This is a genomic window from Lysinibacillus sp. JNUCC-52 (genome assembly GCF_015999545.1).
Classification (GTDB): Bacteria; Bacillota; Bacilli; order Bacillales_A; family Planococcaceae; genus Lysinibacillus.
Genome location: NZ_CP065546.1, coordinates 2990687 through 3452059 on the forward strand (window position 1 = coordinate 2990687; position 461373 = coordinate 3452059).

General features: G+C 37.6%; 425 protein-coding genes, 15 tRNA genes, 9 rRNA genes, 9 riboswitches and 2 other annotated features (1 of these 460 running past the window's edge). Of the genes, 352 read left to right on the forward strand and 97 right to left on the reverse strand.

The features are described 5' to 3' along the window. The first annotated feature begins 136 nt into the window (after positions 1 to 136). The 9 genes from JNUCC52_RS14770 to JNUCC52_RS14810 all read left to right on the forward strand — a co-directional run bounded on the left by JNUCC52_RS14770 (position 137) and on the right by JNUCC52_RS14810 (position 7491). Positions 137 to 982, forward strand: a complete 846-nt coding sequence (locus JNUCC52_RS14770) for an energy-coupling factor ABC transporter ATP-binding protein (RefSeq protein ID WP_139859716.1) — start codon at positions 137 to 139, stop codon at positions 980 to 982. Then, complete coding sequence (locus JNUCC52_RS14775) at positions 958 to 1830, forward strand: energy-coupling factor ABC transporter ATP-binding protein (RefSeq protein ID WP_139859718.1); 873 nt, start codon at positions 958 to 960, stop codon at positions 1828 to 1830. The genes JNUCC52_RS14770 and JNUCC52_RS14775 overlap by 25 nt, the downstream gene beginning before the upstream one ends. Next, complete coding sequence (locus JNUCC52_RS14780; protein ID WP_139859720.1) at positions 1827 to 2624, forward strand: energy-coupling factor transporter transmembrane component T family protein; 798 nt, start codon at positions 1827 to 1829, stop codon at positions 2622 to 2624. The genes JNUCC52_RS14775 and JNUCC52_RS14780 overlap by 4 nt, the downstream gene beginning before the upstream one ends. A gap of 12 nt (positions 2625 to 2636) precedes the next feature. Then, entirely contained in the window at positions 2637 to 3377 is a 741-nt protein-coding gene (gene truA, locus JNUCC52_RS14785) for a tRNA pseudouridine(38-40) synthase TruA (protein ID WP_139859722.1), read from the forward strand. 270 nt (positions 3378 to 3647) lie between these two features. Then, positions 3648 to 4085, forward strand: a complete 438-nt coding sequence (rplM, locus tag JNUCC52_RS14790; protein ID WP_173479261.1) for a 50S ribosomal protein L13 — start codon at positions 3648 to 3650, stop codon at positions 4083 to 4085. A gap of 25 nt (positions 4086 to 4110) precedes the next feature. After that, a complete protein-coding gene (gene rpsI / locus JNUCC52_RS14795; protein ID WP_004233744.1) occupies positions 4111 to 4503 on the forward strand; it encodes a 30S ribosomal protein S9 in 393 nt (130 codons plus the stop codon). 703 nt (positions 4504 to 5206) lie between these two features. Further along, positions 5207 to 5500, forward strand: coding sequence for a YxiG family protein (locus JNUCC52_RS14800; RefSeq protein ID WP_337980218.1), 294 nt, complete (start codon positions 5207 to 5209; stop codon positions 5498 to 5500). A gap of 149 nt (positions 5501 to 5649) precedes the next feature. Next, positions 5650 to 6363: an N-acetylmuramoyl-L-alanine amidase gene (locus JNUCC52_RS14805; protein WP_139860807.1), complete on the forward strand. Its 714-nt coding sequence runs from the start codon at positions 5650 to 5652 to the stop codon at positions 6361 to 6363. Positions 6364 to 6435: 72 nt separating this feature from the next. Then, entirely contained in the window at positions 6436 to 7491 is a 1056-nt protein-coding gene (locus JNUCC52_RS14810; RefSeq protein WP_173479262.1) for a P-loop NTPase, read from the forward strand. Between the two features lie 55 nt (positions 7492 to 7546). On the opposite strand, the gene gerD is transcribed toward JNUCC52_RS14810, so the two are convergent. After that, complete coding sequence (gene gerD, locus JNUCC52_RS14815; protein ID WP_173479263.1) at positions 7547 to 8155, reverse strand: spore germination lipoprotein GerD; 609 nt, start codon at positions 8153 to 8155, stop codon at positions 7547 to 7549. Positions 8156 to 8306: 151 nt separating this feature from the next. Here gerD and JNUCC52_RS14820 point away from each other — a divergent pair, with 151 nt between their 5' ends. Next, positions 8307 to 8981, forward strand: coding sequence for a KinB-signaling pathway activation protein (locus JNUCC52_RS14820; RefSeq protein ID WP_173479264.1), 675 nt, complete (start codon positions 8307 to 8309; stop codon positions 8979 to 8981). Between the two features lie 46 nt (positions 8982 to 9027). On the opposite strand, the gene JNUCC52_RS14825 is transcribed toward JNUCC52_RS14820, so the two are convergent. After that, positions 9028 to 9684, reverse strand: a complete 657-nt coding sequence (locus tag JNUCC52_RS14825) for a hypothetical protein (protein WP_228134200.1) — start codon at positions 9682 to 9684, stop codon at positions 9028 to 9030. Positions 9685 to 9953: 269 nt separating this feature from the next. Between JNUCC52_RS14825 and JNUCC52_RS14830 the strand changes: the two genes are divergently transcribed. The 3 genes from JNUCC52_RS14830 to rrf (JNUCC52_RS14840) all read left to right on the forward strand — a co-directional run bounded on the left by JNUCC52_RS14830 (position 9954) and on the right by rrf (JNUCC52_RS14840) (position 14956). Then, positions 9954 to 11505: ribosomal RNA gene (locus JNUCC52_RS14830) — 16S ribosomal RNA — on the forward strand. Between the two features lie 303 nt (positions 11506 to 11808). Next, a 23S ribosomal RNA gene (locus tag JNUCC52_RS14835) occupies positions 11809 to 14736 on the forward strand. 104 nt (positions 14737 to 14840) lie between these two features. After that, a 5S ribosomal RNA gene (gene rrf / locus JNUCC52_RS14840) occupies positions 14841 to 14956 on the forward strand. The 16S, 23S and 5S rRNA genes sit together here, the layout of an rRNA operon. Before the next feature lie 119 nt (positions 14957 to 15075). Here rrf (JNUCC52_RS14840) and mbcS read toward each other — a convergent pair. Beyond that, positions 15076 to 16653, reverse strand: a complete 1578-nt coding sequence (gene mbcS / locus JNUCC52_RS14845; RefSeq protein WP_173479279.1) for an acyl-CoA synthetase MbcS — start codon at positions 16651 to 16653, stop codon at positions 15076 to 15078. A gap of 271 nt (positions 16654 to 16924) precedes the next feature. Between mbcS and JNUCC52_RS14850 the strand changes: the two genes are divergently transcribed. From JNUCC52_RS14850 to glmS, 14 genes are all read left to right on the forward strand, one after another. Further along, positions 16925 to 17001, forward strand: a tRNA-Asn gene (locus JNUCC52_RS14850). 118 nt (positions 17002 to 17119) lie between these two features. Beyond that, a tRNA-Glu gene (locus JNUCC52_RS14855) sits at positions 17120 to 17194 on the forward strand. 74 nt (positions 17195 to 17268) lie between these two features. Continuing rightward, positions 17269 to 17344, forward strand: a tRNA-Val gene (locus JNUCC52_RS14860). Between the two features lie 14 nt (positions 17345 to 17358). Continuing rightward, a tRNA-Tyr gene (locus tag JNUCC52_RS14865) sits at positions 17359 to 17442 on the forward strand. Between the two features lie 20 nt (positions 17443 to 17462). After that, a tRNA-Gln gene (locus tag JNUCC52_RS14870) sits at positions 17463 to 17537 on the forward strand. A gap of 12 nt (positions 17538 to 17549) precedes the next feature. Continuing rightward, a tRNA-Lys gene (locus tag JNUCC52_RS14875) sits at positions 17550 to 17622 on the forward strand. A 180-nt stretch (positions 17623 to 17802) separates the two neighbouring features. Continuing rightward, positions 17803 to 18708: an arginase gene (gene rocF / locus JNUCC52_RS14880; RefSeq protein ID WP_337980219.1), complete on the forward strand. Its 906-nt coding sequence runs from the start codon at positions 17803 to 17805 to the stop codon at positions 18706 to 18708. Between the two features lie 134 nt (positions 18709 to 18842). Further along, the gene (gene sigW, locus JNUCC52_RS14885; protein ID WP_004225410.1) at positions 18843 to 19406 is read left to right on the forward strand and encodes an RNA polymerase sigma factor SigW; all 564 of its coding nucleotides are present in this window, start codon (positions 18843 to 18845) and stop codon (positions 19404 to 19406) included. Between the two features lie 13 nt (positions 19407 to 19419). Continuing rightward, the gene (locus JNUCC52_RS14890; protein WP_173479281.1) at positions 19420 to 20043 is read left to right on the forward strand and encodes a zf-HC2 domain-containing protein; all 624 of its coding nucleotides are present in this window, start codon (positions 19420 to 19422) and stop codon (positions 20041 to 20043) included. Between the two features lie 149 nt (positions 20044 to 20192). Then, positions 20193 to 21029: a diadenylate cyclase CdaA gene (gene cdaA, locus JNUCC52_RS14895; protein ID WP_173479282.1), complete on the forward strand. Its 837-nt coding sequence runs from the start codon at positions 20193 to 20195 to the stop codon at positions 21027 to 21029. Continuing rightward, the gene (locus JNUCC52_RS14900) at positions 21022 to 22098 is read left to right on the forward strand and encodes a CdaR family protein (protein ID WP_337980220.1); all 1077 of its coding nucleotides are present in this window, start codon (positions 21022 to 21024) and stop codon (positions 22096 to 22098) included. The genes cdaA and JNUCC52_RS14900 overlap by 8 nt, the downstream gene beginning before the upstream one ends. Positions 22099 to 22422: 324 nt before the next feature. Continuing rightward, entirely contained in the window at positions 22423 to 23775 is a 1353-nt protein-coding gene (glmM, locus tag JNUCC52_RS14905) for a phosphoglucosamine mutase (RefSeq protein WP_173479284.1), read from the forward strand. A 118-nt stretch (positions 23776 to 23893) separates the two neighbouring features. Beyond that, positions 23894 to 24415: a type 1 glutamine amidotransferase domain-containing protein gene (locus JNUCC52_RS14910; RefSeq protein WP_337982224.1), complete on the forward strand. Its 522-nt coding sequence runs from the start codon at positions 23894 to 23896 to the stop codon at positions 24413 to 24415. 668 nt (positions 24416 to 25083) lie between these two features. Further along, entirely contained in the window at positions 25084 to 26886 is a 1803-nt protein-coding gene (gene glmS / locus JNUCC52_RS14915) for a glutamine--fructose-6-phosphate transaminase (isomerizing) (RefSeq protein WP_337982225.1), read from the forward strand. Between the two features lie 175 nt (positions 26887 to 27061). Here glmS and JNUCC52_RS14920 read toward each other — a convergent pair whose 3' ends face one another. Then, a complete protein-coding gene (locus JNUCC52_RS14920) occupies positions 27062 to 27508 on the reverse strand; it encodes a helix-turn-helix domain-containing protein (RefSeq protein WP_337980221.1) in 447 nt (148 codons plus the stop codon). Positions 27509 to 28069: 561 nt separating this feature from the next. Between JNUCC52_RS14920 and JNUCC52_RS14925 the strand changes: the two genes are divergently transcribed. After that, positions 28070 to 28957, forward strand: a complete 888-nt coding sequence (locus JNUCC52_RS14925; protein ID WP_337980222.1) for an AraC family transcriptional regulator — start codon at positions 28070 to 28072, stop codon at positions 28955 to 28957. A 346-nt stretch (positions 28958 to 29303) separates the two neighbouring features. Here JNUCC52_RS14925 and JNUCC52_RS14930 read toward each other — a convergent pair whose 3' ends face one another. Continuing rightward, on the reverse strand, positions 29304 to 29774 hold the full coding sequence (locus JNUCC52_RS14930) for a DUF2975 domain-containing protein (RefSeq protein ID WP_337980223.1): 471 nt from the start codon (positions 29772 to 29774) through the stop codon (positions 29304 to 29306). Between the two features lie 424 nt (positions 29775 to 30198). Here JNUCC52_RS14930 and JNUCC52_RS14935 point away from each other — a divergent pair, with 424 nt between their 5' ends. The 3 genes from JNUCC52_RS14935 to JNUCC52_RS14945 all read left to right on the forward strand — a co-directional run bounded on the left by JNUCC52_RS14935 (position 30199) and on the right by JNUCC52_RS14945 (position 31683). Next, a complete protein-coding gene (locus JNUCC52_RS14935; protein ID WP_337980224.1) occupies positions 30199 to 30708 on the forward strand; it encodes a GNAT family N-acetyltransferase in 510 nt (169 codons plus the stop codon). Positions 30709 to 30968: 260 nt separating this feature from the next. Then, positions 30969 to 31454 carry a DUF2975 domain-containing protein gene (locus tag JNUCC52_RS14940; protein WP_337980225.1) on the forward strand — a complete coding sequence of 162 codons (486 nt, stop codon included), beginning with the start codon at positions 30969 to 30971 and terminating at the stop codon, positions 31452 to 31454. A gap of 10 nt (positions 31455 to 31464) precedes the next feature. After that, positions 31465 to 31683 carry a helix-turn-helix domain-containing protein gene (locus tag JNUCC52_RS14945; protein ID WP_173479287.1) on the forward strand — a complete coding sequence of 73 codons (219 nt, stop codon included), beginning with the start codon at positions 31465 to 31467 and terminating at the stop codon, positions 31681 to 31683. 115 nt (positions 31684 to 31798) lie between these two features. Here JNUCC52_RS14945 and JNUCC52_RS14950 read toward each other — a convergent pair whose 3' ends face one another. Beyond that, positions 31799 to 33244 (reverse strand): MDR family MFS transporter, encoded by a 1446-nt coding sequence (locus tag JNUCC52_RS14950; RefSeq protein ID WP_337980226.1) that lies wholly within the window; start codon positions 33242 to 33244, stop codon positions 31799 to 31801. 188 nt (positions 33245 to 33432) lie between these two features. Next, the gene (locus tag JNUCC52_RS14955; protein WP_173479289.1) at positions 33433 to 34140 is read right to left on the reverse strand and encodes a DUF421 domain-containing protein; all 708 of its coding nucleotides are present in this window, start codon (positions 34138 to 34140) and stop codon (positions 33433 to 33435) included. A 354-nt stretch (positions 34141 to 34494) separates the two neighbouring features. On the opposite strand from JNUCC52_RS14955, the gene JNUCC52_RS14960 reads away from it, so the two are divergent. The 11 genes from JNUCC52_RS14960 to JNUCC52_RS15010 all read left to right on the forward strand — a co-directional run bounded on the left by JNUCC52_RS14960 (position 34495) and on the right by JNUCC52_RS15010 (position 45173). Continuing rightward, positions 34495 to 35016: a GNAT family N-acetyltransferase gene (locus tag JNUCC52_RS14960; RefSeq protein ID WP_337980227.1), complete on the forward strand. Its 522-nt coding sequence runs from the start codon at positions 34495 to 34497 to the stop codon at positions 35014 to 35016. Between the two features lie 369 nt (positions 35017 to 35385). Continuing rightward, a complete protein-coding gene (locus tag JNUCC52_RS14965) occupies positions 35386 to 36666 on the forward strand; it encodes a histidine--tRNA ligase (RefSeq protein WP_337982226.1) in 1281 nt (426 codons plus the stop codon). A gap of 31 nt (positions 36667 to 36697) precedes the next feature. After that, a complete protein-coding gene (locus JNUCC52_RS14970; protein WP_337980228.1) occupies positions 36698 to 37204 on the forward strand; it encodes a GNAT family N-acetyltransferase in 507 nt (168 codons plus the stop codon). A 623-nt stretch (positions 37205 to 37827) separates the two neighbouring features. Further along, positions 37828 to 38820 (forward strand): ABC transporter substrate-binding protein, encoded by a 993-nt coding sequence (locus JNUCC52_RS14975; protein ID WP_337982227.1) that lies wholly within the window; start codon positions 37828 to 37830, stop codon positions 38818 to 38820. Between the two features lie 161 nt (positions 38821 to 38981). Then, entirely contained in the window at positions 38982 to 39998 is a 1017-nt protein-coding gene (locus JNUCC52_RS14980) for a FecCD family ABC transporter permease (RefSeq protein ID WP_337980229.1), read from the forward strand. Next, positions 39991 to 41031 (forward strand): FecCD family ABC transporter permease, encoded by a 1041-nt coding sequence (locus JNUCC52_RS14985; RefSeq protein ID WP_337980230.1) that lies wholly within the window; start codon positions 39991 to 39993, stop codon positions 41029 to 41031. Before JNUCC52_RS14980 ends, JNUCC52_RS14985 begins: the two co-directional genes overlap by 8 nt. Positions 41032 to 41114: 83 nt before the next feature. Then, on the forward strand, positions 41115 to 41918 hold the full coding sequence (locus JNUCC52_RS14990) for an ABC transporter ATP-binding protein (protein ID WP_337980231.1): 804 nt from the start codon (positions 41115 to 41117) through the stop codon (positions 41916 to 41918). A gap of 15 nt (positions 41919 to 41933) precedes the next feature. Further along, positions 41934 to 42713, forward strand: coding sequence for an IucA/IucC family C-terminal-domain containing protein (locus JNUCC52_RS14995; RefSeq protein ID WP_337980232.1), 780 nt, complete (start codon positions 41934 to 41936; stop codon positions 42711 to 42713). A 94-nt stretch (positions 42714 to 42807) separates the two neighbouring features. Continuing rightward, positions 42808 to 43350, forward strand: coding sequence for a cupin domain-containing protein (locus JNUCC52_RS15000; RefSeq protein ID WP_337980233.1), 543 nt, complete (start codon positions 42808 to 42810; stop codon positions 43348 to 43350). Between the two features lie 254 nt (positions 43351 to 43604). Further along, positions 43605 to 44543, forward strand: a complete 939-nt coding sequence (locus JNUCC52_RS15005) for a ring-cleaving dioxygenase (RefSeq protein WP_337980234.1) — start codon at positions 43605 to 43607, stop codon at positions 44541 to 44543. Between the two features lie 21 nt (positions 44544 to 44564). Next, positions 44565 to 45173 carry a flavin reductase family protein gene (locus JNUCC52_RS15010; protein ID WP_337982228.1) on the forward strand — a complete coding sequence of 203 codons (609 nt, stop codon included), beginning with the start codon at positions 44565 to 44567 and terminating at the stop codon, positions 45171 to 45173. Between the two features lie 123 nt (positions 45174 to 45296). Here JNUCC52_RS15010 and JNUCC52_RS15015 read toward each other — a convergent pair whose 3' ends face one another. Then, a complete protein-coding gene (locus tag JNUCC52_RS15015) occupies positions 45297 to 45689 on the reverse strand; it encodes a RidA family protein (protein ID WP_173479291.1) in 393 nt (130 codons plus the stop codon). Between the two features lie 466 nt (positions 45690 to 46155). On the opposite strand from JNUCC52_RS15015, the gene JNUCC52_RS15020 reads away from it, so the two are divergent. Next, a complete protein-coding gene (locus JNUCC52_RS15020) occupies positions 46156 to 47199 on the forward strand; it encodes an AI-2E family transporter (RefSeq protein WP_173479292.1) in 1044 nt (347 codons plus the stop codon). A 313-nt stretch (positions 47200 to 47512) separates the two neighbouring features. Here JNUCC52_RS15020 and JNUCC52_RS15025 read toward each other — a convergent pair whose 3' ends face one another. Next, the gene (locus tag JNUCC52_RS15025; protein WP_337980235.1) at positions 47513 to 48847 is read right to left on the reverse strand and encodes an MATE family efflux transporter; all 1335 of its coding nucleotides are present in this window, start codon (positions 48845 to 48847) and stop codon (positions 47513 to 47515) included. Next, complete coding sequence (locus tag JNUCC52_RS15030) at positions 48834 to 49301, reverse strand: GNAT family N-acetyltransferase (protein WP_173479294.1); 468 nt, start codon at positions 49299 to 49301, stop codon at positions 48834 to 48836. Before JNUCC52_RS15030 ends, JNUCC52_RS15025 begins: the two co-directional genes overlap by 14 nt. Before the next feature lie 84 nt (positions 49302 to 49385). Between JNUCC52_RS15030 and JNUCC52_RS15035 the strand changes: the two genes are divergently transcribed. Beyond that, positions 49386 to 50219 carry a MerR family transcriptional regulator gene (locus JNUCC52_RS15035; RefSeq protein WP_173479295.1) on the forward strand — a complete coding sequence of 278 codons (834 nt, stop codon included), beginning with the start codon at positions 49386 to 49388 and terminating at the stop codon, positions 50217 to 50219. 58 nt (positions 50220 to 50277) lie between these two features. Here JNUCC52_RS15035 and JNUCC52_RS15040 read toward each other — a convergent pair whose 3' ends face one another. Further along, a complete protein-coding gene (locus tag JNUCC52_RS15040) occupies positions 50278 to 50631 on the reverse strand; it encodes a hypothetical protein (protein WP_173479296.1) in 354 nt (117 codons plus the stop codon). A gap of 21 nt (positions 50632 to 50652) precedes the next feature. Beyond that, positions 50653 to 51348: a DUF2225 domain-containing protein gene (locus JNUCC52_RS15045; RefSeq protein ID WP_337980236.1), complete on the reverse strand. Its 696-nt coding sequence runs from the start codon at positions 51346 to 51348 to the stop codon at positions 50653 to 50655. Between the two features lie 465 nt (positions 51349 to 51813). Between JNUCC52_RS15045 and JNUCC52_RS15050 the strand changes: the two genes are divergently transcribed. Together JNUCC52_RS15050 and JNUCC52_RS15055 are read left to right on the forward strand one after the other, a co-directional pair. Next, entirely contained in the window at positions 51814 to 52587 is a 774-nt protein-coding gene (locus tag JNUCC52_RS15050) for a Cof-type HAD-IIB family hydrolase (RefSeq protein WP_337980237.1), read from the forward strand. Positions 52588 to 53053: 466 nt separating this feature from the next. Next, the gene (locus JNUCC52_RS15055; RefSeq protein WP_173479297.1) at positions 53054 to 53650 is read left to right on the forward strand and encodes a DedA family protein; all 597 of its coding nucleotides are present in this window, start codon (positions 53054 to 53056) and stop codon (positions 53648 to 53650) included. Positions 53651 to 53715: 65 nt separating this feature from the next. On the opposite strand, the gene JNUCC52_RS15060 is transcribed toward JNUCC52_RS15055, so the two are convergent. Both JNUCC52_RS15060 and JNUCC52_RS15065 read right to left on the reverse strand, forming a co-directional pair. Continuing rightward, complete coding sequence (locus tag JNUCC52_RS15060; protein ID WP_173479298.1) at positions 53716 to 54453, reverse strand: cyclase family protein; 738 nt, start codon at positions 54451 to 54453, stop codon at positions 53716 to 53718. A 250-nt stretch (positions 54454 to 54703) separates the two neighbouring features. Further along, a riboswitch (SAM riboswitch) is annotated at positions 54704 to 54805 on the reverse strand. 109 nt (positions 54806 to 54914) lie between these two features. Beyond that, positions 54915 to 55220: a YuzC family spore coat inner layer protein gene (locus JNUCC52_RS15065; protein ID WP_228134199.1), complete on the reverse strand. Its 306-nt coding sequence runs from the start codon at positions 55218 to 55220 to the stop codon at positions 54915 to 54917. 455 nt (positions 55221 to 55675) lie between these two features. Here JNUCC52_RS15065 and JNUCC52_RS15070 point away from each other — a divergent pair, with 455 nt between their 5' ends. The 3 genes from JNUCC52_RS15070 to JNUCC52_RS15080 all read left to right on the forward strand — a co-directional run bounded on the left by JNUCC52_RS15070 (position 55676) and on the right by JNUCC52_RS15080 (position 57067). Further along, positions 55676 to 56119 carry a VOC family protein gene (locus tag JNUCC52_RS15070; protein ID WP_173479299.1) on the forward strand — a complete coding sequence of 148 codons (444 nt, stop codon included), beginning with the start codon at positions 55676 to 55678 and terminating at the stop codon, positions 56117 to 56119. A gap of 69 nt (positions 56120 to 56188) precedes the next feature. After that, positions 56189 to 56800 carry a methyltransferase domain-containing protein gene (locus JNUCC52_RS15075; protein ID WP_337980238.1) on the forward strand — a complete coding sequence of 204 codons (612 nt, stop codon included), beginning with the start codon at positions 56189 to 56191 and terminating at the stop codon, positions 56798 to 56800. A gap of 108 nt (positions 56801 to 56908) precedes the next feature. Then, positions 56909 to 57067, forward strand: a complete 159-nt coding sequence (locus JNUCC52_RS15080) for a DUF1540 domain-containing protein (protein WP_173479301.1) — start codon at positions 56909 to 56911, stop codon at positions 57065 to 57067. A 38-nt stretch (positions 57068 to 57105) separates the two neighbouring features. On the opposite strand, the gene JNUCC52_RS15085 is transcribed toward JNUCC52_RS15080, so the two are convergent. Then, positions 57106 to 57357 carry a group-specific protein gene (locus tag JNUCC52_RS15085; RefSeq protein ID WP_370635696.1) on the reverse strand — a complete coding sequence of 84 codons (252 nt, stop codon included), beginning with the start codon at positions 57355 to 57357 and terminating at the stop codon, positions 57106 to 57108. Between the two features lie 139 nt (positions 57358 to 57496). Between JNUCC52_RS15085 and JNUCC52_RS15090 the strand changes: the two genes are divergently transcribed. Continuing rightward, on the forward strand, positions 57497 to 58042 hold the full coding sequence (locus JNUCC52_RS15090; protein ID WP_337980239.1) for a histidine phosphatase family protein: 546 nt from the start codon (positions 57497 to 57499) through the stop codon (positions 58040 to 58042). A 55-nt stretch (positions 58043 to 58097) separates the two neighbouring features. Here the strand turns inward: JNUCC52_RS15090 and JNUCC52_RS15095 are convergent, their stop codons facing one another. From JNUCC52_RS15095 to JNUCC52_RS15105, 3 genes are all read right to left on the reverse strand, one after another. Further along, complete coding sequence (locus JNUCC52_RS15095; RefSeq protein ID WP_337980240.1) at positions 58098 to 58748, reverse strand: SIMPL domain-containing protein; 651 nt, start codon at positions 58746 to 58748, stop codon at positions 58098 to 58100. A 35-nt stretch (positions 58749 to 58783) separates the two neighbouring features. Further along, positions 58784 to 59086, reverse strand: coding sequence for a YunC family protein (locus tag JNUCC52_RS15100; protein ID WP_173479305.1), 303 nt, complete (start codon positions 59084 to 59086; stop codon positions 58784 to 58786). 102 nt (positions 59087 to 59188) lie between these two features. Continuing rightward, positions 59189 to 59311, reverse strand: a complete 123-nt coding sequence (locus JNUCC52_RS15105; protein WP_255639596.1) for a hypothetical protein — start codon at positions 59309 to 59311, stop codon at positions 59189 to 59191. Between the two features lie 434 nt (positions 59312 to 59745). Here JNUCC52_RS15105 and JNUCC52_RS15110 point away from each other — a divergent pair, with 434 nt between their 5' ends. Further along, entirely contained in the window at positions 59746 to 60417 is a 672-nt protein-coding gene (locus JNUCC52_RS15110; protein ID WP_228134531.1) for a polysaccharide deacetylase family protein, read from the forward strand. Positions 60418 to 60491: 74 nt separating this feature from the next. Here the strand turns inward: JNUCC52_RS15110 and JNUCC52_RS15115 are convergent, their stop codons facing one another. Then, complete coding sequence (locus JNUCC52_RS15115; protein WP_173479307.1) at positions 60492 to 60749, reverse strand: hypothetical protein; 258 nt, start codon at positions 60747 to 60749, stop codon at positions 60492 to 60494. Positions 60750 to 60857: 108 nt separating this feature from the next. On the opposite strand from JNUCC52_RS15115, the gene JNUCC52_RS15120 reads away from it, so the two are divergent. Further along, positions 60858 to 61646 (forward strand): DUF2268 domain-containing putative Zn-dependent protease, encoded by a 789-nt coding sequence (locus JNUCC52_RS15120; protein WP_337980241.1) that lies wholly within the window; start codon positions 60858 to 60860, stop codon positions 61644 to 61646. Between the two features lie 49 nt (positions 61647 to 61695). Here the strand turns inward: JNUCC52_RS15120 and JNUCC52_RS15125 are convergent, their stop codons facing one another. The 3 genes from JNUCC52_RS15125 to JNUCC52_RS15135 all read right to left on the reverse strand — a co-directional run bounded on the left by JNUCC52_RS15125 (position 61696) and on the right by JNUCC52_RS15135 (position 65333). After that, entirely contained in the window at positions 61696 to 63018 is a 1323-nt protein-coding gene (locus tag JNUCC52_RS15125) for a CitMHS family transporter (protein WP_337980242.1), read from the reverse strand. 99 nt (positions 63019 to 63117) lie between these two features. Beyond that, positions 63118 to 63825 (reverse strand): response regulator, encoded by a 708-nt coding sequence (locus tag JNUCC52_RS15130; protein ID WP_337980243.1) that lies wholly within the window; start codon positions 63823 to 63825, stop codon positions 63118 to 63120. Beyond that, complete coding sequence (locus tag JNUCC52_RS15135; RefSeq protein ID WP_337980244.1) at positions 63822 to 65333, reverse strand: ATP-binding protein; 1512 nt, start codon at positions 65331 to 65333, stop codon at positions 63822 to 63824. The genes JNUCC52_RS15130 and JNUCC52_RS15135 overlap by 4 nt, the downstream gene beginning before the upstream one ends. Positions 65334 to 65601: 268 nt before the next feature. On the opposite strand from JNUCC52_RS15135, the gene JNUCC52_RS15140 reads away from it, so the two are divergent. From JNUCC52_RS15140 to JNUCC52_RS15155, 4 genes are all read left to right on the forward strand, one after another. Continuing rightward, entirely contained in the window at positions 65602 to 66114 is a 513-nt protein-coding gene (locus JNUCC52_RS15140) for a DNA-deoxyinosine glycosylase (protein ID WP_337980245.1), read from the forward strand. Positions 66115 to 66523: 409 nt separating this feature from the next. Then, the gene (locus tag JNUCC52_RS15145; RefSeq protein ID WP_337980246.1) at positions 66524 to 66766 is read left to right on the forward strand and encodes a hypothetical protein; all 243 of its coding nucleotides are present in this window, start codon (positions 66524 to 66526) and stop codon (positions 66764 to 66766) included. A 421-nt stretch (positions 66767 to 67187) separates the two neighbouring features. After that, positions 67188 to 68819 (forward strand): ribosomal protection-like ABC-F family protein, encoded by a 1632-nt coding sequence (gene abc-f / locus JNUCC52_RS15150; RefSeq protein WP_337980247.1) that lies wholly within the window; start codon positions 67188 to 67190, stop codon positions 68817 to 68819. A 165-nt stretch (positions 68820 to 68984) separates the two neighbouring features. Next, on the forward strand, positions 68985 to 69794 hold the full coding sequence (locus JNUCC52_RS15155; protein ID WP_337980248.1) for a hypothetical protein: 810 nt from the start codon (positions 68985 to 68987) through the stop codon (positions 69792 to 69794). A 48-nt stretch (positions 69795 to 69842) separates the two neighbouring features. On the opposite strand, the gene JNUCC52_RS15160 is transcribed toward JNUCC52_RS15155, so the two are convergent. Together JNUCC52_RS15160 and pdxR are read right to left on the reverse strand one after the other, a co-directional pair. Next, positions 69843 to 70331 carry an SRPBCC family protein gene (locus JNUCC52_RS15160; RefSeq protein WP_337980249.1) on the reverse strand — a complete coding sequence of 163 codons (489 nt, stop codon included), beginning with the start codon at positions 70329 to 70331 and terminating at the stop codon, positions 69843 to 69845. 35 nt (positions 70332 to 70366) lie between these two features. Next, positions 70367 to 71758, reverse strand: a complete 1392-nt coding sequence (pdxR, locus tag JNUCC52_RS15165) for a MocR-like pyridoxine biosynthesis transcription factor PdxR (RefSeq protein WP_337980250.1) — start codon at positions 71756 to 71758, stop codon at positions 70367 to 70369. Positions 71759 to 71872: 114 nt separating this feature from the next. Between pdxR and JNUCC52_RS15170 the strand changes: the two genes are divergently transcribed. Genes JNUCC52_RS15170 through JNUCC52_RS15180 form a run of 3 tightly spaced genes read left to right on the forward strand, consistent with a single transcriptional unit; the run spans position 71873 to position 74124 of the window. Further along, complete coding sequence (locus tag JNUCC52_RS15170; RefSeq protein WP_337980251.1) at positions 71873 to 72832, forward strand: proline dehydrogenase family protein; 960 nt, start codon at positions 71873 to 71875, stop codon at positions 72830 to 72832. Next, positions 72829 to 73722 (forward strand): DMT family transporter, encoded by an 894-nt coding sequence (locus tag JNUCC52_RS15175; RefSeq protein ID WP_337980252.1) that lies wholly within the window; start codon positions 72829 to 72831, stop codon positions 73720 to 73722. The genes JNUCC52_RS15170 and JNUCC52_RS15175 overlap by 4 nt, the downstream gene beginning before the upstream one ends. Positions 73723 to 73764: 42 nt before the next feature. Next, positions 73765 to 74124 carry a YybH family protein gene (locus JNUCC52_RS15180; RefSeq protein WP_337980253.1) on the forward strand — a complete coding sequence of 120 codons (360 nt, stop codon included), beginning with the start codon at positions 73765 to 73767 and terminating at the stop codon, positions 74122 to 74124. A 38-nt stretch (positions 74125 to 74162) separates the two neighbouring features. On the opposite strand, the gene JNUCC52_RS15185 is transcribed toward JNUCC52_RS15180, so the two are convergent. Then, the gene (locus JNUCC52_RS15185; protein WP_337980254.1) at positions 74163 to 74618 is read right to left on the reverse strand and encodes a GNAT family N-acetyltransferase; all 456 of its coding nucleotides are present in this window, start codon (positions 74616 to 74618) and stop codon (positions 74163 to 74165) included. Between the two features lie 96 nt (positions 74619 to 74714). Between JNUCC52_RS15185 and JNUCC52_RS15190 the strand changes: the two genes are divergently transcribed. From JNUCC52_RS15190 to JNUCC52_RS15245, 12 genes are all read left to right on the forward strand, one after another. Then, positions 74715 to 75146 (forward strand): GNAT family N-acetyltransferase, encoded by a 432-nt coding sequence (locus JNUCC52_RS15190; RefSeq protein WP_139860273.1) that lies wholly within the window; start codon positions 74715 to 74717, stop codon positions 75144 to 75146. A 24-nt stretch (positions 75147 to 75170) separates the two neighbouring features. Then, entirely contained in the window at positions 75171 to 75743 is a 573-nt protein-coding gene (locus JNUCC52_RS15195; protein ID WP_337980255.1) for a nucleotidyltransferase family protein, read from the forward strand. A gap of 18 nt (positions 75744 to 75761) precedes the next feature. Further along, a complete protein-coding gene (locus JNUCC52_RS15200; protein ID WP_337980256.1) occupies positions 75762 to 76238 on the forward strand; it encodes a DinB family protein in 477 nt (158 codons plus the stop codon). Further along, positions 76229 to 77065, forward strand: coding sequence for a helix-turn-helix domain-containing protein (locus JNUCC52_RS15205; protein WP_337980257.1), 837 nt, complete (start codon positions 76229 to 76231; stop codon positions 77063 to 77065). Before JNUCC52_RS15200 ends, JNUCC52_RS15205 begins: the two co-directional genes overlap by 10 nt. 315 nt (positions 77066 to 77380) lie before the next feature. Continuing rightward, positions 77381 to 78361 (forward strand): ABC transporter substrate-binding protein, encoded by a 981-nt coding sequence (locus JNUCC52_RS15210; protein ID WP_305068703.1) that lies wholly within the window; start codon positions 77381 to 77383, stop codon positions 78359 to 78361. A 91-nt stretch (positions 78362 to 78452) separates the two neighbouring features. After that, positions 78453 to 79460 (forward strand): FecCD family ABC transporter permease, encoded by a 1008-nt coding sequence (locus JNUCC52_RS15215; protein ID WP_173479313.1) that lies wholly within the window; start codon positions 78453 to 78455, stop codon positions 79458 to 79460. Continuing rightward, entirely contained in the window at positions 79453 to 80484 is a 1032-nt protein-coding gene (locus tag JNUCC52_RS15220) for a FecCD family ABC transporter permease (protein ID WP_337980258.1), read from the forward strand. The genes JNUCC52_RS15215 and JNUCC52_RS15220 overlap by 8 nt, the downstream gene beginning before the upstream one ends. 29 nt (positions 80485 to 80513) lie before the next feature. After that, positions 80514 to 81296, forward strand: coding sequence for an ABC transporter ATP-binding protein (locus JNUCC52_RS15225; protein WP_173479415.1), 783 nt, complete (start codon positions 80514 to 80516; stop codon positions 81294 to 81296). Beyond that, complete coding sequence (locus tag JNUCC52_RS15230) at positions 81293 to 82072, forward strand: alpha/beta hydrolase (RefSeq protein ID WP_228134198.1); 780 nt, start codon at positions 81293 to 81295, stop codon at positions 82070 to 82072. The genes JNUCC52_RS15225 and JNUCC52_RS15230 overlap by 4 nt, the downstream gene beginning before the upstream one ends. A gap of 92 nt (positions 82073 to 82164) precedes the next feature. Then, complete coding sequence (locus JNUCC52_RS15235; protein WP_173479315.1) at positions 82165 to 82632, forward strand: GNAT family N-acetyltransferase; 468 nt, start codon at positions 82165 to 82167, stop codon at positions 82630 to 82632. A gap of 5 nt (positions 82633 to 82637) precedes the next feature. Then, a complete protein-coding gene (locus JNUCC52_RS15240) occupies positions 82638 to 83279 on the forward strand; it encodes a hypothetical protein (protein WP_337980259.1) in 642 nt (213 codons plus the stop codon). Between the two features lie 155 nt (positions 83280 to 83434). Further along, positions 83435 to 83947 carry a YfiT family bacillithiol transferase gene (locus JNUCC52_RS15245; RefSeq protein ID WP_337980260.1) on the forward strand — a complete coding sequence of 171 codons (513 nt, stop codon included), beginning with the start codon at positions 83435 to 83437 and terminating at the stop codon, positions 83945 to 83947. A 112-nt stretch (positions 83948 to 84059) separates the two neighbouring features. Here JNUCC52_RS15245 and JNUCC52_RS15250 read toward each other — a convergent pair whose 3' ends face one another. Together JNUCC52_RS15250 and JNUCC52_RS15255 are read right to left on the reverse strand one after the other, a co-directional pair. Next, positions 84060 to 84686, reverse strand: a complete 627-nt coding sequence (locus JNUCC52_RS15250) for an exosporium glycoprotein BclB-related protein (RefSeq protein ID WP_139860197.1) — start codon at positions 84684 to 84686, stop codon at positions 84060 to 84062. Positions 84687 to 85018: 332 nt separating this feature from the next. Next, positions 85019 to 86329, reverse strand: coding sequence for a hypothetical protein (locus JNUCC52_RS15255; RefSeq protein WP_337980261.1), 1311 nt, complete (start codon positions 86327 to 86329; stop codon positions 85019 to 85021). 219 nt (positions 86330 to 86548) lie between these two features. On the opposite strand from JNUCC52_RS15255, the gene JNUCC52_RS15260 reads away from it, so the two are divergent. From JNUCC52_RS15260 to JNUCC52_RS15275, 4 genes are all read left to right on the forward strand, one after another. After that, positions 86549 to 87184 carry a BMQ_0737 family morphogenetic spore coat protein gene (locus JNUCC52_RS15260; protein ID WP_173479318.1) on the forward strand — a complete coding sequence of 212 codons (636 nt, stop codon included), beginning with the start codon at positions 86549 to 86551 and terminating at the stop codon, positions 87182 to 87184. Positions 87185 to 87286: 102 nt separating this feature from the next. Continuing rightward, positions 87287 to 87862 (forward strand): hypothetical protein, encoded by a 576-nt coding sequence (locus tag JNUCC52_RS15265; protein ID WP_337980262.1) that lies wholly within the window; start codon positions 87287 to 87289, stop codon positions 87860 to 87862. Continuing rightward, entirely contained in the window at positions 87855 to 88154 is a 300-nt protein-coding gene (locus JNUCC52_RS15270; protein WP_337980263.1) for a hypothetical protein, read from the forward strand. Before JNUCC52_RS15265 ends, JNUCC52_RS15270 begins: the two co-directional genes overlap by 8 nt. A 14-nt stretch (positions 88155 to 88168) precedes the next feature. Beyond that, positions 88169 to 88975 carry a hypothetical protein gene (locus JNUCC52_RS15275; protein ID WP_337980264.1) on the forward strand — a complete coding sequence of 269 codons (807 nt, stop codon included), beginning with the start codon at positions 88169 to 88171 and terminating at the stop codon, positions 88973 to 88975. 220 nt (positions 88976 to 89195) lie between these two features. On the opposite strand, the gene rpmG is transcribed toward JNUCC52_RS15275, so the two are convergent. Then, the gene (rpmG, locus tag JNUCC52_RS15280) at positions 89196 to 89345 is read right to left on the reverse strand and encodes a 50S ribosomal protein L33 (RefSeq protein WP_173479322.1); all 150 of its coding nucleotides are present in this window, start codon (positions 89343 to 89345) and stop codon (positions 89196 to 89198) included. A 168-nt stretch (positions 89346 to 89513) separates the two neighbouring features. Between rpmG and JNUCC52_RS15285 the strand changes: the two genes are divergently transcribed. After that, positions 89514 to 90707, forward strand: a complete 1194-nt coding sequence (locus JNUCC52_RS15285) for a GTP-binding protein (RefSeq protein ID WP_173479323.1) — start codon at positions 89514 to 89516, stop codon at positions 90705 to 90707. Positions 90708 to 90884: 177 nt separating this feature from the next. On the opposite strand, the gene JNUCC52_RS15290 is transcribed toward JNUCC52_RS15285, so the two are convergent. Both JNUCC52_RS15290 and JNUCC52_RS15295 read right to left on the reverse strand, forming a co-directional pair. Then, positions 90885 to 91427, reverse strand: coding sequence for an isoprenylcysteine carboxyl methyltransferase family protein (locus tag JNUCC52_RS15290; protein ID WP_173479324.1), 543 nt, complete (start codon positions 91425 to 91427; stop codon positions 90885 to 90887). A 1-nt stretch (position 91428) separates the two neighbouring features. Then, positions 91429 to 92511 carry a type III polyketide synthase gene (locus JNUCC52_RS15295; protein ID WP_139859676.1) on the reverse strand — a complete coding sequence of 361 codons (1083 nt, stop codon included), beginning with the start codon at positions 92509 to 92511 and terminating at the stop codon, positions 91429 to 91431. Between the two features lie 380 nt (positions 92512 to 92891). On the opposite strand from JNUCC52_RS15295, the gene rsgA reads away from it, so the two are divergent. From rsgA to metG, 4 genes are all read left to right on the forward strand, one after another. Continuing rightward, on the forward strand, positions 92892 to 93962 hold the full coding sequence (rsgA, locus tag JNUCC52_RS15300; protein WP_337980265.1) for a ribosome small subunit-dependent GTPase A: 1071 nt from the start codon (positions 92892 to 92894) through the stop codon (positions 93960 to 93962). A gap of 84 nt (positions 93963 to 94046) precedes the next feature. After that, entirely contained in the window at positions 94047 to 94472 is a 426-nt protein-coding gene (fosM, locus tag JNUCC52_RS15305) for a FosM family fosfomycin resistance protein (protein WP_139859671.1), read from the forward strand. 17 nt (positions 94473 to 94489) lie between these two features. After that, a complete protein-coding gene (locus tag JNUCC52_RS15310; RefSeq protein WP_337980266.1) occupies positions 94490 to 95146 on the forward strand; it encodes an HAD family hydrolase in 657 nt (218 codons plus the stop codon). A 67-nt stretch (positions 95147 to 95213) separates the two neighbouring features. Further along, positions 95214 to 95475, forward strand: a binding site (T-box leader). A 159-nt stretch (positions 95476 to 95634) separates the two neighbouring features. After that, positions 95635 to 97272, forward strand: a complete 1638-nt coding sequence (metG, locus tag JNUCC52_RS15315) for a methionine--tRNA ligase (RefSeq protein WP_337980267.1) — start codon at positions 95635 to 95637, stop codon at positions 97270 to 97272. A gap of 100 nt (positions 97273 to 97372) precedes the next feature. Here metG and JNUCC52_RS15320 read toward each other — a convergent pair whose 3' ends face one another. Next, positions 97373 to 98944 carry a 2-isopropylmalate synthase gene (locus tag JNUCC52_RS15320; protein WP_337980268.1) on the reverse strand — a complete coding sequence of 524 codons (1572 nt, stop codon included), beginning with the start codon at positions 98942 to 98944 and terminating at the stop codon, positions 97373 to 97375. Positions 98945 to 99000: 56 nt separating this feature from the next. Then, positions 99001 to 99294 (reverse strand) — a binding site (T-box leader). Positions 99295 to 99767: 473 nt separating this feature from the next. Continuing rightward, positions 99768 to 101462: a methyl-accepting chemotaxis protein gene (locus JNUCC52_RS15325; RefSeq protein WP_337980269.1), complete on the reverse strand. Its 1695-nt coding sequence runs from the start codon at positions 101460 to 101462 to the stop codon at positions 99768 to 99770. A gap of 305 nt (positions 101463 to 101767) precedes the next feature. On the opposite strand from JNUCC52_RS15325, the gene JNUCC52_RS15330 reads away from it, so the two are divergent. From JNUCC52_RS15330 to JNUCC52_RS15360, 7 genes are all read left to right on the forward strand, one after another. Then, the gene (locus JNUCC52_RS15330) at positions 101768 to 102262 is read left to right on the forward strand and encodes an SdpI family protein (protein WP_337980270.1); all 495 of its coding nucleotides are present in this window, start codon (positions 101768 to 101770) and stop codon (positions 102260 to 102262) included. Positions 102263 to 102391: 129 nt separating this feature from the next. Next, the gene (locus tag JNUCC52_RS15335) at positions 102392 to 102799 is read left to right on the forward strand and encodes a GNAT family N-acetyltransferase (protein WP_173479329.1); all 408 of its coding nucleotides are present in this window, start codon (positions 102392 to 102394) and stop codon (positions 102797 to 102799) included. 128 nt (positions 102800 to 102927) lie between these two features. Then, complete coding sequence (locus JNUCC52_RS15340) at positions 102928 to 103584, forward strand: YdeI/OmpD-associated family protein (protein ID WP_337980271.1); 657 nt, start codon at positions 102928 to 102930, stop codon at positions 103582 to 103584. 154 nt (positions 103585 to 103738) lie between these two features. Continuing rightward, a complete protein-coding gene (locus JNUCC52_RS15345; RefSeq protein ID WP_337980272.1) occupies positions 103739 to 104176 on the forward strand; it encodes a DUF1801 domain-containing protein in 438 nt (145 codons plus the stop codon). After that, positions 104173 to 104550, forward strand: a complete 378-nt coding sequence (locus tag JNUCC52_RS15350; RefSeq protein ID WP_173479332.1) for a VOC family protein — start codon at positions 104173 to 104175, stop codon at positions 104548 to 104550. Before JNUCC52_RS15345 ends, JNUCC52_RS15350 begins: the two co-directional genes overlap by 4 nt. Positions 104551 to 104568: 18 nt before the next feature. Beyond that, positions 104569 to 105021, forward strand: a complete 453-nt coding sequence (locus JNUCC52_RS15355) for a nucleoside deaminase (protein WP_337980273.1) — start codon at positions 104569 to 104571, stop codon at positions 105019 to 105021. Between the two features lie 23 nt (positions 105022 to 105044). After that, positions 105045 to 106025 (forward strand): GNAT family N-acetyltransferase, encoded by a 981-nt coding sequence (locus tag JNUCC52_RS15360; protein ID WP_337980274.1) that lies wholly within the window; start codon positions 105045 to 105047, stop codon positions 106023 to 106025. A gap of 52 nt (positions 106026 to 106077) precedes the next feature. Here JNUCC52_RS15360 and JNUCC52_RS15365 read toward each other — a convergent pair whose 3' ends face one another. Next, positions 106078 to 106515, reverse strand: a complete 438-nt coding sequence (locus JNUCC52_RS15365; protein WP_139860024.1) for an Rrf2 family transcriptional regulator — start codon at positions 106513 to 106515, stop codon at positions 106078 to 106080. Positions 106516 to 106710: 195 nt separating this feature from the next. Between JNUCC52_RS15365 and hmpA the strand changes: the two genes are divergently transcribed. From hmpA to JNUCC52_RS15430, 13 genes are all read left to right on the forward strand, one after another. Next, the gene (gene hmpA, locus JNUCC52_RS15370) at positions 106711 to 107877 is read left to right on the forward strand and encodes an NO-inducible flavohemoprotein (protein WP_337980275.1); all 1167 of its coding nucleotides are present in this window, start codon (positions 106711 to 106713) and stop codon (positions 107875 to 107877) included. A gap of 177 nt (positions 107878 to 108054) precedes the next feature. Then, the gene (locus JNUCC52_RS15375) at positions 108055 to 108315 is read left to right on the forward strand and encodes a metal-sensitive transcriptional regulator (RefSeq protein ID WP_173479334.1); all 261 of its coding nucleotides are present in this window, start codon (positions 108055 to 108057) and stop codon (positions 108313 to 108315) included. 44 nt (positions 108316 to 108359) lie between these two features. Continuing rightward, the gene (locus tag JNUCC52_RS15380; protein ID WP_173479335.1) at positions 108360 to 108701 is read left to right on the forward strand and encodes a rhodanese-like domain-containing protein; all 342 of its coding nucleotides are present in this window, start codon (positions 108360 to 108362) and stop codon (positions 108699 to 108701) included. 12 nt (positions 108702 to 108713) lie between these two features. Beyond that, a complete protein-coding gene (locus JNUCC52_RS15385) occupies positions 108714 to 109010 on the forward strand; it encodes a rhodanese-like domain-containing protein (RefSeq protein ID WP_173479336.1) in 297 nt (98 codons plus the stop codon). 83 nt (positions 109011 to 109093) lie between these two features. Beyond that, entirely contained in the window at positions 109094 to 109648 is a 555-nt protein-coding gene (locus JNUCC52_RS15390; RefSeq protein ID WP_337980276.1) for a sulfurtransferase TusA family protein, read from the forward strand. A gap of 16 nt (positions 109649 to 109664) precedes the next feature. After that, positions 109665 to 110060: a DsrE/DsrF/DrsH-like family protein gene (locus JNUCC52_RS15395; protein WP_173479338.1), complete on the forward strand. Its 396-nt coding sequence runs from the start codon at positions 109665 to 109667 to the stop codon at positions 110058 to 110060. 195 nt (positions 110061 to 110255) lie between these two features. Further along, entirely contained in the window at positions 110256 to 111383 is a 1128-nt protein-coding gene (locus JNUCC52_RS15400) for an MBL fold metallo-hydrolase (RefSeq protein ID WP_139859397.1), read from the forward strand. Between the two features lie 60 nt (positions 111384 to 111443). Then, on the forward strand, positions 111444 to 111671 hold the full coding sequence (locus JNUCC52_RS15405; protein ID WP_139859396.1) for a sulfurtransferase TusA family protein: 228 nt from the start codon (positions 111444 to 111446) through the stop codon (positions 111669 to 111671). A 132-nt stretch (positions 111672 to 111803) separates the two neighbouring features. Further along, entirely contained in the window at positions 111804 to 112580 is a 777-nt protein-coding gene (locus JNUCC52_RS15410; RefSeq protein WP_139859394.1) for a sulfite exporter TauE/SafE family protein, read from the forward strand. A gap of 18 nt (positions 112581 to 112598) precedes the next feature. Beyond that, positions 112599 to 113258: a DsbA family oxidoreductase gene (locus tag JNUCC52_RS15415; protein ID WP_337980277.1), complete on the forward strand. Its 660-nt coding sequence runs from the start codon at positions 112599 to 112601 to the stop codon at positions 113256 to 113258. A gap of 318 nt (positions 113259 to 113576) precedes the next feature. Then, positions 113577 to 114527 (forward strand): c-type cytochrome, encoded by a 951-nt coding sequence (locus JNUCC52_RS15420; protein WP_139859391.1) that lies wholly within the window; start codon positions 113577 to 113579, stop codon positions 114525 to 114527. Between the two features lie 261 nt (positions 114528 to 114788). Continuing rightward, positions 114789 to 116774 (forward strand): ABC1 kinase family protein, encoded by a 1986-nt coding sequence (locus JNUCC52_RS15425; protein WP_337980278.1) that lies wholly within the window; start codon positions 114789 to 114791, stop codon positions 116772 to 116774. A gap of 526 nt (positions 116775 to 117300) precedes the next feature. Further along, a complete protein-coding gene (locus JNUCC52_RS15430) occupies positions 117301 to 118464 on the forward strand; it encodes a C40 family peptidase (protein ID WP_139859387.1) in 1164 nt (387 codons plus the stop codon). A 296-nt stretch (positions 118465 to 118760) separates the two neighbouring features. Here JNUCC52_RS15430 and ytvI read toward each other — a convergent pair whose 3' ends face one another. Continuing rightward, entirely contained in the window at positions 118761 to 119819 is a 1059-nt protein-coding gene (gene ytvI, locus JNUCC52_RS15435) for a sporulation integral membrane protein YtvI (protein ID WP_337980279.1), read from the reverse strand. Positions 119820 to 119913: 94 nt separating this feature from the next. Here ytvI and JNUCC52_RS15440 point away from each other — a divergent pair, with 94 nt between their 5' ends. The 20 genes from JNUCC52_RS15440 (at position 119914) to JNUCC52_RS15535 (ending at position 140782) form a co-directional block, all read left to right on the forward strand. Continuing rightward, on the forward strand, positions 119914 to 120462 hold the full coding sequence (locus JNUCC52_RS15440; RefSeq protein WP_337980280.1) for a hypothetical protein: 549 nt from the start codon (positions 119914 to 119916) through the stop codon (positions 120460 to 120462). 232 nt (positions 120463 to 120694) lie between these two features. Beyond that, entirely contained in the window at positions 120695 to 121240 is a 546-nt protein-coding gene (locus JNUCC52_RS15445; protein ID WP_173479341.1) for a glutathione peroxidase, read from the forward strand. A gap of 154 nt (positions 121241 to 121394) precedes the next feature. Next, positions 121395 to 121605, forward strand: a riboswitch (cobalamin riboswitch). Between the two features lie 153 nt (positions 121606 to 121758). Further along, entirely contained in the window at positions 121759 to 122301 is a 543-nt protein-coding gene (locus JNUCC52_RS15450; protein WP_173479342.1) for a hypothetical protein, read from the forward strand. Between the two features lies 1 nt (position 122302). After that, entirely contained in the window at positions 122303 to 123265 is a 963-nt protein-coding gene (locus JNUCC52_RS15455) for an ABC transporter substrate-binding protein (protein ID WP_337980281.1), read from the forward strand. 374 nt (positions 123266 to 123639) lie between these two features. Then, positions 123640 to 124407 (forward strand): tyrosine-protein phosphatase, encoded by a 768-nt coding sequence (locus JNUCC52_RS15460; protein ID WP_173479345.1) that lies wholly within the window; start codon positions 123640 to 123642, stop codon positions 124405 to 124407. Positions 124408 to 124552: 145 nt separating this feature from the next. After that, on the forward strand, positions 124553 to 125932 hold the full coding sequence (locus tag JNUCC52_RS15465) for an MATE family efflux transporter (protein ID WP_228134197.1): 1380 nt from the start codon (positions 124553 to 124555) through the stop codon (positions 125930 to 125932). After that, complete coding sequence (locus JNUCC52_RS15470; protein ID WP_139860257.1) at positions 125933 to 126763, forward strand: putative RNA methyltransferase; 831 nt, start codon at positions 125933 to 125935, stop codon at positions 126761 to 126763. A gap of 88 nt (positions 126764 to 126851) precedes the next feature. Then, a complete protein-coding gene (locus tag JNUCC52_RS15475; protein ID WP_173479346.1) occupies positions 126852 to 127460 on the forward strand; it encodes a lysophospholipid acyltransferase family protein in 609 nt (202 codons plus the stop codon). 59 nt (positions 127461 to 127519) lie between these two features. Continuing rightward, the gene (locus JNUCC52_RS15480; RefSeq protein ID WP_173479347.1) at positions 127520 to 127984 is read left to right on the forward strand and encodes a low molecular weight protein-tyrosine-phosphatase; all 465 of its coding nucleotides are present in this window, start codon (positions 127520 to 127522) and stop codon (positions 127982 to 127984) included. 200 nt (positions 127985 to 128184) lie between these two features. Then, positions 128185 to 128904 carry a YebC/PmpR family DNA-binding transcriptional regulator gene (locus tag JNUCC52_RS15485; protein ID WP_173479348.1) on the forward strand — a complete coding sequence of 240 codons (720 nt, stop codon included), beginning with the start codon at positions 128185 to 128187 and terminating at the stop codon, positions 128902 to 128904. Positions 128905 to 129473: 569 nt separating this feature from the next. Then, positions 129474 to 130769, forward strand: coding sequence for an arsenic transporter (locus JNUCC52_RS15490; RefSeq protein WP_337980282.1), 1296 nt, complete (start codon positions 129474 to 129476; stop codon positions 130767 to 130769). 89 nt (positions 130770 to 130858) lie between these two features. Next, the gene (locus JNUCC52_RS15495; protein ID WP_337980283.1) at positions 130859 to 132607 is read left to right on the forward strand and encodes a methyl-accepting chemotaxis protein; all 1749 of its coding nucleotides are present in this window, start codon (positions 130859 to 130861) and stop codon (positions 132605 to 132607) included. A gap of 209 nt (positions 132608 to 132816) precedes the next feature. Further along, on the forward strand, positions 132817 to 134559 hold the full coding sequence (locus JNUCC52_RS15500) for a methyl-accepting chemotaxis protein (RefSeq protein WP_337980284.1): 1743 nt from the start codon (positions 132817 to 132819) through the stop codon (positions 134557 to 134559). Positions 134560 to 134639: 80 nt separating this feature from the next. After that, positions 134640 to 135224, forward strand: a complete 585-nt coding sequence (locus JNUCC52_RS15505; RefSeq protein ID WP_490356147.1) for a YdcF family protein — start codon at positions 134640 to 134642, stop codon at positions 135222 to 135224. An 81-nt stretch (positions 135225 to 135305) separates the two neighbouring features. Next, positions 135306 to 137003, forward strand: coding sequence for a M3 family oligoendopeptidase (locus tag JNUCC52_RS15510; RefSeq protein ID WP_337980286.1), 1698 nt, complete (start codon positions 135306 to 135308; stop codon positions 137001 to 137003). A 441-nt stretch (positions 137004 to 137444) separates the two neighbouring features. Continuing rightward, on the forward strand, positions 137445 to 138533 hold the full coding sequence (locus JNUCC52_RS15515; RefSeq protein ID WP_173479353.1) for an AI-2E family transporter: 1089 nt from the start codon (positions 137445 to 137447) through the stop codon (positions 138531 to 138533). Positions 138534 to 138545: 12 nt separating this feature from the next. Next, positions 138546 to 139163, forward strand: a complete 618-nt coding sequence (locus JNUCC52_RS15520) for an NUDIX hydrolase (RefSeq protein ID WP_337980287.1) — start codon at positions 138546 to 138548, stop codon at positions 139161 to 139163. A gap of 319 nt (positions 139164 to 139482) precedes the next feature. Next, positions 139483 to 139947 (forward strand): hypothetical protein, encoded by a 465-nt coding sequence (locus JNUCC52_RS15525; protein ID WP_173479362.1) that lies wholly within the window; start codon positions 139483 to 139485, stop codon positions 139945 to 139947. A gap of 19 nt (positions 139948 to 139966) precedes the next feature. Further along, positions 139967 to 140158: a hypothetical protein gene (locus JNUCC52_RS15530; protein WP_173479363.1), complete on the forward strand. Its 192-nt coding sequence runs from the start codon at positions 139967 to 139969 to the stop codon at positions 140156 to 140158. A gap of 18 nt (positions 140159 to 140176) precedes the next feature. Beyond that, positions 140177 to 140782, forward strand: a complete 606-nt coding sequence (locus JNUCC52_RS15535; RefSeq protein ID WP_337980288.1) for an alpha/beta hydrolase — start codon at positions 140177 to 140179, stop codon at positions 140780 to 140782. A 52-nt stretch (positions 140783 to 140834) separates the two neighbouring features. Here JNUCC52_RS15535 and JNUCC52_RS15540 read toward each other — a convergent pair whose 3' ends face one another. From JNUCC52_RS15540 to JNUCC52_RS15550, 3 genes are all read right to left on the reverse strand, one after another. Continuing rightward, complete coding sequence (locus JNUCC52_RS15540) at positions 140835 to 142943, reverse strand: MMPL family transporter (protein WP_337980289.1); 2109 nt, start codon at positions 142941 to 142943, stop codon at positions 140835 to 140837. Between the two features lie 328 nt (positions 142944 to 143271). Continuing rightward, complete coding sequence (locus JNUCC52_RS15545; RefSeq protein ID WP_173479366.1) at positions 143272 to 144288, reverse strand: inorganic phosphate transporter; 1017 nt, start codon at positions 144286 to 144288, stop codon at positions 143272 to 143274. 20 nt (positions 144289 to 144308) lie between these two features. Next, positions 144309 to 144929, reverse strand: coding sequence for a DUF47 domain-containing protein (locus JNUCC52_RS15550; protein WP_173479367.1), 621 nt, complete (start codon positions 144927 to 144929; stop codon positions 144309 to 144311). Between the two features lie 422 nt (positions 144930 to 145351). On the opposite strand from JNUCC52_RS15550, the gene JNUCC52_RS15555 reads away from it, so the two are divergent. Further along, positions 145352 to 146038 carry an ABC transporter ATP-binding protein gene (locus JNUCC52_RS15555; protein WP_173479368.1) on the forward strand — a complete coding sequence of 229 codons (687 nt, stop codon included), beginning with the start codon at positions 145352 to 145354 and terminating at the stop codon, positions 146036 to 146038. A gap of 1 nt (position 146039) precedes the next feature. Then, the gene (locus JNUCC52_RS15560) at positions 146040 to 147359 is read left to right on the forward strand and encodes an ABC transporter permease (RefSeq protein ID WP_337980290.1); all 1320 of its coding nucleotides are present in this window, start codon (positions 146040 to 146042) and stop codon (positions 147357 to 147359) included. A gap of 41 nt (positions 147360 to 147400) precedes the next feature. On the opposite strand, the gene JNUCC52_RS15565 is transcribed toward JNUCC52_RS15560, so the two are convergent. Further along, positions 147401 to 148561: a class I SAM-dependent methyltransferase gene (locus tag JNUCC52_RS15565; RefSeq protein WP_173479370.1), complete on the reverse strand. Its 1161-nt coding sequence runs from the start codon at positions 148559 to 148561 to the stop codon at positions 147401 to 147403. A gap of 193 nt (positions 148562 to 148754) precedes the next feature. Between JNUCC52_RS15565 and putP the strand changes: the two genes are divergently transcribed. The 12 genes from putP (at position 148755) to JNUCC52_RS15625 (ending at position 162868) form a co-directional block, all read left to right on the forward strand. Further along, on the forward strand, positions 148755 to 150245 hold the full coding sequence (putP, locus tag JNUCC52_RS15570) for a sodium/proline symporter PutP (protein WP_337980291.1): 1491 nt from the start codon (positions 148755 to 148757) through the stop codon (positions 150243 to 150245). 318 nt (positions 150246 to 150563) lie between these two features. After that, a complete protein-coding gene (gene hflX, locus JNUCC52_RS15575) occupies positions 150564 to 151850 on the forward strand; it encodes a GTPase HflX (RefSeq protein WP_337980292.1) in 1287 nt (428 codons plus the stop codon). A 384-nt stretch (positions 151851 to 152234) separates the two neighbouring features. Further along, the gene (locus tag JNUCC52_RS15580) at positions 152235 to 153722 is read left to right on the forward strand and encodes a peptide MFS transporter (protein ID WP_173479373.1); all 1488 of its coding nucleotides are present in this window, start codon (positions 152235 to 152237) and stop codon (positions 153720 to 153722) included. 607 nt (positions 153723 to 154329) lie between these two features. After that, entirely contained in the window at positions 154330 to 155457 is a 1128-nt protein-coding gene (locus JNUCC52_RS15585; RefSeq protein ID WP_173479374.1) for a M20 peptidase aminoacylase family protein, read from the forward strand. A gap of 15 nt (positions 155458 to 155472) precedes the next feature. Beyond that, positions 155473 to 156297 carry a GNAT family N-acetyltransferase gene (locus tag JNUCC52_RS15590; RefSeq protein WP_337980293.1) on the forward strand — a complete coding sequence of 275 codons (825 nt, stop codon included), beginning with the start codon at positions 155473 to 155475 and terminating at the stop codon, positions 156295 to 156297. Between the two features lie 21 nt (positions 156298 to 156318). Further along, positions 156319 to 157428, forward strand: coding sequence for an o-succinylbenzoate synthase (menC, locus tag JNUCC52_RS15595; RefSeq protein ID WP_337980294.1), 1110 nt, complete (start codon positions 156319 to 156321; stop codon positions 157426 to 157428). 66 nt (positions 157429 to 157494) lie between these two features. Continuing rightward, entirely contained in the window at positions 157495 to 158550 is a 1056-nt protein-coding gene (locus JNUCC52_RS15600) for a YkvI family membrane protein (RefSeq protein ID WP_337980295.1), read from the forward strand. 283 nt (positions 158551 to 158833) lie between these two features. Continuing rightward, positions 158834 to 159784, forward strand: coding sequence for an ABC transporter permease (locus JNUCC52_RS15605; protein ID WP_173479378.1), 951 nt, complete (start codon positions 158834 to 158836; stop codon positions 159782 to 159784). Beyond that, positions 159777 to 160730, forward strand: a complete 954-nt coding sequence (locus JNUCC52_RS15610; protein WP_173479379.1) for an iron chelate uptake ABC transporter family permease subunit — start codon at positions 159777 to 159779, stop codon at positions 160728 to 160730. Before JNUCC52_RS15605 ends, JNUCC52_RS15610 begins: the two co-directional genes overlap by 8 nt. Further along, entirely contained in the window at positions 160727 to 161488 is a 762-nt protein-coding gene (locus tag JNUCC52_RS15615; protein WP_173479380.1) for an iron ABC transporter ATP-binding protein, read from the forward strand. The genes JNUCC52_RS15610 and JNUCC52_RS15615 overlap by 4 nt, the downstream gene beginning before the upstream one ends. Before the next feature lie 56 nt (positions 161489 to 161544). Then, the gene (locus JNUCC52_RS15620; RefSeq protein ID WP_139860004.1) at positions 161545 to 162552 is read left to right on the forward strand and encodes a siderophore ABC transporter substrate-binding protein; all 1008 of its coding nucleotides are present in this window, start codon (positions 161545 to 161547) and stop codon (positions 162550 to 162552) included. 1 nt (position 162553) lies between these two features. Beyond that, positions 162554 to 162868: an antibiotic biosynthesis monooxygenase family protein gene (locus tag JNUCC52_RS15625; RefSeq protein ID WP_139860006.1), complete on the forward strand. Its 315-nt coding sequence runs from the start codon at positions 162554 to 162556 to the stop codon at positions 162866 to 162868. Positions 162869 to 163156: 288 nt separating this feature from the next. Here JNUCC52_RS15625 and JNUCC52_RS15630 read toward each other — a convergent pair whose 3' ends face one another. After that, positions 163157 to 163795 carry a hypothetical protein gene (locus JNUCC52_RS15630; protein WP_337980296.1) on the reverse strand — a complete coding sequence of 213 codons (639 nt, stop codon included), beginning with the start codon at positions 163793 to 163795 and terminating at the stop codon, positions 163157 to 163159. A gap of 372 nt (positions 163796 to 164167) precedes the next feature. Here JNUCC52_RS15630 and JNUCC52_RS15635 point away from each other — a divergent pair, with 372 nt between their 5' ends. The 8 genes from JNUCC52_RS15635 (at position 164168) to zupT (ending at position 171316) form a co-directional block, all read left to right on the forward strand. Continuing rightward, positions 164168 to 165070, forward strand: a complete 903-nt coding sequence (locus tag JNUCC52_RS15635; protein WP_337980297.1) for a polyprenyl synthetase family protein — start codon at positions 164168 to 164170, stop codon at positions 165068 to 165070. Between the two features lie 12 nt (positions 165071 to 165082). Continuing rightward, positions 165083 to 165241 (forward strand): competence pheromone ComX, encoded by a 159-nt coding sequence (gene comX, locus JNUCC52_RS15640; RefSeq protein WP_139860011.1) that lies wholly within the window; start codon positions 165083 to 165085, stop codon positions 165239 to 165241. A 23-nt stretch (positions 165242 to 165264) separates the two neighbouring features. Further along, the gene (locus JNUCC52_RS15645) at positions 165265 to 167532 is read left to right on the forward strand and encodes a sensor histidine kinase (RefSeq protein WP_337982229.1); all 2268 of its coding nucleotides are present in this window, start codon (positions 165265 to 165267) and stop codon (positions 167530 to 167532) included. Then, positions 167516 to 168130, forward strand: a complete 615-nt coding sequence (locus tag JNUCC52_RS15650) for a response regulator (RefSeq protein ID WP_228134530.1) — start codon at positions 167516 to 167518, stop codon at positions 168128 to 168130. Before JNUCC52_RS15645 ends, JNUCC52_RS15650 begins: the two co-directional genes overlap by 17 nt. A gap of 416 nt (positions 168131 to 168546) precedes the next feature. Continuing rightward, positions 168547 to 169446, forward strand: a complete 900-nt coding sequence (locus JNUCC52_RS15655) for a hypothetical protein (protein ID WP_173479382.1) — start codon at positions 168547 to 168549, stop codon at positions 169444 to 169446. A gap of 37 nt (positions 169447 to 169483) precedes the next feature. Next, entirely contained in the window at positions 169484 to 169618 is a 135-nt protein-coding gene (locus tag JNUCC52_RS15660) for a hypothetical protein (RefSeq protein WP_255639593.1), read from the forward strand. Positions 169619 to 169707: 89 nt separating this feature from the next. After that, entirely contained in the window at positions 169708 to 170319 is a 612-nt protein-coding gene (locus JNUCC52_RS15665; protein WP_337982230.1) for a phosphatase PAP2 family protein, read from the forward strand. Positions 170320 to 170506: 187 nt separating this feature from the next. Beyond that, on the forward strand, positions 170507 to 171316 hold the full coding sequence (gene zupT / locus JNUCC52_RS15670; RefSeq protein WP_173479383.1) for a zinc transporter ZupT: 810 nt from the start codon (positions 170507 to 170509) through the stop codon (positions 171314 to 171316). A 54-nt stretch (positions 171317 to 171370) separates the two neighbouring features. On the opposite strand, the gene JNUCC52_RS15675 is transcribed toward zupT, so the two are convergent. Genes JNUCC52_RS15675 through thrC form a run of 3 tightly spaced genes read right to left on the reverse strand, consistent with a single transcriptional unit; the run spans position 171371 to position 174030 of the window. Beyond that, positions 171371 to 172036, reverse strand: a complete 666-nt coding sequence (locus tag JNUCC52_RS15675; protein WP_173479384.1) for a 2-hydroxy-3-keto-5-methylthiopentenyl-1-phosphate phosphatase — start codon at positions 172034 to 172036, stop codon at positions 171371 to 171373. A 51-nt stretch (positions 172037 to 172087) separates the two neighbouring features. Then, positions 172088 to 172981 carry a homoserine kinase gene (gene thrB, locus JNUCC52_RS15680; protein WP_173479385.1) on the reverse strand — a complete coding sequence of 298 codons (894 nt, stop codon included), beginning with the start codon at positions 172979 to 172981 and terminating at the stop codon, positions 172088 to 172090. Then, entirely contained in the window at positions 172978 to 174030 is a 1053-nt protein-coding gene (gene thrC / locus JNUCC52_RS15685; protein ID WP_173479386.1) for a threonine synthase, read from the reverse strand. Before thrC ends, thrB begins: the two co-directional genes overlap by 4 nt. A 204-nt stretch (positions 174031 to 174234) precedes the next feature. Between thrC and JNUCC52_RS15690 the strand changes: the two genes are divergently transcribed. Both JNUCC52_RS15690 and JNUCC52_RS15695 read left to right on the forward strand, forming a co-directional pair. Continuing rightward, positions 174235 to 175449 (forward strand): MFS transporter, encoded by a 1215-nt coding sequence (locus tag JNUCC52_RS15690; RefSeq protein WP_217270344.1) that lies wholly within the window; start codon positions 174235 to 174237, stop codon positions 175447 to 175449. 737 nt (positions 175450 to 176186) lie between these two features. Further along, complete coding sequence (locus JNUCC52_RS15695) at positions 176187 to 177053, forward strand: MurR/RpiR family transcriptional regulator (protein WP_173479387.1); 867 nt, start codon at positions 176187 to 176189, stop codon at positions 177051 to 177053. 116 nt (positions 177054 to 177169) lie between these two features. Here JNUCC52_RS15695 and JNUCC52_RS15700 read toward each other — a convergent pair whose 3' ends face one another. Continuing rightward, positions 177170 to 177976 (reverse strand): GNAT family N-acetyltransferase, encoded by an 807-nt coding sequence (locus JNUCC52_RS15700; RefSeq protein WP_337980298.1) that lies wholly within the window; start codon positions 177974 to 177976, stop codon positions 177170 to 177172. Between the two features lie 332 nt (positions 177977 to 178308). On the opposite strand from JNUCC52_RS15700, the gene JNUCC52_RS15705 reads away from it, so the two are divergent. Continuing rightward, positions 178309 to 179235, forward strand: a complete 927-nt coding sequence (locus JNUCC52_RS15705; RefSeq protein WP_139859929.1) for a manganese-dependent inorganic pyrophosphatase — start codon at positions 178309 to 178311, stop codon at positions 179233 to 179235. A 266-nt stretch (positions 179236 to 179501) separates the two neighbouring features. Here the strand turns inward: JNUCC52_RS15705 and JNUCC52_RS15710 are convergent, their stop codons facing one another. Continuing rightward, positions 179502 to 180881, reverse strand: a complete 1380-nt coding sequence (locus JNUCC52_RS15710; protein WP_337980299.1) for an FAD-dependent oxidoreductase — start codon at positions 180879 to 180881, stop codon at positions 179502 to 179504. Between the two features lie 126 nt (positions 180882 to 181007). Here JNUCC52_RS15710 and JNUCC52_RS15715 point away from each other — a divergent pair, with 126 nt between their 5' ends. From JNUCC52_RS15715 to JNUCC52_RS15725, 3 genes are all read left to right on the forward strand, one after another. After that, positions 181008 to 181715 carry a DsbA family oxidoreductase gene (locus JNUCC52_RS15715; RefSeq protein ID WP_337980300.1) on the forward strand — a complete coding sequence of 236 codons (708 nt, stop codon included), beginning with the start codon at positions 181008 to 181010 and terminating at the stop codon, positions 181713 to 181715. Positions 181716 to 182003: 288 nt separating this feature from the next. Beyond that, complete coding sequence (locus JNUCC52_RS15720; protein ID WP_173479390.1) at positions 182004 to 182630, forward strand: FMN-dependent NADH-azoreductase; 627 nt, start codon at positions 182004 to 182006, stop codon at positions 182628 to 182630. Positions 182631 to 182936: 306 nt separating this feature from the next. Next, positions 182937 to 185297, forward strand: coding sequence for a bifunctional 2',3'-cyclic-nucleotide 2'-phosphodiesterase/3'-nucleotidase (locus JNUCC52_RS15725; protein ID WP_337980301.1), 2361 nt, complete (start codon positions 182937 to 182939; stop codon positions 185295 to 185297). 28 nt (positions 185298 to 185325) lie between these two features. Here JNUCC52_RS15725 and JNUCC52_RS15730 read toward each other — a convergent pair whose 3' ends face one another. After that, entirely contained in the window at positions 185326 to 185562 is a 237-nt protein-coding gene (locus tag JNUCC52_RS15730) for a DUF2500 domain-containing protein (protein ID WP_337982231.1), read from the reverse strand. Between the two features lie 594 nt (positions 185563 to 186156). On the opposite strand from JNUCC52_RS15730, the gene JNUCC52_RS15735 reads away from it, so the two are divergent. Further along, a complete protein-coding gene (locus JNUCC52_RS15735) occupies positions 186157 to 186849 on the forward strand; it encodes a hypothetical protein (RefSeq protein ID WP_337980302.1) in 693 nt (230 codons plus the stop codon). A gap of 9 nt (positions 186850 to 186858) precedes the next feature. Continuing rightward, entirely contained in the window at positions 186859 to 187035 is a 177-nt protein-coding gene (locus JNUCC52_RS15740; protein ID WP_337980303.1) for a hypothetical protein, read from the forward strand. Between the two features lie 162 nt (positions 187036 to 187197). Here the strand turns inward: JNUCC52_RS15740 and JNUCC52_RS15745 are convergent, their stop codons facing one another. Both JNUCC52_RS15745 and JNUCC52_RS15750 read right to left on the reverse strand, forming a co-directional pair. Next, positions 187198 to 187296 (reverse strand): DUF5839 family protein, encoded by a 99-nt coding sequence (locus JNUCC52_RS15745; protein ID WP_337980304.1) that lies wholly within the window; start codon positions 187294 to 187296, stop codon positions 187198 to 187200. 252 nt (positions 187297 to 187548) lie between these two features. Beyond that, the gene (locus tag JNUCC52_RS15750; protein ID WP_337980305.1) at positions 187549 to 188412 is read right to left on the reverse strand and encodes a VOC family protein; all 864 of its coding nucleotides are present in this window, start codon (positions 188410 to 188412) and stop codon (positions 187549 to 187551) included. A 143-nt stretch (positions 188413 to 188555) separates the two neighbouring features. Here JNUCC52_RS15750 and JNUCC52_RS15755 point away from each other — a divergent pair, with 143 nt between their 5' ends. From JNUCC52_RS15755 to JNUCC52_RS15815, 13 genes are all read left to right on the forward strand, one after another. Further along, positions 188556 to 188861 (forward strand): winged helix-turn-helix transcriptional regulator, encoded by a 306-nt coding sequence (locus JNUCC52_RS15755; protein WP_173479393.1) that lies wholly within the window; start codon positions 188556 to 188558, stop codon positions 188859 to 188861. Positions 188862 to 189142: 281 nt separating this feature from the next. Beyond that, on the forward strand, positions 189143 to 190057 hold the full coding sequence (murB, locus tag JNUCC52_RS15760) for a UDP-N-acetylmuramate dehydrogenase (RefSeq protein WP_337980306.1): 915 nt from the start codon (positions 189143 to 189145) through the stop codon (positions 190055 to 190057). Positions 190058 to 190112: 55 nt separating this feature from the next. Then, positions 190113 to 190868 (forward strand): exodeoxyribonuclease III, encoded by a 756-nt coding sequence (locus JNUCC52_RS15765; RefSeq protein WP_337980307.1) that lies wholly within the window; start codon positions 190113 to 190115, stop codon positions 190866 to 190868. Between the two features lie 226 nt (positions 190869 to 191094). Further along, positions 191095 to 193458, forward strand: a complete 2364-nt coding sequence (locus JNUCC52_RS15770; protein ID WP_337980308.1) for a penicillin acylase family protein — start codon at positions 191095 to 191097, stop codon at positions 193456 to 193458. Between the two features lie 364 nt (positions 193459 to 193822). Continuing rightward, the gene (locus JNUCC52_RS15775) at positions 193823 to 194194 is read left to right on the forward strand and encodes an ArsR/SmtB family transcription factor (protein WP_337980309.1); all 372 of its coding nucleotides are present in this window, start codon (positions 193823 to 193825) and stop codon (positions 194192 to 194194) included. Beyond that, positions 194175 to 196298, forward strand: a complete 2124-nt coding sequence (locus JNUCC52_RS15780) for a heavy metal translocating P-type ATPase (RefSeq protein ID WP_173479395.1) — start codon at positions 194175 to 194177, stop codon at positions 196296 to 196298. Before JNUCC52_RS15775 ends, JNUCC52_RS15780 begins: the two co-directional genes overlap by 20 nt. Before the next feature lie 170 nt (positions 196299 to 196468). Then, positions 196469 to 196747: a late competence development ComFB family protein gene (locus tag JNUCC52_RS15785; protein WP_173479396.1), complete on the forward strand. Its 279-nt coding sequence runs from the start codon at positions 196469 to 196471 to the stop codon at positions 196745 to 196747. A 140-nt stretch (positions 196748 to 196887) separates the two neighbouring features. Then, positions 196888 to 197307 (forward strand): transcriptional regulator MntR, encoded by a 420-nt coding sequence (mntR, locus tag JNUCC52_RS15790; RefSeq protein WP_173479397.1) that lies wholly within the window; start codon positions 196888 to 196890, stop codon positions 197305 to 197307. Positions 197308 to 197473: 166 nt separating this feature from the next. Beyond that, a complete protein-coding gene (locus JNUCC52_RS15795; RefSeq protein WP_337980310.1) occupies positions 197474 to 198331 on the forward strand; it encodes a CvfB family protein in 858 nt (285 codons plus the stop codon). A 128-nt stretch (positions 198332 to 198459) separates the two neighbouring features. Continuing rightward, the gene (locus JNUCC52_RS15800) at positions 198460 to 199374 is read left to right on the forward strand and encodes a DUF1002 domain-containing protein (protein WP_173479399.1); all 915 of its coding nucleotides are present in this window, start codon (positions 198460 to 198462) and stop codon (positions 199372 to 199374) included. Between the two features lie 180 nt (positions 199375 to 199554). After that, positions 199555 to 199836 (forward strand): GNAT family N-acetyltransferase, encoded by a 282-nt coding sequence (locus JNUCC52_RS15805; protein WP_337980311.1) that lies wholly within the window; start codon positions 199555 to 199557, stop codon positions 199834 to 199836. A 325-nt stretch (positions 199837 to 200161) separates the two neighbouring features. Further along, positions 200162 to 200611 carry a GNAT family N-acetyltransferase gene (locus tag JNUCC52_RS15810; RefSeq protein WP_337980312.1) on the forward strand — a complete coding sequence of 150 codons (450 nt, stop codon included), beginning with the start codon at positions 200162 to 200164 and terminating at the stop codon, positions 200609 to 200611. Between the two features lie 72 nt (positions 200612 to 200683). Further along, complete coding sequence (locus JNUCC52_RS15815) at positions 200684 to 200995, forward strand: YbyB family protein (protein ID WP_173479402.1); 312 nt, start codon at positions 200684 to 200686, stop codon at positions 200993 to 200995. Positions 200996 to 201119: 124 nt separating this feature from the next. Here JNUCC52_RS15815 and JNUCC52_RS15820 read toward each other — a convergent pair whose 3' ends face one another. The 3 genes from JNUCC52_RS15820 to JNUCC52_RS15830 all read right to left on the reverse strand — a co-directional run bounded on the left by JNUCC52_RS15820 (position 201120) and on the right by JNUCC52_RS15830 (position 204839). Then, complete coding sequence (locus tag JNUCC52_RS15820; RefSeq protein WP_173479403.1) at positions 201120 to 202271, reverse strand: MFS transporter; 1152 nt, start codon at positions 202269 to 202271, stop codon at positions 201120 to 201122. Positions 202272 to 202377: 106 nt separating this feature from the next. Beyond that, on the reverse strand, positions 202378 to 203898 hold the full coding sequence (gene scpC, locus JNUCC52_RS15825; RefSeq protein WP_173479404.1) for a succinyl-CoA:acetate CoA-transferase ScpC: 1521 nt from the start codon (positions 203896 to 203898) through the stop codon (positions 202378 to 202380). A gap of 290 nt (positions 203899 to 204188) precedes the next feature. After that, positions 204189 to 204839, reverse strand: a complete 651-nt coding sequence (locus JNUCC52_RS15830) for a LytTR family DNA-binding domain-containing protein (RefSeq protein WP_173479405.1) — start codon at positions 204837 to 204839, stop codon at positions 204189 to 204191. Between the two features lie 505 nt (positions 204840 to 205344). Between JNUCC52_RS15830 and JNUCC52_RS15835 the strand changes: the two genes are divergently transcribed. The 4 genes from JNUCC52_RS15835 (at position 205345) to JNUCC52_RS15850 (ending at position 208435) form a co-directional block, all read left to right on the forward strand. Then, the gene (locus JNUCC52_RS15835) at positions 205345 to 206139 is read left to right on the forward strand and encodes a helix-turn-helix transcriptional regulator (protein ID WP_173479406.1); all 795 of its coding nucleotides are present in this window, start codon (positions 205345 to 205347) and stop codon (positions 206137 to 206139) included. A 225-nt stretch (positions 206140 to 206364) separates the two neighbouring features. Next, the gene (yidC, locus tag JNUCC52_RS15840; protein WP_173479407.1) at positions 206365 to 207126 is read left to right on the forward strand and encodes a membrane protein insertase YidC; all 762 of its coding nucleotides are present in this window, start codon (positions 206365 to 206367) and stop codon (positions 207124 to 207126) included. 56 nt (positions 207127 to 207182) lie between these two features. Beyond that, a complete protein-coding gene (locus JNUCC52_RS15845) occupies positions 207183 to 207431 on the forward strand; it encodes a hypothetical protein (protein ID WP_173479408.1) in 249 nt (82 codons plus the stop codon). A 233-nt stretch (positions 207432 to 207664) separates the two neighbouring features. After that, positions 207665 to 208435 (forward strand): M15 family metallopeptidase, encoded by a 771-nt coding sequence (locus JNUCC52_RS15850; RefSeq protein ID WP_337980313.1) that lies wholly within the window; start codon positions 207665 to 207667, stop codon positions 208433 to 208435. Positions 208436 to 208707: 272 nt separating this feature from the next. Here JNUCC52_RS15850 and cls read toward each other — a convergent pair whose 3' ends face one another. From cls to JNUCC52_RS15865, 3 genes are all read right to left on the reverse strand, one after another. Then, positions 208708 to 210165, reverse strand: coding sequence for a cardiolipin synthase (gene cls / locus JNUCC52_RS15855; protein WP_228134195.1), 1458 nt, complete (start codon positions 210163 to 210165; stop codon positions 208708 to 208710). A 283-nt stretch (positions 210166 to 210448) separates the two neighbouring features. Beyond that, positions 210449 to 211246, reverse strand: coding sequence for a YwqG family protein (locus tag JNUCC52_RS15860; RefSeq protein ID WP_337980314.1), 798 nt, complete (start codon positions 211244 to 211246; stop codon positions 210449 to 210451). 97 nt (positions 211247 to 211343) lie between these two features. Beyond that, complete coding sequence (locus JNUCC52_RS15865; protein WP_337980315.1) at positions 211344 to 212504, reverse strand: MFS transporter; 1161 nt, start codon at positions 212502 to 212504, stop codon at positions 211344 to 211346. A 475-nt stretch (positions 212505 to 212979) separates the two neighbouring features. Here JNUCC52_RS15865 and JNUCC52_RS15870 point away from each other — a divergent pair, with 475 nt between their 5' ends. Next, positions 212980 to 213117 carry an Lmo0850 family protein gene (locus JNUCC52_RS15870; RefSeq protein ID WP_004232019.1) on the forward strand — a complete coding sequence of 46 codons (138 nt, stop codon included), beginning with the start codon at positions 212980 to 212982 and terminating at the stop codon, positions 213115 to 213117. Between the two features lie 69 nt (positions 213118 to 213186). On the opposite strand, the gene JNUCC52_RS15875 is transcribed toward JNUCC52_RS15870, so the two are convergent. Beyond that, positions 213187 to 214374, reverse strand: coding sequence for an FtsW/RodA/SpoVE family cell cycle protein (locus tag JNUCC52_RS15875; protein ID WP_228134192.1), 1188 nt, complete (start codon positions 214372 to 214374; stop codon positions 213187 to 213189). Between the two features lie 172 nt (positions 214375 to 214546). On the opposite strand from JNUCC52_RS15875, the gene JNUCC52_RS15880 reads away from it, so the two are divergent. From JNUCC52_RS15880 to JNUCC52_RS15915, 8 genes are all read left to right on the forward strand, one after another. Further along, positions 214547 to 215299, forward strand: coding sequence for a hypothetical protein (locus JNUCC52_RS15880; RefSeq protein WP_228134191.1), 753 nt, complete (start codon positions 214547 to 214549; stop codon positions 215297 to 215299). A 201-nt stretch (positions 215300 to 215500) separates the two neighbouring features. After that, on the forward strand, positions 215501 to 216580 hold the full coding sequence (locus JNUCC52_RS15885) for a D-alanine--D-alanine ligase (protein WP_228134190.1): 1080 nt from the start codon (positions 215501 to 215503) through the stop codon (positions 216578 to 216580). A gap of 11 nt (positions 216581 to 216591) precedes the next feature. Continuing rightward, positions 216592 to 217959 carry a UDP-N-acetylmuramoyl-tripeptide--D-alanyl-D-alanine ligase gene (locus JNUCC52_RS15890; protein WP_337980316.1) on the forward strand — a complete coding sequence of 456 codons (1368 nt, stop codon included), beginning with the start codon at positions 216592 to 216594 and terminating at the stop codon, positions 217957 to 217959. Between the two features lie 145 nt (positions 217960 to 218104). Then, on the forward strand, positions 218105 to 218797 hold the full coding sequence (locus tag JNUCC52_RS15895) for an alpha/beta hydrolase (RefSeq protein ID WP_337980317.1): 693 nt from the start codon (positions 218105 to 218107) through the stop codon (positions 218795 to 218797). Positions 218798 to 219145: 348 nt separating this feature from the next. Then, complete coding sequence (cshA, locus tag JNUCC52_RS15900) at positions 219146 to 220690, forward strand: degradosome RNA helicase CshA (RefSeq protein WP_228134187.1); 1545 nt, start codon at positions 219146 to 219148, stop codon at positions 220688 to 220690. Positions 220691 to 220801: 111 nt separating this feature from the next. Further along, positions 220802 to 221281 (forward strand): PH domain-containing protein, encoded by a 480-nt coding sequence (locus tag JNUCC52_RS15905; protein WP_228134186.1) that lies wholly within the window; start codon positions 220802 to 220804, stop codon positions 221279 to 221281. Further along, complete coding sequence (locus JNUCC52_RS15910) at positions 221274 to 222749, forward strand: PH domain-containing protein (RefSeq protein WP_337982232.1); 1476 nt, start codon at positions 221274 to 221276, stop codon at positions 222747 to 222749. The genes JNUCC52_RS15905 and JNUCC52_RS15910 overlap by 8 nt, the downstream gene beginning before the upstream one ends. 112 nt (positions 222750 to 222861) lie before the next feature. After that, a complete protein-coding gene (locus tag JNUCC52_RS15915; protein WP_337980318.1) occupies positions 222862 to 223437 on the forward strand; it encodes a GNAT family N-acetyltransferase in 576 nt (191 codons plus the stop codon). A gap of 105 nt (positions 223438 to 223542) precedes the next feature. Here the strand turns inward: JNUCC52_RS15915 and JNUCC52_RS15920 are convergent, their stop codons facing one another. Then, positions 223543 to 224163, reverse strand: a complete 621-nt coding sequence (locus tag JNUCC52_RS15920; RefSeq protein WP_228134184.1) for a rhomboid family intramembrane serine protease — start codon at positions 224161 to 224163, stop codon at positions 223543 to 223545. 64 nt (positions 224164 to 224227) lie between these two features. Between JNUCC52_RS15920 and acpS the strand changes: the two genes are divergently transcribed. The 27 genes from acpS (at position 224228) to tsaD (ending at position 242629) form a co-directional block, all read left to right on the forward strand. Beyond that, positions 224228 to 224581: a holo-ACP synthase gene (acpS, locus tag JNUCC52_RS15925; protein ID WP_228134183.1), complete on the forward strand. Its 354-nt coding sequence runs from the start codon at positions 224228 to 224230 to the stop codon at positions 224579 to 224581. 91 nt (positions 224582 to 224672) lie between these two features. Continuing rightward, the gene (locus tag JNUCC52_RS15930; protein WP_228134182.1) at positions 224673 to 225764 is read left to right on the forward strand and encodes a LolA family protein; all 1092 of its coding nucleotides are present in this window, start codon (positions 224673 to 224675) and stop codon (positions 225762 to 225764) included. A gap of 472 nt (positions 225765 to 226236) precedes the next feature. Beyond that, a complete protein-coding gene (gene alr, locus JNUCC52_RS15935; RefSeq protein WP_337980319.1) occupies positions 226237 to 227358 on the forward strand; it encodes an alanine racemase in 1122 nt (373 codons plus the stop codon). Between the two features lie 472 nt (positions 227359 to 227830). Beyond that, complete coding sequence (locus JNUCC52_RS15940; RefSeq protein WP_139859927.1) at positions 227831 to 228094, forward strand: hypothetical protein; 264 nt, start codon at positions 227831 to 227833, stop codon at positions 228092 to 228094. Positions 228095 to 228098: 4 nt separating this feature from the next. Next, complete coding sequence (locus JNUCC52_RS15945; RefSeq protein WP_008177055.1) at positions 228099 to 228449, forward strand: type II toxin-antitoxin system PemK/MazF family toxin; 351 nt, start codon at positions 228099 to 228101, stop codon at positions 228447 to 228449. Between the two features lie 290 nt (positions 228450 to 228739). Next, positions 228740 to 229084 (forward strand): STAS domain-containing protein, encoded by a 345-nt coding sequence (locus JNUCC52_RS15950; protein WP_139859925.1) that lies wholly within the window; start codon positions 228740 to 228742, stop codon positions 229082 to 229084. Next, positions 229071 to 229541, forward strand: a complete 471-nt coding sequence (gene rsbW / locus JNUCC52_RS15955) for an anti-sigma B factor RsbW (protein ID WP_139859923.1) — start codon at positions 229071 to 229073, stop codon at positions 229539 to 229541. Before JNUCC52_RS15950 ends, rsbW begins: the two co-directional genes overlap by 14 nt. Next, positions 229519 to 230304, forward strand: coding sequence for an RNA polymerase sigma factor SigB (gene sigB / locus JNUCC52_RS15960; protein WP_139859921.1), 786 nt, complete (start codon positions 229519 to 229521; stop codon positions 230302 to 230304). Before rsbW ends, sigB begins: the two co-directional genes overlap by 23 nt. A gap of 152 nt (positions 230305 to 230456) precedes the next feature. After that, positions 230457 to 232631, forward strand: coding sequence for a Tex family protein (locus JNUCC52_RS15965; RefSeq protein WP_337980320.1), 2175 nt, complete (start codon positions 230457 to 230459; stop codon positions 232629 to 232631). Between the two features lie 66 nt (positions 232632 to 232697). Next, positions 232698 to 233171 (forward strand): SprT family protein, encoded by a 474-nt coding sequence (locus JNUCC52_RS15970; RefSeq protein WP_228134180.1) that lies wholly within the window; start codon positions 232698 to 232700, stop codon positions 233169 to 233171. 79 nt (positions 233172 to 233250) lie between these two features. Then, positions 233251 to 233327, forward strand: a tRNA-Asn gene (locus tag JNUCC52_RS15975). A gap of 1 nt (position 233328) precedes the next feature. Beyond that, a tRNA-Glu gene (locus JNUCC52_RS15980) sits at positions 233329 to 233400 on the forward strand. Positions 233401 to 233429: 29 nt separating this feature from the next. After that, positions 233430 to 233505, forward strand: a tRNA-Asp gene (locus JNUCC52_RS15985). 5 nt (positions 233506 to 233510) lie between these two features. After that, positions 233511 to 233585: transfer RNA gene (locus tag JNUCC52_RS15990), tRNA-Gln, on the forward strand. Between the two features lie 16 nt (positions 233586 to 233601). Beyond that, positions 233602 to 233674 (forward strand) — tRNA-Lys (locus JNUCC52_RS15995). Between the two features lie 68 nt (positions 233675 to 233742). Next, positions 233743 to 233828, forward strand: a tRNA-Leu gene (locus tag JNUCC52_RS16000). A 29-nt stretch (positions 233829 to 233857) separates the two neighbouring features. After that, positions 233858 to 233934: transfer RNA gene (locus JNUCC52_RS16005), tRNA-Arg, on the forward strand. Between the two features lie 19 nt (positions 233935 to 233953). After that, positions 233954 to 234027: transfer RNA gene (locus JNUCC52_RS16010), tRNA-Gly, on the forward strand. A 211-nt stretch (positions 234028 to 234238) separates the two neighbouring features. Further along, a 16S ribosomal RNA gene (locus tag JNUCC52_RS16015) occupies positions 234239 to 235790 on the forward strand. A 243-nt stretch (positions 235791 to 236033) separates the two neighbouring features. Further along, a 23S ribosomal RNA gene (locus JNUCC52_RS16020) occupies positions 236034 to 238961 on the forward strand. Between the two features lie 103 nt (positions 238962 to 239064). After that, a 5S ribosomal RNA gene (gene rrf / locus JNUCC52_RS16025) occupies positions 239065 to 239180 on the forward strand. Positions 239181 to 239326: 146 nt separating this feature from the next. Then, a tRNA-Asp gene (locus JNUCC52_RS16030) sits at positions 239327 to 239402 on the forward strand. A 165-nt stretch (positions 239403 to 239567) separates the two neighbouring features. Beyond that, a complete protein-coding gene (locus tag JNUCC52_RS16035; protein ID WP_228134179.1) occupies positions 239568 to 239897 on the forward strand; it encodes a hypothetical protein in 330 nt (109 codons plus the stop codon). A gap of 111 nt (positions 239898 to 240008) precedes the next feature. After that, entirely contained in the window at positions 240009 to 240461 is a 453-nt protein-coding gene (gene tsaE, locus JNUCC52_RS16040) for a tRNA (adenosine(37)-N6)-threonylcarbamoyltransferase complex ATPase subunit type 1 TsaE (RefSeq protein ID WP_228134178.1), read from the forward strand. Then, complete coding sequence (tsaB, locus tag JNUCC52_RS16045; protein ID WP_228134177.1) at positions 240458 to 241165, forward strand: tRNA (adenosine(37)-N6)-threonylcarbamoyltransferase complex dimerization subunit type 1 TsaB; 708 nt, start codon at positions 240458 to 240460, stop codon at positions 241163 to 241165. Before tsaE ends, tsaB begins: the two co-directional genes overlap by 4 nt. Further along, entirely contained in the window at positions 241158 to 241610 is a 453-nt protein-coding gene (gene rimI / locus JNUCC52_RS16050) for a ribosomal protein S18-alanine N-acetyltransferase (protein WP_228134176.1), read from the forward strand. Before tsaB ends, rimI begins: the two co-directional genes overlap by 8 nt. Next, on the forward strand, positions 241610 to 242629 hold the full coding sequence (tsaD, locus tag JNUCC52_RS16055) for a tRNA (adenosine(37)-N6)-threonylcarbamoyltransferase complex transferase subunit TsaD (RefSeq protein WP_228134175.1): 1020 nt from the start codon (positions 241610 to 241612) through the stop codon (positions 242627 to 242629). The genes rimI and tsaD overlap by 1 nt, the downstream gene beginning before the upstream one ends. A 464-nt stretch (positions 242630 to 243093) precedes the next feature. Here tsaD and JNUCC52_RS16060 read toward each other — a convergent pair whose 3' ends face one another. Further along, positions 243094 to 245037 carry an ABC transporter ATP-binding protein gene (locus tag JNUCC52_RS16060; RefSeq protein ID WP_337980321.1) on the reverse strand — a complete coding sequence of 648 codons (1944 nt, stop codon included), beginning with the start codon at positions 245035 to 245037 and terminating at the stop codon, positions 243094 to 243096. A gap of 436 nt (positions 245038 to 245473) precedes the next feature. Here JNUCC52_RS16060 and JNUCC52_RS16065 point away from each other — a divergent pair, with 436 nt between their 5' ends. From JNUCC52_RS16065 to tatC, 3 genes are all read left to right on the forward strand, one after another. Then, on the forward strand, positions 245474 to 246109 hold the full coding sequence (locus JNUCC52_RS16065) for a redox-sensing transcriptional repressor Rex (RefSeq protein ID WP_228134173.1): 636 nt from the start codon (positions 245474 to 245476) through the stop codon (positions 246107 to 246109). A gap of 117 nt (positions 246110 to 246226) precedes the next feature. After that, the gene (locus tag JNUCC52_RS16070) at positions 246227 to 246442 is read left to right on the forward strand and encodes a twin-arginine translocase TatA/TatE family subunit (protein WP_228134172.1); all 216 of its coding nucleotides are present in this window, start codon (positions 246227 to 246229) and stop codon (positions 246440 to 246442) included. A gap of 20 nt (positions 246443 to 246462) precedes the next feature. Then, on the forward strand, positions 246463 to 247284 hold the full coding sequence (gene tatC / locus JNUCC52_RS16075) for a twin-arginine translocase subunit TatC (protein ID WP_228134171.1): 822 nt from the start codon (positions 246463 to 246465) through the stop codon (positions 247282 to 247284). Positions 247285 to 247321: 37 nt separating this feature from the next. Here the strand turns inward: tatC and JNUCC52_RS16080 are convergent, their stop codons facing one another. Then, positions 247322 to 248086, reverse strand: a complete 765-nt coding sequence (locus JNUCC52_RS16080) for a CPBP family intramembrane glutamic endopeptidase (protein ID WP_337980322.1) — start codon at positions 248084 to 248086, stop codon at positions 247322 to 247324. A gap of 172 nt (positions 248087 to 248258) precedes the next feature. On the opposite strand from JNUCC52_RS16080, the gene groES reads away from it, so the two are divergent. The 7 genes from groES (at position 248259) to JNUCC52_RS16115 (ending at position 258138) form a co-directional block, all read left to right on the forward strand. Beyond that, positions 248259 to 248543 (forward strand): co-chaperone GroES, encoded by a 285-nt coding sequence (gene groES, locus JNUCC52_RS16085; RefSeq protein WP_173478892.1) that lies wholly within the window; start codon positions 248259 to 248261, stop codon positions 248541 to 248543. 56 nt (positions 248544 to 248599) lie between these two features. Continuing rightward, complete coding sequence (gene groL, locus JNUCC52_RS16090; protein WP_173478891.1) at positions 248600 to 250234, forward strand: chaperonin GroEL; 1635 nt, start codon at positions 248600 to 248602, stop codon at positions 250232 to 250234. Positions 250235 to 250641: 407 nt separating this feature from the next. Next, positions 250642 to 251502 carry an alpha/beta fold hydrolase gene (locus JNUCC52_RS16095; RefSeq protein ID WP_337980323.1) on the forward strand — a complete coding sequence of 287 codons (861 nt, stop codon included), beginning with the start codon at positions 250642 to 250644 and terminating at the stop codon, positions 251500 to 251502. Positions 251503 to 251868: 366 nt separating this feature from the next. Further along, positions 251869 to 252789 (forward strand): iron-hydroxamate ABC transporter substrate-binding protein, encoded by a 921-nt coding sequence (locus tag JNUCC52_RS16100; RefSeq protein ID WP_337980324.1) that lies wholly within the window; start codon positions 251869 to 251871, stop codon positions 252787 to 252789. Between the two features lie 400 nt (positions 252790 to 253189). Then, positions 253190 to 253876, forward strand: coding sequence for a response regulator transcription factor (locus JNUCC52_RS16105; RefSeq protein WP_173478888.1), 687 nt, complete (start codon positions 253190 to 253192; stop codon positions 253874 to 253876). Continuing rightward, positions 253863 to 255908, forward strand: coding sequence for a HAMP domain-containing sensor histidine kinase (locus tag JNUCC52_RS16110; RefSeq protein ID WP_337980325.1), 2046 nt, complete (start codon positions 253863 to 253865; stop codon positions 255906 to 255908). The genes JNUCC52_RS16105 and JNUCC52_RS16110 overlap by 14 nt, the downstream gene beginning before the upstream one ends. A 769-nt stretch (positions 255909 to 256677) precedes the next feature. Beyond that, complete coding sequence (locus JNUCC52_RS16115; RefSeq protein ID WP_370635743.1) at positions 256678 to 258138, forward strand: MDR family MFS transporter; 1461 nt, start codon at positions 256678 to 256680, stop codon at positions 258136 to 258138. 196 nt (positions 258139 to 258334) lie between these two features. Here the strand turns inward: JNUCC52_RS16115 and JNUCC52_RS16120 are convergent, their stop codons facing one another. Then, positions 258335 to 259090 carry a GNAT family N-acetyltransferase gene (locus tag JNUCC52_RS16120; protein ID WP_337980326.1) on the reverse strand — a complete coding sequence of 252 codons (756 nt, stop codon included), beginning with the start codon at positions 259088 to 259090 and terminating at the stop codon, positions 258335 to 258337. Positions 259091 to 259336: 246 nt separating this feature from the next. Here JNUCC52_RS16120 and JNUCC52_RS16125 point away from each other — a divergent pair, with 246 nt between their 5' ends. The 3 genes from JNUCC52_RS16125 to JNUCC52_RS16135 are packed head-to-tail and all read left to right on the forward strand — an operon-like array spanning position 259337 to position 262173. Further along, the gene (locus tag JNUCC52_RS16125; protein ID WP_443136925.1) at positions 259337 to 260386 is read left to right on the forward strand and encodes a FecCD family ABC transporter permease; all 1050 of its coding nucleotides are present in this window, start codon (positions 259337 to 259339) and stop codon (positions 260384 to 260386) included. A 4-nt stretch (positions 260387 to 260390) separates the two neighbouring features. Then, complete coding sequence (locus JNUCC52_RS16130; RefSeq protein WP_337980328.1) at positions 260391 to 261152, forward strand: ABC transporter ATP-binding protein; 762 nt, start codon at positions 260391 to 260393, stop codon at positions 261150 to 261152. Between the two features lie 10 nt (positions 261153 to 261162). Continuing rightward, complete coding sequence (locus tag JNUCC52_RS16135; RefSeq protein ID WP_173478883.1) at positions 261163 to 262173, forward strand: ABC transporter substrate-binding protein; 1011 nt, start codon at positions 261163 to 261165, stop codon at positions 262171 to 262173. 292 nt (positions 262174 to 262465) lie between these two features. On the opposite strand, the gene JNUCC52_RS16140 is transcribed toward JNUCC52_RS16135, so the two are convergent. From JNUCC52_RS16140 to JNUCC52_RS16155, 4 genes are all read right to left on the reverse strand, one after another. Further along, positions 262466 to 263125 carry a 4'-phosphopantetheinyl transferase family protein gene (locus JNUCC52_RS16140; protein WP_337980329.1) on the reverse strand — a complete coding sequence of 220 codons (660 nt, stop codon included), beginning with the start codon at positions 263123 to 263125 and terminating at the stop codon, positions 262466 to 262468. Beyond that, a complete protein-coding gene (locus JNUCC52_RS16145) occupies positions 263125 to 266292 on the reverse strand; it encodes a non-ribosomal peptide synthetase family protein (RefSeq protein WP_337980330.1) in 3168 nt (1055 codons plus the stop codon). The genes JNUCC52_RS16140 and JNUCC52_RS16145 overlap by 1 nt, the downstream gene beginning before the upstream one ends. 148 nt (positions 266293 to 266440) lie before the next feature. Next, entirely contained in the window at positions 266441 to 268189 is a 1749-nt protein-coding gene (locus tag JNUCC52_RS16150) for a methyl-accepting chemotaxis protein (RefSeq protein WP_173478880.1), read from the reverse strand. A 505-nt stretch (positions 268190 to 268694) separates the two neighbouring features. Further along, the gene (locus JNUCC52_RS16155) at positions 268695 to 269192 is read right to left on the reverse strand and encodes a hypothetical protein (RefSeq protein ID WP_337980331.1); all 498 of its coding nucleotides are present in this window, start codon (positions 269190 to 269192) and stop codon (positions 268695 to 268697) included. 171 nt (positions 269193 to 269363) lie between these two features. Here JNUCC52_RS16155 and JNUCC52_RS16160 point away from each other — a divergent pair, with 171 nt between their 5' ends. The 11 genes from JNUCC52_RS16160 (at position 269364) to JNUCC52_RS16210 (ending at position 281973) form a co-directional block, all read left to right on the forward strand. Further along, positions 269364 to 270701, forward strand: a complete 1338-nt coding sequence (locus tag JNUCC52_RS16160; RefSeq protein WP_337980332.1) for an AAA family ATPase — start codon at positions 269364 to 269366, stop codon at positions 270699 to 270701. Continuing rightward, entirely contained in the window at positions 270694 to 271428 is a 735-nt protein-coding gene (locus JNUCC52_RS16165) for a hypothetical protein (protein WP_173478877.1), read from the forward strand. Before JNUCC52_RS16160 ends, JNUCC52_RS16165 begins: the two co-directional genes overlap by 8 nt. Before the next feature lie 487 nt (positions 271429 to 271915). Continuing rightward, positions 271916 to 273238 carry a glycoside hydrolase family 18 protein gene (locus JNUCC52_RS16170; protein WP_173479110.1) on the forward strand — a complete coding sequence of 441 codons (1323 nt, stop codon included), beginning with the start codon at positions 271916 to 271918 and terminating at the stop codon, positions 273236 to 273238. A 123-nt stretch (positions 273239 to 273361) separates the two neighbouring features. Further along, on the forward strand, positions 273362 to 275584 hold the full coding sequence (locus JNUCC52_RS16175; protein WP_337980333.1) for a YcdB/YcdC domain-containing protein: 2223 nt from the start codon (positions 273362 to 273364) through the stop codon (positions 275582 to 275584). Between the two features lie 128 nt (positions 275585 to 275712). Beyond that, positions 275713 to 276183, forward strand: a complete 471-nt coding sequence (locus tag JNUCC52_RS16180) for a YusW family protein (RefSeq protein WP_228134170.1) — start codon at positions 275713 to 275715, stop codon at positions 276181 to 276183. A 163-nt stretch (positions 276184 to 276346) separates the two neighbouring features. After that, positions 276347 to 276781 (forward strand): MarR family winged helix-turn-helix transcriptional regulator, encoded by a 435-nt coding sequence (locus JNUCC52_RS16185; protein WP_173478874.1) that lies wholly within the window; start codon positions 276347 to 276349, stop codon positions 276779 to 276781. Between the two features lie 50 nt (positions 276782 to 276831). After that, positions 276832 to 277815, forward strand: coding sequence for a ring-cleaving dioxygenase (locus tag JNUCC52_RS16190; RefSeq protein WP_337980334.1), 984 nt, complete (start codon positions 276832 to 276834; stop codon positions 277813 to 277815). 65 nt (positions 277816 to 277880) lie between these two features. Beyond that, positions 277881 to 278498, forward strand: a complete 618-nt coding sequence (locus tag JNUCC52_RS16195; protein WP_337980335.1) for a nitroreductase family protein — start codon at positions 277881 to 277883, stop codon at positions 278496 to 278498. 63 nt (positions 278499 to 278561) lie between these two features. Next, a complete protein-coding gene (locus tag JNUCC52_RS16200) occupies positions 278562 to 279104 on the forward strand; it encodes an NADPH-dependent FMN reductase (protein WP_173478871.1) in 543 nt (180 codons plus the stop codon). Positions 279105 to 279915: 811 nt separating this feature from the next. Then, positions 279916 to 281280 (forward strand): HAMP domain-containing sensor histidine kinase, encoded by a 1365-nt coding sequence (locus JNUCC52_RS16205; protein WP_337980336.1) that lies wholly within the window; start codon positions 279916 to 279918, stop codon positions 281278 to 281280. A 6-nt stretch (positions 281281 to 281286) separates the two neighbouring features. Further along, a complete protein-coding gene (locus tag JNUCC52_RS16210; protein ID WP_337980337.1) occupies positions 281287 to 281973 on the forward strand; it encodes a response regulator transcription factor in 687 nt (228 codons plus the stop codon). Positions 281974 to 282024: 51 nt separating this feature from the next. Here JNUCC52_RS16210 and JNUCC52_RS16215 read toward each other — a convergent pair whose 3' ends face one another. Then, the gene (locus JNUCC52_RS16215; protein WP_337980338.1) at positions 282025 to 282588 is read right to left on the reverse strand and encodes a YdhK family protein; all 564 of its coding nucleotides are present in this window, start codon (positions 282586 to 282588) and stop codon (positions 282025 to 282027) included. Positions 282589 to 282765: 177 nt separating this feature from the next. Further along, positions 282766 to 282961, forward strand: a riboswitch (cobalamin riboswitch). A gap of 147 nt (positions 282962 to 283108) precedes the next feature. Here JNUCC52_RS16215 and JNUCC52_RS16220 point away from each other — a divergent pair. The 5 genes from JNUCC52_RS16220 (at position 283109) to JNUCC52_RS16240 (ending at position 288198) form a co-directional block, all read left to right on the forward strand. Further along, the gene (locus JNUCC52_RS16220; RefSeq protein WP_337980339.1) at positions 283109 to 284155 is read left to right on the forward strand and encodes a FecCD family ABC transporter permease; all 1047 of its coding nucleotides are present in this window, start codon (positions 283109 to 283111) and stop codon (positions 284153 to 284155) included. Between the two features lie 5 nt (positions 284156 to 284160). Next, the gene (locus JNUCC52_RS16225) at positions 284161 to 284943 is read left to right on the forward strand and encodes a heme ABC transporter ATP-binding protein (protein ID WP_337980340.1); all 783 of its coding nucleotides are present in this window, start codon (positions 284161 to 284163) and stop codon (positions 284941 to 284943) included. A gap of 101 nt (positions 284944 to 285044) precedes the next feature. Continuing rightward, positions 285045 to 285215 carry a hypothetical protein gene (locus tag JNUCC52_RS16230; RefSeq protein WP_173478868.1) on the forward strand — a complete coding sequence of 57 codons (171 nt, stop codon included), beginning with the start codon at positions 285045 to 285047 and terminating at the stop codon, positions 285213 to 285215. 71 nt (positions 285216 to 285286) lie between these two features. Then, positions 285287 to 286456, forward strand: coding sequence for an endonuclease Q family protein (locus JNUCC52_RS16235; RefSeq protein ID WP_337980341.1), 1170 nt, complete (start codon positions 285287 to 285289; stop codon positions 286454 to 286456). Between the two features lie 113 nt (positions 286457 to 286569). After that, complete coding sequence (locus tag JNUCC52_RS16240) at positions 286570 to 288198, forward strand: S-layer homology domain-containing protein (protein WP_173478866.1); 1629 nt, start codon at positions 286570 to 286572, stop codon at positions 288196 to 288198. Between the two features lie 145 nt (positions 288199 to 288343). Here the strand turns inward: JNUCC52_RS16240 and JNUCC52_RS16245 are convergent, their stop codons facing one another. Together JNUCC52_RS16245 and JNUCC52_RS16250 are read right to left on the reverse strand one after the other, a co-directional pair. Continuing rightward, a complete protein-coding gene (locus JNUCC52_RS16245) occupies positions 288344 to 288631 on the reverse strand; it encodes a DUF2653 family protein (RefSeq protein ID WP_337980342.1) in 288 nt (95 codons plus the stop codon). After that, positions 288619 to 289092 carry a hypothetical protein gene (locus tag JNUCC52_RS16250; protein ID WP_173478864.1) on the reverse strand — a complete coding sequence of 158 codons (474 nt, stop codon included), beginning with the start codon at positions 289090 to 289092 and terminating at the stop codon, positions 288619 to 288621. Before JNUCC52_RS16250 ends, JNUCC52_RS16245 begins: the two co-directional genes overlap by 13 nt. Positions 289093 to 289278: 186 nt before the next feature. On the opposite strand from JNUCC52_RS16250, the gene JNUCC52_RS16255 reads away from it, so the two are divergent. The 11 genes from JNUCC52_RS16255 to JNUCC52_RS16305 all read left to right on the forward strand — a co-directional run bounded on the left by JNUCC52_RS16255 (position 289279) and on the right by JNUCC52_RS16305 (position 305619). After that, a complete protein-coding gene (locus JNUCC52_RS16255) occupies positions 289279 to 290292 on the forward strand; it encodes a YdcF family protein (protein WP_173478863.1) in 1014 nt (337 codons plus the stop codon). Between the two features lie 73 nt (positions 290293 to 290365). After that, a complete protein-coding gene (locus JNUCC52_RS16260) occupies positions 290366 to 291652 on the forward strand; it encodes an SEL1-like repeat protein (protein ID WP_337980343.1) in 1287 nt (428 codons plus the stop codon). A 663-nt stretch (positions 291653 to 292315) separates the two neighbouring features. Next, positions 292316 to 293605, forward strand: coding sequence for a globin-coupled sensor protein (locus tag JNUCC52_RS16265; protein WP_173478861.1), 1290 nt, complete (start codon positions 292316 to 292318; stop codon positions 293603 to 293605). A 451-nt stretch (positions 293606 to 294056) separates the two neighbouring features. Continuing rightward, positions 294057 to 295445, forward strand: a complete 1389-nt coding sequence (locus JNUCC52_RS16270) for a protoporphyrinogen oxidase (protein ID WP_139859589.1) — start codon at positions 294057 to 294059, stop codon at positions 295443 to 295445. A gap of 124 nt (positions 295446 to 295569) precedes the next feature. Continuing rightward, a riboswitch (SAM riboswitch) is annotated at positions 295570 to 295669 on the forward strand. An 89-nt stretch (positions 295670 to 295758) separates the two neighbouring features. After that, a complete protein-coding gene (locus tag JNUCC52_RS16275; RefSeq protein ID WP_337980344.1) occupies positions 295759 to 297606 on the forward strand; it encodes a bifunctional homocysteine S-methyltransferase/methylenetetrahydrofolate reductase in 1848 nt (615 codons plus the stop codon). Then, a complete protein-coding gene (gene metH, locus JNUCC52_RS16280) occupies positions 297599 to 301030 on the forward strand; it encodes a methionine synthase (RefSeq protein WP_173478860.1) in 3432 nt (1143 codons plus the stop codon). Before JNUCC52_RS16275 ends, metH begins: the two co-directional genes overlap by 8 nt. Before the next feature lie 166 nt (positions 301031 to 301196). Further along, positions 301197 to 301697 (forward strand): GNAT family N-acetyltransferase, encoded by a 501-nt coding sequence (locus JNUCC52_RS16285; RefSeq protein WP_173478859.1) that lies wholly within the window; start codon positions 301197 to 301199, stop codon positions 301695 to 301697. 176 nt (positions 301698 to 301873) lie between these two features. Continuing rightward, positions 301874 to 302905: a Delta(5) desaturase DesA gene (gene desA / locus JNUCC52_RS16290; protein ID WP_173478858.1), complete on the forward strand. Its 1032-nt coding sequence runs from the start codon at positions 301874 to 301876 to the stop codon at positions 302903 to 302905. Positions 302906 to 303049: 144 nt separating this feature from the next. After that, positions 303050 to 304195, forward strand: coding sequence for a sensor histidine kinase (locus JNUCC52_RS16295; protein ID WP_443136926.1), 1146 nt, complete (start codon positions 303050 to 303052; stop codon positions 304193 to 304195). Between the two features lie 15 nt (positions 304196 to 304210). Continuing rightward, positions 304211 to 304816 (forward strand): response regulator transcription factor, encoded by a 606-nt coding sequence (locus JNUCC52_RS16300; protein WP_139860798.1) that lies wholly within the window; start codon positions 304211 to 304213, stop codon positions 304814 to 304816. A gap of 86 nt (positions 304817 to 304902) precedes the next feature. Then, positions 304903 to 305619 (forward strand): 3-ketoacyl-ACP reductase, encoded by a 717-nt coding sequence (locus JNUCC52_RS16305; protein ID WP_139860800.1) that lies wholly within the window; start codon positions 304903 to 304905, stop codon positions 305617 to 305619. Between the two features lie 508 nt (positions 305620 to 306127). On the opposite strand, the gene JNUCC52_RS16310 is transcribed toward JNUCC52_RS16305, so the two are convergent. The 3 genes from JNUCC52_RS16310 to JNUCC52_RS16320 all read right to left on the reverse strand — a co-directional run bounded on the left by JNUCC52_RS16310 (position 306128) and on the right by JNUCC52_RS16320 (position 308660). Continuing rightward, complete coding sequence (locus tag JNUCC52_RS16310) at positions 306128 to 307102, reverse strand: proline dehydrogenase family protein (RefSeq protein ID WP_173478857.1); 975 nt, start codon at positions 307100 to 307102, stop codon at positions 306128 to 306130. 77 nt (positions 307103 to 307179) lie between these two features. After that, on the reverse strand, positions 307180 to 307932 hold the full coding sequence (locus JNUCC52_RS16315; RefSeq protein ID WP_173478856.1) for an ABC transporter permease: 753 nt from the start codon (positions 307930 to 307932) through the stop codon (positions 307180 to 307182). Then, a complete protein-coding gene (locus tag JNUCC52_RS16320; protein WP_337980345.1) occupies positions 307929 to 308660 on the reverse strand; it encodes an ABC transporter ATP-binding protein in 732 nt (243 codons plus the stop codon). The genes JNUCC52_RS16315 and JNUCC52_RS16320 overlap by 4 nt, the downstream gene beginning before the upstream one ends. Positions 308661 to 308778: 118 nt before the next feature. Here JNUCC52_RS16320 and JNUCC52_RS16325 point away from each other — a divergent pair, with 118 nt between their 5' ends. After that, positions 308779 to 309282, forward strand: coding sequence for a methylated-DNA--[protein]-cysteine S-methyltransferase (locus JNUCC52_RS16325; protein ID WP_337980346.1), 504 nt, complete (start codon positions 308779 to 308781; stop codon positions 309280 to 309282). 106 nt (positions 309283 to 309388) lie between these two features. On the opposite strand, the gene JNUCC52_RS16330 is transcribed toward JNUCC52_RS16325, so the two are convergent. Both JNUCC52_RS16330 and JNUCC52_RS16335 read right to left on the reverse strand, forming a co-directional pair. Continuing rightward, entirely contained in the window at positions 309389 to 310684 is a 1296-nt protein-coding gene (locus JNUCC52_RS16330) for an ammonium transporter (RefSeq protein WP_173478853.1), read from the reverse strand. A 13-nt stretch (positions 310685 to 310697) separates the two neighbouring features. Next, complete coding sequence (locus JNUCC52_RS16335) at positions 310698 to 311039, reverse strand: P-II family nitrogen regulator (RefSeq protein WP_173478852.1); 342 nt, start codon at positions 311037 to 311039, stop codon at positions 310698 to 310700. A 312-nt stretch (positions 311040 to 311351) separates the two neighbouring features. On the opposite strand from JNUCC52_RS16335, the gene JNUCC52_RS16340 reads away from it, so the two are divergent. The 25 genes from JNUCC52_RS16340 to purD all read left to right on the forward strand — a co-directional run bounded on the left by JNUCC52_RS16340 (position 311352) and on the right by purD (position 342936). After that, on the forward strand, positions 311352 to 312821 hold the full coding sequence (locus JNUCC52_RS16340; protein ID WP_337980347.1) for a nicotinate phosphoribosyltransferase: 1470 nt from the start codon (positions 311352 to 311354) through the stop codon (positions 312819 to 312821). A gap of 15 nt (positions 312822 to 312836) precedes the next feature. Next, positions 312837 to 313661, forward strand: coding sequence for an NAD(+) synthase (gene nadE, locus JNUCC52_RS16345; protein WP_337980348.1), 825 nt, complete (start codon positions 312837 to 312839; stop codon positions 313659 to 313661). Positions 313662 to 313813: 152 nt separating this feature from the next. Further along, the gene (locus JNUCC52_RS16350) at positions 313814 to 314134 is read left to right on the forward strand and encodes an NAD synthetase (protein ID WP_139860304.1); all 321 of its coding nucleotides are present in this window, start codon (positions 313814 to 313816) and stop codon (positions 314132 to 314134) included. A gap of 368 nt (positions 314135 to 314502) precedes the next feature. Then, complete coding sequence (locus JNUCC52_RS16355; protein ID WP_139860302.1) at positions 314503 to 315447, forward strand: AAA family ATPase; 945 nt, start codon at positions 314503 to 314505, stop codon at positions 315445 to 315447. Then, a complete protein-coding gene (locus tag JNUCC52_RS16360) occupies positions 315444 to 316625 on the forward strand; it encodes a DUF58 domain-containing protein (RefSeq protein WP_337980349.1) in 1182 nt (393 codons plus the stop codon). The genes JNUCC52_RS16355 and JNUCC52_RS16360 overlap by 4 nt, the downstream gene beginning before the upstream one ends. Next, the gene (locus tag JNUCC52_RS16365) at positions 316622 to 318829 is read left to right on the forward strand and encodes a transglutaminase TgpA family protein (RefSeq protein WP_337980350.1); all 2208 of its coding nucleotides are present in this window, start codon (positions 316622 to 316624) and stop codon (positions 318827 to 318829) included. The genes JNUCC52_RS16360 and JNUCC52_RS16365 overlap by 4 nt, the downstream gene beginning before the upstream one ends. A gap of 36 nt (positions 318830 to 318865) precedes the next feature. Beyond that, positions 318866 to 318967: riboswitch (purine riboswitch) on the forward strand. A 154-nt stretch (positions 318968 to 319121) separates the two neighbouring features. Continuing rightward, a complete protein-coding gene (gene guaA, locus JNUCC52_RS16370; protein ID WP_173478848.1) occupies positions 319122 to 320675 on the forward strand; it encodes a glutamine-hydrolyzing GMP synthase in 1554 nt (517 codons plus the stop codon). A gap of 230 nt (positions 320676 to 320905) precedes the next feature. Further along, positions 320906 to 321574, forward strand: coding sequence for an MOSC domain-containing protein (locus JNUCC52_RS16375; RefSeq protein ID WP_337980351.1), 669 nt, complete (start codon positions 320906 to 320908; stop codon positions 321572 to 321574). Positions 321575 to 321942: 368 nt separating this feature from the next. Then, positions 321943 to 322044, forward strand: a riboswitch (purine riboswitch). Between the two features lie 130 nt (positions 322045 to 322174). Then, positions 322175 to 323479 carry an NCS2 family permease gene (locus JNUCC52_RS16380; protein ID WP_173478846.1) on the forward strand — a complete coding sequence of 435 codons (1305 nt, stop codon included), beginning with the start codon at positions 322175 to 322177 and terminating at the stop codon, positions 323477 to 323479. Positions 323480 to 323945: 466 nt separating this feature from the next. Next, positions 323946 to 325497, forward strand: a 16S ribosomal RNA gene (locus tag JNUCC52_RS16385). A 181-nt stretch (positions 325498 to 325678) separates the two neighbouring features. Continuing rightward, positions 325679 to 328606, forward strand: a 23S ribosomal RNA gene (locus JNUCC52_RS16390). A gap of 103 nt (positions 328607 to 328709) precedes the next feature. After that, a 5S ribosomal RNA gene (gene rrf / locus JNUCC52_RS16395) occupies positions 328710 to 328825 on the forward strand. A gap of 199 nt (positions 328826 to 329024) precedes the next feature. Then, positions 329025 to 329219: an NETI motif-containing protein gene (locus JNUCC52_RS16400; protein WP_173479661.1), complete on the forward strand. Its 195-nt coding sequence runs from the start codon at positions 329025 to 329027 to the stop codon at positions 329217 to 329219. Positions 329220 to 329310: 91 nt separating this feature from the next. Further along, positions 329311 to 329409: riboswitch (purine riboswitch) on the forward strand. Between the two features lie 212 nt (positions 329410 to 329621). After that, entirely contained in the window at positions 329622 to 330110 is a 489-nt protein-coding gene (purE, locus tag JNUCC52_RS16405; protein ID WP_173479660.1) for a 5-(carboxyamino)imidazole ribonucleotide mutase, read from the forward strand. After that, positions 330107 to 331231 (forward strand): 5-(carboxyamino)imidazole ribonucleotide synthase, encoded by a 1125-nt coding sequence (gene purK / locus JNUCC52_RS16410; protein ID WP_173479659.1) that lies wholly within the window; start codon positions 330107 to 330109, stop codon positions 331229 to 331231. The genes purE and purK overlap by 4 nt, the downstream gene beginning before the upstream one ends. A 13-nt stretch (positions 331232 to 331244) precedes the next feature. Further along, positions 331245 to 332540, forward strand: a complete 1296-nt coding sequence (gene purB / locus JNUCC52_RS16415; protein WP_337980352.1) for an adenylosuccinate lyase — start codon at positions 331245 to 331247, stop codon at positions 332538 to 332540. A gap of 127 nt (positions 332541 to 332667) precedes the next feature. Then, positions 332668 to 333378, forward strand: coding sequence for a phosphoribosylaminoimidazolesuccinocarboxamide synthase (purC, locus tag JNUCC52_RS16420; RefSeq protein WP_337980353.1), 711 nt, complete (start codon positions 332668 to 332670; stop codon positions 333376 to 333378). A 2-nt stretch (positions 333379 to 333380) separates the two neighbouring features. Next, on the forward strand, positions 333381 to 333629 hold the full coding sequence (purS, locus tag JNUCC52_RS16425; RefSeq protein ID WP_024364458.1) for a phosphoribosylformylglycinamidine synthase subunit PurS: 249 nt from the start codon (positions 333381 to 333383) through the stop codon (positions 333627 to 333629). Positions 333630 to 333631: 2 nt separating this feature from the next. Beyond that, positions 333632 to 334315 (forward strand): phosphoribosylformylglycinamidine synthase subunit PurQ, encoded by a 684-nt coding sequence (purQ, locus tag JNUCC52_RS16430; protein ID WP_337980354.1) that lies wholly within the window; start codon positions 333632 to 333634, stop codon positions 334313 to 334315. Further along, positions 334302 to 336536, forward strand: coding sequence for a phosphoribosylformylglycinamidine synthase subunit PurL (purL, locus tag JNUCC52_RS16435; RefSeq protein ID WP_337980355.1), 2235 nt, complete (start codon positions 334302 to 334304; stop codon positions 336534 to 336536). Before purQ ends, purL begins: the two co-directional genes overlap by 14 nt. Further along, on the forward strand, positions 336512 to 337936 hold the full coding sequence (gene purF / locus JNUCC52_RS16440; protein ID WP_173479654.1) for an amidophosphoribosyltransferase: 1425 nt from the start codon (positions 336512 to 336514) through the stop codon (positions 337934 to 337936). Before purL ends, purF begins: the two co-directional genes overlap by 25 nt. Positions 337937 to 338115: 179 nt before the next feature. Further along, positions 338116 to 339171 carry a phosphoribosylformylglycinamidine cyclo-ligase gene (gene purM, locus JNUCC52_RS16445; protein WP_173479653.1) on the forward strand — a complete coding sequence of 352 codons (1056 nt, stop codon included), beginning with the start codon at positions 338116 to 338118 and terminating at the stop codon, positions 339169 to 339171. Further along, positions 339171 to 339740, forward strand: coding sequence for a phosphoribosylglycinamide formyltransferase (gene purN / locus JNUCC52_RS16450; protein WP_337980356.1), 570 nt, complete (start codon positions 339171 to 339173; stop codon positions 339738 to 339740). The genes purM and purN overlap by 1 nt, the downstream gene beginning before the upstream one ends. Before the next feature lie 183 nt (positions 339741 to 339923). Beyond that, a complete protein-coding gene (gene purH, locus JNUCC52_RS16455; protein WP_173479651.1) occupies positions 339924 to 341450 on the forward strand; it encodes a bifunctional phosphoribosylaminoimidazolecarboxamide formyltransferase/IMP cyclohydrolase in 1527 nt (508 codons plus the stop codon). A gap of 229 nt (positions 341451 to 341679) precedes the next feature. Beyond that, the gene (purD, locus tag JNUCC52_RS16460) at positions 341680 to 342936 is read left to right on the forward strand and encodes a phosphoribosylamine--glycine ligase (protein WP_173479650.1); all 1257 of its coding nucleotides are present in this window, start codon (positions 341680 to 341682) and stop codon (positions 342934 to 342936) included. Between the two features lie 92 nt (positions 342937 to 343028). On the opposite strand, the gene JNUCC52_RS16465 is transcribed toward purD, so the two are convergent. Continuing rightward, positions 343029 to 343490 carry a YgaP-like transmembrane domain gene (locus JNUCC52_RS16465; protein WP_173479649.1) on the reverse strand — a complete coding sequence of 154 codons (462 nt, stop codon included), beginning with the start codon at positions 343488 to 343490 and terminating at the stop codon, positions 343029 to 343031. Between the two features lie 311 nt (positions 343491 to 343801). Between JNUCC52_RS16465 and JNUCC52_RS16470 the strand changes: the two genes are divergently transcribed. The 21 genes from JNUCC52_RS16470 (at position 343802) to JNUCC52_RS16570 (ending at position 369174) form a co-directional block, all read left to right on the forward strand. Then, on the forward strand, positions 343802 to 345523 hold the full coding sequence (locus JNUCC52_RS16470; protein WP_173479648.1) for an adenine deaminase C-terminal domain-containing protein: 1722 nt from the start codon (positions 343802 to 343804) through the stop codon (positions 345521 to 345523). Between the two features lie 86 nt (positions 345524 to 345609). Next, positions 345610 to 346662 (forward strand): DUF3048 domain-containing protein, encoded by a 1053-nt coding sequence (locus tag JNUCC52_RS16475; RefSeq protein ID WP_337980357.1) that lies wholly within the window; start codon positions 345610 to 345612, stop codon positions 346660 to 346662. A 16-nt stretch (positions 346663 to 346678) separates the two neighbouring features. Beyond that, positions 346679 to 346999, forward strand: coding sequence for a YerC/YecD family TrpR-related protein (locus JNUCC52_RS16480; protein ID WP_004225717.1), 321 nt, complete (start codon positions 346679 to 346681; stop codon positions 346997 to 346999). A 109-nt stretch (positions 347000 to 347108) separates the two neighbouring features. Further along, positions 347109 to 347798: a heptaprenylglyceryl phosphate synthase gene (gene pcrB, locus JNUCC52_RS16485; RefSeq protein ID WP_337980358.1), complete on the forward strand. Its 690-nt coding sequence runs from the start codon at positions 347109 to 347111 to the stop codon at positions 347796 to 347798. Between the two features lie 31 nt (positions 347799 to 347829). Continuing rightward, complete coding sequence (pcrA, locus tag JNUCC52_RS16490; RefSeq protein WP_337980359.1) at positions 347830 to 350082, forward strand: DNA helicase PcrA; 2253 nt, start codon at positions 347830 to 347832, stop codon at positions 350080 to 350082. A 14-nt stretch (positions 350083 to 350096) separates the two neighbouring features. Further along, positions 350097 to 352094: an NAD-dependent DNA ligase LigA gene (gene ligA, locus JNUCC52_RS16495; protein WP_337980360.1), complete on the forward strand. Its 1998-nt coding sequence runs from the start codon at positions 350097 to 350099 to the stop codon at positions 352092 to 352094. Positions 352095 to 352200: 106 nt separating this feature from the next. Next, positions 352201 to 353337, forward strand: coding sequence for a CamS family sex pheromone protein (locus JNUCC52_RS16500; protein ID WP_173479643.1), 1137 nt, complete (start codon positions 352201 to 352203; stop codon positions 353335 to 353337). A gap of 106 nt (positions 353338 to 353443) precedes the next feature. After that, positions 353444 to 353632, forward strand: coding sequence for a hypothetical protein (locus tag JNUCC52_RS16505; protein WP_337980361.1), 189 nt, complete (start codon positions 353444 to 353446; stop codon positions 353630 to 353632). A gap of 27 nt (positions 353633 to 353659) precedes the next feature. Next, on the forward strand, positions 353660 to 353947 hold the full coding sequence (gatC, locus tag JNUCC52_RS16510) for an Asp-tRNA(Asn)/Glu-tRNA(Gln) amidotransferase subunit GatC (protein ID WP_024364473.1): 288 nt from the start codon (positions 353660 to 353662) through the stop codon (positions 353945 to 353947). A 24-nt stretch (positions 353948 to 353971) separates the two neighbouring features. Continuing rightward, on the forward strand, positions 353972 to 355435 hold the full coding sequence (gene gatA, locus JNUCC52_RS16515; protein WP_173479641.1) for an Asp-tRNA(Asn)/Glu-tRNA(Gln) amidotransferase subunit GatA: 1464 nt from the start codon (positions 353972 to 353974) through the stop codon (positions 355433 to 355435). A gap of 1 nt (position 355436) precedes the next feature. Beyond that, positions 355437 to 356864 carry an Asp-tRNA(Asn)/Glu-tRNA(Gln) amidotransferase subunit GatB gene (gene gatB, locus JNUCC52_RS16520; RefSeq protein WP_173479640.1) on the forward strand — a complete coding sequence of 476 codons (1428 nt, stop codon included), beginning with the start codon at positions 355437 to 355439 and terminating at the stop codon, positions 356862 to 356864. Between the two features lie 169 nt (positions 356865 to 357033). Then, positions 357034 to 357594 carry a thioredoxin family protein gene (locus tag JNUCC52_RS16525; protein ID WP_173479639.1) on the forward strand — a complete coding sequence of 187 codons (561 nt, stop codon included), beginning with the start codon at positions 357034 to 357036 and terminating at the stop codon, positions 357592 to 357594. A gap of 176 nt (positions 357595 to 357770) precedes the next feature. After that, entirely contained in the window at positions 357771 to 358685 is a 915-nt protein-coding gene (locus JNUCC52_RS16530; protein ID WP_173479638.1) for a diacylglycerol kinase, read from the forward strand. A gap of 358 nt (positions 358686 to 359043) precedes the next feature. Further along, positions 359044 to 360390 carry a cytochrome ubiquinol oxidase subunit I gene (locus tag JNUCC52_RS16535; RefSeq protein WP_173479637.1) on the forward strand — a complete coding sequence of 449 codons (1347 nt, stop codon included), beginning with the start codon at positions 359044 to 359046 and terminating at the stop codon, positions 360388 to 360390. After that, complete coding sequence (locus JNUCC52_RS16540) at positions 360387 to 361412, forward strand: cytochrome d ubiquinol oxidase subunit II (RefSeq protein WP_173479636.1); 1026 nt, start codon at positions 360387 to 360389, stop codon at positions 361410 to 361412. Before JNUCC52_RS16535 ends, JNUCC52_RS16540 begins: the two co-directional genes overlap by 4 nt. A gap of 12 nt (positions 361413 to 361424) precedes the next feature. Further along, positions 361425 to 361547: a cytochrome bd oxidase small subunit CydS family protein gene (gene cydS / locus JNUCC52_RS16545; protein WP_337980362.1), complete on the forward strand. Its 123-nt coding sequence runs from the start codon at positions 361425 to 361427 to the stop codon at positions 361545 to 361547. Between the two features lie 187 nt (positions 361548 to 361734). After that, positions 361735 to 363099 (forward strand): 23S rRNA (uracil(1939)-C(5))-methyltransferase RlmD, encoded by a 1365-nt coding sequence (gene rlmD, locus JNUCC52_RS16550; RefSeq protein WP_337980363.1) that lies wholly within the window; start codon positions 361735 to 361737, stop codon positions 363097 to 363099. 539 nt (positions 363100 to 363638) lie between these two features. Further along, positions 363639 to 364493 (forward strand): malate synthase, encoded by an 855-nt coding sequence (locus tag JNUCC52_RS16555; protein ID WP_337980364.1) that lies wholly within the window; start codon positions 363639 to 363641, stop codon positions 364491 to 364493. Between the two features lie 765 nt (positions 364494 to 365258). Next, a complete protein-coding gene (locus JNUCC52_RS16560; RefSeq protein WP_337980365.1) occupies positions 365259 to 366467 on the forward strand; it encodes an MFS transporter in 1209 nt (402 codons plus the stop codon). A 295-nt stretch (positions 366468 to 366762) separates the two neighbouring features. Further along, a riboswitch (Lysine riboswitch) is annotated at positions 366763 to 366947 on the forward strand. Between the two features lie 153 nt (positions 366948 to 367100). Then, on the forward strand, positions 367101 to 367817 hold the full coding sequence (locus JNUCC52_RS16565; protein ID WP_173479634.1) for a cysteine hydrolase family protein: 717 nt from the start codon (positions 367101 to 367103) through the stop codon (positions 367815 to 367817). A 13-nt stretch (positions 367818 to 367830) separates the two neighbouring features. Next, complete coding sequence (locus JNUCC52_RS16570) at positions 367831 to 369174, forward strand: APC family permease (protein ID WP_337980366.1); 1344 nt, start codon at positions 367831 to 367833, stop codon at positions 369172 to 369174. 87 nt (positions 369175 to 369261) lie between these two features. Here JNUCC52_RS16570 and JNUCC52_RS16575 read toward each other — a convergent pair whose 3' ends face one another. Further along, on the reverse strand, positions 369262 to 370155 hold the full coding sequence (locus JNUCC52_RS16575; protein ID WP_337980367.1) for a 3-hydroxyacyl-CoA dehydrogenase: 894 nt from the start codon (positions 370153 to 370155) through the stop codon (positions 369262 to 369264). Between the two features lie 163 nt (positions 370156 to 370318). On the opposite strand from JNUCC52_RS16575, the gene JNUCC52_RS16580 reads away from it, so the two are divergent. Next, entirely contained in the window at positions 370319 to 371401 is a 1083-nt protein-coding gene (locus JNUCC52_RS16580) for a LuxR C-terminal-related transcriptional regulator (RefSeq protein ID WP_337980368.1), read from the forward strand. Between the two features lie 787 nt (positions 371402 to 372188). On the opposite strand, the gene JNUCC52_RS16585 is transcribed toward JNUCC52_RS16580, so the two are convergent. Beyond that, positions 372189 to 372899: a FadR/GntR family transcriptional regulator gene (locus JNUCC52_RS16585; RefSeq protein ID WP_173479632.1), complete on the reverse strand. Its 711-nt coding sequence runs from the start codon at positions 372897 to 372899 to the stop codon at positions 372189 to 372191. A gap of 224 nt (positions 372900 to 373123) precedes the next feature. Here JNUCC52_RS16585 and JNUCC52_RS16590 point away from each other — a divergent pair, with 224 nt between their 5' ends. Continuing rightward, entirely contained in the window at positions 373124 to 374509 is a 1386-nt protein-coding gene (locus JNUCC52_RS16590; RefSeq protein ID WP_173479631.1) for an FAD-binding oxidoreductase, read from the forward strand. Between the two features lie 11 nt (positions 374510 to 374520). Continuing rightward, positions 374521 to 375504, forward strand: coding sequence for a bile acid:sodium symporter family protein (locus JNUCC52_RS16595; protein WP_173479630.1), 984 nt, complete (start codon positions 374521 to 374523; stop codon positions 375502 to 375504). 95 nt (positions 375505 to 375599) lie between these two features. On the opposite strand, the gene JNUCC52_RS16600 is transcribed toward JNUCC52_RS16595, so the two are convergent. After that, entirely contained in the window at positions 375600 to 376193 is a 594-nt protein-coding gene (locus JNUCC52_RS16600; protein WP_173479629.1) for a TetR/AcrR family transcriptional regulator, read from the reverse strand. Between the two features lie 140 nt (positions 376194 to 376333). On the opposite strand from JNUCC52_RS16600, the gene JNUCC52_RS16605 reads away from it, so the two are divergent. The 12 genes from JNUCC52_RS16605 to JNUCC52_RS16660 all read left to right on the forward strand — a co-directional run bounded on the left by JNUCC52_RS16605 (position 376334) and on the right by JNUCC52_RS16660 (position 391021). After that, complete coding sequence (locus tag JNUCC52_RS16605) at positions 376334 to 377104, forward strand: SDR family NAD(P)-dependent oxidoreductase (RefSeq protein WP_173479628.1); 771 nt, start codon at positions 376334 to 376336, stop codon at positions 377102 to 377104. A gap of 17 nt (positions 377105 to 377121) precedes the next feature. Next, positions 377122 to 377904 carry a glucose 1-dehydrogenase gene (locus tag JNUCC52_RS16610; RefSeq protein WP_173479627.1) on the forward strand — a complete coding sequence of 261 codons (783 nt, stop codon included), beginning with the start codon at positions 377122 to 377124 and terminating at the stop codon, positions 377902 to 377904. A 459-nt stretch (positions 377905 to 378363) separates the two neighbouring features. After that, positions 378364 to 379818 carry a benzaldehyde dehydrogenase gene (yfmT, locus tag JNUCC52_RS16615; protein ID WP_173479626.1) on the forward strand — a complete coding sequence of 485 codons (1455 nt, stop codon included), beginning with the start codon at positions 378364 to 378366 and terminating at the stop codon, positions 379816 to 379818. Positions 379819 to 379838: 20 nt separating this feature from the next. Beyond that, the gene (locus tag JNUCC52_RS16620) at positions 379839 to 380684 is read left to right on the forward strand and encodes a methyl-accepting chemotaxis protein (protein WP_173479625.1); all 846 of its coding nucleotides are present in this window, start codon (positions 379839 to 379841) and stop codon (positions 380682 to 380684) included. 483 nt (positions 380685 to 381167) lie between these two features. Then, positions 381168 to 383114, forward strand: a complete 1947-nt coding sequence (gene ltaS / locus JNUCC52_RS16625; protein ID WP_337980369.1) for a lipoteichoic acid synthase — start codon at positions 381168 to 381170, stop codon at positions 383112 to 383114. A gap of 402 nt (positions 383115 to 383516) precedes the next feature. Continuing rightward, the gene (locus tag JNUCC52_RS16630; RefSeq protein ID WP_139860058.1) at positions 383517 to 384470 is read left to right on the forward strand and encodes a tRNA dihydrouridine synthase; all 954 of its coding nucleotides are present in this window, start codon (positions 383517 to 383519) and stop codon (positions 384468 to 384470) included. A 129-nt stretch (positions 384471 to 384599) separates the two neighbouring features. Further along, positions 384600 to 386231: a nickel ABC transporter substrate-binding protein gene (nikA, locus tag JNUCC52_RS16635; RefSeq protein ID WP_337980370.1), complete on the forward strand. Its 1632-nt coding sequence runs from the start codon at positions 384600 to 384602 to the stop codon at positions 386229 to 386231. 17 nt (positions 386232 to 386248) lie between these two features. Further along, the gene (nikB, locus tag JNUCC52_RS16640; protein ID WP_337980371.1) at positions 386249 to 387193 is read left to right on the forward strand and encodes a nickel ABC transporter permease subunit NikB; all 945 of its coding nucleotides are present in this window, start codon (positions 386249 to 386251) and stop codon (positions 387191 to 387193) included. Continuing rightward, entirely contained in the window at positions 387190 to 388023 is an 834-nt protein-coding gene (nikC, locus tag JNUCC52_RS16645) for a nickel ABC transporter permease subunit NikC (RefSeq protein ID WP_337980372.1), read from the forward strand. The genes nikB and nikC overlap by 4 nt, the downstream gene beginning before the upstream one ends. 16 nt (positions 388024 to 388039) lie before the next feature. Further along, positions 388040 to 388849, forward strand: coding sequence for a nickel import ATP-binding protein NikD (gene nikD, locus JNUCC52_RS16650; RefSeq protein ID WP_337980373.1), 810 nt, complete (start codon positions 388040 to 388042; stop codon positions 388847 to 388849). Positions 388850 to 388896: 47 nt separating this feature from the next. Beyond that, the gene (nikE, locus tag JNUCC52_RS16655; RefSeq protein ID WP_337980374.1) at positions 388897 to 389718 is read left to right on the forward strand and encodes a nickel import ATP-binding protein NikE; all 822 of its coding nucleotides are present in this window, start codon (positions 388897 to 388899) and stop codon (positions 389716 to 389718) included. Between the two features lie 61 nt (positions 389719 to 389779). After that, positions 389780 to 391021: an MFS transporter gene (locus JNUCC52_RS16660; RefSeq protein ID WP_337980375.1), complete on the forward strand. Its 1242-nt coding sequence runs from the start codon at positions 389780 to 389782 to the stop codon at positions 391019 to 391021. A gap of 434 nt (positions 391022 to 391455) precedes the next feature. Here the strand turns inward: JNUCC52_RS16660 and JNUCC52_RS16665 are convergent, their stop codons facing one another. Continuing rightward, positions 391456 to 391656: an alpha/beta-type small acid-soluble spore protein gene (locus JNUCC52_RS16665; RefSeq protein ID WP_173479617.1), complete on the reverse strand. Its 201-nt coding sequence runs from the start codon at positions 391654 to 391656 to the stop codon at positions 391456 to 391458. 191 nt (positions 391657 to 391847) lie between these two features. On the opposite strand from JNUCC52_RS16665, the gene JNUCC52_RS16670 reads away from it, so the two are divergent. From JNUCC52_RS16670 to JNUCC52_RS16680, 3 genes are all read left to right on the forward strand, one after another. Continuing rightward, the gene (locus JNUCC52_RS16670; RefSeq protein ID WP_337980376.1) at positions 391848 to 392348 is read left to right on the forward strand and encodes a YehS family protein; all 501 of its coding nucleotides are present in this window, start codon (positions 391848 to 391850) and stop codon (positions 392346 to 392348) included. Between the two features lie 152 nt (positions 392349 to 392500). After that, a complete protein-coding gene (locus JNUCC52_RS16675) occupies positions 392501 to 392695 on the forward strand; it encodes a hypothetical protein (RefSeq protein ID WP_173479615.1) in 195 nt (64 codons plus the stop codon). A gap of 190 nt (positions 392696 to 392885) precedes the next feature. Beyond that, positions 392886 to 393581 carry a hypothetical protein gene (locus JNUCC52_RS16680; protein ID WP_337980377.1) on the forward strand — a complete coding sequence of 232 codons (696 nt, stop codon included), beginning with the start codon at positions 392886 to 392888 and terminating at the stop codon, positions 393579 to 393581. Positions 393582 to 393620: 39 nt separating this feature from the next. On the opposite strand, the gene JNUCC52_RS16685 is transcribed toward JNUCC52_RS16680, so the two are convergent. Then, on the reverse strand, positions 393621 to 395315 hold the full coding sequence (locus JNUCC52_RS16685; RefSeq protein WP_337980378.1) for a methyl-accepting chemotaxis protein: 1695 nt from the start codon (positions 395313 to 395315) through the stop codon (positions 393621 to 393623). 333 nt (positions 395316 to 395648) lie between these two features. Beyond that, positions 395649 to 396644, reverse strand: coding sequence for a M23 family metallopeptidase (locus JNUCC52_RS16690; protein ID WP_173479612.1), 996 nt, complete (start codon positions 396642 to 396644; stop codon positions 395649 to 395651). Positions 396645 to 396844: 200 nt separating this feature from the next. On the opposite strand from JNUCC52_RS16690, the gene JNUCC52_RS16695 reads away from it, so the two are divergent. The 3 genes from JNUCC52_RS16695 to JNUCC52_RS16705 all read left to right on the forward strand — a co-directional run bounded on the left by JNUCC52_RS16695 (position 396845) and on the right by JNUCC52_RS16705 (position 401519). After that, positions 396845 to 398740, forward strand: coding sequence for a PrkA family serine protein kinase (locus JNUCC52_RS16695; RefSeq protein WP_173479665.1), 1896 nt, complete (start codon positions 396845 to 396847; stop codon positions 398738 to 398740). A gap of 165 nt (positions 398741 to 398905) precedes the next feature. Continuing rightward, positions 398906 to 400072 carry a sporulation protein YhbH gene (yhbH, locus tag JNUCC52_RS16700; protein WP_173479611.1) on the forward strand — a complete coding sequence of 389 codons (1167 nt, stop codon included), beginning with the start codon at positions 398906 to 398908 and terminating at the stop codon, positions 400070 to 400072. 49 nt (positions 400073 to 400121) lie between these two features. After that, positions 400122 to 401519, forward strand: a complete 1398-nt coding sequence (locus JNUCC52_RS16705; RefSeq protein ID WP_173479610.1) for a SpoVR family protein — start codon at positions 400122 to 400124, stop codon at positions 401517 to 401519. A 72-nt stretch (positions 401520 to 401591) separates the two neighbouring features. Here JNUCC52_RS16705 and JNUCC52_RS16710 read toward each other — a convergent pair whose 3' ends face one another. Further along, complete coding sequence (locus JNUCC52_RS16710; RefSeq protein ID WP_337980379.1) at positions 401592 to 402026, reverse strand: hypothetical protein; 435 nt, start codon at positions 402024 to 402026, stop codon at positions 401592 to 401594. A gap of 211 nt (positions 402027 to 402237) precedes the next feature. Between JNUCC52_RS16710 and JNUCC52_RS16715 the strand changes: the two genes are divergently transcribed. Then, a complete protein-coding gene (locus tag JNUCC52_RS16715; protein ID WP_173479608.1) occupies positions 402238 to 403122 on the forward strand; it encodes a radical SAM/SPASM domain-containing protein in 885 nt (294 codons plus the stop codon). 525 nt (positions 403123 to 403647) lie between these two features. Here the strand turns inward: JNUCC52_RS16715 and JNUCC52_RS16720 are convergent. Next, positions 403648 to 404037, reverse strand: coding sequence for a helix-turn-helix domain-containing protein (locus JNUCC52_RS16720; protein ID WP_173479607.1), 390 nt, complete (start codon positions 404035 to 404037; stop codon positions 403648 to 403650). A gap of 215 nt (positions 404038 to 404252) precedes the next feature. Here JNUCC52_RS16720 and JNUCC52_RS16725 point away from each other — a divergent pair, with 215 nt between their 5' ends. Further along, the gene (locus tag JNUCC52_RS16725) at positions 404253 to 404921 is read left to right on the forward strand and encodes a restriction endonuclease subunit S (protein WP_337980380.1); all 669 of its coding nucleotides are present in this window, start codon (positions 404253 to 404255) and stop codon (positions 404919 to 404921) included. Positions 404922 to 404994: 73 nt separating this feature from the next. Here the strand turns inward: JNUCC52_RS16725 and JNUCC52_RS16730 are convergent, their stop codons facing one another. Then, on the reverse strand, positions 404995 to 406668 hold the full coding sequence (locus JNUCC52_RS16730) for a ribonuclease J (protein WP_337980381.1): 1674 nt from the start codon (positions 406666 to 406668) through the stop codon (positions 404995 to 404997). A gap of 158 nt (positions 406669 to 406826) precedes the next feature. Between JNUCC52_RS16730 and JNUCC52_RS16735 the strand changes: the two genes are divergently transcribed. From JNUCC52_RS16735 to JNUCC52_RS16750, 4 genes are all read left to right on the forward strand, one after another. Beyond that, complete coding sequence (locus JNUCC52_RS16735; protein WP_139860655.1) at positions 406827 to 407051, forward strand: hypothetical protein; 225 nt, start codon at positions 406827 to 406829, stop codon at positions 407049 to 407051. Positions 407052 to 407094: 43 nt separating this feature from the next. Further along, a complete protein-coding gene (locus tag JNUCC52_RS16740) occupies positions 407095 to 407304 on the forward strand; it encodes a YczO family protein (RefSeq protein ID WP_139860652.1) in 210 nt (69 codons plus the stop codon). Positions 407305 to 407869: 565 nt separating this feature from the next. After that, a complete protein-coding gene (locus tag JNUCC52_RS16745; RefSeq protein ID WP_337980382.1) occupies positions 407870 to 408058 on the forward strand; it encodes a hypothetical protein in 189 nt (62 codons plus the stop codon). A 157-nt stretch (positions 408059 to 408215) separates the two neighbouring features. Further along, complete coding sequence (locus tag JNUCC52_RS16750; protein ID WP_337980383.1) at positions 408216 to 408530, forward strand: hypothetical protein; 315 nt, start codon at positions 408216 to 408218, stop codon at positions 408528 to 408530. Between the two features lie 98 nt (positions 408531 to 408628). Here the strand turns inward: JNUCC52_RS16750 and JNUCC52_RS16755 are convergent, their stop codons facing one another. Further along, the gene (locus JNUCC52_RS16755; RefSeq protein ID WP_337980384.1) at positions 408629 to 408913 is read right to left on the reverse strand and encodes a hypothetical protein; all 285 of its coding nucleotides are present in this window, start codon (positions 408911 to 408913) and stop codon (positions 408629 to 408631) included. A 197-nt stretch (positions 408914 to 409110) separates the two neighbouring features. Here JNUCC52_RS16755 and JNUCC52_RS16760 point away from each other — a divergent pair, with 197 nt between their 5' ends. The 5 genes from JNUCC52_RS16760 to JNUCC52_RS16780 all read left to right on the forward strand — a co-directional run bounded on the left by JNUCC52_RS16760 (position 409111) and on the right by JNUCC52_RS16780 (position 412206). Next, on the forward strand, positions 409111 to 410583 hold the full coding sequence (locus JNUCC52_RS16760) for a helix-turn-helix domain-containing protein (protein WP_173479602.1): 1473 nt from the start codon (positions 409111 to 409113) through the stop codon (positions 410581 to 410583). A 292-nt stretch (positions 410584 to 410875) separates the two neighbouring features. After that, on the forward strand, positions 410876 to 411046 hold the full coding sequence (locus tag JNUCC52_RS16765; RefSeq protein WP_490356148.1) for a hypothetical protein: 171 nt from the start codon (positions 410876 to 410878) through the stop codon (positions 411044 to 411046). A 16-nt stretch (positions 411047 to 411062) separates the two neighbouring features. Beyond that, positions 411063 to 411266, forward strand: coding sequence for a gamma-type small acid-soluble spore protein (locus tag JNUCC52_RS16770; RefSeq protein WP_173479600.1), 204 nt, complete (start codon positions 411063 to 411065; stop codon positions 411264 to 411266). Between the two features lie 84 nt (positions 411267 to 411350). Further along, entirely contained in the window at positions 411351 to 411533 is a 183-nt protein-coding gene (locus tag JNUCC52_RS16775) for a cysteine-rich CWC family protein (RefSeq protein ID WP_173479599.1), read from the forward strand. A 94-nt stretch (positions 411534 to 411627) separates the two neighbouring features. Continuing rightward, positions 411628 to 412206: a DUF305 domain-containing protein gene (locus JNUCC52_RS16780; protein ID WP_173479598.1), complete on the forward strand. Its 579-nt coding sequence runs from the start codon at positions 411628 to 411630 to the stop codon at positions 412204 to 412206. A 530-nt stretch (positions 412207 to 412736) separates the two neighbouring features. On the opposite strand, the gene JNUCC52_RS16785 is transcribed toward JNUCC52_RS16780, so the two are convergent. Continuing rightward, positions 412737 to 413348 carry a metallophosphoesterase family protein gene (locus JNUCC52_RS16785; RefSeq protein WP_173479664.1) on the reverse strand — a complete coding sequence of 204 codons (612 nt, stop codon included), beginning with the start codon at positions 413346 to 413348 and terminating at the stop codon, positions 412737 to 412739. Between the two features lie 293 nt (positions 413349 to 413641). On the opposite strand from JNUCC52_RS16785, the gene JNUCC52_RS16790 reads away from it, so the two are divergent. From JNUCC52_RS16790 to JNUCC52_RS16830, 9 genes are all read left to right on the forward strand, one after another. Beyond that, positions 413642 to 415138 (forward strand): class I adenylate-forming enzyme family protein, encoded by a 1497-nt coding sequence (locus tag JNUCC52_RS16790; RefSeq protein ID WP_173479596.1) that lies wholly within the window; start codon positions 413642 to 413644, stop codon positions 415136 to 415138. A gap of 147 nt (positions 415139 to 415285) precedes the next feature. Further along, a complete protein-coding gene (locus JNUCC52_RS16795) occupies positions 415286 to 416269 on the forward strand; it encodes a C39 family peptidase (protein WP_337980385.1) in 984 nt (327 codons plus the stop codon). 103 nt (positions 416270 to 416372) lie between these two features. Then, positions 416373 to 417605: a carboxylate--amine ligase gene (locus JNUCC52_RS16800; protein ID WP_173479595.1), complete on the forward strand. Its 1233-nt coding sequence runs from the start codon at positions 416373 to 416375 to the stop codon at positions 417603 to 417605. Then, the gene (gene cuyB, locus JNUCC52_RS16805) at positions 417602 to 418303 is read left to right on the forward strand and encodes a cysteate racemase (protein WP_139860129.1); all 702 of its coding nucleotides are present in this window, start codon (positions 417602 to 417604) and stop codon (positions 418301 to 418303) included. The genes JNUCC52_RS16800 and cuyB overlap by 4 nt, the downstream gene beginning before the upstream one ends. Before the next feature lie 146 nt (positions 418304 to 418449). Beyond that, positions 418450 to 419598, forward strand: coding sequence for a DEAD/DEAH box helicase (locus JNUCC52_RS16810; RefSeq protein WP_337980386.1), 1149 nt, complete (start codon positions 418450 to 418452; stop codon positions 419596 to 419598). A gap of 1 nt (position 419599) precedes the next feature. Then, on the forward strand, positions 419600 to 420829 hold the full coding sequence (locus JNUCC52_RS16815) for an aminopeptidase (RefSeq protein ID WP_173479594.1): 1230 nt from the start codon (positions 419600 to 419602) through the stop codon (positions 420827 to 420829). A gap of 33 nt (positions 420830 to 420862) precedes the next feature. Continuing rightward, the gene (locus JNUCC52_RS16820) at positions 420863 to 421795 is read left to right on the forward strand and encodes an SGNH/GDSL hydrolase family protein (protein ID WP_337980387.1); all 933 of its coding nucleotides are present in this window, start codon (positions 420863 to 420865) and stop codon (positions 421793 to 421795) included. 505 nt (positions 421796 to 422300) lie between these two features. After that, the gene (locus JNUCC52_RS16825; protein WP_337980388.1) at positions 422301 to 423458 is read left to right on the forward strand and encodes an exonuclease SbcCD subunit D; all 1158 of its coding nucleotides are present in this window, start codon (positions 422301 to 422303) and stop codon (positions 423456 to 423458) included. Further along, positions 423455 to 426535, forward strand: coding sequence for an AAA family ATPase (locus tag JNUCC52_RS16830; protein WP_337980389.1), 3081 nt, complete (start codon positions 423455 to 423457; stop codon positions 426533 to 426535). Before JNUCC52_RS16825 ends, JNUCC52_RS16830 begins: the two co-directional genes overlap by 4 nt. Positions 426536 to 426666: 131 nt before the next feature. Here the strand turns inward: JNUCC52_RS16830 and JNUCC52_RS16835 are convergent, their stop codons facing one another. Together JNUCC52_RS16835 and JNUCC52_RS16840 are read right to left on the reverse strand one after the other, a co-directional pair. Next, positions 426667 to 426789 carry a hypothetical protein gene (locus tag JNUCC52_RS16835; protein ID WP_255639590.1) on the reverse strand — a complete coding sequence of 41 codons (123 nt, stop codon included), beginning with the start codon at positions 426787 to 426789 and terminating at the stop codon, positions 426667 to 426669. Between the two features lie 31 nt (positions 426790 to 426820). Then, the gene (locus JNUCC52_RS16840) at positions 426821 to 427153 is read right to left on the reverse strand and encodes a magnetosome magnetite crystal formation protein family (protein WP_139860517.1); all 333 of its coding nucleotides are present in this window, start codon (positions 427151 to 427153) and stop codon (positions 426821 to 426823) included. Positions 427154 to 427281: 128 nt separating this feature from the next. After that, positions 427282 to 427389, forward strand: a riboswitch (TPP riboswitch). A 120-nt stretch (positions 427390 to 427509) separates the two neighbouring features. Between JNUCC52_RS16840 and thiT the strand changes: the two genes are divergently transcribed. Continuing rightward, positions 427510 to 428070, forward strand: a complete 561-nt coding sequence (gene thiT, locus JNUCC52_RS16845) for an energy-coupled thiamine transporter ThiT (RefSeq protein ID WP_139860519.1) — start codon at positions 427510 to 427512, stop codon at positions 428068 to 428070. 245 nt (positions 428071 to 428315) lie between these two features. Next, positions 428316 to 429071, forward strand: a complete 756-nt coding sequence (gene map, locus JNUCC52_RS16850) for a type I methionyl aminopeptidase (RefSeq protein WP_139860520.1) — start codon at positions 428316 to 428318, stop codon at positions 429069 to 429071. A gap of 33 nt (positions 429072 to 429104) precedes the next feature. Here map and JNUCC52_RS16855 read toward each other — a convergent pair whose 3' ends face one another. Next, entirely contained in the window at positions 429105 to 429818 is a 714-nt protein-coding gene (locus tag JNUCC52_RS16855; RefSeq protein WP_173479590.1) for a TspO-related membrane protein, read from the reverse strand. 206 nt (positions 429819 to 430024) lie between these two features. On the opposite strand from JNUCC52_RS16855, the gene JNUCC52_RS16860 reads away from it, so the two are divergent. Further along, on the forward strand, positions 430025 to 430849 hold the full coding sequence (locus tag JNUCC52_RS16860) for a polyphosphate kinase 2 family protein (RefSeq protein WP_337980390.1): 825 nt from the start codon (positions 430025 to 430027) through the stop codon (positions 430847 to 430849). 113 nt (positions 430850 to 430962) lie between these two features. Next, positions 430963 to 431553, forward strand: a complete 591-nt coding sequence (locus tag JNUCC52_RS16865; RefSeq protein ID WP_173479588.1) for a GNAT family N-acetyltransferase — start codon at positions 430963 to 430965, stop codon at positions 431551 to 431553. A gap of 761 nt (positions 431554 to 432314) precedes the next feature. Here the strand turns inward: JNUCC52_RS16865 and JNUCC52_RS16870 are convergent. Next, positions 432315 to 433064: a class I SAM-dependent methyltransferase gene (locus tag JNUCC52_RS16870; RefSeq protein WP_337980391.1), complete on the reverse strand. Its 750-nt coding sequence runs from the start codon at positions 433062 to 433064 to the stop codon at positions 432315 to 432317. Positions 433065 to 433205: 141 nt separating this feature from the next. Here JNUCC52_RS16870 and JNUCC52_RS16875 point away from each other — a divergent pair, with 141 nt between their 5' ends. Next, positions 433206 to 434282, forward strand: coding sequence for a helix-turn-helix transcriptional regulator (locus JNUCC52_RS16875; protein WP_173479586.1), 1077 nt, complete (start codon positions 433206 to 433208; stop codon positions 434280 to 434282). A gap of 121 nt (positions 434283 to 434403) precedes the next feature. Here JNUCC52_RS16875 and JNUCC52_RS16880 read toward each other — a convergent pair whose 3' ends face one another. The 3 genes from JNUCC52_RS16880 to JNUCC52_RS16890 all read right to left on the reverse strand — a co-directional run bounded on the left by JNUCC52_RS16880 (position 434404) and on the right by JNUCC52_RS16890 (position 436659). Further along, on the reverse strand, positions 434404 to 434964 hold the full coding sequence (locus JNUCC52_RS16880; RefSeq protein WP_173479585.1) for a beta-class carbonic anhydrase: 561 nt from the start codon (positions 434962 to 434964) through the stop codon (positions 434404 to 434406). A gap of 182 nt (positions 434965 to 435146) precedes the next feature. Then, positions 435147 to 435281, reverse strand: coding sequence for a hypothetical protein (locus JNUCC52_RS16885; RefSeq protein WP_255639589.1), 135 nt, complete (start codon positions 435279 to 435281; stop codon positions 435147 to 435149). A 142-nt stretch (positions 435282 to 435423) separates the two neighbouring features. After that, a complete protein-coding gene (locus JNUCC52_RS16890; protein WP_173479584.1) occupies positions 435424 to 436659 on the reverse strand; it encodes an aminopeptidase in 1236 nt (411 codons plus the stop codon). Between the two features lie 198 nt (positions 436660 to 436857). Here JNUCC52_RS16890 and motA point away from each other — a divergent pair, with 198 nt between their 5' ends. Both motA and motB read left to right on the forward strand, forming a co-directional pair. Continuing rightward, positions 436858 to 437661, forward strand: a complete 804-nt coding sequence (gene motA / locus JNUCC52_RS16895; RefSeq protein ID WP_173479583.1) for a flagellar motor stator protein MotA — start codon at positions 436858 to 436860, stop codon at positions 437659 to 437661. Then, on the forward strand, positions 437645 to 438421 hold the full coding sequence (gene motB, locus JNUCC52_RS16900; protein WP_173479582.1) for a flagellar motor protein MotB: 777 nt from the start codon (positions 437645 to 437647) through the stop codon (positions 438419 to 438421). The genes motA and motB overlap by 17 nt, the downstream gene beginning before the upstream one ends. A gap of 64 nt (positions 438422 to 438485) precedes the next feature. On the opposite strand, the gene JNUCC52_RS16905 is transcribed toward motB, so the two are convergent. Continuing rightward, the gene (locus JNUCC52_RS16905; RefSeq protein WP_173479581.1) at positions 438486 to 438707 is read right to left on the reverse strand and encodes a DUF1128 domain-containing protein; all 222 of its coding nucleotides are present in this window, start codon (positions 438705 to 438707) and stop codon (positions 438486 to 438488) included. A 180-nt stretch (positions 438708 to 438887) separates the two neighbouring features. On the opposite strand from JNUCC52_RS16905, the gene JNUCC52_RS16910 reads away from it, so the two are divergent. Further along, the gene (locus tag JNUCC52_RS16910; RefSeq protein ID WP_173479580.1) at positions 438888 to 439214 is read left to right on the forward strand and encodes a YtxH domain-containing protein; all 327 of its coding nucleotides are present in this window, start codon (positions 438888 to 438890) and stop codon (positions 439212 to 439214) included. 24 nt (positions 439215 to 439238) lie between these two features. Beyond that, positions 439239 to 440162: a YihY/virulence factor BrkB family protein gene (locus JNUCC52_RS16915; RefSeq protein WP_173479579.1), complete on the forward strand. Its 924-nt coding sequence runs from the start codon at positions 439239 to 439241 to the stop codon at positions 440160 to 440162. 244 nt (positions 440163 to 440406) lie between these two features. Here the strand turns inward: JNUCC52_RS16915 and JNUCC52_RS16920 are convergent, their stop codons facing one another. Both JNUCC52_RS16920 and JNUCC52_RS16925 read right to left on the reverse strand, forming a co-directional pair. Next, positions 440407 to 442311, reverse strand: a complete 1905-nt coding sequence (locus JNUCC52_RS16920) for a heavy metal translocating P-type ATPase (RefSeq protein WP_337980392.1) — start codon at positions 442309 to 442311, stop codon at positions 440407 to 440409. 343 nt (positions 442312 to 442654) lie between these two features. Next, positions 442655 to 444196 carry a fumarate hydratase gene (locus tag JNUCC52_RS16925; protein ID WP_173479577.1) on the reverse strand — a complete coding sequence of 514 codons (1542 nt, stop codon included), beginning with the start codon at positions 444194 to 444196 and terminating at the stop codon, positions 442655 to 442657. A 226-nt stretch (positions 444197 to 444422) separates the two neighbouring features. On the opposite strand from JNUCC52_RS16925, the gene JNUCC52_RS16930 reads away from it, so the two are divergent. Continuing rightward, complete coding sequence (locus tag JNUCC52_RS16930) at positions 444423 to 445223, forward strand: YwqG family protein (protein WP_173479576.1); 801 nt, start codon at positions 444423 to 444425, stop codon at positions 445221 to 445223. A 42-nt stretch (positions 445224 to 445265) separates the two neighbouring features. On the opposite strand, the gene JNUCC52_RS16935 is transcribed toward JNUCC52_RS16930, so the two are convergent. Next, positions 445266 to 445451, reverse strand: a complete 186-nt coding sequence (locus JNUCC52_RS16935) for an SE1561 family protein (RefSeq protein ID WP_173479575.1) — start codon at positions 445449 to 445451, stop codon at positions 445266 to 445268. Positions 445452 to 445818: 367 nt separating this feature from the next. On the opposite strand from JNUCC52_RS16935, the gene JNUCC52_RS16940 reads away from it, so the two are divergent. Further along, the gene (locus tag JNUCC52_RS16940; protein WP_173479574.1) at positions 445819 to 447000 is read left to right on the forward strand and encodes an MFS transporter; all 1182 of its coding nucleotides are present in this window, start codon (positions 445819 to 445821) and stop codon (positions 446998 to 447000) included. Between the two features lie 519 nt (positions 447001 to 447519). Here the strand turns inward: JNUCC52_RS16940 and rlmD (JNUCC52_RS16945) are convergent. From rlmD (JNUCC52_RS16945) to JNUCC52_RS16955, 3 genes are all read right to left on the reverse strand, one after another. After that, positions 447520 to 448899: a 23S rRNA (uracil(1939)-C(5))-methyltransferase RlmD gene (gene rlmD / locus JNUCC52_RS16945; protein WP_337980393.1), complete on the reverse strand. Its 1380-nt coding sequence runs from the start codon at positions 448897 to 448899 to the stop codon at positions 447520 to 447522. 72 nt (positions 448900 to 448971) lie between these two features. Continuing rightward, on the reverse strand, positions 448972 to 449790 hold the full coding sequence (locus JNUCC52_RS16950) for a polysaccharide deacetylase family protein (RefSeq protein ID WP_173479570.1): 819 nt from the start codon (positions 449788 to 449790) through the stop codon (positions 448972 to 448974). An 83-nt stretch (positions 449791 to 449873) separates the two neighbouring features. Continuing rightward, positions 449874 to 450773 (reverse strand): TIGR01777 family oxidoreductase, encoded by a 900-nt coding sequence (locus JNUCC52_RS16955; RefSeq protein ID WP_337980394.1) that lies wholly within the window; start codon positions 450771 to 450773, stop codon positions 449874 to 449876. A gap of 100 nt (positions 450774 to 450873) precedes the next feature. Here JNUCC52_RS16955 and recX point away from each other — a divergent pair, with 100 nt between their 5' ends. From recX to JNUCC52_RS16970, 3 genes are read left to right on the forward strand one after another with little or no spacing between them, the layout of a single operon-like run. Continuing rightward, on the forward strand, positions 450874 to 451677 hold the full coding sequence (recX, locus tag JNUCC52_RS16960) for a recombination regulator RecX (RefSeq protein ID WP_337982233.1): 804 nt from the start codon (positions 450874 to 450876) through the stop codon (positions 451675 to 451677). After that, positions 451674 to 452003 carry a YfhH family protein gene (locus tag JNUCC52_RS16965; protein WP_173479568.1) on the forward strand — a complete coding sequence of 110 codons (330 nt, stop codon included), beginning with the start codon at positions 451674 to 451676 and terminating at the stop codon, positions 452001 to 452003. The genes recX and JNUCC52_RS16965 overlap by 4 nt, the downstream gene beginning before the upstream one ends. Further along, the gene (locus tag JNUCC52_RS16970; RefSeq protein ID WP_173479567.1) at positions 452004 to 452273 is read left to right on the forward strand and encodes a YfhJ family protein; all 270 of its coding nucleotides are present in this window, start codon (positions 452004 to 452006) and stop codon (positions 452271 to 452273) included. It begins immediately after the preceding gene. 60 nt (positions 452274 to 452333) lie between these two features. Here the strand turns inward: JNUCC52_RS16970 and JNUCC52_RS16975 are convergent, their stop codons facing one another. Beyond that, complete coding sequence (locus JNUCC52_RS16975) at positions 452334 to 453320, reverse strand: metal-dependent hydrolase (RefSeq protein ID WP_337980395.1); 987 nt, start codon at positions 453318 to 453320, stop codon at positions 452334 to 452336. Between the two features lie 285 nt (positions 453321 to 453605). Here JNUCC52_RS16975 and mutY point away from each other — a divergent pair, with 285 nt between their 5' ends. The 7 genes from mutY to JNUCC52_RS17010 form a co-directional block, all read left to right on the forward strand. Beyond that, positions 453606 to 454637, forward strand: a complete 1032-nt coding sequence (gene mutY, locus JNUCC52_RS16980) for an A/G-specific adenine glycosylase (RefSeq protein ID WP_337980396.1) — start codon at positions 453606 to 453608, stop codon at positions 454635 to 454637. 95 nt (positions 454638 to 454732) lie between these two features. Further along, the gene (locus JNUCC52_RS16985) at positions 454733 to 454915 is read left to right on the forward strand and encodes a gamma-type small acid-soluble spore protein (protein WP_173479564.1); all 183 of its coding nucleotides are present in this window, start codon (positions 454733 to 454735) and stop codon (positions 454913 to 454915) included. Positions 454916 to 455212: 297 nt separating this feature from the next. Next, positions 455213 to 455764, forward strand: coding sequence for a nucleoside tri-diphosphate phosphatase (gene ntdP, locus JNUCC52_RS16990; RefSeq protein WP_173479563.1), 552 nt, complete (start codon positions 455213 to 455215; stop codon positions 455762 to 455764). A gap of 227 nt (positions 455765 to 455991) precedes the next feature. Beyond that, positions 455992 to 457737, forward strand: a complete 1746-nt coding sequence (locus tag JNUCC52_RS16995; RefSeq protein WP_173479562.1) for an ABC transporter ATP-binding protein — start codon at positions 455992 to 455994, stop codon at positions 457735 to 457737. Between the two features lie 335 nt (positions 457738 to 458072). Continuing rightward, the gene (locus JNUCC52_RS17000) at positions 458073 to 459086 is read left to right on the forward strand and encodes an ABC transporter ATP-binding protein (RefSeq protein ID WP_173479561.1); all 1014 of its coding nucleotides are present in this window, start codon (positions 458073 to 458075) and stop codon (positions 459084 to 459086) included. Next, the gene (locus tag JNUCC52_RS17005; protein WP_337980397.1) at positions 459061 to 460041 is read left to right on the forward strand and encodes an ABC transporter ATP-binding protein; all 981 of its coding nucleotides are present in this window, start codon (positions 459061 to 459063) and stop codon (positions 460039 to 460041) included. The genes JNUCC52_RS17000 and JNUCC52_RS17005 overlap by 26 nt, the downstream gene beginning before the upstream one ends. A gap of 31 nt (positions 460042 to 460072) precedes the next feature. Beyond that, positions 460073 to 461373: the 5' portion of an ABC transporter substrate-binding protein gene (locus JNUCC52_RS17010; RefSeq protein ID WP_173479559.1), read on the forward strand. The gene runs 316 nt beyond the window's last position; 1301 of the gene's 1617 nt are visible here — the first part of the coding sequence; the start codon lies at positions 460073 to 460075; its stop codon lies beyond the right edge, outside the window.

The window sequence follows — 461373 nt, forward strand, 5'->3', positions numbered from 1 at the left end:
ATGGTGCTTTTTTTAATATATAGGAATAAGCGCTTAGGCACTTTTCTTATACCGACATATTGATTGTGGTAGAATTCATACATAAAAAAGTGTAAGTTAGTTAGTATAGCTGAGCATGTAGAGAGGAGTTCTAGAAATGCCCGAAATTTTATCGTTAAATAATGTGACGTTTTCATATACGCCTGAAAATCCAGAGATGCGAAATGCAGTCGAAAATGTAAGTTTTACCGTACAGGAAGGTGAATGGATTGCCATAGTTGGTCATAATGGTTCTGGTAAATCAACGATAGCTAAACTGATGAATGGTTTACTATTCCCGCAACAGGGAGATGTTCGTATATTACGAGAAGTATTAAATGAAGACAACCTATGGGAATGTCGCTCGCAAATGGGAATGGTTTTTCAAAATCCAGATAACCAATTTGTAGGTGCTACTGTACAAGATGATGTTGCCTTTGCTCTTGAAAATAACGGTATACCGTTTGAAGAAATGGTAAAGCGTGTGCATGCATCACTAGAACAAGTAAAGATGAGTAATTTTTTGGATCATGAGCCACATCATTTATCAGGTGGACAGAAACAACGTGTCGCTATTGCAGGGGCATTAGCTTTAAAGCCAAAGTTGCTCATTTTAGATGAAGCAACGTCTATGTTAGATCCACAAGGCCGTATAGAAGTTTTACAAACTGTACAAACGTTACGTGCGGAAACAGGGCTAACGGTTTTATCGATTACACACGATTTAGAAGAAGCCATGTTGGCAGATCGTATACTTTTCATGAATGATGGCAAGAAGTTTGCAGAAGGTCCTCCTGCTGAAATTTTTTCGCTAGGGGACAAGTTAACGGAGTTAGGGCTTGATCTACCATTTGCCATGAAGTTATCAAAGTTATTGCAAAAGGAAGGTGTTCCGTTAATGGGGCAACATATGACAGAAGAAGAGTTGGTGAATGATTTATGGACATCAAACTTCAACAAGTAAGCTATGCATATTCTCAAGGAACACCTTTTGAAAAACGAGCATTATTCGATGTGGACTTTGAGATTCCATCTCACACATACCAAGCAATTATTGGCCATACGGGCTCTGGGAAGTCGACCATTCTTCAGCATTTTAATGCACTGTTAAAGCCTACATCTGGCAAGGTGCAAATAGGTGAGCGTACAGTGGAGGCTGGTAAAAAGGCAAAGGATTTAAAAGCGGTTCGCCAACGTGTAGGTATTGTTTTTCAATTTCCAGAGCATCAACTGTTTGAAGAAACAGTATTAAAGGATATTATGTTCGGTCCTATGAACTTTGGTGTCTCAGAGAAAGAGGCTGAAGCACGCGCTAGAGAGCTTGTCCGTTTAGTTGGTTTGCCTGAAAATGTGCTCGAAAAATCACCATTTGATTTATCTGGTGGACAAATGCGTCGTGTCGCTATTGCAGGCGTATTGGCAATGGAGCCAGAGGTGATTGTATTAGATGAACCAACGGCTGGGCTAGACCCTCGGGGACAAAAAGAAATTATGGATATGTTTTATGCATTACATCAGGAGCGTAGTTTAACGACGATACTCGTTACGCACAGTATGGAGGATGCAGCCCGTTATGCTGACAATATTGTCATAATGCATGAAGGGAAAAATGTGTTGAGTGGGACACCGCGTGATATTTTTAAGGATGTTGAGACATTAAAGCAATTTCGTTTAGAACCACCCCGTATTGTACGGTTCCAGCAAAAGGTTGAAAAGATGATCAATACTCCACTAGCAAAGGTATGTTTAACGGAAGAGGAGCTTGCAATTGAAATGGCTCGATTATTGAGAGAGGAGCGTGCAGAGTCATGATGGAGAAGATGATTTTCGGGCGCTTCCTGCCAGGAGATTCTCCTGTCCATAGGCTTGACCCACGATCTAAACTCGTATTCGTTTTTGCATTTATCATTATTGTATTTTTAGCTAATAATACAATAACCTATGCAATGCTATTAGCATTTACGTTACTCATTGTTTTAGTGTCACGTATCCGCTTGTACTTTTTAATAAATGGCTTGAAGCCTGTTCTCTTTTTAATGGCGTTTACTTTCTTGCTACATATTTTTATGACAAAGGAAGGCGACCTATTATTTCATTGGAAGTTTATCTCCATCTATGAGGGAGGCGTTCGTCAAGGGATTTATATTTCGACTCGTTTCCTTGTTTTAGTGTTTATGACGTCCATTTTAACACTGACAACATCCCCGATTTCCATTACAGATGGAATTGAGGTGTTGCTAAATCCATTGAAAAAAATAAAAGTACCTGTCCATGAGCTAGCGCTAATGATGTCCATTTCACTGCGCTTTATTCCAACGTTGATGGATGAGACGGATAAGATTATGAAGGCACAAATGGCACGTGGCTCTGATTTATCTTCAGGACCGATAAAAGACCGCATTAAAGCGGTTGTGCCATTACTAGTACCGCTCTTTGTAAGTGCCTTTAAACGTGCAGAGGACTTAGCCACTGCGATGGAAGTGCGAGGCTATCGTGGCGGTGAAGGGCGTACGCGCTATCGTAAGCTAAAGTGGGATATTGGCGATTCGTTTGCTATTGCCTTACTAGTAGCCATGGCTGTTTTATTATTTTTCTATAGAAGTTAAAGGAGTAGCTTTATGCGACGATTAAAAGCAATTATTAGTTATGATGGAACGCAGTTTTCTGGTTATCAAGTACAGCCAGGAGAGCGAACTGTACAAGCAGAGGTTGAGCGTGTACTTGCTATTATGCACAAAGGTCACAATGTAAAAGTTACGGCAAGTGGTCGCACAGATGCAAGAGTGCATGCAACTGGACAAACACTGCATTTTGATACGCCGCTAGCAATACCAGTAGAAAAGTATATGAAGGCATTGAATGTTCAGCTTCCAAGAGATATCCGTGTATTATCGATTGAGGAAGTGGCAGATGATTTTCATGCACGTTATAGTGTAACAGGAAAACGCTATCGCTATATATGGTCGTGTGAGTCTGTACAAAGCCCATTTCGTAGACATTACACTGTAGAGACGAATGGTGTGAAGCCAGACGTGAAAGCGATGCAGGATGCTGCCAAAGCTATAATAGGGACACATGATTTCTCATGCTTCTGTGCGGCGAATACGAGTGTGCAAAATAAAGTGCGAACAGTAAATGCACTTGAATTTGAATGGCATGGTGAAGAGCTGCATATGGTCATTGAAGGTAGTGGCTTCTTATACAATATGGTGCGTATCATTGCCGGTACTTTGTGGGAAGTCGGCATAGGACGCCGAGAAGTAAAAAATGTGGAGACTGTTGTTGCGTCGATGGATCGCGACAAGGCTGGCAAAACAGCGCCACCACAAGGTTTATATCTTGAAAAGGTGTTCTATTAGGGAGATTTGTTTTAGCGAATATTGAATGTTATAGAGGGGCGGATATTCGCTTTAAATGGAACAAAATACGAGGGGCAAAATGGCAATGTAAATGCCAAACGTTACCCTGTACAACTTCACCAGGTGTTTAATGAAATTACTTGACTTTAAAAGCCATTCATTATATGATAACAGATGGTATTTTCATTACCACCACAAAATAAGCCCCGAAACTTATAGTGTAGACTAATGAAAAATAACGGTAATCGAATCGATTAGGAGGATATATACATGCGTACAACATTCATGGCTAAAGGTCACGAAGTAGACCGTAAATGGTTAGTAGTTGATGCAGAAGGCCAAACTCTTGGACGTTTAGCTTCTGAAGTAGCTGCAATCTTACGTGGTAAACATAAACCAACATTCACACCAAACGTTGACACAGGTGATCACGTAATCATCATCAACGCTGACAAAATCCATTTAACTGGTAACAAATTAGAGGGTAAACTTTACCGTCACCATACTCAATTTGCGGGTGGTTTAAAAACTCGTACTGCTGGTGAAATGTTAGAAAAGTACCCAACACGTATGATCGAATTAGCTATTAAAGGGATGCTTCCTAAAAACTCTTTAGGTCGTAAAATGTTCGGTAAACTTAACGTTTACACTGGAACTGAGCACCCACATGCTGCACAAAAACCAGAAGCTTATGAGCTTCGCGGATAATATAAATTAAGAGGAGGATATTACTTTGGCACAAGTTCAATACATCGGCACTGGTCGCCGTAAAAGCTCTGTAGCTCGCGTACGTTTAGTACCAGGTACAGGTAAAATTGTTATCAACAAACGTGAAATCGAAGAATACGTACCATTCGCTGCATTACGTGAAGTAATTAAACAACCATTAGTAGCTACTGAAACTACAGGAAGCTATGACATCCACGTAAACGTTAACGGTGGTGGATATACTGGTCAAGCTGGAGCTGTACGTCATGGTATCGCTCGTGCTCTACTTCAAGTAGACCCAGATTTCCGTGCTGCACTTAAATCAGCTGGATTACTTACTCGTGATTCACGCATGAAAGAACGTAAAAAACCAGGTCTACGCGGCGCTCGTCGTGCACCTCAGTTCTCAAAACGTTAATCAACCGATTATATGCGTTTTCAAAACCCTTTCCCACTTTTGTGGGGAGGGTTTTTTTGTGTTTTTAATGAAGTTCACTTATTAAAAATATTGAAAATTCTTTGCAGTTTTTAGTAAAATTTTAAAAAAAGAATATTAGATGCGAAGGGTATTTAGAGATTTAAAATTACATAACAAAGGATGTGTAAGTTTCTTATGGATATGGAAAGGAAGCAAGACCTTGCTTTCAAGTTTATTCTTGCCTACTTTATTGTTTTCATTATCTTAAAAGAAATATTTACTTTTTCAGTTTTGGTTAATTATTCTGTACCCATCATTGGATTCCTCATCGCAGCATTTTTACGTTATAAATTGATTGTAAAAAATCGGAATAACTCTTAAGTATTAAAGTCTACGTGTCGTGCCCTTCAGTGTTTATGATTTACTTAATACCCCCAGACATAAAAATTTTAGAATATCCAAAAAAAGAGCGTGGACTTCAATTAAATAGACATAGGATGTGGAAATAATCTTATGAAGAAGAAGCGAGACATTACTGTAATATTTATTGTCACTTATTTTGGCGGGATTTCTATTTTAGCTAAACTATTCTCATTTTCGGTTTTGACTAATTATGTGCTTTGTTTCATTGGTGCAGTGATTAGCTCAATACTTATCTATTTAAAAAAGGAAAAAACTTAAATCAATCTATTGTATTGTCGTCATGTGTCAGCTCGAAGATATAGAGGGCTTTCGTTTAAATGACTACGATTACGGAGATGAGCAATTGCTAACAGGGATTAGCTATCATCCAAATGGCTTGGACAAAATTACAATCGAAAGTTTAGATCCAGAATTAAAAGGTATTGAAGAAATTTCGTCTTCTACAAATTTTAGCTTCCACATTAACAATAAAGATTGTTTCTTTATAGAAGCGAATCGTTTCGTTTTTGAGGGCAAGGTGTTTAAAGATTTAATCGCCCCAGAACATGAGCTGAAATGGGAAGACGAAAGTTGATTGACTAGAAAAGGGACTTGCTACGCACCACATAACATAATTTATACATCCTAAACTCTTAAGCAAATGCTTGGGAGTTTTTTTGTTTACTTTCTAGCATAGTTCCATCACTAACTTCGTACACTACATATAAAGGGTGGTGGATATGGGTGAAGCGCTGGCTTGCACTAGGAGTAATTATGCTGATGAGTATAGTGGTCGTGGCATATGAAACGAATGCTTCGGACCGCAACTTCTTCTTACCTGACCCACTTGGTGGCATTAAAATTGTCATTGATGCGGGACACGGTGGTCAGGATGGAGGTGCTTCAAAGGGCGAAGTAATTGAAAAGGAAATTACGCTTGCAATTGCTCAGCATGTGGAGAAGCAATTAAAGAAGAAAGGCGCAACGGTCGTGATGACACGTACAACTGATGGAGATGTTATTGATGAACACGCGTCATCAGAAAAATTTGGCACACTAAGAGAACGGAAAAAGCAAGATATCTTCTTACGGAAAGATATTGTTGCTAAAGAACAACCAGATATTTTCGTTACAATTCATGCCAATGCAATTCCTGAAACAAAATGGCGTGGAGCGCAGGTGTTTTATCATAAAGACGGACATGCTGATGGAGAATTGCTTGCGAAGAGCATTCAGCAATCTATCCGTACGAACTTACAAAATACTGATCGGGAAGCTTTATCGATTAAACAAATCTACTTACTAAAGAAGGCTGAAGTGCCTGCTGCATTAGTGGAGACTGGATTTATCAGTAATGATGAGGAACGTGCACTATTAGTCGATAAAAAATATCAAGAGAAAATGGCAACTGCTATCGTTGAAGGTATTGAAGACTACTTACTGGGGAAAATTGAATAGAGCAACAGCCACTATGTAAATCAGAGCATTATGATATACTAACATTGACAGAAAATAAGGGGAGTGTTCGTCGTGATAACTGAACAACAAGTACGAGAAAAACTGGGACAACTACAAGATCCGTTTTTACATAAAACCTTAGCAGAAACTGACGGTATTACGAACGTATCAATCAAAGAAGAAAAAAACCATGTGAGTGTAAAAATTGCTATTGCTAAAACAAATACACCTGAACAAATGCAACTTCAAATGAAAATTGTAGATGTATTAAAAGAAGCGGGCGCTAACACTGTTGGTATTCGTTTTGAAGAGTTATCTGCAGAAAAACTACAAAGCTTCCGCGGAACAGCAACAGAAGCAGAAGCTCAAGATATTTTATCTCCATTAAGTACAGTGCAAGTAATTTCAATTGCATCTGGTAAAGGTGGCGTAGGGAAATCTACCGTATCAGTTAACTTAGCGGTAGCTTTAGCGCGACTTGGCAAAAAAGTAGGCTTAATTGATGCCGATATTTATGGATTCAGTGTGCCTGATATGATGGGTGTTACAGATATGCCGAAGGTAGTAGATAATCGTATTTACCCTGTTGATCGTTTTGGTGTAAAAATGATTTCAATGGGATTCTTCGTTGAGAATAACGCACCAATCGTCTGGCGTGGGCCAATGCTTGGAAAGGTGTTAGATCAATTTTTCCGTGATGTAGAATGGGGCGAATTAGATTACCTTCTATTAGATTTACCACCAGGAACAGGTGATGTCGCTTTAGATATACATCAAATGTTGCCTTCTTCAAAAGAAATTGTTGTGACAACGCCTCACCCAACAGCAGCATTCGTTGCAGCTCGTGCAGGGGCAATGGCATTACAAACAGAACATGAGATTTTAGGCGTTATTGAAAATATGGCGTGGTTTGAGTCAAAATCAGGGGAACGCGAATATGTATTTGGCCAAGGTGGCGGTGCAAAATTGACGGAAGAACTTCGTACAGAGCTACTTGGACAAATTCCACTAGGTCAGCCAGATTGGTCTGATGAGGATTTCGCGCCTTCTGTATATGCCGAGAACCATTCAACAGGACAAACATATTTAGATATTGCTTCGAAAGTCATTAATAAATTAAATAAATAAATAAACAAAAAGGATTTCCTCAACTAGTTGAGGAAATCTTTTTTGTTTTGAAAAGCTATTTACTTTTGTCATCCTTATTTGCGCTGCCGTCACTTTCACCACTAGCCTCTTTTTTGCTGTCGCTTTCCGAGGAAGTACTTTCACCGCTTTTTTTGATAAGCTCTAGCCATTTCGCCTGCATTAGTGGACTTTCAATCGTTTCTTTTACGACTTCCTCCATCTGCTTGCGAAGATTGGATGATTTTAAAATCGTCTCCATTTGCTTTTGCATATCAGGTTGACCAAAGAATGACTCCATATCCTTTTGGAATGTAGGGTCTTTCATTAGTTCCTTCATAATATCTTGTTGTTGCTTTTGCATACTTTTGGCTACAGTTTCTTTAAACTTTGGATCCTCGAATGTCTTTTTCCAAAAATCCTCAGCTTCCTTTGAAAGCAAAGTCTCTTCTGTCGCCTTTTTCACTTCGTCATGTTCTAATATCAATAATTCACGAAAACTCGGCTCCTCTAAAAGCTGTCGTAACGCCTTTTTACCATCCTCAGTTTGTAGAGAGTCGATCATAATTTTTTTTATCTCATCATAAGACATGTTAGAGGTTTTATCTTGTTGTGAGCAGGCAGCAAGAAAAAGCGTCAAAATCAGTAATAAAGTCCATTTTCGCATTCAACATCAGTCCTTTCTATAGATAGACTCTTTCAATTATTGTTCACATTTATGATGACTTTATGTATAGCTTGCGAAGAGAAATAGCTTTTTTAACAATGCATTGTTAAAATGATTACAGATATATGAAGAAATTGGGGGACTTTGAGTTGTGACGATACGAAATTGGGCAAAGTTTTTCTTCTTTGCAATGCTCGTTGGTGGCGTAGTCAACGGAATTTTTAGTTTATTTATTCGCTGGAGCTTCTTTCAACCATATGTAGAAAATGGTCAATGGGGTGAATTTTTCGCCGGGCTTTTATGGATGGTATTTTTAGGTTTTACAATGAGTGTTATTGCACAAGCTGGATTTTTCGCCTATTTAACACTTCATCAAGTAGGTGTTAACATCTTTAGAACACTAACTTTATGGAATTGGGTACAGCTATTATTAATTGTTATTACCGTATTTGATATTGTGTTCTTCCGTTTTGTACCAGGTGTAAAGGATGGACAAAGCTGGGTATTCTATTTAGGGCTGTTAATTGTGTTAATATTCGCTTCTATTGCAACAGCTGTACAAAAAGTTAAAATGACAGGAAAAAAACATGTTCTAGTGTCTGCATTATTTTTTATGATTGTTATTACAACATTAGAGTGGACAATCGCTTTAATGGGACGCGATGAAAATATTAACGAATATGTTGCACTATTGTTATTTCCATTACTAGCTGTAAATGCATATCAATTATTAGTATTACCAAAATACAATGCAAAATCCGATGAAGATCGCAAAAAATTAGAAGAACGTCGTAAAGCGCGCCTTAATCAGGCGAAAAATGCATAGTTATTATGAAAAATGAGTAGCCTCAAATATGTTGAGGCTACTTTTATTATGGAGTTTTTTTAGATTGTACTGAGTAACCGAATATATTTTCTTCAATCGACATAAATTTATTTTGTTGCAATAATGTATTTAACTCTTTAAAAGTAACCTTAGTGTCTTGATGTAAAGGGAGAAATAAAAAATCGCCTTTTTGTAATTCGGGTGTTTTTTCTCCTTGCCAAATGAGTGAAGGAGAAAGTATATTTATTTGCTTCTGAAATAAGCTTTTTTGTAAATCCTGAGAATACTGATGATTTCGTGTAGCAAACCAAAGCGGTGTGGTCTTTAAATATTTTTCATAAGTACTCACATCTTTTTGTAGTAATGCAATATCAATTGGTTCTTCTACTGAATCTTCGGGACCTAATAATCCTGTAGGTAGTTTTCGTTCTTGAATTACTTTTATATGCTCAGGTGATCGCTCAATCCATGCCGCATCTAAAAGAAGGAGCGGATAAGGTCCTTTTACATTTTTAAGCCAATCTAAAAGTTTATCATCAGAAAAAGAAATTTCGACAATAAGTGAAGTGCCATAATGCCCTTTTGTTACAACCGTTGGTGCGTTAGCAATATTAAATACAGAAATCATCGTAGAATTAATTGGTTTAATAAAGATAAACAATATTCCTATGACAACCAGTGATACCAACGTTTTACGAAGCATATTTAAAACCCCATTTCTATAATTTTAAACATAAAAATAAACTCCTTAAAAAAACTTATGATTTTGTGTTGACTTTCATGATTAATCGATGTTATTATGTATAAGTCGCCAAGAGATGACGCGACAAACGAAACAAAATGAACCTTGAAAACTGAACAAGCAAAACGTAATCAATATAGTTTTTAGTAGCTAACTTCGTTAGCGGACGAAACAAAATTTTGGACATCAAAATTGATGCCAGCAAAACAATTTGAGCTAATCAAATTTCTTTTATGGAGAGTTTGATCCTGGCTCAGGACGAACGCTGGCGGCGTGCCTAATACATGCAAGTCGAGCGGACAGATAAGGAGCTTGCTCCTTTGACGTTAGCGGCGGACGGGTGAGTAACACGTGGGCAACCTACCCTATAGTTTGGGATAACTCCGGGAAACCGGGGCTAATACCGAATAATCTTTTGTCTCTCATGAGACAATTCTGAAAGACGGTTTCGGCTGTCGCTATAGGATGGGCCCGCGGCGCATTAGCTAGTTGGTGAGATAACGGCTCACCAAGGCAACGATGCGTAGCCGACCTGAGAGGGTGATCGGCCACACTGGGACTGAGACACGGCCCAGACTCCTACGGGAGGCAGCAGTAGGGAATCTTCCACAATGGGCGAAAGCCTGATGGAGCAACGCCGCGTGAGTGAAGAAGGATTTCGGTTCGTAAAACTCTGTTGTAAGGGAAGAACAAGTACAGTAGTAACTGGCTGTACCTTGACGGTACCTTATTAGAAAGCCACGGCTAACTACGTGCCAGCAGCCGCGGTAATACGTAGGTGGCAAGCGTTGTCCGGAATTATTGGGCGTAAAGCGCGCGCAGGTGGTTTCTTAAGTCTGATGTGAAAGCCCACGGCTCAACCGTGGAGGGTCATTGGAAACTGGGAGACTTGAGTGCAGAAGAGGATAGTGGAATTCCAAGTGTAGCGGTGAAATGCGTAGAGATTTGGAGGAACACCAGTGGCGAAGGCGACTATCTGGTCTGTAACTGACACTGAGGCGCGAAAGCGTGGGGAGCAAACAGGATTAGATACCCTGGTAGTCCACGCCGTAAACGATGAGTGCTAAGTGTTAGGGGGTTTCCGCCCCTTAGTGCTGCAGCTAACGCATTAAGCACTCCGCCTGGGGAGTACGGTCGCAAGACTGAAACTCAAAGGAATTGACGGGGGCCCGCACAAGCGGTGGAGCATGTGGTTTAATTCGAAGCAACGCGAAGAACCTTACCAGGTCTTGACATCCCGTTGACCACTGTAGAGATATGGTTTTCCCTTCGGGGACAACGGTGACAGGTGGTGCATGGTTGTCGTCAGCTCGTGTCGTGAGATGTTGGGTTAAGTCCCGCAACGAGCGCAACCCTTGATCTTAGTTGCCATCATTTAGTTGGGCACTCTAAGGTGACTGCCGGTGACAAACCGGAGGAAGGTGGGGATGACGTCAAATCATCATGCCCCTTATGACCTGGGCTACACACGTGCTACAATGGACGATACAAACGGTTGCCAACTCGCGAGAGGGAGCTAATCCGATAAAGTCGTTCTCAGTTCGGATTGTAGGCTGCAACTCGCCTACATGAAGCCGGAATCGCTAGTAATCGCGGATCAGCATGCCGCGGTGAATACGTTCCCGGGCCTTGTACACACCGCCCGTCACACCACGAGAGTTTGTAACACCCGAAGTCGGTGAGGTAACCTTTTGGAGCCAGCCGCCGAAGGTGGGATAGATGATTGGGGTGAAGTCGTAACAAGGTAGCCGTATCGGAAGGTGCGGCTGGATCACCTCCTTTCTAAGGATATTTTCGGAATACAAACCTTGGGTTTGTAAGATTACGTTTTGCGTTCAGTTTTGAAGGTTCATCATTAGATGAAACACTTCAAAACTTGTTCTTTGAAAACTGGATAAAACGACATTGAAATTGTAACAAACACATTTATTTTTTAAGTTTTTTTATAGGCTTAATAACATTAAAAGGTTTCGAGATACGAGTAAGACAAGGAAGCGATTGAGTGAGTGAAGGAGCGTACTTTCGTACGTGACTGATTGAACGAATGAAGCTGACGCTGTATTACGATGTATATCGGAAGCTGTAGGTTAAGTTATTAAGGGCGCACGGCGAATGCCTTGGCACTAGGAGCCGAAGAAGGACGGCACTAACACCGATATGCTTCGGGGAGCTGTAAGTGAGCTTTGATCCGGAGATTTCCGAATGGGGGAACCCACTACGTTTAATCGCGTAGTATCTTGACGTGAATACATAGCGTCTTGAAGGCAGACCCAGGGAACTGAAACATCTAAGTACCTGGAGGAAGAGAAAGAAAAATCGATTCCCTGAGTAGCGGCGAGCGAAACGGGAAGAGCCCAAACCAAGAGGCTTGCCTCTTGGGGTTGTAGGACACTCTATACGGAGTTACAAAGGAATGAGTTAGATGAAGCGACTTGGAAAGGTCCGCCAGAGCAGGTAAAAGCCCTGTAGTCGAAAGTTCGTTCCCTCCAGAGTGGATCCTGAGTACGGCGGAACACGTGAAATTCCGTCGGAATCCGGGAGGACCATCTCCCAAGGCTAAATACTACCTAGTGACCGATAGTGAACCAGTACCGTGAGGGAAAGGTGAAAAGCACCCCGGAAGGGGAGTGAAAGAGATCCTGAAACCGTGTGCCTACAAGTAGTTAGAGCCCGTTAATGGGTGATAGCGTGCCTTTTGTAGAATGAACCGGCGAGTTACGATTACGTGCGAGGTTAAGCTTTAGAAGGCGGAGCCGCAGCGAAAGCGAGTCTGAATAGGGCGAATTAGTACGTGGTCGTAGACCCGAAACCAGGTGATCTACCCATGTCCAGGGTGAAGGTGAGGTAACACTTACTGGAGGCCCGAACCCACGCACGTTGAAAAGTGCGGGGATGAGGTGTGGGTAGCGGAGAAATTCCAATCGAACTTGGAGATAGCTGGTTCTCTCCGAAATAGCTTTAGGGCTAGCCTCGTGATGAGAATACTGGAGGTAGAGCACTGTTTGGACTAGGGGGCCATCCCGGTTTACCGAATTCAGACAAACTCCGAATGCCAGATATTTATACACGGGAGTCAGACTGCGAGTGATAAGATCCGTAGTCAAAAGGGAAACAGCCCAGACCACCAGCTAAGGTCCCAAAGTAATCGTTAAGTGGAAAAGGATGTGGCGTTGCACAGACAACCAGGATGTTGGCTTAGAAGCAGCCATCATTTAAAGAGTGCGTAATAGCTCACTGGTCGAGTGACGCTGCGCCGAAAATGTATCGGGGCTAAACGATTCACCGAAGCTGTGGATTGACATCTACGATGTCAGTGGTAGGAGAGCGTTCTAAGTGCGTTGAAGTCAGACCGGAAGGACTGGTGGAGCGCTTAGAAGTGAGAATGCCGGTATGAGTAGCGAAAGACGGGTGAGAATCCCGTCCACCGTATGACTAAGGTTTCCTGAGGAAGGCTCGTCCGCTCAGGGTTAGTCGGGACCTAAGCCGAGGCCGATAGGCGTAGGCGATGGACAACAGGTTGATATTCCTGTACCACCTCCTCACCGTTTGAGAAATGGGGGGACGCAGTAGGATAGGGTAAGCGCGCCGTTGGTTGTGCGCGTCCAAGCAGTAAGGCGTGTGTGTAGGCAAATCCGCACACTGTAACGTTGAGCTGTGATGGCGAGTCCGTATGGACGAAGTTCCTGATTTCACACTGCCAAGAAAAGCCTCTATCGAGGTGAGAGGTGCCCGTACCGCAAACCGACACAGGTAGTCGAGGAGAGAATCCTAAGGTGTGCGAGAGAACTCTCGTTAAGGAACTCGGCAAAATGACCCCGTAACTTCGGGAGAAGGGGTGCTCTTGAGCGTGCAAGCGCACGAGAGCCGCAGTGAATAGGCCCAGGCGACTGTTTAGCAAAAACACAGGTCTCTGCAAAACCGTAAGGTGACGTATAGGGGCTGACGCCTGCCCGGTGCTGGAAGGTTAAGAGGAGTGGTTAGCGCAAGCGAAGCTGCGAATTGAAGCCCCAGTAAACGGCGGCCGTAACTATAACGGTCCTAAGGTAGCGAAATTCCTTGTCGGGTAAGTTCCGACCCGCACGAAAGGCGTAACGATCTGGGCACTGTCTCAACGAGAGACTCGGTGAAATTATAGTACCTGTGAAGATGCAGGTTACCCGCGACAGGACGGAAAGACCCCGTGGAGCTTTACTGTAGCCTGATATTGAATTTTGGTACAACTTGTACAGGATAGGTAGGAGCCAGAGATCTCGGAGCGCCAGCTTCGAAGGAGGCGTCGGTGGGATACTACCCTGGTTGTATTGAAATTCTAACCCATGCCCCTTAGCGGGGCAGGAGACAGTGTCAGGCGGACAGTTTGACTGGGGCGGTCGCCTCCTAAAAGGTAACGGAGGCGCCCAAAGGTTCCCTCAGAATGGTTGGAAATCATTCGTAGAGTGTAAAGGCACAAGGGAGCTTGACTGCGAGACCTACAAGTCGAGCAGGGTCGAAAGACGGGCTTAGTGATCCGGTGGTTCCGCATGGAAGGGCCATCGCTCAACGGATAAAAGCTACCCCGGGGATAACAGGCTTATCTCCCCCAAGAGTCCACATCGACGGGGAGGTTTGGCACCTCGATGTCGGCTCATCGCATCCTGGGGCTGTAGTCGGTCCCAAGGGTTGGGCTGTTCGCCCATTAAAGCGGTACGCGAGCTGGGTTCAGAACGTCGTGAGACAGTTCGGTCCCTATCCGTCGTGGGCGTAGGAAATTTGAGAGGAGCTGTCCTTAGTACGAGAGGACCGGGATGGACACACCGCTGGTGTACCAGTTGTCTTGCCAAAGGCATCGCTGGGTAGCTATGTGTGGACGGGATAAGTGCTGAAAGCATCTAAGCATGAAGCCCCCCTCAAGATGAGATTTCCCATTACGCAAGTAAGTAAGATCCCTCAAAGACGATGAGGTAGATAGGTTCGAGGTGGAAGTGTGGTGACACATGGAGCTGACGAATACTAATCGATCGAGGACTTAACCAAAAAAGTTTGAAACATTCAATGAACCGTTTATCCAGTTTTGAAAGAACAACATCTTTCAATTAAGAGGGTTTCAAGATACGATGTATATTGAAAGCCGAACATAGTCTAGTGATGATGGCAAAGAGGTCACACCCGTTCCCATACCGAACACGGAAGTTAAGCTCTTTAGCGCCGATGGTAGTTGGGGGCTTCCCCCTGTGAGAGTAGGACGTCGCTAGGCGCAAAAAGTCGCTGCTGATACACTCAGTAGTGGCTTTTTTTATTTCTATAAAATTAATTTAACTGAGATAAAATAGAAAAAAGACATTTCACCTGATAGGTGAAATGTCTTTTAATTAATTAAACAGTTATAGCACGTAGCTCCACACGTCGAATCTTTCCTGATGTTGTTTTTGGCAGCTCATCGATAAAGACAATACTGCGAGGATATTTGTAAGGCGCTGTTAATGCTTTAACGTGCTCCTGAAGCTCTTTCGTTAGTTGTTCCTCATCATGGTCTCGGAAGCTCTCACGTAAGATTACAAATGCTTTTACAATATGCCCTCTAATTTCATCTGGTGCAGCGACAACAGCACATTCTTGTACAGCTTCATGCTTATTTAAAGCATCCTCTACTTCAAACGGACCAATTGTATAGCCTGAAGAAATAATAATATCATCACCACGTCCTTCAAACCAGAAGTAACCATCTTCATCGCATTTTGCTTGGTCACCTGTAATATACCAATCACCTCTAAAAGCAGCTTGTGTGCGTTCAGGTTCACGATAATACTCTTTGAATAGAGCTGGTGAAGATTTATGGACAGCGATATCTCCAACTTCTCCTACAGGTGCCTCATTGCCCTCATGGTCAATAATACGTACAATATTTCCTGGCGTAGGAACACCCATAGAGCCAGGGCGTAATTCGGTGTTTTCAAGTGTACCAATTAATAAAGTATTTTCTGTTTGTCCATAGCCATCACGTACTTTAAGGCCAAAATTTTTCATAAATGTTTCAATTACTGGACGATTTAACGGCTCACCAGCAGAAACGGCACTTCTTAATGAGACTAAATTGTAATCTTTTAGATTATCAATCTTTGCCATAATACGATATTCAGTAGGTGTACAGCAAAGAACATTCACTTTTTCGTCCTGAAGAAGCTGGAGATACGTATGAGGATCAAAACTTCCATGATAGACGAAAGCAGTTGCCCCTAACATGATTGTTGATAAAAATGGACTCCAGATCCATTTTTGCCAACCTGGTGCTGCAGTCGCCCATACGAGATCACCTTCGCGTACACAAAGCCATTTGGAAGCTGCTGTTCGAATATGTGCATAACCCCAGCCATGAGAGTGAACTACTCCTTTTGGTTTACCCGTTGTTCCTGAAGTATAAGAAAGAAATGCCATATCATCGCGTTTTGTAGCTACAGCCGTAAAGCTTGTAGGTTGCTTATCAGCTAATGCATCTAAAGACACCCAATTGCTTGTAGCATTGCCAATGACTAATTTATTGTTTAAAGCGGCAACAGAAGAAGTAATTTGATCAACCTCGCTAGTAAAAGCCTCGTAGGCAATCACTGCGTTTGCAGAAGAGTGTTCCATACGATATTCTAAATCACTTGCACGTAACATCTCTGAACAAGAGATAGGAACGATTCCCGCCTTTAAACAACCGAGGAAAACAAAATATGCTTCTGGTAGACGTGGGATAATCACTAGTACACGATCACCTTTTTGAAGTCCTCTCTCTGTAAAGGCATTCGCGTATTGGTTCATTTTTTGAATAAGGTCAGCATATGAAATTGTGCGGCGATTTTGTTTCGTATCTAGCCATCTTATAGCTTGACGATCACTATCTTGGGAAAACTTCTCTAATTCCTCTGTGATGTTATAAAGTTCAGGTGCAATTAAATCATTTGTTACCATATATGAACATTCCTCCCCAAAACTAATTTAATAGAAAATTCTTAAAACTATTTTTATTTTAGCAATTACAATAATATACAGCAAGAATATTTGATGCGCAAAATAGAAATATTAGATTTAATAGAGAACTATTATGCTTTATTACCTACAAGTTAAAAATTATGCAATAAATTAAATAATTTTTTTTAAAAAAGTATTGCATAATTTAGAATGCTTGCTATAATAATAAATGTACTTAAGAGGTTGTTAAAACCAAATTGAATAGTATTGTTCCGAAGTAGCTCAGTTGGTAGTAGCACCTGACTGTTAATCAGGTTGTCGCAGGTTCGAGTCCTGCCTTCGGAGCCATTTTTTTGCCCTTTTTTAACTACATATTATATTTAAAAAGAAATTATTTTAAAAAAGGCTTGCATCATATTGAAAATGATGTTAATATAAATCTTGTCTTGTTTGAGACATAATAAATGGCCCCTTGGTCAAGCGGTTAAGACACCGCCCTTTCACGGCGGTAACACGGGTTCGAATCCCGTAGGGGTCACCATTTTCTAAGCATCGTAGTAATGCAAAGGCTTAAAAAGATAAATAAACTGTGAAGAAAAAAACACCTGTTTCTATGGAGGATTAGCTCAGCTGGGAGAGCATCTGCCTTACAAGCAGAGGGTCGGCGGTTCGAGCCCGTCATCCTCCACCATATAGTGTTTTTTCGGAGGGGTAGCGAAGTGGCTAAACGCGGCGGACTGTAAATCCGCTCCTTAGGGTTCGGCGGTTCGAATCCGTCCCCCTCCACCAGTTTTATTTATATGAATGAATGGGGTATAGCCAAGCGGTAAGGCAACGGATTTTGATTCCGTCATGCCCTGGTTCGAATCCAGGTACCCCAGCCATTTTTCTTTTATGAGCCATTAGCTCAGTTGGTAGAGCATCTGACTTTTAATCAGAGGGTCGAAGGTTCGAGTCCTTCATGGCTCACTTTTCTATAATTCAAATTCAAAAGTGTAACATTAACTACAGATACTAATCTCTTGCTGAAAACAGCAGGAGATTTTTTTTGTTATTTTAAAATGTATAAATATACGTATTTCTGTTAGGTTGAGCCAAGTACATTGTAGGCTTTACAATAGTCTTATTAAGAATAGGGGGTATAAAATAATGAATAAACATCAAGTATCAATTATTGGAGTTCCAACAGATTACGGTCAAACACGAAGAGGGGTTGATATGGGGCCAAGTGCAATCCGTTATGCGGGTGTTGTTGAGCGATTAGAGGCAATTGGTCACAAGGTAGAGGATCAGGGAGATATTCTTGTTAGTCAAGTACAAGAGAGTAAGGAAATTGATAAACAGCTATTAAATTTAGAAGAAGTTGTAGATGTTAGTACGTCATTAGCAAATCAAGTACATGAAGCATTAGAACAGAAAAAATTCCCGCTTGTTTTTGGTGGGGATCATAGTATTGCAATCGGTACACTTGCAGGACTTGGTGAGCATTTTAAAAACTTAGGTGTTATTTGGTTTGATGCACATGCAGATCTTAATACACCAGATACTACTCCATCTGGTAATATCCATGGTATGCCACTTGCTGTTAGCATTGGCTTAGGTCATGAGCGCCTTGTGCAAATTCGTAATTTTGCACCAAAAGTTAAACCTGAAAATGTAATTATAATTGGAGCGCGTTCAGTAGATCCTGGTGAACGTGAGCTAATTCGCCAGCAAGGAATTAAAGTATATACAATGCATGAAGTAGATCGCCTTGGAATGACGCGTGTAATGGAAGATGCTATTGCTTATTTAAAAGAACGTAACGTAGATGGCTTACATTTATCGTTAGACTTAGATGGTCTAGATCCACTTTATACACCAGGAGTAGGTACGCCAGTGCCTGGTGGCATAACATACCGAGAAAGCCATTTAGCGATGGAAATGCTACAAGAATCAGGCATGCTAACATCTGCTGAATTTGTTGAGGTAAATCCAATACTAGATGAAAAAAATAAAACTGCAGATGTCGCTGTCGCATTAATCGGTTCTTTATTCGGTGAGACACTAGTTTAATTCCAAATTGTGAAAATATTGTTTATCACCACATTGGATAAAAATCTTTTGTTATAATTGAATATAAATTGAAACTTTTCTTATAGTCGGGCCGTATAGTATAAGACAGTTGTAAAGGTGGAGAAGTAAACACAATGGATGCGTTAGTAAATAAGAGAATAAAACAAGTGCTTAAAGGCGATCAAAACGCATTTGCCGATATTGTGAGTCTCTATCAGCACAAACTGTACCAAGTATGCTACCGAATGTTAGGAAACAAGCAAGAATCTGAGGATATTGCACAAGAAGCGTTTGTTCGTGCATATATGAATTTGCATACTTTTGATCAAAAAAGAAAATTTTCGACGTGGCTTTATCGCATCGCGACGAACCTCTGTATAGACCGTATTAGAAAGAAAAAGCCGGATTATTATTTAGATGCGGAGGTAGCTGGTACAGAAGGGCTGGATATGTATTCACAAATTGCAGCAGACGACCAGCTACCAGAAGAGCAGTTAGAGCAGATGGAGCTACAAGATCGCATTCAATATGAGATTGGACGTTTGCCGGATAAATATCGTTCAGTTATAGTATTGAAATATATTGAAGAATTATCGTTACAAGAAATTAGTGAAATTTTGGATATGCCTCTTGGGACAGTGAAAACGAGGATTCACCGCGGACGTGAAGCATTACGAAAGCAATTAAACAATCTGTAGGAGGGGGAGCATCATGAATATTTGTCCAGAGCATATTATAGATTATATGCATGATTACTTAGACGGTGACATTAGTCGTGAGCATGAACAAGAGTTGAAACAACATTTGCATTCATGCGGTGATTGCAAGCAATTAATGCAAGAATTGAGTGAGACGATCGCCTTTGTGAAGAGTGCTTCCCATATTACAGCACCTCCAGATTTTGAAGCTGCGGTGATGGCTCGTTTACCGAAACCAAAAAGTCGTGTAGGTATGCAAAAATGGATTCGCCGTCACCCGTTATTTGTTGCGGCAGCAGTCTTCTGTTTATTTATGAGTGCTACTTTATTGGGGAACTTTATGGATGATCAGCATTTCTCTGTTACCAAACAACCAAACCTAGTTGTAGAGGGACAAACGGTTATAGTGCCAAAAGGTGAAGTTGTTAAAGGCGATATTGTCGTTAAAAATGGCGACTTAATTGTTGAGGGTGAAGTAGATGGCGATGTAACGATTATTAATGGCCAGTATATGGCATCTTCCGCAGTCGTTTCAGGTAAGATAGAGGAAATAGACGAAGCGTTTGAATGGTTATGGTATACTATCAAAAATTCCGTTAAGGCTGCAATGACATTTGAGGAAAAAGAAACTAAATAGAACTCTATACGTCCTACATGGTAGTGCACGGGAGAGGATGAAAAGTCTACTCATATGGGTAGACTTTTCTTTTGAAAAAAGTTACATTTGAAAAGAATGTGCTATACTTAAATGTATATGGATTCGCAATGAAAAGTGGGGGATGCCACGTGCAAATTATCGAACAATTCACGGATTTAACACCAGTGAATATTGTTATTAACTTCATAGATGTACTGCTCGTTTGGTACGTTGTTTATAAAATTTTAACCCTCATTAAAGGGACGAAAGCTGTCCAATTATTAAAAGGCATTTTCGTCATTATTATTGCACGCATTGCAACAGACTTTTTGGGGTTAGAAACATTAGGATGGATGCTTAAGCAAGTAATCGAGTTTGGTTTCTTGGCGATTATTATCATCTTCCAGCCTGAAATCAGACGTGGTCTTGAGCAAATTGGTCGAGGCAAGTTGTTCCAACGTTCAACAAGCCAAGAAGAAGAAGAGCAAACTAGACTGATTGAGGCAATGAAGAAATCTGTTAGTTATATGGCTAAACGTCGTATTGGTGCGTTAATTTCTATTGAAAAAGACACAGGCCTGAATGAATATATTGAAACGGGTATTGCTTTAAATGCAGAAGTTTCATCTGAATTACTTATTAATATTTTCATACCGAATACACCACTTCATGATGGGGCTGTCATTATGCAGAAAGATAAGGTAACAGCAGCGGCTTGTTACTTACCACTTTCTGAAAGTCCGTTTATTTCGAAAGAACTAGGAACACGACATCGTGCCGCTCTTGGGCTTAGTGAGGTAACAGACGCGATTACGATTGTTGTATCCGAGGAAACGGGAGCGATTAGTATTACGTTAAACGGTAATCTACATCGCAATCTTTCTCTAGAGGAATTCGAAACACTGTTACGTAAAATGTGGTTCGGATCAGCGCAAGAATCGAATGCAGCCTCTAAGTTGACTTGGAGGGGGAAAAAGAATGGATAAAATGATGGATAGCCCTTGGGTATTGCGAATCATTGCGCTTTTTCTAGCGTGCTTATTATTTTTCTCTGTTAGGACTGAATTATCTTCTACTAATAAATCGGCAACGAATGAACAGATGGAAGTGATTCGAGACGTACCCGTAGAGGTTTATTATGATGACGATAATCTTATTGTAACGGGGATTCCGAAAACAGTTAATGTTACGATTAAAGGACCAAAACAAATTGCTTTAAATACAAAGTTAGTGAAGGATTTCTCAATATTTGTTGACTTAAATGACTTATTAATTGGTCAACATAATGTGCAACTTCAATATGAGAATATATCTGATAAGTTGCAAGTGACACTTGACCCAGCAACAGTGAATGTAAATATTGAGGAAAAAGTCACACAAGAGTTCCGTGTCGATCCTGAAATGAATAACCGTTTAATTGATGAAGGATATTATCTAAAAGGGATGTCTGCCAACCCAGCGACAGTATTTGTAACAGGTGCAAAAAGTGTAATTGAGAGCATTAGTTATGTGAAAGCAACTGTAACGGGTGAACAAGGTTTGAAACAGTCCTTCTCTCAAGAAGCGGCAGTTAAAGTGTTAGATCGGGATTTGAATAAATTAGATGTGACGATAGAACCAGAAAAAGTAAAAGTACGGGTAGATATTGCAGAATATAGCAAAGAACTACCAGTCTCGATAAAGGAAACAGGTAAAGCAGCAGAAGGTATTACTATAAACCAATTAACCCTTGGTACGCCTGCACTGAAGCTATATGGGAAAAAATCAATTATTGATGTTTTAACCGCAATACCTGTTGAGATTGATTTATCAAAAATTACCGAATCAAAAACGTATGAATTTGAGGTAAAATTACCAGATGGTGCGACTAAAGTATCTGAACAAAAAATTAAAATTAAAGCAGATGTTACAAAGGTAGGTAAAGCAGCCGACAAGGAAGACAAGGTGGATAAGGTAGATAAAGAAACACCTACAAATGCTGAAACAAAACCTGAAGAGACAAAACCTGAAGAACCAAATCCTGATTCTGGTACAGAAGAAGATATTGATTCTTAAACAATAACTGACTATAATTTTAACTTGATTCATTAGAGATTTCCTGTCTCAACAAATCGTGCTTTCTAGCATATTTAAAAATGCTAACAAACAAGTGTGGCCCAGGCTAGCATGAGCGCAAGAGCAATTTTATTAGCTTAAACGAACAATGCCTGAGTACGAAAAGCTTGGAGCCATAGAGCCTCTGAAAGATAGTTAGAGAGGCCTAACTACTACTACATGAATGAAAAAGACTTTTCCAAAAGTAAGCAGACGAGCCGTCCGATTGTCCGCAGGAAACAAGCATGATGCGGTCGTCTTGCATTGAAGGAGAGAACAATTAAAATGGGTAAATATTTTGGAACAGATGGCGTCCGTGGCGTCGCGAATAGTGAATTAACACCGGAATTTGCATTTAAACTAGGCCGCGTAGGTGGCTATGTTTTAACGAAGGATGCAACAGGGCGTCCAAAGGTATTAATTGGTCGTGACACACGTATTTCAGGCGAAATGCTTGAAGGTGCACTAGTAGCTGGACTATTGTCAATCGGCGTAGAGGTAATGCGTCTTGGTGTCATTTCAACACCAGGTGTAGCTTATCTTTCCCGAATTATGAGTGCAGATGCAGGCGTCATGATTTCAGCTTCACATAACCCAGTTGCCGATAATGGCATTAAATTTTTCGGTCCAGATGGTTTCAAACTAACTGATGCACAAGAAGCAGAAATCGAAGCAATTCTTGATGCACCAGAAGATACATTACCACGTCCAATTGGTGCAGATTTAGGTATTGTAAGTGACTATTTCGAAGGTGGACAAAAGTATATCCAATACTTAAAGCAAACGGTAGATGAAGAATTTGATGGCATTCATGTAGCACTAGATTGCGCACATGGTGCAACATCATCACTTGCGACTCATTTATTTGCTGACTTAGAAGCAGACATTTCTACAATGGGTGCTTCACCAACTGGTCTTAACATTAATGACGGTGTTGGCTCAACACATCCAGAGGGTCTTGCAGCTTTTGTGACTGAAAAGGGTGCGGATGTTGGTTTAGCATTTGATGGTGATGGAGACCGCCTAATCGCAGTAGATGAAAAAGGTAAAATCGTTGATGGCGACCAAATTATGTTTATCATTGGTAAGCACTTAAATGCAGTCGGTCGTTTGAAAAAACAAACGATTGTCTCTACGGTGATGAGTAATATGGGCTTCTACAAGGCTGTTGAAGAAAACGAGATGCACAGTGTACAAACTGCTGTAGGTGATCGTTACGTTGTAGAAGAAATGCGTGCCAATGAATACAACCTAGGTGGCGAGCAATCAGGCCATATTGTTTTCTTAGATTTCAATACAACAGGTGATGGCCTGTTAACAGGTATTCAACTTGTCAATATTATGAAAGCTACTGGGAAAAAACTATCGGAGCTTGCAGCAGAAATGACGATTTTCCCACAACGTTTAGTCAATGTACGTGTAACAGACAAGCATGCAGTGACAGAAAATGCAAAAGTTGCAGCCGTAATTGCGGAAGTGGAAACAGAAATGGCTGGTAACGGTCGCATTTTAGTTCGCCCTTCTGGTACAGAGCCACTAGTTCGTGTAATGGTGGAAGCAGCTACTGAAGCGGACTGTGAACGTTATGTAGAACGTATTGCAAATGTAGTACGTACGGAAATGGGTTTAACTGAATAATAGTTAGTTCACTCGATCTCTCAAATAATGAGAGATTGAGTTTTTTTATGTTTGAAATAGATAGGGGAGGGAACAATACTATTGAGTCACAATAACAACAAGGGGTGTTTTATTGAATATGGCTAAAATAGCAACAGTAATAACAGATATGTTTGAAGATGTAGAGTACACAAGTCCTAAGGAAGCGTTAGAAGCAGCAGGTCATGAGCTAGTCACAATTGATACTGAGGCAGGAAAAGCAGTAAAAGGTAAACATGGAGAACAAGTAAAAATCGATAAAGGTATTGATGAAGTCAAAGCTTCAGAATTCGATGCATTGTTCATTCCAGGTGGCTTTTCACCAGATATCTTACGTGCAGATGATCGTATTGTAGCCTTTGTCAAAACGTTTATGGACGACATGAAGCCAACCTTTGCAATTTGTCACGGACCACAGCTTCTAATTACAGCGAAGACGCTAAACGGGCGTGATGCGACAGGTTATAAGTCTATTCAGGTGGACTTAGAAAATGCAGGTGCTAATTTCCATGACGAAGAAGTATTTGTTTGTCAAAAGCAATTAGTCACAAGTCGTACACCGAAAGACTTACCAGCATTTAATCGAGAAATTGTGAAATTACTTGCAAGTAAAGAGAGTTAATTATAAGGCCCTCTAAGCACTTTTAACGTAAGATGCAACAGGTAATCCATGTTGTGTCTTACGTTTTATGCTGCTTTATAAAATTACGCGTTTAATCTATATACGCATAATGCTTATTTTTTACGTCTTTGCGCTAAAATTCGTCTTAAAAAAAGAGGAAATGAAGAAGTTTTTATAACGAAAATTTGACGAATAGCATATGATTGAGTATTATGGAGAAGCTGACGGCTTGGTTAAACCATGTCCGCTTAGTAAGTGCAAAAGGAGGAAAGATTGCACATAAATCGGAAAACAATTATAGCGCCTGAGCTGAGGAAATTGGACGAAGACATCTTCAGCAGACGAGGTGGAGGTTTATCGAAAATTCGGCGGATGCCTCCCGATCGACATACCCGATTGTCATTTTTCATTTTGAAAGCATTTAAGTGATTGAATGTACAGAAAATGGAGAAGGTATAAGTAAAGCAATAGATAAATAGGAAAACTTCACATATCGAAGCGAAGCACTATTTTAGATGGCTAAAATAGTACGAGGATGTGCGCGCATAAGTATGCTTATTTTTGAGATGAAAATAAGTGGTACGGTTTACGCCCACTGAAAAAATGTCGATAGGCTGAGGTCTAGTTTGTCATTGCGTCAATATGACAATATCGGAGGAAAAGTAATTATGTGTGGAATTGTAGGATATATTGGTGAATCAGATGCAAAGGAAATTTTATTAAAAGGGTTAGAGAAGCTGGAATACCGTGGCTATGACTCAGCAGGTATTGCTGTACGCAATGAAGAGGGCGTAACAATCTTCAAAGAAAAAGGTCGTATTGCTGACTTACGTGAGGCAGTAGACGAGGACGTTGCGGCAAAAGTTGGGATTGGTCATACACGTTGGGCAACTCATGGTGTCCCAAACCGTTTAAACGCTCACCCTCACCAAAGTACATCAGGTCGTTTTACGATTGTGCATAATGGTGTTATCGAAAACTATCATTTATTACAAAAAACATATTTAAAAGGCATTCCTATGAAGTCTGACACAGATACAGAAGTTATCGTGCAGTTAGTGGAGCTATTTGTGAAAGACGGACTGCAAACAGCAGAAGCATTCCGCAAAACATTATCACTATTACATGGTTCTTATGCACTTGCATTGTTAGATGCTGAAGCGGCAGACACAATTTTCGTAGCGAAAAACAAATCACCACTTCTTGTAGGTGTAGGTGAAGGCTTTAACGTAGTTGCGTCAGATGCAATGGCAATGTTACAAGTGACAGACCAATTTGTGGAATTACACGATAAGGAAGTTGTAATCGTACACAAAGGCAGTGTTGAAATTACAAAATTAGACGGCACAGTAGTAGAGCGTGCACCATATACAGCAGAGCTTGATATGAGCGATATTGAAAAAGGTACGTACCCTCACTATATGTTAAAGGAAATGGATGAACAGCCAACAGTTATCCGTAAAATCATCCAAGCATACGAAGGCGAAAATGGCGATTTAACAATTGATGCAGACATTTTACAAGCATTGCAAGCTGCAGATCGTTTATACATTATCGCTGCTGGCACAAGCTATCATGCAGGTTTAATCGGTAAACAATACTTTGAGAAAATGGCAGGCATTCCTGTTGAAGTTCATATTTCAAGTGAATTCGGCTACAATATGCCATTACTATCAGAAAAACCGCTATTCATTTTCATTACACAATCAGGTGAAACAGCGGATAGCCGCCAAGTGCTTGTGAAAATTAAAGAGCTAGGCTACCCAACATTAACAATTACGAACGTACCTGGTTCTACGCTATCACGCGAAGCAGACCATACGCTATTATTACACGCAGGTCCAGAAATCGCGGTAGCTTCTACAAAAGCATATGTAGCTCAAGTAGCAGTACTTGCAGTAACAGCATATGTGACAGCAAAAGCAAGTGGTAAAGGGTTAGAATTTGATTTGAAACAGGAACTTGCAATTGCAGCAAACGGTATTCAAACAATTATCGATTCAAAAGATGTGTTAGAAGATATAGCAGAAGACTATTTGAAAATTGCACGCAATGCGTTCTTCATCGGTCGTAACATTGATTTCTGCGTAAGTCTTGAAGGTGCTTTAAAACTTAAAGAAATCTCATATATTCAAGCAGAGGGCTTTGCAGGTGGCGAACTAAAACACGGTACAATTGCCTTAATTGAAGAAGGTACACCAGTATTCGCCCTTGTCACACAGGAAGCGGTAGCATTAAATATTCGCGGCAATGTGAAAGAGGTAGCTGCACGTGGCGCTTACCCATGTATTATCGCAATGGCTGGCGTAGATGAAGACGGCGACCGTCTAATCATCCCGCATGTCAATGAATACTTAACACCACTCGTTTCAGTAGTGCCATTACAGTTGATTAGCTACTATGCGGCATTACACCGTCGCTGCGACGTTGATAAACCTCGTAACTTGGCGAAATCAGTAACTGTGGAGTAAGGCTAGAGCGTTATTATGGTTGTTGATTAAAGATCCTGCTATGTATGCAGGATCTTTTTTTTATTCCACATTAGGGCCATTTAATTGAATGAAGAAATATAATGAAAAAGCCCCTTCAGACTAGTTTGAAGGGACTTTCCTATATAATTAGTGCATAATGCTAAAACCAAAATGATTATTTGTATTTTTTGGCTAGAGATTCACTGCCAATTGCCCCAATGATCGTCATGAAAAACGGTATAATTTGAAATAACAAAGAACTTTGTAAGAACACGATGTTTAAATCAAATAATTTATTACCTATTACAATGACTATTTTAGTTAGTATGAATAAAAATCCAATTATTAGAAGAATATCAAAAAACACTTTCCACCGTGGATAGACTAATTTTTGACTGTCTTTTATGAGTTTCTCTCTCAAAGAATTATCCCCCTTCACTAATTCATCAAGAGTAATATCAAATATGTAACTTAACTTAATTAACAATTCAATACTAGGGTAACTTTCTCCACGTTCCCATTTGGAAACAGATTGTCTACTAATATTAAGTTTTTCTCCAAGCTGTTGTTGTGACATATTATGCTTTTGACGTTCTTCTTTTATTTTTGAAGAAAAATACATATGATCAACTCCTATCCACAGTATATTTAATTGCACTAAAAAACAAAAGAACCGCATCGTTGCAAGGGTGTAAACTATTAGTTTCCCCTAGGGAACGGCATTTATTATTGTTTATAGTCCTGCATTTACCTGTTGATTATTGATAAAGAGGGATTTAACAGACTTTAAGTAAAGTACTAAAGTGGCAGTTTAGTCTGTGACTTTTATGGGGTTTTCTTAATTATAAAAGTTCTATTGTTATCCCGCTATGAGCGAAATTTTGTAATAACTGATAGGAAATCTAGATTTTGAGAAGTAATGCATTTAAGCAAAGTCGGAAATAAATAAAGTAAAGTGAATATTAGGCACCATGATTTTAACTTTGATGCCTTTTTTAAATTGAGTTTATGTTTTAGTTATGCCATTATAGGCTGCGATTCTTTGTATCTTCCTTCATTAATATGTCATTTAATGAAATAAAAAAAATTATGACGTATAGGTACCCTACATAATTGTGCACGAATTATCGGACGGGTACATTCAATCCCTGCTATTCTTTTGATAAAGGAGGTCATCACATAAATGGATTTGCTTAAAAACATGAATGGAGCATTAAAATATATTGAAGAAAATATTACGAATGAAATGGACTTCAAAGAAGTAGCTAGGATAGCTTTCTGCTCCGAATACCATTTCAAAAGGATGTTTTCCTTTCTTGCAGGTATTTCACTATCGGAATACATTCGTCGCAGAAGGCTTTCTCTTGCAGCATTTGAGCTTATAGATAGTAGCGTAAAGGTTATTGATATTGCAATAAAATACGGGTATAACTCACCTGATTCTTTTACACGAGCTTTTCAGAATTTGCATGGGATAACACCGTCAGAAGCTAGAAATAATGGCCATTCACTTAAAGCTTACCCACCAATGACCTTCCAATTGTCAATCAAAGGAGGAAATGAAATGAACTATCGTATTGAAGAAAAGGAAGCATTTCGCATTGTGGGTATTAAAAAAAGAGTGCCTATTATTTTCAGCGGGGTTAATCAAGAAATTGCTACAATGTGGGAAAGTTTAGATGATGAAACGATAAATAAACTAAAAAGCCTTTCTAATGTTACACCTTTAGGACTAATTAGTGCCTCCACGAACTTTTCTGAAGGCAGAATGGAGGAAAAAGGAGAGCTTGATCACTATATTGGAGTAGCTACAACAAAAGGATGTCAAAATAACCTTGTGCAACTTGAAGTTCCTGCCTCAACTTGGGCTATTTTCGAAGCAATCGGACCATTTCCAGATACGCTACAAGATGTGTGGGGGCGCATTTATTCAGAATGGTTTCCATCCTCAAACTATGAACAAATAGAAGGTCCAGAAATTCTATGGAATGAACATAAAAATGTAACCTCACGAACTTTCAAGAGTGAAATATGGATACCAGTTTTAAAAAGTAATAAGAATTCTAATTAAAATTTTAAATCATTAAGTGAATTTTTCGTTTAACTTTTAGATAAGAGGAAGCTACATTTTGTTTACTTTTTTATATTAGTTGAGAGAAAGATTCTTATTCATCAATCGGCGCGATTCTGTAATAAGCATGAACTTGAACGGTATATTGAAAATACAAACGTATAAAAAAGAAATTAAAAAGATTGAGCTCGGTACAATACCGAGACCGAGTTCAATCCTTCATAACTGCTTAACTTAATAATGTCTAAATTTTGGGTGTCCTTTCAAAAAAGAATGGGCACCCATTTTTCATTTAAGGGTCATCATTCAGTAGGGAAAATAGGTATTAAACATGAAAAATAAACAGCTACATGTTTTCTAGTATATTTTTTATAGGCTTTTGAAGTACGTCTATAATGGCAGCGATGATAGCTGTTACTAAAATTCCTATTAGACCAAGGGCTATCGGACCTGCTGCGTCTTCACCCGTGAACATAGCGAAAATCCTTAAGTAAACTATTAATAACAAAATGAAGATAATAATTGTAAACGCACACTTTTTTATAATCTTCAAGGATTTAATGGAAAACTCAGAAATAGCATTGTTTATACTGATATAACTTAATAGTTTATATATTTGATACAACGCAACAAAAAACGTAATGCATACTCCATAGGCACATATTAACAATGGATATATCGAGTAATCTCCTGGACGTACTTTCGCATCTCGTATAGCTGCTTGAGGTAACCAGTATAGACAAACAGCAAGTACCGCCACTCCAATTAGAAAAGCAATGGTCTTTAAGAAAAAAATTGAACTTAGTTTAACATTCATTTGAAGCACCTCACTGATTTAATAATAAAATAATTAAATACGATATTAGTCTATTTTTTATCGTTTATCAATATATTTATTTTGTTTTTCGTTAAATTATTATTGTTATTCAAAAGTTTGTTTAATAATCATATAGGAATCGTACTTCAGTCAGGGGGTGCTGCAAAATCAGATGTGATTGGCGCAAGAGATTTAATTTTATTTCAAGCCATATTGTGGCGTATATTAAAAGCCCGATAATTTATAAAAAAGTTTAATCTAATTACTTTTATAAGATGGTCTATGAATAGGCAATTTTCGCAGAACACAAAAAGAGTTAGTAGTGGTGAATATTTTGTGGTTACCTATTTGAGGTATATTTGCAATTGTATTTGGTATGTTTTAGGATATGTATAATAGTAGATATTCTTGGGAGGGCTGTAAAATGCTTGAATTACGGAAAATAAGCGGGGATAACATAGATGAAGTAATGGCACTGAGAGTGGGAGAAAATCAGAAAGACTTTATAGAAACGACTAACCTTAAAAGCTTTGGAGACGCTCATATGTTGAATGATGACGGGATACCAGCGACTCCCATTGCCATTTATGCAGATGGCGTTGCGGTTGGATTTTTGATGTACATTTACGATACGATGGATCATGAATCATTTGAAAATGAGGTTTTTTACGGAAAGAAGAGCTATTTTATTTGGCATATGATGATTGATGAAAGTTATCAGGGGAAAGGATATGGCAAACTAGCCTTTGAAAAAATGTTGATGGAAATTGAAACTTTGCCAGATGGTGAAGCAGAATATGTAGCTCTCTTTTATCGAACAAATAATATCATAGCTAAAACATTATACGTTTCATTTGGTTTCGCAGATACGGGAATCATTCAGGATAATTCGATGTTGGCGATTAAAAATCTAGAGGTCGAGTGTGATGCTTAAAATATTTAACATTACTTATAAAAACAACAACGGAATGATGTGAAATATCGCTTCTTTCCTGTTGCCCAGTTTTCTTTCAAATTGTAAATTTAATATTTTAAAGTAGAGGCATTTCTTTGTAATAGGAAATGCTTTTTAAATTTTATCTCAAGTTTGTGTAAGAACTATTTATTATATAATGATAAACAATCTATATTTATTGTAAAACAATAAATTTTATGTTAAATTTATTTTGTCATTACATAACTGAGGTGCTTAATATGAATGTTAAACGAGGCTCAACTACTTTTTTAAAGGTATTTCTTTTTCTGGCTGGAATTGCAGTTCTTGCTTTATGTATATTTTTAGTGCCCCGAATAGCGAATTTCGCATCAACTTTGTATCCAAATATTGCACTGATGAAATATCTCATTTTCATTGTAATGTATGGAGCAGCAGTCCCTTTTTACTTTGCGCTCTATCAGACATTTCATCTTTTACGGTACATTGAGGAGAACACGGCGTTCTCAGATTTATCGGTAAAGGCGTTAAAAAACATTAAGTACTGCGCAGTGACAATTAGTGGTTTTTATATAGTAGGTATGCCGCTTTTTTCGTTTATAGCGAAGAAAGTTGACCCTCCTGTTGGATTTATAGGACTTATTATTATATTTGCTTCGTTCGTTATCGCTGTTTTTGCTGCTATCCTCCAACGACTGCTACAAGAAGCGATTAACATAAAATCAGAAAATGATTTAACGGTCTGAGGTGAATGATATGGCGATTATTATTAATATTGATGTAATGTTAGCAAAGCGGAAAATGAGCGTCACGGAGCTTTCAGAGAAGGTTGGGATCACTATGGCGAATCTTTCTATACTGAAAAATGGGAAGGCAAAAGCAGTTCGATTTTCTACACTAGAAGCGATATGTAAGACTTTAGATTGTCAGCCTGGAGATATTTTGGAGTACAAAAGCGATGAAGATATACAATAAAAACAGGCAATAAATTTTCATGAACAGTTGTTGATAGAAATGCTAAAGGATAGCTACATTGTATTATTTAAAAAATAAGCTATAAAGAGTAATCTCTTTATAGCTTATTTATTCGTTATTTATGCTCGTTCAATAGTTGAGTGGCTGGCTTTAAAAAGAACCAAACAATTAACAAAGTTATTAGTGCTAATATAAAAGTCCCCATATAAATGAAATGTACACTAGAAGCTAATGCCTCTTGGGAATCAGTTATTACATTTGTTGTCGTTCCTCCATGTCCGCCAGAGGAAACAAGATCAAGGTGTTGAATACCATGTGCATGGATCATCGTGTTGAACAGCGCTCCGAAAACTGCAGCTCCTAATGTTTGGCTAAACGTATTGATAAATGTATTTAAGCCAATTGCTGTACCGCGCGTTTGATTGGAAACAGCCGTTTGAATCGTTACCATGTAAATAGGTGATACAAGCCCCATACCTAATCCGAATAATCCGACGCCAACATAAATAAGGAAGGCTTGTGAATCTGCGGACAATGTAAATAATGTAAAGGCAGCTACAGATAGAACGCTAACCCCAATGAGAATGATTTGTTTCGTATTTAAGCGTCCAACTAATTTACCTGAAAAAATAGTCCCAACTGTCCACATAACAGGCAGTGGCATTAAAATGAGCCCTGCATCTGTTGCATTTTTCCCTAATACACCTTGGCTCCAAATTGGCAGATACATTGTAATACTAATAAGCATTGCACCTGAAATTAGTGTGAGTATATTAATAGTAGATAATGTACGGTTAGAGAACAGTGCTAGCGGAATTAATGGCTCTGGAGATTTTTTCTCAATAAATAAGAAAATAATAAATGACACAACGGCAAAGATTAATAGACCGATAATGGTCATGTCTCCCCAGTTGTTCTTACTGCTACCAGTTAATAACGCATATAGAAGAGCAATTGCACTTAAAGAGAAGACAGTCGCACCAAGATAGTCGATATGATGCTTAGCAGGCTTAATAGATTCTTTGTAATAAATGACTATCATTATACAAGCGATAATGCCAAAAGGAACATTTAAAAAGAATATATAACGCCAAGAAAGAGAATCAACTAAAAATCCGCCTACTAATGGTCCGATAACACCAGAAATACCCCAAACGGCACTAATCCACCCCTGTGCTTTTGCACGGTCCTTCACTTCGCTATATAAGTCACCGATAATGGTCATTGTAATTGGCATAATAGCGCCTGCTCCTAGACCTTGAAGGGCACGGAAGATAATAAGCTGTTCCATTGAAGTCACGACACCGCAAAGAGCAGAGCCGACTAAAAATATTGTAGCCCCAATAAGTAAAACTTTTTTTCGACCGAATAAATCCGCTAGTTTCCCGTATATAGGCGTCGAAACGGCTGTAGCAAGCATATAAATGGCATATACCCAGCTAACAAGTTCAACACCTGATAAATCACTTGTTATACGGGGGATTGCTGTACTAATAATTGTTCCTTCTACAGCAGAAAGGAATGTCATTAACATTAATGACACTATAACTTTTTTTCTCATAAATTACCTCTATACTTCCATCTAGTTAAATTTCTTCCATATATAACTTACATTTAAATCTGCCAAATAACAAATCTAGTTTCCTAGTATGTCATACTGGAGGCTGCTAAAATTGTAGATAAAATGCAAAGAAAATCTAAGTCTAAAGGAAAACACGCGTATTTTCAATATTAGAATGAACGATTATTTTAATTCTCTTTGCTTAAATCGTCTTTTTGATCTGAATAGGTTTTAATAAAAAACCCATCGGTCTCTGACCATTCTGCATACAAAATATCTTGAATAATGGGATAGCCTTCCTTTTGCAATTCAGTATAAAGCCATTCTTTTGATTTGCCTGTATATCTTAAAATTTCCTCGTTAATTGCTCCATCATCTACAAATAGAAAATTAATTGAATCATCTTTTGGCTCTAAATTGAGCATTGCTGGTGTGACCGCATCGAATTTAGCATATTTTTTTAAGCTGACTGTACCACCTGGTTCCAAGTACAAATCACATACTTCTCGCAAAGAGAAGACTCCGTGTTGCCGTAGCATAATTCGTAATTGCTCCATCTCTAAGTGATTGGCTTCCAGTTCTTTTAAGTTGAATTCACCATCTCTAATGAGGATAGAAGATTCACCTTTCAGAAGAGCTCTTATTTTATCATAGCGTTGTGATACATTTTCGATGATAAACAGCATGACGCCCCATACAAAAACCGCAAACCAGACATGAAGCGGTGAAATTTTGTTATCATAGATGCTTTCTTCTAATATGCCACCAAGAACAATGGAATAAATAAAATCAAATGGGGTGAGCTGTGATATTTCTTTTTTGCCCAACAAGCGCGTTACAAGTAATAAAGCAATAAACCCAAAAAATAACTTCAATCCAATATTCATATATGTCATAAAATCAACTCCTCTGTACTAAATTTTTTTAAGCAAAATAAGGATACGAATACCGTACCCCATCTAGTCATAGTCCAGTTCATTGCATAAGCGCCTGTAGTGCGCATACAAATGGTTCTGGTTGTTCGTATTAACTTCTAGCAAACACCGAAGTATTGATTAACGCTTTGCCCATCTTCCTCTCATATAGGTAGTGTTCTATACCCAATCTGCGGAAATATTCAACCTCTGAAGCGGAGCATTAAAGCCATCATTTTAAATTCAATATTAGCAATCGTTTACCAAATATTAATAAGGTATAATATCCATATAATTTAGGTTTTTTAAAATAACTAAATAGCAAAGGAAGAAATTATGAGGATTGAAAAGGGAACGGAACACAATCTTGAAGAAATTGAATCTTTATATAATGATTTAAATGATTACCTTGAGGCCCATATAAATTACCCAGGATGGAAAAAAGGGGTCTATCCAATAAAAGAAACTGCACAAAATGGCATACAGGAAGGCAATTTATATGTGTTGCAAGATGGGGATCATATTGTGGGCACTGTCATCTTAAGACATGAACAAGAAGCAGCTTATTCTACAGCGGATTGGCATAATAATTTCGATGATGAAGACATATTGGTAGTAAATACTTTTGCTGTACATCCTACATATCTTAATAAAGGGCTTGGAACAAGACTTATGGATTTTATTATTCAACATAGTAAAGAAATGGACATAAAAGCTATTCGTTTGGATGTATATGAAAAAAATAAACCAGCGATTAAACTTTATAGAAAATATGGATTTGACTATATTGATACGATTGATTTGGGATACAGCGAATATGGTTTAGATAAATTTGAACTTTATCAAAAACTACTCTAAATCCAAGTTTTAACGAGCAGTTAGCTATACGGAGTAACTGCTTTTTTCTTTTTAAAGTAATTTAACAATGCAATCTGCGTGCACCTATTATTTTTGACTAAAGTCAGTATTAATAGAAAATAATGAATTGACAAAAAACATCAATTGATTTAAAGTAACGAATAATCGAATGGAGGAGATTATATGTCGATTTTAAATCGTCTACTGTCCACAACTACACATCATCATATCCATTAGTTTTGCTATCTTTATTAATTTTTTAATAATGAATAGGAAGACTATTTCCCATGAAATCGTATAACTAAGCCGAAGTTGGAGCTTATGTTGGTACGGTTTTTTTATTTTTTTAAAAACGAAGGAGTGAAGATGATGAAGAAAATGGATTATCAAAATGTTAGAGGAACACAAGATTATTTACCTGAGCAAGAGTGTATTCGTCGTAAAATTCGCCGTACATTAGAAGATACGTTTATTGCATACGGATGTAAACCACTCGAAACACCTATTTTAAACTATACAAGTTTAATGGCATCTAAATATGCGGGGGGTACTGAAATTTTACAAGAGATGTATGTGCTATCAGATCGTGGAGAGCGTGAACTGGCACTACGCTATGATTTAACGATTCCATTTGCAAAAGTAATAGCGATGAATCCTACATTACCGATGCCATTTAAACGTTATGAAATAGGCAAAGTGTTTCGAGACGGCCCAATTAAGGCGGGAAGATTTCGTGAGTTTACACAATGTGACGTAGATATTGTAGGGGTTGATTCACAAGCAGCAGAGGCAGAATTGATGATAATGGCTTTAGATACTTTTGAAAAGTTGGAACAAAATGTTGTGATTCAATATAACAACCGCAAGTTATTAGTAGGCTTACTTAGTATTTTCGGTGTAAATGCCGATGCCCAAAGTCGAGTGATTTTAATACTAGATAAAATTGAAAAAGTCGGGAATGCTGCTGTTCTAACGGAGTTAAAGGAATTAGGCTTAGACGCATTGGTACTAAAAAATATCGAAGATTTTTTATTGGATAATAGCAAAACTACACTTGCTTATTTTGCTCAATATAAGGAACCCTCCATTCAAGAAGGTTTAGCAGAAATGCTAGAACTAGAACGATACTTAAATATGCTGGGCATTTCGCAAAGTTGTTTATTTAATCCCTTACTAGCGCGCGGGCTAGAAATTTATACAGGTACGATTTATGAAATTTTCGTAAGCGATGGCCTTATGACATCGAGTATTGGAAGTGGAGGACGCTATGACAATGCAATTGGTGGCTTGTTGGGAGGAACAGAAAGGTTTGCCACTGTAGGAATTTCATTTGGGTTGGACGTTATATTTACTGCCATGATGTTGGGCGAACGAAAGAAACAGGAAACATTCGTTGATATTTATATTATTCCAATAAATACAGTAGCGGAGTCTCTTGTATTAGCAAGGGAATTGCGGAAAGCGTATCGTGTGGAAGTAGAGCTTAATGGAAAAAAAGTAAGAAAAGCAATGGATAAAGCGAATCGAGATAACACTCCATTCGTCATTGTGTTAGGAGAGGAAGAAGTGAAGCAAAATCAATATGTTATAAAGAACATGGATACTGGAGAGACCTCTATTGAAAAATTTGTTTTCAATTCATACATTTAATATTTCTTCAATATCAGACGTAAGGGGAGACATGATGGAAATTCGTATTTTAAATAAATCAGATGCTCAGTTGTATCAAGAGGTGCGATTAAGTGCATTACAAATTAATCCAGAGGCATTTGGTTCAACCTATGAGCGTGAAGTAAACTTTTCATTGGATACCGTCGCAGAGCGATTAGAAACAACGAACGATAAATTTGTTCTTGGTGCTTTTAATGAAAACAATTTGTTAGTTGGAATCGTTACTTTTATGCGCGAAAGCAATATGAAAACAAGTCATAAAGGAAATGTTTTCGGCATGTATGTAGCACCAGAAGGTAGAGGGCAGGGAGTAGGGAAATTACTTATGCGTAAGCTTATAGAGAGGGCAAAAAGTTGTGAAGGGTTGGAGCAAATTAAGTTAACGGTTGTCTCTGACAATATATCAGCTAAAAAATTATATATGTCTTTAGGCTTTAAAGTGTACGGAGTAGAACGGAATGCCCTTAAATTTAATGGACTGTATTGTGACGAGGATTTGATGGTTTTACATATGTAGGTGCTCCAAAAATGAGCTGAATGATTCCTCGAAGTACTTAGCTCTAAAGTATAGAGCAGCAGGAAAATGAAATACTAGATTCTTTTTTTAGTTTTGTAGTCATTTACTATAATAGAGCTATTTTTATACAACAAAGGGGGAGGATGAGTTGCATCTCTTTTTAGAGAACATAAAAGATCTATCTTTTTTAATCATATTACTTTCTAGTTTTATTTATCATAGGCAGCTTAAACTAACGAAATGGAAAAGGAAGCTGTCGAAGGGTGAAATGGTAATGTATGTACTCACATCCATAGCAATTCCGATCTATGGGATTATTTATTTGGCACAGCTTTTTGGGACGTGAAAGAGGACAGAAAATTAAAGTAGTTGAAGAAAAGCATCTTTTTTCTTCAACTGCTTTTTTTATGTACGCATAAGTTGTTACATCCCGAAGATAGAAGAAATAAAGGGTTTGACAGCAGGAAAAATTAAACATACCAAATATTCTAAAAGTACATATTGAAATTATTTTTATGCGATTTTATAATGAAAATGATTATCATTATCATTATCATTATATTGTAAATTATTTGATAGGAGGAATAACATTGAATTCTGTTAAATTAATTGGCTTAAGAAAGATGGTAATGTTTTTAGTTTTGTCATTGGCTTTATTGTTAGCTGGATGTGGAAATAAGGACTCTGAGGAAGCATCTAATGCAGATGACAATAAAACAACTCAAGAAGAAAGTAATACTGACAACAGTAGTACTAAAAATAGCAGTCGAGAAGTCTCTCATTCACTAGGAGCGACAACAATAGAAGGTACACCAACGAAAATTGTAACCCTTTATCAAGGGGCAACAGATGTAGCAGTGGCATTGGGGATAAAGCCGGTAGGTGTTGTAGAATCTTGGGCAGATACGCCAATATATGAATATTTACAAAAGGACTTAGAAGGGGTACCGCTTTTAGGAGAGGAAACACAGCCTAACTTAGAAGAGATTGCTAAGCTTAAGCCTGATTTAATCGTAGCTTCTAAAAATAGACATGAGGAAATATATGAACAATTATCACAAATCGCACCGACCGTTGTGCACCAAGATGTATTTGATTTTAAAGGTACAGTAAATTTAATCGGGGAAGCGACTGGTAATGAAGATAAAGCAAAAGAATTGCTTGGGAAATGGGAAAATCGAGTAACTGATTTCCAAACGAAAATTAAAGCTAAGTTAGGTGACAAATGGCCAATTAGTGCTTCAGTTGTAAATTTTAGGGCTGATCATGCACGTGTATACCCAGCAGGTTATGCTGGTGAAATTTTGACTGAGCTTGGCTTTAAAGGGCCGAAAAATATTACAGAAAGTCCATTGCCTATCGTCCTAAGGTTTACGGATAAAGAAAGTATTCCGCAAATGGATGCGGATGTTATCTATATGTTCTATATCGAAGATGAAGCTACGAAAAAGACAATGGAAGAATGGACAAGCCATCCATTATGGAAGGAGCTTGATGCTGTTAAAAACGATCAAGTATTTCGAGTTGAAGAAGTGTACTGGAATTTTGCGGGTGGTATTTTAAGTGCACATATTATGTTGGATGATATTTATGACAGATTTGAGCTAGAAAAATAAGCCACTGTTCATAAATTGGCAGGGAATGGCGGATAGCATTTCCATTACATCAAATAGGGGCTCAGCATATGAGTCCCTTCATTTCTAACAGCTACTTCCCCAAGGGTTAGTGGCAGTGTTTCAAAAGAAACTAGAAATATGGATAAGAAAGTAGGAGTGCAATGCAAAATTTGCTTACCAGTACCTCAATGAAAAGAAGTGTTTTAATTATTTGTTGTGTGTTGCTGATTGTAGCATTTATGTTAAGTGTAGCTCTTGGTCAAACGTCTATTCCATTTCAGTTAGTGTACGATGCCTTTTTCAATTATGATGCATCGAATGCAGAGCATGTTATTATTCGAACATCGCGTTTCACAAGAGCTGTTGTTGCTACTGTAGTTGGAGCTAGTCTTGCTATAGCGGGGGCTCTAATGCGGGCTTTGACGAGAAATCCTTTAGCCGCTCCAGATATTTTAGGCGTTAACGCAGGTGCATTATTTTTTATAGTATGTGCCATTACCTTTTTTTCTATGGATTCGCTTATTCATTATATGTGGGTTGCCTTTTTAGGAGCTGGTATTGCTGGGGTTCTTGTGTTTTTTCTAGGTTCATTAGGAAGAGATGGCTTAACTCCAATAAAGATAGTACTAGCAGGCGCTGCCATTTCGGCATTGTTTGTATCTTTTACACAAGGGTTATTAGTCATCGATGAGCAAGGCATACAAAGCGTGCTTTTCTGGCTAGCAGGTTCTGTCTCAGGAAGAGATATCAATATGTTGTTGCCTGTACTACCGTTCATTGTACTAGGTGGTAGCTTTGCATTCTTTATGGGTAGGTCCATCAATATTTTGCAATCAGGGGATGATATTGCAAAAGGCTTAGGGCAACGCACCATTTTAACGAAAGTCGTTATGGGTATTATTGTTATCTTACTTGCTGGCGGCTCTGTCGCAGTTGCTGGGTCAATCGGGTTTATTGGCTTAATTGTCCCGCATATGGCAATGGGTTTAGTGGGCACAGACTACAGATGGATTATACCGTTTAGCGCAGTAATTGGTTCAACATTACTATTGTTAGCAGATATTGCGGCTCGCTTTGTGATTATGCCGTTAGAAATGCCAATTGGTGTTATGACAGCCTTTATTGGTGCACCCTTCTTCATTTATATAGCACGAAGGGGGTTAGCGCGAAATGCATAAATATATAACGGTTCGTACAAAATCGGATAAAGTATCGTTTCAACTATCTAAGAAAGTCGCGATGATGATCATTCTCCTTTGTATTGTGCTATGTGCCATGATGATGCTTGCTCTTTCAGTAGGTAGCGATTTTATATCTCCAGTGACTGTATTAAAAGAATTGTTGGGCTATGGTACGGGTGAATATTTTTTTACAATACAAACATTACGTCTGCCTAGAGTTTTACTTGCATCGTTAGTCGGCATGGCGCTTGCTGTATCAGGATTAATATTACAGGGCATTATTAGAAATCCTTTAGCTGCGCCGGATATTATTGGTGTAACAAGCGGTGCATCAGTAGGTGCGCTAATATTTCTTGCATATGCAACGGTAAGTATTCATTATTTACCATTAGCAGCCATTATAGGGGCAGGAGCAGTATCGTCGATTATTTATCTTTTGTCTTGGAGAAAAGGTGTGACACCCATTCGCATAGTGTTAATTGGTATCGGTATCTCTGCACTTATGAAAGGGATAGTGACAATGCTCATCGTGATGGGAGAGGAAGTTCGTACATCAAGAGCTTATATATGGCTTACAGGTAGCTTGTACGGCGCGAATATGCAGGATGTTTATTTATTGCTCCCGTGGGTCATCATTTTGATTTTAATAACGTTTGTAATGGCAAGAGTTATTAATGTAAAAGAATTAGGTGATGATATTGCATTAGGTGTAGGTGTGAGAGTACAAGTATACCGTTTAATGTTCCTGTTAATTAGTGTTATGCTAGCCGGCTCAGCAGTAGCTTTTGTAGGTGGTATTGCCTTTGTGGGATTAGTAGCACCCCATATTAGTAGAATGCTGGTGGGACGTTCATTTGCAGCACTCATCCCGATTTCGGCAATTGTCGGAAGTATTATAGTTATTTTTGCAGACATTATTGGTCGGACGGCGTTTCTACCAAAAGATTTACCAGCAGGTGTGTTTACCGCAGCAATTGGGGCTCCGTTTTTTATTTATTTACTGTTCCGTACAAGAAATCACAGTGTATAGAAATGAACATGGTGTGATACATAGGGAGCATTATATTAATAGTCTTATATAACGGTACAATATAGAAAGAAGGTGTATCTATTTTGAATCATATATTAGAGGCAAATGCTTTAACAGTTACCTATGGTAGTGCCAATATACTTGAGGATTTACATTTACAAGTACCTGAAGGGAAAATTACGGTTTTAGTAGGGGCTAACGGTAGTGGTAAATCAACATTATTACGTACGTTTGCCCGCTTAATAAAGCCAAAGAATGGTCATGTTTTATTAGATGGGAAAAAAATTCGAGATTTATCTACAAAATCAGTTGCGAAACAATTAGCGATACTGCCACAAGGACCAATAGCACCAGAAGGATTAACAGTTTTACAGCTAATTAAACAAGGTAGGTACCCTCATCAAAGCTGGATTAAGCAATGGTCCACAGAAGATGAACAGATTGTGAATCAAGCATTGGAGGCAACGCAGATGACGCCATTTGCTAATAGCCCTGTTAATGCATTATCTGGAGGGCAGCGACAGCGGGCGTGGATAGCGATGACATTGGCGCAAAAAACAGATTTAATTTTATTGGATGAGCCAACTACTTATTTAGACATGGCGCACCAAGTAGAAATTTTAGATTTATTATTTGATTTAAATAGCAGAGAAAATTGTACAGTTGTTATGGTTTTGCATGATTTAAATTTGGCCTGCCGTTATGCGCATCATATTGTAGCGGTGCGCGATAAAAAAGTTTATGCACAAGGAATGCCTGCAGATATTATTACGAATAATTTAGTGAAGGATGTATTTGGAATGGATTGTACAATTATGAATGATCCTCTTTTTGGAACACCTTTATGTGTGCCGCACGGAAAAGGCATGTGCTGTCTTAGAGACTGAGCGGGAGGGACTTTTATGTTAAATGTACAAAATAATAAACTATTAACGCCCTCAGAGGTTGCTATTTTAACAGAGAACTATCGTTACACGGAGACAAAATTGCCTGCATCACCTTATTCAATTACATCTAAGGCTTTGCTGTGCAGTGAGAATTGCCGTTTATATTTACAAACCATTTCACCGATTTTTAACTCCACTTCTTTAATGGTTACCGCTTCATTATTCGGGAAGCGTTATAGCGTTTTAACGATGGGTGCCTCTCTATATACGATGTCGATGCTACAGAAGGGGCTGAATATATCAATCGACAATGTAAGCGTGGAGTCAAGCTATCAAGAGGAATTATGGCTTCCACGTATAGGGCTAATAGATGCTCAAGTAACTTTGCCGATAAGTAACAGAGAAAGATGGCGAGATCAAATTTTACAATCAATTTTTGCTGAAAACATCGCAAAAGTATGGTCTATTTTGTCAGCTACTACTAAAGTTTCAAAGGCTGTTTTATGGGAACATGCGGCTATGTATATACATTGGTTTTATGAAACTCAATTTAGACAAGGTGCAAGTGAAGTTGAAATAGCCTACTTAGAAAAAGATTATCAGTACATTATGTCAGATGCTCCAGGCTATATATTTGGCGAGCGTAAAAATCCATTTACTAGATACAATACACCTAAGGTAATGGCAAGAGGTGTTGATAAGCCAATTAGACTACGTAAAACTTGCTGTTTTTATTATTTAACCTCTGAAGAAGAACATGATTATTGTATATCATGCCCCAAAATGACAACGTGAAAATAGTTTGTAGTTTTACTCCATACCTTTATTGGGTACATTTCAACAAACAGAAGCATAGGATACTTTTATAATCTGTGAGAGGATTGAGAAAATGTACTATGTACCTTATTATGTAAATGTCCCAATGTATAGCTACGGTAATCAGCCTATGCACTTGCCTGTTCCTTATGAGGCAGTCCTTCCTAATCAAGCAGGCTATGGTAATCATAATCAATTGACTACCGATTTTGGAAAAAAACCTTTTGTGGTTGATATGGAAGAGGCAACTAAGCTTAATAATACGTACCGTACTGCTATTTGGTCAGGAAATCATTTGCAAATAACGGTTATGAGTCTCCGTGTTGGGGAGGATATTGGTTTAGAAATGCATCCAGATGTTGATCAGTTTTTATATATAGAACAAGGGCAAGGGGTTACTCAAATGGGGAGTAGTAAAGATAATTTAACCTTTGCTAGAAATGTCTATGATGATTATGCCATCGTCATACCTGCTGGAACATGGCACAATGTAACCAATATAGGAAATGAGCCATTAAAGCTATTTTCGATTTATGCTCCTCCTAACCATCCATTTGGAACAGTTCATACTACAAAAGCAGATGCAATGGCTGCGGAAGCGGGTTATGGTCATTAGCAAATGATAGATATTTAATGATAGGCAAAGTTGTTGAAGCAACTTTGCTTTTTTATATGCTATGAAAAATCAATTTTAGCAGAGTGATTGACGAAACAAAAAATACCGTGTTATAATTATCTCGAATTCAAGATAAATTAATTCGAGATATTAACGTAGGTTTACAAATTGTTTCTTGTTGGAAGTTTGAAGTAACACATTTTTAGAAATTATTACAAGAGAAAGCAAATTATTTGCAGAGGAGAATTGTCATTATGAGCAAACATACAGAAGGTATTCACCATATTACAGCTATTGTTGGGCATCCACAGGAAAATGTTGATTTTTATGCAGGAATTTTAGGTTTACGATTAGTCAAACAAACGGTCAATTTTGACGACCCAGAAACATATCATCTTTACTTTGGTAACAGTGCTGGGAAACCAGGTACCATTATTACATTTTTCCCTTGGGCAAATGCTTATAAAGGACGAATCGGTGATGGACAAGTTGGCGTTACAACATATGTGGTACCAGAAGGGGCATTGCCTTTTTGGATTAATCGTCTTGCGAAATTTTCTATTCCATTCAAAAAAGCTGAACGCTTTGGCGAACAAGTCGTGCAATTTGATGATCCGCATGGACTTCATCTTGAATTAGTTGCACGTGCAGAAGGCGAATTGAATAATTGGACAATTGGCGAGGTTACGCAAGAGGTTGCAATAAAAGGGTTTGGTGGAGCAACACTTTATTCAAGTCGTCCTCAAGAAACAGAAAAGGTATTAACAGAGGTAATGGGGCTTGAAAAAATCGCAGCAGAAGGGGAATATGCCCGCTTTAAATCAAGTGCCGCTATTGGAAATATGATTGATTTAAAAACGGTACCTGGCATACGTGGTCAAATGGGTGTTGGAACAGTTCACCATATTGCTTGGCGCGCAAAGGATAATACAGATCACTTAGAATGGCAAGAGTATGTAATGAATCATGGGCAACATGTAACAGAAGTAAAAGATCGTAATTATTTTAATGCGATTTATTTCCGTGAAGCAGGGGAAATTTTATTTGAAATTGCGACAGATCCTCCAGGATTCGCACATGACGAAACAGCTGAAACAATGGGTAGTCAATTAATGTTACCATTGCAGTATGAGCCACATCGTGAACAGTTGGAAAGAACATTAATACCAATCAAAGTTCGTTCGGTTGATTGATAAAAAGGGGGGATGGAACTTTTGATTTCGATTGATCCTAAGAAAAATACAGAGCGTGAAAACTATAAATTATTAACTGGTAGTATTATTCCGAGACCGATTGCTTTTGTGACGACAAAGTCAGAGCAAGGTGTTATAAATGGCGCACCGTTTAGTTATTTTAATATCGTATCATCTAACCCGCCGATGATTTCTTTAGCCATTCAAAGATCAAAAGGGTACTTAAAAGATACTGCTCGTCATATTCAGTATCAAGGGCAATTTGTTGTGCATATTGTAGATGAAGATAATGTTAGCCAGGTTAATGAAACAGCGGCTGCTCTGCCTGTAACTGAGAGTGAAATTGAAAAGGCCAACTTGAGTCTTATAGACAGTCATTGTATTAATGTACCTGGTGTTAAAGAGGCGAAAGTTCGGATGGAGTGTCGCTTAGTACAGACAATCCCTTTACTGAATGGGGAGGAGCGGACAGGCGATTTATTTATCGGCGAAGTCGTACATTTTCATTTAGACGACACGATTTATTATGATGGCAAGATTAATCCAAGAGCACTAAAGGCTGTTAGCAGGCTTGCAGGATCGAGTTATGCAAAAATAGGAGAGCTTTTTGAAATAGAACGTCCTAATTAATCAGAATGAAAATTTGGACAAAAAAATATGCTTGTGAATGGAGTGTACGAGAAATCGACGGGTCTCCATTCATGAGCTATTCTTCTCCTTGAACGGATATGTTCAAGGTCCATTTAACCTCGGTTATTGCATTTCCTGGCATGCCCAAGCATCAATCTCCACCTTGAATACTGGCGCAGCAAGTGCTACTACATACAACATCGTCATACATGGGACGTGATCGCCAAAAAAGTCAGTCATCACTTTTTTTCTTTCTGTTAAGTCGAAATCCCCAACTAAGTAAAAAACTACTTTTGTTAGATCATCAACAGTCATGCTAGCACTTTCGAGATTTTTTTTAATATTGTTAAGTGCTAACTTCAATTGAGCTATTGGATTTTCAGGCACAGTGCCGTCAACTTCCATTCCTATTTGTCCTGATAATGTTAGCCATTTATTGGGCCCTGTAATTTCTATTTGGTGTACATATGGTGCAACAGGTTGATGAACTTCCTTGGGATTTCTTGAGATTTTCATTTAATCAATCCTTATCTGGTCGTATTTAGTGAAATTTCTAAAATATCGTACGAAAATTAACATAAAACCATTAATTTGATGCTGTTTACAAAAGAAGTTACTTTGGATATCGCAGTTTATAGGGTTATAATAGAAGTAATAAAAATAAGGCTTTAACGCTGGTATAGCTTTCAATACACTATGATTAATTGTATTGTCTTTCATTTTAATTTGAAAAGTGTAAAAAATCTATAATATATAGATTTACTTCTTGAATTAGGAATTGTTATGAGTAAGAAAACATCCTATTGTTATATTTTATAGAGTAATAGAAATACTCTTCTAGACAGAGATTTTTTCCAGTAGCTCAAATAATGACATGAAAATTATATATATTGATAACTACTATTTTGTCTGCTTGCTTTATAATATCCTATTTTGTAAGTAGGCAGTTGAGGCGGAGCCGTTTTGTGGAAGGAGCGAATGCATGAGTAATTTTTTTCGAAGTAATGGATTTAAACGTTTTATTATTCTAGCGGGAATCGCTGTTGCATTATATTTAATGCGCAGTATGATTAACCTTATTCTTCTCACATTCATTATGACCTACTTAATGAATGAGCTCTCTACTAAGGCGACTAAAGAGTTTAGACGTATTGCGCCAATCAATGAAAAAGCGATGATAGTTACGCTGTATTTATTACTTGTTGCTGGGATCATTGCTGTTATTTATAAGTATTTGCCTGTTGTGACCCAACAGATAACACAGCTGTTTGATTTAATTGCAGCCTTTAATCTCAATCCGAATGATAATGAGATTGCGAGATATTTAGCCCCAACATTTGAGAAGATTGAACTCGGTAAATATTTGGAGCAAGGTGTAGACATTACACTTAAAAATTTAACGAACATTGGTAAGGTCATTTTGCACGTTTTCATCGCACTTATTTTGAGTTTGTTCATTCTTCTGGAGAAGAAGCGAATTATTGAATTCACTGCAAAATTTAAAGATAGTAAAATTGGTCCGCTTTACGATGAGTTAACGTATTTCTCTAAAATATTTATTCGTTCTTTTGGTAAAGTGATTGAAGCACAATTTATCATTGCTGCGGTCAATTGTGTTTTATCTGTTATAGCGCTCTCGATCATGGGCTTCCCACATTTAATTGCACTCGGAATAATGCTTTTCATTTTAGGTTTAATTCCTGTAGCAGGGGTTATTATTTCATTAGTTCCGTTGAGCATTATCGCTTATAGTATTGGTGGCCCGATGTACATTGTCTACATTCTTATTATTGTAGTGGTGCTACATGCTATCGAGGCATATTTCCTAAATCCAAAGCTCATGTCTGCTAAAACGAATCTCCCTATTTTTTATACATTTATTGTGATCCTTTTCTCAGAGCAATTTCTTGGGGTATGGGGACTCATTATCGGGATTCCGTTATTTATGTTCTTGCTCGATGTTCTAGGTGTAACGTCCACCGAGGGAGAACCTAAACAATCTGTAGCTATAAAAGTAAATAAGTAAATTAAAAAAGGAAGCATCGCTCTAGGCGCATGCTTCCTTTTTAGGGTGCCAGGCACTCAAACAATTTCTATATGTCTTGCCAAGGAAAATCCACGTAGACTCCTGCGGGAACGCACGTAATGTAAGACGCAACAAACCGCGCGATAGCGAGGGTTGCGGCTTACGTCGTGCTCGCGGAAAGCGAAGTGTTAGGAGCAATATTATGCTAGGAATGGGTGCCAGGCACTCAAACAATTCTCAAACAATTATTGGCGTTGATTGAAGCGGAAAGCGCCGCTTGTAACGCAAATCAACGATAGCAGTATATTACCCGTTAGTTGGAAAAAACCGCCCGCGGCTTTCTTCGGATATATAAGAAAATCAGCAATGCAGTAATACCTTCTGCGACGGGGAAAGTCCACCAAATTGCTTGTGCGCCTAGTAATTTAGGTAGCAATAAGAGCGCTGGAATAAATAAAATAATACTGCGTAGTAACATAATAGTTGTTGCAAGACGAATCTTTTCAATAGATTGGAAAAACTCTGCAAGTACCATATTTAAGCCTAAGAAAACATAGCCAATTGCAAATTGAACAAAACCTTGGGTTGCTATATGGCGAATTTCAAACGTACTATCGCCGAATAGGGCTATTAATTGGGAAGGGAATAGCATAGCAATAATGGCAATGCTTAATCCGAGTATAAGAGCGGTTGCTAAACCAATTTTCAAAAGTGCAGTTAATCGCTTTGTTAATCTGGCACCATGGTGGTAGCTGACAAGAGGTTGTAGAGCCATACCGATACCTAGGAATACGGTTAATAATACTGTATGAATATAGTTAACCATTGCATATGCTGTTACACCGTTTGCACCAAGGTAGTGCAAAAACGATACATTATATAAAATCACGATAATCGCCATAGAAGCCTCTACGATAAAGCTTGGTAAACCGATGGCAAATATTTTCTTCAAATCGGATAAGTTGAAAAACGTAGATACAAATTTTAATTCAGATTGCTTTCGGAAGAAATGGAGACATAGCACCGACATGCCGATGATTGTAGAGATTGCTGTCGCTAAGGCGCAACCTTTTACACCGTAATGGAGCACGAAAATAAATACGTAGTTTAATATTATATTTAAAATGGATGTAGTAATTAAACCCATCATTGCGAGCTTTGGATTTCCATCATTGCGAATAAAAATACTTAGTAAGTTTTCGATTGTGTAAAAGACACCAAATATTAAAATTACATGTAAGTATTCTTGTACATAAGGATAAGTAACATCACTTGCCCCAAAAATATAGGCAATTTCTTTTAAGTTAAATAAAAGTACTAGCACTAAAGTTAAAACTACTGCAAGCATTGATGTAAACGCTAGTGTAAAAAGCTGATGTGCTCGTTTTTTATTGCCCTCCCCAAGTGAAATGGAGTACAAAGTGGCACCACCCATACCAATCCATAGGGAAATTGATAATAAAATGGAGAAAATCGGCACGGCAATATTGACGCCTGCAAGAGCGGTCGGGCCAACTCCGTGACTGACAAATATACCATCAACTAAAATGTTTACAGACATGAGTAGCATCCCAATCATCGCTGGGAATAAGTAGGATAAAAACAATGGCTTTAACGGTCTTGTTTCAATTGGATTAATTGTCGTCATGAGCAAGTACCTCTCTTACCATCACCTTTTCGCCCTTTTCATCTAATTCGCCGTTAAAGACAAATCCAAACTTTTTATAGAGCTGAATGGCTACTTTATTGTTGTCATAGACGCTTAAAAATATTTTTTGGCAATTGTATTTTGCTTGTAAGAAATTGATAAGCTGTTGTAAAAAGTACTTTCCAAGTCCTTTATGCTGATAACGCTCATCAATTAGATAGCGGTCTAGCCAAACGCGTTGTGTATCATCCTCATGTGGAAATACACCATACATTGCGAAGCCTACCGCGATATCCTCCTTATACAAACCAACTGGAACAAATCGACGATCGTCATGTGCCTCGTCTAAGCACTCCTGTGTACTTTCAATAAAGTTCTGCTGATTGTCAGCGATGTGTAAAGCTAATACTTCTTCTTTGTTTAAAGCTGTGATGTCACGTATTTCCGTGAACATAATGTCAAAACCTTTCTAAATTTATTGTGAATAGCTACAATCTAAAGTATATAGTAACTATATAGTCAAGGAAGGAAACTTAAAATGCTTAATAAAAACGTAAAATATTTTACAACAGGTGAATTTGCTAAGCTTTGTAAGGTTAATAAACAAACGCTCATTTACTATGATCAAATCGGTCTTTTATCACCAATTATGAAAGATAGTAAGGACTATCGTTATTATTCCATCGCACAATATGATTTTTTTAGCGTTATTGAATTATTAAAGACGCTTGGTATGTCTTTAAAAGAAATTCAAAAGTATATGGCAGATAAATCACCAGAAAATTTTCTAGATTTAATGCGTCAGCAAAAGGAGCTTGTGGCAAAAAAAAGGCGAGAGCTTGAAATGATTGAAAGTATTATTGAGGTGAAAATAGAGACAACAGAGGAAGCGATGCATATAGATTTTGACAGTATGACGATTGGGCATTTCCCTGAGGAGACATTATATTTAAGCAAAAATATTGAAGATTCCACAGAGGAACAGTTTGTAAAGGCGGTCTCAGATTTTATCGATGAATTGGATCGCTCGCAACTTGATACAGGTTATCCAATTGGAGGCATCACAAAAAGAGAGCAAGTTTTAGCTGGTAACTATGATAATTATTGTTACTTATATATGGAACAGCCCCAACCACAAGAAGGGCATCCTTATTTTAAGGCGATTGAAGGCGATTTTATTATTGGTTACCATATCGGGTTATCAACGACGCTTGGGCAAACGTATGAAAGATTATTTAAGGTTATGGAAGAAAACGGCTACGAGCTTGGGCAGTACGTGTATGAGGAATATATTTATGATGCGGTTATTAAAAATCGAGAGGAAGACTATGTAACGAAAATTATGATGGAAATAGTCAAAAAGGCAAAGTAGCTTTGCAAAAAAGGAAACTACCTATACGCGATATAGGTAGTTTCTTGTGTTCAAAGATTTATTTGTAATGGTAAGTGCTAGCTCTTGAATTATTGCGTTGTATTTTATTAAACCACGCTTGATCTTTTTCTTCTTGCTGTAAGGTGTTAACGATGGATGAGGAACAATTAACGCAAATTTTGGCTTGTGTAATTTTACCGCATCGTTCACATGGTGCACCAAGATTAGGAAAAATAGAGGTTTTTAACTTGCCTGTCTTCACCCATTTATAAAGTAAGTCTGATGAAATACCTGTTAACGCAACAATTTCATCATTCGTTAAGTGCCGATTATTTTTTCGTAATAAAAAATGGTGTAAATCTGAAAAAACATCTTCTTCGCGAGCGTCTATTTTCTTTCCGAACAGCAGCATTCAATTCCTCTCCCTTCTCAATTATTTAATGATTTCTTGTTTATTTTCTGGAACATTATCGGGTTGTTCGTCATATTTATAGTTTTCCCAACGAGTACGAGCTAATTTACGATATTTATTGGAGACATTTCGATCCGCGATTAACCGAGAAAATCCTTTTTTTGCTTTTACAATATCACCGAGTCGAAGACTTAATTCGGCATGTAAGTATTGAATTCGTTCACTGCCTTCTTGATTGGACGCAAAAGATTTACTGTAAAAATCTCTTGCTGCATATAAGTAGTGATTTTCAGATTCACTTTCATTTTTTAAACGATACAGCCATGCTATTTTTAGTGCGATATTAGCCATTAAAAGTGCCTCTTCCATTGAAGCCTTCGCTACGAGATAGGCTAGTTTATAGCTAACAATCGCATCGTCCATAGTGCGTTCACGACAAATATTCATTGGCTTATGTAGTTCTTTAATATACAATTCATCAATTAGTAGCAAGAACGGTCCATAAGTTCTCGTCATAGATTTATGGTAAGCATATCCACAATGTGGACATACAGCAACTTCATATAGAAGTGGATTCAAGCCTTCGTAAACGGGCATAAAATCCGTTTGTTCTTCGATTATTTTAAAACGATTTGGTCGTACCTTATATGTTGTATATTGTTTTTTGCAAAATTTACATTCCACATTACTTTCGTAGTAGTAAATATTAAAACCCATATGAACCAACTCCTCTGTGTCGAGTTTTTAACATTTCTTTAGTTCTATTTAAATAGGGGGAATACTCGTTCAATATATGTAATGGATTTTCTACTATTTTAGCAATTCTATGTTTTTTGGTATACTCCTTCAGCATGATTAAAGTAGTACCAAGAAGAAAATATATTTTTTTATGTAAAGGGAATGTTTGCTTTAAATATACTAGCAATAGTATTTATCGGTGGTACATAGGGAAAAGTTAACTGTTTTAAATCTACTTTATTAAATTAAGTCTGACATACCTAAAACGCTCTTTTTTATAAAAAAATTTAAGTAGTTTTATTATAATACACATAGGATAAATTTACTATTCAATAATATGGTTTTAGATAAGGAGTTTAAGGAAGTGGAAAGCTACTGTTTTCTTTATTTTCGAGTACAATAATTTCTATATTTTCTTATTTAATTGAAAGGGGCTAGATTGAAATGGACTGTAAAATTATTTTCTTTGATGTGGATGGTACGCTCATCAATTATGGCGATGGTTGTATTGAATCGAGTACAAAGAACGCTCTACAAATAGTAAGAAACAAAGGAATTCGATTAGTTGCTGCAACAGGAAGACCACTATCTATGTGCCATCGTTTACTAGAACTAGGTATCGATACGTTTATTACTGCGAATGGGGCTTATACTCAGCATGGTAATCAAATAATCCATAGTATGCCCATCGCACAAGATGTCGTACAAAGTGTAAAAGCGTTTGCTGATAATAATCAGGATAGTCTGACATTTTTTACTGACCACCTATTCATGAATAATGTTCGTCATCAAGCAACATTAAAGGCAATGAAGGAGACATTATCTTTAGATGACTATCCTCCCACGAATCATAATATTTTAAATGAGCAAGTTTACTTAATGTGTTTATATGCCAATGAGCAAGTGGAGAAAAAGTACATAACACAATTTCCTAATTTAAAGTTTGAAAGATGGCATCCGACAATTATGAATGTGTTACAAGATGATGTATCAAAATCCATCGCTGTTGAAGCAGTGCTAAAATATTTCAACATCCCTCGAGAAGAAGCAATTGCTTTTGGAGATGGAGAGAATGATATTGATATGTTAAAGCAAGTTGGATATGGTATTGCGATGGGAAATGGCAGTGTCGCATTAAAAAATATTGCTGATTATGTCACGTTAGATTCGGATGAAGGTGGCATTGATTATGCATTGCGTAAGCTCCAACTTATCTAGAGTAATAAATATTATTAGAAATAAAATTTTTCTGCTATCGTAATGGCCCCTAAGAGACCCTTTTTAGCTTTTAACATCTACTTCCATAGTATGTGCTCAACGCTACTTATATTTTGGATAGACAGGAATGTTATTAGATTGTATGAATAAATTGGAGTAGATGATCTCGTTGCCATTGTCACATGTATGTAGTTTTCAGTCAGCATATCCGTCACTGGTGGCGGTAAGGGAAATAAAGTGATGTGAAATAGAAATTTAGACTGAAAGAGATAGGGTGATACGGTAAAGAGAGTAATTGTTAAAAACTGAATTTATCAAAAATAAAGTTATGATGATTGTACAATATTAATATACATGTAATAATAATTAAACCTATACAAAAGTAATTGATAGAAATAATTGACTTTAAGAGGCTTATGGTAAGCTAAGATATTGGGAAAATTAAGGCTTTAGGTGGGGTAAATTTATGGTGCATCACGTGCAATCTCTTATTGAACATTACGGGTATTTCGGAATTATTCTTATACTAGTTGGAGGGATTGTCGGGCTGCCACTTCCTGACGAAATTTTTTTAACCTATGTAGGATATAATGTTTATCGTGAAAATTTAGAACATATTCCTGCATTAATAAGTGCTGCAGTGGGAGCTGCAGGAGGCATCACCCTCAGCTACTTTGTCGGTCGTCGATTTGGGTTACCGCTATTACAAAAATATGGGCCGAAAGTTCATATTACTGCACAAAAAATTGAGTTTACGAAAAAACTGTTTGAAAAGATAGGGCCTGTCCTATTATTAATTGGCTATTTTATACCTGGTGTTCGTCATCTAACAGCATATATTGCAGCTATTAATAATTATCCCTATAAAAAGTTTGCTGTTTATGCGTATGCAGGTGCAATAATATGGACTTTCACCTTTATTACTTTAGGGAAAGTACTCGGAAATAAATGGCGTTTTGTTGGCATGTATTTGTCTCAATACAGCCTATATGCCATATTGGTGTTTATCGTATTAATGCTGATTGTGTACTTTGTATTTAAAAAAAGAAATACTATTAAATAAATAGTAAAAAAAGGTCTGCTTCAAATGTTTATTTGGCATTTGAGGCAGACCATTTTTATTTAAATTTAAGGCAAAATAGCAAATGAACGAACAGGGAATCCAGAAGCTTTTTCAGGCTTTGGCACAATATTGAAAATGACTGCCCCTTTGGCTGGTAGCTTATCTAAATTTGTCATCAGTTCAATTTGATATGTATCCTGATCTAGTACAAAATATTCGCCATCTAACGTTCCATTTTTACGGAAATCCGCCGCTGAATCTGTATCGAATGTTTCATGACCGATGGCATTGATTTTCCGTTCTGTAAATAAAAACTGCAACGCTTCTAATCCCCAACCTGGAATATGGTTATGACCGTCTTTATCTTTATTATTGAATAAGTCCTTATCTGGCCAACGTTTACTCCAATCAGTTCGCAGTGCAACAAATGTACCTGCTTCAATTTCTCCATATTCTGCTTCAAAATCTAAAATATCTTGTACGCTTAACGTCAAGTCATTGTTCAATTCTGCTTCCTTGGACTTATCTATAACAATAAGCGGAAGGACAAGTTCTTTTAATTCTAATTCGTCTAAGTAGCGCGTATTTGCAACAAAATGAATAGGTGGATCAATATGCGTTCCATATTGCCCAGGAAACGTAAATTGTTGTGCAAAAAAGCCGTCATTATGAGAAAATAGCGTTTCAAATTTTGCATCTTCAAACATAAAGAAATGAGGAGAGTCTGGCCCGAATGTATGTGTTAAGTCGACCCATTGCTTAGTTTTTAATAGCTGTAATGCTTGTAAAAGTTCATTTGTCATTTTTATTCCCTGCTTTCTTAATTATGAGTGGTGAATCAATTGCGTCATTAAATACGAACATCGAAGTGAAAAAAGAATGATTATTCCCATCGTTACGCTTCAGGCGAACGCTTTCGCGGACAAGCTCAAGCCTACTACATTCAAAAGTTCATAATTTTTCTTAGAAAAACTAATAGGAAATTAACCATTAATTAAAATAAAAAAAGAGCCCTACTTGTAGAAGAGGACTCTCGTGTAACTGAAGTCAGTCTTCTCATCTTTTGGCGAATTTCACCATTTGGAATTAGCACCATGCCTAAGACTGGTTGCTGAGACTTCATAGGGCCAATCCCTCCATCTCTCTTGATAAGAAAAATATATGAATTTTCAGAAATAGTAATAACAAATACTTTAGCATAATTATAAATAGTTTACAAGTTCTATAGGAGTGCATGGTTATAAAAAATAAGTTGCCTTCTTTCTTACCAATATAAAATGATTGCGATACTACAGCACCCACCTTCTGATAAAACAATTCGAATATTGTCTGGCGTATATTTCGCTTCGAATTTCGCTGTAACACCTGCAGAAGAAATGAGTTTTTGGACTTCATCTTGCTTGGAAAGCTGTGCGGCATTTTTAAGATCATGGGCAAACTGATCGGACCCTTCAATTTTCTCTGTTAATAATTGGGCCTGCTGCATAATCGGCTGAATTTGTTTGGCAGATGTCTTCAACTTCAATGTATTAATAGGCGGGTACTGATTTGGGTTTGGAGATGTGGGCATCGCAAGCTGTCCAGGCAAATGGTGAGGGAAAGACGAATTAGCAACGCCCCAATTTGGATATTGATGTACATAAACATAATACGGATAAGGATTGTAATACAGCAGAATTCCTCCAATCTATAGCTAATATCTTAGTGTATCTTATGTAGTGGCATTCTATTTTGTGTTGAAATAGCCCGTTCTTAGCTAACAAAGCTTAGCGTAGTCCTCTTTTTATATATGTTGCAATGAATGTAAAAAAAGTTCGGTACGGAGATAATATTATTTTTATCAGAAAAAATGGCAATCGAAATGGCTGAAATAAAGATGTTTGAATCGAGACAATAATGCAATGGGTGCAGCCATGTAGCAATTTGATAATGCGTATACATTAATGGCAATAGCATAGAGCAAAAAGGATTTGCCACAAGAAAGGGAGAATATGTAATAGAGTCTGTAGAAAAGGGGACGATGGGATGAATCGTTTAAATTTAATTACATTAGGTGTGAAAAATATGGTTGAATCGTTGGCATTTTATCGTGATGGGCTTGGGTTCGAAGTAGTTGTCTATGGGGATGAAGCAAATCCAGATGTTATTTTCTTTAATAATGGAGGAACTAAAATATCCCTTTTCCAAATTGATCGCTTAGTAAAGGATATAAATGAAGCGAATCCACCAACTGTAGGTAATGGCTTTAATGGTATTACGCTTGCCTACAATGGAAAGTCTAAAGAAGAAGTCGATGAAGTATTTTTGTTAGCAAAAAAAGCTGGAGCAAACATTGTAAAGGAGCCTGAAACAGTGTTTTGGGGAGGCTATAGTGGCTATTTTCAAGATCCAAACGGCTTTTATTGGGAAGTGGCATACGGTGATATGTGGGAATTTGATGAAAACGATATGTTAATTATTAAACAATAGATTGGCGGTGCTTTGATGGAATTTTGTCAAAGCACATTTAGATAAACCTGATATAGAGGAGACGGTAGCGTGAAACCATTTTGGGAGAAAGATTACTTAGCTGATACCCATTATGCTTTTGGTAATCCTAGTGAGGAAGTGGTTGTATGGGCTAAAACATTGCAAGCTGGGGCGAGCATTTTAGATATAGGATGTGGTGATGGTAGGCATGCGGTCTATTTAGCGCAGCTTGGGTTTGAGGTGGAAGCTATTGATATTTCGGAGGCAGGTATTGCTAAAATCAATCGATACAAAGAGTTACACCAATTACATACCTTACAAGCAATTGTCCAAGATGCTACGACATATGAGTTTAAACGTTCCTTTGAGTTAATTATTTCGCATGGCTTGTTCCATTTTTTAGAGCGAGATGCGTGGCATCACATTATACAATCAATGCAAATACATACGAAGCAACAAGGAATAAATATTATTACCGTTTTCACTGATGAAGTAGAGATTCCAGAAGATTTAGCACCATTTATTAAAGGGATATGTAAAGAGGGCGAAATAAAAGAACTATATCATCGTTGGTCAATTCCATATTATCGTTCCTACCAATTTGAAGATGAGCATGATAACAATATTCAACATTGTCACGCAGCAAATAAATTAGTTGCTGTTAAAACTGACGAAAGATAAAGCAAGACAGTGCCTTTGTAACTTAAGGGTATTTTTGGGTTTTATTTAAGTTAAGTATTGAAAACTCCGAATTTGTTAAAGATATAACAAAAGAGGAGGTGTGATACGATGGCACAACAAATTCTATGTGAAGTCAATAACTGCACGTATTGGGGCTCTGGTAATAAATGCACTGCAGAAGCGATTTACGTTGTAAGTCAAAAAGGTCAGCATGCATCGAATAGTGAAGAAACAGATTGCAAAACATTTACACCTGAAGAGCATTAATAGCGTTTGGGTAACCCTTAATGGGCTACCCTGTTTTTTCATAACTGATACATATCTACTTTGTCTTTTTTGAACAATAAAGTATGTGCAATTTTGACTTTTTCTTCTACATAATCTATCGAATAATTTCCATAAGCGTCTGTTAAATCACCGATTGCACGAGATAAATTATCAATGACAGGTATTAATCTTTCGAGCTCATTCAGTTCTTTCCCTGCGTTCATCTCATCCATAATTTCATGAGCAAGATGTTGAATTTTCCGAAGGCGTTTGTTTTCAGCCTGCATCATATCCTCCTCTAAGCATCATCTTTTACACTGACTAAATATATGATGATTATGGGCAGTTCATGAGTAAATACATTTCCTTATAGTTGTTACAAATAGTAAAATGATCGGAATAATTTATTGGAATGCGGAGGGGAGTCAAATGAAGCGGATTTACGTAATTAGACATTGCGAAGCACAAGGCCAATCTTCTAATGCGCCTTTAACAGAAAGAGGACAAGAGCAGGCTAAACGTTTAGCTGACTTTTTTTATACTTATAACATCGACCGAATTATTTCGAGTCCTTATTTACGTGCTATCCAATCCATCGAACTATTAAGTAAAAGAACAAACAAAAAAATTGAATTAGATGACCGACTTTCAGAGCGTACATTAAGCACGGATAATTTACCAGATTGGTATGAAAAACTAAAAATAACTTTTACTGATTTGGATTTGAAATATGAGGGCGGGGAGTCCAGTCAGGAGGCAATGACTCGCATCAAGAACGTTGTAAACGAAGTGGTTGTGAGAGGTACTGAACAGACGGTTATTGTCAGTCATGGCAATTTAATATCCTTGCTCGTAAAGAGTTATCAAAGTGACGTAGATTTTCAGTTTTGGCAAAGGCTCAGTAATCCAGATGTCTATCAAATAAGCTATATTCAAAACGAAGCGGTGATTGAACGTATTTGGAACGATCACTAATAGAAAAGAAGCCAGACTTCATTATGATAAATGGAGTCTGGCTTTGTTGTACTGCTTAGTATTGAAATGTAACGCGAACAGCGGCACTGATGGTGAGCTGTCCTTGTTCAATGGGCGTTACCATTGATGAATCTGCCATTGCCATCGATTTATATAGCACAGGGCCATTTTCGTTTTCTTCAACAATTTCTATCGGTTGAGGATGCACAGATAATTGCATCGTCTGTGCTATTGTATTAGCTTTCATTTGTGCATTATGAAGTGCTAAGCTAAGTGCCTGCTGATAGTATACATCCCCATTATCAATTTTAAATTGGATAGAGGATATACGATTTGCGCCATTTTCCACAGCCGTATCAATAACAACCCCTACAAGATTAGTGTCAGGCACTTTTACTGTTATGGCGTTTGTCACCTTATAGCCTTTAAACACCTGTTTACCATCTACATAATCATAAAGAGGCGCAATCGAATAGGTGGCAGTTTGAATATTTTCTCTTGGAATAGATAGTGCCAAGATGGATTGAATTACACGATTCATAATGCTAGCATTTTCTTGCTGCGCTTGCTGCACATTTTCCCCTTGCGTAGATACTTCAATTTGAAGTTGCACATAACTGGCATTAGCCACTACTTTTCCGTTGCCTGTTACAGTCATTATGCGCGATGCAGGGAGCGATTGTGCATTTGTCTGTGTGAAATACATTTAATACCACCTTCCGACTGGGCTCTAGTCGTGTTTTAAATCATTTTTAATAATGCTTCTACTCCAGTCATTCCTGCAAAAATGCCTAGTTGTTCAGCCTCAAATGTAACGGATTCGAGAGGGGCTGTTAATAGCTCATCGATTGTTTTTACTCCAACCGCTCGACCTGCAATAATTTTTCGATCTAATAAGCGGCTATTTAAAAGACCGACATCTAATGCACCACACATGATGTAGCCCGTATCATTCGAAATAGTTAGTAGTGTCGTTTTTGGTAAATGTACAATTACAGCAGTGAAAAAATGACCTTTAATCATAATAGGTTCAATCGTCACCATGAACATCACACTCCTTTTCTCTCTATACATATGGCAATAGATAAAAAGGTGTTCGGTATTTCCACTAAAAAATTGTGTGTGAATTGTTTTGGTGCCTGGCACTTATCTTGTGTATGAAAGCAATGCAGTTTGTTGTATATTTTTTAACGCTAATGTAGCCTCAGCTTGCGTAGTGTACTCGAACATACGGTATGTATCTTGTTCAAAAACAGTAATAACCCACATGTTTAATATCCCCTTCCACACAAATTTGTAATATAACAGTTGTTGAATTGTCTTTAATTGTTATATATCAGATATGCCCCTTATTTTACACCGATTTTTTAAAAAATAAAGTGTTAAATGAAAGGTTTCACATTTCGTTCAAAAATTGACGCGGTTTTCATGAAAATTATTTAGAAATAAGAATGTGAAAAATGTTTAGATAAAAAAAGTTAGTAAAGTATGCGAAAAACGTTTATTGAACGATTTTTTAACATAATGTTTTATCGCGTATCAGTAAAATCAGGCAGTCTTTTTGAAGAATAAATTTGATGTGTTTCGTAAATAGTAAGATGAGCTGTAATATGCAATTAATTGTGGGAGGTGATACTGTGATACGTAAAAATGTATTGTTTTTGACGGCTTGCTTTTTATTCATTTCTATATGTTTTACGGAAATGAGTACCTCTGCAGAAAAAGGGCGTAGTGAATATGAGGAGACTGGTGAGGTTGTATGGGATATTAACACAAAGGATAAAATTGTAGCCTTAACCTTTGATGATGGACCTGATCCGAAATATACCTCTCAGGTGCTAGATATTTTAGCTAAGTATGAAGCAAAGGGGACCTTTTTTATTATTGGTCAAAATGCAGAAAAGTATCCAGATGTTGTGTCAAGAACTTATAAAGAGGGACATGAACTAGCCAACCATACTTATACGCACCCCTTCAAAGTTTCTGTTTCTAAATTACAGGATGAATTACAGCGGACAAACGAAATGATTAGTAATATTACTGGTTTTTCGCCTGTTTTATTTCGCCCTGTAGGTGGTAACTATAACGATAAAATAATTAATACAGCTGTAAAAAATGGTTACCAGGTCGTTATGTGGTCTTGGCATCAAGATACACAAGATTGGAAAGAACCAGGAGTAAATAAAATAGTCCAAAAAGTGCTTGGTGGAACTAAGCCAGGGGATGTTATTTTATTTCATGATGGAGGCGGCAACCGCACACAAACAATTAAAGCCCTAGAAGAAATAATCCCAACATTAAAAAAACAGGGCTATACATTTGTAACAGTATCGGAATTAATTGAAAGAAAACAGCAACAAGAGAAAGTCCAATAAAAAATAAGCCATTTCAAAAATATTGAAATGGCTTATTTTTCGGTTATATTAAACATGTATTTGAGGTATTTAAACTAGAAAAATAATAAAGGTGCTAATGCAATTCCGGCAATTGCACCAAGTGCGATTCCAACGCCAAACCCTGGTCCTCCGAAACCCCAACCCCAAAATCCTAAACCAAATCCTCTATTTTGTCTATCAGGTAGAATCCATACCTGTCTTCTATCCACTTTAGTTATTTCTCCGACATGAACATTCCCAGATGTATCAGTAATTCTTACACGTTTACCGTGATATTTACAGCAAAGATTATAGCATTCAGCTGGATTCACAGAATCTCCTCCTTTCTTAGTCCTTACAAGATAATATATGCCGTCGGTTACAACCATCACTAGCCGAATGTCTATTGGAAACATAAGCTACTGCAAGGGGGTGAACGTATGTCAGTCATATCAACTGATGATTGGCTTTACGAGTTAAAGACTAGTCAAAAGTTAAAAGACAGTAGAGATTTTGAAGAGTTGCAACGTACTATTCTTTGTAGCCGATTACTAGAACATTTCAATGGTGGAACACCGCTCGAAATACAGTTTGAGTTACAGCAACAAGGCCTTTTTCGTGCGCATGAAAAAATTAATATTAAGAAGTTACAGGATCAAAAAACTTGGGATATTGTTCAAGAAGAATATTATTATTTAAAGAAACAGTGGAACGGTCCAAATATTCCAATCTATATTTTTCCGATTACACAAGAGCAGACCATTACAAATAAAAATGGTGTTGCTTATCCAGATGCATTATTTTTATTTATAGGAGAGCTAGAAAGGGAAGAACTTAAAGCATTATTTGCACATGAGTACAATCATGTTTGCCGACTGCACTACTTAAACAAATCGCTACAAGAAGTAACGCTATTAGATTCAATAATTTTAGAAGGCTTAGCTGAATGTGCAGTAGAGGAAATTTACGGGCCTAAATGGTTAGCGCCTTGGCTGGGAGATTATACGTTGCAAAAGATGCTAGCAATTTGGAAGGATGATTTTGTGCCCAATATCCATGTCCAAGGCTTACACAATCATGTTGAATTTTTATATGGTGGGAAGCTTCCACCGTTGATAGGATATTGCATTGGTTATGAAATTGTAAGGACATATATACAAAAACATCCGTCTAATAAGCTTCTTAAAAAAAGCTCTAAAAGCATACTTGCAGGTTCAGCATTTCAATAATAGCTATAAACCAGTTGTCGATGTATGAATTGACAACTGGTTTTGATCTTTAGATAGTGATTATCCCTATTGCTATAGCAATGCCTAGTAAAACAATACTTAACCCCCACATCCAAAAGAAAGAGTATTTTAAGTGTCTCCCCATTTCTAATCCTGATAAGCCTAATGCTAACCAGACAGCTGGCGCAAGTGGCGATACAAATGTACCTACAATATTTCCAATAATCATTGCATAAGCAGTTGAAAGTGAATCAATATTGAAAGTTAAGCCAATCTGTTCAACGACTGGAAATAAGGCGAAATAGTAGGCATCCGTACTTAACAACAAATCAAATGGTACGCCTAATACACCAATAATAATATGTAAATAAGATGATAGGGCAGACGGTAAAATCGTTACAGCATTGTTGGCGATAGCCGTTAACATTCCAGAGCCATTGAGGATGCCTAAAAATAATCCAGCTGCAATAATAATGGACGCCATCGTTAAAGCATTTGGGGCATGTGTTCGTACCCGCTCAATTTGTTCTTTAGGTGTACGATAGTTAATTGGTAGGGCGATGGCCACGCCGATTAAAAAGGCTAAACCCGCTGGTACAATGCCTGCTACTAAAATTCCTATTACTAAAATAGTAATTACCGCATTAACCCATAATAATTTTGGTCGACGTAAGGCTGTATCTACTTCTAATGATACGACTCCTAGATTTAAAGTAGAATCATCGTGCGAAACACCGAGTGTGCCATACTGTTTCAGAATGCGGTTCTTTTCTCTAAAGCCTAGGTATAGTGCTAAAACTAACATTAGTCCAACACCAATAATTTGAATTGTAATTAATGGATACCATAGCTCGGTAACATCCACCTCTAATACTGAAGCAACACGACCTAAAGGACCTCCCCAAGGTACCATATTTACAACAGCTGCAGCTCCTGCAATTAATAAAAGTAATAAATATGGGTTCATACGTAATCGTAAATATAGAGGTAATAATGCGGGAATTGTAATTAAAAACGTAGAAGCACCGGAACCATCTAACTGGGCTACTACAGCAATAAGTACTGTAATAACAGCGACGATAACGATATTCCCTTTTGAAAGCGCAATCATTTTGTTAATCAATGGTTCGAATAGTCCAACATCTTGCATAATACCAAAGAAAATAATTGCAAAGATAAACATAACAGCGACACTCATCACAGAGCTTAGTCCGGCATTAAAGAATTCGCCTAATTCATCGAAACTAAAACCAGCGATTAATGCAGCTATTATCGGTGGAATAACCATTGCTACAAGTGGCGATACACGACCACTTATGAGTAGAGCAATAATAACCATAATAGTAAAAAAGCCAATTACACTTAAGCTCAAAAAAACCCCTCCCATTTAATTGATTATTCTGATTATTTAAAATTAGCATGGTGTTGGCTGGAAGGGAATAATATGGCCATATGTTAAATAAGAAACAAACTATTCATTTTGTTCATAAATTGCATGATGAATATATTTTCTTTCAGGTCTGCCAATTGTGCCGTAAATGGGCTTTATGTGCAAAAATTGTTCGCCAACTAAGTATTCTAAATAACGACGTGCTGTTGATCGGCTAGAACCGATAAGCTCACTTAATTGTGAGGCAGTAAGCTCTTGTGTTTGAGCTTTTTCAAATATACTTTTAACGGTTTGTAACGTATGTAAATCGATTCCTTTTGCTAGCGTCTCTTCTGGTGTAGTTGATTCACGATAAAGTAAGGAATCAAGGTCATGTTGCGTGATGTTCATGCTATTTTGAAATAAATGTTGCTCATTCAAATATTTTTTAAATGCTTGTTGAAGTCGGTGTTGTTCAAACGGTTTAATTAAGTAATCTAAAATTCCCAAATCTAAGACGTCTTTTATTAATCCTCTTTCTGTAGCGGCTGAAATAACAATTATTTTAATAGAAGGATAGTGATGACGTATATGGCGTACTAATGAACAGCCTTCAACATCAGGGATATACAAATCTGTTAAAATAATGGCCGGTAAGCTAGAGGATAGGTTTAGTTTTTTTATTGCTTCTTGACCTGTACGAAAACTTTCCGTAACCCTAAAACCTCCTATTGCATGTACATAATCTGCGTGAATGTTTGCTACTCTAAAGTCATCTTCGATAATCCACACACTTCTGCATGCAGTCATACGAGAACACCTCCTTTAGGAACTATAATTAAAAAACATGCTCCTGATAAATCACCAGAATCTAATATAATATCTCCATTGATTTTTTCGAGGATTTTTTTACTAATCGTCAAGCCATGCCCACGATCTAAGCCTTCCTTTGTGGAAACACCCTTTGTAAAAATTTTATCGTACAAATTATTATCAATACCAGGTCCATTATCTTGGATCTCCATTAAGTAATGATTTTTATAATCGTTGATGGAAAGTTGAATTACTTTATTGGAGGATGACCAGTTTTTTAAAGATTCAATGGCATTTTGAAGGACATTACCAAGTGCTGTTACAATAGCATCTTCCTGAGGTTTAGTTAATTGAATAGATGGGGAAATTTCCTTTAGCTCCAGTTTAATGCCCAGTTCAGCTGCTTCTGCCATTTTGCCCTGAATTAATGCTAGAAGTATGGGGGCTGTTATATTACTGTTTAAAAATGTCTGATTTTTAAGTTGTATGTTTCGCTCTTCTTTAATAAAATCGATAGCTTGATGGTAGTGTTTATGAACAAGCAAACCTAAAATAATATGAAGCTTATTTGCAAACTCGTGTGTATAGGCCCGTTGCATATTGGCATATTGCTTGACCTGTTTTAGTTCATCGATAACTTTTTGAATGTCTATTTTTTTTCTAAATGTATACAATGAACCAATTTTTCTTTTCTTTTCAACTAAAGGCGCTTTATTTAGGATGATAATATTTTCATCTAATGATAGTTCTAAGTTATGAATGTATTCTTGTGCAACAATTTCAGGAGTGAAAATATGCTCAACTTTTGTTCCCATCCATTCGCAAATGGATTGATTATGAGTAGAATCTAGCATCTCGTACGCACTTTTATTAATAGTAGTAATTTGATTTAAATGATTGACCGCCAGTATTCCTTCTTCTGTTGTCTCTAAAATTACTTTGTTTTGCTGATATAATTTAGCGATGTGAATGGGCTCCATATTGAACAATAACTTTTTTATATATATGGATATAGCGATTGCTCCAAGAATGCCTATGAAGAGAATCATGATTGTATATTGTAGCCACTTGTAAATATGTTCCTTAATGGTTGTATCGATATGCGCTGTTAAAAAACCGACAGAAACAACACCGATAATGTTATCGTCTAAAACAATTGGAGCTTTACCTCGAATAGATTCGCCTAATGACCCTATCGTTTTAGAAATATAAGCTTGTTTATTTTGTAATGCTGCATCATTGTCTCCACCAACCATCTTATGTCCTATTTTATCTTCTGATGGGTGTGAGTAACGAACACCTTCAACATTACCAACGACAATAAACGCGGCATCAACCTCCTGTCTTAACGGTTCAACAATTAGCTGAATCGATTCACTTGGATGTTCTTGATCGAAGGCTGTAATAATTTCCTCCATTGAAGCAATGGTTTTAGCAATATTTAATGCTTCTACGCCTATTTGTTTTTCTGTTGTTTCTCGTATATGTTCTTGTAAAAGATACATAAACAGTCCACATATTACAAGAATTAGAATAGTCATTAAAAAAATCATTTTAACTGTTAGAGATTGGAACAAATTCTTCATATTTCACCTCTATATAGTTAGTATTATTTTTTCGATTGTTTCTAAATTCAAGTGATATAAACCTCGTGAAAGAGCGTATTTGAAATAGTCTATCATAAATCTTCAACAAAATGAGAGTAGATAACAGCTCATCATTATGGGGAACATTCAAAACTTTACGCTACAATAAAAAAAAGGAGTGATGGCTATGTCAGATGAAGTAAAAAATGTATTGCCCCCTGTAATTGATGTCACAACAAAAGTGCTTATTGTCGGTTCAATGCCAGGAAAGCAATCATTAGAGAAGCAACAATATTATGGCAATCCACGCAATCACTTTTGGTCTATTATTGGGGAAATATTAAAGCAAGAAATACCTGTAGATTATAGTGAGCGAATAGCGTTGTTAAAGGAAAATCATATTGGTTTGTGGGATACAATCGAATCATGTGAGCGGAAGGGCAGTTTAGATGCAGCCATTAAAAATGAAAAACCGAATGATTTTAAAACACTTTTTATACGTTATCCAAATATCAAACTTGTGCTTTTTAATGGTGGTAAAGCATTTGAAGTGTTTAAAAAACATATTGGCTTTGAAGTTTTAGACGGGCGAGCATATCAAAAGATGCCATCGACAAGCCCAATCCCAGGCAAAAATATTAAGTCATTTGATGAAAAACTCGAGGATTGGCAAGTGATGCAATCGTACTTAGCACAATAAAGGCTTAAACGTATGAACATAGCTTTGATGGCGAAAAAGTAAATGGTTAAGTAAAGACTAAATTGATGAATAGGCTAATGGCTCAATCAGCAATGGCCCTTACACATATATTGAAATATGTAAAAGGGGGAGTTTGCATTGAATATATTTCCTAATGATGATTTAGGGGAAAGACGTTTACCACCTAACTTTGGCCCACCAAATTTCGGTCCACCGAATATGGGACCACCTAACTTTGGCCCGCCTAATTTCGGTCCACCGAATATGGGGCCGCCTAACTTTGGCCCACCAAATTTTGGTCCACCGAATATAGGACCACCTAATTACGGCCCGCCATCTACTGGACAAATGCCAACGAGTGCTCCACCAAGTTTTTCGCCAGCTATGCCTGCATGGCATGGAGGATCTAGTGGTATTCAAAGATGTTTATTTAGGAATACTTTTATATGGACGAGAAACGGAAGAAATTTCTGGTTTTTCCCAACGGTTATTGGCAGGGAAGTTATCGCAGGATTCCGCTGGAGCAGTAGATCTGGCTGGCGCTTCAGTACAATTTTGCGGGATAACATCCTCGCATTCGAGTGTTTTAGATAAGGGACTTTTATTGCGAGGGATTCGTCGATTTAACGAGATGAATCCCTTTTTATTGTAGTGAACATAGTGCCTTTTTCGAAAATATAGAGAGAAATTTATGATAATTATTCTGTTTTTGAGAAAATGATGTTACAATTATTGTAACTAAAGATGAAGGGACGATGGGTGGCTGATGATTAACTAATCTTATTTTTTGCACATGAAATGTATATTTCAATGAACCAAAAATAGGATTAGTCTGCCCATTTTCCATAAGAGTAACGATACAGGCATAACCGCTGACGATCGTTAATCGTATACTTAAAACGCATATTTCCTCGTTAAAATTTCTTTAATGGGGTGTAGCTTTTTTAGTATTGGATCATCTCATAAACGAGGCTCTACGTTTGAGCTTTTTTATGTATGATATTTCGCGACTAATCCTTCCAAAATAATTGGAGGGATTTTTTTGTCCCTCTATACGGAGAGGAACGGATGAAATGAAAGAATTTTTAAAATTACAGAATGTACAGTATGAAGTGAATGATACATTAATTTTTGAAAATGTGAACGCTACGGTAAAACAAGGTGAAGTCATTGGCATAATCGGTAAAAATGGTGCTGGAAAATCGACATTATTACAGCTCATTCAAGGCATACTAACTCCTACAACAGGGCAGCTATTGTGGTTACAGCAAATCAAAATAGCTTATGTAGAGCAAGAGCAAGCAGCTATTGAAAATGGGGAAGTAAGTGCAGAGGAAGCCAATTTACTAGCGAAATGGCATGTGCCAAACACAGAGTTTACCGCTTTAAGTGGTGGCGAAAAGCTGAAAAGGCGACTAGCACGAGGCTTTTCACAGCATGCGCAATTACTATTATTGGATGAACCGACAAATCACTTAGATGAAGCAAGTACAGCACTGCTAATCGCTCAAGTAAAAAAATATGGCGGTACAATTATTGTCGTGTCACATGACCGTTATTTTTTGGATGAAGTTGCCACGAAAATATGGTCATTGGAAGACGGTAAATTGCATGAGCATAGTGGGCATTATACAAGTTATATGGCGGCTAGAGAGCAGCAACGATTAGCACAGCAACGTGCCTATGAAAAACAGCAAAAGAACATTGAACGTATTGAAGCGCAGATGAATGAGCTTTCGTCGTGGTCGCATAAGGCACATGCGCAATCGACGAAGCAAGAGGGTGTGAAGGAGTTTTATCGAGTTAAAGCTAAACGTATGGATGCGCAAGTAAAATCAAAGAAAAAACGATTGGAAAAGGAATTAGCAAAAAATAAAGTTGAACAACTTAAGCAAGAAGAGGAAGTACGATTTTCAGTAGAAACAAGCCAACGGGTAGGAAAACGATTTTTAGAGTGTAAGCATGTAACAAAATCTTTTCACCATCGTCTTATATTGAAAGATGTAAATATGACAATTAAATTTGGTGAAAAGATTGCGATTACTGGTCCAAATGGTAGCGGGAAAACGACTTTATTGAAAGTGCTGACAGGGCAAGAAAAGGCAGATGGCGATATATGGATTTCTCCTGCTGCCAATATTGGCTATTTAACGCAGGACGTATTTGATTTGCCGCTTGAACTGACGCCAGAGCAATATTTTTACAAGGAGACGTTTGAGGAAAGAGGTAAAGTCCGCAATGTCATGAAACATTTAGGGTTTACAGCGAGTCATTGGACAGCGCCTATTGGCAATATGAGTATGGGTGAGCGTGTGAAGTGTAAGCTTATGGCCTATATATTAGAGGAAAAAAACGTTCTCATTTTAGATGAGCCAACGAACCATTTAGATTTGCCTTCACGAGAGCAATTGGAGAAAACATTGGAGCTGTATACAGGTACATTGCTCGTTGTTTCACACGATCGTTATTTTCTAGAAAAAACGACGAACATTGTTTGGGAGCTTAAAAATAATGGCATTGAAAGAAAATGGAAAGAGAGTGCACCTTCACAAGTAAATGATACGAGCGCACTACGATTAACGCTTGAAAACGAAAGACAAGAAATACTCGGCAAATTGAGCTTTCTAACGGCAAAGGATAAAGAATATGCAATGCTTGATCGAAAGTTTAATGACTTAACGAAGCAAATTAACGAACTTCGTTAGTTTAACGTTTAAGAGAGAAAAGAGTGGGGAAAATAAACTTGATTCAGCAGAAATTCTCGCATTTATCATTTATTAATGTGGGGAAAACGGGCTTATATCATAGTTTTTCAAACAAATAAAAAACGCCAAAGCGTAATTGATATAAAGCCAAAGAGGGGTGTCTAGATGAAAAAATTACTTTTTACAAGCTTACTCACGATTAGTATGCTAAGCGCATGTACTACAAATGAGGATGAGAAAGTGAACGAGCAAGACCAAACACAGCAAAACGATACACAAGAAGAGCAGCAATCGAATGAAAATGAGCATGCAACAACTGAATCAAATGGTGAGGACACTGTTTCTTCTGTAACACAGGCAGAAGCATTAAAAACGATAAAAGAGCAGCTTGGCACAGAACTGGCAGTAGTAATGCCAAATAATCTTCCGCTTACAAAGGGGAATTTTTTAACGGCAACAACGAATGGCACTGATACACAGGCTGAAATACTATTTCTAGAAAGCAAAGAATATATTCCTGTTAATGATGTGAAGCTAAAAAATGCTTCAGCTGCTACACCGATTGCCAAGCTTACTGTAAAGCTATTTGACAGTGTAGATGAAGCAAACAAACAAATTGCTTATGAAGACTATAGTAAAAATGGTGGGCAACAAGTAGCGCTCGGCTACAATATTAATGGCTACCAAGATGCAGGCGCTGGCTCGTTGTGGACTGGCTGGAATGAGGGGAGATGGGCCATTGCTACTCATACCCGAACAGATAATCCAGACGCTGGAGTAGATTTAGCGAAACAAGCAGTAGAATATTTAGAATCCCATACGCTTCCGATTCCACATGAGAACGGCATGGTACATTTAGACGTCTATGAATCAGGAAACTTAATCGTATGGCAAGATGGAAAACTAGTCTATACCCTTGATTCGATAAAGGATCCAATGAAGGCATTAGCAATTGCATCAGCCTTTAATCAATAAATAAAATTCCTTGAGCGGCAATTGCGCTCAAGGAATTTTTTTGTTTATTTACTTTTCAGCCTCATCTACTAGTAGCGTATACTCTGCTACTCTATTTTGCCATGCTTCCATTGGAAACTCCTTATGCACAATACCATTTAATAGGTCCGACAATTGCTCCAAGCAAATATGCCAACCCGCTAAATCTTTAGGTGTATGGTCAGATAGCTGACCGATTGTTTCACGCAATATTAATATAGAGCCATCACTAGTTGGCGATAGCATAAAGCGTACACTATCCTTGCCCCATTCAAATTCTAGTACCTCCTGCTCAATATAATCCGTGATCGCCATCTCTATAAAGGCATCTGTTCCATCATTCATATTAAAACGCATGTTACCATTTTTCTTAAGGTCAACCATTTCTAAATTGCTCATCCATTTTTGAAGTTTTCCATTGTCTGTTAGTACCGCCCAAACTTCACTAATTGCATGTGACAATGGGCAAGTAAATTGAGCGATGTAGACGGATTGGTGTTTTTGAATGGTAGCTAGCATAAATATCCTCCTTGAATTTAAGGCTATTTGACCTTTTATTTATGAAAGACTGCTTGGAATAATCGGGTCACGCCTTCTTGTATTTCATCTTTCTTTAAATGGCCAAATCCTAAAATAATTCGATTGTTATGGTTTCCTTTACTAATGGAATGATCTTCAACTGGATATACTTTCACCCCAAAGTGTTCAATTTTTTCAAGTAGTGCTCTTGAGAAGTTGATGTTTTGTATTTCCACAACAAGGTGCAAACCTGTAGAATAGCCTAAAATTTTTATTCGATTTGAAAAGGTTGTATGTAAACAATCGATAAGAAAATCTCTATTGTTTTTATAATACTTCTTCATTTTTGCAATATGTCGCTCTAAGTATCCCTCTTTAATAAAGTGAGCTAGAATTAGCTGTTCCACCGAAGGCGTATGTAAATCAGAGAACCATTTAAGTTGACGGCATTTCTCAACAAGGTCTATTGGAAGAACCAAATAGCCAATTCTTAATGCTGGCGAGAGAATTTTACTAAACGATCCAACGTAAAGAACACGATTGGGGTCTAATCCTTGTAAGGAGCTTACGGGAGGACCTTCATATCTAAATTCGCTATCATAGTCATCTTCCACTAAATAACACTGTTTTTGTCTTGCATAGTTTATTAACTGAATCCTGCGTTGGATTGGTAAAGTACCCCCTAATGGAAACTGATGAGAAGGGGTAATAAAGACGAATTTTGGCTGTTGATTATGTGGTAATAAGGATGTTCTCATACCAGATTGATCAACTGGAATTGCATAAATAGAAGCGCCAGAAGATGTAAATATTGTTTGAATATCATTTGTAATCGGGTCTTCCATAATAGCGATATCATTTGCTGATAATAATAATCTTGCAATGATGGTTAATGCCTGAGTAGCACCAGAAGTTATGACTATTTGTTCTGGATGGCATTCGACACCTCTTGTCCGCAATAAATAGTTGGCTAATACATCCCTCAATTCGTATCGACCTTCAGGTAGGTCGTAACCAAAAAGTGTTGGATTCGTATCATTCCATATACGATGAGATAATTTTGCCCATGTTTTACGCGGAAATAAACTTAACGCAGGAATGCCTGAACGAAAATCAATTTTCATTTCTTCCTTTTTTTCTTCCGTTCTGTTCTTTAATACAACTTTGTTAGATTGAGTTAATAAGGCACCATCTGTAACAAATGTACCAGAACCTCTATAGGAGACGATAAATCCTTCTGCTATTAGTTGATCATAAGCTTCTAATATTACATTTCTAGACACACTTAACTCGGAACAGAGTTTACGTGTTGATGCCAACCTCTCGCCACCTTGTAAAGTGCCATTTAAAATTTTTTCACGAATTTGTTGATAGACCTGTTTATTTAAAGGTATATCTAATGCTCTATTTATTGGTATCCACAGCATGAATATTCGTCTCCTTCTTCAAATTGGTACCGTTAAAAAGTATAGTAAGTGGTTCTATTTTTACCAATATTACCATGATACAGTAACTTTAAATAATGAATAGGAGCTGAAAAAATGAAAAGGCCAGAAGAATTAGTTACTCAAGCATTGAAATCGGCTGCAAGAAATAATGAAATGAAAAATGATTTGCAACAATCGAAAGAACTTTATCCACTATTATCGAAGGCTGCAAGACGCTATGTAGCAGGGGAAGAAAGAGCGGAAGCCATTTCTATAGCAAAAAATTTTCTTGCTAAAGATTATCAAATTTCACTTGAGTTTATTGGAGAAAATACTGACAATCTGGAGGAATGTCAAAAGGCTACAAACGAATTTATGAAGTTGATTGAAGAGCTTGGTACTTTAGCTATGGGGCAAACTGTATCATTTGATTTATCGCATATTGGATTGTCTATAAACAAAGAGATTGCTTATAAACACCTACTTCAACTTGTTCAGCAGGCAAAAAAATACGGCATTATTTTAATGATTAGTATGGAGGAATCCTTAAAGACGGACGATATTCTTAACATATATAAAAAGATAGCGATCGAATACAACAATATCGGCATCACGTTACAAGCTCATTTATACCGAACTGCGTTGGATATACAGGAGCTTGTTCAATATTCTGGGAAGATAAGAATCGTGAAAGGTGCTTTTCAAGAGCCAAATACAATTGCATTGAAGCGATCAGAAGAGTTGAATCGTCGCTATCTTCAATATGTAGATCAATTAGTTAAATTAAATCATCCTATTTCAATAGCTACGCATGATGAATCCATTATACAAGTGATGGAACAACGACAATATTTCCAGCAAACGAATGTAGAAATTGAGACGCTTTATGGAATTCGACCAGAGTTAATTCGGGGTTTAAAAGAAAAAGGATATAACGGTAAGGTATATTTGCCGTATGGTCAGGATTGGTATTTATATTTATGTCATCGTCTTGCCGAAAACCCAGAGAACCTATATTTAGCAGTAACGGACATGTTAAGTACAGCGTTAGTAGACAGTAGTGAAGATTATTGAAGAATCAAATCATTTCTATTATCAATATAAGCCTTGCTATGAGTATAGTAGGAAGCTCTGTTGTTGCGGGTAAACTTATTGTTCAAAGTTTCCCTGTATTTCTTGCTTCTGAACTGAGGTTTTTAGTGGCAACAATCATTTTAGTGCCGATATTATTAATAGCTGAAGGTATGCCTTCAATACGAAAAAAAGACTATCTCTTGTTATTTTTACAAGCATTATCAGGTGTGTTTTTATTTAATATTTTTATGCTTTTTGGACTGACGCAAACGACAGCAACTGAAGCAGGTTTAATTACAAGTACTGTCCCTGCCTGTACGGGGTTGCTGTCATTTTTTCTATTGAAAGAGAAATTAACAAAGAATATTGTATTGGGCATATGCATTGCAATGATGGGAATTACGACGATTCATGCTCCTGGGATGTTTGGTATTTCTAACACTCCTCATATATCAGTAGTTGGTAATCTACTTGTATTTGGTGCAATTATGTGCGAGTCATTGTTTATTATCGTTGGGAAATTTATTTCCCGACGTGTTAGCGCGTTAGCTATTTCTACAATTGTTAGCTGTTTTGGGACAATATTATTTCTACCATTTGCGCTATATGAAAGTAGGCAGTTTGCATATGAAAAAGTGTCGTTTGCTGAATGGGGCATAATTCTTTATTTTGGAATCGTTGTAACGGTCATCGCATTTATTTTGATGCATCTGGGGATAGCAAAAGTGTCAGCGAGTATGGCGGGCATTTTAACGGGCTTTTTGCCAATCAGTAGTATTGCGTTATCTTCTTTGTTGTTAGGTGAAGCGATTACTTCTGTTCAATTAATTGGATGTGTACTAGTTTTAGTTGCCATATTTTATCTATCAAGACAACCAGCAACTAAATAAGTGTTTTGAAGAGCAGGAAAGAAGAAAACAGGAGGAATGGGAATGGATTATCAACAAGCTTTAACACGGTACATTGACGCAACAAATACGCATGACTTTAATAATGTCAAAGCGCTATTACACCCACAAGCAGTTTATTGGTTTACTGATAAAACATGCACAACGCTAGAGGAGATAGAAGCTTATTTTAATCATGCATGGCATGTCATAAAAGATGAAGTTTATCGAGCGGCAAATGTTCAGTGGCTAACCGTTGATGAAACTACCGCTACCTGTATTTATACATACCATTACGAAGGATATCATAATGGCACATTTGTATCAGGGAGCGGGAGAGCAACAAACGTATTTACTGTAGTAAATAATGAATGGAAGCTTATTCATGAGCATTTAAGTAGCTAGTGCAGTTGGCATTGGGCACCCTTTTGCAATCAACCCTCTTAATCTAGCTTTGCCGCATAAATGCGTGAGCTTTCGCCCCAAGGATGATAGCCAGTACCGATATGTGAAAAGCCATAGCGCTCATATAAGCCAATATGGTCTGTGCTAAGATACAGATGCGAAAAACCGTGTTGCTGAGCATCCTTTTTAGCTTGCTCTAATAGCAATGCTCCATAGGCATGCCCGCGATGGTTTTCTTCAATATATACCGCACATACCCAAGGATATAAATCCATACGACTAATAAAATCATTCGTTATTAAACCTGCACAGCCAATAATTTCATCATTGTCCATTAATAAATACCACTGCGGAAGTGGTGCCTGTGCTTCGATGCAATGTGAAATACAATCCTCATAGAGCATCATAGTCTCCTCACTTGCCCATTTGCTTTGTATATAGCTGGTCGCCAATTGAGCATAACGAGGCTCCTCACGTACAGAAATAATTTTCATACTCACACCCCTTTGAAAAATAATAGCATACAGTTATTATTGTAATAAATGGAAACGTTTATAAGCAATACTAAACCTCTGGGAGGGGCAATAAAGGTGCAAATTAGATCCGCGGGTATACATGATATTAAAGCTTTAACTTTGTTAATGGAGCAGCTTGGCTACCCAACGACAGAGGACAAAATGATGCAAAGATTTCAAGCTTTAGCAGCCAATCCAAGCTACCATACATTAGTTGCTGAAGTGGATGGATACGTAGTTGGGATGGCAGGGTTATGCCATAGCTTGTTTTATGAGCATGATGGTTGTTATGTACGCATTGTCGCCTTTGTCGTAGATTCTAACTATCGCAGAAAGGGCATTGGACAGAAGCTACTTGAAGCGATAGAATACTGGGCAGTGGAACAGGATGCATCTGCACTTGTGTTGAATAGCGGTAATCGTGAAGAACGTATTGCTGCGCACCACTTTTACAGACAGCAGGGCTTTGAAGGGAAAAGTACAGGCTTTAGTAAGCCATTAAAATAGCGAAATATCAAGGAGTTTGATGGAATGGAGCGGTTATTAACTGAAAGTGATTTAATAGCGTTAATTGAGTCAGATACATGGATGATGACTATTTTACGCTGTGTCGAGCAACTACAATTACCTGACTGCTGGGTATGTGCTGGATTTATTCGTTCAAAGGTATGGGACCATTTGCATGAATATAAAGATAGAACCCCTTTGGGGGATATTGATGTCATTTATTTTGATAAACAATGTATCTCAGAACAACTAGAGAAGCAATATGAGCAGCGATTGTTACAATCCTTACCAAAAGAACCGTGGTCTGTGAAAAATCAAGCTAGAATGCATGTTATTAACGATAGTGAACCCTATCAATCTGCCGTTGATGGCATTGCGCATTTTCCTGAATTACCAACAGCGATTGGCGTAAGGCTTACACAAGGTGCACTGGAAATTGTAGCGCCCTATGGCACACACCAATTGCTGTCGGGCATTGTTGCGCCTACACCTTATTTTGATGAAAATACACATTTACATGATATTTATCAAAAGAGGATACATAACAAACAATGGCAAAAGGTGTGGCCGAAACTAGCATTCGTATCCTCGATATAGCGAAAGGTGCTGACAAAATTGCAGTCAGAAAAGAAGCAAATTATTATGCATTATGAAAAATCGATACTGTGGCTAGAGCGACTTTCGGATGTTACGGAAAAGCAGTGGCGTATGCCAATCCAACAAGGAAAATGGACTGTGGCCGAAGTTATTGGACATCTAAGCCCGTGGGATGAATTTGTATTGCATGAACGAATTCCCTTTCTCTCGACACAAGAGCAGATGCCTAAGGGGCCCAATGTGGAACAGATGAATGATGAAGCAGCCAGCATTAGTCGTTTGCAAAGTATGGAGCAAACATTGCAAGCGCTACTTAAGAATCGGCGTTTACTGTTAGAGGCGATTGTTCATTTAACGGATGAATTGTGGCAGCAACGCTTACAAATAGGGCGTTCGGAGCTTACATTGTACAGTTATTTTTCAGGGTTAGTCGAACATGATCGGCATCATTTTTCACAAGTTCAAAATGTTATAGGTGAGATGGAATGGAAATAAATATAAATCAAATTATTGATTATTATGCACAGGCAACTGTGAATTTCGTTGATATTTTTACAAATAAAATGGAACCAAATCTAAAAGATATAGGGCGTACAACAGCGCCAGGGAAATGTGGATTAGTGTTCCCACTGGCAGGCAGAGCGTCTTTTAGTTTTAATGGTACCCCCTATCTAATGGAGCCAGGAATGGTTGTCCATGCAGGGCCGCAAATGCCAATAGAAATTCAGACGATTGGTGATAAGGCGTGGGAGTATGCGGTAGTCCATTATCATCTACCAGCAGAAGAGGTGGCTCTTTATCCATTAGCAACACAGCATTTCTCAATCAAAACAGGTGAGCACTCAAAAATTATAAATCTCGTGCAACAACTAATAGAAAGCTACGCAATGCCAGGGAGTATGGCAACATTTAAATCAAAGTCGTTATTTATGAATTTAGTAGAAGCGATATTAATTTCGGCAAAAATGAAGGTGCTTGATACAGCAAATGAAATGATGGAGCAGGTAATACAATACATACACGAGCATTATTCGAAACCATTGTCGGTGTCGAAAATTGCACAGGAATTCGGTGTAGAGCGTCGGCGATTTGCCTATCTTTTTGAACAGCATACAGGTATGAATCCTAGTAGCTATTTAACAGAATACCGCATGCGGAGGGCAAAGGAATTGCTACAATTTTGTGACTCTACTGTAGCTGAAATTGCTGAATGTGTAGGCTATGTTGATAGCTTTTATTTTAGCCGTGTCTTTAAAAAAAGTACTGGTATGTCTCCAACAGCATATCGCAAAGTAATGCTAGAAGAAGCTAAGTATGTTTAAAGAAGTCAATAGAAAACATCGTTAAAAACCCGTAAACCCGTGGAACGCATCATTAATAGCTGGATAAAAAGTGTTAGATTGATTGCAGTCAATCTAACACTTTTTCTTTTATGATTAGTCTCTTTTTTTTAAAATACATTCGGCAAAAATCCATATAGAAAATAAAATTGTCCATTCACAACTATTTTTCTCTTTGGTAGGATAGAATTCGTAAATGATAATGACTATCAATTAAATAATCAATTGCTATTGACATATAAATGAAAATGATTATCATTATCGTTAGTAGATGAAAATAATGAGGAGAGATTCATTGTGAATAAATATATTAAAATGTGTGCACCTGCACTTTTAGCACTATCCCTTGCTGCGTGTGGTACTGATAAAGAGGAGTCCACACCTGTCAAAAATGACACAGCCGAAACAAGTACGACTGCAACGCAAACGGAACAAGCGTCAACACAAAACATTACATATTTAGGTGAGACATATGAACTGCCAGCAAAGGTTGAAAACATTGTAGCGGCAAGTTTAGAGTCTATGGAAGACGCGGCAATGCTTGGTATCAAGCCAATTGGTGTACTTGACATTGGTGGGAAAATTCCATCATATCTTTCAAAAGAATTAGAAGGTGCAACACTAGTCGGCAATAAAATGGAGCCGAATGCTGAAGCAATTTTAGCCCTTGATCCTGATGTTATTATAGGTACTTCAAAATTCCCTGAGGAAACGGCTGAAAAACTTAATAAAATTCAAACAATGATTCCTTACTCACATATTTCAACAAACTGGAAAGAAAATTTAACACTCCTTGCACAGCTTACTGGAAAAGAAGACGATGCTAAAAAGATTATTGCAGACTATGAAGCGAAAGTAGCGGATGCTCAAGCTAAATCAAAAGAGCAACTAGCGGACAAGGAAGTATTAATTATTCGCTTACGTGGCGGTGTTATGTACATCTATCCTGCAGGCGTTTACTTAAATCCAGTACTTTATGAGGATTTAGGTGCACCAGTACCTGAAATTTTAAATAATACAAAAGCGCAAGCGGAACTTTCACTTGAAACGTTAGCAGAGATTGACCCAGATGCGATTTTCTTACAATTTGAGGAATCTGAAAATACAGATGCTCCGAAAGCATTAGAAGATTTGCAAAAAAATCCGATTTTTGCAAGCTTAAAAGCAACAAAAAGTGAACAGGTTTTCGTCAATGCCATTGATCCTCTAGCTCAAGGTGGTACTGCTTGGTCTAAGGTTAAATTCCTAGATGTCGCAGCGGAAAAATTACTTAAATAGAAGCAAGTAGGCTGGTAGTAGAATTGGTGCAAGCACCTGGCTATTACCAGCCTTTTATAAGATACAGATTAAATAGAAAAAGGTGTGGCAGGTGAAAAAATCAAACATAGTATCATTTTCTATATTAGTAGCTTCACCTTTCTTAATTGCGATTGTGGCTTTAATTTCTGTCATGTACGGCACAAAGGATATTAGCACCTTAACCGTATGGCAATCACTTACGGCATTTGATGCTGGGAATATTGATCATCAAATTGTTCGAACTAGTCGTATTCCTAGAATTTGCGCTGTCTTACTAGTAGGTGCGTTTTTGGCAGTAGCTGGTGCGGTTATGCAAGGTATTACACGAAATTATTTAGCATCTCCGTCATTAATGGGCGTTAATGATGGCTCTGCATTTGTTATTACAATAGCAATTGTATTTTTTCCAGGACTTCCAAATTACCAGATGATTTTGCTATCTATGCTCGGCTCTGCACTAGGCGCTGGCATCGTTTTCGGTTTTGGCTCTCTAATCCGAAATGGACTTTCTCCAGTTCGGTTAGCGATTATTGGAACAGTAATAGGTACATTTTTGAGTAGTATAGCGACTGCAATTGCAATGTATTTCCAAGTGTCGCAGACGGTTAGTGCTTGGTATAACACCAAGGTACATATGGTAGACAATGATATGCTCATGCTATCAATACCTTTTGGATTAATTGGCCTTATTCTTGCATTAATATCGGCAAGGGCAATTACAATTACCGCATTAGGTGACGATATTGCCGTAGGACTCGGACAAAAAACAAAAGCAGTAAAAATTGTGAGTATGCTTGCAGTTGTATGTTTAACAGGAACTGCCGTTGCACTTGTCGGAAAAATAGCCTTTGTTGGGCTCGTTATTCCGCACATTACACGTTTCCTCGTAGGTGTTGATTACCGTTTTATCATTCCATGTGCAGCAGTAATAGGAGCGTTCTTTTTAGCACTTTGCGATGTGCTTAGTCGCTATGTGAATTATCCATACGAAACGCCAATTGGTGTATTAACAGCGCTAGTCGGCGTCCCATTTTTCTTATACTTAGTTCGTAAGCGCGGAGGTGAAAAGCATGCATAAAAAAACTTCCCGTGCAGTTATGATGACGGTTGCTATACTTCTATTATTTATTTTAGGGGCAAGCTACCTCCATATTACAAATGGCGTTTTTGATATGTCGGTAATAGATGTATTAAAAACACTCCTCCGCATTGAACCAAACCCGAAATTTGATCTTGTCATTTTTGAATTTCGTTTACCACGAATTGTTATAGCAGCACTTGTTGGTGTCGGTCTTGGGATGGCAGGTGTCGTATTGCAAGGCATTACACGCAATGGCTTGGCAGACCCAGGTATTCTAGGTATTAACGCTGGTGCGGGTGCTGCAGTAGTTATTTTTATGTTTTTCTTTCAATTCCGTGTAGTGACAGCGGATATTCATAGCTGGTTATCTATTTTAATCATGCCGATTTTTGGTTTTGTCGGTGGTACGATGGCCGCAGCTTTAATTTTTTCATTTGCTATGAAAAATGGTCATTTAGATATGCAGCGGTTAATTTTAACGGGTATCGCTATTAATAGCGGATTTGGTGCGTTATCGCTGTTTCTATCTTTGAAAATGAACGCACAAGATTATGAATCCGCAGCAGTATGGATGGCTGGTTCTATTTATAATGCTAATTGGATTTTTGTTGTATCCATGCTACCATGGCTTCTTTTGCTAGGTTTTTATGTTTATCGGAAATCGTATTTACTCGACTATTTTCAATTAGAAGAAGACAGTATTACTAGCTTAGGCATAGCGCTTGAAAAGGAGAAAATTAAATTATTATTAGCGAGTGTTGGCTTAGTGAGCGCCTGTGTCTCCGTATCTGGAAGTATTGGCTTTATTGGCTTAATGGCGCCTCATATTGCGAAACAGCTTGTTGGCATTCAACATCGTTATGTTATGCCAGTAAGTGCTTTAATAGGTGCGTGCCTGCTTGTGTTCGCTGACTTTATTGGTAAAACGGTCTTTGCACCTTCAGAGCTAGCAGTTGGGATTGTTGTTTCGATTATTGGTATTCCGTACTTCTTATATTTACTAGTGAAGTCAAAAGCATAGGAGGAAATAGTGTGCAAACTGCATTTAGAATGGAAAATTTGTCCTCAGGTTATGAGCATGTTCGTGTATTTGAAGGATTGAATTTAACGATAGAAGAAGGAAAAGTGACAACGATTATAGGCCCTAATGGCTGTGGAAAATCAACCTTATTAAAAACAATAGGGCGCATTTTAAAGAAACAACAGGGAACGGTTTATTTACAGGAACAAAATATGCAAAATTTGTCGACGAAAGAAATTGCAAAAAAGTTAGCCATCTTATCACAAACACCTATTGCACCAGGACAGTTAAAGGTAGAGGAGCTTATCGCTTACGGTCGGTACCCACATCGTAATAATGTCAATCGCTTAACAAAGAAGGATGAAGAAATGATAGAGTGGGCCTTAACGGTCACGAATACATTGGAGTATCGCAACCGAGAGCTTGCACAGCTTTCTGGAGGTCAACGTCAGCGTGTTTGGCTAGCAATGGCATTAGCACAAGAAACGAGTATTTTGCTGTTAGACGAGCCAACGACTTATTTAGATATGGCGCATCAGTTAGAAGTTTTAGATATCGTCAAAAATTTAAATGAACAACATAACTGTACGATTGTCATGGTTTTGCATGATATTAACCATGCAGCAAGATATTCAGACCATCTAATAGCAATGCGTCAAGGAGTTATAATGGAGACGGGAACACCACAGGAAATTTTATGTGAGGACGTTATGCGAAAAGTGTTCAATATTTCGGCAAGAATTATGGAAGACCCAGCAACAAACACCCCCGTATGCTATGGCTATGATGTGTTAAAGGAGGAAGATAAATGACAGTAGAACAAGCAATGAACATAAATGACTTTAAATCTATTGAAATGACTTCGAAGTTTACAGATTATACGTATACGATAAACATCTATGTACCTCAAGGGGAAATACCTCAAGGTGGCTTTCCTGTTTTATATGTATTAGATGGATCTTCATACTTCCATTTAGTGAAGGAAGCAGTTCGTCTACAAAGTCGAAATGCGCCTAAAACAGGCATCGTACCTGCTATTGTCGTCGGTGTAGGACATGGGGCTGATATGCATGAACGACGTTTTTATGATTTTACAGCACCAGCCGAAACGTATAGCTATCCTGCAAGATTTAAAGGAAATGGCTATGATAAGCATGGTGGTGCGGTGGGCTTTAGTCGCTTTTTACAGGAGGAACTAAAGCCACAAATTCAACAGCAATTCCTTATAAATGAACAGCAACAAACTTTATTTGGTCACTCTTTAGCAGGTTATTTTGTGTTGTGGCAATTATTTAATGAAAAGTCTAGTTTCCAACGCTATATCGCCATTAGCCCTTCCATTTGGTGGAATGAACACGAATTATTCCATAAAGCAAATGTATTTATGAAAGAGCACAAGCAAGTGAACGAACATTTATTTATCGGTGTTGGAGAGCTAGAAACTTTTATGGTAGATGATGGACGGCAAATGACAAATGAGTTAGAGAAAATAATGGGCATTGAATTTTATGAAGCATTAGAAGAGAATCATGCGTCTGTCGTACCGACTGTAATGAGTAGAGCAATACGTTTTATGAATAAAAATTAATTTTGTAACCGCATTATCTTTAATAATGCGGTTTACTTATGGATAAAAATTCAATATTATGTATTTATAATCAAAGAAGGGGTGTGACATAGATGAGGGTACTTTTAGCAGATTGTCGGGATGCACCAGTAGTGCATAATTTAATGCTTCAGGCTTTTAAAGAATACGAACATGCAACGCCACCCTCCAGTGCATTAAGTGAAACAGTGGAATCCATTGAACAGGCGCTAAATAAAGGTGAGCAAGCTTTTATTAGTTATATGGAAGATCAACCAGTAGCAATGGTTCGATTTACGTTAAATGATGAAGGTATTTATTTCTTTCGATTATCTGTCATTCCACAAATGCAAGGTCAAGGGCTGGCTAAAGCATTAATAGCGAAGCTTGAAGATTATGCACGTGCACAAGGGAAAAGGATTAGTGAATGTAAAGTGCGTATGAATGTTCCGCGAAATATTGAGTTATACCGTTCGTTAGGATATGTTATCACTAAAGAAATGCTAGGAGAAAATCGTAATGGCTTTTCTCTTCCGATAGTAACAATGGAAAAGAAACTTTAGGGGGAGTGCATTTGAAGAAAAAAATAGGCTGTTTGCACGCACATTATTCGAATATAGACTATATAGAGCAGGCATTTCAAAGCTTTCAGGACATAGAGCTTAAGCACTTTGTTGATCCTGGACTTATTCACCATGTAGCAAAGGGTACTTGCGGTTTGTCATTAAAGGTGAAGGAGCAAGTAGAGTGGATAGCCAGCTGTGATGTCGATGCCATTTTAATTACGTGTACGAATTATATTGCGTTGTTGCAGGAAAATCAACTGTCATTATCCATACCTATGATTAAAATTGATGAACCCTTTTTTAAAACGATTTGCGAAGTGACGCAACCACAAATAATACTTTTTACAAACCCTGCCACTGTAGATGGAACGATGGAGAGGCTTTACCAATATGCTAATCTACATAATAAATCGATAAATGTTCAGGCGCAGGTCATAGCCAATACATTCGAACTTATTATGCAAGGGGAAAAGCAGGCATACAACAATGCCATTTTGCAATATTTCCGGGAAATAATGAACGATAACCTGTTCATTTCTGTTGCGCAGCTTTCGATGGTCGAAGCGGCTCAACAATTTGAAAATGAGTTCGACATGACGATTATACATCCTTTGAAATCATTAGTAGAATTTGTGAAGAAATAGGATAATCGCCGATAAAAGTGCTGTAATCGCCGATAAACCTCAAGCAATCGCCGATAAACCTGAAAGTATCGCCGATAGAATTTTAAATTCAAATGAAATGAAACTTCTAAATTGGTAGTATAATGAAATGAGAAAGAGAAATGGGGGAGAGCTAAATGAATGATTTACGATATCCGATTGGACAATTTCAATTTCCAGAAGTAGTGACCGCACAGCAAGTAAAAAAATGGATTGATGATATCCGTCTGTTGCCGAGACAATTAGCGGAGGCATTAAGTGGAGCAAGTGAACAATCATTAGCAAAATCCTACCGGGAGAATGGCTGGACTGTAACGCAGCTAGTCCATCATCTAGCGGATAGCCACATGAATAGTTTTATGCGCTTTAAGTTAGCTTTAACCGAAGATACACCGAAGATTAAACCCTACAATGAAGTGGACTGGGCAATGCTTCCAGATTCGGATATGCCAGTTGCGACTTCCTATAGGTTGCTTGAAAGTTTACATGAACGTTGGGTTTATTTGCTGACAACTTTAACAAGTGAGCAATTACAACGAGCTTTTCAACATCCAGACAGCGGGCTAATGACGCTTGAAAAAGCACTCGCTCTCTATGCATGGCATGGAAAGCATCATCTTGCCCATATACAGAATGCTCTTGCGAAATAGAAAAAAGGCGACTTATCCTCACTGCTGAGGAAAGTCGCCTTTTTGAATTTTGACTATTCAAATGTGTGTGTGGATTCTTTAGTCGAATAAACTGCGAAGTTAAAAAGTTAAATTATAGAATTGTAATACCTGCACTTGCAGTACCTGTAAGTACTTGAGCAATAGCAACACCAGCTGTAGTAATGGAGTACACCATTACTAGTTTGTCACCAGCAGCGACTGGAACTGGTGCAAAACTGCCTGAACCAAATGCAGTAGCACCTAGCGCAATTAAGCCTGTAAATGGAGGAGCTAAGTTAACAGTAGCAGTTGTAGCTGTATAAACCGAGCTTCCAGCAGGTGCACGATAGATTGTAGCCGTAACTGTAGTAGTGCCCACTAACGTAACGGCAGCCGTAGCCGAGAATGATGCAGAAAGGCCTGTAATACTACCAGCACGTGGCACTGTAAATGCTTCTGTTATTATGCCAGTTAAATCAAGTGTTTCTCCAACAAGCGTAACGCCAGGAACGGCAGTACCGAATCCGATAAGGGACGGTGTAGCAATTAAACCAGTCACTAAAGAAGTTAACACAACAGGTGTAACCCCAGAAGAGAATGGAATAATAGAACCTTCTGTAGTTGGCTGTATTGGTGGAATGCATGCAACATCAACTGCTAAAAATGGACCGAAGTTTGGGCAATCCATATTACCAGATCTTGATGAGCAACCACATCCATTAGGATCATTTAAGAACATATTTACACCTCCTTTCTTCATTATTCTATTCGTAGAGGTATAAAGTAAAAGGGCTATTAACTACATACATAAAGCTATTTTTACAATACAAGTAAAAGAGAATAATCACCTGTAAATGCTGCGAATTAGTCTATTGTCTATATAAAAATTCATACACTAATATTATATGTTCAACATTTGGATAAGTTATTAAAGTGCACATGGAAGCAATTTAGAGTATTTGGACGAAAAAAAGTCCAATATGTATTTGGTGATACCTATTGGACAGTACATATAGGAATAGAGATAGCTAATTTCATATCGTTTAATGAATATTCCTCCGCGTTTTCAAACTAATTGCGTCTGCGGAATAGATTGAAAAACAAAGAATTTTTTTCTTTCTTCGGTTCTTCCTCCGCTTCTTCATTAATGTCTAAGTTTTCTGGTTCGTTATTGAAGTCCAATTGTGCAATACTTTCTTCGATTACATCACTCACTTCGCCTATAGGAGGAGGCTCCACCTCAATTATTGAAGTTGCAGGAACTATAGAAGAAGCTTCGATAGTTGCCACGTTATTTGTAGTAGGCGTAAAGGTTTCTGTTATCTCCAAATCATTTGCAGCAGGAGTAGAGGGTTCTATTATGTCCAAGTCATTAGCAGTAGGAATAGAGGCTTCTATAATCTCCGTATCATTAACGGTAGGAGCAGCGGTTTCTATAATGTCCAAGTCATTAGCAGCAGGAACAGAAGCTTCTATAATCTCCGTATCATTAACGGTAGGAGCAGAGGCCTCTATGATGCCCAAGTCATTAGCAGTAGGAGTAGAGGCTTCGGTATTCTCCAGTTCATTAGCGGTAGGAGCAGTAGCTTCAGTATTCTCCAAATCATTAGTAAGAGGAGCGGAGAACACTGTATTGTCCAATTCATTTGCTAAAGGAGCTGTAATATTATTTGCATCTACAACGCTGACTGGAATTCCTTGTGTGTCAGTTGCATTTTTAAAATGAAATGTGGATTCTGCTGTATTATTTCTATATAAACCATTATAAATTTGGCTTGGATGTGTATTAATTGATTGAAAATAATGCTGATTAAAATGGCGTTCTTCCTGTTTTTTTACGGCATTTTCATTAGCAGTATAAGGGATCCCATTGCTCATATTAGAGGCTTTACCTGCCAAGCTTTGAAGGAATTTATAACTTGGTTCATTGGTAGGTAATGATGGTTGTACAGTCGTTTGTGCTATTTGTTCTAGAAGTTTTCTTGAAGGAAGGGCTATTTTTTTTGCGGAATTTTCTTCAACAGTCGTTGGGGTATTTTTTGATGGTTCATTTTCTTCTACTATTATTAATTTATTCAGTACGGCTAAAATTTCATGATTCATCTCTTCAATTACTTGATTCAGTGATTCTATTTGGATGGATAAATGCTTGACTTGCCCTTCATATTCTTTAATTTGCATACTTTGATTACCTTCCATTGTTTCTGTCAGTTCCTCTAGTTGCGCGACTTGTGGCTTAAGCTCCTCAAATTCATTTTTCATAAATAAGTAATCTTCAATTGAAGTACCCGTTTTTAATGTTGTTAACGTTTCTTTATAACTATCGATTTTTTCCCTTAGTTTTTCAATGTCTTGAGTGGAGTACAACTTAGAATCTTCCATTGCATTTCACCCCTTTCAGTCCATTATATTTTATTAAAAAACTTTACTTTCTGTTACAAATCATTTGCACATAAGAGTGAAGAATTGCATTCATTATAAGTAGTAGCAACATTACCACTTGAATAATAATCATGGAAATTATTTGTTAGCCCATGCACGTAACGCTAAAAATCATATGCTACAAACGAAAGATAAAAAACTTATGGAGGTGTCAAAAGGATGCAAGATAATATGCCATCCCAGGCAAGCGAACTAATTTGTATAAATGTGGATAAGGTTTATGACTGGATTGTAAAAGAAATGTCATTTGATATTTCTCCAACGGGTGCAATTACATTCCCAGGCATTACACCGACTACAGCTTTAACAGGTGCAATTGTTACATGTAGAGTAACTCCTGCTACGACAAACCCAATCGTAATTTTAAGTCGTGAGAATCGTCAATTCTCTATTGATGGATCAACAGTTTGTCTGCAACACTTAAATATTCAAAAGAATTTTGTTCTGACGATTGTTGTTACTTTACCAAATGGAACTATGTACACAAGTAGTGAAATTCCAGTATCACGTTGTGAGCAAGTTACATTATGCGCGCCTAAAGGAACAGATGTGGAAATCCTTTATACAGACTTAGATTGCTTCGTGTGTACAACAGGTACGCTTACTGCTGGTACGGGAACAATCACGTTTTCTGCGTTAACAATTACAGTAGCTGTATGTCAAAGCATTCAGTCTACATTCCCTGTAACTGTTGAATTCTTAGCAAATTACTGCGACCCAAGAGCAGATTTACCATTCTCATGTCCGTCAACGGTTCGTCCTAAGCAATGTTCCGTTATTTTCCCAACGGTTTGATAATGGTGCTAACAGATAAATAAAAGTCATACCTTAAAGAGAGGATTATCCTCTCTTTTTTTTAGTTTTGTTACATATTATATAGGCAAGGGGGCACTAATTATGAATACTCAAAAAGATTCTATAGAAGGAAAAATAAAGGATCTTAAAGCGCAAACGTCTTTTTATATCCATGAAATAAAAAAGCTAGTGGAAGAACAGGGCTTTTATAAAAATGTAAGTGTCATTAGTTATTTCACAACTTCACTTAATATTTCTTATGATGCAGAACAGGAAAGTTTATGTCTTGGTTCATATCATATTCGCAATATAGGTAATCAACCATTAACAAATCCTTATTTGTGCATCAAACTACCTGAAGATTCTCCGTTTTCCTTCTCGGGAAGGTATGTATATGAGCATTTTAATCAAAATTTAAAAACAACGGGTAGTTGGGAACGAATAAATGATACTTCTAATAATGCAGAATTTTGGCTTAAACCAATAGGTAAAACAACAATCGAGCCAAATGAGACGATTTCTTTTACTAATTTCCAAATAAAATGGTCCCATAATTTATCCTATGCGGGTACAATAACAGGCTTTACATATTGTGATGAGCTGCAAGACGGTGTCTTAGTGCTAAATCCTATTAATCTTAATGGAATTAATGTTGGACAGGAGGGAAGTGATGAGTGAGTTAGAAGGACAAAACGTAGAAGCAAGTTTCGACCAAATTGTACGTCATTTTATGAGTGATCAGCTTAATAATGTCTCGGACTTACGAAAGGAGGGGGATAATAGTTTTGCATTTCTTGAAAAAAGCACGTTGCAATTACTGCTTTCCCATTTATTATCAGGAGATAGAGCACCTGTAGAAAATTTAACGGGGCAGTTCGAATTGCGTGTTATAAACGAACTCGATGATTTGATAGCTAATAATAAAGTGCAATTTGAGGAAATAATGGATTATTTGAAAAAGCTATCGTGATAGGAGGTACTAACGTGGATAATCAAAGCGTTAAAAATAACGATCCTATACAGCTCCAGCAAATGATTATTTTTTTAAGAGCGGAACTTGCGAAATATAAAAATGAAATAAATAGACTTAGAGATAGCGATTATTATTCACTCGTACTTAGACTAGAGCGGGAAAATGTTCATTTAACGAAACGTAATAAAGAGCTTTCAATGGATCGAATGAAATTAAAAAGAACGAATGAGAAGGAAGCCAAGGCTTATTATGAGGATATACAGAGAAGGGAAACTCAACGGAAAAAGCACATTTCCTCCATAGATACATTATTAAGAGAGATAGAACATTTGCGTTCTGAAAATAAAGAATTACGGCAAATAACAAAGACTACCGAGGATGAGTTGCTTTCTATTAAAGGTGAATATGTATTAGAAGAAAAGAAGGCAATGGAAAGTTTCGAAATACAGTTAAGTACATTTACAAAAGCAGCGCATGAAAAAATGAATACTATAATCGAAGCTATACAGAGACAGGACGAAAATAATGTAAATGATTATTTAGTTAAAGCATTAGCAGAAAAAGACAATGAAATTACTAGATTAACCATGGAATTAGTGGATATTAAAAACAAAAATAAAAGTGCTGAAGCATTAGATGGTGACAATACGAAAGTGAACGCTAAGTTGCTTCATAATCTAAATGCTAAAATTGAAAAAATAATAGCTCAATCAAATGATTTTGAGGCACAACTAGACAAGAAAGTTCGAATGCTTAATGACATAGAGCAACAATTGACCGAGCTTGCAATAGAAATTAATGTGAATGAAACTACGTAAAAAGCAGGTTGTAAAAAATAAATAAAGTCAAGCTGGAGTTTGTAGCGGTAGAAAACACTCCTGCTCAGAACGCACACAACGTAAGACGCAGCAGATCGCACGCAAGCGAGGATTGCGGCTTACGTTGTGCTGAGCGGAAAGCGACCGCAATAGTGGACAATAACGGTCGCAGCAAGTGTTTTGTCTTAGTCCCAGCCGCAAGCTATTTTTATTAACTTTTTTATTTTGTTTCTCGGTGTAATGTAACACGCTTCAAACGTGGGGAATATTTTTTTAGCTCCAGTCTTTCGGGGCTATTTCGTTTGTTTTTTGTTGTGATGTAGTTTTTATCGCCTGTTTCTGTACAAGCTAATGTAATTTGCACACGCATAGTTTCAACTCCTTTTTAAATAGTAATCATTACGATTTATACAATATTATTTTTTTATACTATTGTCAATGTGCAGTTCACAAAAAGTTAAACATTGCATTTTCAGCTTCTCTATGGTTAAAATACAAAATGTAAATAGTAATGATTACGATTTAAGGAGATTGGAAAATGACAAAGAAAATTCCAGTGACAGTTTTAAGTGGTTATTTAGGTTCAGGTAAAACAACGATGATGAATCATGTTCTTCAAAATGAGAAAAATATGCGTGTGGCAGTTATTGTCAATGATATGAGTGAAATTAATATTGATGCAGAACTGATTGCAAGTGGTAGTGGTATTTCTCGAACAGAGGAAAAGTTTGTAGAGCTCTCCAATGGCTGTATATGTTGCACGCTACGTGAGGATTTATTGCAAGAGGTTGAACGCCTAGCGATGCTTGGAAATATTGATTATATATTAATTGAGTCGACGGGAATTAGTGAACCGATACCAGTTGCACAAACGTTTAGTTATTTGGATGAGGAGCTTGGAATAGATTTAACACAGTTTTGTCAGCTCGATACGATGGTGACTGTAGTGGATGCACACCGTTTTTGGCATGATTTTCAATCAGGTGAAAGCTTGCTAGAACGCAAGGAAGCAGTTGGTCATTTAGATGAGCGAGATGTGGCAGACCTTCTGATTGACCAGATTGAATTTTGTGATGTGCTAGTATTGAACAAGTGTGACCTCGTAACGGAAGAAGAACTTGAACGGTTAGAGCGTATTTTGCGTGCATTACAACCTGAGGCAAAGCTAATTCGTACAATAAATGGTGTAATTGAGCCAAGTGCAATTTTAAGTACAGGGAGTTTTGATTTTGAGCGAGTATCGGAATCTGCTGGCTGGTTAAAAGAATTAGAACTCGGTCATGAAAATCATACGCCCGAGACAGAGGAATATGGCATTACTTCATTCACTTATAAGCGCAAAATACCTTTCCATCCAATGCGTTTTGTGGAGTGGTGTGATAATATGCCAGAATCCATTGTTCGTGCGAAGGGTATTATTTGGAGCGCAAAACATCAGGAAGTGGCATTACTACTGTCACAGGCAGGTTCATCTGCGAAAATTGAGCCCGTTTCATATTGGGTAGCGGCATTACCAGCAACACAGCAACAGGATGTATTTTTACAAGACCCCGAGGTTTTGGAGGATTGGGATGAGGAATTTGGTGACCGTATGACACAACTAGTCATTATAGGTATCGATCTGGACAAAAGTGCAATTATTAAGGAGTTAGATGCATGTCTGTTGACAGCGAATGAGTTTGCGGAGCCATGGGAGCATCTAGAGGATCCTTTTAATTGGGAGTGGAGTTAAAGAAATAGGGGTGGCCGAATTCAGAAGTAGCATGAGTATTAAATTACGCTTACGGAATGCCAGCAACCCGAATTGAAAATCAACTTGCATATAACCATTAAAGAGAAGACTCAACACTTGCCTTGGACTCACGAATGGAAAGTAGAATACTTTAGGAGACAAGCTGAATCTACCACATTATTTTTGTGGTAGATTCTTTTTAAATACATGATTATAATTTGTCGCATCACGTAACGCTTTTTCCTCAACAGGAATTCGTACCGACAGCATCGTAATGTTCAACAGCGTAAAGCAAAATGCTGTGAAATATGCTTGAAACATAAGTGGTAAAAGAAGGATTTCCAAGCTAACAACGGCATAATTTGGGTGGCGCATAAATGTGTAGGGCCCTTTGCATACAACTTCTGCGCCAGGCAAAATCAGTATTTTCGTATTCCAATATGGTCCTAGTGAACGGATACACCAAATACGCAAAGCTTGCACCAGAAGAAATAATAAGAAAAATAACGGGAATAAGGACGATGGACCGTTTTTATTTGAAACTACCTCAACAATAAAAAATAGAAAAAAGCTAACATGCATAGCAACCATGTATGAATAATGGGAGGCACCAACCTCATAGGCTCCTTTGGCAAGCATCCATTTTTCATGACGTTTTGCTATTAAAACTTCAGCTAATCTTTGTAGAATAACAAGAATTAAAATAATGTAAAAAAGCATACTACTCCCTCCATTTAAGTAATACAGCTTCTGCACAGAAGCCTGGACCGAGGGCGATAAGCAACCCAATATCATCGGTTTGGCCTTTGTTTAACATAAATTGCTCTAAAACATACAACACAGTAGGAGAAGACATATTACCATGTTGACGTAATATTTCCCGAGAAATGTCGGTTTTTTGTTCAGAAAGAAATAGTGTGTCCTCATAAGCTTTTAATACTTTTTTTCCGCCAGGATGTGCAATAAAGTGGTCGAGCTGTTCACTGTATAGATGTTGTTCAAGTAAAAACTGTTCAATGAAAGGACCGAGCCAAGTCGTAATAATGGCTGGAATACTTTTTTGGAAAACGACATGAAGGCCGTTGTTTTTTATATTCCAGCCCATTACATTTTCTGAATCAGGCATCCACTTGGAGCCTGTTGTAACTATCGAAGGAATGGCTTTTTTCGTTGGTATTGCTACTTCGTCTCCACATACGAGTATGCAGGCTGCACCATCAGCGAAAAGGGAAGCGCCGATTAAATTACTTTTTGAAAAATCGTTTTGCTGAAAGGTTAGGCTACAAAGTTCGACACAGACAACAAGTACTTTTGCTTGAGGATGCGCTTTGCAATAATCATTAGCACGACTGACACCAGCAGCTCCGCCCGCACAGCCTAACCCCCATAAAGGTATGCGCTGTAACCTATCTGAGAATGGTAGCTGATTCATAACACGTGCATCTATACTTGGTGTAGATATACCTGTGCTACTTACAAAAATAATGGCATCAATATCTTCAGGAGAAATAGGTGACTTTAAAAAAGATTCATTTTGTAAGCAGGCTTGAATGACTTCAACGCTATATTGCGTTGCTAACTCTATATAAAGATTGTTACGCTCTTCGAAAGTATGCTCGCTGCGATGCCACTCAGCGGGTACACAAAAATGACGAGTCTCGATGCCACCATTATCAAATACTTTTAAATAACGCTCTAGCTTCGGGATCTTTTCGTAAAATAGCTCCTTCGTTAAGGCCTCTGCGTTTGCCTGTTGCAATGTGTAAGGTGGTTGATATGTACTGATAGAAATAATTTTTGACAAGTCAACAGCTCCTCCGTAAATAGTGGTCTTGTACATTGTATGCTGATAGGGAGGGCATACATGCTTCGATAAATATAATTGACAATTTTGAAAAATTTAGATATATTGGTAACATCTAAATCGGAAGTAGGTGATGTGACATGATGAATAGAGCCGTTTTTAACGAACTGCAATTCGGTTTGTTCAATTTCACACGCCTAAACTATGCAATTTGACCTTGTCTGTAGCGTTAACTACTATTTGACAAAGGGTTATTTGTGTATTCCCTTAAACGTGCCTGTGAAACCTTGGAACTGCCGAATTGCAGTTGCAAGGTTTTTTTATGCTTATTGCGCAAAAAAAGCGTAATTGATGATAGACACATTTAGGAGGAATAACAATTGAATTTAACAACATTAGGGTTTTCAACATATTTTGAAGAGCAACTAACTGCGTTTAAAAAGGAATCAAAGTTAGCAAATTGTGTACCTGCGCGAGTTACATTGGAGCATAAGCATTCATACCGTGTGCTTGCTGAAGAAGGAGAGTGGCTAGCTACAGTCGCTGGACATTTTGCGTATACATCGCAAGCAAGAGAAGACTATCCAGCAGTTGGAGATTGGGTATTAGTCGAGAAGATGGCTGGAGAAGAAAAAGCCATTATTCATAAATTATTTAACCGAAAGTCTGTTTTTTCTCGTAAAGTTGCAGGGCAGGAAATAAAGGAACAAATTGTAGCATCGAATGTCGATATTGTGCTACTTGTAATGAGCTTAAATGCAGATTTTAATATTCGTCGTTTAGAGCGCTATTTAGTAGCAGCATGGGATTCTGGCGCAAAGCCAGTCATTGTACTGACAAAGGCTGATTTATGTGAAGATATTACGAGCATGGTACGGGAGGTTGAGCTTGTCGCTTTTGGTGTGGATATTTTTGTAACTAGTGCACGATCAGGTGAAGGCATAGAAGCTATTCAGACCCTCTTTATAGAAGGAGTGACAGGTGCACTGCTCGGTTCGTCTGGTGCGGGGAAATCCACTTTAATGAATGCATTAAGTGGAGAAGAGCTGATGAAAGTTTCTGGGATTCGTGAGGATGATGCGAAAGGGCGCCATACAACAACACATCGAGAATTAATTGTGTTGCCAAGTGGGGGTTGCTTAATTGATACTCCAGGAATGCGTGAGTTGCAATTATGGGATCAAAGTGAAAGTCTATCCTCAAGTTTTCGCGATATTGAAGAATTCGCAGCCGCATGTCGCTATAGAGATTGTACACATCATATGGAGCCGCACTGTGCTGTGCAACAAGCTATTAGTGATGGAGCACTCGAACAATCACGTTTGCAAAGCTATTTTAAGTTGCAAAAAGAGCTTGCTTTTATTGAACGAAAAACGAATATACAAGCAAAGCTAAATGAGCAACGTAAATGGAAGCAAATTGCGAAAGGCATGAAGAAGGGGAAAAAATAGTTAAAAAGCTTTTAGAGGCAACTTCGCTATTGTGTTGCGAAGTTGCTATCTAATAAGTGAGTTAATCATTTAAGGAGTTGTCCTATGGCGATACAAAATATTAACCATTTTTTATTTTCTGTTTCGAATTTAGAGCAATCAATTGCATTTTATCAAAATATTTTTGATGCAAAGCTACTAGTGAAAGGGAGAAGCACTGCTTATTTTGATTTAAATGGGCTGTGGCTAGCTTTAAATGAGGAAGCTGATATTCCACGCAACGACATACAGCACTCCTATACACATATTGCTTTTTCTATCGATGCTGATGATTTTGAAAAAATCTATGACAAGCTTGTGTATTACAATGTCAATATTTTAGCGGGCAGACAAAGAGATGTGCGGGATAAACAGTCCATCTATTTTACAGATCCAGATGGCCATAAGTTCGAGTTCCATACAGGTACGTTACAGGATCGCCTAGAGTATTATAAAAAGGAAAAAACACATATGGAATTTTTCAATGATTAAAAATTGGGAGTGATAGTATGAAAAAAGCAATTATTTTCGATATGGATGGTACTTTATTTCAAACGAATCTTATATTAGAGCCTGCACTGACAGCAACTTTCGATGTGCTACGCACAAAGGGGTTATGGCAAGTGGACACACCGATTGAACAATATCGTGAAATTATGGGTGTTTCATTGCCTGTTGTATGGGAAACATTATGTCCGATGCATACATTAGAGGTGCGTGAAGCAAGTAATGCGCTATTTCATGACAAGCTTATTGAGCTGATAATAGATGGAAAAGGTGCATTATATCCAAATGCAGAGCAAGCACTTGCGGTGTTAGCGAACGACTATCATTTATACATAGCGAGCAATGGACAGAAGGAGTATTTGCAAGCAATTGTGGATACCTATAAGCTGAATCGTTATATAGAAGGGACATATAGTATTCAATCTATCCCAAGTGGTCATAAATCTGATTTGGTGAAAAGTGTAATAGAGCAAAATGCCATTCAAGCTGGCGCTGTTGTTGGAGATCGTGCGTCGGATATCCAAGCAGCATTGGATAATCAGCTGTTTTCAATAGGTGTTCGCTTTGATTTTGCTCAAGATGCTGAATTACAAAAGGCACATGTTGTAATAGATAACCTACTGGATATTACAAAGCATCTAACTACTTTTTCTCACTAATGCGAGGTCGATTTAAAGGTTTACATTGCATTTCATAAGGGGAAAGAGTAAAATAGTGCCAAACTATATTAAAGCGTTGAAAAGGAAAAGTAAATTGGACAAGCATTTAATAGAGAGCCTCTGCTGGTGGAAATGAGGTAAATGAACCCTTTTGAAAATGACCTTTGAGCTTCGTACCGAAAGCATGTGTGTGAGTAGATTACGACGAGATGGGCACTCGTTACAACAGCGGCAGTATCTCTTATATGAATGCAAGACGTACTGATTGAGGCAAATAGTGTGAGCTATTTGTAAATATAGGTGGTAACACGGGTATACTCGTCCTAATCAGTCATGATTAGGGCGTTTTTTTTATCTTCAAAAACAGTGGACAAGGAGAGAAATTCTTTTTGTCTCTAAATGAAGGTAAAGCCACTGACAGCTGTCTCATTGATTTTCATGCCAGCTTAAAAGAATGAAATTTAATAAGTCGAGGGGAGCAACTTAGGATGACAATTGTAATAGGAGGAGCGTGGCCTTATGCCAATGGCTCATTGCATTTAGGGCATATTGCCGCATTATTACCAGGTGATATTTTGGCTAGATATTACCGACAAAAAGGTGACAACGTATTGTATGTTTCAGGTAGTGATTGTAATGGAACCCCAATATCGATTCGAGCTGCACAGGAAAACACGACAACAAGTGCGATTGCAGATCGGTATCATCAGGAATTCACGCAATGTTTTCATGATTTAGGATTTACTTATGATTTATATACGAGAACGGATGCTCAGCATCACCATGAAGCTGTTCAGGCAATATTTCTACAATTGATGGCAAATAACTATTTATACAAAAAGAAAATTGAGCAGGCTTATTGTGAAACAGACAAACAGTTTTTACCTGACCGCTTTGTGGAAGGTACTTGTCCGAATTGCGGGGCAAAGGCACGTGGAGATCAGTGCGATAATTGTTCGAAAATTTTAGATCCACTAGAATTAATCGATAAGCGTTGTAAAATTTGTGGCAATGAGCCTGTTATTCGAGAAACAGAGCATTTTTATTTCACGTTTAGTCAATTCCAAGGAAGGCTAGAAACTTATGTAGCTGAGGCAAAGGCGGATAAGCGCTGGCGAGACAATGCAATAGGTTTAACCGAACGCTACTTAGCGGAAGGCGTTCCAGACCGTGCAGTTACGCGAGATTTGCCAAACGGCATTGATGTGCCTGTACCTGGCTTTGAAGGGAAGAAAATTTATGTGTGGATTGAAGCCGTAGCAGGGTATTTAACAGCAAGCATGGAATGGGCAAAACAACATAATATAGCGCTTGAGGAATTATGGAATGAAGAAACAGTCTCCTATTATGTGCATGGCAAAGATAATATTCCGTTCCATACAGTTATTTGGCCAGCGATATTGATGGGGATGGGTGCGAAAGCATTGCCAACACATATTGTCTCCAATGAATATTTAACATTGGAAAAAAGAAAATTATCAACAAGTCAAAATTGGGCTGTTTGGGTGCCATATATTTTAAGGCGCTATGACGCAGATTCTATTCGTTATTTTTTAACTATAAATGCGCCTGAAAATCGTGATACAGATTTTTCTTGGCGAGAATTTATATATAGTCATAATGGAGAATTGCTAGGAGCTTACGGCAATTTTGTTAATCGGACGTTGAAGTTTTTAGAAAAGTCATTTGCTAGTCAAGTACCACAGGTTGATGTAGATGGAACTATAAGAAAACAGACGATACAGTTGTTTAGTGATGTCGGTGTAGCGATTGAAGGGGGACATTTTAAACAAGGATTAGAGGAAATCTTTGCTTATATTCGTGCAGCCAATCGCTATTTTGATGAGCAGCAACCATGGTTACAGGTGAAGGAGAATATAGCAGCCTGTCATCAAACGCTTGCAACGTGTGTCTACATCATTGCAAATTTAGGACAAGTGCTACAACCATTTTTACCGTTCTCTACAGAGAAAATTCGAGACATGTTAGGCATCACAGAATTAATGTGGTATGAGCAAGTGGAGCTACCGAAAAGCATTGGCGAGGTGACACCGCTATTTGAACGACTTGATGTAGCGCTAATTGAAGAAGAATATGAGAAGCTAGTTAATGACAGTCATTCATAATTACACTGTTGATTTTTAGGGGACACCGCGAAATTGTGTGTGTGCCTGACACTAAATAAAAGGCCTTAAGAATAATCTTAAGGCCTTTTATCTTTGTAGATTAGCTCATAACAGGAGTTAAGTTCGCCACAACAATGCTGTTAATTGCATTGATATATGCAAGCGCACTTGCTTTTAAAATATCTGTATCTGCAGCTTTTGCAATATACTTTTCGCCGTCATGCTCAATCGTTATTTTAACTTTTCCTAGCGCTTCTTTACCACGCGATACACTGTTAATATTATACTCTACTAGCTTTACATCAATCTTTACAATTTCAGCGATGGCAGAATACAATGCATCAATTGGGCCAGAACCAACAGCACTTGCTTTCAATACTTCGTCACCTTTGCGAATTTTTACACTAGCAGAAGGGAAGCTTGTGTTGCTGACGACTTGTAAATCTTCAATATCAAAAAATTGCTCGCTATAATGAGTAGCATTGGCATGATTTGCGTCATGCTTTTCATAATAACTTTCCACGATAACATATAAGTCATGGTCATAAACTTCTTTTTTCGCATCAGCTAATTTTAGGAAACCATCGAAAATGCCTTCGAATTCCTCAGTAGAAAGATTAGAAAAGCCTAATTTTTCAAGTGCATTTTTTACAGCATGGCGTCCTGAACGAGCTGTTAGGACAAGTTCCATATCATCTAGACCTACATCTTCTGGATGCACGATTTCATAGGCATCACGAGATTTAAGTAGACCATCTTGGTGAATGCCAGATGAGTGTGCAAATGCATTATCTCCAGTAATAGCTTTGTTTACTTGGACATCCAAGCCCATAAAGCTTGAAACAAGGCGTGAAGTGTTCATAATTTCTCTTGTGTTAATGCGTGTCTCTGCATTGTAAACAGAACTACGTGTTTTGAGTGCCATTACTACTTCTTCAAGTGCTGCATTTCCTGCGCGTTCCCCAATGCCGTTAATTGTACATTCCACTTTATCAGCACCGTTTTTAATAGCTGCAAGTGTGTTAGCTGTTGCCATACCAAGGTCATTATGACAATGTACACTTAATAAAACACTATCGTTTACATTTTTCATGCGGTCATTCAGCTTATAAATCATAGCCCCAAATTCCTCTGGTTCAGCGAAACCAACAGTGTCAGGCACATTAATCATGGTTGCGCCAGCCTTCATAACAGCCTCTATCGTTTTCCATAGATACTCAAAATCTGAACGTGAAGCATCTTCTGTTGAGTATTGTACTTGTGGTAGCAGCGTTTTGGCATATTTCACAGCATCTACGCCAATTTGTAGTATTTGATCTTTAGATTTACTGAATTTCTTTTCAACATGTATATCAGAAGTGCCAAGCACCATATGAATCATTGGATTTTCTGCATATTTTACTGCGTTATAGACGGAATCAATATCAGCTTTTACAGCGCGTGCTAAAGCTGTAATCATAATGTCATTTGTGTTGCCAACCTTTTGTGCAACAGCTTTTACCGCATCAAAGTCTCCTTGTGAAGAAGCAGGGAAACCAGCTTCGATAATATCGACGCCTAATTTTTTGAGTTGCTGTGCAATCTCTACTTTTTCGTATAAGTTCAGTTTTGCTCCTGGCACTTGCTCTCCATCACGTAAAGTTGTATCAAACACCCAAATTTTTCTTCCCATTTTCAAACACTCCTTTTGTTGTAATAAAATAAAAAAAACCCGCCTCTATATAAAAATATAGAGACGAGTTATTTGCTCGCGGTACCACTCTAATTGACCTTCCCTTTAAAGAAAAAGCCCCCTTATCGACAGCTATCACTGTCTATCCCAATAACGGTGGAAACCGACTTCCCTTACTTTTTGGACGTCATCCAACTTACTGCTTTACATGCAGGCATGTTGTGCCGACTCATTTTGGTTCAGGGAGTAGCTCATGGATGAGTTCAAAATGTGTGCCTACCAGTTTACACCAACCACTGGCTCTCTAAAAGTACACGGGCATTTTTACTATTTCCAATCTTTGCTTAACAATGTGTTGTTGAAAGCTATAATACGTTGATATTGTCAGTATGTCAACAATATTCTAAAAATTATTTGTTTTCAGTTTTAATAATGGTGATTTTAAAGGTCACTAGTAAGGTGGCATGCTAAAAAGTAAATTTCACAAATAAAGGCATTTTTTTTATGAAATAATGAGAGGGGATTTTATACATAGAAAGTAGGATGAAAGGTGAAATTTGTATTTGATTTAGATGGTACGATTTGTTTTAAAGGTCAGCCTTTAAGTACAGGAACAGCAGTGATCGAAATAATAAAGTGTCAGGCACTCAAACAATTTTGAAAATTTCCTCGCAGACTCTGCGCGAGCGCCCAAGAAGTAGGACGCAACAAGCAGCGTGTTTGCGACTGCTCGTTGCGTCCTACGATGTGCCCGCGGAAAGCGAAGTGGGCTAAAGTGCCAGGCACTCATACAATTCTGAATTTTGTAAGGTCAGTTACTTAGCTATTGCACCTTAAAGCGAGAAACTTGTGTTTGCAATTCCTCAGCCATTGTCGATAAAGTTGCCGCAGAAGCTGCCACTTCTTCGATTGTCGCAAGCTGCTCTTCAGATGCAGAAGCTACATTTTGAAGGTTAGAAGATGACGTTTGTGCAATTGTCGCAATTTCATCGAAGGACGCATAAATTTGTTCTGCACTAGAAGACATTTCTTCTGAAACAGTTGTTGCTTCTTGTATTTGTTTCGATACTTGCTCAATAAGGTCAACAATTTTTGAAAAACCTTCCTCAGCTACTTTAACAACTTTCATCCCGACTTGAACTTCTTGTGTACCTGTATCCATCACTGTAACAGCGCGGTTTGTCTCCTGTTGAATTTCAGAAATTAACCCTGCTATTTGTTCAGCTGATTTTTTAGATTGCTCAGCTAATTTTTTCACTTCGTCAGCAACGACGGCAAAGCCTCGACCATGATCACCTGCTCGAGCTGCTTCAATAGCAGCGTTCAAAGCCAGTAAATTGGTTTGCTCAGCGATGTCGGTAATAATACTAATAATGTTACCAATCTCAACAGAATGATTGCCTAAGTTTTTGACAACGTTGGCAGATTCCAAAACAGCCGTATTAATCGTATCCATTTGCGTAATGACGCGATGTAGCGACTCATTGCCCTTGTTTGCTTCCGTATTTGTTTCAATGGCAAGTTCAGAAACAGCAGCAGTTGTTGATGCTAATTGTTGAATGCCGTTGGTCATATTTTTCATAGCTTGTGAGCTTTCTGTAGCATTTTTTCCTTGTGCCTCAGAGCCACTAGCCACTTCCTGCATAGCAGATGTAATTTGTTCAGTAGCTTGGATAGTTTGATCTGCACTTGCAGTTAACTCAGCTGCTGAAGCACTTACTTGAGCTGTATTTTGACTAACATTCGTAATTAAGCCTTTTAAATTTTGCGCCATTTGATTAAAGGCAAGGGCTAAATCACCAACTTCATCGCGATTTTTAATGCGAATTTGTTCAGCTGTTAAATCACCTTCAGCAATTTTTTGCGCAGCTTTTGCCATCCCTTTGATAGGTCGAGAAATGATAGTTCCCATAATCATGGCAATTATCAGACTAATGATGACGGCAAACACGCCAAGAGAAATCATGTTCAATTTAATAGCATCAATATCTTTTGAGGTTGCAGCTATTTTTGCTTCTACAGCTTCGCTTTGATAGTTAGCTAGATTTTCAACACGTTCATCGAATTGTTTAAGAATAAGTCGCCCTTGAGTGCTGTCCAATTTCTCGTATTGTTCTGTTTCGCCAGCATCCTTTAAAGAAAACATACGATCAGCAAATTGCTGAACATTTTGTTCACTTTTATTGACAGCCTCTAATAATTCAATTGATTTTTTTGAATCTAATGTTGCCATTAAACTTTCGGATTTTACTTTAAATTCTTCACGAGCGGATTCATTACCATCACGATTTTGTTTATCTCCAAGTAAAAGATATCCACGCATACTTACAATTTCCTGTTTTGCAATTACTCTAAGCTCTTGAATGCTAATAGATTTTTGGGTTTGTTCTTCGAGTAACTCTTGATAAGTGCCATTTACTGAATTAAGCTGCTTAAAGTTTAACGCTATCGTGCCAATTAAAACTAAAATAACAATAAAAAAACCGAGAATTAATTTTTTGTAAATCGTAAATCGCATGTATTGTAAGTCCCTTCCTAGTAATTTAGTAGAAATGTTACAAAAAAGTGAAATATGTATATATACTTATTTATAGCAGATTATATGTATTTTAAAAAGCATTATGAGTTTATTCATAGTGAAAAATATGAAATAAGAGGGAATTTAGTTACAGGATGGGTTTGTAAAGGTGGAATTTTTTGCACTATCTATTATGTCTTTAACTATGAAGAAGCAACTAAATGACATGATAAAAAAGGCAATTTTGAAACCTAATTGCTGGAAGTTACGTAAATACAATTAACGATAAACGAGGATGTGGAGCAATGTATAGACCCGTTATAAAATTACCGAAAACAAGGTATGAAAAAATTTTGAACGTCATTGGTGGCGGATTATTTATTGTCTCCATCATATTTATTATTTCTCAGTGGAGCGCCCTACCTGAAGAAATTCCAGCACATTTTAATGGTGCGGGAGAAGTGGATCGATGGGGATCGAAAATAGAATTGTTCATTTTACCAGGTATCGGCATTTTTTTATGGATATTTCTAGGACTTATTGAGAAGGCACCACATATGCACAATTATCCAGCGCGCTTAAATAAGGATAACGTTCAGGCATTTTATTTAAATAGTCGTAAATTATGTAATGAAATGAAAAACTTTTGCTTAATGTTATTTGCAGTCATTTCTTGTGAAATGGTACTTGTTGCATTAGGGAAGACAGATGGAGTAGGATGGTGGTTCTTGCCCCTTGTACTCATAGGCACAGGTATTCCAATCGCTAAAGGCTTAATTGCTGCATCGAAAATTAAGTAATCGGCAGGGAATTGAAAACGAAAGAAGAATAACTTAGATAATTACAAATACAGGAGGTCGTATTTTGCTACTATTCTTTTGATTTCTAGCAACTATCTAATAACTAAATAAATTAGGAGTTGGTAGAGAATGATTTATAAAAATTCACTAGAAGGTATTTCTTCAAATATGTTAAAAGGTTTTTTTGTAGGTTGGCCGAGTCCACCTAATCCACAAACACATTTACGCTTGCTGGAGAACAGCAGTAAATTCATTTTGGCGATTGATGAAAATACAAATGAAGTAATAGGGTTTATTACTGCGATAAGTGATGGCGTTCTGTCTGCTTACATTCCATTACTCGAGATATTACCACAATATAAAAACAAAGGTATTGGCAAGGAGTTAGTAAGACGAATGTTGAAAGAACTCGATCATCTTTATATGATCGACTTATGCTGTGATGATGACCTCGTACCTTACTATGAAAAATTCGGCATGACTAAAACAAATGGAATGGTTTATAGAAACTATAAAATGCAATCTGGAAATGATTAAAAGGTGAGAACGCTTGAGAAATTGTTCAAGCGTTTTTTTGTCTATTATGTTGTGGGCATGGAATTAGCGTTAAAGTAAATATTTTGTGATAAATTTAGTGTAAATAAATACAGAAGGGTGCTGAAATAATGCAGAAGAAATTTAAATTAAAGGATGGACTCTCTATTACAGTTCATCATTTGCCAGACAATATGGTATTAGAGGGGATTTCGGATGTAGGACACGCACCTTACGACCGTATTATATCTTTTGTGTTTACAATTAATGAACTGTTAACGTATTTAAAAAGCACGCTTAAACAGAACTTGTTGGCAGAGCAAGGCTATTTATTTTTTGTTTATCCGAAAAAAAATAATAAAAAATATAAAGAGTATATTCATCGAGACGATATTTTCCCAGCCATTCAGGTGGACGAGGCGAAATATATTGCTGGGAGTGACTATAAATTTTCAAGTTTGATGTCATTGGATGATACGTTTTCTATTGTAAGTATTAAACGAGATGCAAAGGGAAGAGGGAAGAAAAAGACAGCAAGTAGTCAATGTGTAGGTGACTACGAAAGTATGGTTCCATTATTGCGAGGTGAACTTGCAGAAAATCCAATTGATGTAGCCTTTTATGATGCATTAACACCAGGCTATCAAAAGGATTGGGCTCGCTACATTTATAGTGCGAAAAAGCAAGAAACACAGCTAGCACGTTTAATGGAGATGCGTGAACTTACAAGGGCTGGCTTTAAAACGAAGGAGCACTATCGAAAAGCGAAAGCAGAGGGCCAAGTATAGGGAAATTTCCAGAAGTAGGCGTTAGTTCTTAAAACTTTTGTCGATTGTTGTAATAAAGGTGCTTGCACTATTGCTAATAAATAAGCTTCATACTACTATTAAGGAATATTTTTTAATCGTTTAATAACACATTTTTAATAAGAGTGGGGTGGAAATGATGGAGGCATATATTGAACAGGTAGATGAAAAGTGGCGTGATAGCTTCGCCAAGCTTGCAGATGTAATAGCAACGAATATCCCTGCTGGCTTTGAACAAACAATGAATTACGACATGATAAGTTATGTAGTACCGTTATCTTTATATCCAAAGGGGTATCATGTAACATCTAATACACCGCTACCATTTATTAGCTTGGCAGCGCAGAAGCGACATATAGCCGTTTATCATATGGGTATTTATGCAGATGCTAATTTATTGGCTTGGTTTCAGGAAGAGTATGCAAAACGAGTGCCAACAAAATTAAATATGGGGAAAAGTTGTATTCGTTTCTCTAGTACGAAAAATATTCCCTATGATTTGCTAGGAGAGCTCGTTTCAAAAATGACTCCAGGGGAATGGATTAATAGATATGAAGGAGAATTGACTAAATGAAAAGTGCGACGACATTTTTAATGTTTCAGGGACAAGCTCATAATGCCTTGGAGCAATATAAGCAATGGTTTCCAGAATTATCTGTTGAAAGCTTAACATATGTAGAGAATACACAACAGATTGCGATGGCTGAAATCGTGTTAAAAGGAATGAAGATTAAGTTGAATGACAGTCCAATCAAACATAATTTTTCATTCACTCCAGCGATATCAATCTTTTTAGAGTGTGAGACGCAGGAAGAAATTAAAAGTCTTACTGAGCAAATATTAGACGGTGGTCAAGCATTAATGCCATTGGATAATTACGGCTTCTCTAAGCAGTTTTCTTGGATTCAGGATCGTTTCGGTGTATCGTGGCAACTTACGTATAATTAAATTTTAGGGGGAGTATAAATGAACCAATGGATGGCGCGAGCAGTGGAGCTAGCTCTTCAAAATATAGCACAAGGCGGTCAACCATTTGGCGCTGTTCTAGTAAAGGGTAATGAAATCATTGGTGAAGGTGTCAATGAACTGCACCTACGACCAGATAGTACGGGTCATGCCGAGCTACTTGCTTTAAGACGCGCACAAGAAAAGTTAGGCTCTATCGATTTACGCGGAACGGTGATGTATGCAAGTGGGGCGCCTTGCCCAATGTGCTTTGGTGCGATGGCGATGGCTGGCGTGGATAAAGCTTATTTTGCTAATTCATTAGCTGATGCCATTGCAGTAGGTTTAGGACGCTCAAGCGAAGTCTATGCAGATTTACAGAAAATTGATGAAGAACGCGAGTTTCGAATGATTCATATGCCAGTAGAGGATGAAGATAAAAATCCTATGCATGTTTGGTATAGTAAAGCTTAATTGCATAAAAAGGAGAAAAGAGTATGGCAGTAACTTTAGTGAAGCATGATATTAAATATGCTGAAGCAATGCATGCATTGTCTTCAATGCCTCAGGTTCGGGATGCTCTTGGGTTACCTGCTGGGAAAGTAGAAGATACAATTAACTTTATAAAACGTGAATGTGTTGACGAGGAAGAGGGCAAAAGTGTCCCTCGAGTTGTGCTAAATGAGGAAGGACGACTAATAGGCGTAACAGCATTAATGTTTATAGACCGTGAAAATAAAAACTGTCATATTGGTTCTTGGTTAGGTCACGAGTTTTGGGGTCAAGGCTATAATGAGGAAGCGAAGAAGGCAATTTTAGAAATCGCTTTTTTTGACTTAGGGCTAGAACGAGTTTTCGCTGGTGCTAGAAAGGTCAATATTCGCTCACAAAAGGCACAAGAAAAGTTACCTTTTATCCGTATTAATGTAGAAAAGGAATATCCTCAGGAACATTCATGGTTAGAAATGAAGGAAAAGCAACCTTGTGTATTAAATGTTTTTGAACGCGAGGATTTTGTTCGATATTACACATCTATTGAAAAGGTGCAGGGTGACCGAGAAAGCTATATGCCCTATCTACTACTAGCAGATGAAAGTGAAGTTGCCGTTCGTCAATATATGAATGACGGTGACTTATACGCCATTACATGTGGTGAGAAATTAGCGGGTGTCGCATTGCTTATTGCACAGTCTAATACGACAGTAGAATTAAAAAATATAGCTGTTGTGCCAGCATTTCAAGGTAAAGGTATCGGTAAGGAAGTGTTGAATAAAATTTATGCGGTCTGTGCAGCACAAGATTTTAAAAATATTTTAGTAGGCACAGCAAATTCGAGTATTGATAACATTGCTTTTTATCAAAAATCGGGTTTTCGTATGGAGACTATACAGAAAGATTTTTTCAGTAATTATCCGCAACCAATTTATGAAAATGGTATACGCGCATTGGACATGATTATCTTTTCAAAAGCTTTATAAAAGATATTGTCTATAAAGAAATACCCGATCAACAGTTGTTGAGCGGGTATTTTTATTTGCCGAATAATAAAGCCATTAATTTCTCCTTTGAATGTAAAAAATCATCAAGGGTGTATCGATCAAGGACAGCCATATATGCTTGTAAAGCTTCATATAGAACACCTTTTAATTGACATTCAGGTGCAATTTTACATAAGTTATTTTCTTTGTCGAAGCATTCAACAAGGTGAAAATCTTCTTCTGTATGGCGCACGATTTCACCAATAGTAATTGATTTAGGGTCAATTGCTAAACGAATACCGCCGCCTCTTCCCCGAATTGTTTCGATGTAACCAAGTAGCCCTAATTGGTGTGTCACCTTCATTAAATGGTTTTTTGATATATTATAGGCATCTGAAATTTCTTGAATGGTAGAGAGCTGGCCCTCTTCTTTCGCTCCTAGATATATGAGTGTCCGAAGGGAGTAATCTGTGTATAAAGTTAATCGCATTGGAACACCCTACTTTCTATATAGTTCACTATAATAATTATATCATTTCTACAATAATTTATAGTATTTCATTACTTTTTTAAAAGATGTATTTAAAATACATCAAATATGTCTATTTTGTTAAAGATGTATTTAGAATATTGCTTTAAGGAAATGAAAGCGTTATATTGTAATCACGAAAGGATGGTATGCGATATGTTAAAACAAGAAACAGTACAAATTATTAAAGCAACAGTACCCGTATTAGAAGTTCATGGGGTAGAAATTACGAAGACGTTCTATAAAAATTTGTTTCAAGCTCATCCAGAATTACTAAATATTTTTAACCACACAAACCAAGAAAAAGGTCGTCAACAAACTGCGCTAGCGAATACAGTTTATGCAGCGGCAGTTCATATTGAAAACTTAGAAGCAATTTTACCAGCAGTAATGTTAATAGCTCATAAACACCGTGGTTTAGGCATCTTACCTGAGCATTACCCAATCGTGGGTGAGTTCTTATTAAAAGCAATTAAAGAAGTTTTAGGTGATGCAGCTACAGATGAAATAATTAATGCATGGGCTGAAGCGTATGGCGTCATTGCAGATGTTTTCATTCAAGTAGAAGAGGAGCTATATCAAAAAGCTGAAAATGATGGTGGATGGCGTTTATTTAAACCTTTAAAAGTAGCGAAAAAAGAAGTTGAGAGTGACCTTGTTACTTCAATTTACTTTGTAAACGAAGATGGCTCACCACTTCCAGCGTACGAACCTGGCCAATATATTAGCATCCGTGTGAAAGTACCTGGGGAAGAATATTTATTAAACCGCCAATATACTCTTTCACAAGCTAGTGCAGAGGACGGCTATCGTATTTCAGTAAAACGTGAAAGTGAGCATACTCCGAACGGTAAAGTATCTAACTTTATTCATAATGCATTACAAGTTGGAGATTTAGTAGATGTAAGTGTACCTGCAGGATTATTTGTGCTGCATGAGAGCGCGGCGCCAATTACATTTGTTAGTGGTGGTATTGGCGTAACACCATTAAACAGTATGCTACAATCATTAAAAGATAATGCAGCTAACGAAGTGAATTTTATTCAATGTGCTCGCAATGAAAATGTAGTAGCTTTCAGTGATGACATTAAAGCTAAAGTAAATGCGCTTCCGAATGCATCGTATACTGCCCTTTATTCGGATGAGAACAAGTTACTGACAAAAGATTTATTAGCTGAGCAAGTAACGAACAATACAGATGTTTATATTTGTGGTCCGAGTGGCTTTATGGAGGCAGTCATTAAAAATCTCCATGAACTCGGCGTTAAAGATGAAAAAATTCACTATGAATTCTTTGGTCCAGCAATGCAAATAGCAAACTAATAATTTTATTAACTCTGTTATAAGTCGCATTTTGTGCACTTATCACAGAGTTTTTTTATGGAATGAAGTTAGAAAATAATTATTTAAATCTTTCATGTTGACATTATACCTACAGGGGTATATTATAAAGCACGTAAGCAAGATGAATTACTAAAGTTGAAAGGAGACGTTCACATAATGGCGTACGATGCTAAAACAGCCAATCGTATAAAACGAATGGAAGGCCAATTGCGTGGAATTTTACGCATGATGGAAGAAGGACAAAACTGTAAAGATGTGATTACACAGCTATCTGCCGTGCGTTCTGCAGTTGATCGGACGATAGGGGTTATCGTCAGTGAGAACCTGTTAGATTGTGTAACGACTGCTGATGGAGATTCAGAGAAGATGAATACGGCCATCCAAGAAGCGATGGATTTAGTTGTGAAAAGCAGATGATTTCAATATACCCTTTATAGTATATAGACAGGAGGTCGTATTACGTGGAAACATGGATTTTTATTGCTATTGTTATTGGGTTTTTAGTTTGGCGTATGAAGCCAGCGAAAGGGGTGCAGTCAATATCAACAGCACAATTAAAAAATATGCTAAATGATAAGGACAAAGTATTTATTGATGTGCGAACAGCAGCTGAGTACAAAGGTCGAAACATTCCACAATTTAAAAATATTCCCTTAGGCTCTGGATTCGATAAATTACCGAAGGACAAAGAAGTAGTTGTTATTTGTCAAAGTGGTATGCGTAGTAGTCAGGCGTGCAAGCAACTGAAAAAACTAGGATATGAGCGTGTAACTAATGTCCGTGGTGGCATGAGCGCTTATTAGGAGGAAATAATGGTGAAAGAAATAACAGCAATCGAAGTTCAAGAAGCTTTAGCACAAGGTAAAACATTAAATTTAATCGACGTACGTGAAGTAGACGAAGTGCAAGCGGGACATATCCCAAGTATTATTCACATCCCACTAGGCTTACTTGAGTTTCGTATGCACGAGTTAAATAAAAACGAATCATATATTATGGTGTGCCGCTCAGGTGCCCGCAGTGGTCGTGCTACGCAATTTTTAGCAAGCCAAGGCTTCGATGTGACGAATATGGTTGGTGGCATGCTTGCATGGGAAGGTGAAGTTCAGTAAAGGGTTATAGTAAGGGTTATGTAGTGCCCTACGCTATATTTTTTTATCAAAAATAATACCCTTGTAGGTATAAGGAGGAAGTTATGGCTATTAAAGCAGATTTTCAGCTAGATGCGAAAGGGCTATCTTGTCCAATGCCAATCGTAAAAACGAAAAAGGCGATGATGGAATTAGCAGATGGTCAAATTTTAGAAGTGTCCGCAACGGATAAAGGTTCGAAAGCAGATATAGCTGCTTGGGCTGATTCTGTTGGGCATCAGTATATTGGAACGATAGATGAGGATGCGGTGCTAAAACATTATATACGTAAATGTGCACAAGATGCAGTTAGTGAAAAAACGTTTGCATCGACAATTGAGCTACAGCAAATTCAAGGAAGAGATGGGCTAATTCTTGATGTGCGCGAGGAAGCGGAGTTTGCTTTCGGTCATATTGAAGGTGCTAAATCAATTCCGATGGGTGAGCTTGAAGCGCGCCTTTCTGAACTAAATAAAGAACGAGAAATTTATGTGATTTGTCGTACAGGAGCGCGTAGCGATTTAGCGGCGCAAAAACTTGTGGCAAATGGTTTTACAAAAGTATTTAACGTCCTACCTGGTATGACTTCTTGGACGGGCGAATTATTCAAAACTATTTAAATTGGAGGAATTTATTATGTCAAACAAAGTAGCAATTATTGCAAGTAACGGTGGTCTTTTTGATGCGTATAAGGTGTTTAATATCGCAACAGCAGCGGCGGCTTCTGACAAAGAAGTAGCGATCTTCTTCACATTTGAAGGGTTAAATTTAATTCATAAGCAAGGGATGCAAGCTTTGCCAATGCCTGCTGGAACAGAGCATTTTGCTGAAGGATTTGCTAAAGCGAATGTACCTGCAATTCCGCAATTAGTAGAAATGGCGCAAGAATTAGGTGTGAAATTTATAGCATGTCAAATGACGATGGATGTTATGGGCTTAACGATTGAGGATTTCGTAGATGGTATTGAAGTTGGAGGAGCAGTAACATTTTTAGAATTTGCTAAAGATGCAGCACCATCATTAACGTTTTAAGTTGTTTAAGATGAGCGCGGATTATGCACAAAACTCATCATAGCTGACGCAAGTTAAAGTCCGAAGATTGATTGGAAAAGTAGTTATTCAAGCGGGCTCAGAAAAAATATGATTTGACAAAATGAAGCGAAAAGCGGAGAGGTATATCCTTTCCGCTAAAAAAATAATAACAATAATACCATAGGGGGTAAAAAAGTGTCAGTATTCAAATGGAGCGCTGCTGATGTAGCGAAAAAAGTAATCGACAATGATGATTTATTTATTTTGGATGTGCGTAATGCAGATGCTTTTGCAGATTGGAAAATTGAAGGGCATAAATTTGAGTACCTTAATATTCCGTATTTTGAGCTATTAGATGGAGTGGAAGAAATTTTATCTAAAATTCCTACAAGCAAAGATATATTAGTTGTTTGTGCAAAGGAAGGTTCATCGATGATGGTAGCAGAGATGCTTTCAGATGCTGGACGTTCAGTTGCGTTTTTAGAGGGTGGTATGAAGACGTGGAGCGAATATTTAGAACCAATTAAAGTGGGTGACTTAACAGGTGGGGGCGAGTTATACCAGTTCGTCCGTTTAGGTAAAGGCTGCCTATCGTATATGGTTATTTCAGAAGGTGAAGCAGCGATTATTGATGCTGTACGTTTCACGGATGTATTTACGAACTTTGCAAAAGAGAAAAATGTACACATTAAACATGTCTTTGATACGCACTTGCACGCTGATCATATTTCAGGTGGTCGTCATATTGCAGCCGCTACAGGCGCTGCTTATTACTTACCGCCGAAGGATGCGGAAGAGGTCGTCTTTGATTATACGCCTTTAGTAGATGGCACTACAGTGCAAATTGGTGCATCAAAAATTGATGTAGGAGCACTTTATTCACCAGGTCATACTATTGGCTCAACGTCGTTTGTGGTGGATAGCAAATATTTATTGACTGGTGACATTTTATTTATCGATTCAATTGGTCGCCCTGATTTGGCGGGACTTGCAGAAGATTGGGTTGGTGATTTACGAGAAACGCTGTATAAGCGATACCGCGAATTATCGGATGATTTAGTTGTGCTACCTGCCCATTTTATGATTATTGATGAATTAAATGAAGATGGTACAGTAGCGAAGCGTCTAGGTGAATTATTTGCGCAAAATCACGGACTAAATATTGAAGATGATGAGACATTCCGCAGCATTGTAACTAATAATTTACCACCACAACCAAATGCATATCAGGAAATTCGCCAAGTAAATATGGGGAAAATAACTCCAGCATTAGAGGAACAAACAGAAATGGAAATCGGTCCGAACCGCTGCGCAGTTAGATAGAGTGCAAGATAGAGTGCCAGTCACCCATACAATTTTCACACAATTTAAAAGGAGATTAACATGAACGCAAACTTACAATTAGATGCAAAGGGCTTATCTTGCCCGATGCCTATCGTGAAAACGAAAAAAGCTATTGATACACTTAATTCAGGTGAGGTTTTAGAAGTACAAGTAACGGATAAAGGAGCTTTAGCGGATATTCCTGCATGGGCTAAAGCAGGAGGTCACACGATTTTAAATAAATCGGAAGACGCTGGCGTCATTACATTCTTTATTCAAAAAGCGTAGGGCGAGCAAGGGTGAGTGTTCAAATGAGGACACTCACCTTTCCTCTCATACTACAATTTATGTGGATCTTTGCCTTATGCCTCGTTCTTTATAGAGGACACAGGTGTAAAAGACTTGAAAGAAGGAAAATGAATGACTATCTCGTGGGTAATAACTATATTTATAATTGGCTTTGTAGGTTCTTTTGTATCGGGTATGCTAGGTATCGGCGGAGCCATTATTAAATATCCTATGCTTTTGTATATTCCCTCTTTACTCGGATTTACTGCATTCACTGCCCATGAGGTATCGGGTATTAGTGCGGTAGAAGTATTGTTTGCCTCGATTGCGGGCGTATGGGCATATCGTAAAGGCGGCTATTTAAATAAATCACTCATTATTTATATGGGCGGGGCCATATTAGCTGGCAGCTTTGTTGGTAGCTTTGGTTCGCAATATTTGTCGGAGTCAGGAGTCAACATTGTTTATGGCATATTGGCACTCATTGCGGCGATTATGATGTTTATTCCTAAAAAGCAAATAGATGAGAAGCCATTAAATGAAGTTACATTTAATAAGACGTTAGCAGCTATTCTAGCGTTTATAGTTGGTATTGGTTCTGGCATTGTGGGCGCAGCTGGTGGATTTCTGCTTGTACCAATCATGCTTGTTGTATTAAAAATTCCAACACGTATGACGATTGCTACAAGTTTAGCCATTACGTTCATCTCCTCTGTTGGGGGCACAACAGGAAAGCTAATAACAGGCCAAGTCGATTATTATCCAGCAGCCATAATGATTGTAGCTAGTTTAATAGCTGCACCACTAGGGGCAAAGGCTGGTAAAAGCTTGAATATAAAAGTATTACAAAGTATATTAGCTGTCCTCATTTTAGCTACTGCATTGAAAATTTGGATGGATATTTTATAGGAGGGGGGAAAGGGTACAATGAAAATAGAAGTGTTTTCAGATTTCTCATGTCCATTTTGTTATATCGCAAAAAGGGAATTAGAGCGTGCGATAAAAGAGGCTGGATATACAGGTCAAGTAGACATCGAATTTAAATCTTACCAAATTGATCCGTCCGCATCCAAAGAGGTAGGTCAAAATTATTATGATTATGTCATGGCGCACCAAAAGGTATCATTTGAAGAAGCTCAACAAATGATGGCTGGCATTATAGAACGAGCTAAAGAAGTGGATCTTCCTTATAATTTTGCAGAAATGAAAAAAGTGCATACAGAAAACGCCCATCGACTAGCAAAATGGACGAAACAATTCGGTAAAGAAGCGGTATTTATAGAAGCGTTAATGGCTGCTCATTTGTTAGAAGGTAAAGATTTAAATGATAAGGCAGTATTATTAGCGGTTATAAAAAAATTAAACTTGAATGTTGCTACAGCTAAAGAGGTGTTGGCTAATCCACAAGCTTTTATGGAAGAGTTGGATAAAGACCGCTATGATGCCCAACAGATTGGCGTGCAAAGCGTACCGTTCTTTGTCTTTGAAAATCGTTACGGCATTAAAGGTGCTGAGCCAAATGAAGTATTTGTGCGTACATTGCATCAAGCGGCAGAAATTGCAGGCATTAAACCAACTTTAAATTAGGTGTCAGGCACCGAAACAATTTTGAATTTTATGAATATTTAACATGTAGTATGCCAAGTGTTTCTTGGCATACTATTTTTGTTTTTTCTACCTAGAACAGTGGATTTTGATATAAAGTCAGCGCTGTTTTAGCAGAAACTATAGGGTACTTCAAGAGGTATTAAGGATTGCTTTTATTGTTATAGAACAAAATATTTTGTATAATAATTCCATTTTTATCGTCTTTATGGTTCTATTACTGTGAAGTGTGAGAAAAGTCACATCGTGCCATATATTATCTTGCTAGAATAAAATTAACATTCAAAGGGGGTATTGGTAATGAAGAAAATTGCTACTGGTATAGCGGGAACAGTCTTATTAGCCGCTACACTTTTTGTTGGGGCAGCAATCAGTGAAAAAATTTTAGGTGATGCGAATGGTGAGACACAAGAAGCGGGAGTGCAGACACAAATTCCAACAACGGCAGCTTCTCAAAAGGTAGTCTACGCACCACCGAGTATCGAAGAAGTACCCGATGGACCGATGAAAGAAGCTATCTTATTTGGTTATGAGCTTGTAAATAATACGCACGTTGCTGCGGATGAATATGTAGGAAATCAGTTATCTTGCACAAGCTGTCATGCTGGTGCTGGCTATGATGAACAAGCCTCTTCATTAGTTGGCGTTATGGCTAACTATCCACAATATATCGCACGTTCTGGAGGAATTGTGACAATTGAAGAACGCATTAATGGCTGTATGGTACGGAGTATGAACGGTAAAAAGTTTGAAATGAACAGTGACGAGCTTGAAGCGATGGTTGCTTATTTTGCTTACATTTCACAAGGAGTACCGATTGGAGCAGAGCGTGAATGGGCAGGCACAAGTAATATGAAAAATATACCTGTTCCAGATGTAGCGAACGGTGAAGAACTATACGCTCAATCTTGTATAGCTTGTCATGCAGCAGATGGTTCTGGTACTGGCGCTAATACAGGTCCAGCATTATGGGGCGATAATTCCTTTAATGATGGTGCAGGTATGGCACGTATGTCTAAAATGGCTGGCTATATAAAAAATAATATGCCAGTTGGAGCAGGTGGTTCTTTAACTGATCAAGACGCCGCTGACTTAGCTGCCTACATTTTATCGCAGGATCGACCAGAATGGGCTAACCATGATAAAGACTGGCCAAAAGGTGGTCGTCCAAACGATTTAATGGACAAAGAGAAACGAGACCAAGTAAAAAATGGCACGATTGATTGGGAGCAAGTACTTTCTACGAATTAAAAAGTGACAGGCACCAAAACAATTCTGAATATTATCAGTAAAAAATCCACTGAGATTCCTGCGGCTTTCGAAATGCCATCGGGAAGCGAGGTGGATTTTTACGTTTTAGAAGTTCTGATAGGCATCTGTATAGGAGAAATAAGGGAACTGGCGCCAACTTATCTTGCTGTCTTTAGTAGTTTGTAAAAGAAAGTTAGTACATGAATTTGGTATACTAACAGTATTAGCAGTATTAGGAAGAACAATGGGAGGTGGCGCTAGTTGGTTTACATAAAGTTACTTATTCAAATTATATTTGTTGCAGGAATTATTTATTTTGTTAGTGGTCGTTTAATAGGCTCAAATATAAACTTTGTCAGAAGAGTACTATCGGTTGTTATTAGTGTTACGCTTACGTCCTTTGTTTATTGGTACTCCTATTTGCGTCATCGAGATTTTTTATCGGAATCCATGATGCAAACCGTTACCGAAGTAAGCACGCTTATCTGGATAGGTAGTATGTTGCTTATTTCCATGCTACTCTACCTCGTATTCGAACTTTTTGATCCAATAGGGATGAAGGGCGGAGAGCGTCGTAATGGACAAAAAACAATATTGTTGAGACTCCGAAGCTACTGGCGACAGCAGAAGAGACTGCGTCAGGTGCTAAAAATAGCCGTTACAAACGGTATTGTGCAAACAATTAAATATGCAAGACAGCGGGAAAATGAGAAGGAGCTTGCTATTGCGTTGCGCTCTACTTTAGAGCAATGTGGTGGGATATTTATTAAATTTGGTCAAGTACTTTCAACACGTAAAGAATTATTTTCTCCTATTATTATAGATGAGTTAAAGCATTTACAGCAAAGTGTTAAGCCATTACCACACGAGCAAGTTACAAAGATTTTAGAGGATTCCCTACCGATGTCTGTAGATGATGTATTTACAAACTTTCAAATGGAGCCATTGGCAGCAGCTTCTATTGGACAAGTACATAAGGCACGACTGAAAAATTATGAAGAAGTCGTGGTCAAGCTATTGCGTCCAGAAGTAAAAGGAATTATGCGGGATGATCTTGATATTTTAGAGGAATTTGCTAATTGGTTTTCAAACAAGTCTACTTGGGCAGAATCATTAGGCTTCCGAGAGTTAGCAGGTGCATTTGCAGATGGCTTACGAGAAGAAATTCATTTAGATATTGAAGTGCGCAACACTTTACAAGTAACGAATGCTCTTGCCAAAAGTGAATATAAAGTACGTATCCCTAAAATATATACAGAGTTTTGTGATGAAGACATCATTGTAATGGAATATATTCGTGGGAAAAGTGTTGCTGAGGGGTCATCTGAATTTAGACGATTAAATATTGACCATAGACAATTCGCAAGAACAATTTTGTATTCCTTTTTTGAACAAATGTTATTTTCGGGAATATTTCATGCGGATCCGCATCCTGGAAATATTTATATTGATGAGACGGATGGGGGACCCATTCTCCTCGATTTCGGAGCTGTAGGACGGCTAGGAGCTACTCAACAAGAAGGCTTAAAGTTATTTTTATTAGGTATTCAACAAAATGACTCCAGTATTTTATACGATGGCTTAATGCTGCTAGTAGAAAATAAGGAACATGCAGAGCGTAGTAGGGTAGAACAGGCAATGGATCAAATATTACTTAAAATATCTTATGTAGATCGTATTCCAACTGAGGAATTAATCCATTCATTGTTTACGGTCGTACGTGATTTTGGGCTTGCGTTCTATCCTTCTGTTGGTTTAGCGCTTCGATCATTAGTCACTTTAGATGGGACTTTACGTGTCATAGATCCGCAATTTGATATTTTTTCAGAAGCTAAAGATTTTTCTGCTTCCTATAGGAGAGCTGCATTTTTAAGACCATTTAAAGAACCAGTAGCAACAAAAGATCGAGTGCAGGAAGAACTGTCGATGCTGCTTCCTACTTTACGAAAAATGCCAAGACGAATTGATCAGCTAATTCAAAGAGTAGAAAGCGGAAAAATTATTTTACATCATGATATTTTTTCAGATGAACATAACTCACGTTTCATTACCCAGCTATTTGCTCGATTCGTACTATTACTTGTCGGCATTACATTTGGTATTATCTCAGTTGCACTGCTAGCAATATCTCAGTTCATTCATGAGCCGTACGCCGTGTATTTAAATACTGCCGCATATTTAGGGCTGTTCTTATGTGCCATTTTATTAGTACGACTATCTATCCAAGCTTTACGCTCAATGAGGTAAGGGGTATTTCCTTAACTTTAGTGTTAACAAACAGAGGTACTCAGGTTTTGGAGCTTATGGCGGGACGTATGTGGAAACGCACAGAACGTAAGAGTCAACAAACCGCTTGCAATCAAGGGTTGCGCTTACATGTGAGTCCGTGGAAAGCATTGGCGCTTAGCAGAGGTTCACTAGTAGTTTAGTCTATGAAATCATTAGATTCTAAGGTAGGGGATGTTTCCCCTACCCTTTTTATATTACAAAAAGATTACAAATAACAGAGGTGAAATGCACTATTTAGAGAAATTTGACGTAATTTGTAGCGTTATATTAACGTTTTGTAGAAAAAAGTCGTTTTAAAGACAATGTTACAATTATATTTCGAGTTTTACTAAACTATTAAAACGGTCGGAAATAGTATAAAAGTTACGGCAATAGTGCTAAACTTTAAAAGGCTAATCAAAACATAAGAATTTAAATTGATCGTTCATGTATTTACATAGGAAAATAAAGAGCGAAATTGATAGATGAAGGGAAATGAAGACCCATGGGTAAGCGTAATAAATGGCGTAAGTCGATGGTGCTAGCAGTAGCACTTGCAGGCGGCCTATTATTTAATACAGTTCAACCGATTGAAGCGCACGCTGAAGAAACATCTCAGCAAATGATAGATAAAAAAGCAAAAATTGATGCGGAAGTTAAAAAATTAGAAACAGAGTTAGATCAACTTCAACAAGAAATTGATCAAAAAGTAAAAGTATTTAACCAAGTACAAGCAGATATAAAAGAAGTAGATGCAGGTATTGTTGAAACTGAAAAACGTATTGAGCAACGTTCAACTATTTTAAGCGAGCGTATGGCTGCATACCAAGCTCAAGATAACACAGTGGGTGTATACTTAAGCGTTGTTCTAGAAGCAAAAAGCTTTGCAGATTTAATGGACCGTGTCGTAGCGGTAAAAACATTAATGGATGCTGACCAAGAGCTAGTAAATCAACAAGAAGCTGACAAAGCGAAATTAGAAGAACAAAAAGCAACATTAGACGAGAAACAAAAAGAGCTTCAAAAACAATTCCAAGAGCTTCAACAAAAGGAAAGCGAAATGGAAGTGAAAAAAGCTGAAAACCAAGCAAAATCACTTGCATTAAAGGCACAAATTGCAACGAAACAAGAAGAAGAACGTCTTGAAGCAGAGCGTAAAGCAGCTGAAGAAGAAGCAGCTCGTTTACGTGCACTTCAAGCAGCTACACCTGTAGTGCATGTCAACAACAATAACAACAACACTAACACTAGCGGTAAAAATAACGGTGGTAGCAAACCTCAACCAATCATAGTTGGATCTGGTTCAGGTACTGCATCTTCAGGTGATGCTATTTCTACAGCGAAGCAATTCCTAGGTCGTTCATATGTTTGGGGTGGCAGTAATCCTACAACAGGCTTTGACTGCTCAGGTCTTGTACAATGGTCTTACAAGCAAGCTGGCGTATCATTACCTCGTACAGCATCACAACAATATTTATCAACAAAACGAATTTCAGCAAGCGAAGCTCGTGTTGGTGACTTAGTATTCTTCAGCTATGGCTCAGGCGTAGCGCATGTTGGTATTTACCTTGGCAATAACACAATGATTGATGCTCAAAATAAAGGGGTAGTCATTGAGTCACTTGATTGGTGGAACCAATACTTAGTAGGCTTCGGTCGTATTCAATAAGCCTCTATTAATTAGACGATTATAATAGCAAAAAAGTTAAATATATTATTAAATAGCATCCATTATCATCACTAGATAATGGATGCTATTTTTATTTAGAAAAAATAAGAGTAGCTAGCGCCCGCTGTTTGCATTCCCCAGGCAGGTAGCGGAATAATCGAACGCATCTTAAACAATGGCGTTTATTAATTCATAAATTTTAATTGTAGTAAATAGACGATAATGAAAGGCACTCTCTGTTTAAATCGAGAGTGTCTTTTAGACTTTTGAGGCGCAATAAAAACATTTTCATTCTATTAAATTTTAAAATTGAATTTGATAACACCAGTTTCTTTTAAGGTGAAAAAAAGAATGATAATGAATGGCCCTAAGAGTAAGCCAATGACGCCAAACAATTGCAAACCGACAAACATCGCGATTAATGTTGGCAAAGGGGGTAAGCCGATGTGAGCACCCATTACTTTAGGCTCGACAGTGCGGCGAATAATTAATAAGATTGCTGCAAGAACAAAGAGCTTTATGGCAATCGTTGTATTACCGATTAGGAGGTGATAAGTTCCCCAAGGTGCTAAAATAATAATTGAGCCAAGGAAAGGGATAACATCTATAATCCAAATAATAATGGTCATGACTAGTACATATTTCGGTTGAATAAGTAGTAAACCAACAAGAGTCACACCAGCTATAATAAAGCTAACAAGAATTTGAGCTTTCATAAAACCGAAAAATGCATCTTTTAAGCGATTAGTAATAATTTTCAATTTTTCTTCAGTTGATGGCTTTAAATATTTATAAGTTGTCTGTTTTAACTTTGGTAAATCTAGCATAAATAAAAATAGGGCAATCATATAAACGAGAAGACTAATAAAGAGGCTTGGAATTTGTGAAAAGAAGGTCGTAACTTTGGTATAATTAAAGAAGTTTAAAAAAGATTCTTCAACCTTCTCAATGAAGTCGGTTGTCGTTTTTTGAAGTGAAGCACTCACTTCAGTTGGAAAGTCTTCTGTATATTTTGAAATATTCTCTTGCATATGACCCCACATCTCGGATAATTTAGAAATATAGTAAGGTGCTTGCTTTGAAATGGAAATAATTTGCGACATTAGTTGTGTAATAGTAAAGTAACAAATAATAGAAATAAAAATAACGCTTACTATGTATATAAAAGCTACAGCTATTTTTCGAGACATTTTCCATTTTCGTTTAAAGAACATAACAATGGGTTCTAATAAAAAAGCTGTAACACCTGCTAAAATAATTGGCACGGAGACAGGTATGATAAAATATGCGGCTACAAGTAGGCAAATAATCGCTAGCGTTCGTATAATCAACTTTCGAGTTATAAATCTATTCATAAGCTCTCCTTTTTATCATTAAATTTTAAGTACAGTGTAACAAAAAAATTTTAAATTTGAAAACGTTCTGAAAGAATGAAGGTAGGGATAAATCATGGAAAAAGAGATTTTGCAACTTTTTAGTAATTTAGCAGAGCGTGACCGTGAGATTGAATACGAGTCGTATAGAAAATTAATAAAAATCATGCAAGAACCAGTAGATTGGACATATGCAGTGTGGGAACAACTTATTAAAGCCCTTACATATACAGATGGACATGCTCGTGCACGGGCAGCGCAGTTTTTATGTGCATTAGCAGCAAAAAGTGACCCGGAAGAACGTGTTTTAGATGATTTTTTAAAAATTTGGGCAGTCACGTATGATGAAAAAACAGTAACAGCAAGGCATGCCCTGCAAGCAATTTGGCAAATTGGGCTTGCTGGACAAGTTCAAAGAGATTTAATTGTTTCGTATTTAGCAAAAAGGTTCCAAACTTGTATTGACGAAAAGCAACCATCGCGTATTCGATATGATATTATTGTATCCTTTAAGAAGTTGTTTGATGCTACGAACGATCATAATTTACTAGATATTGCAAAGCGATTAATAGATGAAGAGCAGGATATGAAATACAAAAAGAAATATAAAACCGCCATCCGTTAAAATAGCGAGATGGCTATTTTTATGCCCAAGCGTGTTGTTTTGAAGAAAGAAAAGTTATTGATTATAATAAAAATAGGAGGATGGATTCAGTTTTCGATAGGTCTTATATACTGACGTAAGCTATCGTATAAGTGAGAGCCAGAAACTATCCATAAAGAGGAAACAAGTAAATCTGCAACAGTATATAGCATAGTAACAGGATAAATATTGTAAATTAGAAAGGGTCGAGAAAATGGGGATTTATAATTATTTAGTGAAAAAGCCAAACGGTGAAATTTTATCAATGGAGACGTATCGAGGAAAGACAATGTTAATCGTTAATACCGCCAATCAATGTGATTTTACATATCAATTTGAAGATTTGCAAAAAATGTATAATAAATATGGCAAGGGAAATTTCATTGTTTTAGGTTTCCCGTGTAATCAGTTTGGACAGCAGAACCCAGAAGATGGAGTTGAGACAACTCAACTTTGTCAGCTTAACTACGGGGTAACTTTCCCGATTTTTGAACTAGTTCAAGTTAATGGAGAAGAGACACATCCGTTATTCAATTATTTAAAGCACGAAGTAGATTTTCGTGAATTCGGTAAGGCGAATATGCAGGAAAAGATGTTAGCTGAAGCTATTATCCAAATTGCACCTAGCTTTTTAGATGGACGTAACATTCGTTGGAACTTTACAAAATTTTTAGTAGATAATCAAGGAAATACAGTCGAGCGCTTTGAACCAACAGATTCACAATTAGATATTGAGCAAGCTATTGAAAAAATTTTATAGCTAGCCATTTTAATCAGAATTTTTAGGCTGGAATAACAAATAGCTAATCACTATGTAGAAATAGTGCTAAGTTTTGTATATATATTTTCGAATATTCCACAATCTCACAACTATTTTTTCAAATCAATATATGATAAACTGCTAATCAAGTGAATAATTCTTGCAGAATAATGGTGCTAACTTTAGCATAATCGGGAATTCGGTGTAAAACCGAAGCTGTTTCCGCAACTGTAAGTACAAGAATCATAAAAAATGCCACTGTCGAAAAGGGGAAGTCCTAAGATGGGAAGGTTTTATGATATCGCAACTGATTAGTGGTAGCGAACTGTACGAGCCAGGAGACCGACCTTTATTTAATGTATAAAAACTCTTCGGAAGCTAGGAGGATATACGGCAAATACATAAGCGATGTCGCATGGGCGGCACTATATATGCTATTTTCGTCGTTCCTAGGGAGCGGCGTTTTTTTATGCACCTATAAAGCAAAATCTGTTCATGAAAGAAAGAAGGGACTAGTTATGAAAAAAGATGCTCGTTATTCTTGCTACCCATTCATGCGTGAAAAAATATCTACTGTAGATTTTGAGATTCGTACGGATAGTTTAACAACTCATGTCGGTGTAGCATTAACGGCTGTAAAAGCAGAAGCAGTTGAGGTTGTAGCGACAGATTTATTGACGATTTTGCCAATGGCCTACCATGTAAATGGCTCAGTACGTGGCAAATTAGCAGTAACGGAAGAAGATTTAGTATGGCTTAGTGATCGCTATGATTTTTATGTGGGGCATGTAAAGGAAGAAATACAGAACTTTGTTTTACCACAAGGAACGGGGGCTGCAACAGCGCTTCATTTATGTCGTAGTGAGGCAAAAAAATCATACCGTGTTCTACATAAAGTTTCTGAGGAAAGAGAAGTACCAGCAATTCTTTTCGATTACTTAGGATTATTAGCGAATGTATTTTTTGTAATGGCTGTATACATGAATCAGCAAGCTGGTATTGCTGAAATACCGTTTATAAGCAAATCATACCCTATGAAGAAGAAGAAGGAGAATGTGTAAAGTGAAGAAACTAATTAATTTCCAATGGATTACAATATTAATGTTAGCACTTGTATTGGCAGGGTGCGGTACAGCAGATGAAGCCAAAAAGGACGATACATCATCTAAAGAAGGACAACAAGCTGAGCAAACAGGCTATAAAGTGACAGATGATCGCGATGTCGAAGTAGCATTTGATGCAGTACCAAAAACGATTGTGTCACTACAACCAAGTAATACAGAAATCTTATTTGCACTAGGCGTTGGAGATAAAGTTATTGGCGCAACTGAATATGATACGTACCCAGAAGAAGCAAAAGATATTGAACGTGTTTCAGACTCTGTGACATTTAACACTGAGCGAATTGTGGCTTTAAAGCCAGATGTCGTAATTGCTTATTCAACAGGCAATGCCGAAACACTTGATGCGCTAAAAGGTCTTGAAGATGCAGGCGTAAAAGTATTTGTAATTAAATCAGCAGCTTCATTTGAAGATGTATATGGAGATATTCAACAAATTGCTGAAGTGATGGGTGTTAAAGATAAAGGTGAGCAGTTAAACGAAAGTATTAAAGCGAAAATTGCAGATGTACAAGCAAAAGTCAAAACTGTAGAAACACCGAAAAATGTCTACTTAGAAATTAGCCCTAAGCCAGATATTTATACAACAGCAGCTGGTACTTTCCAACAAGAAATTCTTGATGCAGCGAATGTGAACAATGTATTTGGTGATCAAACAGGATGGGTAAAAGTTTCTGAGGAGGATGTTATTGCGAAAAATCCTCAAGTTATTTTAACAACAGTAAACTATGTAGAAGATGCAGTAGGTGAAATTCTTGGGCGTGATGGATGGAATACAATCACTGCTATTCAAGATAAAGCGGTAAATTATATTGATACTGATATTTCAAATCGCCCAGGTCCACGTATCGGTGAAGCTGTAGAGATGGTAGCAAAATCAGTATATCCTGAGTTATTTAAATAAGGATAAAGAATAATAGCCCTTGGGCAAAAGAGATTAAGTGTTAGATTGATGGCAATCAATCTAACACTTTTTGCAGTGAACGGTATTTTCCACTTCTGTTTTCCTCGGGCGCACGGGCTTCTCAGGCGTCTATCGGCGATCTAGGAGCATCTATCGGCGCTATTCCTAAGTTTATCGGCGATTTAGGAGCATCTATCGGCGCCATTCCCAAGTATATCGGCGATTCAGAAGCATCTATCGTCGCTATCTCCATGTTTATCGGCGATTCGCTCTCAATCTCTTCAAAAAGGCATTGGATAATTGGTATTATCTTCATTTGTTCTATAAAATAGAAGTATAGATAGATGATTGCTTAAATAAGGGAGGCGTAGTGGATGACACAGTTTGACATGAAGGTTATTCCGTTTGAGGCAGTCTTGAATTTCCGCGATATGGGTGGCTATAAGGCCCGAGATGGTAGAGTAGTTAAAAATGGATTGCTCTATCGCTCAGCTGCACTAGGTAAGATGACCCCAGCGGATAAGGAGCGCTTTGAAGCATTAGGAGTAAAAACAATCTTTGATTACCGCGATCAACACGAGGCACTGAATAATCCTAACCCCTCGTTTAAGGGCGCACAGTATATTCATATACCTGCAAAGGGCAATCACGCGTTTGAGATGCCGACAAATACTGGTGGCCATAATTTTTATAAAGTTGTTAGCCCAGAGATGTTCCGAGATTTTTACGCACAAATGCCATTTAACAATGCTTCATTTAAAAAGTTAATATCCACAATTCAAAATCCAGATAATTTAGGCCTCGTCCATCACTGTGCCGTAGGAAAAGATCGAACAGGAATTGGCGGTGCCCTCATTTTGCTTGCATTAGATGTCCCTGAAGAAACTATTATGCAAGATTATTTAGATACTAATATATATTTACGTCCCATGGTAGAACGAATGGCACAAGCAATTCAAAATACTTTTAATGACCATGAATTACAACAGTTCCATGCATTAATGTCTGCACGTGAGGATTATTTACAGGCTGCATTCGATGCTATTGATAGTCGTTATGGTTCGAAAACAGTATTTTTAGAGAAAGAGTTTGGTTTAACAACAGAAAAACGCCAGCAATTACAAGAAAATTGCTTATGCTAATAGCCCACCCTTTCACAGTAATTCAGTGAGAGGGATTTTTTTGTAAGCAATTCAAAATATTTTTTTATTAGCTATCCTTTACAGTGGCAAATCTGTGATAAGATACAATAGATTTTTATGTAAAGTATAGAGAGAAGTGAAGTTGTTGGGACAAGCGATAAGAGAGAAACATTCGGCGGACCAGTTTAGTTTATTTCATTTAACATGGCCGATTTTTTTAGAAGTTTTTTTATTTATGTTAATGGGATTAGCCGATACATTTATGTTAAGTGCCTTATCGGATAACGCTGTATCTGGTGTCGGCGCAGCAAATCAATACATTCATATTGCGATTTTAATACTTGAAGTAGTAGGTAATGGTGCTGCGATAGTTGTCTCGCAATATTTAGGTTCAAAGCGATTTTTAGAAGCTACAAAGATTTCAGCGTTAGCTATTACGTTGAACTTAATTCTAGGGCTTATTATGAGTGCTCTATTTTTCTTAGGCTCAAGCCATTTAATGACGATGATGAATTTAAAGGGTGATGTTCTACAATATGCCCAAAGCTATTTAGTCATTATTGGTAGTTTTATTTTCTTACAAGCGATTATTAATGCGTTAGCAGCTATTATTCGTGTCCATGGTTGGACGAAGCAAACAATGTACGTATCACTCGGTATGAATGTTATTCACGTCGTGTTAAATTACGGATTGATTTTTGGTAATTTTGGAATGCCAGAATTGGGTGTGAAAGGAGCTGCTATTTCCTCAATTATTAGTCGTGGACTTGCAGTTATTGTTTTTTCATGGTTGTTGTATCAGGTAATGGAGATACGTGTGAAAATCGAATACTTTTTTACTTTTTCAAAAGAGTATGTACGAAAAATTTTAAATATCGGATTACCTTCTGCATTTGAACAAGTACTTTATCAATTTTGCCAAATTGTTTTCCTCTATTATGCAACGTATATAGGATCCGAAACACTTGCAGCAAGACAATATGCAATGAATATTTCGATGTTTACATACTTGTTTGCGGTTGCAATCGGTACAGGGACAGCTATTATTATAGGTCGCTATGTAGGCGCTGGCAAAAAAGACGAGGCGTATCAACAGTTATGGATAAGCGTGCGTTCAGCTTTTATTTTTACAATACTAATGGTGAGTGTAGTGACAATTTTCCGCAAACCGTTAATGAGCATATTTACAGATAATCCAGAGATCATCGCGATTGGTGGGTCTGTATTAGCATTGAGTATTTTATTGGAAACAGGTCGTACGATGAATATTGTTGTTATTAATTCATTACGTGCTTCAGGCGACGCAAGATTTCCTGTGAAAATTGGATTTTTATCGATGGTCTGTATGAGTTTGCCGCTTGGCTATTTGTTTGTATTTGTATTAGATTGGGGACTAGTTGGGATTTGGTTAGCTATATCAGCAGATGAATGGATGCGTGCTATTATCGTATACTTTAGATGGAAAAGTCGAAAGTGGGAGCGTTATGCAATTGTCTCACCTACAGACCAAAAGGAGGCGAATTAAATGGGAGCACTTTCTAAACGTGCTGCAGGAGCGGCATTAATAAATGCAAATATTGGACTATTTGCTTGTCCAATTTGTCAGGAATCCATGCAAGTCTATGAGCAAGGAAGGCTTACATGCTCAGCAAACCATTCCTTTGATATTGCAAAACAAGGTTATGTCAATATGCTGACGCATAGTGCAGCTTCTAAATATAGTAAAGATCTTTTTGAATCTCGTAAAACGATTATTGATAGTGGTTTGTATGACCCATTAGAAGAGAAAATAGCAGAGCTAATAGGAGAAGCCAAAACAGTACTTGATACAGGCTGTGGAGAGGGATCACATTTAGCCCGTATTATGACGCAAAAACAAGGTATTGGCATTGGTATTGATATTGCAAAAGAGGGTATTCTTGCAGCTGCTCGTCATTATCCAAAGCAAATTTGGTGTGTTGGAGACTTAGCAAAAAGTCCTTTTGCCAAGACAAGCTTTGATGTCATTTTGAATATTTTATCTCCAGCAAATTATGAGGAGTTTAAACGCCTACTTACATCAAATGGATGTGTCGTAAAAGTGGTACCACAAAGTGGCTATTTGCAACAAATACGTTCACAACTTTATGCTGATTCGGCAAAAGAAACATACTCTAATGCACAAACTGTAGAGCGCTTTCGGGAAAGTTTCTCACATGTCACAGTAGAACGTATTACTTATACAGTGCCACTTGCTTCGGTGCTAGTGCCTGCACTGCTTGAAATGACGCCGATGGGCTGGCATAAGGAGCAGCATGCAGAAGTTTGTGTAAATGAAATCACGATTGATGTTGATGTCCTAGTTGGTCGGGTATAAATCAAATAGATTTGACTTGGACAATTGCAGTATACAACTCTTTTCGATTACAATGGTAATAACTATTGAATAAGGTAGGAATAAAACAGTGTATAAATTTACGGCAAATCTTGTCAAATTAATATTAAAATTATCGGGTTCAAAAGCTCGGGTATATGAAGAGCAAAACTTACCGAAAGATGGTGGGTTTATTATTGCATGTACACATACAGGGTATGTGGATATTTTAAACTTAGGTGTTTCGGTCTTGCCTCGTGAAATTCACTTTATGGCGAAAAAACAATTGTTTGATATTAAGGGCCTTGGCTGGCTTATTGACCATTTAAACGCCTTTCCAGTTGACCGTGACAACCCAGGACCAAGTGTTATTAAAGTTCCATCACAATTGCTGAAAGAGGGAAAAATTGTTGGAATTTTTCCATCAGGTACTCGGAACTCAGAAGGGTCTGATTTAAAGCAAGGTGCTATAACGATTGCACAGTTGTCTAAAACACAAATCGTTCCAGCTGCTTATGTTGGAGCGCGAAATGCTGGGGATGTGTTTAAGCGTGGAAAAGGTTATCTCATTTATGGTGAGCCATTTTATGTAACAGGAAAAGGGAAAGAAGGTCGTGAGGAATTTACACACCATCTTGAACATGAGCTTATCGCTCTAACAGAAGAATTAAATAAGCGAATTGCAGCAGATAAAAAATAATACGGACAGCACTCAAAATCAAGTTGATTTTGGGTGCTTTGTCGTAGGAGGTATTTTTAATGATACGCGTACTATTTGTTTGCCTAGGGAATATTTGTCGCTCTCCAATGGCGGAGGCAGTTATGCGAGATTTAATAGAAAAGGCAAAGTTGGATGACAAAATTAAAGTAGATTCAGCTGCGACAAGCTCATGGCATATTGGTGAGCCGCCACATCGCGGTACACAAGATAAGTTACGAGAATATGGTATCTCGACGCAAGGAATAAAAAGTAGACAATTACATAAGCATGATTTTGATCAATTCGATTACATTATTGGAATGGATGAAAATAATATTCGTAACATTTATACGATGCTTGGTAATCCCGATTCACCAAAAATTTTTCGTTTTTTAGATTTAACGGACCATCGAATGGATGTACCTGATCCATACTATACAGGGGATTTTCAGGAAACTTATAATTTAGTGCTAGAAGGCTGTCAAGCTTTATTGGCTAAAATGAAGCTTGAGAAAAAGTTATAATTAGTAAAATATTTAAAATGTTTAATACAGCATACCGTTCTGAAAACATTACTATAAACATTGGTATATCTAGCTTTGAGAGCATCAATATGTTATTATTTGCAGAGTAAAGATACGAAAAGTATTTAAATACCATTTGCAGATGTGCAGTTATGCATCTATGATTTTATAAACTTTATTTTCGAAAGAGAGTGGAAACAATGGGTCGTAAGTGGAACAATATTAAAGAAAAGAAGGCGTCAAAAGACCAAAGCACAAGTCGCGTGAATGCAAAATTCGGTCGTGAAATTTATGTAGCAGCAAAATCAGGCGAACCAGATCCTGAATCAAATCGCGCTCTTAAAGTTGTTCTTGAACGTGCTAAAACTTACAGTGTTCCTAAACATATTATTGAAAAAGCAATTGAAAAAGCGAAGGGTGGCGGCGACGAAAGCTTCGATGAATTACGCTACGAAGGTTTCGGACCAGCAGGAACAATGCTAATCGTGGATGCTTTAACAAACAATGTTAACCGTACAGCTTCTGATGTACGTGCGGCATTTGGTAAAAACAACGGTAACATGGGTGTAAGTGGTTCTGTTGCTTATATGTTTGATTCAACAGCCGTTATTGGTTTAGAGGGCAAGACTGCGGATGAAGTACTTGAAATTTTAATGGAAGCAGATGTCGATGCACGTGATATTCTTGAAGAAGAAGAGGCTGTCATTATTTATGCAGAGCCAGACCAATTCTTTGCTACACAAGAAGCACTGAAAGCAGCGGGTGTTGAAGAATTTACTGTTGCTGAGCTGACGATGTTACCTCAAACAGAAGTTACATTAACAGGTGATGATGTAGCGAAATTTGAAAAATTAATTGATGCATTAGAAGATTTAGATGATGTACAAAACGTTTACCATAACGCAGACTTAGGTGAATAATTTTTATTATAAGGCAGACCAGTAGCAATTCTTTGCTACTGGTTTTTAACTTGATTCAGAGAATTCCTACTACAATAAGTAAGGATGAGTGAGAAAAGTATGGACTAACTGCAAATGGGGGTATCTAAACCCGCTGAATCAAGTTAAAAGCACCGGCGGATGTCACAGATTTTTTAAAGGAGCTATTCGAGCAAGCTCGAAAAAAATCTGGACGCACTGACGCCGAGGCGTCAGTGATTGGGCTTGATTCAGAGAATTCCTACTACAATAAGTAAGGATGAGTGCGGAAAGTATGGACTAACTGCAAATGGGGGTATCTAAACCCGCTGAATCAAGTTAAAAGCACCAGCGGATGTCACAGATTTTTAAAGGAGCTATTCGAGCAAGCTCGAAAAAAATCTGGACGCACTGACGCCGAGGCGTCAGTGATTGGGCTTGATTCGAAGAATTCCTACTACAATAAGTAAGGATGAGTGCGGAAAGTATGGACTAACTGCAAATGGGGGTATCTAAACCCGCTGAATCAAGTTAAAAGACAGGCGGATGTCACAGATTTAAGGAGGAGAACTGTGCAAACTTTTTTAGCTATCATTATATTTTTAGTGACGTTATTTTTAGTCATTGTACAGCCACGGAAATTGTCAATTGGCTGGTCAGCATGTATAGGTGCAGCATTTGCCTTAATGCTAGGTGTTGTTACAATCAACGATGTCGTGGCAGTTACTGATATTGTTTGGAATGCAACATTGTCATTTATTGGGATTATTATCATTTCCCTCATCTTAGATGAAATCGGATTTTTTGAATGGGCAGCATTGCATATGGCACGACTTGCGAAAGGTAGTGGGATTCGGCTATTTATTTATATCGCCTGCTTAGGTGCGATTGTTTCTGCACTATTTGCGAACGATGGTGCAGCATTAATATTAACGCCAATCGTCTTAGCGATGGTAAGAAAGTTAAACTTAACAGAGCAAAGAGTATTTCCGTTTATCATAGCAAGTGGCTTTATTGCCGATACAACTTCATTACCGCTAGTAATCAGTAATTTAACGAATATCGTGTCAGCAGATTATTTTAATATAGGTTTTATGGAATATGCAGTGCATATGATTGTGCCTAATATCGTTTCTTTAATTGCTAGCATATTCGTGCTATATGTATATTTTAGAAAAGTTATTCCAAAGCAATATTCGATGGAAGCGTTAGTACATCCGTCAGTCGCTATTCGTGATCAAAAGTTATTTAATATTTCTTGGTACGTTATTGCAATATTATTACTTGGTTTCTTATCGAGTGAGTATTTTACTATTCCAGTGTCATTTATATTATGCAGTGTAGCAATAATCTTTTTATGGTTGGCACGGAGAAGTAAAAGCATTGATACGAAAAGAGTTATTAAAGGTGCACCATGGAGCATCGTGTTTTTCTCAATTGGTATGTATGTCGTAGTTTATGGTTTAAAAAATGTAGGGCTTACAGGTTTATTAGCGGATTTGTTAGAGCTGACTGTTCAGCAAGGATTGTTCGTCGCAACATTAACGATGGGCTTTGTGGCAGCGATTTTGTCTGCAGTTATGAATAATTTACCGACAGTTATGATTGATGCATTAGCAATTGCTGAAACAAGTGCAACAGGCACAATCAAAGAAGGTCTGATTTATGCCAATGTGATAGGGACGAATTTAGGGCCAAAAATGACACCGATTGGTTCCTTGGCTACATTGTTATGGCTTCATATATTGGCACAGAAAGGCATTAAAATAAGCTGGGGGCAGTACTTTAAGATTGGTATTTTACTAACGATACCGACACTTTTCATTACATTACTAGCATTAATTGCTTGGTTAGCAATAATATCGTAGTATAAAAGTCGAAATAGTTGAAAAAATAAAATATTCAGTAATAATAAGATTAGTATACTAGTAAAATGAAGAAGGAAAGTGCCAATAATATGACAAAAACAAATAAGTTAAGTAATAAGATTATTTTAATGTTATTAATGACAATAGTCGCTTTATTAATTGGTTTTATAGTAACTACTATTTACACAGCAAAATCAGCTGTAAATAAAACGATGGGTACACAGGCAGTTGCAATGGCAGGCAACATTGCTAAACAGTTAAATGTTGATGATTATATTGAGCTTTCAAAAAGCCCATCGGAGTCTAAATTATACTGGGAGCTACGAGAAGAGCTAAACGGATTACGTGAACAAAATGGCGTTCTCTATGCTTACACTTTTGCCGTGCCACAGGAAGATCAAAAGGTAAGATTTTTAGTAGATGGAATGCCTAAAGATGACCAAGAAAATGCAGGTAGCATTAATTCAGAATCATCTTCTACATACTATAAAGATCTTGAAAAAGTAATATCTACAGGCAGTTATTATTCAGCAATATTACATAGTGATTTTGGCGATTATTTATCAGGTACAGTGCCGTTAAAAGATGCATCAGGTACTATCGTTGCCTTTGTTGGCGTAGATATTGAGGCAACACAAGTAAGCGGCGTAACAAATGCCGTGCTAACTTCTGTTTTACCAGCCCTTATTGCTATTATGCTAATTTTAACGGCAATTTTGATGTACATAGTGTATCGTTATGTAAATCGTTCATTAAAACCGTTAAGTTATTTAGGGGAAGCGGCAGAAAGCTTTGCTCAAGGTGATATTGAGGAAGCAACAAAAGCGGTGGAACAAATTCAATTTAAAAATAAAAATGAAATTACAATTTTTGCACAAGCCTTCAAGGAATCGCTAATAAAGTTAAAAGACACATTCCAAACAATTCAACATCGTACTGTTGCATTGCAAGAGGTTGTTGGGAAAATAGATGCTACGTCACAGCAAGTTGAAGCATCAAATTTAAAGATTGCAGACAGTATTATCGAGATTGCAGCTGGCAGTGAACAGCATCAGCAAAACAATAATGAAGTTGTGTTAACGATGAACGAAATGTCGATTGGTATTCAACGTTTAGCAGATTCGACTTCGGAAATAGCTGAGTCTTCTACCGCGATGACGGGATTAGTCGAATCGAATGTGAATCATTCTCATGAGGTAGTTTCACAAATACAAAATGTTGAATCTTCCGTCCTACGTACAGCTGGACATGTTGAAGAAATGGGCAACAGATTCCGATCAATCGAAGATATGGTTCAGGTTATTACAAATATTGCGGATCAAACAAACTTACTTGCATTAAATGCAGCTATAGAGGCGGCAAGGGCTGGAGAAGCTGGGAAGGGCTTTGCTGTTGTAGCAGACGAGGTACGTAAATTGGCTGAAATGTCTAAGACTTCTGCTGATGATATTCAAAAACATTTAATTAGCTTTAAAGATATTACAGAGCGTGCACTTTCTGAAATGGCAAGAAGTACGGAAGATGTCCAGGCAGGTAATATCGCAGTACAACATATAGGGACTAGCCTTTCTCAAATTTTACAATCTGTTGTGCTCGTCAATAATAAAATTCAGGATGATTCAGCAGTCATAGAGCAAATGTCAGCAGGGTCAGAAGAAATATTAGCGACAATAGAGCAAATGCAAAGTATTGCACAGCAAAGTGCTATAGGAACTAAAGAGGTAGCGACAGCTTCTGATCTTCAGGTGGCAATGGTTACAGAATTAAATGATGTCGTGGAAATTTTGGAACGTACATCGAAGGAAGTAATTGAAGCGATTAATACTTTTAAATTATAAAGAATATCAAAAAACTATTTTTCTACACATCATATCCCTGTAGAAAGATAGTTTTTTTTGTTTGCGAAGAAATGTGTATATTAGCATATTTAAGCGAAAGGGTGAATAATATACACATTTATTGTGAAATACCCATTGTGTAAACTGTAAATCCATTCCATAATATTAATTAATGCATTAAACGATAGAAGTAAAAAGGGGTGTAAAGTATGAAATTTTTACGTTCAATACAGGGGAAATTAATTATCGTTTCAATGGCATTATTAATAGTGCCGAGCTTAATCATTGGGATAGTTAGCTATGGGAAAGCAAAGGATGGGATGGAAGGATTAGGTGAACAAGTTCTTCAAAATAGTGTTGAGTCTACTTTGCAATTAATCGAACTGGCAAATGAGAGTGTAGAAAAAGGTAACATTCCATTGGAAGTTGCGCAAGAAAGAGTACGAGAAGCACTACTTGGTCCAAAGGATAGTGAGGGAAAACGGCCAATCAATTATCCTGGTAATCTAGGTGAATATGGGTATATATACGTGTTAGACGATAAAGGGACGCTAACTACCCATCCGACACGTGAAGGAGATAACTTGTGGGATGATCAAGATAGTAGTGGTAAGTATTTTATTCGCGATGTAACTGAACGAGCATTAGAGGGTGGGGGCTTTACACAATATGAATTTGCACTGCCAGGTCAGGATGTTTTAGCTGATAAAATTATCTACTCAGAAAAAGATCCACATTGGGGATGGATTATAGCATCAGGTACATATATGCAAGATTTTAATAAGGAAGCCAATTCGTTGTTATTAGTTATTGGTCTGACACTATTAGGAGCTATAATTATCGGAACGGTTATCGTCATACTTGTTTCTAGACATTTAGCTTTACCAGTTAAAAAGTTATCAACTCGTGTACGTGAAGTGGCGCAAGGTAATTTAACGGTAGAAATAGAACACCTACAACGTACAGATGAGATTGGCCAATTAAACACAGGCTTTAATGATATGGTAGATCAATTAAAGACATTAATTACAAATGTGGAAGAATCTATTGCTGAAATTCAATCCACTTCATCTAATTTAACAGCCGTTGCTGAGGAAACAAATGCGTACGGTGATGAAATCGTGAAGGCAATTAATGAGGTTTCAAGAGGTGCAGTTAAGCAAGCTTCAGATGCTGAAGATACAAATCGTACAGCTATAGCGTTTGCTCAGCAAATAGAAGGACTACATGATAAAAATGAATTAATGCTTGATGCTTCTCAAACTATGAAGCATTCCAATGAAGAGGGGCTTGTAAACTTAAATAGTTTGAAGGACACATCACAAGAATCGTCTACGCTTATTAATAGTGTACAAACAGTGTTCAATAGCTTAATTGTTAAGGTAAGAGAAATTGAAGGCATTGTAGGAACGATTAATGAAATCTCCGATCAAACAAACCTTCTTGCACTTAATGCATCAATTGAAGCTGCTCGTGCTGGCGAGCATGGCAAAGGATTTGCAATAGTAGCGGAGGAAGTAAGGAAGCTAGCAGACCAAACGTCTGTTGCCACTGATTTAGTACGTACAACACTACGTGGTATCGAAAGTGAAACGAATTTAGTAAATGATGAAATGCAAAAAACAAGTGCTATTGTTCGAGAGCAAAATAATTCAGTGGGAATAATGGAATCTTCATTTAAAGAAATTGAATTGGCTGTTGAAAAAATTATAGCGATTATTGGAGACATGACTTCAGGTGTAGCATATTTAAATAGCTCTAAAGATGAGATGATGCAATCTATAGAAAGTATCGCTATGATTAGTGAGAAAAATGCAGCCGCATCAGAGGAAGTAACAGCTTCTGTTGACGAGCAACAAAGGGCTATACAATTAGTTAGCGAATCCTCAAACGATTTAACGGACGAAATCTCGGCATTACAGGAATCCATTCAACGCTTTACGATAAGATAGCCATTCAAGATGCTTGTACAGTAGCCTAAACTTTGTACAAGCATCCTTTTTATGTTTGGGACGTTGTAAGTAAAAAAGGGGTGTTGCATTTGAAAAGGTGGTTGGTGGGAGGAATCACAATTGTCGTTTGTATAGGTAGTGCCCTCTACATATGGCTAGGACAGGAAATGAAACGAGGGACACAGCCAGTCGCTGATGGAACTGCACAATATGCCATAGTACTTGGGGCGAAGGTAAAGCCTGGAGGGATATTATCGCTATCTTTAAAGAACAGATTGGAAGAGACTGTAACCTATCTTAATAAGTATCCACACGTAAAAGTAATTGTATCGGGTGGTCAGGGGGCGGATGAGGATAGAACAGAGGCGTCTGCAATGCTTTCGTATTTACAAGAGAAGGGGATTGACCCTGAACGAATTTTAGTGGAAGAACAGTCAACATCGACATATGAAAATTTGCTATTCTCAAAGGAATTACTCCCAGAGGGAACGAAGCAAATTACGATCGTCTCAAATGATTTCCATTTGCAAAGAGCAAAGTATTTAGCGAATAAGCTTCAGTTAGAGGCGGATGTCGTTGTTGCAAAAACACCAAAATCGGTTGAAGCAAAGTTAAAGATTCGAGAAAGAGCAGCATTGTTAAAAACCTATATCATAGGTCATTAATGGTATATTTGCTTTCTTTCTTTAATATATTTGTCATATAATAGAAATATAATGAGTAAACGACAGAAAGAGGGTACTTCTATGACAACGTTTAAAGATTATAAATACAGCCGTCCAAACGTGGCAACAATGAAAGAACAGCAATTAGCTTTAATCGAGCAATTTAAAGAAGCGCAAACTGTTGAGGCGCAAAGCGAGCTAATTGAAAAGTTAAATGAACTGAGTAATGAATATGCAACAATGGCTAACCTTGTATATATTCGTGCTTCAATTGATACGAATGATACGTTTTATCAAGAGGAACGTGATTATTTTGATGAAGTAGGACCAGAACTTGAAGAGCTTACAACAGAATATTATAAAGCATTAATAGCATCACCATTCCGTGAGCAGCTTGAAGAGAAATGGGGCCAACAGTTATTCGACTTAGCGTCCTATCAAATTAAAGGATTTTCTCCGCAAGTTATTGATTTAATGCAGAAGGAAAACAAGCTAGTTTCAGAATATAATAAACTAGTTGCCTCTGCCCAAATTGAATTCAATGGGGAAACATTAACATTAGCTCAGCTAGGGCCTTATGCAGAATCAACAGATCGCGAAATGCGTAAAGCGGCTACAGAAGCTCGCTTTGGCTTCTTTGCTGAGCATGAAGAGGAATTTGATCGATTATATGATGAGCTTGTCAAAGTACGCCATGAAATTGCGGTAAAATTAGGCTATAAAAATTATGTAGAACTTGGCTATATTCGTATGAATCGTATTGATTATAATGCGGAAATGGTGAAAAAATTCCGTGACCAAGTGCGTGATTTAATCGTTCCAGTTGCAACAAAATTATTTGAGCGCCAAGCGAAGCGTATCGGCATAGCAGACTTAAAGTTTTATGATGAAGCATTAAACTTCTTAACAGGAAATGCTACACCAAAAGGTGATGCGAATTGGATTGTGGCGAATGGTAAAAAAATGTATGAAGAACTATCACCTGAGACGGGTGAATTTTTCAACTTTATGATTGACCATGACTTAATGGACTTAGTAGCGAAAAAAGGAAAAGAAAGTGGCGGCTATTGTACGTTTATTGAAAACTACCATTCGCCATTTATTTTCTCGAACTTTAACGGTACATCAGGTGATATTGATGTGTTAACACATGAGGCTGGACATGCCTTCCAAGTATACTCAAGCCGCGATATTGGCATTCCAGAATATTTATGGCCAACATATGAATCATGTGAAATCCATTCGATGAGTATGGAGTTCTTCACATGGCCTTGGATGGAATTATTCTTCAAAGAAGATACAGAGAAATATAAATTTACGCATTTAAGCAGTGGCCTACTATTTCTTCCTTACGGTGTTGCTGTTGATGAATTCCAACATGTTATTTATGAAAACCCTACAATTACACCAGCTGAACGTAAAGCTGCATGGAAGAAAATCGAGGAAACATATTTACCACATCGTGACTATGACGGGAATAGCTACTTAGAATCAGGTGGTATTTGGCAACGTCAGGCACATATTTATGCAAGCCCATTCTATTATATTGACTACACGTTAGCGCAAATTTGTGCATTCCAATTCTGGAAACGTTCACGTGAAGAGTTTGATGCTGCATGGAAGGACTATATTCATTTATGTGGCTTAGGGGGCTCTATGTCATTTACAAAGCTAGTGGAGGAAGCTGGCTTAATTTCACCATTTGAGGATGGCTGTGTAGAATCAGTAATTGGTGTTATTGAAAACTACTTAAATTCAGTGGATGATACAAAATTATAGATTGCGATAGATTCTTTCGAGAGCTAATGAAAAAATTTGTGAACTTCTCTCGGAAACCGAGTTAGTTAGAGAGACTGGAACTTAGCTATTATTACTTTGCCATAAATAAAATTCAGCAAAGAAAGAGTACTAGTTGATGGTAGCGAAGGCGGTGACTCCTGTGGGAACGCACGCAATGTAAGCCACAACAAACCGCGCGCCAGCGACGGTTGCGGCTTACGTGTGTGCCCGCGGAAAGCAACCGCCGTAGCGGACATCAACGGCATTGCAAAAAGTGTTAGATTGATGGCAGTCAATCTAACACTTTTCTCATTTGTCAAAGATAAGTTGTTTTTTTGCCTGATATCTTTTTTTATGTTTGTAATAAATACTAGGATACTTGCGAAATGGTTAATATATAAGTAGTATTTTCAGTAACTGCGATAAAAGGAAGTGAAGAACGTGACGAGGAAAGTATGGTTCCAAGTAGGAGTAGGCATTTTGCTAGTTCTACTAATACTTAAATATTTTATAGAAATTCATTGGCTCTTTTCACCGCTTGCGATTATTTTAAAAGCGATATTTGTGCCGTTACTGCTTGGTGGCGTGTTGTATTATGTGACTGAGCCAATTCAACGTTTTTTAGAAAAACGAAAATGGCCAAGATGGGCTAGTATACTAACAATTGTCGTTGGTTTGATTGCTATGGTCGTTGGCTTTGGCTGGGTTGTTGGAAATCCGATAGCTACTCAGCTTAATAATCTTGCAAAAAATGCACCGATGATTGGATCAAGTCTTCAAGATGCAACGGATTATGTTGTAAGCCTGTTCAGCAATAAGGATAATTTACCTCCACAAATAACCGAATTTATCGATAACCTCGCCAATTCCGTACAAAGCATTGCGGTCGTGGCAAGTAAATGGCTCGTATCATTTATACAGTCTATTGTGTCAGTTTCGTTATTAGCTATTTTAATACCATTTTTTTACATATTTATGTTGAAGGATCATGAGAAATTTGCGCCTTCTATTTATAAATATTTTAGTGGTGAGCGTCGAGAATGGATTAAAAAGACGTTAAGTGAAATAGATGATGTATTACGTAGCTATATTCAAGGCCAACTGCAAATTAGTTTTTTATTAGCACTTATTATGTATGTTGGATATTTAATTATTGGCTTAGAGTATTCATTATTGCTCGTTATTTTTGCTTTCTTTATGAATATGATTCCGTTTATCGGACCGTGGATTGCCCTTACACCAGCTGTGATTGTGGCAGTTATTCAAGATCCGATGCTTGTTGTTTGGGTATGTGTTGTTACACTGATTGCGCAGCAGATTGATAGTAACTTCATTACTCCTAATGTAATGGGGAAATCACTCGATATCCATCCGTTAACAGTTATTACAATTATTTTAGCGGCAGGAAATATCGCAGGCTTCATAGGAATTATCATTGCCGTTCCGTTTTATGCGGTATTAAAGGTTATTGTTTCGAATATTTATGATAAACGAATTGCCATAAAGAAAAAGGCTACGAAGTCAGTATAGGGGTCGAATAAAATGGAACAAGAGATTGTTAAAGTTTTTAATGAGCAGCATGAACAAATTGGTACGGCTACAAGAGCTGAAGTGCATGAAAAAGGCTTATGGCATGAGACTTTTCACTGCTGGCTTGTTAATGAGAACTATATTTATTTCCAAATTCGTAGTGCGCAAAAAAAGGACTATCCAGGGCTGCTTGATATTACAGCAGCAGGTCACTTACTGGCTATTGAGACAGTGGAAGCGGGCATACGAGAAGTAAGAGAAGAATTAGGATTAACAATCGATATTGATGAAATCGTGAAAATGGGTATGACTTCATGTAGTATCGTTTCTGAAAAAATGATTGATAATGAATTTTGCCATGTTTATTTGTACCCTTTTGAAGACAATTGGGATTCTTTTAAGTTGCAATATGAGGAAGTTTCGGGTGTTGTGCGAGCAAAGCTTGATGAAGCCGAAGATTTCTTTTTAGGAAAAACCGTCACGTTAAATATTGAAGGATATGAATATTTTCCAGATGGACAACGTGCGAGGGTAGTACGCCCTGTAAGCACAGCACAGTTTGTCCCATATCGTGAGTTGTATGTCGCAGATGTAATAGATTTTGTGAAAAATTCAATGTACAGTCGATAGGTAGCTTCGGAGAATATTAGAAAAAACGATACGCTTCATGCGGATAACTACACGCCTAAAAATTGGTTGTAGCTTCTAGCATGATAGCGTGTTTTTTGTTATGACGATGCTAATCCGAAGTCTTTTTATAAATAAAGAGGGCGTTAGGAAGGTCATAATAGTTTAATGGAGAAATATATGGTTTTAAACAATTTGGAATAAGGGAAGATAACTTCAAAAAGTATTGAGGTTATTTTTATGAGCTTTTTATGTCTATATGTTAATTTGTGTAGAAAATAAGCTATACTTGTAATTACAATGAAAGAAAAGGAGCATATACATGCTAACATTTGAACAAAAACAAGCGATAATTGAATCGTTTTCAGAATTAACAAGAAAAGAAATTTCAATGAAACGAGTAAATTATCATTTTATGGACAGTTTGTTTGAAAAAACGATTGTCGTTGAAAAATTACATCCAAACGGAAATGGTTTTGTCTTCGTAGGTGATTTATTGCGCTATGAAAATGAGGCAAATGATAAAGGATTAGTAAATATTCGTGATTATGATGAGCAACAGCTACGTGCCATTATTGAAGATGCGATTACGTATTTAGGCGAAGAACAAGAAGAGGAACAACCAATTATTGAGACTTGGCGTAACCGTGAAGGAGATCAATTAGAGCTTGCCTTTGAACAACGTTCATGGAATGTCTACCATCGAGATAATTTAGAAGAAGCGTTTGGTACTTATGAAGCGGCAAAAGAATACTTATTGGAAGAAGGCTTTCGTAAAAAGAACTAAGTAATATGGGGGAAATGAAATGAGCGGTAAAAAATTGGTGGGGATCGTAATTATTGTTTTAATTATTGCATGCTTATTTTCAGTTTTTACGATTCAAAATTTCTATAAAAACAATGAAGAACAACCAAATAGCGAAAATCGTGAATTTAATAAGTCAAAAAGTTTGAATTTAATTTTACCACAGGCTACAATTATCTCGAATTCAAGATAATTGAAAGGTGATGTGTTCATGCAACATATATTTCATAAAGGAACAGATGAAACAAAGCCAACCTTATTGTTATTACACGGTACAGGTGGAGACGAGCATTCTTTAATTAGCCTTGCGAAGGAAATAGATGCAACGGCCAATGTTTTAAGTGTGCGTGGTAATGTATTAGAAAATGGCATGCCTCGTTTTTTCCGCCGTTTAGCTGAAGGTGTCTTTGATATAGAAGATTTAATTTTCCGTACGCAAGAACTACAAAGCTTTTTGGCAACAGCAGCAGAGCAATACGGATTTGATCGTACGCGCATTGTAGCGATTGGTTACTCAAATGGTGCAAACATTGCAGCAAGCTTATTATTCCATTTCGAAGATGCATTGGCTGGTGCAATTCTACATCATCCGATGGTGCCAAGACGTGGAATTCAACTACCAGTGTTACCTAATACGCCTGTATTTATTGCGGCTGGAACAAATGATCCATTATGTTCGGCACAGGAATCAGAGGATTTAGAATCACTCTTATCTGATGCAGGCGCTAATGTAACGACAGCATGGTTTAACTACGGTCATCAGCTTACAATGCCTGAAGTAGATTCAGCAAGAGAGTGGTATCATAAAAATTTTTAAACAAAAAACCGAGAACGATGTCCGTGGACGTTCTCGGTTTTTTTATAGATAGTTACTTCTTCTTAGCAAATGGTAGCCACCAATTCCAATCGCCAAATAGCTTCATAAGACTTGGGACGAGCATAAGGCGAATAATGGTAGCGTCAATAGCAATAGCAATGGCAATACCAACACCGATTTGCTTGACAGGCATAACATCAGTAAAAGCAAATGCTCCTGTAATAACAATCATAATAAGCGCAGCAGATGTAATAATACGGCTAGTAGATGTTAGTCCCTCTACTGTTGCACGAGTATTGTCCGCACCTTTTTGGTATTCCTCTTGTATTCTTGAAATTAAAAACACTTCATAGTCCATGCTCAAACCAAATACAAGACAAAATACAATGACTGGAATAATGAGGACAATGGTGCCAGCTTCTATTCCAAAATGTCCATATTGGAATATATATACGAGTATCCCAAACGCTGAGGATAACCCAATAATATTCATTATTATTGCCTTAAGCGGAATTAAAACCGAGCGGAAGGCAAGCATTAAAATAAAGAATGTTGACACGATAATGATTAAGACAGCGAATACAATTTTATTGGCAATTTCATCGAAAATCTCTTGATTGAATTTACCTTGTCCACCTAGTTTAAAGTCAACGTTTAAGTCTTTGTCCATCCATGTTCTTGCGAATTTTTGCGCATCAGAGGACGAACCAGCTACTTTTAATGTAATAGGGATAAACAATTGTGTATCCTTTGAAAAAGAATGAATAAGTGGTTTTAATTGTTCTGCAACTTGTGGCATTTCCAAGGATGCTGTTAATTCCTCAGGCGATTTAATATTAGCTTCTGTATAAACAGTTGATACTTGATCAACAAGTGGATCATCAAGTAGCTTTTCTTGTATATCAAACAGTAGCTCTCTTGCCTGCTCATCTTCCCAGCCTTCTTTGCGTTCTGCTAGCAAATATAAAACGGAAGTATCACCGAGTCCAAATGTCTCATCTAATTTATCGTAGGCAGCACGTGCATCATATTTGGTAGGTAAAGAATCCACTTGTGGAATAGCTAGTTTAATATCCTTTAATGGAATCATACCGATACCCAGCAGCAATAATGCAACGATGACAATCGAGACAGGTCGTTTCATAACAAAGCCAGCAAAGCTGCGCCAACGATTTGTACCGCTTGGCTTTACGCGTAAGATGCGCCATTTATTTAGGCGATCTCCTAACACCATCATTGTAGCAGGTAGTAAAGTGAGACCTGCTAACACGGCGAATAACACGACAATTGTGCCGCCTAGTGCAATATTGCGGAAAATTTCCACGTCAATTACGATCATGGCACCTAGACCAATCATGACACAAACAGCAGAGAATATGATTGAACGGCCTGCTGTCTGGATAGCCATTTGTATTGCATCGGCAATTGTTGAATGGCCACGTTCCTCGCGATAGCGATTAATAAATAGTAGTGCGAAATCAATACTGAGGGCAAGTCCTAGCATTGGTACAATGTTTAAGACAAAAATGGATAAGTTAACGCTACCGCTAAGCAGTGTCAACAATCCAAATGCAGTGACAACAGTAACGACACCAATTATAATTGGCAAAATGGCAGCGACAACGGTGCCAAAAGCCAGTAATAATACAACAATCGCAATTGGTAAGCCAATTGCTTCAGCAGAAGCCAAGTCTTTCTGGCTAGCTTCATTGATATCCTCTGATATCACAGGGCCACCTGTAATACTAATGCCATCCTCTTCAATTAAAGTACGAACTTCTTTTACTATATCAGGCAAATTTTCAATGTTATTTTTAAAATGTACCATGGCATAGGCGATGCTATCTTTTTGTAACGCAGAATCATCCAGTGGTGACTGGATTGAATGGATTTCTTGAATGTTATCAAGTTTTTTCAAGGTGTCTTCGATTTTTTTATCGTCTGCTTGGTCAAAGACAACCATTATTGTTTCTGCAGGTAAGTCGAATGTTTCTGCTAGTTCATTTGTGACATAGGTATGATCAGCTTCAACAAAAAAGCCATCTCCATGCAGTTTGCTCGGAAGCTGTATAGCAAACACAGCCATTGCGATAAAAAATACAATCCAAATTGCAACGATAGCTTTCGCATGTGCAGTGATAAAAGCTGAAAAAGTTTTCATAATTATAAAGCATCCCCCTTTTAAACTAGTGTAAAGGATGTGTCGCTTTTTGTCGTGTGACAAAGTAAAAACTCCTGCCAACAGTAACATGTGTGGGAATTGTGTGAGAATTGTATGCGTGCCTGTCACTCCTAAATTGGCGCTTTCCGCGGGCACGACGTAAGGCGCAACCGTCGCTGAGGCACCGCCTGTTGCGTCTTACGTTGCGTGCGTTCCCGCAGGAGTCTCCGTGGATTGTTACTGGGATATTGAATTGTATGGGAATTGTGTGAGTGCCTGACACCAAAACTAAAAAAGCACTTTCTTTGAGCAGAAAGTGCCGTAAAATCTAGAAGAATAAAGATAATATAAAGTAAATAACGGATGCCATAACAGCTGATATTGGCATTGTAATAATCCACGTTGTCACGATTTTACGTGCCATTCCCCAGTTTACACCACGAACACGTTGCGCTGAACCAACGCCCATGATTGATGAAGAAATCACGTGTGTTGTCGATACTGGTAAGTGAATTAGAGTTGCACCGAAAATAACAGTAGCAGAAGCTAAATCTGCGGCAACGCCATTTACAGGGCGGATTTTCATAATTTTACCGCCGACCGTTTTGATAATTTTATAACCACCAATAGAGGTACCAAGCCCCATAGCAATTGCTGCCGCTGCTCGAACCCAGAAAGGAATATCATCCCCAGTGTGTAAGCCTGCAGCGATTAGCGCCATTGTCATAATACCCATTGCCTTTTGCGCATCATTTGTACCGTGTGTAAACGATTGTATAGCCGCTGTGAAAATTTGCATTGTACGGAAGCCTTTGTTCGTACGATATAGATTTAAGTTTTTAAACCATAATTTAAACAGAGACATCATTAGAAAGCCGGCACAAATTGCAAGAATTGGTGAAAATACTAAAGCCATAATAATTTTTGTAAAACCACCGTAGTTAAGTACGCCAAAGCCTGCAGAAGCAACTGCAGCACCAGCAATTGAACCGATTAACGTATGTGAAGAACTTGATGGGATACCAAAATACCAAGTAAGCAGGTTCCAAATAATAGCTGAAATCAATGCGGCTAAAATTACGACAGAACCTGTAGTATCTCCTTGAAAGGCATTTAAAGAAAATGGATCTACAATATCTTTTGTTAGAGCCTTTGCTACACCGACGAATGTAATAGCACCGATGAAGTTCATCGTCGCCGCCATAATAATGGCAACACGTGGAGGCAATGCTCTAGTTGAAACCGACGTTGCGATAGCATTTGCTGTATCGTGGAAACCGTTGATAAAGTCAAATGTTAGGGCAAAGATGACGACCAATACGGTTAGTATAATTATTGTATTCATTGTAAGTGACCCACTCCTAATTACGCGTTTCGCATGATAATTGTTTCCATTGTGTTTGCAACGTTTTGACAATAATCAGCGATATCCTCTAGTTGTTCATAAATATCTTTAAATTTAATGATGCGGATTGGATCTTTTTCATTTAAAAACAATTGCTTAATAGAAGTTCTTTGTACTTCATCACATTCACGCTCATAGTCTTTTATTAAAATTGCATGTGGGCGCATGCCAATAAGATTTTTTTTCTTTAACTCTTCTGTAGCTTTAACAATTTCATCGGCACTTTTAGAAATGTAGCCTAAGAAAATACGCATCGCTTCGTCAACCTCTGTTAAAGAGAACATTTCAAAGTGAGCGATACAATGCTCCGTACCATCTAACACGTCGTCCATACGGATTGCGAATTCTAAAATATCTTCGCGTTCGATCGGTGTCATAAATGATTTGTTTAGCATCACGATTAATTCATGAATAAGTTTATCGCCAGCTGTTTCGTAATTCTTCATTGTAATGCTAATCTCTTTTAAGTCAGCTACACTTGTAATACGAAAATCATTTGCGTAATGTACGGCCTCTCTCATGTTTTCTGCAATTTTATGCAATGCTATAAAGAAAGGGTCTTGTTTTTTTGAGTTAAGCATGTAAATGAAATCCTCCTGGATGTATATAAAATAATCAACCTTTAAACTTTACTATCATAACAAAATCTTTCGTTTATCTACATAAAATTTATCTTCTCTACATAAAACTTTACAATCCTGTAATATACAATTTGTTCACAAATAAGCTGTATCGCATGTGTATTTATTCCTATTAGTACAGGGAAATGCCTATAAAATAAGAGTTTTTGTGAAAAATATAGGTTGTTTAGTACAGAATATAGCAATCACAATTACGCGATTATACTTGATGGCTAAATTGAATTGTAAACGCATTGTAAAGAAATGCCCTTTAACATAGTGTTCCCTATTTTCTTAAGAATATCTTCATTTTTATCCTTCAATATTTTTAAGAATTGTTTTCTATACTTAAGAAAGTACGAGAAAGGGGCATTACAACAAAAATGATTCAAGTCGAGAACTTACAACATACATTTTTAATTGGGAAAAAAGGCAAGGAAAAGCATGTACCTGTATTAAAGGACGTCAATTTCGAGGTAAAGAAGGGCGAGATTGTCGCGATTGTCGGCAAAAGTGGCTCAGGCAAATCTACATTGCTTCAAACATTAGCAGGGTTTATGAAGGCTGAACAAGGCTCGATAAAGGTTAATGGACAAGAAACAGCAAAACTTAATGAAACAGAGAGTGCTGCTTTTCGATTGCGACAATTCGGATTTATTTTTCAAAACTTTCAACTCATGCCAGGTTTAACTGCATTTGAAAATATCGAATTGCCATTGAAATTGCAAGGTGCAAGCAAAGCTATACGTAAAGAAAAGGTAAAGAAGTTAATGGAGAAGGTTGGTTTAACAGCTGTAGCTGACCATTATCCAAATGAATTATCAGGCGGTCAGCAACAGCGTGTAAGTATTGCAAGAGCGTTGATTACCAATCCTCCGATATTGCTTGCGGATGAGCCGACGGGTAGCTTAGATTCTGAAACAGAACAAGATATATTACTCCTTATTCAAAGCTTAAATCGTGAGCTTGGCTTAACCTTTGTCATTATTACGCACGATGAAGAAGTGGCAACGATTGCTCATCAACGTTTCAGAATGTCTGATGGCGAGCTTGTGAAGGAGGAAAAATAACATGGTATGGAAAGATCAACTAGATTTTGTTTTACAACATATAAAGAAAAATAAACTACGCGTATTTATGACAGTGCTAGCTGCAACAATGGGTTGTGCATTTTTAATTGTCCTTGCATCTGTAGGGTTTGGACTACAAGATTCAATTCGTAACGAAATTCTTTCAGATGAAAATGTAACAAAAATACAAGTATATGATGGTTCACAATTTACAGAGCAACAAAAAGATGAAATAAAATCGATAGAAAATGTTAAGACAGTACTTGAAACGATTACAGTTAATGCAAGTGCGCACTCATATTTTGAAGACCGTGATACAAACTCAAACTTAATTTTAACGAATATGAAAGATTTTAAAGATGTAACGGGGAAACTTGCACAAGGACAGTATCCAACAAAGCCGAATGAGATTATTGTTGGGTATCATTTCGCTCAAACATTATTAAATGACGCCGATCGCGAAGTTATTAACGAAAAAAGTAAAAAGGCTGAGGCTGAGGGAACGTACTATGATGGAAATGAGGAAGGATATAAACAGTCTGTCATAGGTAAAGAGATTGAGTTATCGTTAATTTCTAATTCAAATGGAGCGACTGAAACTGAAAAGGTAAAATATACGATTGTCGGTGTGACGAAGAAGCCTTCTTATGATTGGATGATCGACAATACAGTGCATATGGATTCAAAGCAGAAAGAGGCAATAGGTAGCAGTTTAGCGGCATTGGATGATGTATCAGAAGATGAAGTGTTTAATTCGGAATTTAATATATATGCAGACAGTTTAGAGCACGTAAAGCCTATTTTGGAAAAACTTAAAGACAAAGGCTATAGTGTGTATTCAGTGACTGAGCAATTAGATCAAATGGATGTATTTTTCCTTGTATTGAAGATTGGTTTAATTTTTGTTGGCACAATTGCCGTATTGATCGCTTCTATTGGGATTTTTAATACGATGACAATGGCAGTTACAGAGCGTACACGCGAAATTGGAGTCTTAAAGGCGATTGGCGCTAGTCCAAAGCTGATTCAACGTCTATTTTTAATGGAAAGTACATTTATCGGTATTTTTGGAACAATCATTGCGGTAATGATTTCGTATGCGATTAGCTTTACAGCAAATGCGATTTTACCGTTAATATTAAAAGCGGCAACAGGTGAAGATGCGTTTAGTTCGTCTGATATTACATTTTCACTTATTCCATGGCAGCTCGTTCTTATTGCGTCAGCTATCAGCATTGGTGTTGCGATGATTTCAGGCTACCGACCAGCTCGTAAAGCAACAAAGATCGATGTTATCCAAGCGTTACGACAAGAGCTATAAAAAGAACCCGAGGCACATAATGCGCCTCGGGTTTTCATAGTTTATAAATAAGATGTTAATTCATTTGCCAAAAACGGCTTCGCATTCAACAGTGTTACAAAAGCATCGTACTTAGCACGTTGCTGTGTACTTGGCTTTTTACCAGTATAATATGCTCGAATTAGTATGTTTTTTGGTGTGTTTTCCATGTCGATAAATTCTAGTAATTGCGCTTCATAGCCAACAAGCGATAAAATCTCTGCGCGAATTGAATCAGTAGCCAGTGCCGCAAAGCGTTCGCGGACAAGACCGTGCTGAAGCATGATGTCGAGTGCAGGTGTATCAAGTTGACGATTTAGCTCATGCTGGCAACATGGGACGCTTAAAATAACACTTGCTCCCCATTTCACTGCGCGTGATAATGCCATATCTGTTGCAACATCACAGGCATGGAGAGTCACTACCATGTCTACACTGGACTCGTCATTATAATCATTAATATCCCCAACTAAAAATTCAAGTTGCTCATAGCCTAAATCCTGTGCAATTCGTGAGCATTCCTCAATAACCTCTTTTTTCAAATCTAAGCCAGTAACACGAATATCCAAACCTTTTTCAATTTTTAAGTAATGATATAAGGCAAACGTTAAATAGGATTTTCCTGAACCGAAATCTAAAATGCGGACTTGGCGATCTTTTGGCAAATAAGCTAAGGCATCGTCGATAAATTCAATGAAGCGGTTAATTTGCTTGAATTTATCGTATTTTTGTTTTTTCACTTTTCCTTCTTCACTTTGTACACCTAAGCGAATTAAAAAAGGATAGGGGGTGGACTCATCCAGTAAATAGTTTTTCTTACGGTTATGTGCTAAGTTGACTTCCTTTGGAGTAGCTGTTTTATCAGACTTCCATAATACTTTGTTCTTTTTCGATAGCTGTACCTGTACTTTTTCGTCAATAAAATCGATATGTGCTTGACGGAAATCAGCAAAAAACAGCTCGAGCTTAGGAGAGAAATCTGCCAGTAGGACGTTCTCATGTTTTAAAATGCGCTCATATTGGTATTCAATTTGTATATGATAAGCCTCTTTCAGCATGATGGGTTTGAGTTTAATACGTTTTACTTCATTAGACTTCATTCGAGGTTGACTGATTGTAGCTGCAACGAGTTGTTGTTGTGCAAATTGCTCTTGTAGCTTTTCTTTCATTTCTTCAAATGTCATTTATTTCGCCTTCTTCGTTGTGTAATAGATGGCATTAGTGTAACACAATTTTATGAACGCATTGTTGTTTTCAATTTTAAATAATCAGTATATCGAATATTCAGATAAACGATTTTGTTTTTAATAATTTTACGGTATATTTATAGTGAAACGTTTTGAAGGTAAAGAATAATTGTGGATAGGAGGAAGACTTATGTCGGACAACACTTATCAGCTAATCGCTATTATTATTTATATGATTACAATGCTAGGAATCGGTTGGTATGCATTTGTAAAAACTTCAAATTTAACGGATTACATGCTAGGGGGACGCTCGCTAGGACCAGCTGTAACAGCCCTTAGTGCTGGTGCTGCGGATATGTCTGGTTGGCTATTAATGGGGTTGCCAGGTGCAATTTATCTATCGGGACTTGTGGAAGCATGGATTGCAATCGGCTTAACAATCGGTGCCTATTTAAACTGGATGTTTGTCGCACCAAGATTACGAGTTTATACGCAAGTTTCCAATGATTCTATTACGATTCCAAGTTATTTGGATAATCGATTACGGGATAATACGAAATTAATACGCATTGCTTCTGGGCTCATTATTCTTATATTTTTTACATTCTATGTATCTTCAGGAATGGTAGCTGGAGGCAAGTTTTTTGATAGTTCTTTTGGCTATGAATACCATACAGGTTTATTAATAGTATCAGGTGTAGTTGTTGCCTATACATTGTTTGGTGGTTTTTTAGCGGTAAGTTATACAGACTTTTTGCAAGGCCTAATTATGTTTTTAGCACTTATAACAGTACCGTTATTCGGATTGTTTTTAACGGGTGGACTTAGTGAAACAGTCGAATCCATTAAGGCGGTTAACCCAGAGCATTTAAGTTTACTGCCAGCAACAGCGACTGCAGCCGCGATTATTTCTTCCCTTGCATGGGGATTAGGATACTTTGGGCAACCGCACATTATCGTGCGTTTTATGGCGATTAGTTCAGTAAAAGAAACAAAACAGGCACGTCGTATTGGTATTGGATGGATGATATTAAGTCTTGCGGGTGCTCTTGCAACGGCATTAGTAGGTGTAGCATACTATCAACAAAATGCTGGCGAATTAAAGGATGCTGAAACGGTGTTTATTGTACTTGGTCAATTATTGTTCCATCCATTTATTGCGGGTATAATGCTAGCGGCCATTTTAGCAGCAATTATGAGTACAATCTCATCGCAATTAATTGTTACCTCTTCCGCACTTGTTGAGGATATATACAAGGCTTTGTTTAATAAAACAGCTACTGATAAACATTATGTTTTTATTGGCCGAATGGCAGTATTAGTAGTAGCGATAATTGCTGCCATTTTAGCTTGGAATCCTGAAAATTCTATTTTAGATTTAGTAGGTTTTGCCTGGGCTGGGTTTGGAGCGGCATTTGGACCAATTATTTTATTATCATTATATTGGAAGAGACTGACGAATTACGGAGCGCTCAGTGGGATGGTATTAGGAGCGGTAACAGCCTTTGTTTGGGGGAAAATTAATTCACTGTCAACAGCTCTTTACGAAATCGTACCAGGTTTCCTCGTTTGTTTAGTAATAGCCATAATCGTTAGTATGATGACATACAAAAGAAACGATGAGATTGAAGATGAATTCAATCGTAGCCTATCGCTGTTAAAAGAAGAACAAGGAAAATGATGAACAAAACTTAAAAAAAGGAATACTGTTCGTTTCTTATAGAATTTAGGCTAAGCCCATTGGGAAAAAGTATGACGTAGTTCGATTTTTTATTAGAAGTTAAGAAAATAAAAAGTTTTATCTACAGTTCGAATACGCCCAACTTTAGGGCGTATTTATTTTTTAATCATTAAAATTCAACGCTAAGTAATTTTGTTAAATAATAGCGCTTTGGTGTCATGAAAGAAACTCGACTAAAAGACACAGATTCGGGCATTATATGGTAAGATGAAGAAAATTTGCTGTAGCGTCACCAAGGCGTTGGTGGGAGGATTGTGAGTGGAAAAATTGAAAGAAGTAGATGTTTTGCTAGAAAAGGCTATTCTTGTTGGGGTTAATTTACGCAATGATAAGCATTTTGAGTATTCTATGGAAGAGTTAACAAATTTAGCCGAAGCATTGAATGTAGAAGTCGTAGGCGTAGTGACACAAAATTTAGAGCGTGTCACACCTTCACATTATGTTGGTACGGGTAAAATCGAAGAGATAAAAAGCTTTTATGAAGAAGCACAAGGGAATCTTGTTATTTTTAATGATGAATTATCACCTTCACAAATCCGAAATTTAGAGCGTGATTTAGAAACGAAAGTAATCGATCGAACGATGTTAATTTTAGATATTTTTGGTCGTCGTGCAAAAACACGTGAGGCGCAAATGCAGGTAGAGTTAGCACAACTTCAATATATGCTTCCACGGTTAGTCGGCTTGCACGCTTCGCTAAGTCGACAAGGTGGTGGTACTGGAGGCGGTTTTAAAAACCGTGGAGCTGGTGAAACGAAACTGGAACTAGATCGCCGTAAAATTGAAGATCAGATTTCAAAAATAAAAAAAGAGCTGGAGCAAGTGAAGGAGCAGCGAGAGACACAACGAAAACAACGTCGGAAAAATGCAGTTCCAGTTGTGTCCATTGTAGGGTATACGAATGCTGGTAAGTCAACCATCATGAACCAACTGCTCGCTAAAATTGGACAAGAAGATCATAAGCAAGTATTTGAGAAGGATATGCTGTTTGCGACGCTTGAAACGTCCGTCCGTTATATTGAATTACATGATAAGAAGTCATTTTTATTAACTGATACAGTAGGCTTTGTAAGTAAATTACCACATCACTTAGTAAAGGCGTTTCGCTCAACACTAGAAGAAGCACGTGATGCTGATCTATTGCTTCATGTTGTGGATGTTTCAAATCAAGAGCATGGTTTTATGATGGATGTTACAAATGAAACATTAAAGGCAGTTGGGGTTGAGGGAATCCCTACTATATATGTCTATAACAAAGCAGACTTAGCAAATGTTCCGTACCCAGTCATTAGTGGGGATAATATATGGATTTCTGCAAAGCAGGGTACTGGATTAGATGAACTATTACAAATTATACGCCAACACATTTTTTCTGATTATGTGACATGTAAAATGCTTATTCCATATGAGCAGGGCAATATAGTGTCTTATTTAAATGAAAATGCAACTATTTACGAAACGGCATATGAAGAAAATGGCACATTATTAAAGCTTGAAGCAAAAGAAGCTGATTACGCAAAATATCAACATTTTGTTGTGAAATAGCAATTAAATAATTCATACGCAAATTAGTATTGCAATGTGATTGTAATCTAAATTGGGTGTGTAGAAAAATCAACAGCAATTATGGCTGTTGATTTTTTATTTGGAAAAAAGTATAAAAAACCTAATATTTATTATTTTCAAACATTAAATTTAAATACAATTTATTAGAGGAGAGGGAAGAGTGAGAAAACGTAGATATTTCAATATATTTAATAAAATATTAACTAATCAGTCTGAATATAAAGAAAAATGACAAATTTTCAACATTTTTTAAAACTCTTGCGAAAGTAATAAAAACGCTTTAGTATGATGAAACATAGTTTTTTATCCTTATCAATGGGGAACAATATTTAAATGAATAATGAAAGTGGGAGAGGATATTGTATGTCTACTAAAGATGAAATTGTAAAATCCGTCCCTCAAAAAGGATTTGTCGGACACCCTAAAGGGCTCTTTACATTATTTTTCACAGAATTCTGGGAGCGTTTTTCATACTACGGTATGCGAGCGATTCTAATCTTCTTCATGTATTATGAATTAAATGAAGGTGGATTAGGTCTTGATCGCGGAACAGCGAATTCAATTATGGCTATATATGGATCGCTTGTTTATATGTCGGGTATTATTGGAGGCTGGATTGCCGATCGACTTTTAGGGACACGTAAAACGATTTTTTATGGTGGCGTGTTAATTATGATCGGTCACTTACTGCTAGCATTCCCTGGCGGTGTGACAATGTTATTTGCTTCAATGGCGTTTATTGTTATCGGTACTGGTTTATTAAAACCGAATGTTTCAAGTATTGTAGGAGATATTTATGCTGAAACAGATAGTCGTCGTGATGCAGGATTCTCAATTTTCTATATGGGTATTAATATGGGTGCATTCATTGCGCCGTTTATTGTCGGAACAATTGGACAAAAGTATAGTTTCCATTTAGGCTTCAGTTTAGCAGCAGTTGGTATGCTAGTTGGATTAATTGTTTTTAAAGTAACTGAGAAAAAATATTTAGGTCTAGCGGGCTTACAAGTAAATAACCCGTTAAAACCTGAAGAACGTAAAAAAGTCTTTACGCAATTCGGTATTATAGCATTAGTCATTATCGTTTTAGGTGGCATTGGTATTAAAACTGGTGTACTAACAATGGATGTCTTTAGCTTAATTATTACAGCACTTGGTGTGATAATACCAACAGTGTTCTTTATTTATATGTATCGTAGTAAGAAAACTACAAAAGATGAGAAATCTCGTCTACTTGCATACATTCCGTTGTTTTTAGCCGCGGTTATGTTTTGGGCTATTCAAGAACAAGGTGCAACAATTTTAGCAACGTATGCAGATGAGCGTACACAATTAAATATTGGTGGTTTCCATCTTGAATCGTCTTGGTTCCAATCGCTTAACCCATTATTCGTTATTACCATGTCTCCATTATTTGCGATGCTATGGTTAAAATGGGGCGATAAGCAACCATCAACACCACGTAAGTTTTCTTATTCACTATTTTTTGCAGGACTATCATTTTTAGTAATGATGATTCCAGCACATCTTTCAGGTGGACAAGCTTTAGTTAGTCCATTGTGGTTAGTATTATCATTCTTCTTAGTAGTAGTTGGGGAATTATTATTGTCTCCAGTAGGTCTATCTGCAACAACGAAATTAGCGCCACAAGCTTTTGCTGCACAAACCATGTCACTTTGGTTTTTAACGAGTGCTGCGGCTCAAGCAATTAACGCACAGCTTGTAAAGGTATATGAAGTTGTAAGCGAATTCACATATTTCGGATTCTTAGGAACATTGTCGATTGTTATCGGCATACTCTTATTAGTACTTTCACCTATTATTTCTAAGGCGATGCGTGGTATTAATTAGTTAAAGAGGCTAGAGAAAAGAAAAAAGTGTTAGATTGACTGCGGTCAATCTAACACTTTTTTTGCTATGCCGTTTGATGTCCGCTACGGCGGTGCTTTCCGCGGGCACACACGTAAGCCGCAACCCTCGCTAACGCGCGGCTTGTTGCGTCTTACGCTGCGTGCGTTCCCGCAGGAGTCACCGCCTCCGCTACCATCAACTAGTGCATTCTTCTAAATTTCTTATTGCAAAAGTAAGAATAGCTAAGGCTTCATCCATTTTGCATAGCGGGAAAATGCCAACAATCCAACCATTTTTGCAATGATGTTGGTGTCCGCTACGGCGGTTGCTTTCCGCGGGCACACACGTAAGCCGCAACCCTCGCTAACGCGCGGCTTGTTGCGTCTTACTATGCGTGCGTTCCCGCAGGAGGCACCGCCTCCGCTACCACCAACTATTATTATTACATACACCTTTGCCCTGCTTTTAAAATTTTAGAGTAATGTCCCTGCACCTTTTTTGTCTCTTGTGTAGTCTATTAGCTAGAAGATAATTTAATTTTCTGTAGAATAGAGCTGTTTTTCGTTATAATAATCTTACTAGTAACAATTTTAAGGGGTTGGTTGTCATGAAAGAAGCATTGGATCGTTTGAGGCCACGATTAATGGAGATATTCACGTATTTACATGCGAATCCAGAAATAAGCTGGCAAGAGGTAGAAACAACAAATTATATTTTTGATTTGTTGACGCGTGAAGGATTTTCACCACAACGCTTTAAAAATTGCACAGGGCTGTATGTTGATATTGGTGATGGAAACCCAAAGGTAGGTTTACGGACGGATATAGATGCATTATGGCAAGAAGTAGATGGTGAGTTTAGAGCAAATCATTCTTGTGGACATGATGGACATATGACAATGGCAATCGGAGCTCTTTTACTTCTGAAAGAGCAGTCTCAATCATACAAAGGCACAATTCGTGTTATTTTCCAACCAGCTGAAGAAAAAGGAACAGGTGCATTAGCGGTTCTAAAAGAGGGCATTATTGATGACTTGGATTTTCTATTTGGAGTCCATTTAAGACCAGTACACGAGCTTGAGGACGGCACATATTGTGCAGCTTTGTACCATGGTGCCTCTCGTTTACTCGAAGGCGAAATTATCGGTGAGGATGCACATGCGGCAAGACCACACCTTGGTGTGAATGCAATTGAGGTAGGTGCAACAATTATCGAAGATTTACGCACCATACATACAGATCCCATGGTGCCTGTATCCGTTAAGATGACAAAATTTCAAGCTGGAGGTGAGTCAGGTAATATTATTCCAGGTAAAGCAGCTTTCACGATTGATATAAGAGCACAACGAAATGATGTAATGGATACACTTGCTCAAGGTGTGAAACGTGTTATTGATTCTTCGAAAATTTTGCATAAAGTGCAAATTGAGTTGCGTACAGTTGCTAATATTGTGGCAGCAGAGGTAGACACAACTGCTCAATATATGATGGAGCAAGCCATTGTTAAGGCAGCGGGGCTATCTAATTTACGAAAGCCTGTGCATACACCAGGCGGAGAGGATTTCCACCATTATGCCGTTCAACGTCCGCATTTAAAATCGACAATGCTTGGACTAGGTTGCGGATTAACACCTGGATTACACCATCCAAAAATGAAATTTAAGCAGGCAAGACTTGTAACTGGAGTTGAGATTCTTACAAACGCTGTATTAGGAGCATTAGAACTCGAAACATAGAGGAGGCATCAGATAATGTTAGAAAACGTTTCTATTAGAAAAATGATGACACCTGAGGAAATTGCTGAGGTGCAATTCTTAAATGTTGAAATCTGGGGGAGTCAGGCAATTCCCTCACATCAAATGCTAGCGGCTGTTCAAAATGGTGGATTATTGCTTGGGGCGTATTTGGAAGGTCGACTAATTGGTTTTAATTACTGCTTTGTAGGTTACCGGGAAGAAAAAATGTATCTACACTCACACATGATTGGCGTCGAAAAAACATATCGTGAACAAGGTGTAGGAGAGTTGTTGAAGCATGCTCAACAAGAATATGCGCGAGAAAATGGTTTTCAGCTAGTTCGTTGGCTATTTGATCCATTAGAAGCGCGTTTAGCAAATTTATCATTTTTAAAGCTGGATGCATATAGCAATCAGTATGAAATAGATTATTATGGGCCGTTACAAGATGATTTTAATGATGGACTGCCCTCTGATCGGATTGCGGTAGAATGGTGGCTTGAGCGTAATCATGCAAATGATAGCTTGGATGAGCTAGAAGAAGCGGCAGAGCAAGTTGTATCATGGTCATTGACGGTTGATGGATTACCTGTGCTCGATCAAGATAGTGAATTTCAAAGTAACCAAAAATTTTATAAGGACGCTTATTTAGTTCCTATTCCACAGTATTTACAAAAGATGAAGGTGGAAAGTCCGAAATTAGCTGAGGACTGGCGTTATAAGATTCGTACAATTTTAACTACCTTCTTTGCCCAAGAATATGCCATTGTTCGAGTAAAAAAGCAAAAAGAATATATACACTTTTATCTGTTAGTCAGACGCTCTTTATTGGCTTTATAATAGAGATAAGGAGTGAACTTTGTGAGAATAGAAGAAATTACAATAAGACATTTAAAAATGCCGATGAAGGCTCCGTTCACAACAAGTTTTGGTACTGTTAGTGAAAAAGAGCTATTGCTTTTAGAGGTGAAGGATGCGTCAGGAACGATTGGTTGGGGAGAAACAGTTGCTTTTGTAGCACCGTGGTACACAGAGGAGACATTAAAGACAACTTGGCACATGTTAGAGGACTTTTTAATGCCTACCTTGCTACATAAAGAGATTGCACACCCAGATGAGGTTAGTGCCTTGTTTTCGCCTATTCGGCGTAATTGCATGGCGAAAGCTTCTATTGAAGGGGCTGTGTGGGACATTTATGCACAGCAAACGAAACAGTCCCTTGCCCATGCTTTAGGTGGAAGCAAAGATACTATTGACGTAGGGATTAGTTTAGGAATTCAAGCTAGCACAGAAAAACTGATTGATTTAATAAAGATCTATGTAGAAAAGGGTTATAAACGAGTAAAAGTTAAAATAAAACCTGGGTACGATGTAGAAGTTATCCGTGCTATCCGTACTGCATTTCCTAATTTACCATTGATGGCAGATGCAAACTCTGCGTACACATTAAAGGATATAGAAGTGCTACAACAGCTGGATGCCTTTAACCTTTTAATGATTGAGCAACCACTTGCAGTTGACGATATTATAGATCATGCCAAGCTGCAAAAGCAGTTACAAACACCAATATGTTTAGATGAAAGTATTACATCACTTGAAGATGCTCGTAAAGCGATCGAGCTAGGTAGTTGTGGTGTCATTAATATAAAAATTGGTCGTGTAGGTGGTTTAACGGAGGCTAAGAAGATTCATGACTATTGTCAGGAGCATGCCATTCCTGTCTGGTGTGGAGGCATGTTGGAAGCGGGAATCGGACGAGCGCATAATATAGCATTAACTGCACTCTCCAATTTCATATTACCTGGTGATACAGCAGGTTCGAGTCATTATTGGTATGAGGATATTATAGTGCCTGAGGTTATGGTAGAAGATGGCGTTATTCATGTGCCTACAAGTGTTGGTATAGGCTATAAGCTAAATATGGCAGTTATTGATAAATTAACAATGAGCAAGAAAGTTTATAAGGAATAGCTTTAAGCGATGGAGGCTGCCTTTTCTCCATCTGTTTGTCAGATAAATAGTCGAGGAGAGAAGTGATTGAAAAAGAGCTTGCAAATCGGCGGTGCTTATGTAGGAATAATCGTCGGTGCGGGGTTTGCATCAGGGCAAGAAATCATCCAGTATTTTACGAGTTATGGCAATAAGGGGATATTAGGCGCTCTTTTAGCGACACTCTGGTTTGCCTTTGTGGGAATGTGTATAGCACAAATTAGTTCACGGTTGCGGACAACATCTCATAAGGATTTGATATATCAAATTTCGGGTAATACTATCGGCTTTCTAATGGACTTTGTACTATCACTTTTTTTGTTTGGTGTGTCAGTTATTATGTTTGCTGGAGCGGGTGCTACTTTCGAGCAAATGTTTGGACTACCCGTATGGCTAGGGAGCATTTGTATGATTGTCCTCACTATGATGACAGTTATGATGAATGTAAAAAGTATTATTAATATAATAGCCATTGCGACGCCTTATTTGTTAGCTGTTGTTACAATTATTGCGGTCTATTCCATAGCTACGATGGATCTAACATTTGCAGAGCAAGCAGTGATAGCAGAACAACAATTACCAACATCATCAAAAAGCTGGTGGGTAACAGCTTTGCTCTATATGTCTTTTAATATCGGCGTTTGTTTTTCGCTTCTCACGGTGATGTGTGGCGCTATACGAAATGAGCGAATTGCAGGCATAGGTGGCATTATCGGAGGACTATTGTTAGGCGCGCTCATTTTAATTATTCATTTTTCCCTTCTCGCTAAAATGAACGTTATTGTTGGATTGGATATTCCCATGCTCGCATTAGCTAATGAAATTCATCCAATAGTAGGTTTATTAATGTCATTTTCTTTATTGGGGATGATTTACAATACAGCGGTAGGTATGTTTTATTCGTTTTCGGTGCGATTTTTTAAACCGACAAAGCCTAGCTTTAAGGTCGCTGTCATTTGTATGGGCATTCTAGGCTTTTTTGCGAGCCAAGTGGGCTTTACAACACTTGTATCAAAATTATATTCGGTAATGGGCTATTTAGGCTTTATTTTAGTAGCGTCGATAATTTTTGCATGGCTACGAGGAATAAGAAGAGTAGCTTAATGAGGTGATTGAGAAGGGCAACTATGTCATTCTCAATTACCCCTTTTTTTTGAATAAATTTCTGAGGGGAAAGAGCAACATGTTTGAATGAGAAATATCTCAATTTAGCGGTGTTTTTGTTGAAAAAACATAGTTTTTAAGTATTTCCAAATAAAGCGAGAACAATTCTCAATAGGAGGTTGACTGATAATAAAAAGATGCTTATAATGAGAATCGTGAGTAATGATAATCATTTTCAGCTGATTATTAATTACACTCAATAATGAATCTACCGGGGATTACAATGAAAATAAGATATCTTTTAACAGCAACTGTTGTGTTGTCTATTGTGTCACTATTCATTGGTGTAGTAAATATTAAGCCAAGTGACTTATTGGACTTCGGATCAGAAGAAACTAGACTATTCTTAATTAGTCGTATACCAAGACTGGTGGCAATTTTGCTGGCAGGTGCAGGTATGAGTATTGCTGGTTTAATTATGCAAAGCTTAAGTAGGAATAAGTTCGTGTCACCAACGACAGCAGGAACTTTAGATGCTACGAAATTAGGTGTACTAATTTCAATGATGTTTTTTACAAATGTCACGTACTTTCAAAAAATTTCCTTCGCTTTCATATTTGCTTTAGCCGGCACGTTAATGTTTATGCAAATATTAAATCGAATAAAGTTCAAAGATGCGATTTTTATACCGCTTATAGGCTTAATGTTCGGAAATATCCTATCTTCTATTACGACGTTCTTTGCGTATAAGGCTGATATTATCCAAAACATTTCTGCATGGTTACAAGGAGATTTCTCATTGATAATGAAAGGTCGTTATGAGCTTTTATACATAAGTGTACCTGTTCTAATAATGGCTTACATTTATGCAAACCGTTTCACAGTGGCTGGAATGGGTGAGGATTTTGCAAAAAACCTTGGTCTTTCCTACAAATTCGTTGTGAATTTAGGTTTAGTGTTAGTAGCTCTAGTGACAACTACGGTGGTACTAACAGTAGGTGTGATTCCGTTTCTAGGTTTAATTATTCCAAATATTATATCGCTGTTCAAAGGGGATAACCTTGCAAAGACATTACCGCACACGGCTTTACTCGGTATGTCGTTCCTATTATTCTGTGATATTATAGGGCGCGTGTTAATTTTCCCTTATGAAATTCCGATAAGTATGACGGTCGGCGTCATCGGAAGTGCAATCTTTCTAATTATGTTATTTAGGGGGAGAGCATATGCGTAACCGTACGAAAATGTTGATATTAATCGGACTAGCAGTAGCTGCTATGTTACTGTACGTCTTTTATGAATTAAATGGGAACTATAGCTATGCATTCCCACGTCGCCTCATTAAAGTGGTGGCGATGGCACTAACGGGAATTGCCATTGCGTATTCGACAGTGGTTTTCCAAACAATTACGCATAATCGTATTTTAACGCCAAGTGTTATGGGGCTTGATGCTTTGTACATGATGGTCCAAACGATTATTTACTTCTTCTTTGGCTCGATGTCTATATTTGTTATTAACGCACATTATAATTTTTTGCTAGCTGTTTCAGCAATGGTCATTTTCGCATTAATATTTTATCGAGTATTGTTCAAAGAAGGTAAACGTCCGATTTACTTCCTGCTGCTTGTCGGTATGATTGTCGGGACATTTTTAGGAAGTGTCACAACTTTCTTCCAAGTTTTAATTGATCCTAATGAGTTTCTGAGCTTACAAAGTAAAATGTTTGCAAGCTTTAATAATGTAAATTCAGATTTAGTATGGTTAGCAGGTCTTGTTATTGTAGGTACATTTATTTATGGTTGGCGTCATATGAGTCAACTAGATGTAATGTCACTTGGTCGCGATACAGCAATAAACCTTGGGGTACCTTATGATAAACTTGTACAACGCATGCTCATATTATCTTCGATATTAATCGCAGTATCTACAGCTCTTGTTGGGCCAATTACATTCTTTGGCTTAATCGTAGCAAATTTATCGTATCAGTTTTTCAAGACGTACAAGCACTCTGTATTAATTGCAGGTTCTTGTGTAATGAGTATTGTTGCTTTAGTCGGTGGTCAGTGGATGGTCGAGCGAATATTTAAATTCGATACAACACTAAGCGTTATTATCAACTTTGTAGGTGGTGTGTACTTTATCTACCTATTATTGAAGGAAAGTAGGTCAGCAGGATGATCCAAGTAAAAGAAATTTCTAAGTTTTTTGGGAAAAAGCCTGTCATTCAAGATGTTAGTGTAGACGTTGCGCCAGGTAAAATTACGTCCTTTATTGGACCGAATGGTGCAGGTAAATCAACACTGCTTTCAATGGTAAGCCGTTTACTTAATGCAGACACTGGTGAAGTATTACTCGATAAGTCAGATGTGCGTCGCTGGAAATCTGATGACTTTGCAAAGCGCGTTTCGATTTTAAAACAGTCAAACTACATGAATGTGCGTCTAACAATTCGTGAACTCGTTTCATTTGGTCGCTTTCCTTATTCAAAAGGAAATTTAAAACCAGAGGACGAGCAAAAAGTAGATGAAGCAATTCACTATATGAATTTAGTTGACATTCAGCATAATTATTTAGATGAATTATCAGGTGGTCAGCGTCAACGGGCATTTATTGCAATGGTCATTGCGCAAGACACCGATTACATTTTGCTAGACGAACCACTTAATAATTTAGACATGAAGCATTCTGTGCAAATCATGAAAATTTTGCGTAAGTTGGTGGATGAGCTAGGAAAAACGGTTGTCATTGTTTTACATGATATTAACTTTGCATCCGTATATTCTGATCATATCGTCGCTTTAAAAGATGGACGTGTTGTAAAAGACGGTCCGACTAATGACATTATTAACTCAGATGCGTTAAAGGAAATCTATGATATGGATATCCCTGTGCAAGAGCAAAATGGTTGCCGCATTTGTGTGTATTTTAACTCTTAGTAACAATAGATAGTCATCACTATCTAAAAATATAAAAACAAAAAGGAGATTTCACAATGAAAAATTGGAAATTACTTACGGTATTAATGGCAATGATGCTTTTAGTATTAGCTGCTTGTGGTTCTAAAGAAGAATCAAAAGAAGATGATAAAGGTTCAACAGATAATAAACCTGCTGAAGAGCAAAATGAAGCTGCTTCTGCTTACCCAATCACAATCCCAGGTAGTACATCTGGTGAAAATACATTTGAAGATGTAACACTAAAAGAGCAACCAAAAAATATTGTCGTATTTGACTATGGTTTCCTAGATACTTTAGATGCTTTAGGCGTTGAAGTTGCAGGTGTTTCACAAAAATCAGTACCAAGTTATTTAAGCAAATATGCTGACACAACTTACGTAAATGTTGGGTCTTTAAAAGAGCCAGATTTTGAAGCAATCTCTTCTATGAGCCCAGACATCATTTTCATCTCAGGTCGTCAAGCTTCTGCTTACTCAGAATTATCAAAAATTGCTCCAACTGTATTCGTTGGTGTAGATAACAATAATTTTATGGAATCGTTTAAAACAAACACTGAATTAGCTGGTAAAATTTTCGGTAAAGAAAAAGAAGCTGCTGATGCGTTCGCTGCATACGAAGCAAAAGTAGAAGATCTTAAAGCAAAAACTGCTTCATCTGAAGATAAAGCATTAATCGTTTTAGGTAATGAAGGTTCATTATCTGCATACGGTCCTGGTTCACGTTTTGGTGTAATTCATGATGTATTTGGCGTAAAAGCTGCTGATGATAAAATCGAAGCTTCTACACACGGTGCTAACGCTTCATTCGAATATGTACGTGATACAAACCCAGATATTTTATTTGTAGTTGACCGTGACGCTGCTGTTAACCCTGAAGGCGAGTCTGGTACAAAAGCTGCTATTGAAAACGAAATTGTTGGTGCAACTAACGCTGCTAAAAACGGTAAAGTTTACTACTTAGATCCAGAATATTGGTACCTATCAGGTGGCGGTTTACAATCAGAAACTGCTAAAGCTGATGATATTTTAAAGGCGTTTAACTAATATGTTTGTACAAATTAAACGTATGGTCGTAACTGAGGGTAACGCTGATAAGGTTGTTGAACGATTTGGAGCTAAAAAAGATGGTCCTTCATTACTTGAACAACAACCAGGTTATATTGATAAGCAAGTGCTTGTAAAAAAAGTTCGCCGTGGAGATGAAGAAGTGCTAATTATGGTTCGTTGGGAATCAGAAGAGGCGTGGAAAAATTGGGAGAAGAGCCCTGAGCATATTGCAGGTCATAAAGCAAATGCTGGTAAGCCTAAACCTGATTATATTATTGAAAGCGGTCAAGATGTTTACTATGTAAAAGCTTAATAAATACTAGAGGTGTCTCACAAGTCAATTGTGACACCTCTTTTTTTATGTCTTTTTATATAAACAACCATTATACAACAAGGTGTGAACAATTAAGCTCACTGAGGAGCTAGTCAAATGATTAGAAGTTTATGTATTTTTGTTGGATTGTAAGAAGGTAGAGGTGAATGGATAAATGGCAAGGGGCTTTTGTTACTACGTCACACCTCGCCACACATAGAAGTTGAATATTGAGGCAATTATATTTGAACGACGAAGCTTAGGAAGCAGCGCAAACGAAACGTCTGTTTAATGTTTGATAGTAGCCTTGCTCCAAATATTAAATGCTGAGTTAATGTTGAAGGAAATACCGCCATTATTAATGAATAGTCCAGAAATATTAGTCGGGTAGTAATGATAGGCGTCAAAGGCCTCTGTGACTGAATTGTATATGTTGGAAGAGAGATGTTGATTATTGTTTTTTAAATCATTTGGTGAGCCTGCAAAGCTGCTTATTTTAGCGGCATTACTACTATTTTGACCACTCTGCGTTCCTCTAGCATAAACAATGCAGTACTGAGTAGTTTTATAGAGCATTGGTGTATTAATATTCAAACTAGATGTAAAAGGGCTCACTAAAGAAAGTAATGGCAAATCTTTTTCGGGTACTTTTACAATGTCGTGTTGCGCCATATACGTGTCTAGTTTTTGCTGAAAAGTATCTTCAAATCCAGGGATATTACAAATGAAGTTAGAAATAGAAGACTTATGTTTATACTCCACTAAAGCTTCTTGATATGCTCGCTGTTCAGCTTGAATAATCAATTGTTCAATAGTTTGTTGTTCATTCGAAGGCTTCTTTATAGTAATTTCCTCTGCAGAGACAGAAATTGTACAGGAAAAAGTTTCTGTAAGTATTAACACGTAGTCATTTACTCCATTCGTCATTTCAATCACCTCTTAATGTTAGAGAATATTATATAAATAATTAAAATATCATACACTCAAATTGCAAATTAAGTCACATACAATACGCATGATTTTTACTTATCATAAGCGTAACACTAGTCAGGACGCCATTTCAATGGTCAGTTAACGCCAAAAACTGGCGGTCTCTCTAATGACACCGCCAGTTTTTTATTATTTCCTAGCAAAAAACTGGCGTGCTTTCTATAAATACCGCCATTTTTTGGCGGTATTTATAAATAGTTAATGGTAATAAATAGAAAATAGAGTGATTCATTTAACTTATAAAAGATAGAATTAATTCCCATTAATATGTATAATATTTATCAATACGTTTAAGGGAGTAGAGGACTATTGGGTGATATAGATGTACGTATTAATGAATCGTTAGACAGTCTGATTGAAAATAATTCGATGCTCGGTGATGAAATAAAGTCAATGCTTAAAAGTTTTAAAGCAGAAAAAAAAGAGATGGGTTATGCATTTGGAAAACTATGCTATTGGCATTATGAAGCATTTGTTGATTCTTTAAATGAAGAGATATATATAGTTGCTGCGGCTATTGAACTTCTAATTTTATCCTATGATATTATTGATGATTTGCAGGATAAAGATACGGACTATATTTGGAGCAAAACACCTGAACTTTCTTTAAATGCAGCACTTGCCTTACTCGTCATGTCATCGAGAGCTATACATGAGACATCATTTGAACATAAAGGTATAGCCATTCGTCTACTGGAACAATATGCGTTACGTAGCATTAATGGTCAGCAGTTAGATGTACTGAATGCTTGTCGAGATGAACAATCCTACTTACAAATGATTGACCAAAAATCAGGGTCACTTACAGCAATGAGTTGCGTCATTGGGGAGGCACTTGCAAAAGGGATGGTGACTGCTGAAATTGAGGAGTACGGGAAATACATAGGTATTATCCAACAAATAAAAAACGATATTTTAGATTTAAAAACTTGGGGACCTAAAAATGATCTATTAAATAGAAAGTATTCATTACCAATTATTTATCTAATGGCACAAAAAAATAGTGTATCAAAATCTGTGATAAACTATTATAATAAAGATATAGTTACATTTTTGGATAATATTGTTACAGAACATGAGTTGACAAATAGCGGTGCAATACGTTATGCAGTTGCAATTAAAAATCTCTATAAAATAAAAGCATTGAATAATCTTGAAAAAGTTGCTATAAACAAGTTAGGTAAAGAATACCTAATAAAACTAATGAAATGAGGAGAGATTTTTATGATTAATGTAATTCAGTATCTAGAAGAGAACCCAGCACTAGTACCACTGTTAAAAGAACAAAAAGTTGCATTAATAGGTGTTTCAGCAATTGAACAGCAGGCAATACTTGACTCATTCGAAGATGTACTATGCTTAAGAGACCCTATTTGGAATTAAATTTATATAATCAAAAATGGTTTATGCTTGCTATAAGTGTTTACGTATTGCTAGGTTTCTACCTGCTATATGTTCCTTATAGCAAGCCTTATTTGGGTATAGATTTGATCGAGGAAAATGGAAATTGGGTAATAGAGCATTCACATGATCAATTAGTGGATGGGCAGAAAATCTCTGCAGGGGACATCATTTTAAAAGTTGATAATGTTCAAATAGACGACATTTCTTATATAAAGTATGATTTTACAATTAGGGCGGCAAATTCATTAACAATATTAAAGTCTAACGGGGAAAAAATTCATATTACTCCTACTGGTTTAGATTTTACTGAACGGTTTTACTATATATTGCTTATCCCTGCCTGCTATTATTTCCTTACATTATTTGTTGTTTGTTATTTGCATTATAAACAAAAAAACACTTCACTTTTAAGATTGCTTATTTTATTTATGCTAACAGTTTCCATGGCATATGTGAGTATAGGAGCATCTGGTAGTCTCGATATCGTGGGCATTATGGTCAATCGAGGTAGTATGTTGTTATGTTTAGTATTACTTTTACATTTTTTAAGAAACTATTATTCATTTTTAAATGCCAATTGGTTACTTTTTAATAATATTAAATTGTTTTATCTATTGCCTATCTTTGCGATGCTACTTAGCTATATTGGTATTATTAATAACAATTTGCACAACCTTCTTTCGTATGTTGTTTTAGGCGTTTTTTTAGTTTTACTTATTTTAATACTTATTATTTTATTGTTTAGCTATTTTAAATTTAAATCACCCCAGTTAAAAATTTTATTGAATAGTGTAATGATTCCATTTCTTCCATTCTTGTTTCTGTATGCACTTCCGAATATTTTATTTCATCATCCCGTACTTTCCGCTGAAATCAGTGCTTTATTTTTATTATTTATTCCATTTAGCTTTATTTTTACACAACTAGCGGAACGATTATTTGACATTGAATATCATATTACAAGGCTTCGTTACTATGTCATATTTTCTGTAATTTTTACTGCATGGTTTACTTTTGGTTTGTATTGGATTGCTGGCAAATTTTTAACGATGACGATAATGTCGGGTGTTTCATTGTTTACTTTTTTATCGTTAATTGTTCTTTTCTACATAAAAGAAAAGGTAGATTATCGCAAACGCAAAATTTTGTTTTCGACTAAAGGGGACTATATACATCAGTTGTATACGGCTGTAGATAGAATCGGTAAAACAATTAAATTAGACGAGCTTCTAGAAAAGTTTGCCCAGGAAGTTTCGCTGCACCTAGAGCTTGAGCATGTATTTGTATTGACCTATGACTATGACACAAATCAATTTACTTCAATGGTTGAGGGAAAGATTCCGATAAATCCTATGCTAATGGAAGATTTAAAATTAGGAGAAATACGGAAAATTGACAAAGTCTATCTAGCTTTCCTCCATCAAGATGCTCATTACAAAAGAGCCTTAGTATTGGGGCATAACAATTCAATTCATTTAAAAGATGAAGAGCTTTTATGGCTCGAATTGCTCCTGTTATACGTAAATAACTTTATTGAAAATACAAAAATGGTGGAAGAATTGTTAGAGGAACTAAAGCATATGAAGCAAGCAGATGAAAGTCAATTACCTTGGCTAAATAAGCTATTATGGCTTAGGTTTGAAGAGGAGAAATATCAACTAGCTCAAGAATTACATGATACTAATTTACAAGAGCAACTCCATATTGCTCGAGAAGTTGATGTTTTAATAAATGCAAAAGATACTACAGAAATCCAACAAAAACTAGTAAAGATTCATACACAAATGGTTTCATCGCTACATGATTTAAGAGCTTATTGCGAAAACTTAAAGCCCCCACTATTAGATACATTAGGGCTAAATGCTGCTTTAGAAAAGCTCATACGAAAAGTAACGGAAAGAGCTAACTTTCTGTTAATTTATACAATAGATCGCCTTTATTTAGAAGATGAACGAATGAATTTAATGATCTATCGTCTATTTCAAGAATTACTCAATAATGCTTTGAAACATTCCTATGCGACAACAGTTGAAATTCATCTCAAGGAAATGGACAATGGTTTTGAAGTCATTTATAAGGACGATGGAGTAGGATGTAATGTGAATGATATTATTGTCGCTGATTCGATGGGAATCCGAGGTATGCAAGAGCGTGTAAAAGCCTTTGATGGACAATTTTACATTGATACTCAAGTTAATGAAGGGATGTCTATTAGAATTACAGTAAAAGAAGGAAGTGACACACTTGATAACAATGCTCATAGTGGATGATCATCCTATTGTGTTAGAGGGAACGAAAAATTTATTTAAAGATAATGAAGACATTTTAGTTGATACAGAGAGTGATGCAACTTCTGTAATACCAAAAATTAAGGACAAGCCATATGATATTTATCTAATTGATATCAATATGCCTTTAGAAAATGGCATTCATTTAGCGAGAAATATTAAAGCTATGCAAATAGATGCTTCGATAATCCTTTATACAGGGGATGACATTACAGATTATTATCCACTAATTTTAGAAAGGAAAATAGAGGGGATTTTAGCCAAAACGGCCTCTAAAGAGCAGATTTTACGGACAGTTCGTGCCATTGCAAATGGAGAAATTGTTTTGCCGAAAAATTTCTTAGATTTCCTAGATAATCGATTTAAAATACAAGATGCTAAGCTCGATATTCATTTAAATGAAAAAGAAAAGAAAATTTTACGATTGATTGCTGAAGGGCATACAAATAAGGCTATAGCGATAGAGTTAAACATTCCTCAACGAACTACTGAAAGATATTTAACACAGCTGTTTTCTTTGCTAAATGTAGATTCCCGAACAGAGGCAGTAAATCTTGCTGAACGAATGAATTTACTATAGCCTCTTTATATGTTAGTATAAATATTAATTGTTATATTTTTCTATAAAAGGATAGTATTTATGTAATGTAAAGACAATATATTATTAATCAGGAAAAATTATTTAGTTTACACAACTAAATACCTATATATCTTAAAAAACACCGCCATTTTTTGGCGGTGTTTTTTTCATGACCGCCAAATCACGCCAAAAAAACTAGTGAAGACCGCCAAAAAAATGGCGTAAACCCAACATTGAAATGGTGGTATAAGTACTGGTACGCTTAGATTAATCATAGTTAAGTAATTTTTTCCAAAGTGAGTAATAGTTTAAGAATATATCGTTTATATAAGCAGTTTAATATCATAGATTTTTTAGCATGTTACTAGCTAGACAGCATACTCACGAAAAAACTTTAATAAAGGTAGGCGTATAATTTGAAAGTAGAACTTGAAAATTTAATCTCTATAGATGAATCTAACCAAGATCAAGTCATTAAAGTTTATAATCGCTACGGTATTTATGTAGGTGCGCCTGAAATCAGAAGAAGAAATTTGAAGGCATCTTTTAATCCTATTTTTACTTTAAATGAAGATGTGACGTATGAGCAGGTGGCAGCATTATATAAATCATTGGAACATGAGCTAGGTATTGTTTCTATTGGGGAACGTTTCTATTTTGATTTTTCAAATAGCGAATACGAACAAACTCCATTATTTACGTTAAACTCGACGGGCAACTCGCCAGAAATGTTTTTAGATGATAGAGGCACTTTATTTTCAATAAGTACATATTGTAAGCATTGTGGGCTTATGGAAAAAGAGCAACTTTCACCGTTAGTTATTGATACTTCTCAAATGAAAGGCCGTCATTTAGTCCACGTAAGCGGATACTGGGTAGCCTCCGAAGAATTAGTAGCTTTAATGAAACAAGCAAATATGGAAGGCTATGAACTTCTAGAAGTAATTCACAGCGGGTCGGAAGTAGAGAAGCAACCTGCATATCAAATCATCCCAACTCAAATGCTACCTGCAAGTAATGCAGAAAGAATAAAATTGTATTTTGCAACTGAGCAGCCACCATGCAAATGTGGGTTAAATGGGGTAATTCTAGGACCTGATATTTATGATGGCAAGGATATTATGAATTTAAATGGAGATGTATTCTATTCTTCGGAATGGAGTCATGATGGAAGCTATCTTTACAGAAAAACAATATTCAGTAGAAAGTTCAGAGATTTAATTATTAATAATCGTATTTCTCGAGAAGTGAGAGGGGAAAAGGATCGAAACTTTGGACCGAAAGATTGGTTATTCGACCCTGTGTTATTGAAATAGTTTGAACTATAGAATAATAAAAGGTGAGGGAGTGTTAATGTTGTTTAGAAAAATACTACCTATCATTGCAATTTTATTTATCGTTGCGTTAGCACTTTCAAATTACTTTAATAAAACGAATGAAGAATCCATTATATTAGCGAATATAATTAAGTATATTTTTATGCTATAAGACAGATATCGTATATTTCCCTCAAGTTCACCTAAGTATGGTATGATGTGAAAAAACATTGCATGAATGAGCTTTGAGGTGAAATTTTGATAAAAAAATGGTCATTTCCTTTAGCGATTTTAACTCTAATTATATTTTTTGCGTTCCGCTTAACATACGAGAGTGACGTGATTTTAAATTTCGATAAAAAAGTGGCGGAAATATTATTTGGCAATCGGTATATAGAGTTTTTTCATTATATTGGTGAGCCAAAATTTGTCGTTTGGGTTGCGATTATATTAATTGTCTATTTAGCATGGATTGCGAAAAATTACCGTGGCATGTTATTTGTCGTATTAACATTTGCAGTAGGGAACGTATTAAACCAAATGTTAAAAAAGTGGGTGCAACGTTCTCGCCCTGAAATAGAAGATCAATTGACATCGTTCAGTTTTCCATCTGGACATGCTATGACAGGCATACTGTATTTATTTACGGTTGCTTATTTATTATCTGAAAATAATACAAAGGCACGTCAAATACAGCTTTGGATAGGCGCAATTGTGCTAACAATTCTTATTGGTCTTTCACGAGTAGCAGGTGCGCGCCATTTTGCCTCCGATGTGCTTGCAGGCTGGTGTATAGGATACACCTGGTTTATCATTTGTGTTTTTTGGTATGAACGACGTAAGCGCGTATTTAATAAGAACAATATTAAATAGTAATACTCAAGTGAGCAGCACCTAACTTTATGGTACTGCTCTTTTTAGTGATTTTTTAAGTGCCAGGCACCCGAATTATTCTGAAAAATTAGATTTAATAAATATTTTCCTAACAAAAAAGAATTGCTTATAGGAAACTTTTAAGCTAAGATGAGTACAATAAAAAAAAGAGAAAAGGAAGAAGGAATTGGAAGGACAAATTTTATTTGCTTTAGGGTTAACCCTATTTGCAGGGCTTGCAACAGGAGTAGGTAGTTTAATTGCATTTTTTACCTCAAGAACAAATACTAAATTTTTATCAATAGCTCTTGGTTTCTCAGCGGGAGTTATGATTTATGTGTCACTTGTTGAAATTTTTGTGAAAGCAAAGGATGCATTAACCAATGCCTTAGGTCCAACGAATGGTTATTGGATGACGATAGCGGGTTTCTTTGGCGGAATGTTATTTATAGCTTTAATTGATAAGTTTATTCCGAAATCGACGAACCCTCATGAAGTAAAGCTTGTTGAAGATGTGAATGCTGTAAAACCACAGGTAGATGAAAGTCATTTAATGAAAATGGGCGTATTCACTGCACTTGCAATAGGAATTCATAATTTTCCTGAAGGTATAGCAACCTTTATGTCCGCTATGAATGACCCTAATGTCGGCATTGCGATTGCAATTGCTGTAGCCATTCATAATATTCCTGAAGGAATTGCTGTCTCTGTTCCTATTTACTTTGCTACAGGAAATCGTAGAAAAGCATTTAAACTATCCTTTTTATCAGGGTTAGCAGAGCCTGTTGGGGCGCTAGTAGCTTATTTACTATTAATGCCGTTTTTATCAGACGTTATGTTCGGTATTGTATTTGCTGGAGTTGCAGGAATTATGGTGTTTATATCATTAGATGAGCTATTACCAGCCGCACAGAGATACGATGAAACACATTTATCAATGTATGGTTTAGTTGGTGGAATGGCAGTGATGGCTATTAGTTTAGTATTATTAGCGTAAATCTTAATTAACTACTGAAAAAGGAATCTAGTCGATAAGACTAGATTCCTTTTATTATGCCTTTATTAATTCTTTAACTGTCTCTAAGCAGTCATAAAAGGTGTTAAAAGGCTTATAGGGAATATGTAAATCATTACAGCGGTCAATTAATTGCTCCCTAGCTAATACTAAATCTGCTTGTTTAGCAGCTTCGAAATCGGAAATAGAGTCGCCAATCACGATTTTAAATTGATCGGGCTGTGCCATTTCTCGCATGACGGTTGGTTTGCAACAGCCACAACTTTGGGTTGAAAATTTTGCACAATGTTCATCACAGCTATGTGGATAGACAACCGTAATTTGCTCTCCAGAGAAGTCTGCATTATTACAATAGATTCCCGAAAATGGGCCAAATCTTTCAAGCAGTGGTTGAATGAAAAAATCTACTCCGCCACTAACAATGTAAAAAGGTATATCGTGCTCCTGCGCATAGCGAACAAACTCGCTAAAGCCCTCACGGATAACGGCGGTCTCCATTAAATATTGAATGATATCATCCTTTTGGCTAGTCGATAAAAGCTCAAACATCGCAGTAATACCGTCTTTGAAGCTTATTGTTTGAGCCATCATTGCCTTTGCAATTTTCTCCGATTGTTCAGGGACGAAATGCGTCATAAGGGAGACGATATTATCTGTTTCTGTAATAGTACCATCAAAATCGCAGAAAATAATTGGTTTCAAAGTACTTCCTCCTTCAAGAAAAAACGTCTACTTTGAAGTAGACGTTCTAATTTATTTTACTTGTACACCATGTTCATCGGCCTGCGTTAAGATGATTTGATGTTCTGGGAATTTCGTTTGCATTGTTGTAACAAAGTCATCAGCAATCGAAGTTGGAATAATGGAAATGAGTGTCGGACCTGCTCCACTTAATGCTGTACCGTATGCACCATGTACTTTTGCAGCTTCACGTATTTCAGCATATTGTGGGATTAATGTTGAACGGAATGGTTCATGGAACAAATCCGCTTCCATGTAGCTTCCTGCACGTTTAAAATCACGTGTCATTAAAGATGCTGCCAGCATATTAGCATTAGCAGAAGCATGTACTGCATATGCTCGCTCAAATTGCTTTGGTAATACGGAGCGAGACTCACTTGTCTTTAGCTCAACATTCGGTACGTACACAACAAAAGAAGCGTTAATATCATTTACATGGAATGTATCGACTACTCCGTTGTCATCCATTGAGGAAATCGTCAAGCCACCGAGTACTGAGGCAGTTGCATTATCAGGATGCCCTTCAATTTGAGAAGATAAATTTAGCTTATCCTGTATAGTTAACTTTAAATCACATAATTGGTTGGCTAGCTCAATACCCGCTACAATGACAGCGGCGCTACTACCTAAACCACGGGCTAATGGTAGTTCACTTGCCATTTCAACTCGGCAAGCAGGTAATGGTTTATTATACTGATCCGCAATTTTTTTGGCGATAATATATAGTAAATGTTGTTCTAGCTCAAATTCACTAGGACCGTTGTCATCGAGATGTATGATCTCCCAACTATCCTGTAGGGAAACATCTAATTTTAAATAAAGAGACAAGCCGAGTCCGATAGAATCAAAGCCAGGGCCTAAATTGGCTGTGCTCCCAGGAACGGTGATTTGCCACTTTTTACTCATAGTACGCCCTCGATATATTTACGAATTTCTTCTTCATCATTTTTAAGAGATACGACGTCCACTGTTGAAACGTTCATAGCAGTATCTGGATCTTTTAAGCCGTTACCAGTAAATACTGTCACGACTTTTGAGCCTTTAGCAATTTTACCATTTTCAACAGATTTAATTACACCTGCTAATGATGCAGCTGAACCAGGCTCAACAAAGATCCCTTCAGTTCCAGCGATTAGCTTGTATGCTGCAATAATTTCCTCATCTGTTACAGAATCAATAATGCCGCCAGACTCATCACGTGCTGCTTCAGCAAATTGCCAGCTAGCAGGATTACCAATACGGATAGCTGTTGCCACTGTTTCAGGGTTAGGAATTGCTTCGCCTTTAACAATAGCTGCGGCGCCTTCCGCTTCAAAGCCGAACATTTTTGGTAAACCTGACGCTTTCACATCGTTATATTCTTTAAAGCCTTTCCAGTAAGCAGTAATGTTACCTGCGTTTCCAACTGGAATGCATAAATAGTCGGGAGCAGAACCTAAAGCATCTACAATTTCAAAAGAAGCTGTTTTTTGCCCTTCGATACGGTATGGGTTAACCGAATTGACAAGTGCTACTGGTGTTGTTTCGCTAACTTGGCGCACAATATTTAAAGCATCATCAAAATTGCCATCGATTTCAATAATTTTTGCACCATACATTGTCGCTTGTGCTAGTTTACCAAGGGCAACTTTCCCTTTAGGAATAACGACAATCGATTGAATACCTGCGCGTGTTGCGTAAGCTGCAGCTGCTGCTGATGTATTCCCTGTTGAAGCACAAATTACACATTTACTACCATCCTCAATAGCCTTTGCTACCGCAAATACCATACCACGGTCTTTAAAAGAACCAGTCGGATTTGCGCCTTCTATTTTACCATAAAGCTCGATACCAAGCTGTTTTGATAGATTAACTAAATGTATAAGAGGCGTATTGCCTTCGTTTAATGTTAGAGCGGGTGTATTTTCTGTTACGGGTAAAAATTGTTTATATTCTTCAATAAGGCCTTTCCACATAACGTAACGATCTCCTTTTGTTCTTATAGAAAGAACAGTTGTTTTTGTATAAGAGACATTTTAACGCAAAAGACTATATATTTTCAATAGCAATTATTAAATTGTCTAAACAATTCGGTCATTTGAATTTTACTTGTCACTTTCTCGAAACAACTGTATAGTAAACTGGTAATGTAAAGTCATATGTAAAGACAGGTGGTTATTATGACAACAATAAAGACAGAACAATCCATTTCACGTAACAAGCTTTTAGGCGTTGCAGGTGTTGGTTGGCTCTTTGATGCGATGGATGTTGGTATTTTATCTTTCGTTATTACAGCGCTAGCGGTAGATTGGGATTTAACAAAAAGTCAAATGGGCTGGATTGGTAGTATCAATTCTATTGGTATGGCGGTAGGTGCACTTGCATTTGGAATTTTTGCCGATAAAGTGGGGCGCAAGCAAGTTTTTATGTGGACCCTTATTCTCTTTTCAGTAGCGAGCGGCATATCCGCATTTACGACAACATTAGTAGCGTTTATGGCATTACGCTTTTTAGTAGGCATGGGGCTCGGTGGAGAATTACCAGTAGCATCTACACTTGTTTCTGAAAGTGTTGAGGCAAAGGAACGTGGAAGAGTAGTTGTATTACTGGAAAGCTTTTGGGCAGCAGGCTGGCTAATTGCAGCGCTTATATCATATTTTGTTATACCTACATGGGGATGGCGTGTAGCATTATTATTAACAGCTATTCCTGCTATTTACGCGATTTACCTTCGTTGGCATTTACCAGATTCGCCTCAATTTACTGCAAAGGTAGAATCTAAAAAGCGCAGTATTTTTCTTAATGTACGGGAAGTATGGTCGAAAAAATATGCACGTTCGACATTCATGCTTTGGGTGCTATGGTTCACGGTTGTATTCTCGTATTACGGAATGTTCTTATGGTTGCCAAGTGTAATGGTAGGAAAAGGTTTTGATATGATTACTAGCTTTAAATATGTCTTAATGATGACGTTAGCACAGCTACCAGGATACTTCACAGCTGCATGGTTTATTGAAAAATTCGGACGGAAATTCGTACTAGTTTCCTATTTAATTGGAACGGCTGTAAGTGCTTTCATTTTTGGTAATGCAGAAACGTTGGCTGTCCTATTAATATCAGGAATGTTTTTATCATTCTTTAACTTAGGTGCATGGGGTGCGCTATACGCTTACACACCTGAACAGTATCCAGCAGTTATTCGTGGAACAGGTGCAGGAATGGCAGCTGCAGTAGGAAGAATTGGCGGTATTTTTGGTCCGCTATTAGTAGGATCACTGTTAACGGCAGGCTATGATATCGGCTTTATTTTTGCGATTTTCTGTTGTGCGATAATAATTGGCGTTATTGGTGTTATATTTTTAGGAACAGAAACAAAACAAATTGAATTAGAATAAAAAAGTTTTGGATGCTATCTGAATCCAAGACTCAGCTTGTCGACAAAAGGGATTAAGAATAGAAATCTTAATCCCTTTTGTTATTTTTATTGTAAAAAGGGGTTCTTACTTTCGCGTCGCCATACTCTTCAAGCATCCCCGCCCTATGAAGCTGTTTGCCATAATTATAGTAGACTGCTAGCAATCCATATCAAGTTGATAGGAGTGAAGGGTGGCAACTCCTGCTCAGAACGCTCAGTACGTAAGTCGCAACAGACCGCGCGCTAGCGAGGGTTGCGGCTTACGATGTGCCCGCGGAAAGCGCTCGCCCGTAGCGGGAATCAACAGTAGTAGTCATCACCTATATTAGTTTTAATAAAAAAAGACTATAGATAAATTCGGAAAACTTCGAGTTTGTCTATAGTCTGATCCAAGACTTTTCAAATCTGCGTTCTTCAAAAAATAAAATATAAGATTATTTTTATACATATTTTTCTGAAATGTGTTAAAATTTCGAATTGAATATTGTATACAGTAAAATGGCGAGGATAATAAACATATTTTTAATATTGCGAATACATAAATTATATGTCAATTTATTACGAACTAGTGCATTAGTGTATTAATGTATTAAAGATTTTTCTGAAAAGTCATTGTATTCAAATTGCAATCGTGATACTGTATTTTTAATCGAATTTAGAATCAGTAGGGAATAATCTCCATTCGTGATAATTTCTTTGAAAGAAAGGTTGTTAGGAATGAGTATAAAAGAAGATATAAAGAAAAGATATGTAAGGCTGTCGAAAGGACAACGAAAAGTCGCACAATTTGTTATAAGTAATCCTGCGGTTGTGATTGCCAATGGTGCGGCAGAAGTGGGGAGGCAAGCGAATGTTAGTGAATCAACCGTGATTCGTTTTTGTTATGCAATGGATTTGTCAGGTTATGTTGAACTACAGGAAGAAATAAGAAACTATTTAAACTCTCAAAATGAGGGTACACCTCACCATCCCACCTATATGACGAGCAACCAGAAGACATCTAGCTTCGGTAAGGTCATGCAGCGTGATATGCAAAATATTCAAGATACAATACATCTAATTAACGATAGTATGCTTCAAAAAAGCTCCAAGTGGATGCATGAAGCGGATACTATTTATATTTTAGGCGCGCGCCAAGATGCCTCGATTGCAAATTGGTTATCGTATACGTTGAAAACTTTACGAACGAATATAAAGCAGCTACGTACAGATTCCGATGATCTCGTTCAACAAATAAACAGTATGAGTGAACGTACTACGTTAATCGTCTTTTCATGTGACAAACAATCCAATGATGTAAAAACAATTGTGGAAATAGCGAAAATGAAAAAAGTAAAAATCATTGCGATTACAGGTTCGGCATTGTCACCAATTAGGGATTATGCAAGTGCTTTGTTTGCATTAGGCTTAAAAAATCAATCTTCCTTAGACGTTGTGCCAGTCCTATTTTCCTTTATGCATGCATTGATTGAGGAGATGGTTAGCCAAGATAAAGAGCAATATGAGCAATATCAACAATCATATGAACAAGTAGAAAATAATTTATTGTTTTTAGATATTGCAAGAGAGAAGCAAGTATTTTGAAAAAACAGCGTATAGATTGGAGTACAACTGCTAATCTATGCGTTTTTTTGATGGGCAATCGAAGGAGAAATAAAAAAAGATGTCCAAATAAGCATTAGACATCAAAGAAAAATAATTTATAAAATTTTGCTAAAGCTATATTCAGCCTTAAACGTATCTTTTAGTTTAATAGCATTGGCGCGGGTTCCTTCTTGCACAAACCCATGTTTTTTAAATAACTGTAATGCAGCATCATTATGCTCCATCACGGATAATTCTAAACGGGAAATATCACGTTTGCTAGCCCAGTCTTCCACTGCATTCATAAGTGCTGAACCGATACCATTTCGTTGGTGCTCTTTCTTTACGGCCATGTGAATTGATGCAATATGTTTAGCTTTAGAATGTTTATAGCCATGGACAACGGCATAGCCTGCAAAGGTGCCATTTAAAATGCAAAGTAAAATCGTGCGGTTTTTTAATTGCTTCCAATAAGTTAGATCTTTTCTTAGCTGCTGTACGGTTAGCTCTAACTCATTTTCTACATTATACAAAAATTCAGTTTGCTGAAGGATTTCTTCCTGTAAAAGAATAAATGCTCTAGCATCTGATGCTTCAATCGCTCGGATTATGTACGCAGAAGTATTTTCGTTATTTTCAGAATTATTGTCCAAAGGCATTTTCTCTTGTGTGCGAGAGAAAGTGACACTCGTGCCCAATTTGACATCAATGACATAATAACCTGCATTTGTCCAAGATAAAAAGTGCGTAAGAGGGGGCTTTGTTTTTTTCCACCAGCTCTTATTCAAGTATGCAGCATTGGGTAAAGCTTGTCCCATAATGTTTTCTAATGCGCTAAAGGATAATGTAATTTCATTTTGCGAAGCTACGTCAAAATAGCTTGCTAAAGGAATATACTTTTTTTCCATCTTCTTTGTCATCATAATCCCCATTCCTGTAATTCCTAAAAAAAAATTTTGACTACATGATAATAGCATAAAATTATCGTTTCTTGTATAAAAATCACAACTATATATCCATCTAAAATAAGGAAATTTATGCTTAACATAGAAAAAGTAAAATAATGCTTGGTAATAAATAGATAAACTATGAAAAGAAGTGGAATTCTTTTATTATAGTATAGCGCTGCCTCATTGAACAAGAAGATAGTTGACGAAAATGGTAGATGATGAAAGTTTTACTTTATATCATGTTCTATCATAAATTATGTTAAAATAAATGAAAATGTAGAAGCCATTTAGGAGGAAAAGTATTAATGAGTAAAGTTTTAGTTTTCGGACATAAAAATCCTGATACAGATACGATTACATCTGCAATTGTATATGCCTATTTAAAACAACAAGTTGGCGTAGATAGTGAAGCAGTACGTCTTGGTGACGTAAATAATGAAACAAAATATGCCCTAGAGAAATTTGGCTTTGAGGCACCTCGTTTAATTACTTCCGTAGTAGGGGAAGCGGAAAAAGTTATTCTTGTAGACCATAACGAATTCCAACAATCAGCTGACGGAATTGAAGAAGTACAAATTACTGAGGTAATTGATCACCACCGTATTGCAAACTTCCAAACAGCAGACCCATTGTACTACCGTGCAGAGCCTGTTGGTTGTACGGCAACTATTTTAAATAAAATTTTTAAAGAAAATGATGTTGAAGTACCATCAAACATTGCAGGTTTAATGTTGTCTGCTATTATTTCCGATACATTATTATTCAAATCGCCAACATGTACAGAACAGGATGTCAAAGCTGCACAAGAACTAGCAGCAATTGCTGGCGTTGATGCGGCTGACTATGGCCTAGCAATGTTGAAAGCAGGCGCTGATCTTTCAGATAAATCACTAGAAGATCTTTTATCTTTAGATGCTAAAGAGTTCCAGTTTGGTGAATATAAATCAGTAGTAGCTCAAGTGAATGCTGTCGATATTAATGACGTACTTGGTCGACAAGAGGAATTAGAAATTCTTTTAAACAAAAATGTTGCTGAAAATGGCTTAGACTTATTCTTCTTTGTTGTAACAGATATTTTAAACAATGATTCAACAGCAGTTGCAATCGGACAAGTTGCAGAAGCTGCAGCAAAAGCATTTGGTGCTGAGCTTACAAACAGCCGTGTTGTATTACCAGGTGTTGTTTCTCGTAAAAAACAAATCGTCCCTGTATTAACGGAAGCTTTAAAATAATTTAAGGAATAGCCCAAACGTAAATGTGGCTAGGACAAAAAGGAAAAGTGTTAGATTGACTGTTATCAATCTAACACTTTTTTGCATTGTCAATGTTGTCTACTACGGCTGAGCTTTCTGCAAGCACACCGTAGGCTGCAACAATCACTATTGCACCGCGCCTGTTACGTCTAACTATGCGTGCCATCTTGCAGGAGGCACCGCCTTTGCAACCTTCCACTAAAGCTCTTGCTAGAGGAAATGATGACGTAATGCGGCTGTCCTTTTTAGTCAAGCTTTAATGGCTGTACTGCTGGCCCCTCTAGCACTTCACCTTGTGAATTAAATCGGGAACCGTGGCATGGGCAATCCCATGTTTCATCAGCTTCATTCCATTTCGTTTTACAGCCTAAATGCGTACAAGTTGGAGCGTTGCCGTTTCTTATATGTCCTGAGACAAATTCCTTTGCTACGAAGCCACCAACCTTTAGCATTTGCATAAATTGAGCACCAAATTTCGTGCGTGTTGGTGAATAGAGTGCACTTGCATCATTAGCATTTGTAGTTCCTGTAATTAGCGATGACAGTAAGTCTCCAGCTACAAAAGAATTGGAAATGCCCCATTTACGATATCCTGTTGCTATATAGACATTAGGTAAGGACTTTGTAATTCTCCCGACGTAAGGTACCATGTCTGGTGTTTCGATGTCTTGAGCAGACCATCTATATAATGGTTCCTGCCCAAAGTGGACTTTCATTTCATTTTGAATAGCATCGTAATAGGGTTCTGTATTTGTCGTTTCACCAGCGATATGATTTGCCCCACCGAGCAATAAATAATGTTCATCATTTATTGTTGCCGTTCGAATAGAGCGAGAGGGGAAATCAACTGATAAATATTGCCCTTTGAACGTCTCTGTTATTTTGCTAGCGACCATATAAGAGCGGTTATTTGAAAGCTTGAACAGTTGTAGCCCTTTAAATGCCTCAATGGGATAGTGAGTACACAAAATTAGCTTGTTGTATTGAACCGATATATTTTTTTCGGTATGTAAGTTATTTTGTGCAATTTGTAGTTGCTGAACACGGGTATTCGCATACAGTTTAGCGCCCATAGATAACGCCTCTTTTATAAGAAAGTTGCTAACTGTTACAGGATTTATTTGCGCCTGTTGTGATAGGCTGAGCGCTTTTGTAACAGGGAATGGGAGCTCCGTGTCAGATGTGATTTTGGACTTTATATTTAATACTTTATAGGCATTCCATTCTTTTAATAATTGTGAGTAGCCTTCTTTAGTTTGACAATAAAGTAATGAATCCACTTGTTGAACGGAATCTTTAGGAAGTAACTGTAATGCTTTCTCTATAGCAAGCTGATTCAATTGATAGTACAGTCGGGCATCATCTACAGAAAGCTTTTCGATAAGATTCGCATACACTAAGCCGTGCTGTGCAGTTAATTTTCCTGTTGAATGACCAGTCGTACCATGACTAAGCTTAGTATTTGCTTCAAGTAGTACAACATCAACGCCTGCTTTTGCTAAGACATAGGCAGTGTAAAGTCCAGTCAACCCTCCCCCAATAATACAAACATCACATTTCGTTGAAGCCGTCAATGATGGCAATGAATCGGAGTCGGTCGTTGCTAGCCAAAGAGATTGTGTCATAAATAACCCTCACAGTGTTTTTAGGCTTAGTATGGAGATAGCTTTGAAAATTTATGCAATGAAGCATAAAAATTGCTTCGAGGGAACTGGTGTCGTTACAATGTAGCAAAAGGAGCGTGTTTCATTATGAAAATTGAAATTTGGTCAGATTATGTTTGTCCATTTTGTTATATTGGCAAAAAGCAATTAGAAAAGGCGATTCAGGATACAGGCTTTGAAGGACAGGTGGAACTTGTGTATAAAAGTTATCAGCTTGATCCAACAACGCCAGAAGATACGAATGAGTCAATCTATGAATCTTTGGCTAAAAAATATAGTATGTCATTAGATAAAGCGAAAGAAATGACACAAGGTGTGACAGCGCGTGCGAAGGAAGTAGGGTTAAACTATAACTTCGATAAGATGATGGCAGAAAACACTTTAAAAGCGCATCGACTTGTGAAATGGGCGGAACAACAAGGAGACGCTACAGCACTTGTTGAGGCAATTTTACACAGCTATTTTATAGATGCAAAACGCATTAGTCATGATGATGTGTTAGTTAGCATTGCAGAACAAGTAGGCCTAAACCGTGATGATGTGTTAAAGGTTCTTGCTAGCGATGATTTTAAAGCTGATGTGGAAGTAGACATACAAGAGGGCCTTCAGCTTGGTGTTAAAGGAGTTCCGTTTTTTGTGCTAAATCGTAAATATGGTATTTCAGGAGCACAACCACAAGAGGTATTTGAAAATACATTACGTAAAGTAGCAGAGGAAGAAGGTTTGCAGCCTACTTTAAAAATGGAAGGCTCTGGAGATGCAGGCGTATGTACAGATGATAGCTGTAATTTTTAACTTAAATTAGGAGTCAATGCAGTGGGGTTCATCTTCGGCTGAATCAAATTAAAAGCCGCGGCGTATGGCATCGATTTTATAAATGAGCTTTTCGAGCAAGCTTAAAAAATCGGGACGCAATCACGCCGAGGCGTATTCGTTTGGAACATGTTAAGGTTTTCTACTACAATTATTCAGTCAAAAGTCTGATGTTTGGGACGTTGACTTTTTAATGTTATTTTATTATTATAAGTATATATCTTGAATTCGAGAGATATTAAACTAAGATATTTAAGGGAGATTTATATAATGAACGTATTAGTAGTAAAAGCTAACAACCGTCCAGACGGAATTTCAACAAAAATGTATGACACTTTCATGGAAAGCTTACAAGATGTAAACGTAACTACATTCGATGTATACGCTGAAGATATGCCTTACTTCGGTCAAGATCTTTTCAACGCATTTGGTAAAGTTCAAAGCGGTGAAGAATTAACTGATATCGAATCACGCATTTTAGCTGCAAAACAAAAAGCTATGGATGCATTAACTGCAGCAGACTTAGTAGTATTTGCTTTCCCATTATGGAACTTAACAATCCCAGCTACATTACAAACTTTCATTGACTATGTATACCAAGCTGGTTTCACTTTCAAATATGATGAAAACGGTCAATTAGTTGGTTTAATGACTGATAAAAAAGCTATCATTCTTAATGCTCGTGGTGGTTATTATTCAGCACCAGAAGCACAACCTATGGAAATGTCAGTAAACTACATTAAAAACGTAGTTGGTGGCGTATTCGGTATGGAAATTATCAATGAAGTTATCATTGAAGGTCATAATGCTACACCAGATAAAGCAGAAGAAATTATTGCAAACGGCCTAGAAGCTGTTAAAGAACTAGCAAAATCTTTACAAGCTGTAAAAGCATAAGTAACTTTTTTTTACTAAAAGTCCTCTCAATATTGGGAGGGCTTTTTTTATTAGATTTATAGAAGTATGGTAGAGGTATGAAGGTATGACATATTGGTGTTGCGCAGTTATTAGACATTTACATAAAATAACATACTATAAACAATAAAAAATAAGAAATAATAATAATGTATGATTTGTTAAGAAAGTGTTCTGCTATTAGTTTAAAAGTACATACAATTAGGTCTAAGTATTCAGTTAAATTAATGATTAGTATAATATAATAGAATTTGCAGGAAAATATTATATTTATAGGGAGGTAATTGCTTGAATAAGAAATTAATAACTAAAATGTTAGCCCTGTTACTTGTTCTATTTGCTGTATTACCATTTGGCTTTTCAGCGAATGCGGCAGCTAATGATGTAACACGTGGGGATTACGTGAAGGAACTAGTAGAAAGCTTGGATGTCGAGCTTGGTGATGGGTCTTCACTTGGTTTTACGGATGTCCCAAAGGATTTAGCCCCTTATGTGGAAAAAGCGGTAGAACTAAAGTTAATTAAAGGGAAAACAGCAACATTATTTGGTCCAAATGATAAGCTAACACGCCAACAGGCATTTGTTATTTCTGCTCGTGGATTAGTCGCAAACAATGCGTCACTTAATGAATTAGATAAGTTCAAAGATGCAGATCAAGTTGCTGACACACATAAGCAAGATTTAGCAAATGCTGTAGCAGCAAACATATTACAAGGATACGAAGATAATACAATTCGTCCGCGTGACTATGTGACAGCTGATCAAATGCAAAGTATTATTGAACGTTTTGTAGCTGAATACAAAGTACCTACATCTTCAACAACAGTGGATCTTCAAATTTTAGGAACTACTGATATTCATACAAATTTAGCAAACTATAACTACTATTTAGATGCTGAATCTGCTGATGTTGGTCTAGCAAACACTGCTGCTCTTATTGAGCAAGCACGTACAGAAAATCCTAATACATTATTATTTGATAATGGTGATTTAATTCAAGGAACACCACTAGGTTCCTATAAAGCGTTAGAAAATGTGTTAAAACCAGGCGAAACTCATCCAGCTATTGCTGCTTTAAACGCATTAAAATATGATGGCGGCACTTTAGGAAATCATGAATTCAACTATGGTTTAGATTTTTTAACGGAAGTACTCAATGATGCACAATATCCAGTCGTAAATGCGAACACTTACGATGCAAAAACAAAAGAACATATGTATACACCATTTGTTATTATCGATAAAGAGGTTGTGGACAATACAGGTAAAAAACATGCACTAAAAGTGGGTGTAACAGGTATTGTACCAACGAAAATTGTTGAATGGGATGCCATTCATCTAGAAGGTAAAGTTGAAATGCAGGAGCCTGTAGAAGCGATTAAAGAAGTTGTACCTGAAATGCAAAAAGCAGGTGCAGATGTAATCGTAGTGCTTTCTCATTCAGGTATCGGGGAAGATACGAATGTAAAAGGCGCTGAAAATGTAGGATACCAAATTTCTGAAATTGAAGGTATCGATGCGTTAATTACTGGTCACTCACATTTAACATTCCCAGGTGACTATAAAGACCTTAAAAATGTCGATCAAGAAAAAGGTACAATTAATGGCGTTCCAACAGTTATGGCAGGAAGCTATGGTAGCCACCTTGGTGTAATTGATTTGAAATTAGAACAACAAGGTTCGAAATGGGTTGTTGTCAATGGACAAGGGTCAATCCGTTCTATTAAGCAAGAAGGCTTACAACCATCTTCAACTGTATTAAACGCTATAAAAGAAGCACATGAAGGTACATTAACGTATATTCGCCAAGCTGTTGGTGAAACGACTGCACCTATTCATAGCTACTTCTCAATGGTTCAAGATGATCCATCTATCCAAATCGTAACACAAGCTCAAAAATGGTTTATTGAAAAGGAACTGAAAGGGACTGCTGATGAAAACACACCTATTCTTTCTGCGGGTGCTCCTTTCAAAGCGGGTTCACGCAATAACCCTGCAGACTTCACAAATATTCCTGTAGGTCCACTTGCTATTAAAAACATGGCGGACATCTATCATTACGATAATACGGTTGCAACGATAAAAGTAACAGGTGCACAAGCTATCGAATGGTTAGAAATGGCTGCTGGTATTTTCGCAACAATCGATCCGACGAAAACTGAGGAACAAAATATTATTGATGCGGAAGCGCGCTCTTACAACTTTGATGTTTTAGATGGTTTAACATATCAAATTGATGTAACATCTCCAGCAAAATATGATCGTCGCGGTGTTGTTTTAGATGACAAAGCAAACCGTATTAAAAATGTACAATACAATGGTAAGCCAATTGATTTAGAGCAAGAATTCATTATCATCACAAACAATTACCGTGTTGGTGGTTCTTATGGAGCAACGTTTAAAAATGCGGAAGGCACAAACGTAACAAACTATGCTTATGAAAATCGTCAAGCAGTAATTGATTATATTATGGCAAACAAAACAATTAATCCAGCTGCGGATAATAACTGGTCATTTGTACCATTCCCAGCTAATACAAAGATTATTTACCACTCGGCTAAGGATGCACAAAAAGTCATCCCAGCAGGAAGCAACATTGAGTATCTTGGTGATACAGAAGGTGGCTTCGGTAAATATTTAATTAAGTAATACTACTTATGTAAAAAAGAGAGCACGATTATTCATCGTAGCTCTCTTTTTTATGGCGTTCAAATGTTTTAAAGCGAGTACCTTGAAACGTTAATATGCCAAAGTCATGTTCAGCTAGCTGCCGATAGCTTCTACCATTGAGCTTTAGCTCTAAACGATCTCCACTTTGAACTTCAAAAGTGACATAGTAGGAGGTATGAGCACTAGAGTTGCCTGAACCACCTGTGTCTGTCCGTTTTGTAACGGTTTTGGCGGCACTGTTAATTCAGGTGAATTATTATTTTTTGCCCATTGTCTAATGCTGGTAAGTATAACGAAGGCAAATGTGCTAAGACGATGAAAAAAATTAAGGAAATAATTTAAGAAAAACTCATAGTGGTTGTCGTGTCATTGATGTGCAGCATGCTAAATTTGAAAGTATTTTAAGTAGTATTTACCGTCTAACTGTGTATGAAATGGCAATCTAAAAAGGACTTTAAACACCTAAGTAAACATCAGAATTCGGCTCAAAACACTGTTATATCAACGTCGAGTGTAGAGATAACTCACGCGCGATTAGAAGTGATTATGTATCAATTATTAGATGCAGCGATTTCAGCGAGCAGTCAATACATCAAAACGAATCGTCTAGCGTTGTTAAGTACAGATAAAGAAAGCTTATTTTGCAAAAGAACGATTATAGACCTCCTACAAATAGTGTCTTCTAGTAATATTCTGTAACAAAATCTTTACAAAATATTATTACTTTATTAATATTCTCATGTTACATTTTTTTTTAAAAAAAGAGGTAAAATTATGCTGAACATGAAAACTTTATTTTCTTCCTTTTATCTTTGGTAAATTAAAAAAGGAGGTAGTAATGATGAGAAAGATTTGGTCTTTAATTATTGCGACAACTTTGATGTTCACTGTATTTGGATCACTTAATATTGCTAAAGCAGAAACAAATTTCATGGATAACAAAATTCCAGATAATGAAATTGAGTTTCTGACAGGAAGCACTCTAGATGGTTATAACTATATTGAACTTTCGGAACCCGTAACAGAAAACTATGATGGAGTTTACCAAGTATTAATTGGATACTATATAGAAGAGAACTTAGATGAAATCAAAACACTCGACAATTATAGGGAATATGACACGTATTTAGTTTATGATCAGGGTATAACTCAAAGCTGGTCTTGGTTATCAAGACCATATTTTATTATGAGTATTGCAAGAGGTATGTCTTATAAAAGTTCAACAGAAGTATCAGCTACTATTTCAGGCACATTTAGTAGTGATATTCCGAGTAAGGCTTTACCAAAAGTTAAATCTTCTTTCGGATTCAGTGCATCGGGCAGCAAAAAAATAACTGAAGAAGTTGTTTTATCGGGTCCTGACGCAGGTTATTCTAGTAGAGATTTTTACTATAAGCAAGGAAGACACACACATAGAGTTAAAATTGTACAAGAACACAGATCCAATTGGGATGGTTTGTTATGGACTAAAACATACTACGGTAGTGTAGGAAAACCAGCTATAAAACATTATTCAGTTGATAGAAAGTAGGTTCTTAAAGTGATTCAACAGATCGTTAAATGGTTTTTGCTTACTATACTAATAATTTCATCGATTAGTTTTATAATTGTTCTTCAATCAAATTATTTAGCGGCTGAATTAACAGCTCGTTCGATTCCAATAGCTATTGTAGTAGGTTTCTCTTCATTAGCTGTTGCTATCATGTTTCGAAAATAATATTTGTATAAGAAAAACCAGGAAAAAAATATGTCCGATCCCAGACTGTAAACAAAGTCGATTTTTTCGACTTTGTTTACATAAGAAATGACCCCCTATCAAAACAAAAAGAGAACAGCTTTTGCTATTCTCATTTTTTTTATTTACTTAATTTTTTACTGGTTACTGGCGCTTTTCCAAAACCCCTATAATTCTTTTATATCGTTTTCCTGTATCTTCTAATTCTTCCCGAAAAACTTCTGCTACTAAACAGGGTGACATCACTTTTCTAACAACAACAATATCACCAGGTTAAATGTTAAATTCACGTAAATGTTTAGGGATATGCAACGTATATTTCTTTGGATATAATTTCGATGCCTCTGATATGAAATCTCGAAAGTTCTTTCCAATCATCAACTTTTATTGATTTCCCTAACGTACTTCTATAATAAGTCGCAACGGGACGTCAATTTTCCTAATAAAGATATGACTTTTAATGAAAATATTTCATTTTATTATAATTTGAAATAATTAACGAACATAGAAAATCATTGCATCTTCATTGTTATCTATAACTACTATCTGTTCATTGTCAAATGTATATGGAATTTCCTTGTCTTTTAAATTAGACAGCAACTTTTGTAATTCTTCCTGTGAAGAAAGTGATAATGTATAGCTAAGTAAACCCGTTGTTTGTGTTGGTGGCACTGGTGCACCGGCCCCTTGCCAGATGTTGACGGCGATATGATGATGATAACCACCAGCAGAAATGAAAAGTGCGCTATCATGGAAGTTAGTCATAATATCAAAACCGAGTGCATCTATATAGAAGTAAGTTGTTGCTTCATTTAGAATGCTCACATTTAAATGGATGTGGCCGAGTACCGTTCCTTTAGGGAATCCTGCCCAAGGACGCTGACGATCATATAATGCCATCACGCCTTCTATATCCACTGCCTCTGTCCCAGTGACAAGCCCACCATGACCATCGCCAATCCATTCAGAACGAGGGCGATCATGATAGATTTCTATGCCGTTACCTTCAGGATCGTTTAAGTAAAAGGCTTCCGAGTAAATATGATCTCCAGCCCCAGTAATAGATATGCCTGTATTTAATAAATTGCCAATCACATATGCTAAATCTTCCCTAGAAGGAACTAAAATAGCAAAGTGGAATAAACCAGTCGTACGAGGTGGACGAATCGCTACCCCTTCCTCTGTTGATAAAACTAAAATAGGCTTTGTATTGCCTGGAATTGAAAATGTCACTTGTGTTGTCGTTTCATGGAGTACTTGAAGTCCAAGCTTTTTATAAAAGCTCGACATTGTTTCTAGTGACTGTACAAGTAAATGTAAATGCTCAAGCTTTAAATTTGCATCAATTTTAAATGTCATTGCTAATAAATCCTCCAAATATATAAGTTACTTTTTGTAATTAAATATAAAATAGTAAACTCGTTACGTCAAGTAAATAAGTTACTTTAAATTTACTTTTACTACATAAATCGTTACAATAGAATACATAAGAGGTGAAAAATATGAATGAGACAACTTTATGTCCTCGTTTAGCTAAGGCAATGGATTTAATCGGAAAACGCTGGACTGGGCTAATTTTATATCAATTATTAGACGGATCGCAGCGCTTCAATGAAATTGAATCAGCATTGCCTGTAAGTGGCCGTTTATTATCTGAACGTTTAAAGGAACTCGAAAAAGAGGGGCTTGTTGAGCGTAAAGTATTTTCTGAAGTTCCTGTACGTGTAGAATATTCATTAACGGATAAAGGTCGAGCATTAGAAGGCGCTATTCGTAATATTGAATCATGGGCAACGAACTGGCTATAGTATGAGAAACTATTAATGTGATAATTCAGCTATAAATGTCAGTGTGAATGCGCGAGATAGTTTAAAATTCATCAAGTGATACCATTTTACTTAGATGATTAGTTGAACAAATCGGGCAGTTATAAAGTCCTGGATGTACTGAAAAATACCGAGTATAACTGAAAAGGACAACAAACTGCCCGTTAAAGCGCGAAAAATACCCTTCATTTTACTTGTCAAATCGAGGTTCTAAATCCATACTAGTGTAGAGTAAGAAGGACGTTAGAAAGGAATTAGCTCTCATGACAAAAGAACAATGGGCTGCGGATTTAGCACAAGACATAAATCCAGCCAATATTAAGTTAGATGAATTATTACAGAAATATACAATGACAAAATTAGGTGGTAAAGCGGATGTTTTTGTTCTCCCTGAAACAGAGGAAGAAGCAATTGCCGTTATTCGCTATGCACATAAAAATAATATTCCATTATTAATGTTAGGAAATGGCTCGAACATGGTTGTCCGAGATGGAGGCATGCGTGGGATTGTTGTGACATTCTCACATTTAGATGAAATTCATATTGATGGCGATCATGTTTATGCACAAAGTGGTGCACTCATTAAAGATGTATCAAAGCTTGCAGCTGCTGCCTCTCTAACAGGTTTTGAATTTGCGTGTGGCATCCCTGGCTCTATTGGTGGAGCGATGGCGATGAATGCAGGTGCTTATGGTGGCGAAATAAAAGATATTATTATTTCTTCGAAAGTATTAACAAAAGAAGGAGAAATATTAATTTTATCAAAAGAAGAGCTAGAATTAGGTTACCGTCAAAGTAGTATTGCCAAAAAAGGTTACTATGTACTGTCTTCTGAGTTTCAGTTAGTGCAAGGTGTAAAGGAAGAAATTGATGCGAAAATTGCTGATTTAACGTTTCAGCGTGAATCAAAGCAACCACTCGAGTATCCTTCAGCAGGCAGCGTTTTTAAACGCCCGCCAGGACACTTTGCAGGTAAGCTTATTCAGGATAGCGGCCTACAAGGAAAAGGGGTCGGTGGAGCAGAGGTTTCTACAAAACATGCTGGCTTTATTGTTAATAAAGGAAATGCTACGGCTACAGACTATATTGCAACGATCAAAATGGTACAACGAGTTGTAAAAGAAAAGTATGATATTGATTTAGAAACAGAAGTGAAAATTGTCGGTGACGACCTATAAATACAATGCCGCTCTTCGCTTTGGCGAAGGGCGTTTTTTTGAGGAGTGGGAAAGAATGAAATTGATTTCATGGAATGTAAATGGAATACGAGCTTGTTTGGGAAAAGGTTTTTTAGATTTTTTTAACAGTGTAGATGCAGATTTCTTCTGTATTCAGGAAACAAAGTGCCAAGCAGGGCAGGTTGAGCTTATGTTAGATGGTTATGAGCAATATTGGAATTACGCTCAGAAGAAAGGCTATTCAGGTACAGCGATTTTTACAAAGCACACCCCTCTATCTGTACATTACGGTGTTGGTGAGGACGAGTCGCAGGATGAAGGAAGAATTATTACATTAGAATACGACAACTTTTATGTAGTAAATGTTTATACGCCAAATGCGCAACGGGATTTAGCTAGATTGCCTTATCGATTAAATTGGGAAGATCGATTAGCATTGTATTTAAAAGAACTCGATGCAAAAAAACCAGTCATTTATTGTGGGGATTTGAATGTCGCACATGAAGATATTGATTTAAAAAATGCAAAATCAAATATTGGCAATTCGGGTTTTACATATGAAGAGCGAGCTAAAATGACAGATTTATTAGCAGGTGGCTTTGTAGATTCTTTCCGCTACAAGCATCCAGATGTGACCGATCATTATACGTGGTGGTCTTATATGAACAAAGTTCGTGAACGCAACATTGGATGGCGCATTGACTATTTTATTGTGTCTGAGCGTGTAAAGGAACAAATTGATGTAGCTACCATTCATCCGCATATAATGGGTAGTGACCATTGCCCAATAGAACTTCAGCTAAATGTATAATTGTTTGAGTGCCTGTCACTTTTGTTTAGGTACTTTTGTTTGGAACCGTATTCTCCATTAGGAAATACGGTTTTTTACTGTTCAATTGGATAATAGGTTGTGATTGAATATAGAAAAAACAAGCGTAATACAGCAAAAAACGATAAAATTTGAGGTTATTCTAGTTTGCGAAAAAGGATTTGAGAAGCTGAATAAAGAATATATTGCTTATAGAGGGGGTTGTAAGGTGAGAAAGTTTAAGTGGAAAAAGTGGTTATTGGCAATCGCTGGCGTGTTGGCGGTAGTCGCAATAACATCTGTTATTGTCTTTACATGGTTTATGAATAAATCAAAACCGATTATTGATGGAGAGCTCGCTGTTAGCATGCTCGATGAAGATGTGACCGTGACAAGGGATGATAAAGGGGTTCCTCATATATTTGCTGAGACAGATGCGGATTTATATCGCGCTCAAGGCTATGTACAGGCACAGGATCGATTGTTTCAAATGGATTTAGCGCGTAGGCAGGCTAGTGGTCGCCTGTCAGAAATAATTGGGGAAGCGACGATTGAGACAGATAAGCATTTTCGTACATTTAGTCTACGTAATGCAGCTGAAAAATCATTAGCGGCGTATGATCCAGCTAGCAAGCAAGTACTTGAATGGTTTGCCGAGGGAGTAAACGCCTTTATGGAAGAGGCGAAAAGTACGAATACGTTAAGCTATGAATTTGCGTTACTAGGTTACGAGCCAGAAGAATGGACTGTAGTAGATTCTTTAACAATCGGAAAATATATGGCTTATGATTTAGGTGGAAATTGGAATACACTTGCCTTCCGCCATTGGGCTTTGCAAAATTTTGATGAAGAAAAAGCTAAGGAATTATTTATTACGTATCCTGAGAATGCATCATCAATTATTGAGGCAAATAAAGAAAATCCAGTGTCTGTAGTAGGGCAGTTTAATGCGGAGTTATTGCCAAATGAATTTAATGGCAGTAATAACTGGGTAGTATCTGGCGATAAAACAAAGTCAGGAAAGCCAATTTTAGCTGATGACCCTCATTTAGGATTGAGTACACCATCTATTTGGTATCAAATGCATTTACAATCACCCGAACAAAATGTAAGCGGTGTAATATTTGCAGGGATTCCAGGCATTATTTTAGGTCATAACGAAGAAATCGCATGGGGGGTAACGAATGTTGGTCCTGACGTACAGGATTTATATATTGAAATTCCAAACCCAGATAATCCAACACAATTCCGTTATGACGGTGAGTGGGAGCAGGCAGAGGTGCGTGACGAGCCGATAAAGGTTAAAGATGGAGAAACGGTAGACTTTGAAGTAATCGTTACACGCCACGGTCCCATTATGACAGATTTAGTGTTTAAGGAAACGGAGCCTTCAGCCCAATTTTCAATGCAGTGGACAGCACTTCAACCAACTGCAGAATTGCGAGCAGTGCTTGGCTTTAATAAGTCGAAATCTTGGAATGAGTTTGAGAAAGCTTTAGAAGATTTTAAAGCACCTGCACAAAACTTTGTTTTTGCATCTAAGGATGGCACGATAGCTTATAAAGCAAACGGCCAAATTCCGTTGCGAAAGCAAGGGGATGGGCAATTACCAGTGCCTGGTGACTCAAGTGATTATGGCTGGCAAGGTTTTATTCCTTGGGATGAGTTACCGACTGTTGTTAATCCAGAACAAGGCTTTATTGCAACAGCGAATAATGAGGTGATAGGCGATGAATATCCTTATCATATTACGGATTTTTGGGCACAGCCTTATCGCTATGAACGGATTAAGGAAGTGTTAGAAGCGAATGATTCAATAACAGTAGAAGATATGATGAATTTACAGATGGATCAGCACAATTTATATGCTCGTGAATTTTTACCTGATTTATTAACATCTATAAAAACGATGGATAAGGATGGGAAGTATGCTGAAGTCATAGCAATGTTAGAGGATTGGAACATGGTGGACGCTAAAGATTTAGGAGCCCCGTTAGTGTTCCATACGTTAATGCTACAATTGCAAGAAGTGTTATTTAAAGAGCAAATGCCAGAAGATATGTATAAAATGATGTACGGTAAATTTAATATTACGGATCAGCTTCTACGTAAAACATATGCAGGTGAGAGAAGCATCTGGATGGAAGAGCAAGGGGGAGTAGATGCCACAGTATTTGAGGCGTTAGAGCGTACTGTTGCGCAAATTGAAAATCAGTTCGGGAAAAATGTATCGAAATGGCAATGGGGTGATTTCCATCAACTAACGTTTGATCACACTTTAGGCAGTGCTTCACCAATACTTGCCGCATACTTTAACGCCAAGAAGGTTCCGATTGGTGGCTCGAAGGTGACGGTGCAAGCAGCCGATAATGATTTAGCAGGTAACGTTAATCACGGAGCATCATGGCGTTTTGTTGCTGATGTGGGTGATTTAAGCTCAGCCTTCCATATTGTTGGTCCTGGCCAAAGCGGTCATGTGAAATCGGATTGGTATCAAGATCAAGTAATGGACTGGGCAAACGGTACGTATCATGAAACATTTGTCCAAAAGGAAGATATTAAGGGTAAAACGGTATTATTAAAATCGAAATAATAGAGAAGAGAATCAGCGCATGTTTTTTATGCGCTGATTTTTTGTTGAGCGGACAGTGTCTGTTTAAAAGGTGTCAGGCACTCAAACAATTTATATAACTTCCTAAGTAAAAAACTACGTAGACTCCTGCGGGAACGCACGTAGCGTAAGACGCAACAATCCGCGCGTTAGCGACGGTTGCGGCTTACGTCGTGCCTGCGGTAAGCGGAGTGAATTGTTTAAGTGCCAGGCACCCAAACAATTCACAAACAATTTATTATACATTCGTGATAGTAATCATATACATTCAAATGTCTGTTTGAATATGATGGAATATTATGCTATATTAAAAACAATCAAACGAATATTTGAATGAGGTGAGGAATTGACGAAAGAAATATGCGAAGTGACGCATGTTAATGAACAAGCGGTCACAAAAGTACAGCAGCAAATGCCAGACTTATCAGGCGTAGCCAAATTTTTAAAGGCATTATCTGATGAAACAAGACTCAAAATAGCGTATGCCTTAACCGTAGAAGATGAATTATGTGTTTGTGATGTTGCGACAATTATCGGTTCATCTGTAGCAACAGCATCCCATCATTTACGTTATTTAAAAGAACATAGTTTAGCGAAATCGCATCGTAAGGGGAAGCAAATGTATTACGCTTTAGCCGACGAGCATGTATACCAAATTGTAACGATTGCCTATGAACATGCGAAGGAAGGGATTGCCAATGGCAGTGATACCGAGTAAGCAAGAGTATCGTCTACAAAACTTATCCTGTGCTAGCTGTGCAGCTAAATTTGAAAAAAATGTAAAAGCTATTCCTGATGTTCAAGATGCGCAAGTAAACTTCGGCGCTTCTAAAATAACGATTGTAGGAGCAGTTAGTGTCGATCAAATCGAAGAAGCAGGTGCATTTGATGGCATTAAAGTTTCACAATCTGCGACAAAATCAAGTGAAGGAACAATTCCTTTTTATAAGAAAACGGAGAATATCTTAGCTAGTGTTTCACTGCTATTCGTTGTCGTTGGCTATCTATTATCTTCTGTTCGTGGAGAAGAAGACTTGTCGACCATTGCGATGTTTATCATTGCAATTATTGTCGGGGGCGTGAAAATTTTCAAAACTGGCTTCCGCAACCTTGCACGACTAGAATTTGATATGAAAACGCTTATGACCATTGCCATAATTGGCGCTGCCATAATCGGCGAGTGGGAAGAAGCGGCCGTTGTTGTCTTTTTATTCGCAGTAAGTGAAGCGCTGGAAGCGTACTCAATGGATAAGGCGCGTCAGTCGATTCGTCAGTTGATGGATATTGCTCCACCGACTGCCACTATTAAACGAGCACACGGTGAACATTTCCACGAGATGGAGTTAGCAACAGAAGAGATTGAAATTGGCGATATTTTAATGGTGAAGCCTGGTCAAAAAATTGCAATGGATGGCATTGTCATCGCGGGGTTATCTGCAGTCAATCAGGCAGCCATTACAGGTGAATCAATTCCTGTCAATAAATCAGTTGGTGACGAGGTGTTTGCGGGAACGTTGAATGAAGAAGGCGCATTAGAGGTACGTGTAACGAAACGTGTAGAGGATACAACGATTGCGAAGATTATTCATTTAGTGGAGGAGGCACAGGCAGAAAAGGCTCCATCACAACAATTTGTAGATCGCTTTGCTAAATACTATACACCTGCAATAATGCTTGTAGCGCTTCTTGTAGCCATTGTTCCACCATTATTTGTAGGAGATTGGCAACACTGGATTTATCAAGGGTTAGCAGTTCTTGTTGTTGGTTGCCCGTGTGCGCTAGTTGTTTCGACTCCAGTGGCAATCGTAACCGCTATCGGAAATGCTGCAAGACAAGGCGTTCTTATAAAAGGTGGTATTCACTTAGAGCAATTAGGTCATATAGATGCGGTTGCATTTGATAAAACAGGAACATTAACAAAAGGAACGCCTGTTGTAACAGATATTATTACACATAAGGAAATGCTAGAAGATGATGTATTACAGCTTGTTGCAGCAGTTGAAAAGCAATCTCAGCATCCATTAGCAAAAGCTATATTGAAGGCATTACATGAGAAAAAGCTGACAGAGCTTGTTCCTACAGACTTTCAATCCGTAACTGGTAAGGGTGCTTATGCAACGGTAGATGGTCAGAAGGTTTACGTAGGAAGCATGAATTGGATTTTAACGTTAGCGACAGTTGACGCAACGGTTAAGGAGCAGGTTAATCAACTTCAAAAACAGGGTAAGACTGTAGTAGCAGCTGTTAGTGATAGTCAGTTTATAGGATTAATAGCTATTGCTGATCAATTACGTGCAGAAAGTAAGAAAGTACTAGAAAAATTAAGTGCTTTAAAGGTAAAGCATACGGTGATGTTAACAGGAGATGCCAAATCTACTGCTGAAGCGATTGCCTCTACATTAAGTATGAGCGATGTAAGAGCAGGGTTACTGCCTGCTGAAAAACTATCTGCTATTAAAGAATTACGCACGAAATACGGAGCTGTCGCAATGGTTGGAGACGGTGTGAATGATGCGCCAGCATTGGCTTCAGCTAATGTAGGGATTGCGATGGGTGGCGCAGGTACAGATGCTGCATTAGAGACGGCTGATATTGCGCTAATGGGTGACGATTTAACGAAATTACCGTATACGATAGCTCTTAGCAGAAAAACACTACGAATTATTAAAGAAAACATTATATTTGCACTAGCTTTAAAATTAATTGCCCTATTACTTGTTATTCCAGGTTGGCTAACATTATGGATTGCCATTTTTGCAGATATGGGTGCAACATTACTCGTTGTATTTAATTCTTTAAGGCTTATAAAAACGAGAAAATAATAGGTAAAAAGAAGTGCGTAAATTTTCTCTGTAGGTAAATAATCGTTACAATGTTTATTTATTATTGTTATATAGATGCTACTAGCGATTCTTGAAAAGTGATAAAATTCACGTTATTATTAATAGAGGAAAAATGTAACAATACATTATAAATGAGGCGAAAGTTTTATATGTCAGAACCTATTTTAGTAAATGTTACAGAGGAAATAGTGCGTGGTTTAGTAAGTTTTCTACTTCGAGGACCAGAATATCAAACATTTTGTAAATGTCAAAACTGCGAATTTGATACAGTGGCACTTGCATTAAATGCTTTGGCAAGTAAGTATGTTACATCTATGGAAACGCGAGATGAAGCATTTAAAGCGTTGAATACTCCTGAAAATATCGAGTTGATTAACAGAGAAATTATTCATGCATTACATGTGGTAAATAAGTATCCTCGTCATTAAAAAGAGCCCACTTCTATAGTGAAGTAGGCTTTTTTTATGTTTCAAAGAAGTGTTTAACTTGGTTATGTATTTTCAGTTAACTTTTAAGGCAAGCTTGTAGTAAACTAGAGAGTAAGAATAGGAAAGAGAGGGAATAAGATATGCCAACACCTAGTATGGAGGACCATATCGAACAAATATATTTATTGATCGCTAATAAAGGTTATGCTCGTGTGTCTGACATTGCTGAAGCATTATCTGTTCTTCCTTCTTCTGTTACTAAGATGGTTCAAAAATTAGATAAAGATGGTTATTTAGTTTATGAAAAATATCGTGGTCTTACATTGACGCCAAGAGGAGAACAACTTGGAAAACGTCTTGTGCAACGACATGAACTGCTAGAACAATTTTTGCGAATCATTGGTGTAGATGAAGAGCGTATTTACAATGATGTAGAAGGAATAGAGCATCATTTGAGTTGGAATTCAATTGATCGTATTGCGGAACTTGTGCAAGTAATGGAAGAAAATCCAGACATCGCAAAAAAGCTAGAAGCATCAAGAAAACAGCACAATCTATAAGATAAGAGATTATGTTCACGCTATAACACGCTATAATCTCCATGTTAGAGGAGCTGCTTGTATAACCTATATTTGTGTCCTTGTGCTCGTTGCTTTGAAGTATATGCATTAAGTACGGAATTATATATTTTGCGAAATTGATGGTATGAAGGAAAGGAAGACATTGATGAACGAATTAAAATCAGGTGAAGTTGTTACTTTAACAGTGTTAGAGCAACAAGCATCGAAATGGATCTTAACAAATGGGGTAGTTGAACTACCATTAAATGCTTCTGAGGTCACAGAACCGCTAGCTGTAGGGGATCGTCTTGAAGTGTTTTTATTTGCGGATCGACGTGGTGATTTAGCAGCTACTACTGCTATTCCTGCATTTGCACAGGGTGAATACGGCTGGGCACGCGTTCTTCGTGTTGTAGAGCGCGAAGGTGCTTTTGTAGATATTGGTACTTCTCGTGAAGTGCTTGTACAAGCAGAGGACCTACCTGCTGTTAAAGAAGTGTGGCCAGAACCTGGTGATCATTTATTTATGACATTACGAACAGATCGAAATGGAGATTTATTCGGTCGTTTAGTAACGGAGGAAAAGATTTCAGAGCTATACGAAGGTGCATTTGAAGATATGCACAATAAAAATATTACAGCTCGTCCGTATCGTGTATTACCTGTAGGCACATTTTTACTAGGGGTAGAACAACCATATCGTATTTTCGTGCATGAATCAGAACGTTATGCGGAACCACGTCTTGGACAAGATGTAGAAGTGCGAATTATTGATATAAAAGATGATGGCTCAATGAACGGGTCTCTTTTACCTCGAAAACACGAGCGCATCACAGGAGACGCACAGCAAATATTAAGCTATTTACAAGATGTTGGCGGGAAAATGCCATTTAGTGATAAGTCTTCTCCAGATGAAATTAAAGAAATGTTTAATATGAGTAAAGCGGCATTTAAACGAGCGCTTGGAACACTTATGAAGGCTGGTAAAGTGAAGCAGCAAGATGGCTGGACAGAAGAAATTTAATTTCTTTAAAATATAGAAAATGACGAGAGCCATGCCTGAAACCTTCTCGTCATTTTTTCGTACTAATAATTGTATAGTGACATACATTATACAGGCTATATGATTTCTAGCGAAAGGGGTCACACAATTTGAAAAAAACATGGGGGAAAATACTAGTAGCTACGATGCTAGTGTTTGGTGTGCTGGCACCGTCAACAGGATTTGCAGCAGACAATACGCCGCCGAAAGCAATTGATGAAAAATTAGGTGTACCAATTGTCGTATATGGCGCAAACCTATCTGAGACCGAAAAAGAATCTGTAAAAAAATCGTTAAAAGTAAATGAAGATCCTGAAGTTGAGGAAATAACAGTATCAGGGAATGACTTAGCTAAATACATTAAAGATAGTAATGCAAGCTCACGTATGTATTCTTCTGCGAAAATTACGCGTAAGGATGCTGGAAAAGGCTTAGTTATCGAAATTGTCACACCATCAAATATTACACAAGTAACTTCTGAAATGTATGCAAATGCAATGTTGACAGCGGGTATTGAGGATGCAACAGTTCAAGTGGCAGCTCCAAAGCCTGTAACAGGTCACTCTGCGCTTGTAGGTATATATAAAGCCTATGAGGTAACAACAGGCGAAACGTTAGATATAGACCGTACAGACGTTGCCAATGAAGAACTGTCCGTAGCAACTAAACTAGCAGATTCTGCTGGCGTTGATGATGCAAAGGTTGCGGAATTACTTACAGAAATTAAAAAACAAATTGCTGAAGTAAAGCCTGAAACACGTGAAGATGTTGAAAAAATTGTACAAGAGCAGTTAGAAAAACTAGAAGTGAATTTGAGTGAAAAAGATCGTCAGCTATTAGTGGACTTAATGGACAAAATTAGTAAACTAGATATTGATTTTAGTAAATGGTCAGAACAACTAAATGATATTAGTAATACATTGCAAGAGAAGTTTGGAGCATTGATGGAAGACGAAGGTTTCTGGACGAGTGTGAAAAATTTCTTTGCAAATTTAAAAGATACAATTTCAACATGGTTTAATTAAATGAAAGCGTGCTTTGCCATTAGGTAGAGTGCTTCAGACTGTAGATAAAGTCATATGTCCTTGGCTTATCTGCAGTCTTTTTTAGTATAAACGGTAGGATGGATGACAATAAAAACGTATCTACTATTTTTGTAAAAATGCAAATAGCTATGGTACTATGAAAAAAAGGAGTGGTGAGAAATGGAATTCCAATTACAAAATGAAACGGAAAACAAACTAGCTTTTGTTTATAAGCAGGATGGGGAACAGTTAGCGGAAATTACGTGGAAACAGGAAGGTCAAGTAATGGTCATGGATCACACCTACGTTTCAGACAAGCTTCGTGGTCAAGGGGTAGCTAAAAAATTATTGGATCGTGCAGCAGATTATGCTCGTGAAAATAATTATAAAATGGTAGCTGTTTGTTCATATGTAGTCGCAGCATTTGAAAAATCGGATGCTTATAACGATGTAAAACAATAAAAATAAAGCAATCTGCGATTTAGCTCTTAGCTACAATGCGGATTGCTTTTTAGGTTGAATAAAGAAATTTTTCATTACACATATTAAAAGAATAGGACACTGTAAATAAGTACTGTTAAGAAGCCTGCGCCTCCAACTAATGAAGCCATATCTACCCAATCATATACTAAATCTAAATCTTTCATAAAAACATCCTCCTATCGATTGTATTATTGTATTATTTCCCTCATATTGTCAGTGTTAATCATATATAAGTACAAAATAATAAAGAATTACGAAAAAGATTAGAATTATGTGATAATAACGAGTAGGAGAGTGATTGCGAATGTCTTGGAAAATTCAGACGTACGATGAATTAACGACAGAAGAACTGTATAAAATTATTCAGCTACGAGTAAATGTTTTTATTGTTGAGCAACAAACATGCTATGAGGATTTAGATAACCATGATCAAAACTCTATACATATATCATATGTTGAAAATGGAAAATTATGCGCATATTCGCGTATATTGCCCCCTGGTGAAAAATTTGAAATGGCCTCGATTGGGCGAGTTATTACGAGCCAGGAAATGCGTGGGACAGGACTAGGGAAAGAAATGATTCAATTCGCATTAGATATAATCGAACAGCGATGGCCAGGTTCGGCGGTATTTATACAGGCACAGGAATATTTAAAAAAATTTTATGGTTCCTTTGGCTTTGAACAAGTCTCAGAGCCTTATATTTACGACAGCTTGCCACATTTAGATATGCTCTATCAAGGAAAAAAATAATGTTTAGTCCTCACAGAATAGGGAAAAGCTATAGTACAAGGCTAGTTTCTATATTTTTAGGAGGGATTTATTATGGCAAAGCGTAAAGGAACAGGTGTTGTGCTTGCTGGATTAGCAGGATTTGCAGCATCTTATTTAAGTAAAAAAGAGAATCGTGATAAAGCATGTGAAATGTTCAACAATGCAAAGTCCAAACTTGAATCTTTTCTGAATACATCAAATGTTAATATGGATGATCGAATTGCGGAACGTGTCACTTCTGAAGTAGCAACGGAAGCAGGGACAGCGCCAACAAAGTTAGCGTCAAACGAAATGGTTTCCGAAGGCGGAGGACATACAGGCGTTCATTTCTACAATGAAGAAATCCAAGAAAAAGAAAAATAAAAAAACAAACCTTCTCATTTAGCTATGAGAAGGTTTTTTGAGTTTTGTATTGGTGTCAGGCACTCGAATAATTCTGAAAATTAACGGATAATACTGTATTAGCCGCAAGCGAAGTGGTTTTTTCTTAGAGCGGCTTATGGAAAAGTCCTTGTTTATTTGGAATAAGGGTAACACCAGCGAAAGTGATTAACACAATTCCTGTGAAAATAAATCCGCTGACTACACCGAGTGATAACCATCCGAGTAATGAGGAGCCTAGTACCACTCCTAATGAGAAAAAGGCATAAAAATATCCGTATGCTTTCCCACGGATTTCAACAGTCGTAGAATCAATTAATAATGAATTTACAGACGGGAACAACAAACCGAAACCAATGCCGTAACAAGCCATTGCTATGTAAAGTAACATACTCGAATCAGCCTGACTGATCAATATTTGACTTAAGCCCATTAAAGCAATGCCAAGCGATAATGTTTTAACTGGGGCAACTTTATCGAAAATGCGGTTACTCGGTAAAATAAATACTAGTACAGCAACAATACCAAAAGCACTCATTAATGTACCGCTTAAGCGTGAATCAAAACCTAAAGATTGAACTTTTAAAGGTAATAAATAGGCAATGACTCCTTGAGAAAACATTAAAAAGAATGCGCCTGAGAAAGCCTTTAATGTTCCTGCATTATTAAAAAATACACTAATAGGGATATAGGTACTAGAAGAAGACTTTTCTTTTTTAACTTTATTCGAATTTAGTAAAAAGAAAGAAAGGATTCCTAACAATAGCATACAACTTGCCGTAATATTAAAGACAAAAGGCACACTAGTACGGCTTGCTAAGATACCACTAAAAGCTGGCCCGATTATGGCTGCAATACCTACAAATGCTCCAGAAATAGCACTGCCTTTGCCGCGTTTCTCTTGCTCAGTAGCATTAGCTAAAAATGTGAAAGCAGCAGGAACGATAAAACCAGCAACTAGTCCATGAATAAAGCGGACTATTAAAAGGGCAAGTGGTGCTTCGACTAAATTATATAATGTTAGCGAAAGCCCTGTTGTTAGAAGGCCAATAATTAAAATGATAAAAGGTCCTTTACGATCGGTTAAAAAGCCAGAAATAATATTCCCGAACGTATTGGAAAGAGAATACATACCAACAGCAAGTCCAGTTAAAAAGGCAGAAGCACCTAAAGATTCTGCATATGTACTCATTACAGGCAGCTGAGTAAATAGGTCAAAAAATGAAAAGAATATAATCAAATAGATAAATTTTTTCATAACTCCTCCACTACAAATTACGACATAGTGGGTTTATTATACCATTTTCGACAAAAAAAGAATGCCTAATAAGTTGAACTTATTAGACATTCGAAAATTGATAAAATTAAGCTTTAGCAATTTCTTTTTTCATTGTTTTGTTTTTCGCAAGGTTTACATGCCAAGAAAGAGCCTCTTCTAAAATGTGAGGAGTTTGTTGGTTACCAGTTGCTTCGATAGCACGGTTGTAGTAATCCCATAATTGTTCTTTGTAATCTGGGTGTGCACAGTTTTCAATAATTAAAGGTACACGTTCTTTTGGTGCTAAACCACGTAAGTCAGCAATACCTTGCTCAGTGATAATTACATCTACATCATGCTCAGTGTGGTCTACGTGAGAAACCATCGGTACGATTGAAGAAATCGCTCCACCTTTTGCATATGATTTAGTTACGAAAATACCAAGACGTGCATTACGTGCAAAGTCTCCAGAACCACCGATACCATTCATCATACGAGTTCCTGATACGTGTGTTGAGTTTACGTTGCCGTAGATATCTAACTCAAGAGCAGTGTTGATTGAAATTAATCCCAAACGACGGATAAGCTCTGGGTGGTTAGAAATTTCTTGTGGACGTAAGCAAATTTTATCAGCATATTTTTCTAAATTGCCGTATACTTTTTGCTGTAATTCTTCAGTAAGCGTAATTGAAGTAGCAGCTGCGAATTTAACTTTACCAGCATCGATTAAGTTAAATACAGCATCTTGAAGTACTTCTGATGCAACAACTAAATCTTCAAATTCAGAATCTGCAAAGCCATCAAGTACAGCATTTGCTACTGAACCTACACCAGATTGTAATGGCATTAATTGTTTTGTTAAACGACCCGCTTTAATTTCATCGCGGAAGAAGTCTAATAGAATGTTAGCCATTGTTTGTGTTTCTTCATCTGGTGGTACGATTAATGAAGGAGCATCGGGCTCTTCAGAAATAACAATCGCTTTAATTTTAGCTGGATCAACTTTGATACCGATTTCACCAATGCGTTGCATAGCATCTGTCATTGGAATAGCTTCACGATTACCTTGTTCTCCAGGTACATAAATATCATGAATACCAATTAAAGCTTCTGGATGAGAAATGTTTAACTCGATAATAATGTTTTCTGCGTATTGTGCAAAGATTGGTGAGTTACCAACAGAGTTTGTTGGGATAATATAACCATCTTCAGTAATAGCAACTGCTTCAAGAATTAAATATTTAATTGGTCCAATAATTCCTTGACGTACTAACTCAGCATTATGAGAAAGGTGAGCGTCTACATATAGGACATCACCAGAGTTAATTAAGTTACGGATACCCGAATCTCCTTGGAATGGTCCGCGTTTACGAATTGCACCAGCTTCAGCTAAGTATTTATCTACTTCTGGCCCTAATGATGCACCTGTGTATACATCAATTTTAAATTCTTCATTTTTTGCACGCTCAACTAATGCCATTGGAACAACTTTTGCATCCCCAGCACGAGTAAAACCACTCATACCAACTACATCACCGTTAGAAATAAGTGCTGCTGCTGCTTCAGCAGAAACAATTTTACTTTCAAGTTCTTTTAAACCTAGGCGTTTTTGAATATTTGCATCCATAAAAAAATCCTCCCCTAAATCATTTTGATGGAAACCGATTACAAAACTAGAAAAAACCTGTATGAATTTTCTGTTTATTTAGTTGTAGTATGACTCCAACCATTTGATTAATACTATCACCAATTTGTCACAAAAACTTTATAATTAGCATTAAATTAAGTAAACAAAGAAAAAACGAGCGGAAGGCTGATTTTTCGACAGAGAAAACGTTTTATTGTAGAGCTGAGGTTTCGAAACGAAAAAAGTACAGCAAGCTATCCTAAAAGAGGAGCTTGCTGTACTAGAGCATATTAGAAGCCTAATGAACGACGGAAATAACTTGCGTAGCGTTGACTAACAGGGATACGCGTACCATCTTTCATTATTAATAAGAACGTTGAGTGTGAATCTGGCTGAATTTCATCAATGTAATCAATGTTTACAATATAAGAACGGTGACATCTAATAAATGAGTCAGGTGCTAAAAATAGCTCAAGATCACTTAAATTTAAACGGTGATAGCCTTCACGCCCCATTGTTTTAACAAATGTTTTACGAAGCTGTGTTTCAAGATAAATGACTTGATCATGCTTAATTGGATACCAACAATCATCGATTTTAATCGTGATATAGTTTGTTAAAAATGCAGATGGTTTTTGCGGGAAGATAGCTGTGATAGCACCTTTTGTCTCGCCTTCTTCCATTAAAGGAATACTCATACCATAGTAAGCAACACCAAATACATCAGGTTCAATATACGTGCTGATTTTTTGATTATAGCTTAAAGCCTTATGTGCAGCTGAACCTTCTTTAATAGGGTCACCTGGCTTAATTTTTAAATCAACCTTTTTGCTCGGTTGGTAGTACAAGTATTCATTTGTATCGGAAATTGCAATTGAAGTATTCTCAGGGAAAAACTCCTTAATAATCTCCATGATTTCTTCTATTTGTTTTGGATCCACTATTAGCACCTCGTTTTAACTTTTAAAAATAGTATTATCATCTATTTTACTACATATTCGTATAAATTATATAGAGAAGATTTCGGAATAAAATAGAGATATGTCGATTGCTAAAATAAAAAGCGGAATAAATGCTTACATAAAATTCAATATGGAGTAATTAATTACTAATTAATTTTATTATGTATATGGTAAAATTTAAATGTCTATTAATAAGTTTACAAGGTTTCAACTATCTTTATATGATAAATAAGAACTAGAATGATGTGCAAAATGTGGTTGAAAGGAAATCGCAGAATATGGTAAAATTCACTGTAAAGTATATTTTTTTTTAATACTGGTGTTTAAGTTGGGTTATTTTTAAGCTATATTCAATATATAATTGTGTAATAGGACTCAATTCATATGATAAATAAGTAAATACTTTTTTCTTATTTTGAAATTGCAATTCGATGTCAAATATTGTAATGTAATTCGTGCACTCTGAGGAAAGATGGGGAAGATTATGCAACTACATCAACATTCTATGTCCGAAACGATATCAAAAAGATACTTCCAAGAAATCGATAATATTAACCAATATGTCGGTGTAGAAGAATTTTTTAATATTGAGTCAAAGTTAATATTTGAAATTTATCATTTAGAATCTGCGAAGGCAAAAAAATCTTTGCATGAATTAATTGATATTCTTTCTATACGTTTTGGCAAGCAAGTTATTAAAATTGTGAGAGGTTACTTTTCTGTATTAGCGTCGATTGTTGCTCGTAAATTACTAGACAATCAAGTACCTTCAAAGAAAGCCTTTGCTTTTAATATTGCTTGTAATGATATGATTGAAAATCAAATGAAAGACGCTGAATTTTTGCAATTTGCTGATGATTTAATCGATTTCTTTGTTTATTTTATCGCAGATAGAAAACAACCGACTTTCCGTCATCAGACAGTCAACAAAGTGATTATGTATATAAATGATGAGTTAGAAAATGATTTAACAGTCGAAAGTATCGCGAATAACTTCCATATTAGTACTAGTCACTTATCACGTATTTTTAGAGAACATGTGGGCATAACATTGGTTGAATATTTAAATGTTCGTCGAGTAGAAGAATCACAATATTACTTACGACATACAAATAAAAGCATTACGTCAATCTCAGACCAATTCCATTTTTGTAATCAGAGCTATTTTACACGTATTTTTAAAAAATACACAGGTGTAACACCAAAGCATTTCCGTGATGAGCTACACCATGAGTTTTATCGTTTTGAAATGAACGAGACTGAGATGCAAAACGTATAAATCTAATTTGGACATTAAATGACTGGCGCTAACTATATGAACATACTATAAGATGCGATCGTATTAGCGATGCTAAAGCGTGCATCTTTTTTATGTAGCCGATTGCCATTGTTCCAAGTTTGCGATAACACGTATAAGAATTGATAAGTAGCGCTTGCTATTTGATAAAGGTAGTCTTTATAAGGTATACTTCACATTAGTTGAAAAATAATAGTAGGTGGAAAAATGAAAAATTTGAAGCTATTATCAATGCTTGGTCTTGTTGTTTTTGTATTAAGCGGCTGTCAAGCAGTTGAGAACAAAGAAGGCTTTTTCTATAGTGTTTTTGTAAAACCTATGGAATTTTTACTGGAGTTTTTCGGGAATGATATTTTTTCAGGTAGCTATGGTTTAGCGATTATCGCCATTACGGTCCTTATCCGCTTAGTCTTAATGCCAATTATGTTGAAAAATTATCGTCAGCAACAATTAATGAAATCGAAAATGGATGCCTTCAAACCAGAAATGGAAGCCGTTCAGAAAAAAATGAAGGAAGCAAAGACAAAAGAAGAACAAATGCAATACCAGCAAGAAATGATGGCTTTGTATCAAAAGCATGGTGTCAATCCGTTGAATATGGGTTGTTTACCAATGTTAATTCAAATGCCAATCATTATGGGTCTTTACTTTTCAATTTTATATTCTGCCGATGTGAAGTCACATGAGTTTTTATGGTTTAGCTTAGGTTCACCAGACATTGTTATGACAATTATTGCAGGGATTGTTTATTTAGTACAAGCACGTGTATCTTTATGGACTGTACCAGAGCAACAAAAAAAGCAAATGAAAATGTTTATTTACATTTCGCCAATTATGATTGTCTTTATTTCTATGTCCTCTATGGCAGCTCTACCTCTTTACTGGTCTGTCAGTGGTGCATTACTAATTCTTCAAACGTATATTGGTCGAAAATATTATTCGGAGCATCCCGAAAAAGCAAAATCATAAATGAAATTATGTCGAGGCGCTTGTGTAGCCTCGATTTTTTTTAGGAGGAAAACAGCATGAACACAAAATGGATTTCATCAATTCTTGTTGCAGTTTTTAGTATCGCAGCCATTGTATTTATCATTTTAGGTAACTTCAATTTTGCTGTACTAGCAATGACTATAATGTTTGCCATGTCAAATGGTTTCAGAGCAAAAAACTTTAAAGAGCAGGGATATATTAAAGAAGCTAAATGGATGAAGTATATGTCTATCTTTTTCTCTATAGCTTCAATCGTTGTTCTTATTATCATTTTTACAGAATAATAGGGGAAAAGCTTCACTAAAAAATATGAACAGTGATAAAATAAAAATATCATATTGAAATGTCTTGGCGAAGGTCACAGATTTTCAGAGTTTTTTTCAGCAGGCTCAATAAATCTGGACGCCATTAATGCCGAGGCGTACTGATTAAAGGTCTTAGGGTTGCGCAAACTCTCGATGAAACGACCTGTCTGGTAGTTAAGCAACCCTGTATCTGTACAAAAGGGGCAAAAAAAGTGAAAAAAAGTCGTTTACCACTTATTATTGGTGCTGTTATTTCTGTGGCATTAATTGTTTCTATTTTTGTAGTTGTAAACTATAAAAATAGCCAAGTAAATGTAGCATCTGACGAGGAACAACCAGCAGCACAAAAGGGCAAAGAAGATGAGCCAACAAAAGAACAACCAAAATCACCTGATAAAACATCTGAGCCTCAAGAGCAGCCAGATGAAAACGGCTATTACCCAAATCAAACGATACCAACAGAGCCTACTTATATTGATGGCGTTTTATTAGCAAATAAAAGATACCCACTACCATCAACATTTGCACCTGGTGAAAGTCCAGAGGCTCGTCAAGCGTTAAATACAATGATTGCAGAAGCGAAGCAACAAGGTTTTAACTTAGTAGCGTTTAGTGGATATCGTTCCTACGAGTATCAAACAACTTTGTATAATAACTATGTGAAGCGTGATGGTCAGGCTGCTGCAGACCGTTATAGTGCACGACCAGGTTTTTCAGAGCATCAAACAGGCTTAGCATTTGATATTGGTGAAGTTGGCAAAGATGATTTATGGCTGACTGAGGAGTTTGGAGAAACACCAGCTGGACAATGGCTATTTGATAATGCTGCACAATTCGGTTTCATTTTACGATTCCCACAAAACAAAGAAGACATTACAGGGTATATGTATGAATCATGGCATTACCGTTACGTAGGGGTCGAAATTGCTAAAAAAATTAAAGAACAAAATCTTACTTTAGAAGAATATTTAGGCGTGAAATAAAAAACAAGAGAATCCTACCGTTGATTTACGCTAATGGTGGGCGCACTGTAAGTCGCAACCCTGGCGATGCACGGTTTTGATCCTTTTGTCTAGTTTCTTGGACTATAGCTTTAGTCGATGTTAAACCGACAAGTTGTTGTACTATCCTTATGAAAACAGGGGAGACGCAACCGTCGTAGCGGAAATCAACAACATAAAAAGTGTTAGATTGACTCCAGTCAATCTAACACTTTTTTCTTTTGTCTCGGCATCCAGGGAACATTATTAAGTAGCTACAATACTGGTGTTAACAAACGCGAAATAGATTCCTTGAACTTAATCATGTTCGATCGATTTTGATACATTTCCCACGTTAATTCCGTGCAATCTAAAATATCCTTTTCAAATAGCTCTGCTAATTGATGTGAAATCGTTGAATCATAAATAAATGCATTCACTTCGAAATTTAAACTGAAACTTCGTACATCAATATTGGCAGTTCCAACTGTAGACGCTTCATCGTCAATAATAATGGCTTTAGCATGAATAAATCCTTTTTCATAAATATAAACTTTTGCCCCAGCGCGCAGTAGCTGCCCCACATAAGAGTATGTAGCCCAATAAACAAACATATGATCCGGTTTATTTGGAATCATTATACGAACATCAATACCTGAAAGTGTAGCAATTTTAATGGCATCTAAAAAACTAACATCTGGAATAAAATAAGGAGTTTGAATATAAATATATCTTTTCGCCATATTAATAAGTTTTAAATAACCTATTTTAATTTGTTCCCACTCAGAGTCTGGACCGCTTGAAACGATTTGTAAGCCTACATCACCTTTTTTCGGAATCGCTGGGAAGTAGCGATCTGAATAGCCCATTTTTTGCTGTGCACAAGCTTGATTCCAATCTAGCAAAAAGCGTGTTTGTAGCGGATGGACGGCACTACCTTCAATGCGTAAATGAGTATCTCTCCAATAGCCAAATTTCTTTTGGAGTCCAAGATATTCATCTCCTACATTAAAGCCACCAATATAACCAATACGACCATCAATAACTACGATTTTACGGTGATTTCTAAAATTTAGACGTGGATTGAGTAGTGGGAATATGGAGGGGAAGAACACTTCAACCTCACCGCCCGCTGCAAGAAGTTCTTTGAAATGTCTTCTTTTAACATTGCGGGAGCCCATTTCATCATACAAGAGCCTCACTTTTACCCCTTGTTTTGCCTTTTTGATCATTGCGTCGACAAGACGCGTACCTAAATTATCTAAACGAAAGATATAATATTGAATGTGGATATGGTCTTTTGCTGCTTCAATATCTCTTATTAGCTGTTCAAACTTGTCCGCACCATCATCAAAAATAGCAATATGGTTGTCTTGTGTTAGTACGGCATTATTCGTTTTTAAATGCATGTAAATCATCTCTTTATAATTTTCAGCATTTTCAATGCGAAACTCGAATGTATCCTCTCGAATCGTATCAATTTGGTAGCTAATCAGGTTATCTATCCCAATATCTTTGCGTCCTTCCCACCGAAACAAATGCTTCTTCCGCAGTTGCCTGCCGACTAGTAAATATAAAATAAATCCAACTAATGGCAAGAAAAATAGGACAAGAATCCATGCCCATGTAGAAGTGGCATCTTTACGTTCTAAAAAAATAATGGTCATCGCTGATAAGATGTTAAAGATTAATACTAAAGGTACTAGATATTCTACATCTGTAAAAATGCTCATTCCTGCACCCCTCTACTATATTTCATATAATACTTAGTATAGCCTACTTTTCAGGTGGAAAGAAAGAAGAGTCCGCTATTTGTTGTTACCATAGAAAAGATTACCCCAAAATATGAAGAGGTAATCCATAGCACTTCTATAAATTGATGAAAAAACAATGCTAGAGTCTTGTCAGGACAGCGAGCACTATAACGAACAAAGCGGCAAGCCTTCATGTCGTATGGCTTGCCGATTATGTTTCTGTCGATAAGCCGCTTCAAAAGAGAAGGGGACTCTCACTAGCTTAGGAATAATATTCCCATTGAAATAATATATCCGAAAAATCTTGTTGTAGCAGTTTTTCACGATTAATAAAAAACTTCCCTACGCCACTATCTGCCCACATAATACCGAACTCATCATTAGAATCAATCTGTAGTAAAAGGACATCATAGCGTTGTAAGAGCTGTGACGTATGTCGAATGTCCTCATCTAAAAAATATGCATAACCACCTATTTTTGCTCCTGCACCTAAAAAATGCTGTAAATATATTTCGTGCAAATTAACATCATAATTTAGAGTAGCTATTAGGCTAGGTAAATGATGCACAGCTCGATAATCTAACGCAGAAACAGGTTCTAACGTGGAGTGGAATTGTAATGCTAACTCCTCATTAATAGGAAACCAATTATTTGAGGAATGTGATTGGTGATGGTGTGTTGTCATAGTAATGTTGGATTCTACTGTCGGGTAAAATCGTACCTTATAAAACTGTTGAAAAATATCTTCTTTATAATACGCTGCATTGGCAAAAATATTAGATGATATAAAAAATTGCAAAATCCCTTGTGTAGGAAAACCTTGTATTTGCGGTACTTCTGCAAAATTTATTTGAGCTAATAAACGCATAGATTCACCAGTAATGTCTTTTGGAAGTGTTTGATAATATGGTAAATAAGGTTCACCGGCAAATTTACTTTCTGTTAATGAAGTTGTTCGTTTAGCTGGCGAAATAATAATCGCTGGAAGCAGCGAACTTTCAATTTCAGAACGTAATGGGTAGAGCTCTTTAGGTAGTGACAAATTTATCGTTTTGTTCATGCGGTGTCCTCCGAGTTTACACTTTCAAACATCAATGCCTTTAACAAATAAAATTAAAAACGTCTGTTATTATAAGATACGACATTTTGTAAGTAAATTATTCAAAGCGTAAAGTTTTATTTGATGCTCGATAAATAAACATCAAACTAATTGAGATAATGGCGATTGCAGCAGCGATGTAGTAACCAAGATTCGATTCCACTGTAAATAACCACGTGAAAAATAGAGGACCGAGAATACGTCCTAAATTGTCCATAGAATAAGAAAGTCCTGCTGCTGTTCCGTATTGGCCACCTGATTCTTTGGAGGACAGTGACACAACGCAAGTTCTTGCAAGGGCATTTCCAGCTGTAAATACACAAAGTGCAAATCCTGCCATCAATAGATTGCCCGTTAAAGTAAATAAAAGCATACCGATTGCAGTAACGATTTGAGCTCCGATAAGCCATGACGTTTCCGAACCATTTTTAATACGACGAACAACGCCTCCTTGTATGGCAGCATCTACAAAGCCACTAAACATAAATAAATAGCCAATTTGCAATGGTGTGATCTGAATACGATCAATTTGGAAAAGCTGGAATGTTGCTTCTACTCCTGCGAGCATAAAAGTTACTAAAAATGAAAACATAAATAAATAACGAACACGGTATTGCAGCATTTTGCCAACACCTTTTGGTACAATTGCTCGTTTTGTTACATCTTTTCGTTTTTCTGGTTCTTTTAAGACGAAAATTGCATAAATAAATAATAGCGCAATTAAAACTGCTGATGCGATGAATGGTAATTGCAAGCTATAATGACCTAGCATGCCGCCAATTGCAGGACCAAAGATAAAACCTAGACCGATGGACATGCCCATGAAACCCATGTATTTATTACGATCTTCCTCGCTCGACATGTCACCGATAAATCCTGTTACCGCTGTATAGAGTGCACCTGAGAATAAGCCACCAACTATTCGTGATACGTATAACATCGTTAAATTATCAATAAAAATTGAAAAAATGATAAAGCTGAGACTGAATCCAACCAATCCCGTCAAAATAAGTTGCTTACGTCCGACTTTATCGGATAGCTTTCCCCAAAGTGGTGCAGTAAAAAAACTTGCAAGTGAATACACTGTCAGTAAACCGCCTACATGAATGTTTTGCCAGTCGTGTTGCACGATGACTTCAGGTAAGACTGGAATAATAATTCCGAAGCCTAAGTAGACGAGAAATTGTACTGACATTAAGAGTAAAATTGGTTTTATCATTTAATTTCCTGCTTTCTTACAATATTTCAGTATGTATATTCTACCTCTCTTGTTCTTGCTAATACAAGGAAACGGAGGAAAAGCATTATTGTTAGCTAATGTAAAAAAGTTTTTTTAGTCTTTTTTATTTCGCTTAGCGGTTATTCCACAATAAATATTCCTTCTTCTATACCCTCCTTTGGTAGAGGTTTTAACTGGTCCCAACTATCCATATTGAATGAAAAAAATAATGAGGAAATATGAATAGAACCTATGAGATGTGCAAAGAATATAGTTAAATCAAATCAGTTTTTTTTGCCGTACAAAATGGTCATTAAACATAATTTACATTGTAACAAAATTGAAAAATATTAAAGACGAGTTAAATGGTATGATAGATATAAATAGACTTGTCTGACATCTATAACATAGAATATTGAAACTTTTTTGGAAATAAAACGTTATATAAAATCGAGGAAAGATTGAGGTGGAATGTATGACGAAGGAAGTAGATTTGAAAAAGATTGTTTCGAATTTATCGAAGTTGGGTGTGACTGCCACTGTAACGAAGTCTCGACTTGAACTTTTAAAAGTGCTCACACCACCAACGCAAACTCCGCAAGTTCAAGCTTAACTCGTTTTACAAAAAAAGAATGGATCGTCTTTTAAAATGAAGACAATCCATTCTTTTTTATTTCAGTTTTTAATCATCTTCATCGTGCGTTGTAAACATGTAAGTACGATAATGGAAACGCATGCTAAAGACCAGTCCAATGGCGAGCGCATTGCCCATTAGTGAACTTCCTCCATAGCTAATGAATGGAAGTGGAATACCTGTAATTGGTAATAATTGAATTGTCATGCCTATATTTTCGAATACGTGGAAGGTAATCATTGCAATAATTCCTGCACATACATAAGTTGAAAAAGGATCTTTTAACAAAAGAGTCGTTTTTGTTAAATGATAGATTAACAAAAAGAAAATACAGATTACGATACTTGCACCAATAAATCCCCATTCCTCACCAATGACGGTAAATATGAAGTCCGTATGATTTTCTGCTACGTATACTTCGCGACCACGGAAACCTTTACCGAAAATTTCGCCAGAACCTATGGCGTTTAAGGAAGTGATTAAATGGTAGCCATCACTAGAAGAATATGAATAAGGATCTAGCCAAGAATAAATTCTGGCAAACTGGTAAGCTTTAAAGCCAAATGTTTTTTCTAAAAAGTCCTGCATGTAAAGCGCCATCCAAAGGAGACTTCCCCCGATAACTGCGCCCCCTAAAAAAGTAGGTAATATAATCTTCCAAGAAATACCTGCTACAATGACAAGTGCTGCGGTAATTGCAAAGAAAACGAGTGCAGATCCAAGGTCAGGCTGTTTCATAATAATACCAAGTGGTATAATCAACGTTATACCGATTTTGCCTAGTAAAATGAAGTCTGATTTTATAGATCTTAAAGAATAAACTTCATGGTGCTTACTAATAAGTCGCGCAAGTGCTAAAATATAAAAAGTTTTCATAAATTCGGAGGGCTGGATATTGCCGAGCGGTGTATGGAACCAGCTTTTTGCTCCATTTACAGGCTCACCAATCTGACCTTTTCCTTCCGGCATGAAAATAAGTAAAACTAAAAGGGCGATCCCTGCTCCATACATATACCAAGCCATTTTTTTATATTGATCGGGTTCGAAAAACATAATGACACCGATAATAACTGCACCAATTACATACCACTGTAACTGCTTTGGTACGTAGTTAATGCCGTATTGTCCAGAAGTTTGCGCAGATGCAATAGCTAACAAACTAATGACAAGGAAAGTGAAAAGTATAAAAGCGAGCGTCCAGTCAAAACGGTTCACGAAATTTCGTTTATTTTCCATAAAAGCCACCTAAAATAAAATAGTTTAAAGAGATGCGTACATACGCATGTTGAACATTAACATTATAACGCAAAAAACAATTTTACGCCTGAGTATATTGTTCTGACGACAAATAGCATAAAATGTTTCAAAAAATGATGATTAGTTTTATAATGAAGTGAAGAATGGGGTGATGGTTGTGGCTAAGAAATTAAAGTCAGCTGAAGATTTTATGTATCATATATATGTTCATATGAACGATGTCGATAAATTTGTTATTTTTAGCGGGCTTAAGCTTTCGCAATTTGTGGCTGCTTTAGATCCACTGCATCACTTACTTTTACTTAAGCATTCCTATGAAGATGGATCATTTAATATGCATACACAGTTTGATTATGTACCAGACGAGGAGGTTCCTCGTTTTGTAAAAAAGGCTACAGAGTCAAAGGAATTGTGTTGGATAGACTTTATGGATGAAAAGAGGCTAGATCAGCTGACTGCAATGGAGCAAGGAGAACTGCTTTACATTAGCCATAAAAAAGAACCGATTACATCGCCATTTTTTAATAAACTGCAAAATCGGTTTGTGTATTGTTCTTCGGATGTAGAAAAAATGACAAAGATTTATTTTCGCCATTTAAGTGATTCGGATTTACTTGTTGCAAATGTCATTAACTCGTTAATTCGTGAGAAAGAACGAAGCACGGGTTTTTGGAGACGGAAAGTAAAATCAAGTATTCCTTGTCTTACACCAGAATTTTTGAGAGCTTATCGTTCTTTTGCTAAGGATGGTGCATTGTTATCACTATATCGCATCGAGAAGCCGAAAGCTGCATATGGTATAGAAATTCGTAATTTATCAGATTATAACTTCCCAGATGAAGTCTGGGATGATTTAAATACAATTTTGAAAAACGAACACGATGAATTGATTCAAATTATTTAGCGCTATTTAGCAGGTATTTCACCAGCCAAATATCAAGGGAACCGAAGCAAGTGATAGTCTGTCATTTACTTAGGTGATAACTTTTGAATGAATAAGGCACTCAAATCTCACCGTAATTTTGACGGTGAGATTTTTATGTCATTTGTCAAGACGTTTCGTGATAAACTAATAATACTCAAGAAGTATGTGGAGGGCACAAAAATGAAAAAAAGAATCGGTTTATTATACGGCGGAAAATCAGCGGAGCATGAAGTGTCATTGTCGACAGCGTGTGCGGTCACTGGAGCTTTGAATTTCGAGGAGTATGAGATATATCCGATTTACATTACACAAAGTGGGGAATGGCGACGCGGGGAGCGTTTAGAAAAACCTGCAAGCTCGATTGAAGAATTGCAATTTGGTGATGATGCCATTGTTTTAGAAAATAATATTACAGCATTTTTAATCGATCAAAATGGCGCAGCAGTACAATTTGATGTTATTTTCCCTTTACTGCACGGCACAAATGGGGAAGATGGAACCGTACAGGGCTTACTTGAAGTATTAAATCTTCCGTATGTCGGAAATGGTGTATTGGCGTCATCAGCAGGTATGGATAAAGTGATTATGAAGCAATTGTTTGAAATTGCGGGTTTACCACAAGTGCCATATACGTACTTCATTCGCAGTGAATGGACTAATGAGCAAGAGACTATTTTAACGCGCTGTGAAGAAACATTGGCTTGGCCGATGTTTGTAAAGCCTGCCAATTTAGGATCAAGTGTTGGCATAAGTAAGGCTTCAAATCGTCAAGAGCTTATGAAAGCGATTGAGGTGGCTTTGCAATTTGACCGTAAAATTGTAGTGGAGCAAGGAATTGTAGCACGTGAAATTGAACTAGCTGTACTGGGCAATGATTATCCAGAAGTTTCAGTGCCAGGTGAGATTAAACCTATGACTGAATTTTATGATTACGACTCGAAATATAAGGATGGCTCAACGGCGCTTATTATTCCTGCAGAGCTACCTACAGATGTTGTAACAAGCTTAAAAGAACATGCAAAAAGCGCGTTTAAAATTTTAGATGGAAGCGGTTTAGTACGTGCAGACTTCTTTGTTACGGCAGATCATGACATATATATTAACGAAGTAAATACGATGCCAGGTTTTACGCCTGTAAGTATGTATCCGCTTCTTTGGCAACATACAAATGTAAGCTATCCAGAGCTTATTAATCGACTGATTGCGCTAGCACTTGAGCGTTATGAGGAAAAACAACAGCTTCAATATAAAAAAGACTGAGTGGGATTATTGTGAAAAAGACATTAAAACAATTAGCAGCATGGTTGAATGTTGAGGAGCCAGCTTTTGGAGAGACGGTAGTAACTGGTATATCTATTGATACAAGAACAATCAATCAAGGAGATTTATTTGTACCATTTCGTGGAGAAATGGCAAATGGTCATAAGTTTGTACAACAAGCTTTTGAAAAAGGAGCTGGTGCTTCGCTTTGGCAAAAAGATGAACCGAATCCACCAAAGGGTGTTCCGTTATTATTTGTCGATGACCCAGAGCTGGCATTACAGCAAATGGCACGTGCTTATCGTGACGAGCATAAGGCAACTTTTATTGGCATTACAGGCTCGAATGGTAAAACGTCAACAAAGGATATTTTAGCAGGTACGCTTGCTCCGTTTTTTAAAGTGCAAAAAACGATTGGCAATTTTAATAACCAACTAGGTTTACCGATTACGATTTTACAGCTTGATGAGGATACAGACGTTGCAGTACTTGAGATGGGCATGAGTGGCTTTGGTGAGATTGAATTTTTAACAAAATTAGCTCGACCTCATATAACGGTAATTACAAATATTGGCGAGGCGCATATGCAGGATTTAGGCTCTCGTGCGGGCATTGCTAAAGCGAAGTTTGAAATTATTCAAGGCATGCAGAAAAATGGTGTCCTTTTTTATGATGGTGACGAACCATTGCTAAAAGAACTTGTTGCAAAAGAGCAAAATTTAAATGCGAAGGCATTTGGTTTAGAACGAGGCGATTTGTTATATGCTGACAATATTGAGGCAACAGCCAATGGAAGTAGCTTTACAACGCACGGCGCGATTGAAGGGGATTTCTTTATCTCAGTTCTTGGTAAGCACCAGGTGAAAAACACATTGATTGCAATGCTTATCGCCCAAAAGCTAGGGTTAAATGATGAACAAATTCGCGAATCGTTAAAAGGTGTCACATTAACAGATATGCGCATGCAACAAGTATATGGAAATCAAGGTGCATTATTTATTAATGATGCCTACAATGCTGCACCTACATCTGTAAAGGCTGCTATTCAGTTTATTGCAACAACGACGATTCGTCCTGAAAAGTGGCTTGTCTTAGGGGATATGCTCGAGCTTGGAGCGAATGAACAAAGCTTCCATGAAGACTTATCACTAGCTATTCATGAAGGTGAGATTGACTACGTTTGTTTATATGGTCCACGTATGGCCTATTTATATGAAGTGTTAAAAGAACGTTTTGATGCTGATCATTTACTATATGAGCAAGATGATTTTGCACCAATTATTGCAAAGCTTCAACAGGCTACGGAGCAGTCCATCGTTTTATTAAAGGGCTCACGTGGCATGAAGCTAGAAACGATTTTACAAGCATTTACTTCATAATTTATTATAATGAATAGTTACCGACAGGGTAAAAATCCGCTTTTGCTGTAATAGACATCATATGCGGGTTTTTACCTTTTTTGAAAAAATCATAATGGCGGGCTATATTGCTCGTAAAACGTCCACTTTTTTAGAGGTGAGAGTAATGGCAATAGGTGTATTATGTTTACATGGATTTTCAGGTGGGGCTTATGAAGTAGAGCCTTTTACCGCTTATTTACGTGCTAATACAAATTGGTTAATCGAAGCACCTACTTTATCAGGACATGGGGAAGAACTGAATATGAAAGGTTTTACAGCACAGCATTGGTTAATGGATGCCGAGTTGGCTTTTCGAGCGCTTTCAAAAAAAGTCGAGGAAATTATTGTTGTTGGTTTTTCAATGGGCGGAATTATTGCGCTCTACTTAGCAAAGCGATATAAAGTGAAGAAGCTCGTACTGCTCAGTGCGGCAGCTAAATATGTAAGCCCTAAGCAACTCGTAAAGGATTTTAAAATGCTGGCGACTGAGGCGTATCATCGAAACCTTTCTAATAATGAGCTGTATTTGAGATATCGACATAAGTTTAATAATGTGCCATTATCAGCAACAATCGAATTTATGAAACTTGTTCAAAAGGTGGCGCCATATTATCAAGATATTAAAGTGCCTGTTTATATTATTCAGGGGAAATTAGATGGGATTGTACCATATCATACCGCCCAATTTTTATTCGATCAATTAGCCTCCATGAATAAAAAGTTGTATTTTTCTGATAATGGAAAACATCATATTTGTTATTGTGAAGATTGTTTTGACTGGTTTACGAAGGTTTTAGCGTTTTTAAAAGAGCGATAAAGTAGTCAGATTATTACGACTCATGCGTTATCGTTGCATACGGTTCATTACCATGATAGACTAGTGTAAGCAATGGATACATTTTGTGCGAAGACTCTTCATAATTTGGTTGAAGAGTACTTTTTTTTGAACATAACGGTTTTATTCTAAGTGAATAATTACGCAGAATCAAACCGCTCGGTAAAGACCGGGCTTTCCTTTTCATATAAGAGAGCTCTACATGGAACTTTGTAGAGAAAATTTTTAAGTAACGGAAACGTTCCACAACACAGGCTCGAATTTGCCGACAACTTCATCTGAAAATGTAACCATTTGTCAACTTAAAAGGAAAAAAGGAGATTGAGAAGTTTGACAAATTTTTCAGAATTAAATATTAGCGAATCTACATTACGTTCAGTAAAACGTATGGGATTCGAAGAAGCAACACCAATCCAAGAGGGAACTATTCGTTTTGCCATTGAAGGTCGCGATGTATTAGGTCAAGCGCAAACTGGTACAGGTAAAACTGCCGCTTTTGGTATTCCACTTATCGAGAAAATCGATCCTAAAAACCCTAATATCCAAGCATTAGTAATTGCTCCAACTCGTGAATTAGCGATTCAAGTTTCAGAAGAACTATATAAAATCGGTTACGACAAGCGTGTGAAATTATTATCAGTTTACGGTGGTCAAGAAATCGGCCGTCAAATTCGTGCACTGAAAAATAAACCACAAATTATTGTTGGGACACCAGGTCGTATTTTAGACCATATTAATCGTCGTACTTTAAAACTAGAAGATGTTCAAACACTTGTATTGGACGAAGCAGATGAAATGTTAAACATGGGCTTCATCGAAGACATTAACTCAATTTTAGAAAACGTACCTGCTGAGCGTCAAACATTATTATTCTCAGCTACAATGCCACCAGCAATCCGTAAAATTGCTGAAACATTTATGCGTGAACCTGAAATTGTAAAAATTAAAGCAAAAGAATTAACAGTGGATAACATTGAACAATTTTTTGTAAAAGCTGCTGAACGTGAAAAATTCGATGTTTTATCTCGTCTATTGAATGTTCACCAACCAGAATTAGCAATTATCTTTGGACGTACAAAACGTCGCGTAGATGAGTTAGCACAAGCTTTATCAATCCGCGGATACCTTGCAGAAGGAATTCACGGTGATTTAAGCCAAGCAAAACGTATTTCAGTATTACGTCAATTTAAAGAAAATAAAATTGATATCCTAGTTGCAACAGATGTTGCCGCTCGTGGTCTTGATATTTCAGGCGTTACACATGTATATAACTTTGATATTCCTCAAGACCCTGAGTCTTACGTTCACCGTATCGGTCGTACTGGCCGTGCAGGAAAATCAGGTCTTGCAGTAACGTTTGTAACACCTCGTGAAATGGGTTATTTACGTATCGTTGAAGAAACAACGAAAAAACGTATGACACCACTTCGTCCACCAACAAATGACGAAGCTTTAGTAGGTCAACAACGTTTAGCTATTGAGACGCTTGAAGGTATTATTTCAACTAATAACTTAGGTGATTATCGTACATTAGCTACAGAAGTTCTTGAAAACCATGATGCAATTGATGTAGTAGCTGCTGCATTACGTTCATTAACAAAAGAGCCAGATGATTCGCCTGTTACAATTACAGAAGAACGTCCATTACCAATGCGCCGTGAGCGTTCTGGTGGCGGCGGCGGTCGCGGTGGTGATCGTAACGGTCGTAACAGAAACGGTGGCGGTCGTAGCTATGGCGGTAACCGTCGTGAAGGTAGTGGTGGCGGAGATCGTCGCAACAGTGGAGGCCGTCGTGAAGGTGGTCGTCGCGAAGGCGGAGCTCGCCGTGAAGGTGGACAAGGTCGTTCACGTGCACCACGTCGTCATGAAGACTAATTAATTTTTGAACCTTACAGTCAAATTGGCTGTAAGGTTTTTTTGTATTTATAATGAAACAAATTAGTGTTAGTGTACGTATACATAGGTAATTAAAAGAGGGGGAACAACATGAGAGCTGAACCAATTCATCAAATTTCTCGAAAAGGGTTAACGGTATGGCGATTGTATGGTGTTTTACAAACACTACTATTGTTAGTCATATCTGCTTTGGTATGTTACGGAACTTATTATTTTGAATGGCCTTCATTTATTTATATCATCGCAATTGCTGTTGTTTTATTAAGCGTTTTTTTATTGGTGTATTTATTTCCTAAGATCCGTTGGGAGCGTTGGCGATATGAAGTCCGTGAACATGAAATTGAAGTGCAACATGGATTATTTGTAGTAAAACGCACACTCATACCAATGGTACGTGTACAACATGTTGATACTACACAGGGACCAATTTTAAAAAGATATAGCTTAGGTAATATTTCAATCTCTACAGCTGCCACAGTACATACCATTCCTGCGCTTGTCATGAACGAAGCAGATGGACTTCGTGCGCGTATTTCGGAATTAGCAAGGGTGGCAGAAGATGATGTCTAATGAAATTTATCGTTTGCACCCTGTATCGGCTATTATTTCTAGTGTCAAAGCACTAAAAAGTATGATACTTCCTGTTGCTATTATTATTATTAGTAACGGTTTTAACTTTTCATTTAATTTCCGCAGCGAATATTTTTTTGAAACAGTGTTATTGTTTGGTGTGTGGGGAGTAGCGGCTGTGCTTGCGCTAGTTGGTGGTATCGTTAAATGGCGTACCTTTGTTTATTGGTTTGAGGATGGCGAATTACGGGTGAAGTATGGGTTATTCGTAAAAAAGAAGCGATATATTCCTTTTGAACGTATTCAAAGCTTAAATTATCATGAAGGTATTTTTCACCGTATCTTCGGTTTAGTAAAGGTGCAAGTAGAGACTGCAGGGAATAAGGGCGGTAAGCCAGAGGCAGAATTAACAGCTATTCGAAAAAATGCGGCAGATGTAATAGAGCAAGAAATGCGTCGAGCAAAAACGCAAGTAGCTAAACATCTAGACGAAGAACAATCACCTGAGCAGCAAGTCGGTGAAATAACGACTCCTGCAATTTATCATATGTCAATGCGGGATTTACTTGTGTTAGCAACGACTTCTGGTGGGATAGGCGTAGTGTTGTCTGGTCTTGCAGCAATAGTCTCGCAGTTTTCAGATATTATTCCCTATGATGAAGTCTTCCATGAACTGGCGGATTTTGCGAAGGTGGGGGCATTTTTAGTTGCCGTAATGGTTATGTTCGTCCTTATTGTTGCTTGGTTAGTATCGGTAGTCATCACACTTGTAAATTATTATGATTATACAGTTCGCATTGAAGATGAAAAGCTAATGATTACTAAGGGGTTACTGGAAAAGAAAAGAATTACACTACCGTTAAATCGAATACAGGCAATCCGAATTGTTGAAAATCCTTTAAGACAAGTATTTGGCTTTGCAACTGTTGTTGTAGAAAGTGCTGGTGGCAACGGTGAAAATGGTAGAGATAAGAAAATTGCATTGTTTCCACTAATTAAAAAGCAAGATTGTTTGCAAACATTAGTGCAACTTTTCCCTGAAATGAATTGGCAACCTGAATTTACAAGGGCTCCGAAACGAGCACGTCCATTTTTTTATCGCATCGACTTTTTCTGGCTTGTACCGATTATAGGTGCTTGTAGTTATTACTTCTATCCTTATGGGTTGTTGTCATTATTGTTAATTCCACTATCCATATTACTTGGCGTTTGGCAACATAGAACAGCAGGTTATATGATCGATGGAAAGCAACTTGCAATGCAATATCGTATATTCAGCCGTATTACATTGTTTATGGAGAAAAAACGGATACAATCTATGGAAAGTAGTCAAACGTATTTCCAAAAACGCAAGCAAGTAATGTCTATAAAAGCTACGGTAATGTCAGGGATGTCTGGTATGACGGGTAATGTACCAAGCATAGAGCAACGAGATGCCGAAACCATATTATCTTGGTATGAACATTAATAGAGAAATAAGCTAATCTTTACATGGAAATGTGGAGATTGGCTTTTTTTATATACGAAAATAGGGAAAACGCGTTTATAATAGAATAAATCGGCGAAAAGGGGTGGGATTAATGTTTAGATACAACATAAATGAACACACATATTTAAAAATGTTAGATTTAAGCGATGTAGATGAATTATTTGCATTAACGGATCGTTCGCGAGACACTTTACGTGAGTGGTTACCCTTTGTAGACAATGTGAGATCAGTGAAAGATACGGAGCATTTTGTACGAAATGCGATGCAACAATATGTTGATAATAACGGGATACAGGCTGGGATTTACTATGATGGTAAGTTAGCAGGCGTTATTGGTTATCACCAAGTAAATTGGCAACATAAATGGACGAGCATTGGCTATTGGCTTGGTAATGATTTTGTTGGCAAGGGGCTTGTGACGAATTCTATGAAGGCGTTCATCGATTTTGCTTTTGACTATTTAAAGTTACATCGTATTGAAGTACGAGTTGCAGTAGGAAATATTCGTAGCCGTACAATTCCAAAAGTATTAGGTTTTAATGAAGAAGGACGGTTACGGGATGCTGAATGGTTATACGATCATTATGTAGATCAAGTCGTATATGGGTTAACCGCAACAGAATGGAAAAAAATAAAAATGGCTAAAGAGGATACAGTTGTACTATAATTTCAACGATACCATAACAGTGAGGTAACGTTTGTGAGCTAAAAAAGAGGACTAGCCCAAAGTGATGAAGATATCACAGTTTGGGTTAGCTCCTCTTTTTATAAGCTATTTGCCAGCCATTTTTTGCTTGCGCCAGCTTAAAATTCTTGTGGGATGTAAGTAAATAAGACCGAGAATGAAACCTGTCACTAAACCACCTATATGGGCATAAACATTTACATTGGACTGTAAGAAAGTCATGATGACACTGATGACGATAATCGGCAATATAAGCTTACGAAGCATTGGCATCGTGCGACGAGTATAGTAAACAAGAGCACCGAATGCTCCAAAAATCCCGAAAATTGCACCACTTGCGCCAAGGCTTGCATAGCTTCCATCATTAAGCATAAAGGTTGCCATGTTACCTACGATGCCAGATAATAAGTAAATCGTAATGAAACGTGCTTTACCAGCAATTTTTTCGAGTTCTGGTCCAAATAAAAACAGAGAAAACATATTAAATAGCACATGCATAAAGTTTGCATGCAAAAACATGGCTGAGAATACTCGCCACCATTCACCGCTTTGTATGAGGAAATTGACTTGAATCCCATAGTTCCACAGCAGCTCCCCTATAATGGGAATAAGGGTTAATACATAAAGAATTAGATTCACAGCTATTAATGTTGAAACAACAGGGTAATAACTTGTATATTGCTTAAAATTTTCTGTTCTACTAAACATAGCTCCACCTCAATTTACAATTATTATACATGGCTTTTTGGAAATAAGAAAAGGAGAAGTTCATATGATTAAAGGAATAGGTCTCGACATTGTAGAAACCGAGCGTATTGTGAAGGCAATGACACGGACGGATAAATTTAAAGACCGAATATTATCAGAGAAAGAAAGAGCACTATTTGCTTTGCATACGGAATCTCGCAAAGTAGAATTTTTAGCAGGACGATTTGCGGCAAAAGAGGCTTTTTCAAAAGCGCTAGGCACAGGTATCGGTAAAGATTGTGCATTGCAAGATATTGAAATATTAAGAGGGGAAGCTGGTAACCCTGTTTTATATTTTAAAGGAGAGCCTGTGAATGGCTTTGTCAGCATCACGCATTCTAAGCAATATGCAGCCGCGCAAGTAATATTACTGTTGTAATAAAATATATTGCCTTTTCATCAAATGACATAACTGACACATACGGTTCATATATTGTCGTAGTGGATTTGAAAGAAGAAAGGGTGAAAGCGTGGGCAACCGTTTAGTTACTTGGCTCGTCTTAATTTGTGCGATATTACTTCTGTCGGCGTGTGGTACAGCCTCACAGGAAAAAGTGTTAAAGAAAGTTAATGGTAAATGGTCAGAGACGAATGGTTATGAGTTAGATGCTAAGATGGAGATTAAATCAGGTGGAGAACCTAGAACGTATGATGTTACAGTATGGCATACTAAGCCTGATTTCTATCGAGTGGAAGTAGTTGAAAGTGGAAAAGATGTTTCACAAATGATTGTGCGTAATGCTGATGGCGTTTTTGTAGTTACACCAACATTAAACAAAATGTATAAGTTCCAAAGTGATTGGCCAAAGAAAAATAGTCAGGCATATTTAATCGGAGCACTAGCAGAAGATTTAGCTGAAGATAAAAATTTAGTCATGAAAGAAGAGGACAAAGCATATATATTTGAAGCGGCTACTAGAAATAGCTATAAAAATAGTATGCCTCACCAAGTCATTACAGTGGATAAGAAAACTATGCTTCCTACGTCTGTAGTTATTATGAATGATGTTAAGGAAGAGCAAATCCGTATTACATTTAATAATATTAAATTAGGTGTACAACATGCTGCTAAAGAGTATGCTGTTGAGCAATTTACAGAATCAGATGATTCAAAAGGCGAACAAGCTGCACCTACAAATAAAGATGAAAAAGATGCAACAGATGATAAAGGTGCTAAAGGTGAAGATGGCGAAAAAGAGGCTGTTGGTGCAGAGGTAGAGTATGAGGAGTTCCAAACGCATTATCCAGTTGTCAATTTTGAGAACACTAAAATGACGGATGAAAAGGCTATTCGTGAGGGTGGCATGGATCGTGTTATTTTAACATTCGAAGGTGATAAAGCGTTCACAGTTATGCAACAACCAGTTATGAAGGAGACGTCTATGTTACCAGTTACGTCGCCTGGCGATCCTGTAGACTTAGGGTTTACAATCGGTGCTATTACCGATACGTCTATTAGCTGGGAAAAAGATGGAGTTGCATTCTTTGTAGCTTCTAGTAAATTAACTAGAGAAGAAATGATGGAAGTTGCCGCTTCCATGACGATAAGTAGTATGAAATAATATTTAAGCTACAGCTTTCTTTAGCGGAAAGCTGTAGCTTATTAGAAAAATGCACGTTTAATCACTACACTATTCTATCGATTAATACTATCTATAGAATAGTGTTATGTAATTTATAAAAAACGTACTGTTTTTTATAGGGAAAAAAAGGGAGATGGCAGCGCGTCGTCGAATTTAAGTAATTAGCTGTAAATTTTTAAGTAAGTGGAGCTAAGTATAATTCGAATTGTGGACGAGTATTACGCCTGAAATTTAACTTACATTTGCAGAAGTTCTCTACTTCGATAAGTGGAGGCTGAATGCACTGCATCAGTAGGAAGTTTTTCAATCCTTGCTGAATCAAGTTGAAGAACCCCGAAAGAAGTCATTAATATTGTAATCTGGATGTAATGAAGCCAAGGCATAATTGAATTGTTATATGGTAGTTTTTTCAATACATAACGGTTTAATAAATAAAAAAGAGGGTATTCTAATGGAGACACAGCAGCAATTTAGACCAACGAAAGCAATTGTAGACTTAAAAGCAATTCAGCAAAATATAAAAAAATTAAAAGAACTACTTCAACCAAATGTACAAATAATCGCAGTCGTAAAAGCCAATGCATACGGACATGGGGATATAGCAGTAGCTCAAGCTGCTTTGGAAGCTGGCGCAACGATGCTTGCAGTGGCTACACCAGACGAAGCATTACATATTCGAGCACATTTCGAAGAACCAGACATACTAATATTAGGAGCCTCGCCAGTAGCGTTTGCACCCTATGCAGCGCAACAGCGTATTACACAGACTGTATTTTCTAGTGAATGGATACAGCAAGCTTCAACGCTGCTAGCTGGTGAGGCAAATCCTTTACAACTACATATAAAGGTTGATAGCGGGATGGGGCGAATTGGGGTTCGCACAGAGCAAGAATTGCTAGAGGTATACGATACAATCCAGTCGACATACAATGTAGAATTGGATGGCATATTTACTCATTTTGCCACTGCCGATGAGGAAGAAACAGCTTATTTCGATAGTCAGGTACAATTATTTGAAAAGCTTATCTCTACATTACCTAAAAAACCTAGACTAGTACATGCATCGAATACAGCTGCGGCATTAGTGAAAGATCATCATTTACACTATGACGCTGTCCGTTATGGCATCTCTATGTATGGGTTAGCACCATCTTCTTACGTTGAAGGAATTTTACCATTCCAATTAAATCCTGCATTTTCACTTGAGAGTGAACTTGTGCATGTTAAGCAATTAAAAGCTGGTGATTCAGTAGGTTACGGAGCTTCGTTTATTGCCCAGACTGATATGTGGATTGGAACGATTCCAGTAGGCTATGCAGACGGTGTTATTCGTAAGTTAGCTGGACAAGAGGTACTTATAGACGGACAAAGAATGTCGATAGTCGGACGAATTTGTATGGACCAATGTATGGTTGCTCTACCAAAAGCATATGCTATAGGTAAGAAAGTAACGCTCATTGGTCGTCAAGGGCAGGAAGTTATTTCAATGGATGAATGGGCAGCGAAGCTCGAAACTATTAATTATGAAGTACCATGCATTATTACAGCCAGAGTTCCTCGAGTATACATTTAACTTGTTTTACAAAAGTTACTTTTAGAAGTATTAGTTAAATGAGTAGGTTGCAGTGTGGCTGAATCATCTTAATAGTTCCAGTGCTGGTGGAATTTTAACGACAGTTTTCAAGCAATCCATAAAAAGCCTGGACAATTATGCAGTAAAGCGTAATTGATAGTAGTTATAGCAGTCATCAAAAAAATAATTTCCTTTATACTTCGCAGTTATAGAATATTTGTCGAAATTACTAATTGTATGGGGAACTTAATCCTGTTCGGTTATAACGTAGGCATATAGAGGATTTAAGCAATAGGCACCGATGTCCTTTAGACATTTGGAAGCAGTATATACCATCGACAACCAACGAAATTTTACAATTTGTTCTTCAAATTGTCAGATATTTTGTCATTTCATGTCTTTTCAACAATATCTTTCAATGGTAGAATGAGTAGTAATGAAAAAGTGTATGGTTCCGTTGGAGGTGCTTGCTGTGTACGAGAAAAAGTTAAGAGAAGCTACAATTGCTGTTCAAGATAGACTGTTTCTACAAACAAAGGAAGTAATTGAAGGTGAATCTTTTGTGCGTTTTTTGTCGCGCAAAAATTTAATGCAGGAGCAACCAAATCAAATACGGGAAGCTATGATGAAAGGATATGTTGAAATGTCTCATATTAATCTGATGATTGCAAGTGAATGCTTGCACGCGGAATATGAAGCACAACATACGGTGGAGCGTCTCGTTAGCGGGGGATGACACTTTGAATGTAAAACGTGGTGACGTTTTTTTTGCAGATTTATCGCCGGTAGTTGGGTCCGAACAGGGTGGCACTAGGCCGGTATTGATTATTCAAAATGATATTGGAAATCGATTTAGTCCAACTGTCATCATCGCAGCAATTACTGCACAGATTCAAAAGGCAAAGTTACCGACACATGTTGAAATAAATGCTGAGAAGTATGGATTTGAACGTGACTCGGTCATTTTGCTTGAGCAAGTACGTACAATCGATAAGTCTAGATTGACTGATCGTATTACACAGCTCGATCATGCAGTGATGGAAAAAGTGGATGGAGCGTTGATGATTAGTTTAGGGCTAGTTAAATTTTGATATACATATGTGTATAGAAACATCAGGGATTTTACATCCTGGTGTTTTTTTATTTATTTGCGTTATCATAAAGTTAGTTTACTATTTAATAGTATTAATAGAATGAAAAAAATTGCAAGTCATATTGATTAATAAGTTTGTAGAAGATTGTTGAGGCTTTTCTATTACCTCAAAAAAAAATTACAGTTATGATATTAAATATAATTATTTATGTTTAACATCCGATAAATGTGGGAATAGAAAAAAAGTCGAATAAATATGGTGGAATAAATTTGGTGGAGGTGTGCTGTATGGACATGGTGGTACATTTTAAAAAAGAGGGTACGAAATTATATGGGTTTGTTGAAGGTGAGATTGATACGTATACAGCCTCAGGTCTTCGTGAGGAGCTAGAGGCAGTTAAGGTTACAAAAGGGATGGAAATTAAATTAGATTTATCGAAAGTAAATTATATGGATAGTACAGGACTAGGGATTTTTGTAGCTTTCTACAAAAGAGCTTTGCGTGAAGAAGGTAAAGTGAAAATTGTTGGACTATCTAAACGATTACAAAGATTATTTGAAATTACTGGCTTAAGTGAACTGATGGATATTGAAACTGATAAAAAGGTGGAATTAAGCAATGAAGGAATTTGATTATATTGAAATAAGGGTTCCTGCAAAACCTCAGTTTGTCAGTGTCATTCGTTTAACTGTTTCTGGATTAGCGAATCGTATAGGTTTTAGCTACGATGAAATTGAGGATTTAAAGATTGCTGTTAGTGAAGCGGTAACGAATGTTGTGCACCATGCTTATAAAGATGCTGAGGAAGGCGAAATTGTAATAGGTTGTGCCCTTTATGAAAACAAGTTGGAAATGATGATTGCGGATTATGGAAACAGCTTTAATTTTGAAGAGGTTAAAACGAAAATAGGGCCTTATCATCCTGAAGATAGTATTGCAGGGCTTAGAGAGGGCGGTTTAGGACTTTATTTAATGGAAACTTTGATGGATGAGGTGATGATTAATAACGATGGTGGCGTAACTGTTTTCATGACAAAGTACGTCGCTAGGGAGCAGGTGGAAAAAAATGTCGAAAGAATCACTACATAAATCTTCTTCAAAGGAAGATGTATTAAAGTGGATAGCACAGTACCAAACAACTGAGGATGAAGAAGCACAAACCAATTTGGTTATTCATTATCGAAATTTAGTTGAATCCATCGCACGCAAATATTCGTATGGTAAATCTTATTATGATGATATTGTGCAAGTAGGAATGTTGGGGTTACTAGGTGCAATTAGACGTTTTGATGCAAGTTTTGGCCGCAGTTTTGAGGCATTTGCAGTACCAACTATTGTTGGAGAGATTAAGCGATTTTTACGAGATAAAACATGGGACGTACATGTGCCAAGACGAATTAAAGAGATAGGGCCACGTATTAAATCGACTGTAGAATCGTTAACAATAGAATTCCAACGCTCACCTTCTATTCAAGAAATTGCTGAGCGTTTAGAGGTACCAGAAGAAGAAGTTTTAGAAGCGATGGAGATGAGTCGCAGTTATCAAGCACTTTCAATGGATCATTCAATAGAATCAGATAATGACGGAAGTACTGTCACTCTAGCTGATATTATGGGTAAAGAAGATATGGGTTATGAAATGACCAATAGAAGGATGATTGTTGCTGATGCTATGGAAGTTTTAAATGAACGAGAAAAGCAAGTTATCCAGCTTACTTATCTAGAACAGCTTAGCCAAAAAGAAGCGGGAGAACAATTGGGCATTTCTCAAATGCATGTATCAAGAATACAACGAAAAGCAATTAAAAAATTACAAGAAGTCGTTCTTGCAAGTGGTAGTGTACCGCTGTGAGGATGACATGAAGGTGTTTATTACTAGCGGATTACTCCATCCGATAGCAATAAGCACCTTATATTTTTGTCTGCTTTTTCCATTAGATAGACTATCCTTGGTTTTTTATTGAAGTGTAGTGGTAAAATGAAAAGAAAAAAGGTAGTGATAATGTGGAACAAAAACAAATGTTACAGCTTATTGCAAAGGATGTAGCTATCAGACCAAATCAAGCAGAGGCAGTGATAAAATTATTAGATGAGGGCAACACCGTTCCGTTTATCGCGCGTTATCGAAAAGAGGCTACGGGTTCTTTGGACGAGGTGCAAATTAAAGCTGTAGAAGATCGTTACCATTACATACAGCAACTTGAACAACGTAAAGAAGAGGTTCTTCGTTTAATTCAAGAACAGGATAAGCTAACTCCTGAGCTTGAAAATGCTATCCAAATTGCGACTGTTCTACAGCGTGTTGAAGATTTATATCGTCCATATAAGCAAAAACGACGTACGAAGGCGACAATTGCAAAGGAAAAAGGATTAGAACCTCTAGCCGACCTTTTGCTAGAGTATCGTAATGGAGCATTAGACCAGTTAGCTCAAGACTTTGTAGACAATGAAAATGTTGCAACGGTAGAAGATGCATTAGCTGGGGCGCGTGATATTTTGGCGGAGCGCTTTGCTGATGATGCTGGGATAAGACAAAAAATTCGTGCCTTTTCTTGGAAAGATGGCGTGCTTGCAACAACATTAAAAAATGCGGAATTAGATGAAAAAAAGGTTTTTGAAATGTATTACGAGTATGAAGAACCTGTTAACCGTATTGTTCCTCACCGTATTTTAGCAGTGAATCGTGGGGAGAAAGAAGAGGTTATAAAGGTTGCGATACAAGTACCGATAGATCGCGTATTAATGATTATGTGGAAAGAATGGATACCTGCTACAGGTTCATCTCCTGCTATTGCGGAGGTGAAGCTTGCAATTGAGGATTCTTACAAACGTTTAATTCAGCCATCTATAGAAAGAGAGTTACGCAATGAATTAACAGAAAAGGCGGAGGCGCAAGCTATTCATATTTTCTCAGAAAATCTACGTAACCTTTTACTACAGCCGCCACTAAAGGGCAAATATGTATTAGGCGTGGACCCAGCTTATCGAACTGGTTGTAAATTAGCCGTTGTTGATGAAACAGGAAAAATGCTAGAAGTTACAGCGATTTACCCTCACCCACCAAAACCAGATGTGGCAAAATCAAAAGCTGTGGTGAAAGAAATTTTAGCGAAGTATCCTATTACGATTATTGCGATTGGTAACGGTACAGCCTCACGTGAAACGGAGCAGTTTATTGCTGATGTATTGAGTGAATTAAAAACAGATGTGGCTTATGTGATTGTTAACGAAGCTGGTGCATCCGTTTATTCAGCGTCAGAGATTGCACGTTCTGAATTTCCTGATTTACAAGTTGAGCAGCGTAGCGCCGTTTCGATTGCACGCCGTTTACAAGATCCGTTGTCAGAATTAGTGAAAATTGAGCCAAAAGCAGTAGGTGTTGGACAATATCAACATGATGTTTCTCAAAAGAAATTATCGGAGTCGTTATCATTTATAGTAGAAACAGCGGTCAATCAAGTCGGTGTTGATGTAAATACAGCGTCAGCTTCATTAATGCAATATGTTTCGGGCCTATCGAAAACGGTTGCTGAAAATATTGTGAAAGTACGAGAAGAAAATGGGCAATTTACAACGCGCTCACAGCTTAAGAAAATCCCGCGACTTGGTGCAAAAACGTATGAACAAGCAATAGGATTTTTACGTGTGCCTGAAGCGAAAAACCCATTTGATGCTACAGGTATTCACCCAGAGAGCTACAATATTGCTGAGCAAATTTTAGAAGTAGCTAATATAAATAAGAAAGAATTAGGAACACAAAAGGCAGAGGAAGCCATTGCATCCCTTAATGTTCAAGAATTAAGTAATGCATTAGGAATGGGCGTTGTTACTATTCAGGATATCGTGGATACATTAAAGAAGCCAAGTCGAGATCCTCGCGATGCCTTTCCACAACCACTACTTAAAACAGATGTATTAAAAATGGAAGATTTACAGGTAGGAATGGAATTACAAGGCACTGTACGTAATGTAGTCGATTTCGGTGCATTTGTTGATATAGGTGTTAAGCAAGATGGGCTTGTGCATATTTCGAAGTTGCAAAAGAAGCGCATTAAGCATCCATTAGAAGTTGTGGCGCTAGGTGATATTGTCACAGTTTGGGTGGAACAGATTGAGGTAAATAAAGGACGTATTTCGTTAACAATGTTACCTCCAGAAAAACAAACAATTGAAAAGTAGTAATAATTTACTGCCACACTGTCTATACTGCGCAGTGTGGTATTCTTATTGTTAGAGGTGATGGTATTGAACAATGAGGAACTGCAACAGCTTGTAATGCGAATTTCATTAGAACATTTTCATAAACCATTTATGCATCGGGCATACTTTAATACAAGACTGCGTACAACAGGTGGTCGCTATCTTTTACAATCACATCATATTGAAATAAATCCAACAGCATATGAAATGTATGGTGTCAGTGAGGTAGAAGGGATAATACTTCATGAATTATGTCATTACCATTTGCACATAGAGGGGAAAGGCTACCAACACAGAGATAAGGATTTTAGAGATTTATTAAAAAAAGTGAATGCTCCTCGATTTTGTTCAGCGTTACAGAAGCCTACAGCTCGGAGTGCAAAACAACGTTCTCAATATAAATATGCATGTATAAAATGCCATCAATTATATGTAAGAAAAATACGATTGAATGTAAAGAGATACTGTTGTGGCAAGTGTTCAGGGCAATTAAAGTTAGTTGAACAAAAAAAGTTTTAAAAAAAGATTGACGTTTACTGAGCTTATCCTTATAATAGTAAAAGTCGACAAGATAAAGACGACAAAACAATATGATTATTCCGAAGTAGCTCAGTTGGTAGTAGCACCTGACTGTTAATCAGGTTGTCGCAGGTTCGAGTCCTGCCTTCGGAGCCATGGCCCCTTGGTCAAGCGGTTAAGACACCGCCCTTTCACGGCGGTAACACGGGTTCGAATCCCGTAGGGGTCATTTTCATAAATATAAATAATTGTAACAATGGTCCCGTGGTGTAGCGGTTAACATGCCTGCCTGTCACGCAGGAGATCGCCGGTTCGATCCCGGTCGGGACCGCCACTTATTGGGGTATAGCCAAGCGGTAAGGCAACGGATTTTGATTCCGTCATGCCTAGGTTCGAATCCTAGTACCCCAGCCATTCATTTCTTATATATGAGCCATTAGCTCAGTTGGTAGAGCATCTGACTTTTAATCAGAGGGTCGAAGGTTCGAGTCCTTCATGGCTCATCTTTTTTAAGAAAAAAGGTTGATTTTTCTAGTTATCATAGTATAATAAGAAAGTTCCTATTTTGAATGCGGTCGTGGCGGAACGGCAGACGCGCTAGGTTGAGGGCCTAGTGGGGGCAACCCCGTGGAGGTTCAAGTCCTCTCGGCCGCACCAAGTCAAGTTAGTCCAGTTATTTTACACTTGCGCCCGTAGCTCAATTGGATAGAGCGTCTGACTACGGATCAGAAGGTTGTGGGTTCGACTCCTGCCGGGCGCGCCATAATAACATTTTAATATTTGCGGGTGTAGTTTAATGGTAAAACCTCAGCCTTCCAAGCTGATGTCGTGAGTTCGATTCTCATCACCCGCTCCAAAAAAACATTTCAAAAAATGTTGACATCATAAACGATTGATGATAAGATGTAAAAGTTGCTAAAAACAAACGGCGACATATGAACCTTGAAAACTGAACAAGCAAAACGTAATCAATATAGTTTTTAGTAGCTAACTTCGTTAGCGAACAAAACAAAATTTTGGACATCAAAATTGATGCCAGCAAAACAATTTGAGCTAATCAAATTTCTTTTATGGAGAGTTTGATCCTGGCTCAGGACGAACGCTGGCGGCGTGCCTAATACATGCAAGTCGAGCGGACAGATAAGGAGCTTGCTCCTTTGACGTTAGCGGCGGACGGGTGAGTAACACGTGGGCAACCTACCCTATAGTTTGGGATAACTCCGGGAAACCGGGGCTAATACCGAATAATCTTTTGTCTCTCATGAGACAATTCCGAAAGACGGTTTCGGCTGTCGCTATAGGATGGGCCCGCGGCGCATTAGCTAGTTGGTGAGGTAACGGCTCACCAAGGCAACGATGCGTAGCCGACCTGAGAGGGTGATCGGCCACACTGGGACTGAGACACGGCCCAGACTCCTACGGGAGGCAGCAGTAGGGAATCTTCCACAATGGGCGAAAGCCTGATGGAGCAACGCCGCGTGAGTGAAGAAGGATTTCGGTTCGTAAAACTCTGTTGTAAGGGAAGAACAAGTACAGTAGTAACTGGCTGTACCTTGACGGTACCTTATTAGAAAGCCACGGCTAACTACGTGCCAGCAGCCGCGGTAATACGTAGGTGGCAAGCGTTGTCCGGAATTATTGGGCGTAAAGCGCGCGCAGGTGGTTTCTTAAGTCTGATGTGAAAGCCCACGGCTCAACCGTGGAGGGTCATTGGAAACTGGGAGACTTGAGTGCAGAAGAGGATAGTGGAATTCCAAGTGTAGCGGTGAAATGCGTAGAGATTTGGAGGAACACCAGTGGCGAAGGCGACTATCTGGTCTGTAACTGACACTGAGGCGCGAAAGCGTGGGGAGCAAACAGGATTAGATACCCTGGTAGTCCACGCCGTAAACGATGAGTGCTAAGTGTTAGGGGGTTTCCGCCCCTTAGTGCTGCAGCTAACGCATTAAGCACTCCGCCTGGGGAGTACGGTCGCAAGACTGAAACTCAAAGGAATTGACGGGGGCCCGCACAAGCGGTGGAGCATGTGGTTTAATTCGAAGCAACGCGAAGAACCTTACCAGGTCTTGACATCCCGTTGACCACTGTAGAGATATAGTTTTCCCTTCGGGGACAACGGTGACAGGTGGTGCATGGTTGTCGTCAGCTCGTGTCGTGAGATGTTGGGTTAAGTCCCGCAACGAGCGCAACCCTTGATCTTAGTTGCCATCATTTAGTTGGGCACTCTAAGGTGACTGCCGGTGACAAACCGGAGGAAGGTGGGGATGACGTCAAATCATCATGCCCCTTATGACCTGGGCTACACACGTGCTACAATGGACGATACAAACGGTTGCCAACTCGCGAGAGGGAGCTAATCCGATAAAGTCGTTCTCAGTTCGGATTGTAGGCTGCAACTCGCCTACATGAAGCCGGAATCGCTAGTAATCGCGGATCAGCATGCCGCGGTGAATACGTTCCCGGGCCTTGTACACACCGCCCGTCACACCACGAGAGTTTGTAACACCCGAAGTCGGTGAGGTAACCTTTTGGAGCCAGCCGCCGAAGGTGGGATAGATGATTGGGGTGAAGTCGTAACAAGGTAGCCGTATCGGAAGGTGCGGCTGGATCACCTCCTTTCTAAGGATATTTTCGGAATACAAACCTTGGGTTTGTAAGATTACGTTTTGCGTTCAGTTTTGAAGGTTCATCATTAGATGAAATACTTCAATATACTTGCTCCTGTCGCTACGCTTTCGTCGCAAAGCTGCGAAGAAGTAGAAACAGGTAGTAGCTTTGTTCTTTGAAAACTGGATAAAACGACATTGAAATTGTAACAAACACATTTATTTTTTAAATTAAGTTTTTTAGGCTTAATAACTAGGTTAAGTTATTAAGGGCGCACGGCGAATGCCTTGGCACTAGGAGCCGAAGAAGGACGGCACTAACACCGATATGCTTCGGGGAGCTGTAAGTGAGCTTTGATCCGGAGATTTCCGAATGGGGGAACCCACTACGTTTAATCGCGTAGTATCTTGACGTGAATACATAGCGTCTTGAAGGCAGACCCAGGGAACTGAAACATCTAAGTACCTGGAGGAAGAGAAAGAAAAATCGATTCCCTGAGTAGCGGCGAGCGAAACGGGAAGAGCCCAAACCAAGAGGCTTGCCTCTTGGGGTTGTAGGACACTCTATACGGAGTTACAAAGGAATGAGTTAGATGAAGCGACTTGGAAAGGTCCGCCAGAGCAGGTAAAAGCCCTGTAGTCGAAAGTTTATTCCCTCCAGAGTGGATCCTGAGTACGGCGGAACACGTGAAATTCCGTCGGAATCCGGGAGGACCATCTCCCAAGGCTAAATACTACCTAGTGACCGATAGTGAACCAGTACCGTGAGGGAAAGGTGAAAAGCACCCCGGAAGGGGAGTGAAAGAGATCCTGAAACCGTGTGCCTACAAGTAGTTAGAGCCCGTTAATGGGTGATAGCGTGCCTTTTGTAGAATGAACCGGCGAGTTACGATTACGTGCGAGGTTAAGCTTTAGAAGGCGGAGCCGCAGCGAAAGCGAGTCTGAATAGGGCGAATTAGTACGTGGTCGTAGACCCGAAACCAGGTGATCTACCCATGTCCAGGGTGAAGGTGAGGTAACACTTACTGGAGGCCCGAACCCACGCACGTTGAAAAGTGCGGGGATGAGGTGTGGGTAGCGGAGAAATTCCAATCGAACTTGGAGATAGCTGGTTCTCTCCGAAATAGCTTTAGGGCTAGCCTCGTGATGAGAATACTGGAGGTAGAGCACTGTTTGGACTAGGGGGCCATCCCGGTTTACCGAATTCAGACAAACTCCGAATGCCAGATATTTATACACGGGAGTCAGACTGCGAGTGATAAGATCCGTAGTCAAAAGGGAAACAGCCCAGACCACCAGCTAAGGTCCCAAAGTAATCGTTAAGTGGAAAAGGATGTGGCGTTGCACAGACAACCAGGATGTTGGCTTAGAAGCAGCCATCATTTAAAGAGTGCGTAATAGCTCACTGGTCGAGTGACGCTGCGCCGAAAATGTATCGGGGCTAAACGATTCACCGAAGCTGTGGATTGACATCTACGATGTCAGTGGTAGGAGAGCGTTCTAAGTGCGTTGAAGTCAGACCGGAAGGACTGGTGGAGCGCTTAGAAGTGAGAATGCCGGTATGAGTAGCGAAAGACGGGTGAGAATCCCGTCCACCGTATGACTAAGGTTTCCTGAGGAAGGCTCGTCCGCTCAGGGTTAGTCGGGACCTAAGCCGAGGCCGATAGGCGTAGGCGATGGACAACAGGTTGATATTCCTGTACCACCTCCTCACCGTTTGAGAAATGGGGGGACGCAGTAGGATAGGGTAAGCGCGCCGTTGGTTGTGCGCGTCCAAGCAGTAAGGCGTGTGTGTAGGCAAATCCGCACACTGTAACGTTGAGCTGTGATGGCGAGTCCGTATGGACGAAGTTCCTGATTTCACACTGCCAAGAAAAGCCTCTATCGAGGTGAGAGGTGCCCGTACCGCAAACCGACACAGGTAGTCGAGGAGAGAATCCTAAGGTGTGCGAGAGAACTCTCGTTAAGGAACTCGGCAAAATGACCCCGTAACTTCGGGAGAAGGGGTGCTCTTGAGCGTGCAAGCGCACGAGAGCCGCAGTGAATAGGCCCAGGCGACTGTTTAGCAAAAACACAGGTCTCTGCAAAACCGTAAGGTGACGTATAGGGGCTGACGCCTGCCCGGTGCTGGAAGGTTAAGAGGAGTGGTTAGCGCAAGCGAAGCTGCGAATTGAAGCCCCAGTAAACGGCGGCCGTAACTATAACGGTCCTAAGGTAGCGAAATTCCTTGTCGGGTAAGTTCCGACCCGCACGAAAGGCGTAACGATCTGGGCACTGTCTCAACGAGAGACTCGGTGAAATTATAGTACCTGTGAAGATGCAGGTTACCCGCGACAGGACGGAAAGACCCCGTGGAGCTTTACTGTAGCCTGATATTGAATTTTGGTACAACTTGTACAGGATAGGTAGGAGCCAGAGATCTCGGAGCGCCAGCTTCGAAGGAGGCGTCGGTGGGATACTACCCTGGTTGTATTGAAATTCTAACCCATGCCCCTTAGCGGGGCAGGAGACAGTGTCAGGCGGACAGTTTGACTGGGGCGGTCGCCTCCTAAAAGGTAACGGAGGCGCCCAAAGGTTCCCTCAGAATGGTTGGAAATCATTCGTAGAGTGTAAAGGCACAAGGGAGCTTGACTGCGAGACCTACAAGTCGAGCAGGGTCGAAAGACGGGCTTAGTGATCCGGTGGTTCCGCATGGAAGGGCCATCGCTCAACGGATAAAAGCTACCCCGGGGATAACAGGCTTATCTCCCCCAAGAGTCCACATCGACGGGGAGGTTTGGCACCTCGATGTCGGCTCATCGCATCCTGGGGCTGTAGTCGGTCCCAAGGGTTGGGCTGTTCGCCCATTAAAGCGGTACGCGAGCTGGGTTCAGAACGTCGTGAGACAGTTCGGTCCCTATCCGTCGTGGGCGTAGGAAATTTGAGAGGAGCTGTCCTTAGTACGAGAGGACCGGGATGGACACACCGCTGGTGTACCAGTTGTCTTGCCAAAGGCATCGCTGGGTAGCTATGTGTGGACGGGATAAGTGCTGAAAGCATCTAAGCATGAAGCCCCCCTCAAGATGAGATTTCCCATTACGCAAGTAAGTAAGATCCCTCAAAGACGATGAGGTAGATAGGTTCGAGGTGGAAGTGTGGTGACACATGGAGCTGACGAATACTAATCGATCGAGGACTTAACCAAAAAAGTTTGAAACATTCAATGAACCGTTTATCCAGTTTTGAAAGAACAACACTTTCAATTAAGAGGGTTTCAAGATACGATGTATATTGAAAGCCGAACATAGTCTAGTGATGATGGCAAAGAGGTCACACCCGTTCCCATACCGAACACGGAAGTTAAGCTCTTTAGCGCCGATGGTAGTTGGGGGCTTCCCCCTGTGAGAGTAGGACGTCGCTAGGCAATTAGACAGTCAGCTGAGTGCTGACTGTTTTTTGTTTTCATAAAATAGGTCTAGGTCTATTAAAAACTATTATTTTTATCTAAAAATATAAAAATAGTATTGTACTTTAAAATATTATATGTTATATTTATATATGTCTTAAAGAGGTCCCGTGGTGTAGCGGTTAACATGCCTGCCTGTCACGCAGGAGATCGCCGGTTCGATCCCGGTCGGGACCGCCATTTATTTAAATATACAGTTCTTATGATATGCATATATCGTAAGAGCTTTTTTTTTTACTTTGAACTATCAAAATGGATAATTGCTAATTCTATATAATTGGGCACAAAATCATTTTGAATTGCATATCTATAGACAGTATAGATTTTGTAACGGAGAATGGAGGTGTGTTCATAGGATTACGCTTCTGCATATTTTGGTTAATTTCAATACTTGAAGTTGCTTGTGGAAAACCGTTTATTGATATAGAGGAAGCTAATTCATATCATTGGCAAAAATATATGAATGAAAATGAATTTGAACAATTAACGGAAGGTATGACCTATATGGAAGTAGTGGAAATTGCCGGTGGTCGTGCTAGTGAGAGGGTTAGCAGTAATTATTATCGCTGGAATGATGAAGTACTTTTGACACAAGCATATATCGTTCAATTTAAAGATAATAAACTTGTAGGAAAAGAGGAAATTGCTGTGAAGGGATATTCCACAAGGGAGTAAACACGTCTTCAACATGAAGGCGTGTTTATTTTTTTGAAATTAACCCGAAACTTTGAACATTTGCGCGTGTTTCGGTAAACTAGAAGTAATGAGCTAGGAGAGGACTTAGAGATGAAATTTGAAATAATAATGAATTCACTAGAAGATACAGAGCAATTTGCCATGAAGCTAGCAAATTTACTTGTGGCACAAGATACAATTACATTAGAGGGCGACTTAGGTGCTGGGAAAACGACATTTACAAAAGCTTTAGCAAAAGGTCTCGGCGTAACTAGAACGGTTAATAGCCCTACATTTACTATTGTGAAACAATATGAGGGACGTTTACCCTTTAATCATTTAGATGTATATCGCTTGGCGGAAAGCGATGAGGATCTTGGGTGGGACGAGCTATTTTATGGTGATGCGGTATCTGTTATCGAATGGGCACATTTAATTGAACAGGATTTACCCAAAGAGCGGTTAGGAATTGAAATTTACCGTGTTGGTGAAAATGAACGACGATTTGTGTTAATGCCTTATGGTAAGCGATATGAGGCAATATGTGAGGAGCTAATGAGATGATTTGGTTGGGAATTGAAACAGCTAATGCGCCACTTTCTGTTGCAGTTGTTAAGGACGGAAAAGTGTTGGCAGAGGTTGTACAAAATATAAAAGTAACGCATTCTGCAGGAGCAATGCCAGCGATTGAAACGATTTTAGCTAATGTTGGTGTCAAGCCAAATGAGTTAGAAGCCATTGCTGTATCAGAAGGACCAGGGTCATATACAGGTGTACGAATAGGTGTAACGCTTGCTAAAACATTAGCATGGACATTACAGAAGCCATTAGTTGGTGTTTCAAGTTTAAAAATATTAGCAGCAAATGCAGCACTTTTTAATGGACTAATTTGTCCTATATTTGATGCACGTCGAGGCAATGTATATACAGCTGTTTATAAGGGACCAAAGCTGGATGTAGTTATAGAGGATTATCATGATCATATTGATGGACTGTTAGCCCGTTTGAAGGATTTAGATGCACCTATATTATTTATAGGGGTAGATGTTGATCTATTCTGGGATAAAATTGTTGAAGTCATTGGACATAATGCCTATCGTGCACCTCTTCATGACGACTTGCCACGTGCGAGTGCAGCCATTCATCTAGCTAGCATGGAGAACTTACCGAATGTGGAGGAAGTCCATCATTTTATTCCGCAATATAAACGTATTGCGGAGGCTGAAGCAAATTGGTTAAAAGAACAAAAGGAGAAGGCACATGAGTAGTAATGTAATGTATCGTAAAATGGTATCTGAGGATGTTCCAGCGGTATATGCGATTGAACTTGCTACATTCCCGACGCCCTGGACATTGGATTCTTTTTACTATGAGATGCATGAAAATCAATATGCACATTATGTTTTAGCAGTAGATGAGAACAATACTATAATAGGTTTTTGTGGAATGTGGATGGTCATAGATGCGGCTCAAATTACAAATGTGGCTGTTACTGAAGCAGCTCGTGGTCGAGGAATTGGAGAAGGCTTAATGCGGGAAGCGATGCGTATTGCACGTGAGCATGGAATGGACGTTATGAGTCTAGAAGTACGTGAAACGAATATAGTGGCACAAAATCTTTATCGCAAGCTTGCCTTCCAGGATGGTGGCATACGTAAAGGTTACTATACAGATAACGGGGAGGATGCCCTAGTCATGTGGGTGAATTTATAATGGAAAATCGAGTTATTTTAGCAATTGAGTCCAGCTGTGATGAAACGGCAGCGGCTATTATTCGTAATGGTTCTGATATTGTTTCAAATGTAGTTGCTTCACAAATAGAGAGCCATAAGCGTTTTGGTGGCGTAGTACCCGAAATTGCATCACGTCACCATGTTGAGCAAATTACGGTTGTTATTGAAGAAGCGCTAAAACAAGCAAATATGAAGCCATCTGACCTAGATGCAGTAGCGGTTACAGAAGGTCCTGGTCTTGTAGGGGCACTGTTAATTGGCATTAATGCCGCAAAGGCGTTTGCATTTGCTAATAATGTACCAATTTTAGGTGTACATCATATTGCGGGTCATATTTATGCCAATGCACTTGTCCAACCAATGGAGTTTCCACTTCTAGCCCTTGTTGTATCAGGGGGACATACAGAACTTGTTTATATGAAAGAACATGGTTCATTTGAAGTAATAGGAGAAACGCGGGATGATGCGGCAGGCGAAGCCTATGATAAAGTTGCACGTGTATTAGGCTTGCCTTATCCAGGAGGTCCTCGTATTGATCAGTTAGCACATGAAGGACAAGAAGCGGTCGCTTTTCCACGTGTATGGCTAGAGGAAGAGTCGTATGATTTTAGTTTTAGCGGTTTAAAATCAGCAGTAATTAACTATAAGCACAATATGGATCAACGCGGTGAAGCGATTTCCCCGACTGCTGTTGCAAAAGGCTTTCAGGAAAGTGTAGTAGAAGTACTAACTGCAAAAACATTACGGGCAGCGCGCGAATACAAAGTGAAACAAGTAATCGCAGCAGGTGGGGTTGCAGCTAATAAAGGTTTGCGTACATCCCTTGAGGCGGTATTTGCTAAAGAGGGTATTCCTTTTTTTGTACCTCCATTGAAGCTATGTACAGACAATGCGGCAATGATAGGAGCAGCTGCAACACCGATGTTCGAGGCAGGCATTCGTGGAAATATGATGATGAATGGCCGCCCAGGTATGGAATTAAAATCATGGGTTGAATAAATATTTGAATGAGAGGGCTCAGAGTTTTTTGAGCCCTCTCTTTTTTTATTTATATAGAAATATTAACATGAATAAAATTGCGAAAAATGCTAGAAAATATATACCTATAATAGAGAAATAATTAATTGACAAATTTTTCAGAAAATTATCCACAGGAACTGTGAAAAAAGTGCATAAAAAAACTGCGAACATTCGTACTTATGCACAAATTGTGGATAACTTGTGCATAAGTTGTGATTATTCTATATATAGTAGCGCATTTTACACAGAACTATGTGGATTAAATAATTTGAAATTGTGGACAGTGTGGAAAAGTCTGTTGATATGTTGGTATTACTAGTTTTATAGTGTGTATAAAGTTGTGGGCATTTTTTGTCGAAAAATAGCACTTGACCAATATATATGAAAAATAAAGACGAGTAAAGAAAAAAGCCATATGACATAGCATATGACTTTTTGAGAGTTTATAAAATAATCTTTTCTAGTTCCTCATTTAGCTCGAGCCATTCCATTTCAATAACTTCATGCTGGTCTTTTATAGTAGCTAACTCACCTTGAAGTTGTGAAATTTTCTCATGGTCAGTGAAAATTTCAGGATCACAGAGAGCCTCTTCTAAACGAGCGATTTCTGTAGCAGCCTCTTGCATATTGATTTCTAATTCTTCTATAGAACGTCTAATTTGGCGCTCACGTTTTTTTGCCTCTTTATCTATTGTAGAGGTAGAGGTCTTTTCAGGAGCAGTTGCTTGTAATTGCGGTTGAGAAGCAGCCTTCATTTGAGCAATTTCAAAAAGTTCCTGTTTTTTTTCAAGGTAATAATCGTAATCACCTAAATACTCAAATGAACCTTCGCCTGAAAGCTCCACTACTTTCGTTGCAATTCGATTAATAAAATAACGGTCATGCGATACGAAAAGAAGTGTTCCAGGGTAATCAATTAAGGCATTTTCCAATACTTCTTTACTATCTAAGTCTAAGTGGTTGGTAGGCTCATCGAGAACTAAGAAATTCGCCTTTTGCATCATTAACTTTGCTAATGCAAGGCGAGCCTTCTCACCACCAGATAAAGAATTGACGGCTTTATCCACATCTTCTCCACTGAATAAAAAGCGGCCAAGTACAGTGCGAATGTCTTTTTCATTCATTAAGGGCCATTCATCCCATAGCTCTTTTAAAACACTTTTATTGCTCGACAGCTTTGCCTGTTCTTGATCGTAATAGCCAATTTGCACATTAGTGCCATAACGTATTTCTCCAGCAAGTGGGGACAGGTCTTTGACAATCGTTTTTAATAATGTCGATTTACCAACACCATTAGGCCCTACTAGTGCTATGCGATCTTCTCGAAACGTTCGTAGTGAGATACCACTAGATATTTGCTTGTCACCGTAGCCAACAGTTAAGGAGTCAATAGAGAGCACATCATTGCCACTTTGTCGCTCTATCGTAAAGCCAAAGCTAGCTGATTTTTCGTTACCGTCAGGAGAGTCCATCCATTCTGTACGTTCAAGCATTTTGCGTCGGCTTTGTGCCATTTTTGTCGTAGAAGCACGGGCTATATTTTTTTGAATAAAATCCTCAAGTTTTGCTTTCTCATCTTGCTGGCGTTCAAACATTTTGACATCGCGCTCATAGGTTTTCGCCTTTTCGTCTAAATAAGCACTGTAGTTTCCAGTATATTTCGTAACGCGATGACGAGAAACCTCATAGACGATAGAGACAACTTGGTCTAAAAAGTAACGGTCATGGGATACGATTAAAATAGCACCTTCATAGCCTTTTAAATAAGTCTCTAACCAAGAAAGTGTTTCAATATCTAAATGGTTAGTTGGCTCGTCGAGAATTAATAAGTCTGGCTTACTTAATAGAAGCTTAGCAAGAGCTAAACGAGTTCGTTGACCACCTGATAATGAGCTAATTGCTTTTTCATAATCCTCTGGGTAAAATTGCATACCATGAAGTACAGAGCGCGTATCAGATTCGTATTGATAGCCGCCTGCATCTTTAAAATCATGCTGTAATTGGTCATATTCGGACATGACCTTTGCATACATTTCTGGCTTTTCATAAACCGCTGGATCAGCCATTTGCTGTTCAAGCGAACGTAATGTTTTTTCTTGTCCAAGAAGCGGTTCGAAAATTGTCATCATTTCGTCCCAAATTGATAAAGTTGAATTTAGACCCGCATGTTGTTCTAAATAGCCAACTTGTACGCCCTTCGGAATAATAATATCGCCAGAATCATATGACAATTGCCCAGCGATGATTTTTAGTAAAGTGGATTTACCAGCTCCGTTACGTCCGACTAATGCTACACGATCACGGTGTTGAACTTCTAGTTTGACACCACTTAAAATTTCATCTGCAATAAAGGATTTATATAGTTGATTGACTTGTAATACAATCATTCTTGACACCTCAATTCTTTCTTAGTGTAAAGGATGACGGAATTGCTTGCAATGCCAGTGCTTTACTTATTCTAAGCTGTCATGTAAGATTGAAACGATTTCTCTTTAGTTAGTGGCGTAAAACGCGCAGTTAACTAAAGGGAAATCCTCCAGTTGATGTGAAAATATTAACTCGCTTTAGCAGAAGTCATCCATTTATAGAAGTGGAAGATGAATATTAAATATGCATTGAACTCAGTGTGGGTTGAAACCCGTCTGAATCAAGTTAACAGCCAGCGAATGCCCTAGATTTCATTGGGAGCCTTTTTTACATGCTCACAAAAAATTATGAGACGCAAATACGCTGAGAGATGTAACTGATTCATATAAGCATGTTTTAAAATGAGTATTCAAATACGCTTAGGTGAATTTGATGTGTTTATAAGGAGGAAAAAGTTTGAAACAAGAAGTAAAAATTCCACAAGCCACAACGAAAAGACTTCCTCTTTACTATCGATTTATCCAAAACTTTGCGCAAGAAGGAATGGAACGTATTTCATCGAAGGAATTGAGCGAGGCGATGAAAATCGATTCTGCAACGATTCGTCGTGATTTTTCTTATTTTGGTGCGCTTGGCAAAAAGGGATATGGCTATGATGTTCAGCATCTATTGAAGTTTTTTAGCCAAACACTTGATCAGCATGAAACAACAAAAGTAGCGTTAATCGGTGTGGGGAACTTAGGGAATGCATTTTTAAAGTATAATTTCCAAAAAAATCATAATACGCATATTGTAGTTGCATTTGACTCAAAGGCACCAAAGGAAGGGAAAATGATAAGCAATATTCCTGTGTATCATCCCGACTTATTAGAAGAAAAGTACGCTGAATATGGAGCAGACCTTGCTATTTTAACTGTATCTTCACGCTCGGCTCAGAAGATGGCAGATCGTTTAGCTGCAATGAATGCAAAAGGCATTTTAAACTTTACACCAGAGCGTATTACCGTACCAGATACTATGAAATTATTAACGATAGATTTGTCGGTAGAATTACAAGCGCTTATTTACTTAATCCGAAATAGCGATAAATAAAGGGCATTCACAAATTTGTAAACTGTTACAAATGATGGTGTTTAAACTATTGAAATAAATTCGCCAAACGAAAAAATTTAAGTTAAAATGATATATATATAAGAGGAGGTGGCTGCAATGGTTGTGCACTTAAGTGCTTTCACACCAGTTAGCCTAGTTATTATCGGTGTGGTTGCAATTTTAATATTCGGACCAAAGAAATTACCTGAGCTAGGTAAGGCAATGGGTTCTACACTTCGCGAATTTAAAAATGCAACAAAAGGTTTAGCTGATGACGATGATGATACAAAAAAGAAAATAATTGAACATAAAGAAAATGATAACGTTAAGTAAGTTAAGGATGTCAATTTAATATGAATCCAAGAGAATTAACAGTTGTAGAGCATTTAGAAGAACTAAGAAAACGGCTCTTTATTTGCGCTGTTTTCTTTGTTATTGCACTTATAGTTGGCTTTTATCTAGCCGAACCACTTATTAAACATATTCAATATAGTAAAGAAGCGGAGCAACTAACTTTAAACGCATTTAAAGTGACCGATCCACTTGTCGTATATTTACAAGTGACGGTTGCAATCGCATTTGTGATAAGTTCACCGTTGCTTCTTCATCAACTTTGGTTGTTTATTACACCAGGGTTACATGAGACAGAACGCAAGGCAACTTTAAAATATATTCCATATTCGTTTTTTCTATTTTTAGCAGGAGCTTCATTTTCATATTTTGTGTTATTTCCCTATGTCATGCACTTTATGATGGGTTTATCTACAGAATTAGAAATACAGCAAACAATTGGTATTAACGAATATTTTTCATTTTTATTTCGTTTAGTCATGCCGTTTGGAATCATTTTTCAGTTACCTGTAGTGACGTTATTTTTAGCGCGTTTAGGTATATTAAATCCTGAACTGATGGTGAAATTCAGAAAATATGCATATTTCGGGTTAGTCGTTATTGCGGTATTTCTTGCACCGCCAGATTTTATTTCAAACGTTATCGTAGCAATTCCGCTATTTGTAATTTATGAGGTTAGTATTATCATAGCACGCAGAGGCTATCGAAAGTTTTTACAAGCCGAGGCATTGCTTTTAGAGGAAGAGCGTAAAGAAGCAGAACGCGAGCAAGTTGAGCGTTTGTTAGCTGAGCAGCGACGACAAATTGAAGAATTAAATGACTAATAAAAAGAGCTAGATGTTTTCACATCTAGCTCTTTTTTTATTGCATTTTTTGCAGTTCTTCTAAAAACTTTTGCAGCGGTTCTGCGTTAAATTGTACGAGTGTTACGAAGCCGTTTAGCATGACATGGGCAATAATCGATGTCCAAATCCGTTTTGTTTTGTGGTATAAGAAAGCAAAGATTAGACCACATATGGTATATAACAGAATATGTGAGAAATCGAAATGAATTATTGCAAAGAAAATAGCACTGACAATGGCTGCCACCCAGAAATTAGTCGTTTGGACGAGTGAGCCAAAAATAACACGACGGAAGACGAATTCCTCTAAAATTGGGCCAAAAACAACAATCGCTAAAATGGCAATTGGAGCACCTTTTGCTATCGCCACTATATCAGCGGTGTTTTCTGAGCCACCCTCGATCCCGAATACAGCCATTTCAATAGCAGCACCAATCATTTGTCCAAAGAACACAAGGAAGAAACCTAGAACACCCCATAAGATTGTAAGGGGAATAGACTCTTTTTTACCTTGATAGATATTCCAAAACGCTTTATCGCGAGTAGTTAAAATCAAACTTAAAACTAATGCAATGGCAAAGCTGAGAGCGATATACCAGCCTTGTGTAATAGGGGCCGCTTGCTCAGGAGGTAAACCTGTTGTACTCATCACGAATTTATGAAACGGTAAAAGTAACCATTTGCCTGATAATTGCATGATAATGTAAACAATTAAAACATAGAGAGCGGTTTTTTTATGCTGTACGTTTTTTAAAGTATTATTCACAGTCAAAATCCTTTCCATTCATAAGCTACCTTTCTATTGTAGAGGAATATGGAAAGAAAACAAAATTTTTCGTAGTTCTGGCTTGCAAAAAGACAGTTGATTGATTATCATAATAAATGTATTAGCACTCGTTGATATAGAGTGCTAATAAACATATAAGAAATATTTAATTAATAGGAGGTTGTTTCACTTGTTAAGACCACTAGGAGATCGTATTGTCATCGAACTAATCGAGGTAGAGGAAAAGTCTGCATTTGGAATTGTACTACCAGACTCTGCAAAAGAAAAACCACAAGAGGGTAAAGTAGTAGCAGTTGGGACAGGTCGTATATTAGAAAACGGACAACGTGTAGAGCTTGACGTTAAAGTTGACGACCACATTATTTTCTCTAAATACTCAGGTACAGAAGTTAAATATGAAGGCAATGAATACTTAATCTTACGTGAAAGTGATATTCTTGCAATTATTGAATAATAGTTATTATATTAATTAGGCTTAACGAATATTCCATTTCAGGAGGGTAAATTCAAATGGCAAAAGATATTAAATTCTCAGAAGAAGCTCGTGCATTAATGCTTCAAGGTGTAGATAAATTAGCAAATGCAGTAAAAGTGACATTAGGTCCTAAAGGTCGTAACGTCGTTTTAGAAAAAAAATTCGGTTCACCATTAATTACAAATGATGGTGTAACAATTGCAAAAGAAATTGAACTTGAAAATCCATATGAAAACATGGGTGCAAAATTAGTAGCAGAGGTTGCTTCTAAAACAAATGAAATCGCTGGTGATGGTACAACGACTGCGACAGTTCTTGCGCAAGCGATCATCCGTGAAGGTCTTAAAAACGTAACAGCTGGTGCAAACCCTGTAGGAATCCGTAAAGGAATCGACAAAGCGGTAGCAGCAGCACTTACAGAATTACATGCTATTTCTCGTCCAGTAAGCAACAAAGAGGAAATCGCACAAGTTGCGGCAATTTCAGCTGCTGACGACGAAGTAGGCCAACTAATTGCAGAAGCAATGGAACGTGTTGGTAATGATGGTGTTATTACAATTGAGGAATCTAAAGGTTTCACAACGGAGTTAGATGTAGTAGAAGGTATGCAATTCGATCGTGGCTATGCGTCTCACTACATGGTAACAGATACAGATAAAATGGAAGCGGTTCTTGATAACCCATACATTTTAATTACTGACAAAAAAATTACGAATATCCAAGAAGTTTTACCGCTATTAGAACAAGTGGTACAACAAGGTCGTCCACTATTAATGATTGCTGAAGACGTTGAGGGTGAAGCTCTTGCAACACTTGTAGTGAACAAACTACGTGGTACATTCAATGCTGTAGCCGTAAAAGCACCAGGCTTCGGCGACCGTCGTAAAGCAATGCTTGAAGATATCGCTATCTTAACAGGTGGTCAAGTCATTACAGAAGAATTAGGCTTAGACCTTAAAACTGCTGATATTACATCATTAGGCCGTGCTGCGAAAGTTGTTGTAACTAAAGATTATACAACAATCGTAGAAGGTGTTGGTGGTACTGAAGCAATCGAGCGTCGCGTTGGCCAAATTCGTGCACAGCTTGCTGATACAACTTCAGAATTCGATAAAGAAAAATTACAAGAACGCCTTGCAAAATTAGCAGGTGGTGTAGCAGTCATTAAAGTCGGTGCTGCAACTGAAACAGAATTAAAAGAACGCAAACTTCGCATTGAAGATGCATTGAACTCAACACGTGCAGCAGTAGAAGAAGGTATCGTATCAGGTGGTGGTACTGCACTTCTAAACGTTTACGCAGCAGTTGAAAAAGCAGCTGATGCAGTTGATGGCGATGTAGCAACAGGTGTGAAAATTGTGCTTCGTGCATTAGAAGAGCCAGTTCGCCAAATTGCAAACAATGCAGGTCTTGAAGGTTCAATCATTGTAGATCGTCTAAAACGCGAAGAAATCGGTGTTGGTTTCAACGCAGCAACAGGCGAGTGGGTAAATATGATGGAAGCAGGCGTAGTAGACCCAGCAAAAGTAACACGCTCAGCACTACAAAATGCAGCTTCTGTAGCAGCGCTATTATTAACTACTGAAGCGGTTGTAGCAGATATTCCAGAACCAGCAGCACCAGGTATGCCTGATATGGGCGGCATGGGTGGCATGGGCGGTATGATGTAATACAGCCCTTAAACACTTGATAGGACTTGGTTTTAAAGTGAAATGCTAACATAGAGTACTATAATCGAAGCTTCTCATGAGTTGTGTAAACTTTTGGGAAGCTTCTTTTTTCATTTCTTTTGTCACGGGAGATAGAAGTTCTTAGTGATTGAATCATCTGAATGGTCACGTCTATCCATGATTTGTTCGAGTGCGACACCTGCTCCTTTCAATAGTGAAGTGTGTATGTCTCGACGAGTGCGGTGTTAAGTCTAGGTTTCACTTTGCGATTGTAAGCATTAACTAACAGTTGAATGATTTTTGTTTAAATATCTTTGTAAAACCTTAAAGCTATATGGTAAGTTTATTTAAAATTAATAGATCAAAGAATATAACAAAATAGATGAAGTTGAGGGAGAGTAATAGAATTGAAGAAGTTTCAAATAACAGTAGAAGGCAATACTTTTCACGGATATGAATATGGTGATAACAGCCTTCCTTCACTTGTTTGTCTACACGGAATGACTGGTGATTTAAAAAGTTTTTCTGGGCTTATTGAATACCTAATAAATGATTTCCATCTTATTCTTATAGATAGTCCAGGCCATGGAGAAACGGATTCACTAAAACGGGAGGAGGATTATATGTTTTCCTCCTTAGCAAAAAGTATTTATCAAGTAATACAACAAATTACGAATAAACCTTTTTACATGATTGGACATTCTTGGGGGGCAGACCTTTGCCTACATATCGCAAAAATATCTTCTGCTAAGGTAAAGGGCGTTATTTTATTAGATGGAGGATATGCGTTTCCTGAACATGTTGATGGACTGACAGAGGAAAAAGCTTTGCTAGATTGGAAAGAATATGTTGAGTCCAGTATATATGGTTCTTGGGACGAAGTGGTCAAAGAATACCAAAGTTATACAACAAGGCAATGGGATACAAATCTTAATGCATTAATAGCATCTAGCTTTAAAAAGGTTAATGATAATTATATATTTAAGGCTGACGTTTTCAGTATTTTAGCGATTATTAAGGCATTTTATAAAGAGCCTTGTTCAACCACTTTTGAAAGTATTGAGTGTCCTGTCTTATTACTTCATGCAACCATTCTACCGACAGATTCAGCCCGACAAAAGGGAATACAGGAAATTAAAAAAGGCATTAAAAAATTAACAGTAATAGGTATAGAAAACACTAAACACCAACTTCATTGGGACTTTCCTGAAAAAGTTGCTAATGAAATTCTATTGTGGAAACAAGAAAGTAAACACGAAGTTTATTAACAATATTTTCTTCCTCAATAAATTGCGTTTGTAGATGACGATAATTAAAGTAGCCTTGTTAAATTGCTTTTAACAAGGCTATTTTTTATCTCGTTAATTAGCTATCAAATTGTTTAGTTACTCGTCGTACTTGGCTTTTGGCACCATATTTTTAAAGTCAGATATAAGTATGTAGTTCCTCATTACGTTTCATCGTATTTTTATGGATCTTTATTGAGAGCGATTGCTGATAGAAAAGGGAATTTATCCTAAGCTACTATTGACAAAAGATTAGAAGGAGACTATCATTTTTAAATAACAATGATAATCATTATCATTATTCTGTGATAAACGATAATGATAATAAATCTAAAGGAGAATCTTAAATTGAAAAGATTTATAATACCTTTCATTTTGATGTGTGTGCTTTTTCTTAGTGCCTGTGGCAATAGTACAAAGAATCAGGCAGCAGGGGATGCAAATAAAGAGGATAAAAGTGAAACAATTACATATCAATCTGAAAATGGACCTATTGAAGTACCCGCTCATCCGAAAAGGGTAGTAGTTTTAACTGGTAATGCAGGTGACGTAATCTCATTGGGCGTCAATATCGTAGGGGTAGACGAGTGGTCTAAGGCAAGTCCGTTATTTAAAGAGCAATTAAAAGATGTTACAACTGTGTCAGATGAGGATTTAGAGACAATTATTGAATTAGAACCAGATTTAATTATTGGAGGCAGCGATAATAATAACTTAGATAGGTTGAAAAAAATTGCCCCAACAGTTACCTATACGTACAATAAAGTTGATTATTTAACACAGCATTTAGAAATTGGTAAATTGCTAAACAAAGAAAAAGAAGCTCAAGACTGGATTGATGACTTTAAAAGCCGTGCCACTACTGTAGGAAATAAAATTAAAGCAAAAGTTGGCGAAAATTCAACGGTGACTGTAATGGAAAGCTATGATAAAGATATAGGTATTCTTGGAAATAGTTGGGGAAGAGGCACTGAGGTTCTTTATCAGGCAATGGGTCTGAAAATGCCTGAAAAAGTAAAAGAAATGACGACTAAAGAAGGATACTACATGATATCATCTGAAGTATTACCTGACTATGTTGGAGACTACTTGGTTGTGAGTAAATACAATGACCAAGATAATTCCTATCAAAAAACAGAACTATATAAAGAAATGCCTGCAGTGAAGAACGACCATGTAATTGAAGTGGATGGAAATGCCTTTATGTTTAACGATTCTCTAACTTTAGATTACCAGCTGGAATATTTTGAAGAACAATTTTTAAAGTAAGCTGTTTTTTAAGTGATATTTACTTTAAATTAAAAATACAAAATGCAGCTTCTGAAGCGGTAGTAGCAGATATCCCAGAGCCAGCAGCACCAGGTTTGCCTGATATGGGTGGCATGATATGCTTATACCTTTGAGTTTGGAAAGCTAAAAATAGAATACTAACATGGTGAAGGAAGCCTCTCATAAGTTCATTGAACTTGTGGGGGGCTTTTTTTGTGCATTATTTGTCTATTGGTTTTTGGGCTAGCCATGCATATGAAAATAGATAGGTCTATTCGGCATAATTAGTCTATAGAGGAAAAGAATAAGAAAATCTTAAGAATTGGTGCATGAGTTTGTTAAGATTTACTTAGTATTATAAGCTAAGACGAATCCTAAAGAGATGGAGGAGTGAATGTAATTGAACATTTTGATTTGTGATGATGATAAAGAAATTGTAAGGGCTATTAGCGTCTATTTGGAGAATGAGGGCTATCAAGTATACAAAGCTTACAATGGTATAGAGGCAATCGAACTTATTCGAGATCACGTTATTCACCTAATTATTATGGATATTATGATGCCGAAAATGGATGGCATTACGGCGACAATGAAAATTCGACAAGACAATATGATTCCGTTAATTATGCTTTCTGCTAAGTCGGAGGATTATGACAAAATACTCGGGTTAAATATTGGTGCAGATGATTATATGGCAAAGCCGTTTAATCCATTAGAACTTGTCGCAAGAGTGAAATCGCAGTTAAGAAGATACACAGCATTTGGCAGTCTTGATGTGAGCAGCCATGTATTTCAAACGGGTGGGCTTATGATTGATGATGAAAAGAAAGTCATTACCGTAGATAAACAAGCAGTTCATTTAACCCCAGTGCAGTATAAAATTTTAAAGCTTCTTACAGCAAATACGGGGAGAGTATTCACAATCGAAGAGATTTATGAAAAGGTATGGAATGAAAGTGCCGTTAATCCAGAAAATACGGTGGCAGTACATATTCGGAAGATTCGAGAAAAGATTGAAATAAATCCGAAAGAGCCGAGGTATTTAAAAGTTGTATGGGGAGTTGGATATAAAGTTGAAAAATATTAGTCATGCACTTATTACGAAAGTAATTGTGTTTCTTATTGCCATCGCTTGTTTAACTGGTACAGCGAAGGTAATCATCAATATGGAATTAAATGAAGTACATCTTAGTAGTATCAACCAAGACAATTATTTTGAGAGCATAGCATTTGCTGATGAAAGTTATAGCCTTATTAGCTCTTTAGCGCAATTAATCGGAACGTATAAAAGTGAAAAAAATATTTTAAGTGGTAAGACACTAACAAAAGAAGATATTACACAAATTGAAGAAGATTTATATAATGAGTTTCAATATTCATACAAATATAATCCGAATTTGAGTGAAGTGGAAAATAGACACAACTATCAAGAAGAATATGCTGATGACATAAAAAGTAAAAAAGAAGAAAGAATGAGAGAACAAGCACGATTATTTTATCGTTTACTCAGCACAGTAGAAGCAACTGAAGGAATCGTCTATTATGCGAGCGATGGTGAACATGTATTCTCTAATAGTGAACTAGATAAAAAAGAGCAATTTGAGTCATTTGGTGCATATATGCTATTTGATGATTATCAACAAAAGCTTTATCCACATGAAATGAAAAAAAATAAGTATTTAGATTACATTACACAAGATGTGGAAAAGTTGAATCCACAAAAAGACGCTATTTATGTGGCGTATCAAGAATCTTACTTAGAGCAAAAAATGCAAGAATGGGAACAGAATAAAGAGATTGCTAAAAGTTATCTTAATGAATTTATCTTATTTCTAGCAGGGTTTATCTTATCATTTATTTACTTAGTAATAGTTATTGGAAGAACGTCATTTAAAGATAAAATAATTCATTTTCATGTCATTGATAAACTATATAATGATATCAATATTGTATTAGTTGCTTGTTTATCAGGGATGTGGGTGGCAATGATAGTTGAAGTGATAAGAGAAATGAACATACTGCTCACGGTACCTATTTTTATCATTGTATTGCTGCTGATTTTATCGCTCGTTAAGCATGTGAAAAACAGATCACTACTTCAACATACACTCATATATCAAATACTCAAAAAGATTTTTATGATGATAAAACATGTTTTTGATAATGGCAGTATGGCTGTGAAAATTGTGCTACTTGTTATTGGATATCCTGTAGTAGTTGCAGCAACATTTTTCATGTTTCCTATCACGCTAGGTTTAGCTGCTTGGTTTGCAATGAAAAAGGTGAAGTCGTTAAATCGCATTAAAGAGGGCGTAGAGCAAATTAAAAATGGAGATTTTCATCATCGAATAGAAGTAGATGGAAAAGGCGAGTTTAGCCGACTTGCAGAAAATATTAATAGTATTACAGATGGCTTAAAAAAATCGGTGGATAATGAGATTAAGAGCGAACGTTTAAAAACAGAACTCATTACAAATGTTTCGCATGATATCCGAACGCCTTTAACGTCTATTATTACGTATGTCGATTTATTAAAAATAGAAAAAGATCCACAATTAATTGCTGAATATATAGACGTTTTAGATCAAAAATCAAAAAGGCTCAAGCACTTAACCGATGATTTATTTGAAGCGGCAAAGGCGTCAAGTGGTAGTATGCCTGTCCAGCTAGAACGGATTGATATCGTATCATTACTAAAGCAAGGAATAGGGGAAATGGGTGAGAAAATCGAGGCGTCATCATTAAACTTTAAATTAGCCCATCCTACAGAAAAAGTGTATGTGAAGGCTGATGGTAAACTCCTATGGCGCTCCATTGAAAACCTATTCTCGAACATCTTTAAATACGCACTGCCTGCATCAAGGGTATATATTGATGTAGAAGATCTAGGTAATGAACTACTGGTCACATTTAAAAATATTTCCGCATATGAATTAAATATTTCCGTCGATGAGCTAATGGAACGTTTTACACGAGGCGATGAATCAAGATCAAGTCAAGGTAGCGGATTAGGGTTATCGATAGCGGAAAGCCTTATTCACATCCAACACGGTAAATTTTTAGTGCAAGTAGATGGTGATTTATTTAAGGCGATGATTTATTTACCGAAATTTGAATAAGAAATGCAAAGGAATAGGATGCAGAAGTGTATCCTATTCTTTATTTGGTGCTGAATTCTTTTCTTTACAACTACAATAATTTTTTCTTATTTTTGAAAACTTTGACTTCTGCTAATAAGTCCGTTATAATTCGTTGTGTAATAAAAAATGCTTTAAGGAGGATTTAGAAAATGACACTACGATTCCCAACTTTGAACCAGTAATTGAATACTGTCAAAGGCTCTGTTTGTGGCAGAGTAAACGGGATTAGTCTGTCCTTTTTTAATTATCTTCATTTCATATTGCGAAATTGTTATTCACTAGATTGCAGTAATTTGTCCCCACATAGTTGTGAGGGCTAGTTATGTGATTTAAGTGGCTAAAAATATGTTAATGATAGAAAGGCGACTTGTTCTTCCTTTCTTTATTTTTGTCTAATTTAACCTTTTATTTGGTTTTACCAAAGGTAGGTTTCTTGTTCTTACTGACAACTCAATAAAATATGGATGGTTCTTTCCCTTTACTTTTAAGATCACAGGCAGGTGCTTGTGATCTTTTCGTTTTTTAGCGGGCGTTATCCGTTGAGTAGAACGATTGCCATTACTGGGATGGTTGATGAGGTATTGATTTGGGTAAAATTGGTTTGGATATTGTTATTATCGATTATTTAATCCTAGGTTAGTTTAACAATAATTAAGAAGGGAGCAATTCTTAATCCGATGGTGTAAGAAGAATAAAGCTCATAAAAAAACATGCTAGAAGGAGTAATTAAATGGATCAAAATCAACCTATGAAATATGAATTCCTGTCACAGGATCCTAATGTTAAAACATTACCGATTATGCTATCGCTAATTATCGGTGCTTTTTTTGCAGTTTTAAACGAAACATTATTAAACATTGCATTAACGACATTAATGCATGAATTCCACATTACGTTGCCAACTGTACAGTGGATGGCAACTGGATTTATGCTTGTTATGGGGATCGTCATTCCGATTTCTGCCTTAATGTTACAGTGGTTTACAACGAGGCAATTGTTCATTGGTGTTATGGTTACGTTCACAATCGGAACAATTATTTGCGCAATTGCACCGAGCTTTCCTGTTTTATTAGTAGGTCGGTTAATCCAAGCAGTTGGAACAGGGCTATTAATGCCAATTATTTTTAATGTCTTTTTATTATTATATCCACCAGAAAATCGCGGCAAAATAATGGGGATTGTTGGTTTGATTTTTACGTTTGCACCTGCAATCGGACCGACTTTATCTGGTGTTATTGTTGAATATTTAGGCTGGCGCTATTTATTTATTATAGTGATTCCTTTCGCCTTATTTTCCATTGTTTTTGCTTCTAAATATTTGACGAATATTTCGGAGGTTACAAAACCGAAAATTGATGTTCTGTCTATTATCTTTTCAACGATTGGATTTGGGGCAATTATTTATGGGTTTAGTGCTGCTGGAGAAAAAGGTTTCCTTAATTCAACTGTATATGTGACGATTATCATCGGCATTATTGGTGTTGTATTTTTCTCTTTAAGACAGTTTAAGCTGAAAGAGCCTGTTATGAATTTACGGGTATTTAAATATCCAATGTACACGCACGCAGTATTTATGTTTGTAATTATAATTATGGCGATGTTTGCATCGGAAATCATTTTACCGATATTTATGCAAGGTCCATTAGCTTTAACTGCGGCAACAGCAGGTCTTGTTCTACTACCTGGGAGCTTACTAAATGGACTTATGTCTCCATTTATGGGGCAATTGTTCGATAAATTTGGCCCTCGTGTATTAATGATACCTGCAACACTAGTTTTAAGTGCTACAGTGTTTACGTTAAGTAGGTTAACAGCTGAAACGCCTATTTGGATTATCGTATTATGCTATATTTTATTAATGCTAAGTGTGTCTGCCATTATGATGCCAGCACAGACAAATGGTCTAAACCAACTGCCTAAGTCTTTATATCCGCATGGTACTGCGGTCATGACCACGTTGCAGCCTGTTGTAGGGGCGATAGGTGTTGCTGTGTTTATTAGTATTATGAACGCTAAACAAAATCACTTTTTAACAAAGGCGGCCAATCCAAGCGATCCAGCTACAATTAGTCAAGCGATGGTAGCGGGTGTAGAACTTGTTTATCTTATTGCTTTTGTCATAACGATATTAGCCATTATTTTGTCATTTACCGTTTACCGTGCGGTTCCAAAAGAAATGGTGGAACCAACATCAGACTCTAAATCTTAATCAATTTTCGGTTAGAAGTCCGCAAATCGAAGCTACTCATTAGTTTTTGTAAACTTTTGAGTAGCTTTTTTTATGAGCGGATTCTTAGAAATGAAAGAGCATTTCATAGAAAGGGGAAGGTTTTTGTGAAAATCTATAAGGTAGTATGAACATGCGAGAGGCTCAATTAGGTGCCTTCTTTAGGAATCTAGCTAGATTAATCTCCTTCGACCTGTAACACTTCATATTGAAACCCTCGATATACATAGTTTTGTTTTTGATACATTTCTCTAGCGGTATCTTCCCCATCTGCTACTAAAATAACGATTTTATGTTGAAATTTTTGCATGACATATTGTTGAAGTTGGGAACCTATTCCTTTACGTTGAAAGGCTTCTAGTACAAATAAGTTATCAATTTCAACTGTTGCTTCTTCCTCAATAAGTTCCATAGAACCAACTGGGATGCCGTCATAGTAGGCTAAGAGCTGATATTTGGAAGGATCATGAAAACGCCGTTTTAGAAATGCTTGTTTTTCTGTAGCGAAAGTTTCGCCATATTTTAAATCCTCTTCATACTGTAGCTTTAAAAAAGCTTGTAAATTGTTTTCTGTCACAAGCTGGACATCAACATGTCGATGGACGTTCGTTGCAAATTGGCTTGGCTCAATTGAATATAATTCAAGAAACCCAATGTCATAATTTTTTTCAGTTAAATACATATGAATATCGCTTGATAGCTTCTCATTAGCTGGAAAAATGAATTTTAAATGCTTCTGATTATGTTTCTGATGGAAAATCCGTAGCATCTGTTCCGTTTTCTTAAATGCTGTTAATGCAGGCATCGTTTTAAATAAAATAAAATTACTATCATACCGACTTAGCATTTCTGGATAATGAACATGCTGGCAATCTTCATCTTCAAAAATGATATGACCAATTTTTTCTATATGGTCAAAAGTAATGTTGTGCATTGTAAATCTCCTTAGTTTGTATTGATTAAATTGCTTTTAGAACAGGAAAAATTAAAACCCCGTTGCTGTAAGTGTGAATGCAATGGGGTTTTTTATCAAGGGAGATTATGGATGTTTTTATTTTAAATTTCATGTTGTTTTTCACAACATTATAAATTAATATAGTAATTGATAATGAAAATCATTATCAATTAAGTGTTAGATAGAGGTGAAATTTTGGATAAACAGGATGTTAGCAGAATAGGAATGGGCAAAATATATTATGTGATTATCCTACTTTTAATTGGTGCCATATTTATTTCTGCCGTTTATTCTGTATCAATTGGGCAAGTCAGTATCCCCTTCAAGCAAACAATGAGCATTCTATTGCATGCTATGTCCAATGGCAAATTTGGTTCGCTTGATAGTGTGGACAGTGAATCCTTTTTGAATATTATTTTACAGGTGAGGATGCCACGCGTGATTTTTGCCTTACTTATTGGCATAGGGCTTGCTTTATGTGGGACTGTTATGCAAGCAGTCGTACAAAATCCACTTGCTGATCCATACATACTTGGTATTTCATCAGGCGCATCATTAGGCGCAACATTTGCCATTTTAGTCGGGTTCGGAAGTAGTGCACTATTATCACAGTTTGGTGTAGCGTTCGGAGCATTTGCTGGCGCAATGATTACGTCAATGGCAGTGCTTATATTATCAAGTATTGGTGGGAAGGCAACGTCAATAAAACTCGTCTTATCAGGTGTTGTCATTGGAGCTTTGTGTAGCTCTTTCTCAAGCCTTATTATCTTTTTTGCAAATAATGCGGAAGGGATTAAGACAGTTACTTTTTGGTCAATGGGAAGTTTAGCCTCTGCAAGCTGGGATAAAACACCGATTTTAGCGATTGTAATTGTACTTGGAGCATTGTTGTTCCTTTTCCAATATCGAGTGCTCAATACAATGCTATTAGGTGATGAATCAGCTATAACGTTAGGTATCAATTTAAGCGTATATCGTAAATTTTATATGATTCTCACGTCGCTCATAACAGGCACAATGGTTGCCTATGCAGGCATGATAGGCTTCGTAGGATTAATTATTCCTCATATTACAAGAGGTCTATTTGGTGCAGATCATAAACGATTAATGCTAGGGACATTACTTTTAGGCGGACTTTTCATGATTTGGGCAGATGTTTTGTCGAGAACTTTAATACAAAATGTTGAATTACCTATTGGGATCATTACTTCTGTTATAGGATCACCATTATTTATCTATATGATTGTAAAAAAAGGTTACAACTTCGGAGGGTAGAAAAATGGAATTAGTTGCACAGGAAATGGAAGTTAGGATCGGCAAAAAGGAAATCGTTAAAAATATATCTATTCAAGTTAAAAAGCAACAATTTGTGGGCTTAATCGGACCAAACGGATGCGGAAAATCGACTTTATTAAAAAGTATATATAAAAGCCTTGTTCCACAGAAGGGAATGGTGTTTTTAGATAATCTAGATGTTTTAAAAAGCTCAGAAAAAAAGATTTCAAAACACTTAGGTGTAGTTGGTCAGTTCAATGAGATGCATTTTGATTTAACGGTTCAGCAAATGGTGTTGTTAGGCAGAACACCACATAAAAAAATGCTTGAGTCTGACACACAACAGGATTTTGATATTGTAGAGGAAGCGTTGGTACGTACGAACTTACTAGATTACAAAAATCGTAGTTTTTTATCATTGTCTGGTGGTGAAAAGCAACGTGTCATTTTAGCAAGAACAATTGCACAGCAGCCAAAATTTATGATTTTAGATGAACCAACAAACCATTTAGATATTCGTTATCAAATTGAAATTTTATCTTGTGTAAAGGGGTTAAACATTGGTGTACTAGCAGCGCTGCATGATTTAGAGATGGCAGCACAGTACTGCGATTATCTTTATGCAGTAAAGGATGGGGAAATTTATGCACATGGTACACCAGAAGAAGTACTTATACCAGATACAATTGAAGCTTTATATCAAATAAAATGCCAAACATTCATTAATCCTGTAACAAAGGGATTAGGATTTGCATATGGTCTTTAGGAGGATCTCAATGATGAAGAAACTATTAGTAGGCATCAGTTTAGTAGCGATATGTATATTAACAGCATGTGGTAACACAGCAAAAAATACAACGGAGGAATCAAAAGCAACAGAGCATTATCCGCTGACAGTTGCTAATTATTCCAAGGCAGAGGGTGGCTCTACTTGGGAAAAGAAAGATCAAGTATTTGATAAGGCACCTGAAAGAATAATGGCCAATACACGGCCAGCAGCAGAATTATTATTGCATTTAGGCTTAGGTGATAAAATCGTCGGTGTTGGTGCAAACTTTGGAGCGGTTGATAAAGCTGTAGAGAATGAGTATTCAAAGTTAAATATTTTAAGTAATGAGTACGTTGGAAAAGAAGTTACATTAGGTACGAATCCAGATTTAGTTTTTGGCAGAGGCGGTTTGTTTGATAATGCTGAATGGGGAGTAGGTACAGTTGATTCACTTAATGAATTAGGCGTGAAAACTTATGTATTAGAATCATCAGTGACAGGTGGTACGTATGATTCTATTTATAATGACATTAAAAATATCGGTGAAATCTTTAATGTTCAAGACAAAGCAGCGAGCTTTATAAAAGAGTTAAAAGATAGACAACAAGATATTTCTTCAAAATTAGCAAGCATTAAAGACGAAAAAACATTTGCTTATTTGCATACGAACGATCCAAAAGAGCTTTTTGTTTATCCCGCACATGATGAGACGTTTTTTAACGATGCATTTAAAATGGTGAAATTAGATAATATTTTTAAGGATGAGACAGGGGATGTTAGCATTGAAACGTTAATTGCTGCAGATCCAGATGTTTTAATTATTCCTAACTGGGATGGTTCAGATCTGACAAAAGTGAGGGAAGAGATTTATGCAAATCCGAAACTATCTAGTATGAAAGCCATTAAAAATAAGCAGATGTATATTGTTGATTACAATTATATGTTCGGATATGGTTACAACACGATAGATGGTATGGAAGCTTTAGCAAAAGAAATGTACCCTGATTTGTTTAAATAATGGAGATAGTTTTTTGAATGGGAAACGTTGATTGAGTGCCTGGCACTTAGCCATAATGTCGGCTCCTAAAAATCGGAAAAATCCACTACGCTTTCCGTGGGCACGATGTAAGCCGCAACCCTCGCTGACGCGCGGCCTGTTGCGTCTTACAACTCGTGCTGTGCCCGCAGGAGTCTACGTGGATTTTTCCTTAGAGCTTAAAAAAATGCAAGGAAATTGTTTGAGTGCCTGACACCAAAAGACAAAAAGGCATCACTTCAGTGAAGTGATGCCTTTTGCCATACGCAAGCAGTTAGAGAAGCTGATGTCTATGCAAAACGGTTAAATTTATATGGGGTGCGCAATCCCAGCAGATGGAGACAGGGTGTCGTTCATCAAGATAAATCAACTGTGTAGATATACTTTGAAATACCTGTTCATCCGTCGTATCGATTAAGTGTGGTGATGGATGTGGACATAAGGTAGTTTTAAAGAGAGCTTCCTTTAATGTCCACAGTTCATAAAATTTTTTTAATCGTAGCGGTTCCACAATTTCGTCAATGCCTGCTATTTCATTCTCTGTCATGGCATAGTGCATAACATCTTTCGTAACAGGCTTAATTTCCTCCACATCAATGCCAACATGACCATTTTTCGTTAAGGCCATGACAAGCCAATCTCCTGAATGGGAAAGATTAAAATCACCATTCCAATCATCATTTCCTACAGCATAAGGTCGACCATGTTCATTTCTTACAATTTGTACATCTTGTGTGGCAGTCAAATGCTGAATTGCCCATCTGGAAATAATGCTTCCTAATAAGGCTCGTAGTCGATCCTGCCACTGTTGATATTGCAAAATTTTAGTTTGCTCAACAGGAGGAAGTTTTGCATAATACTGTTCCCATTCAAATGTTGCTAATGGTGGTCCAATGGGGAGTGCAAATACTTGTACACCATTGAATTTTAGCATTATCGAACAGCTACTGGCTTAGGTTCAGGGAAATAACCTAATTCGATACCGTACATAATCATCTTGCGGATAAATGCTGAATTTGGTTCTGCACATGAAATATCCGTGCCCATTAAAAATTGCTGTGTTTTTTCACTATTAAATATAAATGGTGAATCACTTGCGCCATCACCTTCAAGCTGTGCTATTGCTAATGATAAATATTCTTGTAATTCTTTAGGGTGCTCCGAATGTAAAAGCCAATCTTCATATTCATTTGCTGCAACAATATCTAGCTCATAGCCCATATCTTTTATTGCATCTATCAAGTCAAGATAGGCTAAGGGTACAGGGTTACATAGGTGGAATATGTGCCCATTGGATTTTGGTTGACGTGCTAAAGCTATAAGTGCTTGGCTAGCATAATTGATTGGCGTAAAATCAACATGCCAATTTGCTGTCGGTGTTTTTCCTAAATGAAGCATCGATTTCATCATTCGGTAAAATGCATTATCATCTATATTGCGCTGGAATTTTCCTGTTTGGGAATGACATGTTAAATTGCCAACACGATAAATGGAAACAGGAATGTTATCGTTCACTGCATTTCTAACAAGATTTTCAGCCTCTAACTTGCTTTGGGTATAAACATTTGAAAGGGAAACATCGTAATCAAATTCACCAAGTGCTTGTTTTTCTCCCCATTGTGTTGCTGCAAGTTCCTCTGGAATACCAATCGTTGAAACATAGTGGAAATGGACACCTGCTTTTCTTTTAGCAAGCTCTAGTAAATATCTAGTCCCTTCCACATTGACATCATTAAAATGCGTGGCAGCCCCGAAATGTCTTACATCTGCTCCGCAATGGATAATAGCATCAATTTCTTCAGTCAGTGTAGCGTAATCTTTAGGTGATAAATCAAGTTTTTCTTTACTCAAATCGCCTTGGATAACAGTTACACGATTTTGCAGCAATGCCACAATGTCTTCATTGAAGTAAAATGCCATGCTATCTTTTAGTTTTTCATCAAGTGTAGTATGTGCGCTTTGTCTTATTAAGCAGTAAATATGAGTATTTGTATTATTTAAAAGCTCATATAAAATATGACTTCCTAAATAGCCAGTAGCGCCTGTCAACAGTACCGATTGCATGGCTAAAGGTGTTGATGTTTGAGCAATAGCAAGACGGCTTGGTTCCATCAAATCTTTACGTACAAAGTCTTCAAGCTGCTTTGGTGTATCATTCGTTTCTGGTTGATAGTTACAAATGTAATGATCTAGTTCTGCAATCGTTTGATATTGGAAAAAGTCTTGGATTTTTAAAAACGGAATATGCTTTTTCACTTGTACTAAAATTTCAAGTACTTTTAATGAATGTCCACCGATATGAAAGAAATTATCATGAATACCGACACGTTCAATACCAAGTACATGTTGCCAAGCAGCCGCTAGTAGTTCCTGTATTGGATTCTCAGGTGCATCATAATGACTTGGTAAAGGCGTTGTTACCTCGATAGCTGCTAATTGTTTTCGATCGATTTTGCCAGTAGGGGACAACGGCATTTCCTGCACTTCAATTAATCGTTCGGGCACCATATAGTCTGGTAAATGACCAGCTAAATACTGTCTAATGGCTGTTTGTTCTTCCTTACTACCGCCGATTAAAGTGTAGTAGGCAAACAAGCTATTATTTCCATCGCCCATTTTCTTGGCAAGTATAACAGCCTCTTGAATGCTTGGGTGATTACTTAATACCGTTTCAATTTCCCCTAGCTCGATTCGGAACCCTCTTACTTTAATTTGAGAATCTTTACGTCCAACAAATTCAATTACACCGCTCGGTAATAAACGAACTAAATCACCTGTTCGATACATTAATCTTCCAGGTTCATTTGATAATATATGTGGGACAAATGCTTCAGCAGTTTTTTCAGGTTGATTTAAATAGCCAGCAGCAAGACCAGCACCTGCTATGTAAAGTTCTCCTGCTTCATTGACAGGACAAAGCTGACCATCGTTATTGATAATATACATTTCGTAATTGGCAATAGGCTTACCAATTGGAATGCTTGATTGATTATCAATTACAGTATCTTTCACTTTATGGTAAGAGGACAGTACTGTACATTCTGTCGGTCCATATACATTAATAATTTCAGTTGTTGTGCCGAATTTTTCTTGCCACTTTTGTATAACGGCAGGCATAAGTGCTTCGCCCCCAACAGATAAATATTTAAGAGACGCTAATTTATCTCGGTGATCACTTGAAAGGTGCGTAGCTAGCTGCGTAAAGAATGCATTTGGAATTGTGGCGGTTGTCACTTTTTCACGCTCAATCATCTCCGCAAATGCTTCTATTGAAACACGTTCAATACTTGTGAGCATATGTAATCGTGCGCCAGAGAAAAAAGCAGTAAATGTTTCAGTGACAGATGGATCAAAACTATAGGAGATAAATTGTGAAAAGACATCATATTTAGTTGCTTGGTAGATTCTTTGATTATCAGTAATTAAGTTGATTACAGATTCATGCTTAAGCATTACGCCTTTTGGCTTGCCTGTCGAGCCTGATGTATAAATAATATAGGCTAAATCAGCAGGGCTGAGCTCGGTATGGATATTGTCTTTTGAAAATGTGATTTCCATTTGATTAAGTGTAAACACTTTACGAGATTGGGAATCGTTATGTAGTAAATCATTGAGTAATTGAGTATGTTCTTCTTTTATTAATATGAATGGTGCACCTGTATCGTTTAATAGGTAATGACAACGTTCTTTTGGATAGCTAGGATCAATCGGTACATATATACCGCCTGCTTTTAGAACACCAAGTAAACTGATAACAGTTTCCGGACTACGTTCCATGACGATTGCTACTTTGGCACCTTTTTGTAAACCATTGTTTTGCAACATATGAGCGATTTGATTAGATCGTTCATTAAGCTGACGATAGTTCATGGAACCACCATTAAATGATAATGCAATTCTATCAGCAAACTGTTCTACAGCTTGATAAAATACGTTAGGTATTGTTTGATCTTTCGCATAGAAGGCTTTTGTTTGATTTAAAGCTTGATATACTGCTTTATCTTCTGCTGTTAACAATTGCGTACAATGGGCTGGTAGCGGTTGTTGCTCATTATAGTTCGTTTGATAATCTGCTGTAAGTAAATTAAGTTCTCTATTCAATCATCACAACTCCTATTTTTGAAAGTAGAGGGACTGTGCCCAATTAGTGCAACTAGAAGTAAATATTATCGTGAGGAAACAATATGAATAAATACATCGCCGATGCCGTAGCATCGACGATAGGTAACGCTATAAGATTTTTCGTACATTATTTCACAATAAAGGTATTTACAACAGTTAATAATTCATCTGATAAATCTGTTAATACTTGTGCCTCTTCTGAAACTCTTTGTACTGTGTTGAGCTGTGTAGCAGATGTTTCGGCTACTGTACTTGTATTGTTTCGAGAATTTACTGAGAATTGTTCCATATCTTGAACAGCGGATGTAACTTCTTCCATCCCAGCTGCCATCTCTTCAATAGTTGCTGATAATTCTTGAATCTGACCCGTAACATGATGGATTGAAGTTAAAATTTGGCCAAATGATTTTTCGGAATCATTAATCATAATTAAGCCATTATCCACTTCTTCTACCGCATGTATCATGACATTTACTGATTCATTTGTATCATGTTGAATACGCGAGATTAACGTAGAAATTTCTCTTGCGGATGCCTCTGATTGTTCTGCTAGCTTGCGCACTTCGTCAGCGACTACAGCAAATCCACTACCAGCTTCACCTGCACGAGCAGCTTCTATTGCGGCATTTAATGCTAGTAGATTTGTTTGAGACGCAATACCTGTAATAATACCAACGATTTCTTGGATTTTATTTGAGTGTTCACCTAGCATTTTGACAGATGATGCCGATTGATTTACAGCTTTACTAATGGCATTCATTTGAGCGACAGATTTGTTTGTAGAATCATTACCTTTTTCAGCTTCCTCAGAAGCAAGAATAGAAGATTCAGATATTTGATTTGATGTCATGGCAATACGTTGAATGCCAATACTCATTTCCTCAATCGTAACTGAACTTTCTTTCGCCTTTTGCACTTGTAAATCTGCAACACTTGCTATTTCTTGCATTGATGAAGCTACACTATTGTAAGAATCCGTTGCTTCCTGCATATTGCTTGATAAAATTTGTGCAGTATTGGAAACACGTGAAGAAACATTTGTTGCGCTTTGAATAACTGTTCGTAAACTACCAATCATTACATTGAAATTATTTGTAAGCACACCAATTTCATCATTTGATTGAACAGGTAAAGCTTCTAGCTCCAAATTACCTTCAGCAACTTTTTTAGATTGCAAAGATAGCTGTTGAATAGGAGTTAGTTTCTTTTTTAATAGAGAGTAAACGACGATAGAAGACCCGATAAGGAATAATACAGTAATTAACAACACCCACATTGCTTCTGAAAGTGCTTTAGCCGTTACCATGGATACATCATAGTCGATGGCATAGGCAGCTAACATTGAACCGTCATCATCTAATATTGGCGTAAGCCCTGTTTTATAGCTTCCAAACTCATCTTTATAGATTTCTGTAGCCGTTGCCTCTTTTGTTTCAAAAACTTCCTTTATGCGTGCAAGAAAATCTGGTGAAAGACCCATGGCAATCATATCTTGGTTATATTCTGCACCAACTTCAAGAACACTTGAAGATAAAACAGGCGCATTAATATTTTCACCATCTACTGTAATAAGAAAGAGATTTGTAATAATATCTGATTTATCATTGATGGCATCCATTTCTTCAGTTAAACGAAGGACATCGTTATTATTAGCATTTGGTTGTTTCAATGCCGATTTCAATGCTTCTTGATCTATTGTTTTTGATAAAATCATGCCTTTATCATAGAGGGATTCATCCATATCTTTTAAGTTACTGTTTTTCACTATATAATAAGAAAATCCCATAGTAACTAGTCCAAATAGCAATAAAATACTAACCATGGTGAAAGTTAATTTTTTGCTTATGGACATTTGCTGCTTCTTACTTTTCTTCATACTCTTCCTCCTAAAATTGTAAAAAACATATTTCAAGTGAAAAAGGGACGGCCGATAATGTGAAAGCCAAATGTAATAGGAATAGTACAATGTTACAATTGACCGTCATGATAAAGTCATATATAGAAGTTCATTCCTATACTATTTATCATTATTTCATTGTTAGTAAAATAATCCATTCATCCCCTAACCATAAACAACTATACTGCCAAAAAATATGATTCACAACCCAAAAATCCTACTATTTCAACTGTGAAATTTAGGAGTGAGAATTAAAAATATAGTGTTTTTATATCACTAAAAAACGGAGTACAGGCATATTATTAATAGAAAAAACACTAATAATAGTACAATTTGTTTCTGGTGACCAACTTTTAAAATTCTTAATTGTTATTTTAGACAAATATTATGACAAATGTTTGCAAAAAGTTGTGTACACTTTATGTAAAATAATAAAAAGGCTTTCCAGCAGTTCAGTTATGAACAAGTGGAAAGCCTTTTTTTATTATCTCGGATTACCAAAGATGCCAGGTAAAATATTGGGCATACCTGGTAATAATGGAGGGAGTCCAGGGAGTCCAGGGAGTCCAGGTAATTGACCGCCTGGATATTGTCCACCAGGGTATGGCATAGGCGGGTACGGTTGCGGGTATGGACGTGGTGGATATGGCTGTGGTGGATATGGTTGTGGCGGGTATGGACGCGGTGGATATGGCTGTGGTGGATACGGTTGTGGCGGATAAGGTTGCGGATATGGTGGTGGATAAGGGGGCGGATATGAGCCACCGCCAGGAGGGAAACCTGTCCCTGCTGCTGTAATTTGGTTCACATCAACCGTTATTACTTGACCAGAATCTAACTGAATTTCGGCAGTTCTTCCGTCTTTACCAAATGTTCGAATCAATGTACCTGAATATGTGCCTGTAGGGAGAGTAACCCATATTTTCATTCCAGGACGGAACTGTTGATTAAAATCTTCTGGCGCTAATCTAGGATTAACCAATGAAACACACCTTTCTTCATTTTTCTTCTCTAACATATGTCCCGTATTATATTAATCATAGGCAAATGGCTCAGTATATAAATAAGGAAGCAATAATATTAAATTTCAAATTGTTATAAAAAATATCAATTTTAATTATAATAAAAAGAAAAGACTTAAAAGGGTGTTTTGATGGCTATTATAAAAATAAAAAAAATAAAGGTACAAAACTTAAGGAATGTAAAAAATGGCGAGCTAACATTAGCAGTGGATTTCACTTCGCTTATGAAGGCGAATGTTGTTGGCGTGTACGGTCAAAACGGGTCTGGGAAAACGACTATCGTTGACGCATTTAGTTTATTAAAGACAATTATTTCTGGTTGGTTAGCTGAAGTGAAATTACCGTCACAAGACAAGCGTTTAATCATGGCAGGGGAAGATACAGCTAAGATAGATTTTGAATTTTTAGTGGAAAATCAATTCGGTACATTTTTTGTGAACTATCATGCTACTTTATGTGAAGATGAAAAACGGTTATTTATTATTGCGGAGCGACTAACTTATAGAGAAAATGAAAAAGGAAAGCGATCAAAAGTTTTAGTAAATGTTACAGATGAGGACGTTCAAATACGAAAAAGCTCCTTACGTGATCTGAGTGAAAAAATGCGTATAAAAACGCTCGTCATTCAACAACTAGCACGAAAACAATATCTATCATTTATTTTCCATAAAGATTTAAAGCCATTACTACAAGAAAAGCTTACAGAATTAGAAATACAGCTACTGCATAATTTAGCAATTGATTTTAATCGTGATTTGCATGTAATCAGTAATCAAAATATCGCGCCTTTATTTGAAGAACGTATTATGCCCTTTAGTATCCATCTGGAAAAAAAGCGGGGTTCAATTCCTTATGATTTGAAAGGGCCAGCATTACTGCCAAAAAATGCTTTCAATGTATTATGTGAAGTGATCGAGCAAAGTAATCAAGTGTTATCGACTATTATACCTGGGCTAACTATTAAAATTCATGTCATTACAGAACAAATATTAGATAATGGTGAAAAGGGTATACGATTTGAATTTCTATCACAACGGGGTGATCGAGAACTACCGTTGCGAACGGAATCGGAAGGGATTTTGAAAATCATTTCTGTGCTTAGTGTACTGATCGCTGTTTATAACAATCCAACTGCGTGTGTTGTGATTGATGAATTAGATTCGGGTGTTTTTGAATATTTGTTAGGCGAGTTGTTAACAGTGATTGATGAGGGCGGAAAAGGACAGCTTATTTTTACGTCTCACAATTTACGTGTGTTAGAGGTGCTTGCGATTAAAAACTTATGGTTTACTACAACGAATGAGAATTACCGATATATGCAGCTAAAAGGTATTAAAGAGGTTAATAATGCACGAGACGTTTATTTGCGTGCCATCCAACTAGGTGGACAGGATGAAGAGGTTTATAAAGAAACGAAAACATTCAAAATTAAACGTGCTTTTAGAAAAGCTGGTGTACAACATGACTAAAAAAGTACTTTTAGTAATTGTAGAAGGACAAACAGAGCAAATAATTTTAGAGGATTTTTTAGATGAGCATTTTGCTGATTCGACTATCCGTTTTGATGTGCAACGTGAGGACATTTTAACGAAATGGGATGCGAAAAAGCGAATCCCCAATATTAAAAATAGTGTCAGTCGAGTCATTCATAACTATCTACAAAAGTATAAGTTTTTAGCGAAAGATTTATCAGCAGTTATTCATATTACAGATGCTGATGGTTGTTTTATTGCTCCAGAGTTTGTCAAAATCGATGCAGATATGGAACAAAATCTATATTATACGGAGGAAGCCATTTTTGTAAAAACAGAGAGGCGAAAAGAGCAAATCGAACAACGAAATGAAATGAAGGCTAATAATGTGAAGATTTTGCTAGCAAATGACCATTTCAGTATTGAGCGATTAAAAGTTCCTTACCAGTTGTTTTATTTTGCTACGAATTTAGAGCATGTATTATGGAATGAGCGCAATGAAGTTGCCACAGAAAAAGTGCTAAAAGCAGATGAATTTATGGAAAATTTATCGGGCTCTATTAAAGAGTACCTTTTGGAATTTTTACATGTAGATACAGCACAATCTTACCGAGAAAAAATGAAAGAAAGCTGGGCTTATTTAACAAAGGGATGTAATTCTTTGCAACGCGGAACGAATGTGCCATTATTATTTGAAATGATTACATCCAATACGCAGAAATAAACAATACACAAACCTCTCATGTAAATGGAGAGGTTTTTTCACCTTTTTTCATCAAACTGCTGTAGATTTCCGCTACGGGCGGACGCTTTCTGCGGGCAAAAGTATGCCACAACCCTCGCTAACGCGCGGTTTATTGCGTCTTACGTGATGTGCTGTTCCCGCAGAAGTCTACGTGGATTTTTTCTTTGGCAAGTCATATCTTAGAAATTGTTTAAGTGCCTGACACTTATCATCTCTTAAATCGTAAAAATCCAATACGCTTTCCGCGGGCACGAAGTAAGCCGCAACCCTCGCTAACGCGTGGTTTATTGCGTCTTATGTTGCGTGCGTCTGAGCAGGAGTTTAAGTGAATTTTTACTTTGTTAATTATAAAATACAATTCCTTACATATTAAATTGTTTGAGTGCCTGACACTTTTATTGGCACTTTTATTGTGATTGCTTCTAGGTGACATGTTTTCTTATTTTATATCATAAGCTTTATGGCTATGGTTTCATTACGTAAAAAGGAGGCAAATCGCATTCAAATACATGTTGTACGAGCAGGAGAGTCCTTATATGGAATTGCAAATGCGTATGGCACGACGGTTCAAAGTATTGTAGATGCCAATCAAATTCCAGAGCCTAATCGATTAGTAGTTGGTCAAGCTCTCGTCATTCCAATCGTCGGCAGTTTTTATTATGTACAGCCTGGGGATAGTTTATGGTCGATAGGGCAACGCTTTGGTATTAATTATTTAACACTTGCACAGGTCAATGGCATTCAGCCAAACCAGACTTTATCAGTTGGTTTGCGACTTTATATCCCACCACCACCGAAAACAAGAGCAGAAACAATGGCTTATTTAGAGCCAAGAGGGACAGCCGTTAGTGAAGCATTATTAAATCAAGCGCGAGAAGCATCACCTTACTTAACTTATCTTGCATTATTTAGCTATGAAGTACGGAGAGATGGGACGTTGAAGCAGCCTCCTAGAAATGGTGTGTCTGAAATAGCGGAAGACTCAGGAGCAGCTGTTGCAATGGTAGTATCGAATTTGGAGAACTTTCAATTTAGTGGCGATTTAGCAAGGGATATTTTCCAAAGTACAGCAGTGCAAGATTTACTTTTTGACAATATTCTTATAGAAGCAAAGCGTTTAAAAAGCATTAAAGATATCCATTTTGATTTTGAAAATTTACCTGGCGATCAGCGAGAAGCGTACAACAATTTTTTAAGAAGAGCTGTGGAGCGGTTCCATGCAGAAGGGTATACGGTTTCAACAGCCCTTGCTCCAAAAACAAGTGCCAATCAGAGAGGTCCATGGATTGAAGCACATGATTATAAAGCGCATGGAGAGATTGTGGACTTTGTATTGTTGATGACCTATGAATGGGGTTATTCCGCTGGCCCCCCTATGGCTGTTTCACCAATTCGGGAAGTTGAGGCAGTTGTTAAATATGCCGTGACCGAAATACCAGCAAATAAGATTTTACTCGGACAAAACTTATATGGCTATGATTGGACATTGCCTTTTGTACAAGGAGGTCCATATGCAGAGGCGGTAAGCCCTCAAAGAGCAATTGAGATTGCGAAAAAATATAATGCGGCTATCCAATACGATTGGAATGCACAAGCACCTTTCTTTGAATATTATGACGAGCAAGGAAGAGCGCATATAGTTTGGTTTGAAGATGCACGTTCGATTCAAGCGAAGTTCAATTTAATTAAGCAGTACAAGCTCAGAGGTATAGGTTATTGGAAGCTTGGGCTACCGTTCCCGCAAAATTGGCTATTGATCGGCTCAAACTTTAATGTGGTGAAGAAATGACTTTGATAGGGATAATGATATACCCAATCTATTTTCTTCTTATTGGAAATAATCTGTAAATACTATTTCCTATTTTGGGAATATAATATATAATTAGGTAAATTGTATTTTAGGAGGGATATTTTGGGTAAATTTAAAAAATTGGGGATTATTCTAACGTCTACTGCATTTTCTGTAGGAGTACTTTCTCCAATGGCGCAAGCTTCTGCTAATGTAAAGGATTCTCCAGAGAGAATAGAGATTCAAGTAGCCTCAACAGAAACAAAGGTAACAAAAAGTACACTTATAAAAAAATTACGTGAGCTTTTCCCAGAGAAGTTCAATTTTTTAACAGATAATGATTTCTATACGGGGCGTGGACATTACTATAACGACGATAAAACAATCCGTTATGATTTGAGTTTCCAAAAAACAGTAAATGGTAAAGATGTGTATGGTAGTATTACCTTTATGGGTGATGATTTAGAGCTTGAAAGCTTCTATTACCAGCCAGCTAATGTGGCAGATGCGCTATATCCTGCTAAATATTCAAAGGATGACGCACAAAAAATTGCACAGGATTTCTTAAAGAAATTCCCAAATACAGCAAACTATAAATTACAAGAAAATGATTTTGATTATGGATTTAATTACACACGACCATTATCAGAGCCAATTACTTATTCATTCTCATATGCACCGACACATAACGGTGTAACGCTTAGCAACCACACAATTTCTATTGGTGTGCTTGCTAATGGAGAAGTTGTACAAGTATATCGCAATTCAAGTGTATCTAAAAAGGCAACGTTCGATGGCGTAGAACAGAAAAAGAGCGAGGCAGATGTTCTAGCACAAGTTCGTGATAACTTTGCTGTAGAGTTACGTTATTATTTAGACTATAACTATCCATCTGATAAGCGTGAAGTGAAGCTAGTGTATATGCCAACATCAAGCTTCTATGGTGTACATGCATTAACAGGACAATGGCAAACAGCAAATGGCTTCGTGGCACAAGCACCAAGTGTAAAAGGTGTTGAAAAGCTATCTTCAGAACAACTTGATCCGAGAAAGCCTGGTATGACGGTTGATGAGGTAGAGGAATTTGCTAAATCCTTCTTAAAGGTAGATCCTGACAAGGCAAAGCTACAAATTGATATGGTTGATGAAAGAGAAAATGAAAATGGTGAAACACTTTACTCTGTAAGTTACATGTATATGTATGAGAATGGTGGTTCAGGTGCTTCATTTGAAATTAATAAAGCAACTGGTGAAATTACGCAATATTACGATGTAAGTAGAGATTTCGTGCAGTCAGATAGTAAAGCAGAAAAGATTACGAAAGATGCTGCGTTGGCGAAGGCTATTGACTACTTAAAAGAGTGGGCACCGTCTTATATCCATAACTATGCAAAACCGTTAGAAGATTATGGATATGATAATTATGGCAACCAATATGGCTTCTCATTCCCGCGTGTTGTAAACGGAATTCCTGTTGTTGGTGATGAAATTTATGTGAGCGTCGGTACTGACGGTTCATTACGTGGATTAAACATTAATCAACAAAAAATTGATAACTGGCCATCTGTAAGTAAGGCAGTCTCAGCTGATAAGGCAAAGGAAACATTTAGCGATGCGTTAAAGCTGAAGTTACAATACACTAAACAGGATAAAGAAGATAGCAATCATTATGATTTAGTGTATGCACCGTCATATGAGGGCAGCATATATAATCAAATTGATGCACTAACAGGCAAATGGGTAAGTAGTGCCGATGATTCAAATAATAAACCGCAAATTTCTCACCCAACAGCTGCAGAGGAATTAAACTACTTGTTAGCACAAAATGTGTTGGAAGTGAAAGATCCAGCAAGCTTTAATGCTGATACTGCTATAACGAAGGGTGAAGCGTTAAAAATTATTCTTAAATCATTGACATATGGCTACTATGGATATGGAAATGAAGAAGAAACATATCAATCGTTTAATAATATTGATCCTAAACATCCGTTATATGGAATAGTTGAACAAGCAGTAAGAATGGGCGTTTTACAACCAGCAGATGAATTTGCTGTTGATGCGACATTGACTCGTCAAGAGCTTGCAGAATGGTTTATTCGTGTACTGCGTCTAGAAAGTGCTGCAAAGCATAACGATATTTACAAGTTGAACTTCGCTGATGCAGGTTCTATTGATCCAGCTTATGCAGGTTACGTAGCATTAGCAAGTGCAATGGGCTTAATCGATGCACAACAAAACAACTTTAATGCAACTGAAAAAGTAAGTTATGCAGATTTAGCTGTTTCAACACTTCGCTTGGCTCGTGCCATTCATGAAAATAATACTGGTCGCAATTACTTCTATTAATACGAATTGATTGACGGTCTTTCATCTAAATAGATGAGAAAAAGGGTATCTCCTAATTTAAGGAGATATCTTTTTTCGTTTATTTCATGTTTTTTTAGGGAAGAATACTAACAGAAAAGGAGTGGAACATGATGCGTAATTATAAAATGTTATTAGTATTCTCAGTAGCAGCTGGATTACTTTATGGCTGTAATAAGGATGAGGTAAAGGATGTACCTACGAATGCTCCAACAGAGCAAAACACAAACCAACAGGCTGGTGAAAATGTAACGGATCAAGTACCCTTTAACTTTATAGAATTTTCATTGGACGTCGACTATTCAGCAACAGAATCTTATGAGGTTGAATATGAGAATAAGAAGAACGGTATAGAGTCTAAAATAGAAGATGACCGCAATAATGAAAAAATTCAAGGTGATGAGGCTTATACGAAGTTAGAACCACTATTTAAGCAACTAACTTTTGATTCCACAACATCAAATGATGAAGTAATTGATCAAGTGATTAAAGTGTTCAATATTACAGATGACTACCAATCGATTGAGGTAGAGGTAGAGTTTGCAGATGGAACAGAAAAAGAATTTAAACGACTGAAATAATAGAAACTCCCTATACATTTAGTTGTATAGGGGTTTTTAGCTTTGAAAAAGGTTTTCTAATGAAATAAATTAGATAAAATGATTGATGTGAGGGAATATATATGATATTATTATCTCGAATTAAAGATATTTTATTTCGAGGTAAATAGAAAGAGGGCATCTTATGAAGGAAGAAAATCGTTATTTAAAAGCTTTTACGATTATGTTCCGTGCTTATCAATCGATTCAGGATGCGACCAAAAAAGATTTGCTTCAATATGATTTAAACCAGACTGAATTTGGGGTATTAGAATTTTTGTACCACCATGGCGAGCAGCCTATTCAAGTAATTGGTAAAAAAATTTTAATTGCAAGTAGTAGTATTACGTATGTTATTGATAAGCTGGAGCAAAAAAATATCGTATGTCGACGTGCTTGTCCTAAAGACCGACGTGTTACGTATGCGTTGTTAACAGATGAGGGACAGGTCTTAATGGATAGAATTTTTCCACTCCATGAACAAAAGATCAATGAAATTTTTGAAGTATTAGACCAACAGGAGTTGGAGACAATGAATGTAGCTTTAAAAAAGGTCGGTCTTAATGCCATTAATAAATAAAATTTTTTTAAACATATATCTCGAATTCGAGATAATAGGAGGAACTTAAAATGAATCATTTAAAAGGTATTCACCATGTAACAGCTATTACAAGTAGCGCAGAAGAAAATTATAAATTTTTTACGTATGTATTAGGTATGCGTTTAGTGAAAAAAACAGTAAATCAGGACGATATACAAACATATCACTTATTTTTTGCAGATGACAAGGGCAGTGCTGGGACAGATATGACATTCTTTGACTTCCCTAACATACCAAAAGGTGTACATGGAACAAATGAAATTTCGAAAACATCATTCCGCGTACCAACAGATGCAGCATTAGCTTACTGGGTAAAACGATTTGACCGTTTAAATATTAAACATACAGGCATAAAAGAACAATTCGGTAAGCAAACATTAGCTTTTGTTGATTTTGATGATCAGCAGTACCAACTAATTTCTGATGAACACAACGAAGGTGTTGCTTCTGGTACTCCTTGGCAAGATGGTCCGATTCCACACGAATATGCTATTACAGGATTAGGTCCTATATTTGTACGTGTTGCAAATTTTGATTATTTCAAAGAAATGCTAGAAAAAGTAATGCTCTTTACAGAAATTGCAGCTGAAGGTGACTTCCATTTATTTGAGGTCGGAGAGGGAGGCAATGGTGCGCAAATTATTGTGGAATATAACACAATCTTACCAGCAGCTCGTCAAGGTTTTGGTACTGTGCATCACGCAGCATTTCGCGTAGCAGATCGTGCTGTTTTAAACGAATGGACAGAACGATTAGAAGGCTTTGGTTTCAATACATCTGGCTATGTGAACCGTCACTTCTTTGAATCACTGTACGCTCGAGTAGCACCACAAATCTTATTTGAATGGGCAACAGACGGCCCTGGTTTTATGGGTGATGAGCCATATGAAACATTAGGGGAAAAATTATCGTTACCGCCTTTCTTAGAGCCTAAACGTGCACAAATCGAGGGGCTTGTTCGTCCAATTGATACAGTAAGAAGTACGGTTTCATTTGAAAAAGAATATGAGTAAGGTGATATGTAGTATTGCGCAACACAATTTTACTAAAGCATAATGGATGATTGGAGTACGTCAACATGGAATTTACAAAGTTAATTGATAAACGTCGATCGGCAAATAATTTTATAGACGGTGTTGTAATGACAGAGGAGGATATCCGACCGATTTTAGAGGACGTCAAGCTTGCACCTTCAGCATTCAACTTGCAAAATACAGAATACATTGTTGTGTTAGATAATGAATTAAAAGAGAAAGTTCGCGAGGCTGCATATGGGCAATATAAAGTACATTCAGCTTCAGGAGTTATTTTAGTATTAGGTGATAAAGAGGCTTACAAGCAAACGGCTCACATTAGTCAAGGTATGGTCGATTTAGGCATTATTACAAGCTGTGAGCTTGATAGTCTCATCGATGATAATACGAAGTTTTACGAAGAACGTGGGGAGGCGTTTATGAAGGAAGATGCGATTCGCAATGCATCACTTTCAGCTATGCTCTTTATGTTAGCAGCAAAAAATCGAGGCTGGGATACATGTCCGATGATTGGCTTTGATCAGCAACAAATGCGTACATTATTCAATGTGCCAGCAACACATGAGATTGTCTTAATGATGACAATTGGCAAGGAAAAGGAAAGTAGTCAACGTTTACGTGGGTATCGTAAACCAGTTGAAGAATTTGCAACCTATTATTAGGGCGGTATAAAATAAAATAGCTTAACAAATATTAATGGCAGTAACCATTTAGGAGGAAACAACATGAAAGTAGTAGCAATCGTAGGTAGTATCCGTAAAGAATCATATAATATGCAATTAGCAAAATTTATTCAAAAGCGTTATGCAGAAAAGTTTGAGTTAGAAGTATTAAGCTTACGTGATTTACCAATGTATGATCAAGATATTGAAAATGAAGCACCACAAACAGTATTAGACTTTAAAGCAAAAGTAAAAGCAGCTGATGCGGTACTTTGGGTAACACCAGAATATAACGGAACTGTGCCAGGAGTTATGGTGAACGCTATTGACTGGCTATCTCGTGTAGATAAAGTAATGGTCGGTAAACCATCTTTCATGATGGGAGCATCAATGGGGAATTTAGGTACTGTGAAAGCACAATTACATTTACGTGATATTTTATTCTCACCTGGAATTAATTCTCCATTACTTAGTGGTAATGACGTCTATATCGGTGCCGTACACACAAAATTCGATGCTGAAGGCAATTTAACTGATGAAGGTACTGTAAAATTCCTTGATGTAGTTATTGACAACTTCTTAGACTGGGTTAAAAAATATATTTAATAATTATGAAAGCCAATAAGTATTTGACATACTTATTGGCTTTTTTTTATAAAAATCTAAGCATCAGTGGCTCCTTAATCGTAAAAATCCACTACGCTTTCCGCGGGCACGATGTAAGCCACAACCGTCGCTGTCGCGCCGCCAGTTGTGTCTTACAATGCGTGCGTTCCCGCAGGAGTCTACGTATATTTTTACTTAGTATAAACATCTTGCAGTTTTCAGAATTGTATGGGTGCCTGGCACGTCTCGAAGAATCCTAGCATAATACCCGCTCCTTAATCGTAAAAATCCACTACGCTTTCCGCGGGCACGATGTAAGCCACAACCGTCGCTGTCGCGCCGCCAGTTGTGTCTTACAATGCGTGCGTTCCCGCAGGAGTCTACGTATATTTTTACTTAGTATAAACATCTTGCAGTTTTCAGAATTGTATGGGTGCCTGGCACGTCTCGAAGAATCCTAGCATAATACCCGCTCCTTAATCGTAAAAATCCACTACGCTTTCCGCGGGCACGATGTAAGCCACAACCGTCGCTGTCGCGCCGCCAGTTGTGTCTTACAATGCGTGCGTTCCCGCAGGAGTCTACGTGGATTTTTACTTAGTATAAACATCTTGCAGTTTTCAGAATTGTATGGGTGCCTGACACCTCTCTCCCCGTTCAGAATTGTGTGAGTGCCTGGCACGTCTCCCAGACATGATGAAAAATTCATGAGCGAGAAGTTTTTATTTTATAATATTGATAAAAGTATCTTTCTTCTGCATAAAATCTTCACACTTGGACGTTATCATTTTGAAATATAGGTGGTTAAGGCATGAAAAAACTTTCATTAAAGCTTGGGATTATTTTTTTTATTACATTGTTTTGCATAGAAACATTTATGATGTTTTTTTTACATGTATCATTAACTAATTCGCGTGTGGAAGAGGAATTAACAAACTTACAGACAACTGGAAATTCACATCGAACGATATTAGAGCAAAATTTCGATGAAGAAACGCTATCACATATTTTAATAATGGAATCAAGAGAAAATACAGACGTTGTGATAACAGACAACGCTGGAACAATTTTAGCTGCTTCTTCTGCACACCCCGAAGTACAAGTTTATTTAAAGAAGCTCGAGGGTAGTGTGCCTTATAATGGGCGTGTATTGGAGAACAATTGGCAAGATGAAAAATATATTGCCACAATTAGTCCTATCCTAAAACAGCAAAAAACGATTGGTTATGTCTTTATGTTTCAAAATACAGATTCCATTCATGCGTTAATGGAACGATTAAACAAACATTTTCTAATTGTCGGCCTCGTTTCAGGATTGGTGACCATTGCCGTTATTATTGTGCTATCGCGAAAATTAGCCCAACCTTTGATGGCTATGAAGGAAGCGACATTGAAAATGAATAAAGGGGATTTTACTGTCGCCCTTTCAACTAATGGCAAAGATGAACTTAGTGATCTTGCCAATGCTATTCAACAGTTATCCGATGATTTAAATCATTTAAGAGAAGAACGAAAGGAATTTTTAGCTAGTATTGCTCATGAGCTAAGAACACCCATTACCTTTATAAAGGGCTATACAGATATTCTTTACAAACGAGATTTAACGGAGCAGGATCGTCAAAAATATTTAGGCATTATTATTGAAGAAACGAATCGGCTCTCAAGGTTAATTAAAGACTTATTTGATTTAGCAAAAATGGATGAAAATGCGTTTGTCATTAACAAAGAATGTCTTCATTTGGATGACCTAGTGGCAAGTATAGAGGTGAAGCTACGGCCTGCATTTCAGGAAAAACGAATCCACTTTTTTGTTCAATGTGATGAGGGATTAACATTAATGGCGGATGCAGTAAGACTAGAACAAATTATTTTGAATTTGTTAAATAATGCTTTAGCTTATTGCTCTTCAGGAGATTCAACGTTCTTTATAGTAAAAAGAGACAATAACTTATTAAAAATGATTGTGAAAGATACTGGAAAGGGGATACCGAAGAAGGAATTACCTTATATTTTTGAACGCTTTTATAGAGTTGAAAAATCTCGTGCGCGTGCATACGGCGGTTTGGGATTAGGTCTTTCTATTGTGAAAGAGCTTGTCCATGCACACGGAGGCGAAGTGACCGTTGTTAGTGAAGAAAACAAAGGGACTACTTTTGAATTATTATTTAAGGGGTAGGAACGAGTGAAAACATTATTATTAATTGACGATGAACCAAGAATGTTAGAGTTACTAACGCTTTATTTAGAACCTTCTTTTTATTGCATAGCCATGTCCACGGTGAAAGATGCTTTAGACTATTTAGAAGAGCATCATGTAGATTTAGTACTGTTAGATATTATGATGCCTGATATAGACGGTTGGCAAGCATGTCAGGAAATAAGGAAGTTTTGGGATGTGCCGATCATTATGCTAACAGCAAAAGCGGAACAGGTTGATATTATAAGAGGCTTAAATATGGGGGCAGACGACTACATGTTAAAGCCTTTCGATGAGGAGGAGTTATTAGCACGTATACATGCAGTTTTAAGAAGAACAAAAACAGAAGAAACAGTAGTTGTTTTTGAAGGGCTACGATTAAATAAAGAATCCGTTGAATTGTCTTTTCACCAAGAGGATATTCTTTTAACGCCAAAAGAATTTGCCATGATAGCGTTATTTCTTGAATATCAAAATAAAGTTTTTTCAAGAGAACATTTAATTAATACTGTCTGGGGATATAATGTAACAATTGAAGATCGAACAATTGATTCACATGTGCGTAATTTACGGGATAAACTACGGAAAAGTGGCTTTCCTGTAGATGATTATTTACAGACAGTATGGGGAATCGGCTATAAATGGCATAAGCTAGCTGACAAAAAATATTAGACAAATAATTAGCAACAACCTCTGAAGGAATAACCGTCAGAGGTTGATTTTTTATTTGGACGCTAGTTCGTCTTCTGTAACCCATTTATGATTTTTCATTTCTTCCCCTGTAGTTGTTGAAGGGTAATCAATCATATAAACGGTTGTTTGGACTGCTTCATCAATGTGAACAGTGGCATTTTCCATGCCTTTCATATGCGATGCAGTTGTTTTAACTTCTGTGCCTGGAGCCAACGGGGCATCACCAGGATCTATTAATTCCTCATGTATAACCCATTTATGATTTTCTATTTTCTTTCCTCCAGTAGTCGGTTCATAGGAAACAATATAGGCTGTTGTATCATATGCCCCAACAATCGTTGCCTCTGCTCCTTCCATCCCAGACATATGTCCTTCCGTAATAACAGCAGTAGTGCCTACTGGAAATTTAGGATTTTCAGCAGTTTTTAAAGTAGAAGGAACATCACCAGAGCTTGAATGATCCATCTCTTCGCCATGATCCATTACTTCACTATTAGCAGGTTGTGACTCGACTGTATCCTTAGAGCAAGCTGAAAGTATTAGTAAAGTGATTGCCGCCATGAAACCGAGAAATAAATTTCTTTTGAATATCATATGAATTTCCTCCTTACTATTTATTGTTTTTAATGTAACAAGTAAATGTGCAGAAATTATGGATAAGGTTTTCTACGAAAATTTATATGTATGAAGTTGAAAAGAGGAAAGATTGATTCCTAGATGAAAGAAGCTATAGACTAGCATAATTATGTATGATAGAATCGTCATAATTTTAAAATTTCAGATACTATTGGTGTGACACTTGTTAATGAGTGCCACTTAAAAGGGAAGTCGGTGTAAGTCCGACGCTGTCCCGCAACTGTAACGAGGAGTTCTATGATGTAGTAGCCACTGTGCTTTAAGGAATGGGAAGGCAATCATAGTTACGTAGAATCGAAGCCAGGAGACCTGCCAATTAGTTTTACCTGTAATGCCCACGAGGATGCAAGCAATTACGGACAATTGATGGATACTTCTCCAACTTTGTTTAACCTAGGGTATTTCTATGCATTATTGCGTAGAATACCCTTTTTTATTGCTTCGTATTTATCATGATTGATAAGGAGTTAATAAACAAATGAACAAAAAATTTATGTACTTTTCATTGATCCTTCTTTTAGTGCTGATAGCTTCTATGACAGCTGCTATTATGATTGGATCTGTGTCAATTACACCGCTACATGTCTGGAAGGTTATTTTCTCGAAAATTCTAATTTTCCCAAATACGATAGAGCCTGATTGGAGTCGCTCACAGGAGATTATTATATGGCAAATACGTGTCCCACGTGTCATACTTGCCGCCATTGTTGGAGCAGGCTTAGCTATTGCTGGCGCGGCTGTGCAAGCACTTGTCCGTAATTCAATTGCGGATCCTTATATTTTAGGTATTTCTTCAGGAGCGACAGTCGGAGCTACGGCTGTCATTATTTTAGGTGCTTTTTCATTTTTAGGTATCTACGCACTTTCAGTAGCAGCCTTTTTAGGTTCCTTTATAGCGATTGTGTTGGTATTTTTCTTATCACGTGTAGGGGGACGTATTTCTATTTTCCGTTTGCTGTTAGCGGGGATGGCGGTATCATTTATATTGTCTGCAACTTCCAATTTTATGTTAATGATGTCCAAGGAAGAGGGCGGTATAAAAGCCGTTATGTATTGGATGCTAGGAAGTCTTGCAGGCGCAAAATGGAGTAATGTATTCATTCCGGCCATTATATTTTTCATCGTCTTTAGTTTGCTCTGGCTACATTATCGAAATTTAAATTTATTATTACTTGGAGAAGAAGCGGCAGTCACGTTAGGTGTTAATCTTCAACAATTTCGAATTCAACTGATACTACTTGTATCATTACTAACAGGTGTGCTTGTTGCAGTAAGTGGTTCCATCGGGTTTGTCGGTTTAATCATTCCACATATTGTGCGCTTAATTGTAGGATCTAATTATAAATACGTGATCCCTATTAGTGCATTATTAGGAGGTATTTTCTTAGTGTGGGCGGATGCGATTGCGCGAGTATTAATCGCACCAGAGGAAATGCCTATTGGAATCATTACTGCCTTTTGTGGCGGACCGTTTTTCATTTGGCTACTACGCCGTAACAATTATTCATTTGGTGAAGGAGATTAAAGGCTATGACATTAGAGGCGAAGCATGTATCATTCTCCATTCATGATCAGCGCATATTAGATAAAGTAAGCATTCAAATAAAAGAAAAGCAATTTGTCGGTTTAATTGGTCCTAATGGTAGTGGAAAGTCCACACTATTAAAAAATATGTATCGTTTATTAAAGCCTGAAAGTGGAACAGTTTTATTAAATGAGGAAGATATTTTTAAGCAATCAAGTAGAGTGATTGCAAAAAGATTAGCCGTTGTGAGTCAAGAAACACCTGTGTTATTTGATTTTAAAGTGAGAGATTTGGTGAGCATGGGAAGAACGCCACATAAGAAGCTTTTTGAGATGGACGACAAGGAAGACTATAAAATTGTCAAAGAGGCATTGGCGCAAACAGGTATTACCCATTTAGAGACGCGCAGCTTTAGCTCCCTTTCTGGAGGGGAAAAAAAGAGAGTAATGGTCGCTCGTGCATTAGCACAACAGGCGCAAGTGCTTATATTAGACGAGCCAACAAATCACTTAGATATTCAGCATCAATTACAATTAATGGACTTAATTCAAACACTTCATTTAACTGTTGTCGCTGCTTTACATGATTTAAATATGGCAGCTATGTATTGTGATCAGATTTATGTTTTACAACAAGGAAGTATTGTTCATTACGGCACACCAGAGGAAGTATTAACGCCTAAACTATTGCGTGATGTTTTTGGCGTTTACGCCGATATTCAAACACACCCACTGACAGGCAAACCTTATTTAACTTATGTATCAGATCAATTCACGAAAACTACATAAGTGCCAGTCACCGAAACAATTCAGAAGATTTTTGCAATTTAATTTTTGTATAGTTGTGAGATATTCGGGGAACGTTACTTTTGAAAGGATGCGTGACGAATATGGATGAGATTAAATTTGCACAATTAGATGACACACAGCTAGAAAAAATTAATGAGCTAGAAAAGAAAATTGGCGTTACTTTAATTGCTTATGATGCAGCGACGACGCCAAACCAAGGTTCAGGTTCATACGAGACGGATAATGGCACACATCAAAACCATCCATCTTAAATCATGAAAATGCCTTGCAGCAATGTAAGGTTTTTTTTATTTTATAATGAAACAAAAAAGGAGCTGTATACATGTTTCACGACTATTATACGGATTTACATATTCACATTGGTCGAACGATGAGTGGGCGGGCAGTAAAGATTACAGGAAGTAAAACTTTAACATTATCGCGCATTTTAGAGATGGCAAGTGCAAAAAAAGGGCTCGATATAATTGGTATTATAGACTGTCATTCGCCAGAGGTGCTTGCTGAGATGACGATGATGATACAACGAGGTGAACTAGAAGAGCTAACAGAAGGGGGACTTCGTTTTCAAGAAACGACGCTTATTCCAGGCTCGGAAATTGAAATTTATGATAGTAACTGTCAGGGCCCGATTCATGTGTTAGCTTATTTTCCAACTATCGAAGTGATGGCGGATTTTTCGAATTGGATGAAAGGCTTTATGAAAAATATTCATTTAAGTTCACAACGTATTTATTGTGATGGACGCGTACTACAACAAAAAGTTCGGGAATTGGGAGGTCTCTTTATCCCTGCGCATGTTTTTACCCCATTTAAAAGTTTATTTGGAAGAGGCGTTCACAACAGTTTAACGGAAGTATTCGATCCACAGCTTATAGATGCAATAGAACTTGGTTTAAGCTCTGATACCAGCATGGTAAAAAACATTCGAGAAATTCAGCAGTATACATTTGTAACTAATTCTGATGCCCATTCACTTGTTAAAATTGCCCGTGAATATCAAAAACTACGACTAAAAGCAGCTAATTTTAACGAATTAAAGATGGCACTCCATGAACAAGAAGGGCGTGCCGTAGTAGCGAATTATGGGTTAAACCCTTTGCTTGGCAAATATCATCAAACAGTATGCGCTAAATGTGGTGAACAGTTAAACGATGAAGATACCATTTGTAAGTCATGTGGAAGTTCGCAAATTGTAAAAGGTGTTGCAAGTCGAATTATCGAACTATCTGATCCAGATAGTGCTGAACGTGAGAGACCACCGTATATTCATCAAGTACCGCTTGATTTTATACCAGGTTTAGGTCCGAAAATGATGGATAGATTAATTCGTGCATTCGGAACAGAAATGGCAATTCTACATCGTATTACTACCGAGCAGCTTGCAGAAATTGTACCGCTTAAAATTGCTAAAATGATTGATTTAGCAAGAACAGGACAATTAAATATTGCAGTTGGTGGAGGTGGCGTCTACGGAAAGGTTCAGCCTGAATAGGGTAGATCACTAGGAGTATAGAGGGCAATTTCAGGAATTTACTATTATTGTTCCCATTTTTATCCTCAATCTAGTAAAATTGAAATTATTAGATGTGCAGGAGGAGTGGGGATATGCAATTTACAAAGAAATTTCGTTTTTTAGCTGCTAGTGTACTAGCTTTACAGGTAATAGTCCCTGTAGGAGCAAATGCAGAAAATAAGCAAGATGACATTGCGCCAAGCTGGGTCGTACAAGCAGATTATGTAGCACTAGGTGATTCATTGGCACACGGTATGAATGAGGTTGGAGGCATTGGCCTTGGGTATACAGATTTTGTTGCACAAGCATTGCAACAAGAGGGTTTGTTAACTTCGTATAATAAAGGTTTTGCCTATTCAGGCTATACAACGAAAAATGTCTTGGCGGACTTACAAGGTGATGTAGAAAAACCTGTGAACGGGTTTGGTTATACAAATGATCATGCAAAGCTTAGAGCATCGATTCAAGAAGCCGAGCTGGTTACGTTAACGGCTGGTGCAAATGATTTATTACCAATTATAAAGGAAGCAGCTACAACTGGTATAAATACGGCAGCCATTTTAAAGGCATCACAAGAAGCTATACAAAATATAGCCGCCATTTTAGCGGAAATTAAAAAGCTGAATCCGCAAGTACAAATTTACGTGATGGGATACTATAATTCTTTCCCTTATTATAATGAAGAGTTACAGACACAATTTAAAATGCTATTAGGTGTTATGAATGCGTCTATTAAAACAACCGCAGAAAAAGCAGGTGCAATATTTGTGCCGACTTTAGACGTTGTAGCAAAAGATGTACCGACTTATTTGCCAAATCCTGAAAACATTCATTTAAGTGAAGCAGGCTATCTAGCTGTGGCAAATCAAGCATTTTTACCAATTATAAAAGCAAGTCCACTATGGGATGCCTCTTCCGCTATTCAAGTCAATGTTGAAAGTAGTACGGCGGCAAAGGTAAAATGGCAAGCAGCAACAGATAATGAAGGTGTTACGCAATACAATATTTATGTAAATAATAAGCTCTATTCTACAGTCGATGCTGAGCAATTGATGATTACGCTTGATCGTTTAACAGAAAATACGGCCTATTCAGTTGCTATAAAAGCGCTAGACGCGGCTGGTAACGAAAGTGTTCAAAGTCCAACTGCTACATTTACAACAGGTAGTAAAGTCCAATTTCTAGATATAAAAAATCATTGGGCAACGGAGTTTATACAAAAAGCAGCTGAAACAGGCATTTTAAAGGGCTATGCCGATGGAACATTTAGACCTGAACAAAATATAACACGTGCCCAAGCAGCAGCAATGCTCGTTAGAAGCTTAGGTTTAACAACGGAAGACAAAGCTCCATTCATAGATATTGCAAGCTACGATGCAGAAACACAAGCAGAAATTGCAGCAGCTTACGCACATGGGCTTGTGAAAGGGTCTGATGGCAAGTTTAATCCGAGTCAGCCAATTACACGTGCACAATTAGCACTAATGATTAACCGCGCATATGATAAGCAGTTCAATCAAACATATGTTGCGAAGGGGAATATACCATTTAACGATATAGATAGCTATAATGAGGAGACGAAAAAGGCAATAACAATGCTATATGAGCTTGGTATTGTCGTAGGCAATGAAGGGAGATTTTCTCCAGAAGCGCCAACAAAGCGTAGCCATGCGGCTAAAATCTTTGTTACCTTTAGTGAGCTACTAACGAACAAACAATAGAACGATAAGTATGACTTAAAAGAGTTTGTGAGGGCACTGTCATGCCGCTCATATCGTTGAGCATTGCGGCAATGAATTTTACAAAAAAAGCCGTTCAATAAATCGACTAAATGATTTATTGAACGGCTATTCTTTATGTTATAAATTATGATAATTTGGCAATAATGCCTTCTTCATCATCCAATAGTAGCTCAATACCTGTTGAGAAAGGGTCTCCGTGTAGCACATCTTTTATCCATACACGTAAAGCACCAATCATAGCAGCGGTATTTAAAACTTCTAATTGACCATTTGTTTCAACTTCTGCACCGAAGCCTGTTTCATCATCATAAGTTAACTCAACAAGTACATCTTCTGGGCGAAGATTTTTATGATATGCCTGTGATAGGCAGATTGCATTGATAATATCTTGTTCGTTAATTATTTGTGCCATTGTGTAGCTTCCTGTTCTTTACGTTTTTTATCTTTAAACATATTGATAATTTTAACGACAAGCATCACAATAACAACAATTGCAGCAACGTTGATTAATAAGCCTAAAATATTACCAAGCATACCTAGTCCACTAAATAGACTACCGAATAATAGACCAGCTAAACCACCTAGCATTAAGCCTTTCATTAGACCACCAGAGAAAAAGCCACCTTTTTTCGCAGTAGTATCTGTTTTGTTTGTAGACGTTGTATTATTTTTATTTGTTGTTGCATTATTTTGATCTTTAGAATTATCCTGAGATTTTTGGATATTTGAACTATTGTTATTGTTTGAGAAGCCTTTTTTACCTGACTTATAAGATTTTGCTTCAGCAGTCGGTGTGTCCGATATTAATAATGTTGCACCAACTGACGCAAACATAAGTGTCGCTGCAAAAAGAGCAGCAATAATTTTTTTCATTACTTACATTCCTCCAATATAATTTTATATTTTGTCATAAACTAGTTCTTAATAGTAATTTTACATGAACTATAGTGAAAAATAAAATATTCACTACCTTTAATTTAGGAATTTTGCAATATATGAACAAGTAGTGTCAGCATATTGATGAATGGGGAATAGAAAGGAAGGAAAGGAGTAAATGCAATGCTTCCAACAATGACATTATTGATTTCAGTATTTTTAATGCTATATATTACGGAAAAAAGACGATTCTTTAATGCAGTAGTTTTAGGATTAATTGGTTTAGCTGTATTTGTAGGAATAACAACAAAGTATGAGCTATTTATTAACGAGCAAGGGTTTGTATCCAAGATGGGTATAATGACGTTGTTTGGTATTATCCCAAGTATAATGTTGTTGTTATCCATCGCGATGTTTTTCAATAGCAAAATCCTACTTGAAAAAGAAGGGCGAAGGATACGAAATTTATTATTAGCTGTTTTCGGATTGGCTTTTTTATTAATGATGATCGGATATGTCTTCGTGTTTTTTACCAATATCGAAAATGGATTTTGGCATATTCTTTTCTTCTATGCGTTTTTGATTTTTGCCTATACAGTATTTTTATATACAAGTGTGATGGTCTACGCTATTATTTATCATTTTACGCCAATAACGTATGAGCCTCGTTACATTATTGTGCTCGGATCAGGCCTTATCGGTGACAAAGTACCCCCTCTATTAGCAAGCCGTTTAGACGAAGCTGTTAAGCAATATAAAAAATATGGGGAACGTCCCTTTATTATCGTCTCGGGTGGGCGTGGAAATGATGAAAAAGTTTCAGAAGCATTAGCGATGGAAACATATATAATAGATAAATACCAAATACCGCATCGGAAAATATTAATAGAAGATCAGTCAACAAATACAGAACAGAATTTGGTTTATTCTAAAGCAGTCATGAATGCGCATGCGCAAGGAAGACACTATCGCTCCCTTTTTGTGACGAATAACTTCCATGTATTTCGCGCAAGTATTTATGCAAGAAAGGCAAAGTTAGATGCACAAGGTGTAGGTTCTAAAACAGCGTTATATTATATACCAAATGCTTTTACTCGTGAATTTATCGGGTTATTAGAAATGTACAAATGGGTACATGTAACGGTCTTTTTTGTTATTACTTTATTTATAGGCCTTATGTTAAGAGCATATGTGTAACCATTCTTGAACTGCCTTCCATATAATAGTAGCAAGGCAGTTTTTTTACATAGTGTGCAAGGGGGGAAAACAAATGTATGGGCAATTTTTAGCAAAGCAAAATAAGGAACGAACGGAGTCCTTACAACAGCTAACACAAATACAGAATACGTGGTTTGCACAAAATTTATCTTTACTCATTTTGGATGAAGTACAACTGACGACCTTGCAAAAAATGCTGTATCAAGTTATTCAAGGATTGTTAAGAAAAAAACAACAACGCCATTTGCAAATTGTACATCCAGAGCAAACACAAACAGTACAAGATAATGTTTTAACACTGTTGGCAGAATACGATGATTTATTGCGTGAAGCGATACCACTCCCAATTTATATTTTAATTTGGCAAATTACTTCGTTAGAGAAGTTAGCTTATACAACTGAAGTTGTGGATGATGTGCTTGATATATTGGAATGGTACGTAATCCATCAGGACGAAGCGGTCGAGTTATTAGATGAGGAAGATTTAGATCATGAAGAAATCATTGATTTATACAAAGCAGCAATTGAAGAACAAGATGCAGATGCCCAGTTTGAGCTAGGAGAATATTATAGTACAAACGATGATACACCTTTCCAACCCGAAAAATCGATAAAGTGGTTTGAAGTAGCAGTAAAACAAGGTAATGCAAATGCTCAATATGCACTTGGTAACTATTATTTTGAGGGTATTGGTGTAGAGGAAAATTATGATCGAGCTTTCCAACTGTATGAAGCTGCTGCGAAACAGGGGCATGCCGATGCAGCCAATAACTTAGCTGATATGTATTTTAATGGTGAAAGTGTAGCAGAAAATATGGCGCTTGCTAAGAAATGGTTTGATGTCGCTGCATTACAAGGTGTCGCTGAGGCAATGTTTACACTAGGTATTATGCATGAGCAAGGACTAGGAATGGCTATAGATGAGCAGCAGGCATTTAACTTCTATAAAAAAGCGGCTGAGGCAGGCTATGTTGAAGCGGAATACAGACTTGGTGGAATCTATTTAGAAGGCCATTTAGGGCAAACACGCGATGTAAATCGTGGTTTATATTGGTTTGAAAGAGCTGCTGAGCAATATCATGTAGATGCATTTTATGATTTAGGCTTTATTTGGAGCAAAGGGTTAACAGGTATCCGTAATATTGAAAAAGGTATTCATTGGTTTAAGCAAGCGGCACTTCAAGGAGATCCAGAAGCAAAACTACAACTTGGCCATATTTATAATAAAGGCGAAGGCATACCGCGAAATGTTAAAGAGGCAAAGAAATGGTATGGACTTGCTGCAGAAGCAGGCATAGAAGAAGCTTCCCAATTACTTGAGGAGTTAGATGATTTGTAAATCCCATTTGCAGTTATACTAAAATTACCCGTAACGGTTAGCGATAAACTAACCGTTGCGGGATTTTTTTGTTGCAAAGAAAATAATGCTTGTACGATAAATACTGTGCGAAATGGACTGAAAATTAATAAAGAAGGTCAATGATTGTTGTGGGTATTTTAAACTAATTAAAAATAATTTCAATTATAGTTATTTAGACTTGTTTTTAGACTATTTGTTAGGTTAAATGACCTTTGCGAAATGAATAAATGAAAGATGGTGAAAATGCTGATACTTAATTATACTCGTCGTAAATCAAACAATATTCGTAATTTAGTAAAAAGACGATAGAAATAGCTAGCGAAAAATGTTGAAGTAGACTTTTTATCACATTATCATGATGGAAAACTTTTTTGTATAGTATTAAATAATATAGTGTTAAATGGTAAAAATAGGTTATAATAAATTGACAATTTTATTTAAAATGTATAATGTAAATGAGTAATTTTAAAATGTAAAATTAATGAATTATTGATTATAATGATGTTATTTTGTTATATTATTTTCTTGTTAAATTATAAGCGGTCGTGGTATTTTTTCGTATATTTATAAATATATTTGGGTAAACGGAAATAGATTATGCTCAGCTCTTCAAAAGAACATGTAAATGAAAGAGGGAAAAGTGTGATTTTTCAAAAACAGAAAAAGGCAATGGCATTAGATTTACAACAATACTCAGTGACAATGGAAGTTCCGAACTCACGAACATTGGTAAAGCAGATTGAAATGTTAAATTTGACCAAAATAGATTTACAATATTTAAAAGCTTTTAAACCATTTGTGGAGGACAACATCAATCAAATCGTCGACCGATTTTATGGAATGATTGGAACTGAGCAAAGTTTAGTAGATATTATTAATAGACATAGTTCTGTAGATAAGTTGAAAGTCACCTTGCGTCGACACATTATTGAAATGTTTAACGGTACAATAGACGAAGAGTTTTATAAAAGACGAGTAAGTATCGCAAAAGTGCATGTACATATCGGGCTTAGAACACAATGGTATATTTGTGCATTCCAGGATTTAGCCATTTCATTTATAGACTTAGTAGAAAAACATGTAGAGCATCCGATGGATCAATTTAACACGATTCGCGCCATCTCTAAAATTTCTAATTTTGAGCAACAGCTTGTATTAGAAGCTTTTGAAAGTACAGTCGAACGTTTAAAGGAAAATGTCGAACGAGAAAAAGAGGCAGTTGAGAAAAAAATTGTGGAATCTTCAGAGGGGCTTGCTGCTATTTCTCAAGAAACAAATGCTTCATTCCATCAATTAAATAATCAATCGCATGAGATTAAGGAATTGGCGAAAAAGTCACTTCAGGTTAGTACGCTCGCCGAAAGTCAGGCGGTTGAAGGTCGGGAACGTTTACAACATCAATCCAAAAATATGTGTAATATTATTCAATCGGTAGATGATATTACAGATAATATTAAGCAATTGACAGATATGTCGAAAGAAATGGAATCGATTATGGATGTTGTAACAAACATTGCAAATCAAACAAATTTATTAGCTTTAAATGCAGCTATTGAAGCAGCTCGTGCTGGAGAGGCGGGGAAAGGCTTTAGTGTTGTAGCAGATGAGGTTCGTAAATTATCAAGTCAAACGAAGGAATCTGTTACATCTGTTGCTAAATTATTGGAAAAAACGACGGAGCGAACGGATAAGCTTGCCCTCACACTTAGCCATATTCAGGAAGAAGTTGCGTCAGGTGAGGAAAACATGGCCCAAACCGAGGGGCAATTTAATAAAATTTTAGATGCCATGACACAAGCGAAGTGTCAAAATGATCGTATGGAAAAAGAAGTGCAAGCTGTGGCACTCATTCTGAATGAGCTTGGCCTTGCATTTAATGAAGTCACAAATTCTGCAGATAAATTAGCGAGTGTTGCCCAAAACTTAAACTAATTGAAATTATTATTAATGGGAGGACCTTATTAAAATACTTTCAATTAAAATTTAATTTAAAATCCGCTTTGCTTTCCGCAGGTAGGATAAGAGCCTTATGAATATTGTGCTCTTGCTTACTTTTACAGAAAGTGAAGCGGATTTTTTTTTGAGGTGCCTGTCTGTGGAGTGCCAGGCACACAAACAATTTCCCGTATCTGAGGTGTCAGGCACACAAACAATTCCCGTCTCTGAGGTGTCAGGCACACAAACAATTCCCGTCTCTGAGGTGTATCTGAGGTGTTATCTGAGGTGTCAGGCACGCAAACAATTCGCCGTATCTGAGGTGCCAGGCACGCAAACAATTCCCCGTACTTTATTTTTGCTAAATTTGTAATGGGTTGAACGTAAATGTTTGCGAAAAAAGTTTATACTAATAGGAGATAAATAAAGAAATTAGGGGCGATTCTTCATGGAAACAATAGTTGTATTAGGTGGCGGAATTACTGGTTTATGTACGATGCATTATTTACAACGTCAAGTATTGGAGAAAAAAATAGATGTAAAACTAGTACTAGTTGAAAAAAATGCTTATTTAGGTGGAAAGCTTCACTCTGCGTATGACCAAGGTTTTATAATGGAAACGGGTGCTGATTCAATTGTTGCTCGGCATAAAGGGGTCATGGAGCTAGTGCAGGAGCTTAATTTTGAACAGGAGCTCGTGTACAACGAAACAGGGGTTTCTTATATCTATACAAATGACGAATTACATGCAATACCAGCAGATTCAACATTCGGTATCCCTATGAGCTTATCTTCTCTTGAAGCGAGTACACTTGTATCAGACGCTGGTAAGCAAATTGCATTACAGGACTTAACGATGCCAAATAAAGGATTTACTAAAGAAAGCTCAATAGGTGAGTTTTTAACGTATTACTTAGGAGAAGAGCTTGTACAAAATCAAATAGCACCAGTATTAGCAGGCGTATATTCTGGAGATCTACATCAACTTTCAATTGCTTCTACACTGCCGTACTTAATTGATTATAAAAATGATTACGGAAGCATCATTAAGGGGTTTGATGCAAATCGCGAACAATTTATGAAAGCTTCCAATAAAAAATTTATTTCGTTTAAAGAAGGCTTATCATCACTGATTGATCGCCTTGAAGAAACATTAACGGAAGTAGAAATTATTAAAGGTGTAGCAACAACAAGTGTAAAGAAACATGAAGGGCAATATACAATTACTTTGGCTAATAATAGAAAGCTTGAGGCTAATCACGTTGTATTAGCGCTACCGAATGATGCGGTGCAAAGCTTATTACAGGACCCATCATTGGATCGTTACTTTAAAGAGTTTACGACAGCTTCTGCCATAACAATTTACTTAGGCTTTGATGTACCAGATGCAGTGTTACCAGCAGATGGAACGGGTTTTATTGTATCGCATAATTCAAATGTGCAATGCAATGCGGCAACGTGGACAAGCCGAAAATGGAAGCATACATCTACTAATAGTAAATTACTTGTACGACTGTTTTATAAGAGCATTAATCCTGCGTACGAAAAATTACGAAAGATGACAGATGAAGAACTAGCAGCTGTCGCATTAGAAGATGTGAAGAAAAGTTTAGGTATTGATGAAAAGCCAACTGTTGTTAATGTTGCAAAGTGGATCGACCAAATGCCGAAATACGATTTAGCACATCATGAAGCATTGAAGGGCTTAACAGCTGAGCTTGCAGAAAAGTATCCCAATTTATCGATAGCAGGTTGCTCTTATTTTGGAGTAGGTATTGGTGCTTGTATTCAAAATGGTAAAAAAATAGGCGAAGAGCTTGCAGAAAAACTAGTATAGTAGTGAAATAAATACGAAAATAGGTATTTTTCTGGAGAAATCTCCTTTGTTAAGTGAAATAGTCTTGACTCTATCGCCTGTAAACGATATGATTCTTTTAATTATTTGAAAAATTCATACTACATTCTTATCGAGAGAAGCCGAGGGACTGGCCCAATGAAGCTTCAGCAACCAACTCATGTCAGGTGCTAAATCCAGAAGACCTTATTGGTCGAAGATGAGAAGGAAAAACAATTACGATTCGTTAAAGCCTTCTTTTTTGTAAAAGAAGGCTTTTTATATTTTGGGAAAAAGGAAAGTGAGGCTTACGTTTATGGGATTGCTAGAAAAGTTAAAAACACATGTGTTAACTGCAGATGGTGCTATTGGTACTGTTTTATATGGCTACGGCTTGGAGTACTGCCATGAAGAAATGAATGTACAGAAACCAGAATTAATTGAAAAAATTCATAGAGAATATATTGCTGCTGGTGCAGATGTAATTCAAACAAATACTTATGGGGCTAATGCTATTAAATTAGCACGCTACGGCTTAGAATCGCGAGTGCAGCAGTTTAATGAAGCAGCGATCACGATTGCTAAACGTGCTGCAGCAGATGGTGGACAATTTGTGTTAGGCACAATTGGGGGTATCCGCGGTATTCGTAAAAGTGATGCTACGTTAGAGGAAATTTTAACGACAGTTGAAGAGCAAGCTAATGTGTTACTTGCAGGCAATCCAGACGGCCTTTTACTTGAAACGTATTATGATTTCGAAGAGTTAAGCGCAACGTTGAAAATGTTACGTGCCAAAACAAAGCTACCAATTATTGCGCAGGTGTCAATGCATGAACCTGGCGTGTTACAAAATGGAATGGCATTAAATTATGCATTGCACGAGCTTGAGATGCTTGGTGCAGATGTAGTTGGCGTAAATTGCCGTTTAGGTCCGCATCATACCATTCAAGCATTCGAAGGTGTTGAACTTCCTGAAAAAGCATTTATGTCTGCCTATCCAAATGCATCATTGCTAGATTTAGAGGATGGGCGTGTCGTATATGAATCAGAAGCAGATTATTTTGGTCGAGCAGCGGTTGCACTAGTTGACCAAGGTGTTCGTTTAATAGGTGGCTGCTGTGGCACAACACCAAAGCACATTGCGGCAGCGAAAAAATATTTAGAAGAGTTAACACCTATTGAAGAAAAGTTAGCTAAGCCAGAAAAAGTGGAGATTGTACGAGAAGCAGAGCCTGCAACATATGAGCCGTTACTTGAAAAGGTGAAACGTGAGCGCTCAGTTATCGTGGAGTTAGATACACCAAGGCATTTAGAGATTGATGGCTTTATTCAAGGGGCGAAAAAATTATATGAAGCAGGCGCTGATGTAGTGATGATGGCAGATAACTCACTTGCATCGCCACGCATTAGTAATGTGGCAATGGGTGCGTTATTAAAGGAAACACATGGTGTTCGACCATTAACGCATATAACGTGTCGTGACCGTAATTTAATTGGATTACAGTCGCATTTGATGGGCTTAAATGCACTTGGTATTCATGATATTTTAGCAGTTACTGGAGATCCGACTAAGGTAGGCGACTTCCCTGGTGCAACAAGTGTTTATGATGTATCTTCTATGGAGCTAATCCAACTGATTAAACAGTTGAATGAAGGTATTTCATTTTCTGGAAAGCCACTTCGTAAAAAAGCAAACTTTTCTGTAGCGGCAGCATTTAATCCGAATGTCCGTGTGTTAGATCGAGCGGTAGCCCGTCTAGAGAAAAAAATTGAACATGGCGCCGATTACTTTATTTCTCAACCTGTTTATACGAAAGAGAAAATTATTGAAATTTATGAGGCGACGAAGCATTTAGATGCACCAATTTATATTGGGATTATGCCAGTAACAAGCTATAAGAGCGCTGAATTTTTACACCATGAAGTACCAGGTATTAAACTATCGGACGATGCACTGTCACGTATGAAGGCATGTGGTGAAGATAAAGAACGTTCAACATTAGAAGGGATTGCAATTGCTAAAGAGTTAGTGGAAGTAGCTGCAGAGTATTTCAATGGTATTTACTTAATTACACCGTTTTTACGCTATGATATGACGCTAGAGTTAATGAAATTTATAGAGCAATTGGATGAACAGAAAAAAGGGGTAAGTATAGATGGCTAAGCACTTGATTGAAGAGCAACTAGAGAAACGAATATTAATTCTTGATGGCGCAATGGGTACAATGCTTCAAAATGAAAACTTATCAGCAGAAGATTTTGGTGGCGAGGAGCTTGATGGATGTAACGAGAACCTTGTTTTAACGAGACCTGATGTGCTTGAAAAGGTTCACCGAAAATATTTAGAGGCTGGTGCGGATATTATTTGTACAAATACGTTTGGAGGTACGCCTCTTGTATTAAATGAATATAATCTTGGCTCTAAGGCGGAAGAAATTAATAAACGTGCGGTGGAAATTGCGCGCAAAGTAGTAGATGAGTTTTCTACTCCAGAATGGCCTCGCTTTGTAGCGGGGGCGATGGGGCCAACGACGAAAACATTATCAGTAACTGGCGGTATTACCTTTGATGAACTGGAAGAAAACTTTTATGTACAGGCAAAGGCGTTAATCGAAGCGGGTTCGGACGTACTGCTTCTTGAAACGAGTCAAGATATGCTCAATGTAAAAGCGGGGACGCTCGGGGTATCACGTGCATTTGAAGACACTGGGAAAGAACTACCTGTTATGATTTCTGGTACGATTGAGCCTATGGGCACAACGCTAGCGGGGCAAACGATTGATGCCTTTTACATATCAATTGAGCATATTAAGCCGTTATCTGTCGGCTTAAACTGTGCGACTGGTCCAGAATTTATGACAGATCATATTCGTTCGTTAGCAGAGCTTTCTACAGGCTATATTAGCTGTTATCCAAATGCTGGTTTGCCAGACGAGGAAGGATGCTATCATGAATCGCCAGAATCATTATCTCAAAAATTAAAAGGTTTTGCTGAAAAAGGCTGGCTAAATATTGTCGGGGGTTGTTGCGGAACAACGCCAGCGCATATTGCAGCCCTTCGAGAAGTGTTAAAGGATGAAAAGCCTCGTCAATTACCAGAAAGCACACATGGTCATGTGGTATCTGGTATTGAACCTTTAGTATATGATGATTCGATGCGACCACTATTTATTGGTGAGCGGACGAATGTAATTGGCTCTCGAAAATTTAAAAATTTAATCATTGACGAGAAATATGAGGAAGCTGCAGAAATCGCACGTGCACAAGTGAAAAACGGGGCACATGTTATTGATATTTGCTTAGCGAACCCAGACCGTGATGAATTAGCTGATATGCGTGGTTTTATGCAGGAAGTTGTAAAAAAAGTAAAAGTACCACTTGTAATTGACTCTACAGATGAGAAAGTAATTGAGGAAGCGCTGAAATTCTCACAAGGGAAAGCGATTATTAACTCTATTAATTTGGAGGATGGAGAAGAACGTTTTGACGCAGTTATGCCATTAGTGAAAAAATATGGTGGCTCTTTAGTTGTCGGTACAATTGATGAACAAGGGATGGCAGTAGATCGCCATCGTAAACTAGAAATTGCCGAGCGTTCTTATCAATTATTAACAGAGAAATGGGGCTTAGCACCAGAGGATATTATTTTTGATCCGCTTATGTTCCCAGTTGGTACAGGTGATGAACAATATATAGGCTCAGCACTCGAAACAATCGAGGGTATTCGTCTTATTAAAGAAAAAATGCCTCGCACGTTAACGGTTCTCGGTGTAAGTAATATTTCCTTCGGCTTACCACCAGTTGGGCGTGAAGTATTGAATGCCGTCTATTTATATCACTGTACACAGGCGGGCTTAGATTATGCGATTGTTAACACGGAGAAGTTAGAGCGTTATGCATCGATTCCTGAAGAGGAAATTAAGCTTGCAAATGACCTATTATTCAATACAAATGATGAAACATTAGCGGTATTCACTGATTTTTATCGTGATAAAAAGAAAGAGAAAACTGAAGCAGATATTCCAAAAACAGTGGAAGGACGCTTAGCTTATTATATTTTAGAAGGTACTAAAGAAGGGCTTATTGAGGATCTTGATGCTGCCCGTGAAATTTTTGACGCACCGCTTGATATTATTAATGGACCATTGATGGAAGGGATGGCTGAGGTTGGCCGCTTATTCAATGATAATCAGCTTATCGTAGCGGAAGTATTACAATCTGCAGGGGTCATGAAGGCAGCTGTAGCGCATCTTGAGCAATTTATGGAGAAAAATGAGGACAGCTCAGGTAAAGGTAAAATGGTGCTTGCCACTGTAAAAGGTGATGTGCATGATATTGGTAAAAACCTCGTAGATATTATTTTAAGTAATAACGGATATAAAGTTGTTGATTTAGGCATTAAAGTAACGCCATCTCAGTTAATTGAGGCTATTCGTAAAGAAAAGCCTGACTTTATCGGTTTATCGGGTTTGCTTGTTAAATCTGCTCAGCAAATGGTTATCACTGCGCAAGACTTTAAAGCAGCAGGAATTAATGTGCCTATATTAGTAGGAGGCGCAGCATTATCTCGTCGCTTTACTGAAACGAAAATTGCAAACGAATATGAAGGACCTGTTATTTACTCAAAAGATGCGATGCAAGGTCTAGAGCAAGTGAATCTTTTAATGGGTACAGAGACTAGAGAGAACTTTTTAGCGGAAATCGCTGACTCGCGTCAAAAACGATTAGAGGCAGACGAGAAACGAGCAGCACGTCCAGCGAAAGAAATCACTGTGAAGCCTGTACGGACAGTAAAAGATGCGCCAGTCTTTCTGCCTGCGGATGTTCGTCGTCATGTCAAAAAGGATTATTCGGTGTCGCATTTATATCCATACGTGAATATGCGAACATTGATTGGTCACCACCTAGGATTAAAAGGGCAGGTGCAGCAATTACTTGATGCGGGAGACGCACGTGCAACAGAACTAAAACAATTAGTTGACGAATATTTACAAAGTGATTTATTGAAACCTTCAGGCTTGTATCAGTTTTTCCCAGCGCAAGCAGATGGAGATGATGTAGTCGTATATGATCCAGCAGATAGTAAAACGGAAATTGAGCGTTTTACATTCCCTCGTCAGCAAGTGGAACCGTTTATGTGTTTAGCGGACTTCTTGAAAACAGTAGATAGCGGAGAGATGGATTATATTGCACTGATGGTTGTAACTGCTGGACAAGGTGTGATGGCGACAGCTCGTCAGTTAAAAGAGGAGGGGAAATTCCTTGAAAGTCATGCCCTTCAATCAACAGCTCTTGAGCTTGCCGAAGGCTTTGCGGAGCGTATGCATCAAGAAATTCGTGATCAATGGGGCTTCCCTGATAACACAGATTTCACAATGCGCGACAGATTTGCAGCCAAATACCAAGGGCAACGTTTCTCATTTGGCTATCCTGCCTGCCCGAACTTAGAAGATCAAGAGAAATTATTTGGCTTATTAAAACCTGAAGATATTGGTGTGCATTTAACAGAAGGCTTTATGATGGAACCAGAAGCGTCCGTATCTGCAATTGTTTTTGCACATCCAGATGCAAGATATTTTAATGTGTAATTTTAATTACATGTCAACGTCTACGAAGGGTTTGTCACGGCTTTTGAAATATGTAGTCAAAGTCGGATATACCCTTAGTGGCTTGGTGAAACGAATAGTTGCATTATGTATGAGCCCTGCCGTTGTCGGTAGGGTCTATTTCTTTAATAGAAGGACGTGAACAAGAATGATTCGATTTATGGAAGAAAAAGATTTATCGGAAGTTTTAGTTATTTACAACGACATTATATTAACGAGTAAAGCAGTATATAGATATGAAATACAATCATTAGAGGAAAAGAAACAATGGTTTGTAGAGCAAAAGGCAGCTGGAAATCCGTTGTTAGTTTTTGTGGAAAATGGCGTAATTGCAGGTTTTGCAAATTACAGTCAGTTCCGTCCTTATCCAGGTTATAAGTATACAATGGAACACTCAGTATATGTGCACAAGGATCATTATAAAAAGGGCATTGCAACGAAGTTAATGGATCGATTGATTGAGATTGCACAGGAGCAAGGGATTAAAACATTAGTTGCGGGTATTGATGGTGAAAATATTGGAAGTATTAAAGCACATGAAAAGCTAGGATTTGAATATGCAGGAACAATAAAAAATGCAGGCTATAAATTTGATGAGTGGCTTGATTTAGTATTCTACCAACTGCAATTACGTGGACCTGAAAAGTAATGTGAATTAGCTGAATGGAGTAAAGCATATTACCTGATTGGAGTTAAAAAAATTACTCGGCTTTCGTTAATGCGTATGACAAATGTCATGCGCTTTTTATGATGTTTGCGTCTGTTGTTAGTTATACTCTTGTTTTATGATGAGGTCATAAGCAAAAGGAAACGAGGGAAAAGGGAATGGCAACAGATAAAGAAAAAACGAAGAAATTGCGCCAAGATGTAGCACCATTTGCGAAATCCGATACAGGTAAAAGTATTTTTCAAATGGTCAATACGATTGTTCCGTTAATTGTCCTATGGATTGCTGGTTATATGTTAGTGGATGTTTCACCATGGTTAACTGCAGGTTTAAGTATTATTTCTGCTGGATTTGTCGTTAGAACATTTATCATTTTCCATGATTGTACCCACGGTTCATTTTTCAAAAGTAAAAAAGCTAACGACTGGGTTGGCTTAGTAACTGGGGTAATTACATCTTTCCCGTATGAAAAATGGAAGCGTGAGCATACAATCCACCACGCAACAAGCTCGAACTTAGATAAGCGTGGTATTGGTGATATTGATATGATGACAGTAGAGGAATATTTACAATGTTCTAAAGGCCAACGTTTATGGTACCGTTTTTACCGTAATCCACTTGTAATGTTCGGCTTAGGACCGTTGTACATGGTGTTAATCTTGAATCGTTTTAACCGAAAAGATGCGAAACAAAAAGAACGCACGAACACTTACGTAACGAATATTATTATTTTAGGTATCTGTGCAGGTCTTATTTACGCTATGGGCTGGCAAGCATTTTTATTAGTTCAAGGTATTACTTTATTTGTCGCTGGTTCCCTTGGAATTTGGTTATTTTACATTCAACATACGTACGAGGATTCTTACTTCGAGCACGATACAGAGTGGGATTATGTAAAAGCTGCTGTTGAAGGTAGCTCGTACTATAAACTACCGAAGCTATTACAATGGGCAACAGGCAATATCGGCTTCCACCACGTGCACCATTTAGCACCGCGTGTACCGAATTATAATCTTGAAAAAGCACATAATGAAACGCCACCATTGCACTCAGCTACTACAATTACATTGCGTACAAGCTTAGAATCTTTACGCTATAAATTATACGATGAAGAACTTGGCAAATTTGTAACGTTTAAAGATGTAAATGAAATTATAAAACGAAAAACGAAAGGCAGTATTGCTGCTTAGTAGTAAACAGCCATCTCTATTTGGGATGGCTGTTTTATATAAAATAGCATATGTCTGTTTACAAACTACAAAAAGCAAGTGAAGGCGCAATTATTCTTTTCTTGTTATAATGTAGGGAAAAGTAGGAAAGAGCGTGAGATTATGATGAAGAAATGGCATAGTATCATTCCGAATAGTCCTATGCTCAGTATTTATTTATGGGTTATTTTTTGTTTTCTACCGTTTTTCTTTATTTTTAGAAAATCATCGTCCATTGAAATATCAATAGGAATTACTTTTTTAATGCTCTATTTTATTTTTTATCGATTTTCTGTGAACTCTAAAAACGGACTAGTGTATATGTGGATTAGCTTTGAGATGGTCATTAATATTATTTTAACTATATTGTATGGTTATGTGTATTTATCCATTTTTACAGCCTTTTTTATAGGTAATATCCGAAGACCTGTTGGCTTTTACATAATGTATGGGCTCCATATCGGTTTTACAGTGATCTCTACAGGAGCTGGTTTCTTTGTCGAGCTACATTTGTTTTTATCACAGCTACCTTTTGTCGTATTAACAATATTGGCTGTAGTGCTTTTACCTTTAACGATTTATTCGAAAAATAAGCGTGAAAATTTAGAAGGTCAATTAGAAACCGCAAATGAACGAATTGCTGAATTAATTGTCTTTGAGGAACGACAACGTATTGCGCGTGATTTACATGATACGCTTGGTCAAAAGTTGTCAATGATAGGTTTAAAAAGCGACTTAGCTTCAAGACTTATTGCACGAGATCCAGAGCAAGCTTTAATTGAAATTAAGGATATCCGCCAAACAGCTAGTATTGCTTTGAAAGAAGTTCGAGAATTAGTGTCCGATATGCGGACAACGAAATTTGAAGACGAGCTTATGCGCATTTCTCAAATTTTGAAAGCGGCAGAAATGGAATTTGTTTTTGAGGGGGATAAGGACGCCTTGCATGTTCCACCTCTCGTAGAGAATGTTTTATCGATGTGTTTAAAGGAAGCGGTCACGAATATTGTAAAGCATAGCGGAGCAACTAAATGTGAAATTGCCTTCCATCAAAATTTTAAAGAATTACACCTAGTTGTTCGAGATAATGGACAGGGTATTGCAAAAAAACAAGCATTAAAGTCAGGTAATGGCTTAAAAGGGATGCATGAACGCTTAGAGTTTATAAATGGTTCATTTAAAATAGAAAGTGAAAACGGCACAACTTTAACGGTATCTATACCAGTGACAATTACACATCAAAAAGTTAAAGAAAATTTGAAGCACTTATAGAAAGAGGGGTATAGCATGATACGAATTGTAATTGCTGAAGATCAGGGGATGCTGTTAGGCGCACTTCGTTCCTTACTTAGTATGGAAGAAGATATGGAGGTCGTCGGTTTAGCAAAAAATGGTGAGGAAGCATTGGCGCTTGTAGAAGAGCATCAGCCTGATATTTGTATTATGGATATTGAAATGCCAGTGAAAACTGGACTTGATGCGGCTGAAGAATTGCAGAACTCAGACTGTAAAGTAATTATATTAACAACATTTGCTAGACCTGGTTACTTCGAACGTGCAAGAAAAGCAGGGGTAAGAGGTTACTTATTAAAGGATAGCCCTATCGAGGAATTGGTGAGTGCTATTCGGACAATCGTCGATGGTAAACGAATTTATGCACCAGAACTTGTAGATTTTGTTTATGAGGATGATAGTGAAAATCCACTAACTGATCGTGAGAGCCAAGTGTTAACACTTGTGGCGGAGGGGAAAACGACAAAAGAAATTGCGGCAGAGTTATTTTTATCGGCAGGGACAGTGCGAAATTATATTTCAACAATATTAGAGAAGCTTCATGTCGGGAACCGTATTGAGGCGATTGCACGCTTTAAGGAAAAAGGATGGAATAAGTAAGTCTTCTGAATGTACTTTTGATGGGTGAATAGGTATGCTAAAAAACATAGATTTTATCTATCACTATTCATAAGGGAGTAAGATATATGCAAACTATTTCTGGTAAAACGGCTTTAATTACGGGAGCAGGTCGCGGTATTGGCCGTGCAACAGCTATCGCCTTTGCAAAAGAGGGCATTAACGTTGGGCTAGTAGGACGTACATTAGAAAATTTACAACAAGTTGCAAATCAACTAAAGGCATATGATGTGAAAGTCGCGATAGCTACAGCAGATGTAGCAAATTTGCAATCCATCACAACGGCAGTAGAAAGTGTTCGAGCGGAGTTAGGTCCAATCGATATTTTAGTAAATAATGCGGGCATTTCAAAATTCGGTAAGTTTTTAGAACTTTCACCTGAAGATTGGACGAATATTGTAGATGTAAATGTTAAAGGTGTCTATTACACAACACGTGCTGTCCTACCAGAAATGATTGAACGTGAGTCTGGGGATATTATTAATATTTCATCCACAGCAGGTCAAAAAGGTGCGCCAATTACGAGTGCTTATAGTGCTTCGAAAGCGGCAGTGATTGGCATGAGTGAATCATTAATGTTAGAAGTTCGAAAACATAATATCCGTGTTGCGACGTTAACACCAAGTACGGTTGCGACAGATATGGCAGTTGAATTACAACTAACTGATGGCAATCCAGAAAAAGTCATGCAGGCTGAAGATTTAGCAGACTTAATGGTTGCCCAATTAAAATTACATCCGCGTGTTGTTTTAAAACATGCAGGTCTATGGTCAACGAATCCTTAAAAAGTAGTTGTCCAACAGAAAATGAGAAAAAGTGTTAGATTGATGGCAGTCAATCTAACACTTTTTTGCTATGCCATTGATGTTCGCTACGGCGGATGCGTTCCGCGGGCACACATGTAAGCCACAACCCTCGCTAGCGCGCGGTTTGTTGTGTCTTACGTTGCGTGCGTTCCAGCAGGGGTCACCGCCTTCGCTACCATCAACTAGTGTTCTAATCTTATTTACTGCAAAAGAATGAATAGTTATAGCTTCATTCATTTTACAAAGCGGAAAATTGTCATCGCATGAATCTAACACTTTTTTGCTATGCCATTGATGTTCGCTACGGCGGATGCGTTCCGCGGGCACACATGTAAGCCACAACCCTCGCTAGCGCGCGGTTTGTTGTGTCTTACATTGCGTGCGTTCCCGCAGGGGTCACCGCCTTCGCTAACATCAACTCCAATAATTTAAGAACTTCTTTGTGATATTTCTGAAATTTTAATAGTTATGTTCCAACTTCTTTTTATTACTTTTTACGCTTTGTTAAGCGGCCAAGAACGAATGCCCCAGCTGCTACAGCAAGAACAGTATTCGTTTTCTTTGTGAATACTTGTTTTGTTACAAGGTTAAGATTTTGAGGACGCTCTGCTAAGCGACGCATAAAGTAACCGTACCAATCTTCGCCAAATGGAACGTAGACGCAGAAGTTATAACCTTCCTTCGCAAGTTCCTTTTGCATATCTGTACGGAAGCCGTATAACATTTGGAATTCAAATTTATCGAATGGAATATTGTTATCAGCAACAAAGCGTTTTACGTGTGCAATGACGTTATGGTCATGTGTAGCAATCGATGTAAATTTGCCGTGTAATAAATGATATTCAATCAGTTCGATAAAGTTTAAATCAATATCAAGCTTATCTTGGAAAGCTACTTCCACAGGCTCTTTGTATGCACCTTTTACGATACGTAAACGGTAGTTTTTAAATTTCTCAAGATCGTCTTTTGCACGATAAAAGTACGATTGAATAACAGTGCCGACATTATTAAATGTTTTTGAAAGCTCTTCTACCATATCAAATGATGTTTGTAGACGGCCGTAATTTTCCATATCAAAGTTTACAAAAATATCATAGGCTGCTGCTTTTTCTACAATCTCATATAAATTGTCGTAACAAAAATCAACATCAATGTCTAAGCCTAATTGAGAAGGCTTTAACGAAATATGTGCATCCACACTGTTTTCATGAATCGCTTCAATGACAGCGAGGATTTGATCCTTAGCTTTAGTAGCTTCTTCTTCATTCGCAACAAATTCCCCTAGATTATCCACTGTGCAAGAGATATTATGTGCGTTTAGTTCTTTGATGCTTGCAATCGTTTCTTCTATATTTGTACCAGCTACCACACTTTGGGCACCTAATTTTAAGCCGTATTTTTTAGCAGCACTATTTAATAGTTGGTTTTCAGATAATTGGATGAAAAAATCGCGTAATAACATATGGGTCATTCTCCTCACTGCATTTTTCTTACTAGTATAACATATTTATAGAGAATGTCATGATATCACGAAAACAATTATTTCATTTCTAGCATCTGTAACCTATCATTAAAAAGCACTGGATAGCTTAAAAAGCCTATCATTATGCTCGATAATGTCGCAGTTGTTAATAGAGCGAAAATTATTAAAAGTTGAAATTGAACTGCCTGTATCGGGTCTGCACCACCGATAATTTGACCGCTCATCATCCCAGGTAATTGTACAAGTCCGATAGTTTTTTGGCTTTCAATGGTAGGAATCATACTTGCTTTAATGGCATTGATTAGCTGGCGATGAATTGCCTGTTTAGGTGTGCCTCCGAGAGATAAAATGAGTTCGATTTCATTATGGTGACTTGTTATTTCTGCAGTGAAACGATTTAAAAATAATATAGATAATACCATTGTGTTGCCAATTAACATACCACTAATAGGGATAATATACTGGGCAGTACTAGGGACAATACCGCAACCAAGTAAAACACCTTGTGTGACAACCTCCACTGCAATAAGTGTCACTATTATTTTCCAAGTAATTCCCTTAATTCCTTTCCCTTTTTTACGGGCATTGAACGCGGCAACTAAAATCATTAATGCAACCATTAGAAAGATATAAATAAAACTTTCAGCTTCAAAAACGAATTTTAAAATATAGCCGACTGCAAGTAATTGGATAATGGAGCGAATTGTTGCAATTATTGTGTCTTTTTCAAGCCCTAGCTTGAACGTTTTTGAAAGTATTAGCGGGATTAAAACAAAAATTAATGTTAATGAAAGCGATGTATAGCTCATACGTTTACCCCCTGTACAAATTCAGCGACTCTTGGATTAGTAGGGGCTTTTAATAATGAGCTTTCTCCTGTTTCAATCAGCTCACCATCCATCATGACCCAAGTATAATGCCCAATCGTTAAGGCTTGCTGTAAATTATGTGTAATCCATATTATCGTGACATCATATTTTTTGTTTAATGTCACAATGAGTGCTTCGATATCTTGTGAGGATTGACGATCTAATGCAGAAGTAATTTCATCTAACAATAATATCGAAGATTGATTGATTAAGGTGCGTGCAATTGAAACCTTTTGGCGTTGTCCACCAGATAATTCATTGCTATCACGAGATAAAAAGCTTGCATCAAGCCCGACGTCCAGTAAGTATTGAATGGCGTCGTGCTGTGAGAGCTTTTTTCCTTGTAACACAAGGGGGAGTGCTAAATTGTCAAAAACGGTTCCTTTTATCATAGGTGCTGCTTGAAGGGCAATACCTACATGTTTTCTTAAAGTAGTAGGCTCATAGGTTGTGATTGACTGATCGTCAATTAATATACTGCCTTCTGTTGGTGATAGTAGACCGTTGCACATTTTTAGTAAGGTTGTTTTGCCAGCACCAGATGGTCCAACAAGTGTTGTAACTTTCCCTTTTGGGAATGAGCCAGTAATTGATTTTAAAATGGTTTTATCGTTCACTGAAAAACGCACTTGTTGAAAGTGAATAGCGGGCTCAAATAACATAGTCATGTAGTTGAAACTCCTTTAGGGTTATAGGTAAAATAACTGTAGCATGAATTGATTCGACACTATAGTTATTTTACATTTTTATGTAGTGAACTTCTAATCGAGTTAGGGGAATGGAGTAATGGATATTTTATATGTAGATACACTAACATACGCACAAGGTGAGATGTATATAATTGCTTCGGATGAAGGGCTTGTGTATATAGGAACACCTAATGCAGCATTTGAAGAAGTTGAAACATGGGCTCAAAGGGCGTTTAAGGGTTACAGCTTAGAAGAAAATAAAGAAAAATTAATGCCTTATGTTGAGCAATTAACAGCTTACTTTAATGGAGAGCTAACTGAATTTAATTTACCTATACATGTGAAAGGAACAGCATTTCAGCTAGCTGTATGGGAAGCGTTGCAAGAGCTGCCGTATGGAACGACGACAACGTATTCTGCCATTGCAGAGCGAATTGGTAAACCTAAGGCAGTTAGAGCTGTAGGTAGTGCAATAGGTGCCAACCCTATACTGGCAATTATTCCATGTCATCGTGTCATTGGGAAAAACGGTAAGCTAACGGGCTTTCGAAGTGGGTTAACTATGAAAGAATTTTTACTTGAATTAGAAAGAGCTAAATAAATAGGTAATGTGATACTGAAACAAAAGAATCTGCTGGGTTCCCGCAATTTCGCCAGGGATATCTAGCAGATTCTTGTACTTGCTTTATATGTGGAACGAATTGATTTTAGACATGTTCCTCAGTTACACTCGTTTGGGTTTTACCAAAATGAGTTAAACGGTGAGCAAATGTTTCACCATTTATAGCTGAGCTTTTAAAAACTTCTTGATATTCATAAGCAGGTGTACCATGTTCGATAACATCTAGTCCTGTAATTTCTTCTTCTGCTGAAACTCGTAAAGGGACAAATGCTTTTATAATAAATAGACCTGCTGTGACAGAAACACCAACCCAAGCGATTGTCGCAATTACACCTATTGCTTGGATGCCTAACAAACTTAAGCCCCCACCATAGAATAGGCCTTGACCAGTAATATCGAAGAACCCGACTGCAAGTGTGCCCCAGATTCCACAAATACCATGAACTGCAATTGCGCCAACAGGATCATCCACTTTTAATTTCCATTCAATAAAGCGAACACCTTCTACTAATAATGGTGCTGCGATCAAACCAATAATGAGTGAACCGATAATGCTGACGTTTGCTGCACCAGCTGTAATACCTACTAGCCCTGCTAACGCACCGTTGAGAGTAAGTGAGCCATCGATGTGACCATAGCGGAATTTTGTATAAAATGCAGTAGCAACTACACCAGCAGATGCTGCGAAAAATGTATTCGCAATTACTTTTGGAACGAGAGTAGGGTCAGCAGCTAATGTGGAGGCACCGTTAAAACCGAACCAGCCGAACCATAGAAGAAACACGCCTAATGCGCCAAGTGGGATACTATGACCAGTAATAACGTTAACACGACCATTTTCGTATTTACCTAGACGAGGTCCAATCATGATTGCTGCTACAAAGGCTGCTACAGCACCAGTTAAATGGACGACTGTGGAACCAGCAAAATCGATAAAGCCTAAATCAGTTAACCAGCCTTGACCGCTCCAAATCCAATGCCCAACTACAGGATAAACAAGTAATGTCATAAGTATAATTACACCAATATAAGCAAAAATATTTGTACGTTCTGCTACAGCGCCAGATAAGATAGTTGCACCTGTTGCAGCAAACATTGTTTGGAAAATAAAGAAGGAAAGGTCATCTACACCGTTTAAAGCAAATCCACTTGTACCGAAGATGCCTCCAGCAGTGTCACCAAACATTATTGCATAGCCACATAGAAAATAAACAATGCCTCCAAGTGATATCGTTAAGAAGTTTTTCATAATAATGTTTACGGCATTTTTAGAACGTGTAAAACCAGCTTCTACCATTGCAAAACCAGCATGCATAAAGAAAACTAAAATTGTACCAAGCATAATCCAAACTAAATTTACAGATAAAATAACGTCATCCATAGTTATCTCCCCCTTAATCTACAGCAATTGATCCGACTTCTTTAGTACGGATACGAATTGCCTGTTCTACTGGATAAATAAATATTTTTCCGTCTCCAACCTTACCAGTTGCAGCATCACGTAATAAAACCTCCACAATCGAATCTACTTTTTCGTCGTCGATAATCATTTCTAGCTTTAATTTAGGTAAAAATTCAATTTCGTAGGCATTCCCACGAAACAAACCTGTATGACCTAATTGACGACCACAGCCAGCGATTTCAGAAATACTTAAACCTGCAATACCAACCTTTGCAAGTCCGTCTCGTACAACCCCAAATACCTCTGGACGAATAATTGCCTCGATTTTTTTCACTCACACCAGCTCCTTGCGTAAATTTAATTTACATACTATAGCGAGTGTTTAAACGGCGCAATTGTTTTTTTAATTTACATGTAAGGTATTATTACATGGTATATTTCGATTTTCGTAATAGTTTACTAAAAAGCTAATTATTAAGGGAATGAAAGCGGTACTAAAATTTGTGTCTAAATTATGAACAGTTCGTAATTTTCTGAATATTAATGTTAGGTAACCTAACATGAGATAGAAAACGTGTAAAACGCAAGATTTTGGGTATATAGTGTATACTAAGACTAACTATGATAGTGGAAGAAGGGATTTCCTATGAGATCAAACTATGCTGATGATAGCTTAGCGCTACACACAGACTTATACCAAATCAATATGGCAGAGTCTTATTGGGCTGATGGTATACATAATAGAAAAGCGGTTTTTGAATTATATTTTAGAAAATTACCATTTGGCAATGGCTATGCCATTTTTGCTGGATTGGAACGTATGCTTGAGTATTTACGAGACTTTCGTTTTAGTCAGTCTGATATTGAGTATTTGCGTAAAGAAGTTGGCTATAAAGAGGATTTCATCGACTATTTAAAAAACATTCGCTTTACAGGTAATATGTATTCAATGGTGGAAGGGGAACTCGTTTTTGCAAACGAACCAATTATTCGCATTGAGGCACCGTTAGTGGAAGCTCAATTAATTGAGACAGCTCTTTTAAATATTGTGAATTATCAAACGCTTATTGCTACGAAAGCAAGTCGCATTAAGCAAATCGTAAAAGACGAAATGGCGATGGAATTTGGTACACGCCGTGCCCATGAAATGGATGCGGCTATTTGGGGAACTCGTGCAGCCTTTATAGGTGGATTTGCTTCAACTAGTAACGTTCGTGCGGGTAAACTATTTAACATACCAGTAGCTGGTACACATGCGCATGCACTTGTGCAAGCCTATAAAAATGATTATGATGCCTTTCATGCCTATGCTAAACGTCATCGTAATTGTGTATTTTTAGTGGATACCTATAACACGTTGAAATCAGGTGTGCCGACAGCGATTAAAGTGGCGAAAGAATTAGGGGATAAAATTAATTTTATTGGTATTCGTCTGGATAGTGGTGATATAGCTTTCTTATCAAAAGAAGCGCGTCGCATGCTAGATGAAGCTGGCTTCCCTAATGCGAAAATTGTTGTTTCAAATGATTTAGATGAATACACGATTTTGAACTTAAAGGCACAAGGTGCCCGCGTTGATATGTGGGGAATTGGCACAAAGGTCATTACAGCCTATGATCAGCCTGCGTTAGGTGCCGTCTATAAAATGGTAGCCATTGAAAATGCTGAAGGTCAGTTAGAGGATACAATTAAAATTTCTGCAAATGCTGAAAAGGTATCGACACCAGGTTTAAAAAATGTTTATCGTATTATCGACCAGAAAAATGGTAAAGCAGAGGGTGATTACATTACAATGCACGATGAAAACCCTCAATCAGAAGAACGTATTAAAATGTTCCACCCTGTGCATACATTTGTGTCAAAATTCGTGACGAATTTCGAGGCGAAAAACCTACATCAGCATGTGATTAATAATGGTGAAATAATTTATCAAAATCCTACGCTTGTAGATATGCAGAAATATGCAGCTGAAAATTTAGAGTTGTTATGGGATGAGTACAAACGTGCAATGAATCCAGAAGAATACCCAGTCGATTTAAGTCAAAAATGCTGGGATAATAAAATGCGCAATATAGAAGAAGTACGAGAAATGGTCAACCGAATAGTTAAAGGGTAAGGAGTGAAGAATGTGATGGCATTGCAACAACAAATAATTAATGAATTAAAAGTACTGCCAACAATTGATGCGCAGGAAGAAATTCGTAAATCCATTGATTTTTTAAAGGCGTATGCACGTCGATATAGCTTTGTTAAAGGGTTTGTACTTGGTATATCTGGCGGACAAGATTCTACTTTAACTGGGAAATTAGCACAACTAGCTATTGATGAGCTAAATGCGGAAGACGGCGAGGAGAAGTATTCATTTTGGGCAGTGCGTTTGCCATATGGTGTGCAATTCGATGAACAGGACTGTCAAGATGCCATTGATTTTATTAAGCCTACGCATACTTACACAGTAAATATTAAGGAAGCGGTCGATGCTAGTGTTCGTGCTTTAGAAAATGCGGGTGTTATGCTTAGTGATTTTGTAAAAGGGAACGAAAAAGCACGTGAGCGCATGAAAGTGCAATTTTCTATAGCTGCCATGAATGGCGCTGTTGTTTTAGGTACCGACCATGCAGCAGAGGCAATTACAGGTTTCTATACGAAATTTGGTGATGGAGGGGCAGATTTAATGCCTATTTTTCGTCTCAATAAGCGTCAGGGGAAACAGTTGCTAGCTGCTCTTGATTGCCCTCAGCATTTATATTTGAAAGTGCCAACTGCCGACTTGGAAGAAGATCGTCCATCACTACCAGATGAAGTGGCACTTGGATTAACATATGAGCAAATTGATGATTATTTAGAAGGGAAAGAAATTCCTGAAGCTGCTCGTAATACACTAGAGCAACACTATTTACATTCACAACATAAACGCCATATGCCTATCACGATATTTGATGATTTCTGGAAATAGCCTGAAGAATAGAGTTGTACAAAAAGTGATAGATACTTTTTAAACAATTCTATTCTTTTTATATATTTTGGTTCTGTTTGGTTAATCTCGAGCATATAATGTCGATATAAATACCTACAAAGTGAGTAAAATGAAAAGGAGGGTAACTAATTATGAGGACTTCTAGCGTAGGTGCGACGACAAGTAGTACTTTTCGTAATGAACAACAATATTTACATGCTGGCGATCTTAGTCATAACTTTAGCCATAACGCGCAGCAACGATTTAAAAAAAGTATGCAAAAAATGAAAGATAAAAAGCTATTAAGTAAGAAGAGACAAATTCAACAGCAAAGTCCCAATAAAATAGAGGCTGCTTTTGTTGATAGTGAAGACAACGTTCAAATCCATAATGAACTACATGAAACAGCTGGAAAGCTTAGCCGTCTTAGCAAGCAAATGAAGCGTCACAATAGTTACCGAACTTCTATATAAATTTAAAAAACACCCTATACCACACATGGTATAGGGTGTTTTTGCAAGGGGAGAAGATTCGTCATGTCTCTATCCTTTTAGCTTAACATGGAAGAGTTTTGGTTTCTTGATAATTATGGGTAATCAAATAAAAATTGTAACTTTATTGGAAGCGAAACGTTATACTACTAAATAGGGTTGTTTTATAAGGTAGTGCAAACAAGTTGTTATTTGAGGAATATAAGGGAAATACTATCGGAGATTTAAAATGATGTATGTAACGGCTAATGGCACATTAATTGTGTTACAGTGCAGTTTTCGATATGCTTAAACTAAAATTATCGTGCAATTCAAATAATTGGTTAGCGGAAATGGGAGGGATTTTGTTTATGAATTTACAAATACAAATGGTATTAGAAAATATAGAAAAAGTAATGATTGGAAAGAGGGAGGTTGCCGAACTTAGCATTGTCGCTTTGCTTGCGAATGGTCATGTATTACTTGAAGATGTGCCTGGAGTTGGTAAGACAATGATGGTACGTGCACTTGCTAAGTCGTTCGATGCCCAGTTTAAACGTATCCAGTTTACACCAGATTTATTGCCCTCAGATGTTGTAGGTGTTTCGATTTATAACCCTAAAACAATGGAATTTGAATTTCGTCCAGGACCGATTATGGGTGATGTAGTATTAGCGGATGAAATTAATAGAACTTCACCTAAAACACAATCGGCATTACTTGAGGCGATGGAGGAAGCATCTATTACAATAGACGGCAATACGCTTAAAATTACCCAACCATTTTTCGTTATGGCTACACAAAACCCGATTGAACATGAAGGAACGTATCCACTGCCTGAGGCACAGTTAGACCGTTTTTTACTGAAAATAAAAATGGGTTATCCAACTAGAGGGCAGGAAGTAGAAATATTGCGACGTGCAGAAAACGGTAAGTCCATTGAAAAAATTGATGCTGTCCTTACGCTTGCCCAATTAATTGAATTACAGGAACTTGTGCAGGGGGTATATGTCGAAGACTCCGTAAAAAACTATATGGTTGAGCTGGCTTCTCAAACGAGAGAGAACAACTATGTTTATTTAGGCGTTAGCCCTCGTGCGACGATTGCTTTAATGAAGGCTTCGCAGGCGTATGCGTTTATGAAAGGTCGTAGTTATGTAATACCAGATGATGTGCAGCATTTAGCGCCATTTGTTTTTAGTCACCGATTAGTGCTTAAGCCAGATGCGCGTTACGATGATGTAACCGCAGAGGAAATTATTGAGCGTATTTTGGCGAAAACGCCTGTGCCAACGAAGAGGTTTGCAGAGCAATGAAGAAATGGCGTGCTCTTTTTGAGAAAAGTAAACATTTCCTATTAGTGAGCTCTCTAATGCTTATAACATTTTGCTACGCAATGTTTCAAGGTGGTTTTGTAAGCTGGTTTGTATTTTTTACAGTAAGTCCATTTTTGTTATACGCCTTTATTTTTCAACTTGTAAGAGAGGACATCTACAGTATCGAACGGAAAATTGAACCTTCGCGTGTAGAAAGCGGACAATCTGTTAACGTGACAATTAGCATTGAAAGAAAAACACGTTTTCCATTTGCATATATCCTAGTGGAAGAGCTTGTTGGTAGCCCGATGCTAGTTCAGTCTAAAATACAAGAGAAGGACGCTATCAAATTTGTAGGTTTTAAAAAGGCTTTTAATTGGAGTTATACACTTGATAGCTTGCCACGTGGTGAACATCGTTATTTAGGTGCAAATATACTCTTCTATGATTTTTTCGGATGGGCAAAGAAACGCATTCAGATAGAAAAAGAACAAATAGTTCTCGTTTATCCAAGAGTGCATGAAATGAAATATGCTACATTACAAGCGAAATTAGATGTTGGGTCTATGATGGCTCCTTATTCCATTGTAAAAGATACATCAATGGCCATTGGTTTGCGAGAATATGTACCAGGAGACCGCTTTTCGTGGATTCATTGGAAATCTTTTGCGAAAACGCAAACGTTGCAATCGAAGGAATTTGAGGATCGGCAATCTCAGGAGTTGCTGTTAATGCTTGATGAAGGTGCTTCTCCCTTATTCGAAGAGAAAATTGAGCTGGCAGCTTCGATGCTTAAAGCAATCGTACAAGGTCGTGGAGATGTTTCTTTTGTGTCAACAGGCACAAAGACGAAAGTGTTTACTTCCATTCAGGGGGAAAAACAGCTAGATCGAGTAATGCATCATTTAGCTGGTGTAAATCCAATTGAAAATGCAGAAGTCCGATTGCGCGATCAACAAGTTTTTCAGCGTGTTGCAACACTTTTATATGTAACGAGTGATATATCAGATGAACTATTACATACTTTAGGTAATTCGGTGAAAAGCTGTATTTGTTTTGTATTGGCACAACAGACACAAGCGCAGTCTGATGTAATAAAGCGTTATAAACATATTCAAGTCGTACATGTAGATCCAACAGATTATTACCACTTGTTCACGGAGGTGATGAAGCCGTGAAAAAATCACTAGAAAGTTTTGTTGAGCTGACGATAGCCTATATCATTATTTTCTTTATGCTGCGTGAGTGGCTAATGCCTGTCATGCAATTAACCAATACAGGCGTAAGTCATTTGTTTCTAATTTTCATTGGCTTAGCGCTAGTATTATGCCTATTTAAAGTTAAGCCATTATTATCAGGGCTTGTAAAGTTAGGCTATATTACATGGTTTGTTATATATGTATATAGCGAGAATCCTTTTTTCTCAGGTCACACTATTCCATTTTTAGTGAATGAAGTGACGTTGAATATGGTGAACATTTTTTCGGGGAATTTTGGACAAGTATCAGATGCATTTAGAACAGTTCTGTTTTTGGCATTGATCTGGATGCTAATCTATTTAATTCACCATTGGATTACTGTGCATCATAATATTTTCTACTTTTTCATACTAACAGTATTTTTCATCGCTACACTTGATACGTTTAGCGAATATAATGGTAAACCAGCTATTATTAAAGTAGTAATACTTGGTCTTGTTATGACAGGTGTACTTTTCTTAAAACGCTTAAGAATTCAAGTAGATGCACCGAGTGAGATAGTGAGAAAGTGGAAAATTGTAATACCGATGTTAATTTCGGTTGTACTCGTTAGTATGGTGGCATTCTTTTTACCGAAAGCAGGGCCTACGTGGGCTGATCCAGTGCCATTTATTAAAGGTGTTACAGGACAAGGTGGCGTTGGGGATGGTCAAAAAACAGTCGGCTATAGTGATGACGATAGTAGATTAGGTGGACCATATAAAGGTGATAATACTTTAATTTTCACTGCATCTTCCCGCGATCGTCATTATTGGCGTATAGATACAAAAGATACATACACATCAAAAGGGTGGGTATTGTCTGGTGAATATATAGGAGAAGCGGTTTTTGAAAACGACACTCCAATCATTACTTCTCTGCCTGTTGGTCCAAAAAAGAATGAACGTCAAATTCAGATGGAAATGGCTGTACCTATGCCATTTTTAATTCAAACGTATGGTATGCTGTCTGTTTCCGCAGATGATCCAACTTTGTATGTACAGGATGGACAAACTGAAAAAATAGTTATGAAGCAACCAAGTGGCGAATTAATAACCATGAATAATGGTAGTAATAAATTACTGTCGAGTTACACGATATTTTACAGTGAACCAAACTATAGTTTGCAACAACTTCAAATGTCAGAGCCTGCTATGTTAGAAACATTAGATAGTTCGTATAATCGTTTTTTACAATTACCAGATACACTTCCACAGCGTGTGCAAGATTTAGCAATTGATATTACGCGCGATAAAACATCGATCTATGAAAAAATAAAAGCGATAGAAGGGTATTTTTCAAAAGGGGACTATAGTTACGATAAAACAGCTGCCGCCTATCCTTCTGAAAATCAAGATTATGTAGATCAATTCCTTTTCGATACGAAAGTAGGGTACTGCGATAATTTCTCTACATCCATGGTCGTTATGCTTCGGACTATAGGTATTCCTGCTCGTTGGGTGAAGGGTTTTGCACCAGGGAATGCAGGTGGAGTATCTGATGGTTATCGGGAATATAAGGTAACGAATGATAATGCGCATTCATGGGTAGAGGCGTATGTCCCTGGTACAGGGTGGATAGAATTTGAACCTACAATTGGTTTTTCTGGAAATGCGAACATTAATTATGATTTGCAAAGAGATACTCCACAGCAAGAACAGACACTAGAGCCAGAAGAAAAACCAGAGCAACAACAAAAGAAAGAACAAACAACGAAGAAAACAACTTCGCAATCAGCATTTAGCTTTGATAGCGTATGGACATGGGTGAAAACATTAAAATATGTTTGGTTGACACTAATTGCCTTGCTCTTAATTGCTGGTGTGACATTATTTGTACAACGTAAAACATGGATTCCTAAAATGCATGTGCGTGCTTATCGAAAAAAAGAAGCGGATTGGACGAATTTTGATTCTTCCTATCAGGCATTAACGAAACAATTAGTACGCATTGGTTTAAGTCGAAAACATGGTGAGACATTACGAGCGTTTGCTGAACGGGTGGATGCTGCGCTAGAAACAGAAGAAATGAGAAAGTTAACAGCGGTATATGAGCAGCATATTTATAGCAAGAATACGCTTGATGTTGACTATGTTAAACTGAGAGAAAGTTGGGAATATTTAATCAATCGCACAATCAGTTGATTTTAATGGGCACAAAGAGTAAAATGAGAAAAAATTATATATGATTAGGATGGCTTTCATATAAGTTCGAAAATAGGGTTCGGATGTTTCTACGAAATCACCGTAAATGATTTCTCTATGAAGGTGAATGTTTTGGTTAGGTGAGGAGTTTTATAAATCACTTTTCTTTGTTACGCATTCCCCTTTATATATCATGAACTTATGGACGCGTAGGAAGTTTTTTTACTTTCATACGCGTTTTTCTTTGAACATATGAAAACGTCCTTTAAAAATACAAGAAGAGGTGGAAATATTGTCAGCAAGCCCTTTATTAAAAGAGCAAGAAAAAATCGTCGTTCTAGACTTCGGTAGCCAATTTAACCAATTAATTACGCGTCGTATCCGTGAGTTCGGTGTCTTCAGTGAATTACATCCACATACGATTACAGCAGAAGAAATTAAAGAAATGAACGCAACAGGTATCATCTTTTCTGGTGGTCCTAACTCAGTTTATGATGAAAATGCTTTCCATGTAGATCAAGCTATTTTTGAATTAGGTTTACCAATCCTAGGTATTTGCTATGGTATGCAATTAATGGCTTATACTCAAGGTGGTAAAGTTGAAGGCGCAGATACACGTGAATACGGTAAAGCGGAAATTCAAGTAACTGCTGCAAATAAATTATTCGGTGAATTACCAACAGAACAAATCGTCTGGATGAGTCATGGTGACCACGTAACAGAAGTACCTGCTGGCTTTGAAATCATCGCAACAAGTGCATCTTGTCCAATCGCTGCTATGGCAAACGTAGAACGTAAATTATATGCAGTCCAATTCCACCCAGAAGTTCGTCACTCTGTATATGGTAACGATTTACTTCGTCAATTCGTATTCGATATTTGTGGCGCTAAAGGTGATTGGTCAATGGCGAACTTTATTGAAATCGAAATCGCAAAAATTCGCGAAATTGTTGGCGATAAAAAAGTATTATGTGCCCTTTCAGGCGGAGTAGACTCTTCTGTTGTTGCAGTACTGATTCATAAAGCAATTGGTGATCAACTTACATGTATGTTCGTAGACCACAACTTAAACCGTAAAGGTGAAGTTGAACAGGTTATGAAAACTTTCACAGAAGATTTCGATATGAATTTAATTAAGATTGATGCACGTCAACGCTTCATGGACAAACTTGCGGGTGTGTCTGATCCAGAGAAAAAACGTAAAATTATCGGTAACGAATTTATTTACGTGTTCGATGAAGAAGCTTCAAAACTAGAAGGTATGGATTTCCTTGCACAAGGAACTTTATACACAGATATTATTGAATCTGGTACATCTACTGCTCAAACAATTAAATCTCACCATAACGTAGGTGGTCTTCCAGAAGACATGCAGTTCCAATTGATTGAACCATTAAAAACATTATTTAAAGACGAAGTTCGTGCACTTGGCTTAGAGCTTGGTCTTGATGAAAAAATCGTTTGGCGTCAACCATTCCCAGGTCCTGGTTTAGGTATTCGTGTACTTGGTGAAATTACAGAAGAAAAACTTGAAATTGTTCGTGAATCTGACTTCATCTTACGTGAAGAAATTGCAAAAGCTGGACTTGATCGCGATGTTTGGCAATACTTCACGGTATTACCTGATATTCGTTCAGTCGGCGTAATGGGCGATGCTCGTACGTATGACTACGCAATCGGTATCCGTGCTGTAACGTCTATCGACGGTATGACTTCTGACTGGGCACGTATCCCTTGGGACGTACTAGAAAAAATCTCTGTACGCTTAGTAAACGAAGTAAAACACGTAAACCGCGTGCTGTATGATATTACGTCTAAGCCACCAGCAACTATTGAGTGGGAATAATAGCTAATAGCAGAGTCCTAAAAGCCCTAGTAACACAGGGTTTTTAGGGCTTTTTTTAGTTATCTGATGTGTCCCAAGAGACGTAACTATAGAACTTTTCTAGTCATTTTCAACTGGAAAGATTAATATAAACTAACGTAGAGAGGGTAAAATTGCTGGCAAAGCGTTGGATATAGTAAACTAAATTTATGAAAAATGATTACGCTGTTGTTTAATTTAGGGGGATTGAAATGGAGAAAAGTATAGCGACGATTTATACACTTGCTGTTGGTATGCCGAAAGAATTGGACTATAGTAAAGGGCGATCAATGATTACAGGGATTGCAAAACGGAAAGTGCACGAAGTTTATTTAGCTACTCGTGGATTTGAGGGGGATGATGTGGCAGATAAAAAGCATCATGGTGGACCTGATCGCGCTGTTTGTCTATATCCTGCGGAGCATTACGAACAATGGGAACAGGAACTTGGTATGTCATTGCCAACAGCAGCATTCGGTGAGAACTTAACGGTAACAAATATGCTTGAAGCGGATGTTTGTATTGGAGATATTTATAAAATTGGTGATGCAGTCATTCAAATTACGCAAGGACGTATTCCGTGTAGTACGATTGATAAATATACAAAGGCTGACACATTACTTAAACGATTAATTGAAACAGGTTATACAGGCTTCCTAGCGCGTGTACTAAGTGAGGGAACAATATGTGCAGACTCGAAAATTGAAATAGTTGAAAGACACCCTGCTCGTATATCGGTTTTACATTGCAATGAAGTATATTTTGAAAACAAAAACGCACTTGCGATGAAACGTATTCAAGCAGTAGATGCATTAGCGATGGATTGGAAACAAAAATTAGAAAAAAGAATTCAATTATTAGAGAGTCGAGTAGAGAAGTAAGGATAATGGTGGAAATGAGGGTGGGAGCTCTTACGTAATGGATTTCGATGGTTTTATATTTATTGCCTAAGTACTTCTTATTGTGTAGGAGTTGGGTGAGTAATTAGATATAAAAGCCTTTGATATATTTACATACATTTGAAAAACTCCCTTTTTCAAAATAAATGCAAAATGGTCGTTTATAGCCTTTAATCGTAAATAAAAAACAGGAAAAGCAACTTGTATAAGTTAGTATTTTTCCTGTTTTTTTACGCTGTTTTTACAAAAACAGAACATTAATACCGTATTTTACACGAACTTTCGTATTTTTTTTATAAGAAATGTTCGGAAATGGGGTTGAAATCTAAAAAACGAAATGATATATTACGATTGTAAAGTAAATAAGTCGTCGTATAATGTCGGGAATATGGCCCGTGAGTTTCTACCAAGTTACCGTAAATAACTTGACTACGATATAGTTTTTATACGAATGTATAATAACTAATTTATTTCACACATTATTAGTGGTGAAATGTATCGTAGACATGCGACTAGTAGTATAGTCGGCGTGTCTTTTTTGTTTTCGATATTGAAGACGACAATACGGAGGATATTTTCAAAATGAAAAAATATTTCATGTTCGATGAATTAGGTACTAATTATCGCCGCGAAATTATTGGTGGTATTACAACATTCCTTGCTATGGCATACATTTTAGCTGTTAACCCAGGGATTCTGGAAAGTGCGGGAATGGATAAAGGTGCTGTTTTCGTAGCAACAGCATTAGCAGCGGCAGTCGGATCTTTGATTATGGGTATTTTCGCTAAATTCCCAATCTCATTGGCACCAGGTATGGGCTTAAATGCATTCTTTGCTTTCACGGTAGTAGGGACGTATGGCATTCCTTGGCAAACTGGTTTAACAGGTGTATTCTTCTCGGGGATTATATTTATTATCCTTTCATTAACAGGTATTCGTGAAACAGTTATTAATGCAATTCCAGCACAACTTAAATATGCTGTATCAGCTGGTATTGGTTTATTTATTACATTTGTAGGGTTACAAGGAGCTGGTATTGTAGTTGATAGTCCAGCAACTTTAGTAACATTAGGAGCATTTACAGGTTCAACTCTTTTAGCAGTATTCGGTATTATTATTTCAATCATCCTAATCCTTAAATTCCGTAGTGTCGGCATTTTCTTAGGAATGGTTATTACAGCAATCGTTGGTATGATTACAGGTGTGATTGCACCACCAGAAGCTGTTGTATCATCAATCCCAAGTGTAGATTCTACATTTATGGTTGCACTTAATCCAATTATTCATGACTTCGGTTCATTACTAAACGTTAAATTTTTAGTTGTTGTATTAACATTTTTATTCGTTGACTTTTTCGATACAGCAGGTACATTAATGGCTGTGGCAACACAAGCTGGCTTAGTAAAAGACGATAAATTACCACGTGCAAGCCGTGCACTTATGGCAGATGCACTAGCAACAACAATTGGTTCTTTATTTGGTACTTCAACAACTACTGCTTATGTAGAATCAACTTCTGGTGTAGCAGCAGGTGCTCGTTCAGGTTTTGCTGCAGTTGTTACTGCTGTATTATTTATAGTAGCACTATTCTTCTCACCATTGCTTGCGGTTGTGACTTCAGCAGTAACAGCACCAGCACTTGTTATCGTAGGTGTGTTAATGGTTTCGTCACTACGATTAATTGAATGGGATAAATTCGAAATTGCCGTTCCAGCATTCTTTACTGTTTTAATGATGCCTCTTGGCTATTCCATTGCAACAGGGATCGCCATTGGTTTCGTATTCTACCCAGTAACAATGCTTTTAGCAGGACGTAAAAAAGAAATTCACCCAATGATGTACGGATTATTCTTTGTCTTCCTTGCATACTTTATCTGGGTTCGATAATAGAAAGCCGAAAAGGGCTCTGCTTAGTGAAAACTAGGTGGAGCCTTTTTTATGGAAAATTATTAGAGTGCCTGACACCAATGTAAGCTGTGGGAGACTACAGAAAGAATTCAAAATTGTTTCGGTGCCTGGCACTTTTATATAGAAGAAACTACTATCATATATTGACTGAATAGTTTTATTTCTATTAAACACTTGCAAACTATAATGTGAGATGATATATTTAAACACGTTGTTACGAAACATACGAACAACAACCTGAATGAAAAAAATAGTTGACATCATATTGAATGTATGTTAAATTATAAAAAGTTACTTAGTAAGTAACTAACAAATGAACCTTGAAAACTGAACAAGCAAAACGTAATCAATATAGTTTTTAGTAGCTAACTTCGTTAGCGAACCAAACAAAATTTTGGACATCAAAATTGATGCCAGCAAAACAATTTGAGCTAATCAAATTTCTTTTATGGAGAGTTTGATCCTGGCTCAGGACGAACGCTGGCGGCGTGCCTAATACATGCAAGTCGAGCGAACAGATAAGGAGCTTGCTCCTTTGACGTTAGCGGCGGACGGGTGAGTAACACGTGGGCAACCTACCCTATAGTTTGGGATAACTCCGGGAAACCGGGGCTAATACCGAATAATCTTTTGTCTCTCATGAGACAATTCTGAAAGACGGTTTCGGCTGTCGCTATAGGATGGGCCCGCGGCGCATTAGCTAGTTGGTGAGGTAACGGCTCACCAAGGCAACGATGCGTAGCCGACCTGAGAGGGTGATCGGCCACACTGGGACTGAGACACGGCCCAGACTCCTACGGGAGGCAGCAGTAGGGAATCTTCCACAATGGGCGAAAGCCTGATGGAGCAACGCCGCGTGAGTGAAGAAGGATTTCGGTTCGTAAAACTCTGTTGTAAGGGAAGAACAAGTACAGTAGTAACTGGCTGTACCTTGACGGTACCTTATTAGAAAGCCACGGCTAACTACGTGCCAGCAGCCGCGGTAATACGTAGGTGGCAAGCGTTGTCCGGAATTATTGGGCGTAAAGCGCGCGCAGGTGGTTTCTTAAGTCTGATGTGAAAGCCCACGGCTCAACCGTGGAGGGTCATTGGAAACTGGGAGACTTGAGTGCAGAAGAGGATAGTGGAATTCCAAGTGTAGCGGTGAAATGCGTAGAGATTTGGAGGAACACCAGTGGCGAAGGCGACTATCTGGTCTGTAACTGACACTGAGGCGCGAAAGCGTGGGGAGCAAACAGGATTAGATACCCTGGTAGTCCACGCCGTAAACGATGAGTGCTAAGTGTTAGGGGGTTTCCGCCCCTTAGTGCTGCAGCTAACGCATTAAGCACTCCGCCTGGGGAGTACGGTCGCAAGACTGAAACTCAAAGGAATTGACGGGGGCCCGCACAAGCGGTGGAGCATGTGGTTTAATTCGAAGCAACGCGAAGAACCTTACCAGGTCTTGACATCCCGTTGACCACTGTAGAGATATGGTTTTCCCTTCGGGGACAACGGTGACAGGTGGTGCATGGTTGTCGTCAGCTCGTGTCGTGAGATGTTGGGTTAAGTCCCGCAACGAGCGCAACCCTTGATCTTAGTTGCCATCATTTAGTTGGGCACTCTAAGGTGACTGCCGGTGACAAACCGGAGGAAGGTGGGGATGACGTCAAATCATCATGCCCCTTATGACCTGGGCTACACACGTGCTACAATGGACGATACAAACGGTTGCCAACTCGCGAGAGGGAGCTAATCCGATAAAGTCGTTCTCAGTTCGGATTGTAGGCTGCAACTCGCCTACATGAAGCCGGAATCGCTAGTAATCGCGGATCAGCATGCCGCGGTGAATACGTTCCCGGGCCTTGTACACACCGCCCGTCACACCACGAGAGTTTGTAACACCCGAAGTCGGTGAGGTAACCTTTTGGAGCCAGCCGCCGAAGGTGGGATAGATGATTGGGGTGAAGTCGTAACAAGGTAGCCGTATCGGAAGGTGCGGCTGGATCACCTCCTTTCTAAGGATATTTTCGGAATACAAACCTTGGGTTTGTAAGATTACGTTTTGCGTTCAGTTTTGAAGGTTCATCATTAGATGAAATACTTCAAAACTTGTTCTTTGAAAACTGGATAAAACGACATTGAAATTGTAACAAACACATTTATTTTTTAAATTAAGTTTTTTAGGCTTAATAACTAGGTTAAGTTATTAAGGGCGCACGGCGAATGCCTTGGCACTAGGAGCCGAAGAAGGACGGCACTAACACCGATATGCTTCGGGGAGCTGTAAGTGAGCTTTGATCCGGAGATTTCCGAATGGGGGAACCCACTACGTTTAATCGCGTAGTATCTTGACGTGAATACATAGCGTCTTGAAGGCAGACCCAGGGAACTGAAACATCTAAGTACCTGGAGGAAGAGAAAGAAAAATCGATTCCCTGAGTAGCGGCGAGCGAAACGGGAAGAGCCCAAACCAAGAGGCTTGCCTCTTGGGGTTGTAGGACACTCTATACGGAGTTACAAAGGAATGAGTTAGATGAAGCGACTTGGAAAGGTCCGCCAGAGCAGGTAAAAGCCCTGTAGTCGAAAGTTTATTCCCTCCAGAGTGGATCCTGAGTACGGCGGAACACGTGAAATTCCGTCGGAATCCGGGAGGACCATCTCCCAAGGCTAAATACTACCTAGTGACCGATAGTGAACCAGTACCGTGAGGGAAAGGTGAAAAGCACCCCGGAAGGGGAGTGAAAGAGATCCTGAAACCGTGTGCCTACAAGTAGTTAGAGCCCGTTAATGGGTGATAGCGTGCCTTTTGTAGAATGAACCGGCGAGTTACGATTACGTGCGAGGTTAAGCTTTAGAAGGCGGAGCCGCAGCGAAAGCGAGTCTGAATAGGGCGAATTAGTACGTGGTCGTAGACCCGAAACCAGGTGATCTACCCATGTCCAGGGTGAAGGTGAGGTAACACTTACTGGAGGCCCGAACCCACGCACGTTGAAAAGTGCGGGGATGAGGTGTGGGTAGCGGAGAAATTCCAATCGAACTTGGAGATAGCTGGTTCTCTCCGAAATAGCTTTAGGGCTAGCCTCGTGATGAGAATACTGGAGGTAGAGCACTGTTTGGACTAGGGGGCCATCCCGGTTTACCGAATTCAGACAAACTCCGAATGCCAGATATTTATACACGGGAGTCAGACTGCGAGTGATAAGATCCGTAGTCAAAAGGGAAACAGCCCAGACCACCAGCTAAGGTCCCAAAGTAATCGTTAAGTGGAAAAGGATGTGGCGTTGCACAGACAACCAGGATGTTGGCTTAGAAGCAGCCATCATTTAAAGAGTGCGTAATAGCTCACTGGTCGAGTGACGCTGCGCCGAAAATGTATCGGGGCTAAACGATTCACCGAAGCTGTGGATTGACATCTACGATGTCAGTGGTAGGAGAGCGTTCTAAGTGCGTTGAAGTCAGACCGGAAGGACTGGTGGAGCGCTTAGAAGTGAGAATGCCGGTATGAGTAGCGAAAGACGGGTGAGAATCCCGTCCACCGTATGACTAAGGTTTCCTGAGGAAGGCTCGTCCGCTCAGGGTTAGTCGGGACCTAAGCCGAGGCCGATAGGCGTAGGCGATGGACAACAGGTTGATATTCCTGTACCACCTCCTCACCGTTTGAGAAATGGGGGGACGCAGTAGGATAGGGTAAGCGCGCCGTTGGTTGTGCGCGTCCAAGCAGTAAGGCGTGTGTGTAGGCAAATCCGCACACTGTAACGTTGAGCTGTGATGGCGAGTCCGTATGGACGAAGTTCCTGATTTCACACTGCCAAGAAAAGCCTCTATCGAGGTGAGAGGTGCCCGTACCGCAAACCGACACAGGTAGTCGAGGAGAGAATCCTAAGGTGTGCGAGAGAACTCTCGTTAAGGAACTCGGCAAAATGACCCCGTAACTTCGGGAGAAGGGGTGCTCTTGAGCGTGCAAGCGCACGAGAGCCGCAGTGAATAGGCCCAGGCGACTGTTTAGCAAAAACACAGGTCTCTGCAAAACCGTAAGGTGACGTATAGGGGCTGACGCCTGCCCGGTGCTGGAAGGTTAAGAGGAGTGGTTAGCGCAAGCGAAGCTGCGAATTGAAGCCCCAGTAAACGGCGGCCGTAACTATAACGGTCCTAAGGTAGCGAAATTCCTTGTCGGGTAAGTTCCGACCCGCACGAAAGGCGTAACGATCTGGGCACTGTCTCAACGAGAGACTCGGTGAAATTATAGTACCTGTGAAGATGCAGGTTACCCGCGACAGGACGGAAAGACCCCGTGGAGCTTTACTGTAGCCTGATATTGAATTTTGGTACAACTTGTACAGGATAGGTAGGAGCCAGAGATCTCGGAGCGCCAGCTTCGAAGGAGGCGTCGGTGGGATACTACCCTGGTTGTATTGAAATTCTAACCCATGCCCCTTAGCGGGGCAGGAGACAGTGTCAGGCGGACAGTTTGACTGGGGCGGTCGCCTCCTAAAAGGTAACGGAGGCGCCCAAAGGTTCCCTCAGAATGGTTGGAAATCATTCGTAGAGTGTAAAGGCACAAGGGAGCTTGACTGCGAGACCTACAAGTCGAGCAGGGTCGAAAGACGGGCTTAGTGATCCGGTGGTTCCGCATGGAAGGGCCATCGCTCAACGGATAAAAGCTACCCCGGGGATAACAGGCTTATCTCCCCCAAGAGTCCACATCGACGGGGAGGTTTGGCACCTCGATGTCGGCTCATCGCATCCTGGGGCTGTAGTCGGTCCCAAGGGTTGGGCTGTTCGCCCATTAAAGCGGTACGCGAGCTGGGTTCAGAACGTCGTGAGACAGTTCGGTCCCTATCCGTCGTGGGCGTAGGAAATTTGAGAGGAGCTGTCCTTAGTACGAGAGGACCGGGATGGACACACCGCTGGTGTACCAGTTGTCTTGCCAAAGGCATCGCTGGGTAGCTATGTGTGGACGGGATAAGTGCTGAAAGCATCTAAGCATGAAGCCCCCCTCAAGATGAGATTTCCCATTACGCAAGTAAGTAAGATCCCTCAAAGACGATGAGGTAGATAGGTTCGAGGTGGAAGTGTGGTGACACATGGAGCTGACGAATACTAATCGATCGAGGACTTAACCAAAAAAGTTTGTAACATTCAATGAACCGTTTATCCAGTTTTGAAAGAACAACACTTTCAATTAAGAGGGTTTCAAGATACGATGTATATTGAAAGCCGTAAATAGTCTAGTGATGATGGCAAAGAGGTCACACCCGTTCCCATACCGAACACGGAAGTTAAGCTCTTTAGCGCCGATGGTAGTTGGGGGCTTCCCCCTGTGAGAGTAGGACGTCGCTAGGCAATAGAAAAAGTCAAGGATATATTCCTTGGCTTTTTTGTTTTTCATTTTTTGTACTTTCGTAGATGTTTACCTATCTTTCGTTTTATTACGGCAGTATTAATTGTTACAATTTCGTGCATTCTTGCAGTGTTATATCGGGTATAATGAAGTACAAGTAAGGCAGACTAAAAAACATGAGCAAGTGGAAGGAAGAACAGTTTGGGAAAAAAGCAAATTTGGTATGAAGTAGAGGAAAATGAAACAATTGATCAATGTTTAGAAAGAATGCGTCAGGATGGGTATATGGCGATGGGACGGAAAGAGGAACCGATCTTTCATCTGGTGAATGGTGAACCTACGTATTTACGTCAAAAAATACAATTTAAAGCGATGTTGTGTCAAGATTCTGAATAAACAAGACTTAAAACCGAACAATTTTTAATGCCAAAAATAAATTGTTCGCATTTTAGCATTGACGCCAGTGTGTGCAATTGTTAAAATGTGATAAGGAAAACAATTAAATCCCCATATATGCTAGAGAATTGGCTCTAGTGTCTCTACCCGGCACCGTAAATGCTGGACTATGCGGGAAAGCAACTTTTGGCATGTTACGGGAAGGTGTGTGTACAGATGTCTAAATCTGCATATTCTTTTCATAATAAGTCCTCAAGTAAGCTGCTTTCACGTGTAGTGTGGAGAGTAGCTTATTTGAGGATTTTCTTTGTTCAAAAAGTAAAGAAATGCAGTGACTATTGAATAATAGAGGCTTGCACAATAATCGATCATTTTTCTATCGTTTAAAAGGAGCGACAATTCATGAATCCGAAAATCGGTGTCATTATGGGTAGTTCAAGTGACTGGGAAACTATGAAACATGCGTGTGATATTTTAGATGAATTACAAGTACCGTACGAGAAAAAAGTAGTATCTGCACATCGTACTCCTGATTTAATGTTTGAGTACGCAGAGGCAGCACGTGAGCGAGGTATTCATGTGATTATTGCAGGTGCTGGTGGTGCGGCGCATTTACCAGGTATGGTAGCAGCTAAAACGACATTACCTGTCATTGGAGTGCCTGTACAATCTCGTGCACTTAATGGACTTGATTCACTTTTATCAATTGTACAAATGCCAGGTGGAGTACCTGTAGCAACCGTGGCAATTGGAAAAGCTGGTGCGACAAATGCAGGCTTACTTGCAGCGCAAATTTTGTCGACAACAGACGTAGAGCTTGCTAATAAACTAGATGCTAGACGCGAGGCGACGAAGCAACAAGTATTGGAAAGCACAGGTGACTTAGTGTGACGAAAATTATTTATCCTGGACAAACGATAGGAATTATCGGAGGAGGACAGCTTGGCCGTATGATGGCTCTCGCAGCTAAGGAGGCAGGCTTTAAAATAGCTGTTCTTGAACCGACAATGGATTCACCATGTGGACAGGTTGCAGATGTTCGTATTGTGGCACCTTATGATGATGAGGCCGCACTCGAGGAACTTGCCGAAGTCAGTGACGTTATTACGTATGAGTTTGAAAATATCGATTACGAAGGCTTAAAACGTTTAACTCAAATGGCTTATGTACCACAAGGAGCAGAATTAGTACGCATTACACAAGACCGTGTGACTGAGAAGGCAGCAATTGTGAAAGCTGGCTGTCCAGTAGCTCCTTATATTGTAGCAAATACATATGAGGAGTTAGTAGCTAGTATTGATCAAATCAACTACCCATGTATCGTAAAAACTGCAAGAGGTGGCTATGATGGCAAAGGGCAGCAACTTCTAAATTCAGCAGCAGATTTACCATTGGCAAAAGAGCTTTTTACTCATTCTCAATGTATTGCTGAAGGTTTTGTACCTTTTGTTAAAGAAGTATCAGTTATTGTACAACGCAACGGTGATGGCGAATTATATTGTCAGCCAGTTGGTGAAAACATTCATGTTCATCATATTTTACATGAAACAATTGTACCCGCTCGTATCCAAGAGGTGACAGCACAGGCTGCTGAACAAGAGGCTATTAAAATAGCTGATTACTTAAATCTAGTAGGGACGCTTGCAGTGGAAATGTTTGTTTTAGAAAATGGCGACATTATTATTAATGAACTAGCACCGAGACCTCATAATTCTGGTCACTATTCGATAGAGGCATGTAATATATCACAATTCCATCAGCATATCCGTGCTATTTGTGGTTGGCCACTGCGTAAACCACAACTTTGGGATTCATCTATAATGGTGAATGTATTAGGGCAGCATGTTATGCCACTTAGTAACTCAATTGCAAAATATCCTGAATGGTCATTACATCTTTATGGGAAAGCTGAAGCTAAGGTGAACCGTAAAATGGGCCACGTAACGATTATGACAAAAGACTTAGAAGCAACACTACAACAAATCGAGAGTTCTGGCATTTGGTCAGAATAGAAGGAGATAAGCGATGATTGAACGTTACACAAGACCTGAGATGGGTGCAATTTGGACAGAACAAAATAAATACCAAGCTTGGCTAGAGGTTGAAATTTTAGCATGTGAGGCTTGGGCAGAGATTGGCGATATTCCAAAAGATGATGTGGCTAAAATTCGCGAAAATGCTTCATTTGATGTAAATCGTATTTTAGAAATTGAGAAAGAGACACGTCACGATGTAGTTGCCTTTACACGTGCTGTATCTGAAACACTAGGCGAGGAACGTAAATGGGTACACTACGGTTTAACTTCAACAGACGTTGTGGACACAGCCCTTTCTTATATAATTAAACAAGCAAATACTATTTTAAGAAAAGATATTGTGAATTTTATTGATATTATTGCCGCAAAAGCAAAAGAGCATAAGCATACCGTTATGATGGGCCGTACACATGGCGTGCACGCTGAACCAACAACATTCGGTTTAAAATTAGGTTTATGGTACGAAGAGATGAAGCGTAACCTAGAACGCTTTGATGCTGCTGCAACTGTAATTGAAACAGGTAAGATGTCTGGCGCTGTTGGCACATATGCAAATATTGATCCACGTGTTGAACAATATGTTTGTGACAAATTAGGGCTTGCTGCATCGCCAATTTCTACGCAAACATTACAGCGTGATCGACATGCACAGTATTTAGGTGCTCTTGCATTAATTGCAACATCTATCGAAAAGTTCGCAACGGAAATTCGTGGTTTGCAAAAATCTGAAACGAGAGAAGTAGAAGAAGCTTTTGCAAAAGGCCAAAAGGGTTCATCTGCTATGCCGCATAAACGTAATCCAATCGGCTCTGAGAATATGGTTGGTATGTCACGTTTAATGCGTGGTTACATGGTGACAGCTTATGAAAACGTAGCATTATGGCATGAGCGTGATATTTCACATTCATCTGCTGAGCGCGTGATTTTACCAGATGCGACAATTACATTGAACTATATGCTAAATCGCTTCGGTAACATCGTGAAAAATTTAACAGTATTCCCTGAAAACATGAAACGTAATATGGGTCGTACATTTGGACTGATTTACTCTCAACGTATCTTATTAGCACTAATCGATAAAGGATTAGTACGTGAGGAAGCCTATGATACAGTACAGCCATTAGCGATGCAGGCGTGGGACGAGCAAGTGCAATTCCGTACGTTAGTCGATGCAAGTGAGAAAATCACTTCATACTTATCGAAGGAAGAGCTTGATGAGTGCTTTGATTACAACTACCACTTACAACATGTAGACATGATTTTTGAACGTCTTGGACTTAACTAACCGTATTGAATTGATAGACAGTTAGTGCCACGACGGATGTTACGGATTTTGAATCATATTGTAGATTCAAAATCCATAACATCAATACGTCGAGGCGTATTTCATAATAATCTGGGGGAATGACGACATGACGAATGACCAACTTTTGTATGAAGGTAAAGCCAAAAAATTATATGCAACAGAAGAGCCTACTATCCTTTTAGTAGAATACAAGGATAGTGCAACTGCCTTTAATGGTGAGAAAAAAGAAGAAATTGAAGGCAAAGGCGTGTTAAATAACCGCATTACTTCGTTAATTTTCGAAAAATTAAAAGCAAACGGAATTGCGTCACATTTCGTAAAACAATTATCTGCTACAGAACAACTAGTGAAAAAGGTTGATATTATTCCAATTGAGGTTGTTGTACGTAATATTGCAGCGGGGAGCTTAGCAAAACGTCTTGGCCTAGAAGAAGGCACACTATTAAAACGTCCGATCGTTGAATTTTATTATAAGGATGATGCGTTAGGCGATCCATTTATTACGACAGAGCATATTGATGTACTTGACCTGGCAACACCAGAAGAAGTGACGGCAATGTATAACGGAGCATTAGCTGTTAACAAAGTATTGCAACCAATTTTCGCTAATGTCGATGTTACACTAATAGACTTCAAGCTAGAATTTGGACGTGATACAAATGGAGATGTTTTACTGGCAGATGAAATCTCACCAGATACGTGCAGACTTTGGGATACAAAAACAAAGCAAAAGTTGGACAAAGATGTCTTTCGTCGAGACCTTGGTAATTTAACTGAAGTATATACTATTATTCTTTCTAGACTCGGAGGCAAATAACAATGAAAAAAGTTAAAATTTACGTAACATTACGTGAGAGTATTCTAGATCCACAAGGTTCAGCAGTACAAGGTTCTTTAGCAAAAATGGGCTATGGTGAAGTAGAAGATTTACGTATCGGTAAATATCTTGAACTAACTGTCGGAGATTCAGCGCGTGATATAGATACTCTAGTTAAAGAAATGTGTGAAAAAGTTTTAACGAATGTAGTAATTGAGGACTACCGTTACGAAGTCGAGGAGGCTAACTAATCATGAAATTCGCAGTACTCGTATTCCCTGGGTCAAACTGTGACATCGATATGTATCATGCGATTAAAGACGAACTAGGTGAAGAAGTAGAATATGTATGGCACACAGAATCAGATTTAAGTGGCTTTGACGGTATTTTAGTACCTGGAGGTTTCTCTTACGGCGACTACTTACGTTGTGGCGCTATGGCAAACCAATCAAACATTATGGTTGAAGTTAAAAAAGCAGCAGATGCTGGTAAGCCCGTATTAGGCGTTTGTAACGGGTTCCAAATTCTTACTGAGGCAGGATTATTGCCAGGTGCTTTACTTCGCAATAAAAATCTGAAATTCATGTGTCGTACTATACAGCTTAAAGTTGAAAACAACAATACATTATTCACAAATCAATATGAGCAAGGTCAAGTAATTAATATTCCAATCGCACACGGTGAAGGCAACTACTACTGTGATGAGGAAACATTACAAAAACTAAAAGATAACAATCAAATCGTGTTCACATACTCAGGAGAAAATCCAAACGGTTCTTTAGAAGATATCGCAGGGATTATTAACGAGCGCGGCAATGTATTAGGAATGATGCCTCACCCAGAAAGAGCTGTCGATACACTAGTGGGCGGAGCAGACGGTCTAGCAGTATTTAAATCAATTGTGAAGCAGTGGAGGGAAAATCATGTCAACAACTAAGTTTGAGCCAACAGCACAGCAAATTAAAGATGAAAAGCTATACGCTGGAATGGGGATGTCAGACGAAGAATTTGCAATGGTAGAAGGTATTTTAGGCCGTTTACCAAACTGGACAGAGACTGGTCTTTTCTCAGTAATGTGGTCTGAACACTGCTCATACAAAAATTCAAAACCAGTTTTACGTAAATTCCCTACAAAAGGACCTCAAGTATTACAAGGTCCTGGTGAAGGAGCAGGTATTGTCGATATTGGTGATGAGCAAGCAGTTGTATTTAAAATGGAGTCACATAACCACCCTTCAGCAATTGAGCCTTATCAAGGTGCAGCAACAGGTGTAGGCGGCATTATTCGTGACGTTTTCTCAATGGGTGCACGACCAATTGCAATGCTGAATTCACTACGCTTTGGTGAGTTGAAATCAGCACGTGGTAAGTACTTATTTGAAGAAGTTGTTGCTGGTATTGCTGGATATGGTAACTGTATCGGGATTCCAACTGTTGGGGGCGAAATTCAATTCGACCCATGCTACGAAGGAAACCCACTAGTGAACGCAATGTGTGTTGGTTTAATAGACCACAAAGATATTCAACGCGGTATTGCTGCAGGTGTAGGAAATACAGTGATGTACGTAGGTGCAAAAACTGGTCGTGATGGAATTCATGGTGCGACATTTGCATCTGAAGAATTAACTGAGGAATCAGAAAACCAACGTCCAGCTGTGCAAGTAGGGGACCCATTTATGGAAAAACTACTACTTGAAGCTTGCTTAGAAGTTGTTAAGTCTGATGCTCTAGTTGGTATTCAAGATATGGGTGCTGCGGGTCTTACTTCTTCGTCAGCAGAGATGGCTTCTAAAGCTGGCTCTGGTGTAGAAATGAACCTAGATTTAGTACCGCAACGTGAAACAGGGATGACTGCTTACGAGATGATGCTATCCGAGTCTCAAGAGCGTATGTTATTAGTTGTGAAAAAAGGTCGCGAAGATGAAATTAAAGCGATTTTCGATAAATATGATTTAGATGCAGTAGCTATTGGTGTCGTGACAGACGATAAAATGCTTCGATTACTTCACAACGGTGAAGTTGTAGCAAATGTACCAGCGGATGCACTTGCAGAAGATGCGCCAGTTTACCATAAGCCATCTGCTGAGCCTGCATATTATGCACAATTCCAAGGAATGGCTAACACAGAACCAGTAGTAACAGATTACAAAGAAACGTTAAACGCACTTTTAAAAGCACCGACAATTGCTTCAAAAGAATGGGTTTATAATCAATATGATTATCAAGTACGTACATCAACAGTTGTAGCACCTGGTTCAGATGCTGCAGTTATCCGTGTGCGTGGTACAAACAAAGGCCTTGCAATGACTACAGACTGTAACTCTCGCTACATTTATCTTGATCCTGAAGTGGGCGGTGCCATTGCAGTAGCTGAAGCGGCTCGTAACATTGTAGCAACGGGTGGTACCCCACTTGCCATTACGGACTGCTTAAACTTCGGTAATCCAGAAAAGCCAGAGATTTTCTGGCAAATCGAAAAATCTGCTGATGGTATTTCTGCTGCTTGTACAGCATTAAATGCACCAGTAATCGGTGGGAACGTATCTCTTTATAACGAACGTTCAGGAGAAGCGGTTTACCCAACACCAACAATTGGTATGGTAGGTCTAATTGAAGATTTAGCACATGTAACAACACAAGATGTAAAAGTGGCAGGCGATGTCGTATTCGTTATTGGTGAAACAAAAACGGAATTCGGTGGCTCTGAGCTTCAAAAGCTAGTAAATAACGGTGTGATTTCAGGAAAAGCGCCAGCTATCGACTTAGCGGTGGAGGCAGCCCGTCAACAAGCATTGCTAAAAGCGATTAAAGCGGGACTTGTACAATCTGCGCATGACGTAGCGGAGGGTGGACTTGCCGTAGCACTTGCAGAAACTACGTTTGGAGCGCAAGGTCTTGGTATTGATGTAACGTTAACAGGTTCTGCAACAACGGCTCTATTCAGTGAAACACAGTCCCGTTTTGTTGTAACAGTCAAAGAAGAAAATGCTGCTGCATTTGTAGAAACAGTAGAAAGTGCACTAAAAATCGGTGTCGTAACGAACGATGCGCTTGTTAAAATCAACGGGGACAACGGTGTGCTTGTAGAAGGTACAGTGGAGGAATTCCGTTCTAATTGGAAAGGAGCAATCCCATGCTTGCTGAACTCAGAGGCTTAAACGAAGAATGTGGGGTGTTTGGTATTTGGGGCAACCCAAGTCCAGCACACCTTAGTTATTACGGGCTTCATGCTCTTCAACACCGTGGACAAGAAGGTGCGGGAATCGTCGTTTCTGACGGTCTTCACCTTCGCGCGGTGAAAGGCGAAGGATTAGTAAATGATGTTTTCAATGAAGAGAAATTAAAAGCAGTGGACGGCAAAGCCGCCATTGCGCATGTTCGTTATACGACTGCTGGTGGTGGCGGTATTGAAAATGTACAGCCATTACTATTTCATTCATCAACAGGTAGCCTTTCCATTGCTCATAACGGTAACTTAGTCAATGCGACACACTTAAAGCAGTATTTAGAGCGACAAGGAAGTATTTTTCACTCAAGCTCAGATACAGAAGTGTTAGCGCATCTTATTAAGAAAAGCTCGCATTCACCTTTCAGAGCAAAGGTGAAAAATGCCCTTTCATTACTAAAGGGTGCGTATTCGTTCTTAATTATGACAAAAGATGAAATGCTTGTTGCGCGTGATCCACATGGTTTACGTCCATTATCTCTTGGCAAACTAGGAGATGGATGGGTTGTTGCTTCTGAAACTTGTGCGTTTGATTTAATAGGGGCAGAGTTTGTTCGTTCTGTGGAACCAGGGGAATTATTAATCATAAACGATGAAGGTGTAAAATCAGACCGTTTTGCTAATATGGAAAATCGCGCAATGTGTGCGATGGAATATGTATACTTAGCACGTCCTGATTCTGATATTGATGGCATTAATGTGCATATGGCACGTAAACGTATGGGGAAACAACTTGCACGTGAATGTGCACATATTGAAGCGGATGTCGTAACAGGTGTACCTGATTCAAGTATTTCTGCGGCTATTGGCTTTGCTGAAGAAAGTGGTATTCCGTATGAGTTAGGGTTAATTAAAAACCGTTATGTTGGCCGTACGTTTATTCAACCGACGCAAGAATTACGTGAACGCGGAGTGAAAATGAAGCTTTCGCCTGTTGTTCAAGTTGTGAAAGGAAAACGTGTGGTGATGGTGGATGACTCGATTGTTCGTGGTACAACATCACGTCGTATTGTCAAAATGCTAAAAGATGCAGGTGCAGCTGAGGTACATGTAGTAATTTCTTCTCCGCCAATGACTGACCCTTGTTATTACGGTATTGATACTTCGACACATGAAGAGTTAATTGCTTCAAGCCATAATGTGGATGAAATACGAGATGCGATTGGTGCTGATTCACTAACATTCCTTTCAGTTGAAGGTATGGTGGAAACAATCGCACGTCCATTTGAGGATGAAAATAAAGGTCTTTGCCTAGCATGCTTTACAAGCAAATACCCGACTGAAATTTTCCCAGATACAATCTTACCGCACGAAAAAGAACTTTTACGCTAAGTGTATGTTCATCAATGAAATTTTGTCGGACTGCCCATAGTTATTCGGTGGGTATCCGCTAAGAATGGAATGACATGGAGGAAGGATTGCTATTCCTTGCTGGATGTTGAACAGGCACATATCCTCTACTATTAAAAGTAATGGATTGTTGCGTATATAATTTAAAGGAGGATCTCTGCATGTCAAAGGCATATGAACAAGCAGGTGTAAATATTGAAGCAGGCTACGAAGCTGTAAAACGAATGAAGTCTCACGTTGAACGGACGAATCGACTAGGTGTGATGGGTACGTTTGGTGGCTTTGGTGGTATGTTTGACTTGTCAGAACTAAATCTTAAAGAACCTGTTCTTATTTCAGGTACAGATGGTGTTGGCACAAAATTAAAATTAGCATTTATGGTAGACAAGCACGATACAATTGGCGTGGACTGTGTTGCTATGTGTGTAAATGATATCGTAGCACAAGGTGCAGAACCACTTTACTTTTTAGATTATGTGGCACTTGGTAAAGCAGAGCCAGCAAAAATCGAACAAATCGTAAAAGGTGTTGCAGATGGCTGTGTGCAATCTGGTGCTGCCTTAATCGGTGGTGAGACAGCTGAAATGCCTGGTCTTTATGAAGAAGATGAATACGATTTAGCAGGATTCGCTGTAGGCGCTTGTGAAAAATCAGCAATTGTCACTGGTGACAATATTGTCGAAGGTGACGTGCTTATTGGTTTAGCGTCAAGTGGTGTCCATTCAAACGGCTATTCATTAGTACGTAAAATCGTTTTTGCCGACAACGGCTATGCAGTAGACGCAGTTGTTGATGGCTTTGAAGATTTAGGTCCAATCGGTGAAGCACTTCTAGTACCAACTAAGCTATATGCAAAACCAGTGCTTGCAGCATTAAAAGCAGCTGACGTTCATGGTTGCGCACATGTAACAGGTGGCGGCTTCTATGAAAACCTACCACGTATGATGCCAGAAGGATTAGCAACAGAAATTGACTTAGGCTCTTGGCCAGTTCTTCGCATTTTCGAATTTTTAAAGGAAAAAGGTCAGCTTGAAGACAAGGATTTATACAATGTCTTCAATATGGGTATTGGTTTCGTGTTAGCTGTACCAGCAGCAGAAGCAGATAAAGTAATTGCTACAGCTGAAGCAAATGGTGAAAAAGCATACAAAATCGGTCGCGTTGTGAAAGGCGAGGGCGTTGTATTTAACGGCTCACATGATGGGAGCTTAGTGTAATGACTGCACCAGTTAAAATTGCCGTATTTGCATCAGGGAGCGGCAGTAATTTTCAAGCTATACAAGAAGCGATTGAACGTGGAGAACTACATGCAAAAGTTGAGCTCGTTGTAACAGATAAGCCCGCTGCATTTGTTGTGACACGTGCTCAACAATTTGGTATCCCAGTACTCGCTTTAAGTCCGAAACAATTTGCATCGAAAGTAGAGTACGAGACTGCTATTATTGAAGCTTTACGTGAATGTGGAGTGCAGTGGATTGTACTTGCAGGGTATATGCGTTTAATTAGTGAAGTGTTGTTGGCGGCATATCCAAAGCGTATTGTTAATATTCATCCTTCGCTTTTACCATCCTTCCCAGGAAAAGATGCGATTGGTCAAGCAATCGAGCATGGTGTTAAGGTGACGGGTGTTACGGTGCATTTTGTGGATGAAGGCATGGATACAGGGCCAATTATTGCGCAAGCTGCTGTTGCTGTGATCGAAGGCAATCGCGAGGCAACAGAAACGGCTATTCATAAAGAAGAGCATGTACTATATACAAAGGCATTACAGCAATTATTAAAGTAGATTGGTAGGTAGTTAGGTCTGGCTTATTGAACGGGAACGCGAATGACTCCCGTAAGATTCGTTCCAATCATGATGAACTCCGCTCAAGTAGAATGAGTCATTCAATTTGCACCTAACTCCGCTAAATCAAGTTGGCTAGATATTTTCGTGGCTAAACACGAGACAAATTAGGAGGATTTCGTTGTGACAAAACGTGCATTAATCAGTGTTTCCAATAAAGATGGTATTTTAGAATTTGCAAAAGAATTAGTGGCATTAGGTTATGAAATTTTATCAACTGGTGGTACAAAAAAAATGTTACAGGACAATGATGTCGCAGTAACAGCAGTGGATGAAGTAACAAAATTCCCAGAAATTTTAGATGGTCGTGTGAAAACGTTAAATCCAATGATTCACGGTGGACTATTAGGGAAATTTGATGATGCTTCACATCAAGCACAAATGAACGAGCACGGCATTGAACCAATTGAAATTGTGTGTGTTAATCTTTATCCGTTCGTTGAAACAATTTCAAAGCCTAATGTAACATGGGATGATGCCATCGAAAATATTGATATTGGTGGACCGACTATGCTACGTTCTGCTGCTAAAAACCATCAATACGTAACAGTTATTGTAGATAGCAATGACTATGCAACTGTATTAGAAGAATTGAAAGCAACTGGCGCGACAACGATTGAAACACGTCGTAAGCTAGCGGCAAAAGTTTTCCGTCACACGGCAGCTTATGATTCGTATATTTCGAATCATTTAACTGAAGAAGCATTCCCTGAAAGCTTAACGCTTACTTACGAGTTAAAACAAAATTTACGTTATGGCGAAAATCCTCATCAAAAAGCAGCATTTTATCAAAAACGTCTCGGTTCTGATTTCTCTTTAGCGTACGCAACGCAATTACATGGGAAAGAATTATCATATAATAACATCCAAGATGGGAACGCAGCACTTCAAATCGTAAAAGAGTTCGAAATGCCTGCAGCTGTTGCGGTGAAACATATGAATCCTTGTGGTGTTGGTACAGGCGTAACACTAGAAGAAGCTTTTGACAAAGCATATGCAGCAGATTCTACGTCTATCTTTGGTGGCATTATTGCATTAAATATGGAAGTAGATGCGGCAACAGCAGAAAAGCTAAGTCATATTTTCTTAGAAATTATTATTGCACCTGCTTTCTCTCAAGAAGCATTAGCCATTTTAACACAGAAGAAAAACATTCGTTTATTAACAATTCCATTTGAGCAAGCTAAAAAAGACCAATTTAACGTTGTCTCTGTTGAAGGTGGTTTACTAGTACAAGAGCCAGACAGCTACGGCTTTGCAGACGCTGACATTAAAGTAGTGACAGACAGAGAACCGACTGAGGAAGAATGGGAAGCATTACAGCTTGGATGGTCTGTAGTGAAGCATGTGAAATCCAATGCAATTGTTGTAACGGATTCGCACATGACATTAGGTGTTGGTGCTGGCCAAATGAACCGCGTAGGTGCGGCGAAAATCGCCTTTGAGCAAGCGGGTGATAAGGCGAAAGGTGCATCTCTAGCATCGGATGCATTCTTCCCTATGAGTGATACTGTAGAAGCTGCACACGCGGCAGGTATTACTGCAATAATTCAACCAGGTGGCTCTATTAAAGACCAAGATTCGATCGATAAAGCAAATGAATACGGAATTGCAATGGTATTTACAGGCGTACGTCACTTCAAGCATTAATATTGAATTTGCAATTATAAACAAATCAAAAGAAAAAAGGTCTGTCCTAATAGGGAAAATAGTATACTGGACGTGTTTCTAGTATGCTATTTTTCATATCCACGTAAATGTCGATTAAACTAGCTATTGGCAAGTGCTATGCAGTGGAAAGCGAAGTGGGCTTTGCTAGAAAGATGATAGAGCGACATAGAAGACAGCCTTTACTCTTAAAGAGGAGGATTCACTAATTATGAACGTATTAGTTATAGGAAGTGGCGGTCGTGAGCATGCAATTGCCAAACAATTTAGCATTTCTCCGTCCGTCGAGAAAGTATTCGTTGCACCAGGCAATGACGGTATGCGACAAGATGTAGAGGTTGTAGCAATTGATACAATGGACTTTGCAGGTCTTGTACAATTTGCAAAAGAAAATGCAATAGATTTAACATTTGTTGGTCCAGAGCAACCACTGGCAGAAGGCATCGTAGATTTCTTTACTCAACGTGGTCTACGAGCATTTGGTCCGACAAAGGCAGCAGCGCAAATTGAAAGTAGCAAATCATATGCAAAAGATATTATGAATAAATATAATATCCCAACAGCAGCACATGCAACGTTCACAGAAGCGGAAGAAGCAATTCACTATATTCAAGCACAGGGAGCACCAATCGTTGTAAAAGCAGATGGCTTAGCAGCTGGTAAAGGTGTTGTTGTAGCGATGACAGAAGCAGAAGCGATTGAAGCAGTGCAAGATATGATTGGTAATCAACGTTTCGGTGAGTCTTCATCTCGTGTTGTCATTGAAGAATTCCTTGATGGTGAAGAGTTCTCCTTTATGTCCTTTGTCCATAAGGGTCAAATTTATCCAATGGTTATTGCCCAAGATCATAAACGTGCATATGACGGCGATAAAGGACCAAATACAGGGGGAATGGGTGCATATTCACCTGTACCACAAATTTCACAGGATGTAGTTGATGTAGCATATCAAACAGTCGTTGAACCTACTATTAAAGGGATGGAAGCAGATGGGGTATCATTTACGGGTATTTTATATGCAGGTCTTATTTTAACGAAGAGCGGACCTAAAGTAATTGAGTTCAATGCTCGTTTTGGTGACCCAGAAACACAGGTCGTATTACCACGTATGCAATCTGACTTTGGTGCATTTATGAGCGCATTAATGGATGAAAAACCATTTGATTTGCAATGGTCAAACGACGCTATGTTAGGTGTTGTTATTGCTGCTGAAGGCTATCCTGGTGATGTAGTAAAAGGAAATGCTTTACCGAACTTAGAAGCATTATCTGCTTCACATGCAGTCTACCATGCAGGTACGAAGCTAGTAGATGAAAAGTTTGTAGGGAATGGCGGACGAGTTTTACTAGTCGCTGCCAAAGCATCGACATTACAAGAAGCACAAGAAAAGGTTTATGCTGGTATCGCAACAGCTGAATGGGATAACTTCTTCTACCGTAAAGATATCGGCTGGCGTACATTTAAATAACAATTTTACCTGAAGTAATTATTTTTCATAGACATATCGTTTCTCTAAAAAAGTAAGGAGCCGTCTCATGTGGATTGAGACGGCTTCTTTGACTAAGAAGGATTTTGTGCTTTATTTGTAGAATTTTTACTGTCCGAGGAATTTTGTGTTGATGTGCTGGTGTCAGAAGCATTAAAACTTGCTGTCATATCTGACGCATTTCCAGTAATAGCAGAGGAGAAATCCTTCATTAGCTTATTGATTTGTTCAGAAGACATAGGATTTTGCTCAGAAGACATAGAATTCTGTCCTGAAGACATAGAATTTTGTCCACTGAACATACTTTGCATAGAGGTATTCATGGCACTTTCCACATTTGTGCTCAACATTGCCTTTGAAGGACAATACTTAAAAATACCTTCAGCCATTTTCATGGCTCCTAATGCAATCATAAGTCGTCCTTTCATACAGCTAGGATTTCTAGATACCTTAGCGATACCGAATGCCGTCATACTTGTCCCAAGGGCAAAGCGGCAAAAGGCATTTTTATCACTTAGATTAGCTTGTTGCATCATATAATTTCCTCCTTTAGTCATAGTGGAAAAAATAAAGCGGGGTGCACTTTGCTTTATGAAAGTGCTGTGTTACGATTGAAACAAGATGATTGCATAAAGCAGCATTATTTTATCCTCTTTTAGTAGATAAAATAAAAGAGGATATAAGGCACGGATTTTGAAAGGCGTCAATTAACGAGTCCTATTCAAAATGCGAATCATCATGCAAAAGACGCAATGAAATCAAATAAGCGTTTATGCAATAGTAGTATGTGAATTCAAGTAGGATTTACACAATGAAATTTTACGCAAATTAGGAAGGAGCGATATACATGGATCCGACATGGAGAATTTCGCAATTGCGTCAACATATAGCTGTTATAGATGGCAAAAAATCGCCTAGTATTGTCTTAAAAAATGCGCGTTATTTACATAGCATGTTAAAGCAATGGGTGATAGGTAATATATGGATTTTGGGAGACCGTATTGTTTATGCGGGGGAAAGAATGCCTCCTTTAACCGAAGGCACAGAAATTATTGATTGTACACATAAAACGATTGTTCCAGGTTATATTGAACCTCATGTTCATCCGTTCCAGTTGTACCATCCACAGTCCTTTGCTGATTTTTGTGGGCAACTAGGTACGACCACTTTTATCTCTGATAATTTAAGTTTTGTATTATCTTTAGAGAACAAGAAAGCGTTTTCAATATTAGATGAGCTAAAGAAATTACCGTTCTCTTTTTATTGGTGGACGCGTTTTGACTCACAGACTGAAATGGAACAGGAAGAAGAGATTTTTTCAAATACGTCTATTTTAGAATGGTTACAACGTGATGATGTACTGTTAGGTGGCGAGCTAACTGGTTGGCCTAAATTGTTGCATGGTGATGATTTAATGCTATATCGCATGCAAATGGCTAAGGCACATGGCAAAAAAATTGAAGGCCATTTCCCTGGTGCTTCAGAACGCACTTTAGCGCGTATGAAATTACTTGGTGCAGATGGCGACCATGAAGCGATGACAGTGGAAGAAGTGGAAAGACGGATTATGCAAGGATTTGCAGTAACGCTTCGTCATTCTTCGATTCGTCCTGATTTACCAAATCTATTAAAAGGAATCGTAGAAAAACAACTACCTATTTTCGACCATTTAATGATGACAACGGATGGCTCAACACCTTCATTCCATCAAGATGGCGTAATGGATAAATGTATTCAAGTCGCTTTAGATGCAGGCGTAGCTCCAATCGATGCCTACCAAATGGCATCATATAATGTAGCGCGTTATTACAATATGTCAAACTTACATGGCTTTATTGCGACTGGTCGCTTTGCCTCTCTAAATATTTTACAAGATGAATGGCATCCAGTTCCAGAAAGTGTACTGTCAAAAGGCGTATGGTTAAAACGTGATGGCGAACGAGTGCATCGCTTTAATGCAATTGATTATAAAGCAATTCCATCATTTAATTTGGATTTTTCACTAACTTCCCACGACTTCCAATTTTCAATGCCTTTTGGAATTGAATTAGTAAACGATGTTATTACCAAGCCTTATAATTCGTTAATCACTAGAGAAGGGCAGCTTGCAAGCCATGATGAAAGTTATTTAATGCTCATTAACCGAAGTGGTAACTGGCATGTTAATACGATGATTAAAGGATTTGCAACAAATGTTCAAGGCTTTGCATCGTCCTATTCAAACACAGGAGATATTTTGCTCATCGGGAAAAATAAAGACGATATGCTTAAAGCGTTTGAAGAGATGAAGGCATTGGGTGGAGGTATTGTCCTTGTAGAAAAAGGAGAAGTAGTAGCATCCATTCCACTTACAATTGGTGGTCTTCTATATCAAGGAGATATGGAGGAGCTTACAGTAAAAGAGCTTGCCTTAAAGCAAGCATTAGCAGAACGAGGCTATCGTTTAGGCGACGCCATTTATACTTTACTGTTTTTACAATCTACGCATTTACCATATATTCGAATTACACCGAAAGGAATTTTCGATGTAATGAAGAATAAATTATTATTACCTGCAGTTATGCGTTAGGTTTAGTAGCATATTTTTTATTAGCGCCAGAGCAACAGCATACACTTTTACATCAAGGCGGTATTGACTAAAGGAGAGTAATGCAAGTGTTGAAATCAAAGAAACTATTAGTTGGCTTAGCATTTAGCGCCTTGTTTATCGGCGGATGTTCTAAAGATGCCTCTGAACCAGAAGAAGATATATCCAAAATAGAGGATGAACCAGCTATTGAGGAGCCTGTGAAGGAAGAGACAATTTTGGCACCATTAACGGGAGAGGCTGTTACAGAAGAAGTGACACAGCGACCAATTATTGTGACTGTTAACAATCATCCTGCAGCTCGACCTCAATCAGGATTGGCAGCGGCAGATATGATTTACGAAATGTTAGCGGAAGGAAATGTTACTCGTTTACTAGCAGTCTATCAAAGCGAATTACCAGAAAATATTGGACCAGTACGAAGTGCACGTTCTTACTTTATTGATATGGCAAAAGGCTTTGGTGCATTTTATGTAGCACACGGCTACAGTCCAGAGGCTAAAACGATGCTAAGCAATAATGTCGTTGATAATATTAATGGTATGAACTATGATGGCACACTATTTAAACGTTCTAATGATCGAGTAGCGCCACATAACTCCTATATAACTTCTGAAAATATATTAAATGGTGCTGAAAAAGTAGGCGCTTCAATGAATTACAGTGAAAAAGTACATCAGGCTTTTTATGAACCCGATGAACGTGGTAAAATAGGCGTTGAAACAAGTCAAGTTGACATTTACTATGGGAATAGTAATTCTTTCCACAACACGTATGTATATGATCATCAAACAAATCGTTATGGACGACAATCGGCAGGCGTAGAAACAAAGGATATGTTGACAGGTGAAGCATTAACAGTTGCAAATGTTTTATTTTTTGAAATGAAGCACCAAACAATTGATGATGTTGGCCGCCAAGATATTGATTTAACCTCTGGTGGAAATGCGTATGTATTTCAAAATGGTTATTTAAGAGAAGTAAAATGGGCTAATATCGATGGATTACCAATGGCTGTCGAAGAGACTGGCGAACTTGTGAAGCTAGTTCCAGGAAAGTCATGGGTTCATTTCGTACCAGCTTCACCAGGGTTACAAGCAATGGTGAAAACGCAGCCTTAAGAGGGAGGAAAACCGCATGCAAATCGAAAAAATTCGAGGGCATCAAACAGATCAGTTATTTAAAGCAGTATTAGAACTGAAAGACATTGAAGAATGCTATAAATTTTTTGATGATTTATGTACGATTAGTGAGATACAATCGCTAGCACAACGATTTGAGGTAGCACATTTATTACGTTTAAAGAAAACCTATGAATCCATTAAAAAGGAGACAGGGGCAAGTACGGCAACGATTTCTCGTGTACGTCGATGCTTTGATTATGGAAATGATACATATGATGAAATGTTAGGTCGTTTGTATCCAGATGAAAAGCCTTTTCAAGCGCCAAAAGAATAGTAAGTATGAGGCTGGGTAGAGTTTCTGCTCAGTCTTTTTCATTCTTTTGTAGAGAGTCATAAGCTATACTTGTAAACGGATAGATAGAAAAAGATAGGTGGTAAAATAGATGGATTATTTACAGTGGAGACATGTGTTCAAATTAGATCCAGCAAAGGAAATATCAGATGAAGCATTAGAAAAAATTTGTGAATCTGGAACAGATGTAATTTTAGTAGGCGGAACAGATGGGGTAACATTAGATGGCGTATTAGATTTACTTGTCCGCGTACGCCGTTTTGAAGTGCCGATAGCGCTGGAAATCTCTACGATTGATGCCGTAACGCCAGGCTATGACTATTATTTCATTCCAACAGTATTAAATAGTGATGACCCGAAATGGATTAAAAATTTACACCATGAGGCAATCAAAGAATATGGAGATATTATGGTGTGGGATGAGTTAGTCGCTGAAGGGTATTGTATTTTAAATCCAAATTGTAAAGTTGCAGAAGTAACACAAGCAAAGACAGATTTATCAGTAGATGATGTGGTTGCCTATGCACGCATGGCTGAAAACTTCTTTAAGTTACCTGTATTTTATTTAGAATATAGTGGTCAATATGGTGATATTGAAATGGTACGTGCTGTAAAAAATGAATTGCAAAAAACAAAACTATTTTATGGTGGCGGTATTACTTCTACTAAGCAAGCCGCGGAAATGGCACAGTATGCCGATACTGTCGTTGTAGGGAATATTATTTATGAAGATTTAAAAGCTGCGCTTGCGACTGTTAAGGCAGTTAAAAATGCGATATAATTAGGAACAAACGTTTGTAAGGTGGTGCAAAATGGAGCATTTAACAAAAAATTTATTAGTAGGAATGAACCCTGAACAAGAAAAAGCAGTGAAAACAACAGAAGGGCCATTACTTATTATGGCAGGTGCTGGTTCGGGAAAAACAAGAGTATTAACGCATCGTATTGCGTATTTAATCATAGAAAAAGAAGTATACCCATCGAAAATTTTAGCCATTACGTTCACGAATAAAGCAGCTCGTGAAATGCGCGAGCGTATAGATGGTATTCTCGGAAATGGAACAGGCGACAGCATGTGGGTATCAACATTTCACTCGATGTGTGTACGCATTTTACGACGCAATATTGAGCAACTTGGTATCTCGCGCAACTTCACGATTTTAGATTCTACAGATCAACTTTCCGTCATAAAGAATGTCTTGAAGGATGAAAATATTGACCCTAAGCGTTTTGAACCGCGTGCAATCTTAAACGCAATTAGTTCAGCAAAAAATGAATGCATAACTGCAGATGAATATGCAGGGCAAATAAATGAAAATAATCCATATGAAAAAACGGTTGCTCGTGTTTATAAAGGATATGAAAAAAGATTACGACGCAATCAATCACTTGATTTTGATGATTTGATAATGACGACGATTACTTTATTTAAGCGAGTACCTGAAGTGCTTGAATTTTATCAAAATAAATTTCAATATATCCACGTTGATGAATACCAAGATACAAATAAATCCCAATACTTACTTGTGCAATTACTTGCGAAGAAATTCAAAAATATTTGCGTAGTAGGGGATTCAGACCAATCCATTTATCGTTGGCGCGGAGCGGATATTGGGAATATCCTGTCTTTTGAAAAGGATTATCCAAATGCAAAGGTTATTATGCTAGAGCAAAATTACCGCTCAACAAAACGCATCCTTCAAGCTGCGAATGACGTCATTCAACATAACACAAGCCGTTACCCAAAAGAGCTGCGCACAGAAAACGCACATGGTGAAAAAATTGCTTTGTACAAGGCTTATAATGAGCAGGAAGAAGCTCAGTTTGTCGTACAAACAATCCAACAGCTGATGGAAAAAGAAAATCGTTCATTCGATGACTTTGCCATTTTGTATCGTACGAATGCACAGTCTCGTGTAATGGAGGAAGTGTTAGTTAAGTCCAATATGGCTTATCAAATTGTCGGTGGTACAAAGTTCTATGACCGCAAAGAAATTAAAGATTTATTAGCTTATTTACGTCTCATTGCGAACAATGATGATGATTTATCACTTGCGCGTATTATTAATGAACCGAAGCGAAGTATTGGTGCTACCTCATTTGAAAAAATGGCGCGCTATGCAATTGATCAGGATCGTTCTATTTTTGATGCGATGAATGATCTCGTGTTTATGGGATTAACAGGGAAAGCTGCTGCTTCAGCAGAACATTTTTATGCAATGATTAAAGGCTTTACTGAAATGCAAAATTACTTGTCCGTTACGGAAATCGTAGAGCAAGTAATAGAGAAATCAGGCTATCGAGCAATGTTACAAAACGAAAAGAGCATTGAAGCGGAAAGTCGTTTAGAAAATATTGAAGAATTTTTATCTGTGACAAAATCATTTGAAGAACGTAGTGAAGATAAGAGCTTAATTGCCTTCTTAACTGATTTAGCGCTAATTGCAGATATTGATGCGCTTGATAAGGAAGATGCATCTAAAGGCAATATCATTTTAATGACGATGCATGCCGCTAAAGGATTAGAGTTCCCTGTTGTATTCATTATTGGTATGGAAGAAAATATTTTCCCGCATTCTCGTTCTTTAGATGATAATGATGAAATGGAAGAGGAAAGGCGCCTTGCTTATGTCGGCATAACGCGAGCAGAGGAACGGTTGTATTTAACATGTGCACAATCTCGAACGATTTTTGGTCGTTCAAGCTTTAACAATGCTTCCCGTTTCTTACGTGAAATTTCAGAGGACATTTTAGAGTCCATCTCCAAAGGTGGTACGAGACCTGAAGTACCGTTTGCATCAAGTAATCGTTCGGCAAGTGGTTATCAAAAACGTACACTTGGCGCGCAACAGCATACACAACCAGCAACAGCACGCCTGCAAGCAACTGGAGGTGACCAGTTTGGTTGGAAAGCTGGAGATAAAGCGGTTCATAAAAAATGGGGAACAGGTATGGTTGTAAGCGTAAAAGGTGAGGGTGATAGTACAGAACTTGATATCGCTTTTCCACAACCAATTGGTATTAAGCGATTATTAGCTCAATTTGCACCTATTGAAAAAGCGTAAGCGGAGGAACTTAAATGAACGAAATTGAACAGCGCATAGCGGAGTTAAATAAATTATTGCATGAATATGGGCATGCGTATTACGTGTTAGATAATCCTCTTGTGGCAGATAGTGTATATGATCAACTATTACATGAGCTCATTGCATTAGAAGAGGCCAATCCTTCACTGATTTATCCTGATTCACCGACACAGCGTGTTGGCGGTGCTGTCATTGAGGGATTTAAAAAAGTGACGCATGATTATCCGATGCTAAGTCTGTCCAACGCATTTGATGAAGCGGGCTTACGTGAGTTTGACCGAAAAATCCGTCAAGCAATCGGTGATCACTTTTCGTATGTATGTGAACTGAAAATTGATGGTCTTGCCATTTCCCTAAAATATGAGAATGGTGTTTTTGTCCAAGGCGCAACACGTGGTGATGGCGTAGTTGGGGAGGATATAACAGCGAATTTAAAAACAATTCGTGCTGTACCACTTCGATTAAAAGAGCCAATTACGATTGAAGTGCGTGGCGAAGCATATATGCCTAAAAAGTCATTTGAAAAATTGAATACACAGCGTGCTGAAAACGGTGAAGAACTATTTGCGAATCCTCGAAATGCCGCTGCTGGCTCATTACGTCAATTAGATCCGAAAATTGCCGCAAGTCGTCAACTATCAACCTTCATTTATGCAATTGGAGGAGATGGTGAGGCGTACGGTATTGATGGGCATGGCGAGATGCTAGATTATTTAGAAGGACTTGGCTTCCCATCAAATAAAGAACGTCAACGCTGTGCGTCAATCGAGGAAGTATTAACTTTTATCGAAACATGGACAGAAAATCGTCCGAATTTAGCCTATGAAATAGATGGTATCGTAATTAAGGTCGATCGTTTTGCGCAGCAAGATGAACTCGGCTATACAGCAAAAAGTCCACGCTGGGCAATTGCCTACAAATTCCCCGCAGAGGAAGTTGTAACGACATTGCTTAATATCGATTTAACAGTAGGTCGAACTGGCGTCGTGACACCAACGGCAATTTTAGCACCTGTACAAGTAGCGGGTACAACTGTGCAACGAGCATCTTTACACAATGAAGATTTAATTCGTGATAAAGATATTCGAATTGGGGATACAGTCATTATCCGAAAAGCAGGCGACATTATCCCACAAGTAGTCGGTGTATTACTAGAACAACGCCCAGAGGATTCAATTCCTTTTGAAATGCCAGCAAATTGCCCTGTTTGCGATAGTGAGCTTATTCGTATTGAGGGAGAAGTAGCCTTGCGCTGTGTAAATCCAGCATGTTTTGCACAAATTGCAGAGAGCATTAAATACTTTGTCTCCCGTAACGCCATGAACATTGATGGACTAGGTGAAAAGGTTGTTGAGCAGCTATTGCGTGCAGATTTAATTCATGATGTATCTGATTTATATCAGTTAACAGTGGAGCAATTAGTTGAGCTAGAGCGTATGGGCGAAAAATCAGCTACAAACTTAGTGAATGCTATTCAAGCATCGAAGGATAATTCGATGGAACGTCTACTTATTGGTTTAGGTATACGACATGTTGGCGAGAAGGCGGCGAAGATTGTCTCAGAAGAATTTGAGACGATGGAAGGCGTAATGGCTGCAACTGAGGATCAGCTCGTAGCCATTCATGAAATTGGCGATAAAATGGCATCTTCACTCGTTGAATATTTTGCTAATGAAGATGCACGTGCCGTTATTAAGCGTCTTGCTGAAGCGGGTGTCAATATGACATATAAAGGCAAAAAAGTAGAGGTCGTCTTAGGTGACAATCCGTTTGCAGGGAAGACAATCGTACTAACTGGTAAACTTGAGCAATTGACACGGAACGATGCAAAGGCGAAAATAGAAGAGTTAGGTGGAATTGTCACAGGAAGTGTCAGTAAAAAAACGGATCTTGTTATAGCTGGTTCGGATGCAGGATCTAAACTGACAAAGGCACAACAATTAGGCATTGAAGTTTGGAACGAGGACGACCTAATTGAGCAACTAACTTAAACAATAAGTAAAAGATAAGCACTGGCAGATATTTGCGCTTAAACGTAAGCGTAATAGAACAGTTGCCAAAGACGAATCTGATAATGAGTAAAGGGGTACTAAAATAATGAAGTCATTTCGACTCATTCCAGCAATTGTAGCTGCTGCAATGCTAGTCGGCTGTGTGCCTTCGAACAAGAAGGAGACAGAGCTTACACAGGAAACGCAACAGGAAAAAGCGGAAACAACAATTATTCCAAGTCTACAGATTGATGAATCTTTCTATAAAACACTAATACCATATAAAGAAAGTGCAAGCCGTGGGTTAGTCGTTTCGAATATTTACACGAAATATGATATGAAGGAAGTAGAAACAGGATTAATGCGCCTTTCTCAAAATGAGTTTGACACAGAAAACTACTATTTCCAAGAAGGACAATATTTAGCTGAAAGCACAGTAAGTTCTTGGTTAGCACGTAGCTCGCAAACAGAGGATGGTTTAAACCCACCAACTACTGATGCGATGACAGCAGAAGAGCGAGCAACGAAAGCGCCTATTTATTTATCTCATATTGTGGAGCAAAATTATTTAAAGAAAACAGATGATAATAAGGTGAAATTAGCTGGTATATCAATAGGGCTCGCTTTGAATTCTATCTATTATTATCAAAAAGAAAAATATGGTGAGTATTACGAGGAGCCTATTCCTGAGTCTGCGCTTGTAGAGCAAGGCAAAAAAATGGCGGCCGAAATTGTTTCCCGTATGCGTACACGTGATGAATTAAAAGATGTACCGATTGTCGTTGGGTTGTTTAAACAGCAAGCACGCAACGAAATAATTCCAGGTACGTATTTTACTTACGGTGTGGCAAAAGAGGGCCAAAATGATATTGGCGATTGGCAACCTCTTGATGAAGAATATGTGATGTTCCCAACAGATGACACACATGATACTTATCGAGATGTTAGTAATAACTTCAAAAACTTCAAGCAAGATGTCGATAAATATTTTTCTAACTATACAAGTGTTATTGGCACAGGCTTCTATCAAAATAAAAAAATACAAAAGCTAACGATTGAAATTCCAATCCAATTTTTCGGTACTGCTGAAATTATAGGCTTTACACAATATTTGACGGGCGCCCTTATCAATCAGTTTGATAATATAAATGTCGAAGTGAGCATTACTTCTATTAATGGGCCAGAGGCTTTAATTATGAAAGAAGCGAATGATAAAGACCCGTATGTACACGTTTATGAATAAAAAATAGTCAGCCTTGTGCTGGCTATTTTTATGCAAATTCGCGCTTCAATCCAATAGGTTTTGTTTAATAGAAGCGGACAATGTCCATCTTGTTAGGAAAGCCTCCATGAAATGGAGACAAGCTAACGGGGATAGTCTTTGTTCAACAAAAGAAGACATGTCAGGACAACACTTTGTTATAGTAGTGAAAGTTTCTGTATTTTTGGTGAAAGTTGTGATTTTTAATAGGAAAAATGTTATGATTATTGGCATGGTTAACTTTATTCAACCCTATTGTTATCAACAAAAACAATGAATTGGATCGTATTCGGAGGTGTAAAAAATGGCAAAATTAACAAAAGAAGAAGTTAAGCACGTTGCGAACTTAGCACGTCTTGCAATTACAGAAGAAGAAGCCGAAAAATTTGCTGAGCAACTTGGGAAAATTACTGACTTTGCAGAGCAGCTAAACGAGTTAGATACTACAAATGTTGAACCAACAACACACGTATTACCATTAGTAAACGTAATGCGTGAAGACGTGGCAACAAAAGGTCTAGACCGTGATGTAATGATGTTAAACGTAAAAGAACAAGAAGATGGTCAAGTAAAAGTACCAGCTATCATGTAATACTAAAAAATAGGAGGATTCCTCATGACGTTATTTGAACGTTCAGCAAAGGAGCTACAAGCTGAAATTAAAGCTGGTAACCTAACAATCGCTGACTTAACAAAAGAAGCATATGAACGCGTAACAAAGCTTGACGGCGATGTACAAGCATTCCTTGCTTCAAACGAAGAAAAAGCAACTGCACAAGCAGCTGAAATGGACAAAGTGCCATTTGAAGAACGTGGACCACTTTTTGGTCTTCCTATTGGTGTAAAAGACAATATCGTAACAGAAGGCTTAGAAACAACTTGTGCTTCTAAAATCCTTGAAGGATTTATGCCTATTTACGATGCGACAGTCGTTAATAAGCTACGCGAAGCTGGCATGATTACAATCGGTAAATTGAACATGGACGAGTTTGCAATGGGTTCATCAAATGAAAACTCATACTATAAAACAACAAAAAATCCATGGAACTTAAATCACGTACCAGGTGGTTCTTCAGGTGCGTCTGCGGCAGCAGTTGCAGCAGGAGAAGTACCATTCTCACTTGGTTCAGATACAGGTGGTTCAATTCGTCAACCAGCAGCATATTGCGGTGTCGTAGGGATGAAACCTACATACGGTCGTGTATCTCGCTTTGGACTAGTAGCATTTGCTTCTTCATTAGATCAAATCGGACCAATTACACGTAATGTTGAAGACAATGCGCTATTACTAGAAGCCATTTCAGGATTAGATACTAATGATTCAACTTCAGCAAATGTAGAAGTACCAAACTTCGCAGCAGCATTGACTGGCGATGTAAAAGGTTTACGTATTGCTGTACCAAAAGAATTTTTAGGTGATGGTGTTGGCGAAGCGGCACGTCAATCAGTACTTGATGCACTAGAAGTACTAAAAGGCTTAGGTGCGACAGTAGAAGAAGTATCACTTCCACATTCTAAATATGCACTTGCGGCGTACTATATCCTTTCTTCTTCTGAAGCGTCATCAAACCTTTCTCGTTTTGATGGTATCCGTTATGGTTTCCGCGCAGAGAACGTTAATAACTTAATGGACCTTTACAAAGAAACACGTGCACAAGGCTTTGGTGATGAAGTAAAACGCCGTATCATGCTAGGAACTTATTCACTTAGCGCTGGTACTTATGATGCTTATTACAAAAAAGCACAGCAAGCACGTACACTAATTAAAGCTGACTACGACAAAGTATTTGAAGACTTTGATGTAATCATTGGTCCTACAGCACCAACGCCAGCATTTAAAATTGGTGAAAATGTTGATGATCCTATGACGATGTATGCTAACGATATTTTAACAATTCCAATGAACTTAGCGGGTGTGCCAGCGATTTCAATTCCATGTGGCTTTGAAAACGGTCTACCATTAGGCTTACAAATCATTGGTAAATACTTCGATGAAGCAACAATTTACCGTGTAGCGCATGCATTCGAGCAAGCTACAGAATTCCATAAAGAAGTTCCTCAAATTTGGGAGGGAAAATAACATGAACTTTGAAACAGTCATTGGTTTAGAAGTACACGTTGAGTTAAAAACAAACTCAAAAATCTTCTCGCCAGCGCCAGCTCACTTCGGTGCTGAACCAAATACAAATACAACAGTAATCGACCTAGGCTATCCTGGTGTCCTTCCTGTCTTAAATAAAAATGTTGTAGATTTCGCAATGCGTGCAGCACTTGCACTAAACATGGAAATCGAGCAAGAAACAAAATTTGACCGTAAAAACTACTTCTATCCAGATAATCCGAAAGCATATCAAATTTCACAATTCGATAAGCCAATTGGGAAAAACGGTTGGATTGATATTGAAGTAGATGGTTATACAAAACGTATCGGTATTACGCGCCTTCATATGGAAGAAGATGCTGGTAAACTATCTCATGCTGGCGACCATTCTTTAGTGGACTTTAACCGTCAAGGTACACCGCTTGTAGAAATCGTTTCTGAGCCAGATCTTCGCACAGCAAATGAAGCGTATGCTTATCTTGAAAAATTAAAATCGATTATCCAATATACAGATGTTTCAGATTGTAAAATGGAAGAAGGTTCACTGCGTTGTGATGCCAACATTTCAATTCGCCCATATGGCCAAGAAGAATTCGGTACAAAAACAGAGCTTAAAAACCTTAACTCATTTAACTACGTACGTCGCGGTATTGAGCATGAAGAGTTACGCCAAGCGGACGTATTACTTTCAGGTGGCGTGATTGATCAAGAAACGCGTCGCTTTGATGAAAAAACAGGTAAAACGATTTTAATGCGTGTGAAAGAAGGAACGGATGATTATCGTTACTTCCCAGAGCCAGATTTAGTGCGTCTGTCAATCGACGATGAGTGGTTAGAGCGCGTAAAATCAGAAATCCCTGAACTTCCAGATGCTCGTAAAAAACGTTATGTTGAAGATTTAGGATTAACTTCATATGATGCTGGCGTGCTTGTTATTTCTAAAGAAATTTCTGATTTCTTTGAAGCAATGGTAGCTGAAGGCGCGGATGCAAAACTTTCTGCAAACTGGTTGATGGGTGATGTTTCTGCCTATTTAAATGCTGAACAAAAAGATCTTAAAGATACTGCATTAACTCCAGAAAACCTAGCAGGCATGGTGAAATTAATTACGGACGGTACAATTTCTTCTAAAATCGGTAAAAAAGTATTTACGGAGTTAGTCGAAAATGGTGGTTCAGCTAATGACATCGTGAAGGCAAAAGGATTAGTACAAATTTCTGATGAGGGTGCATTATTAGCAATTGTCACAGAAGTATTAGATAACAATGCACAATCAATTGAGGACTTTAAAAACGGTAAGGATCGTGCAATTGGCTTCTTAGTTGGACAAATTATGAAAGCTACAAAAGGCCAAGCGAACCCACCAATGGTTAACAAATTATTACAACAAGAAATTGCTAAACGCTAATTCTTTGTTTTTACAATGAGTCAAGAGAGTGAATTCACTTTCTTGGCTTTTTAAATGCAAAAATTGTACATACTAACAAATCGTATAACACTAAATAGTTGTCTAAAAAGAGTATTCATAGCAAAATATAGAATAGAACAATCACTTCACTAAAAAAGGGGATAAGTATATGAAAACTGAACAACAATATTTTGAAGAAGCCATTTCAATTCAACAATATATGGACAATATGACAACACTTAAAGAAGACAGCTTCCGTATTTATGATGGCTTTGAAGTGCCAATGAATGATGGTTTTGTAGCTTTATTGAAGGACAAGCAACCGAAAATTTTAACAATTACTGAAGATTGGTGCGGTGATGCGATGTTAAATAATCCGATTATACGCCGTGTTGCAGAGGCAGCTGGATTAGATATGCGCACAGTATTACGTGATGCAGATACAGATTTAATTGACCGTTATTTAACAAACGGTGGCCGTGCAATTCCAATGTATATTTTATTAAATGAAGCAGGTCAGGTTATAGGGAAATGGGGACCACGTGCGCCTGAATTACAGGATATTGTTGTGAAGAAAAGAGCGACATTACCAGACAAAGAAGATCCAACGTTTGAGGACGCACAAAAAGCACTTTACAGTGAAATTCGCGAAGATAATATTACGAACAAACAAAATTGGACATATGTATACGAGGATTTCAAGAAACATGTCACAGCAGCATTGCAATAATCGCGCATTGCTTAATCAAAGCTGTAACGTACAATACGTGTTTATTTTGGCGTATTAAAAGCATATGGTGTAATTTGAGTTGCAAGGCGTAGTACTTTGCATGAAATCATCAGTGCAACATTTCAATGGTTTATTCGTTGAAAGTATTAGAATCTTATGAAGCAGGAAGGTATGTTATGAAACGAGCAAGAATCATTTATAATCCTACATCTGGGCGAGAAGCGTTTAAAAAGCATCTACCAGAAGTATTGGAGAAACTAGAGGTAGCAGGCTATGAGACATCTTGTCACGCAACAACTTGTGAAGGCGATGCTATAGAAGCAGCAAAAAACGCAGTAGAACGTGGATTTGATATTATCATAGCAGTTGGTGGAGATGGTACGTTAAATGAGGTTGTTTCTGGTGTAGCCCAATTCGAAAAGCGTCCGAAGATTGGCCTAATTCCAATGGGGACAACGAATGATTTTGCACGTGCTGTCCATATTCCACGAAATATTGATGAAGCCGTTGATATTATTATTAAAGGCGATACCTTACCAGTTGATGTTGGATTGTTAAATGGAGAACGCTATTTCATCAATATCGCTGCTGGGGGACGTATTACTGAGCTAACATACGAAGTGCCAAGCAAGATGAAAACAATGCTAGGGCAGTTAGCATATTATTTAAAAGCAGTTGAAATGATTCCTTCCATTAAGGCATCACATATGCGTATTGAATATGATGGTGAAGTATTTGATGGAGATGCAATGATGTTTTTATGTGGCTTAACGAATTCTGTAGGAGGCTTTGAAAAACTTGCACCAGATGCAAGCATAAATGATGGCTACTTCACTTTATTAGTATTAAAAAAAGTAAGCCTTCCAGAATTTATTCAACTTGCGGCAATGGCGTTACGAGGCGAACATTTAAAGGATGATCGTGTTATTTATAAAAAGGCAAGTGTTGTAAAAGTTACGACGGAAAACGAAGTGCATTTAAATCTAGATGGCGAGTATGGTGGAGATGCGCCTGCAACATTTGAAAACTTGAAACGCCATATTGAACTTTTTGTACCAATTGAAGACATTCGTGAGGAAGATCGTATTTAAATTTCATCATATGGAACAATTGGAAGATAGGTGTAAATAATTTTAGCGATTTTACACTTATTTGTTAATAATCTCCTCAGAAATTGGGATTGTGAACGAATTAAGAAAAATGTTTGGCGAATATACGTATATTAAATGAACAATATTTGAAACCTTTATATTAGGCCGAAGTTTCGGTCCATTATAAAGGTTTTTTGCGTTGGAATAGTAGAAAATATGGGTAGAGGTAAGGGAAAGGAAGTGGTGCAATGTGTATAAGTCACAGGAAAGAAAGCTTATCTGGTTAAGCTTTGGTGTTGCGATTATCATGCTACTTTCCATACTTGGAAGAATATTTGGTAGTTAGGAGGGCAATGAGATGATTAATGAATCAGCAGTCTTTTGGAGTCGTGCATTAACAGAGCTTACGTTATCATTCCACATCATTTATGCAACGATTGGTGTTGGCGTGCCGTTAATGATTATGATTGCGCAATGGACTGGTTATAAAAAGAATGATGAGCATTATATATTAATGGCACGACGTTGGGCACGAGGTTTCGTCATTACCGTTGCTGTAGGGGTCGTTACAGGTACAGCAATCGGTTTACAATTATCGTTACTATGGCCGAATTTTATGCAACTTGCAGGGCAAACTATAGCATTACCACTCTTTATGGAAACCTTTGCATTCTTCTTTGAAGCCATTTTCTTAGGTATCTACTTATATACTTGGGATCGTTTCGATAGTCAGAAAAAACATATGCTCCTTCTAATACCTGTTGCTGTAGGTGCATCGATGTCTGCAGTTTTTATAACAATCGTCAACGCCTTTATGAACGCACCACAAGGCTTTGACATAGTGGACGGTCAGCTCATTAATATTCAACCATTTCTAGCAATGTTTAACCCAGCAATGCCCACTAAAGTCGCGCACGTGCTTGTAACCGCATACATGACATCCGCATTTGTGTTGGCAGCAATCGCAGGTTATCGTATGCTTAGAGGTTCAGATCATATTTATCATAAAAAATCATTATTTTTACTAATGAAAATTGGCTTAGTTTCGTCCATTGCAGCAGCCATTATAGGAGATTTCTCAGGTAAATACTTAGCGGAATACCAACCAGAAAAATTAGCTGCAGCAGAATGGCATTTTGAAACAACAGATAAAGCATCGCTTATTTTACTAGGTGTATTGGATGGCGAAGAGGTGAAGTATGCTATAAAGGTACCATATGCATTAAGTATACTTGCACGTAATAATCCAAATGCAGAAGTAATCGGTTTAGATCAATTTGCGGAGGAAGACCGACCACCGCTCTATATCCACTATCTGTTTAACATCATGGTCTTTATCGGCATGTTCATGGTTTTAGTATCATTACTTTACGTAGTAGGTAAACCAAGAGGTTGGCAGTTTATTCATTCTCGGTGGTTTAGATGGGTTATCGTTGCGGGTGCACCACTGTCCATAATTGCCATTGAAGCAGGCTGGTGGCTTGCAGAGGTTGGACGTCAACCATGGATATTATACGGTATTATGCGAACACCAGAGGGAGCTACAACGAGCGATCACGTCGATTTAATGATGCTGTTATTCTCAGGTGTGTACGCCGTACTTGGAGTTGGTAGTATTGTCGTATTAATTCGAATGTTTAAAAAGAACCCGATTGAGCGAGAAATTGAAGATCGCAATACAGAAAAGGGCGGTGACATCATATGACATTAGAAGTATTAGGGATTTCAGTATTGTGGATTTTCCTTTTTGGTTATGTGATGATCGCATCCATTGATTTTGGTGCAGGTTTTTTCAATGCGTACAGTCTCCTTATTGGGAAAAACCATATCATAACGAATATTATTAAACGATATTTATCGCCTGTATGGGAAGTAACGAATGTCTTTTTAGTATTTTTCTTTGTAGGAATTGTAGGATTTTTCCCTCAAACAGCATTTTACTATGGCACGATTTTGCTTGTGCCAGTAAGTATTTCATTAGTGCTACTGGCGATTCGCGGCTCGTACTATGCCTTTGAATCGTATGGTGCACGAGGACATATCGGTTATTCTCTCACATATGGCGTAACAGGCTTACTTATTCCAGCCTCACTTTCTGTAGTATTCGCTATTGCAGGTGGTGGCTATGTGGATATGGTGGAAGGGCAACCAGTATTAAATTATTGGACACTGTATACGAGTACATTTGCATGGAGTATTGTCGTACTAAGCATAGCGGCTGTCCTTTATATATCCGCAGTATTTTTAACGTGGTATGCACATAAAGCAAATGACGCAGAGGCAACAAAGTTAATGCGAAAATATGCATTAATTTGGGCCGCGCCATTAATGATTAGTGCACTGGGCATTATGTATGAAATGAAATCCATTAACCCAGAAAGCTATCAACATATGGTCAACTTATGGTGGATGTTTGCCATTTCAGCAGTATTATTTATTATCACAGTCATATTGCTATGGATGCGAAAAAATTATGGGCTTGCTGTAGGATTATTAATCGCCCAATTCGCGGTAGCATTTTTTGCTTATGGTATTGCGCAATACCCATATTTACTGTATCCATATTTAACAATCTATGACAGCTTTACAAATACACAAATGGCCATTGCGTTAGTTATCGTATTCGTTTTAGGATTATGCCTGCTTCTGCCTTCACTCTATTTATTGTTGAAACTATTCTTATTTAACAAAAATTATGTGACAGGGAAAGAAGACCATCATGCATAGGAGGTTACAGCGATGGAAAAAATTGAAATTTTTTATGCACCATTTATAGTAGTGATTATTAGTATTATCATTATGTTTTGGTGGGCACCAAAAGATGATTATGTAAGGAACAATAAGAGAAAGAGTCGCGAATAGCGGCTCTTTTTTACACTGTATAGGCTAAAACTATTGATCAATTGAAGATACGCTAAGGAAAACGAGGAGTTCATTCACATTGCGAGTCATGGTGTTTCAGGCAGAATAGCATGATAATTCATGCCTTGTTCTTTTTTCCTCCGCTATCACATGCTACAATAAGAAGATTGAAATGGAGGATGTACGAATGTCAGCACCCGTAAAAAAGAATGACCAACTTACAGTTTATATAGAAGATTTAACACATGATGGCAATGGTGTCGCAAAAGTCGATGGCTATCCATTATTTATTCAAGGTGCATTACCGAATGAAACTGCAGAAGTACACGTTTTAAAAACGTTAAAAAATTATGGCTTCGCAAAAGTGAAAGAAATTATTAAAGCGTCACCAGATCGAGTAGATGCACCTTGCGATTATTTTAAGCAATGCGGTGGCTGTCAGTTACAGCATCTATCCTATGAGGGGCAGTTAAAGTGGAAGGAAAATATGGTGCGAAATGTTATGCAACGTTTAGGCAAAATCGACGCACCTGTTTTACCAGTGAAGGGCATGGTGGAGCCATGGCAATATCGCAATAAAGCTCAAATACCATTTTCCACAAATGACGCAGGACAAGTCATTGCTGGCTTCTACAAAACAAAATCACATACAATTGTTGATATGGACCGTTGTCTAATCCAAACAGGCGAAGCGGACGCGATTCTTTCTGGATTAAAAAAAGAATTAACGGCAATTGGTGTTCAACCTTATAATGAAGCATCACATGATGGGATGCTGCGTCACGTCGTTATCCGAACTGCACGTGCGACTGGAGAGGTGATGGTTGTACTCGTTACGAAAAAGAAAAAATTCCCGCAAAAAGAAGCGGCTGTAGCGAGCATTTTAAAGCTAGTGCCAAACGTGACATCTATTATGCAAAACATCAATAGCGATAAAACAAACGTTATATTTGGGGATGAAACGATCAACCTTTGGGGCAAAGATGTAATCATTGATTCTATCGGTGATGTGCGCTTTGAAATTTCGGCACGCTCTTTCTACCAAGTAAATCCTCAGCAAACAGAAGTACTATACAAGCAAGCGTTAGACTACGCTGATTTACAAGGGCATGAACGCGTCATTGATGCCTACTGCGGTATCGGTACCATTTCTTTATTCCTTGCACAAAAAGCGAAGGCCGTAATGGGTGTCGAAATCGTTCCACAAGCTATTGAAGATGCAAAACGCAACGCAGAGCTTAACGGCTTTACAAATACGTACTTCGAGGCAGGTCCAGCAGAGGAAGTGATTCCACGCTGGTATAAGAAAGGCAAAGAAGCAGATGTCCTTGTTGTAGACCCACCACGTAAAGGGTGCGATGAGGCACTTTTACAAACGATTTTAGAGCAACGTCCAAAACGAGTTGTTTATGTATCCTGTAACCCAGCAACACTCGCACGTGACCTTCGCATATTGGAAGATGGCGGATACAAAACACAGGAAATTCAACCTGTCGATATGTTCCCGCACTCCACGCATTGTGAAGCAGTTGCATGGTTGGAGTTAGCTTAATATATGGGTTACACATATAATTTTTAAACAATACGGATTATAATTTTAAAAATAGAAAAGTTCCATACAGACCCTGATTTTGCAAATAACTTTTGCGAAATGGGGGTCTTTTTATATGGAACTTAATTGGAAAATATCATTGATTTATTTCATGAAGAAATCCTATGCTTATCACAGGAAATTAGTTGCTTTTTATAGGGGCTTTCCATAAGTTTCGTGACTTTTTATAATGGTCTTCCTTCATGAAGGTTTAGAGAGTAATTTTTTATTTTACCTCATAATAAAATATGGTGTCAATAATAAATTTGTGATTTTTTTAAAAAATGTTATAATAGTCTTATAGTTGTTTTTTTCAAATCGTATTTCGAATTTCGCTGACCTTTTTTGCAGATAGAATTCGGATACGTTTTTTTTATATCCTTTATCTTAAGACAAAGGAAAAAATTTAAAACAGTTATTTAAGCTTTTAAGATAATAGGTCTAATTAATTTACTATCTAATAGTAACCGCGTTTTTATTCCAAAAGGAGGATTAGAATAATGAATCTAATCAATAAAAAAGTTACACATAAGCGTTTTGGCATGGGTAGTATAGTTAAACATAATGAGTCTATTATTGAAATACATTTTGCGTCGGAAAATAAAATGTTTGTTTTCCCTGATGTATTTGGAAAGTACCTAAAACTACATGATAAAAGTGATGCTCATTTAATCGAAAAAATAATACAAATAAAGGAAATGGAAAGAAAAGAGGAAGAAAGGAAGAAGGAAGAAGAAAAAAAACTACAGCGAAAAAACCTGAAACTTCGATTAGAACACGAAAAACTTATGAAACATTATAAACTCCATCCTGAATCACAAATGGTTTTTAGATGTGACATAGAAGAACAAAATAGTTCTGTTTCAGAGTGGAAGGTTTTTTCAGGCGCAATAAAAAGTGGTAATAACAAGGGGAAGCCAAACAAACCTATCCGCATGCACCAAAATAGCGCTGTCCTGTTAACAGCACTAGATCCTGGCATGCCTGAAAAAGACAGACGTATCATAGGTGTCTATATGGTGAATGAAGATTTTATCGGTAAGCTGTGTGAAGATGGAAATATTCCTGCCCATTCAAAATACAAACTCCAACTTTCAGAACAGGAATCGAATCAATTACTTTTATGGAAGTATTATACAGACAAAAAATCCCCTGACAAAATGACATGGAATTCAGGTAAATACCGTTATTTTGATAATGTATGGATGGCTCAAATTTTACTTGATATCGTTTCGTTGAAGAGTGAACCAACAGAACAAGAGCTAGCACAACGATTTTTTAAACATTTTTGTAAAATGAATCAAATAACAGATCATGATTTACCAAAGCCTAATGGCGCATTAATGCGTATTTAGACTTTAGCCTAAAGATAAGAATGACAGGACACTGACATAATCTCCTAACTATCACTAATGCCGAACAGTGCTTTGCTCTGTTTGCTAATTAACATGTGGAGTTAATATCATTATTTAGCAAGAACGAATTCTTATTAATGGGATTCGTTCTTTTTGTATTAAAAAATGAATAAAGCTGTTTTTTGTTGAATTTATTGAGCTAACGAAGTGGGACTTTAATAAAATAAGCAAAAACCAAATATGATGAAGAAAATTGGCTCGATTCCACTTCTTCGTGAGTGTGGAGCAATTTCATATATAAGGAAAAATGACTTGAAGTAATAAAACAATCTCCGTCTATCTTGACTAATTGTTTTCGTGTGAGCAACTGCTTAAAATTTTTTTATATAAGCTTAAAGCCATACTAGAAAAGGTTTCAAGTTGTTATTACCAAAATTTTCTTGTATAAAAATATAGATAACTTTGCTAAGATATCTTTTGAAATAAGTAACCTTTAATACGGTCCAGAGAGGCTGAGAAGGGCTATATGATGTTTTAAGTTATTATTTTTATAATATCTTTGTTTATTCATGCCCTTTTGTCCAATCTGACGAAAGGGCATTTATTTTGCATTTTAGCTGTGAGTACACAACTAACGTACCTCTTTTAAAGGAAGTCCCGTGAGGCTTAAAAGGAGAATGGAAACGTTATATTTATATAGATACATCCATTCATTCGTAAATAAAAGAGATTTATTTCATCTAGAACATACTGGAGGAGAGTAGAATGGATTATCGAAAAAAAACCGTGGTCGCATCGGTAGCAGGTTTAACATTAGAAGGCATGGACATCATGTTTATCTCATTTGCGATGACAATGATTATTGCGGAATTTAACATTGATTTAGCAACGGGAGGACTTATTTCTTCTATAACGAATGTAGGGATGCTATTAGGAGGAATTGTTTTCGGCGTTTTAGCAGATAAGTATGGCAGGGTAAAGGTCTTTACGTATACCGTCATCTTGTTTGCAATTGGTACAGCGTTAACAGGATTAGCGACTAGCATTGAACAAGTGTATCTATTTAGATTTATTGCAGGAATAGGTGCTGGGGGAGAATACGGTATTGGTATGGCGCTTGTTGCAGAAGCTTGGCCGAAAAATAAACAAGGGCGTGCATCTTCCTATGTCAGTGTAGGTGCGCAGTATGGCGTTATTTTAGCAGCATTACTAAGTGCAATCATTCTTCCTACTTTAGGATGGAGAGCATTATTCTTTGTTGGAGTAGTACCTGTTATTTTTGCCTTTATCGTAAGAAAAAATTTAGACGAATCTCCTGAGTGGCTTGCCGCTCAGAAAAATAAAAAGGCTAGTAAGAAAGCTGAAAAGGGTAAGTTGGTACAATTGTTTGAAACGCCACGAACAGCGATTACAACAATTTCACTAATTATAATGGCAACAGTTCAAATTGCTGGTTACAACGGATTAATGATTTGGTTACCATCAATGCTGCAACAGTCGCAAGGCTTATCTGTTTCAAGCTCTGCGATATGGACAATTAGTACAGCTGTAGGCATGATTGTTGGTATGTTAACCTTTGGACTATTTTTAGACCGATTTGGCGCAAAGCGTGCCTTTGGCGTCTTCCTTATTGCCTCAGCATGCGCTGTATTCTTATACTCTTATGCTACTGGTAGTGTGGGTGTTCTAATCGGTGGCGCAATTGTTGGATTCTTCTCAAATGGCATGTTCGCTGGATATGGAGCGTTGATTGGTAGTCTATATCCCGTTCAAATTCGAAGTACGGCAACAAACACAATCTTTAACTTTGGTCGAGCGATAGGCGGTTTTTCACCTATCCTTGTCGGCTATATTTTACAAAGTTATGATATGAAAGTTGCGATGCTTTACTTAGCAGGCTTATATTGTATGTCCTTTATTGTTATGTTAATGCTCAAAAAAGAGAATATAGCGAATGTAAGCGAAACTATATAACATTGATTTAACCATCAATTAAAATGCCCTTGCGTTTTAATTGGTGGTTTTTTATAAAATAGGAGTTGCTTTGAAGCTTTATCCATCCAGCTGAAATAGCAGGCACTCGGAAGAATAAATTGTTCGATTATTGTTATATTTATTTCAATTAATTATTGTATGAAAGCGTTTTATTTGTCATTTTTTTATAATAAGGCGCAGTAAATCTTATGAAACATAGTAAATTTATCGTTGACATAGAAAAAATGCAATAATATAATTATTTCAAACAATTAAATAAACCTCACTTTTCCGATAGTGAGGTAGAGGCGCGACAGTTAACAGTACCTAATGGAGTCCGAGAAGACGAAGAGATTAGGTAGAAGGAAATGTCGCCGAAGTGTATGGTGAGTTCTCGCCATCATATGCTGGGTCTGTAGCGAATAGCTGCAGGACTGTCTTCATAAACATAGCTGTTTATGAAGTTGTGCTATCTCTGTTTAGACAAACAGTGGGAATTTTAAATGGTCGATTCATTTTTAGTTTCTAAATGAGTAGATCATTTTTGTATTAGACAGATTCTTTTGCACAAAGAATCTGTCTTTTTATTTATCTATAACATATCGGAAATAGAGGGAATTTGGAGGAATTATTATGGAAAATACATCAACATTATATTATGAATTTTTACCGACTGACGGTCAAAAAATAAACGTGAACCCAGATAAAACAGCATTACTAATCGTAGATATGCAACATCAGTTTATTAGCCGAGATGGATTAGATGCACAAGTTGCAAGAGAAAAGGGCATGTTTGAACAATGGGAATACTTCTTTAATCGTATCGACACTTTAACAATTCCGAACAATAAAAAACTTTTAGAGTTTTTCCGTACAAATAAATTAGAAGTAACATTTGGTCGTATTGCTTGCCATCATAAAGATGGACGAGATCGTTCTCCAGTACAACGACGTCCAGGTTGGAACAATATTTTATTGCCTATCGGTGACCCAGGAGCGGAGATGGTGGAGGAGCTAAAGCCACTTGATGATGAAATTGTAGTCAATAAAACGACAGATAGCGTATTAAGTGGAACGAATTATGAATTTTTACTGCGCAATATGGGCATTGAAACAGTAGTTTGTACAGGCGTTGTAACTGACCAATGTGTTGCTTCAACCGTTCGCAGCTTAGCTGACGCAGGCTTTGAAGTTATTTTAGTTGAAGATGCATGTGCAGCAGCAACGCAACAGCTTCATGATGCAGAAATTATGATTATGAATCAAATTTATTGCCAAGTGATGAGCACTGATGAAGTAATTGATTTAGTAACGGAAGAACTAGCAAAAAGCAACCCAGTGAATGTGTGAGAGGAAATAGACTATGAGTCAAACAGCCAATAATCATACACCACAGTTAAAGCGTGTTTTAACATTAAAAGATTTAGTCATATATGGTATTGCTTTTATGACACCGATTGCGCCAGCTTATATTTATGGCTTTGCAGCAGAGTCTACAGGCGGCATGTTGCCATTAGCCTACTTGATTGCGATGGTTGCCATGATGTTTTCTGCCTATAGTTACGGTCGAATGGCTGCTGTTTTTCCAAATGGAGGGTCCACTTATACATATACGCAACGTGCAATTAATCCGCATTTAGGTTTTTTTGCAGGGTGGGCAATGTTTATGGACTATGTTTTAGTGCCCCTCATTGTATTTATGGTAGGTGCTTCATATGCGAATGCCTTAATACCATCTGTTCCGTATTGGGTATGGGTCTTATTAATTGCAGGTATTATTACGACTGTAAATATTCTAGGGATTGGTATCGCTGCAAAAACAAATCAAATCCTCGTTATATTTATGGGAATTGTAGTCGTTATTTTCGTGATTTTTTGTGTAAAGACAATTGTTGGTGGGGAAAGTAGTACGTCGCTCTTTTCTGTTGTACCATTCTTCAACGATGAAAAATTCGTTATGTCTGCCATTATTTCTGGTGCAGCAATGGCCTGCTTTTCATTTTTAGGGTTTGATTCGATTACAACGCTTTCAGAAGAGGCAGTTAATCCAAAAGATGATATTTGGAAGGCAGCTATTTTAGCTTGTTTAATTGGAGGACTTATTTTTATTGGACAAGCTTATGTAGCACAGCTCGTATGGCCTGATGTGACAAACTTTAGCTCAGCTGATACGGCTCTATTTGATATAGCGGAAAAAGCAGGTGGTGCCGTTCTTGCAACGCTTTATACTGTTGCAATTATTGTATCGACAATAACAGCTGGTTTAACAGGTCAAGCAAGTGCATCTCGTTTAATGTTCAGTATGGGGCGTGATGAGGTACTTTCCAAAAAGTTTTTCACACATTTACATCCAAAATATCAAACACCAATATACAATATTTTATTAATGTGTGTCATTAGTGTTTTAGGAGCGCTGTTTTTATCAGCGAATTTCGTAGCAGAATTAATGAACTTTGGTGGTCTGACAGGATTTATGTTTGTTAACTTATCAGTAATCGTATATTACTTCTTCCGAAAAAAAGAAAAGAAAATAATTCGATACTTATTAATTCCAGGGTTAGGATTCGGTATTTGTTTCTACTTATTTATTAATTTATCACCGATGACATTGAAGATAGGCTTTTTGTGGCTAGCAATCGGTTTTATTTATGCTTTTATTACGACAAAAGGCTTCAAGAAGAAACCACCCACTTTTTCGGATTTATAAAATACCTTTGCAAGCAGACAACAACGTCGCAGAAAAAAGTGTTAGATTGATGTAAGCAATCTAACACTTTTTCTCTTTTGTCCCAAATTAATTTTGTTTAAGGAAGTCTTTATCCAAATACGCTGGATTCGGATATTTATAAAAACCTTCCCCTGAAGAAGCACCCATTTTCCCTAAATCAATATACTCTGCTTTAATTTTTTCCGCAATGATTTTTGCCATTGGATCTATTTCCGCTTTCATCATATTTAAGTTATATGGTGTCTCCATGCCAACTATATCTAAAAAGCCGAAAGGACCTAATGGTGAGCCTGTTGAAATCATCCAGTTTTTATCAATTGTATGTGGGTCTGCAATATCATTTGCCCAAAGCCCCATCCCAGCACTTAAAAAGGGAACAGATAATGTATTTAAAATATAGCCTGGTTGTTCTTTCTTTAAATGGAATGGAATCATGCCAATCGTACGTGCAAATTCAACGACTTGTTCCGTGTACTGTGGATCAGTACCAGCATGACCCATTATTTCGGCTGTATTGTTTTTCCAAATTGTATTTGCAAAATGTAATGCTAAAAACTTCTCAGGTCGTCCTGTAAATTGAGCAAACTGACTAGGTAGCAGTGTTGAAGAATTGGATGCGAAAACAGTTTTTGCTGGTGCTACTTTTGCTAATTGCGTATAAAATGATTGTTTAATTTCAATACGTTCTGGTACAGCTTCAATTACTAAATCTACATCAGATACTGCCTGTGCTAAATCTGTGTAAAACGAAAAGCTTGTTAACGCTTTAGCTGCACGTGCCGTATCGTTAAAATATTCTCCGTATGTGTTCGATAACGATTCCATACGCTGTTGCGCTGATGCAATAGCATCATCGTTAATGTCATATACATGCACTTCATATCCAGAAAATGCAGTTTGAAAGGCAATTTGACTTCCTAATACACCGCTACCTGCAACTAATATTTTTTTAAATTCCATATTTAATACCTCATTTCTTGATTCGAATACCCTTATATAAATAGTTGAACGAAATAACAAAATAAAGTTGTTACTTATAGAGTGTAAATGATAGAGTAAACGCAAAGATACCTGTAACTGAGGGTATATAATTTTTAATTAAACATGTAAATGTAGGTGTGCTATGACTAAAATAAACTTTCAATATGTATTGTTTCATAAAATTCATCATCAAGATATTGCCTATGCGTGGAATAAGCATTTGCAGTCTAGAAAAGAGTTAAGTGAGCAAGAAATTATTCAAATTGGTTATTGGTATCGTTCTTGGCTGACGTTTTTAAATGGTCAGTTAAAAAATAAAACGATCCAGCGGGAGGAGCTAATTAACTGGGCGACAATGCATAGTCGACTTTTACCAGAAAAATTGCTTACAACATTTCCTTCATTGTCTTATTCCGCTACTAAAGATGTACTTGTCCAAATTAAGCATCCATATACAGATGAAATGTTAATGTATCATGAAAAAGTCCTTGATGTATTACGTCTTATAAACAGCAAAGTAGTACAGTCTCCGATAAAGGCTGATATGAATATAGAGAGTTTGCTTAAGCTACAGCACTTTAGTAAATTGCTTATTCAATTAGATGGAGTAGATCATATGCCAACGATTTTAACGAAAGCACAGGAGAACTTCGGCTATCAACGAGTTACTTTTCATAGCTATAATCCTTGGCTCAATGAATTTTCAGGTGTATATGGCTCTGAGCTACACAAAGTACAAATGCTAAAAGGCAAGCTGGAAGATGAGCCCGTTTTTGCTATTAAGAAGCCACTCTTTTTAGAGCAACCAGCACCATATATAAATGCTATTGCAATTGAATTATTGAATATATCTACGATTATTTTTATTCCAATAAAGCAAAATGGACAATTATTTGGTTGGTTAACGTTTGACCAATGTGGAATGCCCTTTTCCTATAGTGAAGAAGAAATGCAACTACTAGAGGAAGCAGGGAACTTATTAGGTTGTTATTTTTCACGGACACGCAGTACACAGCGTCTATTGCATGACTTAAAGCTAACGGATAAAGACTTGGCAGTGCTATTTTTATTAGCAGAAGGATTTAGTAATAAAGAAATGGCAGAGCTTCTCGTTGTTAGTGAGTACACAATTCGTGATTACATACAAAAGCTACAAACGGTATTTAATGCAAAAAACCGTACACAAATCATTGCGACGGCTTTTCGAATGGCAGTTTTAGAATAAATGAAAGCTTTAAAGGAAAGAACGGACGAATCCTAAGAGAGGATTCGTTCAGACTATAGACAACCTCGAAGATTTTCGAGTTTGTCTATAGTCCTTTTTTTATTTAAAATTAATATAGAAGGGATGTCTCCTGCCGTTGATTTCTGCTGTGAACGGGCGCTTTCCGCGGGCACACCGTAAGCCGCAACCCTCGCTAGCGCGGTCTGTTGCGTCTTCCGTACTGTGTGTTCCAGCAGGAGTCGCCCGTCCTCCGCTCCAATCAACTGGTGTCAACACGCTCTTTCGAATGAAAAAGTTAAAATACAGTACAATTATTGCACTTATTAATATATCTGCTAGTCGTCTGCTATAGTCATTAATTAAACTTAGAGGTCTCCTGCCGTTGATTTCCGCTACGAACGGGCGCTTTCCGCTGGCACACCGTAAGCCGCAACCCTCGCTAGCGCGCGGTCTGTTGCGTCTTACGTACTGTGTGTTCCAGCAGGAGTCGCCCGTCCTCCGCTCCAATCAACTGGTGTCAACACGCTCTTTCGAATGAAAAAGTTAAAATACAGTACAATTATTGCACTTATTAATATATCTGCTAGTCGTCTGCTATAGTCATTAATTAAACTTAGAGGTCTACTACCGTTGATTTCCGCTACGAACGGGCGCTTTCCGCGGGCACACCGTAAGCCGCAACCCTCGCTAGCGCGCGGTCTGTTGCGTCTTCCGTACTGTGTGTTCCAGCAGGAGTCGCCCGTCCTCCGCTCCAATCAACGTGTAGGGCGCTTTATTTGATTCGTTTTCAAATATGATTAAAAAGTGACTCTGTCAATTCTCTTCTTATTTGCTTAATATGCATTTCCATAAGTTGTTTCGCTTGATTAGCATCGCCCGCTGCGATTGCTAAGTAAATTTCTTTATGTTCATCAATCGTTTCTTGTGTACGTTCCTGATCTTTCAAGCGTTGTGTTCGGGTAACTCTGATGGTATCTTGCATATGTTCGCTAAGGGTTTGGAATAATTGCGAGAATATCGAGTTATGTGAGGCGAGTACAATATTTATATGGAAACTTAAATCCGCTTGAATGCCTAATTCCACATCATTTTTTACTTGATTCATCATTTCCAATGCCTGTCCAATTCGTTCTAAATCTTCGGAAGTGGCACGTTGTGAAGCTAAAAAGGCACATTCGACTTCAAGTGTTTGACGGAGTTCTAACATTTCATATACTAATTTTTTTTCAGTTTTTAAAATGGTAGAGGAAAGCTCTTTGCCTATTGAAAGGCTTTCCTTTGTTTTAATAAAGCTGCCACTGCCTTGTTTAATTTCAATAATTCCTTTGATTTCAAGCTTGCGAAGTGCTTCCCTTACCGAAGTTCGACTGACATTAAAACGACTTGCTAATTCTCTTTCTGTCGGCAGTTTTTCTCCAGGCTGTAAATCTCCATTTAAAAAATATTCATTTATTTGATCAACAATTACTTGATAGGCTTTTTTCTTAGGTTGCAGCATTCTCTATGTCCTTCCCCTCAATTACCTAGTATTATAAACGCTTTAATCATACAGAAATACTTCATTGTTATCAATTAATGAAAATTAATAATAATTGATATTTTCAGAATATTAAGTATAATAATAATGGTTGGACCAATATAATAGTTTAATAAATTGGTATGACATGTTTGTTTTAAACAACGAAAAACATGAAGGAATGAGAGTAAAAAGGGGAGAAATAAATGATTGCAACAAATGAAGAATTAGTAAATGCTCTACGATGTGCTCTTTCAGAAAGCCAAGTAACGATCAATCAAACAATTTTAGAACAACATAGTAGTGATGAATCTTATCATAGTGTCAGTCTTCCAGATATCGTTGTGTTTCCAACAACGACGGATGAAGTGAGCAAAACAATAAACATAGCAAACCACTACAAAGTACCGATAGTACCATTCGGAAGGGGAACAAGCTTAGAAGGGCATGTAATCCCTTATGATCACGGGATAACGATTGATTTCTCTAATATGAACAAAATATTAGAAGTGAGGGAGAAGGATTTTCTCGTAAAAGTTCAACCAGGGGTAACGCGTTCTCAGTTGAATAAAGAGTTAAAAAAATACGGTTTGTTTTTCTCTGTCGATCCTGGAGCTGATGCAACGCTCGGAGGAATGGCAGCAACAAATGCCAGTGGAACAACATCAGTTAAATATGGAGTGATGCGCGATCAAGTTCGAGATTTAGAGGTCGTTCTATCAGATGGTGAGGTCATTCATACTGGGAATTTAGCAGAAAAATCATCTTCTGGCTATCATTTAAACGGTCTATTTGTCGGGTCAGAGGGAACGCTTGGATGCTTCACCGAATTGACGCTAAAAGTCTATGGGCTGCCTGAATATGAAATGGCCGCACGAGCTTCCTTCAAAACTGTCAATGATGCTGTCGAAGCAGTCGTAAGTATTTTGCAAGCGGGAATTCCAATTGCACGAGTGGAGCTAGTAGATGAACATTCGATAAAACAAGTGAACTTGCATAGTCATACAGCTTATGAGGAGCAACCAACATTATTTTTAGAGTTTCATGGAAATGAAGCTGGATTAAAGCAAGACGTTGAATTTATGAAAGAAATTGTAGCAGAGCACAATTGTGAAAATATTGAATTCGAGTCCGATAATGCAGCGCGCAATCAGTTGTGGGAAGCGCGTCATAATTTAGCCTACGCCTATGTTCATGGACACCCAGGAAAAAAACTTATGGTGACGGATGTTTGTTTACCGATTTCAGAGTTAGCAGGGGCTATTAAACATGCAAGAAATGCACTGAATTTGTTAGCCCTTACAGGTGGAATTGTGGGCCATGTTGGTGATGGCAATTTCCATGTTCTTTTAATGATTGATATGAATGATTTAGATGAAATAAAAAAAGCTGATGAATTCAATGAATTGATAGTAATGTATGCGCTTGAACGTGGAGGAACATGTACGGGAGAGCATGGTGTCGGTATTGGTAAACAAAAATACCAAGAGAAAGAACATGGCAAAGCATTGCTTGTGATGGAAAAGATTAAGCTAGCGCTCGATCCTGATGGACTTTTCAATCCAAATAAAATATTAAAAATAAAGAAATAGGGAGTGGAAATATGAAAATTTTAGAAGCCATTAGTACAATAGCGGGAAAATACTTTGCTGTATGGGTCATTTGTATAGCTGTTATTGCCTTTATAATTCCTGATCCATTTTTAATATTTGGAGGATATATAACGATTTTGCTAGGCATCGTTATGTTTGGTATGGGGCTGACGTTAAAGGCGGTTGATTTCAAACTGATTTTAACGAATCCTGTACCAGTTATCATTGGTGTATGTGCACAATATATAATTATGCCACTGACAGCCTTTTTAATAGCTTATATTATGAACTTACCTGCGGAATTAGCTGCGGGGCTAGTCCTTCTCGGTTCTGTCCCAGGAGGCACTGCTTCTAACGTTATGGTGTATTTAGCGAAAGGCAATGTACCGCTATCAATTACAATGACATCTTTTTCAACGTTATTAGCCCCAATTGCAACACCATTAATATTACTATTACTTGCAGGTAAATGGATGCCTGTAGATCCAATGGCAATGTTTACATCAATTATTCAAGTAATTATTTTGCCTATTATTTTAGGTATTGTTATAAGAAGAGTTGCTCCACAAGCTGTAGAAAAAAGCATCAACGTCATTCCTCTTATTTCAGTAGTTGCTATTATCATTATTGTTTCTGCAGTTGTTGCTGGCAATGTTGAGAGCATTGCTTCGGCTGGATTCATTATTTTTACGGCAGTAATGCTCCATAATGCATTCGGATTGCTGTTGGGCTATTTAACAGCACTTATGTTAGGACTGAATGAAAGTAATCGTCGAGCTATTTCTATAGAAGTAGGTATGCAAAACTCAGGTCTAGGGGTGGCGTTAGCGACTGCCCATTTTGGTCCATTAGCTGCCTTGCCTAGCGTCCTTGGTGCTGTATGGCATAATATTTCTGGTCCGATTTTAGCCACTTATTGGTCGAAAAAATCGGAAAACGTAGAGAATCAGCTTAGTAAAAACATACAAGAAAGTAACGTCGGAACACATATTTAACGTGGTTGCTTACAAATAATAATAACGGCGAAGAGAGCTAGCTTCATAAATAAAAGAACGAATTTCCGATGAAGGAATTCGTTCTTTTTTGTTTGTTAAGTGTCGATTTCTTTTATGACAAATCCTCTTGCAAAGGTGTTAAAAATTCGATTGAGACGCTCTGTCATTTCACCAGGTGTCGCATCAAAATCTTGGGCAATCCAGTCCAAAATCAAGCCAGCTGTCCCGTAAGCCATATAGCGCTTTTGGGAATAATCATCAACAACAGATACTCCGTAATGAATATCAAATTTTTCCTTGAGCAAATTAAAAATCGCTTCAGGTAGTTGCTGGTGTATGCGAGGCAACGTATCTTCTAACAGTAGCAATGTGAAGTAATCACGGTGATCGTAAATGTAATATAACAATTCAAAGGAGTTCGTTGTCAACTCCTGTACTTTCACACGACTATTACTTTCATACTTAGACATACTGTTATATTGAATAGCTTCAAACATTTCTTCCATTAACTCTTCCACAAGATCATCTATATTTTGATAGTACACGTAAAAGGTAGTTCGATTATATTGAGCATACTCAACAATGTCTTTCACAGTAACAGCACTAAATCCCTTTTTATGTACCAGATCAATAAATGCCTTTTTCAAAAAATGTTTTGTACGTAAAGCTTGATTGGAATTAGATTTCATCAAATTTATCTCCTACATTAGACAGATTGATAAAAAGTGTTGGTTTCTTCGACATTATAGCAAATATTAAGGATGGCTTACAGAAAGTCAAACCGATTAAACTATATATGTAACAACAATGTTTAGGGGAGGTACAAAAGATGAGATTTGAAAATAAAGTTGTCATTATTACAGGTGCTGCAGGAGGTATCGGTAAAGAGATTGCTCGCAAACTTGCAGGCGAAGGGGCTAAGTTAACATTAGTGGATTTAAATGAAGCTGCTGTGAAAGCGGTTGCAGAGGAACTTAACTTAGGTGAAGATCGTGTACTGACTTTAAAGGCAGATGTTTCAAAAGAAGCAGAAGTAAAAAATTATGTAGACCAAACGGTATTAAAATTTGGTCGCATTGATGGCTTTGCAAATAATGCAGGTGTTGAAGGGCCAGCAAAAATTTTAGAAGAAATAACTGAACAAGATTTCGATTTCGTATATAGCATTAACGTAAAAGGTGCTTTCTACGGATTAAAATATGTACTGCCAATTATGAAACAGCAAAAAGCAGGTTCAATTGTCAATACAGCCTCTGTCGCTGGATTAATCGGTTCGCCAAATATGATGTTATATAATTCGTCGAAGCATGCTCTAATGGGCATTAATAAAGTAGCTGCATTAGAAGCTGCTCCATATAATGTACGCGTAAATACAGTAAACCCTGGTGTTATTAATACACAAATGATGCGCCAGATTGAAGCAAAAGTTGCACCAGGTGCAGCAGAAGCAGCACAATCCGCATATCAAGAGGCAGTGCCAATGAAGCGATATGGTGAACCAAATGAAGTAGCCAATGTCATTGCATTTTTATTATCAGATGAAGCTTCTTATGTAAGTTCTTCATCTTACACAGTAGATGGGTCACTATATAATATTTAATAATGGAGGAAAATAATATGAAACGTTTTGAAGAGAAAGTAGTCATCGTAACAGGTGCAGGATCTGGTCTTGGACAAGCAGCAACACTTCAATTAGCAGAAGAAGGTGCTAAACTAGTATTAGTCGACTTGAATGAAGCAGGTTTAAAAGAAACTGAAGAAAAAGTGTTAGCCGTTTCACCACAGGCTGAACTGTTATTAATTGCAGCAAACGTAGCAGATGAAAATGCTGTCAAAGATTTTGTTGATGCGACTGTTGAGAAGTTCGGCAAAATTGACGGTTTCTTTAACAATGCAGGTATCGAAGGAAAACAAAATCTAACAGAAGACTTTGGGATTGATGAGTTCCAAAAAGTTGTGTCAATTAACTTAAATGGTGTTTTCTACGGTATGAAATACGTTTTAAAAGTAATGAAAGAACAAGGATCAGGGTCAATTGTCAATACAGCATCTGTAGGCGGTATTCGCGGTGTTGGAAATCAATCAGGCTACGCAGCGTCTAAACATGGTGTTGTCGGATTAACACGTAACTCGGCAATCGAATATGGACAATTTGGCGTTTCAATTAAAGCAATCGCACCAGGTGCCATAATGACACCAATGGTTGAGGGCTCTTTACGTCAAATTGGTGGAGATAATTGGGAAGAGGTAGGGAAAGAATTCGTTAAACCAAACCCAATGCGCCGCTTCGGTAAACCAGAAGAAGTTGGTTACTTAGTTGCCTTCCTTCTTTCAAACCAAGCAAACTTCATTAATGGTGTTGTAGTGCCAATCGATGGTGGACAATCTTATAAATACTAATGATGGTGGAGAGCTACGATAGCAATCTCCAATAGTAAGAAAGGTGAAATTGACTACGTTCAATTTCACCTTTCTCTTTTTTAAATTGTTTTAGCGAGGCATCGAAATACTGAAATAAATGCTAACTAACAATAAATACAGATAGTCAGATATTCGCCGTATGTACGGAGACGGAGCTATTTTGGGCTATCAGTAAGATGAGTAAGGAGCGCCTTTCATTACCAATTTGAGTGACTTTGGGTCAAATGTAATGAGTAAAACAGATTATATAAAGAAAAGAAATTTAAAACGATAAGGTCCTTTTTGTAGATGGGGAATTTTAAAAATAGGGACAAAGCATAATATGAGTAAGCTGTAATTAGAAAGAAAAACCTACAAAATTTTTGTTATTTTATAAATTTTTCTAAATATTTGTCGATATTTGTATTACACACGTCGATTAAACTTGGAGGTTATAAAATGGATATTAAAAATTTAGGAAATCAATTTATAGGTGGGGAATGGAGAGAAGGACAAAGTAATAGCCTTTTACATGACATAAATCCCTATTCAGATGAAGTCATAACAGAATTTAAATTAGCAAACGTTTCTGATATTGATTATGCATATCAAGCCGCGCAACAAGCGAAGCAAGAATGGGATAAAGTAAACCCATATAAAAAGCGTGATATTCTTGAAAATGCAGTGAAATATATTGAAGAAAACGAAGAGGCCATTACATCGATTATTATGGATGAATTAGGTGGGACAAGATTAAAGGCTGCTTTTGAAATTGGTCTTGTTAAGAATATTATTAAAGAGGCTGCAACATTCCCAATTCGTATGGAAGGTAAGATTTTACCTTCAACAATCGATGATGTAGAAAACAGACTATATCGCATTCCAGCAGGCGTTGTTGGCGTCATTAGTCCATTTAACTTCCCATTCTTTTTATCGATGAAATCTGTAGCACCTGCATTAGGTGCTGGGAACGCTGTTGTATTAAAACCTCATGAAGATACACCTATTACAGGTGGAACATTAATTGGAAAGATTTTTGAAGAAGCTGGTGTCCCAAAAGGATTAATGAATGTTGTTGTAACGGATATTAATGAAATCGGGGATGCATTTGTTGAGCATCCAATTCCAAGAATTATTTCCTTCACAGGCTCAACAAAGGTAGGAAGTTACATTGGTCAAGTAGCGATTAAAAATTTCAAAAAGCCATTATTAGAGTTAGGTGGCAATAGTGCATTTATCGTATTAGAAGATGCAGATATGGATTACGCAGTTGGTGCTGCGACATTTAGTCGATTCACACACCAAGGGCAAATTTGTATGTCAGCAAACCGCATTTTAGTGCAGAAATCGATCTACAATGAGTTCCTTGACAAGTATGTAGCGAAAGTTTCTTCACTGAAAGTTGGTGATCCAAGAGATCCTGAAACAATCATTGGCCCAGTCATTAATGATCGCCAAGCAGCTAACCTAGAAGCAATGATTGAAAAAGGCATTGCTGAAGGTGCGAAAGCCGTTATTAAAGGTAATATTAAAGGTAGAATGGTAGAGCCAACGATTTTAGCAGATGTAACAACAGACATGAGTGTGGCACAAGAAGAGCTATTTGGCCCAGTTGTTTGTGTTATTCCATTCGAAACGGAAGAAGAAGCTATTCAAATCGCAAATGATACTCGTTTTGGATTAAGCGGTGCAATTCATACGGCTAACCTTGAACGTGGTGTAGAAATGGCTAAGAAAGTACATACAGGTATGATTCATGTAAATGATTTAACAATTAATGATGAACCAAATGTTGCATTTGGTGGCGAAAAACAATCAGGTATCGGTCGCTTAAACGGAGAATGGAGCCTTGAGGAGTTTACAACTTTAAAATGGATTTCTGTAAACTATAGCAAAAGAATTTTACCTTATTAAGGACAAAGGGGTCGGAAAATATGCAAGAAGCAGATGTAATTAGTGCGTTTATTAAAGTAGCTCCTTTGTTAAACGGGCTTATTCAAGACGATATTACGGTAGGCATTTACGATACTGAGAAACTAATCATTAATATTCCAGCGAAGACATTCGCTTTAAATGTTACGCCAGGGGATCCACTTGTTGAAGGTGATGTCATCACAAATGCGATTAAAGCGAATAAATCTTTATCAGCAGTTATACCGAAAGAATTATTCGGCTTCCCACTTGTTGCAAGAGCTATCCCGCTTCACGATAGTACTGGGAAAGTAATTGGTGGGGTAGGCATTGGAACAAGTTTGGAAAAAGCTCATAAACTATTTGAAATGGCTGAAAGTTTCTCTGCGATTGTAGAGCAAACGGCCGCTTCTATTGAAGAAATTAGTGGCTCAGTAGGCAATTTATCCGACCGCGTGAAAGATATGACCTCTTCAATGAAAGATGTGAGTTCAAGTGCGGAGGAAATTGGTCAGATTTCTTCTGTAGTCAAAGGAATTTCAGATCAGAGTAATTTATTAGGTTTAAATGCGGCAATTGAGGCTGCACGTGCAGGCGAACAGGGTAAAGGATTTGCAGTAGTGGCCGATGAAATACGTAAGCTTGCTACAAATTCGAAGCAAAATGCAGATCAAATTAATCATATTACAAAAAATATTCAACAGCTTCTAAAAGTGTTAAATCAATCATTTGCAGAAGTCAACACATTAACAGATACGCAATCGGGTTCAATCTACGAGTTTTCTTCAACGATTCAAGAAATAAGCTTGAAAGCTCAACAATTAGCACAATTTGCTGAAGAGATTTTATACGATAAGGAAAAAAAATAGAGAGAAATTTTAAAGATTAAAGATGTGCTCAAGGAAGAGCGTGTCTTTAATCTTTTTTCATTATCCCATATGCTGCTGTTTAATATATGAATTGTGAAAAACGTAATTACCTGTAGAAAAATTATTTGATGATAAAAAAAGCTCAGTTTTACTATAGCAGGAATTTGACCAACTGAAACTACCAACACATAGTATGAGGCTGTGGAGTGGTTGAATATAAGCGAGATGAAAAGGGAAATTTACCCCCGCAAATGTTAGTAAAAACTAACGTTTGCGGGGTGTTTTTATGGCAGGGTTTCCAGTAATAGTGAGGGACGAAACTTATTCACTTGCAATATCGTCTACAACTTGACAGAAGTATGAAAACGGGAGTATTATACATTAGCTGCCGAAAAAAAGCTATAGTGAAGTAATAATTTTCCGAAATTTATACTTATAATCTAATCTAGATTAATTTTAAATAAGTAATAGGTAGGTGCAAAAATGAAAAATCTAGTAAGTAAAAACTTTATAAACAAATTTTTAGGGATTTATATATTAGCTGTTTTAATGTTATGGGTTAAAACATATATCACTCAAACAGCACAGTTTGATTTAGGTGTAGAAGGAGCACTTCAACATTTCCTTTTACTATTAAATCCGCTAGGTTCAGCAATGCTATTCCTAGGGTTCTCATTTTTATTTAAAGGAAAGAAAAAATATACTTCACTCGTTGTAATTTACACGCTTATGTCTATTCTTTTATATGCAAATGTTGTTTATTACAGATTCTTTAGTGATTTCATTACATTACCGACAATCTTCCAAACACAGAACTTTGGCGATTTAGGTGGTAGTATTCTTTCTTTATTAAAACCTTATGATATTTTGTTCTTTGTCGATGTATTGGTCATGATATTCCTACGTTTCTCAAGAAAAGTAGGAAAAGAAACAACTCGTGTTGAATACAAAAAAGCATTCGCAATTATTGCTTTTGCGTTAGTTGTATCAGTTGTAAATTTAGGATTAGCGGAATCTAGTCGTCCGCAACTGTTATCTCGTGGTTTTGATAGAAACTATATTGTGAAATATCTAGGAATGTATAACTACACTATTTATGACACAGTAGAAACGATGAAGGCATCTTCAGAGAGAGCATTGGCAGATAGTAGTGATATTACAGAAGTAATTAACTATACAAAATCTAACTATGCCAACCCTAATCCAAAATATTTTGGTGCGGCAAAAGGAATGAACGTTATCTATTTACATTTAGAATCATTCCAAAACTTCCTAATCGACTATAAATTAAATGGTCAAGAAGTTACACCATTTTTAAATTCATTAGCAAAAGATCAAAATACATTGTACTTTGATAATTTCTTCCATCAAACAGGACAAGGTAAAACATCTGATGCGGAATTTATGTTAGAAAACTCTTTATTCGGATTACCACAAGGTTCTGCTTATATTACGAAAGCACAAAATACGTACCAAGCAGCACCAAGTATTTTAAAAAATTATGGTTATACTTCAGCTGTCTTCCACGGCAACAACGGAAGCTTCTGGAACCGAAATGTCATTTATAAATCATTTGGCTTCGACAAGTTTTATGATGCTAGTTATTATGATACAGCCTCTTCAGATAACATGGCTGAATATGGTTTATTAGATAAACCATTCTTTGAACAATCTCAAAGTCTTTTAAGTTCTTTACCACAACCGTTTTATACAAAGTTAATTACGGTAGGGAATCACTATCCATATAAAATGAATCAAGACTTAGTAACAATCGATAAAGCTACTACTGGAGATGCAAGTGTAGATAATTATTTCCAAACTGCACGTTATGCAGATGAAGCAATCGAGCAGATGTTCAATCAACTAAAAGAATCAGGCTTATACGATAATACGATGATTGTTCTTTATGGGGACCATTATGGTATTTCAGATAATCATAATGCGGCGATGGAACAAGTTATGGGTAAAGAAATTACACCATATGAAAGTGCTAATTTACAACGCGTACCACTATTCATCCATGTGCCAGGAATGCAAGGTGAAACAAACCATACTTATGGTGGACAAACTGACCTTCTTCCAACATTATTACACTTACTTGGAATTGATACGCAAAACTATGTTCAATTTGGTTCAGACTTATTATCAGAAGAGCACAATGAAATTGTACCATTTAGAAATGGTGATTTTGTAAGTCCTTCGATTTATTCAATTAATGAAAAATATTATGATAACAAAACAGGTTTACTATTAGATGATAGTCAATTAGAGTCTGCGAAAGCTATGAAAAAAGAAGTAGACTTTAAATTAGGCTTATCTGATAAAGTAGTGAATGGAGATTTATTGAGATTTTATACACCTACAGGATTCACGCCAGTAGATCCGTCTAAGTTTAACTACAACAAAGATGAGAGTGTAGAATCTAAATAATGACTAGAGGGCAGTTCAAGAAGAGGTATTAGATATTAAAGCGTTTATAATAAGACTGCTTTAGGATATCTTCCCGTCTACTTGAATGGCCCTTTTTTATATGAATACACACGGGGCTCTTCCTATTTTAATTTTCGTGAAAGCATAAAAAGCAGACGGTTTAAAAGTGCAAACATGCATTTCTAATTGGCTATCTGCTTTTATTTCTAAGTATCAAAATAAATCAAAATGAAAATCTAGTTAAAGATGAATCTGTGTGAAGATAAATTAAAAAAGCTAGGTTATACTATAATAATGACTTGCCTACTTGAACTTACAACATGGCATAACTGTGTAACAAGTAGAAGCATTATAGGGAGCAGAATGGAATAGTGTCTCCCATTATGAGAGGATTTGAAGGATATGACAGATAATTTTTGGCGGGATTTACCGCGACCATTTTTTGTACTTGCACCAATGGAAGATGTGACAGATGTCGTGTTTCGTCATGTAGTAAGTAAAGCAGGTAGACCAGATGTATTTTTCACAGAGTTTACTAACTCGGATAGCTATTGCCACCCTGAGGGTCAGAAAAGTGTGCGAGGTCGTCTACTTTTCACTGAAGATGAACAGCCAATGGTTGCACATATATGGGGAGACAATCCTGAATATTTCCGTCAAATGAGTATTGGAATGGCAGAGCTAGGCTTCAAAGGCGTAGACATTAACATGGGCTGTCCTGTACCAAATGTGGCAACGAGAGGAAAGGGTAGCGGTCTAATTTTACGCCCAGACGTTGCTGCGGAGCTAATCGAAGCAGCTAAAGCGGGCGGCCTGCCTGTAAGTGTAAAAACAAGACTAGGTTTCACTGAAGTAGATGAGTGGAAAGAATGGCTAACACATATTTTAAAGCAAGATATTGCCAATCTTTCTATCCATCTTCGTACGAGAAAAGAAATGAGTCAAGTAGACGCTCACTGGGAGCTAATTCCAGAAATAAAGAAATTGCGCGATGATATTGCACCTAATACACTTCTAACAATCAATGGGGACATTCCTGACCGTGAAACGGGCATGAAGCTTGTTGAACAATATGGTGTTGATGGGGTTATGATTGGTCGAGGTATTTTTAAAAATCCGTTTGCTTTTGAAAAAGAGCCGAAAGAACATAGTAGTAAGGAATATTTAGATCTTTTAAGATTACAGCTTGATCTTCAAGACAAATATTCGGAGGAGCTACCACGTTCAGTTACAGCACTACATCGCTTCTTCAAAATCTATGTTAAAGGATTCCGCGGAGCGAGCGAATTAAGAAATCAATTGATGAATACAAAGACAACAGATGAAGTACGCGCATTGCTTGATAGGTTTGAATAAAACGTGTGCCAGTCACTCAAACAATTTTGAATTGTTTGAGTGACTGGCACCTTTTTTTTCTTGACAAAAAATCACGTTTTTAATATATAATTGATAATGATTATCAATATCAATGAGGAGGTAATTTTAATGCTTTGTGCAATAAATAAATCGGGAGTTTTTTTAACATCTTTGTTTATTTTGTTGCTGTCAACAGTATTGTTTGGTTGTACAAAAGCTAATGAGGAGACTACACCTGCAACGGGTAAGAGCGAAGAGGTAAAAAATATACTGACGATGGCTTGGCCAAGAGATGTAGGTGAAATGAATCCACATGTTTATAACCCTACTCAATTATTTGCCCAGTCGATGGTGTATGAACCATTAGTAAGCTATCAAAGCGGTGGTGAGTTAAAACCGCATCTTGCCGAGGCGTGGGATGTGTCTGAAGATGGAAAAGTTTATACATTTCAACTTCGTAAAGACGTAAAGTTTTCTGATGGATCAGATTTTAATGCAGAAATTGTGAAAAAGAATTTTGATACGATTATGAACAATCTCCAATTACATAGTTGGTTGGGTTTTCTTTCTAAAATAGAGCGTACGGACGTAAAGGACGAAAATACGTTTCAAATAACATTAACCGAGCCGTATTATCCAACAATCCAGGAATTAGCCGTCGTTCGACCTGTTCGCTTTTTAGCTGAGGCTGGATTCCCGAAAGATTCCGATACTTCAAAAGGTGTTGAGCAAGCAATAGGTACTGGCCCGTGGATTTTGGATGAACATAAGGTTGATGAGTATGCAGTGTACAAACGGAACGACAATTATTGGGGTGAAAAGCCAAAAGTGGAGAAAATAATGGTGAAAGTCATTCCTGATACAGAAACAAGGGTACTTGCCTTTGAAAAAGGTGAGGTAGATTTAATTTTCGGTGAAGGGGTTATTAGTTTAGATTCCTTCTTACAATTACAATCGACTGGTAAATATAACACTAGTATTTCAGAGCCAGTTGCAACGAGATTATTGGTGATGAATACAAAGGTAGAGCAGCTGTCTGATGAGCGTGTTCGCCAGGCTTTACATTATGGGTTTAATAAAGAATTAATGGTTGAAGGAATTTCCTCAGGTTTAGAAAAAGTAGCAGATCGTATTTTATCAACGAATTTTCCGTATACATCCAACATTGAAGTGAAGTCGATTCAATATGATGTTGAAAAAGCCAAGTCTTTATTAGACGAAGCAGGCTGGATCCTTCCAGAGGGCAAAACAATCCGAGAAAAAGATGGACAACAGCTTGAAGTGGAAATAATGTACAATTCTGCGGAAACGATTCAAAAAGTAATGGCGGAAACGCTGCAATCAGAATGGACTGCCATCGGTGTGAAATTAAATATTGTGCCGCTAGAATTGGCAGAACAAATTCAAAGATTCAAAGATAATAATTTTGCAATTAATTTCTTTAGTAACTATGGTGCTCCTTATGATCCGCATACATTTATTAATATTGTCGCAACAGAAGGCTTTGGATTTAGTGAAGCCATATCTGCTTATCCGAACAAAGATGAATTGCTAAAACAAATGACAGAAGTTCCTAAAACTACAGATGAAAAAGAGCGTCAACAATTATACGCAGCTATTTTATCATCTCTACAAGATCAAGGAGCTCTTGTTCCTATTTCCTATTTAAGCCAGACAGCGGTCTATCAAAAGAACGTCTCAGACTTCACATTCCCTGCTAATCGAGACGAGCACCCATTCACAGGAATTATCATTAAATAGTGAGCTAGGGGGATTTGATGGGTACTTATATACTTAAACGAATTACGTCGATTATTCCCGTTTTTCTTTTGGCTACTCTTCTTACATCTGGAATGATCCACCTTTCGCCTGTGGATCCTGCTGAGGCGTATTTAGCAGCAGCTCATATTCAACCAACAGATGAAATATTAGCTCAAAAAAGACAAGAATTTGGCTTAGATCAACCATTTTATAAACAGTATATAAACTCTATTATAAAAATAATTCAGCTGGATTTTGGTAACTCATATGTTTCGAAAATGCCTGTTTGGGACGAGGTTACATCTAAAATACCAGCCACTCTTCAGCTAGCTCTAGGAAGTTTATTAATAGCGGTGGTGTGCAGTGTTCCACTTGGGTTCTTAGCGGGTGTAAAGAAGAACAGCGTGATTGATTATATTAGTCGCTTACTTTCGTATATGGGAGCATCGATTCCTTCTTTTTGGCTAGGATATATATTGATTTTTTTCTTTTCTGTCAAACTGAATCTATTTCCAGTGGAGGGCATTGGGACATGGCAGCATCTTGTTCTGCCCTCCATTACATTAGCTGTCCCTTTAGTGGCGATGTATACAAGGCTGTTGCGTGCAAGTGTATTAGAAAATTTACAGGAGCCATATGTATTATTCGCTCGGACGAGGGGGATAAAAGAAACAATCATTATGGCAAAGCATGTTTTAAGGATTGCGATTTCTCCAATGATTACTGGATTAGGAATAAATCTTGGAAAACTTTTAACTGGTGCAATTATCGTTGAAACGGTGTTTTCTTGGCCAGGGTTTGGTCGCTATTTTATTGAAGCAATCTTAAATCGTGATATACCGATTATTCAGTGCTATGTATTAATTGCCGCTTGTTTATTTATTATTAGCAATTTAATCGTAGACCTTATTCAAATGTATATTGACCCCCGTATTTCAAGGAAAGAAGGGCGTCTTCAATGAGAATAAGAATACGTACATTGTTGAAACATCAGAAAGCAATTACTATTTGTTCAATTATGTTAGCTATCCTATTTATTATCTCAATCTTAGCTCCTTGGATAGCACCAAATGATCCTGTTGCGGTTAATTTAGCTTTTAAGCTACAATCACCATCTTGGCAGTTTCCGTTAGGAACAGATCATTTAGGAAGATGTAACTTGTCACGGATATTATATGGTGCCCGCATTTCATTGGGCTTTGCTATTCTTATTTTTATTTCTTCATTAGTTATTGGTTTAATAGTAGGAACCATTTCAGGTTATAAGGGCGGATGGATCGACTATATATTGATGAGATTATGTGATGGTATTTTGGCATTTCCCAATCTCATTCTTATTCTTGGCTTAGTGGGCATATTTGGCCCAGGTCTCCCACAAGTAATTTTAGCGTTAATGCTTGTGCAATGGGTTTATTACGCCCGAATTTTCCGAGGAATGGTCCTTAGTCTGAAGGAGCAGAACTTTGTTGCAGCTGCAAAAATTAGTGGCTCTTCGCAACCAAAAATAATTAAAAAGCATATTATTCCTAATGTTCTTCCGCCACTAGTAGTAATTGGTACATTAGAAATTGGCTGGGCTATTATCGACATATCGGCGCTATCCTTTTTAGGCTTTGGGGTACAACCTCCTTTACCAGAATGGGGAGCGATGATTCATGAGGGCAAAGCATATATTCGGACAAATCCTGAATTAATGCTGTATCCAGGCTTGAGCATTATGCTTGTGATAATTACTTTTAATGTATTAGGAGAAGCTTTAGCGGAACGTTACGGTATTAAACGAAGATTTTAAAAAGGAATGAGAAGGTTTGGAAGCTGAACAAAGCAAGGTATTAGATGTAAAAAATTTATATGTCAAAGTTAAAACCCAAAATGGCGATGCTATCCTCGTTCGAGATATAAATTTTGAATTGAATCGCGGGAGAATACTTGGACTTGTTGGGGAAAGTGGAAGCGGTAAAACAATCACCAGTATGTCTATTCTTCAACTTTTGGATAAGAAGACAACTACCATTGTTGGGAGCGTTGCACTACAAGGAAGAGAACTGAATGGCTTAAATGAGAAAGAAATGCGAAAAATACGTGGTAAGGATATAGCATTTATTATGCAAAATCCTATGAATGCTTTTACACCTGTTTTTACTATCGGTCATCAGCTAATTGAAACAATACGCTCTCATACAAAGTGGAGTAAAAAACAAGCTAGAGAGCTTGCTATTGAGGCTTTGCAACATGTGAACTTACCTAATCCTGTAAATATTTTAAAACTGTATCCTTTTCAATTAAGTGGCGGTATGTTGCAGAGGGTGATGATTGCTACTGCTGCATGCTTACACCCAGCTGTTATTATTGCAGATGAACCAACAACTGCTCTTGATGTAAACAATCAGAAGAAGGTATTGCATCATTTAGATCAAATTCGGTCTGAATATGGCTCAGCGATTTTATTAATTTCTCATGATTTAGGTGTTATTTCAGAAATGGCCGATGAAGTAGTAGTTATGCAAAACGGCAAAATAGTCGAACAGGCTGATGTGTTCCAATTATTTAATAAGCCACAGTCTGACTACACGAAGAGGCTATTAAATGCGCGATCAATTTTTCATTTAGATGAATAAGTTTGGTTCTTGAATGAATAATGATGGACATTTAAGAGGGGTGAAACATGAGTTTATTACAAGTAAAAGATGTATCACATAGCTATGGATTCGAATTCCGCACCTTTTTCAAGTGGAACAATCGTCCTAAAAAAGTACTTTCTAGTATATCGCTTTCAATTAATGAGGGCATTTGCTTAGGCATGCTCGGGACGAGTGGTGCTGGTAAAAGTACTTTAGGAAAGGTGATTCTTGGTTTGGAACGGCCACAATATGGACAAGTACTGTTTCAAGGGTATGATATTTACACAGCAGATAAGCATACTCGTCAAAAAATTCGCCGAAATTTACAAGCTGTTTTTCAAGACTCTTACTCGTCCGTTAACCCTCGAATGACGGCAGAACGTATTATAGCAGAACCGCTTGAAAATTATGAAAAGCTTACAATAGCTGAGCAAAGGCGATTGGTTATTGAATTATTGGAAAGGGTAGGGCTTAGTGAAAACGATTTAAAAAAATATCCACATCAGTTTAGTGGTGGCCAATTGCAACGTATTAATATAGCAAGGGCCCTTTCACTTAAACCAAAGCTAATTGTTTTGGACGAATCTGTCAGTAGTCTAGATATGGTGAATCAAACGCTTATTTTAGGGTTGCTTAGAGACCTCAAAAAGGATTTTGGATTATCTTATTTTTTTATTACACATGATATTAAAGCTGCCTGTGCAATTAGTGATACATTAGGAGTATTAGAAAAAGGACAATTAGTCGATTTATATACATCAAAACAACAATTTTTTACTGCAGATCACCCTGTTGTAAAGGAAATGATAGGCTCTATGCTGCCTGAGCATCCACAACATCGGTGCCAGTCACTAAAACAATTCTAAATTGTTTTAGTGACTGGCACTTTTTCATATATTTTAGTAAAAGCCAATAGGAGTAGATTTAATGGACAAACAAAATAGCAAATACAGGTGGATTGTATTTGTTGTTGTATTGTTTACGTATTTGTTAATGGCAAGTCAGCGAACAGCTCCTGGATTAATTACAGAACAATTAATGCGTGATTTTCACGTCACAGCATCAACGATTGGCTTGTTAACGAGTATACAATTTTTTGTATATACGAGTTTGCAAATTCCAATGGGGATTTTAGCTGATCGTTATGGCCCGAATTTTTTCTTAATTATTGGTGCGACGCTCACAGGTTTCGGCACAATTATTTATAGTTTTGGTACCCACGAATTTGTCTTATTCTTTTCCAGAATACTTACGGGAATAGGGGATGCGACCATATGGGTTAATATGGTGCTTATTTTAGCTCAATGGTTTTATCGAAAGGAATTTGTTCGGTTAATTGGCATAGCAGGCATGACAGGGAGCCTTGGTTTTTTATTAGCGACAGTTCCTTTCTCCGAATGGATAGATTTACTTGGTTGGAGAGCAGCATTTTTCTCAGCGGGGTTATTATTATGTATATGTGGCATTGTTCTTTATTTTGTACTTGTAAAAAAGCCGAAATTACTTTTTAAGGATGAGCAAGTATTGGTCACAGCAGAGGGGCAACGAGAAAAACCATTTGTTTTAGTGAAAAGAATATTTTCACATCCGCAAGCATGGGCTCTATTTTTTTGTCATTTCGGTGTTGTAGGTGGCTATGTAGGGTTTATTAGCTCTTGGGCTGTACCATATGGGACGAATATGTATGACATGACACGTTCGGATGCAAGTCAATTCATTATGGTAGGTCTTATTGGGGCACTTATTGGAGCACCTTTAACTAGTTGGATATCAAGTAAGGTAGAAACAATAAAAAAGCCATATATAATCGTTCATATTATCGTTTTACTCGGATGGTGTTCGTTCTTACTATTCAAAGGGTATCCTTCCTTGTTTCTGCTCATGCTATTATTTTTTATTATAGGCTTTGGATACGGTGCAAGTGCCCTAACGTTTGCGGCTGTACGACAATCATTCCCGTTAAATGAAGCGGGTATAGTTTCAGGGTTTGCGAATACAGGTGGTTTTTTAAGTGCTGTCTTACTACCGATTATTTTCGGATATTTATTGGATTATTTTCAATCTACTACAGGTAATTTAGCTAATGGCTATTACTATGGATTTTTTGCGCCAGTTATTTTCTCCATTATTGGTTTGTTTGGCGTGTTGTTCTTTAAAGAAAAGCGTTGAGAACTACGACCTCATAAGGGAAATGTATACCTATTTAGTATAAGTGAAAGATTATAATTTACGTTTATCGGGAAAAATGAAATTAATGTGAATTAAAATAACGCTGTAGTTGGTAAAATTATTATAGTAATAGAGCAGTTTAGTTGAAGAAATAGAAGTAGAAGGGTATTTTAAATAGGTAAACTAAAGTGGTGGAATTTTATCAATTTCATGCATAGCGAAAAAATTTTGTTCCACTTTACGTATGGGAAGGAGCAACAACGTTTTGGGTATAACTAGTATGGTCGGATACGTAATTATAGGTGCGTTACTTATTCTTTTATTAGTCTTCGTTATTGTTATGATTAACGGAGCGAAGAAAAGTAAAAAATAAAATTAAGTGCCAGTCACTAAAACAATTCAGAATTGTTTTAGTGACTGGCACTTTTTTTAATTTAGTAACCTTTTGCTCTTTTTTCAGCCATTTCTACTAGTCGTTTTGTGATTTCGCCACCAACTGAACCATTAGCGCGAGAAGAAGCATCTGGCCCAAGTTGTACGCCGAATTCTTGTGCAATTTCATATTTCATTTGATTGACAGCTTCTTGTACGCCAGGTACTTGGAGCTTATTTGAACTTCGATTGTTATTAGCCATTTTTCTCACCTCCTTGTGCTATTAGAATGGTCGCAAGCATGTTTTTCATACATTTTAAAAGAAGGAAATGTGCAAACTATATACTATAGTTAGGAATAACAGGAAAGCAGCTAAAAATGCAATTTACTCTGTTATAATAAATCCTGGCTCTTAAAATTAAGGATTAGCTAGAAGATCAAGGAGGTTTTGATATGACGAATAATGATATTTTAATTCGTTTACGATATGCACTAGATATTAAAAATACGGATATGGTGGAAATTTTTAAGCTAGGTGGTATGAAGTTTTCAAAAGAAGATATATTAAACATGCTTATAAAAGTTAAAGATGAAGCAGAAGAGGACATTCCTGAAAATTACATCAAATGTAATAACAAAATGGTAGAGGCATTTCTAAATGGTTTAATTACATTTAAACGTGGTGCCCAACAATCTAAACAAGGGCAACCAGAAGGACCTCCAGCAGTGACAGGAAATGAAAGCCCGAATAATATGCTAATGAAAAAAGTGAAAATTGCAATGGCTTTAACTACCGAGGATATGCTGGATATTTTATATGAAGGTGGCGTGTCTGTATCGAAAGGGGAACTCGGTGCAATTTTAAGAAATCCTAGCCATCGTAACTACAAAGAATGCGGTGATCGATTTGTAAGGAATTTTTTAAAGGGATTAACATATAAATATAGAGACTAAGAAACAAACATTCCATAAATAAAAAATATATTGTAAAAGTACCATTTTTTTCTTTTATCCATTGCAATATGTGACGAAATTGTGTACACTTGAATTGACACAAAGCTGTCACAAAAGGGAAAAGAAATGTTCATGAACAGAGGGGTGCTTTTATGATATTTTTTGATCTTATTTTAATTGTTGTTTCTTGCATTAGTATTCCATTAATAGTAGCTATCATGTTAGATATTTTTTATGCAGAACACAAAAAAGTTCGTTTTTCATTACGCCGTACTTCAGTATGGTATATGTTTGTTTTTGCTCTATCCTTTATTCCATCTGTGTTACTCGTAACACAATTTACATGATTTTCTTTAATAAACATTTAGGGGTAAGTGTTTATTACTAGCTGAGCAGCGACACGTTTTATCACGTGTTGCTGCTTTTTTGTATTGTTCAGCTATTTAAATGAAGAATGAAAAGAGAGATGACTGAATAAGATTTCTAATATAAAGTTGTATTTTCCTATCTATTATTCATATTGAGGGTGGAATAATAATGAAAACAGTCTTTCTACTATTGTTAGGTATAATTTATTTGTTTTTAGCAAATGCAATGGAAGCTATACTCATTAAAAAAACCTATTTCTTAATTGGCATTGCTTTAGTCACAGTCGCGACAATTCGTTATATTAAATGGAAATATCATACTTATAAATTAATGACAGAGCTTAAAAGAGCAAGTGAAGAAGAGTTAAACAATATCCCCCATACACATAGCACAATCGCCAATAACGGTTTACAGGCGTTATTGCTAAATGAGCATACAAAAACATTATTAGTGGCGATGAAAGAAGATTGGGAAGCGGAGTTGACCAAGAAGGAAGTCCAATTTAATGAAATTTATGAAGTAGCCATAATGGAAGACGGTCATATTATTGCGATAACAAGTAATGGATTATTTAATGAATCTTTACTAGAGGAAGACCATCGCTCTTTAGGAGAGGAAGAGGATATGGACGAGGATGAATCGGAGGAAATAGAGGAGGTTTCACACTTAGCTATAAAGTTGGTAGTAGATAATATTACTGCTCCGATTATTGAATATGCTTTTTTGGAATTGGAGGATGCAATATCTAAAGAAGATGATTCGTATCAAGAAGCAATGGAGTTATGTGAACAATGGTTTCAAAAAATCAGTATTATTATAAAGCGCTATGAGTTGGAAAGGGTGCCTATTCGGCGTTGGCAGTAAAAAAAGCTATCCGCAAAAAATCGGATAGCTTTTTAACTGTTATAAAGTAAATTTTTGTAGTTGGGTATTTAGCTCTTCAGCCATTTCTGCAAGCTGATTAGCACTCTTTGTAATTTCATCCATTGTTGCCGCTGTTTCTTCGACAGTTGCAGTTGTTTGCTCTACGCCTGCTGCAGATTCTTGTGAAATAGAAGCCATTTCATCAATAGAGCCATTAATCATTTCGGAGTGTTGCGAAATTTTTGTTAAGTTATTGGAAATGACATTAATATTGTCATTCATATCTTCAATCGCTTGAGAAATTTGATCGAACGTGTTATTTGTTTGATCTAATTGTGCAGTACCTTTTCGAACTTCCTCGTAGCCTGATTGTAGAGAACTCGTTACATTTCCTGTTTCATTTTGAATACGATGAACAATTGTAGAAATATCAGTAACAGAGAATTGTACTTGTTCAGCAAGCTTACGTACCTCATCTGCAACAACTGCAAAGCCTTTGCCATGCTCTCCTGCACGTGCTGCTTCAATTGCAGCATTTAAAGCAAGCAAATTCGTTTGGTTTGAAATCTCATCAATTACTGAAACAAGCTTTGAAATTTCAGCAGACTGTTCGTTTAAGCCTTCTACCTTTTTCACAGAATCTAAAACAATGTCATTAATAGTCGCCATTTGTTTTGTTGATTGGACCATTAATTTTTTACCTGACGTTGTTAAGTCATGTACATGCCCAGAATGTTCTTTTAACTCCACTCCTTCTTGTGTTGTTTCATGAATGTTGCGTTGGAAAGTTGTCATTGTTTCTGCTAAATCACTAGCTGTGGACGCTTGTGTTTCTGTTCCAGTAGCCAGCTCTTGCATAGTATATGAAATTTGTTCTGTACCTGTTTGAACTTCGTTAGCAGATTGCGCTAATTCTTCACTGCTAGCTGCAACTGTTTCAGAAACATTATGAATAGAGCTAATCGTTTCCTGTAATTTATCATTCAAGTCATTGGCAGAAAGCATTAATTGTCCAATCTCATCTTGATTAGTAACTGAAAACTTATCATGTCGCAAATTCCCATCAGCTAATTCTCTCATACGATTGGAAACAATTTTAACGGGTTTAGAAATGCGACTTGCTGTAAAAATTGCTAAAAGAATGCCTGCAATAATTAGAATGAGACTGACAACAGACCCAATTGATTTATTGTTTGAACTTGTTGATACGACATCATTGCCGACTTGCGTAATCGAGTCATAGCGTTTATCAGACACTTCTTCATAGCCATCACGAACTTCATTTACAAGTTCATTCATAGCTGTTAAATTTTCTAATGCTAATTGTTTGTCGCCCTTTTTATAAACTTCAAAAACTTCACTATTAACACGGTTGCTCCATTCACGTGCCATCACTACTAGTTCTTCACGTTCTGCTGTTTTTTCATATTGCTCCACGATACTGTTATTATCCTCAGCAATTTGACGGTACTTATTAAAAGTATCTATGTATTTTTCATCGCCTGTTACAACATAACTTAAAGCTGCAGATAATCGTACACTTATAGACATAGACAAATTTTTACTTGCTTCTAAAACAACTAAATCTTCTTTCACAAGTACTTTTGCTTGTTTCTCCATGTTCGTGTTCGAAAAATAAGTATAAGTAGTAAAACACACAAATAATACTAATAAAATGATAAATCTACTTAAAATGCGTGCTTTGATTGATTTAAACTGAAATAAAGGGTTCATTTTTTCCATCCTTTAACTTTTTCTATAGAACGAGTCCTATCTTTTTATTTTATTACTATTTCATAAGAAAAGTAGAATTTTTTTGTTGAAAATACTAAAAAAGGTTTTTTGGCATAATTAATTTACATTATTATTATATTTTTGTTAGATTGCTAAAGGTGTATATCTATTTGCCTATGTTAATGTCATTTTTAGAAAGTGTAAAATTATTAAATTCCTACATCTGTGTAGACTGTCCATAAGGGAATTTTCAAAAAAAAAAGCAAGCCCTTGTGGAGCTTGCTTCTGCATCGTATTAATATCTAATGCTAATACTTGTACTTTGTAATTGCATTATTGCTTATTCTTTTTGGCTTGACGTTCCCATTGTAAAAGGGATGGGTATGGATCAAATGCCCATTCTGTACGGCCATTAAATTTGTATATTCCATAATGAAGATGTGGTGGGAATTTCCCTGAAGTTCCTTCTTTCCCATAGCCAGAGCTACCGACATAACCGAGTATTGTACCTGGCTCTACAACATCCCCAACCTTAATGTCCTTATTATAGCTGCCAAGATGGGCATAATAATGATAAGAATTATGATTATCACGAATCCCAATTCGCCATCCACCAAATTGGTTCCAACCTTTGATTTCGACTACACCATAGGAAGTGGAAAGTATAGGTGTACCATAGCTAGCAAATATATCTGTACCTTCATGGATACGCCTACCGCCCCAGCCTCTGTTATCGCCCCAAGTACCTCTAAAGCTGTAATTGTAGCGAGTTGGAATTGGGAACGTATGTGCATCTAGCTCAGTTGTTTTGAAATGTTTATACAAAGTAGAAATTGTTACAATTTGATTAACCGCTTCTTCGCTTTTGTAGTATTCCCATAATGCCAATTTGAAGTCCTCGTCGGTAGAACCAAATTTACTTAAATAGCTTGCCATGGAGTAAATAACATCTACATCATCTTTAGGACTGGCGATTCCATCATTATTGCCATCAAGTCCCATCCCACCGAAGTAACTGATTGTTTCGGGTATCGTATCTTCCTTGACAGGATTTAATGCGCCTGACCAATATTCATCAGAAAATTGAATGGCAATGTAGCCATCTCGCTTAGGGATGTCTTTCCGAACAGATTGGAGATTGCGCTCATATTGGTCGATTGCTGCTAAAAAGTGCCATGGAATCAGTAATTCATCGTATTGTACATAATAAGACATACGTTGTTGTAATATTTCTTCATTACTAGGTCCTTCATTTGCCAAAGTAACTGTTGGGAAGAAATAACTCCACACTAGCGTACATGTCAGAAGGAAAATAAAATGACGACTCAAAATTGAACCTCCTTTCTACAGATTAGAATAACCGAAATTTTATATTTCATAAGTCCGCTGTCAATACAGTAATTGGCTTTTTTGTAGCAAGAAAAAAAGAAACAATAAGAAGAAACTTAATCAAAGAAAAAGTAATGGGTATCATAATGTCTTTAACTTCATACTATGTTATAAATCAAGCCCTGAATGGAGGGAAGGCTATCAACATTTTAGATAAAGTGAAGAGCTATCGCGAAGAAGAAAATCGACTGAAGTGGGAAGGTACATTTGCAGATTATCTAAGCATTCTGAAGGAAAGACCTGAAGTTGCTCAAACAGCCCATTCTCGCGTCTACAATATGATTAAAAGCGCTGGTGTAGAGGAACGCGATGGGCAAAAAATGTATCAATTTTTCGGGCAAGAAATTTTTGGGCTTGAGTCAGCAATTGAAAGACTGGTGGAGGAATATTTCCATCCAGCAGCGAGAAGATTAGATGTTAGAAAACGTATTTTGTTATTGATGGGGCCAGTAAGTGGAGGAAAATCAACGATAGTGACTTTGTTAAAGCGTGGACTTGAACAGTTCTCGCGTACGGAAGAGGGAGCAGTTTATGCAATTAAAGGATGTCCAATGCATGAGGATCCCCTGCATTTAATTCCACATCATTTACGGAACGACTTTTTTAAAGAGTATGGAATAAGAATTGAGGGCAGCTTATCGCCTTTAAATACGATGCGTCTTGAAAAAGAATACGATGGACGTATTGAAAATGTCATCATTGAGCGTATCACTTTTTCAGAAGACAGACGTGTGGGCATAGGAACCTTTACACCTTCAGATCCAAAATCTCAAGATATTGCGGATTTGACAGGTAGCATTGATTTCTCAACAATTGGTGTATTTGGCTCAGAGTCAGACCCTCGTGCTTATCGCTTTGATGGAGAATTAAACAAGGCAAACCGAGGGATGATGGAATTCCAAGAAATGCTGAAACTAGATGAAAAGTTTTTATGGAATTTATTATCACTGACACAGGAAGGGAACTTTAAGGCAGGAAGGTTTGCGTTGATTAGCGCGGATGAGCTAATCGTAGCGCATACGAATGAAACAGAATATCGTTCCTTTATTTCAAATAAAAAGAATGAAGCATTACACTCGCGTATTATTGTAATGCCAATACCTTACAATTTAAAAGTGAGCCAAGAAGAACTGATTTATGAAAAGATGATTAATGAAAGTGATATGTCCCATGTGCATATTGCGCCGCATGCATTGAAGGCCGCAGCAATCTTTTCGGTCCTAACAAGACTGGAAGTTCCGAAAAAACAAGGTGTGGATCTTATAAAAAAAATGCGCTTGTACGACGGAGAAAATGTGGAGGGATTTAATTCCGTTGACTTAGAGGAGCTTAAAAAAGAGTTTCCGAATGAAGGCATGAACGGTATTGATCCACGGTATATTATTAATCGTATTTCTTCAGCTATTATTCGAAAAGAAATTCCATCGATTAATGCATTGGATGTTTTGCGAGCACTGAAGGATGGTCTTGATCAGCATGCTTCGATATCGCAGGAAGATCGTGAAAAATATATGAACTATATAGCTGTAGCAAGAAGAGAGTATGATGATATTGCTAAAAATGAAGTGCAAAAAGCGTTTGTTTATTCGTATGAGGAATCTGCAAAAACGTTAATGAATAATTACCTCGATAATGTAGAGGCATTTTGTAATAAGAATAAAATTTTTGACCGCTTGACTGGTGAAGAAATGAATCCAGATGAAAAATTAATGCGCTCCATTGAAGAACAAATTGGGATTTCTGAAAATGCGAAAAAGGCATTCCGTGAGGAGATATTAATTCGTATTTCGGCTTACGCGAGAAATGGAAAGCGGTTTGACTATAATTCTCATGATAGATTACGAGAAGCGATTCAGAAGAAATTATTTGCTGATTTAAAAGATGTTGTAAAAATTACGACTTCTTCAAAAATGCCTGATGAGTCACAGTTGAAAAAGATTAATGAAGTTGTGGCAAGACTTGTCGATGAACATGGATATAATACAACGTCAGCAAATGAATTATTACAATATGTAGGAAGCTTACTGAATCGATAGTTTTCATTTTAGTGGCAGCCACAATTATGCACTAGCGTAATTGATAGACGTAATAGGAGTGTCCCAATTTAAGGGCACTCCTTTTATTTCTCTAAAAAAGTTCAATAAAGCGGATTACTAGCATAGTATAGAAAAAGCGAATTTGATAGATGGGTGAGGATAAAAATGACTGAAAACGAAAATAAGGGTTTTGTCATCTCTCAGGAAAATTGGTCCCTCCATCGTAAAGGGCACCAAGACCAGCAACGTCATATGGAAAAGGTTAAAGATGCGATTAAAAATAATTTACCCGATTTAGTCAGTGAGGAAAGTATTGTCATGTCCAATGGTCGTGAGGTAATTAAAATACCGATACGCTCCCTCGATGAATATAAAATTCGATACAACTATGATAATTCTAAGCATGTCGGTCAAGGACAAGGTGATAGTAGTGTAGGTGATGTTGTTGCGCGTGACGGTAGTAAACAGCCAGGCAATGGAAATGGGAAAGAAGCTGGTGACAAGCCTGGTCAAGATTATTATGAAGCAGAAGTAAGTATGGAAGAAATTCAAAGTGTGTTATTTAAAGAGCTGGAGCTTCCTAATTTACAGCAAAAAGAAAAAGCAGATATTAAAACCGAAAAAATTGAATTTAATGATATAAGGAAAAAAGGGCTTATGGGGAATGTGGATAAGAAGCGTACAATATTGAATGCGCTGAAACGCAATGCCATGGAAGGGAAAGCACAAATTACACCAATTCATAATGATGATTTACGTTTTAAAACATGGGATGAAGTGGAGAAGCCTGAATCAAAGGCTGTAGTCCTTGCAATGATGGATACGAGTGGTTCAATGGGTGCCTTTGAAAAATATTGTGCTAGAAGCTTCTTCTTTTGGATGACGAGATTTTTACGGTCGAAATATGAAACAGTTGAAATTGAATTTATAGCACATCACACAGAGGCAAAAGTAGTGACAGAGGAAGAGTTTTTCACAAAAGGGGAAAGTGGCGGAACGATCTGTTCTTCGGCTTATATTAAAGCGTTAGAGTTGATTCGTGAGAAGTATAATCCTAGTCGTTATAATATTTATCCTGTGCATTTTTCAGATGGTGAAAACATTTCAATGGATAATGAAAAATGTTTAAAGCTTGTTAATGAATTGATGGACGTCTCAAGCATGTTTGGATATGGCGAAGTCAATCAACATAATCGTTTTTCAACATTAATGTATACGTATAAAAAAATTGATGATCCAAAGTTTAGGTATCATATTTTAAAGAAAAAAGGCGATGTCTATGATGCCTTAAAGAGCTTTTTCCAAAAACATGAGTTGCAAAATGAAAATTAATATTAGGAAGGTGCGAAGCATTCATTTTTCCAGAGGAGGAGGTTGAAAAATGGAGAAGGAGCTTCACCGTGCGATTGATGAAATAACAGAAATTGCAACAGGGTTTGGTTTAGATTTTTTCCCAATGCGTTATGAAATATGTCCTGCAGATATTATTTATACATTTGGCGCATATGGTATGCCTACGCGTTTTTCCCACTGGAGCTTTGGAAAGCAATTTCATAAGATGAAGCTGCAATATGACTTAGGGCTAAGTCAAATATATGAGCTTGTGATTAACTCAAATCCGTGCTATGCATTTTTACTCGATACGAATACACTTACACAAAATAAGCTAATTATTGCGCATGTGTTAGCACACTGTGACTTCTTTAAAAACAATGTACGATTCTCAAATACAAGGCGAGATATGGTAGAGAGTATGACGGCAACAGCAGAACGGATTGCTGGCTATGAAAGGGAATATGGTAAGGAAGAGGTCGAACAGTTTTTAGATGCGATATTAGCTATACAAGAACATATCGATCCTTCTTTATTAAGAACAAAGCTGGCTTCTGAAGAGGAAGAACAGGACGAAGAAATTATTGCTACCAAATCTCCGTATGATGATCTTTGGAGTTTAGATAATAAGGAAAAAGAACAGCGGTCGGTACGTAGAAAAATCAAGCCGTTTCCAATGAAACCTGAAAAAGATTTATTGCTATTTATTGAGGAGCATAGTCGTGAACTAGAGGGATGGCAGCGGGATATTTTAACAATGATGCGTGAGGAAATGCTATATTTTTGGCCTCAATTAGAAACGAAAATAATGAATGAAGGCTGGGCATCCTTTTGGCATCAACGAATTATGCGTGAGCTGAATTTAACGACAGTGGAGACGATTGAATACGCTAAGTTAAACGCTGGCGTTGTGCAGCCATCCAAAACATCGATCAACCCTTATTATTTAGGCTTGAAAATATTTGAGGATATTGAAAAACGCTATAATAATCCAAGTGAAGAAATGCTAAAACGTGGAGTACTACCAAATAGCGGACGTGAAAAGATGTTTGAGGTGCGAGAAATTGAATCGGATATTTCCTTTATTCGCAACTATTTAACAAAGGATTTAGCAAAGCAAGAGGATCTATATTTGTTCCAGAAAAAGGGCAATGAATATCGTATTACAGACAAAGATCATGAAATGGTTCGTGATCAGCTTGTGTCGATGCGCGTCAATGGAGGGTTCCCATATATCGTTGTGAAAAATGGCGATTATCTCCGAAATGGAGAGTTATATTTAGTGCATGGTTTTGAAGGGATGGAGCTAGATCCTCATTATTTAGAAAATGTATTGCCTTATATTTATCAATTATGGGGGCGTCCTGTGCATTTAGAGACATTTGTTGAGGGAAAACCGATGCTCTATTCGTATGATGGTACAAAAAATTATAAGCGCTCGGTCTAAAGCAAAACTTCTATCAGGTAGGATGAAAATTCCTATAGATAGAAGTTTTACTTTTTTATTGAGGTAAATTTATTAATTGTTTTCAGTGGGTTCATCTTCAACTGTGTCTTGTAGCGCATCTTCAACATCTAGGTGTTGAGTTGAAGTCGAATGTATATCACTATCGATTACTAAACTATCACGAACTTTTTGCCCCTGCTGGCCACCAGCTTCATCGTTATTATTTCCTGCGATACCACTTCTGCCATTGCCATCCGCAAATTGCGATTTAAGATTTCTTGTTTGGCTATGGTTCAGCGCATTTTGCCCACCTTGGTTAGCATTTGTGCCAACCTCCTTATTGATTTGCCCACCACCTTCAGCTCTTTGTTCAAAACGGTTTTCTGTGTTGCCAATATTAAAGGTAATATTTATGGTAATGTCATTTTTCGCTTGATTATTAGAATGATTTCTTTCAGGTTCATTAGGATTATGAGAATTTTTGCGGGGATTATAAAAACCTGTCATAGTTTTCACTCCTTTCTTTTAAGTATTATTATTAAAGTATTAATTTCTTAGATGTTTACTTGTACGTGTAGCCTTATACTTAAAAGGAAATATTAAAGATATTATGGAAAGCTGTAGTTATTCAAAATGAATTTCTGCAAGACATAACGAAAATTTGTTAAAATGAATAAGATTATATGAATATCTATGGAACTGGAACGGTGAATAAACGTTGAAAACATTTAAAAAGGTATATATAGAAATAACAAGTGTATGTAATTTAGCTTGTAGTTTCTGCCCGCCAACTGAGCGTGCAAAAGGGCTTATCAAGGTAGAACAGTTTAATAAAATTCTTGATGAAATACGTCCTCATACTAAATACATTTACTTGCATGTGAAAGGCGAACCACTTTTACATCCACGTATTAATCAGCTACTAGATGCGGCGCATGACAAAGGCTTTAAGGTGAATATTACAACGAATGGTACACTTATAAAAAAGAATCGTGAAAAGCTATTGGGCAAGCCTGCACTCCGCCAAATTAATTTTTCGTTACATAGCTTTGATGGTCATGAGGGCTCTGAAAATCGAGAAAAATATTTAGGGGATATTTTAGATTTTGTGCGCGAAGCAAAAGAATTTAACACAATTATTTCGTATCGCCTGTGGAATTTACAGCAGGATCATGTTTCAGATCTTGCTGCTAGAAGAAACCGTGAAACATTAGAAATTTTAGAAAATGAATATCATCTTGATTTTCGCATTGAGGAGAAAGTTCAGCCAGGTAAGGGCGTAAAAATTGCGAACAATGTGTATTTAAACCAAGATCATGAATTTAGATGGCCAAGTTTACTTGCGCCAGAGGATGAAGGCAAAGGCTTTTGTCACGCATTACGCAGCCAAGCTGCCATTCTTGTAGATGGTACAGTTGTGCCATGTTGTCTTGATGGAGAAGGTGTTATTAATTTAGGGAATGTACATGAGCAGTCCTTTAGTGAAATTGTAGAAGGCGAGCGTGCCAATAATTTAGTCGATGGCTTTTCACGACGAGAAGCGGTTGAAGAGCTATGCAAAAAATGCGGCTATCGTCAGAAGTTCGGTATGGAAGGCGAATAGGGTAAAAGAGAAACAGTTGACTGCAAAGTTGATTTGCGTTGCAGGCCAATGAAAAGAGCAATGTGAAGATGGCCTTACAACTTTCAAAATGCTTATCAAGTTGATTGAAGCAACGGGAATTTTTCCGCTTTAGGAGCCACTCTTATGCCGCGGGGCTATGCGGTGTGCCAGTCACACATACAATTTCTATGCTTTGCATTTGAAACTAACAAAGGAAAAATCCACGTAGACTCCTGCGGGAACGCACACAGCATAAGACGCAACAAGCCGCGCGTTAGCGAGGGTTGCGGCTTACGTGTGTGCCCGCGGAAAGCGAAGTGGATTTTTCCGCTTTAGGAGCCATTCTTATGCCATGGGGCTATGCGGTGTGCCAGTCACACATACAATTTCTATACTTTGCATTTGAAACTAACAAAGGAAAAATCCACGTAGACTCTCGCGGAAAGCAACCGTCCCTAACAAATATCTACTAACACTCTGTGAAAGGTGCAGACAAGTCCTGTTTACAGTCGAACAGCTCCAATGTTAATCAACATTGGAGCTGTTTTTCTTTGATTGAGCATCAATTGTATTTAAAAAATCTCTTGTGATGCGTACTACATATTTTACTTCGTCTAAATTGCGCTCTCTTAATAATGAGCGATGAATGTCGAGCATAAGATTTTTCTCTTCAATATCAGTAACACCCGATAATCTTTGGAAATTAAAAAGTTCCTCTGGTGCAATATCTAACGCTTTCATAAGCAACTCTAAAGTACTTAACGTAATATTGGATTGCCCGTGCTCAATATTGGAAATGCGACCTTTACTAAAACCTAACTTCCCCGTTCTCTCTGCTACTTCTTCTTGACTAAGCCCTTTGGAAACTCTAATGATACGGAGTTGTTCACCTACTAGCTTTAAAAAGTCTGACATATCACTCACCTCTATGTAAAAAGCTAGTGAAAAACAATGATTATGCATATACCATTAAAGTTATATAATGTAGATAATGTTACATTAAAATGGTACAATAATCATTATTAAAATGTTATGCAATAGAATTTCTAATTTTTTGGACCGTCTTCCCATGCATTTTTTGATTGGTTGTGTGGGAATTTGAAAGCTTTTTAAGAATGGAGGATTTAAACTTGTTGGAGCGTTATAGACTTGATGAAGTAGCTCTTATTGTTGCTAATTTAACAACACCAAATATTTCAGAGTGCTCAAAAATAGGTCAACCTCTTATTACTGCAGAAACTTTAAAAGGGTTAGCGCTTGACGGTGATGTTCGTAAATTAACTAATTGGAATGCAGTAGATAATATGCTTTTTACGTGTACGAAGGTGCCAGCAAAAACAATTATTCTTGCCCGAAATGACTTGGGTAGTGCTAAAAAATATATATTTCATTGTGAACAAGAAGTATATATTACGAATGATGTAATTGCGATTATACCGAATGCATCCATTCTATTAAGTGAGTATTTATATTATTTCCTCCAATGGTATGAGCCAAAAACAGATTGGAGACAATTGCATCATATAAAATTAGATGTACCATCTTTAGAAATCCAAGAACATATTGTAAAGCTGCTTAAAACAAGTCAGCTTTTATTGAAAAATAAAAAATCATTGCTTGCTGTTGTCGAGGAGCTACCAATGCATTTTCAAAACATTTCAAAGCAAACTGAACAACATGCTAACCAACTAAAGGACGGGTTTGACCAACTTCAAACGTTATATCATTTGGCACTACACAAAATCTTTACTGGAGAGCTATTTCGGTTCCAAAATAAAAATTGTAAAAGAAAGACTTGAGATGACATTAAAAAATAAGTCGGTGTTAAAAGGAATACCGCAACACCGACTTGCTAACATAAACGATATGCAGTTAAATTTCAATTATAATAGGTAAAATCATCGGTTTTCGTTTCGTTTGCGCAAACAAATATTGACCAACGGCTTTTTTAATTTCGCGTCTTAAAACAAATAGTTGTTGTTTATTTACCTCTTGTAACTCGTTAATAGTTACTTTTACAAGATCATTCACTTTATGAAGAAGTTCCTCTGACTCTTTTGCATAAACAAATCCTCGTGATGTAGTATCAGGTTCTAAAATAATTGATCCATCTGTCTTGCTAAGTGTTAACACGATGACGAGCATACCATCCTCCGATAGTTGTTTACGATCACGTAATACAATGCCTTCAACTTCACCAATACCAATACCATCAACATACGTATCACCAGATGGGATTTTTCGTGTTTGCCTAGCTTTCGATTTTTCGATATCAACAACATCCCCATTTTTCATAATAAAGGTATGTCCTCTTTTGACACCGACAGATTCTGCTAACAAACGGTGCTGATGGAGCATGCGGAATTCTCCATGGATAGGTATAAAAAACGTTGGTTTCATAAGTGTCAGCATAAGCTTTAAATCCTCTTGATAACCATGTCCAGAAACGTGCATGCCAGTGTTACTGGATGAACCATAAATGACTTTGGCCCCAAGCTGAAATAAATTATCAACAATTCGCGAAACACCTTTTTCATTACCTGGTATTGGAGAGGCAGCTAAAATAACAGTATCGTCTGGCAAAATTTTCACTTCACGATGATTGCCACTAGCTAAACGAGAAAGTGCGGCTAATGGCTCTCCTTGACTCCCTGTACATAACACAACTACTTCCTCTGGTGGGAGATACTTCACTTCACGGGCATCAAGTAACAAATCATCGGGCATCGTTAAATATCCGCGCTCTAATGCAACATCTACAACATTGACCATACTACGACCTAACAATGCTAGTTTCCGATTCGTTGCAATAGTGGCGTCTACAATCTGTTGAATTCGATTCACATTGGACGCAAAGGTAGAAATGATTATTTTGCGCTCAGCATGAAGAAAAGCCTCTTCAATATGATGCCCTACAAGCTTTTCTGATGGTGTTAATCCTGGACGTTCAGCATTTGTACTTTCAGAAATTAATAACAATACACCTTCAGATCCGATAGCTGCCATCTTGTGAATGTCAGCAAACTGATTATTTACTGGTGTTAAATCAAACTTGAAGTCCCCAGTATGCACAACATTGCCTTCAGGTGTTTTGAAAACAATACCTAAACAGTCAGGAATACTATGATTCGTTCTGAAGAAACTAACATCAATCTGTCCGAAATGTAGCGAGGAGTCAGAGCGAATCTCTATCAAGTCAGTCTCTCTTAGTAGCTTATGCTCTTTTAGTTTTAACTCAATTAGCCCTAATGTAAATCGGGTAGCGTAGATGGGCACATTAATTTTCTTTAAAAGGTACGGAATACCACCTATATGATCTTCATGCCCATGAGTGACAATCAAACCTTTAATTTTTTCTTTGTTCTCCTGTAAGTATGTGATATCAGGAATAATCAAATCAATGCCGAGTAGGCTTTCATCTGGAAACTTTGCGCCACAATCGACTATAAGTAAATCATTTCCGTACTGTACAACATACATATTTTTTCCGATTTCGTTAATACCACCTAGGGCAAAAATGGATAATGCATTATTTGCTGCGTTCAATTGAATACCTCCGTTTAAACGTTTTCCGATACGTTTTAGTATTGCTCGCGTTTTCAATCTTATACTTTTGTGGGCCTTTAAAACGTTTCTTATATAACAGAGAATGACAAAAACAGCTATTGGATATGATAAGTGCATTAATGGAGGAGTGTTGGAGAATGAAGGAATTTAAAATAACCTATTTCTTTGATGAGATTCATTATGTTAGACGATTTATTCATATTGAATCACAAGAAAAAGCACAGCAATTGGTTAAAAGTGAACGCGATCAATATATTGCTTTTACAGATAGCAGAGGAATATATCATGAATTACACACAAGAAATGTTCGAGTTATCCAAGTTTCCGAGTATCATCGGGTTGATAAAACGAAGGACACATAATCTTAGTATGTTTACACACATTACTATAAAGGAGTGTGACAACATGGATAAAGAAAATGTGCCACCTGAGAAAAGAATGTTTATGAACTTATCAAGCAAAGACAAGCCTGATATGGTTGATTCGGATACCATTAGTATTTTTGATTTGCATGAAGATATGCAAACAGTCGATATTATTCCAATTGAAGAGCTCAATAAAAGGGTGAAACGAGAAGGCGATGAATTGATTGAAATGCAGCCAGATGAATTATAGAGAGGAAGAATGCGCTTTTGTCATTCAAATGAAGAATTAAGAGAAACCTAACATAAATGGCAGTGAAGTTTAACATATAAATAGCAAAAACGAAAACTGGACTTAAACTGTCCAGTTTTCGTTTTTTTATTTTGGGCGGCTCATCCTACTTCCGCATTAAAAGGCCAATTTTTTATCAAAAATAAAAAATTAAAAAGAGAAATATGATTTTTAATATAGTCAAAATTATATGATGTAAATATTATTTAAAAACTTTAAATAAAAATAATATTTAATTTTACTAAATAAGTAGTAATTTTGCCTTTTTAATTTTCTCAAAAAAAAGATATAGGGGGAAAAAATAAGATTCTTCCGTGCTATTAAAATAATATATAGTTCAGATAATTGCAGAAATGAAAAAATAACTGCAGAAAAATTTAAGGAAGGGGTCTAGTAATAGAATGAAGAAAAAAAGAAATAAATTTAAAAAACTACAATTTTTGCTGCTGCTGCATTAGTAACACCAGCAATAGTAACTCCAATTAACGCGGAAGCCACTAAGCATAATCAACAGCGGACATTTGAAGTGAAAACAGACCTTCACATTTTAATGAGAATAGACGGTGAAAAGGGGACTGGTCAATGGTGTGGCAGAACGCTGCGTTTAGTCAATACAGCTGACGATAATGAATTTTATACAAATACATTACCGAATGAGCCTACAGTAGATAAAGAGGGAACATATTACATCTATGATTTAACAGACGCTGATTAAGGAGTAGATATTCATAAAAAGTTAAAATCAGGCGGTAAAATTACAATTCACAATAGTAATGGTATTACTGCTGTCCCTACTTTAGATTACTATACGGTAACATTTTATGGAGACAGTGAGTGAAGAGAACAAAATACAAGCCGAGGAGAACAAGTTATTGGCTGAAGAGAATAAGTTACAAGCTGAGGAGAACAAGTTACTGACAGAGCAGATCGAGGTAGTGGCTGAACAGTATTTGTTACAAGCCGAACAGAATGAATTACTAGCTAAACAGGATGAATTACAAGCCGAACAGAACGAATTACTAGCAAAACAGGATGAATTACAAGCTGAACAGAACGAATTACTAGATCAACGGAACGAGTTACAAGCTGAACAAGACGACTTACTGGCTCAACAAAAAGAGTTAATAGCTGAAAAGGATGAGTTACTAACGCTACAGAACGAGTTACTAACTCATCTAAACAAATAATATTTTTTGCAGGAAGCAAAGTTAAGGAACTAGCTATTTTTTAATGAAAGGGAAGACAGAGGTGGTAGCTCATTTGATGTCATTTAATCAATTACTGATCAAAAGGAAATCTTCTCTGTATGGAGCGAACCAGTTGCTGACAAAACAACAGTATCAGCAACCAAATCAACACAATCAATTGCTGTTACAACAAAACTACTTGTTGCTACAGCAAAATCACTTATTGACGCAACAAAACCAATTATTGCAGCAACAAAATCAGTTGTTGGTCCAACTACGGAATCCTTCACTGAGCCACCAACATCAGTTGCTGGCTCAGCGGTGGGAGTATGTGCCGTTGCAACTACAACAGGTGTCGATACAAAAGAAACGGTTGTTGGCACAACAACAGTATCAGTCGCTGACTAATCGGAAATATTTACGAGAAGAGCAGTATCAAATACTGATTTAACCTTCTTTTAATATTGTAATAAACTATTTTTAATATCCTTTACATAAAGACAAAGTCGATAATGGCTTTGTTTTTATGTTTTTTAAGAAACTTTAGTATTTAGATAAAATAAAAAGGAGCTGATAGATTATGGAAAGATTTTTAGATCGCCCAGAAAAAATACTGATTTATCTTTATTGTAAAAGCGGACAAGCGAAGATCGATGAGTTGGCAGAACATTTACAAGTTGGAAGATCCACTATAGAAAAAGAACTTCATTTTTTAATGGAAACATTAAGTAACACAAGTTTTTTTATAAAATCTGGGGAAGTCCATTTGGATATTGTTTCTCCTTCACTAATTGATGATGCATTGAAGTTACTATATAAAGATAATGTATTTTTAAAAATAATAACAATAATCTTCGAAAAAAATGTATATTCTGTAAGTGAAATTACACAACTCCTCAATATGAGCAAATCTACAGTGTACCGTAAATTTAAAGTTATAAAAGAATGGCTACAAGAACATAAATTAAAATTAGTTACTACTCCAGTGCTAATGGTACAAGGTGATGAAAAAAATATTCGGAATTTAATGCAACAATTTTATGATTTCTACTTATCTCGTTCTTTATCGGAAATAAGATTTTTTAACAAGGAACTCTTTGTGAAGAAAATTGATGAAATTTGTATTATAAATAGTTTTAATTTGACACCACAAGGTCTACGAAAATTGTCCATTTCCATGGAAATTTTGCATATTAGAAGTCGACTTTCAAAGTATATACAATATGAAAGTTTCCCTACTGAAGAAAATTCTCTTTATATAAACATAACAAAAAAGCTACAATCATTTTTTCCTAATTATATGGATAAAAACACTAAACAATGTGAGTTTATTTATTATGCAACGAATTTATATAACTATTTAATACGCGAGAGAAAGCTCACTATAGGTGAAATTTATTCTTTAAAAGAAAGTAATTTGCGTTATAGTATGATTTTCGATTTTTTAGAGTATATATCCGAAAATTTTTATTTTGATTTCTCTTCTGATATAAGACTCGTTGAAGGGTTAAGTAGGTATACTGAACTCTACTATATTGATTTACGTTTAGGAACTAATAATAGGTTAAATGAGTTAAGTGGTTACATAAATATTTGTAAAGATCATCCTTTTTATTTTCTAGTGAAAGAAGCAGCTTTAAAGTTATTTAAGCAATATAATTTTCTCCCTGAAATTAAAGAAATTGATATATTTGCGCTGTACTACTTTCTTTCAATAAGTCAGCTTAGAATAAAAAAGATACAAACTGTCTCAATCGCTATTATAACGGAATCTGAAATTGAACAAGAAAGTATATTAGAATACTTAACGTTTAAATATGGGACAAATATACAAGCATACTCATTGAACTTATACGCTTTTAAAAAGAATATATTTTATCAAGAGTATGATTTGTTAATAAATATGGAAAATAACAATAGTCTTTTCAAAGGCGTTGAAAGCCTAACGATCTCTCCTTTATTAAGTAACGCCGATAAAAGTAAACTTGATTATAAAATAAACGAACTTTTAAATAAAAAAATGACTAAATATACTGATCTAATAGTATTTTAACGTAATCTCGATATGCCATTTACATTGGATTTATCCTAATGAATTTTAAAATTGCCTAACGCAATCTTAAGCTAGATGTAAATGAGCAATTATCCCCTATTTGTAGTAGTCAATTTTTTTGATTTTCAAATCTAAAAAGCAAGGAAAGTTCACGTTATGCATGTTTTAAAATACTATAAGGTGGATAAACAATAAAGAAGTACACATAATCTATACACTTTTACACACATTAACGATAAAGGAGTTTGACAACATGAATAAAGAAAATGTGCCACCTGAGAAAAGAAAATTTATGAACTTAGAAAGTAAAGATAAACCCGACATGGTTGATTCAGATACAATCAGTATTTTTGACTTGCATGAAGATATGCAAACGGTTGATCCCATTCCCGTTGAAGAGCTCAATAAAAAGGTGAAAAGAGAAGGCGATGAATTGATTGAAAAGAAGCCTGATGAATTATAGAAAGGAATGAATTTGCTTGCAAAATAGGGATGAAGAGCAACTTACGGCGTCTGGTACGAATATTAATGATGTAAAACAGAAAAATGCAGAAGCAGGTCTATCCTATAATGAAGTGAAAGAGCTACTAGCTAAAACGGGTGGGTATGGTACTGGCAAATATAGTGATACAGATAGTGAAGAAGTGAGAGCGCAAAATAATCAATCAATGCGTAATATGTAATAGTGGAAGGAGTGCGAAATATAGTCTGTATTTCGTGCTCCTTTTGTTGTACATTACAATCATCGTAGAAAGGAGTGTCATGTAATGCAATATGAAGAAAAAAGTTGCCCTTTATGTGGGAAAGACAATCAATGTGGTGTAGCAGAAGGCCAGGATGCATGCTGGTGTATGAACGAAAAATTTCCTGAAGATATAATAGGGGCAGTCTCTAACGAACCTAAGAAGTGCATTTGTCAAAATTGTTTACTTACATATAAAAACATCTAGCTTTCTCTGTTTCATTATCTTGGTGTCTGTTGGTACAAATGTCTATCGCACAACAACCTACCTGGCATACATTACTCTGAAAGGAGTGTGTCTAATGTCGAAACCAATTCCACTTAGTAATGTAACTCAGGCATATTTAGAGGAAAACAAAAGAATAATCAATAAGATGATGCAAGGTATGACTTATGTAACAATAACGTGTAGCATATCTGAAAATTTCATTAAACAGATTATTCCCCATCAAATAGCGGCAATTAGAATGTCAGAAAATGTGTTGCAATATACAACGAATATACCTGTTCAAAATTTTGCATTAGAAGTTATCCAAACTCATACTGAAATCGTCGAAAGTCTAGAAGCAATACAAAATAGATGCTGTATCGTACAAAATACAGAATATGAATTATATGAATATATGTGTACATTTAAAGAAATTGCTGAAACGATGTTCCAAGCATTATGCTCACCACCAACCTCTAATAGTATTAATATAAATTATCTTCAAGATATGATTATTCATCATCAAGCTGGTGTACGATTAGTGCAAAACGTTCAAAGATTCTGCATATGCCAAGAGTTAATTCCAATTCTTCAATGTATGATGCAAACATTATGTTGTCAACTTGAAGAAATGCAAAAATTACTTGATGCGCTACAAGATTGTGATTGTTAAAAATAAAACGCTAAAATTGTTCGCAATTTTAGCGTTTTATTTTGCTGATAATAGAATTAAATGGCTTCTTATGGACTCGTTCCAGCGGGCATTTAGCTCAAGCTACTCGTCCTAATAGAGTCGCCACTGTCGGCTAAAGTAAATGGCTTTTTTTATGGAGAAAGAATTGAAGTTCTCTATTTTTTGCATGGTTGTCCTAGAGGATTAATTTTACTGTGTGAAAGGTCGTTGCGAAATTATGTAAGTAGGTGGTGCTAGCAGATTGGAGTGGAAGGCGTGACATTTCTACAGGAACAGCAAGAGCGGAAAATTCATTTTTGTGGCGATTTGCTGCAAAAATTAGTTGGAGCCGTACCTGCGGAAAGGGAGCGTCTGGAACGGCAATCAACTTGCACTAAAAAAGGGTGGTAGTAATAACTTGCAACACCTTGGCAGACATCAATGTCCGAGCCTTATTAGTTGTAGTTTCCCGCTGTTTGAGAAGTTATCCGTGTTTGAGGGACTTCTATTATTCTCTAAGTATCGGTCATTTAAATGCCGACTGCATCTTTAGCTTCGAAAGACGATGCACACATAAATGTGACAGTTCGTTTGTCACTATCATATAGACACCATTCACGATGATCAACTACTGAGCCAACATTGATGCGATATTGCTTTGCTTGCAACTCAATTGGTTCTCCAAAATGAATACGGATCGGCAACTTTTTATTTTGACGATATATTCCTGATTCATGACTATGTCCGAAAAAAAGAAGCTGCTTATCAATCGAAGGAAACTTCGGCTGCCAGGAAACACTCCATTGGAATTGGTGTCCATGAATTAGCATTGCCCCTTCAATATCCATTGTTTCAGGCAAAGTTATAAAGCGCTCAATTCCTGTAACGTGTGTAATGCGTTCTTCTTGATTGCCTCGAATAGACGGGAATGTCAGCAGTTTTTCAAAATCATCATCGATAATCGCAGCTTTTTGCAAAGGCAATCCTGATATTGTTTTTGCTTTTTTCTTACTTACTTTACATTCATATAAGTCGCCTAATCCTATTATTTCAGCATCTTTCGCTGTTTGTTGTATATGAGCTAATACTGATTTTGTATCATCAATATTAGAATGTAAATCTCCTAAAAGTGCATACAGCATAATAATCACGCCTTTCTTTTTCAAAATATTTTACAAGTATCATACACCTAACAGAATTTGATAGAAAAGTAATATGTATAAGAATATTTTGTGACACAACTTACATATTTTGAATGTGTGGAAAAATTGCTAACAAATAAGTTGCTTGATAAAATAGTTTGTGTAATCTAAATTTTCTGAAAAATGTTAGTAGAATTGTATTTTAAAGCTTTTAATTAGCTTTAAAGCGTTTGATACGCTCGAAAAATCAAAAGCCGAGGTGTACGTAAGGACTAAAAATGAGGGGGTATATGATGACGGTATTTATGACGGATATTTTACAAAAGTACGCTACAGAGCAGACGGATGCGATTGCAACGATTTATGAAGGTAAAAAGGTAACTTATGGCGAGTTTAATCAGTATGCAGAAACGTTTGCAGCCTATTTACAAGAGCAAGGCTATGAGAAAAATGATGTCATTGCGCTATATACACTTAATTCCGATTTGTTTTTAATTGCTTACATCGGTATCCAGCTAGCGGGTTATGTTGTGATGCCTATCAATACAAAGCTTGCAGCACGAGAGGTTGACTTTATCGTCAATCATTCACAAGCAAAAGGACTCATTTATGATGAGAGAATAGAAGAAGTACTAGCGGATGTTCCGTATTCATTTCAACATGTAATCGGATTGAAAGATATGAAAGAGGTTATCCAAAACTATAAAGGGCAAAGGAAGATACTACAATTACAAGCGAATGATACATCTGTTGTTATGTATACGTCTGGTACAACTGGGAAGCCAAAAGGGGTAATGCTGACGCATCAAAATATTGCTTCGACAGCGGATATTTGGTCAGCATCGATGAATATGACGAACGAAGACAGCATGTTTATTTGTACGCCTTTGTTTCATTGTGCAGGCCTCCATGTATTTGCGATGCCAATGTTCTATAAAGGAGGTGCGGTCATTATAGAGGAAAGCTTTTCACCGAAAAATACGTTACAACAGCTGATAAAAACAGAGGCTACTATTTTCTTTGGAGTACCTTCCATGTATACGATGATATTAAATACCCCTGAATTTAAGGATCATTCCTTTATGAATTTACGTTTATTATGTTATGGTGCAGCACCGATGCCATATGAGCTTGTGAGGCAAGTTAAAGAAGCATTGCCGAATGTAAAAGTTCAAAATCTATATGGTCAAACAGAAAATTCACCTGCTGCAACCTCTCTTTTAGATGCAGATGCATTAATCAAAATTGGTTCAGTCGGAAAGCCGTTAGCACAGACAGAAGTGCGTGTTGTAGATAGCTATGGGGAAGCTGTACCAGCGGGCGAAGTTGGTGAAATTTGCGTTAGAGGGCCACAAGTCATGAAAGGTTATTTACGCAATGATGAAGAGACCGCTCGTGCAATTCAAGATGGTTGGCTCTATTCAGGTGATTTAGGACGCTTTGATGAAGAAGGTTACTTATATATCGTCGATCGTAAAAAGGATATGATTATTCGCGGTGGGGAAAATATTTATCCGATTGAGATTGAAGAAGTGTTATATCAGTTGCCAGCCATTTTAGAGGCAGCTGTTGTTGGCTTACCACATGAAGTGTATGGTGAAGTACCAAAGGCATTTGTCGTCTTAAAAGATGGGCAACTGATAGATGAAGCATCCATATTAGCCTATTGTCGTTCGCAGCTTGCAAAATATAAAGTGCCTTACGAAATAGAATTTTTAGAACAGTTACCACGCAATGCATCAGGAAAGGTGTTAAAGCATACGCTTCGACCACAAATAGCAAAATCTTAAAAGTATAGGATTTTGTCAATCCATTGAAAAGTAGCAGGATAAAATATGAACACCTATTAAATTAGCGTATAATAAAGCTACGACAAATTGTAAAAATAGAATAGAAGATTATATATTTCTTCGAATGAGATAGGAGCGGAATTTGTCTTGTGGAGTGATTATAAACGACTTTTAATAGTGAGTATTATGATTATCATGCTACTTTCTGGTTGTAATCAATTAACACAGCAGAGTCGATCAAAGAATCAATTAACTGTTTTAACGGTAGAATTTAATAGTGGTGCACCAATTCCGAGTCTCTATATAACAATGACAGATACGGAAACAGGTAAGAAAATTGAAGAAGCAGTAGGCTCTGAAGAGGGAGAGGCTACTTTTTCAAACCTTGTAGAGGGTAGGGAATATACGATTACGGCAACAACGCTAAATAGCAATGGTGATAACGGCTATACGACAATTGAAAAATTTACGTATGATGTGACGAAGCCTTATTATCGACTGCCGACGCATTCCTCAAGAGCAGAGCAGGAGCTTGCTGTTCCAGTAATCATGCAAAAACCAGAGCTTCCACAAGGTTGTGAGATTACGGCACTAACGGCTGTTTTAAATTATTACGGCATGAATATTTCAAAGCTTGAAATGGCAGATAACTATTTGCCTAAGCAAAATATATATACATCAGCTAATCAACGCTACGGACCGAACCCAGCGCTTGCATATGCTGGTAATCCACGTGATAAGGCAAATGGTATGTATGTTTTTGCAGCACCGATTGTCAAAGCTGCGGAAGCCGCTATAGCAGATAGGCAGGCAAATTTACGTGTAACGGATATGAGCGGTGCATCTCAGAGTGAGATTTTAGAGCTTGTAGAGGAGGGAGTACCTGTAGTTGTATGGGTTACCCTTGATTTATCGACACCTAAAACATCTGCAAATAAAGGATGGATTTATGAAGGTGAAACGGAAAAACGTGAAGCCTACATCAACTTACATGCCGTCGTATTAACTGGTTATTCAGATCAGCAAGTTGTCGTTATGGACCCATTACAGGGCAATGTATCCTACAATGTTGACGAATTTTTCAAGAGCTATAAGGAGCTAAATATGCAAGCAGTAGCAGTTCATAAATAAGGAATGGCGCATGTTTCCTATAGAAAGGAATGCTATTGGAACGCAGTTTTGACTGTAGTAAAATATGTTACACTAATAAAAAAACTAAAGTGAGTTGAGTAGAATGGCCATTGAGCACGCTTTTTTACCAGTTTTATTGGGCGATGAAATGAATGCTTACGGCATGGCGCGAGCATTTTACGAGTCCTATGGCGTCAAACCACTTGCATTAAATCATACGAATATGGAAAAAATTCAACAAAGTGATTTATTAACTTTTCGTGAAGTACCAAGATTGCACATTGAAGAGCGCTTTGTTGTTGCTTTAAAAGCAATCGCAGAAGAGTTTACAGATAAAAAATTATTGCTTTTAGCTTGTGATGAGTTTTATGTAAAAAAAATTGTAAAGCATAAAGAGGAATTATCGAGTTTTTATGTAATCCCTTATGTCGATGAATCACTTGCCAATCAATTACTAACACGTGAAAGCATGTATCAGCTTTGTGCAGCATATGGCTTCCATTATCCTGCAATGCATGTTTGTACGGTAAATGATTATGAGCAATTGACGATGCCATTTGAATATCCTATTGTCATCAAGCCTATGAATATGACGAAGTACGCAAGTTGTATTTTCCCAGGTAAGAAAAAGGTTTATACTGCACATAATGAGGATGAAAAAGATGCTATTTTTCACGCGATATATAAGGAATCTGCCTATCGGGATGATTTAATGGTTCAGCAATATATTCCAGGTGAAGATGCCAATATGCGTGTTGTAAATGCTTATGTTGGACAAGATCACAAGGTCAAGCTACTATCAGTAGGAAACCCAATTTTAGAAGAACATTCACCTGATGGTATTGGACGCTATGTTGCCATTATGACGACTTACAACAAGGAACTAATGGATTGTGTTAAAACGTTTCTTGAGGCGTTGCCATTTCAAGGCTTTGCTACATTCGATATGAAATATGATGAACGAGATGGGCTGTATAAATTATTAAGTATGGAATTACATAATGAATTATCGAATTATTATGTGACAGCAAGCGGCTATAATTTAATGCAGTATGTAGCGGATGATTTTATTCGTGGAAGTAAACAGCAGCTAACATATGTGCAAAACAAGCACCTTTGGACGATCGTGCCAAATGGAGTATTATTTAAATACGTATTAAATGAACAACTTGTAATTGAAGCTAAAAGTCTGATTCGACAAGGATTAGCAACGGATTCTATCTTTAATTATAAAGATATGAATGCGAAGCGTTGGTTGAATGTAACGCTTGATAATTTAAGCTTCTATCGCAAATATAAGAAATATTTTAACAACAAAGGTCTGTCTAACTCATGAAAAAACAAACTTTAGGTATAATTGGTGGCGTCGGTCCACTTGCAACAATGTTTATCGGCGAAATGATTGTAAGACGTACGAAAGCAACAAAAGATCAGGAGCATGTACATACGATTATTGATAATGATACAAATATTCCTGATCGGACGGCTTTTATATTAGATAAAACAAAAGAAAACCCTGTTCCAGTTTTAATTGAGGATGCAAAAAAGCTAGCCTCTGTTGGAGCAAATTTAATTGCCATTCCGTGCAATACGGCACATACCTTTTATGATGAATTAGCACAAGGCTCTCCAATCCCTGTGTTACACATGATTCGTGAAACGGCGAAGCGTGCAAATGATTTAGGGGCAAAGCGTGTTGGTATTTTAGCGACAACGGGAACATTAACGTCACGTATGTATCAAGATGCATTAGAGGAGTTTGGCATAACACCCGTAATTCCCGATGATCAAATGAAGGAAAAAGTTATGGCGATTATTTACGATTATGTGAAGGCTGGTAAGGATGTCACACAGGAAGATTGGCTGCCTATCGAAGAAGCGATGCTAGCCCTGGATTGTGATCGTATTGTGCTAGGCTGCACAGAGTTGTCAATCGTCAATCGAGATTTAAAATTAAGTGACAAATATATAGACTCATTAATCGTCTTAGCTGAATGCGCTATTTTAGCGTGTGGCTATGAATTAGTGGAGTAACATTTGGCTCACCTGTTGTAATAGGTGAGCTTTTTTAATCCATGTCTAAAAATAAAAGAGTATCGCACAATATAAAGAAGGAAAATGCTTGTACACAGCTAGTGTGTTAAACTAATGTCAAGCAGGATAATAAGGTGGGAATTAACATGTCAGTAATAAATTTATTAAAAGAAGAATTACAAGCAAAATGGAACTTTGAAGAACCGATGAAAATTCAAGAAGAAATGATTCCAGCAATGCTTGAAGGCAAAGATATTGTAGCAGAATCACCAACAGGCTCAGGGAAAACATTGGCCTATGTGTTGCCTTTACTTAATAAAGTAAATGGATCGAAAAAGCAAACACAAGGATTGATTGTTGCGCCATCTCAGGAATTAGCAATGCAAATCGTTGAGGTCATTCGTGAATGGATAGCGGGAACTGATATTACAGTACAACAGCTTATTGGTGGTGCAAACTCTGCACGACAAATTGAGAAGTTAAAGAAAAAGCCAACAATTGTAGTTGGTACGCCAGGTCGCTTAAATGAGCTAGTGCGTTCAGGTAAATTAAAATTAAAAGAAATTGAAACAGTTATTTTAGACGAATGTGATCAGCTATTAAGCCGCGAGTATCGCGTTGTGGTGAAATCATTTATCGAAGGGTCAGCATTCGGTCGCCAAGTAGTTGTTGTTTCTGCCACAATTACTGAGGAAATTGAATTAGTCGCAAGCCGTATGATGTTTGAGCCATTGCGCTTTAAAATTAAACCTGAGGATATGGTGAAGTTCGGTAAAGTTGTGCATTCGTTCTTGAAAGTAGAAGAACGTGATAAAACAGACTTCCTACGTAGACTATCACATACAGAAGGCTTACGTGCCCTTGCTTTCGTCAATAATATCGATCAATTGTTAATGAAAGAAACGAAGCTACAATATCGTTCAGCACCAATTGTGACATTACATTCTGACATGAAAAAGGAAGAACGTAAAAAAGCCTTAGACGCATTCCGTAAAGGAGATGCGCGTGTTTTAATTGCCACAGATATTGCGGCCCGTGGTTTAGATATTGCTGGTTTAACACATGTTATTCATGTCGATGTTCCACGTACAATTGAACAGTATTTGCATCGCTCAGGTCGTACAGGTCGTGCAGGGGCAGATGGTGAAGTACTAACATTGCTTTCATACCATGATGAAAAAACTTATAAAAAGTGGACACGTGAAATTCCAGGCAAACCCGTGCAGAAAGTATGGCATGATGGCGAGCTCGTAGAAGGAAATTCAAAAACAATTGGGCAAAAGCGAGGGAAATAATATGACGTTTGAAGAAAAATTACAAGCATATGCAGAGCTAGCAGTTAAGGTTGGTGTCAATATTCAACAAGGGCAATACTTATTAGTGAATACATCGGTGGAAGCTTTAGACTTTGCTCGTCTAGTGGTGAAGGAAGCCTACAAAGCTGGAGCTGGCCGTGTTCATGTTAATTTTTCAGATGATGAAATGGACCGTGCTTATTTTGAGCATGCGTCTGACGAGGAATTTAATCGTTTCCCAGAATGGGTTGTTAAAATGCGTGATGAGCTAATCGAACGCAAAGGGGCATTGTTATGGATAGATGCTGCAGATCCTGACAAATTAACTGGTATTCCAGCAGACCGTTTAGCAACACATCAAAAGGTATCAGGCGCTGCATTGAAAAACTACCGTAATGCTGTCATGAAGGATTTAATCGCATGGTCTATCGTAGCCGTACCTTCTCAAAAGTGGGCAGAAAAAGTATTCCCGAATTTAGAAGTTGAAAAACAAGTACCAGCTCTTTGGGAAGCCATCTTTAAAACGGTGCATATTGGTGAGGGGAATGCGGTTGAAAACTGGCGTACACATGTTGCAAATTTAGAATCGCGCGCTGCATTATTGAACAATAAAAAGTATGCAAAACTTCATTATACTGCACCAGGTACTGATTTAACGATCGCATTAGCACCTCAGCATAAATGGCTTACAGGTGGTAGTAAAACACCTGATGATACCATTTTTATCGCCAATATGCCGACGGAAGAAGTATATACGTTGCCAATGAAGCAAGGTGTAAATGGCTATGTTAGTAATACAAAGCCATTAGTATACCAAGGCAATATTATCGATGGCTTTAAGCTTACATTTGAAGAAGGAAAAATTATTGATGCACAAGCACAAGTTGGGCAAGATCTTTTACAAGAGTTAATTGCAGTGGATGAAGGTTCTTGTTATTTAGGTGAGGTAGCACTTGTTCCACATGAGTCCCCAATCTCGGCATCAGAAATATTATATTTCAATACATTATTTGATGAAAATGCTTCAAACCATTTAGCTATCGGTGAAGCTTATCCAACTTGTTTAGAAGGTGGAAGAGATTTAGAAAATGGTCAACTTGAAGCGTTAGGTGCGAACATTTCTGTTACACATGAGGACTTTATGATTGGTAGTGGCGAAATGGATATTGACGGTATTTTACCAGATGGTACTGTGGAGCCAATTTTCCGTAAGGGTAGCTGGGCTTTTTAATAGACTAACATTCATAAAATGTGAGGTGAGCAGATGAAACAACTATTGAGCCTAGTAAGTATAACGGTGCTTTCGTTGACACTTGGTGTTTCATCTGCTTTTGCACGGGCTGAAAATTATGTGGCGCTTGGCGATTCATTGGCAGCTGGTCAAACACCGTATCAGGAAATTGATGCAGGCTATAGTGATCTTATCGCGATGCGTTTAGGAAAGATGGGGCAGCTGAGTGCCTATACGAAAGAGCTTGCGTTCCCAGGCTTTACAACAGCGGATGTTTTAGAGCGAATAAAGTCAGAAGAGGCACGTACAATCTTAGCAAATGCTACACTTATTACGATTTCTGCAGGCGCCAATGATTTACTTCGTTTAGTGCAGGTCAACCCAACTGCTGGTACATTAACGTTTTCACAGCTTCAAGTTGACTACGCTTTAAATATGGCACGAAAAAATATGGCGGATATATTGGCAGAGTTAAAATTACGTGCACCAAAAGCGAAGGTATATATTATGGGCTATTATTTCGCTTATCCAAATGTGCATGCAACACAAAAAGAGGGAACAAATGCACAGCTCCTAAAGTTAAATACAATTTTAGAGCAACAAGCTGAGCAGGCAGGGATGACTTATATAAATGTCTACGATGCTTTTGGGTTGCAATCTAATCACTACTTGCCAAATATTGCAGATGTCCATCCTAATTTTGAAGGCTATCGGCAAATGGCGAATGCCTTTTTAACATCTTATAGTGGTAACGATATGCTCGCAATCTCTACTACAGAGTTACCAAATCCTAATCCAATGACATTTCAGGAAATCTTAGAAAAACAGGCTAAGTCTAAGGAAAAGTCAGAAGAAGCGAAATCGGAGAAAGTTTCAACTGCAAGAAACATTCAGGGCTTTATTGGCTATGCTGCTTTTATAGAAAAAGCCAAAGCCAATCAGCGCTCGCAACTAAGACAAATCTAGGACATGAAAGATACAAAAAGCTGTAACGTAAAAAAGTATGCTAAGTAAATGAACTGCCTCCTAATTAGGGTCAATTCAAGTAACTTAGCATACTTTTTTATTGCAGGACAGGTGCCAGTCACCGAAACAATTCTGAATATTACCAGTGCCAGTCACTGACATAATTCTGAATTTTGCTAGTAGGGCATTTCTAATATCCAAGTAAAAATCCACGAAGATTCCTGCGGGAACAGCACACGTTGTAAGACGCGACAGACCGCGCGACAGCGAGGGTTGCGGCTTACACTGTGCCCGCGGAAAGCGCAGTGGATTTTTATGAAATAGAAGGCTGAAACATTGTTAGATGCCCCGAGCAAAGTGCCAGTCACCGAAACAATTCTGAATATTACCAGTGCCAGTCACTGAAACAATTGAGGCTTTTTCCATATAAAAGATGTTGCCTTAAAGCAAGAATATAGTTAAATGCATGATAAAATAAAAGAAAAAGACAGGAGGCGCAAATACAATGAAATTATTCCATACTGCCGATTGGCATTTAGGCAAGCTTGTACAAGGGATGTATATGACTGAGGACCAACGCTATATTTTACAACAATTTTTGCAAGCCATTGACGATGAAAAGCCGGATGCAATTATTGTAGCAGGCGATTTATATGATCGCTCAATGCCACCTGTAGAGGCGGTTAATTTACTAAATGATGTTTTAGCAGAAATTGTACTAGAAAAGAAAATTCCTGTGTTAGCAGTCGCTGGAAATCATGATAGTGCAGGTCGATTAAATTTTGGTAGTCGTGTTATGCGTGATAGTGGATTACATATAGTAGGTCAGTTCACAAAAGAACATTCGCCTATTGTACTAAACGACGCGTTCGGTGAGGTGCATTTTCATCTTGTACCGTTTGCAGAGCCAGCCTCCGTCCGTACTATTTTAGAAGATGATACGATTCAATCACATCAAGATGCGATGCAAAAAATTATCGCACATATTAAACAAACGATGGATACAACAAAGCGGAATGTATTTATTGGACATGCCTTTGTCACGAAATACGGCTATGAGGAAGAAAACACGAGTGATTCAGAACGCCCACTCTCTATAGGTGGTTCTGATTGCGTCGATGCAGCGCTATTTAAACATTTCAACTATACGGCACTGGGACATCTTCATAAAGCCCATTTTGTATTGAATGAATCGATTCGATATGCAGGTTCGCCATTAAAGTACTCGTTGTCTGAACATCTACATGAAAAAGGCTTTTTAATTGTAGATTTAGATGCAAGTGGGCACGTTGAAGTCACTAAACAAAAATTAGTGCCTAGACGTGATCTACGAGTGGTAGAGGGCTCAATGGACGATTTATTAAAACGACCACCATGCGAAGACTATGTTTTTGTACGTTTAACAGATACGACGCCAGTTGCTTCACCGATGGAGCGAATTCGTACTGTATTTCCACATGCGATGCATATTGAACGAAAGGCGTCTCGCATGCAAGAAGACCGTGGAATACAAGCAATTGATATAGAAAAAGTAGAGGATATTGATTTATTCCGTGGCTTTTATGCTGATATTTTGGGTGAACAGCCCGATGCAGATACTGAGCGTCTATTTATAGAAATGTTACAGGAATTATTAGAAGAGGAACGGGAGGCAGTGCGATGAAACCACTTAAGTTAACGATTACTGCTTTCGGACCTTATAAACATACAGAGGTTATTGATTTCCAACAGCTTGGTGAGTATCGGTTATTTGCTATATCAGGAAAAACGGGTGCTGGCAAAACGACAATCTTTGATGCCATTTGTTATGCACTCTATGGATCAGGGAGCGGAGAGGACCGTCAGGATACAGCAATGCTTCGAAGCGGTTTTGCTGCAGATGATGTATATACTTCAGTAGAATTAGTTTTTGAAATGAGAGGTAAAGTCTATCAAATTGTACGGCAGCCTGGTCATATTAAAGCAAAAAATAAAAGCGTTACAGGTAAAAAAGTTGAGTTAGCAGAAATGAAGGACGGTAAACTTGACTTTAGTATTGTAGAGAAGCAGCAAACAAATGAAGTAGATAAAAAGTTGTTGGAAATTATAGGGCTAACAAAAGATCAATTTAGTCAAATTGTAATGTTGCCTCAAGGAGAGTTTCGCAAACTTTTAACATCAGACTCTACCAATAAAGAAGTCATTTTACGTAAAATATTTAAAACAGATCGTTTCAGTGCGATGACTAAAAAGCTGGATATAAAAAGGAAAGAAGCAGAAAAGGATTTAGAACATGCCCAGCAATTAAAAGAGCACTTACTGGGGCAAATTGCAGGCGTTTTACCAGAGCGACCATCAACACTGTTTACTTGTATAAACAATAATACAGACAATATGCATCAGCTAAAAAATGCTCTAGAAGAGGAGCAATTCTATTATAATGCTAGTATTCGAACGGAACAAATGCGCTATGAAGAAGCTTATGCAAATCATCAAAAAGAACAAGAATATTACAGTATGGCAAAAGCGCTTAACGAACAATTTGATCAACAGGCACAACGACAAGCACGTTTGCAATTGCTGATGCAGCAACGAGAAAAATATACTTCGATGGAACAAGAAATACAGTTAGCGGAGCAAGCAAATCGTCTCATTATGCTCGAACAACAGTGTGTGGACTTGCGGACAGAACAAAATCGTAAAGAACAGCTTTATCAGCAGGCTACAATTAATCATCACAATGCAGTAGAACAGCTAAAGAAAGTGCAACAATTGTATACAGAGGAAGAAGCAAAAGAGCCAGAGCGTCAGCACATTTTGCAACAGGAAATAGAGCTACTAGCGTTGGTGCCGAAATTTGAAGCATTTGAAAGTACTCAGCAAAATTTGGGGATAATTGAACAGCTTGTTGAAAGTTCAAAACGTGCAGTAGCTGATAATCTTGCTATTTTAGAAAAAGAACAGATGCTAGTTCGGCAATTAACCGCAACAATTGAGCAATATGAAAAGCAGATGGAACCTTATGCAGGCTATTTAGAACAGCTTCCTATACTTAAAGAACAAGTAACACTATTAGCTCAAATTGAAAAATATGAGCGAGCGTGTAAGGAAGCTGAGCGAGCTATGAATAATGCCCATGAGCAATACCAAGGAAGTAAGCAAGCGCTTCAAACAAAAGAGCAACAATGGATTACGGGACAGGCTAGCATATTAGCAGCTAAGTTGAAGGACGGAGATCCATGCCCTGTTTGCGGTAGTACAACACATCAACTCACACATAGAGAACCGTTAGAAGTAGTAGATGAAGCAGAGCTAGAATCTTTACGAACGATGACCAATGCAATGGAGCGTAAATATTTGGAGCAAGATGCGACGTTAAAAACAACTAAACAACTGCTTCAAGAGGCAACAGAGCAATTAAATGCTTATCATATTTCAATAGATAATCGATTAGAACTGACATCTTCTTTACATTTTATTGAACAACAAGTTACAGTTTTAAAAATAGTGAAGGATCAACTGTCTGTCGCACGAACTAAGCTAAAGGGACAACACGAAAAAAATGAACAGCTTCAACAAAAACAACTACAATTAGAGCAACATTTTGCAGAGCAGTCGAAAGAGTTAATAAAACAGCAAGCGATTGTAGAAGAACAGCAAAAGCAAATTCCGAAACACATACAGTCATTACAAGCGTTAAAACAAACGATTGCAGATGTAGGTTCGCAAAAAATGGCGTTACAGTCAGCTTGGAACGCGATTCAGCAAAATTTACAGGCGACTAAGGAAGCAACAAATAAGGCTTCTATGACAGAAGAACTTGCAAAAACAGCCTATGAGGAATTGCTAAATAAACTGAATGAAAAGCGTGAACAGTTTTTAGTAAGCATGAAAGATGTGGGGTTTGCAGCCTATGAAGAATACGCTGCTGCAAAGCGAAGTGATAGTGAAATCGAAGACTTACGGAAAGCATGTCGTGATTATGCCTTACAATCACATTCCTTACAGCAACAAATTGCAGATGGAGCAAAGCATCTTGAAGGAAAAGAAAAGCAAAATCTAGAGGAATTAGAGGAAAAGCTTGAGATGCTCCGTGCCACATATGAGGAAGCATTTAAAACTTTGCAACAGACGCAAAGCTATGCAAAGGCATGTGCTGATTTTATTGTTAAAGTAGAGGATACTGCAAAGGAAATACGTGTACTTGAACAAGAGGCAGGACGTGTAAAAGAGCTTTACACAGTGTTGAATGGCCAAAATCCGAAAAAACTTTCCTTTGAGCGATATATTCAAATTAATTATTTAGATAAAATCACTGCAGCAGCAAATATCCGATTATTCCACTTATCCAATGGACAGTTTGAATTGCGCCGTTCAGATCGATTAGAGAAGCATGCGAAGCAAAGTGGACTTGGCTTGGATGTCTATGATGCGTACACAGACCAATTAAGAGATGTTAAAACATTATCAGGTGGGGAGAAGTTTAATGCATCATTAAGTCTTGCATTAGGTATGGCGGATGTAATTCAAAGCTTCCAAGGTAATATTCGTATCGAAACAATGTTTATCGACGAGGGCTTCGGTTCATTAGATGAGGAAGCGTTAAATAAAGCAATTGACACGCTAATTGATTTACAAGACTCTGGAAGAATGATTGGCGTTATTTCACATGTAGCTGAGTTGAAAGCTGCAATGCCTGCAGTATTACACGTCGAAAAAACGTTGAGCGGACATAGCACAACCCATTTTGAAGTAAAATAAGTGCCAGGCACTCAAACAATTCTTAAATAATTTATAGATAACATAGTAAAAACCCACGAAGACTCCTGCGGCTTACATTGTGCCTGCTGGAAAGCGATGTGGGTTTTTACGTTATAGGAGCCCATTGGCTATTATTTTTTGTGTGTCGTTACGTTAGGTGTTGTTCCTTTTTTTGCTGCGACCACTTTTTTGACAATCGGAATAACGATGGGCGCTAATTTTATTGCAGTTTTAACTACCTTCGATACTTTCATGAATACGACAGCTCCTTCATACTAAAAATTTTTAACGAATAACTCGTACAGCTTGAACAATATTCCAAATGACAATGCCTAATGAAACGAGTAAATAAATGCCAAAAGATACAAACCATATGATAATAAATGTATTCCCATTAGAAGAAGGATCAAACGTGTTCAATGATATTGTAGAAAATACAAAGACGATAAAGAAAATGATACCGAAGATAAATGGTATTAAGTGAGATATAAGTGCTCTAATGGAATGTCTCTTGACATCACTATCTTTTGATACAAAATAAACGATTACTGGAACGATAAATGGTGCAAAAAAAATACTGAGATAACTAAAGGCAGATAAAATTTTTTGATTCTCCATAGTAGTCCCTCCTTTTAAATTATTTACGCATAGAAAACGCGAAAGTTTCAAAAAAATTAATGTGGAAAAGGTTGTAATTGCATAAGGGTTTACGTACAATGAGGATGTTCAACAAAATAATAAGATGTAACGACCACAAGGGGAGCTGATGATGTCAGCTGAGACTGGGCACGTAATGCCTTTACTCTTCGAACCTGTAAGTTAACGCTTGCGTAGGGATGTGGATAGAAACCGACACTTTTACGATGTGAGGCTCTGTCCTGGCATCGTTTTTTTATGCCAGTTGACATGCATATCAAAAAGATTTCTATTCCTGCTCTTGTATCCTACATCGGAACAAAGGAGAGAATAATAAAATGGACAAAAAAAGATTACTCATGCTGATGGAAATTGCAATTTTTGCAGCGCTAGGACTTGTACTCGATCAAGTTTCTTTTAAAGTATGGGCGCAAGGTGGCTCCGTAAGCCTAGTAATGATACCAATCATCTTAATGGCATTACGTTGGGGGCTCTTAGCTGGACTAACAACAGGTTTACTAATTGGAGTTATGCAAACGATGTTTGGCGCTTATATTGTGCATTGGCTACAAGGCTTACTAGATTACGGTGTAGCATTTACGGTCGTTGGTTTAGCGGCAGTAGTACGTGGACCTATATTTAAAGCGACAGCCGCTTTGAACAAAAAGAAAATGGCCCTTTACATTGTAATCGGTACAGTATTAGCAGGTTTCCTACGTTATTTAGCCCATACAATTGCAGGGGCTGTATTTTTTGCAGAATATGCAGGCGAGCAAAACGCATGGATTTATTCAATCATATACAATGGAACATACATGCTTCCAGCAACAATATTAACAGCGATCGTTGGTGTGATATTATTTACAGCTGCACCCCAATTAATGCAACGAAAATCATAAACACGATAAGACTGTCCCAAAAGTGAAAATAGTATGCTAAGTGTAACTTAGTGTGCTATTTTTTTTATATTTCAAGACAATTGGGTCGCTGTTGTTAGTACCAGAACTTCTAAAAGGGTCTGTTTTTTACTTGTCTGGTACTTATGAAATAATGTTAGCATAGAATAATTAAAGCGTTTGGCGTTATGGACATATAAAGTTATGTTATATTAATGAATAGATATTAGATGAAAGGGACGTTATAAATGATTGTAAAAACGCAAGAAGAAATTGAAGCCTTTAAAAAAATTGGTCGCATTTGTGCAGAAATTCGTGAGGCAATGAAAGTAGCTACAAAACCTGGTGTGACAACACTTGAATTAGATGAAATTGCAGGCCGTATGTTTGCTGAAGCAGGAGCTATTTCTGGTCCTAAAGGTGAATATGATTTCCCAGGATACACATGTATTAGTGTGAATGAGGAAGTTGCCCATGGTATTCCAGGACAACGAGTTATTAAAGAAGGGGATATTGTCAATATTGACGTATCAGGTTCTCTAAATGGCTATTTTGCAGATACAGGTATTTCATTTGTAGTAGGTGAAGGGTACGAAGATAAGGAAAAACTTTGCCGCGTAGCAAAAAGTGCCTTTGACCGCGCTATGACAAAAGTAAAAGCTGGTTCTAAATTAAACCAAATTGGGAAAGCTGTAGAGCGTGAAGCTTATGCAAACGATTTAACTGTCATTATGAATTTAACAGGTCATGGTTTAGGGCGTTCATTGCATGATGAGCCAAACCATATTTTAAATTATTACGATGCTTGGGATTCAACAATTATGAAAGAAGGAATGGTGCTAGCTGTTGAGCCGTTTATATCAGCGAAGGCAGAACATATTGTTGAAGCTGGTGATGGCTGGACATTCGTTACACCTGACAAATCATTAGTTGCCCAAATTGAGCATTCTATTATTGTTACAAAAGACAAACCAATCATTTTAACTTCGTTAGATGAAGCATAAAATAAAGGCTAGATGAAAAAGCAGTTTACCGATTTATTTTCGGTAAGCTGCTTTTTTTTTAACAAATAGGATACCAACAATTAGGACACCACATAAAAATAATGCCGCTGTCGTCACAAGTAATTCATCAAGATGATTATGGAGCGCAATACCAATAAATGCCCAAATAAACACGCTAGGATAGACAATGTCGTAATAATGGTAACGAATATGTAAGGCGATAGCTACACTGATTGACAGTAAAATAACTGCCCAAAGTGGGTTGCTAAGTCCAAAACCATGCCATCCATAAGATGTTAATGTAAAACTTGCATTTGTCATCATGATAAATGTAGACCAGGCAAAATAAAGTGATATGGGTAGTCGGCCAGATAAAGTATTATTTGTATACGGATAAGTACTATAAAGTAAAAATAAGTACAATACTAATATGACAGAGCAGCAAATAAAGACTATGAATAATTCATAATGCCAAAATAAAATAGAGAGCGCCTGTAATATGCAAACATTGCTAAAGAGAACAGTCTGTTTAATAGATGTCTTTTGAAAATTCATAACTAACCAATAAGCAAGTAAAATGTAAATTAATATCCATATCATATAACTAATATTAATAGGTGCAAACATTACGGGAAAACGATTTGAGATTTCTAACGAAGATTGACCATTTATTTTTATAAAATAGGATGAAAAGGTTAGGATGAGTGAGACAATAAAGGTTATTGTCATTAAAATAATCTTAGGCAAGGCTTCCTCTCCCTTCGTGTTAAATTGTATAGGGAAAAGACAAATAAGTATATGACTGTCACATAATATCTATTTCATTATAGCGGAAAACCCTTACAATGTATCAATGAATTTGCTTTAAAAAAACTACAATTTACCATTTGAATATGCATCCAAATATTTCTTTAGTACAATAGAAATAACCAATTTGAAGGAGTGAAATTTTTATGGCCCAAAATCTTAAAAATCTTGACCTATCGATTGAACTAGACAAAAAACTGTATAAAAAGAAATTAAAAGTACTTCAATATGAAATGTTAAATGCACAGCAATTTTTACTAAACAATAAAATCGGACTTATTCTAGTATTTGAAGGAATGGATGCAGCGGGTAAGGGTGGTGCTATTAAACGTCTGATTGAACGCGTAGACCCAAGAGGTTATATAGTCCATCCAATTTCAGCTCCACAGCCTCACGAACTACGCTATAACTACTTGCAACGCTTTTGGAGAAAGTTACCACAGCATGGACAAATCGCTATATTCGACCGTTCTTGGTATGGACGAGTGCTAGTAGAGCGTATTGAAGGATTTGCTACTAAGGATGAATGGTCTCGTGCATATGAAGAGATTAACAACTTTGAAAAGATTTTAACTGCGGGAGACTACATTATTATAAAGTTTTGGTTACATGTTTCAGATGAAGAGCAGTTGAAGCGTTTTAATGAGCGCGCGCAGGATCCATATAAATCATGGAAGTTAACGGATGAAGACTGGAGAAATCGTGAGAAATCTCCTGAGTATATAGAAGCGGCAAATGAAATGTTTGCTAAAACAGATAAGAAAAACGCGCCTTGGATTTTGGTGGCAGGAAACGATAAAAAACATGCGCGAGTACAGGTGCTACAAGAAACACTTGCACATATTGAACGCGAGGCACAAAAAAGAGGTCTACATCTATCAAATGTATTGGATAAGTCCCATTTAGAGGATGCTGAATCTTCCAGTATTGAATTACAAATACATTCTAAAAGAACAAGTAAAAACAAGTAAATAAATTGATTAGTGCTGTGATAACAAGACAAGACTGTTTTAGTTGTAGCAGCATCTTTTTTTACATACAATGAATATGTATTTACATTTATCGGAAGGCTTGTGGGGGAGAAATGGTGCTTAAAATTTGGAATTTATTAAGGAAAAAGGGTGGAAATGTGGTATCGATTCAAGGAAGAAAATGCTACGTTCGCACATTCCAAGAAAAAGATGCACAAAGCTTAATGGGTCTAGTAAGTCGAAATAAATATTTTTGGTCTACATATGAACCGTTACAGCGACCTGAATACTATACAGTTGAAGCACAATATAAAAAAATTCAAGAAAGTTTATATTTAATGAATTCGAAGAGAGAATTTACATTTGGTATTTATGAGCTCGGTACAAATAATTTAATTGGGCATATTTCGTTGTATGCTATCAAGCGTTTACCGTATTCGAGTGCATTTGTTGGCTATGCAATGGATGAAATCTATGTTGGGAAAGGGATCGTTTCAGAAGCTGTAGAATTAGTTGTACAATTTGCCTTTGAACAAATTGGGTTACATCGAGTAGAGGCATATGTATCAACTGAAAATAGTGCATCTATTCGGGTCTTAGAAAAATCAGGTTTTCAACAAGAAGGTTTGTTAAGAAAATTATTGTATATTAACGGTCAATGGGTAGATCACTATATGTATGCCCGCTTAGAGCCAACAGTATAAATACGATATAAGCTATAAAAAGTGAAATGTGGTCGGGACAAAAGAGTAAAAAGTGTTAGATTGATGGCAGTCTAACACTTTTTTCTATGCCATTGTTGTGCGCTACGGCGGGCGCTTTCCGCGGGCACAGCGTAAGCCGCAACCCTCGCTAACGCGCGGTTTGTTGCGTCTTACGTTTTGTGCGTTCCCGAAGGAGTTGCCCGCCCTTCACTCCAATCAACTGGTGTCATTATGCTCTTTCGAAGGAAAAAGTTAAAATACAGTACAATTATTTTACTTATTAATATTTCTGCTATTCGTCTGCTATAGTCATTAAATAAACTTAGAGGTCTATTGCCGTTGATTTCCGCTACGAGCGGGCGCTTTCCGCGGGCACATCGTAAGCCGCAACCCTCGCTAACGCGCGATTTGTTGCGTCTTACGTTTTGTGCTGTTCCCGCAGGAGTCGCCCGCCCTTCACTCCAATCAACTGGTGTCATTATGCTCTTTCGAAGGAAAAAGTTAAAATACAGTACAATTATTGCACTTATTAATATATCTGCTAGTCGTCTGCTATAGTCATTAAATAAACTTAGAGGTCTACTCCAGTTGATTTCCGCTACGGCGGGCGCTTTCCGCGGGCACAGCGTAAGCCGCAACCCTCGCTAACGCGCGGACAGTTGCGTTTTACGTACTGTGCGTTCCCGCAGGCCGCCTTCGCTGTCAACTACTCATTCTTTAATAAGTTCATAGACCACATGCTCATTTGGCTCATCGACCATTCATTTAACAGCTTCGAATGTAATGACTTGATTTCGATTTGTAGGGTATTGCTGATAGCTATAGTCTGCTGAAATAACGATGTCTCTAAAGCCAATTTGCATTAAAAGCCTTTTAAATTCATTGATCCCATACCATTTCAATGTGAAGATTTCAAATTCGCTGTCGATACAGGTACCATCTTTCCATTTATCATAGCGATGATGGGAAGTAGTCGTTTGTTCGATATGATTCATTTCAGATTGTGTTACTTGTAATGTAATCAATTCACCTTGTTTGTTTGTAAACGTTCGATAATGTGAGCTACCTTCGCTAAATTCTGGTTGTAAAAATAAATCGACTATTAATCTGCCATTTGGTTCTAAATGACGGTAAAAATTAGCTAGTATATGCATAGCTTTGTCATCATCATCAATTAACAAAAATGTTCCTGCAGGGAGAATAATTGCTTCATAATGGGATTCTGACTGAAAGGTCTCCATATCGGCTAGAAAGATGTTTGCTTCTTTATTTGCCAGTGTTAAATTGTCTCGACAGTAAGTTAACATTTCTTCAGATAAATCAAACCCTTCGATTGACAACCCTCGCTCAAGTAATGGAATTAAAATACGCCCCGTTCCAACGGCTGGCTCTAATATTTTTCCTTTTACCTGAGAAAGTCTTTCGCTATAGTATTCAACATCTCCAAAAGAACTTCCAATTGGTTTATCAAGATTATAAACTTCTGCTGAAATAGAATGATAGGATTGCATATGTTCCTCCTGTGAAATTGTTTATTTTTCTATTTATAGAAATATTATACATAATTTAGTTGAAAGTATTTTAAAAAAACACAAGAAATATCATATAAAAGAAATGGATGCTATTTATAATTTTATTTGGGGGTGAGACAAATGGATGAACAGATCCAATTGATGATTGAGTGGATTGAAGGTAATTTAAAAAATCAATTCTCTTTGAATAAACTTGCTAATTTCATGGGCTATTCGCCTTACTATTGCTCTTTTAAATTTCACCAAGTAACAGGTATTAGTATACGACGGTATATACATCTTAGAAGATTGTATTTATCTACAGAAGATTTAGCGATGAACAGGAGAATAGTGGACATCGCCTTTGAGTACGATTATTCTTCACAGGAAGCATATAGCAGAGCATTTAAAGCTATTTTTGGAATCAATCCTAAAGAATATCAACTTAACAAAATGCCTGTTCAGTCCATTGTTAAACTTACTATGAATAAAGACGGGAAATGGTGTGAAATGCATAGTAATCAAACAACTGAAATAGAAAGGTTACAAAATACGAATAAGGAGTTATTTGAGAGGGACGTACTTAACATTTTGAACGGACAAATGATGTATGAGGAATTTAAGAATAATAGGCTAATGGAAGATTGTGATTACGCTCCATTTAACGAAGCTATGTGTGTAAACGCTACTACAACACAAGTTTTTAGTAAAGCATTTATAAACGAGCGAGCTTATGGACACCATGATTCCGTAGAGAATTACATTCAAAAGGTTATTGCTCCATTAGAAAATCTTTTTAACAAAGAGTATAAATATATCGTTTTATGGTTTGGTGAAGACATGTTTTGCCAAATGAACCTCCTTACACTACTATCTTATCTTGAACAGTCAGGCTATAAGGGGAAAGTGTTCTTAAATAGTTTCAGAGAGGACGAGTTTAAAGTTAATCAAACGGAACTGCAATTAGGGCATTATAATGCAGTATACAAGGAGGTATTGAATAACCACAATAAGCCATCGAACGACGTACTACCTGTAATGTATCAGGCCATTAATATCTATTTGGATATGTTAAACGAAGATAATGCAGTAGTAAAATTTATTACCAAAAATAAAGACTTGCCAACAGCCGAATTGTTGAAGCAATGTTTTGTTCTATTTTCAACAGTAGGCTATGGTGATTTACAATATTTACAGCTTATCAATAAAATCAAATAGGATAAAAAAATGTGTCTATCATTCGACCTTTCGATACGATAGACACATTTTTTATTATATATTGAATGATTGTCTGCCAAAAGAACAGTGAGCTCTAAATAAGCTCAGTAATGTGTGTATATTATTTGCTACCATCGTCGATTAAATCAAGACGACCAGTATTCGGGTCAATTACTAAACCGTGAACAGGTACAGTTTGTACCATTAGTGGGTGATTACGAATGGTATCGACACTTTTCTTAACGCTAGTCGCTACATCGCCGAAACCACGTAAAAAGTCTTTTAAATCAATACCCGAGTATTCCATCATTTTAATCGTTTCTGGTTTAATACCACGGTTAACCATTTTGCTAAGCATTGCATCTGGATCAACTGCGCTCATACCACAGTCGTAATGTCCAACTACATACACCTCATCAGCTTGTAGTTCATAAACAGCAACAAGTAAACTACGCATTACGGCACCAAATGGGTGACTTACTAAAGCACCAGCACTTTTTACAATTTTTACGTCGCCGTTTCTTAAGTTCATCGCTTTTGGTAATAGTTCTACAAGGCGCGTGTCCATACAAGATAAAACAACGATACGCTTATCTGGGTACTTTGTTGTAATAAAAGGCTCATATTTTTTTTCTTGAACGAAATCTTCATTGAACTTTAAAATATCTTTCAACATTGTCATGAAATTTTGCTCCCTTCCCTACAGAAATATTTTAGAGCAAAAACGTAAATATGCAAATAATAATAACAATATTCATGCAATTTTATGAAAAAAAAAGAAGTTTGCTTAGTTAATTAGCGAATCCTAAGGCAATCCGTAAATGCAAAAAAACAGCTACGTAAAGTAGCTGTTTTGATTATGAATTAATATTTTTCTTTTGGTAGTGGGTCTACAGTTACTGAAGATTTAGAATCTAAGCCAACTTGTAGGTAATGAATGAAAAATCCAAGAGAAATTAATAATACGGCTGTGAAGCCAACTACAGTTGTGATGAACATTATAAAAGCTCCTCTCTACTTAAATAATCTACTATAAGAACTACATTAATTATACAATAGGTTGCTAGGAAAATGTAAGGATAATTTATGACATCCATAAGATACCTAGACTAGAATAATATTATCAGGAACGACTATTGTCTTAAAATGCCCAGTTACCATTGCGGAAAATTGGTTCGATTTGACCATCAATTGTAATTCCATCAATATCCATTTTAGCAGAGCCAATCATAAAGTCAACATGAGTTAAACTCTGATTCAACCCATGTTTCAGTAGTTCATCCGAAGACATTTCTTTGCCTCCCTCTATACAAAATGCATAAGCTCTACCTATCGCTAAATGGTTAGAAGCATTTTCATCGAATAATGTATTGTAAAATAATAAATCAGATTGCGAGATAGGTGATTGATGGGGCACAAGTGCTATTTCACCAAGATAATGAGCCCCTTCATCTGTCGCTACAAGCGAGGCTAAAATTTCTTGCCCTTGCTCAGCCTGAATATCGACGATGCGACCATCTTTAAATGTTAATTTAAAGTTATTGATAATATTGCCACCATAGCTTAAAGGCTTCGTGCTGGATACATAGCCATTCGCGCCTGTCTTTAACGGTGCTGTGAAAACTTCCTCTGTTGGCATATTCGCCATAAATGTCTGCCCCTGTATATTGACGCTACTACCACCTGTCCATACATGCTTTTCAGGTAATTCAATTGTTAAGTCTGTTCCTGGAGCTGTATAGCGAAGGGATTTATATTGCTTCCCATTCAAATAGTCAGCTTTATTATGTAGCTGTAAATCGTGAGCTTTCCATGCGCTGACAGGTTGTTCTTGATCAATGCGTGTTGCAGTAAAAATGGCTTCCCATAATGCATCAACTTGTTGTTCTTCGGGTAGTTGTGGAAATACTTTAGCAGCCCATGATTTAGAAGGAGCTGCGATAACTGTCCAACTAAATTTGTCTGCCTGTAGCATATTATAATAATTTACTAGTGCTTTACCTGAGGCTTTTTGGAAAGTCATAATTTTTTCATGATCTATATCCTTTAAAAGGTCAGGATTTTGCGAAACGATACTTAAAAAGGCAGCCCCTTGTTCAGCAAGCCATTCACGTTCTTGTATTTTCCATGGCGGGAAGAAATCGAATGAGTCTTTTGGAGCTTTTTCATAGCGTGTTCGAACAAGTTTATCATCCGATAAATCGACAAATACCTGTTTTGCACCATTTTCGTAGGCAATTTTAGTAATTATTTCTGCTAATTTTAAGTTATCGGTCGAACAACTCATATATAGGTATTGATTTTTCTGGATATTTACTCCTATTTTCACAGCTAATTCGGCATATCTTAGTAATTTTGTGTCAAATGATAATAACAAATTCTTAACCCCTCTCGATTATAGACAATTTAGTGTATTATTCTTAATTCAATATAATCAAATATGGTCGAAATGTGAATAAAAAGCATTTATTTCATCGAAAAATTAGTGAAATACATTTATACTATATAATATCTTTATTTAAAATATGGAAAATTGGACGAAAATAAGTAGGATAGAAGATTTGGAGGTTCGAGAATGGATTTATCGTCAGTAGTAGGGGTAATATTAGCGTTTATCGCCCTGTTAACAGGGATGGTCTTAAAAGGTGTAAATTTAAGTGCCTTTTATAACCCAGCGGCTATTTTAATTATCATCTTCGGTACAATATCTGCTGTAACAATTGCCTTTCCAATGAAGGAATTAAAGCGGGTGCCAAAGCTGTTTAAGATTCTTTTTAAAGAAACAAAACTAGCGGATGATATTGAAATCATTAAAATGTTTTCACAATGGGCCGATTTAGCACGCCGTGAAGGTTTGTTAGCGTTAGAAAGTAAGGCTTCAGAAATTGAAGACCCATTTTTGAAAAATGGTCTTACATTAGCAATTGATGGTCAAAACGCAGATTATATTCGTGACGTATTAACGGAAGAAGTAGAGGCGATGGAAGACCGACATACAAGTGGCGCAGCCATTTTTACACAAGCAGGTACATATGCCCCGACATTAGGGGTACTCGGTGCGGTAGTAGGGTTAATCGCAGCGTTAGCAGATATGAACGATATTGAAAAGTTAGGACATGCCATTTCAGCTGCTTTCATGGCAACATTATTAGGTATCTTTACAGGGTACGTATTATGGCATCCATTTGCCAATAAGTTAAAACGTAAATCAGCGGTTGAAGTGAAGCAAAAACGTATGATGATTGAAGGAATCCTTTCTGTTTTAGAAGGAGAAGCTCCACGTGTTATTGAACAAAAATTATCTTCTTATTTAACGATGGAAGAGCGTCGTCAAATTTCGGGTGAAAGCGGGGCGGGCGGCCTTGGCAAAGAAAGCTAAGAAAAAAAAGCATGAAGAGCATATTGATGAGTCTTGGTTAGTACCGTATGCTGATATTTTAACGTTATTACTAGCGTTATTTATCGTACTTTTTGCATCCAGTTCAGTTGACCAAGAAAAGTTAGATCGAATGTCAGCAGTATTTAATCAGGTTTTTGATGGTGGTACGAGCTTTTTAGAACAGCCATCGCCACTGCCAACGCCTGATGCAAATAATGACCAAACACCGCAACAGCCACAGCAAAACTCAGCGTATTTAAAGGATCAACAGGAGTTAGCTGAAATTAAAGATAGTGTAGATAATTTTATCGCAGTAAATGAGATGGAAGGTCAGTTTGCAACTGAAATGACTGATGAAGGATTGCTAGTAACAATTCGAGATAGCATCTTGTTCGACTCAGGGAGAGCAACCATTAAGCCGGAGTATAATACAATAGCTAAGGAACTTGCAGGTGTGTTAGTATCTGATCCTGCTCGTAGTATTGTCATTACTGGTCATACCGATAACGTGCCTCAAACAGGTCCTGAATTTGCTTCAAACTGGGAATTATCGGTTATGCGTGCTGTGAACTTCTTGAAAATTTTAGTGGATAGTAACTCAAATCTTGATCCAGTTTATTTTAGTGCAAAAGGTTATGGTGAATATAAAGCCATCGCACCAAATAATACGGCTGAAGGTCGTGCAAAAAATCGTCGTGTCGAAGTGTTAATTCAACCACTTGTTGCTGAAGACGGTTCTGCTGCGATAAACGCGCAGTAATTAAAAAATGCTATTAGCGAAAGACTTGAAGTCCTTGCTAATAGCTTTTTTAATGCCTGTACCATTATTTGCGTAAAGACCCTAATTCGGCAACGATAGCTTGCATTTCGCTTGGGCTAAATGTGTCACGTTTCATTACCATTTCGTACAGATAGACTAAATCTTCATAATTTGCTTCATCAAAATTCTCTGATTTCATAGCATCTACGTTTACCATGCGGAGCTTATCTTTCATTTGTTCGACCATATAAATAACGTTTTCTTTTGACGGTACTGATAAATCCATTCAATTAAACCTACCTTTCATAATCCTAGCCAATATCATTTCATTGAATAAAAAAAATGTCAACACTGTAATTGGGCGTTGCTTTAAAAATGCACTGTTATTGGGTAGAATAAGGGCAGTAAGCTGTTTAGTTATTTTAAAAATGGGAATATCATTAAACAAGCAGGGGGTATATAAAATATGGGACAAAGTAAATTATTAGCATCAATCGTTGTAGGGGCAGCTGTAGGAGCTGCAATAAGCATGTTTGATCGAACTACACGAGAAAAAACAGTCGCTACAACAAAAAAAATGAAAGAAGCGGTATCTTATTACGCCTCACATCGAAGTGAATTGCAAGACCTCATTGAAGAAAAGGTGTTAGCAGCAAAAGTACTTTGCGATAGCGTATCAGAAAATGTGAACACGCTAGCCGAGAAAGTTGATGAGTTTAAAGAATTGCCTTCTACAATTCAAGGTATGATTAGTGATACCAAATCAGCTTTTACTTCACCAGATAAAGAATAAGCTGTATTAAACGGAGGGGATTAAATGGAAAAGAGAAAAGCATCAATACATTCAACGATTGGTGAGGTGAAATCGTTTTTCTCACCAGATGAAGATGCGGTAGATGTGATGACATCGAAGGGCTTTATTCAAGATTTAATGCTTCGCATACAACGTGTTGAAATATCAGCTCTTGGCGCACAACTTGCTTATTTCTTTTTACTTTCTTTCTTCCCCCTATTAATTTTCCTTGTTACCCTATTGCCATACTTAAACCTAGAGACGACGCAAGTTTATTCGTTTTTAGTCAATTTAATGCCTGATGAAGTATATAGGCTGATTGAAAGTACACTAAAAGAAGTATTAACAAATCGTAATAGTAGTTTATTATCGATCGGGGTACTTGGGACGATATGGTCTGCATCAAAAGGAATAAATGCGTTAATAAGAGCTCTAAATAAAGCCTACGATACTGAAGGTAGGGTAGGTTTTGTGGACAGAGGACTGTCCCTTGTATTTACGATTGCTTTAGTAATTGTAATTGCAGTAGCTCTTCTATTACCTGTCTTTGGGCAACAAATTGGACACTTCTTGTTTTCGATTGTTAACATTGAAGATGAGTTTGAATCTCTTTGGCGAAATATTCGATGGTCCATGCCACCATTACTTATCTTTTTAGTATTGATGGCAATCTATTGGTTAGTACCAAATACAAGCCCGCGATTAAAAATTATGGGTGTATGGCCAGGTGCCATTTTTTCAACGCTTGCTTGGCTCGTTGTGACATATGGTTTTTCTTTTTATATTAGTAACTTTGGAAACTATTCTGCTACATACGGTAGTATTGGTGGCGTTATTATTTTAATGCTATGGCTGTATTTTACAGGGATGATTTTAATTTTTGGTGGTGTGTTAAATGCCACCATGCAAAAAAGAGCCTTGCTAAAAGCGGAAGGTGCTATCAAATAATGAGAAAGGGTGGTCTCGGTTTGAGACCACCCTTCAATCTTTTTAGATTTAACTGCCGTTGTTTCACGCTTCAGCTCCTCAACCGTAAAAATCCACTACACTTTCCGCGGGCACAGTGTAAGCCGCAACCTTGTTACGTCTTACAACTGTTGCTGTTCCCGCAGGAGTCTCCGTGGATTTTTACTTGGTAAATCACAGAGTGTCTGGTAAATTGTTTGAGTGCCTGGCACTTCAGCGCTTTTTTCTATACATTTTTATTAAGCATTCGTAAGCCGTTTAAGATAACAAGAATTGTGCTACCTTCATGTCCGATAACACCTAGTGGTAAATCGACAGCTTGTAAAAAGTTCGAGGCAATAAGCAAGACGATGATACCGATTGAAAAGAAAATGTTTTGTTTAACAATTCGTTGCATTTTGCGGGATAGGCGTACTGCATAAGCAATTTTTGATAAGTCATTTTTCATTAACACAACATCTGCTGTTTCTAAAGCAACATCCGTACCTTCTCCCATGGCAATCCCTGTAGTAGCTGTTGCTAATGCAGGTGCGTCATTAATGCCATCACCAACCATCCCTACAAAGTTATGTTGATTAAGTAAACGTTTCATTTCCGTAACTTTTGTATCGGGAAGACACTCTGCAACGTATTCTGTGACGCCAGCTTCTTTCGCAATAACCTTAGCTGTTTTTTCATTATCGCCAGTAAGCATGATGACATCAATGCCCAATTCTTTTAATAATGAGACGGCTTTTTTTGCTTCATCACGAACCGTATCTTTTAAAGCAGCAAGTGCGACAATGCCTTCTTTGTCACGCATGAAAATTACCGTTTTACCTTCTGAAGTAAGCTTTGCTAAAGCGTTATTCGCAAAAGCATTGGCTTCATTCTCACCTACAAAATCAGGTTTACCAATAAGATACTCTGTTTCATTAACATAGCCCTTCATGCCCCAACCAGGGATATCTTCTATCGTAGCTTGCGCAAACTGTGAAATATGTTGTGCTCTTGCGTAGCTTGTAATTGCTTGGGCTAATGGGTGATTGGACTGTGCTTCAATACCTGCCAGAAGTGCTAATGCTTCTTCTCGATTAATGCCTTCGCGCACGATAAACTCAGTAACGACTGGTTTTCCTTGTGTAAGAGTCCCTGTTTTATCGACAGCTAATGCACGTAATACACTTAGATGCTCTAAGTGCAAGCCACCTTTAAATAGCACACCGTTTTTAGCACCATTTGAAATAGTTGCTAATGTTGCAGGCATTATTGAGGCAACGAGAGCACAAGGGGAGGCAACAACTAAGAGCACCATTGCTCGATAAAATGTCGTCGTCCAATCCCAACCGAGTAAAAAGTGGGGAAGGAACATCATAAGCGCTACAGATAGTAATACGAACTTCACATAAGTGCCTTCAAATTTTTCGATAAATTGCTGTGAAGGTGATTTTTCACTTTGAGCATTTTGTACAAGCATAATAATTTTTTGGAATAATGTTTCGGAATTTGGTTTCGTCATTTCCATCGTAATGGCACCATTTAAGTTAACTGTCCCTGCAAATACTTCATCACCTTTTAATTTGGCAATAGGTAATGGCTCACCACTAATTGCTGATTCATCTATAGACGACTGTCCTTTAATAATAATACCGTCTGCTGGGACCCGCTCACCTGGTTTAATGAGTAAATGGTCGCCAATTTTTAATGTAGAGACAGCAACTTTCAACGGTTCAAATCCGCCGCGTACTAGCCAAGCCTCTTCAGGTTGTAAATTCATAAGTGCTGAAATTTCGCGATGACTTTTGTTCATAGCATATGTTTCGAGAGCACCACTAACAGCAAATATGAAAATAAGAATTGCGCCTTCTGTCCAATAGCCAATAGCTGCTGAACCGATTGCAGCTAATATCATTAGTAGTTCTACATTCAATTTCTTTTCTTCTAGTGTTTCTTCAATGCCTTCTTTTGCTTTAGCAAATCCTCCGACACAAAAAGCAACAATATATAATAAGACAGAAGCTGTTGTTTGATCATTTGAATCTAAACGCCATGCAAGCAAAATAAATAATCCTGCCATTACGGCAGCAATTAGTTCAGCATGTTCTTTTACATTCTCAATTAAACTTATATTTTCTCGATTAGAGTATTCCATCTATATCCCCCCTGATAATGAAAATCAATATCAAAACCCTTATTAAATAAGGAAGTAATAACATTTGTGTAGTTGATAATCACTTTCATTTACGTCTTTTCTAATTTAGAATTATTATAACAAAGGTTTTTGGAAAATGAAAGCAATAACTTTTCGAGGTAATGGAATAGGACCAATCATAATTAAATATAATAATGTGTTCAACAAACTGTTTATTGTTTTACCCATCTTGAACATGTGTTAAAACAGAAAAAGACACAGTATATTCTCTAGGAATATTCTGTGCCTTTATATTTTGTGTGCGCATTAGATAAATCTTTTATGTGAAAAATGTTTTGCTAGATTAGAAAACTCTTTCTGCATGTTGAGCAAGTTTTTCTAGAGAAGATTTGTCCACATCAGCGTGAAGTGAGTTACCGTGAGAGTCCATTGTTACAACAGCTGTGAACCCTTCAACATTTAAATGCCACATAGCTTCTGGAATACCGAATTCCATTAAGTCTACACCATCTACACCTTTAATGCAGTCTGCGTAGTATTGAGCAGCACCGCCAATTGCATTCAAGTAAACACCACCATGTTCACCTAAAGCAGCAAGTGTTTTTGGACCCATACCACCTTTACCAATAACAGCACGGATACCGAATTTTTTCATAATATCGCCTTGATATGGCTCCTCACGAATAGAAGTAGTTGGACCAGCAGCTTTCACTGTCCAGTTACCTTCTTCATCTTTAGCCATTACAGGACCACAGTGATAAATAACTTGACCGTTAAGATCAACTGGTGCATCATGGCTCATTAAATGATGGTGAATTGCATCACGGCCAGTGTACATACGGCCCGTAATAGCTACAACGTCACCTACTTTAAGTGAACGAATTTGTTCTTCTGTAATTGGAGCAGTTAGCTCTACTACATTTGTTAAAGTTTCATCTGTTGTTGCAGCAACTTCTTCATCTTCTTTAAATGTAATTTTTTCACCTTCTTGGTAGTGCCAGTTGATGATTTCGCCTGTTTCAGGATTAATATCAACTGCCATACGACGGTATGCCCAACAGTTATATGCTACAGATACGTAGAATGAAGCGGGAATACGGTGCATTACGCCAATTTTACAGCCAAGTAAAGTTGCTTCACCACCGAAGCCCATTGTACCGATTCCGAATGTGTTTGCAGTTTTCACCACATATTCTTCTAATTTTGCAAGATCAGGATTTGAATTTGTATCTTCTACATGACGGAATAATTGTTCTTTTGCTAAATCGTATCCAGAAGAGCGATCGCCACCAATACCTACACCGATAAAGCCAGCAGAACAGCCTTGTCCTTGTGCTTGATAAACAGAGTGTAAAATACATTTACGGATACCATCTAAATCACGACCAGCACGGCCAAGACCTTCTAGTTCACATGGTAGGCTATACTGGATGTTTTTGTTTTCACAGCCGCCACCTTTAAGAATTAATTTAATCGTAATATAATCTTTTTCCCATTGCTCGAATTTCATAACTGGCAGACCATCACCAAGGTTATTACCACTGTTTGCACCAGTTAAAGAATCAACGGCATTAGGACGTAATTTTGCATCAGCAGTTGTATCGTTAATCGCTTTTTTAATCGCTTCTTTAATCTCTAATTGGTTTACGCCAACAGGAGTGTAGATTTTAAATGTTGGTAGACCAGTATCTTGACAGATTGGTGATACATTGTCTTCTGCCATAATAATATTATTTGAGATTGTTTCTAAACTCATTGCTGCGCGAGTACCAGCATTTTCAGCTTCTTTAGCTTTTTTAATGGCACGACGTACATCTTTTGGTAAGTTTGTTGATGTTTCAGTAATTAAATTGTAAAGACTTTTCTCCAAAGTTTGAAGATTCATTTTGATATTGCCCCCCAATGAAAATTTGATGATTTCCACGAACCATTATACTCTTTTCCACTAATGAAAAAAAGAGTCCATCTAATTGTGGTAGGAATTAGCGATTATTAGTATAGAATGTGTAATGTTTACTGATAAACCTTTAAATGTTCAAAGAAAATAGTAATTGATTATTAGGAACATTTGTTCTAAAATAGAATTAACTTTACTTTAAGGAGGATATTTCATGTCTGAAACAATATCGTTGAAGTTACCAAAGGAAGTTGAGCAATTTCGAAATATAATAGAAGGAACAATGAAACCTGTTGTTGTAATTGAAACGCAAGAAAAGGAAACGACATTATTTGAAAGTAAGTTTGCAGGTAATCCGTATTTTCCACTTTCTAAGGAATATCCAAAAAATGAGGACCAACAACCATTAAAGCTTTTAGCACAAATTAATTTTGCAGATGTACCTAAGCATTTACCTCATTTCCCTAATGAGGGGATATTGCAATTTTATATTGATGGTTATGATGATGTATTAGGAATGGATTTCGATAATGGGAAAAATCAAAATGGTTTTCGAGTTATTTTCCACGATACAATCGTCAACGATGAATCGCAGCTTATTCAAGATTTTTCATTTATAGAAAGTGCAGAAGAAGAAATGTATTTTCCAGTAGAAAAGGAAATGGGCTTGTCTTTTAAAGCAAAATATGAACCTTTATCTATGGATGATTTTAGAAGTAATGAATTATATGCAAGCATCGTAGAAGCTACTGAAGAAGATGAGGAGCTGACAGATGTATTATATGATGTATTAACTGGTGATGGACACAAAATGGGGGGATATCCTTTCTTCACACAGGAAGACCCTAGAGCATACGGTGATTATACAGATTCAACAACGATGTTACTTCAAATAGATAGTGAAGGCGATCATATTATGTGGGGAGATTGTGGTGTTGGCAATTTCTTCATTACAGAGGAAGAACTAAAAAATAGAGATTTTAGCAATGTAGTGTACAATTGGGATTGTCATTAAAAAGCAAGCGAGCATAGATTGCTCGCTTGCTTTTCATTGGTATTATTGTTCACGAGCGTTGAATTGCTCCATTTTATCTTCTAAATCATCCATCATTTGAATTAAACGATCAATATCTTGTAATTCAGTCTTTTCTGGGTCGATGGCATCTAATACTTCTAAAAACATTTCAAGACGTTCCTTTAAGTAAGTCACTTGTTGTTCTTTATCCGTGATTGGCTTTGACATGCATACACCTCATTTCGTCCCTTACATAGTAGCTGATTTGGGACTAAATTTCAATGCCTAGGTTAACACCTAGGACTTAGCGATTATTTTTAAAAATCAATAGACAGAATATTTACAATATTGATTGTATATGTTAAAGTTATTTTAAGAAATAGTAAAGGAGCTGATGGTACAAAACGGTGAACTCTAACTCGAAAAGGAGGGAGTTTAAACAAGTAATAGGCAAATAAAAAAGCCGAAAATCGTGTTTATACAAGTTGAATGATAATAAGTGTTAGTTAGGCCTTAGCGTAAAATCACATGTGGTGAGCGCTAAGGCTTTTTGGTATGCTGTAATGTGGAAGATGACTTGAAGTTGGAGGAAAAAATGAATTACTTCTCAGATTACAGCAAAAAAAGATTTACTATTTTAGTGTTAATCGTATCTATATCTGGGTTTTCACAAGGGATGCTATTGCCACTTATCTCGATTATTTTTGAGCGTGATGGTGTATCGTCCGCTTTAAATGGTCTAAATGCGACGGGACTATACATAGGAACTTTATTAATTTCACCCTTTATCGAACAGCCTTTACGAAAATGGGGCTACAAACCAATCATTTTAATCGGCGGAGCATTCGTCTTTGTATCACTTATTGTATTTCCTTTATGGAAAAGCGTCACATTTTGGTTTGTATTACGTTTACTAATAGGTGTTGGAGATCATGCGCTACATTATGCTACGCAAACATGGATTACGAGTACATCTGATCATAAGAGCCTAGGTAAAGGAATGGCTATTTATGGTTTATCGTTTAGCATGGGCTTTGCGGTAGGGCCATTAATGGTACAGCTTATAAAAATTGCAGAGGCATTGCCGTTTATTGTGTCATCTATAATGTGCTTAATAGCTTGGTCATTTGTATTTTTCTTACGCAATGAAAAGCCAGAGCGTTTAACGGGTGATATGAAGGCACGAGGATGGCATCGTTATAAGGTGGCAATTGTATTTGGATGGATAGCATTTTTAGGTCCGTTTGTTTACGGCTTTTTAGAATCTTCATTAAACGCTTTATTTCCAGTTTACGCTTTACGTATCGGTTTTGATGTTAACATGATTCCGATTATTTTATCTGTCTTTACATTTGGAGGGATTTTAACGCAAGTGCCACTTGGTGCATTGGGAGATAAAATAGGGCGACGCAACATTCTGATGTTCGGATCATTTGGAGGCGCTATTCTTTTTAGTATTGCTAGTTTTTTAGAGCACTCGCAAATGGCTGTAGCCATCGTGTTTTTCTGTGCTGGTACATTAGTCGGTTCGATGTTTTCTCTAGGTATTACATATATGGCTGATTTAACGCCTAAAGAGTTGCTACCAACTGGAAACCTACTTTGTGGTATTGCCTTAAGTATCGGTAGTCTAACAGGACCATTTTTAGGTGGAGTGTATTTAGAGTTTGTGAAAAACTATAGCTTCCTTTTACTTGTAGCACTTCTATTGCTAGGTGTTGCGACAGTTCTACTCGTATTCGGAAAAAATAAAAATAAGCGACCATTGACAGTTTAATGTCATGGTCGCTTTTATATACAAAATAAAAGAGCGGGGCTCATCTCCCGCTCATAAAACAAAAAACGCCCAGCAAATCCGTGCTGTAATGGCGTTTTTCGGTGTGACACGGATGTTCCGTCCATGCCACGTAGGTTTGGCACCTAGAAATACATTATACAGACAAGCTTCGTTAAAAGCAATTAGATAATAATTCCATGCCTGCGGGAGCGGGTAGTGATTCCGCGAAAGCAGGTAGTGATTCCGCGGAGGCGGGTGATGATTCCGCGAAAGTGGGTGATGATCCCGCGAAAGCGAGCAGTGATTCCGCGAAAGTGGGTGGTAATTCCGCGAAAGGGCGTTGATTCCGCGAAAGAGGGTAGTGATTCCGCGGAAGTGGGTGGTAATTCCGCGAAAGCGGGCAGTGATTCTGCGAAAGCAGGTAGTGATTCCGCGGAAGAAGAAAGTAATCCCGCGAAAGGAGCAGTTTTATGTTATTAAAATAAAAAAGCATCTCAAAACTAATTGAGATGCTCCAATTTATTTATTTTTCAACACAAGCTTAGCGACGCATTCGACTTGAGCAGTCTGAGCGAACATATCCACTGGTTGGATATATTCAACATCATAAAGCTTTGATAATTCCTGTAGATCTTTTGCTAATGTAGATGGATTACAAGATGTATAGACAAAACGCTTTGGTTTTAGCTTAAGGACAGTGCGGATAAATTCTGGTGCAAGTCCTGTGCGTGGTGGGTCTACTGTAATAACATCTGGCGTGAAGCCTTCTTTACGCCATTTTGCTAAAACACTTTCAGCTGTGCCGACTGCATATTTCGTATGTTTGAAGCCATGGTTACGCGCGTTTTTGCGTGCATCTTGAATGCTTTCTGGAATGACGTCCATACCACGAACTTCTTTCGCCTTATCCGCTAACCATAAACCGATTGTACCAACTCCACAATAGGCATCCACAACGGTTTCAGTGCCTGTTAATGCCGCTGCTTTTTTGATTTCATTGTATAGATATACTGTTTGTGTTGGATTCAATTGGAAGAATGCACGAGCAGATAGGTCAAATGCTAATTCCCCAAGCTCCTCATGTATTGTTTCCTTGCCGTCAAGAACTATCGTTTCATCACCAAAAATAAGTGATGTTTTTTCCCGATTAATATTTTGTGCAATCGATACGATACTTGGATCGATTTTTTTAATGCGTGTGATAAGCTCGGCAAGGTGAGGAATTTCTTTTCGTGTTGTCACAAGGACCACTTGTGTTTCACCAGTTCGAATGCCTGTACGTACAACAATCGTACGCACTAAACCATCGAGCGTACGACCGTCGTAAATCGTAATATTTAGCTTTTGTAAGATTTTACGTGTTGCTACAGTAATTTTAGAAGTGATGGGATGTTGTACAAGGCAATCATTAATATTCAGTAGCTTGTTGCTGCCTTCTGAAAAAAGCCCTGCATAGACACGTTTGCCTTCTTTGCGTACTTGAAATTGGCTTTTATTGCGATAATTCCAAGGGTTGTCCATACCAAGTGTGTTACGAACTTCTACGCTTTCTGCTAAAGGCTTAGCATAGCGTTCTAACGCTTGAATCACGATATCTCGTTTTTCAATTAGCTGTTTTTCATATGTCATATGTTGAAGCTGACAGCCACCGCATTCATTGTAAACAGGGCACGGTGCCTCCTGACGAAAGTGAGATGCTTTGCGAATAGCAAGTATATCTGCTTCTGCGAAATTGCGTTGTGTTTTCGTCACTTGTGCGGTAATTTCTTCTCCTGGTATAGCGCCCTTTACGAAGACGACGTTGCGTTTATAAAAGCCAACACCCTCGCCATTAATACCAAGTCTTTTTATAGTTAATGGGAATTTTTGTCCCACTTCCATCGTTGTTTGTTGCGTCAAGCGATCCACGTCCTTTAACTTTGTTCAGCACGTAGGTATTGATAACATGCTGATGTCATCTCCCCATTATAACTAAGGAGTGGACGATTGCATAGTGACAGGGAAATCTTCATATTCCAATACTAAATCGTCAAGCGATAAAAAAGTATAGCCTTGCTTCTTCGCTTCAGCAATGAATAAAGGTAGGGCCTCCGCATTATCTTGCGCTACTGTATGCATTAAAATAACAGCGCCAGGATGAAGTTGCTCCATTAACGCATTATAAGCATAATCTGCTCCACGGCGCTCATCTTTTAGCCAATCTTTAAAAGCGACAGACCAGAAAATATGACGGTAACCTTCTGCATTGCCAACCTCTAACAACTTCGCATTGAAAATTCCTTCTGGTGGTCGAGCATAAGTTGTACGGTCTATGCCTGTTAATTCACGTAATTTACCATCAAACTTACGCCATTCTGCACGCATACCATCTCTCGTTAACTTTGCCATATTCGGATGACCGTAAGAATGGTTACCGATTGTATGACCGTCTTGCACCATACGCTTGACAAGGTCACCTGCGCTATCTAAATAATGGCCAGTTAAAAAGAAGGTTGCTGGTGCTTTTTCCTTTTCTAATGTATCCAATATACTTTCGGTAAAGCCATTTTCATACCCGTTATCAAATGTTAAATAAACCACTTTTTTATCGGATTTTCCTTTATAAATTGCTCCATATTGGTCGAGTAGTTTATCAAGCTGTGCTCCTGCTTGTGCAGGTTCACCATTCTTTGCTCGTTTAATGCCCCAATGATATTCATCCGAGCCTGAGGCAAAGTATGGATTAATGCTTATTGCTGCGGCAATAATAAAAGTAGCAATTACTGCACCTACAATATGTTGTTTCCACATAAAAACGCATCCTTTCCTTTTCTTTTAGGATGCGTTCTTTTCAAAAATTTATCCTGCTTCTTGTTTCACTTTGCGCACGGATTTTATAATAAATTTTCAAGTGCTTCTTTTAAATAAGGATAGTTAAATTCAAAATTTTGTTTTTCTAAAACAGTTGGTAATACATGCTGTCCTTCTAAAACGAGCATACTTTGTTCTCCGAGAGCTAAACGCATGGCAAAACTAGGGACTGGCATCCAATGACGGCGTCCCATTACTTGTGCAATTGTTTGACCAAATTCCTTCATACGTGTTGCGTGTGGAGCGGTCACATTAAATGGTCCGCGAATTGATGAATTGTTAATGGCAAAGTAAATAGCCCGCGCAACATCTTCTACATGTATCCATGAGAGCCATTGTTCACCTGAGCCAATCGTACCACCAACATGCAATTTATAAGGCAAAAGCATGGAGGGAAGTGCGCCGCTGTTCCGACCCAAAATCACACCAAAACGAGCAAGTGCTACGCGAATACCTAATTTTTCAGCTCGCTTCGCATGACGTTCCCAATCGTGAACGGTCCAACCTAAAAAATCTTTTGCATAGTCGCTAACGTTTTCACTATAGGTAGCCGCTGTGGAAGGTGGGTAAATTCCAACTGCACTGGCATTGACAAGTACTTTAGGTTTCTCTTTAAATTGCTCCATAATACGTACAATTTCTAGCGTAGCTTCCATACGGCTTGTATATATGGCTTTCTTTTGCTTTTTTGTCCAACGCCCATCATTTAATGACACTCCTGCTAAATTAACGACAGCATCGATATCTTCATCCAATTCCTTTTCTGGTCGTGCGCCATCTTTTAGCCATTGTACATAATGAATACCGTTTTCATATCTAGAATTGCTACGGGATAAAACGAATAACTCATGACCTTGTTGTTGCAACAAATTCGTTAAAGCCTGCCCAACAAAACCAGTACCACCAGCAATGACAATTTTCATAAAAACCCCTCCTTTTACCAATAGATGTAACTCAACTATACACAAAGATAGAAAAAAAGAAAAAGATGTTATAATGATTAAGCAAAGAGGTGATTTCGCTATGCGTGTTATTACAAAAATTGCGCGTCAAAAAAATAATCCAGAACGCTATAATATATATTTGAACGAGGAATACGCTTTTCCTGTAGACGAAGCGATTTTAATACAGTTTGGTCTGACAAAAGGTAAGGTGCTTGAAGAATTTGATATTCAGGAAATTGCCTATGAAGATGAAATTCGTAAAGCATTTAATAAAGGGCTAAATTTTCTATCTTATCAAATGCGTAGTGAGCATGAGGTGAAGAAAAAGTTAAGCTCATTAGAGTTTGGAGAAGCAGTGATATTGGAAGCGATTCAAAAATTAAAATCATATGGATTTTTAAATGATGAATCCTATTCGAAAGCATTGCTTGATACAAAAAAAGCTACGATGAAAAAAGGCCCTCGAGCAATTCGACAAGATCTCATTAAAAAAGGGATTGATAAAAATTTGCAAGATGAGGTGCTTGAAACATATAGCCATGAGGAGCAAGTCAAGCTTGCAACACAGCTTGCTGAAAAAGTAATTCGTTCTGAAAAGAAGAAAACACCAACGCAAATTAAGGCAAAAATTCAAGATTACCTTATGCGAAAAGGATATTCTTTTTCTATTGTAGATGAAGTGCTTGGACAGGTTGAAATTGAACAAGCTGAAGATGAATGGCAGTCCTTGCTCGATGTGCAAGGCGAAAAAGTTTGGAAAAAGTATGTGTCGAAGTATACTGGTTATGAATTAAAAATGAAAACGAAGCAGGCGCTTTATCAAAAAGGATTTCCTGTAGAAGTGATAGATCGTTTTATTGAAGAGAAGGAGAATGGGGAATGAGTGAAAAAAACTATGCTGCAATGACAGAGCATGAACTACGAGAAGAAGTAGCGAAGCTAAAAGAGAAGGCACGCAAGGCAGAACAGCTGGGTATACTTAATGAATTTGCGGTGTACGAGCGTAAAGCTTTAATGGCAGCGGCTTATTTAGTTGATTTAGATACAATTGTCCCTGGAGAAATGTACAGAATCGATGGCTCGGACAATAACTATTTCCAAGTGGATTATTTAAAAGGACGTTTTGCATGGGGTCATCGCCTAGGGGGCGATAAATATCAGGAAGCGTTGCCAGTTTCGATTTTATCACCGATAAAGGCGGGGAAATAAATGCAAGAAAAAATCGATAAACTAACAGCAGAATTACTAGAGAAAAATCCTCAAATGTCAGCAGGGCGTGCACGTGTATGGATTGAGCTTTTATGGAGTGATTTTGAATCTACATCTGCCAAAGCTGGCTATAATTATCGTGGGGCGGATTATACGGAAAATTTAGTGCGCCAATTAATTGCAAGCTACGGCGATAAACTCCATCAATTTGCAGGGCGCAATCCAAAATACGCTCATTTACTAGATGCAAGTGATGATATGGTACAATAACTAATAGGAAAAACATAACAAAGCCGGTGTTCCCTTTTTAGGATACTCCGGCTTTATTCGTTAATTGCTTGCGCCAATTTGTAATTTTTTTTGAAGTTTATCCTCGGTAAAAATCCAACCAGTGTATGAGGTGATAATTTCGTTGTCTTCGTTCAAATGAGCAACTGCAACGAAAGGATAGCGATTGTCACTGCGATAACGTAAATCAATTAACCTCACTTCTGTTAAGCCATTTTCAAGCTCGGAAATTTCCCAACGATACAATGGTGAAAAAGATACAAAGGCAGCAAGATTAGGGTCTTTCATTGCTGCTTCAACAGTAGGCGTTTTTGGCAATGGTTTGATTTCGAATTTATCGTAAATATTAACAGTTCGCCCATATGCACAGCCGACATAGTAATGCGTTTTCGATTTCGCGGCGATGCGCCAGTGGAAAAATCGCATCGTAGGCGCTACAATGACATAATCTTCATCTTGAATTGTACTGTGCACTGCTTTTTTAACTGCTTTTTGAACAGCAAATCTAAAGAAATAATAGACAACTATAACGCCATACATGACGCTAAATGTCCAGACTGGATTTGCCCCGAATGCCCATAGTAATATTCCAAGGCAATGTAGGGAAAAAATAATCGGATCAAATGTATTAATAACACCAAGGGCTACCCACTTTCTAGAGAATGGGCGAATAGCTTGTGTTCCGTATGCATTGAAAATATCAACAAAAACATGAATAGCTACAGCAAGAAATGTCCAAAGCCATAAATGTAACACATTTGCGTCCTGAATAATTAGTGATAACACGATTGTAATTAAGATCGGCCATAAGGCTACTGCTGGTATTGAATGTGTAATACCACGATGATGTCGAATGTAAATCGCATTATTGCGTAGTTTTAATACAGTATCAACATCAGGTGCTTGTGAGCCAATAATGGTACCAGCCATAACAGCAGTAAAAGTCATTGAATGATTGGCGACTACAGGGTCGGCTAAAGCTAGACCACCGAGTGCTATTCCCATAACGAAATGTGTACCTGAATCCAAAATTATCCACTCCTTGTATGCGTGAAAAAGTCGTACAATGCATACATGTATATTTCATTTCAATAATGGTATTGCTTATAAAATTTGCTTTTCAATCTCTAAGTATTCACTCGCACAAGAGGTAAATAATGGAGTTTGATTGTTTCAGCAAAAGTCCGCGACAGCGGCAGATGTCATGCGTAGGTGTAATAAATTTATACGTTTTTGGCATATTATGCGAATAGCTTTTCTTAATTGTATACCCTTTTAAACATAAATTAAATCGTAAAGACACGGGAGGTCACTGTGAAATATCCATATGTAGCAGAATTTCGACAATCTTTAGTCGAATGGTTTGAAGAAGAGAAACGAGATTTACCTTGGCGGCATACTAAAGACCCTTATAAAATTTGGGTATCTGAGGTAATGCTACAGCAAACACGAGTTGACACAGTTATTCCTTATTACAATCGCTTTATGGAAAGCTTTCCAACTTTAGAATTATTAGCTGAGGCACCACAAGAATATTTATTAAAACATTGGGAAGGCCTTGGCTATTACTCACGGGCGAGAAATTTGCAAGCAGGCGTTCGTGAGGTGTTAGAAAACTATGGCGGAATCGTACCTGATAATCGCCATGAAATTTCAAAGTTAAAAGGGATTGGTCCTTATACCGCAGGTGCTATATTAAGTATTGCCTATAATAAGCCAGAACATGCGGTTGATGGTAATGTCATGCGGGTTTTAAGCCGTGTACTTAATATACATGAAGATATTGCACTACCAAAAACAAAGAAAATTTTCGAAGAAGCTGTGGATGAACTCATTGATCCTCATAATGCATCATCCTTTAATCAAGGTTTAATGGAGCTTGGGGCGCTTATTTGTTCACCAACTTCTCCTAAATGTTTACTATGTCCTGTCCGTGAATTTTGCACCGCATTTAATGAGGGAGAACCAGAAAAACTACCTGTGAAAACAAAAAAAGTCAAGATGAAGCATATTTTATACGACGTTTTTGTTTGTGAGGATGAGCAAGGGCGAATTTTAATGGAGCAACGGCCAGCAGTAGGATTACTAGCGAATATGTGGCAATTCCCGATGCTTGAACAAGCAGAGGACTCATTATTAAAATTTGCTCAGCACTATAAAGTTGAAACACAAGCACAACAGGAAATTTTAACATTTAAACATGTTTTCTCACATTTAACTTGGCATGTGAATGCTTATTATATGAAGTGTAAATCATTTGAAGAGGGTGAATGGCTAACTCGAGAGCAAATCGAATTATTACCTATGCCAGTGCCAATGTTAAAAATATGGCAAGCAATAAAATAGTGGCTATACCATAATTAAGCAATCGAAAATAAAAATTAATGAGCATAAAAGTAATCACCTCTGTACACAATAATTAGCGTGGAGGTGAATGACAAATGAAGAAAAATCAAAACACAAACCAACAAGCAAATAAAAACATGCAACGCCAAAGTGAAGAGTTTGGTTATGAAACGGACTTCAACGAAGTGCAAAAGCAAAATGCTAAAGCTGAGCAAAATAAAGCTCAAGCTTCAGGCAAATATGCAAAGAATAACCAAAACACGAACGCAAGTGAGTAATCACTTTGTAACTGCATAATTGCATTTACCTTCTAAGGGGCTGTCTAAAATCGAAAAGATGAAAAGGACAGCCCTTTTCTATTTTTCCTCACAAAAGCATAAGCTTATTACGTAAGAAATCTCATTTGAATTTTGCAGTAATGATGGAAATAGCAATTAATTTTCGAAAATTTGTACATAAATAACACGACACAGTGAAATTTGTAGTTTTCAACTACACCTTTCGCGTACAGATTGCTATAATATACTAGAGACTGCTAGATTTAGGTAGCATAGACGAAAAGGTGGGCTTCAAAAATGGCAATACCAGTAGAAGGAGAAACGATACAAATACATAGTTATAAGCACAATGGCCGCATCCACCGTGTTTGGCAAGAGACAATGGTGTTAAAAGGAACTAAAAACATTATAATCGGTGCGAATGAACGAACACTTGTGACAGAATCCGATGGTCGTACGTGGCTAACGAGAGAGCCTTCTATTTGTTATTTCCATGCGGAGCACTGGTTTAACATCATCTGCATGCTGCGTGAAGACGGTGTGTATTATTATTGTAATCTAAGCTCACCATTTGTTTTCGATAATAATGCCATTAAATACATTGACTACGATTTAGATATTAAGGTTTTTCCGGATATGTCGTATACCCTTTTAGATGAAGATGAATATGAACAGCATCGCCAGGAAATGTCTTACCCAGATGTCATCGATAAAATTTTAAAGCGTAATGTCGAAAAATTAATTAGCTGGATTCAACAAAAAAGAGGACCTTTTGCACCTGATTTTATCGATGCTTGGACAAGTCGTTATAAGTTTCAGCTCGATATGCAAGCAGATGATAGTCAGTAACACCTATTAGTTAATCTAATGGGTGTTTTTTTGCATATATGGGGTAATTTATAAATAGGGAAATCGATGAAAGTAAAAAATAGTTAGGATTAAAAGCTAACTAACTGTACTTCATGCTGAATATTGCTATAATACGTAAGGGCATTCGTCGTAGAATGTCTGTTTCTTTTTTTAATGTATAGAAAGCCACATAAAGAAGAGGTTTTCTAATAAGGAAGTGATGAAAAATGGGTAGTATAAAGCGTTATATGCGTTTTGTAAAACCATACACATGGGAAATTATTTTAACGGTTTTAATTGGTATTGTGAAATTTGCCATCCCGTTATTTATTCCACTGCTCATAAAAATAGTCCTTGATGATATTATTGGTGCGGAAGATTTGACGGATACTGAAAAAACAAAAGAGTTGTTTTACTGGTTAGGCGGTACAATAATTGTATTTTTCGTTATACGACCACCGATAGAATACTATCGTCAATATTTTGCACAGCATGTGAGTAATAAGGTTCTTTTTGATATTCGTAAAGAAATTTACGCACATTTACAGCGCCTTAGCTTAAAGTATTACGCTAATACAAGAGCAGGTGAAGTTATTTCACGTGTAATTAATGATGTGGAGCAAACGAAAAACTTTGTGATGACAGGATTAATGAATGTATGGCTGGACTTGGCAACGATTGTTATTGCCGTCTTTATTATGCTAGCAATGGACGTTAAACTAACACTTGTGGCACTTATCGCATTTCCGTTTTATGCAATAAGCGTTAGGTTCTTCTTTGGGAAACTTCGAACTTTAACACGCAACCGCTCACAAGCACTTGCAGGTGTTCAAAGTTATCTTCATGAACGAGTAGCTGGCATGAGTATTATTAAAAGTTTTACGCTCGAAAAGCACGAACAAAAATTATTTGATGAAGCAAACGGCGAGTTTTTAGAAAAAGCATTGGATCAAACAAAATGGAATGCTAAATCTTTTGCGGTCGTCAATACGATTACCGATGTAGCACCATTACTTGTGATTGCTTATGCAGGCTATCAAGTAATTAATGGATCTTTATCGGTCGGAACAATGGTTGCTTTTATTGCTTATATTGAACGTCTTTACGGGCCTCTTCGCCGATTAGTAAGTTCATCGACAACGTTAACGCAATCAATTGCCTCGATGGATCGCATGTTTGAACTAATAGACGAGCCTTATGAGGTCAAAAATAAAAAAAATGCACTAGCATTATCGCCTGCAACAGGTGAGGTGCGATTTGAGAATGTCGCTTTTCAATATGAAGTGGATGGTTCGCAAATATTAAAAAATATGAATTTCACCATAAATCCAGGGGAGACAGTCGCATTTGTAGGAATGAGTGGCGGTGGGAAATCCACCATTATTAGCTTAATTCCACGTTTTTATGATACGTCAGACGGAGCGGTATATGTAGATGGTCATGATGTGAAGGACGTTACAATCCAATCATTACGCGCTCAAATTGGCATCGTGCTACAGGATAATATTTTGTTCAGTGATTCGGTAAAGGAAAACATACTGATGGGCAAACCTGGAGCGTCGGAGGAAGAAGTGATTGCTGCTGCAAAAGCAGCGAATGCACATGACTTTATTATGAGCTTGCCAAATGGCTATAACACGAAGGTTGGCGAGCGTGGTGTAAAATTATCGGGTGGACAAAAGCAACGTGTTGCCATTGCCCGTGTATTTTTAAAAAACCCACCGATTTTAATTTTAGATGAAGCAACATCAGCGCTCGATTTAGAAAGTGAAGCACTTATTCAAGAATCGCTCGATGCCTTAGTACATGATCGAACAACTATTATTATTGCGCACCGACTTTCTACAATTACACATGCCGATAATATTTTTGTTATTGATCATGGTCAATTAATTGAAAAAGGAAATCATGAGCAATTAATGAAGGAGCAAGGCACATACTTCAATTTATTCCAAGTACAACACTTAGATTAAATTGTTTGGGTGCCTGGCACTGGCCTTTCATTCCTAGGTGAATGAAAGGCTTTTTTGTATACAAGGGCTTATTTAGCAATAAAATGAACGGCTGCTTTTATAATTACATGTTAAATGGAAACTATTTCTGTAGAAAAATATCGTAAAATTACGAATTTTTTATATAGAAGGCGGAAAATGTAGAAAATATATGCTATTGGTAGAAAAATAATGATTGAAAGAGAGGAGGAATTTAGTTAGAATTATCTGAAAATAGAGAATTTATTGATAGTTAGTATATAATAAACTATAAATTTGTAAAATTAAAAAATATTGGTAGGATGGGGCGGTTGAACATGCGAAAAAAGCTGTTAGAGATTAAAGGTTTACAAACAACCTTTTTCACAGATGATGGACAGATTCCTGCCGTTGACGATATTGATTTTTCGGTCCATGAAGGGGAAATTTTAGGGATTGTTGGAGAATCAGGCAGTGGTAAAAGTGTGACATCTTTGTCCATTATGGGCTTAATACCATCGCCACCTGGAAAAATCACAGGTGGACAAGTACTGTTAGATGGCAAAAATTTAGCGAAATTAACTGATAAGCAAATGCAAAAAATTCGTGGGAAAGATGTGGCGATGATCTTTCAAGAGCCGATGACTTCCTTAAACCCTTTATTTACTATAGGGGAGCAATTGAAAGAGGCTATTTTAATTCACAATCCTAAGTGGTCTAAAAAGAAAGCTTTTGCACGAGCGATAGAAATTATGAAACTAGTAGGGTTACCTCGTGCGGAGGAGTTATTAAAGGATTATCCACATCAATTGTCAGGTGGGATGCGCCAACGTGTCATGATTGCCATGGCGCTTGTCTGTGACCCGAAGGTACTGATTGCCGACGAACCGACAACAGCGCTAGATGTGACAATTCAAGCGCAAATTTTGCAACTAATGAAAGATTTGAACAAGCGGATGAATACGGCTGTTTTATTAATTACCCATGATTTAGGTGTCGTAGCAGAAACTTGCGAACGCGTTATCGTTATGTACGCTGGACAAATTGTTGAAGAAGCGTCCATACAAGAAATTTTTAAAACGCCAAAGCATCCTTATACACAAGGGCTTATTAAATCAGTACCAGATATGCGTTATAAAAAAGACAGTCTTTATTCGATACCTGGTAGTGTGCCAAAGCCAGGCACGATTAAAGACGGCTGTCGATTTGCAGCACGCTGTGAATTTGCGATGGAGCGTTGCTTACAGGAAACACCACCTTTATATGAAGCGACAGCGCAACATAAGGCAAGGTGCTTTTTATTGGAAGAACAGGAGGTGGTTCAATATGTCGAAAGTGTTGTTGAAGGTTGATGGTTTAAAAAAGTATTTTCCTATTCGGAAAGGTTTCTTTAATTCACAGGTTGGTGATGTAAAAGCTGTAGACGATGTTTCCTTTGAAGTATTTGAAGGCGAAACATTAGGTATCGTAGGTGAATCGGGATGTGGCAAGTCAACGACAGGTCGCCTATTAATGCGCTTGCTTGAGCCGACAGCAGGTAACATTGAATTTGGAGGCAAAATGATATCCACATTGTCCAACAATGAAATGCGGAAAGCGCGAAGAGATATCCAAATGATTTTCCAAGATCCTTATGCTTCGTTAAATCCACGCCATACGATTGGCAAGATTTTAGAGGAACCGCTCATTGTACATGGTATGGGCAATTCCAAAGAACGAAAAAAGAAAGTCATTGAGCTTCTTGAAATCGTTGGATTAAATGAATATCACGCAAAACGTTATCCACATCAATTTAGTGGAGGTCAAAGACAGCGTATAGGCATTGCTCGTGCGCTAATGACCAATCCTCGTCTTATTATTGCGGACGAGCCTGTTTCAGCACTGGATGTATCGATTCAAGCTCAAGTTTTAAATCTAATGCAAACATTGCAGAGGGAATTAAAGCTTACTTATATTTTTATCTCACATGACTTAGGGGTTGTTCGGCATATTAGTAATCGTGTCGGAGTTATGTATTTAGGCAAGTTAGTCGAGTTAACAGATAGTGAGAATTTATATGCAGAGCCGCTCCACCCATATACGCAGGCATTATTATCTTCAGTTCCTGTGCCTGATCCAACTTTTGAACGTGAGCAGCTTATTATATCTGGGGATATTCCGAGTGCATCTAATCCGCCAAGCGGCTGTGCATTCCATACAAGATGTCCATTTAAGAAAGAGCAATGCTCAAGCGTTGTTCCGAAACTGCAAGAAGTGAAACAGGGTCATTATGTTGCTTGTCATCTTTATGATGCACTTCAACATTAAATGATATAAAAAAGTTTTAGGGGGAAATTAAATGAAGAAAAAGAAGCTTTGGTCATTAGGCGTCATGCTAATCCTTGTTCTCTCGACAATCTTAGCTGCGTGTAGTGGTGGCTCTGATGGCAAGGATACAGGTTCAAAAGATACGTCTACTGGCGGTGATTCAGCTAACGGCAGTGAAAAAACATTAGTATATGGTCGAGGTGGGGATTCCACTGCACTTGACCCTGCAACAGTAACAGAAGGTGAATCTTTTAAAGTTACAGTGAATATCTATGAAACACTGATTAACTTTGGAGATGAAGATGTTACATTGCATCCAGGTTTAGCAAAATCTTGGGAAGCTTCAGAAGATGGACTAACTTACACATTCCAACTTGAAGAAGGTGTAAAGTTCCACGATGGTTCTGATTTTAACGCAGAAGCAGTTGTGAAAAATTTCGAGCGCTGGAAAGCTGGCGCTGATAAGTTCCCGTACTTCATGTCCCAATTCACAATGGGCGGTGAGCAAGTAATTGAATCAATTACAGCAGAAGGCGATTCAACGGTTGTATTCAAACTGAAGCAGCCACAAGCACCATTCTTGAAAAACTTAGCAATGTCACCATTTGCAATTGCTTCTCCAAGTGCATTTGAAGCAAATGACGATGCGCTTATCGATAAGCCAGTAGGAACAGGTCCATTCAAATTTGTAAGTTGGACACGTAATGATTCTATTACAATTGAGAAAAATCCTGACTATCGTGTTGCAGGATTCCCGAAATTAGATAAAGTAATTTTCCGTTCGATTCCTGATAACTCTGCTCGCTTAAATGCACTAAATAACGGCGAGGTAGATGTTGTCGATGGATTAAGTCCATCTGATAAAGGGTCAATCGAATCAAATGGTGATTTACAATTAATCGAACGTCCTTCTATGAACGTTGGTTACCTTGGTTTAACAGTAACACGCCCACCATTTGATAATGTAAAAGTGCGTCAAGCAGTAAACTATGCAATTGATAAGCAAGCGTTAGTTGATGCTTTCTATGAAGGATTAGCTCAGCCTGCGAAAAACCCGATGCCACCAGTTATTGCTGGCTACAACGATGATATTACAGGTTACGCATATGATCCTGAAAAAGCAAAAGCATTATTAAAAGAAGCAGGCTATGACGGTAAAGAAATTGAATTATGGGCAATGCCAGTACCACGTCCATATATGCCAGATGGACAAAAAATTGCAGAAGCTATTCAAAAGAATTTAGCTGATGTAGGCATTCCATCTAAAATTGTTTCATTCGAATGGGCTACGTATTTAGAAAAAGCTCAAAATGGTGAAGCGGATGCGTTCTT

Excerpts from the sequence above, each read along its gene's own strand:
- JNUCC52_RS16800 (WP_173479595.1), top strand. The coding sequence starts at position 416,373 with ATGGCCATTGAGCACGCTTTTTTACCAGTTTTATTGGGCGATGAAATG.
- JNUCC52_RS15310 (WP_337980266.1), top strand. The coding sequence starts at position 94,490 with ATGAAAAAAGCAATTATTTTCGATATGGATGGTACTTTATTTCAAACG.
- JNUCC52_RS15440 (WP_337980280.1), top strand. The coding sequence starts at position 119,914 with ATGGAAAAAGAGATTTTGCAACTTTTTAGTAATTTAGCAGAGCGTGAC.
- JNUCC52_RS16920 (WP_337980392.1), bottom strand. The coding sequence starts at position 442,311 with ATGGAATACTCTAATCGAGAAAATATAAGTTTAATTGAGAATGTAAAA.
- JNUCC52_RS14970 (WP_337980228.1), top strand. The coding sequence starts at position 36,698 with ATGATGGAAATTCGTATTTTAAATAAATCAGATGCTCAGTTGTATCAA.
- nikE (WP_337980374.1), top strand. The coding sequence starts at position 388,897 with ATGAGTTTATTACAAGTAAAAGATGTATCACATAGCTATGGATTCGAA.
- JNUCC52_RS14935 (WP_337980224.1), top strand. The coding sequence starts at position 30,199 with ATGCTTGAATTACGGAAAATAAGCGGGGATAACATAGATGAAGTAATG.
- JNUCC52_RS15390 (WP_337980276.1), top strand. The coding sequence starts at position 109,094 with ATGGCTATTAAAGCAGATTTTCAGCTAGATGCGAAAGGGCTATCTTGT.
- JNUCC52_RS16080 (WP_337980322.1), bottom strand. The coding sequence starts at position 248,086 with ATGGAAAGGATTTTGACTGTGAATAATACTTTAAAAAACGTACAGCAT.
- JNUCC52_RS15335 (WP_173479329.1), top strand. The coding sequence starts at position 102,392 with ATGATTTATAAAAATTCACTAGAAGGTATTTCTTCAAATATGTTAAAA.
- JNUCC52_RS16250 (WP_173478864.1), bottom strand. The coding sequence starts at position 289,092 with ATGAAAAAAATTATTGCTGCTCTTTTTGCAGCGACACTTATGTTTGCG.
- JNUCC52_RS15805 (WP_337980311.1), top strand. The coding sequence starts at position 199,555 with ATGGAATTCCAATTACAAAATGAAACGGAAAACAAACTAGCTTTTGTT.
- JNUCC52_RS16190 (WP_337980334.1), top strand. The coding sequence starts at position 276,832 with ATGAATCATTTAAAAGGTATTCACCATGTAACAGCTATTACAAGTAGC.
- JNUCC52_RS15135 (WP_337980244.1), bottom strand. The coding sequence starts at position 65,333 with ATGTATCTTTTACAAGAACATATACGAGAAACAACAGAAAAACAAATA.
- JNUCC52_RS15545 (WP_173479366.1), bottom strand. The coding sequence starts at position 144,288 with ATGAATACAATAATTATACTAACCGTATTGGTCGTCATCTTTGCCCTA.
- JNUCC52_RS16150 (WP_173478880.1), bottom strand. The coding sequence starts at position 268,189 with ATGAAGAAAAGTAAGAAGCAGCAAATGTCCATAAGCAAAAAATTAACT.
- JNUCC52_RS15360 (WP_337980274.1), top strand. The coding sequence starts at position 105,045 with ATGGCAGTAACTTTAGTGAAGCATGATATTAAATATGCTGAAGCAATG.
- JNUCC52_RS16375 (WP_337980351.1), top strand. The coding sequence starts at position 320,906 with ATGGAGAAAAGTATAGCGACGATTTATACACTTGCTGTTGGTATGCCG.
- JNUCC52_RS15105 (WP_255639596.1), bottom strand. The coding sequence starts at position 59,311 with ATGTGGGTTATTACTGTTTTTGAACAAGATACATACCGTATGTTCGAG.
- JNUCC52_RS16825 (WP_337980388.1), top strand. The coding sequence starts at position 422,301 with ATGAAATTATTCCATACTGCCGATTGGCATTTAGGCAAGCTTGTACAA.
- JNUCC52_RS14920 (WP_337980221.1), bottom strand. The coding sequence starts at position 27,508 with ATGTATTTTTCTTCAAAAATAAAAGAAGAACGTCAAAAGCATAATATG.
- JNUCC52_RS14995 (WP_337980232.1), top strand. The coding sequence starts at position 41,934 with ATGTTAAATGTACAAAATAATAAACTATTAACGCCCTCAGAGGTTGCT.
- glmM (WP_173479284.1), top strand. The coding sequence starts at position 22,423 with ATGGGTAAATATTTTGGAACAGATGGCGTCCGTGGCGTCGCGAATAGT.
- rsbW (WP_139859923.1), top strand. The coding sequence starts at position 229,071 with ATGAAGGAATTTGATTATATTGAAATAAGGGTTCCTGCAAAACCTCAG.
- JNUCC52_RS16285 (WP_173478859.1), top strand. The coding sequence starts at position 301,197 with ATGATTCGATTTATGGAAGAAAAAGATTTATCGGAAGTTTTAGTTATT.
- JNUCC52_RS15080 (WP_173479301.1), top strand. The coding sequence starts at position 56,909 with ATGGCACAACAAATTCTATGTGAAGTCAATAACTGCACGTATTGGGGC.
- JNUCC52_RS16195 (WP_337980335.1), top strand. The coding sequence starts at position 277,881 with ATGGAATTTACAAAGTTAATTGATAAACGTCGATCGGCAAATAATTTT.
- JNUCC52_RS14770 (WP_139859716.1), top strand. The coding sequence starts at position 137 with ATGCCCGAAATTTTATCGTTAAATAATGTGACGTTTTCATATACGCCT.
- JNUCC52_RS16915 (WP_173479579.1), top strand. The coding sequence starts at position 439,239 with ATGGAAAAGAGAAAAGCATCAATACATTCAACGATTGGTGAGGTGAAA.
- JNUCC52_RS16630 (WP_139860058.1), top strand. The coding sequence starts at position 383,517 with ATGACAGATAATTTTTGGCGGGATTTACCGCGACCATTTTTTGTACTT.
- JNUCC52_RS15895 (WP_337980317.1), top strand. The coding sequence starts at position 218,105 with ATGGCAATAGGTGTATTATGTTTACATGGATTTTCAGGTGGGGCTTAT.
- JNUCC52_RS15290 (WP_173479324.1), bottom strand. The coding sequence starts at position 91,427 with ATGCTTTTTTACATTATTTTAATTCTTGTTATTCTACAAAGATTAGCT.
- tsaD (WP_228134175.1), top strand. The coding sequence starts at position 241,610 with ATGGAAAATCGAGTTATTTTAGCAATTGAGTCCAGCTGTGATGAAACG.
- JNUCC52_RS16505 (WP_337980361.1), top strand. The coding sequence starts at position 353,444 with ATGAAATGGAGACAAGCTAACGGGGATAGTCTTTGTTCAACAAAAGAA.
- JNUCC52_RS15920 (WP_228134184.1), bottom strand. The coding sequence starts at position 224,163 with ATGTTTAGTAGAACAGAAAATTTTAAGCAATATACAAGTTATTACCCT.
- JNUCC52_RS15530 (WP_173479363.1), top strand. The coding sequence starts at position 139,967 with ATGAGCGGTAAAAAATTGGTGGGGATCGTAATTATTGTTTTAATTATT.
- JNUCC52_RS15270 (WP_337980263.1), top strand. The coding sequence starts at position 87,855 with ATGAGTGAGTTAGAAGGACAAAACGTAGAAGCAAGTTTCGACCAAATT.
- JNUCC52_RS15815 (WP_173479402.1), top strand. The coding sequence starts at position 200,684 with ATGGCAAAGCGTAAAGGAACAGGTGTTGTGCTTGCTGGATTAGCAGGA.
- JNUCC52_RS15040 (WP_173479296.1), bottom strand. The coding sequence starts at position 50,631 with ATGCTGCTGTTCGGAAAGAAAATAGACGCTCGCGAAGAAGATGTTTTT.
- JNUCC52_RS15090 (WP_337980239.1), top strand. The coding sequence starts at position 57,497 with ATGAAGCGGATTTACGTAATTAGACATTGCGAAGCACAAGGCCAATCT.
- alr (WP_337980319.1), top strand. The coding sequence starts at position 226,237 with ATGGAGACACAGCAGCAATTTAGACCAACGAAAGCAATTGTAGACTTA.
- JNUCC52_RS16275 (WP_337980344.1), top strand. The coding sequence starts at position 295,759 with ATGGGATTGCTAGAAAAGTTAAAAACACATGTGTTAACTGCAGATGGT.
- JNUCC52_RS16940 (WP_173479574.1), top strand. The coding sequence starts at position 445,819 with ATGAATTACTTCTCAGATTACAGCAAAAAAAGATTTACTATTTTAGTG.
- JNUCC52_RS15810 (WP_337980312.1), top strand. The coding sequence starts at position 200,162 with ATGTCTTGGAAAATTCAGACGTACGATGAATTAACGACAGAAGAACTG.
- JNUCC52_RS15555 (WP_173479368.1), top strand. The coding sequence starts at position 145,352 with ATGATTCAAGTCGAGAACTTACAACATACATTTTTAATTGGGAAAAAA.
- JNUCC52_RS16860 (WP_337980390.1), top strand. The coding sequence starts at position 430,025 with ATGGCCCAAAATCTTAAAAATCTTGACCTATCGATTGAACTAGACAAA.
- JNUCC52_RS15340 (WP_337980271.1), top strand. The coding sequence starts at position 102,928 with ATGCAGAAGAAATTTAAATTAAAGGATGGACTCTCTATTACAGTTCAT.
- pcrA (WP_337980359.1), top strand. The coding sequence starts at position 347,830 with ATGGAGCATTTAACAAAAAATTTATTAGTAGGAATGAACCCTGAACAA.
- JNUCC52_RS15950 (WP_139859925.1), top strand. The coding sequence starts at position 228,740 with ATGGACATGGTGGTACATTTTAAAAAAGAGGGTACGAAATTATATGGG.
- JNUCC52_RS15045 (WP_337980236.1), bottom strand. The coding sequence starts at position 51,348 with ATGGGTTTTAATATTTACTACTACGAAAGTAATGTGGAATGTAAATTT.
- mntR (WP_173479397.1), top strand. The coding sequence starts at position 196,888 with ATGCCAACACCTAGTATGGAGGACCATATCGAACAAATATATTTATTG.
- tatC (WP_228134171.1), top strand. The coding sequence starts at position 246,463 with ATGAATCCAAGAGAATTAACAGTTGTAGAGCATTTAGAAGAACTAAGA.
- JNUCC52_RS15170 (WP_337980251.1), top strand. The coding sequence starts at position 71,873 with ATGAAAAGGCCAGAAGAATTAGTTACTCAAGCATTGAAATCGGCTGCA.
- JNUCC52_RS16780 (WP_173479598.1), top strand. The coding sequence starts at position 411,628 with ATGTCGAAACCAATTCCACTTAGTAATGTAACTCAGGCATATTTAGAG.
- cuyB (WP_139860129.1), top strand. The coding sequence starts at position 417,602 with ATGAAAAAACAAACTTTAGGTATAATTGGTGGCGTCGGTCCACTTGCA.
- gatC (WP_024364473.1), top strand. The coding sequence starts at position 353,660 with ATGGCAAAATTAACAAAAGAAGAAGTTAAGCACGTTGCGAACTTAGCA.
- scpC (WP_173479404.1), bottom strand. The coding sequence starts at position 203,898 with ATGGATGCAAATATTCAAAAACGCCTAGGTTTAAAAGAACTTGAAAGT.
- purL (WP_337980355.1), top strand. The coding sequence starts at position 334,302 with ATGTCAACAACTAAGTTTGAGCCAACAGCACAGCAAATTAAAGATGAA.
- JNUCC52_RS15585 (WP_173479374.1), top strand. The coding sequence starts at position 154,330 with ATGAAAGAAGCATTGGATCGTTTGAGGCCACGATTAATGGAGATATTC.
- JNUCC52_RS15430 (WP_139859387.1), top strand. The coding sequence starts at position 117,301 with ATGGGTAAGCGTAATAAATGGCGTAAGTCGATGGTGCTAGCAGTAGCA.
- JNUCC52_RS16245 (WP_337980342.1), bottom strand. The coding sequence starts at position 288,631 with ATGGCACAAATAATTAACGAACAAGATATTATCAATGCAATCTGCCTA.
- thiT (WP_139860519.1), top strand. The coding sequence starts at position 427,510 with ATGGACAAAAAAAGATTACTCATGCTGATGGAAATTGCAATTTTTGCA.
- JNUCC52_RS16865 (WP_173479588.1), top strand. The coding sequence starts at position 430,963 with ATGGTGCTTAAAATTTGGAATTTATTAAGGAAAAAGGGTGGAAATGTG.
- JNUCC52_RS16525 (WP_173479639.1), top strand. The coding sequence starts at position 357,034 with ATGAAAACTGAACAACAATATTTTGAAGAAGCCATTTCAATTCAACAA.
- JNUCC52_RS15405 (WP_139859396.1), top strand. The coding sequence starts at position 111,444 with ATGAACGCAAACTTACAATTAGATGCAAAGGGCTTATCTTGCCCGATG.
- JNUCC52_RS15060 (WP_173479298.1), bottom strand. The coding sequence starts at position 54,453 with ATGACAAATGAACTTTTACAAGCATTACAGCTATTAAAAACTAAGCAA.
- gerD (WP_173479263.1), bottom strand. The coding sequence starts at position 8,155 with ATGCGAAAATGGACTTTATTACTGATTTTGACGCTTTTTCTTGCTGCC.
- metH (WP_173478860.1), top strand. The coding sequence starts at position 297,599 with ATGGCTAAGCACTTGATTGAAGAGCAACTAGAGAAACGAATATTAATT.
- JNUCC52_RS14780 (WP_139859720.1), top strand. The coding sequence starts at position 1,827 with ATGATGGAGAAGATGATTTTCGGGCGCTTCCTGCCAGGAGATTCTCCT.
- JNUCC52_RS16260 (WP_337980343.1), top strand. The coding sequence starts at position 290,366 with ATGTATGGGCAATTTTTAGCAAAGCAAAATAAGGAACGAACGGAGTCC.
- JNUCC52_RS15025 (WP_337980235.1), bottom strand. The coding sequence starts at position 48,847 with ATGACGACAATTAATCCAATTGAAACAAGACCGTTAAAGCCATTGTTT.
- JNUCC52_RS15005 (WP_337980234.1), top strand. The coding sequence starts at position 43,605 with ATGAGCAAACATACAGAAGGTATTCACCATATTACAGCTATTGTTGGG.
- JNUCC52_RS15630 (WP_337980296.1), bottom strand. The coding sequence starts at position 163,795 with ATGACGAATGGAGTAAATGACTACGTGTTAATACTTACAGAAACTTTT.
- purE (WP_173479660.1), top strand. The coding sequence starts at position 329,622 with ATGAATCCGAAAATCGGTGTCATTATGGGTAGTTCAAGTGACTGGGAA.
- JNUCC52_RS15015 (WP_173479291.1), bottom strand. The coding sequence starts at position 45,689 with ATGAAAATCTCAAGAAATCCCAAGGAAGTTCATCAACCTGTTGCACCA.
- ligA (WP_337980360.1), top strand. The coding sequence starts at position 350,097 with ATGAACGAAATTGAACAGCGCATAGCGGAGTTAAATAAATTATTGCAT.
- JNUCC52_RS15510 (WP_337980286.1), top strand. The coding sequence starts at position 135,306 with ATGACAACGTTTAAAGATTATAAATACAGCCGTCCAAACGTGGCAACA.
- JNUCC52_RS16565 (WP_173479634.1), top strand. The coding sequence starts at position 367,101 with ATGGAAAATACATCAACATTATATTATGAATTTTTACCGACTGACGGT.
- JNUCC52_RS16070 (WP_228134172.1), top strand. The coding sequence starts at position 246,227 with ATGGTTGTGCACTTAAGTGCTTTCACACCAGTTAGCCTAGTTATTATC.
- purF (WP_173479654.1), top strand. The coding sequence starts at position 336,512 with ATGCTTGCTGAACTCAGAGGCTTAAACGAAGAATGTGGGGTGTTTGGT.
- JNUCC52_RS17005 (WP_337980397.1), top strand. The coding sequence starts at position 459,061 with ATGTCGAAAGTGTTGTTGAAGGTTGATGGTTTAAAAAAGTATTTTCCT.
- cls (WP_228134195.1), bottom strand. The coding sequence starts at position 210,165 with ATGAGCATTTTTACAGATGTAGAATATCTAGTACCTTTAGTATTAATC.
- JNUCC52_RS15235 (WP_173479315.1), top strand. The coding sequence starts at position 82,165 with ATGAGGGTACTTTTAGCAGATTGTCGGGATGCACCAGTAGTGCATAAT.
- JNUCC52_RS16235 (WP_337980341.1), top strand. The coding sequence starts at position 285,287 with ATGTTTCACGACTATTATACGGATTTACATATTCACATTGGTCGAACG.
- JNUCC52_RS16965 (WP_173479568.1), top strand. The coding sequence starts at position 451,674 with ATGAGTGAAAAAAACTATGCTGCAATGACAGAGCATGAACTACGAGAA.
- ntdP (WP_173479563.1), top strand. The coding sequence starts at position 455,213 with ATGGCAATACCAGTAGAAGGAGAAACGATACAAATACATAGTTATAAG.
- JNUCC52_RS16310 (WP_173478857.1), bottom strand. The coding sequence starts at position 307,102 with ATGTTATTACGCGATTTTTTCATCCAATTATCTGAAAACCAACTATTA.
- ytvI (WP_337980279.1), bottom strand. The coding sequence starts at position 119,819 with ATGAATAGATTTATAACTCGAAAGTTGATTATACGAACGCTAGCGATT.
- JNUCC52_RS15835 (WP_173479406.1), top strand. The coding sequence starts at position 205,345 with ATGCAACTACATCAACATTCTATGTCCGAAACGATATCAAAAAGATAC.
- putP (WP_337980291.1), top strand. The coding sequence starts at position 148,755 with ATGTCGGACAACACTTATCAGCTAATCGCTATTATTATTTATATGATT.
- JNUCC52_RS15220 (WP_337980258.1), top strand. The coding sequence starts at position 79,453 with ATGCATAAAAAAACTTCCCGTGCAGTTATGATGACGGTTGCTATACTT.
- JNUCC52_RS16180 (WP_228134170.1), top strand. The coding sequence starts at position 275,713 with ATGATGCGTAATTATAAAATGTTATTAGTATTCTCAGTAGCAGCTGGA.
- JNUCC52_RS15225 (WP_173479415.1), top strand. The coding sequence starts at position 80,514 with ATGGAAAATTTGTCCTCAGGTTATGAGCATGTTCGTGTATTTGAAGGA.
- JNUCC52_RS15285 (WP_173479323.1), top strand. The coding sequence starts at position 89,514 with ATGACAAAGAAAATTCCAGTGACAGTTTTAAGTGGTTATTTAGGTTCA.
- JNUCC52_RS15035 (WP_173479295.1), top strand. The coding sequence starts at position 49,386 with ATGCTTAATAAAAACGTAAAATATTTTACAACAGGTGAATTTGCTAAG.
- JNUCC52_RS15865 (WP_337980315.1), bottom strand. The coding sequence starts at position 212,504 with ATGATAAAACCAATTTTACTCTTAATGTCAGTACAATTTCTCGTCTAC.
- sigB (WP_139859921.1), top strand. The coding sequence starts at position 229,519 with ATGTCGAAAGAATCACTACATAAATCTTCTTCAAAGGAAGATGTATTA.
- JNUCC52_RS15495 (WP_337980283.1), top strand. The coding sequence starts at position 130,859 with ATGACAAAAACAAATAAGTTAAGTAATAAGATTATTTTAATGTTATTA.
- JNUCC52_RS15780 (WP_173479395.1), top strand. The coding sequence starts at position 194,175 with ATGGCAGTGATACCGAGTAAGCAAGAGTATCGTCTACAAAACTTATCC.
- JNUCC52_RS15560 (WP_337980290.1), top strand. The coding sequence starts at position 146,040 with ATGGTATGGAAAGATCAACTAGATTTTGTTTTACAACATATAAAGAAA.
- JNUCC52_RS15415 (WP_337980277.1), top strand. The coding sequence starts at position 112,599 with ATGAAAATAGAAGTGTTTTCAGATTTCTCATGTCCATTTTGTTATATC.
- JNUCC52_RS15715 (WP_337980300.1), top strand. The coding sequence starts at position 181,008 with ATGAAAATTGAAATTTGGTCAGATTATGTTTGTCCATTTTGTTATATT.
- JNUCC52_RS16500 (WP_173479643.1), top strand. The coding sequence starts at position 352,201 with ATGAAGTCATTTCGACTCATTCCAGCAATTGTAGCTGCTGCAATGCTA.
- fosM (WP_139859671.1), top strand. The coding sequence starts at position 94,047 with ATGGCGATACAAAATATTAACCATTTTTTATTTTCTGTTTCGAATTTA.
- JNUCC52_RS15625 (WP_139860006.1), top strand. The coding sequence starts at position 162,554 with ATGTTTGTACAAATTAAACGTATGGTCGTAACTGAGGGTAACGCTGAT.
- JNUCC52_RS16930 (WP_173479576.1), top strand. The coding sequence starts at position 444,423 with ATGTCTGAAACAATATCGTTGAAGTTACCAAAGGAAGTTGAGCAATTT.
- JNUCC52_RS15255 (WP_337980261.1), bottom strand. The coding sequence starts at position 86,329 with ATGGAAGATTCTAAGTTGTACTCCACTCAAGACATTGAAAAACTAAGG.
- JNUCC52_RS15620 (WP_139860004.1), top strand. The coding sequence starts at position 161,545 with ATGAAAAATTGGAAATTACTTACGGTATTAATGGCAATGATGCTTTTA.
- JNUCC52_RS15535 (WP_337980288.1), top strand. The coding sequence starts at position 140,177 with ATGCAACATATATTTCATAAAGGAACAGATGAAACAAAGCCAACCTTA.
- gatB (WP_173479640.1), top strand. The coding sequence starts at position 355,437 with ATGAACTTTGAAACAGTCATTGGTTTAGAAGTACACGTTGAGTTAAAA.
- JNUCC52_RS16680 (WP_337980377.1), top strand. The coding sequence starts at position 392,886 with ATGAAAACAGTCTTTCTACTATTGTTAGGTATAATTTATTTGTTTTTA.
- JNUCC52_RS15500 (WP_337980284.1), top strand. The coding sequence starts at position 132,817 with ATGAAATTTTTACGTTCAATACAGGGGAAATTAATTATCGTTTCAATG.
- JNUCC52_RS16305 (WP_139860800.1), top strand. The coding sequence starts at position 304,903 with ATGCAAACTATTTCTGGTAAAACGGCTTTAATTACGGGAGCAGGTCGC.
- JNUCC52_RS16300 (WP_139860798.1), top strand. The coding sequence starts at position 304,211 with ATGATACGAATTGTAATTGCTGAAGATCAGGGGATGCTGTTAGGCGCA.
- JNUCC52_RS15550 (WP_173479367.1), bottom strand. The coding sequence starts at position 144,929 with ATGCTTAACTCAAAAAAACAAGACCCTTTCTTTATAGCATTGCATAAA.
- JNUCC52_RS15445 (WP_173479341.1), top strand. The coding sequence starts at position 120,695 with ATGGGGATTTATAATTATTTAGTGAAAAAGCCAAACGGTGAAATTTTA.
- JNUCC52_RS16350 (WP_139860304.1), top strand. The coding sequence starts at position 313,814 with ATGAGGACTTCTAGCGTAGGTGCGACGACAAGTAGTACTTTTCGTAAT.
- JNUCC52_RS16255 (WP_173478863.1), top strand. The coding sequence starts at position 289,279 with ATGCTTCCAACAATGACATTATTGATTTCAGTATTTTTAATGCTATAT.
- cydS (WP_337980362.1), top strand. The coding sequence starts at position 361,425 with ATGGAAAAAATTGAAATTTTTTATGCACCATTTATAGTAGTGATTATT.
- JNUCC52_RS15785 (WP_173479396.1), top strand. The coding sequence starts at position 196,469 with ATGTCAGAACCTATTTTAGTAAATGTTACAGAGGAAATAGTGCGTGGT.
- JNUCC52_RS15365 (WP_139860024.1), bottom strand. The coding sequence starts at position 106,515 with ATGCGATTAACTTTATACACAGATTACTCCCTTCGGACACTCATATAT.
- JNUCC52_RS15645 (WP_337982229.1), top strand. The coding sequence starts at position 165,265 with ATGCTTGCTATAAGTGTTTACGTATTGCTAGGTTTCTACCTGCTATAT.
- JNUCC52_RS16320 (WP_337980345.1), bottom strand. The coding sequence starts at position 308,660 with ATGACTATGTTATTTGAGCCCGCTATTCACTTTCAACAAGTGCGTTTT.
- acpS (WP_228134183.1), top strand. The coding sequence starts at position 224,228 with ATGATTAAAGGAATAGGTCTCGACATTGTAGAAACCGAGCGTATTGTG.
- rimI (WP_228134176.1), top strand. The coding sequence starts at position 241,158 with ATGAGTAGTAATGTAATGTATCGTAAAATGGTATCTGAGGATGTTCCA.
- truA (WP_139859722.1), top strand. The coding sequence starts at position 2,637 with ATGCGACGATTAAAAGCAATTATTAGTTATGATGGAACGCAGTTTTCT.
- JNUCC52_RS16330 (WP_173478853.1), bottom strand. The coding sequence starts at position 310,684 with ATGGATGACGTTATTTTATCTGTAAATTTAGTTTGGATTATGCTTGGT.
- map (WP_139860520.1), top strand. The coding sequence starts at position 428,316 with ATGATTGTAAAAACGCAAGAAGAAATTGAAGCCTTTAAAAAAATTGGT.
- JNUCC52_RS16380 (WP_173478846.1), top strand. The coding sequence starts at position 322,175 with ATGAAAAAATATTTCATGTTCGATGAATTAGGTACTAATTATCGCCGC.
- JNUCC52_RS15915 (WP_337980318.1), top strand. The coding sequence starts at position 222,862 with ATGTTTAGATACAACATAAATGAACACACATATTTAAAAATGTTAGAT.
- JNUCC52_RS16170 (WP_173479110.1), top strand. The coding sequence starts at position 271,916 with ATGGTTTCATTACGTAAAAAGGAGGCAAATCGCATTCAAATACATGTT.
- desA (WP_173478858.1), top strand. The coding sequence starts at position 301,874 with ATGGCAACAGATAAAGAAAAAACGAAGAAATTGCGCCAAGATGTAGCA.
- JNUCC52_RS16620 (WP_173479625.1), top strand. The coding sequence starts at position 379,839 with ATGCAAGAAGCAGATGTAATTAGTGCGTTTATTAAAGTAGCTCCTTTG.
- JNUCC52_RS16535 (WP_173479637.1), top strand. The coding sequence starts at position 359,044 with ATGATTAATGAATCAGCAGTCTTTTGGAGTCGTGCATTAACAGAGCTT.
- JNUCC52_RS14900 (WP_337980220.1), top strand. The coding sequence starts at position 21,022 with ATGGATAAAATGATGGATAGCCCTTGGGTATTGCGAATCATTGCGCTT.
- JNUCC52_RS15820 (WP_173479403.1), bottom strand. The coding sequence starts at position 202,271 with ATGAAAAAATTTATCTATTTGATTATATTCTTTTCATTTTTTGACCTA.
- tsaE (WP_228134178.1), top strand. The coding sequence starts at position 240,009 with ATGAAATTTGAAATAATAATGAATTCACTAGAAGATACAGAGCAATTT.
- JNUCC52_RS16830 (WP_337980389.1), top strand. The coding sequence starts at position 423,455 with ATGAAACCACTTAAGTTAACGATTACTGCTTTCGGACCTTATAAACAT.
- thrB (WP_173479385.1), bottom strand. The coding sequence starts at position 172,981 with ATGAGTAAAAAGTGGCAAATCACCGTTCCTGGGAGCACAGCCAATTTA.
- JNUCC52_RS15320 (WP_337980268.1), bottom strand. The coding sequence starts at position 98,944 with ATGGGAAGAAAAATTTGGGTGTTTGATACAACTTTACGTGATGGAGAG.
- JNUCC52_RS16885 (WP_255639589.1), bottom strand. The coding sequence starts at position 435,281 with ATGTTCATCACAACTGTAGTTGGCTTCACAGCCGTATTATTAATTTCT.
- JNUCC52_RS15750 (WP_337980305.1), bottom strand. The coding sequence starts at position 188,412 with ATGACATTTAAAATTGATGCAAATTTAAAGCTTGAGCATTTACATTTA.
- yfmT (WP_173479626.1), top strand. The coding sequence starts at position 378,364 with ATGGATATTAAAAATTTAGGAAATCAATTTATAGGTGGGGAATGGAGA.
- JNUCC52_RS15325 (WP_337980269.1), bottom strand. The coding sequence starts at position 101,462 with ATGCGATTTACGATTTACAAAAAATTAATTCTCGGTTTTTTTATTGTT.
- JNUCC52_RS14985 (WP_337980230.1), top strand. The coding sequence starts at position 39,991 with ATGCATAAATATATAACGGTTCGTACAAAATCGGATAAAGTATCGTTT.
- JNUCC52_RS15700 (WP_337980298.1), bottom strand. The coding sequence starts at position 177,976 with ATGATGACAAAGAAGATGGAAAAAAAGTATATTCCTTTAGCAAGCTAT.
- JNUCC52_RS16470 (WP_173479648.1), top strand. The coding sequence starts at position 343,802 with ATGGATCCGACATGGAGAATTTCGCAATTGCGTCAACATATAGCTGTT.
- nadE (WP_337980348.1), top strand. The coding sequence starts at position 312,837 with ATGGCATTGCAACAACAAATAATTAATGAATTAAAAGTACTGCCAACA.
- JNUCC52_RS15260 (WP_173479318.1), top strand. The coding sequence starts at position 86,549 with ATGCAAGATAATATGCCATCCCAGGCAAGCGAACTAATTTGTATAAAT.
- JNUCC52_RS15690 (WP_217270344.1), top strand. The coding sequence starts at position 174,235 with ATGACAACAATAAAGACAGAACAATCCATTTCACGTAACAAGCTTTTA.
- JNUCC52_RS16705 (WP_173479610.1), top strand. The coding sequence starts at position 400,122 with ATGGAGAAGGAGCTTCACCGTGCGATTGATGAAATAACAGAAATTGCA.
- JNUCC52_RS15395 (WP_173479338.1), top strand. The coding sequence starts at position 109,665 with ATGTCAAACAAAGTAGCAATTATTGCAAGTAACGGTGGTCTTTTTGAT.
- JNUCC52_RS14930 (WP_337980223.1), bottom strand. The coding sequence starts at position 29,774 with ATGAATGTTAAACTAAGTTCAATTTTTTTCTTAAAGACCATTGCTTTT.
- JNUCC52_RS16810 (WP_337980386.1), top strand. The coding sequence starts at position 418,450 with ATGTCAGTAATAAATTTATTAAAAGAAGAATTACAAGCAAAATGGAAC.
- JNUCC52_RS15185 (WP_337980254.1), bottom strand. The coding sequence starts at position 74,618 with ATGAAAATTATTTCTGTACGTGAGGAGCCTCGTTATGCTCAATTGGCG.
- JNUCC52_RS15375 (WP_173479334.1), top strand. The coding sequence starts at position 108,055 with ATGGCGTACGATGCTAAAACAGCCAATCGTATAAAACGAATGGAAGGC.
- purD (WP_173479650.1), top strand. The coding sequence starts at position 341,680 with ATGAACGTATTAGTTATAGGAAGTGGCGGTCGTGAGCATGCAATTGCC.
- JNUCC52_RS16225 (WP_337980340.1), top strand. The coding sequence starts at position 284,161 with ATGACATTAGAGGCGAAGCATGTATCATTCTCCATTCATGATCAGCGC.
- JNUCC52_RS15130 (WP_337980243.1), bottom strand. The coding sequence starts at position 63,825 with ATGACTGCATGCAGAAGTGTGTGGATTATCGAAGATGACTTTAGAGTA.
- JNUCC52_RS15885 (WP_228134190.1), top strand. The coding sequence starts at position 215,501 with ATGAAAAAAAGAATCGGTTTATTATACGGCGGAAAATCAGCGGAGCAT.
- JNUCC52_RS15265 (WP_337980262.1), top strand. The coding sequence starts at position 87,287 with ATGAATACTCAAAAAGATTCTATAGAAGGAAAAATAAAGGATCTTAAA.
- JNUCC52_RS15650 (WP_228134530.1), top strand. The coding sequence starts at position 167,516 with ATGCTCATAGTGGATGATCATCCTATTGTGTTAGAGGGAACGAAAAAT.
- JNUCC52_RS16270 (WP_139859589.1), top strand. The coding sequence starts at position 294,057 with ATGGAAACAATAGTTGTATTAGGTGGCGGAATTACTGGTTTATGTACG.
- JNUCC52_RS16185 (WP_173478874.1), top strand. The coding sequence starts at position 276,347 with ATGAAGGAAGAAAATCGTTATTTAAAAGCTTTTACGATTATGTTCCGT.
- JNUCC52_RS16605 (WP_173479628.1), top strand. The coding sequence starts at position 376,334 with ATGAGATTTGAAAATAAAGTTGTCATTATTACAGGTGCTGCAGGAGGT.
- JNUCC52_RS14910 (WP_337982224.1), top strand. The coding sequence starts at position 23,894 with ATGGCTAAAATAGCAACAGTAATAACAGATATGTTTGAAGATGTAGAG.
- JNUCC52_RS15605 (WP_173479378.1), top strand. The coding sequence starts at position 158,834 with ATGAAAATAAGATATCTTTTAACAGCAACTGTTGTGTTGTCTATTGTG.
- JNUCC52_RS16905 (WP_173479581.1), bottom strand. The coding sequence starts at position 438,707 with ATGGATTTATCAGTACCGTCAAAAGAAAACGTTATTTATATGGTCGAA.
- JNUCC52_RS16580 (WP_337980368.1), top strand. The coding sequence starts at position 370,319 with ATGACTAAAATAAACTTTCAATATGTATTGTTTCATAAAATTCATCAT.
- JNUCC52_RS16480 (WP_004225717.1), top strand. The coding sequence starts at position 346,679 with ATGCAAATCGAAAAAATTCGAGGGCATCAAACAGATCAGTTATTTAAA.
- JNUCC52_RS14975 (WP_337982227.1), top strand. The coding sequence starts at position 37,828 with ATGGTAATGTTTTTAGTTTTGTCATTGGCTTTATTGTTAGCTGGATGT.
- JNUCC52_RS15910 (WP_337982232.1), top strand. The coding sequence starts at position 221,274 with ATGTCTAATGAAATTTATCGTTTGCACCCTGTATCGGCTATTATTTCT.
- JNUCC52_RS15410 (WP_139859394.1), top strand. The coding sequence starts at position 111,804 with ATGACTATCTCGTGGGTAATAACTATATTTATAATTGGCTTTGTAGGT.
- JNUCC52_RS15345 (WP_337980272.1), top strand. The coding sequence starts at position 103,739 with ATGATGGAGGCATATATTGAACAGGTAGATGAAAAGTGGCGTGATAGC.
- motA (WP_173479583.1), top strand. The coding sequence starts at position 436,858 with ATGGATTTATCGTCAGTAGTAGGGGTAATATTAGCGTTTATCGCCCTG.
- JNUCC52_RS16120 (WP_337980326.1), bottom strand. The coding sequence starts at position 259,090 with ATGCACAACATTACTTTTGACCATATAGAAAAAATTGGTCATATCATT.
- JNUCC52_RS15180 (WP_337980253.1), top strand. The coding sequence starts at position 73,765 with ATGGATTATCAACAAGCTTTAACACGGTACATTGACGCAACAAATACG.
- JNUCC52_RS15095 (WP_337980240.1), bottom strand. The coding sequence starts at position 58,748 with ATGTATTTCACACAGACAAATGCACAATCGCTCCCTGCATCGCGCATA.
- JNUCC52_RS16295 (WP_443136926.1), top strand. The coding sequence starts at position 303,050 with ATGAAGAAATGGCATAGTATCATTCCGAATAGTCCTATGCTCAGTATT.
- JNUCC52_RS16355 (WP_139860302.1), top strand. The coding sequence starts at position 314,503 with ATGAATTTACAAATACAAATGGTATTAGAAAATATAGAAAAAGTAATG.
- JNUCC52_RS16530 (WP_173479638.1), top strand. The coding sequence starts at position 357,771 with ATGAAACGAGCAAGAATCATTTATAATCCTACATCTGGGCGAGAAGCG.
- JNUCC52_RS15065 (WP_228134199.1), bottom strand. The coding sequence starts at position 55,220 with ATGCCCACATCTCCAAACCCAAATCAGTACCCGCCTATTAATACATTG.
- JNUCC52_RS16130 (WP_337980328.1), top strand. The coding sequence starts at position 260,391 with ATGGAATTAGTTGCACAGGAAATGGAAGTTAGGATCGGCAAAAAGGAA.
- JNUCC52_RS16600 (WP_173479629.1), bottom strand. The coding sequence starts at position 376,193 with ATGAAATCTAATTCCAATCAAGCTTTACGTACAAAACATTTTTTGAAA.
- JNUCC52_RS15205 (WP_337980257.1), top strand. The coding sequence starts at position 76,229 with ATGGAAATAAATATAAATCAAATTATTGATTATTATGCACAGGCAACT.
- JNUCC52_RS15745 (WP_337980304.1), bottom strand. The coding sequence starts at position 187,296 with ATGTCACCCTGTTTAGTAGCAGAAGTTTTTCGGGAAGAATTAGAAGAT.
- JNUCC52_RS16125 (WP_443136925.1), top strand. The coding sequence starts at position 259,337 with ATGGGCAAAATATATTATGTGATTATCCTACTTTTAATTGGTGCCATA.
- JNUCC52_RS15110 (WP_228134531.1), top strand. The coding sequence starts at position 59,746 with ATGAGTACCTCTGCAGAAAAAGGGCGTAGTGAATATGAGGAGACTGGT.
- glmS (WP_337982225.1), top strand. The coding sequence starts at position 25,084 with ATGTGTGGAATTGTAGGATATATTGGTGAATCAGATGCAAAGGAAATT.
- JNUCC52_RS16220 (WP_337980339.1), top strand. The coding sequence starts at position 283,109 with ATGAACAAAAAATTTATGTACTTTTCATTGATCCTTCTTTTAGTGCTG.
- JNUCC52_RS15160 (WP_337980249.1), bottom strand. The coding sequence starts at position 70,331 with ATGCTAGCTACCATTCAAAAACACCAATCCGTCTACATCGCTCAATTT.
- JNUCC52_RS15565 (WP_173479370.1), bottom strand. The coding sequence starts at position 148,561 with ATGACATTTGAAGAAATGAAAGAAAAGCTACAAGAGCAATTTGCACAA.
- JNUCC52_RS15050 (WP_337980237.1), top strand. The coding sequence starts at position 51,814 with ATGGACTGTAAAATTATTTTCTTTGATGTGGATGGTACGCTCATCAAT.
- JNUCC52_RS16325 (WP_337980346.1), top strand. The coding sequence starts at position 308,779 with ATGGATATTTTATATGTAGATACACTAACATACGCACAAGGTGAGATG.
- JNUCC52_RS15460 (WP_173479345.1), top strand. The coding sequence starts at position 123,640 with ATGACACAGTTTGACATGAAGGTTATTCCGTTTGAGGCAGTCTTGAAT.
- JNUCC52_RS16060 (WP_337980321.1), bottom strand. The coding sequence starts at position 245,037 with ATGATTGTATTACAAGTCAATCAACTATATAAATCCTTTATTGCAGAT.
- JNUCC52_RS14945 (WP_173479287.1), top strand. The coding sequence starts at position 31,465 with ATGGCGATTATTATTAATATTGATGTAATGTTAGCAAAGCGGAAAATG.
- gatA (WP_173479641.1), top strand. The coding sequence starts at position 353,972 with ATGACGTTATTTGAACGTTCAGCAAAGGAGCTACAAGCTGAAATTAAA.
- JNUCC52_RS16820 (WP_337980387.1), top strand. The coding sequence starts at position 420,863 with ATGAAACAACTATTGAGCCTAGTAAGTATAACGGTGCTTTCGTTGACA.
- JNUCC52_RS16575 (WP_337980367.1), bottom strand. The coding sequence starts at position 370,155 with ATGGAATTTAAAAAAATATTAGTTGCAGGTAGCGGTGTATTAGGAAGT.
- JNUCC52_RS15615 (WP_173479380.1), top strand. The coding sequence starts at position 160,727 with ATGATCCAAGTAAAAGAAATTTCTAAGTTTTTTGGGAAAAAGCCTGTC.
- JNUCC52_RS14825 (WP_228134200.1), bottom strand. The coding sequence starts at position 9,684 with ATGCTTCGTAAAACGTTGGTATCACTGGTTGTCATAGGAATATTGTTT.
- JNUCC52_RS16785 (WP_173479664.1), bottom strand. The coding sequence starts at position 413,348 with ATGCTGTATGCACTTTTAGGAGATTTACATTCTAATATTGATGATACA.
- metG (WP_337980267.1), top strand. The coding sequence starts at position 95,635 with ATGACAATTGTAATAGGAGGAGCGTGGCCTTATGCCAATGGCTCATTG.
- JNUCC52_RS16660 (WP_337980375.1), top strand. The coding sequence starts at position 389,780 with ATGGACAAACAAAATAGCAAATACAGGTGGATTGTATTTGTTGTTGTA.
- rpmG (WP_173479322.1), bottom strand. The coding sequence starts at position 89,345 with ATGCGTGTGCAAATTACATTAGCTTGTACAGAAACAGGCGATAAAAAC.
- JNUCC52_RS15880 (WP_228134191.1), top strand. The coding sequence starts at position 214,547 with ATGGTTGTGGCTAAGAAATTAAAGTCAGCTGAAGATTTTATGTATCAT.
- JNUCC52_RS16240 (WP_173478866.1), top strand. The coding sequence starts at position 286,570 with ATGCAATTTACAAAGAAATTTCGTTTTTTAGCTGCTAGTGTACTAGCT.
- recX (WP_337982233.1), top strand. The coding sequence starts at position 450,874 with ATGCGTGTTATTACAAAAATTGCGCGTCAAAAAAATAATCCAGAACGC.
- JNUCC52_RS16555 (WP_337980364.1), top strand. The coding sequence starts at position 363,639 with ATGAATCTAATCAATAAAAAAGTTACACATAAGCGTTTTGGCATGGGT.
- JNUCC52_RS15580 (WP_173479373.1), top strand. The coding sequence starts at position 152,235 with ATGTCTACTAAAGATGAAATTGTAAAATCCGTCCCTCAAAAAGGATTT.
- JNUCC52_RS16995 (WP_173479562.1), top strand. The coding sequence starts at position 455,992 with ATGGGTAGTATAAAGCGTTATATGCGTTTTGTAAAACCATACACATGG.
- JNUCC52_RS16955 (WP_337980394.1), bottom strand. The coding sequence starts at position 450,773 with ATGAAAATTGTCATTGCTGGTGGTACTGGTTTTGTTGGGCAGGCTTTA.
- JNUCC52_RS15795 (WP_337980310.1), top strand. The coding sequence starts at position 197,474 with ATGAACGAATTAAAATCAGGTGAAGTTGTTACTTTAACAGTGTTAGAG.
- JNUCC52_RS15450 (WP_173479342.1), top strand. The coding sequence starts at position 121,759 with ATGAAAAAAGATGCTCGTTATTCTTGCTACCCATTCATGCGTGAAAAA.
- JNUCC52_RS16610 (WP_173479627.1), top strand. The coding sequence starts at position 377,122 with ATGAAACGTTTTGAAGAGAAAGTAGTCATCGTAACAGGTGCAGGATCT.
- JNUCC52_RS15705 (WP_139859929.1), top strand. The coding sequence starts at position 178,309 with ATGAGTAAAGTTTTAGTTTTCGGACATAAAAATCCTGATACAGATACG.
- groL (WP_173478891.1), top strand. The coding sequence starts at position 248,600 with ATGGCAAAAGATATTAAATTCTCAGAAGAAGCTCGTGCATTAATGCTT.
- JNUCC52_RS14950 (WP_337980226.1), bottom strand. The coding sequence starts at position 33,244 with ATGAGAAAAAAAGTTATAGTGTCATTAATGTTAATGACATTCCTTTCT.
- murB (WP_337980306.1), top strand. The coding sequence starts at position 189,143 with ATGACAAAAGAACAATGGGCTGCGGATTTAGCACAAGACATAAATCCA.
- JNUCC52_RS15140 (WP_337980245.1), top strand. The coding sequence starts at position 65,602 with ATGTCAGATGAAGTAAAAAATGTATTGCCCCCTGTAATTGATGTCACA.
- purQ (WP_337980354.1), top strand. The coding sequence starts at position 333,632 with ATGAAATTCGCAGTACTCGTATTCCCTGGGTCAAACTGTGACATCGAT.
- JNUCC52_RS16590 (WP_173479631.1), top strand. The coding sequence starts at position 373,124 with ATGATTGCAACAAATGAAGAATTAGTAAATGCTCTACGATGTGCTCTT.
- JNUCC52_RS16315 (WP_173478856.1), bottom strand. The coding sequence starts at position 307,932 with ATGAGCTATACATCGCTTTCATTAACATTAATTTTTGTTTTAATCCCG.
- JNUCC52_RS15540 (WP_337980289.1), bottom strand. The coding sequence starts at position 142,943 with ATGAAAACTTTTTCAGCTTTTATCACTGCACATGCGAAAGCTATCGTT.
- JNUCC52_RS16585 (WP_173479632.1), bottom strand. The coding sequence starts at position 372,899 with ATGCTGCAACCTAAGAAAAAAGCCTATCAAGTAATTGTTGATCAAATA.
- JNUCC52_RS15480 (WP_173479347.1), top strand. The coding sequence starts at position 127,520 with ATGATACGCGTACTATTTGTTTGCCTAGGGAATATTTGTCGCTCTCCA.
- nikC (WP_337980372.1), top strand. The coding sequence starts at position 387,190 with ATGAGAATAAGAATACGTACATTGTTGAAACATCAGAAAGCAATTACT.
- JNUCC52_RS16710 (WP_337980379.1), bottom strand. The coding sequence starts at position 402,026 with ATGACAGGTTTTTATAATCCCCGCAAAAATTCTCATAATCCTAATGAA.
- purB (WP_337980352.1), top strand. The coding sequence starts at position 331,245 with ATGATTGAACGTTACACAAGACCTGAGATGGGTGCAATTTGGACAGAA.
- JNUCC52_RS16665 (WP_173479617.1), bottom strand. The coding sequence starts at position 391,656 with ATGGCTAATAACAATCGAAGTTCAAATAAGCTCCAAGTACCTGGCGTA.
- JNUCC52_RS16165 (WP_173478877.1), top strand. The coding sequence starts at position 270,694 with ATGACTAAAAAAGTACTTTTAGTAATTGTAGAAGGACAAACAGAGCAA.
- JNUCC52_RS16200 (WP_173478871.1), top strand. The coding sequence starts at position 278,562 with ATGAAAGTAGTAGCAATCGTAGGTAGTATCCGTAAAGAATCATATAAT.
- JNUCC52_RS15860 (WP_337980314.1), bottom strand. The coding sequence starts at position 211,246 with ATGAACAAAACGATAAATTTGTCACTACCTAAAGAGCTCTACCCATTA.
- JNUCC52_RS15525 (WP_173479362.1), top strand. The coding sequence starts at position 139,483 with ATGCTAACATTTGAACAAAAACAAGCGATAATTGAATCGTTTTCAGAA.
- JNUCC52_RS15710 (WP_337980299.1), bottom strand. The coding sequence starts at position 180,881 with ATGACACAATCTCTTTGGCTAGCAACGACCGACTCCGATTCATTGCCA.
- JNUCC52_RS15660 (WP_255639593.1), top strand. The coding sequence starts at position 169,484 with ATGTTGTTTAGAAAAATACTACCTATCATTGCAATTTTATTTATCGTT.
- JNUCC52_RS15355 (WP_337980273.1), top strand. The coding sequence starts at position 104,569 with ATGAACCAATGGATGGCGCGAGCAGTGGAGCTAGCTCTTCAAAATATA.
- JNUCC52_RS15155 (WP_337980248.1), top strand. The coding sequence starts at position 68,985 with ATGAAAAAATTACTTTTTACAAGCTTACTCACGATTAGTATGCTAAGC.
- JNUCC52_RS16560 (WP_337980365.1), top strand. The coding sequence starts at position 365,259 with ATGGATTATCGAAAAAAAACCGTGGTCGCATCGGTAGCAGGTTTAACA.
- JNUCC52_RS16160 (WP_337980332.1), top strand. The coding sequence starts at position 269,364 with ATGGCTATTATAAAAATAAAAAAAATAAAGGTACAAAACTTAAGGAAT.
- purS (WP_024364458.1), top strand. The coding sequence starts at position 333,381 with ATGAAAAAAGTTAAAATTTACGTAACATTACGTGAGAGTATTCTAGAT.
- JNUCC52_RS15230 (WP_228134198.1), top strand. The coding sequence starts at position 81,293 with ATGACAGTAGAACAAGCAATGAACATAAATGACTTTAAATCTATTGAA.
- JNUCC52_RS16205 (WP_337980336.1), top strand. The coding sequence starts at position 279,916 with ATGAAAAAACTTTCATTAAAGCTTGGGATTATTTTTTTTATTACATTG.
- JNUCC52_RS16465 (WP_173479649.1), bottom strand. The coding sequence starts at position 343,490 with ATGATGCAACAAGCTAATCTAAGTGATAAAAATGCCTTTTGCCGCTTT.
- pdxR (WP_337980250.1), bottom strand. The coding sequence starts at position 71,758 with ATGCTGTGGATACCAATAAATAGAGCATTAGATATACCTTTAAATAAA.
- tsaB (WP_228134177.1), top strand. The coding sequence starts at position 240,458 with ATGATTTGGTTGGGAATTGAAACAGCTAATGCGCCACTTTCTGTTGCA.
- JNUCC52_RS15470 (WP_139860257.1), top strand. The coding sequence starts at position 125,933 with ATGGGAGCACTTTCTAAACGTGCTGCAGGAGCGGCATTAATAAATGCA.
- JNUCC52_RS16790 (WP_173479596.1), top strand. The coding sequence starts at position 413,642 with ATGACGGTATTTATGACGGATATTTTACAAAAGTACGCTACAGAGCAG.
- JNUCC52_RS16675 (WP_173479615.1), top strand. The coding sequence starts at position 392,501 with ATGATATTTTTTGATCTTATTTTAATTGTTGTTTCTTGCATTAGTATT.
- JNUCC52_RS14965 (WP_337982226.1), top strand. The coding sequence starts at position 35,386 with ATGAAGAAAATGGATTATCAAAATGTTAGAGGAACACAAGATTATTTA.
- purC (WP_337980353.1), top strand. The coding sequence starts at position 332,668 with ATGACGAATGACCAACTTTTGTATGAAGGTAAAGCCAAAAAATTATAT.
- JNUCC52_RS16910 (WP_173479580.1), top strand. The coding sequence starts at position 438,888 with ATGGGACAAAGTAAATTATTAGCATCAATCGTTGTAGGGGCAGCTGTA.
- JNUCC52_RS15000 (WP_337980233.1), top strand. The coding sequence starts at position 42,808 with ATGTACTATGTACCTTATTATGTAAATGTCCCAATGTATAGCTACGGT.
- JNUCC52_RS16870 (WP_337980391.1), bottom strand. The coding sequence starts at position 433,064 with ATGCAATCCTATCATTCTATTTCAGCAGAAGTTTATAATCTTGATAAA.
- mbcS (WP_173479279.1), bottom strand. The coding sequence starts at position 16,653 with ATGGTAACAAATGATTTAATTGCACCTGAACTTTATAACATCACAGAG.
- purN (WP_337980356.1), top strand. The coding sequence starts at position 339,171 with ATGACTGCACCAGTTAAAATTGCCGTATTTGCATCAGGGAGCGGCAGT.
- JNUCC52_RS15245 (WP_337980260.1), top strand. The coding sequence starts at position 83,435 with ATGAATGATTTACGATATCCGATTGGACAATTTCAATTTCCAGAAGTA.
- JNUCC52_RS16985 (WP_173479564.1), top strand. The coding sequence starts at position 454,733 with ATGAAGAAAAATCAAAACACAAACCAACAAGCAAATAAAAACATGCAA.
- JNUCC52_RS16925 (WP_173479577.1), bottom strand. The coding sequence starts at position 444,196 with ATGAATCTTCAAACTTTGGAGAAAAGTCTTTACAATTTAATTACTGAA.
- JNUCC52_RS16760 (WP_173479602.1), top strand. The coding sequence starts at position 409,111 with ATGGAAAGATTTTTAGATCGCCCAGAAAAAATACTGATTTATCTTTAT.
- JNUCC52_RS15055 (WP_173479297.1), top strand. The coding sequence starts at position 53,054 with ATGGTGCATCACGTGCAATCTCTTATTGAACATTACGGGTATTTCGGA.
- JNUCC52_RS16875 (WP_173479586.1), top strand. The coding sequence starts at position 433,206 with ATGGATGAACAGATCCAATTGATGATTGAGTGGATTGAAGGTAATTTA.
- JNUCC52_RS15120 (WP_337980241.1), top strand. The coding sequence starts at position 60,858 with ATGTCAGTCATATCAACTGATGATTGGCTTTACGAGTTAAAGACTAGT.
- JNUCC52_RS16735 (WP_139860655.1), top strand. The coding sequence starts at position 406,827 with ATGAAGGAATTTAAAATAACCTATTTCTTTGATGAGATTCATTATGTT.
- comX (WP_139860011.1), top strand. The coding sequence starts at position 165,083 with ATGATTAATGTAATTCAGTATCTAGAAGAGAACCCAGCACTAGTACCA.
- JNUCC52_RS15070 (WP_173479299.1), top strand. The coding sequence starts at position 55,676 with ATGAATCGTTTAAATTTAATTACATTAGGTGTGAAAAATATGGTTGAA.
- JNUCC52_RS16950 (WP_173479570.1), bottom strand. The coding sequence starts at position 449,790 with ATGTGGAAACAACATATTGTAGGTGCAGTAATTGCTACTTTTATTATT.
- JNUCC52_RS15030 (WP_173479294.1), bottom strand. The coding sequence starts at position 49,301 with ATGTTCACGGAAATACGTGACATCACAGCTTTAAACAAAGAAGAAGTA.
- JNUCC52_RS16595 (WP_173479630.1), top strand. The coding sequence starts at position 374,521 with ATGAAAATTTTAGAAGCCATTAGTACAATAGCGGGAAAATACTTTGCT.
- JNUCC52_RS14955 (WP_173479289.1), bottom strand. The coding sequence starts at position 34,140 with ATGACATATATGAATATTGGATTGAAGTTATTTTTTGGGTTTATTGCT.
- JNUCC52_RS16135 (WP_173478883.1), top strand. The coding sequence starts at position 261,163 with ATGATGAAGAAACTATTAGTAGGCATCAGTTTAGTAGCGATATGTATA.
- JNUCC52_RS15870 (WP_004232019.1), top strand. The coding sequence starts at position 212,980 with ATGACGAAGGAAGTAGATTTGAAAAAGATTGTTTCGAATTTATCGAAG.
- JNUCC52_RS16880 (WP_173479585.1), bottom strand. The coding sequence starts at position 434,964 with ATGACAATGTTGAAAGATATTTTAAAGTTCAATGAAGATTTCGTTCAA.
- JNUCC52_RS14775 (WP_139859718.1), top strand. The coding sequence starts at position 958 with ATGGACATCAAACTTCAACAAGTAAGCTATGCATATTCTCAAGGAACA.
- JNUCC52_RS15755 (WP_173479393.1), top strand. The coding sequence starts at position 188,556 with ATGAATGAGACAACTTTATGTCCTCGTTTAGCTAAGGCAATGGATTTA.
- JNUCC52_RS15100 (WP_173479305.1), bottom strand. The coding sequence starts at position 59,086 with ATGGTGACGATTGAACCTATTATGATTAAAGGTCATTTTTTCACTGCT.
- JNUCC52_RS14800 (WP_337980218.1), top strand. The coding sequence starts at position 5,207 with ATGTGTCAGCTCGAAGATATAGAGGGCTTTCGTTTAAATGACTACGAT.
- JNUCC52_RS16835 (WP_255639590.1), bottom strand. The coding sequence starts at position 426,789 with ATGAAAGTATCGAAGGTAGTTAAAACTGCAATAAAATTAGCGCCCATC.
- JNUCC52_RS15420 (WP_139859391.1), top strand. The coding sequence starts at position 113,577 with ATGAAGAAAATTGCTACTGGTATAGCGGGAACAGTCTTATTAGCCGCT.
- JNUCC52_RS16340 (WP_337980347.1), top strand. The coding sequence starts at position 311,352 with ATGAGATCAAACTATGCTGATGATAGCTTAGCGCTACACACAGACTTA.
- JNUCC52_RS15250 (WP_139860197.1), bottom strand. The coding sequence starts at position 84,686 with ATGTTCTTAAATGATCCTAATGGATGTGGTTGCTCATCAAGATCTGGT.
- hmpA (WP_337980275.1), top strand. The coding sequence starts at position 106,711 with ATGTTAAAACAAGAAACAGTACAAATTATTAAAGCAACAGTACCCGTA.
- JNUCC52_RS15875 (WP_228134192.1), bottom strand. The coding sequence starts at position 214,374 with ATGGAAAATAAACGAAATTTCGTGAACCGTTTTGACTGGACGCTCGCT.
- JNUCC52_RS16230 (WP_173478868.1), top strand. The coding sequence starts at position 285,045 with ATGGATGAGATTAAATTTGCACAATTAGATGACACACAGCTAGAAAAA.
- JNUCC52_RS15020 (WP_173479292.1), top strand. The coding sequence starts at position 46,156 with ATGAGTAATTTTTTTCGAAGTAATGGATTTAAACGTTTTATTATTCTA.
- JNUCC52_RS14925 (WP_337980222.1), top strand. The coding sequence starts at position 28,070 with ATGGATTTGCTTAAAAACATGAATGGAGCATTAAAATATATTGAAGAA.
- JNUCC52_RS16775 (WP_173479599.1), top strand. The coding sequence starts at position 411,351 with ATGCAATATGAAGAAAAAAGTTGCCCTTTATGTGGGAAAGACAATCAA.
- JNUCC52_RS16815 (WP_173479594.1), top strand. The coding sequence starts at position 419,600 with ATGACGTTTGAAGAAAAATTACAAGCATATGCAGAGCTAGCAGTTAAG.
- yhbH (WP_173479611.1), top strand. The coding sequence starts at position 398,906 with ATGACTGAAAACGAAAATAAGGGTTTTGTCATCTCTCAGGAAAATTGG.
- JNUCC52_RS15330 (WP_337980270.1), top strand. The coding sequence starts at position 101,768 with ATGTATAGACCCGTTATAAAATTACCGAAAACAAGGTATGAAAAAATT.
- JNUCC52_RS15610 (WP_173479379.1), top strand. The coding sequence starts at position 159,777 with ATGCGTAACCGTACGAAAATGTTGATATTAATCGGACTAGCAGTAGCT.
- JNUCC52_RS15520 (WP_337980287.1), top strand. The coding sequence starts at position 138,546 with ATGGAACAAGAGATTGTTAAAGTTTTTAATGAGCAGCATGAACAAATT.
- nikB (WP_337980371.1), top strand. The coding sequence starts at position 386,249 with ATGGGTACTTATATACTTAAACGAATTACGTCGATTATTCCCGTTTTT.
- JNUCC52_RS16360 (WP_337980349.1), top strand. The coding sequence starts at position 315,444 with ATGAAGAAATGGCGTGCTCTTTTTGAGAAAAGTAAACATTTCCTATTA.
- ltaS (WP_337980369.1), top strand. The coding sequence starts at position 381,168 with ATGAAAAATCTAGTAAGTAAAAACTTTATAAACAAATTTTTAGGGATT.
- JNUCC52_RS15765 (WP_337980307.1), top strand. The coding sequence starts at position 190,113 with ATGAAATTGATTTCATGGAATGTAAATGGAATACGAGCTTGTTTGGGA.
- JNUCC52_RS16720 (WP_173479607.1), bottom strand. The coding sequence starts at position 404,037 with ATGTCAGACTTTTTAAAGCTAGTAGGTGAACAACTCCGTATCATTAGA.
- JNUCC52_RS15350 (WP_173479332.1), top strand. The coding sequence starts at position 104,173 with ATGAAAAGTGCGACGACATTTTTAATGTTTCAGGGACAAGCTCATAAT.
- JNUCC52_RS16115 (WP_370635743.1), top strand. The coding sequence starts at position 256,678 with ATGAAATATGAATTCCTGTCACAGGATCCTAATGTTAAAACATTACCG.
- JNUCC52_RS15845 (WP_173479408.1), top strand. The coding sequence starts at position 207,183 with ATGAACACAAAATGGATTTCATCAATTCTTGTTGCAGTTTTTAGTATC.
- JNUCC52_RS15905 (WP_228134186.1), top strand. The coding sequence starts at position 220,802 with ATGAGAGCTGAACCAATTCATCAAATTTCTCGAAAAGGGTTAACGGTA.
- JNUCC52_RS17000 (WP_173479561.1), top strand. The coding sequence starts at position 458,073 with ATGCGAAAAAAGCTGTTAGAGATTAAAGGTTTACAAACAACCTTTTTC.
- rocF (WP_337980219.1), top strand. The coding sequence starts at position 17,803 with ATGAATAAACATCAAGTATCAATTATTGGAGTTCCAACAGATTACGGT.
- sigW (WP_004225410.1), top strand. The coding sequence starts at position 18,843 with ATGGATGCGTTAGTAAATAAGAGAATAAAACAAGTGCTTAAAGGCGAT.
- rlmD (WP_337980363.1), top strand. The coding sequence starts at position 361,735 with ATGTCAGCACCCGTAAAAAAGAATGACCAACTTACAGTTTATATAGAA.
- JNUCC52_RS14940 (WP_337980225.1), top strand. The coding sequence starts at position 30,969 with ATGAATGTTAAACGAGGCTCAACTACTTTTTTAAAGGTATTTCTTTTT.
- rplM (WP_173479261.1), top strand. The coding sequence starts at position 3,648 with ATGCGTACAACATTCATGGCTAAAGGTCACGAAGTAGACCGTAAATGG.
- JNUCC52_RS15720 (WP_173479390.1), top strand. The coding sequence starts at position 182,004 with ATGAACGTATTAGTAGTAAAAGCTAACAACCGTCCAGACGGAATTTCA.
- nikA (WP_337980370.1), top strand. The coding sequence starts at position 384,600 with ATGCTTTGTGCAATAAATAAATCGGGAGTTTTTTTAACATCTTTGTTT.
- JNUCC52_RS16935 (WP_173479575.1), bottom strand. The coding sequence starts at position 445,451 with ATGTCAAAGCCAATCACGGATAAAGAACAACAAGTGACTTACTTAAAG.
- JNUCC52_RS16670 (WP_337980376.1), top strand. The coding sequence starts at position 391,848 with ATGACGAATAATGATATTTTAATTCGTTTACGATATGCACTAGATATT.
- purM (WP_173479653.1), top strand. The coding sequence starts at position 338,116 with ATGTCAAAGGCATATGAACAAGCAGGTGTAAATATTGAAGCAGGCTAC.
- JNUCC52_RS16970 (WP_173479567.1), top strand. The coding sequence starts at position 452,004 with ATGCAAGAAAAAATCGATAAACTAACAGCAGAATTACTAGAGAAAAAT.
- JNUCC52_RS14890 (WP_173479281.1), top strand. The coding sequence starts at position 19,420 with ATGAATATTTGTCCAGAGCATATTATAGATTATATGCATGATTACTTA.
- JNUCC52_RS15485 (WP_173479348.1), top strand. The coding sequence starts at position 128,185 with ATGGGTCGTAAGTGGAACAATATTAAAGAAAAGAAGGCGTCAAAAGAC.
- JNUCC52_RS14960 (WP_337980227.1), top strand. The coding sequence starts at position 34,495 with ATGAGGATTGAAAAGGGAACGGAACACAATCTTGAAGAAATTGAATCT.
- JNUCC52_RS16570 (WP_337980366.1), top strand. The coding sequence starts at position 367,831 with ATGAGTCAAACAGCCAATAATCATACACCACAGTTAAAGCGTGTTTTA.
- JNUCC52_RS16765 (WP_490356148.1), top strand. The coding sequence starts at position 410,876 with ATGAACTTAGAAAGTAAAGATAAACCCGACATGGTTGATTCAGATACA.
- thrC (WP_173479386.1), bottom strand. The coding sequence starts at position 174,030 with ATGTGGAAAGGCCTTATTGAAGAATATAAACAATTTTTACCCGTAACA.
- JNUCC52_RS16140 (WP_337980329.1), bottom strand. The coding sequence starts at position 263,125 with ATGCTAAAATTCAATGGTGTACAAGTATTTGCACTCCCCATTGGACCA.
- yidC (WP_173479407.1), top strand. The coding sequence starts at position 206,365 with ATGAAAAATTTGAAGCTATTATCAATGCTTGGTCTTGTTGTTTTTGTA.
- JNUCC52_RS15195 (WP_337980255.1), top strand. The coding sequence starts at position 75,171 with ATGGAGCGGTTATTAACTGAAAGTGATTTAATAGCGTTAATTGAGTCA.
- JNUCC52_RS16540 (WP_173479636.1), top strand. The coding sequence starts at position 360,387 with ATGACATTAGAAGTATTAGGGATTTCAGTATTGTGGATTTTCCTTTTT.
- JNUCC52_RS14980 (WP_337980229.1), top strand. The coding sequence starts at position 38,982 with ATGCAAAATTTGCTTACCAGTACCTCAATGAAAAGAAGTGTTTTAATT.
- JNUCC52_RS15695 (WP_173479387.1), top strand. The coding sequence starts at position 176,187 with ATGAGTATAAAAGAAGATATAAAGAAAAGATATGTAAGGCTGTCGAAA.
- JNUCC52_RS15590 (WP_337980293.1), top strand. The coding sequence starts at position 155,473 with ATGTTAGAAAACGTTTCTATTAGAAAAATGATGACACCTGAGGAAATT.
- abc-f (WP_337980247.1), top strand. The coding sequence starts at position 67,188 with ATGAAAGAATTTTTAAAATTACAGAATGTACAGTATGAAGTGAATGAT.
- pcrB (WP_337980358.1), top strand. The coding sequence starts at position 347,109 with ATGGATTATTTACAGTGGAGACATGTGTTCAAATTAGATCCAGCAAAG.
- JNUCC52_RS15085 (WP_370635696.1), bottom strand. The coding sequence starts at position 57,357 with ATGATGCAGGCTGAAAACAAACGCCTTCGGAAAATTCAACATCTTGCT.
- JNUCC52_RS16215 (WP_337980338.1), bottom strand. The coding sequence starts at position 282,588 with ATGATATTCAAAAGAAATTTATTTCTCGGTTTCATGGCGGCAATCACT.
- JNUCC52_RS16685 (WP_337980378.1), bottom strand. The coding sequence starts at position 395,315 with ATGAACCCTTTATTTCAGTTTAAATCAATCAAAGCACGCATTTTAAGT.
- JNUCC52_RS16740 (WP_139860652.1), top strand. The coding sequence starts at position 407,095 with ATGGATAAAGAAAATGTGCCACCTGAGAAAAGAATGTTTATGAACTTA.
- JNUCC52_RS16840 (WP_139860517.1), bottom strand. The coding sequence starts at position 427,153 with ATGGAGAATCAAAAAATTTTATCTGCCTTTAGTTATCTCAGTATTTTT.
- JNUCC52_RS15735 (WP_337980302.1), top strand. The coding sequence starts at position 186,157 with ATGATGAGAAAGATTTGGTCTTTAATTATTGCGACAACTTTGATGTTC.